Here is a 461373-nt window from a genome sequence, read left to right as displayed (position 1 = left end):
TGCCCCGGGCTCCCGCTTCGGCCCGGCTGCCCCGGGCTCCCGCTTCGGCCCGGTCGCCTCGGGGCTCCCACTCCGGCCCGATCACCCCCGGGCCTCCGCCCCGGGCCTCGACTCCGGCCCGGCCGCCCCGGACCCGTACCCGGCGTCGCAGGCCCGGCGTCGCAGGCCCGGCGTCGCAGCCCCGGCCTCGCCACCCGGGCCCCGCCGTACCCCGCAGCACCCTGCTCCCCCGCTAGTCCCACGACCCCCGCGCCGGCGGCAGTGCCGCGATCTCCGCGAGGTCCCGGCGGTCCAGTGTCAGCCCGGCCGCCGCCGCGTTCTCGGCGGCCCAGCGTTCCTTCTTGGTCCCCGGTACGGGCACGACGTGCGGCCCCTGCGCCAGTACCCATGCCAGCGCCACCTGCCCCGGCGTGGCCCCGTGCCGCGCGCCCACCCGGCGCAGCCCGGCCACCACCGGCTGGTTGGCGGCCATCATCTCGGCCGTGAAGCGCGGGTGCCGGGCCCGTATGTCCTCCGGTTCGAAGCCCTGCCCAGGGGTCAGCGTGCCGGTGAGGAAACCGTTCCCCAGCGGCATGGCCGCGAGGAACCCGACGCCGCGCGTGACGCACCACGGCAGCAGCGTCTCCAGCGCCTCCTTGGACCACACCGACAGCTCGGCCTGCACGCTGCTGACCGGGAACACCTGCTGGATGCGTTCCAGCTGTCGCAGCGTCCCGTCGTACAGCCGCGTGCCCCGGCGGCGCCCGGCGCGCGCGCCCACCGCGCAGAGCCCCAGCGACCGCACCTTCCCGGCGGCCACCAGGCCCGCCATCGCGCCCCAGGTCTCCTCGATCGGTACCTCGGGGTCGGTGCGGTGCAGTTGATACAGGTCGATGCAGTCGGTCTGCAGGCGGCGCAGCGAGGCGTCGCACGCCCGTCTCACGTAGCCGGGCCGGCCGTTGGCGACGATGTGCTGCTCGCCCACCAGCAGCCCGACCTTGGTCGACACGAAGGCATCCGCGCGGCGCTCCTTCAGGGCCCGGCCGACCAGCAGTTCATTGGTGAACGGCCCGTACATGTCAGCGGTGTCGAGGAGGGTGCAGCCCTGGTCGAGCGCGGTGTGCACGGTGCGCAGCGAGCTCTCGCCGTTGCGCTGCGACTCGGTGTACCCCCAGCTCATCGGCATACAGCCGAGTCCGATTGCACCCACTTCGAGCGCTGTGGCCCCGATTGTCCTGCGCTCCACGTGGTCGTGCCTCCATCCCCTCGCCCCCGGTCAAGGGCCTGACCAAACTAACGTCTGACCCCGGAGGGCATCGCATAGCCTCTGGCCATGGCACCAGCAGACCCGCGCACCCCCGCGAACGACGTATGGCTCCCGATCCCCGCCGACGAGATCGGCGGACTCCCGGACGGATTCGACTACGTCCATTGGGACGCCGGGCCGGAGTTCCCCGCCGACCCCGCCCGCTGCGCCTTCTACGTGGTCCCGTACATGAAGGATCCGCAGGTGTGCATACGCCCGCTGACGGAGATGACGGGGCTGCGCGCCGTGCAGTCCCTGACCGCCGGGGTCGAGCACCTGCTGCCCGCCCTGCACCAGCTGCCTCCCGGGGCCCGGCTGTGCAACGCCCGCGGCCTGCACGACGCCAGTACGGCCGAGCTGGCGCTCACCCTGACGCTCGCCTCGCTGCGCGGCATACCGGACTTCGTCCGGGGCCAGGACGAGGGGCGGTGGCTCGCCGGGTTCCGGCCCGCCCTCGCCGACAAGACGGTGGTCATCGTGGGGTACGGATCGATCGGCAGTGCGATCGAGGACCGGCTCACGCCCTTCGAGTGTGCGCGGGTGGCGCGCATTGCGCGCACCGCACGTGAGACCGTGCGCGGGCCCGTGCTTCCGCTCGCCGAACTGCCCGCCGTGCTGCCCGCGGCGGACGTCGTGATCATCACCACGCCGCTCACCGACGCCACCCGCGGCCTGGTCGGGAGCGACTTCCTGGCGCGCATGAAGGACGGCGCGCTGCTGGTGAACGTGGCGCGCGGCGCCGTCGTCAACACGGAGGCGCTTCTCACCGAACTCGAATCGGGGCGATTGCGGGCGGCGCTGGACGTCACCGACCCGGAACCGCTGCCCGCGGGGCACCCGTTGTGGCACGCTCCCGGCGTGCTCGTCACTCCCCATGTCGGAGGCCCCAGCTCTGCCTTCCTGCCCCGCGCCAAGCGCCTCGTCAGGGACCAGCTGACACGTTTCGCCTCCGGTGATCCCCTGAGCAACGTCGTGGCTACGGCCGGGTGAAACCTTCCCGGACCCCTTGCGGGTAGCTCTACGGGGCCGTACGACTGCACTGGGTATCCGCATCCCACTGACAGTCACGCTGCGTAGAGAGGCTATGTCCCTGAGTGACGATCCTGGTGTATCGTCCGAGCGGGGGCCGCGCCGGGCAGTGATGCGGCGCAGCGCGAAAGACCGGAACCGAGGGGGGCGACGGGCGATGTACGGCCGATGGACGACGCACGGGACAGGCACTCCGCAATCCCCCGGGGGGACACCTCCGGGTCCATGGGCGCGCCGGGCGCCGTGCGCGCACCGGTCACGACGATGTCGCGCGGTGGGCGGGAGGAGAGGGCGGTGAGCGCCACGGGCGCGGTCCTCACCCGGCCGCCGGTGCAGGCCGGCGGCGCACCGGGCGTGGTGCCGCAGGTCGTGCTCGCGGTCGTCTGCGGCGGTTACGCGGTGGGCGCCGCCCTGGGCTGGGGATCGCCGGAACTCGCGCTCTTCATGGGCGACTTCGGCCTCAGCGTGGCCGCCTTCGCGGCGGCCGTCTCCTGCTTCCTGTACTCCCGCAGGCACCACGGCCGGTTTCGACCCGCCTGGCTGCTGTTCGCCGCCTCCTCCGCGATGGCGGGGATCGGCAACGGCGTCTGGGGCTGGTACGAGGTCGTGCTGCGTGAGCCGGTGCCGAGCCCGTCGCTCGCCGACTTCTGCTTCCTGCTGTTCGCGCCACCGGCCATCGTCGGCCTGCTCGTGCTCGCCAAGAGGCCCGTGACCAAGGCCGGCTGGGTGTGCCTGGGGCTGGACGCCTGGCTGATCGGCGGCTCGCTGCTGACGCTCTCCTGGAGCCTGGCGCTCGCGCACACCGCGCACTTCCAGGGCCAGAGCGTGCCGCAGGGCGCGCTCGCGCTGGCGTATCCGCTGCTGGACATCGTGCTGGTGAGCATGGTGCTGGCCCTGCACTTCAAGCGCTCCTCGGCGCACCGCTCGGCCATCAACACCGCCATCGCGGCGCTGGCCCTGACGGTGCTGTGCGACGCGCTGTTCAGCTCGCCGCTGCTGCGCGAGCACTACCGCTCCGGGCAGATCCTGGACGCCGGCTGGTTCGCCGGCTCGATGCTGCTCACGTACGCGCCCTGGGTGGCCCGGCGGCTGCCCGGCGGCGACACCGCGGCCGCCGCTCCCGAGCGCGCCGCGCCCCGTACCCCGCCGGCCACCGGCACCTCCGCGGCCACCGCGGCGGCCACCCGGCCCATCGCCGGTTCGCTGGCCGCGCTCACCCCGTACCTGGCCGCCGCCGTCTGCACGCTGGGCATCCTGTACAACGTCCTGGACGGCCGCCGCATCGACCGTGTGGTGCTCTTCACCGGCTGCACGGTCGTCCTCGCCCTGGTCGTCCGCCAGGGCATCATGCTGCTCGACAACATCACCCTCACGCAGGAACTGGCCCAGAAGGAGAACCACTTCCGGTCGCTGGTGCAGGGCTCCAGCGACGTCATCATGATCGCCGCGCCGACCGGGATACTGCGCTACGTCAGCCCCGCCGCCGCGGGGGTCTACGGCCGGGACGCGGAGGAACTGGTCGGCTCCGAGCTGGCCTCCCTGATCCATCCCGAGGATCTGGGGCGGGTGGTGCACGAGGTGCGCAGATTCCTCGCCGCCCGGCCCGAGGACGAGCCGACCACCCGTATCGAGTGCCGCTTCCGCGCGGGCGAACACCGCGCGGGCGGCGAGAAGTGGCTCAACGTCGAGTCCACGGTCAACCGCCACCACGGCGGCCTCATCTTCAACTCCCGCGACGTCACCGAACGCGTCCGCCTCCAGGCCCAGTTGCAGCACAACGCCTCGCACGACGCGCTCACCGACCTGCCCAACCGGGCGCTGTTCACCGAACGGGTCAGCCAGGCACTGACCGGCCGCCGCGCCACCGATCCGGGCACCGCCGTGCTCTACATCGACCTGGACGGCTTCAAGCAGGTGAACGACACCATCGGGCACCAGGCGGGGGACGAGCTGCTGATCCAGGCCGCCCGCAGACTGGCCGAATCCGTGCGGGCCGGGGACACCGCCGCGCGGCTGGGCGGCGACGAGTTCGCCGCGCTGATCATGGGCGACGGCTCCCGCGACCACGCGGCGCGCGAGCACCGCATCCTGGAGGTCGCCGACCGGCTGCGCATCCGGCTCTCCGACCCGTACAAGATCGACGGCCGGGACGTACGGGTCGCCGCCAGCATCGGTGTCGCCTTCGCCGAGCCGGGCATCACCCCCGGCCCCTGATGCGCAACGCCGACCTCGCGATGTACCGCGCCAAACAGGCCGGCAAGGGCTGCGTCAAGCTGTACGCACCCCAGATGCAGGCCGACGTGGTGCGCCGCGCCGAGCTGGCCACCAAGCTGCGCACCGCCCTGCACGACGGCGAGTTCGCGCTGCTGCACCAGCCCGTGGTGGAGCTGGCCGGCGGCCGGATCACGGCGGTCGCCGCCCTGGCCCGCTGGCGCTCCGCCCAGGGCATACTCTTCACCCCCGCCGAGTTCCTGCGGGTCGGCGACCGCGGCCGGCTCAAGGAGGACGGCGACCGCACCGCCGAGCTGGGCCGCTGGCAGCTGGAGGAGGCGGTGCAGCAGGCCGCCGGCCGGCACCGGGCGGGCCATCCGGTCCCGGTGGCCGTCCGGATCTCCGCGCACCGGCTGCTCGACCGGGCCCTGCCACCCAAGAGCATCGAGGCCCTGCTGTCCCGGCACGGCCTGCCGTCCGGCTCGCTGGTACTGGAGCTGGCCGACACCGATCCGCGGATACCGCTGGAGGAGCTGGAGCGCCGCCTGGTCGCCCTGCGCCGCCTGGGGGTGCGCATCGCCCTGGACGGCTTCGGCAGCGGCGCGGCCGCCATCGGAGCACTGCGGCGGCTGCCCGTCGACGTGCTGCGGCTGGACCGCGATCTGGTCGACGGTGTGGTGGACTCCGCCCGGCTGCACAAGATCACCTCGGGGCTGCTGCGGATCGCCTCCGACCTCGGCATGCAGTCCGTCGCCGACGGCGTCGACCTGCCCGAGCAGATCGTCGCGCTGCGCGCCATGGGCTGTACGCACGGCCAGGGCATGGCCTTCTCCGGGCCGCTGGACGAGCACCGGCTGCGCCACGCGCTCACCCAGGGCGGCTACGCGGTACCGGGCCCGGGCAGCGAGGGCCGGGAGGTGGTGCTCAGCGGTACGGGCCTGCCGGTACGCCACGTCAAGAAGGGGCGCGAACCGGTGTCACCCGGACGGGTGCCGGGCGAACTGCCCAGGCGATTCGGGCCGGGTGACGGCCGGGACGGGGCGGAGACGGCGCTGGCCAGCCCGCCGCTGCGCCCAAATAGTGAGACCTCCGTCCCACCCACTTGACACTCCCCTGGCACCAGGGGGAGGGTCAGTTCCATGCGCACCCGAATTCTCGTACTTGGAAAGCGCGTCGGCTGAAGCTGGGTCACTGAGAAAACCCAGCGCTCCGCACCGGCGCGCTCCCCTCGCTTGCCTCCTGGCACGAGGGGTTTTTTGTTGCATAACTACTCCCATACCCCATCAAAACCCTCAGCTTCGAGAAGAGACGCAGATGACCGAGCAGGCCACCGGGGCCCACCATCCGCAGCCGCGGGCCCGTAACTCCGGCGGAGCACCCGCGACCGCCGTGGAGCACGTCACGGGCGCGCAGTCCCTCATTCGTTCGCTCGAAGAGGTCGGGGCCGACACCGTGTTCGGCATCCCGGGGGGCGCCATCCTCCCCGCGTACGACCCGATGATGGACTCCTCGAAGGTCCGCCACGTCCTGGTCCGCCACGAGCAGGGCGCGGGCCACGCCGCCACCGGCTACGCGCAGGTCACCGGCAAGGTCGGCGTCTGCATGGCCACCTCGGGCCCCGGCGCCACCAACCTCGTCACCCCGATCGCCGACGCCCACATGGACTCCGTCCCGATGGTCGCGATCACCGGCCAGGTCGCCTCCAAGGCGATCGGCACCGACGCCTTCCAGGAGGCGGACATCTGCGGCATCACGATGCCGATCACCAAGCACAACTTCCTGGTCACCGACGCGGCCGAGATCCCCCGCACCATCGCCGAGGCGTTCCACATCGCCTCCACCGGCCGTCCCGGCCCGGTCCTGGTGGACATCGCCAAGGACGCCCTCCAGGCACCGACCACCTTCTCCTGGCCGCCGCACACCGACCTGCCCGGCTACCGCCCGGTCACCAAGCCGCACGCCAAGCAGATCCGCGAGGCCGCCAAGCTGATCACCGAGGCCCGCCGGCCGGTCCTGTACGTCGGCGGCGGCGTGATGAAGTCCGGCGCCACCGCCGAACTGAAGGTGCTCGCCGAACTGACCGGCGCGCCCGTCACCACCACCCTGATGGCCCTCGGCTCCTTCCCCGACACCCACCCGCAGCACGTCGGCATGCCCGGGATGCACGGTGCGGTCGCCGCCGTCACCGCCCTGCAGAAGTCCGACCTGATCGTCGCCCTCGGCGCCCGCTTCGACGACCGGGTCACCGGCAAGCTGGACTCCTTCGCCCCGTTCGCCAAGGTCGTGCACGCCGACATCGACCCGGCCGAGATCGGCAAGAACCGCGCGGCCGACGTGCCGATCGTCGGCGACGCCCGCGAGGTCATCGCCGACCTGATCGTGGCCCTCCAGGCCGAGCACGCGGCGGGCCGCACCGGCGACTACACCGCCTGGTGGAAGGACCTCGACCGCTGGCGCGAGACCTACCCGCTGGGCTACGACCACCCGGACAACGGCAGCCTGGCCCCGCAGCAGGTCATACAGCGCCTGGGCGAGCTGGCCCCCGAGGGCACCATCTACGCGGCGGGTGTCGGTCAGCATCAGATGTGGGCCGCCCACTTCATCGACTACGACACGCCGTCCACCTGGCTGAACTCCGGCGGCGCCGGGACGATGGGCTACGCCGTGCCGGCCGCCATGGGCGCCAAGGCCGGGCGGCCGGACCGTACGGTCTGGGCGATCGACGGCGACGGCTGCTTCCAGATGACCAACCAGGAGCTGGTCACCTGCGCGCTGAACAACATCCCGATCAAGGTCGCCATCATCAACAACGGTGCCCTGGGCATGGTCCGCCAGTGGCAGACGCTGTTCTACAACCAGCGCTACTCGAACACCGTCCTGCACAGCGGCCCCGAGGACTGCGCCGCCACGGCGGAGGTGGCCGGCGCCGGCACCCGGGTCCCGGACTTCGTCAAGCTGGCCGAGGCGATGGGCTGCGTCGCGATGCGCTGCGAGGACCCGGCCGAGCTGGACGCGGTGATCGCCAAGGCGAACGCCGTCAACGACCGCCCGGTGGTGGTGGACTTCATCGTCCACGAGGACGCCCAGGTCTGGCCGATGGTCGCGGCCGGCACCTCCAACGACGAGGTCATGGCGGCCCGCGGGGTCCGCCCCGACTTCGGCGACACCGAAGACGACTGAGACGCCGGGACGCGAGACACGCGGATAGAAGAGAGAAGACCGACCATGTCCAAGCACACGCTCTCCGTCCTGGTGGAGAACACCCCCGGCATCCTGGCCCGGATCGCCGCGCTGTTCTCCCGCCGCGGATTCAACATCGACTCGCTCGCCGTGGGCGTCACCGAGCACCCCGACATCTCCCGCATCACCATCGTCGTGAGCGTCGAGTCGCTCCCGCTGGAGCAGGTCACCAAGCAGCTCAACAAGCTCGTCAACGTGCTAAAGATCGTCGAGCTGGAGCCCGGCGCCGCGGTCCAGCGGGAACTGGTGCTGGCCAAGGTGCGCGCCGACAACGAGACCCGCTCGCAGATCGTGGAGATCGTCCAGCTCTTCCGCGCCAAGACCGTCGACGTCTCCCCGGACGCGGTGACCATCGAGGCGACCGGCAGCAGCGACAAGCTCGAAGCGATGCTCAAGATGCTGGAGCCGTTCGGCATCAAGGAATTGGTGCAGTCCGGCACCATCGCCATAGGGCGCGGCGCCCGCTCCATCACGGACCGCTCGCTGCGGGCCCTGGACCGCTCCGCCTGAGGCGGCCGCCCGGTGTCCGCGCCCGCCCGGGCCACGTGTCCGGGCCCGGGCGGACCGTATCGCGAGACCCCCGAACCCTTCCTCATGAGCCCGACGTAATGTGTCGGGCAACCAGCTAGATCCAAGGAGATACCCGAAGTGGCCGAGCTGTTCTACGACGACAACGCCGACCTGTCCATCATCCAGGGCCGCAAGGTCGCGGTTCTCGGCTACGGCAGCCAGGGCCACGCCCACGCCCTCTCCCTGCGGGACTCCGGCGTCGACGTCCGGGTGGGTCTGCACGAGGGCTCGAAGTCGAAGTCCAAGGCCGAGGAGCAGGGGCTGCGCGTGGTCAGCCCGGCCGAGGCGGCGGCGGAGGCCGACGTCATCATGATCCTGGTGCCGGACCCGATCCAGGCGAAGGTCTACGAGGAGTCCGTCAAGGACAACCTCAAGGACGGCGACGCGCTGTTCTTCGGACACGGCCTGAACATCCGCTACGGCTTCATCAAGCCGCCGGAGAACGTCGACGTGTGCATGGTCGCCCCCAAGGGCCCGGGCCACCTGGTGCGCCGCCAGTACGAGGAGGGCCGCGGCGTGCCGTGCATCGCGGCCGTCGAGCAGGACGCCTCCGGCAACGCCTTCGCGCTGGCCCTGTCGTACGCCAAGGGCATCGGCGGCACCCGCGCCGGCGTCATCAAGACCACCTTCACCGAGGAGACCGAGACCGACCTCTTCGGTGAGCAGGCGGTGCTCTGCGGCGGTGCCTCGGCGCTGGTCAAGGCGGGCTTCGAGACCCTGGTCGAGGCCGGCTACCAGCCGGAGATCGCCTACTTCGAGTGCCTGCACGAGCTGAAGCTGATCGTGGACCTCATGTACGAGGGCGGCCTGGAGAAGATGCGCTGGTCGATCTCCGAGACCGCCGAGTGGGGCGACTACGTCACCGGCCCGCGGATCGTCAACGACGCCACCAAGGCCGAGATGAAGAAGGTGCTCGCCGAGATCCAGGACGGCACCTTCGCCAACAACTGGATGGCGGAGTACAACGCCGGCCTGCCCAAGTACAACGAGTACAAGAAGGCCGACGAGGACCACCTGCTGGAGACCACCGGCAAGAAGCTCCGCAAGCTGATGAGCTGGGTCGACGACGAGCAGTAAGCCGTACGGCACGGGGCCGTGGCAGCCGCCGCGGCCCCGTTCGCCATGACCGGCGCCCGGCCCCCGCCACGGTGTTGTCCACCGCGTCGCACCACTACCGGGTGATCCTTCCGAAACGGCGGATGAACGGCCGGGGGCCACCACTACACTGCACACCACAAGCGCGTCAGGCTCACAGCGTCGTGCGTCTTCCACGCGGCTGCCCCCTTCACCGCCTTCGGCCGTCGGGACGGCCGTCCTCCCCGTAGCCATCAGGGGCACGGGTGGGGCCCCCAGGACTAGTGAGGACTGAAGACCACGTGAGCTCGAAACCTGTCGTACTGATCGCCGAGGAACTGTCGCCCGCCACCGTCGACGCCCTCGGTCCGGACTTCGAGATCCGGCACTGCAACGGCGCCGACCGCGCCGAGCTGCTGCCCGCCATCGCCGACGTCGACGCGATCCTCGTGCGCAGCGCGACCAAGGTCGACGCCGAGGCCATCGCCGCCGCCCGCAAGCTCAAGGTCGTCGCCCGGGCCGGTGTCGGCCTGGACAACGTCGACGTCTCCGCCGCCACCAAGGCCGGCGTGATGGTCGTCAACGCGCCGACCTCCAACATCGTCACCGCCGCCGAGCTGGCCTGCGGCCTGCTGGTCGCCACCGCCCGCAACATCCCGCAGGCGAACACCGCACTGAAGAACGGCGAGTGGAAGCGCAGCAAGTACACCGGCGTCGAGCTGTCCGAGAAGGTCCTCGGCGTGGTCGGCCTCGGCCGGATCGGCGTGCTGGTCGCGCAGCGGATGTCGGCGTTCGGCATGAAGATCGTCGCGTACGACCCGTACGTGCAGCCGGCCCGCGCCGCGCAGATGGGCGTCAAGCTGGTCTCGCTGGACGAGCTGCTGGAGGTCGCGGACTTCATCACCGTCCACCTCCCCAAGACCCCCGAGACCCTCGGCCTGATCGGTGACGAGGCGCTGCACAAGGTCAAGCCGACGGTGCGCATCGTCAACGCCGCGCGCGGCGGCATCGTGGACGAGACCGCGCTGGCCAGCGCCCTCAAGGAAGGCCGGGTGGCCGGCGCGGGCCTGGACGTCTACGCCAGCGAGCCCTGCACGGACTCCCCGCTGTTCGAGTTCGACCAGGTCGTCGCCACCCCGCACCTCGGCGCCTCGACGGGCGAGGCGCAGGAGAAGGCGGGCATCGCGGTCGCCAAGTCGGTGCGCCTGGCGCTGGCGGGCGAGCTGGTGCCGGACGCGGTCAACGTCCAGGGCGGCGTGATCGCCGAGGACGTCAAGCCGGGGCTGCCGCTGGCCGAGCGGCTGGGCCGGATCTTCACCGCGCTGGCGGGCGAGGTGGCGGTCCGTCTGGACGTCGAGGTGTACGGCGAGATCACCCAGCACGACGTCAAGGTGCTGGAACTGTCCGCGCTCAAGGGCGTGTTCGAGGACGTGGTGGCCGAGACCGTCTCGTACGTCAACGCCCCGCTGTTCGCGCAGGAGCGCGGTGTCGAGGTGCGCCTGACCACCAGCAGCGAGTCGGCCGAGCACCGCAACGTGGTCACGGTGCGCGGCACCCTGTCCGGCGGCGACGAGATCTCGATCTCCGGCACCCTGGCGGGCAACAAGAACCAGCAGAAGATCGTCGCGGTCGGTGAGCACTCCATCGACCTGGCGCTCGCCGACCACATGGCCTTCCTGCGCTACGGCGACCGCCCCGGCGTCGTCGGCACGCTGGGCCGGATCCTCGGCGAGGCGGGCATCAACATCGCGGGCATGCAGGTCTCGCGGGCCGACGCGGGCGGCGAGGCGCTGGTCGCGCTGACCGTCGACGACACGATCCCGGCGCCGGTGCTCGCCGAGATCGCCGACGAGATCGGCGCCACCTCGGCGCGCGCGGTCAACCTCACGGACTGAGCCACGGCCGCGGACGTCCGACACCGGGCCCGGGCCCCGCTGCGGCGGGGACCCGGGCCCGCTGCCGTGCGGCACTCGCGACGGTGGGGGAGCGGTCGGTCCATCACCCGTTCGGCCTAGTGCGGACCGAAGCCGGGCGCCCCGCAAACTCGCCGTCGAGCCGGTGTCCCGGGGGTTTTCCGACTCGCTGCGCGCTGCGGGGCGGCGCGCAATGGGAACTGCGCGTGCCCCCTGCCGGCGCGTGCGGAAGGAGAGCGACGCCATGAACGCACCCCTGGGTGAGAACCCTCAGGATCTGACCAAGATGAACGTGGTCGACGCGGAGGGCACCAAGGTGGGCTCGGTCCAGCAGATCTACCGGGACGACGCCACCGACGCGCCCGAGTGGATCACCGTGCGCACCGGCCTGTTCGGCATGAAGGAGACCTTCGTACCGCTCGCCGGAGGCCGGCGGGTGGGCGACGAACTGCAGGTTCCGTACACCAAGGACCAGATCAAGGACGCCCCGCGGATCGACGCGGACGGGCACCTGGAACCGGCCGAGGAGGAGCGGCTCTACCGGCATTACGGGATGTCCCGGCCGGGGACCGCACCGACCGGCACGGTCCCCGGGCGGACCACGACCACCGGAGCCGGGATGGGCACCGCCGGTGCCGCCGGGGCGGCCGGCATGCACCGGCCCGAGGAGCGCCGCCGGGAGCGGACCGAGTCCGCGCCGCTGGCGGGCGCGGGGGCCGGGGCCGGTGCGATGGCGATGTCCCGCGGCCGGGACGACGCCGCGCGGTCCAAGGAACAGAACCCGGAGATGCTCATCTCCGAGGAGCACGTCGAGATCGGCACCGAGGCGCACGAGAGCGGCCACGCCCGGCTGCGCAAGCATGTGGAGACCGGCGAGGTGCACCGCTCCGTACCCGTCAGCCACGACGAGGCACGCATCCGGCGCGAGAAGATCACCGAAGAGGACCGCCGCAAGGCGCGGGGCCGGCAGCCGGAGCTGGGCGACGGTGAGCTGGACGTCACGCTCTACGAGGAGCAGGTCGTCGTCCGCAAGGAGAACGTGCCGGTCGAGCGGATCCGGCTGGAGACCGAGCGGGTCACCGAGCAGCAGGAGGTCAACACCGAGGTCCACCGGGAAGAGGTGGAGTTCGACGACGGCAAGGGCACCGGCCGACGTGACCGGCGCGGCCGTGGCCAGGGGCCCGAGCGGGGCCGCGGCGGTCCGGGCACCGAGCGGGGCCGGTAGAGCGCCGGCACCCTGGGCGCCGCCGCTTCCGGCAGTCCGCCGCACCACGGGCCCGGCCCGCCGCACCCTCAGCGCGGCGGGCCGGGCTCCGTACTGCCGTCGGCGGCCGGGCTCGCTCCGTGCTGCCGTCGTCGGTGGCCGGGTTCCGTACGGCCGACGACCGGCCGGGCTTCGCCCGTACGCCTGCCCGGCATACCGCGTCCGGTACCGCTGCCCGCCGGGCATAGGCTGACCGCATGGGACACCGTGAAGACCTGCTGGAAGGGGCCAAGCGCTGCCTCCTGGAAAAGGGGTACGCGCGCACCACCGCCCGCGACATCGTGGCCGCATCCGGCACCAACCTGGCGTCCATCGGCTACCACTACGGCTCCAAGGACGTCCTGATGCGCCAGGCGCTGGTGGAGTCCGTCGAGGAGTGGGGCGCCGGGCTCGCCGGTACGGAGGAGGCGGGCGGCGGGGAAGCGGCCGGTGACCCCGTGGAGCGCTTCGCGGCCGGGTGGGACCGCATCCTGCGGAGCTTCCTGGAGCAGCGCGACTTCGTGGCCTCCCAGGTCGAGGTGCTCGGTCTGCTGCCCCGCGATCCCGAACTGCGCGCGGCGCTGGCCACCGTCCTGCCGGAGGGCGGCGAAGGGCTGGTCGCGGTCTTCGAGAACGTACCGGACACCGAGGTGGACGCGGAGTCGGCGCGCGTCGTCGGCTCCTTCTACCAGGCGCTGCTCACCGGTCTGATGGTGCAGTCCCTGGTCTCCCCGGCGGCGCTGCCCTCGGGCGGCGACCTCGTGGAGGCGATGCGGCGGGTGCTCTCCGGCACGGTGCTTCCCGCGACGGTGCGCGGACCGGGGGAGGAGCGCACGGGCGGCGGAGCGGCCACCTCCTGACGGTACCCGGCCGCCCGCCGGCCTGCTCGCCGCGCCCTGGCCGCCCGCCTCGTGACCGTACCCGGGCCGCCCGCGGGCCCGGCGCCGGTGTCCGCCCGCACCGGTCAACCGGCCGAGAGCGTTCGGTATTTGACCGACCGGCCCTTGTCCGGTCGCGCCGCCGCGCTCTACGCTCGCCGTACGGGACCAGGCAGCAGCTGCCGCCGGGCCCGGATCTCCCAGACCCAGAGGTCGCCGAGCAGTCCGCACCCAAGACCGGCCGGAGATCCGCGCCACGCAGCGAACACGCGCCTCCGGCCCCGCCCTTCCCGGCCATCACCAGCCTGGGGTCCTCCCGCGCGCCCCCGGCCCACCAGGAAGGGCGGATCGTGCCAGGTGAGGGGGAAGAGGAGCCCCGTCGCCCGGCAGTCGGTCGCCGCCGGTTCCGGTTCTTCTCCCGGCGGCGGCCGCATCTTTTGCGGGCGGGCACCCCGTAGCCGCGGTCTCGTGTCCGCTGCACGGGTACCGGCCGCAGAGTCTTATCGTCCGTCCGGACCCGCCGCCTGTCCAGTACTCAACAAAACCCTGTCCGTGGACGCCTCACAGCCGCGCCGTCTTCAGCGCCATGTGGAGCAGCAGGCGGTCGCCGCCCTCGTCCAGGTCGAGTCCGGTCAGCTTCTCGACGCGGCCGAGCCGGTAGTACAGCGTCTGCCGGTGGATGCCGAGCGCCTGGGCCGCGCGGCCCGCCTGGCCCGCGCAGTCGAGGAACACCTCGGCGGTACGGGCGAGTTCAGTGTGCGCGGGCGTCAGCAGTGGTCGTACCGGCGGGTCCGGTTCGACCGACGGCAGACCCGTCAACAGGCGGTACGCGCCGATGGCGTCCCACTCGGCCACCGGGCCCAGCCGGGGTTCGGCGCGCGCGGCCCGCGCCGCGGCCAGCGCCTCGTGCCAGGCGGTGGGCAGACCGGCCAAGTCCCGCACGGGCGTGCCGAGTCCGGCGGCGCCGGGCAGCGTACGGACGTCCGCCCCGGCCGGCGCCAAGCTGCCGCCCGCGCGCGGCGAGCGCAGCAGGTGCTCGGCCACCGTGTGGGCCGCGGCGAGGGCCGACGGCGAACGCAGCCGTACGAGCGCCGCCAGTGAGGGGGCGTCGGCGGCCGCCCGCGACGGCGGAACGGTGGCGGATCGCCGTCCTCCGGGGGTGGACGACGGGGTGCCCGAAGCCGGTGCCGGCACCTCCTCGGCCGCCCCGCTCCCGGCGGGCAGCGCGCAGGCGGCCAGCAGCCCCGGCAGGTTCGGCAGCGGCGCGTGATCGGCCTCCGGCACGTCCCACGGCGTCACCGCGACCACCAGCAGCGGCGCGTCCGCCGCGGACCGCAGCCCGTCGCGCAGCGCGGCCGCCGCGGCGGTGCGCTCCGTGGGACGCGAGACCAGCAGCGCGCGCAGCAGGTCGCCCAGTTCGGCGCCCGCGCGGGCCTCCGCCGCCAGCAGGGCGCCGATGCCGGAGGCCGACTCCATCGCCTGCTCGATCCGGGGGTCCGGCGGCGCGCCGCCACCGCCCAGCTCCAGGTCGGTCAGGTGGCCGTCGTCCAGGAGCCAGACATACCCGTGCACGATGCCGCGATGGCGTACGGGCAGACAGATCCGGCCCTTGAAGACCCCGGCGGCCGGGTCGGGCGGAATGCGCAGCGCCGTCTTCGCGCGGGCGATGCCGAACGCCTCGAACCAGGCCCGTACCGCCGCCGTCGAGCGGCGCTGGAGGATCGAGCGGGTCCGTACGGGGTCCATGACCAGGTCGTCGTCGCCCTCGTGCGCCCCGAAGGCGATCAGGCCGAAGTCGCGGTCCTCCAGGGTCGCCGGGGCGCCGAGGGCGGCCGAGATCTCGTCCACGAGCTGCTGATAGTCGCCCCGCATGTGCCGTATGGCTCCTTTCCGGCTGGCGCTTTCGAGCCGTACGGCCGTCGCTGTCCGTGCGGCCACCGGGGAGGCCGGGCCCTCCGGTGCCGTTGTGGTCCCCCTCCATTGTCATACATCTGTCTGAGATCCCGGCCACGAAGGCCAGACAGCTGTCGATGGCCGCGAACTGGCGAGATCCTTAAGTTTCAGGTGGCTCATCTCGCCGTCGCGCCCGCCTGCCAGGCGCCCGCCCGGCTTGTCATCTTGAATCGTGGAGGTGCCCCGTGCTGGGTCCCGTGCTTCTCGCAGCAGCCCGCAGCGACAGCATCCGCCGAGTCGTCTCGGCGGCCCCGGTCACCCGTCCGGTCGTCGACCGGTTCGTGGCCGGTGAGCGGCTGGACGCGTCGATGGCCGCCGTGCGGTCCCTGGCGGACCGCGGGATGGAGGTCACCCTCGACCACCTCGGTGAGGACATCACCGACCCGGCCGAGGCGCTGCGCAACCGCGACGCCTATCTCCAGCTGACCGCCGCCCTCAAGGACCTGGGCCTCGGCGAGCGCGCCGAGATGTCGGTCAAGCTCTCCGCCTTCGGCCAGGCCCTGCCCGGCGGCCACGAGCTGGCCCTGAAGAACGTCACGCCGGTCGTCGAGGCCGCCGCCGAGGCCGGCACGACGGTCACCCTGGACATGGAGGACCACACCACGGTCGACTCCACCCTGGCGATACTCGGCGAACTGCGCGCCCGCTTCCCGCAGACCGGCGCGGTGCTCCAGTCCTACCTGTTCCGCACCGAGGACGACTGCCACGCGCTCGCCGGGGAAGGCTCCCGCGTGCGCCTGGTCAAGGGCGCCTACAAGGAACCCGCGACGGTCGCGTTCCAGGACAAGCGGGAGGTCGACAAGGCGTACGTACGCTGCCTGAAGATCCTGATGGCCGGCGAGGGCTACCCGATGATCGGGTCGCACGACCCCCGCATGGTGGCGATCGGCCAGGAACTGGGCCGCCGCTTCGGCCGCAAGCCCGCCGAGTACGAGTTCCAGATGCTGTACGGCATCCGCGAGGCCGAGCAGGAGCGCCTGGTCACCGAGGGTCACCGGATGCGTGTCTACATCCCGTACGGCACGGACTGGTACGGCTACTTCATGCGCCGCCTCGCCGAGCGCCCCGCCAACCTCGCGTTCTTCCTGCGCTCGCTCGTCACCAAGAGCTGAGCCGGGTGGCCGGCCCCGCGGCCGGACCGCACGCGCCGGGCCGCCCCCGTGACCCGGCGCCCACAACTTGACGTACCCGCACACCCCCGACCGAAGGAGACGGCCGACATGGACGCCGTGACCCACGTCCCCGCCCCGTACAACGAGCCGGTGCACGGCTACGCCCCCGGCTCCCCGGAGCGCGCCCGCCTGGAGGCCAAGCTCAAGGAGCTGGCCGGCAACCCGATCGACCTGCCGATGACCATCAACGGCGAGAAGCGGATGGGCGGCGGCGAGCGCTTCGACGTCGTGCAGCCGCACAACCACCAGGCCGTCATCGGTACGTACGCCAACGCCACCCGCCAGGACGCCCAGGACGCCATCGACGCCGCCCTGGCCGCCGCCCCGGCCTGGCGCGCGATGTCCTTCGACGACCGTGCCGCGATCCTGCTCAAGGCCGCCGACCTGCTGTCGGGCCCCTGGCGCGAGACCATCGCCGCCTCCACGATGCTCGGCCAGTCCAAGACCGCCCAGCAGGCCGAGATCGACGCGCCCTGCGAGCTGGTGGACTTCTGGCGCTTCAACGTCCACTTCGCGCGCGAGCTGCTCCAGGAGCAGCCCCCCGTCCAGCCGAACGGTGTCTGGAACCGCCTGGACCACCGCCCGCTGGAGGGCTTCGTCTACGCGATCACCCCCTTCAACTTCACCGCCATCGCCGGCAACCTGCCGACCGCGCCCGCCCTGATGGGCAACGTCGTCGTCTGGAAGCCGTCGCCCACGCAGACCCACTCCGCGATCCTGCTCATGCAGCTCCTGGAGGAGGCCGGCCTGCCCAAGGGCGTCATCAACCTCGTCACCGGTGACGGCAAGGAGGTCTCCGAGGTCGCGCTGCCGCACCCGGAGCTGGCCGGCGTGCACTTCACCGGCTCCACCGCCACCTTCCAGTACCTGTGGAAGGCGGTCGGTGAGAACATCACCAACTACCGCTCCTACCCGCGCCTGGTCGGCGAGACCGGCGGCAAGGACTTCATCGTCGCCCACCCGACCGCGGACCCGGCGATCCTGAAGACGGCGATCACCCGCGGCGCGTTCGAGTACCAGGGCCAGAAGTGCTCCGCCGCCTCCCGCGCCTACATCGCCCGCTCCACCTGGGAGAACGGCTTCAGGGACGACCTGGTGGCGGAGGTCGAGGGCCTCACCATGGGTGACGTCAGCGACCTGTCGAACTTCATCGGCGCCGTCATCGACGACCGCTCCTTCGCCAAGAACAAGGCCGCGATCGACCGCGCCAAGGAGGACCCGACCTGCGAGATCGTCGCGGGCGGCAGCTACGACGACTCGGTCGGCTACTTCGTGCGCCCGACCGTGATCGCCTGCTCGGACCCGGAGAACGAGGTCTTCAAGACCGAGTACTTCGGACCGATCATCGCCGTCCACGTCTACGAGGACGCCGACTTCGACGCGATGCTGGAGCAGATGGAGTCCGCCTCGGCGTACGCCCTGACCGGCGCCGTCCTTGCCCAGGACCGCCAGGTCCTCGTCGCGGCGTCGGAGAAGCTCCGCTTCGCGGCCGGCAACTTCTACCTCAACGACCGCCCCACCGGCTCCATCGTCGGCCAGCAGCCCTTCGGCGGCGGCCGCGCCTCGGGCACCAACGACAAGGCGGGCTCGAAGTTCAACCTGCTCCGCTGGATGTCCCCCCGCGCCATCAAGGAGACGATGGTCGCGCCGACGGACTACCGGTACCCGCACATGGGCTGATGCGGTAGCCGCATGACGCCGACGGCCCGGCGCTCCCTTGGTGGGGGTGCCGGGCCGTCGGCGTGGGGTCAGGTGTCGTTGCGTTGGGGGCCGGTGATCGAGGCGTCGATGACGAAGCCCTTGGCGGGGCCTTCGGGGATGGTGATGTCGGTGCCGTAGGGGACACGGTGTCCGGCGGCGTAGTCGGCTTCGCCGGGGCAAGGGGTGGTGAATACGGTGACCGTGCCGCGACGGTCGTAGGTGTCCAGGAGGACGTAAACGGGGATGCCCGCTCGCGCGTAGGCGCGGCGCTTGCGGTCGCGGTCGCGGGTGATGCCGTCCTGGTCGGGGGCGACCACTTCAGCGATCACGGGCACGGCGGACGCACGGATGCCGATGTCGTCCTGGACATCGTCCTCATCGGTGTCCCTGAGCGCGATCAGGACGTCCGGCATCCAGACGTTGCGGCGGTGCACCACGTACATGCACTGGTAGGGCACGTACGGGGTGCCGGTCAGGTGCAGGCTGAGAGCATCGCGGAGCCTGTTGGCTCTCCCGGCCTGCGCGAGGTGCCCGGTCCGCCACACTTCGATGAACCCTTCGACGATCTCCGTGCGGAAGCCTTCGGGGGTCTCCAGAGCTTTCCACGCCTGCCACCTGGCCTCTTCGAGTTCCGAGGGAACGTCGGGGTCGCGCAAGGCCATGGCGTGGCTCCTCCGTGCATCGGGCGTGCCCGGCCCCATGGCACAAGCTACGCCGCCACGCTACGGAGCCGTGTTCGCCCGCCGCTGCCGTTCGTCGGACGATCACTCGAACGAGCAGCTCAGGCCATAGCCCGTCTCAGATAGTAGGAAGCCCAAGTAATTGTGCAGACATCACGGCTCCGCTGGCTTAGCTTTGTAGGAGCCGAACGTTCCGCTCCATCGAGCGGCGGCGGGTGCGGCCCGGTGCGTGTGCGCAGGTGATCCCTGCCGGCGCCGTGGCCCCCGCGTATGTCGGCCGTTTCCGGAAGGACGCTTCCGTTCATCTTCTCGGGGCTTTGGCATTGGAGGCGCATCATGACCAAGACCGCTGTCCGCAGGATCCGTCACTCCGCCCGTGCGACCGGCGAGGCCGACCGCAAGAACGCCGCCGCGGCGCTCCAGCGGGCGCTCGACCGCCGGGACAACGGCGGCTCGACCGGGCACTGAGCCCGGGGCCGCCCGGAGGGCACCGGCGGGCGGGTGTGCGGCGCGCCGAGCGCGCGGGCACGCCCGCCCCTGCCGTGCTCAGAGGCCGTGCTCAGCGGCGCCGGGTGACCTCGAAGCGGTCGATGCTCTCGCCGGACTCGGCGAGGGCCGTCACCTTCATCCGCGGCCGGTGGCCCGGCAGCACCTCGACGGCGATGAAGGAGTAGCCGGTGTAGCGGACCCGCGACCACTGCGCGGCTTCCTTGACCTTCACCTTGCCCTCGGTCCAGTGGTACGTGTCCACGTGGTCGAGGTCCTTGACGTGGCCTTCGTAGCTGTCGGGCACCGGGAAGTCGTAGAGCGACTTGCCCGCGCCGCCCGCGGTGACGTACACGATGCCCTCGCGCGAGGAGTCCACCGTCTCGCCGATGGGCATCTTCTTGGAAACCCGTCCGCCCTTGATGGCGTCGGTCCGCTCGTAGACGTGATTGTGACCGTTGACCACCAGGTCCACCTGGTGCTTCTCGAAGAGCGGCAGCCAGGCGTCGCGCACGCCGCCCTCGGAGGCGTGCGCGTTGGTGGTGGAGAAGGCGCAGTGGTGGAAGAAGACGACGATGAAGTCGATGCCGCGCGCGGCGCGCAGTTCGCCGAGCTTGCGGTCCAGCCACTTGGTCTGCTTGCCGCCGGTGACGCCGAGGTTGGCGGGGATCTCGTACGAGACGTCGTTGGCGTCGAGCGCGACGACGGCGACGTTGCCGTAGGTGAAGGAGTAGACGCCGGGCGCGTTCTCGGCGTCCGGGCCGTTGTCCGGCAGGCTCCAGCGGGCGCGCTGGCCGCCGTACCCGTTGGGGGAGTACCAGGCCTCCATGTCGTGATTGCCGGTCGTCACCATCCACGGCACGGTCTTGGCCACCGACTCGGTCTGCGCGAGGAACTGGTCCCACTGGCGCGCGTCGTAGGTGTCGTGGTCGGTGCCGCTGCCGTCCGGGTCGGCGTAGCAGATGTCGCCGGCGTGCAGGTGGAAGGACGGGTTCTGGCCCAGGATGAGCTGGTCGTTGGCGAGGGCGTGGTAGCTGACGCCCTGGTCGCCGAAGGCGGTGAAGACGAACCGCTCGGCGCGGGCCGGGGCGGTGCGGAAGGTGCCGAGGGTGCCGAAGTGCCGGGAGTCGGCGGGGTCGAAGCCGTCGTGGCCGACTCCGTAGTAGTACGTCGTGCCGGGACGCAGGCCGTCGAGCGCCGCGTGCAGGTAGTACTGGTCCACCGCGGGCAGCTTCTTGCTCAGCGCGGGCGTGTGCAGGTCCCGTACCTCGGCGTGGATCTTGCGGCTCAGGTCCCACGGGCGCAGCCCCACGCGCAGGAACGGGTGCTTGACCGCGAACGGCACCTGCCACGAGACGCGCATCTGGTGCCGGGGGTCGGCGCCGAAGGCCAGGTGCCGGCCGAACGGCGCGACCAGCGAGCCGTGCACGGCACCGGTGGCGGGGGAGGAGAGCAGGGTGGGGGAGGGGGCGGCCGCCTGGGCGGGCCCCGCCAGGAGGCCGCCGCCCGCGACGGCGCCGGCGGTCGCGGCGGAGGTGCGCAGCAGACCGCGGCGGGTCAGCTTCGTGCGGAGGTACTCGTGCTGCTCGGGCATGCTCATCCGGCCGGCGAGCCGTTCGGGGATGCCCACGCGTGGTGTGTCCATGGATCGCAACGTCGCAGCACTGTCCGACCGGTCGGGGCCCGGCGGGTGAACGGCAGGTGTCCGGCTGCCCATGTGTCCGTATGCCGGACGCCACGTGTCAACCACTGGGACGAAGAGTAGGGTCCAGCCATGTCTCGCAGCATTCGCCTCGCAGTGATCCCCGGTGACGGTATCGGCCAGGAGGTCGTGGCCCAAGGGCTGAAGGTCCTCGGCGCGGTCCTCCCGCAGGACGTCAAGCTGGAAACCAAGGAGTACGACCTCGGCGCCCGGCGATGGCACGCCACCGGCGAGACCTTGCCGGACGCGGAGCTGGAGTCGCTCAAGGAGCACGACGCGATCCTGCTCGGCGCGATCGGCGACCCGTCCGTACCGTCCGGAATCCTGGAGCGCGGCCTGCTGCTGAAGCTGCGCTTCGCCTTCGACCACTACGTCAACCTGCGCCCCTCCAAGCTCTTCCCGAACACCGCGACGCCGCTCGCCGGCCGTCCCGAGATCGACTTCGTCGTCGTCCGCGAGGGCACCGAGGGTCCGTACACGGGCAACGGCGGCAGCCTGCGCACCGGCACCCCGCACGAGGTCGCCACCGAGGTCAGCCTGAACACCGCGTACGGCGTGGAGCGGGTGGTCCGGGACGCGTACGAGCGGGCCGACGCGCGGCCGCGCAAGAAGCTGACGCTGGTCCACAAGAACAACGTCCTGGTGCACGCCGGTCACATGTGGAAGAAGATCTTCGACCAGGTGGGCGAGGAGTACCCCGAGGTCACCACCGACTATCTGCACGTCGACGCGGCGACGATCTTCTTCGTCACCCAGCCCGAGCGGTTCGACGTGATCGTCACCGACAACCTCTTCGGCGACATCCTCACCGACCTCGCCGCGGCCGTCACCGGCGGCATCGGCCTGGCCGCCTCCGGGAACATCAACCCCACGGGCGCCTTCCCGTCCATGTTCGAGCCGGTGCACGGCTCGGCGCCGGACATCGCGGGCACCGGCAAGGCCGACCCCACGGCCACCGTCCTGTCCACCGCCCTCCTCCTGCGCCACCTCGGGTACGACGCCGAGGCGGCCCGTATCGAGGAGGCCGTCGCCGCCGACCTCGCGGCGCGCGACCAGACCCCCCGCACCACCGGCGAGATCGGCGACGCGCTCGCCACGCGCGTAGCCGGCTGAGGCCCGCCGCTCGCCGAGCGAACACGCGCTGACCGACAGCGCCGGGCCGCACCTGTGCCCGGCGCTGTCACGCAGGTCCGCGACTGTGCTACCGCCGGGTTGGGTGCGACCATCGACCCCTGGCAGGCGCCCACGGACCCGCCCTCGGAACTCCGGCGTCCCACCCTTCCCGCACCACGGCATTTCCGTCCCCGGCACCTCGGGAGCGATAATCGAACGTGGAGCCGCTGTACGAGGGGAAATACCGGACGTCCTGTACCGACAAGGACTTCGTGAGCGCGGCCCCACAACCTCACCGGTGAAGGACACGCACTCATGACGACGCCCACGATCGAGCTCAAGCCCTCCTCCCACCCGCTCTCCGACGCGGAGCGGGAGCGGGCCCTGGCCAGCCCCGGCTTCGGCCGGTACTTCACCGACCACATGGTGACGATCAAGTGGACCGAAGGCCGCGGCTGGCACGACGCCCAGCTGGTGCCGTACGCCCCGCTGTCCATGGACCCGGCCAACATGACGCTGCACTACGCGCAGACGATCTTCGAGGGCCTGAAGGCGTACCGCCAGCCCGACGGCACCGTCGCCACCTTCCGCCCGGACGCCAACGCCCGGCGCTTCCAGGCGTCCGCCCGCCGCCTCGGCATGCCCGAGCTGCCCGTCGAGACGTTCGTCGCGGCCTGCGACGCCCTGGTCAAGCAGGACAAGAACTGGGTGCCGACCAACGGCGAAGAGTCGCTCTACCTGCGCCCCTTCATGATCGCGAGCGAGGTCGGGCTGGGCGTCCGGCCCGCCAACGAGTACCTGTTCATCGTGATCGCCTCGCCGGCCGGCGCCTACTTCACCGGCGGCGTCAAGCCGGTCTCGGTCTGGCTCTCCCAGGAGTACGTGCGCGCCGTGCGCGGGGGCACCGGCGCCGCCAAGACCGGCGGCAACTACGCGGCGTCCCTCGTCGCCCAGGCGCAGGCCGCCCAGCACGGCTGCGACCAGGTCGTCTGGCTGGACGCCCTGGAGCGCCGCTGGATCGAGGAGATGGGCGGCATGAACCTGTACTTCGTGTACGGGAACAAGATCGTCACCCCGGAGCTGTCCGGCTCCCTCCTCCCCGGCATCACCCGCGACTCCCTCCTGAAGATCGCCACCGACCTGGGCTACGAGGCCGCCGAGGGCCGCATCTCCGTCGACGACTGGAAGGCCGCCACCGAGGACGGCTCCCTGACCGAGGTCTTCGCCTGCGGCACCGCCGCCGTGATCACCCCCGTCGGCTCCGTCAAGTCCGAGGCCGCCTCCTGGACCGTCGGCGACGGCAAGCCCGGCGAGGTCACCATGAAGCTCCGCAAGGCCCTCCTGGACCTCCAGACCGGCGCCACCCCCGACACGCACGGGTGGATGCATCCGCTGGGCTGATCCGTCTCGCACGACAACGAACGGCCGTCCGGTTTTTCGCCGGGCGGCCGTTCGTCATTTCCGGGCGCCTTTCACGGGTGCGTACGCAGATACCGGTGAATAGCCTCGATGTCGGCCCGGTCCTTTTTCCGGGCCAGCTGTGTTTTCCACTCCAGCACCCTTATGAGCGGGGAGAAATTCAGGCCGCAGAATACGTCGGCTTCTTCGATCAGTTCGTCGACGTCGTACTCGAACCAGCCGTTCAGCACCTCGATGTCGCCGGAGAAGAACAGGACGTGATCGACGTATCCCAGCGGTGCCGGGACCGGATCACCCAGACCGGCCGCCCGTTTCCAGGCGGCTCCCCGGGCCACGACATCGAGGTCGCCGATGTCCGGCCTGATGCCGTGCGCCGGCAGGGGCTCGCTGCCCACAGGATCGTAAGCATGCGAACCGGACGTATCCGGCAGGACGAGGGGCGGTGCCCCGGAAGCAACTCGTACGGCCCCCCGCCGAACCGGTGCCGCCCGGCCCCGGGCCATGCCGCGTTTGCCCCGCGGCCCGGCCGGTTGCCCGTCCTCGGTACCTCGATACCGAGCGTCCCGGATGTCATGCGGCTCTCGATGTGGTCGACCTGAGGTTTCACGATCCGGGCGACGGTCCGCTGCGAACCGAATACGGCGGTCAAGCCTCAGGAGAGGACGATCCACACGTGGCCGTTTTACAGAGTCGCTGTGAGCCACCCGGTCGCGACGCCGATATCGGTATAGGCGTAAACCACTGCCGCGATGAGGAGTACCGCGATCCCGGCATAGGTGGAAATGGTGAATGAGGGCAGCGATATCGCGATGCGGTACGAGCCCGGCGGCCATGGCCTGGACAGGAGGGACAGGGCGAAGCTGAGCAATGTCGTCGCGCCCAGCAAGGTCCACACTTCGAGGGAACGGCCGGTCGGCAGGAGCGCCAGCGAGGTGTAGACGAGGGAAAACAGGACGGCATGCCAGGGCAGTTTCCTGTGCCAGTGCAAACCTGCCGGTACGGCCAGTGCGGCGATCACGGAGAAGGCGATGCGCTGTGCTTCCATGCGTTCCTCCACCGCTGGTGCCGAGGCCCGGAAGTTCCCGCTGCGACCCTCGCGACGTACCGCCCGGAGGTCTTACCCATCGCTGCCCAGGTGCCGGTGGGGCCATGCCGGGGCGGGGTGACGCTGTCGAGCGGCGCACGGTGTCGTGCATGTTTGAGTGCCGCTCTATAGGAGTGAAGCCGTAGTTGCCCGAGTGCTTGGCACTCTCCGAGAACAGAGTTAGAGTGCCGCACTAAAGCGGTGATGTACGGCGCCGCATACAGGTCGCGGGGCGGTCCGGACGGGGGCCGCCTCGCCCCACCCCGGGCGCCCGGCCCCGCCCCGCCCGACCGCACCCGGCCCCTCTCCCGTCCCGACTCCGGAGGACCCCGCTCATGACCACCCCCGCCGCCGACGGCTTCCGCATGCCTGCCGAGTGGGCTCCGCACGACCGGACGTGGATGGCCTGGCCCGGGCCCAACGCCACCTTTGGTGAGGTGGGTGGTGAGGGGCTGGAGCAGGCTCGCCGGGTCTGGGCCGGTGTTGCCCGGGCCGTGCGCCGGTTCGAGGCGGTCACGGTTGTGGCGGGTGCCGGGCAGGGGGACGGGGCGCGGCAGCTGCTCGGGCCGGGGATCGAGGTGGTCGAGCGGCCGTTGGACGATGCGTGGATGCGGGACATCGGGCCGACGTTCCTGACGGACGGGGCCGGGCGGCTGGCCGCCACCGACTGGGTGTTCAACGGGTGGGGTGGGCAGGACTGGGCCCGCTGGGAGCGGGACGCCGAGGTCGGTGCGTACGTGGCCGGGCTGGCCGGGGCTCGTACGTACCGGTCGTCGTTGGTGAACGAGGGGGGCGGCCTGCACGTGGACGGCGCGGGAACGGTCCTGCTGACGGAGACCGTGCAGCTCGACCCCGGACGCAACCCGGGGCGGACGAAGGAGGAGGCCGAGGCGGAGGTGCACGCCTGCCTCGGTACGACGAAGGCGATCTGGCTGCCGCGCGGACTGACCGCCGATTACGGGCAGTTCGGCACGCGGGGGCATGTGGACATCGTCGCGGCGTTCGCCCGGCCCGGTGTCGTCGTCGCGCACGTCCAGCCGGATCCGGCCCATCCCGACCACGAGGTGTGCCAGGAGATCGTCGGGCTGCTGCGCGCTTCGACCGACGCGCGCGGGCGACGGCTGGAGGTGGTCGAGGTGCCGGCGCCGACCGTCGTCGAGGTGGAGGGTGAGCTGGTGGACTACTCGTACATCAACCACTACCTGTGCAACGGCGGCGTGGTGCTGTGCGCCTTCGATGACCCGCGCGACGAGGAGGCCGCCGCGATCTTCCGGCGGCTGTTCCCGGAGCGGACGGTGACACCGGTCGACGCCCGTACGATCTTCGCAGCAGGCGGTGGCATCCACTGCATCACCCAGCAGCAGCCCAAGGCGGGCGCAGTGTGACGTTCCCGGAGGTTCCCGTGCCCGGACCGGTCCGACGACCGCGGCGGCGGCTCACCCAGCCGCGCGAGCAGGTCCTCGCCGCGGCCATGACCACCATCGCCGAATCGGGCCTGGACCGGCTGACCATGGCCGGGCTGGGCCGCGAGGTCGGGATGAGCAGCGGGCACATCCTCTACTACTTCGGTACCAAGGACGAGCTGCTGCTCCAGACCCTCCAGTGGAGCGAGGAGCAGCTGGGCGCCCGGCGGCGGGCCGCGCTCGCGCGTCGTGTCCCGGCGCGCGAGCGGCTCGACGCGCTGGTGGAGCTGTACCTGCCCGAAGGGCACCGGGACCCGCGCTGGACCCTGTGGCTGGAGGTGTGGAACCGCTCGCAGAACGCGGACGACGAGGCCCGCGAGCGCCAGCTCGACCTGGAACTGGCCTGGCACCGCGACCTGGTGGCGCTGCTGGTCGAAGGCGCCTCCAAGGGCGAACTGCGGGCCGTGGACGCGGAGCGCTTCGCCACGCGTACGCGCGCGCTGCTGGACGGCTTCTCCACGCACCTCGTCGTCGGCCTGCCGGGCCTGGACCGGCAGCAGGTGTTGGGGCATGTGGGGGAGTTCTTGGACGAGGCGCTGGGGGATGAGGGAGAGGCGTGACCGCGGACGCCTGACACTCGGCCCGGGTTGTACGGAAAAGAGCGCATTGACCCTGCCGCCGCTGGTGCGGTTGGATCCCCTGGCGCTCCGGCGCAGGGCCGGAGGCGGGTGTTTCCGGGGGGAAGCATGGGTGTGGCCAGGGGTACGGACAGCGGCAGACGTGCGTTACCGGGGGCCGTGGCGGCCGCCGTACTCGTCGGGGCGGTGGCGCTGAGCGGCGCCGGTGCCGACGCGCCCGCGGTGGCGGCGGGCGGCCACGGGCCCCGTACCGAACGGGTGAACACGGCGCCCGACGGCTCGGAGGCGGTCGGCGGCGGCTCGTACAACGCCGCGATCAGCCCCGACGGCCGGTACGTCGCCTTCGACTCGGAGGCCGACAACCTCGTGCCGGGCGACGACAACGACGGCACCCTCGTGCACGACGTCTTCCTGCGTGACCGCCGTACCGGCACCCTCCGCCGCCTCAACGCCCCGCTCGGTCCCGGCAACGCCGACTTCGCCACGATCAGCGCGGACAGCCGCTACGTGGCCTTCAACGCCGAGACGGGCGGGATGAACGGGACTTACCACGTCTACGTCTACGAGATTCGTACCGGCCGTCTGGAACGCGTCGACCTGGACATGGACGCGAACTTCACCGGCGGCGAGACGCCCGCGCTCAGCGCCGACGGCCGCTACGTCGCCTTCGTGGGCCTCCAGGCCACCGCCCCGCCGCAGAACGAGGAGTCCGGCCGGATCTACGTACGCGACCGCCGGACCGGGACGACCCGGCGGGCCAGCAGGGTCCCCGCCAAGGAGGGGCGCGGCTACGATTCCCCGCGCATCAGCGCGGACGGCTCCCAGGTGGCCTACCGGGAGCGCAGCCGGCGCGGCGGCGGCCCCGTCGGCGAGCGAGACTGGGCCGACATCTACCTCGCGGACCTGCGTACCGGCGAGCAGCGGCAGATCGACACCACCGCCGACGGCCTGCCCGCCACCTCCGGCTCCACCGACCCGCTGATCAGCGCCGACGGCCGTACCGTCGCCTTCAACTCGTCGGCCAAGAACATCGTGCCGGTGCCCGACGAAGCCCGCTCCTACGTCTTCGTGCGGGACGTCCGCAGCGGTGCGATCCGGCGGGTGGACGGTATCAACGGCAATCAGTACGCCGACGCCGACGCGATCAGCCCGGACGGCCGGCGCCTGCTGCTGCACTCCTACGGCGTCGAGTACGGGCTGTACGTCAAGGACCTGCGGACCGGGAAGGACACTCTGGTCAGCCCCGGCACCGACGGCAAGCCCCGGGCGGCCACCGCCGGGCCCGACGGGATGACACCGGACGGCCGCAAGGCCGTCTTCGAGTCGCACCTCGACGACCTGGTCGACGGCGACACCAACTACGAGACCGACGTGTTCCTGCGCATACTCCGCAGGTAACGAAGCGTGATCGTTGCCCGCCGGGCTCTTGCCGCGGCGGGCGGCGTCGGCGACCGTGATCGGTCATGGGACGAGAGCAGTGGAAGAAGATCTGGGTCGGCTCGGCCGGCAACATGGTCGAGTGGTTCGACTGGTTCGTGTACGCCAGTTTCGCGGTGTACTTCGCCGACTCCTTCTTCCCGAAGGGGAACGACACCGCCAACCTCATGAACACCATGGGGATTTTCGCGGTCGGCTTCTTCATGCGGCCGGTGGGCGGCTGGCTGCTCGGCCGGGTCGGTGACCGCAAGGGCCGCAAGGCCGCGCTGACCCTCACCGTCACGCTGATGTCCGCCTCGGCCGTCCTCATCGCCGTCGCGCCGACCTACGCGGTGGCCGGGTACGGCGGCGTCGCCGTGCTGCTCATCGCCCGCATGCTGCAAGGGCTCTCGGTCGGCGGTGAGTACGCGGCCAGTGCCACCTACCTCACCGAGGCGTCCGCCCCCGGGCGGCGGGGCTTCGCCTCCAGCTTCCAGTACGTGTCCATGACCGCGGGCCAGCTCCTCGGGCTCGGCCTGCAGATCGTCCTCCAGCGCACCATGTCCGAGGACGCGCTGCACAGCTGGGCCTGGCGCATCCCGTTCATCATCGGCGCGCTCGGCGCGGCCGTCGTCTTCTACCTGCGGCGCAACATGCTGGAGACGGAGGTGTACGCGCAGGACGACAGCGCGCAGAACGACCCGGAGCGCGGCACGCTCAAGGCGCTGTGGGCGCACCGGCGAGAGGCGTTCCTCGTCATCGCCCTCACCATGGGCGGCACCGTCGCGTACTACACGTACACGACCTACCTCACCAAGTACCTCTCCGGCAGCGCCGGCCTGGACAAGCCGACGGCCTCGCTGGTCAGCTTCTGCGCCCTGTTCGTCTTCATGTGCATCCAGCCGCTGGCAGGGCGGCTCTCCGACCGCATCGGCCGCCGCCCGCTGCTGATCACCTTCGCGGTCGGCTCGACCTTCCTGACCGTGCCGATCATGACGCTCCTCAAGCACGCCGGCAGCTTCTGGCCCGCCCTCGGCCTCGCCCTGCTCGCCCTGCTCGTCGTCACCGGCTACACCTCGATCAACGCCTGCGTGAAGGCCGAACTCTTCCCCACCGGCATCCGCGCCCTCGGCGTCGCCCTCCCGTACGCCATCGCCAACGCCCTCTTCGGCGGCACGGCGGAGTACGTCGCGCTGTGGTTCAAGAAGGGCGGCATCGAGTCCGGCTACTACTGGTACGTGGCAGGCTGCGCGGCGGTCTCGTTGATCGTCTACATCACCATGCGCGAGACGAAGACGATCGACCTGAACAGGGTGAAGCAGGCGGAACAGACCCCCGTCTCACGTCCGCAGCCGGCGCAGAAATAGCCCGTCCGGCGTTTGAGGACACAGGAACCGTCAATGCTGACGGCCCGCAGCCAGACCCGAGCCCGTCCGGCGCGAGGACACAGGACCGGCCCCCCAGTGGGCCCGCACTGTGAGACACCCGGCCACCCCCCGGGAACATATGGCAGGATGCCCCCATGCTCCCGTTCGCCACGATTATTGGCAGCAGGCGCGCCGGTCCGCAGTGACCGTCCCGTACCCACCCGAGTACGGCGCGGTCACCGTCGCCCCAGACCCGCGCGCAGACCTCTCGCATCCGCGAGGGGTCTTTTCGTTTCCGGCCCACCTTCCGCCGGAGGCGGAGCGCGCGGGACCACGAGGGGGCGGTGGAACCGGTTATTCCGGTAAACCGAGACCCCGACAGGAGCCCGACCAGCCATGACGGACGCACCCGAACCCGAACCCGCGCTGTCCGACGCCTTCCACGTCTTCGACACCACGCTGCGCGACGGAGCCCAGCGCGAGGGCATCAACCTGACCGTCGCGGACAAGCTGACCATCGCCCGGCACCTGGACGACTTCGGCGTGGGCTTCATCGAGGGCGGCTGGCCCGGCGCCAACCCCCGGGACACCGAGTTCTTCGAGCGGGCCCGTACGGAGATCGATCTCCGGCACGCCCAGCTGGTCGCCTTCGGCGCGACCCGTAAGGCGGGCGTACGGGTCGAGGACGACCCGCAGGTGGCGGCGCTGCTGGCGTCGCAGGCGCCGGTCGTCACGCTGGTCGCCAAGTCGCACGTACGGCACGTGGAGCTGGCGCTGCGCACCACGCCGGAGGAGAACCTCACGATGGTGCGGGACACCGTCGCGTACCTGCGCGCACAGGGCCGCCGGGTCTTCCTGGACTGCGAGCACTTCTTCGACGGGTACGCCCTCGACCCGGATTACGCCAAGCAGGTCGTGCGGACCGCGAGCGAGGCCGGCGCCGACGTGGTGGTGCTCTGCGACACCAACGGCGGCATGCTCCCCGCGCAGGTCGGGGCCGTCGTACGGACCGTGCTGGCGGACACCGGGGCGCGCCTGGGCATCCACGCCCAGGACGACACCGGCTGCGCGGTGGCCAACACCCTCGCCGCCGTGGACGCGGGCGCCACCCACGTCCAGTGCACCGCGAACGGCTACGGCGAGCGGGTCGGCAACTCCAACCTCTTCCCGGTCGTGGCGGCCCTGGAGCTGAAATACGGACGCCAGGTGCTGCCCGAGGGCAAGCTGGCCGAGACCACCCGCATCTCGCACGCCATCGCCGAGGTCGTCAACCTCACGCCCTCCACCCACCAGCCGTACGTCGGCGTCTCCGCGTTCGCGCACAAGGCCGGGCTGCACGCCTCCGCCATCAAGGTCGATCCGGACCTGTACCAGCACATCGACCCGGCGCTGGTCGGCAACAGCATGCGGATGCTGGTCTCCGACATGGCGGGGCGCGCCTCCATCGAGCTCAAGGGCAAGGAGCTGGGCTTCGACCTGAGCGGCGACCGAGAGCTGGTCGGCCGGGTCGTGGAGCGGGTCAAGGAGCGTGAGCTGGCGGGGTACACGTACGAGGCCGCCGACGCCTCCTTCGAGCTGCTGCTGCGCGAGGAGGCGGAGGGGCGGCCGCTGCGGTATTTCCGGGTGGAGTCGTGGCGGGCGATCGTCGAGGACCGGCCGGACGGTACGCACGCCAACGAGGCGACGGTGAAGCTGTGGGCCAAGGGCGAGCGGCTGGTGGCCACCGCCGAGGGCAACGGTCCGGTGCACGCGCTGGACCGGGCGCTGCGGGTGGCGCTGGAGCGGATCTATCCGCAGCTGGCCGGGCTGGAGCTGGTGGACTACAAGGTCCGCATCCTGGAGGGCCGGGTGGGCACCGGTTCGATCACCCGGGTGCTGGTGTCGACCAGCGACGGGCAGGGGGAGTGGTCCACGGTCGGCGTCGCCGAGAACGTCATCGCCGCGTCGTGGCAGGCACTGGACGACGCGTACGCGTTCGGGCTGCTGCGGGCCGGGGTCGAGCCGCAGGAGTAGTTCGCGGCGCGCGGGCACGACCGCGGCCCCGTACCGGTCCTTGGGGGAGGGGCCCGGTACGGGGCCGCGGGGTTCTCAGGAGCCTGCGGCTCAGGTGGCGGCCTTCACCGCGGAGATGTCGAAGGTGAGCTTGACCTTGTCGCTGACCATCACGCCGCCGGTCTCCAGCGCCGCGTTCCAGGTCAGGCCCCAGTCGGAGCGCAGGATCTCGGCGCTGCCCTCGAAGCCGACGCGCTCGGCGCCGTACACGTCGGTGGCCGAGCCCTGGAACTCCAGGTCGATGGTGAGCGGCCGGGTGACGTCCTTGATCGTCAGGTCGCCGGTGAGCCGGTAGGTGTCGCCGCCGACGCGCTCGGCCGCGGTGGACCGGAACGTCATCAGGGGGAAGGTGTCGGCGTCGAAGAAGTCGCTGCCGCGCAGGTGGGCGTCGCGGTCGGCGATGCCGGTGTCGACGGAGGCGATCGTGACGTCCACGGCGGCGGTGGAGCGGGCCGGGTCGGCGCCGTCCAGGTGGAGGGTGCCCTCGTGGGTGCCGAAGGCGCCGCGGACGTTGGTGACCATGGCGTGCCGGACGGTGAAGCCGATCCGGCTGTGCGCCGGGTCGATGGTGTAGTCGCCGGTCAGGGCGGCGAGGGCCGGGTCGGCGTCGAGGACGGCGGCGGGCCGCCGGGCGGTGGTGCGGCCGGCGTCCGCGGCCGTGGCCGTGGCGCGCTTGCGGGTGAACAGAGCCATGGCTCCTCCTCGGAAGTGAATTGTTAAACCTTCAACGAGATTGAGCGTAGCGCGATCTAGTTCAAGTTTCAACAGTTCCCTCACGGGGGAGTGATGCGGGTGTTCCGGTGGGCCCGCCCTGGGGTGGCGGACGTGTCATGGGCATTGTCGGAGCGCCGCAGCCCGTGCTAGACCGTCGGACACCGCTCCACCAGACCGTTTTCCGTACGCACCTGACGTTCGTGACGTTCACGGAGAGGACGGACCGTGCCGCCTTCCCCCGTCTGGTCCCGCCGGGGCTTCCTCGGCTTCTCCGGAGCGGGCGCGCTCGGCCTGGCGCTGACGCCCGCGCTCACCGGGCCGGCCGCCGCCGCGCGCACCGCCGACGGCGATCCGTACGAGACCCTGCGCCGCCGCTGGCTCGGCATCCAGCTCGGCACCGGCTTCGACCCCGCCGCCGAACCGTATGCCGCCCGCCTGAAGGAGACCGGCGAACTGGCCCGCGGCTTCCGCGCGGCCATGCGCCCGGCCGCCGGCTCGCTCTGGCCCGACAGCCCCTTCGATCCGCCGGCCGGCATCACCCGCAGCTACAGCCGCCTCGCCACCATGGCCCGCGCTCACGCCCAGCCCGGCACCGGCCTGACCGGGGACGCCGCCCTCGCCGCCGACGTCGTCAAGGGCCTGGACCATGTGCACGACACGGTCTACCACGCGGGTACGGCGCGCTACGGCAACTGGTGGGAGTGGCAGATTGGCAGCCCCCGCCTCCTCCTGGACACCGTCGCGATGCTGTACGAGCAGCTGGGGGCGGACCGGCGGACCCGGTACCTGGCCGCCGTCGACCACTTCGTCCCGGACAGCATGCTCGGCGACTACACCGGCACCAGCACCGGCGCCAACCGTGTCGACCTGTGCCGCGTCGTCGCGCTGCGCGGCATCCTCGGCGGCGCCCCGGCGAAGATCACGCTGGCCCGCGACGCGCTGTCCCCGGTCTTCCCGTACGTCACCAAGGGCGACGGCCTCTACGCCGACGGCTCCTTCGTCCAGCACACCTGGGTCGCCTACTCCGGCACCTACGGCTTCGTCCTGCTCGACGGACTCGGCCGCCTCTTCACCCTGCTCGCCGGGACCGACTGGGCCGTCACCGACCCGAAGCGCCAGATCATCTTCGACAGCGTGGCACACGCCTACGCCCCGCTGCTCTACAACGGCCTGATGATGGACAGCGTCAACGGACGCGCCGTCAGCCGCGGCTACCTGCGCGCCGACGAGCGCCGGGTGATGCGCGGCGACCACTTCCACGGACACGCCCTGGTCGCCGCCGTCGCCCTCCTGGCGGAGGCGGCCGCGCCTCAGGAGCGGGAGCACTGGCAGGCGATGGTCCGGGGCTGGATCCGGCGCGACACCAGCTATCCGGTGCTCGCCGACCGGCAGTACGAGATCGCCGACCTCGCCCGCCTCAAAGGGCTCGCGGACGACGGCGGCCCGGTCGCGCCGGAACCCGTCGCCCACCGGCTCTTCCCGGCCATGGACCGGGCCGTGCACCGCCGCCCCGGCTGGGCCGCCGGCCTGGCCATGGCCTCGGACCGCATCACGTACTACGAGAACGGCAACGGCGAGAACCCGCGCGGCTGGCACACCGGCGCCGGAATGCTCTACTGGTGGGGCCGGGACTTCGCGAACGACCAGTACACGGACGCCTTCTGGCCCACCGTCGACCCGTACCGCCTGCCCGGCACGACCGTCTCCGCCAAGCGGCTGGCCGACAACGAGGGCGGCGGCTGGGGTCTGCCCAAGCCCGCCGCGCGGTGGGTGGGCGGAACCACCGACGGCGAGTTCGCCGCGGTGGGGCAGGACGTGCGCGGCCTGTCCTCCACCCTGCGCGCCAAGAAGTCGTGGTTCTTCGCCGCGGACTGCGTGATCTGCCTGGGCGCGGGCATCACCTCCCGCGACGGCGTGCCCGCCGAGACGGTCGTGGACAACCGCAACCTGGGCGCGTCGGGGACACAGGCGCTGACCGTCGACGGCGTACGGCAGCCCGCGGCGCCCGGCCGTCCGCTGGCCTTCCCGCGCGCCCGCTGGATTCACCTGGCCGGGCACGGCGGGTACGTCTTCCCCCGCGTCCCCGGCGGCGGGGAAACGGTCCCGCACGCGCTGCGCGACACGCGGACGGGCGCGTGGAGCGACATCAACACCGGCGGCTCGCCCGACCCGTACACCCGCCGCTACCTGACCCTGTGGATCGATCACGGCACCGACCCGGCGGACGCCGCGTACGCGTACCTGCTGATGCCCGGGGCGGGCCCGCGCGCCCTCGCCGCCCGGGCCGCCGACCGCCACTGGCTGACCGTCCTCGCCAACACCGGCGAACGGCAGGCGGTCACCGTCCCCTCGCTCGGGCTGACCGCCGCCACCTTCTGGCAGGCCGGGTCGGCGGGCGGACTGACCGTCTCGGCGCCCGCGAGCGTGCTGCTGCGCGAGCGGCCGGCGCGGACCGTCCACGCCGGGCACAACAGCCGGACGGCGTCACTGTGCGTGGCCGAGCCGCCCCGTACCGGGAAGCCGTTCGAGGTGGTCTGGGACCGTCCGGTCCGCGCGGTGCTCGCCGCCGACCCTTCCGTCACGGTCCTGGCGACCGTCCCGGCACTCCGCCTGCGCGTCACCCCAGGCACCGCCTGCACCACCCGCACCTGCACGGTCGTGCCGCGCTGACCGGCCGTTCCCCCTGATCACGGCGGTGCGGACGGGCTGATCAAGGTGACCCGGCGCCCGTCAAGCAGCGGACTGCCACAATGCCGCGCGGTCACGTTTTGTCGGGCCCATACATACCGCTGGAGCCCTCCGGCGTGCGCACGGGGGCGGACGCGGGCCGCGTGCAGGAGGCTTCTGTCCTGCCTGCCCACCAAATCGCTTCCGACGTTGTACGAAACCGACATCGGTTCCGGAGGGTCCGGCCACGTACCGTCGATACATGACCACTGTCGAAGATGTGCCCGCCGAGGCGAACGACGCCCGCGGGCGGGTCGCCGAGCTGCACGCCATCCGCGAGCAGGCCCGGCGCGGCCCCAGCGAGCGGGCGACCGAGGCGCAGCACGCCAAGGGCAAGCTCACCGCGCGTGAGCGGATCGAGCTGCTGCTGGACGAGGGTTCCTTCCGGGAGGTGGAGCCGCTGCGGCGGCACCGGGCCACCGGATTCGGCCTGGAGGCCAAGAAGCCCTACACCGACGGTGTGATCACCGGCTGGGGCACCGTGCACGGCCGGACCGTGTTCGTCTACGCCCACGACTTCCGGATCTTCGGCGGCGCGCTGGGCGAGGCGCACGCCACGAAGATCCACAAGATCATGGACATGGCCATCGCGGCCGGTGCCCCGCTGGTCTCCCTCAACGACGGCGCCGGCGCCCGTATCCAGGAGGGCGTCTCGGCGCTGGCCGGGTACGGCGGCATCTTCCAGCGCAACACCAAGGCGTCCGGCGTCATCCCGCAGATCAGCGTGATGCTCGGCCCTTGCGCGGGCGGCGCGGCCTACAGCCCCGCCCTGACGGACTTCGTGTTCATGGTCCGCGAGACCTCGCAGATGTTCATCACCGGCCCGGACGTGGTGCGCGCGGTCACCGGCGAGGAGATCACCCAGAACGGCCTGGGCGGTGCCGATGTGCACGCCGAGACCTCGGGCGTGTGCCACTTCGCCTACGACGACGAGCAGACCTGCCTCGAAGAGGTCCGCTACCTGCTGTCCCTGCTGCCGTCGAACAACCGGGAGAACCCGCCGTCGGTGGCGTGCGAGGACCCCGCCGACCGCTCCGGCGACGCCCTGCTGGACGTGGTGCCGGCCGACGGCAACCGCCCCTACGACATGCGCACGGTCATCGAGGAGCTGGTCGACGACGGCGAGTTCCTGGAGGTCCACGAGCGCTGGGCCACCAACATCATCGTGGCGCTGGCCCGGATGGACGGCGAGGTCGTCGGCCTGGTCGCCAACCAGCCGCAGTCGCTGGCCGGCGTGCTGGACATCGAGGCGTCCGAGAAGGCCGCCCGCTTCGTGCAGATGTGCGACGCGTTCAACATCCCGATCGTCACGCTGCTGGACGTGCCCGGCTTCCTGCCCGGCGTCGACCAGGAGCACGGCGGCATCATCCGGCACGGCGCCAAGCTGCTGTACGCGTACTGCAACGCCACCGTGCCGCGGATCTCGGTGGTGCTGCGCAAGGCCTACGGCGGCGCCTACATCGTCATGGACTCGCAGTCCATCGGCGCGGACCTGACCTACGCCTGGCCCACCAACGAGATCGCGGTGATGGGCGCCGAGGGCGCCGCCAACGTCATCTTCCGCAAGCAGATCGCGGAGGCGGACGACCCCGAGGCGATGCGGGCGCGGATGGTCAAGGAGTACAAGTCCGAACTGATGCACCCGTACTACGCGGCCGAGCGCGGCCTGGTCGACGACGTGATCGACCCCGCCGAGACCCGCGAGGTGCTCATCCGCTCCCTGGACATGCTCCGCAACAAGCACGCGGACCTGCCCGCCCGCAAGCACGGCAACCCGCCCCAGTAGGGCGCGGCCGTCCGTCCCAGTGCGGCGGCCCCCGACCGACCGGCCCCCGACCGGACCTTTCGCAGACCGGAGAAACGACGTGACCACTCCCGTTCAGACCGGCCCCATCCGCGTGGAGAAGGGTGAGGCCAGCGAGGAGGAGCTGGCGGCGCTGACCGCCGTCCTGCTCGCCCGCGCCGCCCACCGCCCGGAGGCCGCCGTGCCGGGCCGCCGCCGCGCCACCGCCGCGCGCTGGCGCCGGCTGGAGCGCCAGCACGGCTTCCGCGGCGCCGGCAGCTGGCAGCGCTGAGCAGCAGGCCGTCCGGGCCCGGTACTCGCACCGAGTACCGGGCCCGACTGCTTTCTTCGCGGGTCGTACGCCGTTGCTGCGACGGCCGAAAGAAGGCGTAGGTTCACACCGACTCCGGGGCCGGGAGCTGTCCAATCCGTGATCCCCGTGCTGACATGCGCTCGTCATTGCGCTCCCGGCGTCCACCCCCGGGCCCCGGGAGCCGTCCGCAGGACGACCGGAAGGAAAGCCCATGTTCCGCACCCTGGGTGTCGGTGCCGCCGCGGCATCGCTGCTGCTCCTCGCCGGGTCGGCGTCCCCCGCCTCCGCACAGGCCTCGCCCCGGTACGGCGAAGAGGCGCCGCCGACCGGCCAGATCACCATCACGGTCGCCACCGTCAACGGCTCGGGCTGCCGACCAGGCAGCGCCGCGGTGGCCGTCGCGCCCGACAACACCGCGTTCACCGTGACGTACAGCGAATACCTCGCCCAGGCGGGCAAGGACAGCAGACCCACGGACTCCCGGAAGAACTGCCAGATCGCGCTGAACGTCCACGTCCCCCAGGGCTTCACCTACGCGATCGCCAAGGCCGACTACCGCGGCTACGCCCAGCTCGCGCCCGGCGCCGTCGGCCTGGAACAGGCGGGCTACTACTTCCAGGGCAGCTCCGAGACGGCCCGCAAGAGCCACCGCTTCACCGGTCCGTACGACGCCAACTGGCAGTCCTCGGACGAGACCGGGATCGACGCGCTGGTCTACGCCCCCTGCGGCGAGAAGCGTTACTTCAACATCAACACCGAGCTGCGGGTCGATGCCAAGGGCTCCGACCCCAAGCTGACCAGCTACATGGCGATGGACTCCACCGACGGCAGCATCAACACCAAGTACCACTTCGCGTGGAAGCAGTGCCCTAGGTAGCAGCCGCGTCGGCAGCAGTCCGTACGGCCACGGGGTCCGCGTGCACCGGTGTGCGCGGACCCTCCGGCTCCGCCGGGCCCTCCGGCCGCTCCGGCACCTTGAGGTACAGCGTCAGGACGGCGGAGACGACGTACAGCGCCGCGAAGACGAGCACGACCCCGGCCGGGCCGAGCGGGCCGAGGAAGACGCTGACGACGGCCGGCCCGACGAAGGCCGCGCCGCCCGCGCCCAGGTTGAGCAGGGCCATCGCACCGCCCTTGTGCTCCGGGGCGAGGGCCGGGATCAGGGCCGAGATGGGCACGAATCCGGCCAGCGTGATGCCGTACAGCATGCCCATGATGATCGCCACGGGGTAGTTGCCGCCGACGGCCTTCGGTACGAAGTAGAGGGTCAGCGTGGTGACCGCGCAGCCGAGGCCGCCGAACGAGGCGATGGTCCGCCGCCAGCCGATCCGGTCGCCGATCGCGCCGAAGAGCAGGTTGCACAGCACGTTGGTGCCGTAGATGACGGCCAGCAGGGTCAGCCAGCGGCCCTGCCCGAAGCCCAGCTCCGAGCCGAAGAAGGTCGGCAGGAAGACCAGGAAGCCGAACTCCGGCGCGGTGTTGATGACGCGTACGACACAGCCGACGGCGACTTTCGGGTGCGTCCACGCGATGGACAGGCTGGACAGCAGCGACTGCACCGGCCGCACCTCCGGCGGCGCCAGCCGCGCGAATCCGGTGCGCTCCCGGACGCCGAGCAGACAGCAGGCGCCGCCCAGGACGATGATGCCGAGCGCCACCCACAGGGTGCCGAACTGGCCGAACCAGGGGTTGGTGACCCCCGCGACGAGCGAGCCGAGGGTGGGCAGTCCGCCGGTGAAGGCGACGTAGAACCAGCCGACCGCGGTGCCCATCCGGGCCGTCGGCGCGGTCGCGGTGATCCACACGAGGAAGCCGAAGGCGAAGAGCGGGTAGCCGAAGCCGCGCAGACCGTAGAAGACCAGCATCAGCGGGTAGTTCTGCGGGCCCAGGGCGAAGGCCAGGAAGAGCACGTCGAAGACGACCCACACGGCCAGCCCCAGCTGCATCACCCGGCGCGGGCCCCACAGGTCGGACAGGGCGCCGGACAGCCAGGACGCGAGCATCACGGTCACGCCGTACGCGGTGATGACGTACGAGGCGTGCACCTCGGTGCCCGCGCCGTGGCCCGCCATGTACGGAGCGATGAAACCCGACTCGACGCCGTCGCCCACCATGAACAGCAGCACGCCGAGATAGCCGAGGACCAGCGGGCCCGGGATGCCGAGCCGGTCGGGGAGCGGGAGCTTCGGTGGGGCCATGGCCTGCCTCCGTGCGGTGTGGTGCGGTGCGGCGGTACGGGCGGTGGGGTGGGGGATGCGCTCCGGCGGCGCGGGTGTGATGTGAGCAGCATGAAACCTGTGAACTTCACATGCAAGGTGTGATGCAGGCTTTTCTCTGACGTCTTTCGCGCAACTTGAGCCGCCATTTACGCCAGAAGGGGTGACGGATATGTGATCGGGGTGTTAAATCCAACAGGGACGAAACAAAGGAGTGAGCCCGATGACCACCACCCCCGCCGCCGGCCCCGGACACGACCCCGGAACCTTCCGCGAGGACTGGCTGGAGGGCCTGGCCGACGCCTACGCCCGCACGGTGCGCCGGGTCCCGGACACGTTCGGGGTCGTCGGACGGCACGCGCCGCGCCCCGGCAAGGTCGCGGTCGTCATCGGGGGCGGCTCCGGCCACTACCCCGCCTTCGCCGGGCTCGTCGGCCCCGGCCTCGCCGACGCGGCGGCCGTCGGCGACGTCTTCGCCAGCCCCAGCGCCGAACAGGTCTACCGCACCGCGCGCGCGGCGGACGGCGGCGCCGGGGTCCTCTTCAGCTACGGCAACTACGCCGGGGACGTCATGCACTTCGGTCTCGCCGCGCGCCGCCTGGCCGCCGAAGGCACCGACGTCCGTACGGTACTGGTCACCGACGACGTCGCCAGCGGGCCGCCGCCCGTCGCGGGCCAGGAGGCCGACCCGTCCCGCGACCGGCGCGGGGTGGCCGGCGACTTCTTCGTCTTCAAGGTGGCCGGCGCGGCCGCCGAACGCGGCGACGACCTGGCGGGCGTTGCCCGCGCGGCCGAGCACGCCAACGCGATGACCCGCACCTTCGGCGCCGCGTTCGCCGGCTGTACGCTCCCGGGCGCCGGCGAGCCGCTGTTCACCGTCGACGCGGGCACCACCGAACTCGGCATGGGCATCCACGGCGAACCCGGCCTGCGCACCACCCGCCACCTGACCGCCGCCGAACTCGCCGACGAGCTGGTCGACAACCTCCTCCAGGAACTCCCCGAGCCGCCCGCCGGGAACGACGGCCGGGCCGCCGTCCTCCTCAACGGCCTGGGCCGCACCAAGTACGAGGAGATGTTCGTCGTCTATCGGCAGGTCAACCGCCGCCTGCGCGCCGCCGGGCTGCGCCCGCACCGCCCGGAGGTCGGTGAGTTCGTCACGTCCTTCGACATGGCGGGCGTCTCGCTGTCCGTCATGCTCCTCGACGACGAACTCGCCGCGCTCTACGACGCGCCCTGCGACACCCCCGCCTTCCGCAGCCTCCCGGGCGAGCACCCGGAGGCCGCCGACCAGCGCCCGTCCGCCCCCGCGCCGGCCACCACCGCCGCTGCCGCGTCCGCCCCCTCCGCCGCCGATCTCCCCGCCACCGCCGCCCTCCAGGCCGCCCTCGACCTGATCGCCGCCCACGAGGACGAGCTGGGCCGCCTCGACGCGGTGGCCGGGGACGGCGACCACGGCATCGGCATCGTCCGGGGCCTGCGCGCCGCCGTCGGCGCGGCCCGCGCGGCCGAACCGGGGCCGTCCGCCGACCCCCGCTCGGCGGGCGCCGCGCTGCTCGCCGCCGGTCTCGCCCTGGCCGACGCCTCGGGCGGCGCGTCCGGCGCCCTGTACGGCACGCTGCTCGCCGAGACCGGTGCCGTCCTCACCCGCGCCGACGGCTACTCCACCGCCCTGTTCGCGGACGCCGCCGACGCCGCGCAGCGGGCCGTCTCGGAACTGGGCGGCGCCCGGGTCGGTGACAAGACCCTGCTCGACGCGCTGGACCCGTTCCGTGCCGAACTCCACGCCCGCGCCGGCGAACCCCTGCCCGGCGCCTGGAAGGCGGCCGCCCAGTCCGCCACCCGCGCCGCGGCCGCCACCGCGAGCCTCACCCCGTCCCGCGGCCGCGCCGCCCGGATGGGCCCGCTGGGCCACGGCCACCCGGACGCCGGAGCGACGTCGCTGGCGCTGCTGCTCACCGCCACCGCCGACCACCTGAACCGGTAACCCGTCCGCCCCGCAGCGCGAAGCCCCCGCACCGAGAGGTACGGGGGCTTCGCGCGTGGTCGCCGTCGGCCGGGCCGGTCAGCGCAGGCGGGCCATGAGAGCGTGCTCGACCAGGGTGATCAGGGCGCTCTTGGCCTCGCTGCGGTGGCGGGCGTCGGTGGTGATGATCGGTGCGTCGGGTCCGATCTGGAGGGCCTCGCGGACTTCGTCGGGTGTGTACGGCTGGTGTCCGTCGAAGCCGTTGAGGGCGATGACGAAGGGCAGGCCGCTGTTCTCGAAGTAGTCGACCGCCGGGAAGCAGTCGGCGAGGCGGCGGGTGTCGACCAGGACGACGGCGCCGATGGCGCCGCGGACCAGGTCGTCCCACATGAACCAGAAGCGGTCCTGGCCCGGCGTACCGAAGAGGTACAGGATCAGGTCCTGGTCCAGGGTGATCCGGCCGAAGTCCATCGCCACGGTCGTCGTGGTCTTGTCCGGCGCGTGCGTGAGGTCGTCGATGCCGGCCGACGCCGAGGTCATCACGGCTTCGGTGCGCAGCGGGTTGATCTCTGAGACGGCCCCGACGAACGTGGTCTTGCCCACGCCGAAGCCGCCCGCCACCACGATCTTCGCGGAGGTGGTGGAGCGGGCTGCACCGCTAGAGCTTGCGAAGTCCACTGAGCACCCTTTCGAGCAGTGTCACATCTGGCTGTCCGCCGGCGGTCTCGTCCCCGCCGGGCTGATGGATGGCGACGAGTCCGGCCTCGGCCAGGTCGGCGACGAGGATTCGGGCGACGCCGAGGGGGATGGAGAGAAGGGCCGAGATCTCGGCCACTGACTTGATCTCGCGGCAGAGGTGGCAGATGCGCTGGTGCTCCGGCAACTGGCCCTGCAGCCTGGCCGGGTCGGCGGTCGTGCTGACCAGTGCCTCGATGGCGAGCTGGTAGCGCGGCCGGGTCCGGCCTCCGGTCATCGCGTACGGGCGCACGAGCGGGTTGTGCGCGCCCCCGGTGGGAGCCGACGGACCGGGCGCGCGCCGCTGGTGCTGCACCGGCCGGCTGCGGGGCGCCCGCGGCTGGTCGTACGGCGACGGCTCGTACGGCTGCCGGGAGTCGTACGGCTGCTGCTGGTAGGGCTGCCGGGACTGCGGCGGCTGGGGTGGCCGCTGCTGCCGGCGGCTGGGCGCGGAAGGGAAGTTGAAGCGGTTGTGATGGTGCTCGCCCTGGGGCCCGGACTGCTGTCCGGGACCGTACGGGTATCCGCTCGGGGGCGTTGCCACGTTTCCTCCTTCAACTTGCCAATCTGACGCCGGTCGCGCCACCGCACCCTATGGCGCGGTGGCGGGAAACGCACTGCCTGTCTGCTAGTTGAGAAGGCTGCCCTGCAGTTCCGCGCGCAGGTCGGGCGTCAGCACGGTGCCCGCGCGGTCGACCAGCAGGGCCATCTCGTAACCGACGAGGCCGATGTCGCACTCGGGGTGCGCCAGTACGGCCAGCGACGATCCGTCGGAGACGGACATGATGAAGAGGAAGCCGCGCTCCATCTCCACCACGGTCTGATTGACACTCCCGCCTTCGAAGATGCGGGAGGCGCCGGAGGTCAGCGAGGTGAGGCCGGAGGCCACCGCCGCCAACTGATCGGCTCTGTCCCGAGGGAAGCCCTCGGACATGGCGAGGAGGAGACCGTCCGCGGAGACCACGACCGTGTGGGACACACCGGGGGTGTTGTCCACGAAGTTGGTGATCAACCAGTTCAGGTTCTGCGCCGCCTGGCTCATCGGGCTCACACTAACGCTCCTGATCGTAGGTGCTGCCGGGGCCGAAGCCCTGTTGGTCATTCTGGGGGACCTCCGATTGGTCCGTGCCCACGTTGCGTCCCTGCTGGACCCCGCGCCGCAGGTTGCTCAGCCGGCCGCGGACGTCCTCCGGAGCACGGGAGACCTGCGGGCCGCCCTGCGGGCTCTGCTCCGCGGTGCCCTCGACCAGGTTGGCCTTGGGCACCCGCCGGGGCAGACCGGAGGAGGTGACTCCGCCCGCCTTCGGCTCCCGCAGCCGCTCCGCCCGCTGCCAGCGCTCGTCGTTGGCCGAGCGCCACTCGGAGTCGTCCGTACCGGCCTCCGGCGCGTTCCCCTGCGGGGCGGCCGCCGGTTCCTCCTGGGCACGGGGCCTGGAGGACGCCTCCTCGAACGGCTGCCACTGCTGCTGCGGAGCCTGCGGCTTGCCGGCGGCTCCGCGGCGCGGAAGGCCGGCGTCGGTCAGCGGCGGTGTGCCGTTCGGGGTGGGGTCCGGTCGGTCGAATGCTACGCGTTCCGGACCGTCCGCGGGAGCGGGCCGCTGATTCCGGTCGGATTCCGGTTGGCCGCCGAAGTAGCCGGTGTCCGCTCCGTTTTCGGGCCCGCCGTCCTGCTGCCGCGACTCGAACGGGGCGTACGACTGCTGGCCGACGGCCTCGTCGTGACCGACTTCGGCAAGTCCCTGGCCCTGCGGTGACGGGTCGCCGTAGAGGCCCTGCGCCGGTTCCGCATATGCCTGGCCGGGGTGGTTCCCGTAGCCCGCGCCGTGCTGCTGGGCCGGGTCCTGGAACAGCGCCGGGTTCGGGAACTGGCCCGTGTCCTGGAACTGGTCCGGGCCCTGGGCCTGGGACGGGTCCTGGAACTGCGCCTGGTCGCCGAACTGCGCCTGGTCCTGGAACTGCGTCTGGTCCTGGAACGGCGGCGCCGACGGGTCCTGGTACGGGCCCGGCGTCTGCCCGGGGTGGTGCGGCTGGGTGCCCGCGCCGCCGGCCTGCGCCTCCAGCGCCGCCCGGCGCTCCTCGCGCATCAGCGAGCGGTTGACCGGGTCGAGCCGCGCGGCGCCGCCGTGCTGCCCGTGGCTCAGGCCCAGCTCGTCGAAGCCCAGCTCGGCGGCGGAGCGGCCGTCGCTCTGGTACGCGCCCTGCTGGTGCTCGGGCACGATGCGGGAGACGGTGAAGTCGTCGTCGTAGCCGCCCTCCTCCTCGCCGCCACCGCCGTGCGTGATGGGCTCGGGGAGCATGACCAGGGAGGTGGTGCCAGCCTGCTCGCCGGAGGGGCGCAGCTGGACGCGGATGCCGTGCCGGTCGGCGAGCCGGCCGACCACGAACAGGCCCATGCGCTGGGAGACCGAGGCGTCCACGGTCGGCGGGTTGGCCAGCTTGTGGTTGATGTCCGCGAAGTCCTCGGGGGTGAGCCCGATGCCCTTGTCGTGGATCTCGATCATGACGCGGCCGTCCGGCAGCCGGGTGGCGGCGACCCGCACCTTGGTCTGCGGCGAGGAGAACGTGGTGGCGTTCTCCAGCAGCTCGGAGAGCAGGTGCACGAGGTCGGTCACGGCGGTGCCGTGGATGTCGCCGTCCGGCACGCCGGACAGTTCTATTCGCTCGTACGCCTCGACCTCGGACGTCGCCGCGCGCAGCACGTCGATCAGCGGCACCGGCTGGTTCCAGCGGCGGCCCGGCTCCTCGCCCGCGAGGATGAGGAGGTTCTCGCCGTTGCGCCTCATACGGGTGGCCAGGTGGTCCATCCGGAAGAGGCTCTCCAGCTGGTCCGGGTCGGCCTCGTTGTTCTCCAGCTCGGTGATCAGGGTGAGCTGACGTTCGATCAGGCCCTGGTTGCGCTGCGAGAGGTTGGTGAAGATCGCGTTGACGTTGCCGCGCAGCAGCGCCTGTTCGGCGGCGAGCCGGACGGCCTCGCGGTGCACCTGGTCGAAGGCGCGGGCGACCTCGCCGATCTCGTCGGTGGTGTGGATCGGGATGGGCTGCACCCGGGTGTCGACGCGGCCCGGGTCCGTACGGGAGAGCTGGTCGACCAGGGTGGGCAGCCGCTGCTCGGCGATGCCGAAGGCGGCGGTGCGCAGCCGGCGCATGTTGCGGCTCATCCGGCGCGCCATCATGCCGGCCACCAGGAAGGCGACGACCAGCGCGGCGATCACGATCGCGGAGTCGGTGAAGGTGGACTGCCGGGCGTCCGAGGAGATCGCGGCCGCCTCGTCCACCGCCTTGTCGGCGAGGTCCTTCTCGATGGCCCGGTACATGTCGAACGTGCCGGTGGCCGCGGTGAACCAGCTCTCCGGGGTGATGCCCTGCGCGGCGAGCTGCTGCGGCGAGGCGCCGGAGGCGATGGCGGTGGCCATCGCGTCGAAGGACGGCGACGCCTCGCTCCGCTTCTTCAGCTTGGCGGCGTCGTCCTTGAGCCGCTGCACGTCCTCGGGGGTACCGCCGGAGGTGTACTCGCCGATGGCGATGTTCTCCAGGTACTTGTACGAGGCGAACGCGGTCAGCTGCTTCTTGTGCTCCTTGCCGCCCTGCGGGGACGCGGGGTCGACCAGCAGGTGCGTACCGATGGAGCGGTTGAGCGACTCGGCGGCCTTGGCCAGCGAGACGGCGTAGACCGTACGGCCGTAGGAGGTGATGTTGCCGGTGCCCAGGCCCAGCTCGTTGGCGAACTCCATCAGCGGGTGCTGGATGGCGACGTAGCCCTCTTCGGTGCGTACACCGGGCAGCTGCGGCGTGTACGCGGCCTCGCGCAGCTTCGTCAGGCCGGGCTCGGCCTTCTGGAAGGCGGCGAGGCGGCGCTTGAGGCCCTCCTTGGCGGGCATCTCCTTGACCGCGGCGTGGAACGCGCCGGCGGCGGTGTCGGTGGCCCCGCGGGCCTCGCTCACCGCGGGGTCGTCCCGCTTGCCGGCCAGCAGCGGCTCGGCGGTACGGTCGCGCTCGTCGATGAGGGCGTGGCTGTAGGCCGCCGCGGCGCGTACCAGCTTGGCGGTGGCCTCGGCGTCCTGGGCCTCCTGCCAGGTCTCGACGGAGGCGTTGACCCGCAGGCCGCCGAAGACCAGGGCGACGAGTACGGGGATCAGCAGGATCGCGTTGAGGCGGGTGGCCACCCGCCAGTTGCGCGGCGAGAACCGTCCGCCGCTCACGGGGGCGGTGGCGACCGGGCTCTCGGCCGCGCCGGGGGCCGGTGCCGCGCTGTGCGACGGTGGCGTGAAGTTGCCCCGCCGCGGTTCCTGCGGCTCGGGGCCCGACTTGCTTCGCCTCACTCGACCAACAACCTCTCGGCGCCGGCACTGCACCCTTTAGCGCTGTGCCGTTTTCTTCAGGGCGTCACTACTCCGGAGTTCAGCGAATTTCAGCACGTCAGGACCGTGCGTTCCAAACACTGGGCAAAGGGGCGGCGGCGCGCTGAGCACGTCAGATAAAAGGGGCGTTAAGGGCGAGGGGCGGCAAAAGGCGGGAGAAATGTGAGCGCAGCGGAGCCGCGTGTGCGCGCCGGGTGTCGGCGGCGGGTGAATTCTCTGTCGAAACGTTATGAACACGGCTGGCGGCGTGGCCAAGGACACAGATCCATCGGCGCCGTACGGGAACCGCCGCCGACCCGCGCCTTTCCGGCGCCGCGCGGCACCGGAAAGGACTGTCATTGCCCGAGGCAACTTACTTTCGGGCGGGGCGACTTGCCCGCGTCACTTCAGGCGGGCCATGAGAGCGTGCTCGACCAGCGTGATGAGAGCGCTCTTGGCCTCGCTGCGGTGGCGGGCGTCGGTGGTGATGATCGGTGCGTCGGGTCCGATCTGGAGGGCCTCGCGGACTTCGTCGGGTGTGTACGGCTGGTGTCCGTCGAAGCCGTTGAGGGCGATGACGAAGGGCAGGCCGCTGTTCTCGAAGTAGTCGACCGCGGCGAAGCAGTCGGCGAGGCGGCGGGTGTCGACCAGGACGACGGCGCCGATGGCGCCGCGGACCAGGTCGTCCCACATGAACCAGAAGCGGTCCTGGCCCGGCGTACCGAAGAGGTACAGGATCAGGTCCTGGTCCAGGGTGATCCGGCCGAAGTCCATCGCCACCGTGGTGGTGGTCTTGTCCTGGACGTGGCTCAGGTCGTCGATCCCCGCCGAGGCGGAGGTCATCACGGCCTCCGTACGCAGCGGGTTGATCTCCGAGACGGCCCCGACGAACGTGGTCTTGCCCACGCCGAAGCCGCCCGCCACCACGATCTTCGCCGAGGTGGTGGACCTGCCGCCCTGAGCGGCGGCAGCCGCGGTGCCGTCAGAGCTTGCGAAGTCCACTGAGCACCCTTTCCAGCAGCGTCACGTCGGGCGTACCGCCGGCCTCGCCACTGCCGCCCGGCTGGTGGATCGCCACCATGCCGGCCTCCGCCAGGTCCGCGACCAGAATCCGGGCCACCCCCAGCGGAATGTGCAGCAGCGCCGAGATCTCGGCGACCGACTTCACCTCGCGGGTCAGATGGCAGATGCGCTGGTGCTCCGGCAGCAGGCCGGGCAGCTGGGACGGGTCGGCGGTCGTGCTGACCAGCGCCTCGATGGCGAGCTGGTAGCGCGGCCGGGTCCGTCCCCCGGTCATGGCGTACGGGCGGACCAGCGGCTGGTCACCTTCGCCCCCGTACGGCGCTTGGCTGTAGGCGCCGTACGGGCCGGGCGAGGCAGGTGGCGGGGTCATGGGGTCCTCCGGACGGGACAACTGACTGTCGTCGGGTTGGGCCGGTGGGGGGTGCGGCACGGTGGTCGGTGGGTCGGGTCGTGACGTTCGGCGGGACTCAGTGCAGCAGGCTGCCCTGGAGCTCGGCGCGCAGGTCGGGCGTCAGCACGGTGCCCGCGCGGTCGACCAGCAGGGCCATCTCGTAACCGACGAGGCCGATGTCGCACTCGGGGTGCGCCAGTACGGCCAGCGACGATCCGTCGGAGACGGACATGATGAAGAGGAAGCCGCGCTCCATCTCCACCACGGTCTGATTGACCACGCCGCCCTCGAAGATGCGGGACGCACCGGAGGTCAGCGAGGTCAGCCCCGAGGCCACCGCCGCCAACTGGTCGGCGCGGTCGCGGGGGAAACCGTCGGACATGGCGAGGAGCAGTCCGTCCGCGGAGACCACCACCGTGTGGGACACCCCCGGGGTGTTGTCCACGAAGTTGGTGATCAACCAGTTCAGATTCTGCGCCGCCTGGCTCATCGGACTCAACTAACGCTCCTGCTGGTGAGTGGGGTCGACAATGCCGTGGTTGCCGGTGGAGGCGTTCTCCTCGGCCCGGTAACGGCCTTGCTGGATACCCCGACGAAGATTGGTCAGACGGCCGCGCACGTCGTCGGGCGCACGCGAGACCTGCGGACCGGTCTGGTTCGACTGCTGCTGCGCGGTGCCGGCGACCAGGTTGGCGCGCGGCACCCGGCGGGGCAGTCCGGAGGTGGTGACGCCGCCCGCGGCGGGCTGGCGGATCTGCTCCGCCTGCCGCCAGCGCTCGTCGTTGGGCGAGGCACGCCACTGGCTCTGCTCACCCTGGGCACGGCCGTCGGCGGCCGCACCGTCGAAGAGCGAGCCGGACGTACCGGCGGACGCGCCGCCGGCGGCGGCACCGGGCTCGCGGCGCGGCAGCGGCGGCGCCTCGGAGTGCTCCGCCGACGGAGCCGAGGGCTCGTCGGCCGCCTGCTGCGGCACACCGGCCGCACCGGACGCCGGGTGGCTGAACCAGTTCGACTCGATGGTGTCGAAGATCGGCGTACGACCGTCACCGGGACCGGCGGGCGAACCGCCGCCGAGCAGGTCACCGGTGCCGCCGTCCTGGCGCTGCCGCTCCTGCGGCGGCACCGCGAACTCGCCGGTGCCCTGCGGCGACCCGTTCTGCAGGTCGGCGGGGAGGGCGAACTCGCCGGTGGTTCCGGCGTCCTGCTGCTGCGCGCCGCCGCCGAAAGCACTCCCGCCCGCGAAGGCGTTGCCCGCGGCCGCGTCGTAACCGTTGTTCCCGTACGAGGTGTCGCCGTACTCGCCGAAGCCGCGCCCGTCGTCCGGGCGGGTGAACTGCCCGGTGTCGCCGGTGCCCTGCGGCGACTCGCCGCGCAGGTCGGCAGGCAGCTCGTACTGACCGGTCGCCTGGTCGTCGCGCTGCGGCGCGCCGGCACCGAAGGCGTCGGTACGGGCGGGCTCGCCGGTGTCGCCGGCGCCGCGGCCGGCCCGGTCGGCGTCCGCGCCGGGCGGCGGGGCGTCGAAGTCGGGACGGGCGAACTCCGCCGTGTCACCGGGGCCGCCGGCCGCCGGGCGGGCGAAGCCGCCGGTGGTCTCCGGCTCCTCGTGGCCGCGCGGCCGGTCCTGCTCCTGGCGGGGCGTCATCGGCCAGTCGTCCGAGGCGCCGCGCTCACGGCGGGCACCCCAGGTCGTGGTGTTCGGCTGCGACGGACCGGCGGTGGCGTCCGCGCCGCCGGTCAGCTCACCGGCCGCGCCGCGCTGCGGAAGCTCCGGGCGCTCGTCACGGCGGGGCGCGCCCGTCGGGGGAGCGACCGTCGGCATCTGCGAGGTGTCACCGGCACCGGCACCGGCGCCCGTGTTCGCACCGGCCGGCGCGCCACGGGTCGGCAGCGCCGGACGCCCGTCGCTCAGCTGACCGGTGTTCGGGGTGCTCTTGGAGGGTCCGGCGGGCGGGTTGCCCGTACGGCCGGCCGGCGCGCCGAACGCGCCGGCGCCCGGTCCGCCCTGGCCACCCGGACCGCCGCGGCCCGGCAGCGCCGGACGCGCGCCGCCCGCGCCGACCTGGCCGCGCGGCTGGAGACCGGCGAGGCGGTTGGCGGAGGCGTTCGGGGTGTGGGGTGCCGGGGCGCCCTCGACGGAACCGGCACCCGGCCCGCCCTTGCCGCCCGGCTGGGGCTTCTTGCCGCCCTGGGCGACGTCGACCGGCAGCATGACCAGCGCCGTCGTACCGCCCGAGTCGGACGGCCGCAGCTGGATGCGGATGCCGTGCCGCAGCGACAGGCGGCCGACCACGAACAGACCCATGCGGCGGGAGACCGAGACGTCCACCGTCGGCGGGCTGGCCAGTCGCTCGTTGATCGCGGAGAGGTCCTCGGGGGACAGGCCGATACCGGTGTCGTGGATCTCGACCAGCACGCGGCCGTCGGGCAGCGCGTGACCGGTCACCTTGACCTTGGTCTGCGGGGAGGAGAACGAGGTCGCGTTCTCCAGCAGCTCGGCGAGCAGGTGCACGAGGTCGTTGACGACCCGGCCGGCGACCTCGGTCTGCGGTACGGCGCTCAGCTCGATGCGCTCGTACTGCTCCACCTCGGACGCGGCGGCGCGCAGCACGTCGACCAGCGGGACCGGGCGCGTCCAGCGGCGGCCCGGCTCCTCGCCCGCGAGGACGAGGAGGTTCTCACCGTTACGGCGCATACGGGTCGCGAGGTGGTCCAGCTTGAACAGCGAGGAGAGCTGGTCCGGGTCGGCCTCGCGGGACTCCAGTTCGGAGATGAGCGAGAGCTGACGCTGGATGAGGCCCTGGCTGCGGCGCGAGAGGTTGGTGAACATCGCGTTGACGTTGCCCCGCAGCAGCGCCTGCTCGGACGCCAGCCGGACGGCTTCGCGGTGCACGTCGTCGAAGGCCGCGGCCACCTTGCCGATCTCGTCCCGGCTGTGCACGCCGACGGACTCCACGGAGGTGTCCACGTCCTGCGGGTCCGCCTCGGAGAGCTGCTTGACCAGCTCGGGCAGGCGCTCCTGGGAGACCTTCTGCGCGGTGTCCTGGAGCCGGCGCAGCGAGCGCACCATGGACCGGGACACGACGAACGCGCCGACCAGCGAGATGCCGAGGACGAGCAGGATCAGCGCACCGCTGAGGATGGCCTCCTGCGTCGCCTCGTTGCGCAGTTCGCGGGACTTCTGCTCCATCTGCGAGAGCAGCGAGCTCTCGATACGGCCCATCTCGTCGATCTTGACGGTGTCCGTGTCGTACCAGTCGAGGTACTTGTAGTCCTCGCTGTGGATACCGCCGTCGCTGGCGAAGGCGCGGTGCGCGAAGGCGACGGCCGCCTTGATGTCGTCGTTGTTGCCGTCCAGACCCTTGGTGAGGTCGGTGGCGCCGGTGTAGATCTGCGAGAAGCGGTCGCGGGCCGCCTTCTCGTTGTCCTCGGCGGTACGGCCGGCCAGCCGGTCGTTGGAGGACAGCTGCGGGCTGCCCTTGTGCGCGAGGCCGGCACTGACCAGCGCGCGCTGCATCGACGCGTATTCCTTGGCGGAGGAGAACGCCGCGAGCGCACGGGTGCTGCGGATCATCTCCGGGTTGCTGGTCGCCTGCGCCATGTCCTGGGAGAGCGCGAGCAGCGAGGTGATCAGCTGGTTGTAGCTGCTGACCGTACGGGCGGCGTTGTCGCTGTCCTTGTACGCGTTGTTGCGGATCTCGTTGAGGGTGTTGAGCTGGCGCCCGATGTCCAGCAGGGTCGCCTGGACGCCGGCCATCGTCGGGTCGTCGCGCTGGACGTCACCGGTGGCCTTGTTGAACGCCTGCTTGGCCCGGTCGGTCGCCTCACGCGGGGCGACGACACTGGCGTCGTCCTTGACGTTGCCGGTGCCGGCGATCGGGCCCGCCGACTTGTCCCGCTCCGTCTGGAGGGCGTCGGCCAGCTCGGTGGCCTGCCGCGTCATCTCGGTGAGCAGCTGCATCTTGTCGAGCTGGTCGATGTTCTCCAGCGACGTGTTGATGCGCATGCCGCCCAGCGTGGTCGCGGCGATGACGGGGAGCGCGAGCAGGGAGACCAGGCGGGTGCTGATGCGCCAGTTGCGCATGGCTATTCGCGCGCCGGGGCCGCTCGGCTCCTTGGCGCCCTTCGGCGGCTTGGGCGAGGCGCCGTCGGCGGAGTCACCCCCGGCCGCCGGGCCGGGGCCCTGGCCATGCTGGGGCGAGGCGGCGCGGTCGCTTCCGCCGCGCAGCTCCGGGTCCGCCGCAGCTTCCCCTTGGCCCTGGCGGGCCTGGGGAGACCCGTCCCTCTTGAAACGTCCCTGCACTAGCGTCGCAACCTCTGGACCAGGCGTCCCTCCGCGTGAACGGCGGGACGGTTGTCGAGTCGTAGGGGACCGGGGCCCCCGTTTGGCGGTCGTGAGTGACCGGCGAGCTGCCCTCTCTGGCCGAGAGAGCGGCACCACCGCGCGGCGCTTCGCTGCGCCCCCTGCGCGCCGTCCGGCTGAAACCTGCGGCGGTCCGTGGAATTCCAGCACAGTGCCGGATCTCCAACAAGGGCGGTGCCGCCCCCTGTGACATGCGTGACGCAATGTACGGAACACGTCACAACACGTAGAGAGTGGCACTGTCGATAACGGACTAATGCCCGCGAGTCGCTCGCGGGCACCTCCTGTCCCAGGTGCGGTGATCGGGGGCGGAACATGGGCTTCGATCCAGCAATGTCCGTTTCGCCCCTGGATGTTGATCATGGGAATTGCGGCATTTGTCACACACTTCGTGAGCAAACTCACAGGCCGCGTGTCGACTTTCCCGGAGCCGCGCGGGGAATAGCGCGCATAGCCTGACGCTTTACACAGTTGCCCGAAATGACAAGGCCGCAATCCTCCTGACGCGGGGAAACGGCCTTGCTCCCCGACCCCACGCGAGGCATGAAGCAGTGAAGACCACGATGATGTTCCGCAACATAGCCAACCCGCGGCGCACCACCCTCGCCCACCTCAAGGACGCCGACGACCTCCAGAGCGCCGCGCCCGAGGCCCCGGAACACGCCGTGGAGCTGCCCACCCAGACCGCCAACCCCCGCCGCACCGTCCTCATGGACGCCCCCGCGCCGCAGACCGTCCCCGCGCAGGCCGCCGCCGCGCCGGACACGGCCGCCTGACCCCGGGGCAAGCGGGCCCGCCGCGCCCCCCGCGATAGCCTGGAGTGTCAACTCCGGCCAGTGATCTATGAGGGGCAGCGGCAACCCGTGCGCATCGCCAGATTCTCCATCGACGGCAACGTCGGCTTCGGCGTCCTCGACGGCGACGACATCGACGTCATCAAGGGACACCCCTTCGCGGAATTCGAGCGCTCGGGTCACAAGGTCCCCCTCGACAAGGTCCGCCTGCTGCCCCCGGTCCTGCCCAACAAGGTCGTCGCGGTCGGCCGCAACTACGCCGAACACGCGCGCGAGCTGGGCAACGAGGTCCCGGATGTGCCGGTCACCTTCTTCAAGCCCTCCACCTCGGTGGTCGGCCCCGGCGACCCCGTCGTGTATCCCTCCTTCTCCCAGGAGGTCCACCACGAGGCCGAGCTCGCCGTCGTCATCGGCCGCATGTGCCGCGAGGTCCCCCGCGAGCGCGCCAAGGACGTCATCCTCGGCTACACCTGCGCCAACGACATCACCGCGCGCGACGTGCAGAAGCGCGAGGCGCAGTGGGCGCGGGCCAAGGGCTTCGACACCTCCTGCCCGCTCGGCCCCTGGGTCGAGACGGAGCTGGACCCCAGCGACCTGACGATCATGTGCACCGTCAACGGCGAACAGCGCCAGCTCGGCCGCACCAGCGAGATGGTCCGCTCCGTCGAGGACCTGATCGTGCACATCACCGAGGCGATGACGCTGCTCCCCGGCGACGTCGTCCTCACGGGCACCCCGGCCGGGGTCGGCCCCCTCCAGGACGGCGACGAGGTCGCCGTCCACATCGAAGGCATCGGCACTCTCACCAACAAGGTGATCAAGCGTGGCTAACGCGACCCCCGTCCGCGTCCGTTTCTGTCCCTCCCCGACCGGCAACCCCCACGTGGGCCTGGTCCGCACCGCCCTGTTCAACTGGGCCTACGCCCGCCACGAGCAGGGCACCATGGTCTTCCGCATCGAGGACACCGACGCGGCCCGCGACTCCGAGGAGTCCTACAACCAGCTCCTGGACTCGATGCGCTGGCTGGGCCTGGACTGGGACGAGGGCCCCGAGATCGGCGGCCCCCACGCGCCGTACCGGCAGTCGCAGCGCATGGACCTCTACAAGGAGATCGCGCAGAAGCTGCTGGACGCCGGCCACGCGTACAAGTGCTACTGCTCCACCGAGGAGCTGGACGCCCGCCGCGAGGCCGCCCGCGCCGCCGGCAAGCCCTCCGGTTACGACGGCAAGTGCCGCGTCCTGACCGCCGACGAGATCACCGCGTACGAGGCCGAGGGCCGCGAGCCGATCGTCCGCTTCCGGATGCCGGACGAGCCGATCACCTTCACGGACCTGGTCCGCGGCGAACTGACCTTCACCCCGGAGAACGTCCCGGACTACGGCATCCTCCGCGCCAACGGTGCCCCCCTCTACACCCTGGTCAACCCGGTCGACGACGCCCTGATGGAGATCACCCACGTCCTGCGCGGCGAGGACCTGCTCTCCTCCACCCCCCGCCAGGTGGCCCTCTACAAGGCCCTGATCGAGCTGGGCGTCGCCAAGTACGTCCCCCACTTCGGTCACCTCCCCTACGTCATGGGCGAGGGCAACAAAAAACTCTCGAAGCGCGACCCGCAGGCGTCCCTCAACCTCTACCGCGAGCGCGGTTTCCTCCCCGAGGGCCTCCTCAACTACCTCTCCCTCCTCGGCTGGTCCTTCTCCGCCGACCAGGACGTCTTCTCCATCGAGGAGATGGTCGCGGCCTTCGACATCGCCGACGTCAACGCCAACCCGGCCCGCTTCGACCTGAAGAAGGCCGAGGCGATCAACGCCGACCACATCCGCCGCCTGGACGTGAAGGCCTTCGCCGAGGCCTGCCGCCCCTGGCTCCAGGCCCCCCACGCCAACTGGGACCCGGCCGACTTCGACGAGGCGGCCTGGCAGGCCATCGCCCCGCACGCGCAGACCCGCCTCACGGTCCTCTCCGACATCACCGCCAACGTCGACTTCCTGTTCCGCAAGGAGCCGGTCGAGGACGAGGCGTCCTGGACCAAGGCGATGAAGGGCGACCCGGTGGCGCTGCTCACCACGGCTCGCGAGAAGCTGACCGGCGCCGACTGGTCCAGCCCCGACTCCCTCAAGGAGGCCGTCCTGGCCGCCGGCGAGGCCCACGGCCTCAAGCTCGGCAAGGCCCAGGCCCCGGTCCGCGTGGCCGTCACGGGCCGCACGGTCGGCCTCCCCCTCTTCGAGTCCCTGGAAATCCTGGGCAAGGAGCGCACGCTGGCCCGCATCGACGCGGCGCTGGCGAAGCTGGGCGCGTAACGCGGAGGCTTGACGCCGTACGCCGAAAGGGCGGTCACCGGGTGCCGGTGGCCGCCCTTCGTGCGTTTCGGGCCCGGCTCACGCGGCCACGAGATCGATGACGTTGATCACGACGTGCGTGTTGGACACCACGTACTGGATGAAGCCGCCCTCGAAGGTGGCCGACCAGCTGTTGTCCCGATGGCTCTTGGCAGGCGCGCCGAACGGATTCAGGCTGAGCTGTTTCTCCAGCTCCTCCAAGGAGGCCCGTTGCGCGGTGCCCAGGGCCGCCTTGCACCGCGCGGCACGGCCCGCATACCTGATGACGTAAGCGGTCACGGACACCTGCCGACGTCGATCGGATTGTTCTCGGCGTCGTACGCGTTGCCCTCGGCGTCCCGGAAGACCATGCCTTCCGTGTCCCCCTCCGCCAGGCGCTTGGCCATCTGCTCCACCTGGTCCAAGTAGCCGGGCGTCGCGCACGCGCAAGCGAAGGGGAACCACTTGTCGACCACCCGGTCCAGCTCCGCCCGGTCGAACTCCGCCGCCGCGCTGAGCCAGTCCTGCTCGAAGTACTGCAACCACTCCGGTCGCCGCTGCAACGCCGTACGGATGGCGTCCGGGGTCCGCTCGCAGGCGTCCCGATCCACTTCGATCTCGCTGTCCATGGCCGGCGACCTCCGGTGCGTATAGGCAGGGCGGGACTCACGGTAGGCGGCGCCGGGGCGCGCATCCAGGAAATCCGGGCTGCCGCGCCCCGACGGACGCATCATGACCGGCGACGGTCGAACCGGACCGTCCGGCCCGGCCTTCATGCCCCCGGCCAGACGACGCTCCCGAGACTCCCCGGCCGCATCGACACGAACCGTGCCGCCCCCTCCGGCGCCGCCACCGACATCCGGAAGCCGCCGCCCACGGCGGCGACATCCGCCCGCCCGTCCTCGTAGGCGAGCCCCCAGGCGGCGACCCGAGCGTCCCGCAGGCCGCAGATGCCGAACTCCTCGACGACGGCGAAGAGGCGGGGGGCGGTGGCGTCGACCAGGTCCTGGACCTCTTGGCCGAAGCCGTCAGGTGGGTCGGGGAGGGGCGGGGGTGGGGATACGGTGGTCATGTGAAGTCTCCTGCCTATGGGCGAAGTTGCGGAGCTGTTGGTGAGGAGACTAGGGCGGTTGCTGGTATGCAAACCATCGATTGTTTGGATTCTGTACCGGAACCACTCCTGTGAGTGAAAGGCAGAAGGTATTGGTCCGTGCCAAGGTTCCGCCGACGGTCAAACAGCGTCGGCTTGGGGCTGAGCTGCGCCGTCTCCGGGAGCACGCAGACCTGTCCGCAACCCGTGCCGGGGAGCTGTTCGGTGCCCCGCAATCGCGCATCAGCAACATCGAGGCAGGCAGCTACGCGGTCAGCGCGGACCGTGTCAGGGCGTTGGCCCGGCTCTACGAATGCTCGGACGATGCCCTTGTCGAGGCGCTGGCCGCGATGACTGGTGGCCGTACGCGCGGCTGGTGGGATGAATACCGTGAGTTGCTTCCTGCGGCGCTGGTCGAGGTCGCCGAGTTCGAACGCGAGGCCACAGCAGTGCGGGTGGCTGTGCTCGTGGCGATGCCCGGACTCCTGCAGTCCGCCGAACATATCCGTGCCGCGTACAGCCAGAACGTGCCTGCGTTGCGCCCATTCGAGATCGAACACCGCACTGCGTTCCGCATCAGGCGCCAAGGCGTCCTGCACGGAGAACCTCCGTTGCCCTACACCGCGATCATCCACGAAGCTGCCCTGCGGATGGGGATCGGCGGGACGGACGTCGTGCGCGCGCAGCTTCGGCATCTCATGGACATGGGGGAGTACGAGCACATCACGATCCAGGTCATCCCGTTCGGGCGGGCGGATTTTCCCGCAGCGGGCGGCCAGCCGGTCACCTACGTGGGCGGGCCCGTACCTCAACTGGACACCGACCACGGTCTGGAGATTCTTCACGCGGAGGACCAGCTCGCCCGCTACCGGGAAGTGCTGGACCGCATGAGTCGGTGTGCACTCGACTCCGCCGAGAGCCGCAACTTCATCCACAAGATCGCGAAGAGTCTGTGAGGCCCCGAGGATGCACGAATACCAGTGGCAGAAGTCGTCGTACAGCAACGCGGCGGTGAATTGCGTGAACGTCGCCGCTGCGCCCGACGGGACTGTGCACCTCCGGGAGAGCGATGCCCCGCAGGTGATCCTCTCGGCCACCCGCAACGGCCTCGCCGCATTCCTGGCCGCGATCAAAGGCCACGGGGCGCACCCGTCCGTACGTAGCCGCTGAGCACGCGCGGGGGCCCGGCGGGCCGAACCCCGGCCGCCGGGCCCTACGTCACCTTCGGCACCTTCGGCGCGCGAGCGCGCCTCAGCAGACCTCGACGCGCTTGTACTTGCCCCACTCGCTGTGGTGGCGGTAGCTGGCGCCGTTCTGCAAGGTGTGGCAGTCGAAGGGGCCGAACGAGCCGACCACGCGGACGCGCATCGGCTTGCCGCAGGTGTTCTGGACGCTCACCTCCCAGTAGCGGCCCACCACGGTGAAGACGTTGCGCTTCACGCAATCGGGAGCCGTTCCGCCGGCGGATGCCGGTGCGGCGGTCACCAGGCTGCTGAGGCCCAGGCCGGCCACGGCCAGGCCCACCACGGCGGCACGCTTCATGTCGATCATCGTGTCGATCACTCCCCGTTGGATTCCGGCCGGGGCGCGAACGGCGCCCCGGCGGGCGACAGCATGCCATGGCCTTGACGTGCGCAGGGCGAAAACTCGGGCACTCGCGCGGTCGGCCCGGGTACCGTCGGTTCCATGACCATCGAGGCCGTCCTCTGGGACGTGGACGACACCCTCTTCGACTACACCGGCTCCGACCGCACGGGAGCGCTCCGCCACATCGAGGTCGAGGGGCTGCTCGGGCGGTACGCGGACGCCGAGTGTGCGCTCGGGCGGTGGCGGGAGTGCATGGAGGTCGCCTTCGGGCGGTTTCTGGCCGGGGAGGTGGGGTTCATGGAGCACCGCAGGGAGCGGGCGCGGGACTTTCTCGGGGAGACGCTGAGCGATGACGAAGCCGATGCCTGGTTCGGGCGGTATGTCGCGCTGTACGAGGCGGCCTGGACGCTGTTTCCGGATTCCGTGCAGGCACTGACGGACCTGGCGCCGCTGGCCCGGCAGGGCGTGCTGTCGAACTCGTCCGTCCGTAATCAGGAGCGCAAGCTGCGGGCGCTCGGCATACGCGATCACTTCGAGGTGGTGCTGTGCGCCGACGAGGTGGGGCACGCGAAGCCGGCGGCGGGGGCGTTCCTGGCGGCCTGTGATGCGCTGGGGCTGGCGCCGGAGCGGGTTGTCTACGTGGGGGACAAGCTGGACGTGGACGCGATCGGTGCGCGCGATGCCGGGCTGGGCGCGGTGTGGGTGGACCGGACCGGGGAGCGGGGGGACGTGCCGGACGGGGTGACGCGGATCGGCGGGCTGGCCGAGCTGCCCTCCCTGGTGCGCGGCCTTATCGGTTTTGGAGCGTCGTCCACCTTCGGGTAATGTTCTTTCTGCGCCGCCCGGGCGGGCCGGAAAGCCGGACCGGGAAGCGCAAGCCGAACAAGACCCCTGGCGGGGGTTGCGTTCCGGTGGGCTATGGTGTAATTGGCAGCACGACTGATTCTGGTTCAGTTAGTCTAGGTTCGAGTCCTGGTAGCCCAGCAAGAGATCTTCTGAAGCTCTCTTGATCATGCAGTACCAGGCCCCCGTTGTGTAGCGGCCTAGCACGCCGCCCTCTCAAGGCGGTAGCGCCGGTTCGAATCCGGTCGGGGGTACAGATCCTTTCTCACCGTCACCTTCGGGTCGCTCCCGGATGCGACGACGCAAGGATCGCTAGGGCCCCCGTTGTGTAGCGGCCTAGCACGCCGCCCTCTCAAGGCGGTAGCGCCGGTTCGAATCCGGTCGGGGGTACTGGTCTAAACCACCATGGGCTATGGTGTAATTGGCAGCACGAGTGATTCTGGTTCATTTAGTCTAGGTTCGAGTCCTGGTAGCCCAGCGCGAAATCGCAGGTCAGCTGCGGTTCTGCAAGCAAGCCCCCGTTGTGTAGCGGCCTAGCACGCCGCCCTCTCAAGGCGGTAGCGCCGGTTCGAATCCGGTCGGGGGTACGCACAAGGAAAGGCCCTCCCGGCTGGGAGGGCCTTTTCGCATGGGATCCGCAGGAGAGGGCCCCGCTCGCCGCGGGGCCCGGCGTCACGACGAGTCGCCTCTGAAGCGGCGGTGTGATTCCTCCGCCTCCGCCAGCCGCCGCAGGCTCAGCAGGACCGGTTCGAGCAGTACGGTCAGCGCCACCGCGGCCTCCACCTGCTCGGCCGGCGTCTCGTACTCCTCCACCAAATCCAGGTCGGCGACGGCCAGTTCGCCCGCGAGCCGGGCGTACGGCAGCAGGTTCTCGACGGCGTGCGGATAGCCGAGCCGGGCGAGCGCGGCCAGGGCGTTCACCAGCATCCCGTACGTGGGGGAGACCGGGCCGACCTCCAGCCCGTACTGCCAGCCCAGGCGGCGCAGCAGCTCGTCGGCCGTGCGGCGGGCGGCGGTGGTCTCCGGGGCCTCCTTCGCCGGGCCGGGTGGATGGGGGAGGGCCCAGACGGCCGCGCCGAGGCGCATGTGGTGGTCCAGCGACTCGTCCTCGACCGCGGCCAGCACCTCGCGCGCGGTGGCCACCGGCATCTTCCCGACCTGGACCAGCGCCCGCACCAGACGCAGCCGGCGCAGGTGGGCGTCGCCGTACTCGGCGGTGGTGGCGGTGATCCGTTCGCCGGGCGGCAGCAGTCCTTCCCGCAGGTAGTACTTGATCGTGGCGGTGGACAGCCCGCTGCGTTCGCTCAGTTCCGACAGTCGCACCGCTTGCGCCTTTCCTTGGAGAGTGTCACTATCCAAGCATGGATAGTGGTGCTATCCAAAGAGGCGAGAGGCAAGGGGAACGTCATGGGGGACAAGGTCGTGCCGGGGCGCACGGTGGCGGACGCCGACGGGGAGGTGGTCGTCTTCCTGATCGGTATGCGCATCAACAAGTTCCGGGCGGTGGGCAGTTGGCTGCCCGTGCTGCGCGCGATGCCGCGGATGGTCAGGGAGTTGGTGCGCGAGCCGGGCGCCGGGATGCTCGGCTACCGGATGCTGAACGGCGGGCCGCGCGTCTTCACCTTGGTCCAATACTGGGAGTCGCGCGAGAAGTTGTACGCCTACGCCGCCGATCCGGACATGGAGCACCGCCCCGCGTGGGCGGCGTTCAACCGCCGCGCGCGGAGCGGCGAGGGGGCGGTGGGGATCTGGCACGAGACGTATGCCGTGCCGGCGGGTGCGTACAGCACGTTCTACAGTTCGATGCCGCTGAGCGGGCTCGGCGCCGCATACGGTGTCGCCGCGCAGGGTCGGCGCGGGGCGCTGAGCGCGTCCGTGGGCGTGGCGTAGGCGCGCTCTGATACGGCTGACCGGCCGGTGCGGGCGTCGGCGGCCACACCGGCCGGTCGTTCGTTTCAGCAGGTCAGCAGGTCAGCAGGTCAGCCCGTACGGCGCAGTGCCTCGCTGAGCCGGGCCGCCGCGTCGATGACCGCCTGGGCGTGCATCCGGCCCGGGTGGCGGGTCAGCCGCTCGATCGGTCCGGAGACCGAGACGGCGGCGACCACGCGGTTCGACGGGCCGCGTACGGGGGCGGAGACCGAGGCCACGCCGGGCTCCCGCTCGCCGATCGACTGTGCCCAGCCCCGGCGCCGTACGCCGGACAGTGCGGTGGCCGTGAAGCGGGCGCCCTGGAGACCGCGGTGCAGGCGCTCCGGCTCCTCCCAGGCCATCAGGATCTGGGCGGCCGAGCCGGCCTTCATGGGGAGCGTGGAGCCGACCGGGACGGTGTCCCGCAGTCCGGACAGCCGTTCCGCCGCGGCCACGCAGATCCGCATGTCGCCCTGGCGCCGGTAGAGCTGCGCGCTCTCGCCGGTCACGTCGCGCAGATGCGTGAGCACCGGTCCGGCCGTGGCCAGCAGACGGTCCTCGCCGGCCGCGGCGGCCAGTTCCGACAGCCGCGGGCCGAGGATGAACCGGCCCTGCATGTCCCTCGCCACCATCCGGTGGTGTTCCAGTGCCACGGCCAGCCGGTGTGCCGTGGGTCGTGCGAGCCCGGTCGCCGTGACCAGCCCGGCGAGGGTGGCCGGACCGGACTCCAGAGCGCTCAGTACGAGAGCTGCCTTGTCGAGAACGCCGACGCCGCTAGAGTTGTCCATGCAACGATACTCGCGTCTCACACTGTGAAACGCAAGTTCAATTTTCCTGGGAAGCCGCCAATCTGTAGTCGCGGCCCCCGACCAGGGCCCGGCACGGCGTCCGGATCCGGGGGACAGGCGCCGCGTACACAGTCGAGTTGGGCCGGCAATGCGGCCGGCCGGAGGGAAAGCGATGGCACGGACACTCGCGGAGAAGGTCTGGGACGACCACGTCGTCCGGCGCGCCGAAGGCGAGCCCGACCTCCTCTTCATCGACCTGCACCTGCTCCACGAGGTGACCAGCCCGCAGGCGTTCGACGGCCTGCGCAAGGCCGGCCGGCCGGTGCGGCGCACCGACCTCACCATCGCCACCGAGGACCACAACACCCCCACCCTCGACATCGACAAGCCCATCGCCGACCCCGTCTCCCGCACCCAGCTGGAGACGCTGCGCAAGAACTGCGCGGAGTTCGGCGTCCGGCTGCACCCGCTGGGCGACGTCGAGCAGGGAGTCGTCCACGTAGTGGGACCGCAGTTGGGACTGACCCAGCCGGGCACGACCGTGGTGTGCGGCGACAGCCACACCTCCACTCACGGCGCGTTCGGCGCGCTGGCCTTCGGCATCGGCACCAGCCAGGTCGAGCACGTGCTGGCCACCCAGACGCTGCCGATGGCGCCGTTCAAGACCATGGCCGTCACCGTCGAGGGCGAGCTGCCCGACGGCGTCACCGCCAAGGACCTGATCCTCGCCGTCATCGCCCGCATCGGCACCGGCGGCGGCCAGGGCTACGTCATCGAGTACCGCGGCGAGGCCATCGAGAAGCTCTCGATGGAGGCCCGGATGACCATCTGCAACATGTCCATCGAGGCGGGCGCCCGGGCCGGCATGATCGCCCCCGACGAGACCACCTTCGCCTACCTCCAGGGCCGCGACCACGCGCCCCGGGGGGCCGACTGGGACGCCGCCGTGGCGTACTGGAAGACCCTGCGCACCGACGACGACGCGGTCTTCGACCACGAGGTCGTCGTGGACGCCGCCGAGCTGGCCCCGTTCGTCACCTGGGGCACCAACCCGGGCCAGGGCGCACCCCTTTCGGCGCACGTCCCCGACCCCGCTTCGTACGAAGACGCATCGGAGCGCTTCGCCGCCGAAAAGGCCCTGGAATACATGGGGTTGACGGCCGGTCAGCCGCTGCGCGACATCCGTGTCGACACCGTCTTCGTAGGTTCCTGCACCAACGGGCGCATCGAGGATCTGCGCTCCGCCGCCGAGATCGTACGGGGCCGCCGGGTCGCCGACGGCGTACGGATGCTCGTCGTCCCGGGCTCGGTACGGGTCTCCCTCCAGGCGGTCTCGGAGGGCCTCGACAAGGTCTTCACCGAGGCCGGTGCCGAGTGGCGGCACGCCGGCTGCTCGATGTGTCTCGGGATGAACCCGGACCAGCTGGCCCCCGGCGAGCGGTCCGCCTCGACCTCCAACCGCAACTTCGAGGGCCGGCAGGGCAAGGGTGGCCGTACCCACCTGGTCTCGCCCCAGGTCGCCGCCGCGACGGCGGTTCTCGGCCATCTTGCATCGCCGGCCGACCTGTCCGACGCCGACGCCGACGTACGCACGCCCGCGGGAGTCTGAAACCACCATGGAAGCTTTCACCACGCACACCGGCCGGGCCGTCCCGCTGCGCCGCAGCAACGTCGACACCGACCAGATCATCCCGGCCCACTGGCTCAAGAAGGTCACCCGCGACGGCTTCGAGGACGGGCTCTTCGAGGCCTGGCGCAAGGACCCGGGGTTCGTGCTGAACCAGGAGACGTACCGGGGGGCGACCGTCCTGGTGGCCGGACCCGACTTCGGCACCGGCTCCTCGCGTGAGCACGCGGTGTGGGCTCTGCAGAACTACGGCTTCAAAGCCGTCATCTCCTCGCGTTTCGCCGACATCTTCCGGGGCAACTCGCTGAAGAACGGACTGCTGACCGTGGTGCTGCCGCAGGAGACCGTCGAGGCGCTGCAGCAGCTCGCCGAGGCCGACCCCGCGGCCGAGGTCACCGTCGACCTCGTCGGCCGGCAGGTCCGGGCACCGGGCATCACCGCAGGGTTCGAGCTGGACGAGAATGCGCGTTGGCGGCTGCTGGAGGGACTGGACGACATCAGCCTCACCCTTCGGGAGGAGGAGGCCATCGCCGGGTACGAGGCGAACAGGCCGTCGTTCAAGCCGCGTACGGTAGTAGTCTGACCTCGGGTTTTTTGGCTCAAAGCCTTATTGCGTACGATGCGCCCCTTGCTAGTTGGCAGGGGGCGCATCGGCGTGTGGAGGCTGCCGTTGAGGCCCCGTGAAGCGACAACTCGCCGCAGATGGCACAATTAGCGCATGGAACGCGACGACCAACTCAAGCTCTACGGTCTCGTCGCCGACCGACTCAAGGACGCACACACACGAGTGCGGACACTGCAAGTCCCGGAGGGCGTACGCATGGCGCTGACCCGGAAGCTGCTCGTCATCACGGCGGCGGCGAAACACGATCTGGCGGACGCGGCAAGGCGTCTGGAGTGGTTCATGAACGACCTCGACGAGGGTCGCTTTCCCGTAGACGTGCACGCCGACGGAACTCCGTGAAGGTCGAGTTCGTTGCGGCACAAGGGTGATTAGCCCGTTTCGTGTTTGATTTGCGGTATATATCTGCCTAACGTGCGAAAAGGCTTGAACACTTTCGTTCCAGCAATGTCTCCGAAGGGGAAGACGTGAACAAGGCGCAGCTCGTAGAAGCCATTGCCGACAAGCTCGGCGGCCGTCAGAACGCCGCGGACGCGGTGGACGCGGTACTGGACGCAATCGTCCGTGCAGTTGTCTCCGGCGACCGCGTATCGGTCACCGGATTCGGTTCGTTCGAGAAGGTGGACCGTCCGGCCCGCTACGCCCGCAACCCGCAGACGGGTGAGCGGGTCCGGGTCAAGAAGACCTCGGTGCCCCGTTTCCGTGCCGGTCAGGGCTTCAAGGACCTGGTCAGCGGCTCGAAGAAGCTCCCGAAGAACGACGTGGCCGTGAAGAAGGCTCCCAAGGGCAGCCTCTCGGGCGGTTCTTCCACCCGTACGACGGCCAAGGCCGCCACCAAGAAGGCCACCGCCAAGAAGACCACGGCGAAGAAGACCACGGCCACCGCCGCCAAGAAGGCCACGCCGGCGAAGAAGACCACCGCCACGGCGAAGAAGACCACGGCCGCCGCCAAGAAGGCCACCCCGGCGGCGAAGAAGGCCACCGCCACCACGGCGAAGAAGTCGGCGGCCAAGAAGACCACGGCCACCGCCGCCAAGAAGGCCACCCCGGCCAAGAAGGCCACCGCCACCGCCAAGAAGGCGACGGCCAAGAAGACCGCGCCCGCGACCAAGGCGACGGCCAAGAAGGCCCCGGCCAAGAAGGCCACGGCCCGCAAGACCACCGCCAAGAAGACCACCGCCCGCAAGCGGTAATTCAGCAGCGGCGACGCCACGCGTCGGGCCGGACTCCCCTCGGGGAGCCCGGCCCGCGGTGCGTCCCGAAGCGCCCGCCCGGTGTGCGGAGCGGCCCGGACGCGGTGTGCGGCGCGGCCCGGACGCCGTGTGCCGTCTAGGCTGGTCACCATGCAGGCCACCGCGTACACCTACGACGCCCAGACCCGCTCCGGCAGCGTGCTGCTCGACGACGGCACCCCGCTGCCCTTCGACGCCGCGGCCTTCGACGCGGGCGGCCTGCGGCTGCTGCGGCCCGGTCAGCGGGTCCGTATCGATGTCGAGGGTGCGGCCGGCGGCGGCAAGGAGGCGGACGGGCGCCGCATCGTGCTCGTCACGCTTCAGACGTTCTGACGGATTTCCGGCGCTTACCGGGCTCTCAGGGCTTCCGGCATTGCTCGGGCTCGCTGACTTCCGGCACGGCTCGGGCTCGCAGCGCTTCCGGCGGCTTTCCGGCACTGCTCAGGGCGTCCGGCGGCTTTCCGGCGCCCTTCCCCGCGGTGTGACGGCTTTCCGGCGCCCTTCCCGGCAGTCTGACGGCTCTCCGTCGCCCTGCGGACACCCCGCCGCTTTTCGTCATACTCCGGGCGCCCTGGCGCCTTCCGCCGCCGCGTGAGCCCGCATCCGCGGCACACAGCGGGCGGTGTGCCGCCCCACACCCAGTGCCAGCGCGGCCCGCAGATCCTCCCCGGTGTCCACGTCCCGGCGTACGGATTCGGCCCCCGGCAGTACGATCTCGCGCGCTCCCGATTCGCGGTGACGCGCCCGGGACGGCCCCCCGAAAGCGGGTGCCAATTCCACTCCGGGAGCCGCGCACAGCAGCGTCGTCCCGATTTCCGCCGCATCCGCGAGAAATGCCCGGGGAAATGCCGAGGCAGCCGACAGGACCCGCCCCAGTTCCGCCGGGCGCAACGCCGGGAGATCCGCGTTCAGTGCCGCCACGGCCGCGGCGGCGCGCCGCTGCCGCACCTGACCGGCGCCGTACGCCAGCGCCGCGTTCAGGCCGCGGCCCGGCACGTCCGCGACGACCCGCGCGCCGAGGGCCGCCAACCGCTCCCCGGCCACCGGATCGTCCGTGACAACCGCCACATCCAGGACGTCTTCGCAGGCCAGCGCAGCCGTCACGGTGTCCAGCGCGAACGCCAGTGCCAACTGGGGCCGGAGCTCTTCCCCCGCCGCCCGGGACAGCCTGCTCTTCGCCCGTACCAGGGGTTTCAGCGGTACGACCAGGCTCCAGCCCACGTCCGCTCCGTCTCTTCGCATCCCCCTCATTCTCACCCGCCGTCACCGCCTTCCGTGAGCGGCGGGGTTACGGTGTTCTCGACATAGCGGGTACCTGGGGCGACACTTGTGCGGCTGCCGGGTCGCAGCAGCTCAGCAGATCCCACAAGGAGGGTGTCCCAGTGTCCCGCCGCAGAATCGGCTTCTGGTACCGCTTGGCCGCGGTCATCTGCAAACCGCCGCTCCTGGTTCTGTTCAAGCGGGACTGGCAGGGAATGGAGCACGTTCCCGCCGACGGCGGATTCATCACCGCGGTCAACCACAACTCGTATCTGGACCCGCTGTCGTATGCGCACTACCAGTACAACACCGGCCGGGTCCCGCGATTCCTCGCCAAGTCCGGACTCTTCAAGGGCGGCTTCGTCGGCCTGATGATGCGCGGAACCGGCCAGATCCCCGTCTACCGGGAATCCGCCGACGCCGCGGTGGCCTTCCGTGCCGCCGTGGCCGCCATCAACAAGGGCGAATGCGTCGCCTTCTACCCCGAGGGCACCCTCACCCGCGATCCCGACATGTGGCCCATGCAGGGCAAGACCGGGGCCGCCCGGGTGGCGTTGCTCACCAAGGCGCCGGTCATCCCGGTGGCGCAGTGGGGCGCCAACGAGGTCATGCCGCCGTACGCCAAGGAGAAGAAGCTGCGGCTCTTCCCGCGCAAGACCCTGCGGGTCAAGGCGGGCCCGGCGGTCGACCTGAGCGAGTTCTACGGCAAGGAGCCCACCGCCGAGGTGCTGCGCGAGGTGACCGACAAGGTCATGGCCGCCGTCACCGCGATCCTCGCCGAGGTGCGGGACGAACCGGCGCCGGCCGAGCCGTACGACCACCGCAAGGACGCCGTCCGGCGCAGCCGGGCCCGCCGGGAACAGCAGGCCGCCGAGCGGGCGCGGAAACTGGACGAGCAGGGCGTGAAACTGGACGACCAGGCACCGAAGACACAGGAGGATGAAGGCAAGTGACGCGCTGCGCCGTCTACGGCACGGGGTCCTGGGGCACCGCATTCGCGATGGTGCTCGGTGACGCGGGCTGCGAGGTGACGATGTGGGGCCGCAGAGCGGGCCTGGTCGACGCCATCAACACCGGCCGGACCAACCCCGACTACCTGCCGGACGCTCAGCTGCCGGAGACCGTACGGGCCACCACCGACCCCGCGGAGGCCGCGCACGGCGCCGATTTCACCGTCCTGGCCGTCCCCTCGCAGACGCTGCGCGAGAACCTCGCCGCCTGGGCGCCGCTGCTGCCCGCCGACACCGTCCTGGTCTCCCTGATGAAGGGCGTCGAACTGGGCACCGCCAAGCGGATGAGCGAGGTCGTCGAAGAGGTCGCCAAGGCCCCCGCCGAACGGGTCGCGGTGCTGACCGGCCCCAACCTCGCCAAGGAGATCGCCGCCCGGCAGCCCGCCGCCGCGGTCGTCGCCTGTGTGGACGAAGCCGTGGCCCGGCGCCTCCAGGCCGCCTGCCACACCCCGTACTTCCGCCCGTACACCAACACCGACGTGGTCGGCGCCGAGCTGGGCGGCGCGGTCAAGAACGTCATCGCGCTGGCGGTCGGCATGGCCGGCGGCATGGGCCTGGGTGACAACGCCAAGGCGTCCCTGATCACCCGCGGCCTCGCCGAAACCACCCGGCTGGGCCTGGCGATGGGCGCCGACGCGCACACCTTCGCCGGCCTCGCGGGCATGGGCGACCTGGTCGCCACCTGCTCCTCGCCGCTCTCCCGCAACAACACCTTCGGCGCCAACCTCGGCCGCGGCATGTCGCTGGAGGAGACCATCGCGGTCACCAAGCAGACCGCGGAGGGCGTCAAGTCCTGCGAGTCGGTACTGGATCTCGCCCGTCGGCACGGCGTCGACATGCCGATCACCGAGACGGTCGTGGACATCGTCCACGAGGGCAAGCCGCCGCTGGTGGCCCTCAAGGAACTGATGTCGCGCAGCGCCAAGCCCGAGCGGCACTGAGGGCCCGCGGCCGCTCCCGGGGCTGCGCCACCGGCCCTCCTGGGGCAGCAGGTACGCTCAACGCGATATGAGCAGCGAGACCCCTTCCCAGAAGCCCCGCGTCGCCGTCGTGTTCGGCGGGCGCAGCTCCGAGCACGCCATCTCCGTGGTCACCGCGGGCGCCGTGCTGGCCGCCATCGACCGCGAGAAGTACGACGTGCTGCCCATCGGCATCACGACCGACGGACGGTGGGTGCTGACCGCCGACGCCCCGGAGCGGATGGCCATCACGGACCGGAAGCTGCCGGACGTGGCGGAGCTGAGCGAATCCGCCGGGGGCGCCGTCGTCCTGCCGGTGGACCCGACCAGCCGCGAGGTCGTCTACAGCGAGCCGGGCGCGGTGCCCAAGGCGCTCGGCGAGGTCGACGTCGTCTTCCCCGTGCTGCACGGCCCGTACGGTGAGGACGGCACCCTCCAGGGTCTCCTGGAGCTGTCCGGCGTGCCCTACGTGGGCTCCGGGGTGCTCGCCTCGGCCGTCGGCCAGGACAAGGACTACATGAAGCGGGTGTTCACCTCCTTCGGGCTGCCGGTCGGCCCGTACGAGGTCGTCCGCCCCCGCGAGTGGGAGCAGGACCCCGCGGCGGCCCGCAAGAAGATCGTGGACTTCGCCGGGGAACACGGCTGGCCGCTGTTCGTGAAGCCCGCCCGCGCCGGTTCCTCCATGGGCATCACCAAGGTGGACGACGTCAGCGGCCTGGACGCGGCGGTCGCGGAGGCCCGCCGCCACGACCCCAAGATCATCGTGGAGTCGCTGCTGACCGGCCGGGAGATCGAGTGCGGCGTCCTGGAGTTCGAGGACGGCCCGCGCGCCAGCGTCCCGGCCGAGATCCCGCCGGTCTGCGACCACTCCTTCTACGACTTCGAGGCCAAGTACATCGACTCGGCCAGCGGCATCGTGCCCGCGCCGCTCACCGAGGAGCAGACCGCACGCGTCCAGGAACTGGCCGTCGCGGCCTTCGAGGCGGCCTCCTGCGAGGGACTGGTGCGCGCCGACTTCTTCCTCCAGGACAACGGCGAGTTCGTGATCAACGAGATCAACACGCTGCCCGGTTTCACGCCCATCTCGATGTACCCGCGGATGTGGCAGGAGACCGGCGTCAGCTACCCCGAGCTGGTCGACCGGCTGATCCAGGCGGCGCTGCGGCGCTCCACGGGGCTGCGCTGAGGCGGCGGGCCGGCGGTCTCAGACCCCGGCCGGCACCGTCTTGCGTACGGCGTCCGCGAGGTCGGTGAGCACATCGACCTCGGGGGCGTACTTCCCCGGAACGCTCACCTCGACATACGTCTTGCGCAGTACGGTCGTGAAGCGGTACCCGTCGTCCTGCCGCTCGAAGAGCCAGTCGACACCGTCGACTTCCGCCGCGTCCGCACCAGGGTTGTAATGTTCACTCCCAGGCGTCAGGACGGCGGGTTTGCGTACCCCGCAGCGCAGCCGGACGGCGGGGTCGCCCCAGACGGCGGTGAAGTCCGAGACCGGGTCGGCGGTGCCCCGCTCCAGTCCGTCCACGGTCCGCGGCAACTCCTTCTGGAGCGCCCGGCACTGCCGCGCGGAGCCGCCTTCGGGCGCGGGGGCGGCGACGGGGACCGAGGACGAGCAGCCCACCGCGGCGAACGCCACGGTGAGCAGGGCCGGAATCAGCAGCCGGCGCGACGAGGAGATCACCCGGCCGAGCATACGGGGGAGCTAGAGATGGACCACCGGGCAGGTCAGGGTGCGGGTGATGCCGTCCACCTGCTGAACCTTGGCGACCACCATGCGGCCGAGTTCGTCGACCGTGTCGGCCTGGGCCCGCACGATCACGTCGTACGGGCCGGTGACGTCCTCGGCCTGGATCACGCCGGGGATCTTGGCGATCACTTCCGCCACGGCCGACGCCTTGCCCACCTCGGTCTGGATCAGGATGTACGCCTGTACCACGGGACCTCCAGGGCGGCTTCGAGGATCATGTGGGAAGAAGGGACGCCACGGTACCGCGTCGGCGCGCGCGCCGGGGAGACCCGGGCGGGGAACGCGACGCGCGGCGCGGGGGCCGGCCGCCCCGGGGGAGCGGGGGCCGGACCCGCGGTGACGGAGTACGGATCGGCAGCGCAGTACGGATCGTCCGTACGCATCGGAAGGGCAGCAGCATGAAGGGCACCGTGGGCGAGCTGGGAGAGTTCGGGCTGATCAGGGAGCTGACCTCCCGGCTCACCGCCACCCCGGCCGTACGGATCGGTCCGGGCGACGACGCCGCGGTGGTCACCGCGCCCGACCGCAGGGTCGTGGCCAGCACCGACGTCCTCCTCGAAGGGCGGCACTTCCGCCGCGACTGGTCCACCGCCTACGACGTGGGCCGCAAGGCCGCCGCGCAGAACCTGGCCGACATCGCCGCCATGGGAGCGGTGCCCACCGCCATCCTGCTCGGCCTGGTCGTGCCCGCCGAACTGCCGGCGACCTGGGCGACCGAGCTGATGGACGGGCTGCGCGACGAGTGCCAGGTGGCGGGCGCCGCCGTGGTCGGCGGCGACGTCGTACGCGGCGACACCATCACCGTCGCCATCACCGCCCTGGGTGACCTGCGCAACCAGGAACCGGTCACCCGATCCGGTGCCCAGCCGGGCGACGTGGTCGCCGTCACCGGCTGGCTGGGCTGGTCGGCGGCCGGCTACGCGGTCCTCACCCGCGGCTTCCGCTCCCCGCGCGCCTTCGTGGAGGCGCACCGCCGCCCCGAACCCCCGTACCACGCGGGCCCCGCGGCGGCCGGTCTCGGAGCCACCGCCATGACGGACGTCAGCGACGGCCTGGTCGCCGACCTGGGCCACATCGCCGAGGCCAGTAAGGTCCGTATCGACCTGCGCTCGGGCCAGATCGACATCCCCTCGCAGATGTCCGACATCGGCACGGCGGTCGGCGTGGACCCGATGCAGTGGGTGCTCAACGGGGGCGAGGACCACGCCATCGTGGCGACGTTCCCGCCCGACGTGAAGCTGCCCGCCCGCTGGAAGGTGATCGGCGAGGTGCTGCACCCGTCGGCGCTGCCGCAGGTGACGGTGGACGGCGCACCGTGGTCCGGCGCGGGCTGGGACCACTTCGGCGCGGACGAGGACGGCGAGCAGCCGGGCGCCTGAGGGGGCCGGGGGACGGTCCGCTTCCGAGGGACCACGGACGGGGCCCGGAAAGGGCCCCGGTAGATTCGCCGGTATGCGCACACCTCCACGCGTCCTGACCGTCGCCGGGTCCGACTCCGGCGGCGGCGCGGGCATCCAGGCCGACCTGAAGACGATGCTGGCGCTCGGCACGCACGGCATGAGCGTGCTGACCGCCGTCACCGCGCAGAATTCGCTGGGTGTGCAGGGCGCGTGGGAACTGCCCGCCGAAGCCGTACGGGCCCAGTTCCGCAGCGTCGTGGACGACATCGGCGTCCAGGCCGTCAAGACCGGGATGCTCTCCTCACCGGAACTGGTCGAGACGGTCGCGGATCTGCTCGCCGGGGTGTCCGCGCCGGTCGTCGTGGACCCGGTCGGCGTCTCCAAGCACGGCGACGCCTTGCTGGCCGCCTCCGCGCTGGACGCGGTCCGTACGAAGCTGCTGCCCACGGCCACCGTCGCCACCCCCAACCTGGACGAGGTCGCCCAGCTCACGGGCGTACGGGTCCGGGAGGAGACCGACATGCGGCGCGCTGCCGCCGCGGTCCTCGGCTTCGGCCCGCGCTGGGCACTGATCAAGGGCGGCCACCTGGAGGGCGACGCCGTCGACCTGCTCACCGACGGCACCGAGGAACACTGGCTGCGCGCCCCGCGGCACGACAACCGGCACACCCACGGCACCGGCTGCACCCTGGCCAGCGCCGTCGCCGCCCGGCTCGCCCTGGGGGACACGGTCCCGGAGGCCGTGGCGGCGGCCAAGGAGTACGTCACCGGCGCCATCGCGGGCGGCTTCCGCCTGGGCGCGGGGATCGGGCCGGTGGACCACGGGTGGCTGATGCGGGACTGAGGCGGGACGAGGGCGTACCCGGTGCCCGGCTCCCGGAGACACCGGGCTCCGGCCTCCGGGTACGGCAAAAAGCCGGTCCACCGAGGTGGACCGGCTTTCAGGCAACCGGCGGGGCTGCGCTACGACTAGGACGTCAGCGCGAGACCTTGCCGGCCTTGATGCACGAGGTGCAGACGTTGAGCCGCTTCGGCGTGCGCCCGATGACCGCGCGCACCGTCTGGATGTTGGGGTTCCAACGACGGTTGGTACGGCGGTGCGAGTGGGAAACGCTCTTGCCGAAGCCCGGCCCCTTGCCGCAGACGTCGCAGTTGGCAGCCACGGGTCACTCCAAAGACTTCAGATGCACTTACGGTGAATCCCGACGAGCGGAGTGCATTGAACCGACCCGATTCGCCAGGAGAGGAATGGCCCGATTCGCATCGGGCAACCGGAGCAGCATACAACGACCGCTCCCGTAGAACGAAACTACCATGAGCGCCCCGGCCCCCGCCCCGGCCGCCGGGCCCCCGCGCCACTACTGTGCGGTGGATCGCATGACCGAGCCGAGCCCGCCGAGGGCCGCTGGCCGAGGAGGACGAACGGTGCCGCACCCGCTCGACGCCGATGCGGTACGTACCTGGTGCGCCCTCGCGCTCCAGGCCCTGGGCCGCGAGCGCGAGCGGATCGACGCGATCAACGTCTACCCCGTGGCCGACGGCGACACCGGCACCAACCTGTACCTGACCGTCGAGTCCGCGGCCCGCGCGGTCGAGGCCGCCTTCGACGGACACGGCGCCTCGGGCACCGCACCGGACCTGGGCGACGCCGTCGGCGCCATGGCCCACGGGGCCCTGATCGGCGCCCGCGGCAATTCCGGGACGATCCTCGCGCAGCTGCTGCGCGGGATGGCGGAGATCCTGGGGGCCGGGGCCGGGGGCGCGGTCGAAGCCAGGGGTGAAGCCAGGGGCGAGGCCGGGTCCGGCGGTCCGGCGGCGGTGCTGAAGCGGGCCCTGCGCCGGGCGGCCGAGTCGACGTACGAGGCGGTGGCGCACCCCGTCGAAGGCACGGTCCTCACGGTCGCCACCGCGGCCGCGCAGGCGGCCGAGCGGGCCGACGGGACCCCGGCGGCGGTGGCGCGGGCCGCGTACGAGGGAGCACGTACCGCCCTGGACGCGACGCCGGGGCAGCTTGCGGTCCTGGGCCGGGCAGGCGTCGTGGACGCGGGAGGCTGCGGCCTGGTCGCCCTGCTGGGCGCGCTGGCCGGGGCGCTCTCCGGGGAGGTGCCGACAGCGGCGATCACCGTACGGCCGGACGCCCCCGTACGGGTGGCGGGCGGCTGCCCGGCGGCGGAGGGGAACGGGTCCGGCCCCGAGAGGCAGCACGGCGGCGACGCGGCCCCGGACGGCCTCCACGGCGACGACACCGATCCGGACGGCCCGGCCTTCGAAGTGATCTACCTCCTGGAGGCCGACGACGCCGCCGTGTCCCGGCTCCGCACCCGCCTGGACGCCCTCGGCGACTCCCTGGTGGTCGTCGGCGGCGACGGGCTGTGGAACGTGCACGTCCACGTGGACGACGCGGGCGCCGCCGTCGAGGCGGGCATCGAGGCGGGCCGCCCGCACCGCATCCGCATCACCCACTTCGGGACGCCGGACGGCGGCGGCCGGGGCGCCCGCCGCCGCGCGCCCGAGCCGGCGGCGCGCGCCGTGGTGGCCGTGGTGCCGGGCGACGGGCTCGCCGGCCTGTGTGCCGAGGCCGGCGCGACCGCGGTGACCGTACGCCCGGGGGAGCCGCCCGCCAGCGGCGAGCTGGTGCAGGCCATCCGGCAGGCGAACGCGCGCGAGGTGATGCTGCTGCCCAACGACCCCGAGCTGCGGCACACGGCGGCCGCCGCGGCCGAGCAGGCCCGCACCGAAGGTGTACGGGTCGCCCTGATCCCCACCCGCGCCGCCGTCCAGGGCATCGCCGCGCTGGCCGTGCACGAGCCCGCCCGCAGCTTCGACGAGGACATGGTGGCCATGACCTCGGCCGCGGGCGCCACCCGCTACGCGGAGCTGGCCGTCGCCGAACGGCAGTCCTGGACGATGGCCGGCGTCTGCCAGGCCGGCGACGTCCTCGGGCTGATCGACGGGGACGTGGTGGTGATCGGCTCCGACCTGGCCGCGACCGCGGTGACCGTACTGGACCGGATGCTCTCCGCGGGCGGGGAAATGGTCACGCTCGTCCTGGGCGCGGATTTCCCCGGCTCCCTCGCGGACCGCCTGGAAAGGCACGTACGGGAACGCCACCTGGCCGTGGACACCGTCGTCTACGAAGGCGGGCAGCGCGGCGCCCCCCTTCTCATCGGCGTCGAATAGCGCCCTGGAAGGCGGTGCGGAAATGCTCACCACCCCGGCGGAATTCCGGGGCCTGCCGCCGGTTGTCAGTGGCGTGGTGTGCAATGGTCGTCGTGTCCGCGCTCGACGAACCCCTGAAGAAGATTCTCGGTGGCACCACCGCCAAGGTGATGGCCGAGCATCTCGGCCTGCACACGGTCGGCGACCTGCTCCATCACTATCCGCGCAGATACGCGGAGCGCGGTGAGCTGACCCGGCTCTCCGACCTGCCGCTGGACGAACACGTCACGGTCGTCGCGCGGGTCGCGGACGCCCGTGTGCTGAAGTTCAACAACGGCCGCGGCCAGCGCCTGGAGGTGACCCTCACCGACGGCAGCGGCCGCCTCCAGCTCGTCTTCTTCGGCAAGGGCATCCACAAACCGCACAAGGACCTGCTGCCCGGCCGCCGCGCGATGTTCGCGGGCAAGGTCTCGGTCTTCAACCGCAAGCTGCAACTGGCCCACCCCGAGTACGCGCTGCTGGAAGGCGAGGCAAGCGCGACCGGCGAGGAGGCCGTGGACGCGTTCGCGGGCCGCCTCATGCCGATCTACCCGGCCTGCCAGCAGATGGCCTCCTGGAAGATCACCAAGGCCGTCGACGCGGTGCTGCCCAGCGCCCGCGAGGCGCTGGACCCGCTGCCGGAGTCCCTGCGCGCGGGCCGGGCCCTGCTGCCGCTCCCGGACGCCCTGGAGAAGGTCCACCGCCCGCGCACGAAGGCCGACATCGAGGACGCCCGCTCCCGGCTCAAGTGGGACGAGGCGTTCGTCCTCCAGGTGGCCCTCGCCCGCCGCCGCATGGCGGAAACCCAACTCCCCGCCACACCCCGCCCGTTGACCCCCGGCGGCCTGCTCGACGCCTTCGACGCGAAACTCCCCTTCACCCTCACCGAAGGCCAGCAGAAGGTCAGCCGCGAGATCTTCGGGGACCTGGCGACGGACCATCCGATGCACCGGCTTCTTCAAGGGGAAGTGGGTAGCGGGAAAACCATGGTGGCCCTGCGCGCCATGCTCGCCGTCGTGGACACCGGCGGGCAGGCGGCGATGCTCGCGCCCACCGAAGTGCTCGCCCAACAGCACCACCGGTCCATCACGGAGATGATGGGGGAGCTGGCCGAAGGGGGCATGCTCGGCGGGGCCGAGCACGGGACCAAGGTGGTGCTGCTGACGGGCTCGATGGGGGCCGCCGCCCGCCGGCAGGCCCTGCTCGACCTCGTCACGGGCGAGGCCGGCATCGTCATCGGCACCCATGCGCTGATCGAGGACAAGGTGCAGTTCCACGACCTGGGTCTGGTCGTCGTCGACGAGCAGCACCGCTTCGGCGTGGAGCAGCGGGACGCGCTGCGCGGCAAGGGCAAGCAGCCGCCGCACCTCCTCGTCATGACGGCCACCCCCATTCCCCGTACGGTCGCGATGACCGTCTTCGGCGACCTGGAGACCTCCGTACTGGACCAACTCCCCGCCGGGCGCTCGCCGATCGCCAGCCATGTCGTACCCGCCAAGGACAAGCCGCACTTCCTGGCGCGAGCCTGGGAACGGGTGCGCGAGGAGGTCGGGAACGGCCATCAGGCGTACGTGGTGTGCCCCCGCATCGGTGACGAGGAGGAGGCGCCGAAGGGCAAGGGTGCGAAGAAGAAGGACGGGGAGGAGCCGGGGGGCGGCGGGGGCGAGGACAAGCGGCCCCCGCTGGCCGTCCTGGACGTCGCCGAGCAGCTGACGAAGGGGCCGCTCGCCGGACTGCGCGTCGAGGTGCTGCACGGCCGGATGCATCCGGACGACAAGGACGCGGTGATGCGCCGGTTCGCGGCCGGCGAGGTGGACGCGCTGGTGGCCACCACCGTCATCGAGGTCGGGGTGAACGTGCCCAACGCCACCGCCATGGTGATCATGGACGCGGACCGCTTCGGCGTCTCCCAGCTGCACCAGCTGCGCGGCCGGGTGGGCCGCGGCTCGGCGCCCGGCCTGTGCCTGCTGGTCAGCGAGATGCCCGAGGCGAGCCCCGCGCGGGCCCGGCTCGCCGCGGTCGCCGGCACCCTGGACGGTTTCGAGCTGTCCCGTATCGACCTGGAGCAGCGCCGCGAGGGCGACGTCCTCGGCCAGGCCCAGTCGGGCGCCCGTACGTCCCTGCGGATGCTCGCCGTCATCGAGGACGAGCAGGTCATCGAGGCCGCCCGGGAGGAGGCCACCTCGGTGGTCGCCGCCGACCCCGAGCTGACCGGCTATCCGGAGCTGCGGATCGCTCTCCAGGCCTTGCTGGACGCCGAGCGCGAGCAGTACCTCGACAAGGGGTGAACGCGAGGCGGGCCGGGCGGCGCGGCCCCGGCCCGGCCGACGCCATATCGTGGTCAGTGGTCCGCGCAGGCGGGCCGCCCCACCCGCAGCGCGAAGGACCGAGATCCCATGACCCGCGTGATCGCCGGCATCGCCGGCGGCCGGCGCCTGGCCGTGCCCCCCGGCAACGGCACCCGCCCGACCTCCGACCGGGCGCGCGAGGGCCTGTTCTCCACCTGGGAGTCGCTGGACGGCACGCTGTCCGGCGCCCGGGTGCTCGACCTGTACGGCGGCTCCGGCGCCGTGGGCCTGGAGGCGCTGTCCCGCGGCGCCGCGCACGTCCTGCTGGTCGAGGCCGACGCCCGCGCCGTCCGCACCATCAGGGACAACGTCCGCACCGTCGGTCTGCCGGGCGCCGAGGTGCGCGCCGGCAAGGCCGAGCAGGTGGTCGCCGGGCCGGCTCCGGACGAGCCGTACGACGTGCTCTTCCTCGACCCGCCCTACGCCGTCACCGACGGCGATCTTGAGGAGATCCTGCTCACACTCCACCGGCGGGGCTGGTGCGCCGAGGAGGCACTCGTCACCGTGGAGCGGAGCACCAGAGGCGGTCCGTTCCCCTGGCCGGCCGGGTTCGAGGCCATTCGGTCCCGGCGCTACGGCGAGGGGACGCTTTGGTACGGTCGCGCCGCTTCGACGTGCGACAACGCGTCATGACCGGACCGGAGAGCGAGGAACCTCAGTTGCGCCGCGCAGTCTGTCCGGGGTCGTTCGACCCCATCACCAACGGGCATCTGGACATCATTGCCCGGGCCTCCAGGCTCTACGACGTCGTGCACGTCACCGTGATGATCAACCAGGCCAAGAAGGGCCTGTTCTCGGTCGACGAGCGGATCGACCTGATCCGCCGGGCCACCGCCGAGTACGGCAACGTCCAGGTCGAGTCCTTCCACGGCCTGCTCGTCGACTTCTGCAAGCAGCGCGACATCCCCGCCATCGTCAAGGGGCTGCGGGCGGTCAGCGACTTCGACTACGAGCTGCAGATGGCCCAGATGAACAACGGCCTCTCCGGCATCGAGACCCTCTTCATCCCCACCAGCCCCACCTACAGCTTCCTCTCCTCCAGCCTGGTCAAGGAGGTCGCGGCCTGGGGCGGCGACGTCTCCCACCTCGTGCCGCCCTTCGTCCTGGAGGAGCTGACCAAGCGGCTCGGTACCGAGTGACGTCCTGACCTTCCGTCAGCAGGTGTCGGCGCGGGGCGCTGTGGACGTACAGTCGTCCCCGTTCCGTCGTACCGACCCGGAGAGTGGCGAGTCCAAGGTGGACGTGCAGAAAAAGCTCGACGAGATCGTCCGGACCGTCGGCAGCGCCCGGTCCATGCCCATGTCGGCCTCGTGCGTGGTCAACCGCGCCGAGCTGCTCGCCATGCTGGAGGAGGTGCGGGCCGCGCTGCCCGGGTCGCTCGCGCAGGCCCAGGAGGTGCTCGGCGACCGTGCGCAGATGGTCGAGGAGGCCCGTGCCGAGGCGGAGCGGATCATCGAGTCCGCCAACGCCCACCGCGGCTCGCTGATCTCCGACACCGAGGTCGCCCGGCAGTCCCAGGCCGAGGCCGACCGCATCCTGGCCGAGGCCCGCCGCGAGGCCGAGGAGGTCCGCGCCGAGGCGGACGACTACGTGGACAGCAAACTGGCCAACTTCGAGGTCGTCCTCACCAAGACCATCGGCTCGGTCGACCGCGGCCGCGAGAAGCTGCTCGGCCGTGCGCCGGGCGAAGGCGGCCACCAGGACGAGGACGGCGTCCAGGCGCCCGAGCCCAGCGCCGACCCGCAGACGCTCAAGGAGCGGGCCGACCGCTACGTGGACGCCAAGTTCGGCGCCTTCGAAGCCGTCCTGACCAAGACCCTGGAGGCCGTCGGCCGCGGCCGGCTCAAGCTCCAGGGCGCCCGCCCGACGGACGAGCTGGGCAGCCTCGCCGCACAGGCCGACGGGCACCACCCCGGCCACACCGGCGACGCCGAGTACCTGGCCGGGCTCGCGGAGCTGGCCGACCCCGTACCGCAGCAGCCGCAGGCCCCGCCGCAGCCCGCCGTGCCGCCGCAGGGCCACTACGCCGACCACGCCGACCACGCCGACCACGCCGACTATGCTGCCCCGGGCTACCAGCAGCAGGACGTCTACGGCTACCAGCAGGCCCCGTACGCGCAGCAGGACCCGTACGGCTACGGCTGGCAGGACCCGCAGGCGCAGCACCCCCACCAGCAGCCCTACGACCCGAACGCGGTCTACCTCCAGCAGCCCCAGGTGCCGGGGCAGGACCCCGCGGGCCGGGCGGCGCAGCCCGCCGCGCTCGACGAGACCAGTCTCTTCGACACGAGCATGATCGACTTGGACCGGCTGCGGCAGTACGAGGAGGGGCGGCAGTAGCGGATTGGGCCTATCGGGACCGTTCCAGTATCCTGGCTCTTCGGTCGCGTGTACGTCCGCGATCTCTGCTGCCCGGTTGCCTCTCGGTGACGGGGCGGCTCGTACGTCAGCGTAGAAAGCAGGAAGCCATCAACGCCCGCCTCGACCACCGTTCCCCGCTCGTGTTCGACACGCGCGATCTGGGACGCCGTCCCGGCGCGCTGCAGCGGCTCTCCCGCACCGTCGAGGCCCCCCGGGACCTCGGCAACGAGGTCATCGGAGTGCCCGTGGGCGCGCCGGTGGAACTCGACTTCCGCCTGGAGTCCGTCATGGACGGGGTGCTTGTCACAGGTACCGGCCGTGCATCGGTCCAGGGGGAGTGCGTAAGGTGTCTGGAGCCGCTGGAGCGCGAGCTCGTAGCGGACTTCCAGGAGATGTTCTCCTACCCCGACGCCGACGCCAGGACCCGCACCGCGGAGCCCGGCGACGACGCCGAGGAAGAGGAGGACACGCTCTTCCTCGAGGACGACCTGTTCGACCTCGAACCCGTGCTGCGTGATGCGGTGGTGCTCGCACTGCCGATGCAGCCGGTGTGCCAGGACGACTGCCCGGGCCTGTGCTCCCAGTGCGGAGAGCGGCTCGCGGACGACCCGGACCACCACCATGACGCCGTCGACATCCGTTGGGCGGCACTGCAGGGACTCGCCACCGACCCGGCCGGCGAGAAGGACGAGAACATGAGCGGCGACGGGCCTGAGTCAGCGCGCGCCGCCGAGAAGCAGGAGAAGTAGCCGTGGCTGTTCCGAAGCGGAAGATGTCGCGCAGCAACACGCGCCACCGCCGGTCGCAGTGGAAGGCTGCGGTCCCCACCCTGGTGGCGTGCGAGCGCTGCCACGAGCCGAAGCAGCAGCACATCGCGTGCCCGAGCTGCGGCACCTACAACAAGCGACAGGTCCTCGAGGTCTGATCGGCTGGTGACAGGCTCTATGTCAGACGCCCCTACGTCACCCCGCAAGCGCGGGGCCGACACGGCAACGGCGGACACGGCCTCGTCCCACACGCTTCTGGAAGGGCGGCTCGGGTACCACCTCGAGTCCGCCCTTCTGGTGCGTGCGCTGACGCACCGCTCGTACGCGTACGAGAACGGCGGTCTGCCCACCAACGAGCGGCTGGAGTTCCTCGGGGACTCGGTGCTCGGCCTGGTGGTCACCGACACGCTGTACCGCACCCACCCCGACCTGCCCGAAGGCCAGCTGGCCAAGCTGCGGGCCGCGGTGGTCAACTCGCGCGCACTCGCCGAGGTGGGCCGCGGCCTCGACCTCGGCGCCTTCATCCGCCTCGGCCGGGGCGAAGAGGGCACCGGAGGCCGCAACAAGGCCTCCATCCTGGCCGACACCCTGGAAGCGGTGATCGGCGCGGTCTATCTCGACCAGGGCCTCGACGCGGCCGGCGAGCTGGTGCACCGGCTCTTCGACCCGCTCATCGAGAAGTCCGCCGGCCTGGGGGCCGGCCTGGACTGGAAGACCAGCCTCCAGGAACTGACCGCGACCGAAGGTCTCGGTGTCCCGGAGTACCTGGTCAGCGAGACCGGTCCGGACCACGAGAAGACCTTCACTGCTGCTGCCCGCGTCGGTGGTGTCTCGTACGGCACCGGCACCGGCCGCAGCAAGAAGGAAGCCGAGCAGCAGGCGGCCGAGTCCGCCTGGCGGGCGATCCGCGCGGCGGCGGACGAAGCGGCCGAGAAGGCCGCGGACGCGCCGCCGGCCGGGGAGCCCGTGGTTCCCCCGGCGGGGGACACGCCCTAGGCCGCAAAGGCTCCTCACTCCCGGTCGTCCACCCCACCTCGGGGAAGGGCGGCCGGGCAGTGCTTTGCGGGGCCGTACCGTCCGCCCCAGGGGCGGCGCGCACCATCCGTACCGCGTCCCCCGCGCGCTCGCGGCGGACATCGCATGACGAGGAGAGCCGTGCCCGAGCTGCCCGAGGTCGAGGTCGTACGCCGCGGACTGGAGCGGTGGGTACGGGGCCGTACCGTCGCCGCCGTCGAGGTCCTGCACCCGAGGGCCGTCCGGCGGCACACCGCCGGGGCCGTCGACTTCGCGACCCGCCTGCGGGGCCAGCGCATCGGCGAGGCCCGGCGCCGCGGCAAGTACCTCTGGCTGCCGGTCACCGACGGCCTGTCCGTCCTCGCCCACCTGGGCATGAGCGGGCAGCTCCTGGTCCAGCCGCAGGACGCCCCCGACGAGAAGCACCTGCGCGTCCGCTTCACCTTCGACGACGACGCCGGCACCGAACTGCGCTTCGTCGACCAGCGCACCTTCGGCGGGCTGTCGCTGCACGACGCCGTGCCCGGCGACCTCGAAGGGCTCCCCGACGTCATCGCGCACATCGCCCGCGACCCGCTCGACCCGGCCTTCGACGACGCCGCCTTCCACGACGCGCTGCGCCGCCGCCGCACCACCGTCAAGCGCGCGCTGCTGGACCAGTCGCTGATCAGCGGGGTCGGCAACATCTACGCCGACGAAGCCCTGTGGCGCTCCCGGCTGCACTACGACCGTCCGACCGCCACCCTCACCCGCCCCCGTACCACCGAGCTGCTCGGCCACATCCGTGACGTGATGAGCGCCGCGCTCGCCGTCGGCGGCACCAGCTTCGACAGCCTCTACGTCAACGTGAACGGCGAGTCGGGCTACTTCGAACGGTCGCTGGACGCGTACGGGCGCGAGGACGAACCGTGCCGGCGCTGCGGCACGGCCATGCGCCGCCGCCCCTGGATGAACCGCTCCAGCTACTTCTGCCCCCGCTGCCAGCGGCTGCCGCGCCCGTAGCCCCGTACAGCGCGCGCCACGGGTCCGTACCGTGCGCGCCGCAGGCCCGTACAGCGCGCGCCCGGCCCGCGCGCCCACCCCGCGCGCCCGGGCCCCGGGCGTGCCGCCCGTACGCGGGGACCTGTACACGCCGACCCACCCGCATACGCGTGCTTTCGTACGGATGGAGATGCGACCCTGTAGCCAGGGGGCCATACCTTCGGAGGTTGGGATCCGATGGCGACGAGTATGCATCTGGTCTGGAGCTCGGCGGCGCCCGGCAGCGTCGTGTACGAGACACACGCGATCGAGGTGGTCGAAGAAGGCGGCGTACACGGCGAGGTCGTCAGCGAGCGGCACGAGGTCCCGGTGCGCAGCCGCGCCCACGCGGAGGAGATCGCCGCCGAGCACGACTACGAGCTCTACCGCGACGGGGAGGAGTGGGACAGCCTTCCCGAGGAGGCGGAGGGCTGAGCCGACGGCGGCGCCGCCCGGCTCGGAAGCCGAAGTGCCGCCCGCCTCGGGAACCGAAGTGCCGCCCGGCTCAGAAGCCGAAGTCCTGCGTCCACCACGGGCCGCCCCGGCCGAAGTGCGCTCCGACCCCCAAGGTCTTGTACTCGCAGTTCAGTATGTTGGCGCGGTGCCCGGAGCTGTGCATCCAGGTGTTCATCACCGCGCGGGCGTCGGCCTGGCCGCGCGCTATGTTCTCGCCGCCCAGGTTCTCTATGCCCGCCTGCTTGGCCCGGTCCCACGGGCTGCGGCCGTCCGGGTCGGTGTGGTCGAAGAAGCCGCGGCGCGCCATGTCCTCGCTGAACGTCCGGGCCAGGGTGCCCAGTTCGCGGTCGGCGGTCACCGGTGAGCAGCCGGCCTTCGCGCGCTCCTGATTGACCAGGTCCACCACTTGCGACTCGGCGGCGGAGGGCGGGGTGCCCGGTGTGGCGGAGGCGGGCGGGGTGCTCTTCGGGGGTGCGGGGGTGGTCGCCGTACGGTCCGGCCGCTGCGTGCGGTCCCGGTCGGGAGCGGTGTCCGCGGCGGGCGTGGACGGCTGCCGGGGAGCCGGGGTGGCCGACGGGGCGGCGGACGACGTGGGGCGCGCCCGGTCCGGGAGGCCGGGGCGAGCCTCGCCGCGGCTGGCCTGTCCGGCGCCCCGGTCGGTGGGCGACACGGACGCCGCGTCGCGTGGCGTCGTGTGCGGCAGGGCGTCGGCGCGCACCCGCTCGCCGGAGCCGCCGCTGCCGCCCCAGTCGTACTGGCCGCCGCCGGGCAGCAGGCCCGAGGCGACGGCGACCGCGCCCATCGCCACGGCGGCCGAGGCGCCGAGCAGGCCGGTGCGGACCGGGGCGGAGCGGCGGTCGCGCGCGGGGCGGTTGCCGCGGTGGCGGCCGGAGTGCGCGGGGCCCGCGGGTGCGGGAGGTGCGGCGGCCGGGCTTGCGGCCTGGTCCGTGGCTCCGGCGGCTTCGGGTGATGCGGGAGCGGAGCGTCGATGGCGGCCCATCCACTGCCTTCCTTCTGTCCACACGAGCGTCAACGTGCCTCACTCGTAAGGGTGAGTCTCGTTGCCGGGCGACTGTACGCCATGACGTGTGGGGCCGATGTGCCCGCCGAGCAATTGGCCGGTTAACGTGCAGACATGAACGAAGATGTCCGCCTGACCGCCTGGGTGCGCGGCCGGGTCCAAGGAGTCGGCTTCCGGTGGTTCACCCGGGCCAACGCCCTGCGGATCGGCGGCCTCGTGGGCTTCGCCCTCAATCTGGAGGACGGCCGGGTCCAGGTCGTCGCCGAGGGGCCCCGCGAACGGTGCGAGGAGCTTCTGGAGTGGCTGCGCACCGGCGACACGCCCGGACGGGTCGAGGGGGTGGGTGAGATCTGGGACACGCCGCGGGGCGGTTACGACGGATTCGCGATCCGCTGACCCGGTGCGGCGCGCGGTATCCGGGAACCGGACGCGGGGCCGGTTTCACGTGTCCCCGTCAGATGCACACTGCAGTCATGACCTGGTGGTTGCCAACTCGGCCGACCCGTGGAAGGCTGCCGCTGTAAGGATGATCTCCACGCCCCCGAGGCGCTTTTCTGGGGAGCCGGTCCGGCGTTGCCGCGGCCGCGGACTCCCGGGCGCCCAAGGATACGGGGCGTGATCGTGTTGACCCTCAAACCTTTTGGTGAGACTCTGGAAGCCCCGCGCACCTTAGCTGTTTGGCATTGAGTTCGCAGGACAATGGCAAGCACCGCGGGTGCGAATCCCTCACGACCCACACCGCTTCGGTCGGTCACTCAGTGTGGAGGACCATCCATCATGGCAAAGGCGCTTCTCGGTTACGTCGGCGGCTCCGACCCCCGAGTCCTCTCCGAGATGCGACGGCTTCAGCAGCGCGTCCAGGACCTCGAATCCGAACTCATCCGGATGCAGGCCGAAAACGACATGCTGTCCGCTGCCGCACGTCACGACGACTCGATGCTCGACGGCATCGACGTACCCCAGGCGGAGCCCGCGCTCACCTGACCCCATCCCCCGGGGCCGACGGGCTGTTCGCCAGCCGCTTGAGGCACCGCTAGCAAGATCTTCAAGGGACGCTTCGGCGTCCCTTCGTCGTTTTCCGTTGCTTTTCTGTTCGGCTCCCGGTCGACCCTCACCGTCTGATGTGCCCTGCACCTTCAGCAACGAAACCGAAATCACACCGCCGCGAGGAGTGCGGGCGTCCGGGGCGCGGCCAGGACGCCCCGCGTCCCGGCGGCCGCACCGGGCCCTCGTGCCGGGGCGGCTCCCGGCCGGGGGCGGGCGGTAGAGTCCAACGGCGTGCATCTCAAGAGCCTGACACTGCGAGGATTCAAATCCTTCGCCTCCGCCACGACACTGCGTTTTGAACCCGGCATCACCTGTGTCGTGGGCCCCAACGGGTCGGGCAAGTCCAATGTCGTCGACGCCCTGTCCTGGGTCATGGGCGAGCAGGGCGCCAAGTCGCTGCGCGGCGGCAAGATGGAAGACGTGATCTTCGCCGGGACGACCGGCCGGCCGCCGCTGGGCCGCGCCGAGGTCTCGCTGACCATCGACAACTCCGACGGCGCCCTGCCCATCGACTACGCCGAGGTCACCATCACGCGGACGATGTTCCGCAACGGCGGCAGCGAGTACCAGCTCAACGGGGACACCTGCCGCCTCCTGGACATCCAGGAGCTGCTCTCGGACTCCGGCATCGGCCGGGAGATGCACGTCATCGTCGGGCAGGGCCAGCTCGATTCCGTCCTGCACGCCGATCCCATGGGGCGCCGCGCCTTCATCGAGGAGGCGGCCGGCGTCCTCAAGCACCGCAAGCGCAAGGAGAAGGCGCTGCGGAAGCTGGAGGCGATGAAGGCGAACCTGGCGCGCGTCCAGGACCTCGCCGACGAGCTGCGGCGGCAGCTCAAGCCGCTGGGCCGGCAGGCCGCTGTCGCCCGCCGGGCCGCCGTCATCCAGGCCGACCTGCGCGACGCCCGGCTGCGGCTGCTCGCCGACGACCTCGTATCGCTTCGTGAAGCGCTGCGCGCGGAGATCGCTGACGAGGCGGCGCTCAAGCAGCGCAAGGAGACCGCCGAGCAACGGCTCAAGGAGGCGACACGGCGCGAGGCCGCACTGGAGGAGGAGGTACGGACGCTGACGCCACGCCTCCAGCGGGCCCAGCAGACGTTCTACGAGCTGTCGCAGCTCGCCGAGCGGGTGCGCGGCACGGTCTCGCTGGCCGACGCGCGCGTCAAGAGCGCGACGGCCGCCCCGCCGGAGGAACGGCGCGGCCGCGACCCGGAGGACCTGGAACGGGAGGCGGCCCGGGTCCGTGAGCAGGAGGCCGAGCTGGAAGCCGCGCTGGAGGCGGCGAGCCGGGCGCTGGAGGACACCGTCGAGCACCGGGCCGCTCTGGAGCGTCAGTTGGCGGACGAGGAGCGGCGGCTGCGGGACGCCGCGCGCGCCATGGCGGACCGGCGGGAGGGGCTGGCCAGGTTGCACGGGCAGGTCACCGCCGCGCGCGGCCGGGCGGCTTCGGCGCAGGCCGAGATCGGACGGCTGGCCGCGGCCAGGGACGAGGCGCAGCAGCGCGCGGCCCACGCCCAGCAGCAGTACGAGACGCTCAAGGCCGAGGTGGACGGGCTGGACGCGGACGACGCCGACCTGGCACGACAGCACGAGGCCGCCAAACAGGACCTGGCCGACGCCGAGGCCGCGCTGAGTGCCGCGCGCGACGCGCAGACGGCCGCCGAGCGGCAGCGCGCGGCGGTGTCCGCCCGGCACGAGGCACTGGCCCTCGGGCTGCGCCGCAAGGACGGGACCGGCGCGCTGCTCGGTGCGGCCGACCGGCTGACCGGCCTGCTCGGTCCGGCCGCCGAACTGCTGACCGTCGCCCCGGGCCACGAGGTGCCGGTGGCCGCGGCACTCGGCGCGGCGGCGGACGCGGTGGCCGTGGCCGACCCGGCCACCGCTGCCGAAGCGATTCGCCTCCTGCGCAAGGAGGACGCTGGACGTGCCGCGATGGTGCTGGGAGCGGGACCGGAGACGAGCCGGGACGTGGATTCCGGCGGCCTGCCGCTCGCGGCCGAACTGGTCAGCGGTCCGGACGAGTTGCTGCGCTCCGTACGGTGGCTGCTGCGCGGCGTCGTGGTCGTCGGATCGCTGGAGGACGCCGAGGAACTGGTGGCGTCCCGCCCGGAGCTGACCGCGGTGACCGCCGAAGGCGACGTCCTCGGAGCGCACTTCGCGCAGGGCGGGTCGGCCGGCGCGCCGAGCCTGCTGGAAGTGCAGGCGTCCGTCGACGAAGCCGCGGCCGAGGCCGCCGAACTGGGCGAACGCTGTACGGAGCTGACCGCCGCTCACGAGGCGGCACGGCAACAGCGGGACGCGTGCGCGCGGCTGGCCGATGAGGCGGGGGAGCGGCGCAGTGCCGCCGACCGCGAGAAGTCCCGCGTCGCGGGCGACCTGGGCCGCCTCGGTGGCCAGGCACGCGGCGCCGCCGACGAGGCGGAGCGCTCGGCCGCGGCCGCCGCGAAGGCGGAGGAAGCACTCGAACGGGCGACCGAGGAGGCCGAGGAACTGGCCGCCCGGCTGGCGGTGGCCGAGGAGGAGCCCGGCGACGAGGAGCCGGACACCTCCGTACGGGACCGGCTGGCCGCGGACGGCGCCAACGCGCGGCAGACGGAGATGGAGGCGCGCCTCCAGGCCCGCACGCACGAGGAACGGGTCAAGGCCCTCGCGGGCCGGGCCGACGGTCTCGACCGCGCGGCGCGGGCCGAACGCGAGGCGCGGGCCCGTGCCGAGCAGCGGCGCGCCCGGGCCCGCCACGAGGCGGCGGTGGCGTCCGCGGTGGCCTCCGGAGCGCGGCAGCTGCTGGCACACGTCGAGGTCTCGGTCGTCCGGGCCGAGGAGGAGCGGCTGGCGGCGGAGCTGGCCAAGCAGGAGCGCGAGCAGGCGCTGGTGGCCGAGCGCAACGCGAGCCGGGAGCTGAAGGGCGAGCTGGACAAGCTGACGGACTCGGTGCACCGGGGCGAGGTGCTGGGCGCCGAGAAGCGGCTGCGGATCGAGCAGCTGGAGGCCAAGGCGCTGGAGGAGCTGGGCGTCGAGCCCGCCGTGCTGGCGGCCGAGTACGGCCCCGACCAGCCCGTACCGCCGTCCCCGGCCGCGCAGGGCGAGGAGCTTCCGCAGGACCCGGAGCACCCGCGCAACCGGCCGGTGGCCTACGTACGGGCCGAGCAGGAGCAGCGGCTCAAGGCCGCCGAGCGGGCGTATCAGCAGCTCGGGAAGGTGAACCCGCTGGCGCTGGAGGAGTTCGCCGCGCTGGAGGAACGGCACCAGTTCCTCAGCGAGCAGCTTGAAGACTTGAAGAAGACCCGGACCGACCTGCTGCGGGTGGTCAAGGAGGTCGACGAGCGGGTGGAGCAGGTCTTCACCGAGGCCTTCCACGACACCGCCAGGGAGTTCGAGGGCGTCTTCGCGCGGCTCTTCCCGGGCGGCGAGGGGCGGCTGGTGCTGACCGACCCGGACCACATGCTCACCACCGGTCTGGACGTGGAGGCCCGCCCGCCGGGCAAGAAGGTCAAGCGGCTGTCGCTGCTGTCGGGCGGTGAGCGGTCGCTGACCGCGGTGGCGCTGCTGGTCTCGATCTTCAAGGCGCGCCCCAGCCCGTTCTACGTGATGGACGAGGTCGAGGCGGCGCTGGACGACACCAATCTGCAGCGGCTGATCGGGATCATGGAGGAGCTGCAGGAGAGCTCCCAGCTGATCGTGATCACGCACCAGAAGCGGACGATGGAGGTCGCCGACGCGCTGTACGGGGTGTCGATGCAGGGCGACGGCGTCTCGAAGGTCGTCAGCCAGCGGCTGCGCTGAGCGCGGCCCCCGCGTAGTCGGTGCGGCGCCGGGTACTCGATGTGACGTACACGATTACTACGGCCCGCTACGGTTCATAACTTGAACGCATCCCCCTGGAAGTTACGCCGAAACAAAATCATCACGACCTATTGACTTCGAAACTTGAAGGCATAGGGTCTGCAACGTTGCTTTTACCTTCAAGTGGTGGGTACCCCCAACCTATGCGCCACTGGAAGGGCCAGCCCCCTACGCCCGGCAGCGCAGCCGGGCACTGGAGTACACGTTGACCAGCACCGCGCAGCCGACGACTTCGGAAGGCCGCAAGGCCCAGCCGGATCACCTCGGCCATGTCATCTTCATCACCGCGGCTGCCGCGATGGGCGGCTTCCTCTTCGGCTACGACAGTTCCGTGATCAACGGCGCTGTCGAGGCGATCCGCGGCCGCTACGAAGTGGGCTCCGCGGGGCTCGCCCAGGTGATCGCCATCGCGCTGATCGGCTGCGCCATCGGCGCCGCCACGGCCGGCCGGATCGCCGACCGCATCGGCCGCATCCGTGTCATGCAGATCGCCGCGGCGCTCTTCACGGTCAGCGCGGTCGGCTCGGCGCTGCCGTTCGCCCTGTGGGACCTGGCCATGTGGCGCGTCCTGGGCGGCATCGCGATCGGCATGGCGTCGGTCATCGGCCCGGCCTACATCGCCGAGGTCGCGCCGCCCGCGTACCGGGGGCGCCTGGGCTCCTTCCAGCAGGCCGCGATCGTCATCGGCATCGCGATCTCGCAGCTGGTCAACTGGGGCATCCTGAACCTCGCCGGCGGTGACCAGCGCGGCAAGCTGGCGGGCCTGGAAGCCTGGCAGTGGATGCTCGGCGTGATGGTCGTACCGGCCGTGCTCTACGGGCTGCTCTCCTTCGCGATCCCCGAGTCGCCCCGCTTCCTGATCTCCGTCGGCAAGACCGACAAGGCCAAGGAGGTGCTGGCCGAGGTCGAGGGCCAGGGCGTCGACCTGGACACCCGGGTCGCGGAGATCAAGGAGGCGATGCGCCGGGAGCACAAGTCCAGCTTCAAGGACCTGCTGGGCGGCAGGTTCGGCTTCCTGCCGATCGTGTGGATCGGCATCGGCCTGTCGGTCTTCCAGCAGCTCGTCGGCATCAACGTGGCGTTCTACTACTCCTCGACGCTGTGGCAGTCCGTCGGCATCGACCCGAGCAGCTCGTTCTTCTACAGCTTCACCACCTCGATCATCAACATCATCGGCACCGTGATCGCGATGGTCTTCGTGGACCGGATCGGCCGCCGTCCGCTGGCGCTGATCGGTTCCGCCGGTATGGCCGTCGCCCTCGCGCTGGAGGCCTGGGCCTTCGCCTCGAAGACCGCGGACGGCACGCTGCCGACCGCCCAGGGCACGGTTGCCCTGGTCGCCGCCCATGCCTTCGTGCTCTTCTTCGCCCTGTCCTGGGGCGTCGTGGTCTGGGTCTTCCTCGGTGAGATGTTCCCGAACAAGATCCGCGCCGCTGCGCTCGGTGTCGCGGCGTGTGCGCAGTGGATCGCCAACTGGGCCATCACTGCAAGCTTCCCGAGCCTTTCCGACTGGAATCTTTCGGGCACCTACGTGATCTACATGATCTTCGCCCTGCTCTCGATCCCCTTCGTGCTGAAATTCGTGAAGGAGACCAAGGGCAAGGCGTTGGAGGAGATGGGCTAACACCCCCCCGCCAGCCCTTCTCCTCAGTTGTGGGCAGCTGCCCCGGTCCGTCCGTCGGACCGGGGCAGCTCCTTTTTTCGCGCGCAAGGGCTTGCGGTACTTCTTTTCTCCGCGAATGGTTTTCCGTTGAAGCAAGGAAGCGGGCCGGCGCCTCAGCGCTCCTTCAGGTGCGGAACGACCCGCTCCGCGAACAGGTGTACGGAACGCCAGCCTTCGTCCACCGGCATCCCGCCGCACAGCGGATGCAGGATCAGCGACCCCGTCGGCCCCACCTCCCCGGCCAGCCGCACACACTCCTCCGGAGTCACGATGCGGTAGACCCCCTCCCGGCGCAGCGCCTCCACGTCGTCGGCGGCGGACCGCACAGCCGACTCCGCACCGGGGGCCTGCCATGAGGCGTACGTACGCGCCTCGTGCAGCAGGTGCCCGCCGTACTCCGCCCAGGCCCGGTCAGGATCCTCGGACACGTGCAGCAGACTCGTACGGGCAGAGGGTTGCAGCACCCAGCCCTCGGTCCCGTACTCGGCGCGGCGCGCGTGGTAGTACGCCTCCAGCTCGGGCAGATGCGCGCTGGGGAACAGGGGCAGCCCCAGCCGCGCGGCCCGGCGCGCGGCGGCCCGGGAACTGCCGCCGACCAGCAGCAGCGGATGGGGCTGGGTGTACGGGCGCGGGGTGACCCGCACGGTACGGCCCCGATAGCGGAACGGTTCACCCTTCCAGGCGGCGAGCAGCGTCTCCAGCACCTCGTCCTGGAGCTTGCCCCGCCAGTGCCAGTCCCGGCCGTGCGCCGCGTACTCCTCGGGCCGGTAGCCGAGGCCCGCCACGGTGACCAGCCGGCCGCCGCTCAGCAGATCCAGTACGGCGATCTCCTCGGCCAGCCGCAGCGGGTCGTGCAGCGGCGTGATCAGTGCGGAGACGGTGACGGTGATCCGCCGGGTGGCGCCCAGGACGGTGCCGGCGAACGCCAGCGGCGCCGGCATCCAGCCGTTGTCCGTGGCGTGGTGCTCCTCGGTCTGGACCGTGGTCAGGCCCCGGTCGTCGGCGAAGGCGGCCATCTCGACGGCCGCCCGGTAGCGCGCGCCGAGCGAGGCGGGGGTGGGGGAGGGGCCGGCGAGGTTGAAGCGCAGGACCGTTACGGGCATGACGAACGTCCCCTTCACCGAGGCGGTGGGCCCGGTTGGCGAAGGGGACGCTAGCTGACGTCACATCAGGTGAGAAGGGTGCGGGCGCCGAATCAGCCGACCGGCGCCGGCTCCTCGGCCGGGGCGGCGGCACCCGCGGGCACCGTCTCCTTCGGCTTCGGCAGCACCGCGAAGACCACCGCGGCGATCACGATCGTGGCCGCCCAGCCCAGGCCGTGCTTGCCCGGCCAGGTCTCGGCCAGCGGACCGGTGAACCAGGTGACCTTGGTCAGGCACAGGCCCACCACCAGCGCCGCGGCCCAGGCCGTCAGCGCCTGCCAGCAGAAGCCGCCCGCGTACCAGTAGCGGCTGGTGCGGCTGACGTTCATCAGGCTGTCGCCGTCGTAGCGCACGGCCATCTTCCGGCGGCGCGCCATGTCGACGGCGTACACCCCGATCCAGGCGGAGAAGGACACCGCGAGCAGCGTCAGGAAGGTGATGAACTGGCCGATGAAGTCCTTGGCCACCAGCATCATGAACGCGCCGCCGACCAGGCTGATGATCGCGTTGATGCTCACGGCCATGGCGCGGGGCAGCTTGACGCCCATGGTCTGCGCGGTGAAACCGGCCGAGTACATCGACAGGCTGTTGATCAGCAGCATCCCGACCAGCGCGGTGAGCAGGTAGGGCACCGCGAGCCAGGTCGGCAGCACCGAGCCGAGGAACGACATCGGGTCGGTGTTCTGGTTGGCCAGGTCGGGCTTGGAGACGGCCATGATGCCGCCCATCAGGACCATCGGTACGAGCACCAGGGCCGCGCCGGAGATGGTGGTACCGACGATCTTCTTGCCGGAGGCGGAGTGCGGCAGGTAGCGCGCGAAGTCCGGACCGGTGGGCACCCAGCTGATGCCGCCCGCCGCGATGGTGCCGATACCGGCGATCATCAGCGCGGTGCTGCCCGCCGACTGGGAGAAGATCTTCCCCCACGGCATCTCGGCGATCAGGTAGACCAGCACCATGATGCTGAAGACGCTGAACAGGTACGTCGAGTACTTGTTGCAGACGTTGAGCGCCTTCCGGCCCATGCCGCTGACCAGGAACGTCGTCGCGACGAAGAGCAGCAGTGTGATCACGGTGAGGACGTTGTTGGCCTCGATGCCGAACAGCAGCTTCAGGACCGTCAGCACGGCGTACGCGCCGCTGACCGCGTTGATCGTCTCCCAGCCGAAGCGGGCCACCCACAGGATCGCGCCCGGGAAGTAGTTGCCCCGCACGCCGAAGGCGGCACGGGAGAGCATCGCGCCCGGCGCGCCGCCCCACTTGCCGGAGACCGACAGCACGCCGACCATGCCGAAGGAGACGACGGAGGCGATGGCGGCCACGATCAGGACCTGCCAGAAGTTCAGACCGTTGGTGATCACCAGGGAAGCACCCATGGTGAGCAGCAGCACGCTGATGTTGGCGGCGACCCAGGTCGGGAAGAGTTCGCGGACGCGGCCGTGGCGTTCGTGGTCGGGGACGGGCTCGATGCCTCGTTGCTCGACGGCGCCTTCGGTTTCAGGAGCGGACATGGTGTCCGTGGACGTGGTGCCCATGGTGCAGGTGTCTCCGTGCGGGTTCAGGCAGCGGCTGTGATGCCTGGCGAAGGGGAGGGGGGTTGCCAGGACTCTACGCGCGTTGCGCAGCCGAGAGCTATCGTACTTTGATCCAACTTCGGTTCATGGGCCTTGTTGTGTCCAACGACGACCGTATGCAGGCCTCGAACTCGTCCGAGCATCCTGATCGATCGACTGAGGTGCAGGTCAGGTGGGGTGTACGGCAGTGTGGGCGGGCCCCTTCGGTGTCCGGCCGACATGACGGAAACCAGTGGCACGCCCGGCGCGGGGGCGCGTGCTTCGGCGGCCGGGCGGTGTCGGACCGGGTTGCGCGGCCGACCTGCGCCAACGATCCGGGGCGGCGTTCGCATGCCCCGCAGTGTGGTATGCGATGTCCGGACTTTTCCTCCAGGGAGCAGCGAGCGGCCCCGCGGCAGGTGAACCCGGACAAGCGAGGTCCAGGTTCGGCGTGTGCGGTCCCGCACGGCGGGGTGTGACCGATACTGGGTGAGTTATGGACATCGTCACCCTCGCTGTAGTCATCGCTGTCATCGCCGTGGTCGTACTCGGCGCGACCAGCGGGCTCGTCATCAGCAGCCGCAGGAAGAAGCAGCTGCCGCCGGCCCCGCCGACCACTCCGTCCGTCACCGCGCCCCCTGCGGAACCGCAGGTGGGCGAGGACGCCGAGACCCCCCGCGACGAAACCCGTCGCACCATAGAAGAAGTCGTCCTGCCGCCGGCCGAGGCGCCCGTCGAGGCGCCCGCCGAGGAGCCGGTGGCCGAAGCACCGCCCGCCCCCGCCGCCCCCGAGGTCGAGGTCCCCGAGCCGACCGCCGGCCGGCTCGTACGGCTGCGCGCCCGGCTCTCCCGCTCCCAGAACTCGCTGGGCAAGGGCCTGCTCACGCTGCTCTCCCGCGAACACCTCGACGAGGACACCTGGGAGGAGATCGAGGACACGCTGCTCACCGCCGACGTGGGCGTCGCGCCCACGCAGGAACTGGTGGAGCGGCTGCGCGAGCGCGTGAAGGTGCTCGGCACCCGTACCCCCGAGGAACTGCGCGCGCTGCTGCGCGAAGAGCTGCTCAAGCTGATCGGTACGGACCAGGACCGCGCGGTCGCCACCGACGGCGCCCTGGGCAAGGACGGCCAGGAGATCCCCGGCGTCGTCATGGTCGTCGGCGTCAACGGCACCGGCAAGACCACGACCACCGGCAAGCTGGCCCGGGTCCTGGTCGCCGACGGCAAGTCGGTCGTCCTCGGCGCCGCCGACACCTTCCGTGCTGCCGCCGCGGACCAGCTCCAGACCTGGGGTGAGCGGGTCGGCGCCCGTACGGTCCGCGGTCCGGAGGGCGGCGACCCGGCGTCGATCGCCTTCGACGCGGTGAAGGAAGGTATCGCCGAAAGCGCCGACGTGGTCCTCGTCGACACCGCGGGCCGGCTGCACACCAAGACCGGCCTGATGGACGAGCTGGGCAAGGTCAAGCGGGTCGTGGAGAAGCACGGCCCGGTCGGCGAGGTCCTCCTCGTCCTGGACGCCACCACCGGCCAGAACGGCCTGGTGCAGGCCCGCGTGTTCGCGGAGGTCGTGGACATCACCGGTGTCGTGCTGACCAAGCTGGACGGCACGGCCAAGGGCGGCATCATCGTCGCGGTCCAGCGGGAGCTGGGCGTACCGGTCAAGCTCGTCGGCCTCGGCGAGGGCGCGGACGACCTGGCGCCGTTCGAGCCGGAGGCATTCGTGGACGCCCTGATCGGCGACTAGGACGGGCAGATGGCCTTACTGGCGCAGCCGGTTGGAAGAGCCCCGCAGCGGATGATCGCTGCGGGGCTTTTTGGCGGGTGGAGGGGGCCGGTCGGGGTGGAGCGGGGCGTGGGAAGGCGGGCAGGGCGGATGGCGGGTGCGTCGGGGTGCGGGTGCGTCGGTGTGCGGCGCGGTTCCGTCCGCATCTGCGATGCCTGTGGTTACGCGGCCGACCGGTGGCACACGTACGCGAGGGTGCCCAACAGCAGCCGGGCCTGCGGCGGCCGCCCGGCCGTGTCCAGGGTGGGCGGCCGCAGCCACCGCATCGGGCCCAGCCCGCCGAGGTCCGACGGCGGGGCCGTGACATGGTCGCCGGGGCCGCGCGGACACAGGTCGAGGGCGGCGTCGTCCCAGCCCATCCGGTAGAGCAGACCGGGCAGGCCGGCGGCGGCACCGGGGGCCACGAAGAACAGGGCGCGGCCCGTCGGTGTGGCGGCCACCGGGCCGAGCGGCAGGCCCATCCGTTCCAGCCGTACGAGCGCGCTGCGCCCCGCCCCTTCCGGCACTTCGAGGATGTCGAAGGCCCGGCCCACCGGGAGCAGGACGGCCGCGCCGGGCGTCCTCGCCCAGGCGTCGGCGGCCTCCTCCAGGGTCCCGCCGGCCGCCAGTCCGTCCGCGTGGGCCAGCGGGTGCGCGCCGGGGGCGGCGCAGTCGTCCGCACCGCACGAGCAGACCGTACGTCCGTTCCCGCCGCGGGCCGCGCGGGCGCCGGGCACCACGTCCCAGCCCCACAGTCCCGTGTACTCCGCCACCGCCGTGATCTCGGTCGAGCGGGCGCGACGCCGTGAACCGGACCGGATGTCGCGGATGCCGCCGATCGTGAAGCCCATGCCTCCTCCAACGGGTGGTACGTGCCAGTGGTTACGTGTCGGAGCGAAGGTGTGACGCTCCGTCAGGAGAGGTCGGTTTCCGTGGCGCGTTGTGGTGCGGTGGGTGGTGCGGCGCGCGGCGCGCGCCCGTGCGCGCTCCTTTCCGTCCGTCTCCTCTCGACCTGTGTCAAGTCAATCGCGAGGACCGGTCGGGGAGTTCATTCAAAGGGGTGGCGAATGGTGGCGTTTAGCGGATCGGCCTCGCCGCGGGCGTGATCGTAGGATTACTTTCGGTGCACGACCTGGGGCGGGACGCCCCGGGTGTGGGTATGCCGGAGGCAACGCACCGGCGGGTGAACCCTCCCGAATCGGGTTGGCTCAATTCCGTGGTCGGGTAGGTCCACCCCGTACCGGTCGCCGCAACAGACGGCATCCTGTGGGAGGTTCAACGGCAACCTGTGGCAGATTCACGGGACGCGGCCGCGACGCACAGCGGCAGGACGGCCGTGCGGAGCGGCGTGCGAACAGCGCGGTGGCGCGGTACCGAGGCGCGACGGCGACGAAGAGCGACGACGTGGCGGACACGGCAGAGAAGCGGCAGCAGCAGGACGAGCGGTACGGAACACACAGGTGTCACCGGTCGAGCGGGACCGGACACGACGGACAGCACACGCGGGACCGGCGGCAGGACACGCCGGACCGGCAGACGCAGAAAGCAGCAGAACGGGAAGCAACGCGAAGCGACACGGACGCGAAGTGCCGAAACCGGAGCATCGGCGCCAACGGCCGGTCGTACCGGCGCACCCCATAGGGCCGACGGCTCTGCGGGGCGGCCGGTTCTCCGGGACCGGCGGACCACCGTAGGGCGAGCGGAAGTACCGGAGCGACAGCAACACCGGGACGGCAGCAGCACCGGAACATCAGCAGTACGGGAACGACGGCAGTACCGGAACATCGGCTTGAACGACAGCAATCCCACGACGTGGACGCGCCGGCGCGGCAACCGGCCGTAGCGGCCACACGGCGGCCGGGCACCGGCGGGGCGGCACCCTCCACGTACCGCACCGGGCCGGCACGGCGGCCGCGGCAAAGACACCGCGCTGGCGCAATGAGGCACCGGAGCGGTCCGGACCGTATTAGCGGACGTATGGAAAAGAAACTCGGCAGCGGCGAAGAGCGGCGATGCGAAGCGATGACGCGGCGCAGTGAAGCAAGGCAGCAATCGGAATGGGGGCGTTCCAGTGGGCGGCAGTGGCGGCACCGGCGCTGACAAGCGCCCCAACGAACCGTTGGGCTCATGGTTCGTGCGCAGCGGCTGGTCGAAGGGCGAGCTGGCACGGCAGGTCAACCGGCGCGCACGCCAGATGGGCGCGCACCACATCAGCACCGACACCTCGCGGGTACGGCGCTGGCTCGACGGCGAGCAGCCGCGCGAGCCCATCCCGCGCATCCTCTCCGAGCTGTTCTCGGAGCGGTTCGGGTGTGTGGTCGGCATCGAGGACCTCGGCCTGCGTTCCGCGCACCAGTCCCCGTCCGTCTCCGGCGTCGACCTGCCCTGGGCCGGCCCCCAGACCGTTTCGCTGATCAGCGAGTTCTCCCGCAGCGACCTGATGCTGGCGCGCCGCGGCTTCCTGGGCACCTCCCTGGCGCTGGCCGCCGGGCCCGCCCTCATCGAGCCGATGCAGCGCTGGCTGGTGCCGGTCTCGCCGGGCCAGGCGTCCGCCGCCCAGCAGGCGGCCCAGGAGCGTTCCCGGCGTTCCAACCGGCTGTCCGCCCCGGAGCTGGACCTGCTGGAGTCGACGACCGTGATGTTCCGCCAGTGGGACGCCCAGTGCGGCGGCGGACTGCGCCGCAAAGCGGTGGTCGGACAGCTCCACGAGGTCACCGACCTGCTGCAGGAACCGCAGAGCGAAGAGGTCTCCAAGCGACTCTTCAAGGTCGCCGCCGAACTGGCCGAGCTGGCCGGGTGGATGAGCTACGACATCGGACTGCAGCCCACCGCGCAGAAGTACTTCGTGCTCGCCCTGCACGCCTCCAAGGAGGCCGGCGACCGCCCGCTGGGCTCGTACATCCTCTCCAGCATGAGCCGCCAGATGATCCACCTGGACCGCCCGGACGACGCACTGGAGCTCATCCACCTCGCGCAGTACGGCAGCCGCGAATCGGCCACGCCCCGTACGCAGGCGATGCTGTATGCGATGGAGGCGCGGGCGTACGCGAGCATGGGCCAGCCGAGCAAGGTCAAACGCGCCGTACGGATGGCCGAGGACACCTTCGGCGACGCGACGCCCGGCGACCCCGAGCCGGACTGGATCCGCTTCTTCTCGGAGGCCGAGCTGAACGCGGAGAACGCCCATTCCTACCGCGACCTCGCCTACGTGGCCGGGCGCAGCCCGACCTACGCCTCCCTCGCCAACCCCGTGATGCAGCGGGCGGTGGAGCTCTTCTCGCGGGACAAGGAGCACCAGCGTTCGTATGCGCTCAATCTGATCGGGATGGCGACGGTGCACCTGCTCCAGAAGGAGCCGGAGCAGTGCGCCGTCCTGGCGCAGCAGGCCATACCGCTGGCGAAGAAGGTCCGCTCGGAACGGGTCAACACCCGGCTGCGCAAGACCGTGGACACCGCGGCGCGGAACTTCGAGAGCGTGGCCGAAGTGATCCAGCTCAGCGACGAACTGGCCCAGCAACTGCCGGAAACCGGCGTGGAGGCCGTCTGACCGCGCTCCCGGACCGCACCCTTCGCCCGTACTCCCCCCGGCTCTTCGACCGCCCCCTTTCCGCCCCGTTTCCTCGACCGCATCTCCACAGACCCCGGCCGCGGCCCGTCACCCCGTACAGCTCGACTCGGCTCCCCCACGCCAGGTCACAAGGGTGACAGCCGCGGTCGGCTTTGCGGGTGGGGCAGCGGGTGACCGGGAGCGGGGGCGTCCGGTGCGGGCGTGGTCGTTTCGGTGGGTTGCGGGAGGTACCGGGCGTGGCGGGCTGATCTCGGAGTTCATGGGGGCGTAACACTGACGAGGGCTTCGTCACCGTGGGGAAACACCGACGGGTCATGGCCGAAACGGTGCTGCGACAACCTCGTGGCGAAAGTCGGCCCACCCGGAACCACGCCCGCACGGGCCGCATCGACGACAGGAGACGCCGATGCCCCCAGGCATCATGACGCTCGCGGCAGAAGAGGCCACCCTGAGTCCGGCCAACACCGGCTTCATGCTGATCTGCACCGCCCTGGTGATGCTCATGACCCCCGCCCTCGCCTTCTTCTACGGCGGCATGGTCCGGGTCAAGAGCGTGCTGAACATGCTGATGATGAGCTTCATCAGCCTGGGGATCGTCACCGTCCTGTGGGTGCTCTACGGCTTCGGGGTCGCCTTCGGCCAGGACAGCGGCGGCTTCCTCGGCCGGCCCGGCGACTTCGCCGGGCTCAGCGGCATCGGCCTGACCGAGCTGTGGGGCACCACCTCCATCCCGGTCTACGTCTTCGCGGTCTTCCAGCTGATGTTCGCGGTGATCACCCCCGCGCTGATCAGCGGCGCCCTCGCGGACCGGGTGAAGTTCACGGCGTGGGCGCTGTTCATCGCCCTGTGGGCCACCGTCGTCTACTTCCCCGTCGCGCACTGGGTGTGGGCCGAGGGCGGCTGGCTCTTCGACCTGGGAGTCATCGACTTCGCCGGCGGTACGGCCGTCCACATCAACGCGGGCGCCGCGGCCCTCGGCGTGATCTTCGTCGTCGGCCGGCGCATCGGCTTCAAGAAGGACCCGATGCGGCCGCACAGCCTGCCGCTGGTGATGCTCGGCGCCGGGCTGCTGTGGTTCGGCTGGTTCGGTTTCAACGCGGGCTCCTGGCTGAACAACGACGACGGCGTGGGCGCCGTCGCCTTCGTCAACACCCAGGTCGCCACGGCTGCCGCGATGCTCGGCTGGCTCGGGTACGAGAAGATCCGGCACGGCTCCTTCACCACCCTGGGCGCGGCCTCCGGTGCCGTGGCAGGGCTCGTCGCGATCACTCCGGCGTGCGGCGCGGTCAGCCCGCTGGGCGCGATCGGGGTGGGCGTCATCGCCGGAGTGCTGTGCGCGATGGCGGTCGGCCTGAAGTACCGGTTCGGGTACGACGACTCCCTCGACGTGGTCGGCGTCCACCTCGTCGGCGGCGTCGCCGGGTCCCTGCTGGTCGGCCTGTTCGCCACCGGCGGCGTACAGAGCGACGCCAAGGGCCTCTTCTACGGCGGCGGCCTGGACCAACTGGGGAAGCAGGCCGTCGGTGTCGTCTCCGTGCTCCTGTACTCCTTCGTCGTCTCCTTCCTCCTCGCCAAGGTCATCGACGTGCTGATGGGCTTCCGGGTCTCCGAGGACGAGGAGGTCGCGGGCGTCGACCAGGCCGCGCACGCGGAGACGGCGTACGACTTCGGCGGTACGGGCGGTGGCGTGGTGGCGCGCGCGGGCGTGGGTACGGGGGCGGGGGCGGCCTCAGCCGCCGGTCCGGCCCTCGGCGGCGGCTCGTCCTCGTCCTCGTCCCGGGAAAAGGTGCGGGGGAAGGGGCGCGGCAGGGGTCATGGCGAGGGCCGAGGCGCGAGCCGGGGCTCGGACCAGGACACGGACGAGGGCACGAGCAAGGCCAGGAACCAGGGCGAGGACACGAATCAGGGCGAGGACACGAACCAGGGCAAGGGTGCGGGTCAGGGGAAGGGCCAGGGCCCGGCCCCGGCTTCCGGTAGTGAGAAGAGGGTGGACGCGTGAAGCTCATCACGGCAGTGATCAAGCCGTACCGGCTCGACGAGGTGAAGGAGGCCCTGCAGTCGTTCGGCGTACACGGCCTGACCGTCACCGAGGCCAGTGGATACGGCAGGCAGCGCGGACACACGGAGGTGTACCGGGGCGCGGAGTACACCGTCGACCTGGTCCCGAAGGTCCGTATCGAGGTCCTCGTGGACGACGCGGACGCCGACGAACTGATCGACATCGTGGTGAAGGCGGCCCGCACCGGCAAGATCGGCGACGGCAAGGTCTGGAGCCTCCCCGTCGAGGAAGCGGTCCGCGTCCGCACGGGGGAACGGGGACCGGACGCGTTGTAGGTGCGGGTGCGGGTGCGGGTGCGGGTGCGGGTGCGGGGCCGCGGGTGCGGAACGGGTCGGGGCGGGGCGTCCTGGCCGTCGGCTTCGAGTACCGGCTGCGGGCCCCGCCTCCCGCATCCACCGCGGCCGCTGCTCTTGCCCCCGCCCCAGCTCGCGCTCCCGCGCCTGTCCCTGCCCCCGTTCCTGTGGGGCCGTACCCGCCGCAGGTGGAGGAGAGCGAGGGCGGGGCCCTTCAAGATCCGGTACCTGGGGGCCGACATGACCAAGGAGCGCCTGAGTTGACCGAGAGCGTGCGGAAGACGGCGGAGGACGGCGACCAGTGCGACGCCGGTGCCGGGGCGGCCGGGGCGAGCGCCGCCACGAGCCAGGCAGCGGACGCGACCAACGCCTTTACGGAAGCACCGGACAGCCCGCAGGACCCGCACCCGGCCTCCGCTGCCCCAGACAGCAAAGACAGCAAAGACAGCAAAGACAGCAAAGACAGCTACGCCTCGGGCCGGCTGCGGCTTCTGCAGGACACGGGCCAGGAGGGGACTGCGCGCCGGGCCGCCCTCGCCCGGCTCACCGACGACTGGCTGGCCGGGCTGTTCGAGCGCGCGGCCGGCCGCACCGGCTCCGGCATCGCGCTGGTCGCCGTCGGCGGCTACGGCCGCGGCGAACTTTCCCCCCGCAGCGACCTGGACCTGCTCCTGCTCCACGACGGCAAAGCCGGCGCCCGTACGGTGGCCGAGCTCGCCGACCGGCTCTGGTACCCGGTGTGGGACCTGGGCCTCGCCCTGGATCACTCGGTACGGACACCCGCCGAGGCGCGCAAAGCCGCTCGCGACGACCTCAAGGTCCAGCTCGGTCTGCTGGACGCCCGCCACCTGGCCGGCGACCCGGAACTGACCGGCGCCCTGCGCGGCACCGCGCTGGCCGACTGGCGCGAACAGGCCCCCAAGCGCCTGCCGGAGCTGTGCGACATCAGTCGCGAACGCGCTGACCGCCAGGGCGAGTTGCAGTACCTCTTGGAGCCGGACCTGAAGGAGGCCAGGGGCGGGCTGCGGGACGCCACCGCGCTGCGGGCGGTCGCCGCCTCCTGGCTGGCCGACGCACCGCGCGAGGGACTGGAGGCTGCCCGCACCCGCCTGCTGGACGTACGCGACGCACTGCACCTGACGACCGGCCGCACCACCGACCGGCTCTCTCTGCAGGAACAGGACCAGGTGGCCGAAGCGCTCGGTGTACTGGACGCGGACGTACTGCTGCGGCAGGTCTACGAATCCGCGCGCACCATCTCGTACGCGAGCGACGTCACCTGGCGTGAAGTCGGGCGGGTACTGCGGGCCCGGTCCGTACGCCCCGTACTGCGCGGGCTGTTGCGGGGCCGTACGGCCGGAGGAGGGCCGGGGCGGGGAGAGCGGTCTCCGCTTGCGGAGGGCGTGGTGGAACTGGACGGCGAAGCCGTCCTGGCGCGGACGGCGCGGCCGGATCGCGACCCGGTGCTTCCCCTGCGCGCCGCTGCCGCCGCCGCGCAGGCCGGACTGCCCCTGTCCCTGCACGCCGTGCGCCGGCTGCGGACGGGCGCCGCCACCCGGCCCCTGCCCGTGCCGTGGCCGGCCGAGGCACGCGAACAACTGGTCACCCTGCTGGGCGCGGGCGCACAGACCGTACCCGTCTGGGAGGCGCTGGAGGCGGAAGGGATCGTCACCTGGCTGCTGCCCGACTGGGAGCGGGTGCGCTGCCGCCCGCAGCGCAACGCCGTGCACCGCTGGACCGTCGACCGGCACCTGATCGAGACGGCCGTCCGCGCCGCGGCGCTCACCCGCCGTGTGCACCGCCCCGACCTGCTGCTGATCGCGGCTCTGCTGCACGACATCGGCAAGGGCTGGCCCGGCGACCACTCCGTCTCCGGCGAGACCATCGCCCGGGACATGGCGGCCAGGATCGGCTTCGACGCCCGGGACGTGACGGTGATCGCCACGCTCGTACGGCACCATCTGCTGCTCATCGAGACGGCCACCCGCCGCGACCTGTCCGATCCGGCGACGATCGAGGCGGTCGCGGACACGGTGGGCAGTACTGGCACGCTGGAACTGCTGCACGCCCTCACCGAGGCCGACGCACTGGCGACCGGCCCCGCGGCCTGGAGCGCCTGGCGCGGGTCGCTCGTCGCCGATCTGGTGAAACGCGTCACGGCGCGGCTGGCGGGGGAGACCGCACCACAAGGGCGCCCGGCGGACGAGCCGACCGCCGAGCAGGAGCGCCTGGCCGTCGAGGCGTGGCGTACCGGCGGTCCGGTCCTCATCCTGCGCACGCGAGCGGAGGGGCACGGCGAAACGGACCCGCCCAGCGGTCCCGTCGCAGGTCCGGGGGCCGTGGCAGATCCGGAGCCGGAGCCGGAGCCGGTGGGCGTCGAACTGCTGATGGCCGTACCGGACCAGCCCGGCGTGCTGCCCGCCGCAGCGGGCGTCCTCGCCATGCACCGCCTGACCGTCCGAGCCGCGGACCTGCGCAGCGTCGATCCCGTCGGCGAGGGGCCGGTGCTGCTGCTGAGCTGGCGGGTGGCCGCCGAATACGGATCTCTTCCGCAGACCGTCCGGCTGCGGGCGGACCTCGTACGGGCCCTGGACGGTTCGCTGGACGTGTCGGCCCGGCTGGCCGAGCGTGAGCAGGCGTACGCGCGTCGCTCGCGCGGAATGCAGGCCCCGCCGCCCCGGGTGACGGTCGCCTCCGGGACCTCGCAGCTGGCAACTGTGATCGAGGTACGGGCCCAGGACGCCCAGGGACTGCTGCACCGGATCGGCCGCGCACTGGAGTCCGCGCGGGTCACCGTACGCAGCGCCCATGTGAGCACGCTGGGAGCGAACGCGGTGGATGCGTTCTACGTCACGGACGAGAAGGGAGACCTGCTGGCGGACGCGGTGGCCGTCGAGGTGGCACGGACGGTGGAGAACGCCTTGAAGTAGCCCCGCAGGCCGCCGGCCCGGTGCGGGGCGGAGCGCCGATGCCGTGCCCGACGGCGGACCGGGCTCCGGCGCCAGCAAGATCAACAACGCGGAGATCATCGCCACAGACCGGAACACCTCAGCAGACCGCACCGTCTCGGCAGACCGCACCGCCTCCACGGGCCGCACTGCCTCCACAGGCCGGGATCCCTCCGCAGACCGCACGGCGCCCGCAGACCGCACGGCCCCCGCACGTCGCACCGCCTCCGTACGCCGCACCGCTCCCGTCGACGGGACGGGCTCCCCGGACGCCGCGCCTCCGTGAGACGGTGGGTGCGGGATGCGCAAGGGGCGCCCGCGCTGGTTGCGCACCGTGCCCGCGGTCGTACGGGGGCCAGTCCCGGCACCCTTCCCCGGCGGGCAGGGACACGTTGCTTGCCTGTGCGGATACCCTAGAAGCCGACTTGACCCTGCCCCCGACCCCGAGGATCGACGACCGCCGTGTTCGATACGCTTTCCGACCGCTTGGCGAGTACTTTCAAAAACCTCCGGGGCAAAGGCCGCTTGAGCGAGGCGGACATCGACGCCACGGCGCGCGAGATCCGGATCGCCCTGCTGGAGGCCGATGTCGCGCTGCCCGTCGTCCGCGCCTTCATCAAGCAGGTCAAGGAGCGGGCGACCGGCGTCGAGGTCTCCCAGGCGCTGAACCCCGCCCAGCAGGTCATCAAGATCGTCAACGAGGAGCTCGTCGGCATCCTCGGCGGCGAGACCCGTCGGCTGCGGTTCGCCAAGAACCCGCCGACCGTCATCATGCTGGCCGGTCTGCAAGGTGCCGGTAAGACGACCCTCGCCGGAAAGCTCGGCAACTGGCTCAAGCAGCAGGGCCACGCCCCGCTGCTGGTCGCCTGTGACCTGCAGCGCCCGAACGCCGTCAACCAGCTCTCGGTCGTCGCCGAGCGCGCCGACGTCGCCATCTTCGCGCCGGAGCCGGGCAACGGTGTCGGCGACCCGGTCAAGGTCGCTCAGGACTCGATCGAGTTCGCCCGCTCCAAGCAGCACGATGTGGTCATCGTCGACACCGCCGGCCGCCTCGGCATCGACCAGGAACTGATGCAGCAGGCCGCGGACATCCGCGACGCGGTCAAGCCGGACGAGGTCCTCTTCGTCGTCGACGCGATGATCGGCCAGGACGCGGTCAACACCGCCGAGGCGTTCCGCGACGGCGTCGGCTTCGACGGTGTGGTCCTCTCCAAGCTGGACGGCGACGCCCGCGGTGGTGCCGCGCTCTCCATCGCGCATGTCACCGGCAAGCAGATCATGTTCGCCTCCAACGGCGAGAAGCTGGACGACTTCGACGCGTTCCACCCGGACCGCATGGCGTCCCGCATCCTCGGCATGGGCGACATGCTCACGCTGATCGAGAAGGCCGAGCAGACCTTCAGTCAGCAAGAGGCCGAGAAGATGGCTTCGAAGCTGGCGAGCAGCAAGGGCAAGGACTTCACGCTCGACGACTTCCTGGCCCAGATGGAGCAGGTCCGCAAGATGGGCTCCATCTCCAAGCTCCTCGGGATGCTGCCCGGCATGGGGCAGATGAAGGAGCAGATCAACAACCTCGACGAGCGTGAGGTCGACCGTACGGCCGCGATCATCAAGTCGATGACGCCGGCCGAGCGCCAGGAGCCGACGATCATCAACGGCTCGCGCCGCGCCCGTATCGCCAAGGGCTCCGGTGTCGACGTCAGCGCGGTCAAGAACCTGGTCGAGCGGTTCTTCGACGCCCGCAAGATGATGTCGAAGATGGCCCAGGGCGGCGGCATGCCGGGCATGCCTGGCATGCCGGGGATGCCGGGCATGGGTGGCGGCGGCGCCAAGAAGAAGAAGCAGCAGAAGCAGGCCAAGGGCAAGCGCAAGAGCGGCAACCCGATGAAGCGGAAGGCCGAGGAAGAGGCAGCTGCCGCCCGCCGCGAGGCCGCACAGTCCGGCAACCCGCTGGGCCTGCCGCAGGGCGACGACGCGAAGAACTTCGAACTGCCCGACGAGTTCAAGAAGTTCATGGGCTGACGTCTGCTCCGGGCCCCGGGCGGCACCCGCCGTCTCCGGGGCCGTGCACGGCGCGTGGATGTGTGATCGAGCCCCTGGCCGGAGCCCCGGCCGGGGGCTCGTCCGTACGGTCATGTCGGTACCCCCGCCGATCCGGCCGCCGGCCTCAGGAGCGGAGTGCCGCTGCCGAGGGCGGTGGCACCCAGCCCCAGGGCAATCGCCGCCGTGGCCCCCACGTCCGCCAAGGTCCGGGCCGTCGGCAGACGGTCCGGCCGGACGGCCTCAGGGCGGTGGATCAGTACCGGGACGTACTCCCGCGTGTGACAGGCGTGACCGATCACCGGGTCGTTGCCATGATCACCGGTGACGATCAGACGGTCGCCGGGGGAGGAGAGCAGCGGCAGCAGCGTGCTCAGACCCGTATCGGTCCGCCGGAGCACGGCGGCGTACCGAGGGGCGTCCTGCTGGTGCCCCGCCAGGTCGGTCTCCTGGACGTTGCTGACGATCAGTGCGGTGCCCGGGGCCCGGCGGAGGGCGTCGAGGGTGAGCGCGAAGACGTCGGTGGTGTCTACGGCGGGACGGCGCACCGCCGCGTCGCAGGCCAGCACCTCCGCGGCCTTGCCCACCAGCATGACGGGGACCCCCGAGGCCGCCACCAGCTCCGGCAGCCGACGGCCCCGGTCCAACGGTGCGCCGAGGTGCTGCACCGCCAGCCCGCCGTTCCGGTAGAAGCCGCTCGCCGGGGTGTCCAGACCGACCGTGCCGAGGGCGCCCTCCCGTACGAAGGCGGGCAGCGGAGCGTCGGCGTGGCCGCCCACGGCGATCACCCGGGCGACGGGCGCCACCGAGCGCACCACCTGGGCGATGCGGAGAACGTCCGCGAACGAGACGTCTGCCAAGCAGCCGGAGACGTTCCAGTTGACGCCCGGGTCCGCCTCCAGGTTGTCGTGGACGAGAATCCGCCCGTCCACCACCAGCAGGGGACGCCCGTCGAGGCGGTCCGTACCGTGCCCGTTCGCCCGCAGGGCCACGGCGACCGCGTCGAGGTGCTCGGCGAGCCGGGCCACCGTCACCCCGCCGCAGTCGGCCCCCATCATGGTCTGATGCCCGGCGTACGTGTCCGCCCCCGGATAACCGAGAGCCGCGCGGCCCGCGGCCACCGGCAGGGACGGCTCCCGGGGCAGGTCCGGGTGGGGGTGGGCGAGGCCGAGACCGAGAGCTTCCAGCGTGGGCAACGACAGGCGTCGGCCGGTGGTCGCGCGGTGCTGGTCAAGGAGATGTCCGAGCGTGTCGGCGGCTGCGTCGCCGGGGCGCTGAGTGTCCGCGTCGGGCATCGCCCCGATGCCGAAGCCGTCGATCACGACGATGACGACCCTGCTCATGGCCGAACCGCGCCTTTCCCGCCCGCGTTCTCCGGAAGCGGCCGGCCGAGCGCGTCGTGGCAGCCGATCAGCCGCGGGGAGCCGGTGGCGAGGCCGGCGACGACGGCGACCGTACTGCGGGTGACGAAGACCTGGGTACGGAACGCGAGGACGGCGGTGTCGCCGGGCCGGGCGGCACCCGGAGCCAGCAGACGGTAGTAGTCGATGTTCTCCGCCGGGGCCCGCTGGACGGCGAGCCGGGCGCCGGTACGGGGAATCAGCGCCGATTCGACCCCGGACCTGGCGTAGAAGCCGCCACCGTGCAGAGCGGGCCGCCCGTCCGCGAGGACATGTGCGACCTCGGTGACGTAGACGTAGGCGGGCCGTTCCGGCTGGCCCTGATCGACGGCGTGGAGCGGTGTGGTGCCGGTGAGGGCGTGGCCGGGCTCGCCGTGGGTGGCCCCCAGCTCGGCGAGCAGCGGCAGGGTGGCCGCGCAGGTCACGCCCGGAGCACTCAGCTTCAGGTCCGGGTGCCCGCGGGCGGCCAGCACCGCTCGGGCCTCGCGGACGCGCGCGAAGGTGGCGGTGGGGCGTGGCTGCCCGGACCCGGGATCACACTGGACGCAGGGGAACCCGGTGACCCCGGCGACACGGACCCCGGGCAACTCCTCCACCTCGGCCGCGAACTCCGCCAGCCCACCGAGCGGTACACCGCCCTCCTGCCCGGGGTGCACCAGTCCCGGCGCCCCCTCGATCCGTACGAGAATGTCCTGCACCCGGCCCAGCCGGCGGGCGGCCTCCGAGACGGCTCGGGCGTTGGCCACATCGAAGACGGTCACCGTCTCCGGACGCCAGGCGAGGATCTCGGGCAGCGCGCGGTGCGGAATCTGCACCAGATGGCCCACATTCCCGAACCGCGCGCCCGCCGCCTGCAGGGCGCGGGCTTCCGGTGCGTCAATGGCGGCGAAGCGGGGCAGGTGCCGGGCCACAGCCCGGATCAGTTCGGGGTTGCGGCCGACCTGTTTGACCACGGGCCAGAGACCGAGGCCCCACCGCCTCGCCTCTGCCGCCAGCAGCGCGGCATTGGCCTCTAGAGCATCCAGATCGATGACACAGGTGTCCGGCTGGACCCTTCCGGTGCCGTGCAGCTCGACGGCGTGGTCGACCAGCTGCGGGTTACGCGTGAGGACAGCGTCGAGGAACATCGTGGTCAGCCCCCTTCCCCGAGTACGGGAACGCCGGGCACGGCGCCATCGGCATCCAGGTCCCGCAGCGCGCGACGGAGGATGTCGATGACCAGGTCGGCACCTGCCCGCATCGGATTGACCCGTACCGTCCAGTCCGCGAGCTCCGGTGCGTCCTCCAGGGCCGAGCTGGACATCCGGTAGACGAGCGGAGCGATCTCGTACCGGGAGTTGGCACCGACCGGGTACGGCGCGGCCCCGTACCGGGCCGCGACCCCCGGCACCGCCTGGGCCACGGGCCGGTCCAGTCTCAGCAGCACACAACGGTCCTGGACATTGGCGATCCGCACCTCGGCAACGCCGGGCACTTCCCCGGCTGCCAGCCGCTCGGCGACTTCCGTAGCCGTCCTGGACTGCACCGCCCACATCACCGGGACGTGGCTGAGCGCCCGCAGCGCATCGAGCGCCTGATGCCCCTGCACCTGGCCGCCGCCCGAGTAGTTGTCGTCGTGCACCCGCTCCACCACGTCGCGCGCACCGACGACCGCCCCCACCCCTTCCGGGCCGTGCAGCTTGAACAGCGAGAAGCAGGAAGCATCGGCGCCCAGTTCCACGCCGCACGCCGGGACCCGGAAGACCGCGTAGTTGTCGTCCACGATGGTGCGCACACCGGCGGCCCGGCAGGCGGCGAGCACCGCGCCCGGGGCGTGGGAGTCCGCCAGCCGCTGCCGGGTGTGCTGCACGAAGGCCCACCGGAACCGGCCGGAAGACAGGGCCCGGTCGAGCGCGGCACAGTCCTCGAAGTCCACCTCGACGGCCCTCGCCCCCATCCCGCGCAGGGTGACACCGGTGGTGCGGTAGACCGGCGCACGGTGTACGAGCAGCCGATCATCCGCGCCGACCGCAGCGCCGAGCGCGGCCCGGACGGCGCCCGTCCCTGCACCCTGCACGAGTGCCGCTGCGGGAGCCCCGAAGTAGTCCGCGAGGACGGCCTCGACCCGCGCGGTGGTGCGCGGACGGCCCAACCCCGGCAGCACCCCTGCGTCCGCCTCGAAGAGCTGACGGCCCTCGAAATGCCGGGCCACACACTCCACCAGCCGGAACTGGTTCACCACCGCGTCCTCCACCGAGACCGTCGGCAACGGAAACGTCCTGGGCAGCCGCACACTCATGTCACCACCTCCCAACCCGCCCGGCACTACCGGTGCCGGAAGCTGAGCGGGGAGCCGCCCCGGGATCGAAAGCTGCCCCGGAACCAAAGGCTGTTCCGATACCAGGGACCGGCACCGTGACAGGCTGCCCGGCCGGCCGGGCAGCCTGCCGGGGCTCGGCTGCTTCGCCCCCATCTCCGTCTCCGCCTCCGCCGGTCAGGAAACACAGCGGATTGCGACGGGTCAGCAGATCGATCAGCTCCTCGTCGGCCCCGGCGGCCCGCACGCGCGGTAGGAACGACCGGAACAGATGCCCGTACCCCTGGCCGCCCGCACCGGTCAGATAGCTGTGCCGGGAGATGTCACAGCTGAGCAGTACGCGATCGGCGTGTCCGGCCTCCAGCAGCGCGAGCAGTGACCGCAGCCGGGTGGCATCGCTCTGGTAGTGCTCCTTGCCGATGGTGTCGAAGGCCACGTACGCACCCGCCGCCGCCAGCTCCCGATGAGCCACGGGATCGTCGCGCAGATCCTGATGCCCGACGCTGATCCGGTGCGGCGCCAGGCCGGCCGAGGTCAGCAGCTCCAGCTGGGCAGGGCCGCCGAACCCCAGCTGGGCATGGGTCGCCAGCGACAGTCCGGTCGTGACGGCAGCGCGGGCGGCCGCGGTGAGCGTACGGGCCTCCGGCCCGCTCGGCGTACGGCCATGACTGCCGACCTCCCCGATGACGCCAGGGCGGACGCCGTCGCCGCCGGGGCCACCCGTGATCTCTTCGATCAGGATGTCGGCCAGTTCCTCGACGCCCGCGCCTTCCACCTCAGCCGGATGGAATCGCTCGTGGTACCAGCCGGTACCCGCGACAACCGCCACCCCCGACGCCCGGGAGATGCGTGCCAGCGCCGCGAAGTTCCGCCCCATGCCACGGCAGGTCAGCTCGATGACCAGCGCCAGCCCGAACTGCTCCCGTAGACCAGCCAGTTCACCTGCCACCGCTGCGGCGTGCCGGGCTCCGAGGAAAGCCGCGTGGTCGGTGGCCCGGGTGAGGTCCAGGGCCAGATGCTCATGGGCGAGCACGGGGCCCCGCACGGCGCTCACGGGCAGCGGCCCGGTGACGGTCCGCAGAAGAGAATTCATCACGCACTGCCTTCCTGACGTCCCATGCACGCCTGCTCAGCTCTTGACCGGGGTGAAGAGGTGCAGCCAGTGGAGGAGGTTGAGGATGATGCCGGTGACGACGACCGCCGCGGGAGCGGCGGCCATCCGGACCACCACCCGGCCCACCGCCTCGTTCAGCAGATAGAGCCCGCCGGCTATCAGAATCCCCAGCCCGCCGCCCATGGCCTCGGCTGCCAGCAAGGAACCGAAGAGGATGGCCAGTTGCAGGGTGTCACCGATGGCGGCGCGCAGATGCTCCGAGGAGTCGCGCACCGATGGCAGTCCGCCCAGCACCTTCCCGATCCAGCTGAGGGCCAGCACCTCACCGGCGAAGATCAACGCCCCGCAGGCCATCGCCGGCCAGGGACTCGGCAGCAGATATCCGACCGGGTAGACGAGGGTGAAACCGACGATGCCGTACGCCCCCGAGGCCAGCGCGGTGGTGGCGATCAGCGGGATGAACCCCAGCGCCCGGTAGAAGTCGACCTGCGCCGCTTCCGCGTACTGCCCCTTGGCGATCAGGAAACTGGTCGCCTCCCCACCGCCGAACACATGCAGCTGGGCCAGCAGACAGACACCGGCGCCCAGCACCATGAACAACGGCAGGTGACGGCGCAACCGGGCCGCGCTGGAGCCGAACAGCGACACCATCGGATCCACCTCGCCCGGCACCCCACCAGCGCCCGGGCCACCCGAGGCCTGCCCCTTCCCGGCGACTGAACCACCCGGAGCCTGCCCCTTCCCGGCGCCCGGATCAGCCGGAGTCTGCTCCTCCCCAGCGTCCGGATCACTCGGAGCCTGCCCCTTTCCGGCGGAAGGATCAGCTGATGCCTGCCCCTGCGCGGACATCACCGCGCCTGCCGCGACACGCTCCCGCCGACGCTGCCGTACATCCTTCGCCACCGCGAACCCGATGAGGAGAAGCACCCCGACCGCCATGGCCGGCGCCCCCGCGAACACCTCGGGCCACAACTTCATCGTCAGCACCACGAGCGCCAGTTCCACCCCACCCGCCAGGGCCCCGCGCAGCCTCCCGAACTGTCTGGTGATCGCCAGCACCGGGAACAGCGTGAAGAGAAAGAGGATCGGCGTCGCCATCTGCTGCATGGCGGTCAGGAAGTCGACCGGCAGATCGTGCGCGAGATCGTTGGCCCCGTCCAGCCCGAACACGACCACCGCGCCCCACGCGCCGCCGAGCAGCGGCGCGAGCCACTTCTTCGGCGCGAGGATGCCCAGCACGTCGGTGGGCAGGAACAGCAGCCAGGGGTTGAGCACCCCGGAGGAGAGAGCCATCGGCGCCCCCAGCCCGAAGATGAACCCGGCGGAGAGCCCGAAAGACACCGCAGTGGTGGCGCTCCGGGTCGTACGGCCTTGGACGAAGTCGAGCATGAAGGGGCGTACACCGTCGTTGAAGACGGCCAGCGCCAGGTGCGAGAGGAACGCGGTCAGCGCGCACAGGGCCACGACGGTCAGTTGCTGCGCGAGCGGGAAGTCGAGACCGGTGCTCGCGGCGAAGACGGTGCTGCTCACGGGGTCACTCCTTTGTGCCCTGGCAGGTCATCGGGTCGCACGGCCCTCGCAGGCCGGGGGCACCGGGCCGGTGGCCGGCCCGGCACGGTCGGACGCGGTCAGCTGCGGGCGGCGATGGCTCCGGCCAGCGTGGGCGTGATCGCGTCGATCTGGTCAACGGCGAAGCCGAACACCTTCTTGCCCTGGTCCAGCAAGGCATGGATCTCGCCCTCCGAGGGGACCGAGCGGCCGAAGGTGTGGCAGACGGCGGAGCCCATCAGCCCGACCAGCACGCCCAGCGACGCCCCGGCCCCGGTCTGGCAGGTGCCCAGGAAGTAGTCGGCCCGGCCGGCCCGCAGCCGTGTCGCCGCGTCCATGTCGTTGCTGACCACGGCCTCGACGCCGGTCAGCGCCAGCCGCTGCACGGCGTCCGCGACCTCGGCCTTGCCGACTCCGCCGGTGAGGATGGTCGTCATGGTGTGTCCCTTCGCAGGAGGGCGAAATGCATCGCCAGGAAGTTGATCTCGGGTTCGGGGAGCGGAGAACCGAAGGCGCTCTCGGCCCGTACGGAGACGGCGTGGGCCCGCCGGAGGGCCTGGGGGTGGTCGGCCAGTTCCGCCGCCGCTATGTCGTCGGTACGGAACCCCTCCACCGGCTCGCCGTCCCGTAGCCGGGTCAGTGCCATCAGCAGATGGCTGGTGAGCATCCCCGCGGTCTCCTCGGTGACCACGCATTCGTCGGCGGCCAACGCGTCCAGTTCGGTCCGTACGAAATCGGCGACCTCGGACCGCACCTGGCCGCTCTCCACGAAGATCCGGATCCGTTGCGCGAGCAGGGCTTCCATACCCGTCCCCCTGGTGGTCGGTAGAAGAATTCGGCGTCTTGCGCATCGATCTGCAGCTGTGGGGGCGTGCCTGCGGTCAGGCACCCCGGTGACCCGTTCGGGCCGACGGAGACAGCTCGTTCCCCTGATCGCAGCTGCCACGGCCGTCTCAGTAGGAAGGAATGCGCTTCCCCCGCAGCACCTCGTCCTGAAGACCGGTCACAGCTTCCAGATCGAGTGATCCGCTCACAGCTGCCAGCGCCTCGCTGCCCTCGCTGCGGGCTATCAGCGCCGCGCTGGAATTGCGCAGCGACAGATCTCCGGGAATCTCGTCACCGAGCGGCAGCACCTCCACCTCGTCGCCCAGCTGCCCCTGCACCTCGTCGAGACTCCAGACCGTGGCGTCGGCCCGGTCCTGCGCGAACAGGTCATGGATCCGTATGAAGGAGCTCTCCAGCCACGTCACGTCCTCACGGTCTGCGAACGCCCGCTCGGCCAGCGCTCGTTGATCCTCCGACGTGGTGTCCACGGCGACCCGTAGGCCGTCGGTGTCGAGCTGGACGCCGCGCCGCAGCAGCAGCCCGTGCCCCCCGACGTACGTGGCCGGGCCGAGGTCGGCGATCAGGTCGACGGGGTGCTGCTCCATCAACCGGTCGGCGGCGGAGCGGGACAGCACCGCCAGGTCGACCTTGCCGTCCAGCAGGGCGGACACCCGCGAGGCGGCGCCGCGCATGAAGGTGATGGCGAAGGGCGCGCCGGCCTCCTCGAAGGCGGTCCGCAGTCCGGTTGCCAGGCCTTCATGACGGCGCGAGTGGGGGAGCGGCATCGCGGCGAGGACGGTGCCCAGCCCGGCGAGGCGCCACAGTATGCCGCGGTCCGCGCGCACCAGGAAGGTGCCGAGGTGCCCGCGGGCCACGGTCTCTATCGCGCCCGACTCCTCCAGCAGCTGGAGCGCGGCCTGCACCGTACCGTTGCCGACCCCGAGCTCCGTGGCGAGGTCGCGGACCCGGGGGAGTCGCGCGGCGTCGCCCTCGGTGGGCTGGTTGATCAGCAGTGTGGAGAGGCGCCGGGCGGCGTGCCCGTTGCGGGTCAGGAACCGTTCGTCGAGGCTGTTCATGGAAATGACAGTAAACAGAATTCTGGATATTGGGTATACCTCGCACGGGTGAATGCCTGGCGCCTCGGTGTTGACGCGCGTTCTCGGCTCGGGCTGGGAGGGGGCGCCGACGGGCTCGGCCGCGACCGGCCACGGTCACCCCGGTCGCGAGCCAGTGACGGAGTGGCGGAGTGGCGGGGCCCCGGCGGAGAACCGGCCGGCTATGACGGTCAGGCGGTCGGAGGGCGCCCAACAGTTGGAAGGTCCGGACGGGCCGGAAGAGCTGGACGGGCCGGAAGAGCTGGAAGGGCCGATAGAGCTGCAAGAACCCGAGGAACCGAAAGGGCCGGAAGAACAAGGGACCGAAGCAGCGGAAGAGGTACGGACCGAAGCAGCGGAGAGGCGGAGCGCATCGCGGCGGAAGGACTCGCTGCGGAAAGGGTCACGTGCGGGCGATGAGATAGCGGAACACGTTCGCCATCCAGACCGTGCCGTCCGGGCGCTGGTGCGGATGCAGCGCCTCACTCAGTTCCTTCTCCACCTGAGCCTGCTCAGTGACCTCCAGCGCCGCGTCGAACAGCCCCGTGGACAGCAACCCGCGCACCGCGCTCGGCAGGCTCCCGTAACCGAACGGGCAGGCCACACGCCCCGACCCGTCGGGCCGCAGCCCTGTGCGGTCAGCCAAGTCCTCAAGATCGTCCCGGCCGCTGGGCCGCCAGCCGCCCGCCGTGCGCAACGGGTCCGCCAGTCGCTGGGCCACCCGCAGCACACTCGCCGTGGCACACCGCTCCACCGGCCCCCAGCCACCCAGTACCACCGGGCTGCCGCGCTCCGCGAGTCCGGCGGCCGTCGCCAGCGAAGCCGTCAGCCCTTCGACGCTGCTGACGCAGCCCACCGGGTGAAAGGCCGTCACCAGATTGAACGCGGAGCCGTCCGGGGCGGCTGCCCGCTCGGGGCCGCCGCACGCCAGTACCGTGGCGCGCGCCGTGTCGCCAGGGACTTCGCGCGAGGAGTCAGGGGTCAGCCGTTCCCGCGCCAGATCCAGCCGTTCGTGGTCCGCGTCCACGCCGCAGACCTGCGCACCGCGGGCCGCGGCGATCAGCAGCGCGAGCCCGGACCCGCACCCCAGGCCCAGCAGCCTGGTGTGGGGGCCGACGTCCACCCGGTCGTAGACGGCCTCGTACAGCGGCACCAGCATCCGTTCCTGGATCTCGGCCCAGTCGCGGGCGCGCCCGCAGGGGCCGGCCGGTGCGGATGGGTCGTGAGAACCGGGAGAGCCGGACTGCCGGAGGTGATGCCGTACGAGCGTGGGTGTCATCGAAAGCGCCCCAATCCGCCGAGAACCCGAAGCTGTCAGTGGTCGATCTCCCCCGTGTCCCGCCCCTGTGTCCGCGTCGTGCGCCCCCGCATTCCAGACAACTCCCCATCCGGCCCGGAGTCCAGGGTTGCGCCGGGGTTGTCTCCCGCGCGCCCCTCAGTGCGCCGGGGTGCGATTTCGTTTGCCGGTACCAGGTGTCGCGCCCCTACCATGCGCGCCATGGCAAAGGCTCCCGTTCTCACACCCCAGGCGGACGACTTTCCCCGCTGGTACCAGGACCTGATCAGCAAGGCCGAGCTGGCCGACAACGGGCCGGTGCGCGGCACCATGGTCATCCGACCGTACGGGTACGGGCTCTGGGAGCGGATGCAGCGGGAGCTGGACGCGCGCATCAAGGAAGCGGGCGCCCAGAACGCCTACTTCCCGCTCCTGATCCCGCAGTCCTACCTGACCAGGGAGGCCGAGCACGTCGAGGGCTTCGCGCCGGAACTGGCGGTGGTCACCCACGGCGGCGGCAAGGAACTGGAGGAACCGGCCGTCGTCCGGCCCACCTCCGAGACCATCGTCAACGAGTACTTCTCCAAGTGGGTGCAGAGCTACCGCGATCTCCCCCTGCTCGTCAATCAGTGGGCCAACGTCGTCCGTTGGGAGATGCGGCCGCGGGTGTTCCTCCGTACGACGGAATTCCTCTGGCAGGAGGGCCACACCGCGCACGCCACCTATGAGGAGGCCCGCGACTACGCCGCCCGCATCCACCGGGACGTCTACGCCGACTTCATGGTCAACGTGCTCGCCGTCGACGTGACGGCCGGGCGCAAGACCCCGGCGGAACGGTTCGCCGGCGCCATCAACACCCTCACCCTCGAAGCGATGATGGGCGACGGCAAGGCCCTCCAGATGGCCACCAGCCACGAACTGGGCCAGAACTTCGCGCGCGCCTTCCACACGCAGTACCTCTCCAAGGAAGGCACGCAGGAACTCGTCTGGCAGACCTCCTGGGGCAGCACCACCCGCATGATCGGAGCACTGGTCATGTCGCACGGTGACGACCACGGCCTGCGCGTCCCGCCCCGGCTGGCTGCGGTCCAGGCCGTGGTCCTCGCGGTCAAGGGCGACGACGCCGTACTGGCCGAGGTCCGGCGGATCGGCGACACCCTGAGGGCGGCAGGGGTACGCGTCCATGTGGACGACCGTACGGACATCCCCTTCGGGCGCCGCGCGGTGGACTGGGAACTGAAGGGCGTGCCGATCCGGGTCGAGGTCGGCCCGCGCGACCTGGAGAACGGCACCGCAGTGCTCGTCCGCCGTATCCCCGGAGGCAAGGAACCGGTCCGGATCGACGCGCTCGCCTCACTGCTCCCCGCCTCCCTGGAGGAGGATCAGGCGCTCCTCCTGCGGCAGTCCCGGGAGCGCCGGCAGTCGCGCACCTCGGACGTGACAACGGCCGAGGAGGCCGTCGAGGCGGCGGCCTCGGGCGGCTGGGCCCGCATCCCGTGGGCCGCACTCGGCCCGGAGGGAGAGGCCCGGCTCGCCGAGCGGGCGGCGACCGTACGGTGTCTGGTAGCCGAGGACGGGTCGGTGCCCGACACGGACGACGCCCCCGGTACGATCGCGGTCGTCGCGCGCGCCTACTGAGCCCCATCGGGCTCCACCGGTGGCACGTCGCGGCCCTCGGGCAACGGCTGCCCCGGCGCGTACCCATCTTTTACGCGCCGGGGCGTACGCGCGGGTACGCCCCGGCTTGCCACCCCACGCGCGTCTTCTCCGCAGTTCTGCGCACACGCCGTCCTCGAAACCCATGACCAGAAACTGACCGGTACGTGCAAATTATTTGAGATGCCCCGTAATCGGAACACTGGATGGGCTCGGCTCGTTGTCACGACGTGAGCACGACACCGCCTGTTCTCGCCGCCGAACTGGCGCTCGCGTGGGCCGACATTCAACGGCACCACCCCGAGCTGCCGGATCTGGCCGCGCCCGAGTCCTTGATCGGAGAGTCCTCGTCCGCCTGTGGGGCCGAGCTCTCCTTCGAACGGCTGCTGCATGAGGCAGTCCACGGCATCGCCGCCGCCCGCGGCGTCCGCGACACCTCACGCGCCGGCCGCTACCACAACCGCCGATTCCTCGCCATCGCCGAGGAGTTGGGCCTCGACCACGTCGACGAGCCGCACCCGAGCAGCGGCTTCTCGCTGGTCACGCTCAACCCGGAGGCCAGAAGGCGCTACCGCCCCACCATCGAGCGGCTTGCCAGAGCCCTCAAGGCGCACTCCGCCGCGACCACGGCCGACAGTGCCCGCAGTTTCCGGGGCCCGGCCGCACGGCACGGCTCCTCCGGTGGTGGCGTGCGCGTCAAGGCCGTCTGCGATTGCGGGCGAAATGTCCGGGTCGTCCCGTCCGTGCTGGCGCAGGCGCCCATCGTCTGCGGCGGCTGCGGCAAGCCCTTCCGGATTCCCGAGGTGGCTGCGGTCGGCTGACCTGGAGTGGTGTGGCACAATGGTCAGCTGTACTCGACAGTCGCACAGGACCCCTCTCTCCTCCGGCTGGCGCGTCCATCGGGCACCCGAGTACCGCAACCCCACGTGGCATCCCGTTGTGCCCAACCACGTCAAGACCAGGAGACACCACTCCCGTGGCAGTCAAGATCAAGCTGAAGCGTCTGGGCAAGATCCGCGCGCCTCACTACCGCATCATCATCGCCGACTCCCGCACCCGCCGTGACGGCCGGGCGATCGAGGAGATCGGCCTGTACCACCCGGTGCAGAACCCGTCGCGCATCGAGGTCGACTCCGAGCGTGTCCAGTACTGGCTGGGTGTCGGCGCGCAGCCGACCGAGCCCGTCATGGCCATCCTCAAGGTCACCGGCGACTGGCAGAAGTTCAAGGGCCTGCCCGCCCCGGCGCCGATGAAGGTCGCCGAGCCGAAGGCCGACAAGAGCGCCCTGTTCGAGGCTCTGGCCAAGGACGGCGACGAGCCGAAGGGTGAGGCGATCACCCCGAAGGCGAAGAAGGCTGACAAGAAGGCGGACGAGGCCGAGGCCGAGTCCACCTCCGAGTCGACCGAGTCCTGATCATGCTCGAGGAGGCCCTCGAGCACCTCGTAAAGGGCATCGTCGACAACCCCGACGACGTGCAGGTCGCCTCGCGCACCCTGCGCCGCGGGCGCGTTCTGGAGGTCCGGGTCCACCCCGACGACCTCGGGAAGGTGATCGGCCGCAACGGCCGCACCGCGCGTGCCCTGCGGACGGTCGTAGGCGCCATCGGCGGCCGCGGTATCCGGGTCGACCTCGTCGACGTGGACCAGGTCCGCTGAGCAGAACCGGGGTACCGGGCACTCCCCGGACCAGGCAGTACCGGCACGGGCCGGGGAGGGCTACGGCTCGCCCCGGCCCGTCGTCGTAGGCATCTGCGACGATGCACGTATGACCGTTATCACCGATTGACGAATCACGAGGCGAGGACCGCCACCGCGGCGAGCGGCGGGCGGCCGGCCGCGAAGAGGGGCACTGTGCAGCTGGTAGTCGCGCGGATCGGCCGCGCCCACGGCATCAAGGGCGAGGTCACCGTCGAGGTGCGTACCGACGAGCCGGAGCTGCGGCTCGCGCCCGGCGCCGTACTGGCCACGGACCCGCCCGCAACCGGCCCGCTGACCATCGAGACCGGCCGGGTGCACAGCGGACGCCTGCTGCTGCGGTTCGAGGGCGTACGGGACCGCACGGGCGCCGAAGCGCTGCGGAACACGCTGCTGATCGCGGAGGTCGACCCCGAAGAGGTCCCCGAGGACCCCGAGGAGTTCTACGACCACCAGCTCGTCGACCTCGACGTGGTCACCCGCGACGGCACCGAGGTCGGCCGGATCGCCGAGATCTCCCACCTGCCCTATCAGGACCTGCTGATCGTCCGCCGCCCGGACGGCAGCGAGATCATGATCCCGTTCGTCTCCGAGATCGTGCCGGAGATCGACCTGGCGGAGCAGAAGGCTGTCGTCGACCCCCCGCCCGGCCTGCTCGACGACAGCCAGGCCGAGGTGGCCTCGGCCCGCGACGCGTCCGACGCGGCCGTGGCCCCGAAGGCGGAGGGCACCGCCCCGGCCCGTGGCACCGGCGAGGACGTGTAATGCGGCTCGACGTCGTCACGATCTTCCCGGAGTACCTGGAACCGCTGAACGTCTCCCTGGTCGGCAAGGCCCGCGCCCGCGGCCAGCTGGACGTCCGCATCCACGACCTGCGGGAATGGACCCACGACAAGCACAACACCGTGGACGACACGCCGTACGGCGGCGGCCCTGGCATGGTCATGAAGCCCGAGCCGTGGGGCGAGGCGCTGGACGCGGTCATCGACTCCCAGGAGGGCGATCCGGTCATCGTCGTCCCCACGCCGAGCGGCAAGCCCTTCACCCAGCAGCTCGCCGTGGAGCTTTCCGAGAAGCCCTGGCTGGTCTTCACTCCCGCCCGCTACGAGGGCATCGACCGCCGTGTCATCGAGGAGTACGGCGACCGCGTGGACGTCCGCGAGGTCTCCATCGGCGACTACGTCCTGGCCGGCGGTGAGGCGCCCGTCCTGGTGATGGTCGAGGCCATCGCCAGGCTGCTGCCCGGCGTGCTGGGCAACTCGGCGTCCCACCAGGACGACTCCTTCGCCCCCGGCGCGATGGCGGACCTCCTGGAAGGACCCGTCTACACGAAGCCTCCCGAGTGGCGCGGCCGTGGCATCCCGGAGGTGCTGCTCAGCGGCCACCACGGCAAGATCGCCCGCTGGCGCCGGGACGAAGCGTTCCGCCGTACCGACCGCAACCGTCCCGACCTGATCGAGCGCGCCGATCCGGCCGCCTTCGACAAGAAGGACCGCGAGACCCTTTCGATCCTCGGGTGGGCCGAGGGAACGGGCGGTCGATTTGGGCGTACGACCGACGGCGTGGAAGAATAGGCCACTGCTGTGTGCGTCCGGCGCGCGCCCCTGCCACAGGGGGAACGACGCCCGCCCGACGGAACGGCAACCTCAACGCAATTCTCCAGTTCCGTTGATGACCTGTGGCATCAACGAAGAAAGCAGTGGGTCATGAACCTTCTCGACTCCGTCGACTCCGCGTCGCTGCGCAGCGACATCCCGGCCTTCCGCCCGGGTGACACCGTCAACGTCCACGTGCGCGTCATCGAGGGCAACCGCTCCCGTGTGCAGCAGTTCAAGGGCGTCGTCATCCGCCGCCAGGGCGCGGGCGTCCGCGAGACCTTCACGGTCCGCAAGGTCAGCTTCTCCGTCGGCGTCGAGCGCACCTTCCCCGTGCACACCCCGATCGTCGAGAAGATCGAGCTGGTGACCCGCGGTGACGTGCGTCGCGCCAAGCTGTACTACCTCCGTGAGCTGCGCGGCAAGGCCGCGAAGATCAAGGAGAAGCGCGACAACTGAACAGACGTCCGGCGTCCTGGACCGGCCGGATAGGCTCAGGGTCCGATGGACACCGACGCACAGCTTTCGGAGCGCGACCGCTCTCCCGCCCCAGAACCGGGGCCGGAGCAGGGGTCGCGCTCCGCGCGTTTTTCCGCGCACTCTTCATCCGGGGCATCCGGGGCATCCGGGGCCTCTGGGTCGGACGGGACGGCCGAGCCGCTCGGGTCCGAGGAGCGGGCAGAACGGGGTGCAGGGCCCTCGGGGCGTACGCAGGGGACCGCTGGGCCGGACGTTCGGCCGGACGGGTCCAGGAGCGCGCGAGGCCGGTCTGAAGGGGATGCCGACGCGGAGGGGCGGTCGCAGAGGGACACGGACTCGCGGGAGCGGCCGGATCAGGCCACCGGACCGCGTGATCGGAACGCGCCGTCCCAGGAGGCGCTGCCTCAGGACGCGCCGCTCCAGGAGCCCCAGAAAGGGGAACCGCGACGGCGCCGGTCCCGGATCCGGCGGTTCGGGTCCTGGCTGGGAGCAGGTGTGTCCGCCCTGTGGCACCGGCCCGTTCTGCTGCTCGCGGCCTGCGTGGCCTTCGTCCTGCTGCTGAGCGCCTTTGTCGTACAGCCCTTCCTGATCCCCAGCTCCTCCATGGAGAACACCCTGCGGATCGGTGACCGGGTGCTGGTCAACAAGCTGGCGTACCGCTTCGGCGGCGAACCGCGCCGGGGCGACGTGATCGTCTTCGACGGCACCGGTTCGTTTCTGCAGAGCGAACCCGGCGAGAACCCGGTGACCGGACTGATCAGGGGGACGGGCGCGGCGCTGGGGCTGGCCGAGCCCGCGGCCACCGACTACATCAAGCGCGTGATCGGCGTCGGCGGGGACCGGGTGACCTGCTGCGACAAACGGGGGCGGATCAAGGTGAACGGCGAGCCGGTGGACGAGGACTACCTGTTCCCGGGGGACGCACCGTCCTCCGACGCGTTCGACATCGTGGTGCCGGAGGGAAAGCTGTGGGTCATGGGAGACCACCGCGGCAGATCACGTGACTCACGGGACCACCTCGGCGAACCAGGAGGCGGCACCGTTCCGGTCGGCAAGGTGATCGGCCGAGCCGACTGGATCGGCTGGCCGGTGGGCCACTGGACGGCCCTGCACCGCCCGCACGCCTTCGACGGCATACCGGGCGCGGCAGGCAGCCATGGGTAACCGGGGGCGGCCCAGGCACGGGCATCAGGGGGCGGCGAGCGCGGACGAATCGGACGGGGAAGAGGCATACGGGGGCGGCTCGCCCGGGTCCGCTTCGTTCAGGCCCGAGTACGGAACCGACGGAACCGATTACGGAACCGGCCGCAGCTCAGACTTCGAGACCGGCTACAGGGCTGACTCGTACGCGGGGCACGCCGGCAGCCCGTACGAAAGCGCAGGTCACGGGGATGGGTTGTACGGCGAAGGAGCCGGGGCCGGCGGCGGCGCGCGCGTCAGCACACGAACGACCAGACCCGCCACTGGAGGGCGCGCCGCACGACGGCGACAGGCGCGCCGCATCAAACGGCGCAGGCGTCGCTCCTACCTCAAAGAGATACCGATCCTCATCGGGGTGGCCCTGGCCATCGCGCTGGTGCTCAAGACGTTCCTCGTCCAGGCCTTCGTGATCCCCTCCGGCTCCATGGAACAGACCATCCGGATCGGCGACCGGGTCCTGGTCGACAAGCTCACCCCCTGGTTCGGCTCGGAACCCGAGCGCGGTGACGTGGTCGTCTTCAAGGACCCCGGGGGCTGGCTGAAGGATGAGCAGGTCACCTCCGCCGACGATCCGGTCGTGGTCAAGCAGATCAAGGAGTTCATGACCTTCATCGGTCTGCTCCCGTCGGCCGACGAGCAGGATCTGATCAAGCGAGTGGTGGGCGTCGGGGGCGACACCGTCAAGTGCTGCGACAAGCAAGGGCATGTCACGGTCAACGGAACCCCCTTGAATGAGCCGTACATACATCCGGGCGATTCGCCCTCGGAATTCAAATTCGAGGTCAAGGTTCCGGCCGGCCGGATCTTCGTGATGGGCGACCACCGCTCCAATTCGGCGGACTCGCGGTATCACCTGGACGAGCCGTACCGTGGGACGATCTCGGTGGACAACGTGGTCGGCCGGGCCGTGGTCATCGCCTGGCCGGTGGGACACTGGCGCCGCCTGGAGGAGCCCGACACCTATGCGACCGTGCGCGACGCGCCGGGCGCGAGGGCGACGGCAGGGCAGGCTCCGCATAGTCTGTCCTCCGACGGTTTGTCCGAACTCCCGACCCCTGCGGAACTCCCGCTCGTTATGGGAGTGGTGGGCCTGCACCGGCTACGGGGCAGGCAGTGGCGTGGAGTAAGGAGTGGATGTGGGGGACTTGGCGGTCGGCGCGCGGTCCGGAACCGAAGAGCCCGAAGAGCCGGCGGGGAACGGTGAGTCCGTACAGCCCGCCGCGTCCGGAGCGCCGGGAGGACCGGCGGACCCGGCACGGGCGACGGGTCCGGGACAGTCGGCCGGCCCCGGTCGGCCGACGGGCCCGGGAGTGCCGTTGGACAAGGAACAGCCGGTGGACGAGGAGGAGAGCGGCAGCGTGAAGAAGGGCAAGAAGCCGCGTGCCTTCTGGAAAGAGCTGCCGATCCTCATCGGAATCGCGCTGATCCTCGCGCTGATCATCAAGACGTTCCTGGTGCAGGCGTTCTCCATCCCGTCCGACTCGATGCAGGACACCCTGCAGCGCGGCGACCGGGTGCTCGTGGACAAGCTCACCCCCTGGTTCGGCTCCGAACCGGAACGTGGCGAGGTTGTCGTCTTCCACGATCCGGGCGGCTGGCTGAACGAGGTGCCCACCCCCGAGCCCAACGCGATCCAGCAGGTCCTCAGCTTCATCGGCCTGATGCCGTCGGCCGAGGAGAAGGACCTGATCAAGCGGGTCATCGCAGTCGGCGGGGACACCGTGGAGTGCCAGGGCACCGGCCCGGTCAAGGTCAACGGCACGGCCCTGAAGGAGGACTCGTACCTCTACCCGGGCAACACGCCGTGCGGCGACAAGCCGTTCGGGCCGATCAAGGTGCCGAAGGACAGCATCTGGGTCATGGGTGACCATCGCCAGGACTCCCTCGACTCGCGCTACCACACGAACCTCAAGGGCAACGGCACGGTCGAGACCAAGCAGGTCGTGGGGCGCGCCTTCACGATCGCCTGGCCGATCAACCGCTGGTCGTGGCTGTCGGTGCCGGACACCTTCGACCAGCCCGCGCTGAACAAGGCCATGGCGGCGACGCCGGCGGCGCTCGGTCTCGCGGGCGCGGTGCCGATCGTGCTGTGGCGGCGCCGCAGGCGGACCGCACGGGCGGCGCAGCCGGTGGAGCGGGCGTCCGACTGAGCGGGTGACCGCGCCGGGCCGTGCGCGAGGTGTGCGGCCCGACGCCGAATGCTCTCTCGGTGAACGTCGTAGCGTGGCGTGCGTCCACCGTGGGGCTGTCCCGGCTCATGATGCCGACCCTCATGGTGCTGACTGGGGAACGTACCCCCGGGTAGGGTGCCGTCCCAGATCTTCGACGCGGGTCGTTCGCGGGGCGGGAGCGCTGGGATGAGCAGCAGCAAGGCAGGTACGGGCGACGGCCGCGGCCGGACGACGGGCAGTGTGCTGTCCGGTCTGGTCGTGGCCGTCGGCTGTGTGCTGTTCCTGGGCGGCTTCGTATGGGGGGCACTGACCTACCGTCCCTACACGGTGCCGACCGACTCGATGGCTCCGACGATCGGGGTGGGGGACCGGGTGCTGGCCGAGCGGGTGGACGGCTCCGAGGTGCGGCGCGGGGACGTCGTGGTCTTCCGGGACGCGGTGTGGGGCGATGTGCCGATGATCAAGCGGGTCGTCGGAGTGGGCGGCGACACGGTCGCCTGCTGCAGCAAGGACGGCCGGCTGACGATCAACGGCAAGCCCGTCGAAGAACCGTATCTGCACGCCACGGGCCCGGCCTCACCGACCGGCTTCAGCTCGAAGGTGCCGGTGGGCCAGCTTTTCCTCCTGGGAGATCACCGCAACGACTCCCTGGATTCCCGCACACACCTCAAGGACGCCGACCACGGCTCCGTGTCACGCAAGGCCGTGGACGCGCGGGTGGACGCCAGGGCGTGGCCGGTCGGCAGCATGGGCGTGGTGGAACGGCCGGAGAGCTTCGCGGCGATGCCCGGGGGCACCTCGCAGCCCGGGCCGGTACGCGTCATCGTTGTCGCGATAGTCGTCGGAGCGGTGATGATCCTGGGTGGAGCGGCGTACGGGCCGCTGGCGCGATGGGGGAGGCGCAGGAATGGCTGACGTGACGGGCTCTGATGCGATGGGTGATGACATGGCGTATGAGACCCCTGAGGTGTCTGAGACGGTCGGGAAGCTGCCGGTGGAGGTGCGCCAGGTCTCACGGGTGGTGCTGCTCGACGGGGACGACCGGGTCCTGTTGCTGAACGGCTACGAACCCAGCGATCCGGCCCGTACCTGGTTGTTCACGCCGGGCGGCGGTCTGGAGGGCGAGGAGACCCGCGAGGAGGCCGCACGCAGGGAGCTGGCTGAAGAGACGGGCATCACCGACGTACGGCTCGGGCCGCTGCTGTGGAAGCGGCGCTGCGCCTTTCCCTTCGACGGCAGGCGCTGGGAACAGGACGAGTGGTACTACCTGGCTCGTACCGACCGGACTGCAACCGAGATGTCGGGGCAGACAGATCTTGAGCGGCGCAGCGTGTCGGGACTGAGGTGGTGGACTTTGGAAGATCTTTCCGCGTCGCATGAGACGGTGTATCCGACGGGATTCGTCGAGCTGCTGCGCAGGCTGCTCGACGAAGGGCCCCCTGACGCGCCGGTGCTGCTGGCTACCGAGAGCGTCTGACGCACAATAGGGGGACGCACGGCTGAAGGGGATCTGCCATGAGCGCCGAGGACCTCGAAAAGTACGAGACCGAGATGGAGCTGAAGCTCTACCGGGAGTACCGCGATGTCGTCGGGCTGTTCAAGTATGTGATCGAGACCGAGCGTCGCTTCTACCTCACGAACGACTACGAGATGCAGGTGCACTCCGTGCAGGGTGAGGTCTTCTTCGAGGTCTCGATGGCTGATGCGTGGGTCTGGGACATGTACCGGCCGGCTCGTTTCGTGAAGCAGGTACGCGTGTTGACGTTCAAGGACGTGAACATCGAGGAGCTGAACAAGAGCGACCTGGACCTTCCGGGGAGCTGAGACGCCGCCGAGCCGGTCGAGACGGGCGCGCGCCGAGCTCGGCGCGGGTTCTACGGGGCTCGGAGAGGCTGGGGCTTCACCGGGCCGAGTGACGGAGTTGTCCACAACCGCTCGGTAGTCCACCAAGATCCAACAGCTCGTGGCTGAAGCGTCACAGTCGGTGCCGGAGGTGGTGCCGAGTGAACGCCACGAACGAGAAGAATCACCGACCAGACCGGTGTGAGTCGGACCCGCAGGAGCATCCGCGTGGTTCGTCACCCCTGGGGGAGACGCCGCGAGGACTGAGCGGCGCACCGCGGGAGTCATGCGGTGGCGCACCGCGAGTCCGGAGCGGCCGGACGGTGACAAGCTGCGGAGACGGCCCACCCGGTTCCCGTACCGTCGCCCGGGCCGCCTCCCGACGCTCCCGCCCCCGCCGCTTCCGACATCCCGTCGGACCGGCCGCCGCTCCCTACGACCTGCCCGTCACCAGCGCACGCCGAGCGCTCGGACGTTACGGGGAAGACCTGGCCGCACGCCACCTGACCACGGTCGGCATGCGCATCCTGGACCGCAACTGGCGATGCCAGGACGGCGAGGTCGACATCGTGGCAGCCGACGGTGACGCCCTGGTGCTCTGCGAGGTCAAGGCCCGCCGTGCGGGCTCGTACGAACACCCCATGGCAGCCGTACGACCGGAGAAGGCCGCCCGCCTTCTGCGCCTGGCGGAGCGCTGGCTGGAGGAGCATGGCGGCCCGCCGCCCGGCGGAGTGCGCATCGACGTGGTCGGAGTGCTGCTGCCGTCGCGCGGTGCACCGCTTCTGGAGCATGTGCGGGGAGTGACCTGACATGGGATTCGCCCGTACGTGCTCGGTAGCGCTGGTCGGCGTCGAAGGCGTGGTCGTGGAGGTCCAGGCGGACCTGGAGCCGGGGGTGGCGGCCTTCGCGCTCGTCGGACTGCCGGACAAGAGCTTGATCGAATCGCGGGACAGGGTACGGGCCGCCGTCGTGAACTCCGGCGGTGAATGGCCGCAGAAGAAGCTCACCGTCGGCCTCAGCCCGGCTTCCGTGCCCAAGGGCGGCAGCGGATTCGACCTCGCCGTGGCCTGCGCGGTGCTCGGCGCGGCGGAGCGGATCGATCCGCGTGAGCTGTCCGACCTCGTCATGATCGGCGAGCTGGGACTGGACGGCCGTGTCCGACCGGTGCGCGGAGTCCTTCCGGCCGTCCTGGCGGCGGCCGACGCCGGATACCGCCAGGTGGTCGTACCGGAGAAGACCGTGGCCGAGGCATCGCTCGTCCCGGGGGTCTCCGTTCTCGGCGTACGCAGCCTCAGGCAACTGATCGCGGTGCTCACCGACGAGCCGGTGCCGGAAGAGGAGGAAGACAACGCGACCGCCGAAGGGCGCCCGGATTCGCTGCTGGCGGGGCTGACCGTACCCGGTACCGGACTGGGAGCGGAGCGTATGGGCGGCGACCGGCTGCCCGACCTGTCGGATGTCGCCGGACAGTACAGCGCACGAAGAGCCCTGGAGGTGGCGGCAGCCGGACGCCACCACATCTTCTTCCTAGGCCCTCCGGGAGCTGGGAAAACTCTCCTGGCCGAACGCCTGCCCGGGTTGCTTCCCCGCCTTTCGCCCAAGGAGTCCTTGGAGGTGACGGCGGTGCATTCGGTGGCCGGCGCCTTGCCGCCGGGGCAGCCACTGGTGGATCGCCCGCCGTACTGCGCGCCTCACCACAGCGCGACGATGGCCTCGCTGGTGGGTGGCGGCAGTGGCCTTCCGCGTCCGGGAGCCGTGTCGCTGGCACATCACGGTGTTCTTTTCATCGACGAAGCAGCCGAATGCAACGCCCGCGTGCTGGACGCTTTACGACAGCCGCTGGAGTCGGGGTACGTCGTGGTCGCACGGGCCGCCGGAATGATGCGTATGCCGGCGAAGTTCCTGCTGGCCCTGGCCGCCAACCCCTGTCCTTGTGGGCGCCACGGCACACTCGGAGGCGGCTGTGAATGCCGCCCGTCCACCATCCGGCGCTACCGTGCCCGGCTGTCGGGTCCGCTGATGGACCGGGTCGACCTACGGGTGGCGGTGGAGCCCGTCGCACGTTCCGAACTGCTCTCGCTCGCCCAGAGCGCCGAAACCACTGCCGAAGTGGCCGAACGAGTACGAGCCGCCCGCGACCGCGCGGCAGCCCGGCTCGCGGACACGCCATGGAGTACCAACAGCGAGGTCCCGGGCCACGAATTGCGTACCCGCTGGCACGTCGCCCCGGGCGCGATGGCACAGGCAGAACACGACCTCGAAACCGGCCTCCTGACGGCCCGCGGCATGGACCGCGTACTCCGGGTCGCCTGGACCTCAGCCGACCTCGCGGGCCACGACCGCCCGACGGCCGAGGATATCAACTGGGCCTTGGAACTCCGCACGGGCATCAGGCGGGGGGTGCCTTTGGCGGCGGCGGGGGTGAGGTGAGCGAGGGGAGATGGTGGTCCCCCTCGGCCGGGCCGTTGGGCCGGTCGGCTGCCCTGGCGGTAGGCGTCTCATGGCGCTGCCGGTGCGGAGCTGTCGATGTGGCGCTGCCGGTGGCGCTGTCGGTGTGGTGACGCGGGTGCCGCTGCTGCGTTGGGAGCGGCGAGCGATGCGTATGGGAGGCGTTGCGCGGCGGGGTGGTTGTGGTGTTGCGACGACGGGGTGGTTGGTGGTCCGGTGGCTGACGGTCGCCCGATGCCCGATGCCCGATGCCCGACGTCCGTCGTTTGCCGACCGGCGACCGGCGACCGGCGACTGACGGCCGACGACAGTCGAGGGGGAGGAGGGGGCGGGGGCGGGGCGGGGGAAGGCGAGGGGGAGCAAGCCGTATGAGCACAGTTCGGCCCGAAACGAACGGGTTCCGACCAGGCACCTAACCACGTCTCGGGCCCAGCCATACCTCGGGCGGGTGAGAGCCCCGGTGGCCCGAGCTTAGGGCCGAATGGATGAAGGCGGACAGCAGACGGCGAGGCCTGGCCGCGAGCGTCGGCCTGGCAAGGCGACATGTGGCGGATCAGTTACCAGGTACCACTTTCAGCTACACGGCGCTGCTCGGATGACGAGGAAGCGGTAAACGGAAAAGGAGAAGGGGAGAGGGACATGCGGGGGACCGAGGGCTGTTCTACAGCGAACGAGCGTCGGGGAGTCGGCGCATGAGTGAAGTGGGAGAGGAGGAGAGGGCGGCGCGCGCGGCATTGACGCGTATCGCTGAGCCCGGTGATGAAGCGGTGGGCCGGTGGCTGCGGCAGACGACGCCGGTGCACCTCGTACAGTCCCTGCTCGGCGAGCGGGACATGCCGTCAGGAGTGTCGGAAGAAAAGTACAAGGGTATGCGCCTGCGAGCGACACGGGCGGACGCTGACAGAGCTGCTGCAGATCTTGCCGCCGTCGCTGCACTCGGCGGCCGGTTCGTCTGCCCGGGAGACGACGAGTGGCCACAACAGTTGGACGATTTGGGAGATGGCAAACCCATCGGCCTGTGGGTGCGCGGAAGCGCGAACTTGCGCATGTGGGCCTTACGGTCAGTCGCGGTCGTCGGCGCTCGTGCCTGCACGGAGTACGGCGCTCACTTGGCGGCCACCCTCAGTGCCGGCCTGGCCGACCGTGGCTGGACGGTGGTGTCAGGAGCTGCTTACGGAGTGGATGGCGCGGCTCATCGAGGCGCCCTGGCGGCGAAAGGGGCCTCGGTCGCAGTGCTGGCTTCCGGCGTCGACTACGCCTACCCGCGGGGACATACCGAGTTGATCCATCGGCTCGCGGAACAGGGCTTGGTGATCGCGGAGTTGCCACCGGGAGACCACCCGACCCGGAGTCGATTCATCATGCGGAACCGAGTGATCGCGGCCCTCACCCGTGGCACCGTCGTCGTAGAAGCCGAACTGCGCAGCGGATCGCTGGTCACCGCCCGGCGCGCGACGGAGCTGGGCCGGTTCACCATGGGGATGCCGGGGCCGGTCACCAGCGGGCTGTCGGCGGGTGTGCACCAACTGCTGCGTGGCGAGGCCGTAGTGGTGACCGAAGCCGCCGAGGTGATCGAGCTGGTCGGCAGCATCGGTGATCTGGCTCCCGCGCAGCGTGGGCCGACCCTGGCGCGTGATCTCCTTGATCCGGTGGCGTCCCGGGTGCTCGAAGCCGTCCCCGCGCGGGGCGGTGCGGACTCGCGGCGACTGGCGCGGGACTCGGGTACGGCAGAGGAAGTCACGCAGGGCAAGCTCTTCGAGCTGCAGTCGCTGGGATTCGTTCAAAGGTGTGGAGCTGTCTGGGAGTTGGCACGGTGTCCTGCGGGCACCGTAGGGCCCCGGAGGGGCGGTGCTTGACCTGTGGCGAACGGGTGAAAAGGTGGGGGGAATGACAGTAAGGGTCGGGTTTGGTGCGTTTTTGTTTACGGAGTCCTGGCGCCGCTGGACGGCGATGAGGCGCATCGGTCGTCACTGTGGCGATCAGTGGTGAAGCCGCGTGCGGGGAGCGTGCGCCGGGCGCCCGTAACGACGCTTCCATCCCCCTGCGAGTGGAATCGGCGTCGCCTCCTGTAACCCGGGGGTGCGGGCAGCGGAACGTATCTGCGCACTCCCGGTCGACCCTTCATCGCGCATCGCGACACTGCAGTCACGCTACGCTCACGAGTAATTGAACCTCACGCACGTGTTCCCCAGTGTTTCGGCAGAACGGCTCAAGGCAACGAATGCCCCAGCACACCTCCGGGTCCGACCGCGCGGCCGCGCCCCCCGCCGCGCGCGGTAGCGTGCGCCCCGCCGCGCCCACCTCGCTGGAGGAGCTGTGGCGCGCCTACAAGATCTCGGGCGACGGGCGGCTGCGCGAGCAGCTGATCCTGCACTACTCGCCCCTGGTGAAGTACGTCGCCGGCCGCGTCAGTGTCGGCCTGCCGCCCAACGTCGAACAGGCCGACTTCGTCTCCTCCGGAGTCTTCGGGCTCATCGACGCCATCGAGAAGTTCGATCCCGAGCGGTCGATCAAGTTCGAGACGTACGCCATCACCCGCATCCGGGGCGCGATGATCGACGAACTGCGTGCCCTGGACTGGATCCCGCGGTCGGTACGGCAGAAGGCCAGGGCGGTCGAGCGGGCGTACGCCACGCTGGAGGCCCAGCTACGGCGTACCCCGACCGAGGCGGAGGTGGCCTCGGAAATGGGCATCGCCTTGGAGGAACTCCACGGGGTCTTCAGCCAACTGTCCCTGGCCAACGTCGTCGCCCTGGAGGAGCTGCTGCACGTCGGCGGCGAGGGCGGGGACCGGTTGAGCCTGATGGACACCTTGGAGGACACGGCTGCCGACAACCCGGTCGAGGTGGCCGAGGACCGCGAGCTGCGGCGGCTGCTCGCGAGGGCCATCAACACGCTTCCTGAGCGGGAGAAGACCGTCGTGACGCTCTACTACTACGAGGGCCTTACGCTCGCCGAGATCGGCAACGTCCTCGGGGTCACCGAGAGCCGGGTCAGTCAGATCCACACCAAGTCCGTACTCCAGCTCCGCGCCAAACTGGCTGACGTGGGGCGATGAGCCGGGGCTGGGTGTGGGAGCCGGCGGCCCCCATCCAGTGGGGCGTGTCCTGTCGTGTCGTAGCCGGGGCGAAGGGCTCTCTCGTTGGCGGGAGCTGGATAGAAGCTGGTCGGGGCTGGCTGGGAACAACAAACAGCCGAGGCTTGGCCGGAGGCATCGGTTCCTGTGTGTGGACCGAGGTGGCCAAGTCACTGCGTCGATGTCCTCCTTTTGCCTGGCTCTGCGCTTTGGTCTTCGTCTGGCTTTTGGCCTGTGCTTCCTCGGTTCCGAGCCCCGGGCCTTCCAGGCTCGGCGCTCGCCTTTCGCTTTGCCACCCCCGCCCCCGCCCCCGCCCCCCCCCGCCCCTCCCCCCCTCCCCCCCTGCCCACCCCACGTCCGTCTCCCTCCTCTCCGCCCCAGCCGTGCACCTCGGCTGTTCGAGCGCAGCCTGCTCTCCGGCGGCGTTCGCACCTGGAGTGCCGAATCGGAGCTCACTCCTAGGCCGCACTTAGCTCACGCCGTCCCCGGCGGCCGTCTCCTTACGCCCCGCAGCGCCCGCGTCTGACCCGCAGCGCGCGGCGTCCGCGCCTGACCGTGGCGTCCGCGTCCGCCCACCGCCGCCGTGCCTAGCCACCGCACCTGAATCCGGCATCGGCGCCGCGTCCGGCGTCGGCGTCCGCGCCTGGCCGCGCTCCCCGGGCCTAACCGCAGGGCCCATGCTTGGCCACCGCACCCGAACCCGGCTTCGGCGCCCGCCTCAGGCTTCCGCGCCCGCACCTGGCTGCCGCCCCTGGGCCTGACTGCAGGGCTCGCGCTTGACCGCCGCACCCGAACCTGGCTTCGGCGCCCGCCTCCGGCTTCCGCGTCCGCCTTAAGGCTTCTGCGTCCGCACCTGACCGTCGCGTCCGCGTCCGACCGCCGCCACCGCGCCTGGCCGCCGCACCCGAACCTGACTTCGGCGCCGCGTCCGCCTCCGGCTTCCGCGCCTGACCGCCGCACTCGACCGTGACCGACCGGGATTGGCTCGGGATCGATTCGGGAAGCCCGGGGCGCGCGCCGCCCCTGCCCTCGGTCGGCGTTCCCTGCCCGCCGCCGAGAGCCTGCAGGAGACAGCCGGCCCTGGTGAGTGCTTGACCTCTATCGCGCGCACCTGAAGTCGCTCCACGGCCATCGGCGCCAGTGCCCGCCTGCGCACCAGTACCCAGGTCGCGCGCTCGTGTCCCCGTTCCGGACGTCGCGTCGGCCTGCGCTCTCGTGCTTGCTGCCTGCTCGGCCGCGTGCGCGCGCCTTCGCAGTCGCCCTATGGCGGCTGCCCTTGTTTGTCTCCCTCCCTGGCTGAATCACTGTCCTCGGGGTCTACCCCTTCCTGACCTGCCTGCTTCCGGTGCTTCTCCGTGACGCCGGCCCGCCGCGGTCCCTCTCACCGGCCTTGTTCGGTGTCGTTCTCCCGGGTGTCGGCGTGGACACATCGTGATGCGGAGTGCCGTGTCCGGCGTGCCATCCGTAGAGTGGTGACGTGCCCAGGATTCGAGCGGCCTCTGTGGCCGAGCACCGGACGATGCAGCGTGGCGCCCTTCTGGACGCCGCCCGCACCCTGCTGTCCGAAGGCGGGACCGAGGCGTTGACCTTCCCTGCCCTCGCTGAGCGAACGGGTCTCGCGCGCTCCTCCGTCTACGAGTACTTCCGTTCCCGCGCGGCTGTCGTCGAAGAGCTCTGCGCCGTCGACTTCCCCGTATGGGCGGCTGAGGTCGAGGCGGCGATGGAGCGGGTCGAGACACCCGAGGCCAAGATCGAGGCGTATGTGCGGCAACAGCTCGCGTTGGTCGGCGACCGCCGTCACCGGGCCGTCGTCGCGATCTCGGCAGGTGAGCTGGACGCCGGCGCGCGGGAGAAGATCCGTGCCGCGCACGGTGGACTGATCGCGATGATCGTGGAGGCCTTGGCCGGTCTCGGTCACGAGCAGCCGCGTCTCGCCGCCATGCTGCTTCAGGGGGTCGTCGACGCCGCTGTCCGCCGCATCGAGCTCGGGGCCGCGGAAGAGCCGACGCAGATCACGGAGGCTGCGGTCGCCATGGTCCTGGGTGGAGTAAGAGGCTGATCGGTCGACCGGTCCTCCCTTCATGAGGTGGGGTGTGGGGATGGTGGTGTGGGGTGTGGGGACCGGCGCTGTCGCACGGGTGAGCGCGAAGACCGAGTAAGGCTGGTCGGCGGGTTTCGCTTCCGCGTGCGGCCTGTATCGGGGGACCTCGTACGTCGGAGTTGACGCGAGCGTGGGGGATCGCGGCGCCCTGGGGCGCCGCTCGGCTCGGCTCGGGCACGTTGATGACCGGGAGGAGCCGCGAAGGGCCGGGGTTCAGCATTGATGCGGGGAGCAGGGACAGCGGGTCCAGGTAGGTCTTGTCGCGGAGCAGGCCCCAGTGCAGGCATGGGGTGGAGCAGTGGAACGGGCCCGGGCCGAGCTTGGCAACTGTCTGGCCTGCGGTGACGTCGTCACCCTTCCGGACGGTCGGGTGGACCGGTCCGTACGTGGTGCGTAGTGGCGGGCGGCCGGACCCTGAGACTTCGATCGACAGGACACCTCGGCCCGCCACCTTGCCGGCGAAGAGCACGCGTCCAGGGGCGGCGGCCCGTACCGTCGCGTCCTCGGCCGCGAGGAGGTCCACCCCCCGATGGCCGGGCGCCCAGGGGGCGGGTGGGGGCTCCCAGCCGCGCGCGACGGTGGGCCGCGCGCCGGCCGCGCCAGTGACAGGCCAAGCTCGCTCGCCGGCAGTCGGCCGTGCGGGGCGGTTACGGTCAGCGGCGATCGGGTGGGTAGGTGGCGGGCGGTGTTCCGGTAATCCCGCAGGCTCCTTGGGGGCGGGGGGAACGGCATGGGCGAATGCCACTCCAGCTGTGGTGGCCCCAGGCGTGGTGGCCCCAGCTGTGGTGGCCCCAGGCGTGGCGGCTCCGGCCGACAGTACGGCCGATGCGGTGCCCGCTGCGCACAGGGCCAGGAGGCGGGTGGCTGGGGGAGCGGTGCGCCGGGCGTACGCCACCCGTCTGGAGCTGGAGTCGATGGGGGCCGGCGAGTGGCTGGGACCAGGCGGGACCCATGGGGGACGCGTGCCGGTAGTGGGCACGGTGGGTACGGCTTGCGCCGGTTGTCGGGTGACTGCGGCGCGTACGGCCTCGAAAACGGTTCGTTGTCGCATGTCACGACGGTGCCTCGATCGGCCGCAGCTTGGGGATCTTGAGCTGGATCGGTGGACTACCGACGGGTTGTGTGCAACTTCGTCACCCGTGCGATACCTCGGGCCCTGCCCGGAGCGCGCCCCCGTCTCCGGAGCGCGCCCCCCGCCTGAGGACACCCCCCAAGGCGCCAAAGCTCAGCTCTAGGCAGGCATCAGGGGCGCGCCAGGGAGGGGGCGCATCACATCAGGAGTCCGTAAAGCGAAAAGCCGGGGACCGGGGACCGGGAGATCAGGAGACCGGGAGGCCGTAAAGCCGTGAAGCCGTAGCGCCCGAAGAGCCGGGTAGGCCCGTAGCCCGCCCCTCCCACCTCGCCCCCGCCTGCCTCCCCACCCCGCCCCCGACCGCCCCTCCCGCCTCGCTCTCGCCTGCCTCCCCATCCCACCCCCCGACCACATCCCCACCCACCCCCACCCCCTGGCCGAAAGGAGCGTGTCGCCCGTCCCTTCGGCGGTCCCGTACACTTCTTGTGGCGATCCGGGTCACCGGGTCGACTTCGCACGCCCCGCCACCAGCGCAACATTCCCCATTCGGGCAGCACGGTGGACGCGCCCCTCGGTCCTCGGAAGGCCCCGCAAGGTTCCTTCCCCGGCAGAGCGCGCCGGGGCGTCAGGCACCGCGGCCGCCCGGCCGCAGTGGAACCGAGTAACACGAGGAGTACGGCCATGGCCGTCGTCACGATGCGGGAGCTGCTGGAGAGCGGCGTCCACTTCGGGCACCAGACCCGCCGTTGGAACCCGAAGATGAAGCGCTTCATCTTCACGGAGCGCAACGGCATCTACATCATCGACCTGCTCCAGTCGCTGTCGTACATCGACCGCGCCTACGAGTTCGTCAAGGAGACCGTCGCCCACGGCGGCTCGGTGATGTTCGTCGGCACCAAGAAGCAGGCCCAGGAGGCCATTGCCGAGCAGGCGACCCGCGTGGGCATGCCCTACGTGAACCAGCGCTGGCTCGGCGGCATGCTGACCAACTTCTCGACCGTCTACAAGCGCCTGCAGCGCCTGAAGGAGCTCGAGCAGATCGACTTCGAGGATGTGGCCGCCTCCGGCCTCACCAAGAAGGAGCTGCTGGTTCTCTCCCGCGAGAAGGCCAAGCTGGAGAAGACCCTCGGCGGTATCCGCGAGATGCAGAAGGTGCCCAGCGCCGTCTGGATCGTGGACACCAAGAAGGAGCACATCGCCGTCGGCGAGGCGCGCAAGCTCAACATCCCGGTCGTGGCGATCCTCGACACGAACTGCGACCCGGACGAGGTCGACTACAAGATCCCGGGTAACGACGACGCGATCCGCTCCGTCACCCTGCTCACCCGCGTGATCGCCGACGCCGTCGCCGAGGGCCTCATCGCCCGCTCCGGCGTCGCCACCGGCGACCAGAAGCCGGGCGAGAAGGCCGGCGAGCCGCTCGCCGAGTGGGAGCGCGACCTGCTCGAGGGCGAGAAGAAGGCCGACGACGCCAAGGCCGACGAGGCCAAGGCCGAGGACAAGCCCGCCGAGGCCCCGGCCGCCGAGGCCCCCGCCGCCGAGGCCGAGAAGCCGGCCGCGGACGCCGAGCAGGCCTGACGCCGCACCATCGGTTGACGACGGCGGGGGAGGGCGCCACGAGCGCCGCCCCCGCCGTCCACCCGTAGATCTTTCGACTGTCGAGATTTCGAGAAGAGATTCACAGACCATGGCGAACTACACCGCCGCGGACGTCAAGAAGCTCCGTGAGCTGACCGGCGCCGGCATGATGGACTGCAAGAAGGCCCTGGACGAGGCCGAGGGCAGCGTCGACAAGGCCGTGGAGATCCTCCGCGTCAAGGGCCAGAAGGGCGTCGCCAAGCGCGAGAGCCGTTCGGCCGAGAACGGCGCCGTCGTCTCCCTCATCTCCGAGGACAAGACCTCCGGTGTCCTGCTCGAGCTGAAGTGCGAGACGGACTTCGTCGCCAAGGGCGAGAAGTTCCTGGCCGTCGCCAACGCGCTCGCCGCGCACGTCGCCGCCACCTCCCCGGCCGACCTGGAGACGCTGCTCGCCTCCGAGATCGAGGCCGGCAAGACCGTCCAGGCGTACGTCGACGAGGCCAACGCCACGCTCGGCGAGAAGATCGTCCTGGACCGCTTCGCGCAGTTCTCCGGCGGCTACGTGGCCGCTTACATGCACCGCACCATGCCCGACCTCCCGCCGCAGGTCGGCGTCCTGGTCGAGCTGGACAAGGAGAACGCCGAGACCGCCAAGGACGTCGCGCAGCACATCGCCGCGTTCGCGCCGAAGTACCTCACCCGTGAGGACGTTCCGGCCGACGTCGTCGAGAACGAGCGTCGCGTCGCCGAGGCCACCTCTCGTGAGGAGGGCAAGCCCGAGGCCGCCCTCCCGAAGATCGTCGAGGGTCGCGTCAACGGCTTCTTCAAGGAGAACACGCTGCTCGCGCAGCCCTTCGCGAAGGACAACAAGAAGTCCGTCGAGAAGGTCCTGAACGAGGCCGGTGTCTCGCTGAAGCGCTTCGCGCGCATCCGCGTCGGCGCCTGAGCCAAGCCGTGGGCCTTGTCGCCAAGGCCAGCGAATGACCTGCGGCCCCGCTAGGGTCGTACGCAGTCGGCCGCATACCGGCCGGCCGCAGATGTGACGAGGAGGCCATTGCCGTACAGGGATCTGCACCAGACCCCCGGCAATGGCCTTCTTCGTATGTGCACGAGGAGAGCGTGATGAATCAGGGTGCCGACGGCGCGGACACAGCCCACAAAGCCGACAGTGACGGGAAGGGACGCTTCCTGCTGAAGCTGTCGGGCGAAGCGTTCGCCGGCGGCGGCGGACTGGGTGTCGACCCCGATGTCGTGCACGCCATCGCCCGCGAGATCGCAGCCGTGGTCCGCGACGGTTACGAGATCGCCATCGTGATCGGCGGCGGCAACTTCTTCCGCGGCGCCGAACTGCAGCAGCGCGGCATGGACCGCGCCCGCTCGGACTACATGGGCATGCTCGGTACGGTCATGAACTGCCTGGCCCTCCAGGACTTCCTGGAGAAGGAGGGCATCGACTGCCGCGTGCAGACCGCCATCACCATGGGGCAGGTCGCGGAGCCGTACATTCCGCTGCGCGCCGTCCGCCACATGGAGAAGGGCCGCGTGGTCATCTTCGGGGCGGGCATGGGCATGCCGTACTTCTCCACCGACACCACCGCGGCGCAGCGCGCCCTGGAGGTCGGCGCCGAGGCCATGCTGATGGGCAAGAACGGGGTGGACGGGGTCTACGACGCCGACCCCAAGAAGTTCCCGGACGCGGTGAAGTTCGACGCTCTGGAGTACGGCGAGGTCATCACCCGCGACCTCAAGGTCGCCGACGCCACCGCCATCACGCTCTGCCGTGACAACAAGCTTCCGATCCTCGTCTTCGAGCTGCTCGCCGAGGGCAACATCGCGCGTGCGGTGAAGGGTGAGAAGATCGGCACGCTCGTCAGCGATCAGGGCACCCGGGCCTGACGGCCCCAACTGCCGTAGTGCCGTACGGGCAGGGCTCCGTACGGGCGGCAACCCCGGACCGTGGATGACCTCGGCACGGGGATGGACAATGGCCTGCCGGTCGGACACCGTGCAGGAGAAGACGCGCGGCAGGGGCGAGGCTCTGCTTCTTACCGAAAAGACCAGGAGCAAGTGGTGATCGAAGAGATCCTCCTCGAGGCCGAGGAGAAGATGGAGAAGGCCGTCGTGGTCGCCAAGGAGGACTTCGCCGCGATTCGCACCGGGCGTGCGCACCCGGCGATGTTCAACAAGATCGTGGCGGACTACTACGGTGCCATGACGCCGATCAACCAGCTGGCGTCGTTCTCGGTTCCCGAACCGCGGATGGCCGTGGTGACCCCGTTCGACAAGAGCGCGCTGCGCAACATCGAGCAGGCCATCCGGGACTCCGACCTGGGCGTCAACCCGAGCAACGACGGCAACATCATTCGTGTGAACTTCCCGGAGCTCACCGAGGAGCGCCGCCGGGAGTTCATCAAGGTCGCCAAGAACAAGGCCGAGGACTCAAAGATCTCGATCCGCAGCATCCGGCGCAAGGCCAAGGAAAACCTCGACAAGCTCGTCAAGGACAAGGAGTCCGGCGAGGACGAGGTGCGCCGGGCGGAGAAGGAGCTCGACGACACCACCGCGAAGTACGTCGCGCAGGTGGACGAGCTCCTCAAGCACAAGGAATCCGAGCTCCTCGAGGTCTGATGAACGAGTCATCCTGGGGGGCCCCGCCTGGCGTCGGCCGAGCCGGTCAATGGGGACCACCCGACCAGGGACCCGTCGGTACGGCGGGTCCCGCGCACGACTGGGGCGCGGCGGCGCAGACTCGCCCCATGCCCATCGTGCCCGACACAGGCGGACACCAGGACGACGACCGGAATCCTCTGGACGACGACCGGGACCACCGGGACGACCTGGGGGCCGCTCGGCCGAGCGGCCCCCTGTTCCGCGACGAACAGCCGCAGGAGCCCATGCCCACCTCCATGCCGGGGCCCGACAGCTCACCGCAACCCCCCAAGCCGCAGAAGAAGAGCGCGGGACGCAACCTCCGGGCCGCCATAGGGGTCGGCGTCGGCCTCGGCGCGGTCATCCTCTTCTCGCTCTTCGTCTACAAGCCGCTGTTCGTGGGCGTGATAGTCATCGCGGTGGTCGTGGGCCTGTGGGAACTGACCTCACGGCTGGCGGAGCGCAAGGACATCAAGGTGCCCCTGGTGCCGCTCGCGCTCGGCGGTACGGCGATGGTGGTCGCCGGCTACGTACGCGGCGCCGAGGGCGCGTGGGTGGCGATGGCGCTCACCGCGCTCGCCGCCCTCGTGTGGCGCATGACGGAGGCCCCCGAGAACTACCTCAGGGACGTCACGGCAGGCGTCTTCGCGGCGTTCTACGTGCCGTTCCTGGCGACGTTCGTGGCGATGATGCTGGCCGCCGACGACGGACCGCAGCGCGTCCTGACGTTCCTGCTGCTGACCGTCGTCAGCGACACGGGCGCGTACGCGGTCGGCTGGCGCTTCGGCAAGAACAAGCTCGCCCCGCGCATCAGCCCCGGCAAGACCCGCGAGGGCCTGTTCGGCGCGGTGCTGTTCGCCATGGTCGCGGGCGCGCTGTGCATGGAGCTGATCATCACCGACGGCGCCTGGTGGCAGGGCCTGCTCCTGGGCATCGCCGTCGCGGCCAGCGCGACCCTCGGCGACCTCGGCGAGTCCATGATCAAGCGGGACCTCGGCATCAAGGACATGGGCACCCTGCTGCCCGGCCACGGCGGCATCATGGACCGTCTGGACTCCCTCCTGCCGACCGCCCCGATCGTCTGGCTGCTGTACGTGGTCTTCGTCGGCTCGGGCTGACCTGCGGGTTTCCGTACGTGGTCGTAGGGCCCGCCACTCCGTGTGGCGGGCCCTACGCACATCGAGAACGCCCTCGGACCGCGTCGGCGATCGTCACTTCGTACGTCTGCGACACTGGAAGAACCATGCCTAAGCCCGGAGAACTCACTTTCGTCGCGCCGCGTGGGGCCAAGAAGCCCCCGCGGCACCTTGCCGATCTCACCCCCGCCGAGCGGCGCGAAGCCGTGGCCGCGGCCGGTGAGAAGCCGTTCCGTGCCAAGCAGCTGTCGCAGCACTACTTCGCGCGGTACGCGCACGACCCGGCGGAGTGGACGGACATCCCGGCCGCGGCGCGGGAGAAGCTGGCGTCGGAGCTGCTGCCCGAGCTGATGAGTGTGGTGCGGCACATCTCGTGCGACGACGACACCACCCGCAAGACGCTGTGGAAGCTGCACGACGGGACGCTCGTGGAGTCCGTCCTGATGCGCTACCCGGACCGGGTGACGATGTGCATCTCGTCGCAGGCCGGGTGCGGCATGAACTGTCCGTTCTGCGCGACGGGGCAGGCCGGGCTGGACCGGAACCTCTCCACCGCCGAGATCGTTCATCAGATCGTCGACGGTATGCGTGCGCTGCGTGACGGTGAGGTGCCGGGCGGGCCGGCCCGGCTGTCCAACATCGTCTTCATGGGGATGGGCGAGCCGCTGGCGAACTACAAGCGGGTCGTGGGCGCGATCCGGCGGCTGACCGACCCCGAGCCCGACGGGGTGGGCCTGTCCCAGCGGGGCATCACGGTGTCCACGGTCGGTCTGGTCCCGGCGATGCTGCGGTTCGCGGACGAGGGCCTGAAGTGCCGGCTCGCGGTGTCGTTGCACGCGCCGGACGACGAGCTGCGCGACACGCTCGTACCGGTCAACACGCGCTGGAAGGTGCGTGAGGTGCTGGACGCCGCCTGGGAGTACGCGGAGAAGTCCGGGCGGCGGATCTCGATCGAGTACGCGCTGATCCGGGACATCAACGACCAGGCCTGGCGGGGTGACCTGCTGGGGCGGCTGCTCAAGGGTAAGCGCGTCCATGTCAACCTCATTCCGCTGAACCCGACGCCCGGCTCGAAGTGGACCGCGTCCCGTCCCGAGGACGAGAAGGCGTTCGTCGAGGCCATCGCAGCGCACGGCGTGCCGGTGACCGTCCGCGACACGCGCGGGCAGGAGATCGACGGCGCCTGCGGGCAGCTCGCCGCCTCGGAGCGCTGACCGCCCGCTGGTACCGTGTGATCGAACAAATGCACATTCCGACAGGGGAGCGCCACAGCGCTGAGAGTGCGGCAGTGTCACGGATCCAGGCCGGAAGGACCTGGCGTCACGGACACCGAGGTGCCGCAGACCCTTGAACCTCGCCCGGGTCATTCCGGGTAGGAAGTTCGGTCGTCACTCATGCTGTTGCGCCCCGTCCGGCCTTCTTCGCGAAGCGCCGGGCGGGGCCGCGTCTCTTCCTGGCCAGCCAGGAGGAATTCAGTGAGCACCACCAGAAGGATCACCGTCACGGCGCTGGCCGTCGCGGCCGGCATGACGGCGCTCGCCGCGTGCGGCTCGGGCGGCAGCGGCAGCGGCGGCAAGGATCCGAAGACCGTCACGCTGGTCAGTCATGACTCCTTCAACGTCTCGAAGTCCGTACTGGCGGAGTTCACCGAGCAGACCGGCTACAAGGTCGACGTGCTCAAGGGCGGGGACGCGGGCAAGGCCGTCAACCAGGCGATCCTGTCCAAGGGCAACCCGCAGGGTGATGTCTTCTTCGGTATCGACAACACCCTGCTGTCGCGCGGGCTGAAGGAAGGGATCTTCAGCCCGTACCAGGCCAAGGGGCTGGCGAGCGTGCCCGAGGAGCTTCAGCTCGACAAGGCGGAGCACCGGGTGACGCCCGTCGACTACGGCGACACCTGCGTCAACTACGACCGGGCGTACTTCGCCGAGCACAAGATCGCGCCGCCGAAGACCTTCGACGACCTGCTCAAGCCCGAGTACAAGGGGCTGCTGGTCACCGAGAACTCCGCCACGTCGTCGCCGGGGCTCGCCTTCCAGCTCGGCACCATCGCCAAATACGGCGAATCCGGCTGGCAGGACTACTGGAAGCAGCTCAAGGCCAACGGCGTCGAGGTCGTGGACGGCTGGGAGCAGGCGTACAACGAGCGCTTCTCGGGCTCGGCGGCCGGTAAGGGCAAGGGCGACAAGCCCCTGGTGGTCTCGTACGCGTCGAGCCCGCCGGTGGAGGTGCTGGGCAAGAAGCCGGAGCCGAAGGAGGCGCCCACCGGCGTCGCGGCCGGCACCTGCTTCCGGCAGGTCGAGTTCGCGGGCCTGCTCAAGGGCGCCAAGAACGACAAGGGCGGCAAGGCGCTGCTGGACTTCCTGCTGAGCAAGAAGTTCCAGGAGGACGTGCCGCTCCAGATGTTCGTCAACCCGGCGCGTCAGGACGCGAAGGTGCCGGAGCTGTTCACCAAGTACGGCCAGAAGATCGACAAGCCGGAGACGGTGGCTCCGGAGGCGATCACCAAGAACCGCGAACAGTGGATCAAGCAGTGGTCCTCGCTCGTTCTGAAGTAACCGGCAAGGAGGGGCGGGCGCGCCGCTCACGGGAAACGGCCACCCGGCTGGCCCTGATGGCGCTGCCGCTCGCCTTCTTCGCGCTGTTCTTCGCCTACCCGGTCGCCGCGATCGTCGGGCGCGGGCTGAAGGACGGCGGACAGTGGCAGCTGAGCCGGGCCGTGGACGTGCTCTGCGACCCGGACGTCCTGCACGTCCTGTGGTTCACCGTCTGGCAGGCGGCGGCCTCGACCGGGCTCACGCTGCTGATCGCGCTCCCCGGCGCGTATGTCTTCGCGCGCTTCGAATTCCCCGGGAAGAAGCTGCTGCGGTCCGTGGTCGCGGTGCCGTTCGTCCTGCCCACGGTGGTGGTGGGGTCGGCGTTCCTGGCGCTGGTCGGGCGCGGCGGGGTGCTGGACGACCTGTGGGGCGTACGGCTGGACACGTCGGTGTGGGCGATCCTGCTGGCGCACGTCTTCTTCAACTACGCCGTGGTCGTACGGACCGTGTCCGGCCTCTGGGGGCAGCTCGACCCGCGGCAGGAGGAAGCGGCCCGGGTGCTCGGGGCGTCCCGTTGGGGCGCCTGGCGGCGGGTGACGCTGCCCGCACTGGGCCCGGCCGTCGCGGCCGCCGCACTGATGGTCTTCCTCTTCACCTTCACCTCCTTCGGTGTGGTGCAGATCCTGGGAGGACCGACGTTCTCCACCCTGGAGGTGGAGATCTACCGGCAGACCGCCGACTTCCTGGACCTGCCGACCGCTGCCGTCCTCACCTTGCTCCAGTTCGCCGCCGTACTGGCACTGCTGGGCCTGCACGCCTGGACCGTACGGCGGCGGGAGGCCACCCTCACGCTCGTCGACCCGGCGCAGACGGTACGGCGGCCGCGCGGCGCCGGCCAGTGGGCGCTGCTGTGGGGGACGTTCGTCGTGATCGTGCTGCTGCTGGTGGTGCCGCTGGCGGTGCTGATCGAGCGGTCCTTCGCCGGGCCGGACGGCTACGGGTTCGCGTTCTACCGGGCGTTGCAGTCCGCTGCCTCCATGGACAGCACTTTCGCCGTCGCCCCCTTGAACGCCTTGTGGAACTCGCTCGCGTACGGGGCTGCCGCCACACTGATCGCCCTGGTGGTGGGCGGGCTGGCCGCGGCCGCGCTGACGAAGCGGGGCGGCAGGCTGGTGCGCGGGTTCGACGCGTTGCTGATGCTGCCGCTCGGGGTTTCGGCCGTGACCGTCGGGTTTGGCTTTCTGATCACTCTTGATGAGCCGCCGCTCGATCTGCGGTCGTCGTGGTGGCTGGTGCCGCTGGCCCAGGCCCTGGTCGGCGTGCCGTTCGTCGTACGGACCATGCTGCCCGTGCTGCGCGCGGTGGACGAGCGGCTGCGGGAGGCCGCGGCGGTGCTGGGAGCCTCGCCGTGGCGGGTGTGGCGCGAGGTCGACCTGCCGCTGGTGCGGCGGGCCCTGCTGGTCGCCGCGGGTTTCGCCTTCGCCGTGTCGCTGGGCGAGTTCGGCGCGACGGTCTTCATCGCGCGGCCGGACAACCCGACGCTGCCGGTGGCCGTCGCACGGCTGCTGGGACGCGCCGGAGAACTCAACTACGGACAGGCCATGGCACTGTCCACGATCTTGATGGTGGTGTGCGCGGGCGCGCTGCTGGCGCTGGAGCGCATCCGTACCGACCAGGCCGGAGAATTCTAGATGGCGGAACACGCCGATACGCCGGACCAGGCGCTGCTGCGGCTGGACGACGTCACCGTCCGCTTCCGTCCCGGGCAGCCGCCGGCGCTGGACGCGGTCGGCCTGAGCGTCGCCGCGCGGGAGATCGTCTGCGTACTGGGGCCCAGCGGGAGCGGTAAATCCACGCTCCTGCGGGTCGTGGCGGGACTGCAGGCCGCCGACGCCGGGCGTGTCTTCCTGGAAGGACGGGACCAGTCGGGCGTGCCCACACACCGCCGCGGCGTCGGGCTGATGTTCCAGGACCACCAGCTCTTCCCGCAGCGCGACGTCGGCGGGAACGTGGCCTTCGGCCTGCGCATGCGCGGCGCGTCACGTGCCGAACAGGAGCGTACGGTTGCCGGGCTCCTGGACCTGGTCGGCCTGCCGGGCGCCCAGCGGCGCGCCGTGGCGGCGCTGTCCGGCGGCGAACAACAGCGGGTCGCGCTGGCCCGCGCCCTCGCACCGAGGCCACGGCTGCTGATGCTGGACGAGCCGCTCGGCCAGCTCGACCGCGGCCTGCGGGAGCGGCTGGTCGTCGAACTGCGGAGGGTCTTCGGCGAGCTGGGTACGACCGTGCTGGCCGTGACGCACGACCAGGGGGAAGCCTTCGCGCTGGCCGACCGCGTGGTGGTCATGCAGGACGGACGGATCGCGCAGAGCGGCACCCCCCTGGAGGTCTGGCAGCGTCCCGCCACCGAGTTCGTCGCCCGCTTCCTGGGCTTCGACAACGTGGTGGAGGCGACCGTACGGGGCGGATCCGCCGGCACCCCGTGGGGCAAGGTCCCGGTACCGGACGGCACATTGGACGGTCCGTGCCGCCTGCTGGTGCGCCCGGCCGGGGTGAGGATCACGGCTGCCGCGGACGGATTGCCGTGCAGGGTAGCGGCCCGCACCTTCCGCGGTACCCATGTCGCCCTGCTTCTTCAGCCGGACACCGGGCCGCAGATGGAGGCCGCTTGCGCGCTGCGGGACGCTCCGCAGGACGGCGAGTCGGTGGGCGTCACCTTCGCGGCCGAGGATGTCGTGGTCCTCGACCGCTGAGGGACGCCCACCTCAGGGACGCACGCCCGTGTCACGGGGAACTGGTGCGGCTGCCGGCCGTGGTCCGGGCGTCGCTCTCGGCCGGCGGCCCGTCCGGCGTCTTCGCCTCCGCCGCGGGAGCCGGTACGGATGCCGATCCGGCCGTCGGTCCGGCTGCCGGCCCGGTCGCGTCGCCGCCCTCCGGCTCCCCGAACCAGGCGACCGCGACGGCGCCGGCCACCGCCACGAGGAAGCCGAGCACCGCCATCCAGGCGAAGCCCGGCCGGGAGGAGTCACCGAGCCACAGCACCCCGAGGATGCCCGGCACCACCGTCTCGCCCACCACCAGCGCCGCCGTGGCGCCGTTGACCGAACCGATCTGGAGGGCCACCGTGTGCAGGTACATGCCGCCGATACCGGCGACCAGAATCGCGTAGAGCGCCGGGTCGGCCAGGAGCGTGGGCAGGTTGAACGGGTCGACGCCGTTCAGTACCCGTACGCCGACACCGAGCGCGCCGAAGCCCAGACCGGACAGCAGACCGGCGAGGATCGCGGCGCGGCTGCCGAGCAGCCGGACGGCCAGCGTGCCGCCGCCCATCAGCGCCACCGAGGCGATCAGCAGCCACCAGTGGGTGGTCGTCGAGGCGTCCCCGCCGCCCTCCGGCCCGGCCGCGGTGGCGAGCAGGACCAGCGCCGAGCAGACCACGCCGATGGAGACCCACTCGCGCGGGTTCAGCCGGATGCCGAGCAGCTTGATGCTGAGTACGGCGGTGATCACGAGGTTGGCGCTGATGACGGTCTGCGAGAGGAACAGCGGCAGCATCCGGGCGGCCAGCGCGCCGAGCCCGAACCCCACGAAGTCCAGCACCGTGCCGACCATGAACTCCCACGTCACGGCGGCCTTGGCGGTGGAGGAGAGGCTGGGACCGCCGTGTGCGGTGACGCCGGTGGTGGACGCGGCGGCCGCCTCCCGGCGCGCGGACTTGCGCGATCCCACCGCTTGCAGGACCGACCCCGTGCCGTAGCAGGCCGAGGCCGCCACCGCCGTCAGAAGACCGATGAGCACCAAGAACTCCGTTTCGCGCACTGCCTGGTTTTACCTGTGCATTACCTGACTAGCGAGACGTGGTTTCGGGGGCGTGAGTTGCCTCGGACGGTCAAGCAGATGCCCTGGAACCGGAATCCGAGGCTCCGCCGAGGCGGGCCAGCGCTTCCGGAGCCTCTTCCACCGAGTCGACCAGAGCGATCTTGTCGGACATGGCACGCTCCGCGGCGAGCGCCCGCAGCAGCGGCCAGGCGGGCAGCTTCTCGGTCCAGTGGGCGCGGTCGACGAGCACCATCGGGGTCGGCTCACCCCGCGAGCCGTAGTAGTTCGGGGTCGCGTTGTCGAAGATCTCCTGCACGGTGCCCGCCGCGCCGGGCAGGAAGACCACCCCGGCGTTGGAACGGGCCAGCAGGCCGTCCTCACGGACCGCGTTGACGAAGTACTTGGCGACGCGGGACGCGAACGCGTTCGGCGGTTCGTGCCCGTAGAACCAGGTCGGGATGCCGACCGAGTCGCCGCCGCCCGGCCAGCGGCCGCGCACCTCGAAGGCGGCCCGCGCCCAGTCCGTCACCGAGGGGCCGAACTGCGGCACCTTGGCGAGCAGCGCGAGGCTCTCGTCCAGCATGGTGTCGTCGAAGGGCGCCGCGTAGGCGCCGAGGTTCGCGGCCTCCATCGCGCCCGGACCGCCGCCCGTGGCGACCGTCAGGCCGGACCGGGCCAGCCGGCGCCCCAGCCGGGCCGCGCCTTCGTACGCGTCGGAACCGCGCTCCAGCGCGTGCCCGCCCATGATGCCGACGACACGGGCGCCGGAGAGGTGCTCGTCCAGTGCGTCCGAGACGGCGTCGTCGTGGATGCTGCGCAGCATCGAGGCGAAGATGTCGCCGTCCGACATGGTGCGCTGGTACCAGGCGTAGGCCCGCGCGTCCGGGGTCGCCGGGTAGCCGGCGTCCGTGGCGAGGTCTTCGAAGAGTTCGCCGGGCGAGTAGAGGCTGCCGCGGTACGGGTCGAACGGCAGGCCCGGTATCGGCGGGAAGACCAGGGCGCCGGCCGCCCGTACGCCGACGGCGGCCTCCGGTTCCATCCGGCAGCCGAGGAAGACGGTGTCGGAGACCGGCGTGCCGAGCAGGGCGGAGGTGCGGCCGGTCAGGTCGACGGACTGGACCCGGTAACCGCGCAGGCTGCCCGAGGCCAGCACCCGGTCGAACGCGGCGAGCGTCTCGATCTCGCGGTCGCTGCCGGGGTGTTGCGGCCGCTCGACGGGGCGATGGGGGGCGGGGGACGCGGGGGGATCGGAGTTCGGCTGCACGCCCGTCATCGTAGGCGGGAGGCACCGGGGCCCGGCGGCGAGGGCGGCCACGGCGGGGGCGGGCCGCGTGGTGCGTGGGCGGCGCCGACGGGGCGGGCCGCGTGGTGCGGGGGCAGGGGAGGGGCGGGGTCAGGGGAGGAGCGGAAGAGCGGCGAGTTCGGCGATGACCCAGGTCAAGGGGGTCAGGACGACAAGGAGGGCCAGGACGCGGAGGGCGGCGGCGCGGTGGAGGAGCGAGCGGGGCGTACCGAGACGGCGGAGGGCGGCGGTGGTGTGCGTACGGGCCCAGCGGGCCTCCAGGGCCGCGGTGAGGGCGCTCGCGGTGACGCAGGCCAGGACGAGGGCCGCGCCCAGCCCGGTGAGGGGCCCGAGCGGCCGGGCGGGGGCGGCTTCGTACACCTTCGCCGCCGCATACGTACCGGAGGCGACCGCGCAGAGCACGCCGAGCGGACGGCCGATGCGCCGGGCCTCCTCCTGGAGGACGCGGCCCGCGAGGAGGCGCACGGCACCCGGACGGCCGGCCGCCAGCAGCCGGCCGGACAACTGCGTGAGGCCGGGACCTGCCAGGACCAGGCCGAGGGTGGACAGTGCCCAGCCCGCCAGCACCCCCGGCGGGCTGCCGACGAGGCGCTCGGGCAACGGGAGGAGCGCGCCGGCGTCCTCGGAGCCCCGGCTGACGTAGGTCTCCAGGGCGAGGCCGGCCGCCGTCAGCGTGATCCCCCACGGGAGCGCGGCGGGTACGGCGGAACGCGAGCTGTTGGTGTCCATGGCCGTCAGCGGCTCGCCGGTTCCGGTGGCCACCCGGGGGCCGCGCCGGCCACCGCGAGTGTCCTTGCGGGGGCGCAGACGGGGGCGCAGGGCGACGGCGGTCGCGCCCGACGCCGTCACGGGGACGACGGCGAGCAGCAACAGCGCACCGGCCGGCGGGAGGGCGTGACCCGCGCCGAGGAGCTGGGTGGCGGAATCGGCGGCGGCCGCGCCGACCAGGTCGCCGCGCAGCGCCAGGAAGACGAGCAGCGCGAGGAGACTGCCCAGGACGCAGGAGACGGCGGTGGAGGCGGCGGCGATCAGGGTCAGCCGGGCAGGGCCCAGCCCGGCGGCCGACATGCCCCGTTGCGGGCGGGACGCGGGGTCGGTACGGGCCGCGGACACGGCGAGCTGGGTGGTGGCCGCGACCGGCACGGCGCACCAGAGGAGACGTACGAAGGCGTCCGTGGCCGACGCCGGGTGGGCGGCGGCGTGGCCGAGGACGGCCAGGAGGAGGAAGCCGGTGCCCGCGGCGGCGGCCACGAGCAGACGGCGGAACAGGACGAGGGGATGGGCCCCACGGGTCAGACGGAGAGCGAGCACTCTGCCCTGCTTTCCTTCTCGGGGGCGGGGGCCTTGGGGCCGACGCGGCGGCCGTCGAGGAGTGCCACGCTGCGGTCCGCGAGGGTGTCGGCCTCGGGCTCGTGGGTGGCGAGGACGACCGTGATGTCGTGGGAGCGGGCGGCCGTGGTGATGGCGCGCAGTACCTGGGCGGCGTCGGAGCGGTGCAGCGGCGCGGTGGGCTCGTCGGCGAACAGGACGCGCGGCGCGCAGGCCAGGGCGCGGGCGACGGCGACGCGCTGGCGCTGCGACTGGTCGAGGCGGCCGGGGCGTCGGCGGGCGCACAGGCCCACGTCCAGCCGGTCCAGCCACTCGCCGGCGGTCTGTTTGGCGGCGCGGTGACCGACGCCGCGCAGCAGCAGGGGGAGCGCGGCGTTCTCCCAGGCGGTCAGCTCGGGGACGAGGTGCGGTTCGGTGTCCACCCAGCTGAACCGGTCCAGGCGCAGCCGTTCACGGCTGAGCGGGGAGAGCGTGTGCACAGGTGAACTGTTGAACCAGATCTCACCGCTGTCCGGGACAAGTTGGCCGGAAAGGCACCGCAGGAGCGTCGTCTTGCCGCAGCCGCGCGGCCCGGTGACGGCGAGGATCTCGCCCTCGCGGACACCGACGGAAACCCCGGCCAGCGCGGGGGAGCCGGCGTATGTGTGGTGCAGGCCGCGCGCCCAGAGAACGTCGTTGTCAGGTGGGGCCACCATCTGCGCACCTCATGCTCGTCGCGTCCGATCGTTCCCCCAACCGGGTGAACGACCATGGAGAGTATCGGTCACTGGCACGGTAAGGAGTGGCGACCCTCGGTATTCGGCGCTCGCCGCGCACCACGGCTCAGGTTCACTCAAATGGCGGCTTATATGAAGAACCTGGGCGAAGGGGGAGCGGCAGGGGCACGCGGGAGGTGCGGGGCGGGCAGGGGAGGGCGGGGGCCGGCGCCCGGAACCCGCGCCCGTCCGGGTGCCGCGCCTGCCCGGAGGGCGTGCGGGGCCGTGAGTTCCTGGTCGTACGCGCATCACGGGCGGGCGCGCGAGCCTGCTGAGCGGGCCTGTACGTACGTACCCCGGAAGGTGACCGGGTGGCCAGGTGACAAGACGGGGCGGCGGGCCTGGAGGGCCGAGATCCAGGCCACGGGCCCGGGGCGAGGCAGCGGCCCACTGCCGCCCGATCCCCGGCCCCGCGCCCGCAGTTCCGTACCTCTCCTTACCGCCCGCTCACTTCCCCGTACGTCTCAGAGCTTCGCCCAGGCCTCCGTCAGCGTGCCGCGCAGAATCTGCTCGATCTCGTCGAAGACCGGCTGGTCGGCGATGAGCGGCGGGGCGAGCTGGATCACCGGGTCGCCGCGGTCGTCGGCACGGCAGTACAGGCCGTTGTCGAACAGGGCCTTGGAGAGGAAGCCGTACAGGACCCGCTCGGTCTCCTCGTCGTTGAACGATTCCTTCGTGGTCTTGTCCTTGACGAGTTCGATGCCGTAGAAGAAGCCGTTGCCGCGGACGTCGCCGACGATCGGCAGGTCGTGCAGCTTCTTCAGGGTCGAGAAGAAGGCGTCCTCCTTGTCCAGCACGTGCTGGTTGAGGCCCTCGCGCTCGAAGATGTCGAGGTTGGCGCAGGCGACGGCGGCGGAGACCGGGTGGCCGCCGAAGGTGTAGCCGTGCAGGAAGGTGTTGTCACCCTTGTAGAACGGCTCGGCCAGCCGGTCGGAGATGACGCAGGCACCGATCGGGGAGTAGCCCGAGGTCATGCCCTTGGCGCAGGTGATCATGTCGGGCACGTAGTCGAACTTGTCGCAGGCGAACATCGTGCCGAGGCGGCCGAAGGCGCAGATGACCTCGTCGGAGACGAGCAGCACGTCGTGCCGGTCGCAGATCTCGCGGACGCGCTGGAAGTAGCCGGGCGGGGGCGGGAAGCAGCCGCCCGCGTTCTGCACCGGCTCCAGGAAGACGGCGGCGACGGTGTCCGGGCCCTCGAAGAGGATCTGCTGCTCGATCTGGTCGGCGGCCCAGCGGCCGAACGCCTCCGGGTCGTCACCGAAGAGCGGCGCGCGGTAGATGTTGGTGTTCGGGACCTTGTGGGCGCCGGGGACCAGCGGCTCGAACGGGGCCTTGAGGCCCGGCAGGCCGGTGATGGACAGGGCGCCCTGCGGCGTGCCGTGGTAGGCCACGGCACGCGATATGACCTTGTGCTTGGTGGGCTTGCCGGTGAGCTTGAAGTACTGCTTGGCCAGCTTCCACGCGGTCTCGACGGCCTCACCGCCGCCGGTGGTGAAGAAGACCTTGTTCAGGTCGCCCGGCGCGTGGTGCGCCAGCCGCTCGGCGAGTTCGACGGCCTTGGGGTGCGCGTACGACCAGATGGGGAAGAAGGCGAGTTCCTGGGCCTGCTTGAGCGCGGTCTCGGCGAGTTCGGCGCGGCCGTGCCCGGCCTGGACGACGAACAGGCCGGCCAGCCCGTCGATGTAGCGCTTGCCCTGGTCGTCGTAGATGTTCGTGCCCTCGCCGCGCACGATCGTCGGCACGGGGGCGTTCTCGTACGACGACATGCGGGTGAAGTGCATCCACAGGTGGTCGTAGGCCGTCTTCGAGAGGTCAGCGGTCATGGCTATCTGGTTCCCCAGGTGTAGGTCTGCTTACGGAGCTTGAGGTAGACGAAGCTCTCGGTCGTCCGGACGCCGGGCAGCGTGCGGATCCGCTTGTTGATCATTTCCAGGAGATGGTCGTCGTCCTCGCAGACGATCTCGATGAGGAGATCGAAGGAGCCCGCGGTCATGACGACGTACTCGACCTCTTCCATGGCCGTCAGGGCGTCGGCCACCGGGTCGAGGTCACCTTCGACGTTGATCCCGACCATCGCCTGCCGCCGGAAGCCGACCGTGAGGGGGTCGGTGACGGCGACGATCTGCATCACGCCTTGGTCGAGCAGTTTCTGTACGCGTTGCCGCACCGCCGCCTCGGACAGGCCGACGGCCTTGCCGATCGCGGCGTACGGACGGCGGCCGTCCTCCTGGAGCTGCTCGATGATCGCCAGGGAGACGGAGTCGATCGACTGGGTGCCGTTTCTGTCACGAGTGGCCACATCCCTCACTGTGCACGAGCCTCGTCAGTCCCGCAACCCCGATTCGATGAAATCAGTTGTATGCAGATCTCGACGCCACTGATTTCGTCGTTCATCCATTACGGGTATGTCGAAAACGTTGACTTCCTGGCTAGGGTGGGCATCTCAAGCACTGGACACCTGACTAGGAGGGGTCGCTCGTGACCACCGAACTGCGTCGGCTGCGCAACTACATCGACGGGGAGTTCCGGGACGCCGCCGACGGGCGGACCACGGAGGTGGTCGACCCGTCCACGGGCGAGGCGTACGCCACCGCTCCGCTGTCCGCGGCCGCGGACGTCGACGCCGCGATGGCCGCCGCCGAGGCCGCGTTCCCCGCCTGGCGCGACCTGGTGCCGGCCGAGCGCCAGAAGGTCCTGCTCAAGATCGCCGACCGCTTCGAGGAGCGGGCCGAGGAACTGATCGCCGCCGAGTCGGAGAACTGCGGCAAGCCGATCGCGCTCGTCCGCTCCGAGGAGATCCCGCCGATGGTGGACCAGATCCGCTTCTTCGCGGGTGCCGCCCGGATGCTGGAGGGCCGCGCGGCGGGCGAGTACATGGACGGTCTGACGTCCATCGTCCGCCGCGAGCCGGTCGGCGTCTGCGCGCAGGTCGCGCCGTGGAACTACCCCATGATGATGGCGGTGTGGAAGTTCGCCCCGGCGCTGGCCGCGGGCAACACCGTCGTCCTCAAGCCCTCCGACACCACGCCCGCCTCGACCGTGCTGATCGCCGAGATCATCGGCGGTGTGCTCGACGAGCTGGGGCACTCCCGCGGCGTCTTCAACGTCATCTGCGGCGACCGTGACACCGGCCGTCTGATGGTCGAGCACAAGACCCCGGCGATGGCCTCGATCACCGGTTCCGTACGGGCCGGCATGCAGGTCGCCGAGTCCGCGTCCAAGGACCTCAAGCGGGTACACCTGGAGCTGGGCGGCAAGGCCCCGGTCGTCGTCTTCGAGGACACCGACATCGCCAAGGCGGTCGAGGGCATCGCGGAGGCGGGTTACTTCAACGCGGGCCAGGACTGTACGGCCGCGACCCGGGTGCTCGTCCACGAGTCCATCCACGACGAGTTCGTGACCGCGCTCGCCAAGGCCGCCGCCGACACCAAGACCGGCGCGGTGGACGACGAGGACGTCTTCTACGGGCCGCTGAACAACGCCAACCAGCTGGCGCAGGTCAAGCGCTTCATCGACGGCCTGCCCGCGCACGCCAAGATCGAGGCGGGCGGCCACCAGGTCGGCGAGAAGGGCTACTTCTACGCGCCCACCGTCGTCTCCGGCCTCCAGCAGGACGACGAGATCGTCCAGCAGGAGGTCTTCGGCCCGGTCATCACCGTCCAGTCCTTCCGGGACGAGGACCAGGCCGTCGAGTGGTCGAACGGGGTGGAGTACGCGCTGGCGTCCTCGGTGTGGACCAAGGACCACGCCCGGGCCATGCGGATGTCGAAGAAGCTGGACTTCGGCTGCGTGTGGATCAACACCCACATTCCGCTGGTCGCCGAGATGCCGCACGGCGGGTTCAAGAAGTCCGGTTACGGCAAGGACCTCTCGGGCTACGGCTTCGAGGACTACACGCGCATCAAGCACGTGATGACGTCGCTGGACGGCTGAACCGGCACGGCCGCCGGGCGGCGGGGCCCGCGCACAGCGCTCCACCGCCCGGCACACCGTCGTGGGCGGCGCCCCGGCAGGCGACGTTCTGTCGCTTGCCGCCGCTGCCCACGGCACGTGAGAGTGCTCGCCATGGCTGAACTTTCGCGGCGCTCGCTGCTCCGGGGCACGGTCGGCACGGGAGCGGCCGGGGCGCTGGCCGCGCTGGCGGCCGGATGCGGAGTCCCCGCCGCGTACGTGGCCCCCGCCGACCGCGCGGTCCCCGACCGCTCGGCAAGCGACCGGCGCCTGACCTTCGCCAACTGGCCGCTCTACATCGACGTGGACGAGCGCGACAAGCAGCGGCGGCCGACGCTGGAGGCGTTCGAGCGGCACACCGGCATCTCGGTGACGTACACCGAAGAGATCAACGACAACGACGAGTTCTTCGGGAAGATCAGCCCCGCCCTGATGAACCGCCGGCCGACCGGCCGCGACCTGATCGTCGTCAGCGACTGGATGTGCGGCCGCTTCGTACGCCTCGGCTGGGTGCAGGAGATGGACCGGGCCCGGCAGCCCCACGTCGCACGCCACCTCGACCCGCTGCTGCGCACCCCGCACTTCGACCCCGGTCGCAAGCACAGCGTCCCCTGGCAGTCGGGCATCACCGGCATCGCGTACAACCGCAGGAAGCTCGGCCGGGAGATCCAGCACACCGCCGACCTGTGGAAGGACGACCTGCGCGGCCGGGTGACACTGCTGGCCGGGCTGGACGAGTCCTTCGCGATGCTCATGCAGGGCGACGGCGTCGACATCACGCGCTGGACGGAGACCGACTTCCACCGGATGACGGAACGCATCCGCCGCCTCGTCGACAGGAAACACATCCGGCGCTTCACCGGCAACGACTACATCAAGGACCTGGCCTCCGGGGACGTGCTCGCGGCGCAGGCGTACTCGGGTGACGTCATCCAGCTCAAGGCGGACAACCCGGACATCGAGTTCGTGGTGCCGCAGGAGGGCGCCGAACTGTGGGCGGAGAGCCTGATGATCCCCGGCCGCGCGGAGCACAAACACAACGCGGAACAGCTGATCGACTTCTACTACCGCCCGGAGATCGCCGCCGAACTGGCCCTCTGGGTCAACTACGTCTGCCCGGTCCCGGCCGCCCGCGACATCCTCGCCTCCGCCAAGGACGAAGAACGCGCCGCGCTGGCCGAGGACCCACTGGTCTTCCCGGACGGCGCGCTGCGCAAGCGCCTGGCCATCGCCCGCGACATCACGTCCAAGGAACGTCCGGCGTTCGCCAAGGAGTGGAACGGGATTGTGGGGTTGTGAGCGGGCCGGGGCGTCGCTCTGTTCAGCGGGGTGAGCCTTGGGCGGCGGCTTCAGCCAGAGCCGTACGGAGTCGCTCGTACATCGGGGCGAGGCGCCGCAAGCCCGCTGCCAGCGCTTGGTCGTCGCCGGAGACGACCGGGTACTGCAGACTGCCGAGGATGCGGGACTGTTCGGCCAGTAGCGCGGCTGGGGCGGTCAGGCCCAGGGGGGCCAGGCACTCCGCTGCGTCGTGGAGGCGCCTGACACCGACCTGGACGGCGAATTCAGCGAGCAGTTCGCGGGTGTCGGGGGGCAGGTTGCCGTTGGCGACCTGGTCGGCGAGTGTTTCGACTGCGGCGGCTCCGCCCAGGGTTCCCGGCGGGACCGGCAGGTCGTCGCGGCCGGTCAGCCACTGTACGGCGCCGGGCAGGGACTGGCGCAGGGCGTCCGTCGGGGCGACGGTCCGCTGTTGGGTGAAGGCGGAGCGCATCACGTAGGTGTCTTCGGTGTACGGCACCGTCTCCGCGCGCCAGGCGGCGGCGAATGCGGGGGCGGGGAGGGTGGCGTACGGGTGGCCGTGCGGGTCGTGGAGGAGGACGGTGTCGTTCTCGACGGCGAGGACGACCACGTAGTGGTCGGCGCCGTTCGCGGTGCCGGAGCCGTGCTGGTACAGGAGCAGGCCCATCTCCAGCGGGCCGGCCAGGACGGGGCCTTCCGCGCAGGCGGCGCGGAGGCGGTCCAGTGCCTCGTCCTGGGTGCCGCCCGCATCGCGTGTGCAGTGCAGGCCGAGCGCCGGCACGGCAGCGTCCAGGCCGCGTTCCGGGTCCCAGCCGTACGGGTCGAACAGGGGCATGGTGCCGCCGATGAGCTGGACGCCGAACGGGGAGCCGGTGAGGGTTTCGATGACGGCGGTCGGCGGGGCGGCGGGGCCGAGCATCATCGCGAGGGAGTTGCTGTAGCAGTACGGGCCGGAGCCGGTGTAGGTGAGCATGGGGGCCTCGGTGAGGGAGCGGGGGCGGGTGGGCGTGTCCCTCAGTGGAGTGCTTGACACCGTGACAAGGTCAAGGGTGCCGGGTCACGGGTGTTCGTAAGTGGCGGGGAAGCAGGCGGGTTTGGGGCGTGGCAGACTCGGTGGTCATGTCGGAGATCACGCAGGGCATGAGTCCCGCTGTCACGTTCGGACTGCTCGCCGCCTGGGCGTTGCATGATGCGGAAGAGGTGGTCTTCGGGCCGCGGTGGATCCGTAGCAGCCTGCCGGAGCTGCGGAAACGGTTTCCCGGGGTGCCGGAACGGCTCTGGAAGGCACTGGAAGGTGTCGATCAGCGGGAGTTCACGGTCGCGGTGGGTGCCATGGCGGTCGTCGTGGCCGCTGCCTCGGTGCGGGGGCACCGCGCCGGTGGCCGGTCGGCCTTCTTCCAGGGGGCGGTGGACGGGTTCGGGCTGCACGGCCTGATGCACCTCGCGCAGGCCGCGGCCGTACGTGGTTACACCCCCGGCTCGGTCACCTCACCGCTGATCGTCATCCCGTATGCGGTGTGGGCGCGCGGCAGGCTGCGGCGTGTGGGGCGCCTCAGGCCCATGGACGCGCGCGGGGCGGTGAGCGGGCTGGCCGTGGCCGGGGCGGCCACGGCCCTGTCCCACTGCGTGGCGCGGCGGTTGGTGAGGCGGTGAGCCGGGGGACGGGTAAGCGCGTCAGAGGGCGGCGCGTACGGCGGACACCCGGTTGGTCGTGACGGCGTCGACGCCCGCGCGCTTGAGGCGGCGCGCGGCGCGGGGCGTGTCGGTGGTCCAGGCGGCGAACAGGTAGCCGTCGCCGTGCGCCCGTTCGACCAGGTTCTCGGTGACCAGGCCGAAGTGGTAGTTGAGCCAGCGGGGGCGGACGCGGGCCAGCAGCTCGGGGCGGGGCGGGGCCGTGCGGCACCAGGACAGGGCGAGTTCGGCGGCCGGGTCGGCGGCGCGGACGGCCAGCATGGACAGGCCGCCGCCGCAGTAGTACGCGCGGTCGGTGGCGCCGGCCCCGTGGACTTCGGAGACAGCGGCCTGCGCGGCCGCAGGGTCGGGGAGGTCGATCAGGGCGCGGGCGGACGGGTACGAGGAGGTGAGGGCGAGGGCGTGGCGCAGCTTGGGCACACCGCCTGCCGTGGCCTCTTCCACCTGGGCGTACGTCAGCGAGGAGAGCCTGCGGTCGAGGCCCCACAGGCGTTCCAGCGTCGGGTCGTGCAGGAGGACCGGTACCCGGTCGGCGGTCAGCCGTACGTCGATCTCGACCGCGTCGGCGCCCGCTTCGAGCGCGGCGCGGAGCGAGGCCAGGGTGTTCTCGCGGTGGTCGTACGGGGCACCGCGGTGACCGATGACCGCGATGCGGCCGGTGGCGGGCGCCGGTGCGGCCGGACGGGCCGACGGCGCCCGCGGCGGAGCCGGGGCCGGGCCGGGGGCGTGGCGCGTGGCCCTCACCGCAGCCAGGCCGCGGTGTAGCCGTCGATCTCCGCAGCCAGTGCCGTCTTGGCGGAGACGTCCATGAACGACGCCTCGACGGCGTTCTTGGCCAGGGCGGCGACCCCGGCGGCGTCGAGGTCCAGCAGGCGCGCGGCGACCCCGTACTCCAGGCACAGGTCCGTGCCGAACATCGGCGGGTCGTCACTGTTGATCGTCACCAGCACTCCCGCGTCGGCCATCTCCTTCAGCGGGTGCTCGTCGAGGGTGCGCACGGCGCGGGTGGCGATGTTCGAGGTCGGGCAGACCTCCAGCGGGACGCGGTGCTCGGCGAGGTGGGCCAGCAGCTTCGGGTCCTGGACGGAACTGGTGCCGTGACCGATCCGCTCGGCGCGCAGGTCGGTGAGCGCGTCCCAGACGGTCTGCGGGCCGGTGGTCTCGCCGGCGTGCGGCACCGAGTGCAGGCCCGCGGCGATGGCGCGGTCGAAGTACGGCTTGAACTGCGGGCGCGGCACACCGATCTCCGGGCCGCCGAGCCCGAACGAGACCAGGCCCTCCGGCCGCAGGTCACAGGCGATCCGCGTGGTCTCCTCGGCTGCGTCCAGCCCGGCCTCGCCGGGGATGTCGAAGCACCAGCGCAGCACCACGCCCAGCTCGGTCTCCGCCGCCCGGCGCGCGTCCTCGATGGCCTCGACGAACGCCTCGTCGGGGATGCCGCGGCGGGTGGAGCTGTACGGGGTGACGGTCAGCTCGGCGTAGCGGATGTTCTGCCGCGCCATGTCGCGGGCGACCTCGTACGTCAGCAGCCGGACGTCGGTGGCGTCGCGGATGAGGTCCACGACGGAGAGGTAGACCTGGATGAAGTGGGCGAAGTCGCGGAAGGTGAAGTAGTCGGTGAGGGCCTCGGGGTCGGTGGGGACCGCGGAGTCCGGGTGGCGGGCGGCCAGCTCGGCGACGATGCGGGGGGACGCCGATCCGACGTGGTGGACGTGCAGCTCCGCCTTGGGCAGTCCGGCGATGAAGGCGTCGAGATCGGACAACGGGTCCTCCTGGTCGAGGGGCGAGCTGGGCGTGCTGCGGACGGTGGCCATCGTATGCGGGCCACCGGCGGCCCGAACGGTGCAGGTCTTGGCGGAACGGTGCAGGTCTTAGCATGGGCGGATCGTGAACGTGGGGGGAATGTGGGGATGTCGATGTCCGACAGTCAGCAGCCCGAGCCGCGCGACCCGTGGGCGCCGCCGGAGGACCGGAGGCCGCTGCCCGCGCCGTCGGCGGGCGCGCCTACGGCAGGTGCCTCGGTAGGCGTGGAGGCCGGCGCGGCGGCAGGTGCGATGACTGGTGCGGCGGCAGACGTGGCGGCCGGTGCGGCGGTCGGCGCGACAACTGGTGCGGCGGTCGGCGCGACGGTGCCGTCCGGGGCGCAGCCGACCGGGCCGGTGAAGGCCGCGTCCGCGGAGGGCGAGCTTGCGGAGGGTGGTGCCGTGGAGGGCGGTGCCGCGGAGGGTGGTGTTGCGGTGGCTGCGGCTGCGACGGACGTGGTGAGCGCTTCGGGAGATACGGATAGGGCGGGCGCTCAGGGAGGTGTGGACGGGCCCGGCGGAACTAGTGCTTCGGGTGTTGCGGAGGGGTCCGGCCGTGCGAGCGGTTCGGACGCTGCGAGCGAGCCCGTCACCCCCGGCGGCCCGAACGGCCCCGGCCTGCTGAGCAAGCCGGCGGCTCCGGGCGGCCGGTACGACGTTCCGCCGCCGCCACCCGCGCCGGGTACGGCCGGGGCGGCGTACGCACCTCTTGGTGCCCCTGGTGCCCCTGGTGCCCCTGGTGCCCCTGGTGCTCCTGATGCCCCCGACCCCGCCGGTTCCGGAGTGCCGCCCATACCCGGCGCCGGGGCGGACGGGCAGCGGCCCGGTGCTCCGTACGGAGCGGCCCGGCCTCCCTACGGCTCCCCTCAGCCCCCGTACGGCCCCGCCGGCGCGCCGTACCCCGGTGGCCACCCGGGGCAGCAGCTGCCGCCCGGCTACCAGCCCTACTGGGCGCCTGCCGGGCCGAGCAACGGATACGGCACGGCGGCTCTCGTCCTCGGGATCGTCGGTGCCACCCTCTGCTTCACGATGGTGATCGGCTTCCTCCTCGGTGTCCTCGCGATCGTCTTCGGCATTCTCGGGCGCGCGAAGGTGGCCAGGGGCGAGGCGGACAACGGCGGGAGCGCGCTGGCCGGGGTGGTCCTGGGCGGTGTGGCGCTGCTGCTGAGCGGGTTCATGGTCTGCTGGGTCGTGCTGGCGTCCGCCGCCGACGAGGGCGGCGACGACCCGTGGTACCCCGGTTACTACGACGGCGGTGACTCCGGCGGCTCGTCCTCCGGCGGTTCCTCCTCCGGCGGTTCCGGTTCCGAGGACGACGGTCCGGACACGTACCAGGCCGCGCCCGCCCCCGGCCCGCGCACGTACGCGGCCGTGTCCGCCGACCCGGCCGCGGTTCCCGGCCTGTCGGCGCCTTCCCGGGGCCGGCTCGTCGTCTCTGCCTAGCCGTCTCCGCCTAGCCGTCTCCGCCCGTCCTGCCCTCTCCGCCTAGTCCTCCGCGGACCCCGCACCCGCCTCCGTATCCGCTCCGGAGGCCAGCCGCTGTCGCGCCTCCATCAAGGCGAAGCCGAGCAGGTTGAGGCCGCGCCAGCGTGCCGGGTCCGCTGCGCGCGCGTCGTCGGCGGCCAGGCCGATGCCCCATATCCGGTCCGTCGGGCTGGCCTCGACGAGTACGCGGGAGCCGGTGCCGAGCAGGTAGTCGCGCAGAGCGGGGTCCTGGCCGAACTTGTGGACGTTGCCCTCGACGACGTACGCGAAGCGGTGCCGCTCCCACTGCGCGCTGTCGAAGCCGCGCACGGAGCGGCCGGCGTCCTTCGCCTGCTTCGGGTGGGTGGCGGTGACGGCCCGCCGCTCCGCCTCCGCGTCGCCGAACAGCCGGGCCTTGCAGGCCATCATCCAGTGCTCCGCGGTGGCGTACCGCACGCCGTCGACCGTGAACGGAGCGGGCCACCACTGGCTGAGGCAGCTCGCGCCGAGCTGTCCGTCGCGGCGTGGCGCATGGCCCCAGAAGCAGAGGTACTCGAAGCGCTTGCCGTGCGCCGCCGCGGTCAGCTCCGCCACCGACCGCGGCTCGCTCCCTGGCTCGTTCATCCCCGCACCCCCGTGCTGTCGTGCACCATGCCGGGATTCTGTCAGCGGGCACTGACAACGTGTCGGGGTGCCCCACGACGGAAATCGCAGAATCCGTCGCGTAACCAAAAGGCAACAACGGAATCACTTGTTGAGGCACTGTCCCTCTGTCAAGATCAGCCATCGATTCCGGAAAGAGCTACGCCTGGGTGTGCCGCCGAGCGGCCCCGGCGCCCGGCGGAGGAGAGCACCATGGTTCAGCGGTTCGACGTGTACGAACGTTTCGCCGAGGGCGCGCAGTTCCTCGCCGGCGAGCTGCGGGACGGCAGTTCCGGCCGTACCCAGCAGGTGGTCGATCCGGCCACCGGCGAGCAGGTGTACAGCTACCGGCCGGCCTCGACGGCGGACGTGGACACGGCCGTACGGGCCGCCGCGGACGCCTTCCCCGGGTGGGCGGGCGCGACCCCGGGCGAGCGCTCGGAGGCCCTGCACCGCTTCGCCGCCGTCCTCGGCGAGCGGGCCGGCGAACTGGCGTACGCCGAGTCATTGCAGTGCGGCAAGCCGGTCAAGCTCAGCGCGGAGTTCGACGTACCGGGGTCGGTCGACAACGCGGCCTTCTTCGCGGGTGCCGCGCGGCACCTGGAGGGCAGGTCGGCGGGGGAGTACAGCCCCGACCACACCTCCGTGGTCCGCCGCGAGCCGATCGGCGTCGTCGGCTCGATCGCGCCGTGGAACTACCCCCTCCAGATGGCGGCCTGGAAGGTGCTGCCCGCCATCGCCGCGGGCAACACGATCGTCTTGAAGCCCGCCGAGATCACGCCGCTGACCTCGGTGATGTTCGCGCAGGCGGCCACCGAGGCGGGTATCCCGGACGGCGTGCTCAACATCGTCTCCGGCACGGGCCGGGAGGCCGGCGAGCACCTGGTCGCCCACCCCGGCGTCGCCATGACCTCCTTCACCGGCTCGACGGCGGTCGGCAAGCGGGTCGCCGAGATCGCCACCGGCACCGTCAAACGGCTGCACCTCGAACTCGGCGGCAAAGCGCCCTTCGTGGTCTTCGACGACGCCGACCTGGAGGCGGCGGTGCACGGCGCGGTGGCCGGCGCCCTGATCAACTCCGGACAGGACTGCACCGCCGCCACCCGCGCCTACGTGCAGCGCCCGCTGTACGACGCGTTCGTCGGCGGCGTGGCCGACCTGATGGCGACCGTACGGCTCGGCGACCCGTTCGACCCCGCCACCGATCTCGGCCCGCTCGTCTCGCACACCCACCGCGACCGGGTCGCCGGTTTCGTCGAGCGCGCCCGGTCGTACGCCACCGTCGTCACCGGCGGCGAGGCCCCCCAGGGCGACCTGGCGAAGGGCGCGTACTACCGGCCCACGCTCATCACGGGCGCCGCGCAGGACAGCGAGGCCGTACAGAGCGAGATCTTCGGGCCGGTGCTGGTCGTGCTGCCCTTCGACAGTGACGACGAGGGCATCGCGCTGGCCAACGACACCCCGTACGGCCTGGCGGCCTCCGCCTGGAGCCGGGACGTCTACCGGACCGGCCGCGCCACCCGCGAGATCAAGGCGGGGTGCGTCTGGGTCAACGACCACATCCCGATCCTGAGCGAGATGCCGCACGGGGGCTACCGGGCCAGTGGCTTCGGCAAGGACATGTCCGCCTACTCCTTCGAGGAGTACACGCAGGTCAAGCACGTCATGTACGACAACACCGGGGTCGCCAGGAAGGACTGGCACCGGACCGTCTTCGGGGACCGCGCCTGACGCGGAACGGCCGTCGTCGCCCGCTGACCACCGGGCTCATCAGGAAAGGGCACCGCGTATGGAGGACAGTCAGCAGCCCGGGGAGAGTCTGTCGCCGCCCGAACTGGCCGCCGTACGGCGCAGCCTCACCGACGGCCGGATGGCCATGACCCGGCGGTCGCTGCTGCGCGCGTCCGGGGCGGGGGTGCTGGCTCTCGGGGGCCTCGGCGCGCTGTCGGCCTGCGGCATCCCGCCCGCGGGCCGTACGGACGCCGCTCGGTCCGTGGACCACTCCGGGCAGGAGAAACGTGTCGTCTTCTCCAACTGGACGGAGTACCTGGACGTCAGCGACGACGGCAAGCGCCGGCCGACCCTGGACGCCTTCACCCGCCGTACCGGGATCACGGTGCGGTACACCGAGGACATCAACGACAACGACGAGTTCTTCGGCAAGATCCAGGCGCAGCTCGCCGCCGGCCAGGACACCGGCCGGGACCTGATCGTGCTGACGGACTGGATGTGCGCGCGGATGATTTCGCTGGGCTGGGTCCAGCGACTGGACGCGGGAAATCTTCCGCATGCGTCCGGTGGTGTCGCGCGGCAGTTCCGAGATCCGGACTGGGACCCCGGGCGTGCGTATTCGTATCCGTGGACGGGCATTCCGGCGGTCATCGCGTACAACGCGAAGGCCACCGAGGGGCGCACCGTCGATTCCGTCAGCCAATTGCTCGACGATCCGCGGCTGAAGGGACGGGTCGGATTCCTGTCGGAGATGCGGGACACGGTCGGGCTGACGCTCCTGGACATGGGAAAGCGTCCCGAGGACTGCACGGCCGACGATTTCGACGCGGCCGTCGCCCGGCTGCAGCAGGGCGTGGACGACCAGCAGATCCGCCGGTTCACCGGCAACGACTACATCAACGACCTCAGCAAGGGCGATCTCGCCGCGTGCGTGGCCTGGGCCGGGGACGTCGTCCAGCTGCAGCAGGACAACCCGGACATCGAGTACGCCGTGCCGAAGGCCGGGTACATGACGTCGACGGACAATGTGCTGGTGCCGAACCGGGCCCGGCACAAGAAGAACGCCGAGCGCCTCATCGACTACTGCTACGAGCCGAAGGTGGCGGCGCGGATCGCGGCGTACATCAATTACGTGTGCCCGGTCGACGGGGTACGCGAGGAACTGGCGAAGATCGACCGTGCGCTGGCGGACAATCCGCTGATTCTCCCGGACCGGGAGACGGCCGCCAGGTCGCATTCCTTCCGGGCCCTGGACGCCGGGGAGAGCAAGGAATTCGCCCAGAAATTCGCCGATCTGACGGGCGCCTGAGCAGGCCCCGGACCGGCCCGCCCGGGGCCGCCCCCGGACCGTGCCCGCCCCGCCCTACCGACCCACGGGACCACCCATGACACAGCCCTCCGGCGGCGACGTCCGCCTCTCCGGGATCAGCAAGACCTACGGCTCCTTCACCGCCGTCCACCCGCTCGACCTGACGGTCCCGGCGGGCTCCTTCTTCGCGCTGCTGGGCGCCTCCGGCTGCGGCAAGACCACCACCCTGCGCATGATCGCGGGCCTGGAGGACCCGTCCACCGGCACCGTCGCGCTGGACGGCCGGGACGTCACCGCGCTGCCCCCGTACAAGCGCCCGGTCAACACCGTCTTCCAGAACTACGCGCTCTTCCCGCACCTGGACATCTTCGAGAACGTCGCGTTCGGTCTGCGCCGCCGTGGCATCAAATCCGTGAAGAAGCAGGTCGAGGAGATGCTCGACCTGGTCGAACTCGGTCCGATGGCGCGCCGTAAACCCCAGCAGCTCTCCGGCGGCCAGCAGCAGCGCGTCGCGGTGGCCCGCGCCCTGATCAACCATCCGCGGGTGCTCCTCCTGGACGAGCCGCTCGGCGCCCTCGACCTCAAGCTGCGCCGCCAGATGCAGCTCGAACTCAAGCGCATCCAGACCGAGGTCGGCATCACCTTCGTGCACGTCACCCACGACCAGGAGGAGGCCATGACCATGGCCGACACGGTCGCGGTGATGAACGGCGGCCGCGTCGAGCAGCTCGGCGCCCCCGCCGACCTCTACGAGAACCCCGGCACCACCTTCGTCGCCAACTTCCTGGGCACCTCCAACCTCATCGAGGCCGAGGTGGTGACGGCCGGCGGCAACGATCTGCTGCTCACCGCGGGCGGCAGCAAACTGCGGCTGCCCGCCGGGCGATGTCGCACCACGGCCCGTACGGGCGGCACGGTCCTGGCGGGCGTACGGCCGGAGAAGATCAGCCTGGCGCACGCCGGCGAAGCGGGTGCGATCGCCGACGGCCGCAACCGGCTGACCGGCCGCATCGCCCACGCCGGGTTCCTCGGCGTCAGCACGCAGTACGTCGTCGAGACCCCCGGCGCCGGACGCCTCGCCGTCTACGAGCAGAACGTCGAACGCGACGCGCGCCTGGTGCCCGGCGCCGAGGTCGTCCTGCACTGGAACCCCGCGCACACCTTCGGCCTGGACGCCTCCCAGGACATCGGGGCCGGCGCGGACACCGCCGAGGAGACGGCATGACGACGACCACCGAGGCGCCACCACCCGCCGCCGAGGACGCGCCGCAGGTCCGGGCAAGCGGCTCGCGCAAGCGGCTCGTCCCGTACTGGCTGCTGCTGCCCGGCATCCTGTGGCTGGTCGTGTTCTTCGCCGCCCCGCTCGTCTACCAGGCGTCCACGTCGGTGCAGACCGGCTCCCTCGAAGAGGGCTTCAAGGTCACCTGGCACTTCGCCACCTACTGGGACGCGCTCGGCGAGTACTGGCCGCAGTTCCTGCGGTCCGTCGGCTACGCGGCCACCGCGACCGTGCTCTGCCTGGTCCTGGGCTACCCGCTCGCGTACCTCATCGCCTTCAAGGCGGGCCGCTGGCGCAACGTCGTGATGGTCCTGGTCGTCGCCCCGTTCTTCACCAGCTTCCTGATCCGCACGCTGGCCTGGAAGACGATCCTCGCGGACGGCGGCCCGGTGGTCGGCGTCCTGAACTCGCTGCACGTCCTGGACGTGACCAGCTGGCTCGGGCTGACCGAGGGGCAGCGGGTGCTGGCCACGCCGCTGGCGGTGGTCTGCGGCCTGACGTACAACTTCCTGCCGTTCATGGTGCTGCCGCTGTACACCTCGCTGGAGCGCATCGACCCCCGGCTGCACGAGGCCGCCGGCGACCTGTACGCGCGTCCGGCCACCACCTTCCGCCGGGTGACGTTCCCGCTGTCCATGCCGGGTGTGGTGGCAGGCACCCTGCTGACCTTCATCCCCGCGGCAGGCGACTACATCAACGCCGAACTGCTCGGCTCCACCGACCAGAAGATGATCGGTAACGTCATCCAGTCGCAGTTCCTGCGCGTCCTGGACTACCCGACCGCCGCCGCGCTCTCCTTCCTCCTCATGGCGGCCATCCTCGCCATGGTCACGCTCTACATCCGCAAATCCGGGACGGAGGACCTGGTCTGATGGCCGTGTTCCGGTGGCTGCGCCGCCACCTCGTCGTGCTCGCGGGCCTCGGCACGCTCGGATACCTGCTCCTGCCCAACCTCGTCGTCCTGGTCTTCTCGTTCAACAAGCCCAACGGCCGCTTCAACTACGAGTGGCAGCGCTTCTCGGCGGACGCCTGGACCGACCCGTGCGGCGTCGCCGACCTGTGCGGGTCACTGGGCCTGAGCCTGCGGATCGCGCTCTGGGCGACGGTCGGCGCGACCGTACTGGGCACCATGGCCGCCTTCGCGCTGGCCCGCTACCGCTTCCGCGCCCGGCCCGCCGTCAACACCCTGATCTTCCTGCCGATGGCGATGCCCGAGGTGGTGATGGCCGCCTCGCTGGCCACCCTCTTCCTCAACATGGGCATCCGCTTCGGGTTCTGGACGATCCTGATCGCGCACATCATGTTCTGCCTGAGCTTCGTCGTCACGGCGGTCAAGGCCCGTGTGATGAGCATGGACCCGCGCCTGGAGCAGGCGGCCCAGGACCTCTACGCGTCCCCCGCACAGACGTTCCTGCGGGTGACACTGCCGATCGCCGCCCCCGGCATCGCGGCGGGCGCGCTGCTCTCCTTCGCGCTGTCCTTCGACGACTTCATCATCACGAACTTCAACGCCGGCTCCGCTGTGACGTTCCCCATGTTCGTCTGGGGATCGGCGCAGCGTGGCACACCCGTTCAGATCAATGTCATCGGAACGGCGATGTTCCTCATCGCCGTGCTCTGCGTCCTGGGAGGGCAGCTGCTCTCCGGACGCCGGAAGAGGAGCTGAGAACCATGGCACGAGCTGCCATGAGCACCCCCGCCCACGCCCTCGCGGACGCCGCACCGGTCTCCTTCTGGCTGGACGACGAGGACCGTCCCGCCGCTCTGCCCGCCCTCGTCGGCGACGAACGCACCGACCTGCTCGTCGTCGGCGGCGGCTACTCCGGACTGTGGACCGCCCTGATCGCCAAGGAACGCGACCCGGGACGCGACGTCGTCCTCGTGGAGGGCCAGGAGGTCGGCTGGGCCGCCTCCGGCCGCAACGGCGGGTTCTGCGCCGCCTCCCTCACCCACGGTCTCGGCAACGGTCTGGACCGCTGGCCGGACGAGCTGACGAAGCTGGCGGAACTCGGCGCCCGCAACCTCGACGCCATCGAGGACACCGTCGCCCGCCACGGCATCGACTGCGCCTTCGAACGCACCGGCGAGATCAACGTCGCCACCGAACCCCACCAGGTCGCCGAGCTGCGGGAAGGCGCCGAACAGGCCGCCCGGCTCGGCCTGGACGGCGTGCAGTTCCTCGACCGCGAGGCGCTGCGCGAGCACGTCGTCTCGCCGACCTTCCTGGCCGGCCTCTGGGACCGTACGGGCGTCGCCATGCTCAACCCGGCCCGCCTCGCCTGGGGGCTGAAGAAGGCCTGCCTGGACCTCGGCGTACGGATCTACGAGCACACGCCCGCCACCGCGCTCGCCGCCGACGGCGTGGGCATGGCCGCCCGCACCCCGTACGGCCGGGTCTTCGCCCGCCGGATCGCCCTCGGCACCAACGTCTTCCCGTCCCTGGTGCGCCGCGTCCGCCCGTACGTCGTGCCCGTCTACGACCACGCGCTGATGACCGAGCCGCTCTCCGCCGAACAGCAGGCAGCCGTCGGCTGGCAGGGCCGTCAGGGCCTGTCCGACAGCAACCACCACTTCCACTACTTCCGCCGTACCGCCGACCACCGCATCCTGTGGGGCGGCTACGACGCCGTCTACCGCTTCAACGCGGCGGTCCGGGCCGAGTACGACCACCGTCCGGCCACGTACGAGAAGCTGGCCCGGCACTTCTTCCAGTGCTTCCCCCAGCTGGAGGGCCTGCGCTTCACACACACCTGGGGCGGCGCCATCGACACCTGCTCGCGCTTCTCCGCCTTCTTCGGCACCGCGCACGCCGGGCGGGTCGCCTACGCCGCCGGGTACACCGGCCTGGGTGTGGGCGCCACCCGCTTCGGGGCCGAGGTGATGCTCGATCTCCTGGCGGGGGAGCGGACCGAACGCACCGAGCTGGAGATGGTCCGCAAGAAGCCGCTGCCGTTCCCGCCGGAGCCGCTGCGCTGGGCCGGGATCGGCCTGACGCAGTGGTCGATGACGCGGGCCGACACCCACGGCGGGCGGCGCAATCTGTGGCTGCGCGCGATGGACAAGGCGGGGCTCGGCTTCGACAGCTGAGGGCCGGCGGGCCCCGGGGCCCGCCGGGTTCCCCGTGGTTTCCCGGCGGGCGCGTTCCGTACCCGGCCGGTGCCCGGGGCCTGCCGTCCGCCCCTCCCGCGCGCCGGTACACCACTCCGCGCCCCCGCCGGCTCCTGTCTTACGCGAAAAACCCCGGCAAACCCGTGTAAGGATGCCGCCTCCGTCGCCTCTCACCGGGCGGACAGCGGTCCGAGGGGACCGCGGAAGCGAGGAGACATGGACACCGCGGGGGCGAAGAACGCAGTGGAGTGGCTGGTGACGGCGGCAGCGGACCCGGACGCGTGCCGGTGGGAATGGGAGCGCAACCCCCTCGGGGTCGCCCTGCTCCCGGCCGGCCGGCTCTGGGACGTGCTGATCGTGCCCGGCGCCCTGGGACGCCCGACCCTGGACGTCCTGACCCGGGTACTGGACCTGCCGGGTCCGGTCCTCGCCGACTTCGGGGACACCCGTACGGGCTTCTTCGTGCCGCCGGGCACCGCGGCACGCTGGCTCGGCACGGGCGTGCGCGGCGCGGGTGACGGCAGCTGGATCGTGGTGCCGTACCCGGGGCGGGCGACGGGCGGGGTGCGCTGGCTGGTCGTCCCGGACGGCACCGGGCGGCTCACCGAACCGGCCGTGCTCGAACTGGCGATGCACGAGGCGGCCGCACGGCTCGCCGGGGACCGGTGAGGAGACCGGCGCGGCGGCGCCGTGAGACAGGACACAGCCGCGCTTTCCCCGGCGTGGCGTTGAGTCCTGCGGCCCCCGGATCCGTGGTCCCGGATGGGACGCCCGGCAGGGCTCCCCGGCGGGCCGGGCGTGTGGGGCGTCCGCCGTCGTAGTCAGGTGCCGCATCTCAGGGGGGAATCATGCGCACGTCGGAGTACGTTCTCGGACGGCTGGGCGTCGAACCGGCGACGGAATCGGTCTACCGCGCCCTGCTGGCGCAACCGCACGCCACCGCGGCGGAATTGGCGGCCCGTACGGAAATGACCGAGCAGGAGGCCGAGCGGGCCCTCGGCCGGCTGACCGGCCTCGCCCTGGCACACCCTTCCACGGAACGCCCCGGTCGGCTTTACGCGGTGAGCCCGCGCCTGGGCATGGACATTCTGCTCGCCCGGCAGCAGGCCGAACTCGCCGCGCAGCAACAGCGCGTGGAGGAAAGCCGGGCGGCCGCCGCCCGGCTCGTCTCAGAATTCGCCACGCACCAGCAATCCGCCGCCGACCAAGGAGTGTTCCGGATGGCGGGAGCCGACCGGATCAGCGACCACGTACGGGAAATCGGCGCCCTCGCCGAGGAGGAATTGCAGGTGTTCGCCGCCGGGCAGCCGTTCCCGTCGTCCGCCGCGTCCGCGTCCCGGCGCCTGTACGAGGACCTGCTCGCCCGCGGAATCCGGATACGCGCCGTCTGCCTCGACAGCGCCCGCAACGATCCGGACGCCGTGGAGCACGCCGAACGGCTGGCGGCGGCCGGCGCGGAGGTCCGTACCGCCGCCGTGCTCCCCACCCGTATGGTCGTCGTCGACCGCCGCTCCGCGCTCGTCTTCACGGCCGGCGAGGGCGCCACGGAGGCCGCCGTCTCCGTACGGGTGCCCGGTGTCGTCACCGCGCTGAGCACGCTGTTCGACGCCGTGTGGGCAGCGGCGGAACGGCTGGGCCCGCCGCCGTCCCGGCGCGCGGCGGACGGCTTCACCCGGCAGCACCTGGCCGCGCTGCAACTGCTCGCGGAGGGCCACACGGACGCCACGGTCGCCCGGCGGCTGGGCGTCTCGGCCCGGACGGCGCGCCGGATCGCCACCGACGCGATGGCGGGGATGAAGGCGCGCAGCCGGTTCCAGGCCGGGGTGCTCGCCGCCCAGCTGGGCTATCTGCCGGCGTCGTCGCCCGAGGTGCAGCGCACCGCGTGAAGCGGAAAGGGCGGCCGGTGGCAGCGCACCGGCCGCATTTCCCGTCCGCCGTTCCGGGGGCCGGCCGTGGACCGAAAGGGACACGGCCGGTTCGGTCCACCGGCCCCCTCCTTTCCCGTACGGCGGGCCGGTCCGACACTCCCTTCCATGAAGGCTCTGGTGTTGTCCGGCGGGACGGGAACCCGTCTTCGCCCCTTCACGTACTCAATGCCCGAGCAATTGAACCCGATTGCGGGCAAGCCGGTTCTGCGGCACGTCCTGGAGAACATCCGGCAATGCGGTGTCACCGGCATCGGCATCGTCGTCGACGCCCGGGACCGGCACATCGCGACGGCTTTCCGTGACGGTACGGGCCTCGGCGTACGGCTCACCTATCTGCGCCAGGAACAGCCTTCGGGGCCGGCGCACGGCGTGGCCCTCGCCCGGTAATTCCCCGGCGCGAAGGATCTCGTGCTGTACCTCGGCGACACCGTGCTGCCCGAGGGGATCGGCGCCCGCCGCGGTGGTGCGGCTGACGGAGAAGCCGGACCGGCCGTGCAGCGACCTCGCGCCGGACGGCGTCTACTTCTTCACCGACGAGGTGTACGGCTCCATCGAGGAATGGCTGCACGTCGACCTCCTCGTCTTGGGCGGCGTTTTCGTCTTCGCGGACCCGTACTTCGGCGAGATCGCCGGGCGCACCGCCTTCGACCAGTTCTACGACGAGCACCGGTACCAGTACGGAAAGACCTGGTGGCCCTCCTCGAAGAGCTGCGTGCCGCGGGCCGCACCGGCGCCGGGTAAGTGGTCACGGCCAAGAGCTGCACGGTGACCGCCTACTGCGTCCTCGGCCCGCGCCTGGTCCCGTACGTCTGCGACTCCACCCCGCCCAACAGGGCAGGCTGACCCCGGCACCCGCATCCCGGTCCGCCCGCCCGGCGCTGGATCCTGTACGTCCCCGGCGTGCACGTGGTGTGAGACCGGGTGCCGGTGGTGGCTGCCGCCGGCACCCGGCTGTCACGCGGTCAGTCCTGCGCCGGGTGGATCTTCCAGTCGGCCACGTCGGAGCTGCGGTTGAAGTACGCGTTGGTGCACAGGTCGTACTTGCCGCCGGTGGCGGTGCTGTGGCCGTTGGTCTCCAGGAAGCCGCCGTTGTCGCCGTAGGTGTTCCACAGGTGGACCACGTCGCCCGTCCGGACGTTCCGGTCGCCCGGCGAGGAGCTGCGGGCGAAGATCCGCCAGCGGCCGGTGCCGGGGGCGCGGTCCCGGGACTGGGAGGTGGACACGTCGTACAGGGCGCCCGCGTCCTTCTGGGCGTCGGAGGCGTGGCCGTTGCTGTCGAGGTAGCCGCCGTCGCCGCCGTACAGGTTGCGCAGATACACCAGGTCGCCGCTGACGACGGGCTGGCCGGACGCCTTGCCGGTGGCCGAGTGGATCTCCCAGGTGCCGGTGCCCTTGCCGCGGGCGGGGGTGTCGGCGGTCGAGACGCTGTACTTGCCGCCCGCGGCGCCGCTGTGCCCGTTGGTGTCGAGGTAGCCGCCCTGCCAGCCGTTGTACCCGTTCTGCAGGTGGATGTGGTCGCCGTACTTGAGCTCGTTCGCCATGGAGTTCCCCTCGGTGGACGATGCCGTGTGCGCAACCTCGCCGGGCGTGCCGCCGGTGCCCGGCGCGTACGGCCATCCTGTCGGCTGCGCGCCCGTCCCTCCGGGCGATACGCGGACTTGTCCGGAACCCGCCCGCCGCGCGCCCCTGATCCGCCGGCTTCTCCAGCCGCGGCACGATGGCGGCGGGAGAGGGCAGAGCCGCCGTCTCGGCGCGGGTCCCGGCCGCCGCGGCCGGCATCTTCTCGGCCGTGAGCAGGCGGCGCGGCAGCGCGGTGTCCACCGCGTCCGGGGTGCTGACCAGGGCGGCACCTCGCGCGCGGAATCCGCGCCACCTCGAAGTCGCCGGCGCCGCGCGGCAGCACCGGATGGCGGACGCCCGCACCGAGTCCGGCCAGGTGCCGTGCTGCGCGGTCCGTGGCCGAGCCGGTGGTCGGCGAACGCAGCGGCGACGGCGGCCAGTTCGTCGTCGCCGGCCGGTGGCTGGAGGAGGTCGGTCATGCCGGTCCTCGCATCCTCGAAGGGGCGCGCTCCGACGGTGAGTCTCGTGCGGGCCGCGGGGGCGCAGAAGCGGGGGACGCGGGCCCGAACGGGCCACGGCCGGTTCGGGCCACGGGAAGTGTCTTTCGCGCGCGGTGGGGTGGCGGAAAAGTTGTGGGTGTCAGCGAGAAGTCGTCCACGACGTAGAAAGTTCTTGAACTCTCAAGTACTGTCGCTGTCACCGCGTCCGGGCCGACCGGTCCGGCGCGCCGCCATCCGGAGAGGAACCATGACGTCCCAAGCCGTCCACGCGTCCGGCCCGACCGCCGACGACGCCCCTGACGACACCCGGCCCTGGACGACGGCCGCACCCGGCCCCTTCGGCGTGCTGATCACCGCGACCGGGCCCGGTTTACCGGTCACCGCCGTCCCCGTACCGTGGCTCCGCGACCTGACCCGCCGCCACCACCTCGTCGCTCTGCGCGGCTTCACCGCCCCGGCCGACGCCGCGGAACTCGACGCCTACGCGCGCACCTGGGGCGAGGTGATGGAGTGGCCGTTCGGCACGGTCTTCGACGTACGCGCCCACCAGGACCCCGAGGACCACGTCTTCGACACCGGCTTCATGCCGCTGCACTGGGACGGGATGTACGTCGACTTCGTGCCCGAGTTCCAGGTCTTCCACTGCGTCGCGGCGCCCGGCGCGGCCGAAGGCGGCGGCACGCTCTTCTGCGACACCACCCGCGTCCTCGCCGACGCGGACGAGGAGACCCTGGAGCGCTGGCGCGGCCTGACCCTGCGCTACCGCAACGCCAAGGTCTCCCACTACGGCGGCCTCGTCGTCTCGCCCCTGATCGAACCGCACCCCGACGCCGGCTTCCCGGTCATGCGGTTCCTCGAACCGGTGCCGGACGGCGAGCACATCGTCAACCAGCCCGACGTGAGTGTCGACGGGCTGGAGGGCGAGGCGGCCGCCGCCGAACTGGCCGCCGTCCGCGACGCCGCGTACGACCCCCGGCACGTGTACGTGCACGCCTGGCAGCAGGACGACATCGTCATCGCCGACAACTACACCCTGCTGCACACCCGCGTGCCCTACCGCCGCGGACTGCCGCGCCACCTGCGCCGCGTCCACGTCCTGGGCGAACCCCCGCTGCCCAGCCACATCCACGACCACCGGGACGCCACCGGGGCCGACACCCAGCGAGGGACCGCATGACCGTGACGTACGAGCAGCACGCCGAGCGCGGGGAGCAGGGGGAGGACGAGGGCGAAGCCGCGTTCGCGGCCCGCACGGAGCGGTACACCGCCCGCATTCTGGAACTGCTGCTGCCGCACCGCAGGCCCGCCGGCGCACCGGCGGACACCCGGGACGACGGGGGAGACGGCGCCGACAGCGCCGACGGGGCCGAGGGACGCGGCCACGACAGCCACCGGCCCGGACAGTGCTTCGCCGAACAGCTCACCCAGATCCGCGGCTTCGTCGCCCGCCGCGAGCCGGTGCTGCTGACCCTGCCGGCGTTCCCCTGCAAGTCGCCCAACCCCGCCAAGGTCGTCGGCCACCTCCCCGACCTCGGCGAACTGCTCTCGCTGCGCTTCCTGGACGACCTGTGCGCCGCGATCGACGCGGTCTACCCGCCCGGCGCCCGGCTGCTGATCTGTTCCGACGGCCATGTCTTCGGCGACCTGATACGGGTGCCGGACGCGCACATCGACGCGTACGGCAAGGCACTGCGCGACATGATCGACGCCAACGGCCTGCGGCACATCGAGACCTTCGGCCTCGACCACGTCTACGACGGCCGCGGCTACGACGAGAAGCGCGCGCTGCTGGAGCAGGACTACGCGCAGAGCGTGGAGGAACTCCGGGCCGAGGTACGGGCCGGCGGACCGGCGCTCAGCCACTACCGCGGCACCATCCGGTTCCTGGTCGAGGACACCGCGGACTGGACCGGCTCCAAGGCCCAGTTGCAGCGCGAGTGCCGCAGCCGCGCGTACGGTGTGCTGCGGCGCAGCCGGGCGTGGGGCGAGCTGATAGCCCACCACTACCGGCAGACCGTACGGCTCTCCATCCACCCGCAGGCCTGCGGCTCGGCGAAGTTCGGGATCGCGCTGCTGGAGGCGGCGGACAACTGGCTCACGCCCTGGCACGCCGTCGTCGTGCAGACCGGCACCGACCGCTTCCGGCTGATGAAGCGGCACGAGGCGGAGCGGGTGGCCATTCCGGCGGGCCCGAGCTGGCGCCCGAGCCACTACATCGCGTCGGAGCTGGTCGGCGCGGCGGGCTGACCGTCGTCCGCCGTGTGCGGGCGGTCCGCCCTCCGCCCGCACACCGCCGCGCAGGCCGCGAGCAGCACCCCGGCCAGGCACCAACTGGCCAGCACGTCCAGCGGCCAGTGATAGGCGCGGCGCACCAGGCCGATGCCGACCGCGAGGTCGAGCAGCCCCACGGCGGCCGCCAGTGCCGGTCCGTACGACCGTCCCGGGCGTGCGGTCCACGGCGCGGCGAGCAGCAGGGCCACCGCTCCGTACGCGACGGCCGCCGTCGCCCCGTGCCCGGACGGGAAGAAACCGGCGTGCGCGCCGCCCGCCATTTCCGGGGGCCCCGGCCGGGCCAGCCACGTCTTCACCGGGACGACCAGCGCGGGCACCACGGCCATCGTGACCAGGGCGGCCAGTGGCGGCAGCCACCAGCGCGGGGCCGCCGCCCGCCGTCCGCGCCAGGCCGCGTACAGCGCGGCGAGGGCCAGCACCGGCAGCGCTACGACCGTGTTGCCGAGGTCGGCGAAGAACTCCGCCAGGGCGGTGGGCACCGGGCTGTGCACGACGGCGCGGCCGAAGCGCTCGTCCAGCGCGCGCAGCGGGCCGTCGGAAGCCACCTGCCAGGTGAGGACCGCGAAGAGTGCGGCGCACAGCACGCCCGCCCACACGAGGGGGCGAAGGAAGAAGGCCGGCCGCCTCGGAACAGGGGGGGTGGTTCCGAGGCGGCCGCGCTGACCGGAGGTCCGCGCGCCCCGGGGGGTCTGGGGCGGGCGGCCGTCCGATCGGTGAGGATTTCCGGGGCGCGCGGCCCCGGAGTCGTGCGCGAAGGCACGGCTCGGCCGCAGCTGGGGAAGCGTCGGCCGGGCGTCGCCCGCAGGTTCCTGCGGGCGGGGTGTTTCGCTCATCTGCAGAAACCGTACGGCAGGGAGCCGGGCCCGGACAGCCGGATCACCCGCCCGCCATCGGCCCCGCACACATTCTTCACGACCTGCCGCCGGTTCCTTCGGGTCACACCGTCGCGAGCGCGCTCTCGATGATGTCCAGGCCCTCGTTCAGCAGGTCCTCGCCGATGACCAGCGGCGGCAGGAAGCGCAGCACGTTGCCGTACGTGCCGGTGGTCAGCACCAGCAGGCCCTCCTGGTGGCAGGCGGCCGCCAGCGCCGCGGTCGCCTTCGGGTTCGGCTCCTTGGAACCGGACTCCACCAGCTCGATGGCGATCATCGCGCCCCGGCCGCGGACCTCGCCGATGATGTCGTACTTCTCCGCCATCGCCGCCAGGCGCGGCTTCATGATCTCGCCGATCCGCCGGGCCTTGGCGTTCAGGTCCAGCTCGCGCATCGTCTCGATGGAGCCGAGCGCCGCCGCGCAGGCGACCGGGTTGCCGCCGTAGGTGCCGCCCAGACCGCCCGCGTGCGCCGCGTCCATCATCTCGGCGCGGCCGGTGACGGCGGCCAGCGGCAGGCCGCCCGCGATGCCCTTGGCGGTCGTGATCAGGTCCGGGACGATGTTCTCGTCCTCGCACGCGAACCACTGGCCGGTACGGCAGAAGCCGGACTGGATCTCGTCCGCGACGAAGACGATGCCGTTCTCCTTCGCGAACTCCGCGACGGCGGGCAGGAAGCCCTTGGCCGGCTCGATGAAGCCGCCCTCACCGAGCACCGGCTCGATGATGATCGCGGCCACGTTCTCCGCGCCGATCTGCTTGCTGATCTGCGAGATGGCCTGGTCCGCGGCCTCCTGGGCGCAGTTCTCCGGGCCGGTCAGCCAGCGGTAGGGGTAGGCCAGCGGCACCCGGTAGACCTCGGGCGCGAACGGGCCGAAGCCGTGCTTGTACGGCATGTTCTTCGCGGTCAGCGCCATCGTCAGGTTCGTCCGGCCGTGGTAGCCGTGGTCGAAGACGACGACCGCCTGGCGCTTGGTGTACGCGCGGGCGATCTTGACCGCGTTCTCCACGGCCTCCGCGCCGGAGTTGAACAGCGCCGACTTCTTCGCGTGGTCGCCCGGCGTCAGCTCGGCGAGCTGCTCGCAGACCTCCACGTACGGCTCGTACGGCGTGACCATCACACAGGTGTGGGTGAAGTCGGCGAGCTGCGCGGTGGCGCGGCGCACCACGGCCTCCGCGCTGTTGCCGACCGAGGTCACGGCGATGCCGGAGCCGAAGTCGATGAAGGAGTTGCCGTCGACGTCCTCCAGGATGCCGCCGCCCGCGCGCTTGGCGAAGACGGGCAGCACCGCCCCGACACCGCCGGCCACGGTGGCCTGCTTGCGGGCCCACAGCTCCTGGGACTTCGGGCCGGGGATCGCGGTGACGACGCGACGCTCCTGGGGGAGGGCGGGGCCTCCGGACAGTTCGGTCATGGCAGTCTCCTGGGGGTGGAACGGGACGTACTGAAAGACGTACGGAAGGGGTTGTGCTCGCAGGCTAGGGGGAGGAACGGGACGTCGGCATGTTCCGTTCGGGAGAAGTGCGCGTGTTGCGTTGTCCGCACCGGACATAGCGGCGCTCCGCGGCCAGTAGATTGAACGGCGGCAATGCGCGGGAACAGCAGGGCGCACGGACGGAACCGAGTCCGTCCGGCGTCCGGACGTCTCAAGGGGGACGAGGGGCACCGGATGGACACCGAGGGCACGCAGCACGACGCACCGCACACCCGCACCGACCACCCCGTACCCCGCCCCACGGCACCACCGGTCCCGTCCGTACCGCCGGCCCCGAGAGTCCCGCCGGTGCCGCCGACGCCGCCCGCGGCCCCCGGGGACGGCACGTTCCTGCGCTGGCTGCGCACCCCCCGCCGGGCCGCCGCGCCCGGCATCTGGACGTACGGGCACGTGCCCCGGCCCGAGGAGAGCCCCGACCGGGTGCCCACCCGGCAGCTCGTCACCGGCGCGCTGATCTCGTTCCTGTGCGGCTGGCTGCTCTGGTCGCTGCTCTGGAACGGCTACCTCGGCCCGTACTGGCTCTACCCGCTGCTGCTCCTGACGCCCGACTCCTGGCGCGCGGCCGGCGGCGACAAGATGATCTTCGTCTGGGTCACCTACCTCTACTACGCGCTCTTCCTCGCCCTCCTCGTCCTCGTCTTCGGACGCCTCGGCCGCTGGGCCGAACTGGGGCGGCGCTGCCTCGGGCCCGTACTGCGCCGCGCCAGGGCGCACCGCCCCGACGCCGTACCGGAGCCGCAGGAGGACCGCGCCCAGTGGCCCGCACTGCGCGCGGGCGGCGCGCCCGACGCCGCCGACAAGCTCACCGCCGAGAGCCTCGCCGGACGCATGAACGACGTGGACGTGGCACGCATCGAACGCGCCTGGCACTCGGTGTGCTCCGGCAACAACTCCCTCGCCTCCTTCACCGACACCGTCCTGCGCCACGGCGCCGCCGCCTGCGCCCACCCCTCCGGGCGGCGCGACCTGCCCGCCCGTACGGCCCACCACGACCTGCTCGCCCACCAGGTGCGCATCGGCACCGCCACCGACCACCCGCGCAACCCCCACCAGCACCGCGGTACGGGCTTCGCCCTCGACCCGGCGCTGCTGGGCACCTCGTTGCTGGCCGTCGGCCCGCCCGGCTGCGGCAAGACCACCCGGGTGGTGCGGCCGGTCGTGGAGTCCCTGTGCCTCCAGGCGCTGGCCGGGCGGAGCGCCGTGGTCGCCGTCGGCGCGGCCGGCTCCGCCCTCGGCCCGGACGACGCGTTCGACGTGATCGTCCGGATCGGCGCCCCCGAACCGGACTGCGACCTCGATCTGTACGGCGGCACCACCGACCCCGACGAAGCGGCCGGCATCCTCGCCGAAGCGCTCGTCGGCGACCTCGCCGCCACCCAGTCCGGCGGCGACAGCCGGCGCGCCGCGACCGCGCTCGGCCAGCTGCTCGGCCCGTTCCGTGCCGCGCACGGCCGCTTCCCGTCCGTCCCCGAACTCCGCGAACTCCTCGACGGCTCGGACACGGCGCTCGCCGCGCTGCGGACCGCGCTGAAGACCACCGAGTCGCACGCCCAGCTGCGCGAACTGGACGCCCGCGCACGGCAGTCCGGACGCCCCGGCGACATCGGCGACCTCCTGGCCGACCGCGTCGCCCTCCTCGACCGCCCCGCCTTCGCGCCGTACTTCCGCCCCGAGGGCGGCGTCCGCCAGCTCTCCCTGCGCGCCCTCGACCGCCCGCTGCGCGTCCGCATCGACCTGCCCGAACGCGGCCACGCCGAGGCGTCGCGCATCCTGGCCCGGTTGGTGCTCGCCCAGTTCACCGAGTGCGCGGCCGCCCGCGGCGACCGCTCGCTCTTCGCCTGCCTGGTCCTGGACGACGCGGCGCACACCGTCACCGCGGAATCCCTGCGTGGCCTGCAACGGCTGCGCGCCGCCAACGCGGGCGTCCTGATGACCCTGCGCTCCCTCGACGACATCCCCGAGACGCTGCGCAGCGCGCTGCTGGGCGCGGTGGGCTGCCGGATGGCGTTCGCGGGCGTGACGACCTGGGACGGGGCGCGGTTCGCCGAGGTCTGGGGCAAGGAGTGGGTCGAGACCCGGGACGTGACCGACCGTCAGATCATCGCCGAGGGCGCCGCGATGAAGGCGTTCCATCTCTTCCGCCACCTGGTCACCGGCAAGGCCGTCACCGCCAAGGCCGTCACCGTCCGCACCGTCGAACGCGAACGCTGGTCCGCCTCCGACCTGGCGAACTCCGTCCCTCCGGGGCACGGGGTGGTGTCGGTGACGTCGGTGCGGGGGGAGCACGCGCCGCCGGTATTGGTGGATCTTCGGGGGTGAGACGGGCCGGGGCGGGCCGGGTCATCGCTCCCGCACCACCCCCGTCGCCGTGATCTCCACCAGCTGCCCCGGGTAGCCGAGGACCGTGACGCCTACGAGCGTGGACGTGTGCGGGCCCGTGGAGAGGGCCGAGGAGCGGACCTCCTCCCAGGCGGTGGTGAGGTCGCCGGAGGCGGTGGCGACCACGTAGACCGTGCTGGCGATCACCTGGTCCAGGCCGCTGCCCGCCGCCTCCAGCTGGGCGGCGAGGTTGGCGAGGACCTGACGGGTCTGGGCGGCGCGGTCGCCCGGGCCCACGAGGCTGCCGTCCGCGTCCAGCGGGACGGCGCCCGCGCTGAAGACCAGGCGCTCACCCGCCTCGACGACGGCGGCGTGCGAGTAGCGCGGGGGCGGGAAAAGTGCGGGCACGGTCGTGAAGCGGGTCATCGGTGCTCCTTCGAGGCGGTGACTGCGGTGGTCCGTACCGGTCGGTGCCGATCAGTTCACGGTGAGGCCGTGCGCGTCCACCGGATATCGCCGGCCGCCACGGGGCCCGCGCCCCGTACGGGCGTATCCCCGGACGATCTCACCCCCGCACCCCTCCACTGAGGCAGAATCGGCAACGACCGTTCATACGGGACGGCGCAGCGCCGGCCCGCCGACAGCACACCCGCCCGCCGACGCCCCCGAAGGTCCCATGCCGCACACGCTCGCCACCCTGGCCCACCACTCCGCGCTCAAGCTGACGGTGCTCGCGGGCGGGGACCGGCTGGACACCCCGGTGCGCTGGGCGCACGCCAGTGAGCTGATCGACCCGGTGCCGTACATGGAGGGCGGCGAGCTGCTGCTCATCACCGCCCTCAAGCTGGACGCCGAGGACCCGGCGACGGCCCGCCGGTACGTGCGGCGGGTCGCGGGCGCCGGTGTCGTCGGGCTCGGCTTCGCGGTCGGCGTCAACTACGAGGATGTGCCCGCGGCGCTGGTCAGCGCCGCCGCCGAGGAGGGGCTGCCGCTGCTGGGCGTGCCCCGCAGCACCCCGTTCATCGCCATCAGCAAGGCCGTCTCCGCCGCGGTCGCCGCCGACCAGTACCGCGCCGTGACCGAGGGCTTCGAGGCGCAGCGCGAACTGACCCGGGCCGCCCTCGGCGCCGAAGGCCCGGCCGAGCTGCTGGCCCGGCTCGCCGCGCACCTCAAGGGCTGGGCCGCGCTGTACGACGCGTCCGGCACGGTGGTCGCCGCGGCCCCCGACTGGGCGGCCCGCCGTGCCGCCCGGCTCAGCGGCGACGTGGGGCGGCTGCGCGAGCGCCCGGCCCCCGCCAGCTCGGTGGTCAGCGAGGCCGAGGGCGACGACCGGGTCGAGTTGCAGTCCCTGGGCACCGGCCGCCGTGCCCGCGGCGTCCTCGCGGTCGGTACGGGCGCGCCGCTGGGCACCGCCGAGCGCTTCGCCGTGCACTCCGCCGTCGCCCTCCTGACGCTGACCACCGAGCGCTCCCGCGCCCTCCAGGAGGCCGAGCAGCGGCTCGGCGCCGCGGTGCTGCGGATGCTGCTGGCCGGTGAGCCGGACCACGCGCGGGCGGTCGCGGGCCGGCTGTACGGCGGTCTCCTGGACGCGCCCTTCCGGGTCGTGGTCGCCGAGCCGGTCGATGCCGACGGCGCGGAGCCCGGCGACGCGCCGCCCGCCCTGGACGCGCTCGCCGACGCCATGGAGGCGGCGGCGGCCCGTACCGGAGAAGCCGTGCTGGCCGTACCGGAGGGCGCCCGGCTGGTCGTGCTGGCCGCCGACGGCGGGGCCGCCGTCGAGGCGTGCGCCGAGCACGCCGCCGCGGCCGAGGCCCGGTACGGCGGGCAGCCGCTGCCGCGCGGGCGCGCGGCGCGGGCCGAGGCGGGGCGGTCCGGCGCGCAGCTGGCCGTCGGCCTGTCCGCGCCGTCCGGGCCGCGGGACGCCGCGCACGCCCACCGCCAGGCCGAACAGGCCCTCTCGGTCGCCCGCCGCCGCGGCCGGGTGCTCGTCGAACATGAGGACGTGGCGTCCGGTTCGGTGCTGCCGCTGCTGGCCGACGACGCCGTACGGGCCTTCGCCGACGGCCTGTTGCGCGCCCTGCGCGAGCACGACGCCACCGGCCGCGGGGACCTCGTCGCCTCGCTGCGCGCCTGGCTGTCCCGGCACGGCCAGTGGGACGCGGCCGCCGCCGACCTGGGCGTGCACCGGCACACCCTGCGCTACCGGATGCGGCGGGTGGAGGAGATCCTCGGCCGCTCGCTGGACGACCCGGACGTACGGATGGAGCTGTGGCTGGCGCTCAAGGCGACGGCGGCGGTCGCGGACCCGTACGGGGGCGGGTCCGGAGAGCCGCAGGCGTAGCGGTCCGGCCGGCCGTGGCGGCCCGTGCCCCGCCCGCCTACGCCAATGCGGCGGACCGGTCGCGGTGGCCTGCGTCCCGCCCGCGTACGCCAATGCGGCGGGCGGCGCCGTACGACTACTCCGCGCCGGACAAACGCCGTGGACGCACCCCGCCCCTACGGTGGACCCAGGCCCGCGAGGGCCGTCCGTACCACCCCCACTTCGGAAGGGCCGGGACCCCTGTGACTTCTCCCACCGCCTTTTGGCTCGCCGGTCGCCAGGCCACCGGCGAGGACACCTTCGACGTCACCTCCCCCTGGGACGGCCGTCTCGTCGGCACGGTGAGCGTTCCCACCGAGGCCCAGACCGAGGAGGCCGTCGCGGCCTCCGTCGCCGTGCAGGAAGCGTTCGCCGCCACCCCCGCCCATGTGCGGGCCGCGGCGCTGGACCACGTGCAGCGGCGTCTGGTGGAGCGCACCGAGGAGATCGCCCGGCTCATCTCCGCCGAGAACGGCAAGCCCATGAAGTGGGCCCGCGGCGAACTGGGCCGGGCCGTGTCCGTCTTCCGGTTCGCCGCCGAGGAGGCCCGCCGCTTCAACGGCGGCGAGGCGCAGCGCCTGGACACCGACGCGGGCGGCGCCGGCCGGCTCGCCCTGACCCGCCGCTTCCCGCGCGGCACGGTGCTGGGCATCGCGCCCTTCAACTTCCCGCTCAACCTCTGCGCCCACAAGATCGCCCCGGCGATCGCGGCGGGCGTGCCGATCATCCTCAAGCCCGCCCCGGCCACCCCGCTGTCCGGCCTGGTCCTCGGCGAGCTGCTGGCCGAGACCGACCTGCCGGCCGGCTCCTGGTCGATCCTGCCGGTCACCAACGACCGGATGCCGGCGCTGGTGCAGGACGAGCGGCTGCCGGTGATCTCCTTCACCGGTTCCGAGCAGGTCGGCTACGCGATCATGGACTCGGTGCCGCGCAAGCACTGCACCCTCGAACTGGGCGGCAACGGCGCGGCCGTCGTGCTGGCCGACTACGCCTCCGAGGCCGACCTGGACTGGGCGGCGCAGCGCATCGCCACCTTCTCCAACTACCAGGGCGGCCAGTCCTGCATCTCCGTGCAGCGGGTGATCGCCGACGCGTCGGTCTACGACCGGCTGGTCCCGAAGATCGTCGCCGCCGTCAACGCGCAGGTCACCGGCGACCCGTCGGACGACGCCACCGAGGTCGGCCCGCTGGTCAGCGAGGCCGCCGCCCAGCGCGTCGAGGCGTGGGTGGACGAGGCCGTCGGCGCGGGCGCGAAGCTGCTCGCGGGCGGCAAGCGGGACGGCGCCTCGTACGCGCCGACCGTGCTGGAGGACGTGCCCGCCGGCGCGACCCTCGCCTGCGAGGAGGTCTTCGGCCCGGTCCTGAGCCTGACGAAGGTGGACGGCGAGGAGGCGGCGTTTGCCGCCGTCAACAACTCCAAGTACGGCCTCCAGGCGGGCGTGTTCACGCACGACGTGCAGACCGCGTTCCGGGCGCACCGGGCGCTGGAGGTCGGCGGCGTGATCGTCGGCGACGTGCCGTCCTACCGCGCGGACCAGATGCCGTACGGCGGCGCCAAGCAGTCCGGCGTGGGCCGTGAGGGTGTGCGCTTCGCGATGGAGGACTACACCTACGAGCGGGTGCTCGTGCTGACCGGTCTGGACCTGTAGGACCCGGACGGCCGCCGGTACGGACGTACCGGCCGGACCGACGAGCAACGCGCTCCGGCACCCTGTCCCGGAGCGCGTTGCCTCCCCCGTTCCCCCGTGCGGCGGTGCCGTCCTTCCCCCGTGCCCCCGCACTCTTGTGGCGGTACGGCGACCGTACGCGCCCGCCGCCCGCCGGGGCGTCCCGTCACAGGTGGAAAACCGGGTGTGACTTCCGCGGTACGGGCCGCCCGGACGTACGACTTCCGCGGTATCCGTACGGCCTCCACCGGGCCGACGACCCGCCGTGCGCGCCGGGTTACGCTGCGGGCGTGCGCATGGGCGGGGTGGCCGGGGAGGTGCGACGGCGGGTACGGAGAGTGCCGCCGCTGACCCTCGACGCGGGCATCGCGGCCGGCTTCGCCACCGTCTCGCTGCTGCTCGGCCACGACAGCGTACCGGCCGGCTGGGAGCGCCTGGACGGTCTCGGCTCCGCGCTGACGTGCCTGATCAACCTGCTGGTCGTGGCCCGCAGGCAGGCCCCCGTCACCGTGTGCCTGACCGTCTTCCTGCTGTGGGGCGGCTACATCGCGCTGGACTACTGGCCCGTCGTCAACAGCCTCGCCGGCCTGATGGCCCTCTACACCGTCGCCGCCCACCGCCCGCCACGCGTCGCCGCCGGCTGCTCGGTCCTGCTGGCCGTGCTCTGGAACTTCGCCGGTCTGACGGGCGAGGAGAGCTCGTGGGCCACCACACTCGGCCAGAGCGTGCTGTACCCGGTGATCCTGTGCTGGTTCGGCAACGTCGCCCGGACCTCCGCCGAACGCAACGTCCGGCTCGCCGAGATGGCCGGACAGCTCCGCCGCGAGCAGGAGGAGAACGCCCGGCGCGCGGTCGCCGAGGAACGGGTGCGCATCGCCCGGGAGCTGCACGACGTGGTCGCCCACCACATGTCCGTGATCTCCGTGCAGGCCGGACTGGCCGGATATGTCTTCACCTCCGACCCGGACACCGCCCGCCGCGCCCTGGGCACCATCGCCGGGACGAGCGGCGAGGCCCTGGAGGAGATGCGGCGGCTGCTCGCCGTACTCCGGGTGGACCCGCGGGAGATGGCGGGCGGACCGGCCGCCGTGGACCGCCGGGAGACGGGCGAGGGCGAGACGGCCGACGCCTACGAACCGGCGCCCGGCCTCGACCGGATCGGTACGGTCGTCGCCCGGGTACGGGCCGCCGGGCTGCCGGTCGCCCTGCGGACGACGGGGACGCGGCGGCCGTACCCGCCGGGACTGGAACAGTGCGCCTACCGCGTCGTCCAGGAGGCCCTGACCAACGCCCTCAAGCACGCCGGGGCCGCCCGCGTCGACGTGCGGATCGACCACGGCGCCGACCGTCTCACGGTCGAGGTGCGCGACGACGGCGGCGCCTCCGGCCCGCCCGGCGCGCCCGGCCCGCACGTCCCGCCCCGCGGAGCCGCGGCCCCACCGCCGGCCCCGCCGACCCCCTACGCACCGCCGGCATCCGGCCAACTCTCCACCGGACACGGGTTGATAGGGATGCGTGAGCGGGCCAGGATTTACGGCGGCAGTCTGCGCGCCGGTCCTGTTCCGGGCGGCGGCTTCCAGGTGCTGCTCACCCTGCCCGTCCATCCAGCGGCGGGCCCGGCACCGCCGCGGAAAGGGACGACAGAGCATGATCAGGGTGCTGGTGGCCGATGACCAGGTCCTCATCCGGGCCGGCGTGGCCGCCCTGCTGCGGGCCGCGCCCGACATCGAGGTGGTCGGCGAGGCGTCGGACGGCGAGGAAGCGGTCCGGCTGGCCGCCGAACACCGCCCCGACGTGATCCTCATGGACATCCGGATGCCCGGGGTCAGCGGCATCGCGGCCACCGAACGCATCCTGCGGGCCGCCGCCGAGTCCGGCGGGCAGGCCCCGCACGTCGTGGTGCTCACCACCTTCGACCTGGACGAGTACGTCTACGCCGCGCTGCGCGCCGGAGCCAGCGGCTTCCTCCTCAAGGACACTCCGCCGCAGCGGCTGCTCTCGGCCATCGCCACCGTCGCGGGCGGCGACATGCTCTTCGCGCCGAGCGTGACCCGCCGGCTGGTGGAGGCGTACGCCCAGCGGCTGGACGAGCCCGCCCCGGAGGCCGCCGACGGGCCGGAGTCCCTCCAGGCGCTCACCGCCCGCGAACGGGAGGTGCTGCGGCACACCGCCAAGGGCCTGTCCAACCCGGAGATCGCGGCCCGGCTGGTCATCAGCGAGGCCACCGTCAAGACCCATCTGAACCGCACGATGGCCAAGCTGGGGCTGTGCAGCCGGGCCCAGGCGGTGGTGCTGGCGTACGAGACGGGGCTGGTCACGCCGGGCGCCCGCTGACGGCCGGGACACCGCGGGCGCCGCCGCCCACCCGTCTCCCGCCTGCCTGCGGACGGGCTCGATCCGGACGGCGGCGCTCACCCGTCCGCCCCCGCCGGTGCCGCGAAGTCTGGTGCAAGTCGAACGGAACGGGTAGAGACTCACAAGTAGCACTGACCGGTAGCCGGACGGCCGCGGGACACCGTACGCCTGCCCGCTCGGCGCGGCACCGCACGGAACGCCGGATTCCGTGCCTGCCGACCGCACGGTCCCCGGTGGACCGCCGACCCACTCCGAGACCCGACTCCGCGGCGAGGTGAGCCCCTCATGACCGCTCCATCCACCCGCAATGTGTCCGAGCGCGAGGCCCGGCAGGTCGCCGAGGCCGCCCGGGAGCAGGACTGGCGCAAGCCCAGCTTCGCCAAGGAACTGTTCCTGGGCCGCTTCCGGCTCGACCTCATCCATCCGCACCCCACCCCCGCCGACGAGGACGCCCAGCGCGGTGAGGAGTTCCTCGCCAAGCTCCGCGACTTCTGCGAGACGAAGATCGACGGCGCCCGGATCGAACGTGAGGCGCAGATCCCGGACGAGACCATCGACGGTCTCAAGGAGATCGGCGCCCTCGGCATGAAGATCGACACGAAGTACGGCGGCCTGGGCCTCACCCAGGTCTACTACAACAAGGCGCTCGCCCTCGTCGGCTCCGCCAACCCGGCCATCGGCGCGCTGCTCTCCGCGCATCAGTCGATCGGCGTACCGCAGCCGCTGAAACAGTTCGGCACCCAGGAGCAGAAGGACGTCTTCCTGCCGCGCTGCGCCCGTACGGACATCACCGCGTTCCTGCTCACCGAGCCCGACGTCGGATCCGACCCGGCCCGGCTGGCGACCACCGCGGTTCCCGACGGCGAGGACTACGTACTCGACGGTGTGAAGCTGTGGACCACCAACGGCGTCGTCGCCGACCTCCTGGTCGTCATGGCGCGCGTACCGAAGAGCGAGGGCCACAAGGGCGGCATCACCGCCTTCGTCGTCGAGGCCGCCGCCGAGGGCGTCACCGTCGAGAACCGCAACGCCTTCATGGGCCTGCGCGGCATCGAGAACGGCGTCACCCGCTTCCACCGCGTACGGGTGCCCGCCGCCAACCGCATCGGGCCCGAGGGCGCCGGCCTGAAGATCGCGCTGACCACGCTCAACACCGGCCGCCTCTCGCTGCCCGCCATGTGCGTCGGCGCCGGCAAGTGGTGTCTGAAGATCGCCCGCGAGTGGTCGGCCGCCCGCGAGCAGTGGGGCAAGCCGATCGCGAAGCACGAGGCGGTCGGCGCCAAGATCTCCTTCATCGCGGCCACCACCTTCGCCCTGGAGGCCGTCGTCGACCTCGCCTCCCAGATGGCCGACGAGGACCGCAACGACATCCGCATCGAGGCCGCGCTGGCCAAGCTGTACGGCTCCGAGATGGGCTGTCTGATGGCCGACGAACTCGTCCAGATCCGCGGCGGCCGCGGCTTCGAGACCGCCGCCTCGCTCGCCGCCCGCGGGGAGCGCGCCGTGCCCGCCGAGCAGATCCTGCGCGACCTGCGCATCAACCGGATCTTCGAGGGCTCCACCGAGATCATGCACCTGCTCATCGCCCGCGAGGCGGTGGACGCCCACCTGTCCGTGGCCGGTGACCTCATCGACCCCGAGAAGTCCCTGTCCGACAAGGGCAAGGCCGCCGCCAAGGCCGGCACGTTCTACGCCCGCTGGCTGCCCAAGCTGGTCGCGGGCCCCGGCCAGCTGCCCCGGACGTACGCGGAGTTCGGCGACCTGGCCGGGCACCTGCGGTACGTGGAGCGCGCCGCCCGCAAGCTGGCCAGGTCCACCTTCTACGCCATGTCCCGCTGGCAGGGCCGGATGGAGACCAAGCAGGGCTTCCTCGGGCGGATCGTGGACATCGGCGCCGAACTGTTCGCCATGAGCGCGGCCGTCGTACGCGCCGAGCACCTGCGCGCCACCGACGACCACGGCCGCGAGGCGCACCAGCTCGCCGACGCGTTCTGCCGGCAGGCCCGCATCCGCGTCGACGAACTCTTCGGCCGGCTGTGGACCAACACCGACGACCTGGACCGCAAGGTCGTCTCCGGCGTGCTGACCGGCACCTACACCTGGCTGGAGGAAGGCGTCGTGGACCCGAGCGGCGACGGCCCCTGGATCGCCGACGCGACTCCCGGACCGACGGCGAAGGAGAACGTCCACCGGCCGATCCGCTGACCCGGGCGGGGCGCGCTTCCCCCGGGCTCCTTGAGGAACTGCCAGGTGAAGCGCGCCGCCGCGAAGTTCCGCGCGGTCGGCACCGGGGGGGCGGGACCGGGCCCGGTCAGCCGTTGCGGCTCATCGCCTTGCGGATCCAGCCCGCGTAGGCGGGCGCGCTGGTGTAGAGCCCCGGGCCCTCGCTGCACCGTACGCCCGGGGCGCCCGGCCCCGAGGTGACGCCGATGAGCTCCCAGCGTCCCTTCCGGTCCCGCCGGATCTGGGGGCCGCCCGAGTCGCCGTGGCACGCCATGGCCTTCGGCACCCGGCTGATCGTGCACAGACGGGTGCTGTTCGCATAGCCCGGCGCGCACTCGGAGACCGCTCCCCGGCGTGTTTCGAGCTCCTGGAGCCGGTCGGGGAAGACCGCCTCGGCGGGGTCGGAGGCGGTGTCTTCGATCCTGCCGAAGCCCAGGATCCGGGTCGGAGTGCCGGGCCGCCCCGGCTTGTCGGCGATGCGGACGGGCTTTTCCGAGACCGGGCGGTTCAGGCGGATCAGCGCGATGTCGTCGCGGTTGGCGACGACGTTCTCGCCGTTCTTGTAGCCCGGGTGGGACACCGTCTTCGCGATGGACCGGACCGTGCCCCCGGACTTCTTCCAGCCACTGCCGATCCGGACGGTGCCGTCCAGGGTGACGAGCGTCGGGTCCACGCAGTGCGCCGCGGTGAGCACCCACTTCGAGCCGATCAGAGATCCGCCGCAGACCCCCTTGAACGTGGGGTCGTCCACACCCGTCACCGGGATCGACACCATGAACGGGTAGCGCTGCGTCGCGTCCTTGCCGTTGACGACGGCTTCGGCGCTGCCGGACATCATGGCGGCGCAGGCCGCGCCCGCCAGGGCCACCGCGGTGGTGCGCGCCACGGTGCGGCGCGAGGGCTTCAGACTGAACACTGGGTCTCCGATCGGACGAACGTCTGCGACCTGTTCAGCCTCCGCGGTGAAGCGGAGCCGATCCATCCGGTCAGCCGGTCTGTCCGGGGTTCGCCCAGGTGGCCCGCCCAGGGTGGGGAAAACCCCAGGCCGACACGGACCGCGTCCGGACGCGCGACGACCGTCCGCGGCCACCGGCGATCCCCTGCGGCTCACCGCACCGCCCGGACCGGCGACAATGGTCCCCATGACGGACACCCTCGCTGACCCGCATCTGCGCTTCACCCCCGCCCCGCTCACCGGCGGCGGCGACGGGCCGCGCGACATCGTGATCCTCGGCTCGACCGGTTCGATCGGCACCCAGGCCGTCGACCTGGTGCTGCGCAACCCCGACCGGTTCCGGGTCACCGCGCTGTCCGCGGCCGGCGGCCGGGTGGCGCTGCTGGCCGAGCAGGCGCACCTGCTGCGGGTCCGTACGGTGGCGGTGTCCCGCGAGGACGTGGTGCCGGAGCTGCGCGAGGCGCTGTCCGCCCGGTACGGGGCGGGGGAGCCGCTGCCGGAGATCGTCGCCGGGCCCGGCGCGGCCGCCGAGCTGGCCGCGTCCCCCTGCCACACCGTGCTCAACGGCATCACCGGTTCCATCGGCCTCGCGCCCACCCTCGCCGCCCTGGAGGCGGGCCGCGCGCTGGCGCTCGCCAACAAGGAGTCGCTGATCGTCGGCGGCCCGCTGGTGAAGGCCGCGGCCCGCCCCGGCCAGATCGTGCCCGTCGACTCCGAGCACTCCGCCCTCTTCCAGGGCCTGCTGGGCGGCCCCCGCAAGGAGGTGCGCAAGCTGGTCGTCACCGCCTCCGGGGGGCCGTTCCGGGGCCGTACGAAGCAGGAGCTGGCGTCCGTCACGCCGGAGCAGGCGCTCGCCCACCCCACCTGGGCGATGGGCCCGGTCATCACGGTCAACTCCGCCACCCTCGTCAACAAGGGGCTGGAGGTCATCGAGGCGCATCTGCTGTACGACGTGCCGTTCGACCGGATCGAGGTCGTCGTCCATCCGCAGTCCTACATCCACTCGATGGTGGAGTTCACCGACGGCTCCACCCTGGCCCAGGCCAGTCCGCCGGACATGCGGATGCCGATCGCCCTGGGCATCGGCTGGCCGGACCGGGTGCCGGACGCCGCCCCCGGCGTCGACTGGACCGAGGCGCACCGGTGGGACTTCCTGCCGCTGGACACCGAGGCGTTCCCGTCCGTGCCGCTGGCCTGCCACGTCGGCGATCTGGGCGGCACCGCGCCGGCCGTCTTCAACGCCGCCAACGAGGAATGCGTCGACGCGTTCTTGCAGGGCGGGCTGCCGTTCACAGGAATTGTCGATACGGTCGCCGAGGTGGTCGCGGAGCACGGTACGCCGGCCAGGGGAACCTCCCTGTCGGTCGCGGACGTCTTGCAGGCGGAAACCTGGGCGCGCGCCCGCGCCCGTGAGCTGGCCGCCCGAGCGGCCCGTACGACATCGGAGGCTCGCGCATGACGACATGGATGACCGTTCTGGGCATAGTCGTCTTCGTCGTCGGCCTGCTCTTCTCCATTGCCTGGCACGAGCTGGGACACCTGTCCACGGCCAAGATGTTCGGCATCCGGGTGCCGCAGTACATGGTGGGCTTCGGGCCGACGCTCTTCTCGCGCCGCAAGGGCGACACCGAGTACGGCATCAAGGCCATACCGCTCGGCGGCTACATCCGCATGATCGGGATGTTCCCGCCGGGGGAGGACGGCGCCATAAGCGCCCGGTCCACCTCCCCCTGGCGCGGCATGATCGAGGACGCCCGTTCGGCCGCCTTCGAGGAGCTGCAGCCGGGCGACGACAAGCGGCTGTTCTACACGCGCAAGCCCTGGAAGCGCGTCATCGTGATGTTCGCCGGGCCGTTCATGAACCTGATCCTCGCGGTCGTGATCTTCATGAGCGTGCTGATGGGCTTCGGCATCAACACCCAGACCACCCAGGTCGGCTCGGTCTCGGACTGCGTGATAGCGGCCTCCGCCAAGACCGACAAGTGCACGGCCGGCGCCAAGGACTCCCCGGCCAAGGCCGCGGGCCTGCGGGCCGGCGACAAGATCGTGGACTTCGACGGCAAGCCCGTCCCGGACTGGGCCACCCTCCAGCAGCGCATCCGGGACACCACGGGCCCGGCGACGATCACCGTCGAGCGGGACGGCGAGCGGCAGCAGCTGCACGCGAACCTGATCGAGAACAAGGTCGCCAAGACCGACGGCAACGGCGCGTACGTGCCGGGCGAGTACGTCACCGCGGGCTTCCTCGGCTTCACCCCGGCCACCGGCATCGTCCCGCAGACCTTCGGCCAGTCCGTGGACCGCATGGGCAGCATGGTCGAGCAGGGAGTCCAGTCGCTGGTCCACCTGCCCGCCAAGGTCCCCGACCTGTGGGACGCCGCCTTCAACGGCGGGGAGCGCAAGCAGGACTCCCCGATGGGCGTGGTCGGCGCGGCCCGGGTCGGCGGCGAGGTCTTCTCGCTGGACATCCCGCCGGAGCAGCGGGTGGCGACCATGCTCTTCCTGGTCGCCGGGTTCAACCTGTCGCTGTTCCTGTTCAACATGCTGCCGCTGCTGCCGCTGGACGGCGGGCACATCGCGGGTGCGCTGTGGGAGTCGGTCCGCCGGGCCTTCGCCCGCGTCTTCCGCCGCCCCGACCCCGGCCCCTTCGACGTGGCCAAGCTCATGCCGGTCGCCTACGTGGTCGCCGGGATCTTCATCTGCTTCACGCTGCTGGTGCTGGTGGCGGACGTGGTGAATCCGGTGAAGCTGACCTAGGTACCGGGGCGCTGCCCGGTCCGGTAAGCGCCCAAACCGCGCACATGGGTGCTCCTGTGCCCCCCAACGGGGGGCAGGAGGGGATCGATGTGCCCACGGCAACCCTCGTGCCGTAATCTCGAAGGCCGGAGCCCGCCGATCTCGGGATCCGATCTCGGGACCTAGATCCACACCTTGGGGTTGCTCGCCAGATGACTGCCATTTCACTGGGAATGCCGGACGTACCGACCAAGCTGGCCGACCGCCGGGTCAGCCGCAAGATCCAGGTCGGACCGGTCGCCGTGGGCGGGGACGCACCGGTCTCGGTGCAGTCGATGACGACCACGCGGACGTCCGACATCGGCGCCACGCTCCAGCAGATCGCCGAGCTGACCGCGTCCGGCTGCCAGATCGTCCGGGTCGCCTGCCCGACCCAGGACGACGCCGACGCGCTGCCGGTCATCGCCCGCAAGTCGCAGATCCCGGTCATCGCGGACATCCACTTCCAGCCGAAGTACGTGTTCGCCGCGATCGACGCCGGCTGCGCCGCGGTCCGGGTCAACCCGGGCAACATCAAGCAGTTCGACGACAAGGTCAAGGAGATCGCCAAGGCGGCCTCCGACGCGGGAACCCCGATCCGGATCGGGGTGAACGCGGGCTCGCTCGACCGCCGCCTGCTCCAGAAGTACGGCAAGGCGACGCCCGAGGCGCTGGTGGAGTCGGCGCTGTGGGAGTGCTCGCTGTTCGAGGAGCACGGTTTCCGGGACATCAAGATCTCGGTGAAGCACAACGACCCGGTCGTGATGGTCAACGCGTACCGGCAGCTGGCCGCGCAGTGCGACTACCCGCTGCACCTGGGGGTGACCGAGGCCGGCCCGGCGTTCCAGGGCACCATCAAGTCCGCCGTCGCCTTCGGCGCGCTGCTGTCCGAGGGCATCGGCGACACGATCCGGGTCTCGCTGTCGGCGCCGCCGGCCGAGGAGGTCAAGGTCGGGCTGCAGATCCTGGAGTCGCTGAACCTGCGTCCGCGCCGTCTGGAGATCGTCTCCTGCCCGTCGTGCGGCCGGGCCCAGGTGGACGTCTACAAGCTGGCCGACGAGGTGACCGCGGGCCTGGAGGGCATGGAGGTGCCGCTGCGCGTCGCGGTCATGGGCTGCGTCGTCAACGGCCCCGGCGAGGCCCGTGAGGCCGACCTGGGAGTGGCCTCCGGCAACGGCAAGGGCCAGATCTTCGTCAAGGGCGAGGTCATCAAGACGGTGCCCGAGTCGAAGATCGTCGAGACCCTCATCGAAGAGGCCATGAAGATCGCCGAGCAGATGGAGAAGGACGGCGTGGCCTCCGGCGAGCCCACCATCGCCGTCGCCGGCTGACCGCCCCGGCCCTCCCGTACGGCCCCCGGCGCCCAGCGCGCCCCACGAGCCCCGCCACCGGGCCACACCGGTGGCGGGGCTCGTGCGTGAACCGCGCCAGGTGCGGTACCCGCAGCAGATCCGCTGCCCGGCCGCCGGGGAGGTAAAGTTCCAGGACCTGCAGTTGCCTGGCCTCCCAGGCCCGTAAAGGTGAGGCTTTCCGACACGTGCTGACGACCACGACCACCAAGGTTCTGGAGCCCGGGGAGCTCGACGCCGCACTGGCGGTACTGGACCGCGACCCCGTCGCCAACGCCTTCGTCGCCGCCCGCGTCCAGGTCGCCGGGCTGGATCCCTGGCGGCTCGGCGGCGAGATGTGGGGCTGGTACGCGGACGGCCGCCTGGAGTCGCTGTGCTACGCGGGCGCCAACCTCGTCCCCGTCTGCGCCACCCCCGAAGCGGTACGCGGCTTCGCCGAGCGGGCCCGCCGCCAGGGCCGGCGCTGCTCCTCGATCGTCGGCCCGGCCGGGCCCACCGCCGAGCTGTGGTCCCTGCTGGAGCCCGCCTGGGGCCCGGCCCGCGAGGTGCGTGCGAACCAGCCGCTGATGGTCACGTCGGCCTTCGCCACCGAGGTCGAGCCCGACCCGTACGTACGGCGCATCGGCAAGCACGAGATGGACGTGATCATGCCCGCGTGCGTGGCGATGTTCACCGAGGAGGTCGGCATCTCGCCGCTGGCCGGCGACGGCGGGCTGCTCTACCAGGCGCGCGTCGCCGAGCTGGTCGGCGCCGGGCGGTCCTTCGCCCGCATCGACGACGGCAAGGTGGTCTTCAAGGCCGAGATCGGCGCCGCCACCCAGCGGGCCTGCCAGATCCAGGGCGTCTGGGTCGCCCCCGAGTTCCGCGGCAAGGGCCTCTCGGAGACCGGCATGGCGGCCGTGCTGCGCTATGCGCTCACCGAGGTCGCCCCCGTCGCCTCGCTCTACGTGAACGACTTCAACACGGCGGCGCGGGCCGCGTACCGGCGGGTGGGCTTCGAGGAGACCGGGGCCTTCATGAGCGTGCTGTTCTAGCCACCGGCGTCCCACCGCCCGCACAGGGCCCGCCGGCCGATCGTCTTACGGCCCGGTGCCTTGTACGCTCCCGACCATGGATGACGTCGCGGTCGGCCCCCTGGATCTCGCCGTCCGTGTGGACGACGCGCTCGCCGTGCAGGCACTGGCGTTCGGACTGACCGACGACGAGATCGGCGTCCGCCGCCACATCGTCCTGCGGCACCTGACCAGCCCCGGGGCCCGTGCCCTCGGGGCCACCACGCCCGGCGGGCGGCTGGTCGGCTTCGTCTACGGGATGCCCAACAGCCGGACGCACTGGTGGTCCACGGTCGTCGAGCCGTACCTGCGCCACCAGGACCGGGACCACTGGCTCGACGACTCCTTCGTGATCACCGAGCTGCATGTGCTGCCCGCCTTCCAGAACCGGCGCATCGGCCGCGAACTGATCACCCGCATCACCGACGAGGCGGCCGAACCCCGCAGCATCCTGTCCGCCATCGACACCGACAGCCCCGCCCGCGGCCTGTACCGCTCCCTGGGCTACCAGGATTTGGCCCGCCGCGTGCTGTTCCCGAGCGCCCCGCTGCCGTACGCGGTGATGGGCGCGCCCCTGCCGCTCAAACGCTGACCGGACGGGACCGGGCGCGAGGCGGATACGGGGCGCACGCGGGACGAATGCGGGCCCGATGCGGGGCGGATCCCATTTCCGTGGGGCGCGTCCCTCCGGATAACCTCGCGGAAGTCACCTTTCTTACGCAGGAGAATCACCATGGCCCAGGTCCAGCGCATGTCCCGGTTGATGATCAAGACGCTGCGCGACGACCCGGCCGACGCCGAGACCGCCAGCCACAAGCTGCTCGTGCGCGCCGGCTACGTCCGCCGCACCGCCGCCGGCATCTGGACCTGGCTGCCGCTGGGCAAGAAGGTGCTGGAGAACGTGTCGCGCGTCATCCGCGAGGAGATGGACGCGATCGGCGCGCAGGAGGTGCTGCTGCCGGCCCTGCTGCCCAAGGAGCCGTACGAGGCCACCGGCCGCTGGGAGGAGTACGGCGACCAGCTGTTCCGGCTCCAGGACAGGAAGGGCGCCGACTACCTCCTCGGGCCGACCCATGAGGAGATCTTCACCCTCATGGTCAAGGACCAGTGCACGTCCTACAAGGACCTGCCGGTGATGCTCTACCAGATCCAGACCAAGTACCGCGACGAGGCCCGCCCGCGCTCCGGTGTGCTGCGTGGCCGCGAGTTCCAGATGAAGGACTCGTACAGCTTCGACACCACCGACGAGGGCCTGGAGGAGTCGTACCGCCTGCACCGCGAGGCGTACCAGAAGATCTTCCAGCGGCTGGGCCTGGACTACCGCATCGTCTCCGCCGTCTCCGGCGCGATGGGCGGCTCCGCCTCCGAGGAGTTCCTGGCCCCCGCCGCGGCCGGCGAGGACACCTTCGTGGACTGCCCGGCCTGCGATTACGCGGCCAACACCGAGGCTGTCACGGTCAAGGTCGAGCCCTCGGACGCCTCCGGCGTCGGTGCGCTGGAGGAGCTGGACACCCCCGATACCCCGACCATCGAGACGCTGGCCGAGCACCTGGGCGTACCGGCCTCCGCCACGCTGAAGAACCTGCTGGTCAAGGTCGACGGCGAGATCGTCGCGGTGGGCGTGCCCGGCGACCGCGAGGTGGACCTCGGCAAGCTCGGCGAGCACCTGGCCCCGGCCACGGTCGAGCTGGTCACCGCCGAGGACTTCACCGGCCGCGACGACCTGGTCCGCGGCTACGTCGGCCCGCAGGGCCTGGCCGGCAAGTCCTTCAAGTACCTCGCGGACCCGCGGGTCGCCCCCGGCACCGCCTGGATCACCGGCGCCAACAAGGACGGCAAGCACGCGCGCAACGTCGTCGCGGGCCGTGACTTCGAGGTCGACCAGTACCTGGACGTCGTCGTGGTCGAGCCGGGCGACCCCTGCCCCAGCTGCGGCGCGGGCCTGCGCATCGACCGCGCGATCGAGATCGGCCACATCTTCCAGCTCGGCCGCAAGTACGCGGACGCCTTCCAGCTGGACGTGCTCGGCCAGAACGGCAAGCCCGCGCGCGTCACGATGGGCTCGTACGGCATCGGCGTCTCGCGCGCCGTCGCGGCCCTCGCCGAGCAGACCTTCGACGAGTCCGGCCTGTGCTGGCCGCGTGAGATCGCCCCGGCCGACGTGCACGTGGTCGCCGCGGGCAAGGCCAAGCAGACCGAGCTGGCCCTGGAGGTCGGCGACAAGCTGGGCGCCGCGGGCCTGCGCGTCCTGGTGGACGACCGGGCGGGCGTCTCGCCGGGTGTGAAGTTCACCGACGCCGAGCTGCTGGGCATTCCGAAGATCCTGGTCGCGGGCCGCCGCGCGGCCGAGGGCGTGGTCGAGCTGAAGGACCGCCGTACGGGCGAGCGCGAGGAGCTGACGGTCGAGGAGGCCGTGGCCCGGCTGAGCGCCTGACACCGTCTGCCAGGGGCTGGGCGGGACCGGAGAACCGGTTCCGCCCAGCCCCTGTCCGTCTCTACGGCAGGGGCGCCTCTACAACCACGTGGCGAACTCCAGCAACAGCTCACCGCGCTGCACATCGCCGCCCGTCGTCGTCATCTCGCGCACGCCCGAGTCCACCGCCCGGTACAGCGTCCAACTGCGCAGCCGGTCGCGGTCCACGTCCAGGGAGTCCGCCAGCTTGGCCACCCGGCGCCGGGCCGCCGAGGCCGCTCCGGAGCCGGCCGCCAGGTCCTCGAAGCGGTCCAGCACCAGCCAGGCCAGGTCGTACGCCCGCTCGCCGACCACCGGCGACGGGCCGACCGCCAGCCACGGCGTCCGTTCCCCGGCCAGCACCTTGCCCTGCCGGAAAGCGCCGTGCAGCAGGACGTCCTCGGGGGCGTCGGCCGGCAGCGCGCGGCGCAGCTCCAGACTCTCGTCCAGCAGCGGCCCCACGGCCGGGGTCGCTGCCCCGAGGGCGCGCAGCTCGTCGACGGCCTCTTCCGCACGGCCCGCCAGGGACGCGAACGGGTGGCCGTCGGCCGGGGACACCCACAGCCGCCGTACCGTGCCGGCCGCCTCCAGCAGCGCCTTCGCCTCCGGCAGCGAGCGCAGGGACACCGCGCCCTGCAAACGCTCCAGGAGCAGCGCACCGCTGTCCGCGTCGGCGCGCAGCAGCCGTGCCGCGCCCCAGCCGTCCCATTGCGCCAGCGCCGCGCCCTCGTGCGCCGGCGCACGGCCGGGGGCCGGGAACTTCAACGCGGCCGGTGTGCCGTCGGCCTGCCGCACGTACACGAGCAGGCTGCTGCGGCCACCCGGCTCGTGCACCCGCTCCGGCGTCAACTCCCAGGCTTCGAGGCGCTGTCGCACCATGGCGGGCAGCGCTTCCAGCCAGGCACCGGCCGGGCCGTCCGGATCGCCGCCGAGCGCGCTCACCAGCCGTCGCGGCGGTTCGATGGGTGCCGTAGCCATGCCTGTGCTGTCCCTTTCGGTGGACGTTCGGTGACCTCCCGGTGCGGGCGGCCGTCAGTGCCGGTCCGCGGCGGCGCCGGGCGCCGGGCCGGACGGGGTGCCGGCGCCGCCGGCCCGTTCCGCGAGCCCAGGGAAGGCTACGCCGCTGCCGCGCCAGCGCACCGCACGCACCGCCGCCTCCCGCAGCGCCCCGGCCGCGTCCCGGCGCCGCGCCCCGGCACCGTCCCGTACGAGATCCGCGTACACGGCCGCCACCCGGTCCTCCAGCTCCGCGGCCAGCCGGACGGCGGCCGCCGCGTCCGGCACCGGGAACGGCAGCTCGTAGGCGGCCGCGGCGGCCCGCGGGGTGCCGCCCAGGTCCCGTACGCCGCGCCGCAGCTCGTCCCGGCGCGCGCGGTGCGCGTCGTAGCCCTCGCGCGCCTCCTTGCGCCGGTTGTCGCCGATCCGGCCGCCGACCACGCCGTAGCCGTAGACGGCCGCGTGCTCGGCCGCCAGCGCGGCCTGGAGCGCCCGCAGCTCGACGCCGCGCGCGTCGCCCTCCGCCGCGTCCGTACGCGCCATCCTGGATGTCAGCATCGTGCCCCTTCCGTGACCGGGCCCCGGCCCGGCCGCTGTCCCGTCGCGCGTGCGGCCGCCGCTGCGGCGTTCCTCACGCGCCGTCCTCCGTGAGCGTGAGCACATACGCGTGCGCCGCGCCCGCCGCCGCGACCGACGCCAGCAGCCTGGCCAGCTCCGGGGACGCGTTCACCAGGGCCGTGGCGCGGGCGTCCGCGGCACGGCGCTCCGCCGCCGCGAGGTCCGTACGCGCCTGCTTCTCGTCGGGCGGGACGGCGGGGGCGGACGGCGCGGGGGAGGCGGTGGAGGGGGACGCGGCGGCCGAGGCGTCCGTACCGGGCCGGGCGGACGGGCCGCCGGACGCGCCGGGCGCGGGGGAAGCACCGAACGCCGCCGCGTGCCGCGCCACTTCGGCCCGCAGCGGCCGCAGCCGCTCGCCGAGCCCGGGATGGGCGGCGAGCGTCGCGTCGTACCGGGCGAGCAGCGCGGAGCTGTCGTGCGCGGCCTGCGCGCGCAGCCGCGCGTCCGCCGCCGCGTCCGCGTCCTTGCGGCCGTCACCCGGCCCGGAACCGTCCGAGCAGCCGGTGAGCAGCAGGGCCGTCCCGCCGAGCACGGAACCGGCCAGCAAGGTCCTCCTGCGCGTGAGCGCGACGTTGTGCACGTGTGACTTCCCGGGGTCTTCAGAGGGGGCGGCCGTAGTGATCACCGCAGGCGAGCGTATCCGTGACCGGCCACCGAATCGTCAGTACCCCGCCGGAACAGCTAGGCTTTGACCCGACACGCGACCTTCCCACAACAGCACACGCGGCCGAGGAGTCACCCGGATGAGCACCACCCAGAGCGAGAGGCTGCGCGGACTGCTTGAACCGCTCGTCGCCGCGCGAGACCTGGATCTGGAAGAGATCGAGGTGACACCGGCCGGAAAGCGGCGTGTGCTGAGGATCGTGGTCGACTCCGACGACGGCGTACAGCTCGACGAGTGTGCCGAGCTGAGCCGCGAGGCGTCACAGGCGCTCGACGACTCCGACGTGATGGGCGGCGCCCCGTACACGCTGGAGGTCACCTCTCCCGGAGCCGACCGCCCGCTGACCGAGCCGCGGCACTACCGCCGCGCCGTCGGCCGCCTCGTCAAGGCCCAACTCCACGAGGGCGGCGAACTGGTGGCACGCATCACCGCCATGGACGACGAGGGTCTGGACCTTGAGGTGCCGGGCGTGAAGGGGCGCAAGCCCACCGCCCGCCGGGTCGCCTTCGCCGAGATCGCCAAGGCGCGCGTGGAGATCGAGTTCAACCGCAAGCAGGACCAGGGGCGCGACGACCGCGCCGAGCAGAACGACGAGAGCCAGGAGGAGGCGTAGCCGTGGACATCGACATGAGTGCCCTGCGGGGTTTGGTACGGGAGAAGGAGATCTCGTTCGACCTGCTGGTCGCGGCCATCGAGTCGGCCCTCCTCATCGCGTACCACCGCACCGAGGGAAGCCGCCGCCACGCGCGGGTGGAGCTGGACCGCAACACCGGACATGTGACGGTGTGGGCCAAGGAGGACCCGGCCGACCTCGAAGAGGGCGCCGAGCCGCGTGAGTTCGACGACACCCCGTCCGGCTTCGGCCGGATCGCGGCGACCACCGCCAAGCAGGTCATCCTCCAGCGGCTGCGGGACGCCGAGGAGGAGATCACCTTCGGCGAGTACGCCGGACGGGAGGGCGACGTCGTGATGGGCGTCGTCCAGCAGGGCCGGGACCCGAAGAACGTCCTGGTCGACATCGGCAAGCTGGAGGCCATCCTGCCGGCGCAGGAGCAGGTCCCCGGCGAGGAGTACGCGCACGGCACCCGGCTGCGTTCGTACGTCGTCCGGGTGGTCAAGGGCGTGCGCGGCCCGTCCGTGACGCTCTCGCGCACCCACCCCAATCTGGTGAAGAAGCTCTTCGCCATGGAAGTGCCGGAGATCGCCGACGGTTCGGTGGAGATCTCCGCCATCGCCCGTGAGGCGGGCCACCGCACCAAGATCGCCGTACGGTCCACCCGCTCCGGGCTGAACGCCAAGGGCGCCTGCATCGGCCCGATGGGCGGCCGGGTGCGCGCGGTCATGGCCGAGCTGCACGGCGAGAAGATCGACATCGTCGACTGGTCGGACGACCCGGCCGAGCTGGTGGCGCACGCCCTGTCGCCCGCCCGGGTCAGCAAGGTCGAGGTCGTCGACCTCGCGGCCCGCTCCGCCCGGGTGACCGTGCCGGACTACCAGCTGTCGCTGGCCATCGGCAAGGAAGGGCAGAACGCCCGGCTCGCCGCCCGCCTCACCGGCTGGCGCATCGACATCCGCCCGGACACCGAGCAGGGCGCGGGCCAGGAGTGATCCCGCACCGCTGACGGACGCGGGCCCCAGGGCCCGCGCCGGGAGGCGGTCGGGGGACGCAGGGGTGCGGCCGCAGCCGGAAAATCGGTGGCGGCCCACCGGAATTTTGAGCGACCGTTCGGGCATTACCCCGTAGGGGTGAGGTCGGCGCGGGGAGGTAGACTTAAGCAGTGTCTGGCCGGACGCATGCCCGCGTATGCCCTGAGCGCACCTGTGTGGGGTGCCGGGAGCGAGCGGCCAAGGACGATCTGTTGCGGATCGTGGCGATCGAGGGTGAGTGTGTCCCCGATCCTCGCGGTACGCTGCCCGGCCGGGGTGCTTATGTGCACCCGACACGGGTCTGTCTCGACCTGGCGGTCCGCCGCCGGGCCTTCCCCCGGGCCTTCCGGGGCCGGGGACCGTTCGACGTCACGGCCTTGCGCCGGTCCGTCGAAGGGGCGCATGTTGATCAAGCTACACCGGTTGATCAGGCAACACCGTAAGAAAGCACAGCGCACGGAAAACCGTGCGGTCAGGTACCTCGCGAGTCGGAAGTAGGTCGAGATTGCGATGAGCACTCGATGAGTACGCGATGAGTACGCCCATGAAGTAGCGACGGTCCGGTGGACACCCGGACCTAGAAGGAGCGAAGTGGCTAAGGTCCGGGTATACGAACTCGCCAAGGAGTTCGGAGTGGAGAGCAAGGTCGTCATGGCCAAGCTCCAAGAACTTGGTGAATTCGTCCGTTCGGCGTCCTCGACGATCGAGGCGCCGGTTGTTCGAAAGCTGACCGACGCTTTCCAGGCAGGCAACGGCAACGGCCGTGCCGCCGGCAAGCCCGCGGCGCCGCGCAAGAGCGCGCCCGCGAAGCCGTCCGCGCCGTCCCCGGCGCGTCCCGCCGCCCCGAAGCCGGGCGCCCCCAAGCCGGGCCCCGCGGCTCCGGCGCCGGCCGCCCCCGAGGCGCCCCAGTCCCAGGCCCCGGCGGCTCCCGCCGAGGCCCCGAAGTCGGCCCCGGCCCCGGGTCCGCGTCCCACGCCGGGCCCCAAGGCCCCGGCGCCCAAGCCCGCTCCGGCCGCCCCCGCGCAGCCCGAGTTCCAGGCCCCGCCGTCGGCCCCGGCGCCCAAGCCGGGCGCCACCCCCGGCCCGCGTCCGGCCCGCCCGCAGCAGGGCGGCCAGGGCGGCGGCCAGGGTGGCCAGGGCCGCGGCAACGCTCCCCGTCCCGGCGGCGACCGCCAGGGCGGCGCCCCGCGTCCCGGCGGCAACCGTCCGTCCGGCCCGCGTCCGGGCAACAACCCCTTCACGTCCGGTGGCTCCACCGGCATGGCCCGCCCGCAGGCCCCCCGTCCCGGTGGCGCGCCGCGCCCCGGCGGCCAGGGTGCCCCCGGCGGCCCGCGTCCGCAGGGCGGCGGCCAGGGTGGCCAGGGCGGTCCCCGTCCGCAGGCTCCCGGCGGCAACCGTCCGTCCCCGGGCGGCATGCCCCGTCCGCAGGGTGCCGGCCAGGGTGGCCCGCGTCCCGGCGGGGGTAACCGTCCCAACCCCGGCATGATGCCGAAGAGCCCGGCCGCCGGCCCGCGTCCGGGTCCCGGCGGCGGCGGTCGCGGTCCCGGTGGCGCCGGTCGCCCCGGTGGCGGCGGTCGTCCCGGTGGCGGCGGCTTCGCCGGCCGTCCCGGTGGTGGCGGTGGCGGTCGTCCGGGTGGCGGCGGCGGTTTCGCCGGCCGTCCCGGTGGCGGCGGCCCCGGTGGTGGCGGCGGCTTCGGCGGCCGTCCCGGCTTCGGCGGACGTCCGGGTGGTCCCGGTGGCCGCGGTGGCACGCAGGGTGCCTTCGGCCGTCCCGGCGGGCCCGCCCGTCGTGGCCGCAAGTCGAAGCGCCAGAGGCGCCAGGAGTACGAGGCCATGCAGGCCCCGTCGGTGGGCGGCGTCATGCTGCCCCGTGGCAACGGTGCGACGGTCCGCCTGTCGCGCGGTGCCTCGCTGACCGACTTCGCCGAGAAGATCAACGCCAACCCGGCGTCGCTCGTCCAGGTCATGCTGAACCTGGGTGAGATGGTCACCGCGACGCAGTCCGTCTCCGACGAGACGCTGCACCTCCTCGGCGAGGAGATGAACTACGTCGTGGAGATCGTCTCCCCGGAGGAGGAGGACCGCGAGCTCCTGGAGTCGTTCGACATCGACTTCGGCGAGAACGAGGGCGGCGAGGAGATGCTCGTCGCGCGTCCGCCGGTGGTGACCGTCATGGGTCACGTCGACCACGGTAAGACCCGACTGCTGGACGCGATCCGCAAGACGAACGTCATCGCGGGCGAGGCCGGCGGCATCACCCAGCACATCGGTGCCTACCAGGTCGCGACCGAGGTCAACGACGAAGAGCGCCGCATCACCTTCATCGACACCCCGGGTCACGAGGCGTTCACCGCCATGCGTGCCCGTGGTGCCAAGTCGACCGACATCGCGATCCTCGTGGTGGCGGCCAACGACGGTGTGATGCCGCAGACGATCGAGGCGCTGAACCACGCCAAGGCGGCCGACGTGCCGATCGTGGTCGCGGTCAACAAGATCGACGTCGAGGGCGCGGACCCGACCAAGGTGCGCGGTCAGCTCACCGAGTACGGCCTGGTGGCCGAGGAGTACGGCGGCGACACGATGTTCGTCGACATCTCCGCCCGCCAGGGCCAGAACATCGAGGAGCTGCTGGAGGCCGTGGTCCTGACCGCGGACGCCTCGCTCGACCTGCGGGCCAACCCCGAGCAGGACGCGCAGGGCATCGCGATCGAGGCCCACCTCGACCGCGGCCGCGGCGCCGTGGCGACCGTCCTGGTCCAGCGCGGCACGCTGCGCGTCGGTGACACGATGGTGGCCGGTGACGCGTACGGCCGCGTCCGGGCGATGCTCGACGACAAGGGCAACAACGTCGAGGAAGCGGGTCCGTCGACCCCCGTCCTGGTCCTGGGTCTGACCAACGTCCCGGGTGCCGGCGACAACTTCCTGGTCGTCGACGAGGACCGCACGGCCCGCCAGATCGCCGAGAAGCGCGCCGCCCGTGAGCGCAACGCCGCGTTCGCCAAGCGCACCCGCCGGGTGTCGCTGGAGGACCTGGACAAGGTGCTCAAGGCCGGCGAGGTCCAGCAGCTCAACCTCATCATCAAGGGCGACGCGTCCGGTTCGGTCGAGGCCCTGGAGTCCTCGCTGCTCCAGCTCGACGTCGGCGAAGAGGTCGACATCCGGGTCCTGCACCGCGGCGTCGGTGCGGTCACGGAGTCCGACATCAACCTGGCGTCCGGCTCCGACGCGATCGTGATCGGCTTCAACGTCCGCGCCGAAGGCCGCGCGACGCAGATGGCCGAGCGCGAGGGCGTCGACGTCCGCTACTACTCGGTCATCTACCAGGCGATCGAGGAGATCGAGGCGGCCCTCAAGGGCATGCTCAAGCCGGAGTACGAAGAGGTCGAGCTCGGTACGGCGGAGATCCGCGAGGTCTTCAAGTCGTCCAAGCTGGGCAACATCGCGGGTGTTCTCATCCGCTCCGGCGAGGTCAAGCGCAACACCAAGGCACGCCTGGTGCGCGACGGCAAGGTCGTCGCGGAGAACCTCAACATCGAGGGTCTGCGCCGCTTCAAGGACGACGTCACCGAGATCCGCGAAGGCTTCGAGGGCGGTATCAACCTCGGCAACTTCAACGACATCAAGGTCGACGACGTCATCGCGACGTACGAGATGCGGGAGAAGCCGCGCGGCTGATCACGCAGTGACCGACTGGGGCCGGTCGGCGGAAGAAAATTCCGTCGATCGGCCCCGGCCGTTGCCTGTACGGTTCAAACAGTTCGTACATCTGGCATCTAGTGCCCCACGGGTGGCCTTACCCGCACCGCATGTACGTAGGGACGCTGTCCTTCGACCTCCTCCTCGGCGACGTACGGTCGCTGAAGGAGAAGCGCTCCGTCGTCCGCCCGATCGTCGCCGAACTGCACCGCAAGTACGCGGTCAGCGTGGCGGAGGTCGGCGAGCAGGATCTCCACCGCAGAGCCACCATCGGACTCGCGGTGGTGTCCGGGGACACGGGGCACCTCACAGACGTACTGGACCGCTGCGAGCGCCTGGTCGCCGCACGGCCCGAAGTGGAGCTGCTGTCGGTACGGCGGCGCATCCACGGCGACCATGACGACTGAGCGGGTCGTCGGCGCCACACGCACCATGGTGAAAGACACAGAAGGAGACGGACCAGTGGCCGACAATGCGCGGGCGAAGAAGCTGGCGGACCTCATCCGGGAGGTGGTCGCCCAGAAGCTGCAGCGCGGCATCAAGGACCCGCGGCTCGGCAGCCACGTGACCATCACGGACACCCGGGTCACCGGTGACCTGCGGGAGGCGACGGTCTTCTACACGGTCTACGGCGACGACGAGGAGCGGGCCGGCGCGGCCGCCGGGCTGGAGAGCGCCAAGGGCATCCTGCGCTCCGAGGTCGGCAAGGCGGCGGGCGTGAAGTTCACGCCGACCCTGACCTTCGTCGCGGACGCGCTGCCGGAGAACGCCAAGACGATCGAGGACCTGCTCGACAAGGCACGGGCCTCGGACGCCAAGGTGCGCGAGGCGTCCTCGGGCGCCACGTACGCGGGCGAGGCCGACCCGTACCGTAAGCCGGGCGACGAGGACGAGGACACCCCGCAGTAATGAAGCGCGAGAACACCGGCGCGAAGCGTGTCGAGCGCACCCGCGCCAAGCAGGGGGCGCCGGACGGCCTGGTCATCGTCGACAAGCCGGCCGGCTTCACCTCGCACGACGTGGTGGCCAAGATGCGCGGCATGGCCCGTACCCGCCGCGTCGGGCACGCCGGCACGCTCGACCCGATGGCGACGGGCGTGCTCGTGCTGGGCATCGAGCGCGCCACGAAGCTGCTCGGTCACCTCGCGCTGACCGAGAAGGAGTACGTCGGCACGATCCGGCTGGGCCAGACGTCGGTCACCGACGACGCGGAGGGCGAGATCACCGCGTCCACGGCGGCGCACGGCCTGGACCGGGCGGCGATCGACGCGGGCGTGGCGGAGCTGACCGGCGCGATCATGCAGGTGCCGTCGAAGGTCAGCGCCATCAAGATCGACGGCAAGCGGTCCTACGCACGGGTGCGCAAGGGCGAGGACGTGGAGATACCGGCCCGCCCGGTGACCGTCTCCTCGTTCGTCGTCTATTCCGTCGAGGAGGCCGAGGCGGCGGACGGCACGCCCGTCACCGACCTGCTGGTCTCGGTGGAGTGCTCCTCCGGTACGTACATCCGGGCGCTCGCCCGCGACCTGGGGGAAGCCCTCGGCGTCGGCGGCCACCTGACCGCGCTGCGGCGTACCCGGGTGGGCCCGTACAAGCTCGACCGGGCCCGCACGCTGGAGCAGCTCCAGACGGCCGTGGACGACGAGGCGGGCGGCGGCCTGCCGGTCATGCCGATCGGCGAGGCGGCGGCCGCGGCCTTCCCGCGCTGGGACGTCACCCTCGACCAGGCGCGGCTGCTCACCAACGGGGTGCGCATCCCGATGCCGCGCTTCGACGAGGACGGCGACGGGCCGGCACGGCCCGCGGCGGCGTTCGCGCCGGACGGGACGTTCCTGGCGCTGCTGGAGAACCAGGGCGGACGGGCGAAGAGCCTGGCGGTCTTCGCGGAGTGACCGGGTGCCCCTCCCGGGGCGGGCCGGAGCAGTACGACGGGCGGTGCCGTACCCACGGCACCGCCCGTCGCCGTACCCGTCGCACCCGGTGGCCCGGTGCCCCGATGACCCGGTGCCCCGGTGGCTCCGGCGACTGTCGGGGCGTGGACGGCGGCGGCGTGCTCCGGCGTACGGGGGACACGCGCGGGCCGGGGCGGCGGAACACGCGCCCGGGGGTGCCGCACTCCACAGAAGCGAGGTGACCCTTCCCGCGAAGCGATGCGCGAGGCATGGCAGTCTTAGACCTGCGTAAGGCCGAGGGTGCCCGGATCCGACCGGGTTCTTCCCGGCGCAGTGACGGACGAGAGTTCTGGCGAGGAGCGGGCACAGTGCAGCGCTGGCGTGGCTTGGAGGACATCCCCGAGGGCTGGGGACGCAGCGTCGTCACCATCGGCTCCTACGACGGCGTGCACCGCGGGCACCAGCTGATCATCGGGAAGACGGTGGCGCGCGCCCGGGAGCTGGGCGTACCGGCCGTGGTGGTCACCTTCGACCCGCACCCCAGCGAGGTCGTACGGCCCGGCACCCACCCGCCGCTGCTGGCGCCGCACGAGCGGCGCGCGGAGCTGATGGCGGGCCTCGGCGTGGACGCCGTGCTGATCCTGCCGTTCACCACGGACTTCTCGAAGCTGGCCCCGGCCGACTTCGTGGTCAAGGTCCTGGTCGACAAGCTGCACGCGCGGCTGGTCGTCGAGGGGCCGAACTTCCGCTTCGGGCACAAGGCGGCCGGCACCGTCGAGACGCTCACCGAGCTGGGCGGCACCTACGACTACGCGGTCGAGGTGGTGGACCTGTTCGAGCGGGGTACGGCGGGCGGCGGCGAGCCGTTCTCCTCCACGCTGACCCGGCGGCTGGTCGCCGAGGGCGACGTCGCGGGCGCGCGGGAGGTACTGGGACGGCCGCACCGGGTCGAGGGCGAGGTGGTGCGCGGCGCCCAGCGCGGCCGGGAGCTGGGCTTCCCGACGGCGAACGTGGAGACGCTGCCGCACACCGCCATCCCGGCGGACGGGGTGTACGCGGGCTGGCTGCACGCGGACGGCGAGAAGATGCCGGCGGCGATCTCGGTCGGCACCAACCCGCAGTTCGACGGGACAGCCCGGACCGTCGAGGCACACGCCATCGACCGCGTCGGCCTGGAACTGTACGGCCTGCACGTCGCGGTGGACTTCTACGCGTACCTGCGCGGCATGGAGAAGTTCGAGACGCTCGACGGGCTGCTGGAGCGGATGGCGGTCGACGTGAAGGAGACGCGCGAGCTGATCGGGGCGGCCGAGGCCGAGGCCGAAGCCGGGAGCTGACGGCGGTTCACTCCGGGCCCGCGAGGGTCCGGTCAGAACGGGACAGGGCCCGGCACTCCTCCGAGTGCCGGGCCCTGTCCTGTGCCCTGATGCTGCTGCGCGGGCCGTGGTGCTACTGCGGCGGGGGCTGCTGCGTCCACCCCGGCTGGAGGCCGGGCTGTCCGGGCGCCTGCGGCGCGTCCGGGGGCTGCTGCCAGCCCTGGGGCGGCTGCGCCTGCTGCTGGGGCTGCTGCGTCCAGCCGCCCTGCTGCGGCGGGTACCCGGCGGGCTGCTGACCCGGTGCCTCCTGGCCCGGCTGCTGCGGGTACGCCTGCTGGCCGTACTGATGCTGCCCGTACTGCTGCTGGGCGTTCGGGTCGCCCGGCTGCATCTGCTGCTGGGCAGGGTCCGGCCAGGCGCCCTGCGCCTGCTGGGTCCGGGAGAAGTCCTCGGCCACCAGCGCGGACAGGTTGAAGTACGCCTCGCGGGTCTTGGGCCGCATCATGTCCAGGTCGACCTCGGCGCCGGCGGCCAGATGCTCGTCGAACGGGACCACGACCACACCGCGGCACCGCGTCTCGAAGTGCGACACGATGTCGTCGATCTTGATCATCTTGCCGGTCTCGCGGACCCCGGAGATCACCGTGATACCGCGCTGTACGAGGTCGGCGTAGCCGTGCGCGGACAGCCAGTCCAGCGTGGTGCTGGCGCTGGACGCACCGTCCACCGACGGCGTGGAGATGATGATCAGCTGGTCGGCGAGGTCCAGCACCCCGCGCATCGCGCTGTAGAGCAGGCCGGTGCCCGAGTCGGTGAGGATGATCGGGTACTGCTTGCCGAGCACGTCGATCGCGCGCCGGTAGTCGTCGTCGTTGAACGTCGTCGAGACGGCCGGGTCCACGTCGTTGGCGAGGATCTCCAGACCGGACGGCGCCTGCGAGGTGAACCGGCGGATGTCCATGTAGCTGTGCAGCTGCGGAATCGCCTGCACCAGGTCACGGATGGTCGCGCCGGTCTCGCGGCGGACCCGGCGGCCGAGCGTGCCGGCGTCCGGGTTCGCGTCGATCGCCAGGATCTTGTCCTGCCGCTCGGAGGCGAGCGTGGCGCCCAGCGCGGTCGTCGTCGTGGTCTTGCCGACGCCGCCCTTGAGGCTGATGACCGCGATCCGGTAGCAGGACATCACCGGCGTACGGATCAGCTCCAGCTTGCGCTGACGCTCCTGCTCCTCCTTCTTCGCACCCAGCTTGAAGCGCGAGGGCTGCGCGTTGGCGCCCGGCTTCTTCTTCTTGGGCTGGTTGCGGAGCAGGCGGTCGGAGGTCAGCTCGACGGCGGCGCTGTAGCCCAGGGGCGCGCCGGGAGCGGCCCGCTGCTGTTGCTGCTGCTGACCTGGCTGCGAGTACTGCGCGTAGTTGGCGGCGGCGTTCGGGTCGGCGCCCTGGACGGGGGTGGGGGCCTGCGGCTGCTGCGGGGCCTGCGGCTGCGGGTGCGGGGGCTGTTGAGCCTGCGGCTGCTGGGCCTGGGCTTGGGGCTGCTGGGCCTGCGGCGGGACCTGCTGCTGGCCGTACGCGGGGTACTGCTGCTGTTGCTGCTGCGCGGGGGCGGCCTGCTGCGGGTAGCCCTGGGCGGCCTGCGGGTAGCCGTAGCCACCTTGCTGCTGCGGGTAGCCGTAAGCGGCCTGCTGCTGTGCTTGCTGCTGCGCCTGCTGGGGGTACTGCTGTTGAGGCTGGGCCTGCTGCGGGTAGCCGTAACCGCCCTGTGCCGCAGCGGTGTTGGGGTCGGCCGGTGCCTGCTGCGGCGTCGGGGCGCCCTGCTGGGGGTGCTGGTGCGGGTACCCGTAGGCGGGCTGCGGATACCCGTAAGCGGCCTGCGGCTGGGCCTGCTGAGGCGTCGGCTGCTGGGGGTGGGTCTGCTGCGCCTGCTGGGGATACTGCTGCGGGTAGCCGGACTGCTGGTGGTACGGCTGCTGCTGCGGCTGCTGTGCGTACGGCTGCTGCTCGGGCTGGGCCTGGGGCTGCGCCTGCTGCTGGTACGGCTGTTGGGCCTGAGCCTGCGCCTGGGCCGTGCGCGGGTCCGCGGGCTGGTACTCAGGAGGCAGCGGCGGGAGGTGCGCAGGCGCACCTGCCTGCTGCCCGGCGGCGGCGCCCCAGGGCGCGCCTTGCGGGGGAGTGCCCTGCTGCTGCGGCACCTGCTGTGCCTGCTGCTGCAACTGCTGCGGTGCTGCCTGCTGCTGAGGCGGCATCTCCTGCGGGGCCTGCTGCTGGAGCGGCAACTCCTGAGGAGCGTCCTGCTGTGGTGCTTCCTGCGGCACGTCCTGCTGCGGAGCTTCCTGCCGGCCGGCCTCCGGCTGCTGCACCTCCGGAGCGGGCTGCTGCTGCACAGGCGGTTGCGGCGCGGCGACGGCCGCTTCGGCCTCCGGCGCGGGCGGCGCCAGGGGAGCGGGGGCGGGGGCCGGCGCCTCGGCCGCTGCGGGAGCCCCGGACCCGTCCGTCTCGTCGGTCCGCTGCTCGTCGGCGGCTGGTGCGACCTCCACCGGGGCGGGCGCGGGGGCCGGTTCGGGTGCCGGGTCGTCGGCCCACAGGGAGGCCGACGGGTCGACACCGCTGCCGGCGCGTACGGTCCCGGACGCGGACGCCGCCGCGTCGGACTCCGCGGCCTCGGCGGGCGGTTCCGGCGCGGCCTCGGCAACGGGCGCGGGAGGCGCCACGGGAGCCGGTGCGACGGGAGCCGGTGCGACCGGTGGCGCGGTGGGCGCGGGTGCCGGAGCGGCGTCGGGAGCGCCCGCGTCGGGAGCGCCCGCGTCGGGCACGCCCGCGTCAGGACGGAGCGTCGGGAACCCGGGAGGGGCGGCGGGCGGCATCGCATCGCCCTGCGGAGCACCCTGGGCCGGGGCGGCCTGCGGACCGGCCTGGCCGGGGCCCGGCTGCGCGGGCCCGCTCAGCGGCGCGCCGGTGGGCGGCGTGGAGGGCGTGGCGGCGGGAGGTGTGGCCGGTGCGGCCGCGGCCGTACCGCCGCCGCTGGTGTCGTTGCTGGCGTACCAGGCCGGAGCCGCGAAATCGATCTTGAATTCACCCGTCAGATCGAACTCGGACTGGTCGTCGTCAGGATCGTTCCCGTCCGGACGGAAAGCCTCCTGCTCCCTCACTGTGCCTCCTGGTGTACTGCAACGCACCTGAACGGCAGGACCGGATACAGGCGGATCGATCGGATGTAGCGGACGTCGGACCACACCACCCCGGGTAGCGCCAACACTAACTGTCTCCATCCCCGTATCGGCAGCCGTCGGTGTGCTCCTGCGGCTCTCCAATACAGCCTAATCAACAGTCGGCCACGAACGGCAGTCGGCGGCGTCTCGTCTTGGCAACCCGGCGGCGCACCCGCACACGGGCCCATGACCGCACGCGCGCGGGCCCGCGGACACCCCGCACGAGGTACCCGCGAAGGCCCGCGCATACGTGACGCGCGGTACGTACCGCTCCGTCAGTCCATGCGCCGCGCGCCGCCGAGCAGATTGGTCTCCGCGTCGGTCGGCTGCGTCATCACGAACTGGTGGCTGTCGCGCGTGCACCAGAGCATCGCGTTGTCGCTGAGCGTCGGCAGCACACCGCCGATCTGCGCCGGGAGCCGCGTGATGCGCGTCACGACCTCGGCCTCCTCCGGCGACAGCCGCTGCAGGCAGACCAGGTCGGCGCGGGCCAGCAGCTGCGGCGACCGCGGGCCCAGGAAGGGCAGCACGGTCAGTACGGACTGCCAGGGCCCGGGCGCCAGCTGGTTGCGCGGCGGCCGCGCGCCCATGTCCCGTACGACCAGGACCGGGCTGGAGACCGACGCGCCCTGCGGGGCGATCTGCCGTACGTCGTGGACCGAGACGCACTGCTGCCCGCCGCCCGCGGCCTGCGCCATCTGCGCCCAGGCCGGCGGCCGGGCGGTCTCGACCGCGACCCGCGCGCCGGTGGCGACCGTACGCAGCGACAGCACCTGCGCCAGCCACATGCTGCCCACCAGCACCACTTCGAGCGGGCTGGGCCGCAGCAGGCTCACCACGGCGGGCTGGTTCTGCGGGTCGATGCCGATGACGACACCATCCTCGGCGACCGGCAGGGTCAGCGCGCCGAGCGACTCCGGCGTCAGGACGTGCGGGCTGCGCCGCGGACCCTTCAGGCCGAAGCCCGGCTGCGGGCGCGGCCCGGCGGCCGCCGACTGCCGTTCGTCGGGCCGGGGCTCGTGCGAGAGCCGCCGCCCGCCGCCCGAGGGCGCGCCGCCGATGGGGGGATTGCGCCAGCCGTCGCTGCTCGGGGTGGCGCGGGGCTGGTAGGTGGGCGTCGCCATCAGCGGGTACCTCCGAGGGGGAGCGTGGCCAGGAGACCGGGCAGCTGCTCCCGGTCCAGCCGTACGAGTCCGACCTTCACGGAGCCGGAGCGGCGCTCCAACTCGCCCTGTGCGGCGGTCAGTTCGTTCTCGCTGCGGGTCGAGAGGCGGACGTAGCCGGAGATGGCGGGCGCCCGGCCGCTGCCGTGCGAGGCGGTCAGGGAGAAGGTGCTGGCCATGGCCGGGGTGCTGCTCAGCAGCTGGACGACGCCCGCGAGCGGGGTGCCGCCCTGGCCCAGCTGGGGCCAGCGGCCGATCCAGTACGTGGTGTGCCAGCGGTCGTCGCAGCGCATCGCGCGGACCGTCTCCTGGGTACGGCGCGCGGCGCGGCCGTCCCGGCCCATCGCGCCGTTCGCGGCCCGCGGGCTGACGCACACCGCGGTGCCCACCGCGGCCACCACCTCGCGTTCGGCGAGCACCTTGGCCCGTACGCCGTGCGCGGAGAGGCGGCTGACGAGCTGGTCGGCGGCGCGCAGCAGCGAGCGCTTCGCGCCGTCGAGGCCGCCGCCGCGTGCTTCGATGGCCTCCGCGCACAGCTCCGGGTCCAGCTTCAGCGCGATCCAGGTGAGCTGCAGGGCGGGGGTCTTCGTCTGCGCCTGGAGCGGCGCGTAGGAGCGGGCGGCGACGGCCTGCTCGGGCAGGTGCGGGGCCGGGGCCGGCTGGGTGTACTGCACGAACTGCACCGATTCGAGGTGGATGTCCTCCACGTCCAGCGCGGTGTGCAGGACGTCCATCGGCAGCGACCGGCCGCCGCTCGCCGGGCGCAGCGGCTCGTCGCGGCCCTCCAGCTGGACGACGGCGGTCAGGAACGTGCCGTCCCCGACAAAGCCGATCGCCCGCTGGTCGGAGTCGGTGTACTCGTACGTCCGCAGCGCCGGGTCGCACTCCACCAGCGGCGCGAAGGCCGGGTCGACGCCGCCGGAGCCCGCGGCCGAACCGCTCCGCTTGGCCCGGCGCTTCATCGCGCGCACCGTCGTGATCCACTCCGGCAGCGGAATGCGTCGGCGCCGGCCGAGGGCGAAGACGACGAGTACGGCCGCCAGTACCGCCGCGACGGTCAGGGCCACGGGGTGGATCGCCCATCCCACCAGCACCAGCGCCGCGGCGATTTCGATGATCGCGAGCTGTTGGACACGGACGCCGCCGATGCTTCCCGCCTGCGCGCGCAGCCGGGGTGCCACCGGTCCGGCCGGCCGGTCCGCGGTTCCGCGGTCTTGATTTCCTCCATTGCCCGGAGCTATACCGTTTTGGCCCGCATTTCCCGCGTAATGCGGCGCAACGGAAGGCTGTTGCTGTTGCTGCCGCCCATTGCGGCGTCGAGCCCTGGTGGCGCTGGACATCCCCCGGCCTGCTCCTCTACTGGTGGTGTGGCTCCGAGCATTGTGCCTCTGAGCGGTATGTCTTCCCGGCCTCAGTACCGTCGTCGAGACTGGTGCGCCGGAAGGTGGCACCCGTACCGTACGGGTCGATCGACACACGGCATAGTAGAGGGCGCTGCGGCCCGAGTGCCGGGGGCGGTCCACGGTGGATCCGACAGGCGGGGAGAGAAAGCAACAATGGCATCACGTCGGGACGAGCTGAATGCGTATTCGTTCGCTCGAAAGCGGACGACTGCGGCATTTCTGAAGCCGCTGCCGAACGGCTCGATCGAGAGCGCGCCGCGGCCGCTCAAGGCGGTGCTCCCGAGCATCCTGCTCGGCCTGGTGGTGACCGTGGGCTTCGGCGCCTGCGGCATCCTCAAGCCGGTCGCCCCGAAGGGCTGGGACACGCCGGCGCAAAACGTCATCGTCGGCGACAAGTCCACCACCCGCTATGTCGTGCTGAACAGCAAGGGCGAAAACGGCAGCAATCAGAAACTTCTCCACCCGATCCTCAACCTGGCCTCCGCCAAACTCCTTCTCGACCCGAAGAAGTTTCAGGTCGTAAAGGTGAAGGAAGAGGAACTCGACGGAAAGATTCCGCACGGCCCGGCCATAGGAATCCCGTACGCCCCCGACCGGCTGCCCACCGAGAAGGAGGCCGGCACCCCCAAGGTCTGGGCCGTCTGCGACCGTCCCGGCAGCGGCGAGAACAGCAAGTCCCAGCAGGCCGTGTTCGTCCTCGGCGGCAAGGACAAGGCCAAGGTGCTCGACCACGGCAAGCTGGACCTGCACCAGGCGCTGTACGTCCAGGACCCGGACGGCCAGAAGTACCTGGTCGACGAGAACGGCGTGGCCTTCCCGTTCGACGCCCTCGCCGGCAAGGCGCCCTCGCCGGCCGTCAAGGAGCAGCAGGACGACAAGCTGCGCCAGGTCATTTTCGGTGACGCGCAGCCGCAGCAGGTGACCTCCGAATGGATGAACACCCTCATCAAGAGCCAGATGCCGCTCACCATGCCCCGGGTGGAGAAGGCGGGCACCCGGGCCGCCGTCGAGGGCGTACCGAGCAACTACAGCGTCATCGGCAACGTCCTGCAGGCCGGTGACAGCCAGAAGTACGTGGTGACCGCCGACGGCCTGGAGAAGGTGACGAACTTCCAGGCCAAGCTGCTGCTGGAGGGGCCGAACGCGACCGCCGTCAAGAAGGGCGGCGAGAAGATGGACGTCATCAAGGTGTCCACCGACAGCATCACCCCCAAGCGTGACGACAAGGACCAGGTCGTCCAGTTCATGGGCAACTTCCCCGGCACGGCCCTGTGGCCCTCCGAGGCCGTCACCATGGCGAACGCCGCCGCGACGCGCCGCAGCTCCGGCATCGGCGACTCGGGCAAGGGCGCCGACGTGGCCTGCAGCGTCTACCACGGCACCAGCACGGAGTACGCGAACGGCGCGGGCAAGGCACTCGGCTTCAACGGCGCCGTGCCAAAAATGACCACCTGGGTCGGCAAGGACTACCCGGCCGCCATCGCCTCCGGCTCGGCTTCGTACGTGACGCCCGGCAGCGGTTTGCTGTACCAGCAGGTGACGGCGAATGCCAAGGAGGGCACGCTCTTCCTGGTGACCGACACCGGTCTGCGTTATTCGGTGCCGCGCAGCAACGACAGCGCCACCAAGGCGGGCAATGCGGAGAAGGCGCGCGATCAGGCGCAGATCCACCTCGGATACGAGAGCGTGCGCCCGCCGACGGTCGACAAGGCGTGGTCGCAGCTGCTGTCGGAAGGGCCGCAGCTGGATGTCGACAGCGCCAAGAAGCCGCAGAGTTCCTGACCGCCGCACCCGCACGGTTCCTTCACAACCGAAGGGGCCGCTTCACCTGCCCGCTTGACCGAAACAAAGGCATCTGTCCGTTTCCATCGAATTGGCATTCGCGATCGGCCAGTTGCCTTTGTTGTGATCCCGTCACAACCGCCCACCCGCTGTTGGGGGCGGGGGTATGGAGTGGTTAAAGTGGCGGAAGGCGTCAACAGAAGATGCCGACCGGGGGCTCACTTCACGTCAGTCCCCCGGCACGACGTACGAGTCTCATGGGGGACGTTGACTTATGGCTGGTCAGCAGTTCACAACCACTGAGGAGGAGATGGTCGCATTCAGCGGCCGTATCTCCTCCGTCAACCAGTCGATCCAGGGTGAGATCACTCGCCTGAACGGGGTCGTCGAGGGCATCACGTCCGGGTGGAAGGGCGCTGCCGCCACCTCGTACCACCAGCTGCAGACCCAGGTGAACGATGACGCCAAGCGTCTGAACCAGCTGCTGAACGAGATCAAGGAAGCGATCGACTCGACCACGAAGAACTACGTGGCCTCGGAAGAGGAGCAGGCTCAGACGATGTCCCACGTCTCCGCGCAGGCTTCGCCCTTCGGATGACGGGACCGCGCCGCCCACCGCGGCGCGCCCACTTCGCCGCAGCACGCACCGGCCCACCGCCCCGGCGGACCGTGGGCCGGCCGTCCTGCTGCGGCATGTGAATCGATCTCAGCTCAACTCCCCGAGGAGACTTCATGTCCGGCCAGATCCTCGTCAATTTCGCGACGATCTCCCAGGCCGCCTCCGACGTGCGCGGAACGGCCAACAACATCCGTACCCAGCTCGACGACCTTGAGTCGGGTGTCAAGAAGATCGCCGCCAGCTGGGAAGGTGCCGCGCAGGAGGGCTACCAGGCCCGCCAGCGCGAGTGGGACCAGCGCGCCGCTTCCCTGCACTCGACCCTGGAAGCCATCGCCAAGGCCCTGGACCAGGCCGCTCAGAACTACCAGAGCACCGAGTCCAAGAACGCCAGCATCTGGGGCGGCTGATCCGTCACCGTCCACCGACGGAACGGACACGGCACAACGGCTGAGCAGCCACGAAGGCTCGCACAGTGGTGAATGAGGGCGGGCGCGCTGCACCAGTGCGCCCGCCCTCACGCAGTCCACACACTCCCCCCACCGGCTCCTCGGTTCCTCCCCCTCACCTCCACCTTCCCGAATCCGCCACACACGGAGAGCAGACACCTCGTGGGATCTCGCGCCAATGGTCACCGAGCCGGCCACCGCCGACGCGCGGCGGTAGCACTGGCCGGTGCGGCTTCGGCCGTCGCCCTGTCCTGCGCGACGGCAGCCCCGGCGAACGCGGACCCGAACGTGCCCCTGAACAGTGGCCAGTGCACGTTCGGCACCGACGACATCAAAGAGACCCCGTGGTCGCTGCAGCGGCTGCTCACCCGGCAGATGTGGGCCTACGGAGAAGGCGAGGGCGTCAAGGTCGCCGTCATCGACACCGGCGTCGACTCGGGCAACGAACAGCTGCGCGGCGCGATCACCGGCGGCAAGAGCTACGTCGAGAAGGGCAAGCCCACCGAGGACCAGGTCGGCCACGGCACCAAGGTCGCGGGCATCATCGCGGCCCGCACGAAGGCCGGCTCCGGCTTCTACGGCCTCGCCCCCAAGGCGACCATCATTCCTTTCCAGCAGACGGACAAGGAAAAGGGCGGTACGGCCGCCAGTCTCGCCAAGGCGATAGACGACGCGGTCGCCGCGGGCGCCGACATCATCAACATCTCCCAGGGCACCAACGCGGACCGCGCCCTCCTCAGCGGTCTGCAGGCCGCGGTCACCCGGGCCGAGGCCAAGGACGTCCTGATCGTCGCCTCGGCGGGCAACGGCGGTGCGAGCGGCGCCGAGCAGAGCATGTACCCGGCCGCCTTCGAGAACTCCAACGTACTGGCCGTCGCCGCCTCCGACCGCAACAACGAGCGCGCCCCCTTCTCCCAGGCCGGCGCCTTCGTCGACGTCGCCGCCCCCGGCGTGGACATGGTCTCCACCGTCCCCAACGGCGGCAACTGCGTCGACCAGGGCACCAGCTTCGCCGCCCCCTACGCCGCCGGCGCCGCGGCCCTCCTGATCGGCCGCAACAAGGCCGAGCACCAGCAGTGGAAGCCGCGCGAGGTCATCTGGCACCTGGAGAAGACCGCCGAGCGCGTCCGCAAGGACCGGGACCACAACATCGGCTGGGGCGTCGTCGACCCCGTAGCGGCTCTCAACGACAAGACCAAGCCGACCGGCGAACCCAAGCCGGACACGGACTCCGGCCGCGCCGACAACGGCGCCGACATCCAGGCGGCCGCCCTGACCATCGGCGAATCCACCGAGGAACGCCAGGCCCGCATCGCCATCTACATCATCGGCGGCGGCGCACTGGCCGTCGCCACGGTCGTCGGCACCTCGATCGCCCTGCGCGACTGGCGCCGCAAGAACACCTTGAACACACGGGGAGGACATTAATGGGCAGCAGCGACGAGTACTACGTCGATCTCGAAGCGCTGGACACCGTCGGGCGCAAGCTCAACGGAGTGCTCAGGAGCATGACGGAGGCCAAGAGCAAGGCCGGGCACAGCACTTTTCTGCCGGCCGGGACACTGGGCACCGGTTTCCGGGAGGAGGAGGAACTCCGGCGGGCGCACGACGAAATGAAGGCGTTCATGGATGATCAGATCCTCAAAAAGCTCGCCGATCTTGTCGATGACCTGAGCCAGAAGACGGCAAAGACCAAGGACGCCTACCACGACCGTGAGTACGACGTTCACAACGCGCTGAATGCCGGGGGTAAGTGACCATGTCGGCGAGCAATGGCGGAGTCACCACCGACAAGGGGTGCTTCTACGCGAAGCATGAGACCAAGTTCTACGAGCGCGACATGGACGAACTCAAGGCCATGGTGGCGCACGCCAATCCCGGCAAGGTCAAAGAGATCGCAGTCAACTGGAAGTGGATCCACGACACTCTCGTGGGCGAAGACGGGCGGGGCGGCCTCCGGAAGGAGTTCGACGACGCCGTCAAGGAAGTTCTCGAACACTGGGGCGGCAAGGCTGCCGAGGGATTCCGGCAGCGCGCGAACACGATCAGCCAGAACATCGGCAACTCGGCCCCGTACGCGTCCAACATGCACCACGTCATGGATGGCGTCGGTCACACGCTGGACGAGTACAAGAAGAAGATCGACGCGATGGAGAAGCCCTCCGGTACGGAGAGCAACCTCGACGCCGCGGGTAACTACGCACTCAAAGTGGTGACCTTCGGTTCGAAGGGTGGACGCGACGACTCGAAGGCGATCCACGAACTCCAGCAGGGCAAGGACACCACGGACGTCCTCAACGGCAACTCGGGAGAGCTGTCGGAAGGCAAGGAGCGCCAGCTCCAGACGGCCGTCATGATGGAGTACCTGGGGTCGGCGTACCGGTCCAACGTTGCGGCGATGGGGAAGCCGCCGTCGGGCTCCGGGATCGACAGGCCCGAGATCGACGGTCCTGGGCAGACGCCTCCGCCGCCGCCGTTCGTCCCCCTTCCGGACGGTGTCGTCAACCGCCCCAAGCCGTCCGCCCCGAAGGGCTCCGTTCCCTCCCCGAAGGGGCCGGGATATACCTCACCCGGTGATCTGGAAGCTCCGCGTCAGCGAGGTATCTCCGGTGGTGTCGGCGCCACGACTCCGCCCAAGACGTCGACTCTTCCGCACGTGGGGACCGGCCTCAACAGCCTCCCCGGCGGAGGCTCCGGCGGTGGAGGACTCACCGGCGGGGGTGGCGGCGGCCTCACCGGCGGTGGGGGCCTGAGCGGCGTCGGCGGAGGCGGCGGTCATGTGAGCGGCGGTGGCTCCGGAGCGACGGGCATCCCGGGCGGGGGCATGCCCGGTGGCACGATGGCCGGCCGGTCGGGTACGGGCGGCGGTGGTGCCGCCGGTGCCGGATCCCGCAGCGGACGTGCCGGTGCACCCGGCATGGGAGGCGCGGCCGGCGCGGGTGGCGGTGCCAAGGGTGCCGCAGCCGGACGCGGAGGAGCGCTGGCCCGGCAGAAGGGCGGCGTCGTCGGCGGTACCGGTGGCAAGACCGGCACCGGCGGACAGGGCGGCTCGGGTCTGCACCGTAGCCGTGGTGGTACGCAGTCCGGCACCGGCGGAGGCCGTCGTCCGATGGGCATGGCTGGAATGCCTGGCGCACACGGCGGCAAGGGCAAGGAGAACGGCCCGAACGGCGAGCGTCCCGACTACCTCGTGGAAGACGAGGAGACCTGGACGCCGGAGCGTAATGTGGCGCCCAAGGTTATCGAGTAGGACCTAGCTGGCTGAAGTATTCCCGGCGAAGAGACGAGATGGGCCCCGCAGTCCCCTGACTGCGGGTCCCGTCCTGTTCAGGAGAGGTGTTTGGCATGAGCCTCACGCGGACGCTGCGTGCAGTGGGCGGTGTGGCAGTGGCAGGAGCGTTGCTCTTCGGCACCGCTCCGGCCGCTTCGGCGGACCAGGTCAGGAACGACCAATGGCCCTTGAGTTTCCTTGGTATTCACAATGCTTGGAAGGAGACCAAGGGCCAAGGTGTCACTGTGGCCGTCATCGACAGTGGCGTCGATGGCAACCATCCTGACTTGAAGGGAAACGTCCTTCCCGGGAAGAACTTCTCCGCAGGTGACCCGGCGGATGCCGAAACCCGGAACGGCCACGGCACGGGGATGGCTTCCCTGATTGCCGGACATGGTCATGGACCGGGTAATGCGCAGGGTGTCATGGGAGTCGCGCCCGAGGCGAAGATCCTTCCCATCAAGCACTCGGATTCCGAGGGAGACACCTACGGCGTGAGCATCGCCGGTCCGCTGCGCTACGCGGTCGACCATGGCGCCAAGGTCATCAACCTCTCGATCGGCGGCGTTTCCAGCCCCACCGAAGAAGAGAAGAGCGCCATCGCCTATGCGGCGGCTCACGATGTTCTGATGGTGGCCGGTTCGGGCAACGCGGGTTCTGGAAACCCCAACTACCCTGCTGCCGAGCCGGGCGTACTCGCTGTCGGTGCCGTCGGATCCAACGGCAAGATCTGGAAAGATTCCAACTACGGGCCGCACCTTCTCCTCGCCGCTCCCGGCGAAAAGATCCGTTCCGCCGGTGCGGGGCAGTCCTACCGCTACACCAGTGGAACCTCCGACGCCACGGCTTACGTTTCGGGCGTAGCGGCTCTGCTGCGAGCCAAGTATCCGAACCTCACGGCCGGACAGATCGCGAACCGGCTCACCAAGACGGCTCAGTCGCCGCCCGGAAGTTCGGGCAACGCTCCGGACGCGTACTACGGTTTCGGTGTCATCCGTCCGTACGACGCTCTCACCAAGGACATCCCCGCCGGACCGAAGAACGGTCCGCTCAAGGTTCCCACAGCCCAGGGCCAGGAGCAGCCTTCCAACGGCGGTGCGAACCAGGACCGCTGGCAGGAAGAGGAAGACAACAGCAACACCAAGGCGGCCATCGGTATTGCGGCCTTCTCGCTCATTGTCCTGGCGGTCATCACCACGATCGTCGTCGTGGTGAAGAAGCGGAAGAATAAGCGTAACGGCCCGCCTCCCGGTGGCGGTTACGGCGGCGCCGGCGGGCCGGGCTATTACCCGCCGCAGCAGCCCGGCCCCTACCAGCAGCCGGGTCCTTACCAGCAGCCCGGCCCCTATCAGCAGTCCGGCGCTCCTGGCGGCTATCCGCCGCCGGCGCCGCCCAACCAGCCTCCGGGCCAGTAGTCGGCGTGTGAGCTTGGGAAGGCTCCATCGCCGAATCTTTCTTCGCGGGAGACTTTCCCTATGGGTCCCACAGTCCTCGGGCTGTGGGGCCCGTCTTGTTTCGCTCGGTGCGTTCGGCGCGGATGATGTTCGCCAGCATTCCACGGGCAAAGTTGTGTTCGTGGCGGTCACAGATGGTGGAGTCGATGTAGCCCATCCCGATCTGTAGGGAATGCCCTCCCAGGGAAGGGCATCGCGCGTGCGGGCGGGAGAGGAGATCATCCGACAGAGGGTGCCCACGGCACCGCGATGGCGGCGATGATTGCCGGCCACGGGTACGGTGCCCATGGCTCTGCCGGAATCACGGGTCTGGCGCCGGACGCGAAGATACTTCCGGTCATGACGGACAGTACGGAGACTGCCGTGACGTCCCCGGGCTTCGCGGAATTGCTCCGGTATGCGGGCCAAGGTCGTCTACATGTCCTTCGGTTCGGACGCCATCGACCTAGACGAGAAGAAGGCCAACAGCTACGCCCTGGCAAAGGACGTACAGCTCAAGAAGAACGATGGTGCTCGCTGCCCGGTGGTTTCGGCGGGCCGGATGGTTTGGGAGAGCCCGGTGGTCTCGGTGGGCCCGGTGGGCGCGTCGGGTTTCCGCCGCAGCGGGTCGGGCCGTACCAGCAGCAGCCGAACTCGTATGGGCAGCAGCCCAACCCCCCTTTACGGGTCCTACGGGTCCCATACGTCGCTTCCGCCTGCCCAGCAACCGAGGGCAGTAGCCGCTTCGCGTACGAGGGAGAGGGGAGGAGCAGGGGCGTCAGCGGCGTGTGCGTTGTTCGCCCGGATGAGTGGTGATTGATGTTGGTGTGGGTGTGCGTTGTTTGGTTCGGTTGTTGGTCTGGGGGCGACTGATTCGTGTGGGCGGGTGTGCGGGGATGACTGGGTGGTGTTGCGGGGATGGGTGGGTGGTGTCGTGCGGGAAGGACTTGGGTGTGGTTCGGTAAAGGTTTCTTCGGATTGTCTGAGCGGTGGGCTGTGGGTGGTGGGGGGCCGGGGGTGTGGCTGGGGTGGGGCAGCGGCGCGCGGCGGGTGGCTGTTTGCCGGTCTTGCGGTGGAGTGGAAGGCTCGCGGCACTTCATCAGGGGGCGGTGATTTCGTCGCCTCTTTCGCCGATTGATTGTTCGAGGGGCGGGCTGGGTCATGGTCAGGGAATTCGATGTCGATGCGGACGGAATCAGGCGTCAGGGCAGGGAGTTCGTGCACATCGGGGCGGAGTTCGGGAGCGCTTCGAAGCGGTTGCGGGACACGTTGCAGGGTTTGGGGTCACCGTGGCGGGGCGCTGAATTCGCGGAGGCTTTCGCCATGGTGTACGAGCCGGTCCGGGACGGCATGTTCGCGTCCATGGATTCGCTCGGGAAGCGGATGGAGGGAATGGGGGAGAACCTTCAGGAAATGGCGCGGAGGTATGAGGCGGCAGAGGCGGAGGGCGTGCGGCTCGTCGGACAGGTGCCGTGCTCGTCCCCGATGTCGCGGGGGCTGTGACGGTGGTGAGCGTCCGGGGAGGAGGCAGCCGTGGCGCTGACGCTGCCCGGTGAGGTCGTATGGGTGCTCGATCTGCTCGGGTACCGGTGGCCCGAGGCCGACGAGGACAAGCTCATGGAGTGCGGGCGGGCCTGGCTGGACTTCGCCGCCCAGGTCGGGCGGACCGACGGGCGGGGCGAATGCGCCGTACGGGAGGTCACCGGCGGCAGTTCGGGCGAGGCGGTGCGCCGCTTCACGGATGAGTGGGAGAACTTCTCGGGCGGACCGGGCTCCTATCTGACCGACGCGCGGATCGCGGCGCAGGTGATCGGTGTCGCGTTCGAGGTGGCGGCGGCCGCGGTGTTCGCCGCGAAGGCCGAAGTCGTCGCGCAGCTCGTCGTGCTGGCCGTCGAACTCATCGCGGCGCAGGCCGCGGCGCCCTTCACCTTCGGGCTTTCGGAGATCGGGGCGCTGGGGGTGACGCAGGCCACCCGCCTCGTGGTGCGACGGCTCTTGGACACGCTGAAGCGGGAGGTCGTCGAAGCGGTCACCGAGGCGATGGCGGACGCCGCGAAGAAGGGCGTCCGGGAGGTCGCTTCCGAGTTCGTGAAGCACCAGGTCAAAAACTTCGCGACGGACTACGCGAGGAAGGCCGTCCAGGACATCGTGGTCGATCCCGCGAAGGAGAAGGCCATCGGCATCGTGACCGGGGCAGGGCAGAACATCGCCCAGCAGGGGATCGAGAGCCATTTCGGCGCCCGCGCCGGCGTCGATCTGGGCGACACCGTGGACGGTGCCCAGGAGGAATGCGCGAAGCAGTTCGGCACGGTGCGGGGAGGCGAGTTCACAGCCGGTGAGTACGTCGTCGGCGCACCGAGTGGCCCGGGGGAGAGGGCGGGGGGCTTGGCCGGTCTCCTGGACCCTGCGACTCATCGTGACCGGCTGATCGACGGTGCTACGGAGGCGGGGACGAATGCCGCGGCGGTGAGGGCAAGGGAGGCCGTTCAGCGGGGGAGGGGAGGCGAGGGAGGTAGCGGTGGTGATGGGGACGGAGGTCGAGGTGGAGGTGGAGGTGGAGAAGGTGGTGGGGGCGAGAGGAGGCTTGGTGTCGCGGAGGACATTCGTGCTGTTTTCGGGTGAGGTCCGCTGAAGACCGAAGACCGAAGGCTGAAGGCCGAAGACTGAGGGCTCAGCGAGGAGGGGGTGTGGTGCCCGCCCCTCGCAACCTCTCTCCTGCTGCGCACCCGAGCCCGCACTCCGCGCCCCCAGGCGCCTTCACCCGAACACAGCCTGTACCGAATCCCTCGCGCCGTCGGTGACGCCCTGGTGGCGGGTCGCGGCGCCGCCCGTACGGTTGTCCATGTGTTTCTGGGCCGCGTCCAGGCCGCGGTTGGTGAGGTCTTCCCGAGCGTGGTCGAGGTAGGTCTGGGGGTCGGCCAGGCTCTGGGCGCCTTCCTTGAGCCCGTCGACGTATTCGCCGGCCTTTTCCTTGCCGATGTCGGCGGTCTCGCCCCAGTTCATGCCGTCGCGGGCGCCGAAATGATTCTCGATGCCCTGCTGGGCGACGTTCTGCCCCATTTCCGTGGCGGCTTCGGTGGCCTTCGCCTTGCCTTCTTCGACGACCTTGTCCTGGACGGTCTCCTTGACCGTGTCCTTGACCGTCTTCTTGGCGTAGTCCATGGCCAGTTGCCGGGCTTCCTTGGACACCGCCTTCTTGGCCAGCTTCTTGATGGCGTCCATCGTCGCGTGTTCCATGGCCTTGGTGACGGCCTGGACGACCTCTTGCTTGATCTTGTTGAGAATTTCGCGTACGGCGACGCGGGTGATTTGCGTGGCGCCTGCCGCACCCGCTTCGGACAGCCCGAACGTGAAGGGGGCGGCCGCCTGCGCTGCGATGAGTTCCACCGCGAGGACGACGAGTTGCGTGATGATGGCGATCTTGCCGGTGAGTACGGCGATGGCGGCCGCGTCGAAAGCCAGGGCGATGGTCTCCGCGGCGATCTGGGCGTCCCGCAGATAGTGGTCGGAACCGGAGCCACCGGAGAAGTCGCCCCATTCCTTGGTGAATCCGTCGACGGCTTCGCCGGTGTTCGCCCCGAATACCTCGTTCGCCGCCGACGAGCCCTGGGAGGCGGCCTGTTCGACCTGGGCGGCGAAGGTGCGCCAGGTCTCGGCGCACTTGAAGAGTGCGTCCTCGTCGGCCTGCGGCCAGTCGTACCCGAGGAGCCCGAGGACCCAGGCGACCTCGCTCGGCAGTGTCAGTGACACAGTGTTCGTCCCCCGTGCGGTTGCAGCCGTGTGCGTGCGGCTGGAGCGATCGTGTTCACGGCCTTACGTGGCCGAGCGCATGGCCCTGCGTACGGCCGCGTGAGGCTGCACGGACCGGTGGTGTTCCTCAGACGGCGGGCCGGGGAACCGAGCTGACGACGTGGACGCCCTGTTCGTCGGAGGTCGTGTAGGTACGGGCCATGCCCTGGAGTTTGTCGCCGATGTCCTCGATGCGTTCGCCCAGCGAATTCATGGAGGTGAACATGCCGTCGCGGATCGGGGTGTAGATGACGTCGAAGGCCGCGCCGAAGTCGGCGTCCTCCCAGGGCTTTCCCAGGCCCTCCAGGTCGTCCTTGAGTTTCTTGGCGGCCTTGCCGAACTCCGTGCCGATGTTCACGAACGCATGACCCTGGGTGCGCAGCACCTCGGGATCCACGTCGAATGCCTTGTCCGCCACCACGACCCCCGTCATTGCCCTGTCCTTCGCACCTGGCGCGTTTGTCTCCCGACAGGCCCGGCGTGACCACTTTATGCGTTCTTAACGCAGGCATGTCAAGGCGGTCCCGCGCGGGCGGGCGATGGGCCGGCGGCTTGCACTCCGCAGGGTGCAGGGACTGTGAAAAAAGGTTCCAACGGGGCGTTGTCAGCGGCCCGTTGAGGCATATGGGGGAGTGGAATCCACTCGAATGCGGATCGAATTCGGGGGGATTGACCGTGCTGGGGTGTCAGTGACGGCCGGAATGCGCGACGGGAGGGGAGTGGTGCGGACAGGGAAAGAGGTGGTTAAGTTTTGGTGCCTGCCCGGTCAAGAGGCCGCGCCCCGGGTGACGTGCGTGCGCGTGCCGTACGGCTGCGGCCGAGCAGGTCGGCACTGTCCCCACCTCAACGCGCTCCTGTCCTCCACCTCAACGTGGTCCTCGTCCTCCACAGCAACGCGGTCTCTTCATGCCAACGCCCCCCTTCCTCCGTACGCGCCCGTCACCCCTACGCAGACGCCGGCCGGCCCGGCTGTCGTCCTCGGCGGGCAGGGGCGTAGGTGCCGGTCTGGTCCTCGCCGGGCTCTTCTTCGGCGGGATGACCGCCAAGGACATGGGTTGTCCGAACGGCCACAAGGGTGACGCGGGCACGCTCACCGTTCAGGAATGCCGTACGCAGTTCGACCGCGTCGGCTCGTCCCGCCACCGGCACGCGCGGCCCGTCGTCTCCTGTACCGGCACGTTCCGGGGGGGATCGGAGCGGCACCACGGCCGAGGACGCGACGGTGGAGACCGATGCCAAGTTCGAGCCGGGCAAGCAGCTGGCGGTCCAGAAGACGGACCACAAGTTCGTCCTGATCGACGAGCAGTGGATCTGGCGGAGCCTGGCCATCGTCTGCGTCTCCGTGTGCGCGCTGGTGGCCGGAGTGTTCTGCCTGCTCACCGGCTTCGGCGCACGTGGTGGCCCGGGGATCCGGGATGCCTGGCGCCGGGTTCCCGGCGGCACGGCGGTCCGTGCCGTACTGGCCGGGACCTGCGGCCTGGCCGCCCTCGGTGCCGGTGCGGCGCTGCTCGTCGACGGGATCGTCTGATGCCGCTGCCGAGCGTGGCCGGACGGGCCGTCGGCCTCGTCTTGGTGGTCCTGGGGACGACGGTCTGCGTGCTGTCGGCGCGGGGAGTCGCCCTCGCCGCCGGATATACCGGCGGCCCCGGGGCATACACCGTCGAGGAATGCCGGGAGCGTTACGCGGCCGGCGGCAGCGGCCGTCACGGCAGCCGGACGATCAGCTGTACGGGCACGTTCCGGGCCGAACGGGATGTCGACGGTGCCCGCACGGTCAATCCCTTCGGGGCGTTCCACCCCGACACCGTGCGTCCGCCGGGCACCCGGGTCCCCGTACAGAGCGGTGACGACGGGAACGTACGTGGCCGCCGGCCGGGAGCAGGTGTGGGGCCGGGCCGCCGGGGTGTCCGGGTCCCTGCCGATGCTCGCTGCGGGCGCTTTCTGCCTGCTCACCGGCTTCGGTGCCCGCCGGGGACGGCCGTTCGGCGACAGCTGGGGCGGGCTGCCCGGCGGGACGGTGCTGCGCCCGCTGCTGCTCTCCGTCACCGGGGTGGGCATCCTAGGTGCAGCCCTCTTTCTCTTTTTGCAGCATTACGGGTGACGCTGTGCACCGCCTGGCCGGCCGGGCGGGTGCGTGCGGGCCGTAGGCTCGGCACATCGCGGAAGCACGTCCACCCCGTACGCGCGGTATGACCGGCATGCCGACGCGCGCATCGTTCGCCCTGCACCTTCGCACGCCCCTGGAAAGGATCGCTGACCATGGCAGCACAGTCGGAACACACCAGGTCAGGCGCGTCCCATGCCTCCAGCGCGGGCGCTGCGCCGGGTGTGGGGGACGGGGTGAAGCGCGGCCTGGGGCGGCTGATCGGGGTGGGTGTCCTGCTGGCCGCGCTGCTGCTGATCGCGATCGGCGTCTACGTGGGCCCGTACTCGGTGTGGGTGGACGGCAGCCCCGGCAAGATCACCGTGGAGGCGTGCGCCACGGACTACCACTACGCGAACAAGCAGCACTCGGGGAACCGTACGCGGGACATCCAGTGCTACGGCACGTTCCGGTCGGACGACGGCCGGACCAAGGACCTGAACGCCAGCGTCGACTCCTGGCACCGGTTCAAGGAGGGCGACCTGATCGAGGTACGGCAGGTCGGCCGCTCCAGCTACGTACAGCACAGCTGGAACCGGCTGGCCAACGGCGTGCTGTGCCTCTGCGGCGGACTGGTCGTCCTCGTCCTGGGCGTGCTCTGCACGGTGACCGGCTACCGCTTCCGGAGTGCCCCGACCTTCGACGACGCATGGCGGTCGGTCGGCCCCGGTGTGCTGCGGACGCTGATGGTCGGGCTGATGGCCGCGGGGCTGATCGGCGCGGTGCTGTCCGGGGCGGTGCTCTTCTTCACTTAGCCGGCAGCTGGCGGCCGGTAGCCAGTAGGCAAGGGGAGAGGGCGGGCTGCGGCCGAAGGCCGGAGCCCGAGCAGGCGAGTGGGCGAGTGGGCGAGTGGGCGAGTGGGCGAGATGCGAACGCAGCCGTACGGGGCCGAACAGCCGTCCCGTACCATTCCCGCTCATGGACGCACCCGCCGATGCCGCCGACGCCGACGAACAGCCCCCGCCCGCGCGCCGCGTGAACCTGACCCCCCGTCAGGCCCGGCAGGTGCGGATCGTGCTGGCCTCCGTGCTGATGGCCGCGATGGCGGCCGTGCTCGTGATCCGTCTCGCGAGCCGTACGTCCGTCCTGGTCGTGGGGGTGTACGGGGCCGCGCTGATCCTGTGCGGGGTCGTGATCGAGCTGAGCCGCAACGGACGTACCCGGCTGGGCACCTGGCTGCTCGGCCTGGGCCTGGCGGCCGCCCTCGCTGCCGACTGGTTGCTGCTGCCCTGAGCCGACTGACTGCTGCTGCCCTGAGGGGCCTGCCGCGCCTCGCACCTTCACGTCCCCTGCGGGCTCGTGCGCCCAGCGCCCGGCGGGACTCGGACCGTCTGACGAACCGGCCGTCGCCCGAGGACGGCTGGACCGCCCACACCGCGCCGATCAGCGCTCGGTTCTCCTCCGGTGCCGTGCGCCGGTGGCCTGGGCCTGCGCCTGGGTGATCACGTGCCGCCTCCTGTGCGGCCATGCGGACCGGCGGGTATGCCGGCAGGGGGAGCAGGCGAGGGTACGGGGGCGGAGCGGGGCGCGGAGACGGGTGCCGGGGCGGGCAGGGGCGCGGGCAGCGGAATCTGCAACGCCTTGACGCCGCGCTCCGTGGCGACGACCAGGACGCCCTCGGGCGAGAGGTCGGCGCCCGTGAGGGGGACGTCGCCGACGAGGGCGGCCACCACCTCCGTACGCTGCCGGTCCCACACCCGTACGCAGTCCGCGTCCTGGTTGAGCGCAAGCGGCGCCGCTGCTCGTATGCCCTCCGAGGGGTGCAAAACCTGTGCCGGATCGGCGTTCACGAGTCCCGGGCCCAGCAGCTGGTGGACGAGCACGGCGGAACCGCCCGCCTCCTCGGCCCCGGCGCCAGTCTTGGCGCGGACCGTACGGGAGCCCGGGGTGCCTTCGGGAACGACGAAGGCAACGACCGGCAGCGCGGCGACGGCCGGGTCCGTACCGGCCAGGTCCGTACCGGCCAGGTCCGTACCGGCCAGGTCCGTACCCACCGGGTCCGTACCCACCGGGTCCGTACCGCCCACGCCCCCGGCGGCGGGAGTCCGGGGCAGGCTGCCGACCGTCACGCCGGTGACCCCGGGCAGCGGCACGCTCCACAGCGTGCGCCACGGCAGGCGGAGGCCGAGCGCGTGCACCGCGTCCGCGTACGGGCCGAGGCCGTCCTCGACGAAGGCTGTCTCCAGGAGCGCCGCACGCATGACGACGGACGTCCGGGGCCGGGTGAGCAGCGGCGCCGTCCGCAGATACGTACGGGCGGGAGCGCCCAGCGTCTCGTACGGCACGGCCTCGACCGCCGTACGCAGCGAAACCGGATCGGCGTGTGCGAACAGGCCCGGGTCGGTGAGCAGTTGCGGCAGCAGACCGGCGGCCAGCGTGTGCGCGGCGAGGTGGTCGCGGACGTACGGATCGGCGCGGGACCAGTCCTGCTCCGGCACCGCCTCCAGGAGCGCCATGGCGATACGTGTCTGCGCGTCCCGCGCGTCGGCCAGCCCGGCGCGCACCGCGTCCGCGACGCCGGGATGCACGAGGCGCAGCAGTTCACGGCCGGCACCGTCAGCATCCCCGGCATCCCCGGCATCCTGGGCACCCTTGGCCGCTTCGACGAACGGTCCCGCCAGCAGCATCCCGTCCGCGATCTCCCGGGTCAGGTCACGCCCGGCGACGGCGGACGCCAGCGGTCCCCACAGCCCGAGCGGCAGCCCGGCCCCTTCGGCGAGCGCCAGCGGCGCCAGTATCAGCCGCAGTGTCTGCGGGTCGGCGCCCATGCGCCGTGCGTGCAGGTCGAGGGCTTCGTCCACACTGCCCGGCAGTTGTGACCCGGCGGCCGGGTCGAAGCCTTCCGGCCGCATCAGGACGCACCGTACGGCGAGCTGCGCGGTCAGCCGGTTGCCGTCGGCGCGCTCCGCGACGGCTTCGGCCAGCGCCCGGCGCGCCCCGGGGTCCTCGGTGTACGGCAGGGGCGGGGCGCCGGCCGCCGGGGCGAGCGACGTCTCCACCTGGTGGACCAGCCCTTCGGGATCGGCCCAGCGCGGTTCGTCGAGGTCGATGATCTGGCCCTGGCCGGACGGCAGTGCCGCGATCACCTCGGCGGCCAGCGCCCGCGGCACGTCGGCGAGCAGCTGGACCGTGCCGGTCTCCGCGAGCGGCTTCAGTACGTCCCGTACGAGGCGCGCCGGCTCGTCGGCGGCCCGCACCGGGCCCGCCCGGTCGACGTCCGGCACGACGACCGTCACCGGTTCGGCGGCAGCGGCGAGTCCGGAGACGATGTCCGCGCCGCAGGTGGCGTCCAGGCCGAAGTGGCCGGCGAGGGCCCACAGGACCTGTCCGGCGGTGCGGCCCTCGGGAGTGGGTACGGCGGGGGCGGGCAGGTCGGGCGGTACGGTCGTCGGGTCCAGGTCGTCCAGCGGCAGGCGCTTGCGGTGCTCCGGGTCGCACAGCATGAGGAATCCGGCCACCAGGTGTGAACGCCCGCTGCCCGGGCTGCCGGTGAGCACGACGACCCGCGGGGCGCCGGGCCACTGCATCCGCCATGCGGCGAGCGCGCGCAGGACGGCGGTGCGGCCGCCGATGTACGGATGCGGCGCATAACCGCCCGTACCGCTGTGCTCCTCGCCCGAGGCGCGCACGAATTCCTCGTCCCCCATGGGTCCTTCGCCCTCCGCTTTCCGCTTCCCGCTCTCCGCCTTCTGACGTCCGCTCTCCGGCTTCCGCTCTCCTCGACTTCCGGCTGATCCTACGATCCGGCACTGACACCGGTACCGCTGCCCGCCGAAGCCCAGGTCAGCGAGGTCAGCCCGCGGGCGGCGGGCCGAAGCCGCCCTGCGGCGGCGGGTATCCGCCGGGCGTCTGGAACCCGCCCGGCGCCTGGTACTCAGGAGGCGCCTGGTACTCAGGAGGCGCCTGGTACCCAGGAGGACCCTGGTACCCCGGAGCGCCCGGCATCGGCCCACCGACCGGCCCGTACGCGGGTGCGGCCGTGGGCCCCGGCGCGTACGGCCCTGGCGCGTACGGCCCCGGCGCGTACGGCCCCGGCACACCCGGACCAGGACCAGGACCGGGACCGGGACCGGGACCGGGGCCAGGAACCGCGAACCCGGGAACCCCCGGACCCGGGGCCCCCGGCATCCCCGGCGCCCCCAGCTGAACCGGCACCCCGGGCCGCCCCATCAGCACCAGCACCACCACCGAACCGACCAGCTCCACCAGCATCTGCACCCGGCCCAGCAGCGCGCCGCCCGGTGCGACGTCCCCCAGCTCGAAGAGCGTGCCGGTACGGAGCGAGCCGATCAGGGCCAGGAACGCGACCGGGAGGAGGACCAGCGCCGTCCCCAGGGCGAAGCCGCGGGCGGAGACCCGGCGGGTGGCGGCCAGGATCGCGCCGATCGCGCACAGCGGCAGGAAGGTGAGCCAGGCCCAGCCGGGCGCCATGCCGAGCATGGCCCGCAGCACGCCGTGGCCGGTGAACAGAATCTCCAGTGACGCTCCGGGCCCGCTGCCGAGGGACTCGGCCAGTGCGTAGCAGATCCAGATGGCCCACAGGAGTGTGAGCGCGCCCAGCGCGATCGCGGACACGGGGCCCGCGGGGCCGCCGGGGCGTACCGGAGGCAGGCCGGGCGCCCGGCCGGGGCGCGGCCAGGCCCGGATGCCGGCCGGCAGGACGACGGCGGCGACGAGTGCCAGCGGCACCAGCGCGCCCGCGGAGAGGAAGACCGCCGTGAGGGTGGAGTCGTCGATGCCGCCCCCGCCGACGAACCAGAGGTTGGTCGAGGTGTGGCTGCCGGTACTGACGATGGCCTGCACCCGCAGGGAGAGCGTCAGCGCCGTCGCCACCGCGAGCAGGCCGCCGGCCGGCCGCCGCCCGGCGAACGCGGTTCCCACGGCGGCGCCTTGCAGCAGGGCCAGGCCCAGCTCGTACGGAGTCGTGACCGGATAAGCGGCCACCGGGGCACCGCCGAATCCGGCGGACGCGCCTCCCGTCCACAAGTCCCACATCGTGCCGGGCCCGAGCGTCGCAAGATCATGGCCGAGCCAGTACAGGGTGTGCAGGAGGAAAAGCAGGCACAAGGCGCCTGCCGTGATCCGCGCGCCCTTACTGAGCACCCGAATATGTGGCATTTTGCTCCGCTCTCTCCCGCGTGCACTTCTCCGGCACGCGATCGCGCACGATAGTAATGCCGGTCAAGTTCCCATCGAGCGCAGGCAAGAGCAGGCAAGAGCAGGCAAGAGCGAGCGGGGAAACGCAGAAGACACAGAAGACACAGAAGACTCCCAAGACTCCCCAGATGCCCAAGACGCTGAAGGTGACAAAGGCGGCATAGGGTCGACCGGTCCCGTACGGCGGACAATGTCCGGGACCCGACCGCCGGCGGCCGGGCCCGCCGGGTCAGCCCTGCCCGGTCAGCCCCGCCGGCTCAGTCCCGGTGCCCCGCCCCGCCCCGGCCGCCCCGCCGCGGCCCTGTCACGATGGCACCCGAAGGCCCGTCGCGCTCGGCGCGCTCCTGGTCCTCCTTGGCTTCCTGCTCCTTCTGCCACTTCGCGAACTGCTCGCGGGAAGCCTCCCGCTCGGCCTGCGTCTGGTTCTCCGCCGCCCGTCGCATCTCGTGCATACGGTCGCCGATGGCGCCCATGTACTCCTCGGACTGGATGGCGTCCTTCATGCCGATCCGCCCGGAAAGCACCTCCTGGGCCATCTCCTGGAGCTTTCCGCCGACCTTGGGGTTGGTGGCCAGTGTCTGCAGTGCCTTGCGCAGCCGGTGCGCCTGTTCGGGATCCTGGGCGACGTCCATCAGATCCGCGTCCTGGATCTGCCGCTCATTGCCCGCGCCGTTCGTGCCGTTCATGTCTTCTGCCCCCGGTGAACTCGGTGGTGCGGCAACCGCGTGTGCCGCACCGGCGTCATGAGTCTAATGACGGACCGGAACCACGCGTCAAGGAGGCTTGTTGGCATTGCGGGATATTGGTCCCTTTTCCTGCCCCGTACTGCCGTCCCGCTGCTCCGGCCGCGCCGGTCGGCCGCTATCCGGGTGTGCTAGACCTGAGGACTTGTCCGGCAGGCCGTCGCCGCTTTCGAGTCGCGTCATTCGTGCTGCGCCAATCAATTCGGGGAGAAAAGATGTCAGACGAGGTCCGGATCAGTACCGGGGAGCTGCACAAGCTCGGTACCAAGTTCGAGATATCCGCGGACGACCTGGGCCGGCAGCTGACCGCTTTCAGACGGCGCAGTGACGCCGCGGCGCTGTGCGAAGGGTTCGGCTCACGCGAGGCGGCCGGACCGTACCTGGAGCTGTACGAGCAGGCCGAGCGCGCCCTGGAACAACTCCAGGAGCGGCTGACGGAGGTCGCCGGCGGCCTCAGGGAGACCGCCGTGTCGACGGACACGGCCGAGGAAGAACTCGTCAAGACGATCCGGGGTGTCCAGTGACCGAGCAGCGCAACCCCCACGCCCTGCACGAGGCGGCGGCCGGCTGGCGGGACATGGGAAAGCATCTGGACGGCCTGGTGCGGGACCTGGACCGGGAGGTGGGAAAGGCCGCGGCCGCCAACTGGCACGGCCCCGCGGGTGAGGCGTTCGCGGCGGAGTGGCACCAGCTCAAGCGGTCCGTCGACGAGACCCTGCCGGCCTTCGAACTCGCCGCCGCCGACCTGGAGAACGCTGCCTCCCAGGACAAGGGGGCGCACGCGGGCGCGGGCTCCGGCGTGCACGACGACGCACCGGACGCCTCCCAGCACGACGGCTCCCAGCCGTCCGGCTCCCAGTCGTCCGGTACGCAGACCGCGTACGGCTTCATGGCCCTGGGCCAGCTCGCCACGTCGCTGGGCGGCGCCTTCCGCGGGAAGGGCGGCAAGGGCGGCGGCCGGGGGCAGCGGCCTCCGCTGACCGCACAGTGGGAGACCTCCGGCGCGCCTCAGGGGCCCGACCCCTTCGGGCCGCCGCGGACCGGGCCGGAGAAGGCACGGGGTGGCGCGGGCGTGGCCAAGGGCGTACGTACGGGGGAGGCCGCGGCCGCCGGAGACGCGCCCGAGGCACCGGCCGCCGAGAAGCCTGAGAGCGGCAAGCCCGAAAAGGGCCAGGACGCCAAGGACGTCAGAAACGCCAAGGGCCAGGACGCCAAGGACAAGGACACCAACCCCCCGCCCCCCGACGTCCGCCGCCACGGCGCCTTCGGCTGAGTCCGAGCCCAACCGCCAGCCCCAGCCCCCACTTCAAACCCACCCCACCCCAAACCCACCCCACCCCCTCACACCCCACCCCACCCCAAACCCACCCCACCCCCTCACACCCCCGAAAAGCGCCAGGGCGCCCCTCCCGAAGGAGGGGCGCCCCACCGCTCTCGTCCGGCCCGTCCGGCGCCGCGGCGCCGGACCGCCCGTCAGCCGCTGTGCGCCGGCAGCCACCCGGTCTGCACCAGCTGCGCACCGCGCTTGCGCGTGATGAACTGCGCGCGGCCCGGCGTCAGGCTGGTCGCCTTGAGGTTGCCCATCAGCGGCCCCTCACCCGGGTCGCCCGACAGGATCAGGCCCTGGGCGCCGAGTTCCTTCGTCCGCTGCATCACGGGCTCGAAGGAGGACCGTCCGGCCCCCGAGGAGCTGCGCGCCAGGATCAGGCGCAGGCCCAGGTCGCGGGCGAACGGCAGGTACTCCAGCAGCGGCTGCAGCGGGTTGCCGCTGCTGGTCGCCACCAGGTCGTAGTCGTCCACGATCACGAACGCGTCCGGCAGGTCGTACCAGCTGCGGTTGCGCAGCTGCTCCGGCGTGACGTCCGGGCCGGGCATCCGGCGGCCCAGCGAACCGGCCAGTCCGGTGATGACCTCCTGCAACTGCGGCCCCGCGGCACAGTACTTGTACATGTGGCTCTCGGGGATCTCGCCGAGCAGCGCGCGCCGGTAGTCGGAGACGACCATGAGGGCCTTGTCCGACGGGTAGCGCTCCGAGATCTGCTTGGCGATCAGACGCAGCAGCGAGGACTTGCCGGACTCGCTCTCGCCGTAGATCACCAGCAGCGGGTCGGTCTCGAAGTCGATGAACGCCGGCGACAGCGTGGTCTCGTCGACACCGATCGCGATGCCGTGCTCCGGGTAGTCGCCGCCCTTGGGCAGGTCGCTCGCCGGGAGCAGCGTCGGCAGCATCCGCACCTTGGGGGCGGGCTCGCCCTGCCAGTGCTCCTTGACGGTGGCCACCAGGTGCGCCATGCCGTCGCTGAGGCTCTCCGCTTCCTGGACACCGTCGATCCGGGGCAGCGCCGCCAGGTAGTCCAGCTTCTCGGGGGAGAGGCCGCGGCCCGGGCGGCCCATCGGCACGTTCTCCGCGCGCTTGCGGTCGAACTCCGACTCCATCGGGTCGCCGAGCCGCAGCTCGACGCGGTTCAGGAGCTGGTCGCGCAGGGCGGGGCGTACCTCGGTGTAGCGGGAGGCGCCGAGGATCAGGTGGATGCCGAAGCCGAGACCGCGGCTGGCGATGTCCAGTATGACCGGGTCGAGCTGCTCGTAGTCGGTCTTGAAGGTGCCCCAGCCGTCGATGACGAGGAAGACATCGCCCCACTTCTGGTCCGGGAACGCGCCGGCGGCACGCCGCTGGCGGTAGGTCCCCATGGAGTCGATGGAGTTCGCGCGGAAGAACTCCTCGCGCTCGTTGAGGATGCCGACGACCTCGGCGACCGTACGGCGGACCTTCTCCGCGTCCAGCCGGGAGGCGACGCCGCCGACGTGCGGCAGCTGCTCCAGGGCCAGCATGCCGCCGCCACCGAAGTCGAGGCAGTAGAACTGCACCTCGGCCGGGGTGTGGGTGAGCGCGAAGCCCGCCATGGCGGAACGGATCAGCGTCGACTTGCCGGACTGCGGACCACCGACGACCAGGCCGTGACCGGCGCCCGCGGAGAAGTCCAGGTACATCACGTCGCGCCGCTGCTCGAACGGCTTGTCCACGAGCGCGACCGGCACGACCAGCTTGCCGAGCGCCGTGTACTCCGGGGCGTGCACGCCCCGCTCGGGCGTGACGGCGAGCGCCGGGAGCAGCTGGTTGACGGTGGGCGACTCGTCCAGCGGCGGCAGCCACACCTGGTGCGCCGGCGGGCCCTGGCCCTGCATCCGCTGGACGATCACGTCCAGGACGGTGTCGGCCAGCGCGTCGTCCTGCTGCTGGGTGAGCGACGGCTCCTCGGCGATGATCTCCTCGACGATCGGCGCCAGCACCGGCGACGCCGTGAACGGCACCGGCATCCGGTTCGTACGGCTGCCACCGCCGCCACCGCCGGCGCCCGGACCGCGGTACGGGCCCGACACGTACGCGGCCTTGAACTGCACCATCGTCTCGGTGTCGTACTTCAGGATGCCGGAGCCCGGCACGTTGGGCAGGTGGTACGCGTCCGGCACACCGATCGCCGTACGGGACTCGGCGGCGGAGAACGTCCGCAGACCCAGCCGGTAGGACAGGAAGGTGTCCAGACCGCGCAGCTTGCCCTCTTCGAGGCGCTGCGAGGCGAGCAGCATGTGCACACCCATCGACCGGCCGATCCGGCCGATCTGGATGAACATGTCGATGAAGTCAGGCTTGGCGGTCAGCAGCTCGGAGAACTCGTCGAGCACCATCACCAGCGAGGGCAGCGGGTCCAGCGGGGCGCCGGCGGCACGCGCCTTCTCGTAGTCGGTGATGTTGGCGTAGTTGCCCGCGGACCGCAGCAGCTCCTGACGGCGCTGCAGCTCACCGGTGATCGAGTCGCGCATGCGGTCGATCAGGCTGACGTCGTCGGCCAGGTTGGTGATGACCGCGGCGACGTGCGGCATCTCGGACATGCCGGTGAAGGTGGCGCCGCCCTTGAAGTCCGCGAGGATGAAGTTGAGCGTCTCCGAGGAGTGGGTGACCGCGAGGGCGAGCACCAGGGTGCGCAGCACCTCGGACTTGCCGGAACCGGTCGCGCCGACGCACAGGCCGTGCGGGCCCATGCCCTCCTGGGAGGCCTCCTTGATGTCGAGCATGACGGGCTGGCCGTCCTTGTCGACACCGATCGGCACGCGCAGCCGCTCGTGCAGCGTGCGCGGGCGCCAGGTGCGCGAGACGTCCACCGAACCGGCGTCGCCGATGTTCATCAGGTCCGTGAAGTCCAGGTTGGACAGCAGCGGCTCCTCGCCGTCGGCGCCCGAACCGGCCCGCAGCGGCGCCAGCAGGCGGGCCAGCGACTCCGCCTCGGAGACCGACAGGGTGTCCACGGTGCCGTTGTAGACCGCGCCGCCCGCCGACTCCAGCACCAGCTTGCCCGGCCACACCTGTACGGCCAGGCCGCCCCGGATCTCGTCCAGCTCGCCCGGCACGATCTCCAGGATCGTCACGCCCTGCAGGCCCTCGGAGCCGGCGATCACCGAGTCCATCGGCACCTCGCCGGCGTCCAGCACGACCACCACGTGCGGGGTGTCGGTGACCGGCGTGCCCTGCGGGTTGAAGCGGCCGCGGCCCTCCAGTTCCTCCGCGAGCAGCTCCTCGATCTCCCCGAGGTCACCGACGACCAGCCGGCGGGTGCCGGCGCCGTCGGTGGTCTTGTCCTGCACGTGCGGCAGCCACTTGGTCCACTCCCACTCGGCCTGCGCGCCCGGCGCCGCCACCACGGCGACGACCAGGTCCTCCGGCGAGTGCAGGGTGCACAGCTGCGCGAGGATGGCGCGCGCCGACCCGTACACGGTGTCCGGGTCGCCGGAGACCGTCAGGTGGTAGAAGGCGCGCAGCGAGACCGCGAGCGGCAGCTGGTCCAGGTGCCCGTGCTTGTCGAGGAACTCCTTCATCGCGTGCGCGGTGAGCGGTTCCAGTTCGTCGACCGGCGCGGTCTCCGGCGCCTTCAGGGGAGTGGCCAGCTGCTGCGGGCCCAGGCCCATCCGTACTTGTGCGAAGTCGGCGTCGGACGCCCGGCGTTCCCACACCCGTTTGCCTTCGGCGACGACCGCCCACAATTGCCCCGGATCGGGGTGGAGGAAAAGCTGCGCGTCACGCTGTTTGCGTGCGGTGCGCCGCACTTCCTTTCGCTTCTGCGCCAAGTATTTGAGGTAATCCTGGCGCTCCTGGAGCATTTGCCCGGAAGGCCCTTGGCGGGCCTTGACGATCTGGACAATAGCCATCGCGAGGGTGGAAACCACCATCACGCCGCCCATGATCTTCATGAACGGCTGGGTGCCCATGAACAGGAAACCCGCCGAACCCGCCATGCCCATCATCGGCATGAGGTTCATCAGCATGTTGTCCTCGCCTTCGCGAGGCAGCTCCGGCGGAGCTTCGAGCGTCAACTCCTCACCGGGGATATCAGGTGGAAGCGCGCGGGGCGGGCGCTTGACGATGACAACGCTCACCGAGGCATCAGTCCTTCATGCATCTCGCAGTCTCGGACCGCCCCCGTTGGTTCGACGGTCCCCCGGACCAAGTCCATGGCCCGACGCAGGCGTTGATCCTACTGTTAACAGTCAAGTGCCGGGGCGGGTGGGGCGGCGGCCTAATTGGGGGGTACGCTGACGCCTCGCGAGCGCGCCCAAGGCCCCGTAACGACGTCCCTTATATAAGGCACGGTGGCGGCGCCCCTATATATAAGGCGCGCACGCGACAAACTGCCCAACGGATAGGGGGAACCGCCAGGTGAGCACGACTACAGGCACCGGCTTCTGCCGGGTCACAGTCGCCGCGCCGGACGCACGGATCGACGTGGCACTGCCGGAGGATGTCGCACTCGTCGATATTTATCCGGAGATCCTGCGACTCTCCGGCCAGTCCCAGGCGGAGGGCGCCCCCACCGGATACCACCTGGTGCGCCGGGACGGCACCGTCCTGGACGCCGGCCAGTCCCTCGCCCAGCAGCGCATCCTCGACGGTGACCTGCTCCTGCTGCGGCCGTTCGCCGAGTCGCTGCCGCTGCCCGTTTTCGACGACGTCTCGGACGCCGTCGCCTCCGCGGTCAAGCGCAACCGCAACCGGTGGAGCGACGACCTGATGAACATCGTCGGCCTCACCGCCGGCGTGCTCCTGCTCGTCATGATGGCGTTCGCCCTGTGGTTCTCGAACCCCGCCGACCGCGACATGCACCGCCTGCCCGGCATCATCGCCGGCGTCACCGGCATCGTCCTGGTCGCCCTGTCCGGCGTACGGGCCCGGATCTACGACGACCACGCCTCGTCCATCGCCCTGGGCCTGGCGTCGCTGCCGCACCTGCTGATCGCCGGCTCCGGGATCATGCCGGTGGCCGACGGCGAGGGCCCCGGCCGGCTGCAGTTCCTGGTCGGCTGCGTGACCGTACTGATCGCGTCCGTCCTCCTGGTGGTCCTGCTGCCGCGCGGCGACGCGCCCTTCGTGGCCGCCGCCTTCCTGGCCACCATCGGCACCCTCGCGGTCTTCGCCGCCATCCTCACCGAGGCCGAGCCGCGCGAGGTCGCCGCGGTCACCGCCGTCGTCGCCGTCGCGGTGGTCGCCTGGCTGCCCGGTCTGTCCTCGCGCTTCGCCCGGCTGCCCATCGGCTACAAGTCGCCCGACCAGATCGCCGCCGGCCCGCACAACGACGGCGAGCAGGGCGCGGCGACCGAGTCCGTCGACTTCGTCAAGATCGGCAACCAGGCCAAGCGCGGCCACGAGCTGCTGCTCGGCCTGGTCGCCGGCTGCTCCGCGCTGGTCGTCGGCGCGGCCGGCGTCGTCCTCGGATTCTCCGACAACAGCTGGGCGCAGCTGCTGGCGCTGGCCGCCGGTATCACGATCATGCTGCGGGCCCGGCTCTTCGACTACACCGCACAGGTCGCCTGCCTGACCATCGCCGGCATCCTGACGGTCGTGCTGCTCATCCTGGGCATCGCGCTGCACCCGCCGGTCGACGTCATCGCCGACCTCGTGCGCTTCGGCGACTCCGGCCCGCTCAACATCCGTACGGTCTGGTTCTCCGGCAGCATCGCGGCCGGCGCCGCCATCCTGGTCGGGGTGGGTCTGATCGTTCCGCGCAAGGGCGTCACCCCCTTCTGGGGCCGCGTCTTCGACATCTTCGACGGCGTCGTCCTGCTGTCGCTGGTGCCGCTGTGCCTGGCGGTACTGGACGTGTACGGCACCGTCCGCGGTCTGACCGGCTCCTCGTAGGGGCCGCGAAAAGCTCCTCGTACGGATGACCCGCCCACCACAGGGGGTCACCCGTAGGCACGGCCCCCTGACCGACCGGTCGGGGGGCCGTTCTCAGCTGGTACTCTGGGTGACGGTCTTTGCCGAGTCATCGAAGAATCCCTGTGAAGACGATCCAGGGACGCTCGCAGGCCCAGAACACCCAGAGGAGTACGCGTGTCGCTCGACGCCGCCACGAAGAAGCAGATCATGGCCGAGTTCGCCACCAAGGAGGGCGACACCGGCTCCCCCGAGGTCCAGGTCGCGCTGCTCTCCCGCCGCATCTCGGACCTGACCGAGCACCTGAAGACCCACAAGCACGACCACCACTCCCGCCGTGGTCTGCTGCTGCTCGTCGGCCAGCGCCGCCGCCTGCTGCAGTACCTGGCGAAGAAGGACATCACGCGCTTCCGTGCGCTGGTCGAGCGCCTGGGCATCCGCCGCGGCGCGGCGGGCGCCAAGTAAGACGACGTGAAGGGAGCGGTTCCCACACCCGGGGGCCGCTCCCTTTGCCGTACGTACCGGACGTCCGGTCCCCTGCCCGGTGGACCGGAGCTTTGTAGTCTGGTCCCATAACGCCATAGCGAAGAGGTGGAGCGCCTTTCAGCCGCCGGTCCTCGGTAGTGGCCCCCGGACGGCGCGCGGACGACCGCGCGGACCCGTATCCGGGTGCTTCGATCGAAGACCGGCCCGCAATCCCGGCGCTCCACCGACGAAGGTCCACCGCCACACGGGCGGTGGACGCAGACGAGGAGATATCCCTGGTGGAGAACGAGACCCACTACGCCGAGGCCGTCATCGACAACGGCTCCTTCGGCACCCGCACCATCCGCTTCGAGACGGGCCGCCTGGCCAAGCAGGCCGCCGGCTCCGCCGTCGCGTACCTGGACGACGACACCATGGTGCTGTCGGCCACCAGCGCGTCCAAGACGCCCAAGGACCAGCTCGACTTCTTCCCCCTGACGGTGGACGTCGAAGAGCGCATGTACGCGGCCGGCAAGATCCCCGGCTCCTTCTTCCGCCGTGAGGGCCGGCCCTCCGAGGACGCGATCCTCACCTGCCGCCTGATCGACCGGCCGCTGCGCCCCTCCTTCAAGAAGGGCCTGCGCAACGAGATCCAGATCGTCGAGACGATCATGGCGCTCAACCCCGACCACCTCTACGACGTGGTCGCGATCAACGCCGCCTCCTGCTCCACGCAGCTGGCCGGCCTGCCCTTCTCCGGCCCGATCGGCGGCACCCGCGTCGCACTGATCAACGGCCAGTGGGTCGCCTTCCCGACCCACACCGAGCTGGAGAACGCGGTCTTCGACATGGTCGTCGCCGGCCGTGTCCTCCCGGACGGCGACGTCGCGATCATGATGGTCGAGGCCGAGGCCACCGAGAAGACCATCCAGCTGGTCAAGGACGGCGCCGAGGCCCCCACCGAGGAGGTCGTCGCCGCCGGTCTGGAGGCCGCCAAGCCCTTCATCAAGGTGCTGTGCAAGGCCCAGTCGGACCTGGCCGCCAAGGCCGCGAAGCCGGTCGGCGACTTCCCGGTCTTCCTCGACTTCCAGGACGACGTCCTGGAGGCGCTGACCGCCGCCGTCAAGGGCGAGCTGTCCCAGGCGCTGACCATCGCGGGCAAGCAGGACCGCGAGGCCGAGCTGGACCGCGTCAAGGCCGTGGCCGCCGAGAAGCTGCTGCCGCAGTTCGAGGGCCGCGAGAAGGAGATCTCCGCCGCCTACCGCGCGCTGACCAAGTCCCTCGTGCGCGAGCGCGTGATCAAGGACAAGGTCCGCATCGACGGCCGCGGCGTGACGGACATCCGTACGCTCGCCGCCGAGGTCGAGGCGATCCCGCGGGTGCACGGCTCGGCGCTGTTCGAGCGTGGCGAGACCCAGATCCTGGGCGTCACCACCCTGAACATGCTCCGCATGGAGCAGCAGCTGGACACCCTCTCCCCGGTGACCCGCAAGCGCTACATGCACAACTACAACTTCCCGCCGTACTCCGTCGGTGAGACCGGCCGCGTGGGCTCGCCCAAGCGCCGCGAGATCGGCCACGGCGCCCTCGCCGAGCGCGCCATCGTGCCGGTGCTGCCGACGCGCGAGGAGTTCCCGTACGCCATCCGCCAGGTCTCCGAGGCGCTGGGCTCCAACGGCTCCACCTCGATGGGCTCGGTCTGCGCCTCGACGATGTCGCTGCTGAACGCCGGTGTGCCGCTGAAGGCCCCGGTCGCCGGTATCGCCATGGGCCTGATCTCCCAGGAGATCGACGGCAAGACGCACTACGTCGCCCTCACCGACATCCTCGGTGCGGAGGACGCGTTCGGCGACATGGACTTCAAGGTCGCCGGTACGAAGCAGTTCGTCACCGCCCTGCAGCTGGACACCAAGCTGGACGGCATCCCGGCGTCCGTGCTGGCCGCGGCCCTCAAGCAGGCCCGCGACGCCCGCCTGCACATCCTCGACGTGATGAACGAGGCGATCGACGTTCCGGACGAGATGTCCCCGAACGCGCCGCGCATCATCACCGTCAAGATCCCGGTGGACAAGATCGGTGAGGTCATCGGCCCCAAGGGCAAGATGATCAACCAGATCCAGGAGGACACCGGCGCCGACATCACGATCGAGGACGACGGCACCATCTACATCGGTGCCGCCGACGGCCCGGCCGCCGAGGCCGCCCGCGCCACGATCAACGGCATCGCCAACCCGACCATGCCGGAGGTCGGCGAGCGCTACCTGGGCACGGTCGTCAAGACCACCACCTTCGGTGCGTTCGTCTCGCTGCTCCCGGGCAAGGACGGTCTGCTGCACATCTCGCAGATCCGCAAGCTGGCCGGCGGCAAGCGCGTCGAGAACGTCGAGGACGTGCTCGCCGTGGGCGCCAAGGTCCAGGTGGAGATCGCCGAGATCGACCAGCGCGGCAAGCTGTCGCTGGCTCCGGTCATCGAGGGTGAGGACGAGGCGAAGGACGACGCCGCCAAGTGACGTCCCGTAGCTCACGGACGACGGCCCGCACCTCTTCGGAGGGGCGGGCCGTCGCCCGTACCCAAACGCTTCTCAAGGGCACCAACGGCGCCGGCACGGTCCGCAAGACGGTCCTGCCCGGCGGCCTGCGCGTGGTCACCGAGACCCTGCCCTCCGTCCGGTCCGTCACCTTCGGCATCTGGGCCAACGTCGGCTCCCGTGACGAGACCCCGTCGCTGAACGGCGCCACCCACTACCTGGAGCACCTGCTCTTCAAGGGCACCAGGAAGCGCAGCGCGCTCGACATCTCCGCCGCGATCGACGAGGTCGGCGGCGAGATGAACGCCTTCACGGCGAAGGAGTACACCTGCTACTACGCGCGGGTGCTGGACACCGACCTGCCGCTCGCCATCGACGTGGTCTGCGACATGCTGACCGGCTCGCTCATCGAGCCCGCCGACGTCGACGCCGAGCGCGGCGTGATCCTCGAAGAGATCGCGATGACCGAGGACGACCCGGGCGACTGTGTGCACGACCTGTTCGCGCACACCATGCTCGGTGACACCCCCCTCGGCCGCCCGGTCCTGGGCTCCGTCGACACGGTCAACGCCCTCACCCCCGAGCGCATCCGCCGCTTCTACAAGAAGCACTACGACCCGACCCGCCTGGTCGTCGCCGCCGCCGGCAACGTCGACCACGCCAAGGTCGTCCGGATGGTCCGCGCCGCCTTCGAGAAGGCCGGTGCCCTCGACCGTACGGACGCGGTGCCGGTGGCCCCGCGCGACGGCTCCCGCGCCATCCGTACGGCGGGCCGGGTGGAACTGCTCAACCGCAGGTCGGAGCAGGCCCACGTGATCCTCGGCGTCCCGGGCCTGGCCCGGACCGACGACCGCCGCTGGGCCATGGGCGTCCTGAACACCGCCCTCGGCGGCGGCATGAGCTCCCGCCTCTTCCAGGAGGTACGGGAGAAGCGCGGCCTGGCCTACAGCGTGTACTCGTACACCTCCGGCTACGCCGACTGCGGTCTGTTCGGCGTGTACGCGGGCTGCCGCCCGAACCAGGTCGACGACGTCCTGAAGATCTGCCGCGACCAGCTCGACCAGGTCGCCGAAGAGGGCCTGACGGACGACGAGATCCGCCGCGCGATCGGGCAGCTGCGCGGTTCCACCGTGCTCGGCCTGGAGGACACCGGCGCGCTGATGAACCGCATCGGCAAGAGCGAGCTGTGCTGGGGCGCCCAGATGTCGGTCGACGACATGCTGGCCCGGATAGCGGCGGTCACCCCGGACGAGGTACGGGAACTGGCCCGCGATGTACTGGGACAGCGCCCGTCGCTGTCCGTCATCGGCCCGCTGAAGGACCGGCAGGCGGACCGGCTGCACGACGCGGTCGCCTGACCTTCCGTAGCAGGCGTACCAGAGGTACCAGGGGTACTGGAAAGAGAGAGCGGGAAACGATGAGCAAGCTGCGCGTGGCGGTCATCGGCGCCAAGGGCCGCATCGGCTCCGAGGCCGTACGGGCCGTCGAGGCCGCCGAGGACATGGAACTGGTCGCGGCCCTGGGCCGGGGCGACGAGCTGGAGACGCTGACCGGGGCCGGCGCCCAGGTCGCGGTCGAGCTGACGCACCCCGACGCCGTCATGGCGAACCTGGAGTTCTGCGTCCGCAACGGCATCCACGGCGTCGTCGGCACCACCGGCTGGACCGACGACCGCCTCGCCCAGCTGCGCACCTGGCTGGACGCGTCGCCCCGCACGGGCGTGCTCATCGCCCCGAACTTCTCCATCGGCGCGGTGCTGACCATGCGGTTCGCGCAGCAGGCGGCCCGGTTCTTCGAATCGGCCGAGGTCATCGAGCTGCACCACCCGAACAAGGCCGACGCGCCCTCGGGCACCGCGGCCCGCACGGCCAAGCTGATCGCCGAGGCCCGCGCCGCCGCGGACTGCCCGCCGCAGCCGGACGCCACCAGCAGCGCGCTGGACGGCGCCCGCGGTGCGGACGTGGACGGCATCCCCGTCCACTCCGTACGGCTGCGCGGCCTCCTGGCCCACCAGGAGGTGCTGCTCGGCGGGGTGGGGGAGACCCTCACCGTCCGCCACGACTCGCTCCACCACAGCAGCTTCATGCCGGGCATCCTGCTCGGCGCGCGCCGCGTGGTGGCCACTCCCGGCCTGACCATGGGCCTGGAGAACTTCCTCGACCTGGACTGACGGGGTTCGCGCGTGCGTGCAAAGATCACCTACTGCGTTCTCGCGGCGGTCCTGGTCGTCTACTTCGTCCTCGTCGGCAGCCGCGGCGTCCTGCTCATCAAGCAGGGCACCGTACTGACCGTCGCGTTCGGCGTCGCCGTCCTGATCCTGCCGTTCATCGGACTGTGGTTCCTCTGGCACACCACCCAGTTCGCCCGTAAGGCAGGCCGCCTGGCGCGCGAGCTGGAGGCCGAGGGAGGGCTGCCGGTCGACGAGCTGAAGCGCACCCCGGGCGGCCGGATCGACCGGGACTCCGCCGACGAGGTCTTCGACCGGCGGCGGGCCGAGACCGAGCGGGCGCCGGAGGACTGGCGGGCCTGGTTCCGGCTGGCGGTCGCCTACCACGACGCCCGGGACACCCCGCGGGCCCGTAAGGCGATGCAGCGGGCCATCGCCCTGCACGAGGGCAAGTCCGTACGGGTCTGAACGGTTCGGTACGCATCTGAACGACGCGGTGCCCGTACGGTCTGAACCGTACGGGCACCGTTGTTCACCGGGGACGGTTCCGACCGGGAGCCGGCCCCCGTCCGCGGCTGTTGCCGGCCTGTCCCGGCCTGCGGCTACCGGCAGTACTCCGCCGCCCACGCCTCCAGGACGTCAGCGGCCAGCTCGAACGCCTCGGGACGCGCCAGGAAGTCCGCGTTGTGATCCGTGATGAGCGTCCGCAGCGGGTTGCCGCCCCGCCGCTCGACGACCAGCGCCTGGCCCTGGACCGTCCGCGGCACACCCAGCCAGCGCACCGGCCGCTGAGCCGTACGGACGGCGGCGACCTCGCTCCAGCGCAGCGTCGTGGTCCGCAGCAGCTCGACCTGACGCAGGCCGTGGCCGCTCACCCACATGCCCACCCGCAGGAAGCGCACCGCGAGCGCGATGATCAGCACCGCGACACCGGCGCAGACAGCGGCGGCGGGCAGCGCCCCAGCGGCCATGATGATCACCGCGGACAGCAGGACGAACGAGGCCAGCAGCAGAAGCACGGCCGCCGCCCCCACACGTCCGGGACCCGGACGGTAGGGGCGGCGCCAGCGGTCCGGCCCCGCGTGGGGCAACGGCGCTTCGACTGCCTGATCGGCCTGGTCGTCGAGGTCGCGGTCGGCCGTCAGGAAGGTCAGGGGCACGGCGGATCCTCACTCCAGGCACGCAGATGAAGGCTGTGACCGGTGAGGTTATCGAGACTTACGTGCCGGAACCACTCCGTGCCGGGCGGCACGCGCGACGACAGCGCGCGGACCGCCCGGCCGGATCAGCGGCCGTGGGCCGCCTCGGACTGGTGCGTGCCGACGCCGCCGGTCTCCTGCTGGAGCGCCGGGACGCCGAGCAGCAGGGCGCCGGCGAGACCGCCGACGACCGTCAGGCCGATCAGGGACCGGCCCGCGAGCTGGGCACGACTGACGCGTTCTCGGGGCGGGGGCGCGACATTGCTGCGGAACCGGTCGGCCTCGGCGACGAAGGCGAACGGCACTGGCTCTCGCCGGCGGAACATGAGCGGGCTCTCCTTGGAACCTCGAAGTGGGCACTGTCACAGGGTTAGACGTCTGTCGCGTCCGTTTGGTGCCCGTTTTCTGCAAGTTCTGTGAAAAATATCAACCGCAGGACGGGCCGGGCGCAACAGCGTCCGATTTTGTACGGTACGCGGTATCCCGCCGCATTTCCGGGACTGTCGGTGGCGGGCCGTAGGCTGGGGCGCGCCACGTGGAATGAACGGAAGGAACCGTCGGTGTCACCTACCCCCGCCGAGAGTGTCGAAGCATCCGAAGGCACGGCCCCCAGCTTCCGGAGCGAGGTGACGGTCGAGCTGGTCAAGCACAGCGCCGCGGACAGTGACGTGCTGTGGGCGGCCCGTGTCTCCACCGCCGGCGAGCAGTCGCTGGAGGAGCTCCAGAAGGACCCGGAGCGCTCCAAGGGCCTGATCAACTACCTGATGCGGGACCGGCACGGCAGCCCCTTCGAGCACAACTCGATGACCTTCTTCATCAGCGCGCCGATCTTCGTCTTCCGTGAGTTCATGCGGCACCGCGTCGGCTGGTCCTACAACGAGGAGTCCGGCCGCTACCGTCAGCTCGAACCGGTCTTCTACGTGCCCGGCGCGTCCCGCAAGCTCGTCCAGCAGGGCCGCCCCGGCAAGTACGAGTTCGTCGAGGGCACCCCCGAGCAGCACGCGCTGGCCGGCAAGGTCATGGAGGACTCCTACCGGCAGGCGTACGAGGCGTACCAGGAGATGCTGGCCGCCGGCGTCGCCCGCGAGGTGGCCCGCTCGGTCCTGCCGGTCGGTCTGTTCTCCTCGATGTACGCGACCTGCAACGCCCGTTCGCTGATGCACTTCCTCGGCCTGCGGACGCAGCACGAGCTCGCGGCCGTACCGTCCTTCCCGCAGCGCGAGATCGAGATGGTCGGCGAGCAGATGGAGGCCCACTGGGTCCGCCTGATGCCGCTCACCCACGCCTCCTTCAACGCCAACGGCCGTATCGCCCCGTAAGGCCCCGGTCCCGCGGGCGAGCCGCCGGACCGGTGCGCGGACCGGTCACCGCCGTCCGGAGCCCTGGCGGACCGCACAGACGTGCCAGGTGTCCGTATTGCGGCATTTTGAGAAGTTCATCTACGCTGAAGAAACGGACCCGGCACTGCTTGAACCCCCGAGCAAGCAGTGCCGGAGTCCACATCCCGGCTCCCCAGGGGCGCGACCCGAGGTGAGCTACGAGTAGCGTGGTGCCCATGGCTCCGACTTCCACACCGCAGACCCCCTTCGGGCGGGTGCTGACCGCCATGGTCACGCCGTTCACGGCGGATGGCGCTCTCGACCTCGACGGTGCGCAGCAGCTCGCCGCGCACCTGGTGGACTCCGGCAACGACGGTCTCGTCGTCAACGGCACCACCGGTGAGTCACCGACCACCAGCGATGCGGAGAAAGCCCAGCTGGTCCGGGCCGTGGTGGATGCGGTCGGAGACCGGGCCTTCGTCGTCGCCGGAGCCGGCACCAACGACACCGACCACAGCCTGCAGCTGGCCCGCGCCGCGCGCGACGCCGGGGCCCACGGCCTGCTCGCTGTCACGCCGTACTACAGCAAGCCCCCGCAGGAAGGTCTCTTCCGGCATTTCACCGCCATTGCGGACGCCACCGACCTGCCGGTCATGCTCTACGACATCCCCGGCCGCAGCGGTGTGCCGATCAACACCGAGACCATGGTGCGGCTCGCCGAGCACCCGCGCATCGTCGCCAACAAGGACGCCAAGGGCGACCTCGGCCGCGCCAGCTGGGCCATCGCCCGCTCGAACCTCGCGTGGTACAGCGGCGACGACATGCTCAACCTCCCGCTGCTGTCCGTCGGCGCCGTCGGCTTCGTCTCGGTCGTCGGCCATGTCGTCACGCCCGAGCTGCGCGCCCTGCTCGACGCCCACCTGCACGGTGACGTCACCAAGGCCACCGAGATCCACCAGAAGCTGCTGCCCGTCTTCACCGGCATGTTCCGCACCCAGGGCGTCATCACGACCAAGGCCGCGCTCGGGCTCCAGAGCCTGCCCGCCGGGCCGCTGCGCCTGCCGCTGGTGGAACTGTCCGCGGACGAGACCGAGCAGCTCAAGCGCGATCTCGCCGCCGGCGGGGTACAGCTGTAACCACAGACTTCACAACTGAACACGGAAAACAACCGCCAAACCGCAAGTGCACGAATGTCATGCGCGCCACGTGTGCCTCACGGCGACGTGGCGTGTGTGGTGAGGAGAGTCTTTTGAGTCATCCGCATCCCGAGCTCGGCGCGCCGCCGAAGCTCCCCAAGGGCGGCCTGCGCGTCACCCCCCTCGGCGGCCTGGGTGAGATCGGCCGCAACATGACGGTCTTCGAATACGGCGGCCGGCTGCTGATCGTCGACTGCGGAGTGCTTTTCCCGGAGGAGGAGCAGCCCGGAATCGACCTGATCCTGCCGGACTTCTCGTCCATCAGGGACCGCCTCGACGACATCGACGGCATCGTGCTCACGCACGGCCACGAGGACCACATCGGCGGTGTCCCCTACCTCCTGCGCGAGAAGCCGGACATCCCGCTGATCGGCTCCAAGCTGACCCTCGCCCTCATCGAGGCGAAGCTCCAGGAGCACCGCATCCGGCCCTACACGCTGGAGGTCGCGGAGGGCGACACGGAGGCCATCGGCCCCTTCGACTGCGAGTTCGTCGCGGTCAACCACTCCATCCCGGACGCCCTCGCGGTCGCCATCCGCACCCCCGCGGGCATGGTCGTGCACACCGGCGACTTCAAGATGGACCAGCTCCCGCTGGACCGCCGCCTGACCGACCTCCCGAAGTTCGCCAAGCTGGGCGAGGAGGGCATCGATCTCCTGCTGTCCGACTCCACGAACGCCGAGGTCCCGGGCTTCGTCCCGCCCGAGCGCGACATCTCCAACGTGCTGCGCCAGGTCTTCGCGAGCGCCCAGAAGCGCATCATCGTGGCCAGCTTCGCCAGCCATGTGCACCGCATCCAGCAGATCCTGGACGCGGCACACGAGTACGGCCGCCGGGTCGCCTTCGTGGGCCGCTCGATGGTCCGCAACATGGGCATCGCCCGCGAGCTGGGCTACCTGAAGGTCCCGGCCGGGCTGGTCGTCGACGTCAAGACCCTCGACGACCTGCCGGACGACGAGGTCGTGCTGGTCTGCACGGGTTCCCAGGGCGAGCCGATGGCGGCCCTGTCCCGGATGGCCAACCGCGATCACCAGATCCGCATCGTCCCCGGCGACACGGTGATCCTCGCGTCGTCGCTGATCCCGGGCAACGAGAACGCGGTCTACCGCGTCATCAACGGCCTGACCCGCTGGGGCGCCAACGTCGTCCACAAGGGCAACGCCAAGGTGCACGTCTCGGGCCACGCCTCGGCCGGCGAGCTGCTGTACTTCTACAACATCTGCAAGCCGAAGAACCTGATGCCGGTGCACGGCGAATGGCGCCATCTGCGCGCCAACGCCGAACTGGGCGCGCTGACCGGCGTCCCCAAGGACCGGATCGTCATCGCCGAGGACGGCGTGGTCGTCGACCTGGTCAAGGGCGTCGCCAAGATCGTCGGCAAGGTCCAGGCGGGCTACGTGTACGTCGACGGGCTGTCGGTCGGCGACGTCACCGAGTCCTCCCTCAAGGACCGCCGCATCCTCGGCGACGAGGGCATCATCTCGGTGTTCCTGGTCGTGGACTCCAGCACCGGCAAGATCGTCGGCGGACCGCACATCCAGGCCCGCGGCTCGGGCATCGACGACGCGGACTTCGCCGCGGTGATGCCGAAGATCGACGAGATCCTCGCCAAGGCCGCCCAGGACGGCGTCGCGGAGCCGCACCAGCTCCAGCAGCTGGTCCGCCGGGCCATCGGCAAGTGGGTCTCCGACAACTTCCGCCGGCGCCCGATGATCCTCCCGGTGGTCGTCGAGGTCTGACCCCCAGGGGCCGCCTGCACAGGTACGAGGAGCGGGGCAACCGGATTTGCATCCGGGCGCCCCGCTCCAGTACGTTTACGGCTCCGCCTGAAGGGGAACCCGGTACGCCTGCGCGTCCGGTGCACCTCCCTGACGGGGCGGAATTCCGGCCCAGAGAAATCTGGTAGCGTCGGAACAGCCGAAAGGCAAAACCCTCCGACAATCATCGGAAACGAATTCGGACCGGAAACGGACCGAAAGTCGGATCTGATAGAGTCGGAAAGGCCGAAAAGCGAGAGCCGGACGGCCGCCCCGCTCCAGCAGGGAGCCGGAAACGGAAAGCGGAAACGCCGAACGGATCTGGTAAGGTTGGAACCGCGAAGAAGCCGAAAGGTCGAAACGCACCGGCGGAAATCAGGACCGCGAGGATCTGATAGAGTCGGAAACGCAAGACCGAAGGGAAGCGCCCGGAGAGCCTGGTGAAACAGGCACAAAGGAAGCGTCCGTTCCTTGAGAACTCAACAGCGTGCCAAAAGTCAACGCCAGATATGTTGATACCCCGTCCACCGGCACACGCCGGAGGATGAGGTTCCTTTGAAAAGCCCACCAGCACCCGAGCGGTGCGGGTGGCACACACAGCGAGGACGCTGTGAACGGGAAGCCTATTCCGCTTCCTGTTCCGCTCTCGTGTGTGTTGACCCGATTACGGGTAAACATTCACGGAGAGTTTGATCCTGGCTCAGGACGAACGCTGGCGGCGTGCTTAACACATGCAAGTCGAACGATGAACCTCCTTCGGGAGGGGATTAGTGGCGAACGGGTGAGTAACACGTGGGCAATCTGCCCTGCACTCTGGGACAAGCCCTGGAAACGGGGTCTAATACCGGATACGACACGGGATCGCATGATCTCCGTGTGGAAAGCTCCGGCGGTGCAGGATGAGCCCGCGGCCTATCAGCTTGTTGGTGGGGTAATGGCCTACCAAGGCGACGACGGGTAGCCGGCCTGAGAGGGCGACCGGCCACACTGGGACTGAGACACGGCCCAGACTCCTACGGGAGGCAGCAGTGGGGAATATTGCACAATGGGCGAAAGCCTGATGCAGCGACGCCGCGTGAGGGATGACGGCCTTCGGGTTGTAAACCTCTTTCAGCAGGGAAGAAGCGCAAGTGACGGTACCTGCAGAAGAAGCGCCGGCTAACTACGTGCCAGCAGCCGCGGTAATACGTAGGGCGCAAGCGTTGTCCGGAATTATTGGGCGTAAAGAGCTCGTAGGCGGCTTGTCACGTCGGATGTGAAAGCCCGGGGCTTAACCCCGGGTCTGCATTCGATACGGGCAGGCTAGAGTTCGGTAGGGGAGATCGGAATTCCTGGTGTAGCGGTGAAATGCGCAGATATCAGGAGGAACACCGGTGGCGAAGGCGGATCTCTGGGCCGATACTGACGCTGAGGAGCGAAAGCGTGGGGAGCGAACAGGATTAGATACCCTGGTAGTCCACGCCGTAAACGTTGGGAACTAGGTGTGGGCGACATTCCACGTCGTCCGTGCCGCAGCTAACGCATTAAGTTCCCCGCCTGGGGAGTACGGCCGCAAGGCTAAAACTCAAAGGAATTGACGGGGGCCCGCACAAGCGGCGGAGCATGTGGCTTAATTCGACGCAACGCGAAGAACCTTACCAAGGCTTGACATACACCGGAAAACCCTGGAGACAGGGTCCCCCTTGTGGTCGGTGTACAGGTGGTGCATGGCTGTCGTCAGCTCGTGTCGTGAGATGTTGGGTTAAGTCCCGCAACGAGCGCAACCCTTGTTCTGTGTTGCCAGCATGCCCTTCGGGGTGATGGGGACTCACAGGAGACTGCCGGGGTCAACTCGGAGGAAGGTGGGGACGACGTCAAGTCATCATGCCCCTTATGTCTTGGGCTGCACACGTGCTACAATGGCCGGTACAATGAGCTGCGATACCGCGAGGTGGAGCGAATCTCAAAAAGCCGGTCTCAGTTCGGATTGGGGTCTGCAACTCGACCCCATGAAGTCGGAGTCGCTAGTAATCGCAGATCAGCATTGCTGCGGTGAATACGTTCCCGGGCCTTGTACACACCGCCCGTCACGTCACGAAAGTCGGTAACACCCGAAGCCGGTGGCCCAACCCCTTGTGGGAGGGAATCGTCGAAGGTGGGACTGGCGATTGGGACGAAGTCGTAACAAGGTAGCCGTACCGGAAGGTGCGGCTGGATCACCTCCTTTCTAAGGAGCACTTCTTACCAACTTCGGTTGGTCAGAGGCCAGAACATCGGCGAATGTCCGGTGCTGGTTGCTCATGGGTGGAACGTTGACTACTCGGCACACTCGGTTGATGGATCGTTAGTACTGCTTCGGCGTGGAACGTGATCGGTCGGCTGGTTGTGTCGGGCACGCTGTTGGGTGTCTGAGGGTGCGAGCGTTGCTCGCCCTTCAAACGCTGGCCCCAGTGCACCAGGCTGTAACGGTCTGGGTGATGGGTGGCTGGTCGTTGCTTGAGAACTGCACAGTGGACGCGAGCATCTGTGGCCAAGTTTTTAAGGGCGCACGGTGGATGCCTTGGCACCAGGAACCGATGAAGGACGTGGGAGGCCACGATAGGCCCCGGGGAGCTGTCAACCGAGCTTTGATCCGGGGGTGTCCGAATGGGGAAACCCGGCAGTCGTCATGGGCTGTCACCCATACCTGAACACATAGGGTATGTGGAGGGAACGCGGGGAAGTGAAACATCTCAGTACCCGCAGGAAGAGAAAACAACCGTGATTCCGGGAGTAGTGGCGAGCGAAACTGGATGAGGCCAAACCGTATTGGTGTGATACCCGGCAGGGGTTGCCAGTGCGGGGTTGTGGGATCTCTTTTCTGCAGTCTGCCGGCTGTGGGACGAGTCAGAAACCGTTGATGTAGGCGAAGGACATGCGAAAGGTCCGGCGTAGAGGGTAAGACCCCCGTAGCTGAAACGTCAGCGGCTCGTTTAAGAGACACCCAAGTAGCACGGGGCCCGTGAAATCCCGTGTGAATCTGGCGGGACCACCCGCTAAGCCTAAATATTCCCTGGTGACCGATAGCGGATAGTACCGTGAGGGAATGGTGAAAAGTACCGCGGGAGCGGAGTGAAATAGTACCTGAAACCGTGTGCCTACAAGCCGTGGGAGCGTCGCGCAAGAACTTGTTCTTGTGTCGTGACTGCGTGCCTTTTGAAGAATGAGCCTGCGAGTTTGCGGTATGTTGCGAGGTTAACCCGTGTGGGGAAGCCGTAGCGAAAGCGAGTCCGAAGAGGGCGCCCAAGTAGCGTGCCCAAGACCCGAAGCGGAGTGATCTAGCCATGGGCAGGTTGAAGCGGAGGTAAGACTTCGTGGAGGACCGAACCCACCAGGGTTGAAAACCTGGGGGATGACCTGTGGTTAGGGGTGAAAGGCCAATCAAACTCCGTGATAGCTGGTTCTCCCCGAAATGCATTTAGGTGCAGCGTCGTGTGTTTCTTGCCGGAGGTAGAGCACTGGATAGGCGATGGGCCCTACCGGGTTACTGACCTTAGCCAAACTCCGAATGCCGGTAAGTGAGAGCGCGGCAGTGAGACTGTGGGGGATAAGCTCCATGGTCGAGAGGGAAACAGCCCAGAGCATCGACTAAGGCCCCTAAGCGTGTGCTAAGTGGGAAAGGATGTGGAGTCGCAGAGACAACCAGGAGGTTGGCTTAGAAGCAGCCATCCTTGAAAGAGTGCGTAATAGCTCACTGGTCAAGTGATTCCGCGCCGACAATGTAGCGGGGCTCAAGCACACCGCCGAAGTCGTGTCATTGCAGTATGTACTCCTAACGGGGACTGTGATGGGTAGGGGAGCGTCGTGTGCCGGGTGAAGCAGCACCGGAAGGTAGTTGTGGACGGTTCACGAGTGAGAATGCAGGCATGAGTAGCGATACACACGTGGGAAACGTGTGCGCCGATTGACTAAGGGTTCCTGGGTCAAGCTGATCTGCCCAGGGTAAGTCGGGACCTAAGGCGAGGCCGACAGGCGTAGTCGATGGACAACCGGTTGATATTCCGGTACCCGCTTTGAAGCGCCAAACATCGAATCCATTAATGCTAAGGCCGTGAAGCCGCCCTGGAGTCTTCGGACAAAGGGGAGTGGTGGAGCCGCTGACCCAAGGTGGTAGTAGGTGAGTGATGGGGTGACGCAGGAAGGTAGTCCAGCCCGGGCGGTGGTTGTCCCGGGGTAAGGGTGTAGGACGCACGGTAGGCAAATCCGTCGTGCATGAAGTCTGAGACCTGATGCCGAGCCGATTGTGGTGAAGTGGATGATCCTATGCTGTCGAGAAAAGCCTCTAGCGAGTTTCATGGCGGCCCGTACCCTAAACCGACTCAGGTGGTCAGGTAGAGAATACCGAGGCGTTCGGGTGAACTATGGTTAAGGAACTCGGCAAAATGCCCCCGTAACTTCGGGAGAAGGGGGGCCATTGCTGGTGATGAGTCTTGCACTCTGAGCTGGTGGTGGCCGCAGAGACCAGCGAGAAGCGACTGTTTACTAAAAACACAGGTCCGTGCGAAGCCGTAAGGCGATGTATACGGACTGACGCCTGCCCGGTGCTGGAACGTTAAGGGGACCGGTTAGCTCTGTTTCGACAGGGCGAAGCTGAGAACTTAAGCGCCAGTAAACGGCGGTGGTAACTATAACCATCCTAAGGTAGCGAAATTCCTTGTCGGGTAAGTTCCGACCTGCACGAATGGCGTAACGACTTCTCGACTGTCTCAACCATAGGCCCGGTGAAATTGCACTACGAGTAAAGATGCTCGTTTCGCGCAGCAGGACGGAAAGACCCCGGGACCTTTACTATAGCTTGATATTGGTGTTCGGTTCGGCTTGTGTAGGATAGGTGGGAGACTGTGAACTCGTCACGCCAGTGGCGGGGGAGTCGTTGTTGAAATACCACTCTGGTCGTGCTGGATGTCTAACCTGGGTCCGTGATCCGGATCAGGGACAGTGTCTGGTGGGTAGTTTAACTGGGGCGGTTGCCTCCTAAAGAGTAACGGAGGCGCCCAAAGGTTCCCTCAGCCTGGTTGGCAATCAGGTGTTGAGTGTAAGTGCACAAGGGAGCTTGACTGTGAGACTGACGGGTCGAGCAGGTACGAAAGTAGGGACTAGTGATCCGGCGGTGGCTTGTGGAAGCGCCGTCGCTCAACGGATAAAAGGTACCCCGGGGATAACAGGCTGATCTTCCCCAAGAGTCCATATCGACGGGATGGTTTGGCACCTCGATGTCGGCTCGTCGCATCCTGGGGCTGGAGTCGGTCCCAAGGGTTGGGCTGTTCGCCCATTAAAGCGGTACGCGAGCTGGGTTTAGAACGTCGTGAGACAGTTCGGTCCCTATCCGCTGTGCGCGTAGGAGTCTTGAGAAGGGCTGTCCCTAGTACGAGAGGACCGGGACGGACGAACCTCTGGTGTGCCAGTTGTCCTGCCAAGGGCATGGCTGGTTGGCTACGTTCGGAAAGGATAACCGCTGAAAGCATCTAAGCGGGAAGCCTGCTTCGAGATGAGGGCTCCCTCCTCCTTGAGAGGGTAAGGCTCCCAGTAGACGACTGGGTTGATAGGCCAGATATGGAAGCCCGGTAACGGGTGGAGTTGACTGGTACTAATAGGCCGAGGGCTTGTCCTCAGTTGCTCGCGTCCACTGTGTGGTTCCCGGGTTGCGAACAGTCGCAGCGTCGGTTGAACCAAGTTCCACTGTTTCATTCTTTAATTGAAGAGTGTGCTTGTTCGCTTGAACCCGATAGGGTTTCGGTGGTCATAGCGTTAGGGAAACGCCCGGTTACATTCCGAACCCGGAAGCTAAGCCTTTCCGCGCCGATGGTACTGCAGGGGGGACCCTGTGGGAGAGTAGGACGCCGCCGAACAATTTTTCAGCTCCGGTTCCTGAACCTCTGGTTCAGGGACCGGAGTTTTTTTGTTTTCGTGGTGCAATGCTGCGCGTTACTTCATGTTCACTTCAAGTGGTCAGGCTCCATGGCATGGGGACAGTGGAAACGCTCAGGTCGGCCGGTGTCCGCGAAGGCGATGAGGTGGTGGTGCCGGCGTTCGGCAGCCGCGAGACCGCCGAGGCGGTCGTCGAACTGGGCGCGCTGCCGGTCTTCGCCGACGTGGACGCCGACAGTCTCTGTCTCGACCCGGCCGCGGTGGCCGACGCGGTCACGCCGCGCACGGCGGCCGTCGTCGCCGTACACCGCTTCGGGCGGCCCGCGGACATGGGCTGGATACGCGAGACCGGGCAGCGCTACGGCCTGCTGGTCGTCGCCGCCGACGAGCCCGGTGCCGGGCGGCCGGACCAGGACGACGTACGGCGCAGGCGGGACCGCGCCGCCTACCTGGACGAACGGCTCACCGGCGTGCTGACGCCGTCCGCCGTCGCGGGCCACACCTACGAGCAGTACGTCGTGCGGGTGCCGGGCAACGGGCGGCCGGACCGCGACGCCTTCGCGCGAGCCCTGCGCTCCCGTGGCGTCGCCTGCCGCGTGCCCGTACAGGCGCCCGTGTACCGCTTGCCGGGGCTGCGGCGGGACGTGTTCCTGCCGCAGACCGAGCGGGCCGTGGACGAGACGCTCGCGCTCCCGGTACGCCCCGAGCTGTCGCGACGCGAACTGCAGAAGATGGCCGGTGCCTGCAACGCACTCGGCGGACTGCTGCGTCCGGCGCCGCAGCCGGCGTTCTGAAAGTCCCTTTTGCGGGAGAGTGGCGTGCGCTGGGTGGCCACTCTTCCGGGTGGGCGCTTCTTGATTCGGTTTATCGGACGAGTTCGGGTAGAGTTTTCCTCGTTGCCGGCCCCAATAGCTCAGTCGGCAGAGCGTCTCCATGGTAAGGAGAAGGTCTACGGTTCGATTCCGTATTGGGGCTCCAGAGGGAAAGGCCCCCGCCGTACGGCGGGGGCCTTTTTCGTATGCGCCGAATGAGGAAAGGGAGGGCCCGGCGGCCCCGCCCGGCGGGCCCCCGGGTCACGCGTCGAGCGGGACCTCGGGGACACGCATGGCGAGGATGGCCATGTCGTCGGACGCCGGTTCGGCGGCGAAGCGCTCCACCGCCCGCAGGATGCGCGCGGCCACGGCGCCGGCGGTCAGACCTGTACAGGTCGTCAGCACGTCCGTGAGACCGTCGTCACCCAGCATCCGGGTGCCTTCGCGGCGCTCGGTGACGCCGTCGGTGACACACAGCAGGACATCACCCGGGTCGAGCGTGACGGTCTGCTCGTACAGCTCCAGGTCGTCCATGACGCCGAGCAGGGGCTGTGGCTCGGCGGCCGGCTCGACCGTGCCGTCCTGGCGCAGGCGCAGCGGCAGCGGATGGCCCGCGCAGACGACCTTCAGGACGGCGCTGCCGTCGCGCTGCGGCCACAGCTCCCCGTAGAGGAGCGTCAGGAAGCGGCTGCGGGCGCCTTCGTCGAGGATCGCGGCGTTCAGCCGCTCCAGGACGGCGGGGCCGCCGAAGCCCTCGCGGGCGAGCAGGCGCAGCGCGTGCCGGGCCAGGCCGGTGACGGCGGCGGCCTCCGGGCCCGTACCGCAGACGTCGCCGATGGCGAAGCCGTACGCGCCGTCCCGGATGGGGAAGAGGTCGTAGAAGTCGCCGCCGACCTCGTTGCCCTCGCCGGCCGCGCGGTAGATGACCTCGACCTCGACGCCCGGGACCTCGGGCAGCTCCGGGGGCAGCAGGCTGCGCTGGAGGGACTGGCTGATGGCTGTGCGTTCCGAGTACAGGCGCGCGTTGTCCAGGGCGAGCGCGGCCCGCCGGGAGAGGTCCTCGGCGAGTTCCAGGATCTCCTGGCGGAAGTGTTCCTCGCTGGGCTTGCCGAGGGTGAGCATGCCGATGACGCGGTTGCGGGCGACCAGCGGCAGGACGACGGTCTCGCCGCCCACCGCCGAGGCGGTGGCGAGGGTGGCGCCGGGGCCCTTGGAGGGGCGGGCCGAGTTGCCGAGGCCCAGGCTGCGCAGGGACGTGCGCAGGGCCGCGTCGTGGGCGGCGTCGGTCGGCGCGTTCCACAGGCGGGCGCCGGGCGTGGGGACCGGCTCGGGCGGGTCGACCTTCATCAGGAGCGACTTGAGGCCGTCGATGCGGTCCTCGTCCTCGTGCAGGACGTAGGACAGCTCCGGTTCGGACGCCTGGTCGGCGACGGTGTAGACGGCGCACCAGGTGGCGAGGGTGGGGACGGTCATCTGGGCCATCAGGGCCAGCGTCTGGTCCCGGTCGAGGGTGCCGGCCAGCAGGTCGGACGCTTCGACGAGGAAGGAGAGGGAGCCGCGGCGCAGCCGTTCCAGCTCGGTCAGGCGGGCCCGTTCGACGGCCAGCGCGATGCGGTCGGCGGCGAACTGGAGGCGCAGCGCCTCTTCGTTCGTGTAGCGGCCGGGGGCTTCGGCGGCGACGCCCAGGGAGCCGGTCAGGCGGCCCTCGACCTTCAGGGGGACCGTGACGACCGAGCGCATGCCCGTACCGGAGAGCAGCGGTACGGCGCCCGGTACGGCGGTCAGGTCCTCGTGGACGGCCGGCATCCGGGCGGAGCCGTACCGTCCGGAGCCCGCCTCGACGGGGACCCGGGCGAAGCGCTGGCGGGCGGAGGGCAGGCCGGTGGAGGCCCGTACCTCCAGCTCGGTCTCGTCGTCGGTGGCCAGGAGGAGGTACGCGGCGTCGCCGTCGAGCATGTCACGGGCGCGCTCGACCGTGCGCTGGAGCAGGCCGTCCAGGTCGTCGGGGGCCGGCGAGCCGATGAAGACCTCGAACGGGTCGGCGGGGCCGCGGCCCTCGGGCGGCTGGGCGGCCTGGTCGGGGGCGGGCGTGCGCAGCGGGCTCTGCAGGACGGCGCGCTCGTGGTCGCGCACCAGGAGGCAGACCGTGTACGGCTCGCCGTCGGCGTCGCGGACGCGCAGGTGGGAGGCGTACACCGGGACGACCCGGCCGTCGGCGCCCCGTATGCCGTACGAGCCCTCCCAGCGGGAGAGCTGGAGGGCCTCGGCGATGCCGGTGCCCGTGCCGGGGGTGTGCGGCCAGGCCGCGAAGTCGGTGAGGGGCTTGCCGGCGACCTGCTCGGGGTCGTACGCGAAGAGGTCCCGGGCGTCCTCGTTCCAGAAGCTGATGCAGCCGCCGCGGTCGACCTGGACGACGGCGACGCGGACCCGGCTGTCGGCGACCGGCAGGGCGTCCACGGGCAGGGCGGGGCCCGCCGAGCGGGTGCCGGCCGGGCGCTCGGGCAGGTCGAGCTGGAACCACACGTGCTTCTGGGAGGCGGTGTACTCCACGCCCCAGCGGCTGGCCAGCGCGCCGCACAGCAGCAGTCCGCGGCCGCCCTCGCGGTCCGGATGGGCGAACGCGCGCCCGGCATTCTGCAGCGGGATCTCGCGCTCCGGATAGCGGTCCGCGACCTCGATGCGTACGCCGGTGTCCGTGCGCAGGCACAGTACGTCGGCGGCGGTGCCCGCGTGGACGACGGCGTTGGTGACCAGTTCGCTGGTCAGGACGACGGCGTCGTCGACGATGTCGCCGTAGCCCCAGCCCTGGAGGGTGTCGCGCACGAAGGCGCGGGCGGTGGCGACCGAGCGGCCGACCGGCTCGAACGTGGCAGCGGCCCGCGCGGTGATCACTGGTCTCCTCATGCGTGTGTCGGTGATCTGCTCTCCCACCATGGCGGCGCCCCTCCGAAAGCCTGGTGTGCTCGCCCACTGCCCGTGCTGGACGGCCAGGGCGGGTGGACAGCCGGATGCCAGGTTACTTACCTTCGCCGCGCGTGCGGATGCCGGTCACGTCTGTTTGCGCCCCGATCGTGCTTCGGGACGGTATGCGATGCTGCCGAACTGTTATGGCCTGGTTGGGCCATGGTGAAACACTGGGCAAGCTCAAAGAGAAGGCCCGGGTAGAACGGTCGACCCTGCGGGAGGGACACGGTGGAGTCTGGCGCAGCGGCGCGGGGCACGAGCACGCGCGCGAAAGGCGGACGTTCCCGGAGCAACGGGACGACTGAGGTGGATACGGCTGCGCTGAACCGGCTGCTGGCTGCTCTGGTCTCGATGCGGGACGGGAATTTCCGTAAGCGGCTGACGGTCTCCGGCGACGGGGCGATGTCGGAGATCGCCGCTGTCTACAACGAGGTGGCGGACCGCAATCTGCACCTGACGGGAGAGCTGGCGCGGGTGCGCCGGGTCGTCGGCCGTGAGGGAAAACTCACGGAACGGCTGGAGGCCGGGGCCTGTGAGGGGTCCTGGGCCGCGGCCATCGACGCCTCGAACGCCCTGGTCGACGATCTCGTACGGCCGGTGTCCGAGGTGGGCCGGGTGCTCTCCGCGGTGTCCGAGGGCGACCTGGAACAGCGGATGGACTTGCGCTCGCGCGGTACGGACGGGACCTCGGCGCACCCGCTGCGCGGCGAGTTCCTGAAGGTGGGCCGCACGGTCAACGGCCTGGTGGACCAGTTGTCGGCCTTCACCGACGAGGTGACGCGGGTCGCCAGCGAGGTCGGTACGGAGGGCAAGCTCGGCGGGCAGGCGCGGGTGCGCGGCATGTCCGGGTCCTGGAAGGACCTGACCGAGTCCGTCAACACGATGGCGTCCCGGCTGACGGCGCAGGTGCGGGACATCGCGCTGGTCACCACCGCGGTCGCCAAGGGCGATCTGTCACGCAAGGTGACCGTGCATGTCGCCGGCGAGATGCTGGAGCTGAAGAACACCGTCAACACGATGGTGGACCAGCTCTCCTCGTTCGCCTCCGAGGTCACCCGGGTGGCGCGCGAGGTCGGTACGGAGGGTGAGCTGGGCGGCCAGGCGCAGGTCCCGGGCGTCGCGGGGGTCTGGAAGGACCTCACGGACTCCGTCAACCTGATGGCCGGCAATCTCACCGCCCAGGTGCGCGGGATCGCCCAGGTGACCACGGCGGTCGCCAACGGCGACCTGTCGCAGAAGGTCACGGTCAGTGCGCGCGGCGAGGTCGCGCAGCTGGCCGACACGATCAACACGATGACCGAGACGCTGCGTACCTTCGCGGACGAGGTCACGCGGGTCGCCAACGAGGTCGGTGCCGAGGGCCAGCTCGGCGGTCAGGCGCAGGTGCCGGGCGCCGCGGGGACGTGGAAGGACCTCACCGACTCGGTGAACAACGCCTTCCGCAACCTGACGGGGCAGGTCCGGGACATCGCGCAGGTGACGACGGCGGTCGCGAACGGTGATCTGTCGCAGAAGGTCACGGTCGACGTCGCGGGCGAGATGCTCGAACTGAAGAACACCGTGAACACCATGGTGGACCAGCTGTCCTCGTTCGGTGCCGAGGTGACGCGCGTCGCGCGGGAGATCGGTGTCGAGGGCGAGCTGGGCGGCCAGGCCGCCGTGCCGGGCGCCGCGGGGACGTGGAAGGACCTCACGGACTCCGTCAACACCGCGTTCCGCAACCTCACCGGCCAGGTGCGCAACATCGCGCAGGTGACGACGGCGGTCGCGAACGGCGACCTGTCGCAGAAGGTCACCGTCGACGTGTCCGGCGAGATGCTCCAGCTGAAGAACACCGTGAACACCATGGTGGACCAGCTGTCCTCGTTCGCCGACCAGGTCACCCGGATGGCCCGGGACGTGGGCACCGAGGGCCGGCTGGGCGGTCAGGCCCGGGTCGACGGCGTCAGCGGTACGTGGAAGGAACTGACCGACTCCGTCAACTTCATGGCGGGCAACCTGACGTCCCAGGTGCGGCAGATCGCCCAGGTGACGACGGCGGTCGCGAGCGGCGACCTGTCGCAGAAGATCGACGTCGACGCGCGCGGCGAGATCCTGGAGCTGAAGAACACCATCAACACGATGGTCGACCAGCTCTCCGCCTTCGCGGAGCAGGTCACCAGAGTGGCCCGTGAGGTGGGGACGGACGGCAGGCTCGGCGGCCAGGCGCAGGTGCCGGGCGTGGCGGGTGTCTGGCGTGACCTGACCGACTCGGTGAACGGCATGGCGGGCAACCTGACCGCCCAGGTCCGCAACATCGCGCAGGTCGCGACGGCGGTGGCCCGCGGCGACCTGTCGCAGAAGATCGACGTGGACGCCCGGGGCGAGATCCTGGAGCTGAAGAACACCCTGAACACGATGGTCGACCAGCTGTCGTCGTTCGCCGACCAGGTGACGCGCGTCGCCCGCGAGGTGGGCACCGAGGGCATCCTCGGCGGTCAGGCCGAGGTGCAGGGCGTCAGCGGTACGTGGAAGGACCTCACCCAGTCCGTCAACTTCATGGCGAACAACCTGACGTCCCAGGTACGCAGCATCGGCGAGGTGACCACCGCGGTCGCGCGCGGCGACCTGTCGAAGAAGATCACCGTCGACGCCAAGGGCGAGATCCTCGAACTGGTCACGACCGTGAACACGATGGTCGACCAGCTGTCGCTCTTCGCCGAGCAGGTGACGCGCGTCGCCCGTGAGGTGGGTACGGAGGGCCAGCTGGGCGGCCAGGCCCGCGTCCCGGGTGTCACCGGCATCTGGAAGGACCTGAGCGACAACGTCAACCTGATGGCCAACAACCTGACCATCCAGGTGCGCAACATCTCCCAGGTCTCGGCGGCGGTCGCCAACGGCGACCTGACCAAGAAGGTCACGGTCGAGGCGCGCGGCGAGGTCGCGCAGCTCGCCGACACGGTCAACACGATGGTCACCACGCTGTCGTCGTTCGCCGACGAGGTCACCAGGGTGGCCCGTGAGGTGGGCACCGACGGCATCCTGGGCGGCCAGGCCCGCGTACCCGGCGTCGCCGGTACGTGGAAGGACCTGACCGAGTCGGTGAACTCGATGGCCAACAACCTGACCGGCCAGGTGCGCAACATCGCGATGGTCACCACGGCCATCGCCAAGGGCGACCTGACCAAGAAGATCGACATCGACGCGCGGGGCGAGATCCTGGCCCTGAAGACGACCATCAACACGATGGTCGACCAGCTCTCCTCCTTCGCCGAGCAGGTCACCCGGGTGGCCCGCGAGGTGGGGACGGACGGCCAGCTGGGCGGCCAGGCCCAGGTGCGCGGCGTGGCCGGCACCTGGAAGGACCTGACGGAGTCGGTGAACGAGATGGCGGGCAACCTGACCCGCCAGGTGCGGGCGATCGCCGCCGTCGCCGCGGCGGTGACCCTGGGCGACCACAACGTCCGGATCGACGTGGACGCGGCGGGCGAGATCCTGGAGCTCCAGGACAACGTCAACACGATGATCGCCACACTCCGCGAGACCACCCTGGCCAACGAGGAGCAGGACTGGCTCAAGGGCAACCTGGCCCGGATCTCCGGCCTGATGCAGGGCCGCCGCGACCTCAAGGACGTGGCGACGCTGATCATGAGCGAGCTGTCCCCGGCGGTCTCGGCGCAGCACGGCGCGTTCTTCCTCGCCGCGCAGCCCGGTGACAGCAACGAGATCGGCGCGGACGGCGGCGAGCCGGGCGCCTACGAGCTGCGGCTGATGGGCTCGTACGGCTACTCGATGGGCAGCATGCCGACGACGTTCCGGCCGGGGGAGACCCTGATCGGCACGGCGGCGGAGGAGAAGCGCACCATCCTGGTGGAGAACGTGCCCTCCGGCTATCTGAAGATCGCCTCCGGGCTCGGCGAGGCGCCGCCGGCCAATGTGATCGTGCTGCCGGTGCTCTTCGAGGACAAGGTGCTCGGCGTTATCGAGCTGGCCTCCTTCCAGCCGTTCACCCAGATCCAGAAGGACTTCCTCAGCCAGATCGCGGAGATGATCGCGACCAGCGTCAACACCATCTCCGTCAACACCAAGACCGAGGTGCTGCTCAAGCAGTCGCAGGAGCTGACCGAACAACTCAAGGAGCGTTCGGGCGAGTTGGAGAGCCGGCAGAAGGCGCTGGAGCTGTCCAACTCCGAACTGGAGGAGAAGGCCGAGCAACTGCGCGCGCAGAACCGCGACATCGAGGTGAAGAACACCGAGATCGAGGAGGCGCGGCAGGTTCTGGAGGAGCGCGCCGAGCAGCTCGCCGTCTCGATGCGCTACAAGTCGGAATTCCTGGCGAACATGTCGCACGAGCTGCGGACGCCGCTGAACTCGCTGCTGATTCTCGCCAAACTGCTCGCCGACAACGCGGAGGGGAATCTCTCCCCGAAGCAGGTCGAATTCTCCGAGACCATCCACGGCGCCGGTTCCGACCTGCTCCAGCTCATCAACGACATCCTGGACCTGTCGAAGGTCGAGGCGGGCAAGATGGACGTCAGCCCGACCCGTATCGCGCTGGTCCAGCTCGTCGACTACGTCGAGGCCACGTTCCGGCCGCTGACCGCGGAGAAGGGGCTCGACTTCTCCGTACGGGTCTCCCCGGAGCTGTCGGCCACGCTGCACACCGACGAGCAGCGGCTGCTCCAGGTGCTGCGCAACCTGCTGGCCAACGCGGTGAAGTTCACCGACAGCGGCGCCGTCGAGCTGGTCATCCGGCCGGCCGGCGACGACGTGCCGACGGACATCCGCGAGCACCTGCTGGAGCACGGCGCGCTGCGCGAGCCGGACGCCGACATGATCGCGTTCTCGGTGACGGACACCGGCATCGGCATCGCGTCCAGCAAGATGCGGGTGATCTTCGAGGCGTTCAAGCAGGCGGACGGCACCACGAGCCGCAAGTACGGCGGTACGGGCCTGGGCCTGTCCATCAGCCGGGAGATCGCGCGGCTGCTGGGCGGCGAGATCCACGCCGCCAGTGAGCCGGGCCGCGGCTCGACGTTCACGCTCTACCTGCCGTACAACCCGGGCGGGCTGCCGCCGCAGGGCTACCCGCAGCTGGTCGCGGGCGGGCTGGCGATGGACGCCGAGGCGCGCGACGCGGAGCTCGGGCGGCAGGCCGCGGAGGACGCCGTACAGGCCGGCGTCGCGCCCTCCTCGGGCACCGGTCCGGGGATCGCCCGGCGGCGGCGCCGCCCGGCCGCCGTCGAGGCGCCGCGGCCGGAGCTGCCGGCCGCGCCCGCGCCGTCGGCGCCGCAGCCCGCGGAGGAGCCCGCGCGGCCGCCCGTCGAGGAGCCCTGGATCGGCAACGGCCAGGACCTGGTGTCGGCCGGGTTCGACGGCGGCTTCCACGGCGAGAAGGTGCTGATCGTCGACGACGACATCCGCAACGTGTTCGCGCTCACCAGCGTGCTGGAGCAGAACGGGCTGTCGGTGCTGTACGCGGAGAACGGCCGGGAGGGCATCGAGGTCCTGGAGCAGCACGACGACGTGGTGCTGGTCCTGATGGACATCATGATGCCGGAGATGGACGGCTACGCGACCACGGCCGCGATCCGCCGGATGCCGCAGTTCGCCGGGCTGCCGATCATCGCGCTGACCGCGAAGGCGATGAAGGGCGACCGGGAGAAGAGCATCGAGTCCGGGGCGTCCGACTACGTGACCAAGCCGGTGGACACCGACCACCTGCTGACGGTGATGGAGCAATGGATGCGCACGCGGTGACACGTTCGTCAAATGAGGCTCGTAAGGTTCCCCGCATGTTGACTCAGTGTGGCCGGCCACGTGTGGGAGAGCGGTATTCGGGGAACCTTCTGGTCTCTCGCTGCGTTTGTGCTACGTGCACAGTGACATCGCGGTGACAGGGTGTGGCGACAGGCGGGGTGCGGCTACGATGACCGGCACAAGGACGGGCGGCATGACAGAGCCGTCCCCTGGGGCGGCGTCCGGTTCATTGCCGGGGCGAGGAGGACGGGCCATGGTGCAGAAGGCCAAGATCCTCCTGGTCGATGACCGGCCGGAGAATCTGCTGGCGCTGGAGGCGATCCTCTCCGCGCTCGATCAGACACTGGTGCGGGCATCGTCCGGGGAGGAAGCGCTCAAGGCACTGCTCACCGACGATTTCGCGGTGATCCTGCTCGATGTGCAGATGCCGGGGATGGACGGGTTCGAGACGGCCGCGCACATCAAGCGGCGCGAACGCACCCGCGACATCCCGATCATCTTCCTGACCGCCATCAACCACGGCCCGCACCACACCTTCCGTGGTTACGCGGCGGGAGCGGTCGACTACATCTCCAAGCCGTTCGACCCGTGGGTGCTGCGCGCGAAGGTCTCGGTCTTCGTCGAGCTGTACATGAAGAACTGTCAACTGCGGGAGCAGGCGACGCTGCTGCGGCTGCAGCTGGAGAGCGGCCGTGCCGCGGCGGACGAGGCCAGGGAGCCCGCGGGGCTGCTCGCGGAGCTGTCCGCCCGGCTCGCGGCCGTGGAGGAGCAGGCCGAGGCGCTGTCCAAGCAGCTCGACGAGTCGGCGGACGCGGCGGCCATCGCGACGGCGGCCCATCTGGAGCGCAAGCTCACCGGACTGCGGCGGGCGCTGGACGCCCTGGAGCCCGGTACGGGCAACGCCGCTTCCTGACGCGCGCCTTGCCGAGGCGCCGTCAGGCGCTCCAGCGGCCCGCTGGACGGCCTGCGGGCCGCGGTGGCGGGTTCCCGGCCCCGCGCGGCCCTGACGGGCCATCACCAGCCGTGTGCGGTGCCGGTGTCGTGCGCCGTCGGCGTGAAGTGTCCGGCGCGGGGCGCGACACGAATGGGTGAAGGGCCGAGCGCTCGTGTCACTGTGGCCCTCGCCTGTAATCTCGTCACCATGGCCTCACGTACGTCCGGCAAGGGTTCCCAGAGCACGGCGGGCCCCTCGAAGCAGCGCGCCGGACAGCCCGGGGGCGCCGCCAAGAAGGCCGCCGCGAAGAAAGCACCGGCGAAGAAGGCGCCGGCTCCGGCCAGGAGGGCGCCCGCCAAGAAGACCGCACCGGCCAAGCGCGCGCCGGCGAAGAAGGCGGCCGCCAAGAAGGCGCCGCCGAGACCCGCGCCGTCGCCCACCGGCGGCGTCTACCGCCTGGTGCGGGCCTGCTGGCTCGGGCTGGCGCACGCCGTCGGCGCGATGTTCCGCGGCTTCGGGCGCGGCGCGAAGAACCTGGACCCGGCGCACCGCAAGGACGGGCTGTCGCTGCTGCTCCTCGGCCTCGCCCTGGTCGTCGCGGCCGGCACCTGGTCCAACCTCAGCGGCCCGGTCGGCGACCTCGTCCAGCTGCTGGTCACCGGCGCTTTCGGCCGCCTGGACCTGGTCGTACCGATACTGCTGGGCGGCATCGCGCTGCGGCTGATCCGGCACCCGGAGCAGCCGGAGGCCAACGGACGGATCGTCATCGGCCTGTCCGCCCTGGTCATCGGCATCCTGGGGCAGGTCGCGATCGCCTGCGGGTCGCCCGGCCGGAACGACGGCATAGCGGCCGTGCAGGACGCCGGGGGCTATGTCGGCTGGGCGGCGTCCAAGCCGCTGATCTTCACCGTCGGCCAGACCCTGGCGGTGGTGCTGCTGGTGCTGCTCACCGTCTTCGGCCTGCTCGTCGTCACCGCCACACCCGTCAACGCCATCCCGCAGCGGCTGCGGCTGCTCGGCGCCCGGCTGGGCCTGGTCGAGGTGTACGAGCCCGAGCCGGTGGCCGTCGAGCCCGAGGAGTACGACGACCGGCGCGACCGGTCCGGGCGGGGCGCGCGGCGCGCCGCCGGGACGGCTCCCGCGGACGACCCGGACGCCATAGAGGAGGCGGCGCTGGCCAAGCGCCGCCGCGGGCGCCGCACGCCCCTGCAGCCCGCCGACCGCCCCATGGACGCCGTCGACGTGGCCGCCGCGGCCGCCGCCTCGCTGGACGGGGCCGTCCTGCACGGCGTCCAGCCCTCGCCCCTGGTCGCCGACCTCAGCAGCAGCATCTCCGGCGAGCGCCGCGACGGTGACCACTACGACGGTGAGCACCGCGACGACGAGCGGCCCACGCCCGGGAAGAAGCAGGACAGCGGCGCGGTGCCGCCCGCCCGCGCCCCGGGCCAGGGCGACACGGACAAGCCCTCGGGCCCGGTGCCGGACTTCACGAAGTCCGCGCCGGAACCGTCCGGCGAGCTGCCCTCGCGGGCCGAGCAACTGCTGCTGTCCAACGACATCACCTACGCGCTGCCGTCGCTGGACCTGCTCACCCGGGGCGGCCCCGGCAAGACCCGCAGCGCGGCCAACGACGCCGTCGTGGAGTCGCTGACCACCGTCTTCCAGGAGTTCAAGGTCGACGCGGCGGTCACCGGCTTCACCCGCGGCCCGACGGTCACCCGGTACGAGGTCGAGCTGGGCCCCGCGGTGAAGGTCGAGAAGATCACCGCGCTGGCCAAGAACATCGCGTACGCCGTCGCCAGCCCGGACGTACGGATCATCAGCCCGATCCCCGGCAAGTCCGCGGTCGGCATCGAGATCCCCAACAGCGACCGGGAGATGGTCAACCTCGGCGACGTGCTGCGCTCGGCGGAGTCGGTGGGCGAGGACCACCCGCTGCTGGTCGGCCTCGGCAAGGACGTCGAGGGCGGGTACGTCTCGGCCAACCTGGCGCGGATGCCGCACATCCTGGTGGCCGGCGCGACCGGCTCCGGCAAGTCGTCCTGCATCAACTGCCTGATCACCTCGGTGATGGCGCGCGCCACCCCCGACGAGGTGCGGATGGTGCTGGTCGACCCCAAGCGCGTCGAGCTGACCGCGTACGAGGGCATCCCGCACCTGATCACTCCGATCATCACCAACCCCAAGAAGGCCGCCGAGGCCCTGCAGTGGGTCGTGCGCGAGATGGACCTGCGCTACGACGACCTGGCGGCCTACGGCTACCGGCACATCGACGACTTCAACGCGGCCGTGCGCAGCGGCAAGGCGAAGCCGCCGGAGGGCAGTGAGCGCGACCTGTCGCCGTACCCGTACCTGCTGGTGATCGTGGACGAGCTGGCCGACCTGATGATGGTCGCGCCGCGCGACGTGGAGGACTCCATCGTCCGCATCACCCAGCTCGCGCGCGCCGCCGGCATCCACCTGGTGCTGGCCACCCAGCGTCCTTCGGTGGACGTGGTGACCGGTCTGATCAAGGCGAACGTGCCGTCCCGGCTGGCGTTCGCGACCTCCTCGCTCGCCGACAGCCGGGTCATCCTCGACCAGCCGGGCGCGGAGAAGCTGATCGGCAAGGGCGACAGCCTGTTCCTGCCGATGGGCGCGAACAAACCCGTGCGGATGCAGGGCGCCTTCGTCCAGGAGGACGAGGTCCAGCAGGTCGTCCAGCACTGCAAGGACCAGATGGCGCCGGTCTTCCGGGACGACGTCACCGTCGGCACGGCCAAGAAGAAGGAGATCGACGAGGACATCGGCGACGACCTGGACCTGCTGTGCCAGGCCGCTGAGCTGGTGGTCTCCACCCAGTTCGGGTCCACGTCCATGCTCCAGCGGAAGCTGCGGGTGGGCTTCGCCAAGGCCGGGCGGCTGATGGACCTGATGGAGTCGCGCAACATCGTCGGGCCGAGCGAGGGGTCCAAGGCGCGCGACGTGATGGTCAAGCCGGACGAGTTGGAAGGCGTACTGGCGGTCATCCGGGGGGAGACGCCCTCATAGCGGCTGCCGTTCTCCGGAGCCGTCGTCCGGGTCCGTCCACCGGACGCGCGGCGACGGCGGCGGAAGTCCGGGAAGCATGCTCCAAGTTCACCCGTACGGGCGGTCCGAAGCGGCTGTCGGAGATCGAAAGCAACCGTTTCCTCCGTCGCTACGTCAAGTTGAGGGAGGTGGTGGAAGGATGGTGCACCATCGGCAACCGGACCGGGCGTCCGGCGGCCTCACCCGGCCTTCTGATGGCGTACAAAGTCCGCTCTTCCGCTTGCCCGACCCTTTCGGTACACCCCTAGACTGAACCTCCAGCAGGTGGCTCACGCTCGAAAGGCGCCCACGTGTCCATCGGCAACTCCTCCGAAGACGACCGGCCCTCCATCGGCCACGCCATCCAGCAGGCCCGTATCGCGGCGGGACTGACCGTCGACGAGGTCAGTACCACCACCCGGGTGCGCGTGCCCATCGTGCAGGGCATCGAGCAGGACGACTTCTCACGGTGCGGCGGCGACGTCTACGCGCGGGGGCATCTGCGCACCCTCGCGCGCGCCGTCGGACTCGATCCGGAACCGCTGGTCGCGCAGTTCGACGGGGACCGCGGCGGCCGCCCCGAGCCGACCCCCGCGGCGCCGCTCTTCGAGGCCGAGCGCATCCGGCCCGAGCGGGGCCGCCCGAACTGGACGGCGGCGATGGTCGCGGCCATCGTCGTGGTCGTCGGCTTCGTGGGCTTCACCCTCTTCAGCGGCGGCGACAAGGGGAGCGCGGTCGCCGAGGGGGAGAACACCGTGGCGCCGGTGCAGCCGACCAAGCCCGCCGCCGGCAAGTCCGGCAAGACCGCCAGGCCCAGCACCGTCCCCGGCCCCGGGCCCTCGGAGAGCGCCATCGCGGGCGTCCCGAAGGACAAGGTCACCATCAAGATCACCGCGAAGGACGGGCAGAGCTGGATCTCCGCCAAGGACGCCAACGGCCGGCTGCTGGAGGACGGCCTGCTCAAGAAGGGCGAGTCCAAGACCTTCACGGACAAGAAGCGGATCGACCTGGTCGTCGGCAACGCCGGGGTCGTGCAGCTGTTCGTCAACGGCAAGGAGGTCGAGAAGGTCGGCGACAAGGGAGCGGTCGAGCGGCTGAGCTACTCGGCGGGCCCGCAGGCGGGCTGACCAGGCCAGGACCGGGGCGGGGCAAGGGCCGGACCGGGGCGCCGGCCGGCCGGGGCAACCCTGGCAGCGATGGAGGTTGCGGGGACAAAGTACGCTGACTCCATGCCCGAACGCCGTACCGTCGCCCTTGTCACTCTTGGCTGCGCCCGTAACGAGGTGGACTCGGAGGAGCTCGCAGGCCGCCTGGCAGCGGACGGCTGGGACCTCGTCGAGGACGCCGCCGATGCCGATGTCGCCGTCGTCAACACCTGCGGTTTCGTCGAGGCCGCCAAGAAGGACTCCGTCGATGCCCTGCTGGAGGCCAACGACCTGAAGGACCACGGCCGCACCCAGGCCGTGGTGGCCGTCGGCTGCATGGCCGAGCGGTACGGCAAGGAGCTGGCCGACGCCCTCCCGGAGGCCGACGGCGTCCTCGGCTTCGACGACTACAGCGACATCTCCGGCCGGCTGCAGACGATCCTGAGCGGCGGCAACGTCGAGGCCCACGCCCCGCGCGACCGCCGCAAGCTGCTGCCGATCAGCCCGGCCGAGCGCCAGGACGCCGCAGGCGTCGCGCTGCCCGGCCACGGCGCGGCGGAGCCCGCTCCGGCCCCCGCGGACCTGCCGGAGGGCGTGGCGCCCGCCTCAGGGCCCCGCGCGCCGCTCCGGCGCCGCCTGGGCACCAGCCCGGTCGCGTCCGTGAAGCTGGCCTCCGGCTGCGACCGCCGCTGCTCCTTCTGCGCCATCCCGTCCTTCCGCGGCTCCTTCATCTCCCGCCGCCCCTCCGACGTGCTCGGCGAGACGCGCTGGCTGGCGGAGCAGGGCGTGAAGGAGATCATGCTGGTCTCCGAGAACAACACCTCGTACGGCAAGGACCTGGGCGACATCCGCCTGCTGGAGACGCTGCTGCCGGAGCTGGCCGCCGTCGAGGGCCTGGAGCGCGTCCGGGTCAGCTACCTGCAGCCCGCCGAGATGCGCCCCGGCCTGATCGACGTGCTGACGGAGACCGACAAGGTCGCGCCGTACTTCGACCTGTCCTTCCAGCACTCGGCGCCGGGCGTGCTGCGCGCCATGCGGCGCTTCGGCGACACCGACCGCTTCCTGGGCCTGCTGGAGCAGATCCGCGGGAAGGCGCCGCAGGCCGGCGCCCGCTCGAACTTCATCGTCGGCTTCCCCGGCGAGACCGAGGACGACGTCGCCGAGCTGGAGCGCTTCCTGACCGGCGCCCGGCTGGACGCGATCGGCGTGTTCGGCTACTCCGACGAGGACGGCACCGAGGCCGCCACGTACGACAAGAAGGTCGACCCGGACGAGGTCGCCGAGCGCCTCGCGCACATCTCCCGGCTGGCCGAGGAGCTGACCGCGCAGCGCGCCGAGGAGCGGCTGGGGGAGACCGTCACGGTCCTGGTGGACAGCGTCGACGAGGAGGACGGGGTCGTGGGGCGCGCCGCGCACCAGGCCCCCGAGACCGACGGCGTCACCTTGCTGCGCACCTCACTCGACCTTGCGCCGGGTCGTATGGTCGAAGCAAAGGTCGTGGCCAGTGAGGGCGTCGACCTGGTGGCCGAGGTGCTGTCGGTGGACGGCGCGCCGTGTACTGAGGAGGCGGGCAGATGACCGGAGTCCCGGCTTCCGCGGCCGGTGGGCACCACCGCCCGGCGCCGGCCGTCCGGACGGCCGGGCTGTGGAACATCGCCAACGTCCTGACGATGGTGCGGCTGCTGCTCGTACCGGCCTTCGTGATGCTGCTGATGCACGGCGACGGCTACGACCCGGCCTGGCGCTCGTTCGCCTGGGCGGCGTTCGCCATCGCCATGATCACCGACCTGTTCGACGGCCACCTGGCGCGCCAGTACAACCTGGTCACCGACTTCGGGAAGATCGCCGACCCGATCGCGGACAAAGCGATCATGGGCGCGGCGCTGATCTGCCTGTCCGTGCTGGACGATCTCTCGTGGTGGGTGACGGGCGTCATCCTCTTCCGTGAGCTGGGCATCACCCTGATGCGGTTCTGGGTGATCAAGCACGGGGTGATCCCGGCCAGCCGCGGCGGGAAGCTGAAGACCCTCGCGCAGGGCACCGCGGTCGGTATGTACGTGCTCGCGCTGACCGGGCCGCTGGCGTCGTTCCGGTGGTGGGTGATGGCGGTGGCCGTGGCGCTGACCGTCGTGACCGGCCTGGACTACGTACGGCAGGCGGTCGTCCTGCGACGGGCCGGGCTGGCCGAGGCGCGGGCCGTACAGGCCGAGCAGCGGGCCAGGACGGCCGCCGAGGCGCACGGCGACGCCCCCGCCGGGAGCGCGGGAGCTGCGGGCCGCTCCGGGACCGTGGCGGACGACGGGAACTCCGTACGGTGAATCCGGAGCCGGCCGCCCTGGCGACCTTCCGAAGTGGCTGCGGAAATGCGCGCTGACACGGACGGGGAAGCGCGCGGAGACACGGGCGGAGAGGCCGGCCTGGAGCCGGCCGACGAGACGTCGTCCGTGGCGGCGCGGGCGCTCGACATGCTCGCGGCGCGCGGACAGAGCCTGGCCGTGGCCGAATCGCTCACGGGCGGGCTGGTGGCCGGAGCGCTGACCGGGGTACCCGGAGCCTCCCGGGTCTTCCGGGGCTCGGTGACGGCCTACGCGACCGGGCTCAAACGGGACATTCTCGGGGTCGACGGGCCGCTGCTCGACGCGCGCGGAGCCGTGGACGCGGAGGTTGCCCGCCAGATGGCCCGTGGTGTAAGGCGTGTGCTGAGCGCGCACTGGGGTATCGCCACTACAGGGGTTGCCGGCCCTGACCCCCAGGACGGACAGCCCGTGGGCACCGTATTCGTCGCGGCCGACGGCCCCGGCGGAGCGGGCGGTGTACTGCGCCTCACGCTGGACGGCGACCGCCGGCGGATCCGCCGGGACACGGTGGCGGCGGTGCTCCGGCTGCTGGTGAGCCAACTGACCGAGAACGCGGCGGCACAGGATACGGAACAACGGGGGGAAATTTGATGTTTGCAGCCCTGAGTGAACACGAACTCGCGCCCCGCACGGCCGAGGCCCGAGGCGGTACGGTGGGGCGAGAAGGATCCGGATCCGAGGTCCGAGGAGGGAGCCAGCGATGATTCTGCTTCGTCGCCTGCTGGGTGACGTGCTGCGCCGACAGCGTCAGCGCCAGGGCCGCACCCTGCGCGAGGTCTCCTCCTCCGCCCGGGTGTCGCTCGGCTACTTGTCCGAGGTCGAACGGGGACAGAAGGAAGCCTCTTCCGAACTGCTCTCGGCGATCTGCGACGCGCTGGACGTGCGCATGTCCGAACTCATGCGGGAGGTCAGCGACGAGCTGGCACTCGCGGAACTGGCGCGGTCCGCCGCCGCGAGCGACCCGGTGCCCGCACCGGTCCGCCCCAAGCTGAACTCGGTGTCCGTGACCTCGCTGGCCGGGGTGCCGGAGGACCGCGTGACGATCAAGGCCCCCGCAGAGGCCGTGGACGTCGTGGCGGCCTGAGGCCGCCGGGCCGTACCGGCCTGAGACCATCGGGTCCCCCCGCGTGTCTCCCTGAGAGCTCTCTCGACTTTCCTGAACCCCGTCCGGCGCCGCCGGGCGGGGTTCGAGGCGTTTCGCGCCCGCGCGGCCGGGCACTTTCCGGCAGGCCGTACGGCCGTTCCGCAGGGGAGGGGGCCCGAGTGCCCGGGGCGAAAGCCGGGGAGGTGAGGACCTTCGTCCCCAAGGTGAGGCACCCGCGCATTACCGCAGCGCATCTGGGTACCCGATCCGTACAGACAGGACCAATCGTTTGTACGGTGGGCGAAGCGGAGTCATTCGCCCTGAAAAGGAGTAAATGGATGTCTGTCGTCAAGAGCACGCTGTCCGACGACGCGCGCAAGGTGGTCGGGGAAGCACTGCAGGGAGCCCTCGTCGACCTGGTGGATCTCTCGCTCGTGGCGAAGCAGGTCCACTGGAACATCATCGGCCCGCGTTTCCGGTCCGTACATCTCCAGCTCGACGATGTCGTGGACACGGCCCGCGCCTACGCCGACACGGTGGCCGAGCGTGCCTCGGCGATCGGTGTCTCGCCGGACGGCCGGGCCGAGACGGTCGCGAAGACCAGCGGCATCGACACGGTGCAGGACAACTGGATCAAGGACGCCGAGGTCGTCCGCGTGGTGACCGACGCGCTCGGCGCCGTCATCGCCCGGATGCGTGAGCGCATCCGCGTCACGGACGAGCCCGACCCGGTCTCCCAGGACATCCTCATCGGCCTCACCGCCGACCTCGAAAAGCACCACTGGATGTTCCAGGCCGAGTCGGCCTGACTTCCAGCGTCATGACCCGCCTTTTCAGCGCCCCTCCGGCATGGCCGGAGGGGCGCTCGGCCGTTGCGGGCGGAGCCTGACGCGCTGACCTTCGGGGCGGACGGTGAGGCCGTGGCAGGCGATCTCCGGTTCGCCGGCCCGCACCCACCGCTGGTGGGCCGCCTCGATCTCGTCCCAGAGCCGGCGCGGCCCGTGCTGCCGCACGAGGTAGGCGGCGGTCTGCCGGCCGTCGTAGTCCACCGACGCCCATGACGTCGCGGCGTCGTCGGCCAGCCACAGGCGGGTGTGCGCCTCGTCGGTGCCGGAGTCCCAGGAGTGCCACACTCGGGCGCGCGCAGACCGATCGCGAACTGCGCGTCGAGGCTGTCGCCGGCCACCGCCCAGGGGGACAGGGCTGTGTCGCGACGACTGGGACGCTGCCCCGCGCGCAGCAGGTCGCGGTCGAGGTCGGCGGACGCGCGCTGGCCGCGCATCACCTTGTAGGAGCCGTAACCGGCGAACTGCCCGTCGGCCGTACCGTCCGGCCGACGGGTGAGGACGAGCGTGCCGTACGTGATCCAGCTGGTGCTCCACGGTACGACGAGGCGGGCACCGGGCAGCGTCTGCGCGAGCCAGGCGGCGGGGACGGACCGTACGGAGCAGGTGCAGATGATCCGGTCGTACGGAGCGTCGGCGGCGTGCCCGTGAGCCCCGTCACCGGTGATCACCGCAGGGGCGTGCCCGACGGCTTTGAGGCCGGCGCGGGCCGTCTCGGCGAGCAGCGGGTCGACCTCGACGCTCACCACACGGTCGGCTCCGAGCCGGTGGGACAGGAGGGCCGCGTGAAAGCCGGTACCGGTACCGATCTCCAGGACACGGTGTCCGTCGGCGAGCGCGGCGTCCGCGAGCATGCGCAACACCGTGCTGGGCGCGGAAGCGGACGAGGTGGGCTCCTGGAACCCGTCGTCGTCCTCGGTGATCTGCGTGACGATCGGCACGTCACGGTACGCGGCCTCGGCCCAGCGGGCCGGATCCGTGGCGCGGTCGCAGGGTACGTAACCGCCGGCCCCGTCGCGGAGCCAGATGCGCCCCGGCAGAAACCGGTCCCGCGGCACGGCCCGCACGGCCTCGGCCCAGACGGCAGGAACGGGGTGACCGAGCGTGGTGGTGAGTTGGGTCAGGAGGGTGGTTGTGGGGGGGACGGGGCTGGAAGAGGCGGGGGTGGGGGTCACTGGCGCTCCGGCCCCTGGTGGTCGTGGTGCGGGTTGCCGAAGGTAGCGGACGGTGACGCGGTCGTGCGACCCGCGTGACGGTCGCGCCGCAGTGGCGTGTCTGTGAATCGGGAAGGCGTGGGCGGACGATCATATTGGGGAGACGAACGCCGGATCAGCAACCTATGGAGGAGTGTCCGCTATGTCGAAACCCCCGCTGCCGCAAGAGGCGGTTGCCGTGCTGGAGAAGGCCAACCCGGCCGTCATCACGACCTTGCGGTCGGACGGGCAGCCGGTCTCCACGGCGACCTGGTACCTCTGGGACGACGGCCGGGTGCTCGTCAACATGGACGAGGGCCGCAGGCGCCTGGAGCACCTGCGGAACGACCCCCGGGTGACGATCACCGTCCTCGACGAGTCGAGCTGGTACACCCACATCAGCATCATCGGCCGCGTCACCGAATTCCGTGAGGACAAGGACCTGACCGACATCGACCGGCTGGCCCACCACTACCTCGGCGACGCCTATCCGCAGCGCGACCGCGCCCGGGTCAGCGCGTGGATCGAGATCGACCGCTGGCACGGCTGGGGCACGCTCAAGGACAGCAGCCAGGCGGGCTGACGTACCACGGGACGGGCCTCCCCCGGAATGCGGGGGAGGTCTTGCCGATGTCCGTTCCTGCGGCCTGGTTCACGGTCAGGCGGCGAGTTCGTACGCTTCCAGACATTTGATCATTCGGCGGACCACCAGCAGGGGAATCACGCCGAAGACGCCGAACGACATGTCGAGCAGCTGCCAGTAGAACGGAATTCCGCGGATCGGGCCGCGGATGAGGGCCAGGGGAATGATTCCCGCGCAGGCGATGATGCGATGCTTCGCGTCGGTTCGGGCCGGGGTCGGTGTGCGAAATGCGAGAAGTGCGGAAAAGCGGTTCGGCGCGAAGGTTCAGAGTGGAATTCCGGTGTCGATCAGGGAGCGGGCACCCTGGCTGAGGAGTTCGGTGGCGGCGTGCGCGCCGAGTGCCGCCGGATCGTGCGGGGCGTCGCTGCACAGATGGACCTGCGCGAAGGCGGCGCCGTCCGGGGAGAAGACCCTCCCGCGCAGGGAGAGCCGGCCGCCCGGGCCGGTGACGCAGTAGCCCGCGATGGGGCTGTTGCAGTGCCCGCGCAGGCCCTGGAGCATGACGCGTTCGGCGGTCGCCTCGGTCAGCGTGGGCTCGTGGTTGAGCTGCTCCAGCAGGGCGGCGACGGCGCTGTCGTCGCGGCGGCACTCCAGGGACAGGACGCCGGCACCGACGGCCGGCAACACTTCCTCGATCTCGAAGATCTGCCGCGCCCGGTGGCTCAGGCCGAGCCGGGCCAGTCCGGCGCTCGCCAGGACCAGGGCGTCGAGGTGGGCGGGGCTGGAGGGCTCGGTGGAGGCGGCCGGGTCGGCGAAGTCGGTGGTGTCGGTGGTGTCGGTGGTGTTCGTGTGGGTGGTGGGGGCGGTTGGCCGGCCGTCCAGGAGGTCGAGGCGGGTGCCCACCGCGCCGCGTACGGGAACGATCCGCAGATCGGGGCGGATGCGCAGGAGCTGGGCCCGGCGGCGTACGGAGGCGGTGCCGACCCGGGCGCCGGGCGGGAGGTCGTCGAGGCGGCGCACCGCCGAGTGTTCCGGGACGACCAGGACGTCCCGGACGTCGGCGCGCTCCAGGTGGGCGGCGACGACCAGGCCCGCGCGGAACGGCACGTCGCCGGGCACGTCCTTGAGGCAGTGCAGCGCGAGATCGATGTCGCCGCTCTGCAACCGTACGTCGAGAGCCTTGACGAACAGGCCCTTCCCGCCGATGCCGGACAGCTCGCCGTGCCAGAGATCGGCCTCGGTCCGGACCGGGACGGCCACGGTCCGCAGCCGCGGGTCGAGCTGGTGCAGCAGCTGGGTGACGCGGGCGGTCTGGGCGAGGGCCATGGGGCTCGTACGGGTTCCGATGCGCAGCTCGCGGGCAGGAAAAGCGGTGCTCACGGGCGGCCTCCGTTCGGTGGATCTCGGGCGGTGCCCGCCGTCGGCGCTGATCATTCAGTGCAGCGTAAGAGACACCGGGCGACGGGCCGGGGAGGTACGGGTTCGGGCTGGTGTACGGGGCGCAGGGGCCCGGCCGCGCCGGTGCGCGCGTCCTTCACGCGGGCGCCGGGCGCGGGGCGTCTGGATGCGGGCCGGGTGGCGGCGGGCGAAAATACCGGGAAGACAGAGATCCGTGAGAACGGGGCATGGACGAGCGGGCCCCGTCGAAACGTTCGCGCCGGTTGTGCCCCGGTGCGCCCTCCCGCTGGGCGGCTGCGTCCGTCTAGCGTCGGCCGGAGGAGGCAGCCATGGCTAGGCACGACTTCTTCGCCCGGTTCGGTATATCCCCGGCCCGGCTGGCGGCCAGGGTTGCCGCCGCGGGCCTGTGGTGGTGGGCCGTACTCCGGCTGACGCTGTGGCCGGGCACACAAGGAATCGTCGAGGGAGCGGTGGCGGCCGGCGGGTGGGGGCTGAGCCTGTTGCCGGTGCACTGCGTGCCGTGGGCGGAGCGGATGCGGGGCAGGGGCGGGGGCGGGAGTGGGAGCGGGGGCGGTCACAGGGACAGGAGGCGGAGCGGCCGGGGCCGGGGAGGGGACTGGAAGCGGGGTGGAGGTGCCGGCGGCCGGTGGTAGGGGGCGCCGGGGTGGCGGGGTGCTGGAAGGGAGGCGAGGTCACCCGATCGGGCGAAGGGGGCGGAAGGGCGCAGCGGGTGGGGCGGGTGGGGCGGTGGCCCTGGGGGCGACCGTTTCGGTGACGGAGTGGGGCGTGGGTGGGGTGACGGAGTGGGGCGTGGGTGGGGTGGAGGCGGGTGGGGAAGACGGGGAGGCCGGGCGGGGGAGGGCGCGGCCATGAAGTGACGTGAGGTCAGACACCGTGCTGTGGCGCGGCTTTGTGGCCCTCCGGTGCTGTCCCGTCCTCCTCCGGCTGGCAGGTGGGGCACCAGTAGGTGACGCGTTCCTGGGTGGGCGGTCCCTGCTCTCCCGTACGGATCGGTGTGCCGCAGCGGAAGCAGGGCCGGCCGGCGCGGCCGTAGACCCATTGGCGGCGGTCCGGGCGGGCGCTCGGTGTCGTGACGCGGGCGAGACGGTCCTTGTTGGCTTCCAGGAGCTTCTTGGCGAGGGTGGTGGCGCGTTCGGGTGTCGGCAGGCGGCCGATCGGGAGCCAGGGGGAGGCACGCAGCAGGAAGCACAGTTCGCACTTGAAGACGTTGCCGATGCCGGCCAGATTGCGCTGGTCGAGCAGCGCCTCGCCGAGGGGTCGGTCCGAGTCGGCGAGCAGGCGGCGCAGAGCCTCGGCCGGGTCCCAGTCGGGGCCGAGCAGGTCGGGGCCCAGGTGGCCCACGGCGTCGCCCTCGTCGGCGGTGTGCAGGAGTTCGAGGACGGGGAGGCGGTAGCCGACGGCAGTGCGGTCGGCGGTGGCGAGGACCGCGCGGATCTGGTGGGCGGGGCCGCCCCGCCAGCGCTCGGCGGGTGCGTAGATCTTCCAGGCGCCGTCCATGCGCAGATGGGAGTGGAGGGTCAGGCCGCCTTCGACGCGCGTGAGGAGGTGCTTGCCGCGCGGGACCACCTCCAGGACCGTGCGGCCGGACAGGTCGGTGGTGGCGAGCTTCGGCACGCGCAGGTCGGATCGGGTCAGCGGCTTGCCGGCCAGCGCTTCGTGCAGACGGCGGGCGGTGCGCCAAACGGTGTCGCCTTCGGGCATGGGGACATTGTGCCGGGTGGGGCCGGGTGAGGGGCCGGGTGAGGGGCCGTGGAGCCCGGTTCGGTTGGTTCGGGGCTGGGCAGGGCCGGGCGGGGGCGGGCATGGATCGCGTACGGATGGGGATTGCGGTCAGCGGTCTGGGGGCTGCTGTCTGGGTTCTGCGGTCTGGGCTCTGCTGTCCGGGGAGTGGGTCTGCGGCCGGGATTCTGCGGTCTGGGGTCTGCGGTCTGCGGTCTGCTGTCTGCGGTCCGCTGTCCGGGAATGCGGCCTGCGGGCGGTCGCGTCGTGGTGGTCAGGGGCGGAGGCGGAAGCCGCGTGGGGTGGGGTGGAAACCGGCGGCCTCCAGGGCTGGGGCGAGCGGGGCGGTGAGGGCGGCGGTGCCGTTGACGCGCTCCACGGTGATCGTGCCGAGGGCGCCCGCGCGGGCCGCGTCGGTGAGCGCTTCGAGGGCGAGCCGCTGTCGGGTGGCGGCGGGGGAGCCGCTGCCGGGTGCGGTGCCGTCGGCGGCGTGCGTCCAGGCCAGCAGTGTCTTGCCGCCGCGTTCCATGTAGAGCGTCAGTTCGCCGTCGACGAGGACGACCAGGGAGCCCGCCTTGCGGCCCGGTTTGTGCGTCGAGCCGTCGGGCGGCTCGGGCCAGGACAGGGCGGCTCCGTACGCGTTGGCCGGGTCGGCGGCGGCCAGCACCAGAGCCCGTTGCGGTCCGGCGGAGCGGCGGTCCCCCGGGCCGTCCTGGGCGTACTCGTCGGCGACCCGCTCGCGGCCGGTGTTGACGGCGCGGAGCCGGTCGACCGCGCCGTCCATCGCGAACTGCGCCGCTCCCAGCCCTTCGACCACATAGCCGCGCCGGGCCTGCCCGGTCTCCTCGAAGGCGGCCAGGACGCGGTACGCGGCGGAGAAGCCGCCCTCGACGCCTTCGGCGGCCACGGCGCCGCGGGTGACGACGCCGTGGCGGTCCAGGAGCGCGCGCGCCAAGGCGTGGGCGCGGTGGGTGGGTTCCGGTTCGGGGGCGGGGAGCAGCGACCAGCGGCCGGCGACGGTGGGCGGGCCGGAGCGAGAGGCGGTGGGGCGGCCCGTACGGCCGGTGGCGGCGGTCAGTGAGCCGTACCGGCCGCGGGGGACCGCGCGCTTGGCGCGGTGGGCGGTGGAACCGGACGTGCGGCCCGAGCCGAGGAGGGACCGGAGCGGGGCGAGGGTGTCGTTGGTGAGACGGCCGGACCAGGCCAGGTCCCACAGGGCGTCGGCGAGTTGGGGGTCCGTAGCTTCGGGGTGGGTGGTGGCGCGGACCTGGTCGGCGAGCTGACGGAAGAAGAGGCCGTAGCCGGGGGCGAGGGCCTGGAGGACGGACTCGTGGAGGGGGGACAGCTCCAGGGGGTGCGGTGGCGGCAGGAGCAGCGGGGCGGTGTCGGCGAGGTAGAGGGACACCCAGCCGTCCTTGCCGGGCAGTGCTCCCGCGCCGGCCCACAGGACTTCGCCGGTGGAGGTCAGTTCGTCCAGCAGCGCCGGGGCGTAGTCGCCGACCCGGGACGGCAGGACCAGTTTCTCCAGGGCGGAGGCGGGCACGGACGCCCCTTGCAGCTGCTCGACGGCGCGGACCAGGCCGTCGATGCCGCGCAGGCCGTACGAGCCGCCGCGCCGTGCCCCGGCGCCGTGTTGTGCCGGCGGCCGTAGGGGCCCCACCTGCTGCCACTGCGGGAGGAAGGAGGCGAGGGCGGCGGGCGGTACGGGTTCCAGTTCGTGCCGCAGGGCGGCCAGGGACCGGCGGCGCAGGCGGCGCAGCACCTGGGCGTCGCACCATTCCTGGCCGATGCCGGAGGGGTGGAACTCGCCCTGGACCACGCGGCCGGCCGCGGCCAGGCGTTGCAGGGCGCCGTCCGTGACGGCTGTGCCGAGGCCGAAGCGGGTGGCGGCCTGCTCGGAGGTGAACGGGCCGTGCGTACGGGCGTAGCGGGACAGGAGGTCGCCGAGCGGATCCTTGACGGGCTCGGTGAACGACTCCGGGACGCCCACGGGCAGGGCCGTGCCCAGGGCGTCGCGCAGCCGGCCCGCGTCCTCGATCGCGGCCCAGTGGTCCCGGCCGGCGATACGGACCGTGATGGCCCGGCGGGCCGACGCCAGCTCCCGGACCCACCCGGACTCGGCGCCGCGCTCGCCCAGCTCGTCGTCGGTGAGCGGGCCGAGCATCCGCAGCAGGTCGGCGACGCCTTCCGCGTCCTTGACCCGGCGGTCCTCGGTGCGCCACTGCAGTTCGCTCTCCAGCTCGGCCAGGACGTCGGCGTCGAGCAGTTCGCGCAATTCGGCCTGGCCGAGCAGCTCGGCCAGCAGCCGGGAGTCCAGGGAGAGGGCGGCGGCCCGGCGCTCGGCGAGGGGGGAGTCACCCTCGTACAGGAACTGGGCCACGTACCCGAACAGCAGGGAGCGGGCGAAGGGGGAGGGCTCGGGGGTGGTGACCTCGACGAGGCGGACCCGGCGGGCCTCGATGTCGCCCATCAGCTCGGTCAGGCCGGGTACGTCGAAGACGTCCTGGAGGCACTCGCGGACGGCTTCCAGCACGATCGGGAACGACCCGAACTCGCCCGCCACCTGGAGGAGCTGGGAAGCGCGCTGCCGCTGCTGCCACAGGGGGGTGCGCTTGCCGGGGGTGCGGCGGGGCAGCAGCAGGGCGCGGGCCGCGCACTCGCGGAACCGGGAGGCGAACAGGGCCGAGCCGCCCACCTGGTCCGTGACCACCTGGTCGACCTCGCCCTGGTCGAAGACGACGTCGGCGGCGCCCACGGGGGACTGCTCGGGGTCGTACTCCATGCCGCGGGCCGCCGGGTCGAAGTCGCCGGTGTCGCTGTCGAGCAGGTCCAGGCCCATCAGGTCGGCGTCCGGCAGGCGCAGCACGATGCCGTCGTCGGCATGCATGACCTGGGCGTCCATGCCGTAGCGCTCGGCGAGGCGGGCACCGAGGGCGAGCGCCCAGGGGGCATGCACCTGCGCGCCGAACGGGGAGTGCACCACCACCCGCCAGTCGCCCAGCTCGTCGCGGAAGCGCTCGACGACGATCGTGCGGTCGTCCGGCACATGGCCGCAGGCCTGCTTCTGCTCCGTGAGGTACGTGAGGACGTTGCCCGTCGCCCAGTCGTCCAGGCCGGCGGCGGCCAGCCGCTCGCGGGCGGCCTCCGGGGCGAGGGAGCCGATCTCGCGGAGGAACGCGCCCAGCGCACGGCCCAGTTCGAGGGGGCGGCCGAGCTGGTCGCCCTTCCAGAAAGGCAGTCGGCCGGGCACTCCGGGGGCCGGGGAGACCAGCACTCGGTCCCGGGTGATGTCCTCGATGCGCCAGGACGTCGTACCGAGGGTGAAGACATCGCCGACGCGGGACTCGTAGACCATCTCCTCGTCCAGTTCCCCGACGCGCCCACCGCCCTTCTTGGGATCGGCACCGGCCAGGAAGACGCCGAAGAGGCCCCGGTCGGGAATCGTGCCGCCGGACGTGACGGCCAGCCGCTGCGCCCCCGGGCGGCCGGTGACCGTCTGCGCCACCCGGTCCCAGACGACGCGCGGACGCAGCTCGGCGAAGGCGTCGGAGGGATAGCGGCCCGCGAGCATGTCCAGCACGCCGTTGAACGCCGACTCGGGCAGGGCCGCGAAGGAGGCGGACCGGCGGACCAGGGCCAGCAGCTCGGTCACGTCCCAGGTGTCCATCGACGCCATCGCGACCAGCTGCTGGGCCAGCACGTCGAGCGGGTTGGCGGGGACGCGCAGCGACTCGATGGATCCCGCGCGCATCCGCTCCGTGACCACCGCGGCCTGCACGAGGTCGCCGCGGTACTTGGGGAAGACCACGCCCCGGGACACCGCGCCGACCTGATGGCCGGCCCGGCCGACCCGCTGGAGGCCGGAGGCGACCGACGGCGGGGACTCGACCTGCACCACCAGGTCGACCGCGCCCATGTCGATGCCCAGCTCCAGGCTGGACGTGGCGACCACGGCCGGCAGCCGGCCCGCCTTCAGGTCCTCCTCCACCTGGGCCCGCTGCTCCTTGGACACCGAGCCGTGATGGGCGCGGGCCAGCAGCGCGGGCGCCCCCTTGGCGGCGCCGGCCTCCGCCATCAGCTCGGCGGGGGAGTGGTCCTCGGGCAGCGCCTCGCCGGTGGCGCGCTCGTACGCGATCTCGTTGAGCCGGTTGCACAGGCGCTCGGCGAGGCGCCGCGAGTTGGCGAAGACGATCGTCGAGCGGTGCGCCTGGACCAGATCGGCGATCTTCTCCTCGACATGCGGCCAGATGGAGGGCTTCTCACCGGTGTCGCCCTCCTGGACGGGCGAGCCGCCCAGCTCGCCCAGGTCCTCGACGGGAACGACCACCGAAAGGTCGAACTCCTTGCCGGACGGCGGCTGGACGATCTCCACCCGGCGCTGCGGCGACAGATAGCGGGCCACCTCCTCCACCGGGCGCACGGTCGCCGACAGGCCGATGCGCCGGGCCGGACGCTCCAGCAGATGGTCGAGCCGCTCCAGGGAGAGCGCGAGATGGGCGCCGCGCTTGGTGCCCGCGACGGCGTGCACCTCGTCCACGATCACCGTCTCGACGCCTTCCAGGGCCTCCCGGGCCGAGGAGGTCAGCATCAGGAAGAGCGACTCGGGGGTGGTGATGAGGATGTCCGGCGGACGGTTGGCGATCGCCCGGCGCTCGGCGGCCGGGGTGTCACCGGAGCGGATGCCCACCCGGATGTCGGGCTCGGGCAGCCCGAGCCGCACGGACTCCTGGCGGATGCCGGTCAGCGGGCTGCGCAGGTTGCGCTCGACGTCGACCGCCAGGGCCTTCAGCGGGGAGACGTACAGCACGCGGCAGCGCTTCTTCGGCTCGGCGGGCGCCGGGACGCTCGCGAGCCGGTCGAGCGAGGCGAGGAAGGCGGCCAGGGTCTTGCCGGAGCCGGTCGGCGCGACCACCAGCACGTCCGAGCCCTCACCGATGGCCCGCCAGGCACCCTCCTGCGCGGCGGTGGGCGCGCGGAACGCCCCCGTGAACCAGTCGCGGGTCGCGGGGGAGAACGAGTCGAGCGCTGCCTTGGCCATGTCCCCCATCGTGCAACGGACCACTGACAATCGCCGGTGACTCGCCGTTCACCTGCGGTGATGCGGACGAGCGGCGACAGTCGGCGCCGTCCGCGTGCCGGACGGACCGGCCACGGCGGGCCGGGCGGCAGCACAATTGAGCCATGACGGGGTACGGGGCCAAGGACGCGCGGGGCGCGGAAGGCGGGCCGGGGCTGACGGGCTCGGTGGCGACGGGCGCGGGAGCCTGTACGGGCGGGTGCCGGGCCGCGGCGCCCGCCGGCCGCGAAGGCGGCGAGTGGGCCCGGCACTGGCAGTACGCCGAACTCCCCGGCCTGGACCTGCTGCGCGCCCGCTACGTACGGCACTCCTTCCCCCGCCACTCCCACGACGGTTACGTCCTGGGCGCCGTCACCGGCGGCGTCGAGCGGGTCGGACTGCCGGACGGCGTCACGGACGCCGGGCACGGCGGCATCATCATGATCAACCCCGAGGTGCCGCACACCGCGCAGGCCGGTGTGCCGGAGGGCTGGTCGTACTCGACGCTCTACCCCTGCGAACAGCTCGTCGCCGGTATCGCGGCCGAGACGACCGGCCTGACCGGCACCGCCGCGTTCACCGAGACCCTCGTGGACGACACCCTCGCCGTCCACCTCGTCAACGGTGTGCACCGCGCGGCCGAGGAAGGCAACGCGCTGGCCGCCGACAGCCTGCTGCGCATCGTGGTGGCCCGGCTGCTGCGGCGCCACGGCGGCCCGCTGCCGGCCCGTACGCCCGGCACGGCGGGAGCCCGTACCGCCGAACGCGCCAGAGCACTCCTGGAGGCACGGCTGACCGCGCCACCGACCCTGGAGCAGCTGGCCCGGGAACTGGGCACCGGCCCGTTCGCCCTGCTGCGCGCCTTCAAGAACGCGTACGGGATGCCGCCGCACGCCTGGCTCACGAACGCCCGCGTACGCCGGGCGCGCCGGCTCCTGGAGGCCGGTTCGGCACCGGCGGACGCCGCCGTCGCCGTCGGGTTCACCGACCAGCCCCACCTGAACCGGCACTTCACCCGGATCGTGGGTGTGCCGCCGGGTGCTTACCGGCGGGAGCGGGCGGGCGGCGCAAGAACGTACAAGACCGCGGGGAAGGGCGCTTCCTAGGGTCCGGAGCGTGGCACAGGAAACACAGCGAGAACGAGATCAGAAGTCCCAACTGTCCCAAGAACTAGGTGCGTCCGAAGAGGCCCGGGGGAACCAGGAGAGTCGGCGGACTCATGAGGCCCGGGGGACCCGAGAGATCCGGGGAGCCCGGGGGGCCCAAGAGGCCCGGGGGACCCGACAGATTCAAGAAACTCAAGAGCTGCACAACCCTCAGCAGACACCACAGTCCCGACAGACCCGACAGACCAAGCCCTCCTCCGCCATCGTCAGGGACGCGCTCGGTGTCGGCGTCGCCGTCGGGCTGTCCGGCTTCGCCTTCGGGGTGACCGCGGTGGGCTCGGGCCTGTCGGTGCTGCAGGCCTGTGCGCTGAGCCTGCTGGTCTTCACCGGCGCCTCGCAGTTCGCGCTGGTCGGCGCGCTGGCCGCGGGCGGCAATCCGTTCACCGCCGCGGCCGGGGCGTTCTTCCTGGGGACCCGTAACGCGTTCTACGGGCTACGGCTGTCCGGCCTCCTCGGGCTGCGGGCCGCGGCCAAGCCGTTCGCCGCCCACTGGGTCATCGACGAGACCTCGGCCGTCGCCCTGACCCAGCCCGACCGGCGCGGCGCGCGCCTCGGGTTCGCGGTCACCGGGGTGACCCTGTACCTCCTGTGGAACCTCACCACGTTCGCCGGTGCCAGGGGTGCCGGGGCTCTGGGGGACCAGGCGGCCTGGGGCCTGGACGCGGCCGGCCCCGCGGTCTTCGTGGCGCTGCTGGCTCCCCTGCTGACCTCGACGGTGGAACGTTCCGCCGCGGGGCTCGCGGTCGTGCTGCTCCTGGTGACGCTGCCGCTGCTGCCGGCGGGTGTGCCGGTCCTGGTCGCGGCGCTCGCCGCACCGGCCGTCCTGTACGTGGAGGGGCGCCGGGCCCGTACGCGTACCTCTGACGAGCCGGAAACCGGCATGGATACACACGTACGAGGGAACAGCGCGGGAGAGGTGGACGCACGATGAGTGTCTGGATCGCGATCGGCGTCACCGCCGTGGGCTGCTACCTGGTGAAGTACCTCGGGCTCCTGGTACCGGCGGGTGCGTTGGAGAAGCCGCTCGTCAAGCGCCTCGCCGCCCTGCTGCCGGTGGCGCTGCTGGCCGCGCTCACCGCCCAGGAGACCTTCAGCGACGGGCACCAGCTGCTGTTCGACGCCAAGGTGGCGGGCGTCGGTGCCGCGGTGGTCGCGCTGCTGCTCCGCGCGCCGTTTCTGCTGGTCGTGGCGGTCGCGGTGGCGGTGACGGCGGGGGTGCGGGCGCTGGGTGGGTGAGGGCAGGGGGGGCACGGGTGGCGCGGGGCGCGGGACGCGAGGTGGGGGGTGCGAGGCGGGGCGCGGGGCGCGAGGTGCTCAGCCCCGCACGACCGTCGCTTCCGCCACCCCCAGCCGCCGCGCGTCCCGTTCGGGGCGCAGGAAGAGCGTCACGGCCACTCCGGCCAGCATCGTCAGGCCCGCCATCGTCCCGTACGCGCCGAGGTACCCGTCCGCGACGGTCTCCCCGGCGTCCACCAGCCGGCCCGTCACCGCGGGGGCCAGGATGCCCGCCAGGGCGAAGACGCAGGTCAGCGCGCCGAGCGTGACGCCGCGCCGGTCCGCGGGGGAGATCCGGGAGACCGAGGTCTGCGCCACCGTCATGATGATGTCCGAGACGGCCATCGGGCCGAGCAGCAGGACGGCCTTCAGCCACAGTGCGTCCGTCGCGGCGAAGGCCAGGGTCGCCGCGCCGGAGAGGAGCAGCACCAGCCCGCTCTTCACACCGGCGGGGAGGGGAACGCGGGGGCGCAGGCCGACTGCCGCGCGCCTGCCCGCGCGCTGTACGAGCAGGCCGTGGACGAGCATCGCGGTGCCCTTGGCCAGCGCGGCCAGCATGATCAACAGGCTCGCCCGGCGCAGCCCCAGCCCGCTCACCTCCTGGAAGTAGTCCGCGGCCCAGGTGAGCGTGGCCGACACCGTCCAGAAGGCGGCGAACGCGCCGAAGGCCGCGGACAGCCAGGTCCTGGAGAGCAGCACCTTGCGGTACGGGACGGAACCGCCGCCCACGGAGGCGCCGCCGGTGGGCCGCCGTCCCGCCGGAACGCTGCCGGCGGGCCGCTGACCTACCGGGACGCTACCGGCGGACCGCTGCTCCACCGGGGCGTCACCGGCGGGCCGCCGTCCCACCGGGGGCGCCAGCGGTCCTTCCTCGCCGTACCGGAGCCACACCGCCGCCCACACCAGGCCGGCGAGCCCCACCACGCCGAACGCCCAGCGCCAGCCCCACGCGGCGGTGACCGCGCCGAGCACCGGCGCCGCGACGGCGACCCCCACCGCCGCGCTGGCCAGGAAGAGCGCGGTCGGCAGCGTACGGTCGCGCTCCTCGAACCAGCCGTGCAGGTGGTGCACCGCAACCGGAGTCGCCGGGCCCTCCGCCGCGCCCAGCAGCACCCGGGTGGCGACCAGGACGCCGAAACCGGCCACACCGAGCAGCATCGGCAACTGGGCGGCTGACCAGAGCAGCGCCATGCCGAGCAACAGGACCGGGGTGCGTACCGTACGGGTGAGGAAGGAGCCGCCGAGCGCCGCCAGGCTGAAGAGCGCGAAGAACGCGGCGGACGCGGTGCCGAACTGTGCGCGGGTCAGGTGAAGGTCGGCCATCACCGGGGCGGCGACCAGGCCCAGCACCGTCTTGTCGGCGAAGTTGACGAGCATGAAGGCGACCAGCAGCCAGGTGGTGCGCCAGGCCCGCCGCCGCTCGGAAGCGGTCATTCCGGGGAGCTCGCCCGAGTGCGCCCCGGGCCCGGCCGCACGGGTCACCGAACGGTCCCCTCGCCGCCCTCGGGCCCGGGCACCGCGACGGCTGACACGGCCGCGTACGCAAGGTATCCGGGGGCTCCAGCGCTTTCCGTGTGCGGACTGTGCCGCGTCCTGCAATCCGTCATGCCGGGCGGCTCCTCGTGTACGCCGGGCACCTGTGCTGGACAGGCGCCCGCTGCCGGTCCTCCGGCCGGTCCTCCGGTCTGGTCCCGCCGGCCCGAGTCTGGTGTTCCCCATGGCCCGGCGGCACCCGCCGGTGTCACACCCGTACCCGCTGCGTACTGGGACGCGTCACAGTGCCTGCCGCGCAGCGAAGGAGCTGCCGTGCCCCGGCCCGCCGCCGCCCGCTACCGGGCGGTGAGGCGTCCGTACGCGCGCAACGTCAGCAGCGCCTTGACCGTCACCATCGGACGGCCCTCCAGAGCCGTTCCGGGGGCCCACACGCGCCGGTTCACGGGCCAGCCGCCGTCCTCCCGCTGGAGGGCGGCGAGGTGGTCCAGCGCCCGGTCCGTCTCCGTGTCCGTGAACCAGCGGCGGGCGAGCGAGCCCGGTGTCGCCGCGTAGTCGTACGCGAAATGGTGCTCACCGGGCGCGTAGCCGTCGGGTACCGGGGTGTCCGCCGCCCGGCCCGGGTCCAGGAGGACCAGCCGCTGCTCGCGCACCACGGTGCCCAGGCGCCGCGCGGCCGCCTCGGCGCGCGGCCGGTCGGGTGCGCCCTCCAGGAAGGCGAGCGCCGCCTGCGCCTCGTACGGATGGGTCCGCTCCAGGGACTCCACCGCCTGCCAGCAGAAGTCCGTGGCCCGGAAGAGCCAGGCGTGCCACACCTCGTTGCGGTGCAGCAGGCCCACGACGGGCCCGGTGGTCAGGAGGGCGCTCGGCGGGTCGGCGGCCACCGGAAGCCACGGCGCGGCCGGATAGCCGCGCGACTCGGGACGCACGGCGGGCAGGGCGCCCTCCGGGGTGGACACCCCGGTCAGATAGCGGCAGATCCGCTCGGCCCGCTGCCCGCCGCAGCGCCCGATCAGGTCGAGGACGTACAGGGCGTACGCGGTGTGCAGCGGCTGGCTGACCGGGCCGCGCAGATCGGGCTCCAGGGCATGACCGTATCCGCCGTCCGGATTCGCGTACGCGGTGAGCGCGGCGTCGACACCGTCCGCGCTCCCTTCCAGGAAGTGGTACGCGAAACGACGCTGTTCGAGCACCCGGGCAGTGAGCCAGATGAAACGCTCGGCACGTGCCAGTGAGGTCGGCTGTGGTGCTCCGTTTTCCGCCATGGACCGACGGTAGGGCCGTGCGCTCCGCCCGGCACCGGCGTGGACGTGGCTGCACTCTCAGGGGCGGGATACCGGTCGTGCGCGGTTGACGGCCGGCCGGCGGCGGTCGGCCGCTCGGTGGTGTCCGACCCGGGCTCTACGCTGCGTACATGAACGTCCTTCGCGTCGGCGCGGGTGTGCGAGGGACGCGATACGTGCTGGTCGAAGCGATTGTGGAGTGGGTTTCATGCGGTTGACGGTCTTCTGGGAGCGGATGGCGGAGCACTTCGGTGAGGCGTACGCCGACTCGTTCGCACGCGATCATGTGATGTCCGGGCTCGGCGGACGGACCGTGCACCAGGCGCTGGCGGACGGGTGGGAGGCCAAGGACGTGTGGCGGGTGGTCTGCGCGGCGGTGGACGTGCCGTACGACAAGCGCTGAGGGGAACCACGGCTACTGGGGCGGTGGGTCCGGGGGCGACGGTCCGGGGGGACAGGACGGCCCGGGGTGACGGTCCGGGACGGCAGGAGCCGCACGGAGGTATCGGGCGGCGGCGGGCGGCCGTGCCGAGTGGGGCAGGGCGGGAGTTGTCAGACGGGTGAGCGACACTGGGCCCGTGCCAGCGACCGAGAATCCCACCACCCACGACGACCCGCGCCCCGGGGACAGCGCCCGGCGGATGCCGCGGTGGCTGCCCCGCGCCATGGTGCTGGCGCTCGCCCTCGTGGCCTGCTTCCAGCTCGCCAGCTGGGCGTTCCACCAGCTCATCTCGCTGCTGCTGAACGTGCTGATCGCCTTCTTCCTCGCCCTGGCCGTCGAGCCGGCCGTGGACTGGATGGCGGCCCGCGGGATGCGCCGAGGGGGCGCCACCGGGCTGGTCTTCCTCGGCATACTCGTCGGGACCGCGGGCTTCTTCGCGCTGCTCGGCTCGATGCTGGCGGGCCAGATCGCGACCATGGTCCAGGAGTTCCCGCAGTACCTGGACTCGGTGATCAGCTGGATCAACACCACCTTCCACACCCACCTCTCGCGGGTCGAGGTGCAGAACAATCTGCTGAAGTCCGACTGGCTGCAGAAGTACGTCCAGGACAGCGCCAACAACGTGCTCGCCGTCTCCGCGACCGTCCTGGGCAGCCTGTTCAACCTCCTGACCGTGGCGCTGTTCTCCTTCTACTTCGCCGCCGACGGCCCCCGGCTGCGCCGTGCCCTGTGCTCGGTCCTGCCGCCGTCCCGGCAGGCCGAGGTGCTGCGCGCCTGGGAGATCGCGGTCGCCAAGACCGGCGGGTATCTCTACTCCCGCGGTCTGATGGCACTGATCTCCGGCATCGCGCACTACGTCCTGCTGGAGATCCTGGGCGTCCCGTACGCACCGGCGCTCGGCATGTGGGTCGGGCTCGTCTCCCAGTTCATCCCGACCATCGGCACGTACCTCGCCGGCGCGCTGCCGATCCTGATCGCCTTCACCGTCAATCCCTGGTACGCGCTGTGGGTCTTCGGGTTCGTCGTGGTCTACCAGCAGTTCGAGAACTATCTGCTCCAGCCGCGCATCACGGCCAAGACCGTGGACATCCACCCGGCCGTCGCCTTCGGATCGGTGATCGCCGGTACGGCGCTGATGGGCGCGGTCGGTGCGCTGATCGCCATCCCGGCGACCGCCACGCTGCAGGCGTTCCTGGGGGCGTACGTGAAGCGGTACGAGGTCACGGACGACGTCCGGGTACGGGGCGGCGGCCGGCGCCGGCGCGCGACCTCGGCCCTGCGGCGGCTGCGCCGGTCCCTGCACGACGAGCCGCCGGCCGCGCCGCTGGAGGGCCGCGAAACCGGTGGAGACGGGGACGGTGACGGGAACGGGGACGAGGGCGGTCGGGGCGGGCCCGGCGGGAGCGGGCCCGGCACGGGGGGCAAGGAGGGCTGAGAGGCCGGGTGACCGGTCCGGGGCGACCGGACCGGGCCCGGCGTGCTGCGCTTGACACTGAAATCGAACATCTATTCTTATGAGACGTCCGACCCGTGTTTCCGCCCGGAGTTCCCGGGAGTTATCCACAGGCCGGAGCCGGGTCCGGGCGCGTTGTCAGTGGCAGGCGTTAGCGTCATGGACGTGAAGCGATCGACTCAAGCAAACCGGGTGGAAGCCATGGCAGGCACTGACCGCGAGAAGGCGCTGGACGCCGCGCTCGCACAGATTGAACGGCAATTCGGCAAGGGCGCCGTGATGCGGATGGGCGAACGCCCGAACGAGCCCATCGAGGTCATCCCCACCGGGTCGACCGCACTCGATGTCGCGCTCGGCGTCGGCGGCATCCCGCGCGGCCGTGTGGTGGAGGTCTACGGCCCGGAGTCCTCCGGCAAGACGACCCTGACCCTGCACGCGGTGGCGAACGCGCAGAAGGCCGGCGGCTCCGTCGCCTTCATCGACGCCGAGCACGCGCTCGACCCCGAGTACGCCAAGAAGCTGGGCGTGGACACGGACGCGCTGATCCTGTCCCAGCCGGACAACGGCGAGCAGGCCCTGGAGATCACGGACATGCTGGTCCGCTCCGGCGCGCTCGACCTCATCGTGATCGACTCGGTCGCCGCGCTGGTGCCCCGGGCCGAGATCGAGGGTGAGATGGGCGACTCCCACGTGGGTCTCCAGGCCCGGCTGATGAGCCAGGCGCTGCGGAAGATCACCAGCGCGCTCAACCAGTCCAAGACCACCGCGATCTTCATCAACCAGCTCCGCGAGAAGATCGGCGTGATGTTCGGCTCGCCGGAGACCACGACCGGTGGCCGCGCCCTGAAGTTCTACGCCTCGGTGCGGATCGACATCCGCCGTATCGAGACCCTCAAGGACGGCACCGAAGCGGTCGGCAACCGCACCCGCTGCAAGGTCGTCAAGAACAAGGTCGCCCCGCCCTTCAAGCAGGCCGAGTTCGACATCCTGTACGGCCAGGGCATCAGCCGCGAGGGCGGCCTGATCGACATGGGCGTGGAGCACGGCTTCATCCGCAAGTCCGGCGCCTGGTACACCTACGAGGGCGACCAGCTCGGCCAGGGCAAGGAGAACGCCCGCAACTTCCTCAAGGACAACCCCGACCTCGCCAACGAGGTGGAGAAGAAGATCAAGGAGAAGCTGGGCATCGGCGTCAAGCCGGCGGACCTGGCGGAGCCCGGCGCGGACGCGGCGGGTGCGGCGGCCGACGCGGAGGCCCCGGCCAAGTCCGTACCGGCACCGGCCGCCAAGGGCGCCAAGGGCACCAAGGCCGCCGCGGCCAAGAGCTAGTCCGTCGTGACGCGGCGAACGGAATGGCCCGACGACCACGGCTACGGCCCCGGCGCGGAAGCCGGTCACGACGGGGGACGTGACGGCGACGGCCGGGGCGGGAGCGGCAGCGCCGCGGGCGGCGCCGAGAACCGTAGGAAACGCAAGGACGGCGGTGGTCCCTCCTCGTCGAGGGCCGAGGCGGGACCGCCGCGTACGCCCGAGGAGCAGGCGCGGGCCATCTGTCTGCGCCTGCTCACCGGGTCGGCGCGGACGCGCAAGCAGCTCGGGGACGCCCTGCGCGAGCGGGGCATCCCCGAGGACGCCGCACAGGAGGTGCTGTCCCGCTTCGAGGAGGTGGGGCTGATCGACGACGCGAAGTTCGCCGACGCCTGGGTGGAGTCCCGGCACCACGGCCGGGGGCTGGCCCGCCGGGCGCTCGCCCGCGAGCTGCGCACCAAGGGCGTCGACCCCTCGACGGTCGACGAGGCCCTCGGACAGCTGGACTCCGAGCAGGAGGAACGCACGGCCCGCGAACTGGTCGACCGCAAGCTGCGGACGACCCGGGGCCTGGACCGGGAGAAGCGGATACGGCGTCTCGCGGGAATGCTGGCCCGCAAGGGCTACCCGGAGGGCCTGGCCCTACGGGTGGTCCGGCGGGCGCTGGAGGAGGAGGGGGAAGATCCGGAGCTGATGGAGTACCACTTGCCGGAGGCGTGATCCGGTGGGGACGTGAGCCGATGGGGGCGTGGCCTGGTGGTGATGTGATCCGGCGGGGTGCGGCTCGGCGGAGGTGTGATCCGGTGGGGCGGCGCGTGCAGGTGGGGGCGTGGTCTGGCGGAGGTGCGGCTTGGCGGGGTGACGGCCCGGTGGGGCCTGAGGGCGAGGAGGCGTGGCTCGGTGCAGGTGTGACTTCGTGGAGCGGTGGTCGCGGCGGGGGTGAGGCCGTAGGTGTGCGGCAGGGGGAGTGGGACAGCAGGCGTGGTGGGGTGAGGTGGCCCTCGGCTGCTGCCGGTCGGCCGTCGGTCGGGGGGACGGACGCCCGCAGGCCGGGCGGTCATGCCACGGGTGCGCGTCGCTACGCGCTGTGGACCCGTGACCGTGCAGTTGGTTCGTTCGGCTCGTCTGTCTCGTCCTCGTCTGTCTCGTTCTCGGCAGGCTCGGTGCAGCGCCTCAGGGTGGGCTTCCGCCTGGTCCCGGGCACCCGGTCCCCGGTCCCCGGCTCCCGGTCCCCGGCCAGCGTCGGTCGGTACGGCCTGTGACGTACGGCGCCCGGCCGCGCGACGTTCCGCCCGGCCCGTTACGGGCAGTCCGGCTTCCGGGGGGGAAACCCCCCTCCGACGAGGAGGCTGGCCGCAATGTGCTGTGCAGGCCGTAGGCGGCAGAGTGCGGCGCATGATCTTCACTCGAACACGCCGTGGATGGTCCGCCGCTCCCGGTGTCCTCGTCCTGGGCTGCGCCGCGGCCTTACTGGCCACGGGGACGGTGGCGACGACCACGGCGTCAGCTATGTCCAAGGGCCCGGGCCCAGGCAAGGGCACGGGCATGACGGCTGCGACCTCTGGCAGAACCGCGCCCATGGCCGGGCGCGACGTCGCCGGGCAGCGTCCGGTGCCCGGTTCGGTTGTTTCCGTCACTCTCGTTGCCGACCTGGACGCCAAGGGGGTCGCGGACCGACTGGGGAAGACCAGTATCGACGCGGCCCAAGTGCGCTACGGCGTACGTGCCCACCGCGTCGTCTACCGCACCCGTGGCCTCCGGGGCGAGTCCACCACGGCCAGTCAGCTGGTCGCCGTACCCAAGAACGGCAAGCGGGCCCTCCAGACCGTGTCCTGGCTGCACGGAACGACCGTGTACCGAGGCGACGTGGCCTCGGTGAACGAGCAGTCCACCGACCGGGCGGCGGCCCTGCTCTTCGCCTCGACCGGCCGGGCCGTCTCCGCGCCGGACTACCTGGGGCTGGGTGAGGGCCCCGGCATCCACCCGTACGGCCATCCGCGGGCGACCGTCACCGCCTCGGTCGACGCGCTGCGCGCGGCCCGGGCGTATGTCCGGCGGGAGCAGCGCGTGCTCGACAGGAACGTGCTGGTCAGCGGCTTCTCCCAGGGCGGGCCCGCCACCATGATGGTCGGCCGGGCCCTCCATCGGGGCGCCGACCCGTACTTCCGGCTGGGGGCGCTCGCCCCGATCGCCGGGCCCTTCGACCTGAGCGGGTTCGAGGCCGCCGCGGCCGACGACGAGGTCGTCCGTTCGTCGCTCTACCTGGCCTACTTCGCGACCGCGTGGGACCGGATGTACGGCTTGTACGACACGCCGGGGCAGGCGTTCCGTGCGCCGTACGACGAGACGGTGGAGTCCCTGTTCGACGGCGACCACCAGGCGTCGGAGATTGCGGCGGCGCTGCCGGCGACCTCGAAGGAGCTGTTCACGCCGGAGTTCCTCGACACGGTCCGCAGCCCGCGGGGGGAGCTGCGGCGACAGCTGGAGGCGCTGGACACCACCTGTGACTGGCGCCCGGAGGTGCCGGTGCACCTCTACCACGCCAAGGGCGACAAGGACGTGGCGTTCGAGAACGCGCGCCACTGCGAGCGGCAGCTGACCGCCAACGGGGCCGCCCACCGGCTCACGGACATCGGGGACGTGGACCACAACGGGACGGTGCGCAAGGCGCTGCCCCTCGTGGTCCGGCAGTTCGACGCCGCACCCCGAGACACTGCACCCCGAGACGCCGCACCCCGAGACACCGCACCCCGAGACACCGCAGCACTCCGAGACGCAGCGCACTGAGCCGACGGCGGGTCCGCTCCGGGCGGACCCGCCGCCACCTCAACCGTGGACGTGGACGTGGACGTGGGCGCGGACCGGCAGTCCCGCCGCCCGCCACGCCTGGAAGCCGCCCACCAGGTCGGTCGCCCGGTACAGGCCCAGCTGCCGCAGGGAGACGGCCGCGAGGCTCGACGCGTAACCTTCGTTGCAGACGACGATCACCGCCAGGTCGTGACCGGTGGCTTCCGGAGCGCGGTGGGCGCCGGTGGGATCCAGGCGCCACTCCAGTTCGTTGCGTTCGACGATCAGCGCACCCGGGATGGTGCCGTCACGTTCGCGCAGCGCCGCGTAACGGATGTCGACCAGCAGCCCGCCGTCCCGCTGGACCGCCGCGGCCTGCTCGGGGGACACCCGGTCCAGTCCGGCGCGCGCCGCCTCCAGGAGCGCGTCGACGGCGCTCATCGCCAGTCCTCGGGCAACTCGACCTCTTCGAGGCGCAGGACGGGACCGGTGCGGCTGTAGCGGCGCATCAGCGGCAGCGGCGGGTAGTAGGCGTGCACCGAGACGGCGTGCGTGTCCTCGGAGAGGTTGAGCACCTGGTGGACGTGGTGCGGGCCGAAGGCGCGGCCGCGGCCGCCGGCCAGCTTCCGCTGCCGGTCCACGCCGTCCGCCAGTTCCAGCGTCTTCCAGCCCTCGGTGGGCAGTTGGGCGGCGAGCGACTGCTCGGTCAGCTCGCCCGCGGCGGCGGCGAACGCGCCGTGCGAGCCGCCGTGATCGTGCCAGCCGGTGCCCGTACCGGGCGGCCAGCCGATCAGCCACGCCTCACTGCCGCCGGGCCCGTCCAGCCGGATCCAGGTCCGGCCTTCGGGGTCGAGGGGCAGCGAGGCGACGAGCGGGGCGTCGGCGGCGGTACGGCGGGCGAAGTCGAGGAGTTCGGCGGCGGTGGGGCCGCCGGTGGCGTCCGCACGCGGGCGCGCGGGGGTACGTACGTCGGGCACAGGAACCGTCCTGAGTGATCGCGAAGAGGCGCGCGACCAGCGGCGAACGCGGCGGCGCGCGGGGAAAGGGCGCGGATCAGCAGGACGGACGACACACGCAGCCCGCGTAGCGGACCAGGTCCAGATGGACCCTCCGCCAGAAGCGCGAACCGTTCTCCGTCACGTTCCGGAGTCAAGCACGGGGCTTCCCGCAGGGTCAACCGCCGACCGGCGCCCCGGGGTGTGCCAGGGGCGCACGCCGACCGGCGCGTCGAGGCTCGCGGGAGCGCTCACCGCCCGGCCCCGCCCCCCGACCGGACCTCCGCCTCCGGCACGTCCCGGCCCGCGTCCCGAGCCACCTCCCGATCCGCGCCATGATCCGCGCCCCGGTCCGCGCCACGAACCACGTCCCGGTCCGCGCCACGAGCCATGTCCCGGCCCGCGTCCCTGTCGGCCTGCGGGGACGCCGCCCCCTCAGCAGGCTCCGGCCCACCGTCCGGCCGCGCCGGATGCGCGAACGGCCCCTCCGGCCCCGCGCCGGTCCCGGCCCCGTTCCCAGCCCTGGCCCGCGCTTCTCCCTCGACCCCTGCAGCGCCCTCCGCGCGTCTCGCAGCGCCGTCCGCGCGCCCCGCGGCCCCTGCCGGTCCCGCGCCTCCCGGGCCACCCCCTGCCCCGTCCCTCGGCCCACTCCCCGGGCCCCCGCCCCGCACCGCCTCCGCACACGCATACAGCTCCGCCGGCCGGACGCCTCCCATGGCCGCGACCAGGTGCCCGTCCGGTCGTACGACCAGGACGGTGTGGGCGACCGCGCCCGGGTACGACTCGGCGACCAGTACCTCGGCGGGCATCGGCAGGGCGTCCACCGTCTTCGAGAGGCGCGGCATCAGACCGGCCGACTTCCAGTGCCGCCGGTCCCACACGCCCGTACCGGGCGCCACCAGCACCACCAGCAGCCCCCGGCCCAGCCGGGTCCGCAGCGGTACCCGGGCGCCGTCCGAGGCCGTCACGGGGACGTCCGCGACCGGAGCGCCGACCTGCGTGTCCACCGTCATTGCGCACGACGGGTCGGTGGCCGGGGCGAGCGGGGAACGGGCGTACGCGGGGGGCGCGCCGAGCGGCCCGCGCCCCAGGTGCCCGTCGGTGAGCATCGCCGTGTGCCCGCGGGCGGCCCCCGGCAGCACGGCCCGCCACCGGCCGCCCCGCTCGCCGTCGCGCAGCAGCGGCAGGGCGCGGTCGGCGGCGCGCAGCCGGGCCGTGACGGCGTCCCTGCGCTCGGCCTGATAGCTGTCCAGCAGGGCCTCCGAAGCGCCTTGGTGCCAGGCCAGGGCCAGCTTCCAGGCGAGGTTCTCGGCGTCCCGCAGGCCCTCGTCCAAGCCCTGGGTGCCGAGCGCGCCGAGCAGGTGGGCGGCGTCACCGGCGAGGAAGGCGCGGCCGCGCCGCCAGCGCCGGGCCAGCCGGTGGTGCACCGTGTGCACACCGGTGTCGAGGAGTTCGTACGGCGGTACGGCGGGGACGTGCGGGCCGCCCCGGCCCCCGCCCTTCCTGCCGGAACCACGCACCGGCCCGGCGGCCGCCCCCGGCCCGGCCCAGTTCCCGGCGCCCGCCCCCGGCCCGGCTCCGGCGTCGGCCCCCGTTCCGATCCCGGCCCCCGTTCCGATCCCGGTGCCCGCCCCCGCCTCCGCGGTCCACAGCGCCAGCGAGTCGCGGATCCGGGCCACCAGCGCATCCGGCGTCACCAGGTCGCGGCCGGGCGGCAGCAGCCAGTCCAGCCGCCACACCCCGCCGGGCAGCGGCCGGGCGGTCACCTCACCGCCGGACCCGCCGCCGCCCTGCCGCGCGGGCGAGCGGTGCAGCAACGCCTCGCCCGGCCAGGGAAGTTCCGTCCGCAGCGCCGCCACCGCGTGCCGCTCGACCGCCGTACGCCCCGGGAAGCGGATCTCCAGCAGTTTGCGGACCGTCGAGCGCGGGCCGTCGCAGCCGACCAGGTAACTGGCACGCCACCACGCGCCGTTGGCGCCGCGGGTGTGGGCGCTGACCCCGTACTCGTCCTGCCGCAGCTCGTCGAGCCGGCTGCCGGCGACGATCCGGACGCCGGGCTGCGCCGCGAGCGCGGTGCGCAGTGCCCGGGTCAGCGCGTGCTGCGGCACGTGTACGGGAGAAGCGGGACAAAACGGAGAAGCCGGAGAAGCAGGAGGAACGAAGGAAACGGAAGGAACGGAGGAAGCAGGAGGAACGGAGGAACCGGAGGATGCGGAGGATGCGGAGGATGCGGAGGAAACAGGAGAAGCCCCCCCCGACCCGAACTCCACCCGTTCCAGCAGCCGCCTCCGGCGCACCGACCGCCAGGCCGTCCAGCGGGTGCCCGCCGAGGCCAGGGCCGGGCCGCAGCCCAGCCGCTCCAGGAACGCGGTGGTGTCCGGCCGCAGGACGACGGTGCGGGCGGGCCGCGGATCGATCGCGCCGGGGGCTTCGTCCAGCACCACGCACGGGACGTCGAGGCGGGCGAGGGCGAGGGCGAGGGCGAGGCCGACGGGGCCGGCCCCGACGACGATCACCGGGTCCACGGCGTGGCTCCCCCGGTCCGCGGGTTCTTACGGGACGTACAGGAACTGGCAGTTGGAGCCCGGTGCGCGATCACACAGCGTATGCAACCCATTGCGGGCGCCCGCGTCAAGTGACGGGGGCAGCGGCGCACGCGGCACTGCCCCCGTTCACGGTGTCACACCGTCAGGGCGTGTAGCCGCCCCCGCCGCCCAAGTCCGGCGGCCGCCGGGTGTCGACCGGGCCGCCGGGTGTGCCGTCGGCTCCTTCCAGCGCGTCCGACGCGGTGACCGGCTCGCCCGCCCCGGCCATCGCGATGCCGGTCTTGGCCCGCCGGCCGCGCCGCTCGATCCAGTTGGCCAGCCCGGACAGCGCCAGACACATCGCCACGTAGATCGCGCCGGCCACGATGATCATCGGCACGTACGGGTTCTCGTCGTTGACGACGATGGTGCTGGCCATCTGCTGGATCGTGTACAGCAGCTCCTCGAAGGTGATCACGTAACCGAGCGAGGTGTCCTTGAGGGTCACCACCAGCTGGCTGATGATCGTCGGCAGCATCGCCCGGACGGCCTGCGGCATCAGCACCGTCGTCATGACCTGCGTCTTGCTCATGCCGAGCGCGTAGGCCGCCTCGCGCTGCCCCCGGGGCACCGCGTTGATGCCGGCCCGCAGCACCTCCGCCTGCACCGAGCCGTTGTAGACGGTCAGGCCCACGACCAGGGCCCAGAACTGCGGGGAGTCGCCGGTCAGGCCCAGCTCCTCCTTGTAGGAGAGCAGGATCACCCACAGGGCGTAGATCGTGATCAGCAGCGGGACGGCGCGGAACAGCTCGATGAACCCGGTCGCCAGCCAGAGCACCGGCTTGTGGTCGGAGAGCCGGGCGACGGCGAGCAGCACGCCGAGCGCGAGGGAGAGCACCGCGGCGACCGCGAAGACCTGGAGGGTCGTCAGGACGCCGTTGCGGATGTTGGTCCGCACGCCGGCGTTGTTGAAGATGTTCCACATCTCCGGCTCGAACTGACCCTTGGCGGCCAGCCGCAGCACGGCGAAGAGGAGCAGGCCGAGGACGGCGAGCGCGCCGACGACGGTGTAGACGCGGTTGCGGACCTTGGCCTTGGGCCCCGGGGCGTCGTAGAGGACGCTGGTCATCGGGCCACCTCCAGGCGGCGTTCGAGCAGCCGGAAGATGCCGCTGATGGCGAACGTGATGATCAAGTAGGCGAGGGCGATCCAGAGGAAGATCCAGCCGATCGGCCGGCCCTGGTCGTTCAGGAGCTTGGAGACGTTGAACAGCTCCGTGTTGCTGAAGGCACCCGCGATGGCCGAGTTCTTGGTGAGCGCGATCAGGATGCTGCTCAGCGGCGGGAGCACGGTGCGGGTGGCCTGCGGCAGGACGATGATCCGCAGCGTCTGGACGAAGGTCATCCCGATGCTGCGGGCGGCCTCCGCCTGGCCCAGCGGCACGGTGTTGATGCCCGAGCGGACGGCCTCGCAGATGAACGAGGACGTGTAGAAGCCCAGGGCCAGCGTCGCGAGCACGAACGGGCTGATGCCCGGGAAGAAGATCTGCGGGACGACGAAGAAGGCGACCAGGAACAGCAGGGTGAGCGGGGTGTTGCGCAGCAGCGTCACCCAGGCCGTCCCGAAGGCGCGCAGCGGGGGCACCGGCGAGACCCGGAAACCGGCGATGAGGAGGCCCAGCAGGATGGCGAGCGCCCCGCTGGCCGCGGTGAGCGACACGGTTCCGAGGAACCCGGTGCGGAACTCGGGAAGATAGTCGAGGAGTACGTTCATGGGTTCTCCGCGGTAGCGGTCAGGTCAGCGGCGGACGGGTGGACGGCCCGGTGCGGGGCGTGCGCGGCGCGCGGGGTACGGGAGCACGGCCCGGCGTGCGGGCGCTTGCGTGCGCGGCGTACCGGTTGTACGGGCGGCGTACCGGTGTACGGCCGGGAGCGCGGGCGCGGCCCGCGACGGCGTGCGCACGGGCGTCCCGGCGCGTGGATCCTCAGGCACCCACGCCCCGCACGCCCGCCGAAGCGGCGTACGGGGCGTGCGGCGGCGGACGGCGGGTGCGCGACCCGGGTCAGTCGCGCGGCAGCGGCGTCTCCGGCGCGACGAAGCTGGTCCCGGACTTGCCGAGGGTGCCTTCGTAGGCCTTCTTGTAGTCGCCGTTCTTGATGTGCTTCTCCAGCGCGTCGGTGATCGCGTCACGCAGCGCCTTGTCGCCCTTCATCAGGCCGACGCCGTACGGCTCCTTGGTGAACGGCTTGCCGACGACCCGCAGCTTCTTGGGCCGCTCGGCCGCGTACCCCTTGAGGATCGCGTCGTCCGTGGTGACCGCGTCCACCTGGCCGTCGAGCAGCTGCTTGACGCACAGCGAGTACTTGGCCAGCTCGGTGGTCTGCGCGCCGTACTTCGGCTTCTTGATCTCCTGCAGCGGGGTGGACCCGACGATCGAGCAGACCTTCTTGCCCTTGACGGTTTCCGGGCCGGTGATGGACTTGTCGTCCCGGCGCACCAGGAGATCCGCGCCCGCGGTGTAGTACGGGCCCGCGAAGTCGATCTGCTTCTTGCGCTCCTCGTTGATCGTGTACGTGCCGACGTAGTAGTCGACCTGGCCCTTGGAGATCGCGGTCTCGCGGACGTTGGAGTCGACCGTCTTGAACTCGATCTGCTTCTCGGAGAAGCCCAGGTCGGCGGCGATCATCTTGGCGATCTCGATGTCGAAGCCGGTCCGCTTGCCGGTGGTGTCCTGGAAGCCGAGGTAGGGCTGGTCGGCCTTGGCGCCGATGGTGATCTTCCCGGCCTGCTTGGCCTTCTTCCAGGCCGGCGAGTTCACGTTCGCCTTGTCGTTGACCGGGTACGTCCCGCTGTAGACCTCCCCGCCGGACGCCTTGTCGCCGGCCGTGCCCGACTCGCCGCCACATGCGGTCGCCGTCGCCGTCAGCGCGAGCACCACCGCACCCGCCGCGGCCGTCTTACGAATCCTCATGGTGAACATCCTTCGGTTCAGCGGAAGTTGGCAATCATGATGACCGGCCGCACGGTCAGTGGTGGAGGATCTTCGAAAGGAAGTCCTTGGCCCGGTCGCTGCGCGGGTTGTTGAAGAACTGGTTCGGCTCGGCCTCTTCGACGATCCGGCCGTCCGCCATGAAGACCACGCGGTTGGCCGCCGAGCGGGCGAAGCCCATCTCGTGCGTGACCACGACCATCGTCATGCCGTCCCGGGCGAGCTGCTGCATGACCTCCAGCACCTCGTTGATCATCTCCGGGTCGAGTGCGGAGGTCGGCTCGTCGAAAAGCATGACCTTGGGGTCCATCGCCAGGGCCCGGGCGATGGCCACCCGCTGCTGCTGCCCGCCGGACAGCTGGGCGGGGTACTTGTCCGCTTGAGTGCCGACTCCCACCCGGTCCAGCAGGGTCCGGGCCTTCTCCTCGGCCGCCTTCTTGTCCGTCCGGCGGACCTTGGTCTGGCCCAGCATCACGTTCTCCAGCACCGTCTTGTGCGCGAAGAGGTTGAAGGACTGGAAGACCATGCCCACGTCGGCACGGAGCCGGGCCAGCTCGCGCCCCTCCTGGGGCAGCGGCTTGCCGTCGATCGTGATGGCGCCGGAGTCCACGGTCTCCAGCCGGTTGATCGTGCGGCACAACGTCGATTTGCCGGACCCGGAGGGCCCGATCACCACGACCACCTCACCGCGCCGGATGGTCAGGTCGATGTCCTGGAGTACGTGCAGCGCGCCGAAGTGCTTGTTCACGTTGTCCAGCACGACCAGCGGGTCGCCCGCCGGCGCGGGCCCCTTGTCGCTCTTGGTCACCGATACTTCGCTCATCGGCGTACAGCTCCGTCCTCCTCGGTTGGGGAGGACCCTAGTAACGCCCTGCGACCAGCGTCATTACATCTGAGCGGGATTTGAGCATAACGATACGGCCGCGAAGGGACACGCGGCGTGCACGGGGCGCGCGGACCGGCGCCCCGGTGTACCGGCTGCATAACGGAACCGGCCCTCCGGGAATACCCCCTTGACGTGCGTGCCGTCCATCGCCGTAGATGCCTTTTGGCCGCTTCGTGGACGGCCCGCGATCCGTACGCGCCCGCGTACGGGTGTACACCTATGCACCCGCGCGTCCAGGTATGCGCGGCCGGGCACACAACGTGAGGAGGGGGCCGGTGCGGCTGCTGCTCGTGGAGGACGACGACCATGTCGCGGCCGCCCTGTCCGCCGTGCTGTCCCGGCACGGCTTCGACGTCACCCACGCCCGCAACGGCGAGGAGGCGCTGCAGGCCCTGCTGCCCGGCGACCGGGAGCCCTTCGGCGTGGTCCTGCTCGACCTCGGCCTGCCCGACCAGGACGGCTTCGAGGTCTGTGGCCGGATCCGGCGGCTGTGCGGCAGCCCGGTGATCATGGTGACCGCGCGGGCGGACGTCCGCTCCCGTATCCACGGCCTGAACCTCGGCGCCGACGACTACGTGGTCAAGCCCTACGACACCGGCGAACTGCTCGCCCGTATCCATGCCGTCAGCCGCCGCCGCGCCGCCACACCCGCCGCCTCCGGGGAGCCGCCCGCCCAGGAGGGCGCCCCGCCCGGCGACCTGCGGCTCGGCGCCGTCACCATCGAACTGTCCACCCGGCAGGTGTCCGTGGGCGGCACCGCCGTACCCCTGACCCGCAAGGAGTTCGACCTGCTCGCCCTGCTCGCGCAGCGGCCGGGCGTCGTCTTCCGCCGCGAACAGATCATCAGCGAGGTGTGGCGCACCAGCTGGGAGGGGACCGGCCGGACCCTGGAAGTGCACATCGCGTCGCTGCGCGCCAAGCTGCGGATGCCCGCGCTGATCGAGACCGTGCGCGGGGTCGGCTACCGGCTCGTGGCGCCGCCCGCCGCCGTGTCACCGGCCGGCCCGGCCTCCTGACGGCCGGCGGCCCGCACCGTGCGCACCCGACTCCTCCCGCTCCTGATCGTCCTGCTGGCCGGGGTGCTGCTCGCGCTCGGCTTCCCGCTCGCCGGCATCACCGCGGGCGTCGAACAGCAGCGGGTGGTCGTCGACCGGATCGACGACGCGGCGCGCTTCGCCTCCCTCGCCCAGTACGTCACCGCCCGCCCGGGCGCCGGCAAGACCCCCGACGAGGACGAGCGGCAGACCACGCTGAGCGCCGAACTCAGGCGCTACCACGAGCTGTACGGCATCCGCGCCGGCGTGTTCTTCCGCGACGGTACGCCCATGGCGGCGGCCCCCGCCGACTGGCGCGTACCGGAGAAAGGGGAAGGCGCGCGGGCCTTCAGCGAGGCCCTGGCGGGCCGCCGCAGCCACGACCCCCACCAGATCTGGCCCTGGGACGACGACGGCCGGATCCCCGTCGCCTCGCCCGTCGTCCGGGACGGCGACGTGGTCGCCGTCGTCGTCACCGACTCGCCCACCGGGCGGATGCGCTCCCGCGTCCTGCACGGGTGGCTGCTGATCGGAGCGGGGGAGTGCGCGGCCATGCTCGTCGCGGTGGGCGCCGCCTTCCGGCTCACCGGCTGGGTGCTGCGCCCGGTGCGCGTCCTGGACGCCGCGAGCCACGACATCGCCACCGGCCGGATGAAGTCCCGGGTCGCGGCCGCTTCCGGGCCGCCGGAACTCCGCCGCCTGGCCCGTTCGTTCAACGAGATGGCCGACAACGTCGAGGAGGTGCTGGAACAGCAGCGAGCCTTTGTCGCCGACGCCTCGCACCAACTGCGCAACCCGCTCTCCGCACTGCTGCTGCGCATCGAACTGCTCGCCCTGGAACTTCCCGACGGCAACGAGGAGATCGCCTCCGTCCGGACGGAGGGCAAGCGCCTGGCCCGGGTCCTGGACGACCTCCTGGGCCTGGCGCTGGCCGAGCACGCCGCCGCCGACCTCCAGCTCACCGACATCGCCGCGCTCGCCGCCGAGCGGGTCGGCTCCTGGCGCCCGCTGGCCGACGACGAAGGGGTGCTGCTGTCCTACGAGGGCCAGCGGGCCGTGACGGGCTGGGCGGACCCGGTCGCCCTGTCCAGCGCCCTGGACGCCCTGATCGACAACGCCCTGAAGTTCACCCCCGCCGGGGAACGGGTCACCGTCGGGGTGGCGCCGGACGGCGAGACCGTACGGATCACCGTCTGCGATCACGGCCCCGGCCTCACCGAGGACGAACTGGCCCGGATCGGCGACCGCTTCTGGCGCAGCGGCCGCCACCAGAACGTCTCCGGCTCCGGGCTGGGCCTGTCGATCACCCGTGCGCTGCTCGCCGGCGGCGGCGCCACGCTCTCCTTCGCGCCGCACCGGCCGCACGGGCTGCGGGTGACCGTGGTGGTGCCGCGCAACGCACCGTGACCGTCCGTGACCGCGTGGGCCCGGCCCGGTCCCGGACGGCCCTGCCAGGACCGTGAAGGTGTGTTACCGTTGACGGTGTTGCAGTTGTGGTACCCATGAACTTTGTGCGCGCCCGGAGGCTGGAAGCCCCGGGCGTTCCTTGTTTTCCGGACCTTTCTCCGGTGTGGGGCGATCATCTCGGCGACAGGGAGGCCGTGCAGTGCGGTCTCCGGTTTGCCCCTAGAAGGAGAAAAACATGGCCACCGGCACCGTGAAGTGGTTCAACGCGGAAAAGGGCTTCGGCTTCATCGAGCAGGACGGCGGCGGCCCCGACGTCTTCGCCCACTACTCGAACATCCAGGCGCAGGGCTTCCGTGAGCTCCTGGAGGGCCAGAAGGTCAGCTTCGACGTGACCCAGGGCCCGAAGGGCCCGCAGGCGGAGAACATCATCCCCGCCTGACGCACCGCACGTCAGCGGACGGGGCCCGCACCGGCCGGTGCGGGCCCCGTCCGTATCCGTACGGCCCACCGCCGTACGCCCCCCGCACGGCTCGCCGTCCGCACCGAACGTCGTCGCGCGAGCGCACCGCAGCCGCACGACCCGTATGCGTACGTCCCGTACCCATGCGGCCCGAGACCGCACGGCACCGTGCCGTACGCGCTCGGCCTCCCCGCCACAGAAGGGCTTTCAGTGACCCGAGCGACCGCACCGCGACAGAGCGCCGCATCCCAGCCGTCCCCGCGGACGGCCCCCCAGCCGCCCGCCGTCTCCTTCGACGAGCTGCCGCTGGCACCGGCCCTTCTCACCGCGCTGCGCGCGCAGGGCGTCACCGAGCCGTTCCCCATCCAGGCCGCGACGCTGCCCGCCACCCTCGCGGGCCGGGACGTCCTCGGCCGCGGCCGGACCGGCTCCGGCAAGACCCTGGCCTTCGGGCTGGCGATGCTCAGCCGTACGGCGGGACGCCGTGCCGAGAGCAAGAGCCCCCTCGCGATGGTGCTCGTGCCCACCCGTGAGCTGGCCACCCAGGTCACTCAGGCGCTCGCCCCGTACGCCACCGCGGTCGGCCTGCGCACGACCACGGTCGTCGGCGGCACCTCGATCAACCGCCAGGTCGACGCGCTGCGCAAGGGCGCCGAGATCCTGGTCGCCACCCCGGGCCGGCTCGCCGACCTGCTGGACCGCCGCGCCTGCAAGCTCGACCAGGTCGCCATCACCGTCCTCGACGAGGCCGACCAGATGACCGACATGGGCTTCCTGCCGCAGGTCACCCGCCTGATGGAGAAGGTGGACCCGGACGGCCAGCGGATGCTGTTCTCCGCGACGCTGGACCGCAACGTCGACAAGCTCGTGCGCCGCTTCCTGACCGACCCGGTCACCCACTCCGTGGACCCGTCGGCCGCGACGGTCACCACCATGGAGCACCACGTCCTGTACGTGGACGACACCGACAAGCGGGCCACCACGACCGAGATCGCCGCCCGCGACGGCCGCGTGATCATGTTCGTGGACACCAAGCGCGGCGCCGACCGGCTCACCAAGCACCTGCTGTCGCAGGGCGTACGGGCCGCGGCGCTGCACGGCGGCAAGTCCCAGCCGCAGCGCACCCGCACTCTGGAGCAGTTCCGCACCGGCCAGGCCACCGCGCTGATCGCGACCAACGTCGCCGCCCGCGGCATCCACATCGACGGCCTCGACCTCGTGGTCAACGTCGACCCGCCGACCGAGGCCAAGGACTACCTGCACCGCGGCGGCCGTACCGCGCGGGCCGGCGAGTCGGGCACCGTCGTCACCCTGGTCACGCCCGGCCAGCGCCGGGACATGACCCGGCTGATGTCCCGGGCGAAGATCACCCCCGGTACGGCCCGGGTCCGGCCCGGCGACAGCGAACTCATACGGATCACGGGTGCGCAGGCGCCGTCCGGCCAGCCGGTCGTGATCGCCGTCCCCGTGCAGCAGGAGCGGCCGAAGTCCACGGGCGGCGGCGGGCGGCGGCGTCCGCGCCGCGGCGGTTCCGGCGGCGGCTCGGCGGGCGGCGGCACCGGAGCGGCGGGCGGCGGCCGTCCGTCCCGGCGTCCCTCCCGCGCCCCCAAGGCACCGCGCACCCCGCGGGCGCCCAAGGCGTGACGCGCGCCGGGGCGTGCACGGAAGCCCGCGCACGCCCCGGCCCTTTCGGGCACCCTGGGGCCGCCCGCTACGGCTTCTCCGACACGTAATAACGCCGCGCGCCCTCGTGCAGCGGCAGCGGATCGGTGAACACCGCGGTCCGCAGATCCACCTTCTGCGCGGCGTGCACCTCGGTACCGATCCGGTCCCGGCTGCGTATGACGGTCCGGGTGATCGCCTCCGTCCGTACCGGGTCCTGCCGGTCGGTGGTCACCAGGAGATTCGCGACCGCGATCGTCCTGACCGCCTGCCCCTTCTGGACCAGCGGATAGGCGTCGGCCGGCATCACGGCCGCCCGGTAGTGCCGGCTCCGCCCGCCCTGCCGGTGCAGCGCCGGAATCAGGTCCCCGAGCTGGACGAGCCGTATCGGCATCCGCCGGGCCACCTGCTGCACGGCCGAGGTCGGCAGCCCGCCCGACCAGAAGAAGGCGTCCAGCTTCCCCTCCTCCAGCAGCTTCGGCATCCGGTCGATGCCGACCCGCACCGCCTCGATGTCGCGGTCGAAGTCCAGCCCGGCCGCCGCGACCAGCCGCCGGGTGGTCAGCTGGACGCCGGAGCCGTCCGCCCCCACCCCGACGCGCAGCTTCCCGAGGTCCTTGGCCGAGCCGACCGGCGAGTCCGCGGGGACGATCAGTTGCAGGTAGTCGTCGTACAGCCGCGCGCAGGCCCGCAGTCCGGCCGCCTGCCGCGGATGGAGACGCTGCTGCTCGGCCACCGCGTCCGCGGTAGCGATCGCGAACTGTGCCTTGCCGGTCGCCAGGTGCTCCAGATTGTCCAGCGACCCCGCGCTGTTCATCAGCCGTACGTCCACCCTCGGCAGGTCCCGGCGCAGATCCTGCTTCAGGAGCTCCCCGTAGCGCGCGTACACCCCGGAGCGCACGCCGGTGGACAGCGTGAACCGCCCGCCGGGCTCGGGCGGCCCGGAGGGCAGCAGCCACCACAGCAGCAGGCCGAGTACGGCCAGCACCGCGGCAACCGCGAGGAGCGCCCGGCGGCGGCCGGAACGGGGGAGTACGGAGACCATGGGCGGGATCCTGCCAGCCCGGTACCGGGAAAGGGAGGGGCGGGTGAGGGTCAGGCCGCCGGATCTGTCCACGACGGTGCCGGGACGGCCCGCAGGGCCGGTCCGAAACCACAAGTTCTCCCCAGCGAGAGGTTTGTCCCGGACGGCGATGGCAGCTGATCATGTGCTGATGAGAGCCGAAGTACGGGTGTTTGTCGCCGATGGCCCGCTGCCTGACTGGGACGCGAGCGAGGAAGAGATCGACAGGCGGGTCAGGCAACTCAAGGCCATTCCCGAGCCCGTCACGGGCGAAGAGGCGCGGGCCCTCGTCGCCTGCTTCGGCCCGGACGACTGCTACGGCGCTGCCTGGACGCTGCTGCACCGCATCGAGACCGGCCCGAACCCTGTCCTGACCGACGATCCCGGTCCCGGTGCCAACGAGTGGGCCCGGCGGCTCTACGATCGCGCCGTGTGCGGCGGTCTCATTCCGGGCGCTTGACCAGGTGCAAACTGACCGGACTCGACGACCCGCACACCCGGCACCCTCCGCACGCGGGCGAGGCAGCGCGCTGGTGTCGGAAACGACGTTTCCGCATCCCACCGGATGCATGCGGAACCAACGGCATCGGCTGCTCAGGCCGCCGATTCGCACCCGCAGGCCGCCGGGCCGGGCCCGGCTAGGACTCAGGGGGCGTGAGGGTGTCGATACGGGCGGCGAGGTCGGGGTGAGCGGCGGCCAGGTGGGGGCGGGCAGCGGCCAGGGGGGCGATGAGGCAGCGGGGGTCGTCCTGGGCGAGGGCCGCGTGGAGCTCGCCGAGCGGGTGGCGGGCGGCCGGGGGGAGGTCGGTGAGGGCGGTGATCTGGCCGGCGAGGCGGCGCAGGTCGGCGGCGTTGGCGCGGGCCCGGGCGGCGGTTGTGCGTTCGGCGGCCCGGGCCTGGCGGGTGGCTGACACGCGTTGCTCGCCGGTGGTCCCGGCCGGGCCGGGACGGCCGCGCAGATAGCGGCGCTCGGCCGCCTGGCGGCTGGCGACACCGAGGGGATGGGCGAGGTCCGCCCAGCTGGCTCCCGCGTCTCGGGCTGTTTCGATCAGGCCGGTCTCCCATCCGGCCAGCTGCTCGCGCACCTGCCGCAGCAACATCAGGGAGGCCAGTGCCTGCTCCGGTTCCGGACCGGGGGCTTCGGGAGTGTCCGGGGACTCTTGCTGGGCGTCGCGCAGGGCGTCGTCTATGGCGCTGAGGGCCGCCGCGGCGGCGAGGAACGACGCCGGGCTGTGGGCGTTCGTGCTGGTGGCGGACGGCTGGTCGGCTGCGGTCACGGGCACCTCCCTCGGGCTGTCATCGTGAAGACGACATCATGTTTGTCATCCATTGGACGACATGTTACAACGGTGTGCGTGAGGCGCATTGGCAGTAACGGCCTGAATCCGCTGGAGGTGTTTCACGATGTTGATGCGCACTGCTTCCTTCCGTGAGCTGGACCGGCTGGCACAGCAGCTGACAGGCCCGGGCACCTGGACCCGGCCGTCGGCGATACCGATGGACGCCTACCGTCAGGACGACCAGTTCGTGATGGCCTTCGACCTTCCGGGCGTCACCGCGGACGCGATCGACATCGACATCGAGCGCAACACGCTGACCGTCAAGGCTGAGCGGCGGCCGACGGCGCAGGCCGACGACGTACGGACGGAGCTGTCCGAACGGCCGCTGGGCGTCTTCTCCCGCCAGATCGTGCTCGCCGACACCCTCGACACCGAGCACATCCAGGCCGACTACGACGCGGGCGTGCTCACCCTGCGCATTCCGATCGCCGAGCGCGCCAAGGCCCGCAAGATCTCCATCGGCACCGGATCCGGCCGCAAGGAGGTCTCCGGCTGACACCGGCCGGACGGGTGCGGAGGGCGGGCGCCTGATCTCCCCCTCACCCCGCTCTCCGCACCCCCCGTCAGCAGTCCGAAGAAACTGGGGTGAGGGCTGAGATGACTCTGCGATGCGAAGCGTTCCTCGGCCAGGTCGAGGAACGCGGCGAGTACGGCACTCCGGAGGAAGCCGAGCGCGCGGCCCGTGTAGTGCTCGCCCTCCTCGGCGCACACCTGGTCGGCGATGTCCGCGCCCAGCTGGCGGCGCGCCTGCCTGAGACGTTCGCCCTGATCCTGCTCAACCCGCTGCAGAGCGCCGAACCGCTGTCTCCGGAGCGGTTCGTCCGCGCGACCGCCGCGTGGATCGACGGCGCCACCGAGCAGACCGCGGCCTGGGACGTCAGCGCCGTGCTGTCCACCGTCGCCGACGCCGTCGGCGAGAACCTGCTGGGCCAGATCCTGCTCCAGCTCCCGGCCGGCTTCGACCTGCTCTTCGGCCGTCCCCAGCTCACCTGACCAACCCGCACGCCGGTGCCCGAACACCGGCCACAGCGAGAAAGGCGATCACCCCAGTGCTCTCCGACCGGCACGCACCGCCCCAGCAGCTGCACGGAACGGCATACGAGCAGATGCTGGACAAGGTCCGCTACCAGGGCGCCTACCCCACCCGTGAAAGAGCCGACGAAGCCGTCCGTCTGGTTCTTGCCGGACTGGGGCGTCAGCTCACCGGCGACGAACGCGTCGACCTGGCAGGCTGCCTGCCCCTGGAAGCCGCACGCGTGCTGACCGTGCAGATCCCCGACCGTCAGCCGCTGACCGGCTGGGCCTTCGTCAAAGACCTGGCCACCCGCACCGGCGCCTCCCTGGCCACCACCCGCTGGGACACCGGCTCCGTCTTCTCCGCCGTCGCCGCCTACGCCGGCCCCGACCTGACCACCCGCATCCTCCACCAGCTCCCCACCGGTTACGCCCTGCTCTTCGGCCGCGCCGAACTCACCCCGGCCGCGTAGACGGCGATGTGCGTGTCGGGGTGGGGCCGACGCCTGCCCCTGCCGAAGGCCCGGTGCACGGCGGCGTGTGTCACGGACGCCTTGGCCGCCGCGCACCGGGCGGACCTGACCCATCGGGACATCGAACCGTCCAGCACCATGGTGCGCTCCGGCGGCGCCGAGATCCCGACGGCCAGGGGCAGTCCGTTCGAGTCCGGCAGGAGATGCACCACCGAAGAGGCGCCGGGGAAGATCATCACAGGGTGCCTTGCTGCTCACCCCGAGTTCCACGGAAAAGGCGGTTCGCTTCCATACGGGGACCCGGTGCGCGGTGACGCTGCTCTGGTTGACGCTGCTCTGCGCGACTTCTCGGTAGTTCGAGACGGCCCACCCCGACGCGTCGTACGAACCGTGGCGGGACCTGGTCATCGACATCCACGCGCTGCGTCTGGCGGTGTACGACATCGCCGACTGACTGCGGTCGCTGCGCCCATGACGTACGCGGGTTCGCGCGCCGGGAGCCGTAAACGTCGGGCGGAGGGCGTGGCCGCGGGGGCGGTAGGCGGCCGGCCGCCACACCGGGCGGGTGCGGCGGCCGTAGGTGGGATCAGCTCGTCGTTCGAGTCGGTCGGCAGAACGGCGGGTCAGCCCGGCGTCACCGCCGCACCCGCCGGCACTCCGAACCACTCCTCCAGCGCTTCCGTCAGCCCGGCCGTCGATGCCGGCGCCCCCACGTCGGCCGCCCAAGCCGTGAAGCCGTCCGGACGGACGAGGACCGCCGCCAGGTCCGGGCGGGACGGGCAGCCGGCCGTCAGGATGTCGACGCGGTCGGCATACCCCGCGGCGAGGGCCCGGAGCTCCGGGTCGTCGGTGAGGTCGAGCAGGAGCGCCCGGCCGCTGTGGAGGTGGTCCGCGAGGCGGCCTCCGCCGGTGAGTTCGAGGTCCGGGGTGCTGCGGCCGGTCAGCGGGTGCTCGCCCCGCAGCGCGTACCGCACCCCGCCGCCGTTGAGCCGCGCGGTGAGGTACGTGGTGCCCGCCACCGTCCCCGCCAGGTCGCTGACGATCTCGCGCAGGGCCCGGGACTGCGGGTCCGGGCGCATGGCCGCGACCTGGGACCGGGTCCAGTCCAGGACCCACGCACCGACCGGGTGCCGCTCGGCGGTGTACGTGTCCAGCAGCCCTTCCGGCGCCCGCCCGCCGATCACCGCGGCGAGCTTCCAGCCGAGGTTCATCGCGTCCCCGATGCCCAGGCTCAGCCCCTGGCTGCCGAACGCGGAGTGCACGTGCGCCGCGTCGCCCGCCAGCAGCACCCGGCCCTTGCGGTACTCGGTGACCTGGCGGGCGTGGTCGGTGAAGCGGGTCGCGGTCCGCACCCCGGTGATCGTGACGTCCACGCCGGATACGCGGCGCAGCCGCGCCTGGAGGTCCTCGGCGGTGACCGGCGCGTCCCGGTCGGCCGGCGGGCCGTCGAACTCCACGGTGACGACGCGGCCCGGCATCGGCCCGTAGGCGTACACCCCGGTGTCCGTGGCGGTCCAGCCGACCTTCAGGTCCTCGGTGCCGGTCATCTCCACGACCGCCTGGTGGCAGGTGATCTCCGGGTCCGTACCGGGAAAGGCGAACCCCGCGAGCTTGCGGACCGTGCTGCGGCCGCCGTCGCAGCCCACGAGCCAGCCGGCGCGTATGGCCCCGTGGCTGGTCCGCACGGTGACAGCCTCGTCGTCCGCGTCGAAACCGGTCAGCTCCACTCCCCGGCGCACGTCGACGCCGAGTTCGTCCGCCCGCCCGCCGAGCAGCCGTTCGATGTCCTGCTGCGCGACGAAAGCGATCTCGGCGGCGGGTCCGGCGTCGCCGAGGCCCGGCTCCGTACGGTCGACCAGGTCGGCACGGAGCATGATGCCGGCGAAGTGCCCGACGATTCCCATCCCCTGGCCCGCGGCAACGCCTCCGTCCCCGCCGTTCCGTTCGCGCATGAATGTCTGGAAGCGGTCCATCGCCTGCTGCTGCACCTCGGCCAGCGCGGGCAGCATGCCCCGGCGGTAGAGCGCCTCGGCACTGGGCGTGGTGATCGCCCCGCCCTTGATCGTCGGGTTCACTTCGGTAAGGCGCTCCAGGACGGCCACCCGCGCGCCGCCGAGCCGGAGCTCGCAGGCCAGCATCAGTCCGACCGGGCCGCCTCCGGCCACCACTACGTCATAGTCCATGGCGCCGACTATGACCGAGGGTCGAAAAAGCCAAAAAGGCGGCGCGGTGTCAAGGGGCAGGTGCTGCGAGGAGGATGAGGTCGGCGCAGTCAACGCTGAGAACTGTCAAGGAACGAGGCTCATCGGCTGCTGTCGCCGGGAGCGAGCAGGCTCGTGAGCTCGGCGATCGCCCGTGAGCCCGGCGATCGCCTCTGGGACGGCTTGAAGCAGCGGCGGGCGTGCTCCGGTTTCTTGTGCCGGGACTTCGCCGTGAGCATCAGGAGCGACGAGCCCTGCTCGCCGAAAGTGGGTCAGAGGAAGTGGTGGTATTCGTAGGTCCCAGTCCGTACCGGGACCGCGGAAGGCAGTGTGCTTCCACGCCACTGGTGAGGCGTTCAGTCGTCTCGCTCACCACAAAGTCGGCACGAGCCACGTCGAATTGCTCAGGAATTCCGCCGGCCGCCCAGCACTGCCCGGGCGACCTCCACCGCATAAGGACTGGTCTTGGACTGGTCACTTCCTGATCGTCCCCAGCCGCCGCGTCCTCCGCGAGTACGCCTTCGCCACTCCCCAAGACCTTGGCAGCAGTGCTGCCTACGGGCGCAGGCCGGACGACGAGGCAGACCACCGAGGCTGCCCGGTTCCGCGCCCAGGTCCTGCATCTGCCCGTGACCGGTGACCGCGATGTCGCCGCTGCGGCCGGGACAGCGGCCGCAGCGGCGGATGTGCCCTCGTCCTCCGAGGCCGCGAGGCGGTCCGCCGGAAGGACGACACGGCGAGGGCGGGGAAGCAGCGGGAGGAGGGGCAGGACGTCGGACCGTCCGGCTGACCTGCTGCGCCGCCGCCGCGCCGCGCGGGTCCGGTGCTACTTGAGCATGCGGGCCGCCGCCACCCGGTGGAGGTGGATCAGGACGTCGTGCGAGTCCGCGAGCCGGATCTGCGGGGCGTCCGCGATCCCGGGGTAGGTGGCGCCGATGTTCTTGAGGGTGTGCGGCGCGCCGAGCCAGGCGCGGGCTGCCGCCGGGGTGTTGCGCAGGTCCACCATGAAGTCGCGGTGCCGTACCCGGTCGAGGGTGTGCTCGGCGGTGCCGGCCGCGGCCGGGCCGACGGTGAAGCGGCGGGCGCCGCCGTCGTGGCCGAGGGCGTTGAAAGAGCCCCGGTCGAAGGTGAGGCCGACACTCAGGTAGCCGCTGCCCAACCGCTGGCGGAGGAACTCGCCCTGAACCTTCGGGTAGTGGCCGGGGTCGTAGGTCTTGAGGGCGAGGTGGCTGTTGTGGGCGGCGACCACGATCTTGTTGCCGGTCCGCTGCTGCCACCAGGCGACGTTCTCCGCCATGATGCGGTCGCGGTGGAGCATGGCGTCGGGGATGTCCTTCGGGTCGTCCCAGTCGAAGGCGTACAGCGTGGTCATCTGGTGGATCGCGGTGGCGTGCTGGACGGCCCAGGCGTGCGCGTCGGCGTCGGCGCCCGTGCCGGGCCGCTGCTTGAGCAGGTCCACCGCCCGGCCGGTCCGCTCGGCGAGCTCCTTGCGTTCGGCCATCGGCTTCGACAGGTAGTCGTTGACGTACGTCCCGGCGTCGGTGGCGGGCCGCAGGCCCCGGTACAGCTCGGTGAGGCGCGCGGCGAGTTCGGGGCGGGCCGCGGCCGCGTAGGCGCTCACCTTGTCGTACAGCTCGGCGCCGGCGAACCCGCCGTCGTCGCCGACGAAGCGGACCGGGTCCTTCGGGTGCTTGACGTTGTACGCGCGTATCCACTGGAGCAGATCGCGGTACTCGGCGTTGTTCCACCACCGGTAGTCGCCCCGGAACTCCTCGTCCATGATCTGCTTCAGGTCGCCCTCGCCGCGCGTGAGGTAGGCGTCGAGCCGCAGTCCGGTGCTCCACGGGGCTTCGAGGGCGAGGGCCCGGAAGCCCTTCTCCTCGACCAGGTACCGCAAGATCCGGTGCTTGACGGTGAAGAACTCGTGCGAGCTGTGGGTGGCCTCGCCCAGGCCCACCACCCTGGCGCCGCCGACCATCCGGCCGAACGGGCGGAGATCGGCCAGGCCGCCGCGGGGCTCGGTGGTGCGCAGCGGGTGGGCCACCCGGCCGAGGGCCGCCTCGGGGGAGCGGAACGCGGCGGCCGCGGCTACCTCCGGGCCGGCGGGCGCGGCGGCACCGGCAGAGGCCGATGCGGCGGGCGGGGCGGGCGGGGTGGCGGCGGAGGCGGCCGGGGCGACGGCCAGGGTGACGCCGAGCGGGACGAGCAGGGCCGCGAGCAGGACCTTGTGCGTGTTCATGGGCTCAACTCTCGCCGCGCGGTGGCGCCCCGGACCAGCCACTTCGCCCCCCTATCGGGCGGGGGGACAGCTACACCCGTCGATGGTGGGCGGGGGACTGGGACCCGGGCCCGGACCCGGACCCGGCTTTACGGACGGTCGGCCCGGACGGGGGCCGGTGCCCCGGTGCCCTGGTGCCCCGGCGCCAGCGAGGCTGCTCCGGCTCGTACCGGTGCGGAACTCGCCCGGCCGACGGTGCGGTCCGGCCTACAGCACCCCGGCCGGCGGCCGGACGCGTTCGGCGAGCCGTCCGCGCAGGCAGCCCGCGCAGGCCGGAGCCGAGGCGCGGAGGGCGTACGAGACCGGGCAGGGGCGTCGTCGGTACCGGCACAACCCGAACGGCACGGACGCTGTCGCCACAGTGAAGAAGGCGGCCGACGCGGCCCGGGAGCGCCGGGGTTGTCGGCGTCGTTGGCGAACAGTGCGTAGTCCCAGCTGGACCACACCTCGAAGGTGACTCCGCGGGTGGGCTCATTTGCCATGACCAGGTTTCCCGCTGGGGCCGACAGTGATCGTCGTATCGGCCGTGGTGACTGCTCCCTGGAGCGTGCGCCCGCAGTGGTGCGGGGTGGGCACGGGTGGGGCGGTGTCTGGCTGTGACCTGTCCCTCGCCCGCTTCGCTGCGGCTCGTCAACCCCGGGCTGCGGAGGCGACGTTCCGCGGTACCGGCCGGCAGGGCCGCGAAATGTCCCTCATCGTGGGACGGTGCTGCCCACCCCGGACCGTCCCGGCCGCCTCCCCGCCCCATGCTCGCCGACTTCTTCGCCGATTTCGATGACCTTGCGTGGCAGGCAGCCTCCCTCTGCCCCGGTTGGACCGTGCGCGACGTGACCGAACTCATGACCGAACTCATGACGCTGTCCTCACGCACCACACTCCTCGGCACGAACAAAGCGCGATCCGGGCGTGCGACCAACGGGACCGGATGGAAGCCGACCTGGCACGGGAACGGGCCGCAAGATTCCGGCCGGCCAAGTTCATCGCCCAGTGCGCGAGACGGCAGGCTCGGCCCACCGCGCGCCTTCGTCCAGCCCGTAGGACGCCCAGCGACCACCTGCCGATCGCGGCACGGCTCGGTCTCGGAGGCCTGTCGAGAAGGTAGTCGCGCGTCTCCCGAAGCGGACGGGAACTCGGCAGGTAGCGCCGGGGGTTGCGCCGTCGGGAGCAGGCGATACAGGGCCGTTGGTGTCCCGCCCGTTGGAAGGCCGGTTCCAGCTCTACGTCCGCCTCATGCCCGTCACCTTCAGACCGATCAAGCCGCCGGGCTCTTCGGGAGGCTCTGAGCAGCGGTGATTCGGGTTGACGCCACGATTTCGGTAGAGGCCCCCTCCACCGTCTCGGCGACACGGCTGGCCAGGTCCTCCCACGGACGCGGAGCGACGACCGGGATGTCGGCCGCCCGCGCCTGTGCGGCGAGCCACCGGCCGTACAGCACGCTGACGCGTGCGCGATGGCGCTGTGGTCCGGCCTCCGGCTCCCGGCGCAGGTAGTTGGCCGTCACCTGCCCCTCGTCGTCCTCGTGGAGGAAGACGGACCGGACCGGACCTTTGGGCGTCGCCGGTCTGGGCAGGACGTAGTCCCCTTCCAGGATCACCGGGGTGTCGGTGCCCACATGGTTGGCCACCACCGCCTCGATCGCCGGCGCCAGCGCCTCGGCGATCGCGATCTGCCGCTCGACCACCGACTCGGGCGCCTGGCGGGTGGCCTGCGGGTGAGTGCGCCAGAAGTGGACCTCCGGCAGATGCTCGGGCAGTGTCACCGCAAGGAGGGCCTCCACGATGTCGTCGACCTCCACGACGGGGACGTCGTACCGTCGTGCCAATGCCCGTCCGACACCGGTCTTCCCCATCCCCGACGCGCCCCCGACGACGAGCACCCGCCAGTCGGGAAGACTCCTCAACTCACCCGTGCATTCATCCGTACCGTCCACGCGGGCAGAGTACGGTAGCCGCGCGCGCTGCCCGGAAGGAGCAGAGCGCGGACGGCGTGATCGGCAGGGCGGCGGGCGTCACAGCTGGGGCGTACGGGGTGCCCGAGGCGTCGGGCGTCACGATGTCGTCCTTACGCGGCAAGCGAGCCCCCCATTCGGTGCGGTAGCCGGATGACTGCACTGTGTAGTCCGGCTCGATGGCAGGTGTCGGTATGGCGGCTTCCTGAACTTGGCTGGATGCAACCGGGCGCGGCGCGCCGGCACGGGTGAGCGCTCAGCCTGGCGCGAGCCTTGGGCTCCCAGATGACCGGCTCCGGGGCCCAGGCCCTCTTGCCGGGGCCGGGCAGGGCTCTCACACTGCGGATCACGGGCGTGGTGAGTGGGGGAGCGATGGCGGCACGACGACGGCGCCGGCGAATGAGGAAGCGCACGCGCAGGCAGTTGCAGGGCGCAGGGACTGCGGTGGCGGTCGTCGCCGCGGCGTGGACGGCCGGGAACTGGGCGGCAGTGTGGCCCGTCCTGGTGACGGTGCTCGCTGTCTCCGTTGTGGGCGGGGCCAGCTGGTTTCTCCTGCGCGCGCACCGGCGCGCGGTCGGCGAGGACCGGCAGTGGCGGGAGCAGGAGGAAGCCAAGGCGCGGGAGTTGTCGATGGCGGAGGTCGACGCGCTCTCCTGGCAGGACTTCGAGAGGTACATCGCCGGTCTGTGCCGACGGGACGGCTGCACGAAGGTCGTTGTCAGCGGCAAGAGCGGCGACCTGGGCGCCGATGTCATCGGCTGTCTCCCCGACGGCCGCAAACTCGTGGTCCAGTGCAAGAAGTACGCGCCGCACCGCAGCGTGTCCTCGCAGGACATGCAGAAGTTCGTCGGCACCGCCCGCCTTGAGCACGGCGCGGACGTCGCCCTGTTCGTCACCACCTGCCGCACCTTCACCAAGGACGCCCTCGGCCTGGCGGTGCGCCAGGACATCGTGGCCCTGCACCGCGACCTGTTGGGCTCCTGGGTCAAGGGCGCCCACCTGGAGACGCTGATCCCGCTGAACGGCAGCGGCGGCGGCACCAGGCGTCCGCCCGCACCGTGAGAGGCGGCAACCGTCAGCCGGGGCCGGTGGAAAGGTCCTGCTGGTCGGCGTGACGTACGCGCCGCCGCGGTTGGCTTCTTGGGCACCTGCCTTGACCTTGGAGGCTAAGTGACGCAGGTGAGTTGAGTTGATGCTGGTCCTGAATTCCTCCTGGTCCTTGGGGTCGGCGAACTGGGAGTAGGCGAGCGCGCTGCCGTCGGCCAGGCCGTAGAGAGTGTGACTGTAGGCGCGCTCGACGCCGGCCATCGCCTCGCGCTCGGTCCACGTGGCCATCAGAGGCAGGCCGATCGCGTCCTCGTAGAAGCGGCGGTTGGCTTCCTGGTCGTCGGTGATCCAAGCGTGGTGGTGGAGACGGAGGGGCAGGGGCCGGGCTGGCGCATGAGGTCTGGGCGGCGTCTGTGTCTGCGGTGCGTCGGGACATCTCCTGTGGGTGGGTGAGGTGTCAGCGCCAGCAACTGCCTGGCTGGCCGGACAGGTCCTAGACCCTGTTGTAGGGCTGGATGAGGACGCGCGTACGCTCCTGAGCGGTGGGCGGTGAGGCCTCCTCGGGTTTGACGTCGGCGTCGCCCGCCCCTCCCGTTCGTTCGCCCGTTGCTCACGCGTGACGCGCACCGGACTGCTGGATCCGTCCTCCCGGCGGCTGATCCCGGAAGCTCGATCGTGACTCGGTCCGGCTCCGGCTCCGGCTCAGGTTCCGGCTCCGGGTTCGGATCCGGCTCCGGGTCCGAACCCGAACCCGGACCCGGAGCCGGAACCTGAGCCGGTCAGCGAGGGCGCTGCTCCAGGTCGGCCGACGTGGCCCACCCATTTCGGGAAGTGGCCCACCCATTTCGGGAAGTGGCCCACCCCATTTGGGGAAGTGCGACAGGCCCGACCGGGTGCGTGCCCGTAACGGTGTGTCCACGCCCGATGCCGCATCCCCCGTATGCGGCATCTGGTTTTCACCTGTCGCAGCACCGCCGTGCGACGGCCAGTCCGCCGCCTCGCCGCCCCGCCTTGGCGGTAGTGACAAGGCGCTCTCGGCCTCAGGAGCCGGGCCGAACCCGGCTCCGCACGCCCTCGGGGGCCTTCTCCGCCCCGCCCCGCACTGCCGAAGTCGCGGCGGCCACCGCCCGTGATGCGGGCCTGGCGCTCCAGTGGGCGGCAGCCCCGGCGTCGACCGCATTTGTAAGCTTGCTTTCACGGGGCGCCTGAGATCCGGCTTCGCCGTGAGCGGGCCGGCGGTGACCTTCTCCACGGGGCCGTCCCGCAGGCCCGGGAGACGGATCGGTCGCAGGTGACTCCGGGACGTAGACTGACGTACCAGCCGTTCACCGAGCGTGGCGGTAGCGAACGCGCCGACCGACCGACCAGGATTGATCTTCTCCATGACGGAACGCCCACGCGACTACAAAGTAGTTACCTACGGTTGCCAGATGAACGTCCACGACTCCGAGCGGCTGTCGGGCCTGCTGGAGGACGCCGGATACGTTCCCGCGCCGCAGGGCGCCGACGGGGCCGACGTCGTCGTCTTCAACACCTGTGCGGTGCGGGAGAACGCCGACAACCGGCTCTACGGCAACCTCGGCCAGCTCGCGCCCAAGAAGGCCGCGCGGCCCGGGATGCAGATCGCCGTCGGCGGCTGCCTGGCCCAGAAGGACCGTGACACCATCGTCAAGAAGGCCCCCTGGGTCGACGTGGTCTTCGGGACGCACAACATCGGCAAGCTGCCGGTGCTCCTGGAGCGGGCCCGCGTCCAGGAGGAGGCCCAGGTCGAGATCGCCGAGTCGCTGGAGGCGTTCCCCTCCACGCTGCCCACCCGCCGCGAGAGCGCGTACGCGGCCTGGGTCTCGATCTCCGTGGGCTGCAACAACACCTGCACCTTCTGCATCGTCCCGGCCCTGCGCGGCAAGGAGAAGGACCGCCGCCCCGGCGACATCCTCGCCGAGATCGAGGCCCTGGTCGGCGAGGGGGTCTCCGAGATCACCCTGCTCGGCCAGAACGTCAACGCGTACGGCTCCGACATCGGCGACCGCGAGGCGTTCAGCAAGCTGCTGCGTGCCTGCGGGAAGATCGAGGGCCTGGAGCGGGTCCGGTTCACCTCGCCGCACCCCCGCGACTTCACCGATGACGTCATCGCCGCCATGGCCGAGACCCCGAACGTGATGCCGCAGCTGCACATGCCGCTGCAGTCCGGCTCGGACACGGTCCTCAAGGCGATGCGCCGCTCGTACCGCCAGGAGCGCTTCCTCGGCATCATCGAGAAGGTGCGCGCCGCGATGCCGGACGCCGCCATCTCCACGGACATCATCGTCGGCTTCCCGGGCGAGACCGAGGAGGACTTCGAGCAGACCCTGCACACGGTCCGCGAGTCCCGCTTCGCGCAGGCCTTCACCTTCCAGTACTCCAAGCGCCCGGGCACCCCGGCCGCCGAGATGGAGGGACAGATCCCCAAGGAGGTCGTGCAGGCGCGCTACGAGCGGCTGGTGGCCCTCCAGGAGGAGATCTCCTGGGAGGAGAACAAGAAGCAGGTCGGCCGCGTCCTGGAGGTCATGGTCGCCGAGGGCGAGGGGCGCAAGGACGACGCCACGCGCCGCCTGTCCGGCCGCGCGCCCGACAACCGCCTGGTGCACTTCACCCGCCCCGAGGAGCCGGTCCGCCCCGGCGACATGGTGACCGTCGAGATCACCTACGCCGCGCCGCACCACCTGCTCGCCGAGGGCCCGGCCCAGGCCGTCCGCCGTACGCGCGCGGGCGACGCCTGGGAGAAGCGCAACGCCGCTCCCGCCGCCCCGGCCGGTGTCATGCTCGGCCTGCCGACGATCGGCGCGCCGGCGCCCACCCCGGCCCCGGCCGCGGGCTGCGGGTGCGACTGACGGCCTGAGGGGGCATCGCCCTGTACGACCGGCGCCGGAAGCGCCGCGGACCCGCGCCCGGGACCGCGGGCCCGGCGCCGCGGCCTTGCTAGGGTTCCAGCCATGCTTGTCGCCGCCGCCGTCTGCCCGTGTCCGCCGGTGCTCGTCCCGGAGGTCGCCTCCGGAGCCGCACCCGAGCTGGACGGCCTGCGGGCCGCCGCCCTCGACGCGATCGGACTGCTCGCGGCGGCCCGGCCGGACCGGCTGGTCGTCGTCGGCCCCGCCGAGGAGGCCGGCCACGGGGCGTACGAGCAGGGCGCGGTGGGCTCGTTCCGCGGCTTCGGCGTGGACCTCGAAGTGCGCCTGGGCGCCGCCGTGACCGCCCCGGAACGACCGCTTCCGCCGTCGCTGTCGGTGGGCGCCTGGCTGCTGGCCCGTACGGACTGGGCCGACGCGCCGGTGGAAGGGCTGGGCGTCGGCGAACCGCTGGCCACCGACCGCTGCGTGCAGGCCGGGCGGGACATCGCGGCATCGGCCGAGCGGGTCGCCCTGCTGGTCATGGGTGACGGCAGCGCGTGCCGCACGGTGAAGGCGCCGGGCTACTACGACGAGCGCGCCGAGGACTTCGACGCCGCCGTGGGACGCGCTCTGGGGGCCGCCGACACCGAGGCGCTGGCCGGGCTGGACGCGGAGCTGGCGGAGGAGCTGAAGGCCTCGGGCCGGTCCTCCTGGCAGGTCCTGGCCGGCGCCGCACAGGACGCCGGCCTGCACGGTGAGCTGCTGTGCGAGGAGGCGCCGTACGGGGTGGGGTACTTCGTGGCGGCGTGGTCCTGAGGCGCAGCGAGCGGTCTGAGGCGGATGGGGGCGATGGGGGCGTCCTGAGGCGCGTAGGAGCGTCCTGAGGTGTACGGGAGCGGCGGGCGCCGGGTTCCGAGTCGTACACGGAAGCAGCGTCCGCCACAGTCCCCCCGGAACCTCGCGCGTGGTCCCTCCGGAACCTCGCGCGTGGTCCCTCCGGAACCTCGCGCGTGGTCCCTCCGGAACCTCGCGCGTGGTCCCTCCGGAACCTCGCGCGTGGTCCCTCCGGAACCACGCGCACGGCCCCTCCAAAACCACGCGCGACGGCCGCGGAGCGGGTCGCTCCGCGGCCGTGGTGCCGTCGTCCGGGCCGTCCGCCGCCGGCCCGGCGGGAAGGATCAGGAAGCCGGTCCCTGCGGGCCGGAGCCGCCGGCGCCCTGGTCCCCGGAGCGGCGGGACTCCTCGGACAGCCGGCCGAGGGCTTCCTTCGCCTTGCCCGCACCGGTCCCGATCTGGCTGCTGTACTTGCCCTGGGTCCTCTCGTCGACCGCCCGCGCGGCCTTGTCGAGCCCCTGCTCGATCTTGTCCCCGTGCTGTTGCGCGAGGTCACCGGCCTTGCTCTTCAGAGGACCGAGCTTGGCCTTGAGGTTGTCCAGCAGACCCATGGCACCTTCCTTCGTGCTGCTTCGTGCGGCGTGCGTCCTACTTGCGGGCGCCTTCCCCGGCTTCGCTGTCCGCGGCCTCCCCGGCCGACTGCTGCTTGGGGATCTCGACCCCCTCGGCGGCGGCCGCCTCGCCGGGCTCCTCGGCGGACGGCTGCCCGTCCGCCGCTGCCGCCTCGCCCCGCTCCGCCGCCGGAGCGGCCTCCGCGGACTGCCCCGCGGCGGTCTCCCCGCCCTCCGCGTCCGCCGACTCCGCCGTCAGCGTGGCGGCGGCGGCTTCCTCCGTCGATGCCTCTGCTGCCTTGCGACGAAACCGTGAAAACACGCCCATAACTACTCCATACCTTACTCGTGTGGGCGAAATCCCGGGGCGCCCGGAGCGTCCCATTGCGCCGCCCGCGGGCCCCGGTCCGTAAACCGGCGGCCGGAACCTCGCAACAGGCAACGAACACGGAGACGAGTCGTCACGTCGCTCGTTCGAGATGCGGCCCGCGGGTTTGCGAGACTGGGCCGGTGAACACCGCAGTTCCCGTACCCCGGGTCATCGCCGTCGTCGGTCCCACCGCGGCCGGAAAGTCCGATCTGGGCGTCGCGCTCGCCCGCCATCTCGGTGGCGAAGTCGTCAACGCCGACTCCATGCAGCTCTACCGGGGAATGGACATCGGCACCGCCAAGCTGACGGTGCCCGAGCGCCACGGCGTCCCGCACCACCTCCTGGACATCTGGGACGTGACCCGGGCCGCGAACGTCGCCGAGTACCAGCGGCTGGCCCGCGCCGAGATCGACCGCCTGCTCGCCGAGGGCCGCACCCCCGTCCTCGTCGGCGGCTCCGGACTGTACGTACGCGGCGCCATCGACGCCCTGGACTTCCCCGGCACGGACCCGGAGGTGCGGGCCCGGCTGGAGGCCGAGCTCGCCGAGCAGGGCAGCGGCGCCCTGCACACCCGGCTCGCCGCCGCCGACCCGGAGGCCGCCCGCGCCATCCTGGCGAGCAACGGGCGCCGCATCGTGCGCGCCCTGGAGGTCATCGAGATCACCGGCCGCCCCTTCACCGCGAACCTCCCCGGGCACGAGGCGGTCTACGACACCGTGCAGATCGGCGTCGACGTGGCCCGCCCCGAACTCGACGACCGCATCGCCCGCAGGGTGGACCGGATGTGGGAGGAAGGGCTGGTCGACGAGGTGCGACGGCTGGCGGACGAAGGGCTGCGCGAGGGCCGTACCGCCTCCCGCGCCCTCGGCTACCAGCAGGTCCTCGCCCAGCTCGCGGGGGAGTGCACGGAGGAGCAGGCGCGGGCCGAGACGGTCCGTGCCACCAAGCGCTTCGCGCGCCGCCAGGACTCCTGGTTCCGCCGGGACCCCCGGGTCCACTGGCTCAGCGGCGCCGCCGCGGACCGCGCGGAACTCCCGGGGCGGGCGCTGGCGTTGGTCGAACGACCGGTCACAGCCTGATCACGTCATGGCATCGGGACGCTCCGCCCGTCATCCGGGCCCCCGGGAGCGTGTCATCATCGACCTTCGATCGAGGCGTGCAGTCGGAGTGGGGAGGGCGCGTGGCGATGGAGGCCGGCCCTCGCAACAGACCGCAGCAACCGGACGGGCCGAGAGACGGACAGCGGGACGCGACCGAGTCGCTGACCCAGGACGGACCCGGGGCCGCCGGCCCGGACGGGCCTGCCCTGGACCATGCCGCCGCGGTCGGTCCCGACGGTCCGGACGCCCTGGGAGAACCGGTTCGCCCGGCGCCCCTGGACACCGGGGACGGCCCCGGGGAGGCGGCCGGGGGCGGTGAGTCCTTCCGGGAGCTGCGCCCGCCGCGCCGGCTGCGCATCTGGCAGCTCGCGCCGATCGTGGGCCTGGCCATCCTCGGCTCGCTGATGTTCGCCTTCCCGCTGGCCTTCGAGTTCGGCGGCGACGGCGGCGCGGTGATCTCCATGCTCGGTCTGCTGCTCTTCGGCTGCGCCGCGGGCTGGGGCATGATGGCCGCCCGCCGGGTCGGCCACACCTGGCCCGGCCTGCCCGCCCGCGGCTCCGGCCGCCGCCCGGACTGGCGCGTCGTCCTGGCGTACGCCGCGGTCGTGGCCGTCCTGGCCCTGCTCGCCGTGTGGCGCGTCGCCCGGCTGCACTGACCGCTGGACACGCCCGGGGCGGCCACTGCCCGGGCCGGGACGTGCGCCGGCCGGGGCGGAACCCGGTCTGTCACTGCCGCGCCGTACGATGCAGGCATGACCAACGCACAGGGGACCGCAGAGGCCACGGAGGCCGCAGTGAGCGCCGCCACGACCGCCGCGGGCGGCACCGGCCGGGGCATCGCCTTCCTCAAGGGGCACGGCACGGAGAACGACTTCGTGATCGTCCCCGACCCGGACGGCGTCCTGGAGCTGTCCGCCGACGCCGTCGCCCGGATCTGCGACCGCCGGGCCGGCATCGGCGGCGACGGCCTGCTGCGCGTGGTGCGCTCCGCCGCCGACCCCGCGGCCCGCGCCATGGCCGGCGAGGCCGAGTGGTTCATGGACTACCGCAACGGCGACGGCTCCGTCGCCGAGATGTGCGGCAACGGCGTCCGCGTCTTCGTCCGCTACCTCCAGCACGCCGGCCTGGCCGGCGAGGGCGAGCTGGCCATCGCCACCCGCGCCGGGGTCCGTACGGCCCGCCTGACCGCGACCGGCGAGGTCACGGTCTCCATGGGCCGCGCCGAGCTGCTCCCGGACGGCGTGACGGTCACCGTGGGCGACCGCAGCTGGCCCGCCCGCAACGTGAACATGGGCAACCCGCACGCCGTCGCCTTCGTCGAGGACCTCGACCACGCCGGTGACCTGCGCGAGGTCCCGCCGTTCAGCCCAGCCGCCGTCTACCCGGACGGCGTGAACATCGAGTTCGTCGCCGACCGCGGCCCGCGCCACGTGGCGATGCGGGTCCACGAGCGCGGCGCCAGCGAGACCCGCTCCTGCGGCACGGGCGCCTGTGCCGTCGCCGTCGCCACCGCCCGCCGGGACGGCACCGACCCCGCGGCCACCGGCAGCCCCGTCACGTACACGGTCGACGTACTGGGCGGCAGCCTGACGATCACCGAGCTGCCGGACGGCACGGTCGAGATGACCGGCCCCGCGGTCATCGTCGGCCAGGGCACGCTGGACCCCGCCTGGCTGGTCACGGCCCTGGGCTGAGACATGGCGCCCGGGTCGTCACCCCGTCCGGGGGCGCGGTCCGGGCGCATACCTCGAATGGGTGATCCGGTTCACGCTGGGCGAGAGCGGGACAGCGCTGCGTGATGGGCTCGGTAGCATCAAGCACCGGCCCGGGCGACTGACTGCGGGCGCCCAACCGCCGGTCGACGCCGCCGGAGGTGCCCATGAGCGCAGAGGCCACGAACCCTGGTAACCCCGTCGCGCCTGCCCAGGCCGGTCCGGCCGCCGCCCAGGCGGGCCCGTCCGACCTGGGGGAAGCCGCCCACCGCAGACGTGGCCGACCCCGTCTGGAACTGCGCGGGCTGCGGCGCATCGGCCGCGCCGCGCTGCTCGGGCCGGCCCCCCGTGACGGTCTGCCGGACGCCCTGGAACACGTCGCGAAGGTGCACCGGGCCCACCACCCGGACGCCGACCTGGACACCCTGAGCCGGGCCTACGCGCTCGCGGAGTCCTCGCACCGCGGGCAGATGCGCAAGAGCGGCGAGCCGTACATCACCCACCCGCTCGCGGTGACCCTGATCCTGGCCGAACTGGGCGCCGAGACCACGACCTTGACCGCCTCCCTCCTCCACGACACCGTCGAGGACACGGAAGTGACGCTCGATCAGGTCAGCCGGGAGTTCGGCAAGGAGGTCTGTTACCTGGTCGACGGCGTGACCAAGCTGGAGAAGGTCGACTACGGCGCCGCCGCCGAACCCGAGACCTTCCGCAAGATGCTGGTCGCCACCGGCAACGACGTCCGCGTGATGTCCATCAAGCTGGCCGACCGGCTGCACAACATGCGCACCCTCGGGGTGATGCGCCCCGAGAAGCAGGCCAGGATCGCCAAGGTGACGCGGGACGTGCTGATCCCGCTCGCCGAACGGCTGGGCGTGCAGGCGCTCAAGAGCGAGCTGGAGGACCTGGTCTTCGCGATCCTCCACCCGGAGGAGTACGCCACCACCCGGGCGCTCGTCCTCGGCCACGCCGGCCGCCCGGGGCCGCTCGACGCCATCGCGGAGCGGGTGCGCACCGTACTGGACGAGGCCGACATCGGCGCCGAAGTCCTCATCCGGCCGCGGCACTTCGTCTCCGTGCACCGGGTGCGCCTGGCGCGCGGCACGGTCACCGGCGCCGACCTCGGCCGGCTGCTGGTGCTCGTCGCCGAGGACGCCGACTGCTACGCGGTCCTCGGCGAGCTGCACACCTGCTTCACCCCGGTGGTCTCGGAGTTCAAGGACTTCATCGCCGCGCCGAAGTTCAACCTCTACCAGTCGCTGCACACCGCCGTCTCGGACGAGGACGGCGCCATTGCCGAAACGCTCATCCGGACCCACCGGATGCACCGGGTGGCGGAAGCCGGGGTGATCGCGCTGGGCAACCCGTACGCCCCCGCGGACGGCGCCGACCCGTCCGAGGCGGTGGCGGGCGGCGCGGCGGGGGGACCGGCGGCCGAGGACGGCGAGCGCGTCGACCCCACCCAGCCCGGATGGCTGTGCCGCCTCCTGGAGTGGCAGCGCGCCACCCCCGACCCGGACACGTTCTGGACCTCGCTGCGTGACGACCTCGCGCAGGACCGGGAGATCACGGTCTTCTGCGCGGAGGGCGGCTTCGACGACGGGAGCGGCACGGTCGCGACGGACCGCACGGGTACGGGCGCGCCGGGCAGCGGTACCGTCGGCCTGCCCGCAGGGGCGAGCTGCGTGGACGCCGCGTACGCGCTGTACGGCGAGGGGGCGCACCACTGCATCGGCGCGCGCGTCAACGGCCGCCTGGCGACGCTCTCCACGGTCCTGTGCGACGGCGACAGCCTGCACCTGCTCATGGCCCCCGACTCCGCCGCCGGGCCCTCGCCGGACTGGCTCGACCACACCCGTACCCCGGCGGCCCGGCTCGCCATCTCTCGCTGGCTGGACGCTCATCCCGGCGCGGAGGCGGGGGCTGGGGAGGGACCGGTGGGGGCGGGCGCACCGAGCGGAACCGGGGAGACGCGGGGCGCCGGAGCCGCCGCCGCGTCCGGGCGCCACGGCGGTGAGACCGCCGGCTTGTCCACCGACCTGCCCGGCGCGACCGTACGGCTCGCGGGCTGCTGCACCCCCGTACCGCCGGACCACGTCACCGGCTTCGCCGTCCGGGGCGGCATCGTCACCGTGCACCGGGCGCTGTGTCCCGTGGTGGCCCGGATGGCCGCGTCCGGCCGGCAGCCGGTCGGCGCACGCTGGCGCGGCGCGGGCAACCGCGTACAGGGCTGCCGGGTCACCCTCCTCGCGGAGGCGTTCACCAGGCCGCATCTGCTCGCCGACCTCACGGAGGCCATCGCGTCCGAAGGCGCCGCCGTGGTCGCCGCCGCCGTCGAACCGCCCCGTGAGCAGCGCGTACGGCACACCTACACGCTCCACCTCCCGGACGCGGCCAAACTGCCGTCCCTGATGCGGGCGATGCGGCAGGTGCCGGGCGTCTTCGACGTGCTGCGGGCGGGGCGGGCGCAGTCGACGGTGGCGGCGCGTTCTTGAGGGGTGTCCCGGGGCAGGGTTTCCGGGGGCAGGTTTTCGGTGTCGGGGCACGGGGTGTCGGGGCGCGCGGTGTGAGGGTGCGCGCGGGAGCGTGGTGGCGCCGGAGCGGAGATCGGGCCGGTGCTCCACGTGACGCGGTCCCGGTGCGGTTCTCGTACGGCCCGGCACCCACACGCGTCCCTCCTGCCTCGACGGACGCACGGAACCCCCCCCGTTCGGGTGCCGTACTGTCGCGTCGGCCACGGGCGGGCGCACCGCGCTGATAGCGGTTTGTCATGCCGCTTTCCTCGCCCCACCCCGCCACCGGCCCCGGCCCCGGCTCCGTCCCCGGCTCCGTCCCCGGCCGGGGCCCCGAAGGCGCCACGCCCGGCCCGCGCCGCCGCTCCGGAGCCGCCGCCCGCCGCCGGAGCGCCCTCGGGCTGCTCGCCGCCGCCGCACTGGTTGCCGCCGGTCTGCCGGACGCCACGCCGCTCGGCGTCGGCGACCGGCTCTATCCGCACCTCGGCAACCCGGGGTACGACGTCCGCGCGTACGACATCGCCCTGACGTACTCCGGCCGCAACGACCGGCCGCTGGACGCCGTCACGAAGATCACCGCGCGGGCCACCGCCCGCCTGAAGCGCATCAACCTCGACTTCGCCCACGGCACCGTCCGGTCCGTCGAGGTCGACGGCCGGCCCGCGGCCCACGTCAGCCGCGGTGAGGACCTGATCGTCACGCCGCACCGCACCGTGCGCGCCGGCACCCCGGTGCGGATCGTCGTCCGGCACACCAGCGACCCGCGTCCCCCCAAGGGCGGCAAGGACAAGGAGGCCGGCTGGCTGCGCACGAAGGACGGGCTGGTGATGGCCAACCAGGTCGACGCCGCGCACCGCGTCTTCCCGGGCAACGACCATCCCTCGGACAAGGCCCTCTACACCTTCCGCGTCACCGCGCCCCAGGGACTGACGGTCGTCGCCAACGGAACGCGCGTGGCACGCCACCCGGGCGCCCCGCCGAGGCCGGGGAAGAGCGTGGTCCGTACGGGACCGGACGTGCGGCAGGAGCGGGCGGCCCCCGCCATGACCACCTGGGTCTACCGCACCGCCCACCCCATGGCCACCGAAGTGGCGCAGGTGTCCATCGGGCGCTCCGCCGTCGTCCGGCGCACCGGACCACGCGGCCTGCCGCTCCGCGACGTCGTACCGGCCGCCGACCGCAAGCGTCTGGAACCGTGGCTGGCCAAGACACCCGGCCAGCTCGCCTGGATGGAGGGCAAGGTCGGCCACTACCCCTTCGAGACCTACGGCATGCTCCTAGCCCAGGCCGAGACCGGCTTCGAGCTGGAGACCCAGACGCTGTCCCTCTTCGAGGAGCGGCTGTTCACCGGACAGCAGTACCCCCGCTGGTACATCGAAGCGATCATGGTCCACGAGCTGGCGCACCAGTGGTTCGGCGACAGCGTCACCCCGCGCACCTGGTCGGACGCCTGGCTCAACGAGTCGCACGCCACCTGGTACGAGGAGCTGTACGCGCACGAGCACTCCAAGATGTCCATGGACGAGCGGACCCGGCGCGCCTACAGCGTCTCGGACCGGATGCGTGCCGAAGGCGGCCCGCCCGGGGCACCGAAGGCCCCCACGCCCGGCAACAAGACCGGGATCTTCCGCCCGGTCATGTACGACGGCAGCGCCCTCGTGCTGTACGCGCTGCGCGCCAAGATCGGACATGCCGCCTTCGACCGGCTGGAGCGCGCCTGGGTGACCCGGCACCGCGACGGCGTCGCGGGCACCGCCGACTTCGTCGCGCTGGCCTCCCGCATCTCGGGCCAGGACCTCGGCGGCTTCTTCCGCAGCTGGCTGTACGACGCGAAGACGCCGCCGATGCCGGGCCACCCGGACTGGAAGAGCCACCACCGGACCCCGCAGCCACCGGCACGGAAGCCGGGGGCGAAGCCTGCGGGGCAGGGGGCCGGGAAGCCCGCGGGGAAGCCGGTGAACGGGCAGGGCGCGAAGCCTGCCGGGCAAGCGGCCGGGAAGCCCGCAGGAAAGCCGGCCGGTAAGCCTGCGGGCAGGCAGGGCAGCGCGAAGCCGCGTGGGTGAACCCGCCGCCCGGCCCGGGAAGGCCCGGCCCGCCCCCTCGCCCCCTCGAACCCCTCGCCCCTCCCGCATCCCGCACCCGGAAAACCCGTGTGACGGCGACCGGCGGCCGTGCGACCATCGTCTGGCCGATGACGGGGCCGGCACCGGGAATCTCCCGGGCGGGCCGGACGTTGTCACGATCGAGAGTCCCGGGGCCGCAGGGCCCCGTACGGGACGTCCCAACGACGCAAAGGATCAAATGACCTCCTCTTCTTCCCTTCCACAGGACCGACAGCGCCTCCCCGAGAGCCGCCGGGCCGACGCCCTGATGGAAGAGGACGTCGCCTGGAGTTACGAGATCGACGGGGAGCGTGACGGCGCACAGTACGACCGCACCGAGCGGGCCGCCCTGCGCCGCGTGGCCGGGCTGTCCACCGAGCTCGAAGACGTCACCGAGGTCGAGTACCGCCAGCTCCGCCTGGAGCGCGTGGTGCTGGTCGGTGTCTGGACCACGGGCACGGTGCAGGACGCGGAGAACTCCCTCGCCGAGCTGGCCGCACTGGCGGAGACCGCCGGCGCGCTGGTGCTCGACGGTGTGGTCCAGCGCCGCGACAAGCCCGACCCGGCCACCTACATCGGCTCCGGCAAGGCCCTGGAGCTGCGCGACATCGTCCTGGAGTCCGGCGCCGACACGGTGGTCTGCGACGGTGAGCTGAGCCCCGGCCAGCTGATCCACCTGGAGGACGTCGTCAAGGTCAAGGTCGTCGACCGTACGGCCCTGATCCTCGACATCTTCGCCCAGCACGCCAAGTCCCGCGAGGGCAAGGCGCAGGTCTCACTGGCGCAGATGCAGTACATGCTGCCCAGGCTGCGCGGCTGGGGCCAGTCGCTGTCCCGGCAGATGGGTGGCGGTGGCTCCGGCTCCGCGGGCGGCGGTATGGCCACGCGTGGTCCCGGTGAGACCAAGATCGAGACGGACCGCCGGCGGATCCGCGAGAAGATGGCGAAGATGCGCCGGGAGATCGCGGAGATGAAGACCGGCCGCGACATCAAGCGGCAGGAACGCCGTCGCCACAAGGTCCCCTCGGTGGCCATCGCCGGCTACACCAACGCGGGCAAGTCCTCCCTGCTCAACCGCCTGACCGGGGCCGGCGTCCTGGTGGAGAACGCGCTGTTCGCCACCCTGGACCCGACCGTGCGCCGGGCCGAGACGCCCAGCGGGCGGCTCTACACCCTCGCCGACACCGTCGGTTTCGTGCGCCACCTGCCGCACCACCTCGTCGAGGCGTTCCGTTCCACGATGGAGGAGGTCGGCGACTCCGACCTCATCCTGCACGTGGTCGACGGTTCGCACCCGGTGCCGGAGGAGCAGCTGGCCGCCGTGCGCGAGGTGATCCGTGACGTGGGCGCCACCCACGTACCGGAGATCGTCGTCGTCAACAAGGCGGACGCCGCCGACCCGCTGGTCCTCCAGCGGCTGCTGCGCAACGAGAAGCACGCGCTGCTCGTCTCGGCCCGCACGGGCCAGGGCATCGACGAACTGCTCGCGCTGATCGACGAGGAGCTGCCGCGCCCGCAGGTCGAGATCGAGGCGCTGGTGCCCTACACCCAGGGCGCGCTGGTCTCGCGGGCACACGCCGAGGGCGAGGTGATCTCCGAGGAGCACGTCGCGGAGGGCACCGTCCTCAAGGCGCGGGTGCACGAGGAGCTGGCCGCCGAGCTCCGGCCGTACGTACCGGCCGCGTGACGCGGCAGACGTAACAGGACGTCGTGAGCGCGACGCCGTAGGCAGTGCGAAGGCCCGCCCCTGGGAACGGGGGCGGGCCTTCGTGCTACCTGCTGGACCGGCCGCGCGTACGGCCGCAGGACGAGGGCCCGCCCCCGGAAACCGGGAGCGGGCCCTCGTGCGCCGCGACTACTTCGACGCGAACTTCTTGCTCATCGCGTTGTACAGGCTCTTGGCCTCCGGGCCGAGGTGCGGGCCCGCCAGCCAGCCGGCCGGACGGGGGCCGATCGAGGTGTTGGACACCAGCGTCGGCTTGCCGTCCGAGCCCTTCGCGAACCAGGGGCCACCGGAGGAACCGGCGGTCATCAGGCATCCGATGCGGTACATGGTCGGCTTCTTGGCGTCCAGCGAGAGCCGACCCGGCTTGTCGGTGCACTGCTGCAGCGTCGCGCCGTCGAACGGCGCCTCGGCCGGGTAACCCTGGGCGGTGATGCTCTTGATGTCCGGGATCGCCGAAGCGTTGAAGTCGACCGAGTAGGCGCCGCCGGCGACCTCTTCGAGGGACTTGCTGCCCGCGCCCTTCTCCGGCGTCACGTGCATGATCGCGAAGTCGTACGGCGCCATCGGCACGCTGTTGCCCTGCGGGCCGCCCTGGCCGATCCACTGGCTGGAGGTCGACGCGCCGTCGGCCCACCACACGCCCTTGGGGAACATCTGCTCACGCGAGGCGTTCTCCAGCTGGGCCGCGCTCTTGCCGGTGTCGTTGAACGACGGGGCGAAGATCATGTTGCGGTACCAGCCACCGGTCTTGCCGGCGTGCACGCAGTGACCCGCGGTCCACACCAAATTCGACTTGCCCGGGTGCGCCGGGTCCTTGACCACCGCGCCGGAGCAGACCGCGTGGCCCTCGGGCGTGTCGAAGAAGATCTTGCCGAGACCGGGCGCGTTCTGGCCGAACGGCGGCTTGACGGCCTTGGCCTGTACCGGCCGCGGGTCCGGGTCGGTCCGCCCCTGGTCACCCGAGATGTCCTTGGGGGTGGGCTCCTTCGGCGGCTTGGCCTTGCTCGCCCGGTCCGGATCCCACAGCCCCTTGATGATCGGGTTGATGAACTCACTGGCCTCGCGGAGCCACTTGTCCTTGTCCCAGTTCTTCCACTCGCCGTTCTTCCACTTGTCCAGGTCGACGCCGTGTTCCTTGAGCTTGTCCTGGATGTCCTCGGGGATCGTGAAGCCACCCCCGCCCGCACTGCCCTGTTCCGCGGACTGGCTGGGCTTGCCGTCCGCCTGGTTGCCCTCGGGCCCGCAGCCGGTGGCGGTCAGCGCCACCACGGCGGTGAGGGCGGCCGCGGCCAGGACCGGCCGACGTATGGATCGCATGGGTGAACTCCCCCTGGTCTGTTCAGGCTTGCCGCAGGTGTCCGTCCGGCCCCGGACGGCCGTGCCGCGCCGTGGGTGATCGTGCCGGTCTTGCCCCGGACGTGCCCGCATCTGCTGTTTTGTCATGCACCGGAAAGCTGGGCGCAGGTCCCCACTATGCCGGTGCCGTTGGGGACGGCGGTGGGCGGGTCCCCGGTTCCGGTCGGGTGCGGATCTTTCCTTGGGGGTGTTGCGGGGCGTCGTGCAGGGGGGAAGCGAGGTGCCGTGCCGGGGTGGTGCGAGACGTTGCGCCCGGGTGGTGCGAGACGTTGCGCCGGGGTGGTGCGAGACGTTGCGCCGGGGTGGTGCGAGACGTTGCGCCGGGGTGGTGCGAGACGTCGCGCCGGGGTGGTGTGGGAGTGCGTGCGGGGGGCCGGACGGGGCGCGGCGCATGGGCGCGCGCCGGTGGGTGCCCGTCGTCGTGTCGTCCCGTCGTCGTGGCGCGGCGCCCGGATGCGGCAAGGATCTTGTGACAGGCCGTGTTCTCCCGCGTACGCCGTCGTTGATACGTACGGGGGACGGCTGAGCCGTGTCCGGCGGCAGGCAAAGCGGTCCGTCCACCGACCAGCCAGGTCCGACCAGACCCGTCCATGCCCGGCGACCTGCCGACAGCGGATCAGGCCCGGTGCGCGACGGAAGCGGCCCGACGGGGCGCGGCCGGTGCGCGGCGGGCCCGCCCGCAGTGCACCGTAAGCGTCCCCGCACCGCGTCCGCCGGTGCATCCGCAGTTCAACAGAAGAGTCCAGCAGCAGGAGGACCGAACCGCCGTGGCCTTGACCCAGCCTCTGCCGATGGCACCCCCTCCCGCCCACGAGGGCATCCTGCGGCGGCAGTCGCTCCGCGAGTCCGCCGCCCGTACCTACGCGCGCTCGCTGCCCATCGTCCCGGTGCGCGCCCGCGGGCTGACCATCGAGGGCGCCGACGGCCGCCGCTACCTGGACTGCCTCTCCGGGGCGGGCACCCTGGCGCTCGGCCACAACCACCCCGTCGTCCTGGAGGCCATCCGTTCCGTCCTGGACTCCGGCGCCCCGCTGCACGTCCTCGATCTGGCCACCCCGGTCAAGGACGCCTTCGTCACCGAACTCTTCGCCACCCTGCCGCCCGAACTGGCCGACCACGGCCGCATCCAGTTCTGCGGGCCGGCCGGCACGGACGCCGTCGAGGCCGCCTTCAAACTGGTGCGGACCGCGACCGGCCGGGACGGACTCGCGGCCTTCACCGGCGCGTACCACGGCATGACGGCGGGGGCGCTCGCGGCGTCCGGGGGCGCGCAGGACACCTCCGTGACCCGCCTCCCGTATCCGTACGCCTACCGCTGCCCCTTCGGCACCGGCGGCGAACAGGGCGCGGAACTGGCGGCGCGCTGGACGGCGAACGTGCTCGACGACGACAAGAGCGGCGTCGCCAGGCCGGCCGGAATGATCCTCGAACCGGTCCAGGGCGAGGGCGGCGTGATTCCCGCGCCCGACAGCTGGCTGCGCCGGATGCGCGAGATCACGGCCGCGCGCGGCATCCCCCTCATCGTGGACGAGGTGCAGACCGGCGTCGGCCGCACCGGTGCGTTCTGGGCCGTCGGCCACAGTGGCATGGTGCCCGACGTCCTCGTCCTCTCCAAGGCGATCGGCGGCAGCCTGCCGCTCGCGGTCATCGTCTATCGCGAGGAACTGGACGCCTGGCGCCCCGGCGCGCACGCGGGCACCTTCCGGGGCAATCAGCTCGCGATGGCGGCCGGCGCGGCCACCCTCGCGTACGTCAGGGAGAACGACCTGGCGCGGCGCGCGGGCGAACTGGGCGCCCGTATGACGTCCCGGCTGGACGCACTGGCCGCCGAACACGGCTGCATCGGTGACGTACGGGGCCGGGGCTTGATGCTCGGCCTGGAACTGGTCGACCCGGACACCGCCCCGGACCCGTCCGGAGCCCGCCCGGCCGCCCCCGCGCTGGCCGCGGCCGTCCAGCGGGAGTGCCTCGACCGGGGCCTGATCGTCGAACTGGGCGGCCGCCACGGTTCGGTGGTCCGGCTGCTGCCCCCGCTCACCATCACCGACGAACAGGCGGACGCGGTCCTCGACCGCCTCGCCGACGCACTGGCGGCCGGGGCGCGGTCGGGGGCGGGTGGGGTGGCTGCGGGGGCGTGTGTGGTGGCTGGGGTTGGTGGGGTGAGTGGGATGAGTGGGGTGGGGGTGTCTGGTAGTGCCGGGGCGTCTTCGAGTGCCGGGGGAGCCGGCGCGTCCGGGAGTGCCGGGGGAGTCGGGGCGTCTGGGAGTGCCGGGGGAGTCGGGGCGTCTGGGAGTGCCGGGGGAGCCGGGGTGCCTGGGAGTGCCGGGGGAGCCGGGGTGCCTGGGACTGTCAAGGCGCCCGGGGATGCCCGAATCGGCCGAAACTGTCGGGGATGCAGGGGCCAACGGGGTCGCCGGGGCCGCCGGGGTGGGGGTGGCAGGCCCCAGGCAGGAGAGGAGCGCGGAGTCCGCACCGGACGGGAAGGGCCGTGCGGTACCGCTGCAGGGGGCGTCCTCCGAGGTGACCCCGTGAGCGGGCGCCCGCACCGTTCCGGGCGCACGAGAGCCCGGCGCTCGGCGCACCACCGTGCACCCGAGCTCCGTCCCGTACGCCGCCATCGTGCCCCGCCACTGCGTGACGGCCCTTACGGGCACACCGTTCCTCAACGGCGCCCGGCCGCTCCCAGGCGCACGCTCGCCACCTGCCCACCGCCCTCCCACCGCCCCCTCACCGTCCAGACCGCGTCGACCGCGCCGACCCTGCGAGGCACACCCCGATGAACGAACGCCCCGGCCCCGACGGGACTCCGGCCGACGAGCGACGTCTGCCCCGTGAACCGCTGGCCCGGCTGCGGGAACCCGCCGTGCCGCGGCAGAACCGGCGCGCCGGCGCCCACGACAGCGGTGAGAACGGCGAACACGGCGGCCACACCGGCTGTGCCGTACGGCTCGGACACCACGAGCGGCACGGCGTTGAGGACTGCCACGGCCTCGGAGCCACCCGGGTCGTCACGGTGTACGAGGACGACGAGACCGACGAGACCGACGCCGAACCCCCGGCCGAGGGCGCTCTGCAGAACCCCGACCATCGGGACCCCGAACGCCAGGACCCCGACCATCAGGGCAGCGCGCGGGCTCCGGTGCCGGACCCGCCCGAGGACATCGATGACGTCGAGCATGATGAGCACGACGAGCACGACGAGCACGACGAGCACGACGAGCACGACGAGCACGTCGAGGCCGCCGAGGCCGTCGAGGCCGTCGAAAACCCGGTCTCGGTGCGGGGCCCCGAGCAGGCCCGGCCGGCGCATCAGGACCGGCTGGAGCACCCTGACCCGGCCGTCGCCGCCGACGCCGCCGGGGCCGAGAGCCTGCTCCGCTGCTGGATCCGCGAGAGCGGTACGCCCCGCCCGCCCGGCGACCGGCTGCGCGTTCCTCTCGACGCCAGCGCGGCGGCCCTGCACGTACCCGTCCTGTACTGGTCGGAGACCGGCTGGCACCGGCTCGGCGCACCCGTACTGGAAGGCGCTCCCGCCGACGCCGTGCCGCTGGACGCCGTGACCCTCGCCGCCCTGCTGCGCCGCGAGGCCGTACGTGTCGGCAACGCGGTCGGCAGCACCGGCAGCGCTCTCGGCCGTACCGACGACGTCAACAGCGCCCCGAGCAGTACGGGTACGTGCAGGACCGCCCCCGCTCACCCCTCCGGCGCCCCGGACAGCGAGAGCGCCGACCTCGTCGGTCGCGTCGCCGACTCGGTGCGGCACACCGCGGTGTTCCTCGCCGACCGGCGCGCCGCCCCGGCCGACGACCTCGGCACCTCCCGCTTTCTCGCCGCCGAACAGGCGCTGCTCTTCGGCCACCCCATGCACCCGACCCCCAAGAGCCGGGAGGGCCTGACCGACGCCGAGACACACGTCTACTCCCCGGAACTGCGCGGCGCGTTCCGCCTCCACTGGACGGCCGTCCACCAGGATGTGTTCGCCGCCGCCTCGGCCTGGACCGAGCGCGGCCGGACCGTCCCCGCCGAGCAGCTGGCCGCCCGCCTCGCCGAAGGAGCACCCCCGGCGCCCGCCGGCACCCTGCCGCTGCCGATGCACCCGTGGCAGGCCCACCAGCTGGGCCACCGCCCGGACATCGCCGGACTGTACGAGACGGGCCACCTCCACGACCTGGGCCCCGGCGGCCCGGACTGGCACCCCACCTCCTCCGTACGCACCGTCTTCCGGCCCGGTTGCGACGCCATGCTCAAGCTCTCCCTGGGCGTACGCATCACCAACTCCCGCCGCGACAACCTCCGCAAGGAACTGGAACGTGGCGTCGAGGTGCACCGGCTGCTCCGCACCGGCCTGGCCGCACAGTGGCGGGCGGCCTTCCCGGGCTCCCCAGGCTCCCCGGGCTCCCCGGGCTTCGACATCGTCCGCGACCCGGCCTGGTTCGGCGTCACCGGAGCCGACGGCGAGCCGGTGCACGGCCTGGACGTGGTCGTCCGGCACAACCCCTTCGGCGCCACCGACGACGCCGTCTGCATCGCCGCCCTCACCTCGCCCCGCCCCTGGCCCGGCCACACCGGCCTGCGGTCCCGCCTGGCCGACGTCATCGGCAGGCTCACCGCCCGCACCGGGCGGCCCGCGGGCGCCGTCGCCACCGAGTGGTTCCTGCGCTACCTCGAAGCGGTGGTACGGCCCGTCCTCTGGCTCGACGGCACCGCGGGCGTCGCACTCGAAGCGCACCAGCAGAACACCCTGGTCCTGCTGGACCGGGACGGCTGGCCCGCCGGCGGCCGCTACCGGGACAACCAGGGCTACTACTTCCGCGAGTCGCGCCGTACGGAGCTGGCACGGCGGTTGCCCGGCATCGGCTCCACCAGCGACACCTTCGTCACCGACGAGGTCACCGACGAACGCTTCGCCTACTACCTCGGCATCAACAACGTCCTCGGCCTCATCGGCGCCTTCGGCTCCCAGCGCCTGGCCGCCGAGAAGGTGCTCCTCGCGGCCTTCCGGCGATTCCTCACCGACGCCGCGACCGGGCCGGCGGAACACCGTTCGCCGCTGCCCGGCCGGCTCCTGGAAGCCCGCACCCTGCGCTGCAAGGCCAACCTGCTGACCCGGCTGCGCGGCCTCGACGAACTCGTCGGCCCCGTCGACACCCAGTCCGTCTACGTCACCATCCCCAACCCCCTGCACCCCTGACTCCCGTCCCAGCCCTGCCCCGGCGCCTGCCTCAGCCCCGGCTCCACCTCGTCCCCGCCCGGCGCCCGAGCGCGTCGGGCCCTCATCCCCTCCACCCCCTCCGTCCCTCGTCCCGCCGGTTCCCCGACTCCCTGCCCGCCCACCCCGTGACCTCGTGAGGAGGCCCGGAAAGGAGAGAGCGCCATCGTGCCCCCCACCGAATCCGGCATCGATCCAGGATCCGAAGAAGCCTTCGACCACCCCCGCGAAGCCTCTCCGGACGACGCGCTCGACGACACCCTCGACCTGCACCTGCCGCCCGACATCACGGCGCTGTTCACCGAGGCGCCCTTCGCCGTCTCCACCGACCCGGCCGACAGCCCGGGTGGCGGGGTCCTGCTCGACCACATCGCGGACTGGGGGCCCGCGGCCACCGCCGCCGGGCCGTTCCAACTCGTACCGGTACGCCTCGAACGCGACCTGCCGCTGATCACTGCCTGGATGAACGACCCGGCCGTCGCGGCGTTCTGGGAACTGGCCGGGCCCCAGGCGATCACCGCCGCCCACCTGCGCGCCCAACTCGACGGTGACGGACGCAGCGTGCCCTGCCTCGGCGTACTGAGCGGTGTCCCCATGAGCTACTGGGAGGTCTACCGCGCCGACCTGGACCCGATCGCCCGTCACTACCCGGCCCGTCCGCACGACACCGGGCTGCACCTGCTGATCGGGGGCGTAGCCGACCGGGGCCGCGGTATCGGGACCACACTGCTGCGGGCCGCCGCCGACCTCGTACTCGACCACCGTCCGCAGTGCGGCCGGGTCATCGCCGAGCCAGATCTGCGCAACGTCCCCTCCGTCGCCGCGTTCCTCGGCGCCGGCTTCCGCTACGGCGACGAGATCGACCTGCCCGCCAAACGCGCGGCCCTCATGGTCCGCGACCGCGCCCACCGCCACCTCCTGTGACTGCCCCCGTTCCTCGCACCCACCGCCGACGCTCCCTCGTCGGCGGCCCCCACTCGCCCTCGAACGGTCCCTCGGCCCCCGTCCGCCCACCCATTCCGTACGGCCCGCCCACCCCGTACGGCTTGCCGGCCCCGTATGGCCTGCCGACCTCATGCCGCCCACCCGCCCCGTACGGCCCACCCGCCCCGTACGGCCCGCCCACTCCGTATGGCCCACCCACCCCGTACGGCCTGCCCACTCCGTACAGCCCACCCACCCCGTACGGCCTGCTCAACTCATGCTGTCCTCCGGCCTCCGGTCACCTGCTGTCCCGGTACGGCCCGCCGACCTCGTGCCGTCCTCCGACCCCCGGCCACCTGTTGATCCCGTACGGCCGACCGACCCCACGCCGCCGCCCGGCCACCATCACCGGCGGCAGCCTCCTCGGACACCTCACCCCCACACCCGCCCACAGCCCGCACGACCACTCACCCTTCTCCAACCCGTCCGGCCCCTCCAACCCCTCGTCCCCCTCCACCCGCCCCCTTCGCACTGCCCGCGTCTCCACACCTGACCCCTTCTCTCCGCGCACCGTCCGTGTCGCTCAGGTCTCGTCCCCAGGAGTCCCGCCTTGCGTCCTTCTTCCGAACCCCTCCATAGCCCCGCTTCCGGCGCCGGCGACCCCGGTAGCGACAGCACGGGCCCTCGCAACCGCGGCGCCGACAGCCCCGAGGTCACCGCTCCCGGCGGCAGCCACCTCAGCCGCCCCGGCGTAGGCGATCCCGACCCTGCCTCCGGGCCCGTCCCCGCCTCCGCCTCCGGCCCCGTCCCCGCCTTCGGCAGTCCGGACGCCACCGACCCCGCGGCCGTCGCCCCCACCGCCACCGGCCACACCTTCCCCGCCCCCGGAGCTTCCGGAACGTCCGAAGTCCCCGGAGACGAGCCGCCCGGCGGCGGGACGGACAGCCACCGTGCATGGCAGAGAGCCGCTCGCCGGCTGCTGGCCAAGACCCTGGCGGAGTTCGCGTACGAGGAGGTCGTCACCCCGGAACCCGACCTGAGCGCCGCCTCCGTCCCCGGACCGCGCGACGGACACGACGACCCCGGCCACACCCCTGGCAACACCCCCGGCAGTGCCCCTGACGGCGCTGCCGACGACTCCCGCCCCTACCGGCTACGGCTGAGTGACGACGTCACCTACCGCTTCCGGGCCCGCCGTGGCGCATACGGGCACTGGCGTGTCGACCCCGACTCCATCACCCCCACAGGCGACCCCCTTCACTTCCTCTTCCACGCCCACGACACCGTCCTGGGCCTGTCCGGTGACACGACCGGCCACCTCATCCGCGAGCTGACCGCCACGCTCGCCGCCGACACCCGCCTGGACGCCACGGCCCTCAGCGCGGCGGAGCTCGCCGACCTCGACTACGCCGCACTGGAAGGCCACCAGACCGGCCACCCCTGGCTCGTCGCCAACAAGGGACGGCTGGGCTTCTCGGCGGCCGACGCTGCTGTCTGGTCACCCGAGGCCCGCACCCCGCAGCGGCTGCCCTGGATCGCCGCGCACCGCCGGCTGGCCGTCTACCGGGGCATCCCGGCCCTGGCCACCCCTGATCGTCTCTACGCCGATGAACTCACCCCCGCGATCCGTGCCGCCTTCACCCGCACCCTCTCCACGCAGGGCCTCGACCCCGCCGACTACCTCTACCTCCCCGTCCACCCCTGGCAGTGGGACGAGACCGTCGCGCCCCTCTTCGCCCCCCAACTCGCCGACAAATCCATCGTCCCACTCACCACTGACAACGACCTGCGACTGCCCCAGCAGTCCATCCGCACCTTCCTCAACCTCAGCCGCCCCGGGGCCCGTACGGTCAAGCTCCCGCTCTCCGTCCTCAACACCCTGGTCTGGCGCGGCCTGCCGACCGAACGCACCATCGCCGCCCCGGCCGTCACCGCCTGGGTCCACGGCCTGCGCGACGCCGACCCGTACCTGCGCGACGAGACCCGGGTGATCCTGCTCGGCGAGACCGCGTCCGTCACCGTCGAGCACCCCCTGTACGACCGGCTGCCCGGCGTCCCGTACCAGTACAAGGAACTGCTGGGCTGTATCTGGCGGGAGCCGATCAGCCGCTGTCTGGACCCGGGAGAGCGGGCGCGCACCCTGGCCGCGCTCCTGCAGACCGACCCGCACGGGCGGGCTTTAACAGCCGAGCTGGTGCACCGTTCCGGCCTGGCACCCCGCCTCTGGCTGCGCCGCCTCTTCGCCGCCCTGCTGCCGCCCCTGCTGCACTTCCTCTATCAGTACGGCACGGTCTTCTCCCCGCACGGCGAGAACGCCATCGTCGTCTTCGACCAGCAGGACGTCCCCACCCGCCTCGCGGTCAAGGACTTCGTCGACGACGTCAACACCAGCGCCGAGCCGCTGCCGGAGCACGCCGCCATGCCCGCCGACGTCCGCGCGGTGCTGCTCACCGAACCGCCGGACTTCCTCACCCAGTTCATCCATTCCGGTCTCTTCGTCGGGGTCTTCCGCTACCTCGCCCCGCTGTGCGAGCAGCAACTCGCGGTCCCGGAAGTCGAGTTCTGGTCGCTCGTACGGGCGGAGATCCTGCGCCACCAGGGACGCTTCCCGCACCTGAAGAAACGCCACGAGACCTTCGACCTGCTCACCCCCCGCATCGCCCGGCTCTGCCTGAACCGCAACCGGCTCCACCTCGACGGATACCGCGACCGTGCCCAGCGCCCGCACGCCGCCGTCCACGGCACCGTGCCGAACCCCCTCCACCACCCGTGACCGAGCAGATTGTCAGTGGGCCCGCGTAGGGTGGCAACGCTATGACGAAGCCCTCCCTCCCCGACCTGCTGCACGCCGCCGTCACCGCTGTCGGCGGCACCGAGCGCCCCGGCCAGGTCGCCATGGCCGAAGCTGTCGCCGAAGCGGTCGAAGACAGCTCCCACCTGCTCGTACAGGCCGGCACCGGCACCGGGAAGTCGCTCGGCTACCTGGTGCCGGCGCTGGCCCACGGCGACCGTGTGGTGGTGGCCACAGCCACCCTCGCGCTCCAGCGCCAGCTGGTCGAGCGCGACCTGCCGCGCACGGTCGAGGCCCTGCATCCGCAGCTGCGCCGCCGTCCGCAGTTCGCCATGCTCAAGGGCCGCTCCAACTATGTCTGCCTGCACCGGCTGCACGAGGGCGTCCCGCAGGAGGAGGAAGAGGGCCTTTTCGACCCCTTCGAGCACGCGACGCCCACCAGCAAGCTGGGCAAGGACCTCCTGCGGCTGCGCGACTGGGCGGACGAGACCGAGACCGGGGACCGCGACGACCTCACCCCCGGTGTCTCCGACCGCGCCTGGGGGCAGGTCTCGGTCTCCTCGCGCGAGTGCCTGGGCGCCTCGAAGTGCGCGTACGGCGCGGAGTGCTTCGCCGAGGCCGCCCGTGAGCGCGCCAAGCTCGCCGACGTGATCGTCACCAACCATGCCCTGCTGGCCATCGACGCCATCGAGGGCGCCCCGGTACTGCCCCAGCACGACGTACTGATCGTCGACGAGGCCCACGAGCTGGTCTCCCGGGTCACCGGCGTGGCCACCGGGGAGCTCACCCCCGGCCAGGTCAACCGGGCCGTCAAGCGGGCCGCGAAGCTGGTCAACGAGAAGGCCGCCGACCAGCTCCAGACCGCCTCGGAGACCTTCGAGCGCCTGATGGAGCTGGCCCTGCCCGGCCGCCTGGAGGAGATCCCCGAAGATCTCGGGTACTGCCTGATGGCGCTGCGGGACGCGGCCCGTACGGTGATCTCGGCCCTCGGCTCGACCCGCGACAAGTCCGTCCAGGACGAGGACGCCGTGCGCAAGCAGGCCCTCGCCTCCGTCGAGAACGTCCACGCGGTCGCCGAGCGCATCGCCAACGGCTCCGAGTACGACGTCGTCTGGTACGAGCGCCACGACCGCTTCGGCGCCTCGCTGCGCGTCGCGCCGCTGTCCGTCTCCGGCCTGCTGCGGGAGAAGCTCTTCGCCGACCGTTCCGTCGTGCTCACGTCAGCCACCCTCAAGCTGGGCGGGGACTTCAACGGCGTCGGTGCCTCCCTGGGGCTGGCCCCGGAGGGCACGGAGGGCGAGGACGTCCCGCAGTGGAAGGGCCTGGACGTCGGCTCCCCGTTCGACTACGGCAAGCAGGGCATCCTCTACGTCGCCAAGCACCTCGCCCAGCCGGGCCGCGAGGGCAGCCGTACGGACATGCTCGACGAGCTGGCCGAACTGATCGAGGCCGCCGGCGGCCGCACGCTCGGCCTGTTCTCCTCCATGCGCGCTGCCCAGGCAGCCGCCGAGAACCTCCGCGGGCGGCTGGACATACCGATCCTCCTCCAGGGCGAGGAGACCCTCGGCGAGCTGATCCGTACCTTCGCCGCGGACGCCCGTACGTGCTTGTTCGGCACCCTCTCGCTGTGGCAGGGCGTCGACGTGCCGGGCCCGAACTGCCAGCTCGTGGTCATGGACCGGGTGCCGTTCCCGCGCCCCGACGATCCCCTGATGAGCGCCCGGCAGAAGGCCGTGGAGGAGGCCGGCGGCAACGGCTTCATGGCGGTCGCGGCGACCCACGCCGCCCTGCTCATGGCTCAGGGAGCAGGCCGCCTCGTCCGCGCCACGGGCGACCGCGGCGTCGTCGCCGTACTGGACCCGCGCGTCGAGCGCGCCCGCTACGGCTCGTTCCTGCGCCGGTCCATGCCCGAGTTCTGGTACACCACCGACCGCAACCAGGTCCGCCGCTCCCTGGCCGCCATCGACGCGGCCGCCAAGGCCACGGAAGAGGCGTGAACGGCCCTGGGGCCGCCTAACGGAACCGCACCCTCCACCCGGCTCTTCCGGGGGTGTAGCGGCATCACAGGCGCCTCCAGCGGCCGCCCTCGCCCCCCGGCGCCGCTCCTCACCGGACCTGTGCCGGGGACGCGTCGGCCACCCCTCGTTCGGCCGGCCACCGCGCCAGCTCGGACGGACGGAGCAGGGGGCGTTCGCCGCCCCAGCGGTGCCATTCCACCCCTCCGCCAAGGTGGTGGGTCAGCTCGCCGAGGATCTTGCCCCGCTCCCCGCGGACGGTGAAGCGCACGTCGCCGGCGCACATGCACACGAAGGCGGAGGACGTCGGGACGACTTCCAGCAGACCGGCCAGCTCGGCGATCTCCGCCGCATCGCCCACCAGCACATTTCGCTGCCCGGAATCCGGTCGCACCGAGCCCACCTCGACGGAACGGGCACCCGCCCACACCCCGTCGATCTCCCGCAGCCGCTCCCACCCCACCCGGCTCCCCCTCCGCCCATACGGCCCCATTGAACCCGAGCCCCCACGCCTGAACGGTCAGCCAACGCGCCAACAGCAGCTCTATCGAACTCCCGGCCCCCACCCCACCCCGCAGCGACCCCCACCATCAATTGAGCAACCCCCACCAAGCCCAGCCCCCTCCGCGAAAGCGGCGCCGGTTTAGGCGCAGAGGCAAGCCCCGGGACCGGCGCCTTGGGTTCTAGTGGTCGTTGCAACACCCCAGTTCAAGGGGTGCGATGGACTTCGAGGTCCGTAAGGTCCGCTCGGCTCAGGGGCGCAGGAAGCTCACCGCTGAGCGGGCGGAATACTTCCGGCTCGTGAATGCGGGATACACCAGCAAGGAAGCGTCCGCGGCGGTCGGTGTGAACGAGCGCACCGGACGTGAATGGCGCAATGGCCGGTGGGATCCTCAGCGGCTCAGACCGCCGGCGGCCCAGGCGACGCGCCGCCCCGACCAGGAGCGCGTCCACACCAGGCGGGCACCCGTTCTCCAGGACCGGGTGCCCGCAGCCGCAGCCGCAGCCGTGGAAGTGCGCTCGCGCTTTCTGTCAGAGCGTGAGCGCATCCACATCGCTGACCGGCTCCGGGAGAAGGCGTCCATCCGGTCGATAGCCGCCGAACTGGGCCGCAGCCCTTCCACCGTCAGCCGGGAGATCCGGCGCAACCGCACCGACGGCACCCGCAAGCAGTGGCACTACCGGCCGTTCGCCGCCCAGGCCCGCGCCGATGGCCGCAGGCCACGGCCGAAACCGCGGAAGATCAGCCAGAATCCCGAACTGCGGGACGCCGTCCAGGCGGGCCTGGACCAGCGGTGGAGCCCGGAACAGATCTGTCACGCTCTGCGCAGACAGTTCCCCCACCGGCCGGAGATGCACGTGGTCCACGAAACGGTCTACCAGGCGCTCTACGTGCAAGGACGCGGCCACCTCCGACGGGAGGTGGCGGGCGCGCTGCGCAGCGGACGTGCCCGCCGCAGGCCGCACCGCCAGGCCAACTGCCGCCAGCCCCGCTTCACCGATCCCATGGTCATGATCAGTGAGCGGCCCGCCGAAGCGGACGACCGGGCCGTGCCCGGCCACTGGGAAGGCGACCTGATCATCGGCAAGGACAGCGGCTCGGCGATCGGCACCCTCGTCGAACGCAGCACCCGCTACGTGATGCTCCTGCACCTGCCCGCCGACCACACCGCAGCCAGCGTCCGCGCTGCCCTGACGGAGACCGCGCAAAGGCTCCCCCAGCACCTGAAGCGGTCCCTGACCTGGGACCAGGGCGCAGAGATGGCCGCCCATCGCAGCTTCACCCTCGCCACGAACGTCCCCGTCTATTTCTGCGACCCGGCCAGCCCCTGGCAGCGCGGCTCGAACGAAAACACCAACGGCCTGCTCCGCCAGTACTTCCCTAAAGGAACCGACCTGTCCGTCCACACCCGCGAGCACCTCGACGCCGTCGCCGCCCAGCTCAACGGCCGCCCACGCAAAACGCTCGACTGGGAAACCCCAGCCGAGCGCCTGCATAAACTACTCGCGGCCTGAACAACACGACTACGTGTTGCGACGATCCCTAGAATCCGCCCGCAGTGGTCCCGGGGCTCGGTCGAGGGGGGTCAGACCCGCCGCAGCACCGCCACCACCTTGCCGAGGATGGTGGCCTCGTCACCGGGAATGGGCTGGTAGGCGGCATTGTGCGGGAGCAGCCAGACATGGCCGTCCTCGCGCTTGAAGCGTTTGACCGTGGCCTCGCCGTCCAGCATGGCGGCGACGATGTCGCCGTTCTCCGCCACGGGCTGGCGGCGCACCGTGACCCAGTCGCCGTCGCAGATCGCGGCCTCGATCATCGAGTCACCGACGACCTTCAGGACGAACAGTTCGCCGTCGCCGACCAGCTGCCGGGGCAGCGGGAAGACGTCCTCGACCGACTCCTCGGCGAGAATGGGACCGCCTGCGGCGATCCGTCCGACGAGCGGGACGTAGGACGCGGCGGGCTTGCCGGCCGTGTCGGTGGGCGCGCTGCTCGGCTGGTCGGAGCCGCGCACCTCGTACGCCCGGGGGCGGTGCGGGTCGCGGCGCAGGAAACCCTTGCGCTCCAGAGCCATGAGCTGGTGGGCGACGGACGAGGTGCTGGACAGCCCGACCGCCTGGCCGATCTCGCGCATGGACGGCGGATAGCCGCGGCGCTGGACGGAGTCCCGGATGACCTCGATGACCCTGCGCTGTCGGTCGGTGAGTCCCGAACTGTCGGCGCGGATGCCTGGAGGACGGCCGGGCAGTGAGCGGGCTGGCTTCTGCCCCTCGGGGTTCATGGCGTCGTCCATCGGCGGTTTCCGGGTCGGATCGAATCGGCTCTGGGAGTGGCTCTGGGCGGTGATGGTGGCACTGTCTGCGGTGGTGGTCACGTCGGCCCCTCTCGGAATGTGCTCCCTAGTTAGCCAACGGTAGTTGCTTTCGAAAGGTTGCGCCAAACACACGTTCGAGTGAAAATTTCCGGATTAGCTGACCTGATCACGGGCTTAGGTGTATAGCCGAAAGGCAATTCGGGTCATTGCAGTACTCTTCGCCCCGAGCTGATGGCCGGGAGTGCGAGCCGTCCCGCCGGGCCCGGTGCGGGCGCCGCGACGTGCCGATTCTGTCATCCCCGCCCCGCCGGAGCCGCCCCCGGGTCCTGTCCCGTACCCTCGTCGGCGGCCCTCCGAGTGGCCCCCGACGGCCCGCCCTGCCGCGACACGCAGGGGGCGCGGATGACCCCCCGACACCACATGTAGTGCTTTGATGACTACAGCTGCCCAGAAGTTGTGGTGCTGGTGTCTTTCGGGGCTCCAGGGATCGCCTATGCTTGGGGTCGCTCCGAGGGGCCCGTGAGGGCGGCCCGGAGGTCATCAGCCGTACGCCGGGACCATGGGCGTACGACCGTAATTTTCGAGGGTGAGGAGGGTGAATTCATGCATTGCCCCTTCTGCAGGCACCCCGACAGCCGGGTGGTCGACAGCCGCACCACCGATGACGGCACTTCGATCCGCCGGCGCCGTCAGTGCCCGGACTGCTCCCGCCGTTTCACCACCATCGAGACGGCGTCGCTGATGGTGATCAAGCGGAGCGGGGTCACCGAACCCTTCAGCCGCAACAAGGTCATCGCCGGCGTGCGCAAGGCGTGCCAGGGCCGGCCGGTCACCGAGGACGCCCTCGCCAAGCTGGGGCAGCGGGTCGAGGAGGCCGTGCGCGCCACCGGCAGCGCCGAGCTGTCCACCCACGACGTCGGGCTGGCCATACTGGGCCCGCTGCAGGAACTCGACCTCGTCGCGTACCTGCGCTTCGCGAGCGTGTACCGCGCCTTCGACTCGCTGGAAGACTTCGAGGCGGCCATCGCCGAGCTGCGGGAGCAGAGCGAGCGGGCAGCGCCCGCGCGGGAGTGCGGGTGCGAAGGGGGCGCCGGACAGCCGGCGGTCCCGGTGCCTGCCACCGCCGCCGACTGAGATCGGCACACCATAGACCTGACCAGGGCAAATGCAGGCGCCCTGGTGCCAGACAGACACACACCGTGCCACGGGAAGAAGTGCGCACATATGGGCGTTTGCCCGTACAGGGAGGCGGAATGACAGAGACGACGAGCGGCCCGGCACGAGGCTCCCGCGCCAAGGGCAGCAAGGCGAGCAAGGGTCTGCGTATCGAGCGCATCCACACCACTCCCGGCGTGCATCCGTACGACGAGGTGGCGTGGGAGCGCCGTGACGTCGTCATGACCAACTGGCGCGACGGCTCGATCAACTTCGAGCAGCGTGGCGTCGAGTTCCCCGAGTTCTGGTCGGTGAACGCGGTCAACATCGTCACGAGCAAGTACTTCCGCGGCGCGGTGGGCTCCGACACCCGGGAATCGAGCCTCAAGCAGCTCATCGACCGGGTCGTCAAGACGTACACGAAGGCCGGCGAGGAGAACGGCTACTTCGCCTCCCCGGCGGACGCCGAGATCTTCGAGCACGAGCTGGCGTACGCCCTGCTCCACCAGGTCTTCAGCTTCAACTCCCCGGTGTGGTTCAACGTCGGCACGAAGCAGCCGCAGCAGGTCAGCGCGTGCTTCATCCTCTCCGTGGACGACTCCATGGACTCGATCCTGGACTGGTACAAGGAAGAGGGGATGATCTTCAAGGGCGGCTCCGGCGCCGGCCTGAACCTCTCCCGCATCCGCTCCTCCAAGGAGCTCCTGTCCTCCGGCGGCAACGCCTCCGGCCCGGTCTCCTTCATGCGCGGCGCCGACGCGTCCGCCGGAACGATCAAGTCGGGCGGCGCCACCCGCCGTGCCGCCAAGATGGTCGTCCTGGACGTGGACCACCCGGACGTCGAGGCCTTCATCGACACCAAGGTGAAGGAGGAGGAGAAGGTCCGCGCCCTGCGGGACGCGGGCTTCGACATGGACCTGGGCGGCGACGACATCACGTCCGTCCAGTACCAGAACGCCAACAACTCCGTCCGCGTGAACGACGAGTTCATGAAGGCCGTCGAGACCGGTTCGAAGTTCGGCCTGCGCGGCCGGATGAACGGCGAGGTCATCGAGGAGATCGACGCCAAGGGCCTGTTCCGCAAGATGGCGGAGGCCGCCTGGGCGTGCGCCGACCCCGGCATCCAGTACGACGACACGATCAACCACTGGCACACCTCGCCGGAGTCGGGCCGGATCACCGCCTCGAACCCGTGCAGCGAGTACATGCACCTGGACAACTCCTCGTGCAACCTGGCCTCGCTGAACCTGATGAAGTTCCTGCGCGACGACGACAAGGGCAACCAGTCGTTCGACGCCGAGCGCTTCGCCAAGGTCGTCGAGCTGGTCATCACCGCGATGGACATCTCCATCTGCTTCGCGGACTTCCCCACCGAGAAGATCGGTGAGACCACCCGTGCCTTCCGCCAGCTGGGCATCGGCTACGCCAACCTGGGCGCCCTGCTGATGGCCACCGGCCACGCGTACGACTCGGACGGCGGCCGCGCCCTGGCCGGTGCCATCACCTCCCTGATGACCGGCACCTCCTACAAGCGCTCCGCCGAGCTGGCCGCGGTCGTCGGCCCGTACGACGGTTACGCCCGCAACGCCGACGCACACAAGCGCGTCATGAAGCAGCACTCGGACGCCAACGGCGCCGCCAAGCGCATGGACGACCTGGACACCCCGGTCTGGGCCGCGGCCACCGAGGCGTGGCAGGACGTCATCCGCCTCGGCGAGAAGAACGGCTTCCGCAACGCGCAGGCGTCGGTGCTCGCGCCGACCGGCACCATCGGCCTGATGATGGACTGCGACACCACGGGCGTCGAGCCGGACCTGGCCCTGGTCAAGTTCAAGAAGCTGGTCGGCGGCGGCTCCATGCAGATCGTGAACAACACGGTCCCCAAGGCGCTCAAGCGGCTCGGTTACCAGCCGGAGCAGGTCGAGGCGATCGTCGCCCACATCGCCGACAACGGCAATGTGATCGACGCCCCCGGCCTGGACCCCGCCCACTACGAGGTCTTCGACTGCGCCATGGGCGAGCGCTCCATCTCGGCCATGGGCCACGTACGGATGATGGCGGCGGCCCAGCCGTTCCTGTCCGGCGCGATCTCCAAGACCGTCAACCTCCCCGAGTCGGCCACCGTCGAAGAGGTCGAGGAGGTCTACTTCGAGGGCTGGAAGCTCGGCCTGAAGGCCCTGGCGATCTACCGCGACAACTGCAAGGTCGGCCAGCCGCTCTCCGCCAAGAAGAAGGAGGAGGAGAAGAAGGCCGAGGAGAAGCCGGCCGAGAAGGTCGTCGAGTACCGTCCGGTCCGCAAGCGTCTGCCCAAGGGCCGTCCCGGCATCACCACCTCCTTCACGGTCGGCGGCGCCGAGGGCTACATGACCGCCAATTCCTACCCGGACGACGGTCTGGGCGAGGTCTTCCTGAAGATGTCCAAGCAGGGTTCGACCCTCGCGGGCATGATGGACGCCTTCTCCATCGCCGTCTCGGTGGGCCTCCAGTACGGCGTGCCGCTGGAGACGTACGTCTCGAAGTTCACCAACATGCGCTTCGAGCCGGCCGGTATGACGGACGACCCGGACGTGCGGATGGCGCAGTCGATCGTCGACTACATCTTCCGCCGCCTGGCGCTGGACTTCCTGCCCTTCGAGACCCGCTCCGCGCTCGGCATCCACTCCGTCGAGGAGCGTCAGCGCCACCTGGAGACCGGTTCGTACGAGCCGGTCGACGAGGAGGAGCTCGACGTCGAGAGCCTGGCCCAGTCCGCGCCGCGCCGCCTGGAGCCGGCCACGGAGCCCTCGACGACTGAGATCGTCGAGGAGACCGCGGCCCCGGCCCCCAAGCAGGCGCACACCAACGCGGAACTGGTGGAGATGCAGCTCGGCATCAACGCCGACGCGCCGCTGTGCTTCTCCTGCGGTACGAAGATGCAGCGCGCGGGCAGCTGCTACCTGTGCGAGGGCTGCGGCTCGACCAGCGGGTGCAGCTGACACCGGCACCTTCGGGTGACTGATTGACCAGGGTGGGGAACCGGAATTCCGGTTCCCCACCCTGCGTTTCACCCCGGTCCTGCGTCTTCCGGACCGCGCGGGTCCGCCCGCGGGATGCAGAGAAATGACGGAGCCTTATCCACGCCCGAGGGCGTTTTCACCGAAGTCTCGGCGTATGCCGTCCGTCAGCCGCCCATGACCGTGACGAACGTTTCCGGGTCGGTGTCGAAGCCCCGTACGGACGAAAGGAACCGCCACTCGTCCGACTCGTCCCGCTCGAATTCCGCTATCACCGCCGCGGTGGCTCCGGCGGTCTCCGAGAAGTCGCCCGCCGCCAGTTCGTCGTATCCCTCGTTGACGCGGAAGGCGGTGTTGTCTATTTCTCCGAATGTCTTGCGTCCGCCGCGCTGCTGGATGGCCACGCCGACGACCACGCGTGCGTAGGTGTCCGCCAGCCGGTTCAGTTCCAGCACCATGGCCTCGTCGGTGCCGAAACCCAGGCCGGTGCGGCTGTCCCGGCTGAGGATGATGGTGCCGTCGGGCGAGCGGCTGTCGAAGTGCACGAGGTAGTCGGGTGCCCCGCGCGGGTCGTCCTTGGTGTAGGTAGCGGCGATGAGGTCCAGGTCGTGGGCCGGAGTGCCTGCGGGGCTGGGGTCCCACTTGAGGGTCACTTCGACTTTGTCGATCCCTTTGTTGAGGCTGCTCACAGAGATCCCTTCCGTGTTGCAACTCCCGGGCTGTGCAAGGCGTTCCATCCATGGTGTCACGCTCCGCAAGCCCTGCCCCGGCGGTCGGGGCGACGCCGTCCGGTCGGCAGGACTGGTACGCGTACTGCTACTCCGACGTATTGGGTAGGACTGAAGTTCCATCAGTGACCCGTACGAGGTACGCGCGTTGGGTGGTGCGAAGGCTGGAGCCCTGGTCAGGGGCGTTGAGCGGTCGCGCCGCGATGTTGGCGCCGTGGGCGGCAAGTTGACGCCAGGCCGGAGGGCGGAGGCGGTGGGGCGGCGGAGCGCGCGTCGCGGACTGTGTGCGCGGAGGGCCGGTCAGGCGGTCGTGTCTCCCCAGAGGCGCGTCAAGTGACTGTCCAGTGCGTCGAGCGCCGCCTCCGGCGCGAGGTGGCCGATCAGGACGTGGGTGGTCAGGCCGTCGGTCAGGGCGAGCAAAGTGCGCGCCTCGCGCTCCGCATCGGGCGACCCGGTGGCTTCGGTGATGAGGCGCGTGAACAAGCTGTGCAGGCCGGTGTAGTTGCCGCGCAGGATCTCGGCGAGCGCGGGGCTGACCGCGGCTTGGGCGACGAAGGCGAGCCAGACGCGCGCCTCGGCCCGGTGCTCGGCGCGCAGCAGGGAGATCTCGGTGGTCGCGTGCCCGAGTGCCGTACGGGCCGACTGCGCCGGGGACTCGGCGAGCCGCGCCGCCACCCGGGCGGAGATCCGCGCCCCGATGTGGCCGAGCGCGAAGACCAGCATCTCCTCCTTGGTGCGGAAACAGCGCTGGACCGCGCCCATGGACACGTCGGCGCATGCCGCCACGTCTCTGAGGGTGACGCCCTCCAGACCGTGCTCGTCGGCGAGGCGGCAGACGGCCTCGGCGATCTGCCGGCGGCGGCTCTCGTGGTCCACCTGTTTGGGCATGGGGCGCTCCCGTATTGCGATGCGTGTGTATCGATGACCAGGGTACGATGTGATGCACTTGCATCGGAACGTGTGTGCGGCGGCCTGCCCGTCGCGGACACCCAAGGACGAGGGAGTGCGAAGTGGGAGCGCAGCAGGCTCTGTGGGAGCTGCCGGCCCAGGCCCAGGCGGCCGCCGTACGGAGCGGCGAGGTCACCGCCGTCGAGCTGGTCGAGCGCCATCTGGAGCGGATCGCCGAGGTCAACCCGGCCGTCAACGCTGTCACGCAGCTCCTCGCCGACCGGGCGCGCGCGTCCGCGGCCGCGGTGGACCGGCGGCGCGCTGCGGGGGAGGACCCGGGGCCGCTCGCCGGGGTGCCCTTCACGGTCAAGGAGACCACTGCCGTCGAAGGGGTACCGACCACGTACGGCGCGGAACGCTTCCGCCACCATGTCGCGCGCTCCGACGCGCCCCCGGTGGCGCGGCTGCGCGCCGCGGGCGCGGTGCCGATCGGGCACAGCAACATGCCGACGCTCATCCTCGCGGGCGTCCACACGCGCAGCGAGCTGTACGGGGACACCGTCAACCCCTGGGCGTCCGGTGTAACGCCGGGCGGGACCAGCGGAGGCGACGCCGCCGCCGTGGCCAGCGGCATGGCCGCGATCGGGCTGGGCAACGATTCCGGCGGCTCGGTGCGGCTGCCGGCGTCCTTCTGCGGTGTGGCGGGCCTCAAACCCACGTACGGGCGCTTTCCCGCCGATCACCGCATCGGCGCGGAGGACCCCGCGCTCGCCACACAGGTGCTGGTGGTCGACGGCCCGCTGGCCCGTACGGTCGGCGATCTGCGCCTGGCCTACGAAGTGCTCGCGGGTACCGACCCGCGGGACCCGAGGGCCGTGCCCGTGCCCCTGTACGGTGCCCAGCTGCCGCGCCCGATGAAGGTCGCGATGGTCACCGACCCGGGCGGCGCGGGTGTCCATCCTTCGGTGCGCAAGGCGGTCGAGGACGCGGCGGACGCGCTGCGTGACGCCGGGTACGAGGTGTGCGAGGTCCCGGACGTACCGCGTCTGGATGAAGCGCTTGAGGTGTACGGCCGTATGACGTTGGCCGAATTCGCCCCCACTTGGCCCGTGGTGCGGAACCTCCTGGGCGAGGAAGGGCATCGATACATCGAGATGTCGATGGAAGCAGCGGGGGACGCCCTCCCGAAGGACGTGCCGGAATACCTCCGCCTGACCGGTGCGCGGCTCGGCATCCAGAGGGCGTGGGCGGAGTTCCTCGACACCTACCCCCTGTTGCTGGCGCCCGTCTTCACCGAGCCGCCCTTCGAGCCGGGGCTGGAGGTGCGCGACCAGGAGGGGCACGCGCGCGTCCAGCGGGCGATGTGCCTGTGCACGGCCACGAGCTTCGTGGGCGTACCGGCGGTGGCCGTGCCGACCGGAGTGGTGGCGGGGCTCCCGTACGGCGTGCAGCTCGTCGGCCGCGCCTACCGGGAGGACCTGTGTCTGGAGGCCGCCGAGGCCGTGGAGCGGAGGCTCGGAGTGATCACTCCCATCGACCCGCGTCCGTAGGGGAGTTCGGTGTGGTGGGGGCGTGACGCGCGGTGATGCCGGGCCCCGCTGGGCCGTACGATGGCGCAGTGCTGGTCAAGTGGATTAGATGCACGGTCGTGGACCGCCGGGGGTTCGAGAGAGGGCAGCGGAAGTGGGCGGGGCTGCTCGGCGAGCCGGGCTTCCGTGGGCAGGGCGGCGGCTGGAGCCGGGCACGGCCGTCGGTCGCGCATCTGGTCGCCTTCTGGGAGAGCAGGGCGTTCTACGACTCGTTCATGGCGCGCTCGCACGACCGGCTGGCGGCGGCCCAGGTGGGCACGTTCAAGGACTCCCGGGTGCGCCTGTTCGAGTACGAACTCGACGTGAAGGTGGGCTTCCGGCCGGTGTTCGCCGACGCCGACGTGTTGCGGATGGCGCACTGCCAGGTGCGCGCCGACCGGGTCGACCACTTCATGCTGATGCAGGAGAAGGTGTGGAATCCGGCCATGGCCGGCTCCCCGGGAATGCTGCGCGGGTTGATGGGGCGCGCGCCCGGGGAGGAGTTCTTGATCTTGTCCATGTGGGAGTCGGCGGCCGAGCGGGGGAAGTACCGGCCGGAACGGGTGGAACGGCTCGGCCTCCGTGCGCAGACGGAGGCCGACGTGCGGGCTGTGACGGGCGACGTGGCCGACCTCGAACCGTCGTGGACGGTGTGAGGGGTGCTGCTTGCGGTGGTGTGCCGGGTGTTGCTTCCGGTCGTGCGTGCATCCCTGCTCGCGGTGAGACCGATGCCTTCGCCCAGGGCGGCGTGAGCACGTTCGATCGGGTGGGTGCGGGCAGTCGGTTCACGGTTGGGCGGACGCTCGGCTCGTGCTCACGGCTCCGTGGTCGTGCCGGCCTCCTTCGCTGCGCTGTCTGACGCGGCGTGTGCCGCACCCCTCGACGGGGAGAAAACTCCGGCGTGGGCGGCTGCCACCGCCGCCGCGGCAGCCTGGTCGGCAGTGCGCTCGTCGACCGGTTCGCGGGTGATGAAGAGGCGGAAGAAGAGCGGTGCGCACGCGGCCCGCGAAAGCGCTCCGGCGTCGATGCCTTCCTCCCGGGCGGCCGCAAGCTCGCCGCGTGCGACCGCGCGCTGCACCAGGGGCTCGCAGCGCTTGAAGCGCTCCCCGTAGTAAGCGCTCAACGCGTCGGCGGCCCGCCGCGACTGGAAAGCGGCCGCGATGATCGCGGAGCCGGAGACCGACGTGGCGGGATCGGTGAACGACTCCACCACCTCGCGGGCGAGCGCCCGCAGATCGCCTTCCAGTGACCCGGTGTCGGGCGGCGTCCAGCTGTCTTCGCCGGCCAGGTCGAGAGCGTCGGCCAGCAGCCCTTCGAGGCTGCCCCAGCGGCGGTAGAGCGTCGTCTTGTGCACGCCCGAGTGCTCCGCGACGTACTCGACGGTCAGGCCGGGGTAGCCGTGTTCGACCAGGCCGGCCAGCACGGCGTCGCGGACGGCGGCGCGGGTGCGGGCGGTGCGCCCGCCCGGGCGGCGGGTGCCGGGGTCGGGGGCGGGGGACTCCGGGGTTCGGGACAAGTGCAACTCCTGTTGCGTTAGTGCGGCGGCTGTGTCATCATCGACGTAATGCTACAAGCGTAGCGTTTGGGTTCGTGGTGCGGTGTCGCACCGACGAGTCAGGGGGCCCGCATGACCACACAGATCTCGCTGCACGAGGTGGCCAAGTCCTACGGCGACCGGCTTCTGCTGGACGGCGTCTCCCTCTCGGTGCGCCCCGGCGACCGGGTCGGCATCGTGGGGGAGAACGGTGCGGGCAAGTCGACCTTGCTGCGGATCATGGCCGGCCTGGAGCGGCCGGACGAAGGCCGGGCCGTGCTGACCGCCGACGGCGGTACGGGCTATCTCGGCCAGGTCCCCGACCTGCCGGCGCACTGCACGGTCGGCCAGGCGGTGGACGCGGCCCTGGCGGAGTTCCGCGACATGGAAAGCCGGCTGCGAACACTGGAGGCGCGTCTGGGTGCCGGGAGACCGGAAGACATGGAGGCATACGGCCGACTGCTGGGCATCTTCGAACTGCGCGGTGGTTACGAGGCCGACGCGCGGGTCGACAAGGCGCTCCACGGCCTCGGGGTGGGGCACGTGGAGCGGGACCGGCCGTTCGGCAGCCTCTCCGGCGGCGAGCAGGCCAGGCTGGGCATCGCCTGCCTGATCGCCGCGTCACCCGAGGTGATGCTGCTCGACGAGCCGACCAACCACCTCGACGCGGAGGCGCTGGACTGGCTGGAGGGCGCGCTCACGGCCCACCGCGGCACGGTCCTCGCGGTGTCCCACGACCGTCTCTTTCTGCAGCGCGTGGCGGACACGATCGTCGAGGTCGACGCCGACCGCCGGACCGTCGTCCGGTACGGCGGCGGATACGGCACCTTCATCGCCGCCAAGGCCGCGGCCCGTCGCCGCTGGGAGCAGGAGTACGAGCAGTGGTGCGCCGAGGCCGCGCGGCTGGCGGAGTTCGCTGCGGGCGCCGCGCACGATGTCGCCCAGGGGCGGGCGATCAGGGACAACAACAAAATGGCGTACGACCGGGCCGGCGGACGGGTCCAGGCGTCGGTGGCCGGCCGGGTGCGCAACGCTCAGGAACGGCTCCGTCGGCTGCATGCGGCTCCGGTCCCCAAGCCGCCCGAGCCCCTGTGTTTCCGTGCGGGACCGGCGACCGGAGACGCCGAGGGCGCGCTGGTCGAGCTGGAGGACGTACGGGTGGGGGACAGGCTGACGGTGGACGCGCTGACCGTCGCCGCTGGGGAGCGGCTGCTGGTCCATGGGGCCAACGGGGCGGGGAAGAGCACGCTGCTGCGGGTGCTGGCGGGGGTGCAGCAGCCCGATGCGGGCACCGTCGCGCGGCGGGGACGCATCGGCTACCTGGCACAGGAGATAGCGGTGTCCCGGCCGCGGGAGCGGCTGCTGTCGGCCTTCGCCCAAGGCCTTTCCGGTGACCCGGAGGAGCTTGCCGAACTTCTGCTGTCGTTCGGCCTGTTCCGGCAGGACGATCTGCAGGTACCGGTAGGGGCTCTCTCGGCGGGGCAGCGGCGCCGGCTGGCCCTGGCGCGTCTGCTGGCCCGCCCCGCCGATCTCCTGCTGCTGGACGAGCCGACCAACCATCTGGCGCTCGGCCTGGTGGAGGAGCTGGACGCGGCGCTCACCGCCTGGCCCGGTGCCCTGGTCGTCGTCTCGCACGACCGGCTGCTCGGCCGCCGGTTCGGCGGCCGCCGGTGCGAGATACGGGCCGGGCGGGCGGTGTGCACCGGCCGGTGACCGACGGGGAGAGCAGGTGAACGGACGGTGACGGCGCGGCTGGTCCGGCGGCAGCGGGGTACCGGGGCATGAGGCATGTACAGAGCAACCGTTTTAGGGTGGCGGCATGGCACGGCCCCGACGCATCGTCCTCATCCGCCACGGAGAATCGGAGGGGAACACCGACGACACGGTCTACGAACGGGAGCCGGATCACGCGCTGAGCCTGACGAAGGACGGGCTGCGGCAGGCCGAGGAAGCCGGTGGCCCGCTGCGTGCGATGTTCGGTGACGAGGGAATCTCCGCGTACGTGTCGCCGTACCGCCGCACGCACCAGACCTTCCAGGCGCTCGGCCTCGACATGGACCGGGTCCGGGTCCGCGAGGAGCCGCGGCTGCGCGAGCAGGACTGGGGAAACTGGCAGGACCGCGAGGACGTCCGCCTGCAGAAGGTCTACCGCGACGCCTACGGCCACTTCTTCTACCGCTTCGCGCAGGGGGAGTCCGGCGCCGATGTGTACGACCGGGTGGGCGCGTTCCTGGAGAGCCTGTGGCGCAGCTTCGAGCAACCGGACCACCCGCCCAACGTCCTGATCGTCACCCACGGGCTGACCATGCGGCTCTTCTGCATGCGGTGGTTCCACTGGACCGTGGCGGAGTTCGAATCCCTGTCCAACCCGGGGAACGCGGAATGGCGCTCACTGCTCCTGGGCCCGGACGGCCGGTACACGCTGGACCGGCCGTTCGAGCGCTGGTGTGAACCGGAGTCGTACGGCATCACCGGTTAGAGTGCACACCGATGAGCGCCGACCACCGTGACGCAGACCGCTTCGAGCGGGCCCTCAGCAGCCTGCGCGGACTTTCCCTGGGTGATGCCCTCGGCTCCCAGTTCTTCGTTCCCGCCAACTACCCCGACCTCAAGCGCCGTGAGCTGCCGCCGTCCCCGTGGCAGTGGACCGACGACACGGAGATGGCCTGTTCGGTCGTCGCCGTGCTCGCGGACCACGGCCGTATCGACCAGGACGCCCTCGCCCGGTCCTTCGCCGACCACCACGACTTCGACCGCGGCTACGGCCCGGCCGTGAACCGCATGCTCCGCCTGGTCCGGGAGGGCGGCGACTGGCGCGAGCTGGCCTCGGCGCTCTTCAACGGCCAGGGCTCCTGGGGCAACGGCGCGGCCATGCGCATCGCCCCGCTCGGCGCCTGGTACGCGGACGACCCCGAGCAGGCGACGCACCAGGCCGAGATCTCCGCCTACACCACCCACCAGCACCGGGAAGCGGTGGTCGGCGCGATGGCGGTGGCCGCCGCGGCCGCGCTGGCCGCCGCCCCCGGCCGTACGCCCGCCCCCGAGGCACTGCTGGACGGCGTGCTGGCGCTGATCCCGCGCAGCGCCGTACAGGCCGGTCTGCGGCGGGCCCGGGACATGCTCGACTACGGCAACGCCGGCACGGTCGCCGCGGTGCTGGGCTGTGGGCGGCGGACCAGCGCCCACGACACCGTCCCGTTCACGCTGTGGGCCGCCGCGCGCCACCTCGGCGACTTCGAGCAGGCGCTGTGGGCCACCGCACAGGCGGGCGGGGACGTGGACACGACCTGCGCCATCGTGGGCGGGATCGTCGCGGCGGGTGGCGCCGCACCGCCCCAGGACTGGACGGACCGAACGGAACCGCTCCCGAGCTGGCTGCCGAAGCTCTCCGGGTGAGCTGTGGCTCTCCGGCTGGGCTGTGGCTCTCCGGCGGCGCCGCAACGGGGGAGGCCGGGACGTCGCCGGGTCGTGGCCATCCGGCTGAGCCCGTGGCGCGGGAGACCGGGGCGGATCGGCCGCCGGGATCAAGAATGCCCGCAGAGCGCGTAGTTGATCTTTCCCCTGGCCGGGGAGGCGCCTACGCGCCCGCCAGGCCGCCCTCCCGGTCGCCCGTGACCGCAAAGCCGCTGATCAGGCCCCGTGCCACTGTCTCCCGGGGCTGTCATTGACGATCGGCGACGGGAGCGGTGCGGCCAGGCGGTACCCGGTGCGCACGGCCGCCGGGATTAGGCGTACGCTTGCTGGCGCCATGCCGTACGAGCCCCCAACCCACACCGTCGAGCGATCGCTTCGCGCCACCACGGGCGCCAAGATCATCGCTGGGGTGGACGAAGTCGGGCGCGGCGCCTGGGCCGGCCCGGTCAGCGTCTGCGCAGCCATCACCGGACTGCGCCGCCCGCCGGACGGACTCACCGATTCCAAGCTGCTGACACCCAAGCGACGCAACGAACTCGCGGAAGTGCTCGACGGCTGGGTCACGGCGCACGCCCTGGGGCACGCCTCCCCGGAGGAGATCGACGACCTGGGTATGACCGCGGCACTGCGGCTCGCGGCCGTACGCGCCCTGGAGGCGCTGCCGGTCCGTCCGGACGCGGTCATCCTCGACGGCAAGCACGACTACCTCGGCGGCCCCTGGAAGGTCCGGACGGTCGTCAAGGGTGACCAGTCCTGCATCGCGGTGGCCGCGGCCTCCGTGCTCGCCAAGGTCCGGCGCGACACGATGATGGGTGAACTGGTGGGCGTGCACGCCGACTTCGCCTTCGCGGACAATGCTGGCTACCCGTCGCCGGCGCACCGTACGGCGCTGGAGGAGTACGGTCCCACGGCCTACCACCGGGTGTCGTGGTCCTACATGGACGCCCTGCCCCGCTGGCGCCACCTGAAGAAGGTGCGCAGCACCCCCGAAGCAGCCGCTCTGGAGGCCGGTGGCCAACTCGGCTTCGACTTCTGAGCGGTGCGGGCATGAATTCGGTACCCGATGACGTGTTCCGCACCTACGTTTGATAGACATCCTTTTATGCCTCTCATCCCCGAGGAGCCTCAGATTCACGAGAGTGTCCCGGGTCCCCGCGCAACTCCGGCCGCCGGCCGCACCGCGTCGACCCCTCGTCCCGTTCCTGGTCCCGGTCCCCGCCCCGCGCCTCCGCGCGGTGCCCCCGCGGCCAGTGCCCGCCCCGGCAAGCCCGGACCCGCCACGCCGTCCCGCGGGCCGGCCGGCGCTCCTCCGGCGCAGCGCCCGGGCCCCAAGCAGCCCACTGCGACCGCCGGTGCCGCCGGCGCCGCTTCCGGAGCGCAGATCCAGCTGATCCCGGCCCCGCAGAACGGCGCGCTCGACGCCGCCGAAGAGGCCGTCGACCTGCTGCTGGACTCCGGACGCGCGCCGAGCGACATCCTGGTGCTCACCACCGGTGAGCTGCACCCGTGGGCCGCCCACGAACTGTCCTTCGGCGAAGCGGCCTACTGGGCGCAGCAGGATGCCGCGGACGACGTGTTCTACGCGGACGCCACCGCCGAGCGTGCGACCGGACGGCCCGTCGTGGTCGTCGCGGTCAACGGTGGTGCCGAGCAGACCGTCGCCCGGGCGCTGCCCGCCGCGATGACCCGGGCCGGTGCGCTCCTGGTCGTCTGCGGCGACCCGGAGCGGATCAACGCCCTCCTGGGCGTGCACGCCTGACCGGAGCTGTCAGGGGGCAGCCCGGCGGCCACGGGCCGTCCGGGCGTCTCGTGCCGGGTGCCCGCGGGCCGTCAGCGGGCCGCGGCGCGCCGTCGTGCCTCCAGCGCGCCGGCCGTGCCGCGTCGTGGCGTGCGCCGTCCGTCGCTGTGCGGCGGTTCCGCAGGGGGCCGCGGTTCTCCGGCGTACGGCTGCGGGCCTGGCGTGCGCGTCCGTTCCGCGGAACGGGTCCGCTCCACCGGAGCGTTTCGTTCCGGTGAACCGGGCGGCGACGGTGGCGGACCGGACCGTCGCGTTCCGTCGATGCGCCCGGACGCTTCCGGCGGCACGGCGTCTTCGGCCTGCTCCGAATCTTTCGGCGGGCCCTGTTCCGATGCCGTGCGCCGCTGGGCCGGACCGTGCGATTCCGGTACGTACGGGTGCTGCGGTTGCCCCGTACCGCGAAGGTGGGCGGGACGTGTGACGGATCGCGGTCGCCGGCCGCCGCGCCCTTCGCCCAGCACTTGCCAGCCGCCGCGGGTCAGCGTGATGTACGCGCCGCAGCGGAGGCCGTGCAACGTACAGGCATCGCGCAGTCCCCACATCCAGGCACCGTCTGCCTCCGTCCAACGCGGGTCGCCCTCCCGGCAGTAGAGCAGGACGGCCGTACGGACCGGTGCCCGTAACCGCAGATCGTGCGGGACGACCTGGCGCAACTGAGTCAGCAGCGCGTTACGGAACTCCCAGCCGTCCGGAGCCGTGGCGTGCTGAACGAACGAGGCGCTGGCGACGACACGTTCCTCGGGCCCGAGCACCGCCACGACGGCCGTCCAAAGGCCCGGCAGATGCCGGTCGTGCAGGCCGGTGACGACCTCACGCGGGTTGCGCAGCAGGGGAATTCCGGCCGACGCCCACTCGGACGGCTCCAGCATGCGGCTCAGCCGGGCGGCGGAATCGGCGGACGTGGGCAGGGAAACATCCGGGGGCCGGTCGAAGCCGAAGGTCACGGTCCTCCCTTCGTCTACACGTCCGCACACCGGGCGGCGGCGAGCCGTGCGGACACGGCTCCGGACCGCCGTACCGGGCCGCGAACGGCGGGTACGGGGAAGCGGGTCCAATTCTTACGTTCGTACAGACATGCGGCAATGAACTCGTCGCACGCAGGGCCGGAATCGAGCGCCGCGGCTGCTTCATTCATGCCCGCCGCACGGGTCTCTGACGCCCGACCACCCCCTTCACCTCACCCTTGTACGGCAAGGACCAGCGGAAACACTCCGGCGGCTCCCGCCTGGCGCAGCAGGCGAGCGGCCACGGCCACGGTCCAGCCGGTGTCGGCGTAGTCGTCCACCAACAGCACCGGGCCGCCCGCCGACGCCAGGGCCTGCGCCAACTCGGGCGGGACACTCAACGACCCGTGCAGCGCCCGCAGTCGCTGCGCGCTGTTGCTGCGCGGAATCCGGGTGTCCGGTCCGTGCTCCCCGTACACCACCGTCCCCAGGAACGGCATCCGCCCGACAGCGGCGATGCGCTCCCCCAGGGAACGGACCAGCTGCGGTCTGGTACGGGAGTCGAGCGTCACGACGCCCACCGGACGCGCCGGGGCGTCCGGGGCCCCCGAGGCCCAGCCTCCGGGGCCCTTCGCCCAGTCGGCGAGCACTGTCACCACAGCGGACGCGATGTCGTCCGGAATCGGCCCGTCGGGGGCCTGCGCCGTGAGCATCGGACGCAACCGGTTGCCCCACCCGATGTCGGAGAGCCGGCCCAGCGCACGTCCGGCGGCACTCTGCTCACCTGCCGGAATGCGCCCCTTGAGATCGACACCGACGGCAGGCAGCCCGGTCGGCCACATCCGCCGCGGCTCGACCTCCACCCCTGGCCGCCCCAGCTCGCCGCGTGCCGCGTCCAGCGAGGCGGCGGACACCTCCGCGGTGAAGCGTGCTCCCGCGCAGTTGTCGCAGCGGCCGCACGGCACCGCGGCCTCGTCGTCCAGCTGCCGCCGCAGGAACTCCATCCGGCAGCCCGTGGTCGTGGCGTAGTCCCGCATGGCCTGCTGCTCGGCTGCACGCTGCCGTGCCACCCAGGCGTACCGCTCGGCGTCGTACGTCCACGGGCGGCCGGTCGCGGTCCAGCCGCCCTTGACCCGGTGGACCGCGCCGTCCACGTCGAGCACCTTCAGCATGGTCTCCAGACGCGAGCGGCGCAGTTCCACCAGCGGTTCCAGGGCCGGCAGCGACAGGGGGCGGTCCGCCCCCGCCAGGACGTCCAGCGTCCGGCGCACCTGCTCCTCGGGAGGGAACGCCAGCGAGGCGAAGTACTTCCAGATCGCCTCGTCCTCGCGGCCGGGCAGCAGCAGCACCTCGGCGTGCTCGACACCGCGCCCGGCACGTCCGACCTGCTGGTAGTAGGCGATGGGGGAGGACGGCGAACCGAGGTGCACCACGAACCCGAGGTCGGGCTTGTCGAAGCCCATGCCCAGCGCCGAGGTGGCGACCAGTGCCTTGACGCGGTTGCCGAGCAGGTCGTCCTCGGCCTGCTGGCGGTCCGCGTTCTCGGTCTTGCCCGTGTACGGGGCGACCGTGTGCCCGCGCTGCCGCAGGAAGGCGGTGACCTCCTCGGCCGCGGCTACCGTGAGCGTGTAGATGATCCCCGAGCCCGGCAGCTCGTGCAGATGATCGGCGAGCCAGGCCAGCCGGTGCGCGGCGTCAGGCAGCGGGAGCACGCCCAGGCTCAGGCTCTCCCGGTCCAGCGGACCCCGCAGGACGAGCGCCTCGGCCGCCCCCTCGCCCGTGCCCAGCTGCTCGGCCACGTCGGCGGTGACCCGTGCGTTGGCCGTCGCCGTGGTGGCGAGCACGGGCACACCGGGCGGGAGGTCGGCGAGCATCGTGCGCAGCCGCCGGTAGTCGGGCCGGAAATCATGGCCCCAGTCGGAGATGCAGTGCGCCTCGTCGACCACCAGCAGGCCGGTGGCGGCGGACAGCTTGGGGAGCACCTGGTCACGGAAGTCGGGGTTGTTGAGCCGCTCCGGCGACACGAGCAGAACGTCGACCTCGCCCGCCGCCACCTCGGCCTGGACCGTGTCCCAGTCCTCGGTGTTGGACGAGTTGATCGTGCGCGCGCGGATCCCGGCCCGGGCCGCCGCCTCGACCTGGTTGCGCATCAGCGCGAGCAGCGGCGAGACGATCACCGTCGGGCCGCTGCCGCGCTCGCGCAGCAGCGCGGTCGCGACGAAGTAGACCGCCGACTTGCCCCAGCCCGTCCGCTGCACCACGAGCGCGCGGCGGTGCTCGGCGACCAGCGCCTCGATCGCCCGCCACTGGTCCTCGCGCAGCCGGGCCGTCCCGCCCGGGTCCCCGACGAGGCGGGAGAGGACGGCATCGGCCGAGGCGCGCAGGTCTTCGTTGCTCATGGCTCCATGCAACCCGATGCCACTGACAACGCGCGAACCGCCGCCCGATCCTGTGGACAACTTCCGTCACCCGCGAGTTATCCACAGGGGTCGCGGTGGCGTGGCGGATCGCGGGATCTTCGAGCCATGAACCAGCACAGCGAATCATCCAGCCAGTCCGGGCAGCCCGAGCAGTACAAGCGGTCCGGCGAGTCCAAGCGTCCCGGTCAGCCCGGTCAGCCCGGTCAGCCCGAGCGTCCAGGTCGGCCCGAGGAGCCCGGTCAGCCCGCGAAGTCCGGTCGACTCGGCCGCTCCGGCCAATCCCGCCCGTCCGTACCGACACGCCCGCCCGCCCCGTCCCGGCCGGCCTCGGCCTCCCACCCGGCCGTGACCGCTGCCACTGCCGCGGCCGCCGACGCGGCCGAGGCCACCGAGGACGGCGACACGACCGAAGAGGCCAGGGTCGTCCTGCGCGGCCCGGCCGAGCTGGCCGACGCGCTGCCGTACCTCCTCGGCTTCTTCCCGGACGACAGCGTCGTCCTCGTCGGCCTGCACGGTGAGCGGGGGCGGTTCGGCAGCCGGGCCCGCCTCGGCATCCCGACCGACCGGAGCCAGTGGGGATACGCGTCCGAGCAGCTCGCGGGCTCGCTCGTGTCGCTCGGCGAGGAGCGCCGCTCCCGCCCCGAGGGGATCATCGTCTACCTCTGCCAGGAACCGGCGCGGGGAGAGAGCGGCTGGGACGTGAAGGAGCGCCTCCGCCCGCTCGCGCAGATGCTGCGCGTCGCCTGCGGGGCGCTGGACGTCCCGGTGCTCGACGCGCTGTGCATCTCCGACGGCCGCTTCTGGTCCTACTGCTGTCCCGACTTCCGCTGCTGTCCCGCCGCAGGCACGCCGCTGACCCCGCCGGGTACGTCGGTGATGGCCGCCGCCGCTGCCTACGCGGGCATCCAAGTGCGCGGGTCACTGCGCGAGTTGGAATCCCGGCTGGCCGCCTGGACCGGGCCGCGCGCGGCGGGGCAGACCAGCGCGTTGGACGCCGAGGCCCACGCGCTCGTCCCACGCATGATCCACGAGGACGCGGCGGCACCCGTACGGGCGGAGACCCTGGCACGGGCGAGCGACCTGCTCCGCCGGTTCCGCGAGGACCCGCCCACGGGCAGCCGCCGGGCCAGGGACGCCTGCGACGACGCGCTCCTGACGGACGCCGAGGCCGCCCGCCTCATCCTCGGGCTCCAGGATCGTGTCGCCCGGGACCGCGCGGCCGAGTGGATGGAGGGGCCCGACGCCGAACCCTCGCTGCGCCTGTGGCAGGCGCTCTCCCGCCGCTGCGTCGGCGGCTACGCCGAGTACGCCGTGGCACCGCTCTCCCTGGCGGGCTGGGTCGCCTGGGCGACGGGTGACCAGCCGTCCGCCCGCGTCGCGCTCGGCCGCGCGCTGGCCCTGGACCCCGAGTATCTCTTCGCCCAGCTGCTGCACCGCGGCATCAACCAAGGGCTGGACCCGGAAACACTGCGCCGCTGCCTGCGGGAGGAGCGGGAAGAGCGGGACGAACGAGCCGATGGCGCGCCGGTGAACGGTGTCGTACTGGCGTCCAAGCCTGACTCCGTACCGGTGCTCGTGGACGGCCCTGCGGCTGTGCCCGGCGCCTCTCCTGGGATGACCCGGCCGGGTGGGACCGGCCGCGGTCGCGGAGCGGAGCGGCCCGCCGCGTCGGGCGGCCCCGGCAGGGCGGGGCGCCCCGGTGACAGCGGACGTTGCGGTGGCTCCGACCGCCCTGGCGGTCCGCGCGGCAGCACCCGCCCCGCCACGCGCACGGGCACCGGACGGGGCGGGCGGCGTTCCGCCCGCCCCGGTGACCGGAGCCGGCCGTGAGCCCACCGGTGCGGGAGCGCCGGCGTGACCTGGGCGCCGGCCCTGGCGTTCACCTCTGTGGCGCAGTCCGTTTGGAGCCCAGACCCCAGCAGGGAGCGCAGAGAGTGTCAGGCATGGTCCCCACCACTCAGCCGGCCCGCCGGGCACCCGGAGATCACCGTTCCGGGATGCCCCGGCCACCGGAACCGCAGCCGGTCCACCGGACCTTGATCTGCGTGGCGCTGCCGGCGCTCGCCATCTCCTCCGACCAGGGCCAGCTCACCGGCCGGGGGACGGACGGCTTCTACCGTGCCGGGCGGCGCGTCCTGTCCCGGTGCCAGCTGAGCGCGGGCGGCGCCGAGCCCGTGATCGTGCAGGGCCGGCTGATCGCGTCCGACCGCGCACGGTTCGTCGGGACGGTCCGTACGGCCGTCGACCGCGGCCCGGACCCCGAGATGCGCGTGGAACGGCTGCGCTCCGCCGACGGGGTCGAACGGATCACGTTCCACAGCAGCGCACCACGCCGGGTGCGGCTGCCGGTGGAACTGCGGCTGGGCACGGACCTCGCCGATCTCGGCGCGATCGCCGTCGGTGTCGCCGGACCCGAACTGCCCGCCAGCGTGCACGGGTCCGGGCTGCGCTGGTCCGCCGCGGGGACCCACGCCGTGATCGCCGCGACCCCGGCCCCCACCGACGTCATGGCCTCGGCCGGACTGCTGTGCTGGGAGCTGGACCTGCCGCCCGGTGGCCAGCACACCATCGAGGTGCGGGTCCGGCTGGAGCATGCGACGTCGGGAGCCTTCGCCGGCCGGCCGGGTCCGCCGCTCCCGGCCACACGCGGCAGCGAGCAGCCGCCCCGCCCGTGGTCGGCGGCGCGGCTCCAGTGCGACGACCCCCGGGCCGACGCGCTGCTGGCGGCCGGGCTCGACGATCTCCACGGTCTGCTGATGCGTGGCCCGGGTGCCCCCACGGACACGTACATCGCGGGTGGGGTCCCCTGGCGCTGCGGCCTCTCGCCGGCCGAGGCCCTCTGGGCGGCGCGCATGCTGCTCCCCCTGGGCACCCGCCTCGCGGCCAACACGCTGCGCACCCTCGCACATGTCCAACTGACCGGAGCGGGGACGGATTCCGGCCGAATTCCGGGCGCGCTGCGGGACGCGGGCCCGTACGCCCCACCCAGCTGTACGGGCGTCGAGGCGACGCTGCTGTTCCCCGCGGTTCTCGCCGAAGCCCGTCGCTGGGGCCTGCCCGACCGCGACACGGAACAACTGCTCCCGGCAGCGGAGGCCTGCCTGAAGTGGCTGCGTACGACGGTGGGCGAAGACGGGAGCGTGCCCGGTGACGGAGCCCTGAGCGGAGGCAGCGGCTACGTCCCTGATCCGGCCCCCGGAGGGCCGTACCGCTGTGCGACCCAGGCACACGCGCACCGTGCCGCGCTGCTCGGCGCCGACCTCCTCGACGCCTGCGGCAGACCGGGAGCGCCCGCGTTGCGGGAGTGGGCGGCGGGACTGCGGACCCGGTTCCGTGAGGAGTTCTGGGTGGAGAGCCGCAGCGGCGGCAGCCCGGCCGTACTGCGCACGCCGGGCGGCCGACTGCTGCCACACTTCGGTTCCGCGGCCGTCCACCTCCTGGACACCGGACTGGTCGGCGGCGGGCGCACCGCCGTCGGCCTGCTCGACGCGGTACGCACGGAGCGCCTCGCCCGTCTCCTGGGCAGCCCGGCCATGGACTCGGGCTGGGGCCTGCGGGGGCTCGGAGCCAAGGAGAGCGGCTACAACCCCTTCGGCCACCGCAGCGGCGCCGTACGCGTCCACGAGACGGCGGTGGCCGTCGCCGGCCTGGCCGCCGCGGGCCATGAGAAGGAGGCCGCCTCTCTGGTCCGCGGGCTCCTCGACGCGGCACAGAGCTTCGCCTACCGGCTGCCGGAGATGTACGCGGGCGAGCAGCGCACCCGTGACGGCGCCCCCGTACCGCACCCCGCGGCCTGCCGGCCGGCCGCCGTGGCCGCCGCGGGCGCGGTGCACGCCCTGACCGCGCTGGCCGGGGTGCGTCCCGACGTCCCGGCGGGGACCGTGGCGGTCCGTCCGGTCGGCAGCGCGCCGCTCGGCGCCATGCAGTTCACCGGGCTCAGCATCGCCGGGCAGCCGTTCGCCGTACGGATCAGCAGACTCGGCCTCGGTCTGGTCGAGGAGGCCGCGAATGGCTTGCAACTGGGGGCGTGAGATGCGTCAGGGCCTGATTATCGTCAGGCGGACGACTATGATCGCGCCATGCCTCCCTACGACCCGTCGGCCTTCCCCCCGTTCGCCGTTACCGTCGACCTGGTCGTGCTCACCGTGCGCAGGCACGCGCTGTGCGCGCTGGCCGTGCGGCGCGGTGAGCCGCCGTTCCAAGGGCGCTGGGCCCTGCCGGGCGGGTTCGTGCGGAGCGACGAGGACCTGGAGGCCGCCGCAGCCCGGGAGCTGGCCGAGGAGACCGGGCTGCACGCCCACTGCCCGGCGGGCCCGCCACCGCCCTACGGGGCGCACCTGGAACAGCTCGCCACGTACGGCGATCCCAAGCGCGACCCCCGTATGCGGGTGGTCAGCGTCGCCCACCTGGTGCTCGCACCGGACCTGCCCGCCCCGACGGCGGGGGGCGACGCCCACAGTGCGCGTTGGGCCCCGGTCGACACGCTCCTCGACCAGGACGGCGGGCTGGGGCGCGAGGGCGAGCAGCCCGCGCCGCTTGCTTTCGATCATGCCCGGATCCTCGCGGACGGGGTGGAGCGGGCCCGCTCGAAGATCGAGTACTCCTCGCTCGCCACCGCCTTCTGTCCGCAGGAGTTCACCGTCGGGGAACTGCGCAGGGTGTACGAGGCGGTGTGGGGCGTGGCCCTGGACCCCCGCAACTTCCACCGCAAGGTCACCGGCACACCAGGCTTCCTGGTGCCCACCGGCGGGACGACGACCCGTCAGGGAGGCCGCCCGGCGCAGCTGTTCAGAGCCGGTGGCGCGACCCTGCTCAACCCGCCGATGCTGCGTCCGGAGGTCTGAGCGGCGGTGCGGATGACGGCCGTTCGGCGGCGTGCAGGCCGGGTGGCCCTGCCGTGCGGCGCCGTTGTCGGCGGACCGTGACACGCGTGAGCGTCAACTGGCGGGCATTACCGACAAAACGGACATGCGGGGTTACCGTGGCCGGGTGAGTCCCCACCTCCTCCTCCCCACCGCTTCCGTGAGGTCCCGCACCCCGTGGGGGGCGCGATGATCCAGGCCATCGGGCTGACCGGCGGCTCCCGCGAGGGGCGGCGCCCCGCCGTCGACGACCTCAGCTTCGAGGCCCCGGCCGGCCGGATCACCGTCCTGCTCGGCGACGAGGGGGCCGGCAAGACCACCGCGCTGCGCCTCATGCTCCAGCTGGAGAGCGGCCGCGGTGTCGCGCTCTTCCGCGGTCGTCCGCTGCACCGGGTGCCGAACCCGGCCCGCGAGATCGGCGTGGTCCTCGGGGACGTACCCGGCCATCCCGGCCGTACGGCGCGAGGGCACCTGCGGATGCTCAGCGCCGCCGCGGGAGTTCCGGCGTCCCGGGCCGACGATGTCCTGGACGTCGTCGGCCTCAGTGGCCTGGCCGACGAAAAACTCGGTGCCTTCTCGCGGGGCATGGACCGCAGGCTCGGCCTGGCCGCCGCTCTCCTCGGCGACCCGCACACCCTCCTCCTCGACGAGCCCTCCCGGGACGTGTCCCCGCGTGAGGCGGCGTGGCTGCACGGCCTGCTGCAGGGCTACGCGGCGCAGGGCGGTGCCGTACTGGTCACCTCCAGCGACGCACGGGCGGCCGCCCGGCTCGGCCACCGGGTGGTCACCGTCGAGGACGGCCGCCTGGTCGCGGACCAGACGGCCACCGACTTCGCCCGGACCCGGCTGCGCCCGCGCGTCGTCGTCCGCTCTCCGCACGCCGACCGGCTCGCGTCGCTGCTCGTCGACGAGGCGCAGCGTGCGCGCCCGGGGGCGGGCCCGCAGGGGGGCTGCGCGGTCGAAGTCGTACGGGAGAGCGGGAGCCGTATCGCCGTCTACGGCAGCAGCTGCGCCGCGGTGGGCGACACGGCCTTCCGGCACGGCATCCTCGTGCACCGGCTCGCCGACGAGGTGGGGGACACCGGGCCCGTCACCCCGCTCGACCGCGCCGACGGCCGCGCCCGGAATCGCGCCGTACCGGCGGCCGCAGATCCCGCCGCAGAGGGTGCGATCGCGCAGAGCCCGGCCGTGCAAAGCCCAGTTCCGCAGGACTCGGCCGCGCATGACTCGGCCGCGCAGCATCCTGCCGTGCAGTCTCCGGCTACGTCTGCCGCTGCTGCGGCCTCAGGTGACACAGCCCTCGACGTCGTCGAGACGTGTGATGCCGCTGGGGCTGCGGAGGCTACCGCGGCTTCCAGGGCTCCCGCTGACCCCACAGCCCCCGGGCGCCCCGAGATGCACGCGTCGTCGGCCGCATCAACCGCTGCGGCCGCTGCCCCTGCCTCCACTCCTGCCGCCGTCTCGGCCGCCCCTGCCACCGTCTCGGCTGCCTCGGCCGTCGCCCCCACCGCGCCGCCCGGCCCGGACGGCGCGACGCCCTCCGCGTACGTACTCCCTTCACCCGCCTCCACCCCGGCCGACCTGCGATCCGCCCCCTCCGGCCCTGCCTCCACCCCGGCCGACCTGCGATCCGCCCCCACCGGCCCCGCCCCCACCCCGGCCGACCCGCGCTCTGCCCTCGCTGTGTCCACTCAGGCGGGCCCAGACCCGGCATCCGCTCCGCCCGCCCTGCCCCACTCGAATTCCTCACCCCTTCCTGCCTCACCACCACACGGCTCCTCCTTCGATCCCACTTCCACCTCCTCCACCTTCAAACCCCTCAAGCCCCTCCGCACCTCCCTCTCCCCGGGCTCTCCCGGCCCCGCCCCCGCTTCGCCGGAAGACGCCGCCCGCAAGCTCGTCAGCCTGCGTCTGTCGGGTCGTGGCCCGGAATGGCCGCTGCGGTACGAATTCCGCCGCGCCACGACCGACCCCGCCGGTCCGCTCGTGATCGTGCTCGCGCTGGCGGTGGCTTTGGTCTTCGCGCTGGTGCTGGCCCGTGCCGGGGACACGTCCCGGGTGCATGTGCTCACCGGTTGGCCGCGTCAACTTCCGTTCCCTCCGGTGGCGCTCGCGGCCGGTTTGATCGGGGCGCTCTCCTTCGGCCAGGAGTTCCGCTACCCGGCGCTCGCTCCCGAACAGGGCACCGTTCCCCGCCGCCTCGGCCTGCTCGCGGCCAAGCTGCTGGTCAGCGGTGGCGCGGCGGTGCTGCTCGCGGTCGGTACGCTGCTGCTCGACGGCGTGGCGGTGCACGGCCTGTTCGGTTCCGCCGGCCTGCCGCCCGGGGGCGATGTGAAGGTGCTGGCCGTCAGTTGGGCGGCCCTCCTGACCGGTTGCGCGTGGGCGGGTGTGCTGGCGGCCGGCGTCTTCCGGTCCACCGCGACGGGAATGGCCGTGGTCCTGGCCGTACCGGTACTCGTGCTGCCGCTCGTGCAGCATGCGTTGGCCGCTCCGGCGGCCCGGTCCTTGGCGGGAGTTCCCGCGCGGCTGCGCTCGGCGGCGCTGGTGCAGTGGCCGTCCGGGTTCGACCAGGCCGTCGAAGTGGTGCTGCGGCTGGCGGCCCAACCGGTGGGCGGCGCACTGTCGTTGTCGATCACGGCGCTGGTCCTCGCCTATGCCCTGACCGCCCTGCGGAGGAGGGCCCGCTGACCCTCAGGGGGCGCATGCGTACGCAGTTGGCGCGGCCGTGGCCGAGCCCTCCCGTGGGGAGCACCTTTCTTTCCGATAAAGCGTCAATTGGGGAACGATGGGCGATCACCCTTTCGTGTGCTTTTCACCAAAGACCTCAAGGGGTCCCGGGGGGTCGCCGACAAATGATGCGTGAGTACCCTTGCGCACACCATGATGACCGCGGCTCGCCCCGCCGACGCCGGCCTCACCGGCCCGGGCGAGCTTGACCGCTACTCCTACGCCGCCGCGGGCGCACCCGGCCCCGGCGGTGTCGCCCACGCTCCGGGCGCCGAGCGGGCCGACCGCGTGCCGCCCGTCTGGGACGGGCCCGAGGCGGACATGGCCCGGGCCGGCCGCCGTGCGGCGGGCAACCGAGGGCGCGGGCTGCACGGCCAACTCGTCCAGCAGCTCGGCCAGATGATCGTCTCCGGCGATCTCGGGGCGGACCGCCCGCTCGTCCCCGAGGAGATCGGCCAGCGCTTCGAGGTCTCCCGCACCGTGGTCCGTGAGTCGCTGCGCGTCCTGGAGGCGAAGGGCCTGGTCAGCGCCCGCCCGAACGTGGGCACCCGGGTGCGTCCGGTCAGCGACTGGAACCTGCTCGACCCGGACATCATCGAGTGGCGGGCGTACGGCCCGCAGCGCGACGACCAGCGTCGTGAACTGTCCGAGCTGCGCTGGACCATCGAACCCCTCGCCGCCCGGCTCGCCGCCGGCCACGGCCGCGACGACATCCAGCAGCGCCTCGCCGACATGGTCGAGATCATGGGCCATGCCGCTGCCCAGGGTGACGCGCTGACCTTCGGCCGCGCCGACGCCGAGTTCCACACCCTGCTGCTCCAGCTCGCCGGCAACCGGATGCTGGAGCACCTCTCCGGCATCGTCTCCTCCGCCCTGCACGTCTCGGGCGGCCCGTCCGGCGGCTGTGAGCGACCCGCGGAGAAGACCGTGGGCCAGCACATGCGGATCGTCGACGCGATCGGCGCCGGCGACGCGGCGGGCGCCGAGTCCGCGATGCGCGCCCTGCTGACCGCCCACGGGGAGGCCGGCGGCCAGGGCGCCGGCGGTGCCGGGGATCACACCGTCCCACCGCCCCGCGAGCACTGAAGGACCGGCGCCGCCGAAGGTCCCCGCCCGCCCGGGGAGGCCCGTACCGCCCGCCGGGAAGGCCCGGCCGAGAGCCGCGTACCCGTACGGGACGGGAGGCGCGTCCGCGCGGGACGGACCGCCGGAGAGCGTGCGGCCACCCCGGGGCGCGAGGAGCAGACGCCAGGCGCACGGAGTGCATGGGGGCGCACAGGGCGTGCGGAGGCCGGCGGAGCGCGCGGACGTGGGCGTGGGGATCCGCGGCAAGTGCGCCACCGCGAGCGAGCGGCGTGCGCGGGCCGCAGTACGTCAGGCCGCCGGGCCCGGGAGCATGATCCGGGCCCGGCGTTTGCTTGGGAGGATTGCGCACCGTAGAGGGGGGAATGTCTCGTTATGCGGTGTGACTCGGGCCACGCAGATTGGGCGTAACGCTCGCCGGGGAGGCGCGATGACTTAAGAGGTGATAGCCGAGGAGGGAATGCGAGCGGCGTTTTCGGCGCTGTTCAACTCCCCGGCTTCCCCTGCGCCGTCGGTCCATCCCCACCGACGGTCGTCGGCTCCGATCCGCCGTGGACGGGGTCGGAAGCCGTTTCCATCGTTCCGAGAGGTTGTTCGTGTCGGCCAGCACATCCCGTACGCTCCCGCCGGAGATCGCCGAGTCCGAGTCAGTGATGGCGCTCATCGAGCGGGGAAAGGCTGATGGGCAGATCGCCGGCGATGACGTGCGTCGGGCCTTCGAGGCTGACCAGATTCCGCCAACCCAGTGGAAGAACGTTCTGCGCAGCCTCAACCAGATCCTCGACGAGGAGGGTGTGACGCTGATGGTCAGTGCCGCAGAGGCGCCCAAGCGCACCCGCAAGAGCGTCGCAGCGAAGAGTCCGGCGAAGCGCACCGCCACCAAGACCGTCGCGGCCAAGACGGCCACGGCGAAGAAGGCCACCACCGCGGCCGCCCCGATGGGTGACGTGTCGTACGGCGAGGCCGAGGGCGGGCCCGAGAAGAAGGCGGTGGCCAAGAAGGCCGCCGCGAAGAAGACGGTCGCGAAGAAGACCGCCGCCAAGAAGACCGTGGCGAAGAAGACCGCCGCCAAGAAGGACGTCGACGAGCTCCTCGACGACGAGCCGATCGAGGAGGCGGCGCCCGCCGGCAAGGGCGGCGAGGCCGCGGCCGAGGTGCCCGAGGGTGCCGAGAACGCCGGGTTCGTGCTGTCCGACGACGACGAGGACGACGCCCCCGCGCAGCAGGTCGCCGCGGCCGGCGCCACTGCCGACCCGGTCAAGGACTACCTCAAGCAGATCGGCAAGGTCCCGCTGCTCAACGCTGAGCAGGAGGTCGAACTCGCCAAGCGCATCGAGGCGGGCCTGTTCGCCGAGGACAAGCTGGCCAACTCCGACAAGCTGGCGCCGAAGCTCAAGCGCGAGCTGGAGATCATCGCCGAGGACGGCCGCCGCGCCAAGAACCACCTGCTGGAGGCCAACCTCCGTCTGGTGGTCTCGCTGGCCAAGCGCTACACCGGCCGCGGCATGCTCTTCCTGGACCTGATCCAGGAGGGCAACCTCGGTCTGATCCGTGCGGTCGAGAAGTTCGACTACACGAAGGGTTACAAGTTCTCCACGTACGCGACGTGGTGGATCCGCCAGGCGATCACCCGCGCCATGGCCGACCAGGCCCGGACGATCCGCATCCCCGTCCACATGGTCGAGGTCATCAACAAGCTGGCCCGTGTGCAGCGCCAGATGCTCCAGGACCTGGGCCGTGAGCCCACCCCGGAGGAGCTGGCCAAGGAACTGGACATGACCCCCGAGAAGGTCATCGAGGTCCAGAAGTACGGCCGTGAGCCGATCTCGCTGCACACCCCGCTGGGCGAGGACGGCGACAGCGAGTTCGGTGACCTGATCGAGGACTCCGAGGCGGTCGTGCCGGCCGACGCGGTCAGCTTCACGCTGCTGCAGGAGCAGCTGCACTCGGTCCTGGACACGCTCAGCGAGCGTGAGGCGGGCGTGGTCTCCATGCGCTTCGGTCTCACCGACGGCCAGCCCAAGACGCTGGACGAGATCGGCAAGGTCTACGGCGTCACGCGGGAGCGGATCCGTCAGATCGAGTCCAAGACGATGTCGAAGCTGCGTCACCCGTCGCGCTCGCAGGTTCTCCGCGACTACCTGGACTGATCCGGAAGCGGCTGTTCCGGACGGCCGTACGAGTGCATTGCGGGCCCGGTCCCCCTCGGTGGGGGCCGGGCCCGCGGTGTGTCCGGGTGCGTGATGCGCTCAACTGTCTCACCCTGGGTGTGCGAACACTTCCGCACAGTCAGGAGCGTGTATGCGTGCCTACGTCCGGGCCGCCATCGGGGCCCTCGTCCTGCTTCTCGCCGTACCGGTCACCGCGCAGGCGGACGCGGCGGTCGTGGGAGGCCGGCAGGTGAAGGTCTCCGACAACCCGTGGATGGTCGCCATCGCTTCCCGTTCGCGGTTCGGTGCCGACCGCTCGGGGCAGTTCTGCGGCGGTGTACTGGTCGGCCGCGCGACGGTGGTCACGGCGGCGCACTGCCTGAGCCGCGCGGTGCTGGGCGTGGAGTGGCAGCAGGTCAAGGACCTGCGGATCATCGTGGGGCGCGAGGACATGCGGGGCAGGGGCGGGCAGGAGCTGGTGCCGCGGCGGGTCTGGGTGAACCCGACGTACGACAGCTACAGCAACGCCGGTGACATCGCCGTCCTCACGCTCGCCAAGCAGATGCCGAAGGGCCGGGCGCTCTCGATGGCGAAGGCCGGTGACCCCGCGTACAAGGCAGGTACCAAGGCGAACGTGTACGGCTGGGGCGACACCACGGGTAACGGCTCGTACGCGTCCACGCTCCGCTCGGCGCAGGTGCAGATGTTCTCGAACGCGGCCTGTAGCAGGGCATATCCGGGCAATGCGGACGGTCGGTATCTGTCCGGTTCCATGCTGTGCGCAGGGGTGCCGAACGGTGGCCGGGACGCCTGTCAGGGCGACAGCGGAGGTCCCCTGGTGGCGCGGGGGCGGCTGGTGGGGCTGGTGTCCTGGGGGACGGGCTGCGGGAAGGTGGGAAAGCCGGGTGTCTACACGCGCATCTCGGCGATGATCAAGCACGTGACCGCCCACGGGGCCGGCTGAAGGCCGCGGAGCGGACGTCCTGGTCGATGGTGCGGAGTGTGTGGCGGCAGCGCCTCAGGGCGCCGTGAGGGGCGCTTGAAGGCGCAACCGTCGTGGTCGCGTCGGCGGTGTGGGCCGACGGTGGCCGCGGTGCGGACGCTGACGAGTGCGGGCGGCCCCCCGGTGGTGCCGGGGGACCGCCCGCCGCACGGCCCTAGGCCGCTGCTCGCTCGTCGTCGGATGCGATGTGTCAGCGTTCCTCATCGGAAGCAGACGCGGGAGAGGCGGTCAGCCGCTCCGTCTCGTCCTGTATTTCCGCGGCGATCTTCTTGAGTTCTGGCTCGAACTTGCGGCCGTGGTGGGCGCAGAAGAGCAGTTCGCCGCCGGACATCAGAACGACGCGCAGGTATGCCTGGGCGCCGCAGCGGTCGCAGCGGTCAGCGGCCGTCAGCGGGCTCGCGGGGGTCAGAACAGTAGTCACGTCGCCTCTTCTCTAGCTCGACGAGCTGTCGTACCAGGGTCAACATCCAACCAGGCCGAAAACGTTCCCGCTCGTGCCTGTTCCCTGAAAATTTTTTTCCAAGGGGGCCGGGTGTTGCCGGGTGGCGGCGAATGAGCCGTATTGCGTGGTGGTCTGATTCACGTTGGTTGCTGGGCTTTTGTCCTCCCGGCTGGCTTGCCGGTTGTTCAAGAGGACGTGCCCGGAGCCTAAATGGTTCATGCCTCGAAGGGAACGTGATGTGCGTGGCATCGCGCTCTCACTCCAACGAGGTATCGAACACTTGAACGAAAGTCTACTACCATGGACACCGTCACGGGTGGCGTCACATCGGCTCTACCGGGCCTCGGTACGCTCTCACCGGCGACACCGCCACGACCGGGTCCGCGGAATGCGGGCCACCAGTAATTCAGCGAGGAGCGAACCGCGTGACCGCCGAGATGTCCGTGCCGTCCACCGCCGTGCTGACCGGGGCTGACCGGGACGGGTCCAACTACACCGCGCGGCATCTGCTCGTCCTGGAGGGACTGGAGGCCGTCCGCAAGCGTCCGGGCATGTACATCGGCTCGACGGACAGCCGCGGCCTGATGCACTGCCTCTGGGAGATCATCGACAACTCCGTCGACGAGGCGCTGGGCGGCTACTGCGATCGTATCGACGTCGTCCTCCACGGCGACGGCTCGGTGGAGGTCCGGGACAACGGCCGCGGCATCCCGGTCGACGTGGAGCCCAAGACCGGCCTGAGCGGCGTCGAGGTCGTGATGACCAAGCTGCACGCCGGCGGCAAGTTCGGCGGCGGCTCGTACGCGGCTTCCGGCGGCCTGCACGGCGTCGGCGCCTCGGTCGTCAACGCGCTCTCCGCCCGGCTGGACGTCGAGGTGGACCGCAACAGCAAGACCCACTCGATCAGCTTCCGCCGCGGCGTGCCCGGCATCTTCACCGAATCCGGCCCCGACGCCCCCTTCGATCCGGCCAACGGCCTGCTCAAGGGCAAGCGCATCCCCAAGACCCGGACCGGCACGCGGGTACGCTACTGGGCCGACCGGCAGATCTTCCTCAAGGACGCCAAGCTGTCCTTGGAGACGCTGCACGCGCGGGCGCGCCAGACGGCCTTCCTGGTGCCCGGCCTGACCCTCGTCGTACGGGACGAGCGCGGCGTCGAGAGCGAGGGCCCGACGGAGGAAACCTTCCGGTACGACGGCGGTATCAGCGAGTTCTGCGAGTACCTGGCGCAGGACAAGGCCGTCTGTGACGTGTTGCGGCTGTCCGGGCAGGGCACGTTCAAGGAGACCGTGCCGGTCCTGGACGACCGTGGTCACATGACCCCCACCGAGGTGACCCGGGAGCTGGGCGTCGATGTCGCGCTGCGCTGGGGCACCGGCTACGACTCCACCGTCAAGTCCTTCGTCAACATCATCGCCACCCCCAAGGGCGGCACGCACGTGTCCGGATTCGAGCGGTCCGTGGCCAAGACCGTCAACGAGGTGCTGCGGTCGGCCAAGCTGCTGCGCGTCGCCGAGGACGACGTCGTCAAGGACGACGCCATGGAGGGGCTCACCGCGGTCGTCACCGTACGGCTCGCGGAGCCCCAGTTCGAGGGGCAGACCAAGGAGGTGCTGGGCACCTCGGCCGCCTCCCGGATCGTCGCGCAGGTCGTCGCCAAGGAGCTCAAGGCGTTCCTGACCTCCACGAAGCGGGACGCCAAGCAGCAGGCCCGCGCCGTCCTCGACAAGATCGTCGCGGCGGCCCGTACCCGCATCGCGGCCCGTCAGCACAAGGAGGCCCAGCGCCGTAAGACGGCTCTGGAGTCCTCCTCGCTGCCCGCCAAGCTGGCCGACTGCCGCAGCGACGACGTCGAGCGCAGCGAGCTGTTCATCGTCGAGGGCGACTCGGCGCTGGGCACCGCCAAGCTGGCGCGCAACTCCGAGTTCCAGGCGCTGCTGCCGATCCGCGGCAAGATCCTCAATGTCCAGAAGTCGTCGGTCTCGGACATGCTCAAGAACGCCGAGTGCGGCGCGATCATTCAGGTCATAGGAGCGGGTTCCGGCCGTACCTTCGACATCGACGCGGCCCGTTACGGCAAGGTCATCTTCCTCGCGGACGCCGATGTCGACGGCGCGCACATCCGGTGCCTGCTGCTGACCCTCTTCCAGCGCTACATGCGTCCGATGGTCGAGCAGGGGCGGGTCTTCTCGGCCGTGCCGCCGCTGCACCGGGTCGAGCTGACCCAGCCCAAGAAGGGCCAGGACAAGTACATCTACACGTACTCGGACAACGAGCTGCGCCAGACCCTGCTGGAACTGCAGCGCAAGAACATCCGTTACAAGGACAGCATTCAGCGCTACAAGGGTCTGGGCGAGATGGACGCCGACCAGCTCGCGGAGACCACCATGGACCCCCGCCATCGCACCCTGCGCCGGATCAACATCAGCGACCTGGAGGCCGCCGAGAAGGCATTCGACCTGCTCATGGGCAACGAGGTCGCCCCGCGCCGGGAGTTCATCACCAGCTCCGCCGCCACGCTGGACCTCTCGCGCATCGACACGTGACGGGCCGCCGCGGGGGCGCGTGAAGCGCCCGCCCGCGCCGGTACGGGCGTCTGTCCACCCACGGGTGGAGAGGCGCCCGCCGCGTTTTCCACCCGGAGCCCACCCGCACGCCGATCCGGCCGGCGGTGCCCGCTCCGTAGCGTCGGAACAGTTGTTGTTCCCGTGCTTCGGAGGCCCAGGTCATGAGCGGCTTGCTCAACGTTCTCGTCATCGTCGCGATCATCGCGCTGGTGGTTGTTCGGCAGGTCAAGCCGCAGCGGCTGGCGTCGGAGGGCAAGCGCTGGTGGCTGCTGCCCGCCGTCCTGGGCTTCATGGCGGTCCGCGAACCGGGCCTGATCGACAACGCGCACCCCACCGGGTCGGCCGCCCTGCTGGCCGTCGGTGTCGTCCTCGGCCTGCTCACCGGCGCCGGCTGGGCCTGGACCATGCGGATCTGGACGGACGAGGACGGGCAGGTGTGGTCCGCCGGCCGCTGGGTCACCGCCGTGGCCTGGGTCCTCGGAGCGGGGCTGCGGTTCGGCCTGTACGGGATCGCGGTGCTGGTGGGGGTCCACCTGGGCACCCAGGCCACGATGCTGACCGTGGCCGCCACGCTGCTCGCCCGTACGGGCACCCTGATGTGGCGCGCCCAGCAGCTCCGGCCGACGTACCGTGTTGCTGCCGGTGGCTGAGACCGCGGTCCCGCGTCCCGGCCGTACGTGCCGGCGGCCCAGCCCCGGGAGCACCGTGCCGGAAGGATCGTTTGTGCCGCTGAGTTTCTGGACGAGCTGGCCCTCGCGGGAAGCGCTGTCCCGCGAGGTTTCGAGCCGGACACGGGTGTGGATCGGCAGGGCCATCCGCACCGTGATCATGGCCGGTCTGCTGTGGAGCGCGCTGGCGGACGAGGCGTTCCGGGACGCCGGAGCGGTGCTGGGGCTGGCCGCGGTCGCGCTCTGCGGCCTGCTCCTGTGGGGGTTCTTCCGTACGACGCTGGAGCACCGGCTGTGGCCGGCCCTCGGCCTGCTGGCGCTACTGGAGGCCGGCGCGTTCTGGTTCCACACGGAAGGCGCCGGAGTGCCCGCCGCCGTGGTGTGGGGCGCGTGCGCCGTCCTCTCGATGGCACGGCTTCCGCTGGCGGCGGCCGTGCCGTGCATGGTGGTGTCCCTGGGGGCGTACGCCACGCGCAGCTCGGACGGCTGGCTGTCGATCACTGCGACCGTCACCGGGCTCGGACTGGCCGGGTACGTCGTACGGCTGGACTCCGAGGCACAGGGCAACGCGCGGCGGCTCCTGACTCAGGAGCGAGCCGCCCGTAAGGCCGAGGCCGAGACCGCCGCGCTGGCCGAGCGCGGACGCATCGCCCGTGAAGTGCACGACGTACTCGCGCACAGTCTGAGCGCGCAACTTGTGCACTTGGAGGCGGCGCGGCTGCTGATCCAGCGCAGTGGTGACCTGGAGGCGGACCGGCAGCAGATCCTGGAGCGGGTCGTGGCGGCGCGCGGCATGGCCAGGGAGGGCCTGGACGGCACACGTCAGGCCCTGTCGGCGCTGCGCGGCGAGATGGCGCCGGTGGAGGACTTCCTGCGTCATCTGACCGCCGCTGAGAACGCCCGCCTGGAGGTGACGGGGGAGCGGTGCGAGCTGTCGCCCGAAGCCGGCCTCGCGCTGCGCAGGGTGGCCCAGGAGGCGCTCACGAACGTACGGAAGCACGCGCCGGGCGCGCGGGTGACCGTACGGCTCGCCTATACGGAGACCGAGGTGGAGCTGGAGGTACGGAATTCCGCCGCGCGCGGGAAACTCCGCGGTGGCGGGCCGGGGACCCTCGACGACCTCGGCTCGTCCGGTTCCGGGTACGGTCTGCTGGGGATGCGGGAGCGCGCCGAACTCCTCGGTGGAACGCTGGACTCCGGTCCCGCCGAGGAGGGTTTCGTGGTCCGGTTGAGGGTGCCGGTATGACGGCGCGGGTCGTGGTCGCGGACGACCAGACGGTGGTGCGTGAGGGCATCGTGATGCTGCTGGGACTGCTGCCGGGCATCGAGGTCGTGGGCTCCGCCGGGGACGGTGAGGAGGCGGTACGGCTCACCGCCGAACTGGCCCCGGACGTCGTCCTGATGGACCTCCGGATGCCCCGCTGCGACGGCGTCGAGGCCACCCGGAGGATCCGGACGGAGCACCCGGGCACCGAAGTCGTCGTCCTGACGACCTACGCGGACGACGACCACCTCTTCCCCGCGCTGGAGGCCGGCGCCCGGGGCTACCTGACGAAGGACGCGGACGGCGACGAGATCGTCCGGGCCGTCGAGGACGTGCTGTCGGGCGCGGCCGGGCTGTCGCCGAAGGTGCAGCGGCGGCTGCTGGAGCGGTTCGCGGAGCCCGTACGGACAGCCGCCCCGGCAGCGCCGGCCGAGCCCCCGGACGGACTGACCGCGCGTGAGACGGAGGTGCTGAGGCTGGTCGCCGAGGGACTGTCCAACCCGGAGATCGCCCGGTCGCTGCATGTCTCCAACGCGACCGTGAAGACCCACATCAACAACCTCTTCGCCAAGGCCGGGCTGCGGGACCGGGCCCAGGCGATCCACTACGCCTACCGGCACGGTCTCGCACAACCGCCCGGCTCGTCCATCACCTGATGGGGTGAAGAGCCCAGGAGAACGGCGCCTGGCGGTCAGACCCAGACGTAACGGTGTTCGGGACGGCCGGTCTCCCCGTACCGGAGACTGAGGCGGACCCGTCCGGCCCGTTCGAGGAGCTTGAGGTACCGCTGCGCGGTCTGCCGGCTCAGGCCCGCCTGCCGGGCCACCTCCTGGGCGGACAGCGGCGCGTCCGCCGTGCGCAGGACGGACCGGACCCGGTCGGCGGTGGCCGTCGAATGCCCCTTGGGCAGCTCCGCGGGGCCGGCGTTGACGGACCCCAGCGCCCCGAAGAGCCGGTCGACTTCGGACTGTTCGGCCTGGCCGCCGCCTTCGAAGGTGCGGTGCAGAGCCGCGTAACCCTCCAGCTTGGACCGGAGCCCGGCGAACGTGAACGGTTTGACCAGGTACTGCAGCGCCCCGTGCCGCATGGCCGCCTGGACGGTCGCGATGTCACGCGCCGCCGTCACCATGATCACGTCGGTCTGCAGGCCGCGCTGCCGCAGCCGTGAGACGAGCTGGAGGCCGGTCTCGTCGGGCAGGTAGTGGTCCAGCAGGACGAGGTCGACGGAGGCGGTCTCCAGGGTGTCCAGGGCCTCGGCGGCACAGTGGGCGAGGCGGCTGACGCGGAAACCCGGGATCTTCGCGACATACGCGGCGTTGATCTCGGCGACCCGTATGTCGTCGTCCACGACCAGTACGTCGATCATCGCGCGCCTCCTGAGCCGTCATCGGCGCCACGGCCGTCGGGCCCGCGCTCCTCCGGGGCGCGTGCGCCCCTGCCTCGGCCGTTCGCTCCAGCTTCCACAGCGGCGCCACCGTCCGGCGCCTGCTCCGAGAGCGCGTCGGACAGCGCATCAGGGAGCGTGACGGTGAACTCCGCGCCCCCACCGGGGCTCTCGGCCACCGCGGCGGTGCCCCCGTACCGTTCGGCCAGGCGGCGCACGAGCGCGAGGCCGATGCCGCGCTGTCCGTGCGCAGGGGGCTCCTTGGTCGTCCAGCCCTCGGTGAAGATCTCCGCGCGCCGGGCCTCCGGCACTCCGGGACCGTTGTCACGGACCCGGACGACCGCGGTACGGTCCTCGGCGCGCACCTCGACCTCGACGCGCGCCCCGGGAGTGCCGGCCGTGGCGTCCAGGGCGTTGTCGACCAGGTTGCCCAGGACGGTGACCAGGCTGTGCGGGTCCACCACCCGGTCCGGGAGGTGGCTGCCGGGCGCGATGCTCAACGAGACGCCGCGCTCGGTGGCGACCGTCGCCTTGCCGACCAGCAGGGACGCCAGCAGCGGGTCGTGCACCCGCTCGGTGACCTGCTCGGCCGTCGCCCGGTGCACGCCCACCGCCTGGGTCACGAACTCCACGGCCTCCTCGTGCAGCCCCAGTTCGAGGAGACCCAGCAGGGTGTGGAGGCGGTTGGCGTGCTCGTGGTCCTGGGCGCGCAGCGCGTCGATCAGCCCACGGGTGCCGTCCAGCTCGCGGCCCAGCCGCTCCAGCTCCGTACGGTCGCGCAACGTCACCACGGCCCCTCCGTCGTCGGTCGGCATCCGGTTGGCCACCAGGACGCGCTGCCCGCTCACGGTGAGCAGATCGGCACCGCGCACCCGGCCGGACAGCACCTCCGCGGTACGGCCGGGCGGCAGCGCCTCCGCCAAGGGCCGGCCGGTGTCCTCGGAACGCAGGTCCAGCAGGCGCTGCGCCTCGTCGTTCAGCAGACGGATACGGCCGTGCGCGTCCAGCGCGACGAAGCCCTCCCGGATGCCGTGCAGCATCGCCTCGCGTTCCGTGAGCAGGGCGGAGATGTCGGAGAAGGCCAGGTCATGGGTACGGCGCTGGAGGCGACGGGCGACCAGGTAGGCGGCCAGCGCGCCGACGGCGAGCGCCCCGCCCGCGTAGGCGAGCAGTTGCGGCACGGTGCTCAGCAGCCGCTGCTGCACGCTCTCGTACGCGATACCGACCGAGACGGCGCCGACGATCTTTCCCTCCTCGTCCCGCAGCGGCACCTTCCCGCGTGCGGAACGCCCCAGGGTGCCCTCGTCGATCTGCATGACCTCGCGGCCCGCCAGCACGCCGCTGGGGTCGGTGGAGACACGCCGCCCGATCTCGGCGGGATCGGTGTGCGACCAGCGCACTCCACGCGTATCCATGATCACGACGTACTCCGCCCCGGTGGCACGGCGAATGCGTTCGGCCTCGTGCTGCACGGGTCCGCCGCGGCCGGGGCGGGAGCTTTCCAGCGCGTCGTCGAGACGTGATTCGGCGGCGGTGGTCTGGGCGATGGCCAAGGCCCGGCGCATCGCCTGGTCGTCGAGCTGTGCGCTGAGCGGCGCGAGGAAGAGGCCGGTGGCGAGCGCGGTGACACCGGCGGCGATGGCCAGCTGCATCAGCAGCACCTGCGCGAAGACGCGGCGCGGCCAGCCCACGCGGAGACGCAGGCCCGACAGCGCGGAACGCAGCGACGACGGCACGGCACGCAGTCCGCTGCCGGCGGGCCGGTCCGTACGCGACGGCGCGCTGCTCTCGACCTGTTCGCTCATATGAACGAACAGTAGGCGGGGCGGGGTGTGGCTCGGTAGTCAGGTCGTGGCTGCGGCTGAGGCGGATGAGGCGCCTGTGGGCAAGTGGCGAGAGGTTATCCACAGGGCTTTCGCGAGCTTCTCGGTCGTGGTTTTCTCGAAGAGTCACAGAGAGTGACCGTCTGCTGGTGGCGAAAGCGGCCGGGCGGTCAGGAGAGGTGCAAGGGATTCAAGGGCTTCGAGCGATCCAAGGGGGCATCATGGGGGCGAAGACGGTGGGTGCTGTTGGCGGGAGCCGCGGAAAGCGCGGCAGGGGCGGAAGAAGTGAGGGATGCGGAGGGCACGTGCGGTGCGGGGGGCGCGGGGGAAGCGGTCAAGCGGTTGCTTCAGCCGAGAGGGCGTACGGAGAGTACGGCCATGCGGGCAGGCCTGCCGAGCGGAGAACCGCAGCTGACCGGCGCGGGGGTGCCGTCGGCGCGCTGCTGGACGGTGACCAACCAGGATCGGCCGTCGCGGTGCGCGACGGTGACGGCCCAGGTGAGGGCGGGGGCCTCGTGGCGGGCGGCCGTCGGAGGTGTCGGGGCCGCCGCGGTGGTGTCCTTGTGGCGAGAGCCTTCCACTGCCTCGTTCGCGCCTTCCTCGCCGTCTGCGGGAGACGGCACGGACTCGCTGTGCACGATGTCGATCGCATCCGCCCGGTCCTCGTGTATCAGCTCGCGAACGGCGAGGTCGGCGGCCTGCGCCGGGCGCTCCCAGGTCGAGCGGCCACGGCAGTGGTCCAGCAGGATCCGGCCGTCCCGGGCCGACGCCACGGCCTCCTTGACCAGCGGAGCGGTAGCCCGCCCGTAGGCGTAGCCGTACGGGAGGACGAAGAGGGTGGGGGAGAAGCGGTGACCGCCGATGTGGGTGACTTCCCACGCCTCGGCGCCGCTGTCGGCGAGCTCGGAGGCCAGCGGGCGCCCGAGGACGGCACAACAGCGGTCACGCTTGCCGTTGGTGCAGACGAAGACCAGCGGTTCACCGTCATACGGATGCCAGAGCCCGCCGTGCTCACCCGCTCCCAACCGGGCGAAGTCGAGGTGCAGCAGGGTCGCCGGGTCGGTGACGGAGGTGGTCCGAATCCAGGAGCGGCTGGGTGCGGTGTGGGCGAGGAAAGCTCTGCGGGCAGAGGTGCCGTGGCAGTCCGCGTGCCGGCCCGGTCGGCGGACGAGCGCCACCCGGACGCCCGTGTTGCCCGCCGCCGCTTCCAAGGCCCGGCCGATGCGGGGATCGAGGTGGCTCTCGGCCAGCGCCTCGGTGCCCCAGGGCCCGGTCTGCTCGACGAGCAGCCAGGTCCGGGCGGTGGCCGAAGTGCCCGCGACAGGCTCGGCGGCATCGCGGGAAGCGGTTGCGCACGTGCTCACATAGGTAACCCTAACCTGCTGCGGAGCGGTGGGAATCCCGAACCGATACCGCGGGTACCAGGAAGCGGGAACGCATGGGCTCGGAGGTGAACGGGGGAGGTGCCGGGACGTGTTGAGGGTGGATGTGTTCATTGTTGGACCGTGAGCGGGACCACCGTGGGGTTGCCCGCGGTGCTCGACCGGGAGGGAGTGAGCGGCGTGATCTGAGCGGGGTGACGTGAGCGACTCGGTGTGAACGGTGTGACTCGGTTCGAACGGTGTGGCTCGGTGCGAACGGCGCGGCTCGGTTCGAACGGCGCGGCTCGGTGTGAGCAGTGTGTGAGGTGAGTGGCGTGACGCGTGGTGCGGTCAGGTGTTGGGGGCGGTGAGGTCGAGGCCGCAGGCGCAGTCGAGGGCGGCTTCGGGGGTGGGTGCTGGCGAAACTGCTGGTGAGCGGGATGGCGTCTTGGCGCTCATCGGTGCTCGCGAGTAGTGGGCGAAGCCCCAGGGGCTGGCGGATCTGTCGTAGTGCAGGCCCATCTGTTCGCCGTCGTTCGATCGAGGCGGTCGACAGTGAACTCAGTCGTTCAGGCTTCCTTGGCAGCGAGTCCGGTTGCTCTTCGGCGCGATGCCTTTGGTCCTGGTCGGAGTTCCGTCCGGGGTGAACGAGTGATGGGAGGTGAAGGCGTGTGGCGCGGGGCCGTGGTCGTGGAAGTGCTCCAGTCTGGAGGCCCCGTTCTGCCAGGTGGGTATCACGCCGTCGGAGACTCACCAGAACACGTAAGCCGGGTGTCCTGTCCTCTCGGACCAGTCGTAACGCCTGTTCAGCGCCTCACGGTGCAGACCGGTGTAGGTGGCGCCGAAGGCGGGGCGCAGGTCGGTCCAGAGCGAGAGAGGCACGGCCAGGGTGGTGGTTTCCGTCGTACGGCCCTTGCCGTACCAGGTCGGTACGACGAACTCTCCCCAGTCGCCCCGGTCGAGGTCGAAGGGGGTGCCCCGGGCGCCGTCTGTCGCTTCAGCCCGAGCGAGATAGCCGGGGTGCTGGCTGATCTTCTGGTAGATGACCTCGTCGCTGTCGTGGAGTTCGTGCGTGAGGGGGGATCGGCTCGTCCCGTCGCGGGTGGCTCGGCCGGAAGGAACTCCTGTGCGTCCGCGGGTGATCGCCGAAGACCAGGTGAAGGTAGCTGCCTTCGCGGGCCCTGTCGAAGTTGCGTTTTCCCTGCCCAAGTGGCCTTCTGAACCGGCCATTGCGGGGGCTGGGGCAGTGACTGGCGGGGCGGGCTGCGGGTGGGGGCCAATGATGCACTTCGGTCCATCGGTTCGCCCGCCGTGCTCGTGCGCACCCTCTGTCCGACAGCCTTGAGTGCCTGCGAACGTGTGTGGTGGAAGAAGCTGGCCCACGGCCACAAGATTGAGCACTGGCTGCGGGTGTGCACAGGTGGTGCTGCACGCCGCGCGTGGACGCTTCAACGCATGCATCGCCCGGAGACGGGGCTGCACGTGGACGCTGTGCGCCGGTGAGGGGCGGGCCTGCTGCCTGGGCTCAAAGCCGTCAATGCTGCGGCTGTCCCGCTGCATTCACGCTGCTGCAAGGAGTCGAGGCCAAGGAGTCGAGGCCAAGATGCCGAGGCCAAGATGCCGAGGCCAAGGCGTCGGCCTGCTGATTGCCTGCCGAGAGTGAAGTGCCTCTTCTGCGCTGGTCGTCGCGCCGGGAACCGGCCCGCGTGGCTGCCCGGCGGGGCATCGTCCGTTCATGTCGGCGTCGACCGTGCATGGCCGGTCGGCCCAGGACGCGCTCAAGCCCTGGCAGTACCGCTCCTGGACTTCGTCACCAGCCCTGGTGCCGCTGCCATCCCATCCTCACCCTTCCGGCAGGACAGGGCGAGGGCGCTGGGGCAGCCTCGGGTTGGGTCAGGGTAGGGGCTGGGGTGGGTTTGGGCCCGTGTAGTGGCCGTTGGGGCGCAGGCGCATGGGGCGTTCCCCGTACTCCTCCAGCGCGTGGGCGATCCAGCCTGCGGTCCGGGCCACCGCGAAGACGGTTTCGCCGGCCTCCGGGGTCATGTCGGCCGTGACGGACAGTACGCCCAGGGCGAGGTCGACGTTGGCGTGCAGTGCGGTGTGGCGGGTGGTCGTGGCAGCCACCTCGCGTGCGGCCCGCAGTGCCGGGGCGGCCTGCGGTACGTCCTCCAGGAGGCGGAACAGGGTACGTGCGCGCGGGTCTTCGCCCCGGTAGATGCGGTGGCCGAGGCCAGGTACCCGGCGTCCGGCGCGCAGGTGGTCCGCCACCACGGCCGCCGCGCTGCCCCGTTCCAGCACCTCTTGCAGCATGCGGTGGGTGAGGCTGCTCGCGGCGCCGTGCAGCGGGCCGTCCAAGGCGCCGAAACCGGCCGACACGACGGTGTACGGGTGGGCCCGCGCGGAGGCGGCCACCCGGGCGGCCAACGTGGAGGCGGCGAGGTCGTGGTCGATGAGGAGAACGAGCGCCGCGGCCAGGACGCGCAGTGACGCCTCGTCAGGCCGCTGTTCGGTGAGGCGGGACCACAGGCGGCGGGCGATCGGGGAGGCGGCGCGGTCCATTCCGTCTTCCAGACGGGGCAGGGCATCGACGAGTACGGGGATGAGGGAGCGCGCCGTACCCAGGACGGCGTCCTCGGTCAGGTCGAAACGCAGCGGGTCGGCGGAGGCCGCCGCCACCACCGCGACGCGCAGCCGGTCCATCGGGCTGCTGTGTGCGGGCAGTGCGTCGACGGCCCGTCGGGCGGCCGCGAGGGCTTCCTCCGGGGCGGTGAAGTGGACGCCGGGGCGCAGTACGCCGGTCCAGAGCCACTCGGCGACCTCTTCGTAGCCGTAGTGGTCGGCCAGCTCGGTCGTGTCCACGCCGCGGAAGTAGCAGCGGTCCGCGTCGATGAGGGTGATGCCGGTACGGAGCGCCAGGTCGCCGCTGCCGGCGGACGGCTCGCGGCGGGCGCCGCGGCGGGCGAGGGCGTCCACTTCCCCGGCGTCGAAGGTGCTGCCCCGGCCGCCGGGCGCTCGGCGGCTGGTCAGTTGGCCGCGGCTGACGTAGGCGTAGATCGTCTCCGGCTTCACGCCGAGCCGGTCGGCTGCTTCCCTGGTGGTCAGCCGCCGCTCGCCGCCGATGTCGCCGGTGCTGCCGCCGCTGCCGCCGACGTCGCCGGTGCTGCCGACGCCGCCGCCGACGTCGCCGGTGCCGCCGCTGGCGATATCCCCGGTGCTGTCGGCACCGTCGGCACCGTCACCGAGGCCTCCGGACCGGCCGACACCTCCACCGCCAGTGGTCCCGCCGTCGGCATCGCCGAGACCTCCGTCCGGGCTATCCGGACGGTTAACCGGACGGCGGCTATCCGGGCTGCCGGAGTCGTCGGGGCTGCCGAAGTCGCTGTTGGCGCCCTGGAGGCCGTTGTCGATGCCACCGCCGACACCGGCGCTTCCGCCCAAGCCTCCGCCGGCACCACCGCTCCCGGCACCACCGCTCCCGGCACCACCGCTCCCGGCACCACCGCTCCCGGCACCGCCTCTCCCGGTATCGCCGACACTGCCGAGATCACCTCCGCCGGTCTCGCCCCCGCCCCCGCCGACGCCTCCGAGATCGCCTCCGCCGCTCCCGGCGCCGCCGGTACCGCCGAGATCACCTCCGCCGGTCCCGCTCCCGGCACCGCCTACCCCGCCGAGATCACTTCCGCCGGTCCCGCCCCCGCCCCCGCCGACGCCTCCAAGGCCGCTACCGCCGCCCCCACCGCCATCGATGCCGCCGATCTGCTCCCCGCCTCCCTCGCGGCCCACCGCGCCCCACCCCTCGTCCGCTCCCCGGCCCGTTCCCTGATCCGCCATGCCCTCCACCCTATCGATTGATCCTGCACATGTATTGATGCAATCAACATTGACACTTGTCCAGTCCAGAATAGACAGTCGGGTCAATGGGGAACGCCCAGGAGATACAGGGAGGACTGTCATGTCGATTGCCGAGGCCGGCGCGATGTTCGACGTGCCCCGCGGGCTTGCGGGAGTGATCGTCACCGAGACCGAGCTGGGGGACGTACGGGGCGGGGAGGGCTTCTACCACTACCGGCAGTACTCCGCCGTGGAGCTCGCGCAGAGCCGTACCTTCGAGGACGTCTGGCACCTGATGCTCCGCGGGTACCTGCCGGACGCGGAGCAGCGCGCGGCCTTCGAGGCGGAGACCGTGGCGCTGCGCCGCCTGCCCGACGCCGTACGGGACGCACTGCCCGGTATCGCCCGTGCGAGCGCCCGCAGCGGCCCGCTCGCCGGGCTGCGTACCGCGCTCTCCCTGCTCGGCGCGGCAGCGGACTTCCAGCCTCTCTACGACATCGACGCCCGGCAGCGTGGCACTGACGCGCTCGCCGCATGCGCCGCGGTGCCCACCGTGCTCACCGCGCTGCACCGCATCGGCCGCGGCCTGGAACCGGTCGAGCCGCGGGACGACCTGCCGTACGCCGCCAACTACCTGTACATGCTCACCGGTGAGGAGCCGGACCCCGCGCGCACCAGTGCCATCGAGCGGTATTTGATCTCCACCGTCGACCACGGCTTCAACGCGTCGACGTTCACCGCCCGCGTCATCGCCTCCACGGGCGCCGACCTCGCGGCCTGCCTGGCGGGCGCGGTCGGCGCGCTCTCCGGGCCGCTGCACGGCGGCGCGCCCAGCCGGGCGCTGGACTCCCTCGACGCCATCGGCAGCCCGGACCGTATCGACGCCTGGATCCGCGAACGGGTCGGCTCGGGGGAGCGGATCATGGGGTTCGGGCACCCCGTCTACCGCACCGAGGACCCGCGTTCGCGCATGCTGCGCGACATCGCCCGGGGGTTCGGCGGGCCGCTCGTGGACTTCGCGGTGCAGGTGGAGGAGCGGGTCGAGGCGCTGCTCGCCGAGCTCAAGCCCGGCCGGGAACTGCACACCAACGTCGAGTTCTACGCGGGTGTGGTGATGGAGCTGTGCGGTCTGCCGCGTGCGATGTTCACCCCCACCTTCTGCGCGGCCCGGGTGGTCGGGTGGAGCGCCAATATCCTGGAGCAGGCGGACGACTCGAAGATCATCCGCCCGGCGGCCCGTTATGTCGGTCCGCCCCCGCCGCAGCCGGTGCCCGCCGCGCTGAACTGACGGCGTGCCGGACCGACGGCGCGCCGCCGCACCGACGTACGACGATGGAGGCGCCCCCTTGGCCCCGCAGGCTCCGCGACAGATTCCGGTCATCGTGCTCGCCGGATTCCTCGGTTCCGGCAAGACGACCCTGCTCAACCATCTGCTGGGCCGCAGCGGCGGCAGCCGCGTCGGAGCGGTCGTCAACGACTTCGGCAGCATCGAGATCGACGCCATGACGGTGGCCGGGCAGGTCGACTCGATGGTCTCGCTGGGCAACGGCTGTCTGTGCTGCGCCGTCGACACCAGCGAGCTGGACGAGTACCTGGAACGGTTGGCCCGGCCGTCGGCCCGTATCGACGTCATCGTCATCGAGGCGAGCGGCCTGGCCGAGCCGCAGGAACTCATCCGCATGATCCTGGCCAGCGAGAACGACCGGATCGTCTACGGCGGGCTGGCCGAGGTCGTCGACGCGGCGGAGTTCGGGGCCACCCGGGCCCGGCACCCGGAGATCGACCGGCATGTGGCCATCGCCGATCTGGTGGTCCTGAACAAGGCCGACCGGATCGGGGAGGCGGAGCAGCGCTCGCTGCTGGAGACCCTCGCCGAGCTGAGCCCGGGGACGCCGGTCGTGCCCGCCGCGTACGGACGGATCGACCCGGAGCTGTTCTTCGACCGCAAGCCGCGCGACGCGGACGACGAGGCGGTCCGTCAGCTGTCCTTCGAGGACCTGTTCCGTGAGGAAGCGGAGGCCGAGGAGGAGGACGCGTGCAGCGAGCACGGGCCGGGGTGCGGTGGCCACGGCCACGGTCACCGGCAGCACCTCCACGCCGCGTACGAGAGTGTCGCGTTCGAGTCGGACGAGCCGATGAACCCGCGCCGGCTCATGGCCTTCCTGGACAGCAGGCCCGCCGGTCTCTACCGGATCAAAGGGTTCGTCCACTTCGACGTACCGGAGAACCGCCAGAAGTTCGCCGTGCACGCGGTCGGGGACTTCCTGCGCTTCTACCCGTCGCCGTGGCAGCCGGACGAGGAGCGCCGCACCCAGCTCGTCCTGATCGGCAGCGGGGTCGACACGGCGGCGGTACGCAAGGAGCTGACCGACTGCCGGGAGACGGGCCCGGAGCGCGCCGACGTGAACAGCATGTGGGGCGTACTCCGGTACGTACCGTCCACGGGTGACCCTGATGAGACCGCTGACTTCGCCGGTTCGGAGGAGCCGGACCAGTCGGAGGAGCTGGACCAGTCGGAGGAGCCGGGGGAGCCGGAGGAGCCGGGGAAGGCCGGAGCGGCCTGAGGAGCCAGAACGGCCGGGGAAGGCCGGAGCGGCCTGAGGAGTCGGGACGGCCGGGGAAGCCCGACGACCGGTAGCCACCGGCAGCCTGCCTCCCAGGGCACCGAGCCCCGTAGACGCTGCGACGGGCAAGGCAGCGCCCCCGGCACGGCCGTAGCCGTCCCGGGGGCGCCGTCACCGTTCCCGGCGCGGAACCGTGTTCGCTACACCGGCCCGGCCAGCGCGGCGACCGGCTTCGTCAGCGGTACGCCCGAGCCGTCCCGGCGCGGGTCCGGCTCCGGCAGGTCGACCGGGACACCCTTGGCGTTCGCCGCCCGCACCGGCGCGGCGCCCGCCCAGGCCAGGGAGAGACAGTCCTCGCCCTTCAGGAACCGCTGGCAGCGCACGCCGCCGGTCGCCCGGCCCTTGCGCGGGTACTGATCGAAGGGGGTGAGCTTGGCCGTGGAGACCGAGTCGTCGAGGGTGCCGTGCGAGCCGGAGACCGTGAAGACCATGGCGTCGGCACCGGGGTCGACGGCCGAGAAGAAGATGACCTTCGCGTCCGGGCCCAGCTTGACGCCCGCCATGCCGCCCGCGGGCCGCCCCTGCGGCCGTACCTGCCCCGCCGGATAGCGCAGCAGCTGCGCCTCGTCGGTGATGAAGACCAGGTCCTCCTCGCCCGTGCGCAGCTCGGCGGCGCCCACGATGCGATCGCCCTCCTTGAGGGTGATGACCTCCAACTCCTCCTTGTGCGACGGATAGTCCGGCACCACGCGCTTGACGATGCCCTGCTGGGTGCCGAGGGCCAGGCCCGGCGAGGACTCGTCCAGCGTCATCAGGCAGATCAGTTCCTCGCCGTCCTGGAGGCTGAGGAACTCGGAGACCGGCGCGCCGCCCGACAGGGTCGGCGCCGCGATGGTGTCGGGGAGCTGCGGCAGGTCGACGACCTGGAGCCGCAGCAGCCGGCCGGTGGACGTCACCGCGCCCACCTCGCCGCGCGTGGTGGCCGGCACCGCCGAGACGATCACGTCGTGCTTGACGCGCTTGGCCTCCGCGTCGAAATTGACCTCGCCGTTGGCCGTACGGGCCAGCAGGCCCGTGGAGGACAGCAGCACCCGGCACGGGTCGTCGGCGACCTCCAGCGGCATCGCGGCCACCGGGGCGCCCGCCGACTCCAGCAGGACGGTGCGCCGGTCCGTGCCGTACTTCTTGGCCACCGCGGCCAGCTCGCCGGAGACCAGCTTGCGCAGCTCGGCGTCCGATTCGAGGATCTTGGTCAGCTCCTCGATCTCCGCCTTGAGCTTGTCGCGCTCCGACTCCAGCTCGATCCGGTCGAACTTGGTCAGGCGGCGCAGCGGGGTGTCGAGGATGTACTGCGTCTGGATGTCGCTCAGCGAGAAGCGGTCCATCAGCCGTTCCTTGGCCTGGGCGCTGTTCTCGCTGGAGCGGATGAGACGGATCACCTCGTCGATGTCGACCAGGGCCGTGAGCAGGCCCTCGACCAGGTGGAGGCGGTCGCGCTTCTTGGTGCGGCGGAATTCGCTGCGCCGGCGCACCACGTCGAAGCGGTGGTCGACGTAGACCTCCAGCAGCTCCTTGAGGCCCAGCGTCAGCGGCTGGCCGTCCACCAGCGCGACGTTGTTGATGCCGAAGGACTCCTCCATGGCCGTGAGCTTGTAGAGCTGCTCCAGGACGGCCTCCGGGTTGAAGCCGTTCTTGATCTCGATGACCAGGCGCAGGCCGTGCTCGCGGTCGGTGAGGTCCTTGACGTCCGCGATGCCCTGGAGCTTCTTCGCGCCCACCAGGTCCTTGATCTTGGAGATGACCTTCTCGGGGCCGACCGCGAACGGCAGTTCGGTGACGACCAGGCCCTTGCGGCGGGCGGTGACGTTCTCCACCGAGACGGTGGCGCGGATCTTGAAGGTGCCGCGGCCGGACTCGTACGCGTCGCGGATGCCGCCCAGGCCGACGATCCGGCCGCCGGTCGGCAGGTCGGGGCCCGGCACGTACTTCATCAGCGTGTCGAGGTCGGCGTTCGGGTGCTTGATGAGGTGGCGGGCGGCGGCGATGACCTCGCCGAGGTTGTGCGGCGGCATGTTCGTCGCCATGCCGACCGCGATGCCGGACGCGCCGTTGACGAGGAGGTTCGGGTAGGCGGCCGGCAGGGCGACCGGCTCCTGCTCCTGGCCGTCGTAGTTCGGTGCGAAGTCGACCGTGTCCTCGTCGATGGACTCCGTCATCAGGGAGGTCGCCGAGGCCATCTTGCACTCGGTGTACCGCATCGCGGCGGGCGGGTCGTCGTTGCCGAGCGAGCCGAAGTTGCCGTGGCCGTCCACCAGGGGCAGCCGCATGGAGAAGGACTGCGCCATCCGCACCAGGGCGTCGTAGATGGAGGCGTCGCCGTGCGGGTGGAGCTTACCCATCACCTCGCCGACGACACGGGCGCACTTGACGTAACTGCGCTCGGGACGCAGCCCCATCTCGTTCATCTGATAGAGGATGCGGCGGTGTACGGGCTTGAGGCCGTCGCGGGCGTCCGGGAGGGCGCGGGAGTAGATGACCGAGTACGCGTACTCAAGGAAGGAGCCCTGCATCTCGTCGACGACGTCGATGTCGAGGATCCTCTCCTCGAAGTCGTCCGGCGGCGGGGTCTTCGTGCTACGGCGGGCCATCGCGGCTGCGGCTCCTTCGCTTGCGTCCTGCTGCTTGCCGATGCGAGATCAACGTTCGGGTCTTTCGCGGACCATTGTGGCCCGCCCCACTGACAACGCCGACCGCGACCCTCCCCAGGCCCCCGGACGAGGTCACCGCGAAGTCCGCTCGTACGAGGCAGCCCGGCCGGGAACTTCGCCATAGCTCGGCACGCTTGCATACAGTGACAGAACTTTCTCGCAAGCGGATCGAAGGGACGTACATGCCCATGGGTCACACGGCCACAGAACAAGCCGGCTCCGGCGGCCTGACAGCGACCGAGCACCGGCTGGCCAACGGCCTGCGTGTGGTGCTCTCCGAAGATCACCTGACCCCGGTCGCCGCGGTCTGCCTCTGGTATGACGTCGGCTCGCGTCACGAGGTCAAGGGCCGTACGGGCCTGGCCCACCTCTTCGAGCACCTCATGTTCCAGGGCTCCGCCCAGGTCTCGGGCAACGGTCACTTCGAACTGGTCCAAGGCGCCGGCGGCTCCCTGAACGGCACCACCAGCTTCGAGCGCACCAACTACTTCGAGACCATGCCCGCCCACCAGCTGGAGCTCGCGCTGTGGCTGGAGGCCGACCGCATGGGCTCCCTGCTGACGGCGCTCGACGAGGAGTCCCTGGAGAACCAGCGCGACGTCGTCAAGAACGAGCGCCGGCAGCGCTACGACAACGTCCCCTACGGCACGGCCTTCGAGAAGCTGACGGCCATGGCCTATCCGGAGGGACACCCGTACCACCACACGCCCATCGGCTCGATGGCCGACCTGGACGCCGCCTCCCTGGAGGACGCGCGGGCCTTCTTCCGTACGTACTACGCGCCCAACAACGCGGTGCTGTCGATCGTCGGCGACATCGACCCGGAGCAGACTCTCGCCTGGGTGGAGAAGTACTTCGGCTCCATCCCGGGCCACGAGGGCAAGCAGCCGCCGCGTGACGGCTCCCTCCCGGACGTCATCGGCAAGGAGCTGCGCGAGGTCGTCGAGGAGGACGTCCCCTCCCGCGCCCTGATGGCCGCCTACCGCCTCCCGCACGACGGCACCCGTGAGGCCGACGCCGCCGATCTGGCCCTGACGGTGCTCGGCGGCGGCGAGTCCTCGCGGCTGTACAACCGCCTGGTGCGCCGTGACCGTACGGCCGTCGCGGCGGGCTTCGGCCTGCTCCGGCTGGCCGGCGCCCCCTCGCTGGGCTGGCTGGACGTGAAGACCTCCGGCGGCGTCGAGGTCTCCGGCATCGAGAGTGCCGTGGACGAGGAACTGGCCCGCTTCGCCGAGGAGGGCCCCACCCCCGAGGAGATGGAGCGCGCGCAGGCCCAGCTGGAGCGCGAGTGGCTGGACCGGCTCGCCACGGCCGCCGGGCGCGCCGACGAACTGTGCCGGTTCGCCGTCCTGTTCGGCGACCCGCAGCTCGCCCTGACCGCCGTGCAGCGCGTTCTGGAGATCACCCCGCAGGAGGTGCAGGAGGTCGCCAAGGCCCGGCTGCGCCCCGACAACCGCGCGGTCCTCGTGTACGAGCCGACCGAGCCGACCGCCGCCGAGGACAACGACGAGGAGGCGGCCCAGTGAGCGACGCCGTCAGCAGCACGATGACCTTCCACCCGCAGCCGGCCGGCGGCGACCCCAAGCCGTGGGCCTTCCCGGCCCCCGAGCGCGGCCGGCTCCCCAACGGGCTCACGGTCCTGCGCAGCCACCGTCCCGGCCAGCAGGTCGTCGCCGTCGAGATCGACATCGTCGCGCCCCTGGAGGCCGAGCCGGCGGGCCTGGACGGCGTCGCCACCATCATGGCGCGCGCCCTGTCCGAGGGCACCGACAAGCACGACGCCGAGGAGTTCGCCGCCGAGCTGGAGCGCTGCGGCGCCACTCTGGACGCGCACGCCGACCACCCCGGCGTCCGGGTGTCCCTGGAGGTCCCGGCCTCCCGGCTGGACAAGGCGCTCGGCCTGCTCGCCGACGCCCTGCGCGCCCCCGCCTTCCCGGACGGCGAGGTCGAGCGCCTGGTGGCCAACCGCCTCGACGAGATCCCGCACGAGCTCGCCAACCCGGCCCGGCGCGCCGCGATGGCCCTGTCCAAGGAGCTGTTCCCGGCCGACTCGCGGATGTCGCGGCCGCGCCAGGGCACCGAGGAGACCGTCACCCGTATCGACGCGGCGGCCGTGCGGGCGTTCTACGAGGCCCATGTACGCCCCGCCACGGCCACCGCCGTCGTCGTCGGCGACTTCACCGGCGTCGACCTCGACGCGGCCCTCACGGAGACTCTCGGCGCCTGGACGGGGTCGCCCGCCGAACCGGTGAAGGCCAGCCCGATCACCGCCGACGACACCGGCCGGGTCGTGATCGTCGACCGCCCCGGCGCCGTCCAGACCCAGCTGCTGATCGGCCGGATCGGCGCCGACCGGCACGACCGCGTCTGGCCCGCGCAGGTGCTCGGCACGTACTGCCTCGGCGGCACCCTCACCTCCCGCCTGGACCGGGTGCTGCGCGAGGAGAAGGGCTACACCTACGGCGTGCGCTCCTTCGGGCAGGTGCTGCGCTCCTCGGCCGACGGCGACGGTGCCGCGATGCTCGCCATCAGCGGCTCGGTGGACACCGCCTCCACCGGCCCGGCGCTGGAGGACCTCTGGAAGGTGCTGCGCACCCTCGCGGCGGAGGGCCTGACGGACGCCGAGCGCGACGTCGCCGTACAGAACCTCGTCGGGGTCGCGCCGCTGAAGTACGAGACCGCCGCGGCGGTCGCCGGCACCCTCGCCGACCAGGTCGAGCAGCAGCTCCCGGACGACTACCAGGCCCGGCTGTACGAGCGGCTGGCGGCCACCGGCACGGTCGAGGCGACCGCCGCGGCCGTCAACGCCTTCCCGGTCGACCGGCTGGTGACCGTCCTGGTGGGCGACGCCGCCGAGATCGAGGAGCCGGTCAAGGCGCTCGGCATCGGAGAGGTGACGGTCGTCAAGGGCTGAGGAGCGTCACCGGCACGTCGCGCCGGCACGCCATCCCGGTACGTCACGGCGGCACGCCACCCCGGCACGCCGCGTCGGCTCGTCTCCGGCGCGGGGCGGCCGGCCGGCGGCCCGAGGGGCCCGTGGGGCCGACGGCGGCCGGTGATGGCTGACGGCCCGTGACCCGGGCGTGTGACGAACGGTCACATAAGGGATCCAGTGGTGCGCAGGCGCCACTGGATCTTCTATATGTCCCAATTGTTGGGGGTGGTTGCACGGTGCCCGTGTGGCGTACGGCACAAATTCGGAGTTCTGTTTGCCGATTGAAAGTGGCCCCGTTTAGCGTCGATCCGGCTGTCCGCAGGATCACCGCCGCAACCGCGGCACGGACAGGCATCGCCGAGTCCCCGTACGGCGCGAGCCAGGGGAGCCGGGGACCCATGTCCCTTGGGGTGAATCGGACGCCTTCCCGGAGGCGCCCGTAGGAGACCTTCCTGCTCCGAACCCGTCAGCTAACCCGGTAGGCGAGAGGGAAGGAAAGGACACAGTCAGCCCATGGCGTTCACCCGTGCCACCGGGAAGCACCGTGGTCCGAGCCGCAGCGCGCGGACGACCCGTAACCTCGCCGGCATAGCCACGCTCGCCGCGTCCGGCGTCATCGCCTCCGTCGCCTCCCCGGCCCTGGCGGCCGGCAACCCGGACGACGCGGGCAGCCACGACACCGGCCTGCACCACGCCGTCGTCCTCGGCGACGAGCTCGCCGAGCAGATCGAGGCGCAGGCCGACGCGCAGCAGGAGGCCGCCGAGGCCGCCGCCGCGCAGGCCAAGGCCGAGGCCGAGGCGCGCAAGCAGGCCGAGGAGGCCAAGCGCCAGGCCGAGGCCGAGGCCAAGAAGGAGCGCGAGGCCAAGGAGCGCGCCGCCCGCGAGGCCGAGCGCAAGCGCCTGCTCATGTACGTCGCGCCGATCGACGGCTCCTACGTCTCCACCAGCTACAAGGCGTCCAGCGGCCTGTGGTCCTCCGGCAGCCACACCGGCATCGACTTCCACGCCTCCTCCGGCACCACCGTCCACGCCGTCGGCTCGGGCACCGTGGTCGAGGCCGGCTGGGGCGGCGCGTACGGGAACAACGTCGTCATCAAGATGAACGACGGCACCTACACCCAGTACGGCCACCTGTCGTCGATCAACGTCTCGGTCGGCCAGACCGTGACCCCGGGCCAGCAGATCGCCCTGTCGGGCGACACCGGCAACGTCACCGGGCCGCACCTGCACTTCGAGGCCCGCACCTCGGCGGAGTACGGCTCGGACATGGACCCGGTCGCCTACCTGCGCTCGCACGGCGTGAACGTCTGACGGACATCCGTCCCGCTCGTCACTCCCGTCGCACCCGTCCCCCGTACGGTGCCCCGGCCCCCGCGGCCGGGGCATCCGCGTTTCCGCCCGTGCGATACCTGGCCAAAAAATATCCATGAATGCGCCACGGCCGTCGGATATCCGGTTCCTGTCGCATAGAGTCACGTCGAAAGTCGCCGTCCGGCGGCATTTCCGGAAGTTCCCAGCGGATTACGGCGGAGGCACAGGCGATGCGAGGTCCCCTTTCCGCGCATGTGGTGTGCACGGCGATCCGCGACGACATCGTATCCGGCGTCCTCGCGCCGGGCAGTCGCCTCATCGAGGAAATGCTGGCAGGCCGTTACGGGGTCTCCCGTGTTCCCGTACGCGAGGCGCTGCGCACGCTGCAGTCGGAGGGCTTCGTCGTCATCCGGCACCACGCGGGTGCCTGCGTGGCCGAGCCGACCGAGCGGGAGGCGGCCGACGCCCTGGACATCCGGGCGCTGCTGGAGCCGCTCGGCGCCGCGCGCGCCGCGGCCCGCCGCACCGCGGCGCACATCAAGGTGCTGCGCGGCGTCGTACGGCTGGGCCGCGAGCGCGCCCGGCACGGTCACCGCGCCGAGCTGCGCCAACTCGACGGCTGGTTCCACGAGACGCTCGCCCAGGCGTCCGGCAGTACGGGCCTGGCGGCGCTGCTCACCCAGGTACGGCGCAAGATCGACTGGATGTACGTGGTCGAACTCCCGGCCCGCGACGAGCGCTCCTGGGAGGAGCACGGGGCGGTGCTGGACGCGGTGAGCCGCGGGGACGCCGAGCGGGCCCGCGCCCTGATGGCGGCGCACATCGAGCGCTCGCGCCCGGCGTACCGGCTGCGTCCGGTGGTCCCGGGGCCGGCGGTGAGGGGTTCGAAACAGACCGTAAACACGACGCGCGAACGGAATTAACAGGCGGGCCGTATACAAGCGGTAGGCGATTTCGCCGGGGCACCGGCAAGAGTTCCGGTGCGGCGTTGCAGGCTGCGGGAAAGCGCGGATGAATTGCCGCGTGAATTTGCCGGGGTGCAGTGGAATGGTGGGGGAGGCGCGGCGGGAATTCCTCGGCGTGCCCGTAATGATGGCGCGCGGATTTCCGGGCCGCAGGGCGCCGCCCATCGGCCGTGACATACGGCAGCGTACGAAAAACGGCCCCGCCTCGGCGCCGGTGAAGGCTACCGCGGCGGAGCCGCGAACACAGTGACCCGCGAAGCGGTTCAGACGGTCTCCGGGAGCTCCTCAAGGCCCTCGGCGACCAGCTTCGCGAGGCGGTCGAGCGCGGCGTCGGCGCCCTCGGCGTCGGAGGCCAGCACGATCTCCTCGCCGCCCTGGGCGCCCAGGCCCAGCACGGCCAGCATGGAGGCCGCGTTGACCGGGTTGCCGTCGGCCTTCGCGATCGTCACGGGAACCCCGGCGGCGGTGGCCGCACGGACGAAGATCGAGGCGGGGCGGGCGTGCAGACCCTCGGCCCAACCGACATTGACGCGGCGCTCAGCCATGGTGTTGCCCTTCAAGTCGTAACGGTTGTCTAGACCAGTGTCTCATGGCGCCGGGAGTGCTCCGGCAGCCCGAGGCGGCGCCGTGGACGGCGCTTTCCGCAGGCCGGAGGCACGCTACCGGCGGATCTCCGGCGTACGCCCGCACCGTCCGCCATCCGGGACCACGTCGTCCAGGCCCCACCCGGCCCCTCCTCCCGAGCCCTTCCGCCGCCGCTCCCGCCGCCCGGCCCCGCCGCCCGGCCCCGCCGTCCGGGGCCGGCCGTCCCGGCCCAGCCTGCCCCGGCCCGCACGGGCCCGCACACCGAGCCGGTTGTCAGTGGCGGGCCGTACGCTGTCCCCCATGCAGAGCCCGTCGGACAGCGTCTACCCGGCCCACTGGGAAGCCGATGTCGTGCTGCGCGACGGCGGCACCGCGCGCATCCGTCCCATCGCCCCCGACGACGCGCAGCGCCTGGTCTCGTTCTACGAACAGGTCTCGGACGAGTCGAAGTACTACCGCTTCTTCGCGCCCTACCCCCGCCTGTCCGACCGCGACGTGCACCGCTTCACCCACCACGACTACGTCGACCGGGTGGGCCTGGCCGCCACCGTGGGCGGCGAGTTCATCGCCACGGTCCGCTACGACCGCATCGACGACCGCGGCCGCCCCGCCAAGGAACCGGGCGCCGACCAGGCCGAGGTCGCCTTCCTCGTGCAGGACGCCCACCAGGGCCGCGGGGTGGCCTCCGCCCTCCTGGAGCACATCGCCGCCGTCGCCCGGGAGCGCGGCATCCGCCGGTTCGCGGCCGAGGTGCTGCCCGCCAACACCAAAATGATCAAGGTTTTCACGGACGCCGGGTACACCCAGCAGCGCACCTTCGAAGACGGCGTGGTGCGCCTGGAGTTCGACCTGGAGCCCACCGAGCAGTCCATGGCCGTCATGCGCGGCCGCGAGCAGCGCGCCGAGGCCCGTTCCGTGCAGCGCCTGCTGGCGCCCGGCTCGGTCGCCGTCATCGGCACCGGCCGCGCCCCCGGCGGCGTCGGCCGCTCCGTCCTGCGCAACCTCCTCGACTCCGGTTACCCGGGCCGGGTGTACGCGGTCAACAACGCCTTCCCCGAGGGCGGCGCCCGCCTCGACCCCGAAGGGGTGCCCGGCCACCGCTCGGTGCCCGAGATCCCCGAGCCCGTGGACCTCGCGGTGCTCGCCGTCCCCGCCGCCCAGGTCCCCGACGTGGTCCGTGACTGCGGCGAGCACGGCGTTCGCGGCCTGGTGATCCTCTCCTCCGGGTACGCCGAGTCCGGCCCCGAGGGACGCGAGCGACAGCGCGCCCTGCTGCGCCAGGCCCGCTCGTACGGCATGCGGCTCATCGGGCCGAACGCCTTCGGCCTGCTCAACACCGCGCCGGACGTCCGGCTGAACGCCTCCCTCGCCCCCCAGATGCCCGGCGCCGGGCGCATCGGCCTGTTCACGCAGTCCGGTGCGATCGGCATCGCCCTGCTCAGCGGACTGCACCGGCGCGGCCCCGGCGACGGCTCGATCGCCGGCATCTCCACCTTCCTGTCGGCCGGCAACCGCGCCGACCTCTCCGGCAACGACCTGCTCCAGTACTGGTACGACGACCCCGCCACCGACGTCGCGATCCTCTACCTGGAGTCCATCGGCGACCCGCGCAAGTTCATGCGGCTCGCCCGCCGTACGGCCGCCGTCAAGCCCGTCGTCGTCGCCAAGGGCGCCCGCCACACCGGCACCGCGCCGCTCGGCCACACCGTCCCCACGGTCCGCATCCCCGACAGCACGGTCTCCGCCCTGATGCGGCAGGCCGGCGTGATCCGCGTCGACACGGTCACCGAGCTGATCGACGCCGGGCTGCTGCTCGCCTCCCAGCCGCTGCCCGCCGGCCCGCGCGTCGCCATCCTGGGCAACAGCGAGTCCCTCGCCCTGCTGACGTACGACGCCTGCCTCACCGAAGGGCTGCGTCCGCTGCGCCCGCACGTCCTCGCCGCCGCTGCCACCCCCGAGGACTTCCGTACGGCGCTGTCCGCGGCCCTGGCCAACGGGCTCTGCGACGCCGTCGTCGTCACGGCCATCCCCTGGGTGGGGGAGGAGGGCGTGGCCTCCCCGGGCGAGGGCGCCGATCTCGCCGCGGCGCTGCGCGAAGCGGCCTCGTCCGCCGTGCCCGCCAAGCCGGTCACCGTCGTACATCTGGCCATGGACGCCCTCGCCGACGCACTGGCGGCCCCGCCGCCGTCCGAGGCCACCGTCCCACAGCCCAGCGCCCCGCCGCCGTCCGAGACCGCCCCTCCGCGGTCCGCCGGTGCCCCGCCGCCGCCCGACCCCACCCCGTCGCCGTCCGCCGCCCCCGAGCCCCCGCAGAACCCCGCCACGGCCACCTCCGGCCTCCCTACCGCCCCCCTCGTGCCCGCCTTCCCCGCTGCCGAGCGCGCCGTCCGGTCGCTCGCCCAGGCGGTGCGGTACGCGAAATGGCGCCGGGGCGCCGCCGACCCGGGCCGGGTGCCCGAGTTCGAGGACATCGAGGAGGCCGCCGCCGGCGCCGACATCGACCGGCTGCTCGACGAGCTGGCGCGGCACGCCGACATCACCCGCTCCGTCCCGCTGGCGGCCGAGGACGCCCACGCCCTGCTGGCCCGGTACGGCATCCCCGTGCGCCCCGCTCACCCGGCCCCCGACCCGGACTCCGCCGTACGGGCCGCCGCCCGCCTGGGCTACCCGGTCGCCTTGAAGACCACCGCACCGCACCTGCGGCACCGCCCCGACCTCGGCGGCGTCCGCCTCGACCTGACCGGCGAGGCGGAGCTGCGCCGCGCCTACGCCGAGCTGACCGACTTCCTCGGCAAGCCCGAGGAGCTGCGCCCGGTCGTCCAGCCGATGGTGCCGCGCGGCGTCGACACGGTCGTCCGCGCCGCCATCGACCCGGCCGCCGGCGCCGTCCTGTCCTTCGGCCTGGCCGGCGCCCCCTCGCAGCTGCTCGGCGACACGGCACACCGCCTCATCCCGGCGACCGACCGCGACGTCGCCGAACAGATACGGTCCATCCGCACGGCTCCGCTGCTGTTCGGCTGGCGCGGCAGCCAGCCGGTGGACACCGCCGCCCTGGAGGACCTGCTGCTGCGCGTCTCCCGGCTGGTCGACGACCACCCCGAGGTCGTCGGTGTCGACCTGGAGCCGGTCGTCGTCGCGGCGCACGGCCTGGCCGTACTGGACGCCACGGTCCGCCTGGCCCGTCCCCCGGCCACCACCGACCTGGGCCCGCGCCGGATGCCCGCCTACTGAGCGCCGGGCCCGGGACCTCTGCCGGGGCCCCGGTACCGGACGCGGCCTCTCGGACCCGCCCCGGCCGGTACGCCCCGTAAGATGGCCGCATGGCTAAGACCGGTACGACGACCCAAGGGCTGCGCGCGGCGATCGAGCGCAGCGGCTATTACCCGGCCCTGGTGGCCGAGGCGGTGCAGGCCGCGGTCGGCGGCGAGCCGGTGGTGTCGTACTTGGTCCACCAGGAGACGACCTTCGACGCCAACGAGGTCCGCCGCCATGTCACGGTCCTGGTCCTGACCGGCACCCGCTTCATCGTCAGCCACACCGACGAGCAGTCCGCCGACGACACCTCCCCGTCGCCGTACGCGACGACCTCCACCGAGTCCGTGAAGCTGGGCCGGATCTCCTCCGTCGTCCTCAGCCGGGTGGTGGCCAACCCCGAGTCGTACACCCCGGGCCGGCTGCCCCGTGAGGTCGTCCTGACCATCGGCTGGGGCGCCGTCGCCCGTCTGGACCTGGAGCCCGCCACCTGCGGCGACCCCAACTGCGAGGCCGATCACGGCTACACCGGCTCCTCGACGGCCGACGACCTGTCGCTGCGGGTCAGCGAGGCCGGCGACGGCCCGGACACCGTGCGGCAGACCCTCGCGTTCGCCCAGGCCCTGTCCGAAGCCACCGCGGCCACCACCCGCTGATGGCGTACGCCGCCCCCGCCTGGCCGGAACCGGAACCCCTCGACCTGGCCGGCGCGCCGGTGCCCGCGTACGGCACCGGCTCGCTCGCCGACCTGCTGCCCACCGTCACCGCGGGCCAGGGCCTGACCCTGCCCGGCGCCGGGGGGCCCGGCATGGACCTGGACCCCGCCGACCGGGTCTGCGTCTTCCTCGTCGACGGTCTCGGCTGGGAGCTGCTGCGCGCCCACCCGGACGAGGCGCCGTTCCTGACGTCCCTGCTGGACAGCTCGTTCAACCGCACCGGCCGCCCGATCACCGCCGGCTTCCCGGCCACCACCGCCGCCTCGCTGGCCTCCGTCGGCACCGGGCTGCCGCCGGGCGAGCACGGCCTGGCCGGCTACACCTGCCTGAACCCCGACACCGGCGAGCTGATGAACCAGCTGCGCTGGTACCCGTGGACCGACCCGTACGCCTGGCAGCCGTACCCGACCGTCTTCCGGCAGGCGCACGCCGCCGGCATCCACACCTGCCAGGTCTCCGCGCCGAACTTCGAACGCACCCCGCTCACCGAGATCGCGCTCAGCGGCGGCACGTTCCACGGCCGGCTCGCCGGTGAGGAGCGGATGGACCTGGCGGCCGAGCAGCTCGCCGCCGGCGACCGCTCGCTGGTCTACACGTACTACGCCGAGGTGGACGGCGCCGGGCACCGCTACGGCGTCGACTCCGACGCCTGGCGCGGCCAGCTGATGTACGTCGACCGCCTCGCCCAGCGCCTCGCCGAGCAACTGCCGCCGCGCAGCGCCCTGTACGTCACCGCCGACCACGGCATGGTCGACATCCCGTTCGGCCCGGACCACCGCATCGACTTCGACGAGGACTGGGAACTGCGCGCCGGCGTGCGGCTGCTGGGCGGCGAGGGGCGCGCGCGGCATCTGTACGCGCACCCCGGCGCCGCCGGTGACGTGCTCGCGGTATGGCGCGAGGTGGTCGGGGAACATATGTGGGTGGCGGGCCGGGACGAGGCCGTCGCCGCCGGGTGGTTCGGCCCCCGGGTCGACGACCGGGTCCGGGCCCGCATCGGTGACGTCGTCGTCGCCGCGCACGCCGACATGGTGATCGTGGCGAGCGAGACGGAGCCGCGCGAGTCCGCGATGGTCGGGATGCACGGCTCGATGACGCCGGCCGAACAGCTCGTACCGCTCCTCGAAGTCCGCACCTGAGCCCCGTACCGGTCCCCGTACCCGGGCCGCGCGCCCCGTCCTGCAACTCGCACGCCCGTCCCGCCCCCGGCGAGCCCGCACCCACGTGTGCTCCCGACCGCCCCCACTCGCCACGAGCCCGAAAGGCCCGCGTTCTCCCATGCCCGAGCTGGTGTTCTTCTCCGGAACGATGGACTGCGGAAAGAGCACCCTCGCTCTGCAGATCGAGCACAACCGCTCGGCCCGCGGCCTGCAAGGAATGATCTACACGCGCGACGACCGGGCGGGCCGCGGCAAGCTCTCCTCCCGCCTCGGGCTGGTCACCGAGGCCGTCGAGGCGACGGACGAGATGGACTTCTACGCCCACATCGTCGCGGCCCTGAGCTCCGGCGGCCGGGTGGACTACGTCATCGCCGACGAGGCGCAGTTCCTCGCCCCGGACCAGATCGACCAGCTCGCGCGCGTCGTCGACGACCTGGAGCTGGACGTCTTCGCCTTCGGCATCAGCACCGACTTCCGCAGCAAGCTCTTCCCCGGCTCGCAGCGTCTGGTCGAACTGGCCGACCGCATAGAGGTCCTCCAGGTCGAGGCGCTGTGCTGGTGCGGCGCCCGCGCCACGCACAACGCCCGCACGCTCGACGGCCAGATGGTCGTCGAGGGCGCGCAGGTCGTCATCGGCGACGTCCACAGCGCTCCCGCCGAGGTGGGCTACGAGGTGCTCTGCCGCCGCCATCACCGGCGCCGCCAGACCTCGGCCTCCGCCCACGCGGCGGCGCTGTCCCCGGACGTCCTGCCGGTCTACAGCGTCGAGTAGCCCCCGGCCCTCGGGAACGGAGGGCGCGCGGCGCCGGTACAGCGCCGTGCTCGGCACCGCGCGCCCCGACCGCGCCCTTCCGGCCGCCCGCTCAGCCCGGCTGCTGGAGCACCGCGAACACGGCCCCCTCGGGGTCGGCCACCGTCGCCACGCGCCCGTACGCGGTGTCCTGGGCCGCCCGTACCTCCTGGCCGCCCAGCTCCGTCACCCGCCGCACCGCTGCATCGGTGTCCGAGACGGCGAAGTACGTCACCCAGTGCGGCCCCGACTCCCTCGGCAGCGCGTCACCGACGCCGTGGACGCCCGCCACCGGCCGCCCCTTCAGATGCAGCGTCAGGTAGTCCGGGACCGAGCCCTCCGGCCGGGTCTCGTAGCCGAACACCGCTTCGTAGAAGGCGGTCACCCCCGTCTCCCGGGTCACCAGCTCGTTCCACACCGGCGCCCCGGGCACGCCGACCAGCGCCGCGCCCACCATCTCCTTGCCCTGCCACAGCCCGAAGACCGAACCCTGCGGGTCCGAGGCGATCGCCATCCGCCCCGCCTCGTCGTCCGCGTCCAGCGGCCCGACGGCGACCGTGCCGCCGCAGCCGCGGATCTGCTCGGCCGCCGCGTCCGCGTCGTCACTCGCCAGATAGGTCGTCCAGGCGACCCGCAGTTGGCGGTCGGGCGCCAGTTCCCCGATACCGGCCACCTCCCGCCCGTGGAGATACGCCCGGACGTACGGACCGAAGTGCTGCGGTCCCGGTTTGAACTCCCAGCCGAACAGCGCGCTGTAGAACTGCTCCGTCGTGGCCAGGTCGTGCACCATGAGACTCACCCAGCAAGGCGCGCCGGGCGTCCGCCGAGTCGTTGCCTCGGTCGTCATCGTCACTCTCTCCTCGGACCATCGGGGTGGTGGCCGTGCGGGGACCGGGCGCGAGTGCGCCGTCCCGTGCAGATGCTCGCACCCCTCATCCGCTGTGCGCCCCGGCCGCGCCGTCTTCGGCGCGTTCCCATGGGAGAATGCCCGATTTGATGTTTCGCACCCGTTTCGGCGACGTTGCCGTTCGGGGACGTGCGACGTGAGCCGCGGGAGAAGCCCCGTAGGACCCGGAGAAGCCCCGTAAACCCTGGAGAAGCCCCGTAAACCCTGGAGAAAGATCCGCAGGAGCACGGGCGCCTTCAGTACCATGCCCTCCCTGCGCGAGGATGAGCCCCATGAATCCCCTCATCACCGCCGCCGGCCTGGCGGACGAACTGGCCTCCGGGACCCCGCCGGCCCTCCTCGACGTCCGCTACCGGCTCGGCGGCCCGCCCGGCCGCCCCGAGTACGAGGCGGGACACCTGCCCGGCGCCGTCTACGTGGACATGGACGCCGAACTCGCCGGCCCCGCGGGACCGGCCGGCCGCCACCCCCTCCCGGACCTCGACGCCTTCACCGGGACGATGCGCCGGGCCGGGGTCTCGGCGGACCGCCCGGTCGTGGTGTACGACGGCGCGCAGGGCTGGTCGGCGGCCCGTACGTGGTGGCTGCTGCGCTACACCGGTCATCCCTCGGTGCGGGTCCTGGACGGCGGCCTGGCCGCCTGGACCGCGGCCGGGGGCGCCCTGAGCACCGAGGACCCGTCTCCGGCGGCCGGCGATTTCACCGCGGCGCCCGGCGCGCTGCCCTTGCTGACGGCGGACGAGGCGGCGGCCCTGGCCCGGCGGGGCGTCCTGCTGGACGCGCGGGCCGGGGAGCGCTACCGCGGCGAGGTGGAGCCCATCGACCGCGTTGCCGGGCACATCCCGGGCGCGCTGTCCGCGCCGACGACGGAGAACCTTGCCGCCGACGGGACGTTCCTGCCGCCCGCCGAGCTGGCCGCGCGCTTCACGGCCCTCGGGGCCACCGCGGACGCCGAGGTCGGCGTGTACTGCGGTTCGGGCGTCTCCGCCGCTCAGGAGGTGCTGGCCCTCGCGGTCGCGGGGGTGCTGGCGGCGCTGTACGTGGGCTCCTGGAGCGAATGGTCGGGCGACCCGGCGCGGCCGGTGGCCACCGGAGCGGAGGCGGGCTGACACCTGGCCGGAAACGGTCCGTACGCCCGCTCACGACGGCGGGCGGGTGTACGGGGCGGCGGACGACGGCGTCCCGGCCGGCAGGCCGCCGTGTCTTCCCCGCTACTCCGGTTTCTTGCGCCGCGTCCCGAAGACGATCTCGTCCCAGCTCGGTACGGCGGCGCGCCGCCCGGGCCGTACGCCGTCCGCCTCGGCCTGGCGGTCGGTGGTCCCCGTGAGGCGGTCCCGGTGACCGGCCACCGCCCGTGGCATGAGCACGTCGGCGTAGGCCGAGCCCGCGCCCGCGCTCGCCGCCGGAGCGGCCGGCTCCTCCAGCTCCTCGTCCTCGACGGACTCCTCCTGCGCCGGTGCCTTCACCGGCTCGGGGACGACCATGTCGCCACGGAAGCTCGGCACCGCCTCCAGCAGGCTGGTCAGGGAGTCGCGCTCCCGCTCGCCGGAACCGTCCTCGGCCCGCGCCGGCTCGTCGTCCTCGGCGCCCGCACGGTCCCGGTCGCGGTCCTGGGACGTCTGGCGGTCCAGGGCACGGTCCAGCGGCCGGTCGCGCGGCAGCCGCGCGATCCGCGGCACGAACGGGAAGCTGGGCTCCGGGGTGTCGTCGGTCTCGCCGATCAGCGCCCGCGCCTCGTCGTCGACGGCCTGGACCAGCCGCCGCGGCGGGTCGTAGGTCCAGCTCGCCGAGTGCGGCTCGGCCGCGACGCGGTAGACCAGCAGGACTTCCCAGGTGCCGTCGTCGCGCCGCCAGGAGTCCCACTGCACGGAGTCCTTGTCGGCGCCGCGCAGCAGCAGCCGCTCCGCGACGGCCTCGCCGAGCTGCGGGCCGGTGTTCTCCCCGGGGCGGCGTACGGGCGTCTTGCGGGCCCGCTCGGCCATGAAGGCGCGCTCGGCGAGCACCGGGCCCTCGAAGCGGCGCACCCGGTCGACCGGGATGCCGGCGAGCTGGGCGACCTCTTCGGCGGAGGCACCTGCTCTTATACGCGCCTGGATGTCCCGCGGGCGCAGGTGGCTCTCGACCTCGATCTCGATCTGGCCGAGCCGCGCGCGGTCGTTGCGGACGGCGGCGCGCAGCCGCTCGTCGATCGGAAGCGTGTACTCGGTGCTGTCCGCAGCTTTGAGCACCAGCCGTGTGCCGTCGTTGGAGACGGCCACGACACGCAGTTCGGGCATGGGGACCTCCCGGGTGGTGCCTGCCGACGTCACGTGCGTCGCTGCTTCCGCTAGTCGAGTGTGGCCTGCCCGGGTGCAGCCTGCCACAACATTGCCGAGTTACCCGGCGTGTCGAGGCTTGGCCCAGAAACGCCGTTATGACACGGTTACCTGTTCGCAACGCTCAGTGACCATGTCCTGTTCCTGCTCCCAGTCACCCGTGCCCGGTGGCGGCACCCGGGGGTGAGTGCCACCTTCCGGCCCCCTCCCGTGTATCCGGGCAGCCAGACGGGATTCCGGGGCCAGGGCTCGCCACAGTACTCCATTCGGGCCACGGAGGTGGACCGCCGCGCCGCCCAAGTTCTCCTGCGCCAAGGGAGTTGGTCGCCTTGTCGATCTCTCTACACGGTGTGACGGGTGGCGAGGTTCACAGAATCCGCAGAATCGGAACTACCGGCTTCGCCCATAGGTCACTTGTCCGTGCAAGATGGATCGAAGGGGCGATCAAAGGCTGGAGATGGACAACAAAAGCGATACCGACACGAAAAACAAGGAGAAACGGCTCGACCTGAGCGTTCCTCAGGTCGCGGGCAGTGCCCTGGCGGCTGCCGTCGCCGCCTTTCTCGCCGGGCAGCTCGGCGTGTACGGGACCATCATCGGCGCGGGTGTGGTGAGTGTCGTGGCCACGACCGGTGGCTCGGTCTTCCAGCACCTCTTCCGGCGGACCGGCGAGCAGCTCAAGGAGGCCGCCACCGTCGGCACCCGGCCGAAGCCGCGCCGGTCCTCGGTCTCCCGCAGAACGCCGGGTGCCGGGTCCGGCACCGGCATGGTGCTGCCCACCTTCGACCGGCAGGGCGCGGAGGACGAGATCACGTCCGTCGCGGCCAAGGACGCGGGCCGGGCCGGCGACACCGACCGTACGCAGCTGCTGCCGCAGGCCGGGGACCCGGACGGCGACCGGACGCGGCTGCTCCCGCAGGCCGGCCCGGAGCGGGCCTCCGGGGCGGACGCCGGAGCCACCGACAAGACGCAGCTGGTGCCGCGTCTCGACGACCGGACCATGGCGCTGGGGCAGGCCCGGCCCGGTCACCCGCCGGCCGGTGCCACCGCGGTGCCGCGGCGGGCCGAGGAGGTCAGCACCGCCACGTACGGCACCCGGCTGCGCGGCTGGAAGCGGCCGGCGCTGGCCGCGCTGGCGATCTTCGTGCTGTCGATGGGGGCCGTCACCTGCGTCGAGCTGGTCACCGGGCAGGACGCGTCGGGCGGCAAGGGCACCTCGGTGGGCAACGTCTTCGGGGGCAACGGGCACAAGTCCGAGCCGAAGGCCCCGCCCGCCACGGACCAGCCGTCACCCGGCAGCTCCCACGGCGACGGCTCGACGGGCAGCACGCCGTCGCCCGGTGCCGGCAGCTCCACGGGCTCCGGCTCCGGCGACACCGGCAGTACGGGCAAGCCGTCCACGCCGACGCCGAGCCCGGACGCGAGCCGGAGCGGCAAGCCGACGCCGCCGCCGAGCCCGCAGCCGTCCAAGTCCGGCGGCAGCACCGGGGGCGACACCGGCAAGGGCGGTGACGACTCCCAGGGTGATTCCGGCGACCGGAACAAGCAGGAGCCCGGCGGACAGCAGGCTCCCGACCCGAAATCCTCGTGAACGCGGGACGGAAATCCGTGGCCGGGCGGGACGTAATGCCGTCCCGCCCGGGGGCCGAATCCCCTTAACCGGAGCGGAATTTCCGTCCTCTGCGCGTACCGAATGCCTTTCGGCGGGAGAACGGGCGGGGCCGCCCCCGCGCGGTCGGTGACCGAACCGGCCCGGACCCGGCACTGTGCCGGGTCCGGGCCGTTCCGCTGCCGGGCCCGCGGGCCCTCCGGGCCGTTCATCCCTGCGGGACGTTGGGCCGAATGAGCGTTTCAGCCGTCCGGGCGGTCCGGCCGGCCCCGGTCCCGTCTCACTCGCCCAGCACGCGCCGCAGGTAGGCGTTGGTGAACAGGCGCCGCGGGTCCAGCCGGTCGCGCAGCGCGGTGAACTCGCCGAATTGCGGGTAGACGCCGGAGAGGTACGCGGCGTCGCGGCTGTGCAGCTTCCCCCAGTGCGGCCGGCCGCCGTGCGCAGTCATGATCCGTTCGGCCGCGGTGAAGTACGTCCGGTACGGCGTCCCCCGGTACATGTGTACGGCCAGGTAGGCGGTGTCCCGCCCGGAGGCGGTGGACAGCGGGATGTCGTCGGCGGGCGCGGTCCGCACCTCGACCGGGAAGCTCACCCGGAAGTCCGAGCGTTCCACCAGCGCCCGCAGCTCGCGCAGCGCCTCGACGGCGGCCGCCCGCGGCAGCGCGTACTCCATCTCCACGAAGCGCACCCGGCGCGGGCTGGTGAAGACCTTGTACGGGATGTCGGTGTACGTACGGGCCGACAGCGCGCGGCTGGAGAGCCGGGCTATCCCCGGAACGGTGGCGGGCACCGCCCGGCCGACGGCGCACGCGGCGCGGAAGACGCCGTTGGAGAGCAGCTCGTCGTCGATCCAGCCGCTGACCCGGCCGAGCGGGGCGGCGGGGCCCTGGCTGCGGTTGTTGCGCTTGGTGCTGCAGTTGCCGGTGTGCGGGAACCAGTAGAACTCGAAGTGCTCGTTCTCCGCCACGAGCTGGTCGAACTCGGCCGTCACCCGGTCGAACGCCATGGGCTCCTCGCGGGCCGACAGCCAGAACTGCGGCTCCACGGCGAAGGTGACAGAGCTGATCACGCCCAGCGCGCCCAGGCCCACCCGGGCCGCCGCGAAGACCTCCGGATTCTCGGTGGCGGAGCAGGTGAGCACCGAGCCGTCGGCGGTGACCAGTTCGAGCGCGGTGATCTGGGCGGCGACGGACGCCGAGTCGCGGCCGGTGCCGTGGGTGCCGGTGCTCGCCGCGCCGGAGACCGTCTGCTCCATGATGTCGCCCATGTTGGCCAGCGACAGGCCGTGCGCGGCGAGGGCGCGGTTGAGCTGCTGGAGCGTGGTGCCGGCCGCCACGGTCACGGTGCCTGCGGCGCGGTCCACCTCCCGTATGCCGGTCAGCCGCTCGGGACGGATGAGCAGCCCGTCGGTGGCGGCGACCGCGGTGAAGGAGTGGCCGGTGCCGGCCGCCTTGACCGTGAGCCCGTCGGCGGCCGCCGCGCGGACCGCCGCGGCCAGTTCGCCGGTGGAGGCGGGCGAGACGCTGCGGGCCGGCTCCACGGCGACGGTGCCCGCCCAGTTACGCCAGGCGGGCCGGGGCCTGGTCCCCCGTATCGCCCGGACCGTGCGGGCCGCTCCCGCCCGTACCGCTGTCCTGTTCCTGCCGGTCGTCCGCTGTGCCTCGGCCATCTGCGCCCGTCCCCTCCCGCTGCGGCGCCGGCCGCAGCCGGCGGTATCCGAGGAACGCCACCGCCGCCGCGAGCGCCCCTGCCACGGCCGGCACCAGGTAGCCGCGCCCGGCTCCGGCCGCGTCCACCACCCATCCGGCGGCGGACGAGCCGAACGCCACTCCGACCGCGAGCCCGGTGCTGGTCCAGGTCATGCCCTCGGTCAGGTTCGCGCGCGGTACGTGCTGCTCGACGAGGGCCATGGTGGTCACCATCGTCGGCGCGATGGACAGGCCCGCGAAGAAGAGCGCCACGGCCAGCAACGGCAGGTTCCCGACCAGTTGGAGCGGGATCATACTCACGGCCATCGCACAGACACCCACCAGCCACCGGCGGGCGGCCGGGCCCTTGAAATGGATCATCCCGAAGACCACGCCGGCGGCGCACGACCCGAGCGCGTAGGACGCCAGCACCAGGCTGGCGGCGCCCTGGTGGCCCTGCTCCTCGGCGAACGCCAGCGTCACCACGTCGGTCGCACCGAAGATCGCGCCGGTCGCCACGAACGTCACCACCAGCACCTGCAGGCCGCGCGAGCGCAACGCCGAGCCCTTGGCGAGGTGTTCACGAGGATGCGGCGGCGGCTCGGTCGCCCGCTGCGCCGTCAGCCAGAAGACCCCCGCCACCAGGAAGACCGTGGCCAGCAGCGGGCCCGCCTCGGGGAACCAGGAGGTGCACAGGCCGATGGAGAGGATCGGCCCCACGATGAAGCACGCCTCGTCGACGATCGACTCCCAGGAGTAGGCGGCGTGCAGCAGGCGCGGCGAGCTGTGGTGGACGGCCGCCCAGCGGGCCCGGACCATCGAGCCGACGCTCGGCACACAGCCCGCGCAGGCCGTGAAGACGAACAGCGTCCAGTCCGGCCAGCGCTGCTGCGCGCTCACCAGCAGGCCCGCGATCGCCGCCGCGGATATCAGGGTCACCGGGCGCAGCACCCGGCGCTGGCCGTGCCGGTCCACCAGCCGGGACACCTGCGGGCTGAGCACCGCCGAGGCCAGCGCGACGGTCGCCGCCAGGGCGCCCGCGAGGCCGTACCTGCCGGTCAGCAGGGAGACCATGGTGACGATGCCGATGCTGGTCATCGACAGCGTCATCCGGCCCAGGAAACCGGCGGCCGTGAACGACTTGGTGCCGGGCGTGTCGAAGAGCGCGCGGTACGGGCTAGGCATGGGGAGCTCCGCCGGTGAAGAGCCGATGCCCGGGGGGCCGGGAGTCGGTAAGGCATGTCTGAGGCCGACACAGCTTACGCGCGCTGCCCTGGTGGTCGCCTCCGGTTTTCCGCCTGTCAGTGGCTGGTGGCAGGATCGAAGACATGCCCGAACAGTGCGATCCGCCCCTTCCGACCGCCGGGGGGACCCCCGGTCCCTACGACGCCCTGCTGCTGCTGTCCTTCGGCGGCCCCGAAGGCCCGGACGACGTCGTCCCCTTCCTGGAGAACGTCACCCGTGGCCGCGGCATCCCCCGCGAGCGGCTGAAGGAGGTCGGGCAGCACTACTTCCTGTTCGGCGGCGTCAGCCCGATCAACGCGCAGAACCGTGAGCTGCTGGACGCACTGCGCAAGGACTTCGCCGGACACGGCCTGGACCTGCCGGTCTACTGGGGCAACCGCAACTGGGCCCCCTACCTGACCGACACCCTGCGCGAGATGGTCCGCGACGGCCACCGCCGGATCGCCGTCCTGGCCACGAGCGCCTACGCCTCGTACTCCGGCTGCCGCCAGTACCGCGAGAATCTGGCCGACGCGCTGGCCACCCTCCAGGCCGACGGCCTGCCCGTGCCCCAGGTCGACAAGCTCCGGCACTACTTCAACCACCCCGGCTTCGTCCGCCCGATGGTCGACGGCGTGCTCGCCTCCCTCGCCGAGCTGCCCGCCGACGTCCGCGACGGCGCCCACATCGCGTTCACCACCCACTCCATCCCGACCGCCGCGGCCGACACCTCCGGCCGCCCGGAGGACCACACCGGCAACGGCGAGGGCGGCGCGTACGTCGCCCAGCACCTCGACGTGGCCCGGGTGATCGCCGACGCGGTCCGCGAGGAGACCGGCGTCGACCACCCGTGGCGGCTGGTCTACCAGTCCCGCAGCGGCGCCCCGCACATCCCCTGGCTGGAGCCGGACATCTGCGACCACCTCGAAGAGGTGCACGGCGCGGGTGTCCCCGCGGTCGTCATGGCGCCCATCGGCTTCGTCTCGGACCACATGGAGGTCAAGTACGACCTCGACACCGAAGCCACCGCCAAGGCCGCCGAACTGGGCCTGCCGGTCGCCCGCTCCGCCACCGTCGGCGCCGATCCGCGCTTCGCCGCGGCCGTCCGCGACCTGGTCCTGGAGCGCGCCGCCGCCGAGCAGGGCCGCGCGCCGGCCCGCTGCGCCCTCGGCGCGCTGGGGCCGAGCCACGACCTGTGCCCGGTCGGCTGCTGCCCGGCCCGTGCCCCGCGCCCGGCCGCCGCGGGCGCGGACTGGACGGGGCCGGTGGCGGAGGTCCAGGGGTAGCCCCGCATCCCCGGACTCCCGGAGCCTGGGGGCCCGGCGGCAGACCCGGAAGCCGTACCGGGACGACAGACGGCGGCGCCGCGCCGCCCCGCAGGACGGCCCCGAGCGGCCGCCCGTACGAACGAGGAGCACCGTGTCCGATCCGCTGCAGGACGAACTTCTCGGCCTCGCCCTGGAGGCCGCCCGCCGCGCCGGTGAGCTGCTGCGCGACGGCCGCCCCGCCGACCTCGGCGTGGCCGCCACGAAGAGCAGCCCCATCGACGTCGTCACCGAGATGGACATCGCCAGCGAGAAGCTGATCACCGGCTTCCTCGCCGAGCACCGTCCCGATGACGGCTTCCTGGGCGAGGAGGGCGCCAGCGTCGCCGGGAGCAGCGGGGTGCGCTGGGTCATCGACCCGGTCGACGGCACGGTCAACTACCTGTACGGGCTGCCTTCCTGGGCCGTGTCCATCGCCGCGGAGAAGGACGGCGAGGCCGTCGTCGGCGTCGTCGCGGCGCCGATGCGCGGCGAGACGTACCACGCCGTCCTGGGCGGCGGCGCGTTCCGCAACGGGGAGCCGGTGCGCTGCCGTCCCGCGCCGCCGCTGTCCCAGGCCCTGATCGGTACGGGCTTCGCCTACCTGAGCGAGCGCCGGGCCGCCCAGGCCGAGGTGCTGCGCACCCTGCTGCCGCAGGTCCGCGACATCCGGCGCGGCGGCTCGGCCGCGATCGACCTGTGCGACGTGGCCTGCGGCCGGCTCGACGGTTACTACGAGCGCGGGCTGAACCCCTGGGACATGGCGGCCGGCGCCCTGATCGCCCGCGAAGCCGGCGCGCCCACCGGCGGCCGCCCCGGCGAGCCCGCCTCGAACGACCTGGTCGTGGCCGCCTCGCCGGACGTGTTCGCGACCCTCCAGCCCCTGCTGGAGGAGCTGGGCGCCTGGCACGACTGAGCGCCGGTGCCGGGGCACCCGGCCTGACGGGAACGCGACAGCGCCCCGGACCCTTCGCGGGTCCGGGGCGCTGCCGTCATGTGCGGCCGGGAGGCGGTCAGGCGCTGGCTGCGGTGACCTGCACGCCGTGCTCGGAAGCAAGGCGCTGCAGATCCTCCAGCTCGGCCTGTTCCACCTCGACGAGGAAGTCGTCGCCCGACTCGCGGGCCCGGTCGAGGTCGGCTTCGGTGTTCCGTATGCGCTGCAGAATTCCTGCGGTGAACGCGTCCATGGTGCGCCCCCTCGTCGTGGGTCGGTGGCACGGGGGTGTGCCGACGGGCGGGGCGATCACGGCGTGGTCCCTGCGAATGGAGCAGAGCGCGGCATGGCGCCGTACAGGGCGTGATCGCGGGTGTGCAGACGTCCTCCCCATGGGCAACCTCACGGAAACCTCAAGCGGCACGGGAATTCGAAAACGGCCCGGAAGGCGCCGTTCCGGGCCTGGTGCGGCCTCGGCCGGCCCGTCCGGCCCATCCGGCCCGGCCCGTCCGGCCCATTCGACCGGGCCCGGCGACCCGCCTGCCCGGCCCTTGCGGCCCGCCCGGTCGAGGGCCGCTGCCCGCCGCCCGGCGCCGAGCGGAACGGGGCCGTAGGCCGTGCGGAACGGGACCGTAGGCCGTCACCCACCCCTCTTACTGCCGGTTTACAGCTGTTCGGGGCAGGATGGAGGGGCTCCGAGTTTGCCGTGCCCCGGAACTTCCAGGGCCGTGAGGAAGGATTTGCGACGTGCGTGTTCTCGTCGTCGAGGACGAGCAGCTGCTCGCCGATGCGGTGGCCACCGGGCTGCGCCGGGAGGCCATGGCCGTCGACGTGGTGTACGACGGCGCGGCCGCCCTGGAACGCATCGAGATCAACGACTACGACGTGGTGGTGCTGGACCGGGACCTCCCGCTGGTGCACGGCGACGACGTCTGCCGCAAGATCGTCGAGCTGGGGATGCCCACCCGGGTCCTGATGCTGACCGCCTCCGGCGACGTCAGCGACCGCGTCGAGGGCCTGGAGATCGGCGCCGACGACTACCTGCCCAAGCCCTTCGCCTTCACCGAGCTGACCGCCCGGGTGCGGGCCCTGGGACGCCGTACGACGGTCGCCCTGCCGCCCGTGCTGGAGCGGGCCGGCATCAAGCTGGACCCGAACCGCCGCGAGGTCTTCCGCGACGGCAAGGAGGTCCAGCTCGCGCCGAAGGAGTTCGCGGTGCTGGAGGTGCTGATGCGCAGCGAGGGCACGGTCGTCTCGGCCGAGCAGCTGCTGGAGAAGGCGTGGGACGAGAACACCGACCCCTTCACCAACGTCGTGCGGGTCACGGTCATGACCCTGCGCCGCAAGCTGGGCGAGCCCGCGGTGATCGTCACGGTGCCGGGTTCCGGCTACCGGATCTGACGCCGATGCCCGCTTCGTCCAAGGCGCCCACCCCGCCGCCCGTCACCCCGCCCATGCCCACCTGGGATCCGAAGCCGGTCAACGTCCGGCCCTTCCCCTGGCTGCGCCCCACCATCCGGATACGGCTCACGCTGCTGTACGGCGGCATGTTCCTGATGGCCGGCATCGTGCTGCTCACGATCATCTACATGCTGGCCGCCAACGCGCTCCAGGAAGGCAGCGAGCTGCCCGTCAAGATCCTCCGGGGCAACTTCGCCGCCACCAGCAACGTCTGCGACCTGCCCAGCCAGTCCTCCGGGGAGATCTTCACCCAGGCGATCCAGAGCTGCCTCCAGCACCAGCGGGCGCAGGCACTGAACACCCTGCTCAACCGGTCGCTGCTGGCGCTGCTGGGCCTGACCGTCGTCGCGTTCGCCTTCGGGTACGCGATGGCGGGGCGGGTGCTGTCGCCGCTGGGGCGGATCACCCGTACCGCGCAGCGGGTGGCCGGTTCGGACCTGCACCGCCGGATCGAGCTGGGCGGTCCGGACGACGAGCTCAAGGAGCTGGCCGACACCTTCGACGAGATGCTGGACCGGCTGGACCGGGCCTTCGAGTCGCAGCGCCGGTTCGTCGCCAACGCCTCGCACGAGCTGCGCACGCCGCTGGCGATCAACCGGACGCTGCTGGAGGTGCAGCTCGCCGATCCGCAGGCCTCGCCGGAGCTGGCGCAGCTGGGCAAGACGCTGCTGGCCACCAATGAGCGCAGTGAGCAGCTGGTCGAGGGTCTGCTGCTGCTGGCGCGCAGCGAGAACAAGATCGTGGACAAGAAGCCGGTCGATCTGGCCGAGGTGGCCTCGCAGGCCGTCGACCAGGCCCGCGCCGAGGCGCAGGCCAAGGGCGTGGAGATGCGCGGCGTGCGCCAGCAGGCGTTCGTCCAGGGCAACGGCGTCCTGCTGGAGCGCATCGCGCTCAACCTCGTACAGAACGCCGTGCGCTACAACGTCCCCCAGGACGGATGGGTCGAGGTCAGCACCGAGCCGCAGCAGGGCTGCGCGGTGCTGGTCGTCTCCAACACCGGCCCGGCCGTCCCGGCCTACGAGGTGGAGAACCTCTTCGAGCCGTTCCGGCGCCTGCGCACGGAACGCACCGGCAGCGACAAGGGCGTCGGCCTCGGCCTGTCCATCGTGCGGTCCGTGGTGCGCGCGCACGACGGCACCATCACGGCGACACCCCGCGAGGGCGGCGGGCTGGAGATGCGGGTCGTCCTGCCGCTGTGAGGGCCGCAGACGGGCGGGGAGCCGTGGGTGAGGGATGTGCCCCGTCCGTGGCTCCCGGCTCGTCCTGCTGTCCTTTTTGACCTGAGACCCCACCTCTTGGCACTCTTGGTCGCCCTCCGCACGCCGGCCACCCCGGCTTGACGTGACGGCGGGCGGCCATGGATCCTTCGCCGAGTTCGCTTTGCGCTGAATTCCTCCGGTCCGCCCGACGGTCCGTCCGTGTGTGATCCCTCACAGGCGCGAGATTCGAGCCACCCACTCTCCGTGATCGGAACGGTCGGTGGAAGGCCGGGAAAATCCGGGTTTCCAGGGGCCTTGATCACGGGAAGTACACGTGATGGCGTGCGCGAGGTGCGACATTCGGACCGTGTACGGTCCTGATCGCCATCCAAACCGATCACCTCTTCAGGGGTGCGGTTGGGTGTCGATTGAGTAACAGACCTTGATGTGAGGCAAAATCTCCGCCTCAGGTCGGGCACAAGTCCGGCCTCTCACGCGTTACGTGCGCTGGAGACACCGCAGACACCCAGAGGGGGAGAGCGACATGGCTACGGATTACGACACCCCACGCAAGACAGATGACGACCTCAACGAGGACAGCATCGAAGAACTGAAGTCGCGGCGGAACGACAAGTCCGCCTCGGCCGTCGACGTCGACGAGTTCGAGCAGGCCGAGGGCCTGGAACTGCCCGGCGCCGACCTTTCCAACGAAGAGCTCGCCGTCCGGGTGCTGCCCAAGCAGCAGGACGAGTTCACGTGCATGAGCTGCTTCCTGGTCCACCACCGCAGCCAGCTGGCCGCCGAGGACAAGAACGGCCAGCCGATCTGCCGCGACTGCGCGGCCTGAGGACCGGTCGACGCCGTGGCAGGCGTGAACCCGTTCCGTAAGGGACGCAAGGGCGAGGAAGGCCCGGCGGCCGGCGCACGATCACGCGACGAAAACGCGCCCGTGCCCGCCGACCCGACCGCCCTGCCCGCGGAGCGGACGACCGGTGCACTGGAGGAGCGAGGCCGTGCGGCCTCGCTCGCGGCGGCCGTGGGCCGCGGCACCAGGAAGGGCCGTGACGGTGCCCGCAAGGGCCTGACCACGGTCGCCGAGCGCATCATCGACAACGCCCCGCGGATCCCGGTCCGCGACCTGGCGACGCTGCGCCGGCAGTTCCCCGGCCTGACCCCCGAGGAACTGGCCGACAAGCTGGTCTCCGGTGCCACCCGGGGCACCGCCACCGTCGGTGCGGGGGTGGGCGCGGCGGCGATGCTGCCGGTACCGCCCGCCATGCCGGCCGAGCTGGCCGCCGAGATCGTCGGGGTGGCCTCCGTGGAGATCAAACTCATCGCCGAGCTCCACGAGGTCTACGGCCTGCGCCCGCCGGGCACCTTCAGGCAGCGCTCCACCGCCTATCTGACGTCCTGGACCGAGGAACGCGGCATCGACGTCACCAAGCCCACCACGGTCAACGCGGCGCTGGGCGGCCAGATGAAGCGCGAACTGCGCCAGCAGATCATGAAGCGCACGCTGCGCAACCTGCCGAACCTGACCCCGTTCATGGTCGGCGCCGCGGTCGGCGCGGTGATGAACCGGCGGGACACCAAGAAGCTCGCGGAAAAGATCCGCAAGGACCTGCGCGCCAGACAGGTGCCGTGGGACGCCCTGCCGCACGCCGAGGCGATGCCGGACAGCGCGACGCCGGCCCTGCCGCCGGAGGACGGCCGCTGAGGCCCGCCGGAGCCGTCGTGCGGCCATCGGCCGTGCCGCCGTCGCCGGCCGTACGGACCGTGCGGAGAGCCGCGGGAACCGGCTGAGAACCCGCCGAAGCCCCGCCGAGGCGCCCGGCTGTCACCGGAACGCCGCCCCGCACCCCCGGAAAGGCCCCTGTGGCGCCCGACGGCGCCCTGCCCGCCCCCGCGCGGCCCCTCCGGGTCGGTTCAGGCTCGTACGGCCGCCAGCGCGGCCACCAGGCGCTCCGGCTCACGGGTCGAGAGGTACGCGTACGGAGTCGGGTCCGCCGGGTCGGTGATCTCGACCCGCACCGCGGTCGGCACGTAGCTGCGCAGCAGCATGAAGGCGCGGGTGTCGGCCTTGTGCGTACGCCAGGCCACCGCCTCCTCCGCGTCCAGCGCCCGCGCCTCACCCAGCGCCGAGACCGGGATCCGGGCGTCGCCCGCGATCAGCGAGTCGCCCACCACACGGATCCGTACCGAGCCGTACGAGCTGACCGCCACCGCGGACAGCGCCGCGCCGCCGATCAGCCCGCCGAGCATCGGCAGCGTGCCCAGCGGGAGCAGCATCAGGGCGCAGGCCACGCCGATCAGGCCGGCGATCACCCACCAGGAGCGGGGCGCGGTGAGGCGTTCTTCGTACGACTGCATGGCTCCAGCTTGGCACGGCGGCGCGGGCGGGTTACGCGCGCGGGTAGGGTCTGCACTCGTGAGTGGAACCGACAAGGCCCCGACGCGGCTGACGCCACCGGCCGACGCCGTCGCCCCGGTGCGGCACCCCGACGCCCCCGCGCCCGGAGAACTCCTCGGCGCGCACTACGGCCACTGCTTCGGCTGCGGCCCGGCGCAGGCCCACGGCCTGCAGTTGCGGGCCCGCGCCGAGGACGGCGTACGGGTGACCGCCGAGTTCACGGTCAAGGAGGCCCACCAGGGCGCCCCCGGCCTCGCGCACGGCGGGGTGCTGGCCACCGCCCTGGACGAGACGCTGGGCTCGCTGAACTGGCTGCTGCGGGTGATCGCGGTGACCGGCCGGCTGGAGACCGACTTCCTGCGGCCCGTACCGGTCGGCACGGTGCTGCACCTGGACGCGGAGATAACCGCCGTCCACGGCCGGAAGATCTACTCGACGGCGGTGGGCCGCATCGGCGGCCCGGGGGGCCCGGTCGCGGTGCGCGCCGACGCCGTCTTCGTCGAGGTCAAGGTCGACCACTTCATCGACAACGGAAGGCCGGCCGAGATCCAGGCCGCGATGGCCGATCCGGACCAGGTCAGACGAGCTCGTGCTTTTGAGGTGAACCCGTGAGTCAGGTACGCAATCCGGTGGATGTGCTGATCCGGCGTCTGGACCCGGAGGTGCCGATTCCCGCCTACGGTCATCCCGGTGACGCGGGCGCGGACCTGGTGACCACCGAGGCGGCGGAACTCGCGCCGGGGGAGCGGACGGTGCTTCCCACCGGAGTGTCCGTCGCCCTGCCCGACGGGTACGCGGCGTTCGTGCACCCCCGCTCGGGCCTGGCGGCCCGGTGCGGAGTGGCGCTGGTGAATGCCCCCGGGACGGTGGATGCCGGGTACCGTGGGGAAATCAAGGTGATCGTGGTCAATCTGGACCCGCGCGAGAGTGTGCGGTTCGAGAGGTTCGACCGGATCGCCCAACTGGTCGTCCAGCAGGTCGAGAAGGTGCGCTTCCACGAGGTGGCGGAACTTCCCGGCTCGGCGCGGGCCGAGGGGGGATTCGGTTCCACCGGCGGTCATGCGGCGGTGGACGGCTCCACGGGTGGGAATGGATACGCATCGGTCGGTGCCGACCGGGAAGGACAGTGACGTGTTCGGTCGTCGCAAGAAGAACGAGGCTCCCGCAGAGTCGGTCCCCGCAGCGGAAGCCGCCGACGAGACGGCCTCGGACGAGACCTTTGCGGACGAGGGTGCCGGGTCCGGCGAGGAGGAGCGCCGGGTGAACCTGCCCCCGGCCCCCCGTCCCGACGGCCCCTGGGACCTCTCCGAGGTCACGGACGCCGCCGAGGGCCGGGTGGACCTGGGCGGCCTGTTCGTGCCCGGTGTCGAGGGCATGGAGCTGCGGGTGGAGGTCGCGGGCGACGCGATCGTCGCCGCGACCGTGGTCCTCCAGGACAGCGCCGTACAGCTCCAGGCGTTCGCCGCGCCCAAGAAGGAGGGCATCTGGGGCGAGGTCCGCGAGGAGATCGGCGTCGGGATCACCCAGCAGGGCGGCGTCATCGACGAGGTCGAGGGCCCGCTGGGCTGGGAACTGCGCGCGCAGGTCCCCGTACAGCTCCCGGACGGCACCAACGGCGTCCAGGTCGTGCGCTTCGTCGGCGTCGACGGCCCGCGCTGGTTCCTGCGCGGCGTCATCTCCGGCCAGGGCGCGGTCCAGCCCGAGGCGGCCGGCATCCTGGAGCACATCTTCCAGGACACCGTGGTCGTCCGCGGCGAGGCCCCCATGGCCCCCCGCGACCCGATCGTCCTCAAGCTCCCCGACGACGCCCAGATGGTCCCCGACGGCGTCCAGCAGGAGCCCGCGGAAACCTCGCGCTTCGGCGGCGGCGTCGAACGCCTGGAGCGCGGCCCGGAGATCACCGAGATCCGCTGAGGCGCGGCGCCTTCCGACGCACCCTCACGTCGCTCCCGTACCCTTCGCGGCTGCGGGAGCGACGTGCGTGACGGGCGGCCGGAGCACTCCGCTACGTGGCGCACGGCCCCGGTGTGCCACGCTTCCTCCAATTCGAGGGCGGTTCCCGCCCGCCCTCCGGAATTTGAAACGGAGGAAGCGCTTCCGTGCGCGTTCTTATATCGCCTTCCTACGGGAGTTCAGCGACACGCCGCCACTGGACCGACACCGTCGACCATCCCGTGGCCTTCGCCGATGACAGGTACGCCCATGCGCTGACCGCCGATCAGCGCGCCCGGCTGCAGGCTGTCCACCCGGACGGCACCGCATGTTTCTGGGGCGCGGTGCCCAAGCACGACACGAAGCTGCGCGATGTCGTGCCCGGTGACGTCGTGTTGTTCACCGGGCAGAACAAGGTGCGGGCGGTGGGGGAGATCGGTGCGATCTTCCGCAACGCTGAACTGGCCGATCTCTTATGGCCCCCGAAACAGGGCGACCCCAGCTGGCACACCATCTACACCGTGCTGGACCTGGCCGAGGTGGACATCCCGTACACCGAACTGAACGCCGTGCTCGGTTACCGGCCGCAGCATACCCACCCGGGACTGAAGGTCCTGCGCGATGACAAGGCACAGTCCGTCCTGGACGCCTTCATGATCACTTCTGGGCTGTTCTTCAGCCGGGCTTGCGAGGAGCCGATCTCCGAGCCGACCGCGGTCGATGCCCGTGAGGCCGTCCGCCGGGCTGCGGCGGAGGAGATGCGCACCTCCTCGACCTCGTACCGGAGGGCCGAGCGGCTCGTCATCGTCGACCGCCGGGAAGCCCGGTTGGTGGCTGCCTACAGAGAGCACCTGGCGTCCTGCGGGCGCGGGCCAGCCGACCGCTTCTACTGCAGGTCGGGCATCAGCGACCTCTACGTCGATGATGCCGAAGGCAGCGAGCTCATAGAGGCCAAGAGTGACGTTTCGCACCAGAGCGTCCGTCAGGCGCTCGGTCAACTGCTGGACTACGCGCCGTACTGCCCGGCCCCGCCGGATCGCCTGAGCGCGCTGCTTCCGTCCCTGCCGGCGCGCGCAGACCTCGCTCTTCTGCATCGCTACGGCATCGACTGCATCCACCGCGACACCGCGGGAGTATTTGTACGGGCCGAGGCTCCGGCGGAGCGCCGCGAGCTGATGCGGTCGCTCTGGTCCTCCTGACCGGGTGTCGCCTCCGGCGCTCCCCGAGGGCGCCGTAGCGGCCGGATCACCGCGTCCGATGGGCCGCATCCCCGTGCGAGGGGATGCGGCCCATCGGCGTTTCCGCAGGTCAGGTCGGTAAGCGTATGAGAATCGTCAACGGGGCGCTAATGGCCGTAAGGGAGGCGTCAACGGCGGTCGGAAACGGTCATGTTGGCGGTTTGCTCTAGGTGTCCGTTCAACCGAACCCACTAGGAGCACCCGATGGCCGACGTGGCCTTCGTCGTCACCATGGTCGCGGTCTTCGCGCTGGTGGCCCTCGTCGCCAAGGGGGTGACGAGGCTGTGACCGTCGAGAACGTCGTCGGGCTGGTCGTCGCGATCGCCCTGCTCGGCTACCTGGTCCTCGCCCTCGTCTTCCCGGAGAGGTTCTGAGCGTCCCGATGAGCCCCATCCTGGCCGGCGTGCTCCAGCTCACCGCGCTCGTCGCGGCGCTCGCCCTGGCGTACCGTCCCCTCGGCGACCACATGGCCGCCATGTACAGCTCGCGCAAGCCCCTGCGCGTCGAAAAGGTGATCTACCGCTGCATCGGTGCCGACCCGGACGCGCAGATGCGCTGGCCCGCGTACCTGCGCGGAGTCCTGGCCTTCTCGCTCGCCGGTGTGCTCTTCCTCTATCTGCTGCAGCGCCTCCAGGGCGGTCTGCCGCTGTCGCTCGGCTTCGCGTCGATCAGCCCGGACCAGGCGTTCAACACGGCGGCGTCGTTCGTCGCGAACACCAACTGGCAGTCGTACAGCGGTGAACAGGCCATGGGCCACGTCGTGCAGACGGCGGGTCTGGCGGTGCAGAACTTCGTGTCGGCCGCGACGGGCATGGCGGTGGCGATCGCCCTCGTACGCGGCTTCGCCCGGACCCGTACCGGCGACCTGGGCAACTTCTGGGCCGACCTGGTACGCGGCACCGTGCGCATCCTGATACCGATCGCCGTCGTCGGCGCGCTCGTCCTCGTCGCGTGCGGTGCGATCCAGAACTTCTCCGGCATCCACGGGGTCGGACAGTTCCTGGGCGGCTCCCAGCAGACCAACGGCGGCGCGGTCGCCTCCCAGGAGGTCATCAAGGAGCTGGGCACCAACGGCGGCGGCTACTTCAACGCCAACTCGGCCCACCCCTTCGAGAACCCGAACGGCTTCACCAACCTCTTCGAGGTCTTCCTCATCCTGGTGATCCCGTTCGCGCTGACCCGTACCTTCGGCCGGCTCGTCGGCAACGTACGGCAGGGCTACGCGATCCTGGCCACGATGGGCGTCATCTGGCTCGGCTTCACCGCTCTGATGATGTGGACCGAGTTCGCGCACGGCGGCCCGGCGCTCCAGGCGGCCGGCGCGGCGATGGAGGGCAAGGAGAACCGCTTCGGCATCGGCGGCTCGTCGATCTTCTCGGTCGCCACCACCCTCACCTCGACCGGCGCCGTGGACAGCTTCCACGACTCCTTCACGGCCTTCGGCGGCGGCATCCAGCTGCTGGGCATGATGCTCGGCGAGATCGCGCCCGGCGGCGTCGGCTCCGGCCTGTACGGCATGCTCGTGATGGCCGTGATCGCGGTGTTCCTCGCGGGCCTGATGGTGGGCCGTACCCCCGAGTATCTCGGCAAGAAGCTCGGCACCCGCGAGATCAAGCTCGCGGCCTGCTACATCCTCGTCACCCCGACCCTGGTGCTCGGCTTCACCGCCGTCTCGATGGTGCTGCCGGACGCGCTGGGCTCGATGCTCAACACCAAGGCGCTGGGCGCCGGGTCGCACGGCTTCTCCGAGGTGCTGTACGCCTTCACCTCCGGTGCCAACAACAACGGCTCGGCCTTCGGCGGCCTGAACGCGAACACCCCCTGGTACAACACCACGATCGGACTGGCGATGCTGCTGGGCCGCTTCCTGCCGATGGTGTTCGTCCTCGCCCTGGCCGGCTCGCTCGCCGAGCAGCAGCCGGTCCCGGAGACGGCCGGCACGCTCCGTACCGAGAAGCCGCTCTTCGCGGGGCTGCTGGTCGGCACGATTGTGATCATCACCGGCCTGACGTACTTCCCGGCGCTGGCCCTCGGCCCGATCGCGGAGGGGTTGTCATGACCACCGACGTAAATGACGTGAACGACGTACAGCAAGAGGAGCACCGCTCCGTGTCCACCACGACCCCGACCCGCGCGCCCCACCAGGACGTACCCGGCGGGCACCCGCCGGACGGCGGCCGTGTCGGCGGCGGCCTCTTCGACCCGAAGCAGCTGGTCAAGTCGCTGCCGGACGCGCTGCGCAAGCTCGACCCCCGGGTGATGATCAAGTCCCCGGTGATGTTCGTGGTCGAGGTCGGATCGGTCCTGACCACCTGCTTCGCCGTGGCGTCCCCTTCGGACTGGTTCGGCTGGGCCATCGCCGTCTGGCTCTGGCTCACCGTGCTCTTCGCCAATCTGGCGGAGGCGGTCGCCGAGGGCCGCGGCAAGGCCCAGGCGGACACGCTGCGCAAGGCCAAGACGGACACCGTGGCCCGACGGCTGAACGGCTCGGCCGAGGAGCGGGTGCCCGGCACGGAGCTGCGCATCGGCGACCTCGTCGTCTGCGAGGCCGGCGACATCATCCCGGGCGACGGTGACGTCGTCGAAGGCGTCGCCTCGGTCGACGAGTCCGCCATCACGGGCGAGTCGGCCCCGGTGATCCGCGAGTCCGGCGGTGACCGGTCCGCGGTGACCGGCGGTACGAAGGTGCTCTCCGACCGCATCGTCATCAAGATCACGACGAAGCCCGGCGAGACCTTCATCGACCGGATGATCAACCTGGTCGAGGGCGCCGCCCGGCAGAAGACGCCGAACGAGATCGCGCTGAACATCCTGCTCGCCTCGCTGACCATCGTCTTCCTGCTGGCCGTGGTGACCCTCCAGCCGTTCGCGATCTACGCGGGCGCCGAGCAGCCCATGATCGTCCTGCTGGCGCTGCTGGTCTGCCTGATCCCGACGACGATCGGCGCGCTGCTGTCGGCCATCGGCATCGCGGGCATGGACCGCCTGGTCCAGCGCAACGTGCTGGCGATGTCCGGGCGCGCCGTCGAGGCCGCCGGCGACGTCTCCACGCTGCTGCTCGACAAGACCGGCACCATCACCCTCGGCAATCGCCAGGCCGCCGAGTTCGTCCCCGTCAAGGGCGTGACCGAGGCCGAGGTGGCGGACGCCGCCCAGCTGTCCTCGCTCGCCGACGAGACCCCCGAAGGCCGCTCCATCGTCGTCCTGGCCAAGCAGGGGTACGGTCTGCGCGAACGCCACCAGGGCGAACTGACCGACGCCGAGTGGGTGCCCTTCACCGCCCAGACCCGCATGTCGGGCGTGGACGTGACCGAGCACGGCACCGTACGCAAGGTCCGCAAGGGCGCGACCGGTTCGGTCATCGCCTGGGTGCGGGAGCAGGGCGGCACCGTCCCCGACGACGCCGACCGGCTGGCCAACGGCATCTCCGAGGCCGGCGGCACGCCGCTGCTGGTCGCCCTGGAGGACGAGCGGGGCGCCCGCGTGCTCGGCGTCATCCACCTCAAGGACGTCGTCAAGGACGGCATGCGCGAACGCTTCGTCGAACTGCGCAAGATGGGCATCAAGACCGTCATGATCACGGGCGACAACCCGCTGACGGCCAAGGCCATCGCCGACGAGGCGGGCGTGGACGACTTCCTCGCGGAAGCCACCCCCGAGGACAAGATGGCGCTGATCAAGCGCGAGCAGGCGGGCGGCAAGCTGGTCGCCATGACCGGCGACGGCACCAACGACGCACCGGCCCTCGCCCAGGCGGACGTCGGTGTCGCCATGAACACCGGCACCTCCGCCGCCAAGGAGGCCGGGAACATGGTGGACCTGGACTCCAACCCGACCAAGCTCATCGAGATCGTCGAGATCGGCAAGCAGCTCCTGATCACCCGGGGGGCGCTGACCACCTTCTCGATCGCCAACGACGTCGCGAAGTACTTCGCGATCATCCCGGCGATGTTCGCGGTGGCCTACCCGGGCCTGGACACCCTCAACATCATGCGGCTGCACAGCTCGCAGACCGCGATCCTGTCCGCGATCATCTTCAACGCGCTGATCATCGTCGCGCTCGTACCGCTGGCCCTCAAGGGCGTGCGCTACCGCCCGGTGAGCGCCGACCGGATGCTCCGCCGCAACCTCGGCATCTACGGACTCGGCGGCCTGATCGCCCCCTTCATCGGCATCAAACTCATCGACCTGCTCATCTCTGCGATCCCCGGGATCGGGTGACTTCCTCATGAACAACTCGGTACGCAACACGGCCCGCCTCCTCGGCGCCGGCCTGCGCGCCCTGCTCGTCCTGACCGTGGTCTGCGGCGTGCTCTACCCCCTGGTGGTCACCGGCGTCGCCCAAGCCGCCTTCCACGACCAGGCCAACGGCTCCGAGGTACGCCAGAACGGCAAGGTCGTCGGCTCCGAACTCCTCGGCCAGCGTTACGACAAGGGCACCGACGCCAAGGGCGACCCGGTCCCCGACCTGCGGTACTTCCAGCCGCGCCCGTCCGCGGGCCTGGGCAGCAACAAGACCAACGGCGTCAACCCCCAGTACGACCTCCAGGTCTCCGGCGCCACCAACCAGGGCGCCACCAACACCGACCTGATCGCCGCCGTCAAGGAACGCAAGAAGTGGGTCGCCGAGACGTACGGCGTCCCCGAGTCGAAGGTCCCGGCCGACGCCGTCACCTCCTCCGGCTCCGGCCTCGACCCGGACATCTCCCCGGCCTACGCGGAACTCCAGGTCACCCGGGTGGCGAAGGAGAACCACCTGGACCGCGCCAAGGTCGAACGCCTGGTGCAGGACACCGTGGAGGGGCGGGTGCTGGGGTTCATGGGGGAGCCTCGGGTGAATGTGCTGAGGTTGAACATGGGGTTGAGGGACCTCACCGAGTAGTCACCGAGTAGCCACCGAGTAGTCACCGAGTAGCCACCGAGTAGTCAGGGACCCGGGGCCCGGCCTGCGCTATCGCCGGCCGGGCCCCGGGCCGTGTCAGGCTCCGTCCTGCTCCCCCCCCCGCCGAGAACCGCCTACCAGACATCCCCGCTCCGCCAGTCACAAACCAACTGCCCCGCGAGATCCAGCGGGACATCGGCCCGCAGGACGTAGATGGCGCCGTCCTCCTCCTTGGTGGGGCGCAGGCCGGTAGGGGAGAGGACGGCGGACGGGCCCTGCCAGAGGTGCCAGCCGCGGGCCGCGTAGAAGGCGGCGGCGTCCTCGGAGGCGCTGAGGGCGCCCAGGTCGTAGGCGGAGCGTACGACCCGTTCCAGGGCCGTCATCATGGCGGCGCCGTGGCCACGGCCGCGCCGGTCCGCGCGGACGCCGACGCCCTCCACGTAGCCGCAGCGCAGGGGGCGGCCGGCGTGCAGCAGCTGGCGCTGTACGACCGAGGCGTGGCCGATCAGCTCGTCGCCCTCCCACACCAGGGCGTGTACGCCGCCCAGTGCGTGGTCCCAGTCCTCCTCGGTCAGGTCGCCCTCGAAGACGTCGTGGAGGAGTGCCTTGGCCGCGGCGCGGGTACGGGCGTCGAGTTCCGCGGTGTGGGCGAGGTGGGTGCGGGTATCGGTCATGCCGCCATGATCGCGGATTGGGCGGGGGCGGGGGGCGCGCTGTCGGTCGGCGTGCCGACGGGGCCGTACCTGCCTCTGTCCAGGGCTCCTTTGTCATGTACTGCGCGGCTGTGGTGGGATGGCTCCGTGAGCATGCCCGCAGCCCCGTCCCATCACCGTACCGGTCGACCGGACGTCCAGCCCGGCGGACCGCAGCCGCACTTCGGTGCGGGCTGGGAGCCGAAGAGCGTCCGTCCGCGGCCGGTGCTGATCGCTTGTCACATAGGGATGCTGATCCATTTTCCGTTCCACGTGGTGATGTGGATCGCCTTGTTCGCCGTGGTGGTCGCGCTCGGGCTGGTGGGGGAGATCGTCCTCACGGTGCTGTTCTTCCTGGAGAGGCCGGCGCTCAGCCTGATGGAGCGCGCCTTGGCCTACATTCCCGTCCGGCCCCAGTGGTGGGCGACATGGCGGGAGATCCGCCATGAGGGAGAGCCCGGTTTCGCCCGCACGCGCATCGTGGAAGAGCTCAACAGCCGGAAGCCCAAGACCACTTCCGGCCCCCTCCGGGGACACCTCTATCGCGGCATCGGCCCGCGCGCCGCGCTGGAGATCGCCGCGTCGTCGGGATGGCAGCTGTCCGACAAGGCTCCGCTCCACCCCAGGATCGAACTGAACCTGTGTCGGGTGCCGTCACCGGGTGCCCCGTCGGGAGCCGAACGGGGAGCCTGAAGGCGCGCGGTGCGCAGGGATGCCGAGGGTGCGGAGCCCTGGACGTCCTCCCACCGCCGTACGCCGTGACGCTCCGACGAACTGCTGCAACGTCGCCGCATGCGCCTCCAGCGCGGCCCGCCCGCCGAGGGCCGACCGTTCGCTGCCTCGCCGGAGTAGTCGGGTGCCGCGAAGAGCGCGGCGGCGAAGACGACGTCGAACAGTACGTACACCCAGCGGGCATGGTCGGACGAGCTGCGGACCTGGTCCCGGCGTCGGCCGATGTCGTGCAGTGCGCGGGCTGCTTCGTCCGCCGAGCCGGGGGCTCGCGTGCGATGGCGTGAACGCGTGGGTCGGCCGCCCGCCGGGCCGGCTCGATATGGCCCGGTGTGAACCGTCGTGTTATGACGGCCGGGTTTGCACGAGGCGGACTTCGGCGCCGCCGTGCGCCGGACGGAGAGAGAAGGCACGTGGACGAGCACGCAGGCGTGGGGATCCGCCGATACGAAGAGGACGGAGCGGCCCGCAGCGGGGCGCGGGGGCGTGCCGGGGCGGGGCGGGCGCGGCGTTCGCCCTGGGCGGTGCGCCTCGGCGGGGTCACCAAGTCGCACGGCAGTGGGAGGGCGGCTGTCACGGCGCTCGACGACGTCACGGCGGAGTTACCCTACGGAACGTTCACCGCCGTCATGGGCCCGTCCGGATCGGGCAAAAGTACGCTCCTGCACTGTGCCTCCGGCCTGGAGCGCCCGGACCGGGGCACGGTGGAGATCGCGGGCCGCGACCTGGGCCCGCTGAACGAACGGCAGCGGACCGAACTGCGCCGGGAACGCGTCGGTTTCGTCTTCCAAGGTTTGAACCTCCTCCCGGCGCTGACAGTGGAGCAGAACATCACCCTGCCGGTGCGGCTGGCCGGCCGCCGCCTGCGCTTGGACTCCGGCTGGCTGGACGAGTTGCTCACCCGCACCGGCCTCGCCGATCGCCGTAAGCACCGGCCGGGGGAGCTGTCCGGCGGCCAGCAGCAGCGTGTGGCGATCGCCCGCGCCCTGATCGCCCGCCCCGAGGTGGTCTTCGCGGACGAACCCACCGGCGCCCTGGACACGGCGTCGGCCCGCAACGTATTGGAACTTCTGCGCCAACTCGTGGACGACGTCGGGCAGACGGTCCTGATGGTGACCCACGATCCGGTGGCCGCCTCGTACGCGGACGCCGTACTGCTGCTGGCGGACGGACGCGTCACCGACGTACTGCACCGGGCGCCGGCGGTGGCCATCGCCGAGCGCATGACCCGCCTGGGAGCGTGAGACCGTGCTCCTCCCACTGGCGTGGTGGACCGTCCGGTCCCGTAAGGCGTCCTTCGCCGGTTCGTTCGTCGCCATGCTCTGCGCGCTGGCCCTGACCACCTGCTGCGCTGTGCTGCTCGACGCCGGTGCCGGGGCGTCGCCGGCGCAGGGCGGCGCGGACGTGGTGTCCTTCGCCGTACCTTTCGGGTTCGTCTGCCTGTGCGTCATGGCGTTCGCGGTGGCGGGCACCTTCTCCCTGTCGGTCCAGCAGCGGACCCGGGAGATCGCCCTGCTCCGCGCCGTCGCCGCGACCCCCGGCCAGGTCCGCCGGCTGATCGCCCACGAAGTGCTCGTCGTCACCGCGGTCGCCGCAGTCCCGGGCTGCGCCCTCGGGGTGCTGCTGGCCGACGGGCTGCGGGCCTGGCTGGCCGCCCGGGGCATGATTCCGGCTGCTTTCCCCTTCGCCTTCGGGCCGATCAGCGTGGTGTCCGCCGTGCTGATCTGCTGGGTGACCGCCGAAGCGGCCGTGTGGAGCAGCGGGTGGCGGGCGTCCCGGGTGCGCGCGGTGCAGGCGCTCGGCGAGGCCGCGGTGCCCCGCCGGCGGGTGGGCGCGGTCCGTACCTGTCTCGGTCTCGTGGTCCTGGCCTCCGGAGCCTGGGGGCTGGCCGCGATCGGGAGTTCGGGCGGTCCGGACGCCGCGAACACGGCCGTGAGCATGGTCATGGTCCTGATGGTCGCCGTCGGGCTGCTCAGCCCGTGGGTGGGCAAGCTGGCGGGAGGCGTCTTCGGGGCGCTGTGCCGGGCCCTCTTCCCCGCCGTCGGGCTGCTGGTGAAGGCCAACCTCGGCGCGGGCTACCGACGGTTGGGCGCCGCCGCCGGGCCGCTGTCCCTCACCGTGGCCTTCACGGCCGTTGCCCTGCTCGTCCCGCAGCTGAAGTGGGACGAACAGTGGCACCAGGAGCGTCAGCGGCTGGTCGCCGATGAAGTGGTACGCGGCGGTGGGGCGGGTCTGCCGGTCGCCGCCGCGCGTACGGTCGGGGCCTTGTCGGGGGCCGGGGTGGCTGTGGGCGCCACGGGGACGTTCGTCAACGTGCTCCCTGGCGGACACGGTCAGGGAGACGACGCCGCTCCAGGCCCCGGCGGTATGGCGCAAGCCGTCACGGACGGGCCGCTCGACGCGGTCGTCGACCTGGGCGTCATGCACGGAAGCATGCGGCATCCGGGCCCGCGGGACATTGCGTTGAGTACGGGCCTCGCGCGGCGTGCGCACGTGGGCGTGGGTGACACGGTGACGCTGTCCATGGAGGACGACCGCCCGGAGAAGGCGCGTGTCACGGCCGTCTACACCCGCTCCCGGGGCTTCGGTGAAGCCGTCCTTCCGCTACCGCTGGCCGCCCGGCACCTGGACGGCGAGCAGCCGCTCCTGGACGAGGTGTACGTACGGGCCGCCCCCGGCGCCCAGCGGCAACTGGCCGACGGCCTGCGGGCCCTGCACCGGGCCGAGCCGTCCTGGCGGATGCTCGACCACGCCGGCTACCGTGCCGAGGCGCTGCGCACCAGGGACTCCGCCATGACCGCCACGTATCTGCTCCTGCTGGTGGTGACGGCCTTCACGTCGATCTCGGTCGTGAACACCCTGGTGATGACGACGATGGAACGGTCCGGCGAGTTCGCGCTCCTGCGCCTGGTGGGCGCCACCCCCCGACAGGTCGCCCGCATGATGCGCCTGGAGAACGCGGTGGTCGTTGTCGCCGCGCTGGGGGTCGGAGCGGCAGTGGCGGGAGCGGTGCTCGCGGTGTTCAGCCGGGCTCTGACCGGCTCGGCGGTCCCGCACCTGCCGGCCGGCACCGTTGCCCTCGTCCTGGGCGGCGCGGGCCTCCTCGCCCTGGGCACGGGAATCGTGACCACGCGCATCGCTCTGCGGCAGCCCCCTACGGCGGCCCTGCGGGGAGCCGGGTAGGCGCCGGTACGGCACGGGCCGGGCGGCGGTACGGCCCCGGCCCGTGGGCCGGCTCCCGGCGACCGGCCGCCCCTGCCCCCGTATCAGAGTCGCGTCAAGACCTGCCCCCCACCCGTCACCTGCGGCTTTTGTGCGGGTGTGGGGTCGGTAGGGTCGCCTCAGGTTCAGCCCGGTGGGGGCGGCCTTCACGTAAGACAATGGGGCCATGGCACGCGGCAAGCTACGGATCTATCTCGGCGCTGCACCGGGCGTCGGCAAGACGTACTCGATGCTGTCCGAGGCACACCGGCGGGTGGAGCGCGGTACGGACGCCGTGGTGGCGTTCGTCGAGCACCACGGCCGGCCCCGCACGGAGGTCATGCTGCACGGTCTGGAGCAGACCCGGCGCGTGGAGCTGGAGTACCGGGGCTCGGTCTTCACCGAGATGGACGTGGACGCGGTGCTGCGCCGCGCGCCGGCGGTGGCCCTCGTCGACGAGCTGGCGCACACCAACGTGCCGGGCTCCCGCAACACCAAGCGCTGGCAGGACGTCGAGGAGCTGCTGGAGGCCGGGATCGATGTGATCTCGACGGTCAACATCCAGCACCTCGAATCGCTCGGCGACGTCGTCGAGTCGATAACGGGGGTGCGGCAGCGCGAGACCGTGCCGGACGAGATCGTCCGCCGCGCCGACCAGATCGAGCTGGTCGACATGTCGCCCGAGGCGATCCGGCGCCGGATGGCGCACGGCAACATCTACAAGCCGGACAAGGTGGACGCCGCCCTCTCGAACTACTTCCGGCCGGGCAATCTGACCGCTCTCCGGGAGCTCGCGTTGTTGTGGGTCGCCGACCGGGTGGACGAATATCTGCAGCAGTACCGTTCCGAGCACAGTGTCTCCAAGATCTGGGCGGGGCGCGAACGCATCGTCGTCGGCCTCACCGGCGGCCCCGAGGGGCGTACGCTCATCCGCCGCGCCTCCCGGATGGCGGCCAAGGGCTCGGGCAGCGAGGTGCTCGCCGTCTACATCGCGCGCAGCGACGGGCTGACCTCCGCCTCGCCCAAGGAACTCGCCGTGCAGCGGACCCTCGTCGAGGATCTCGGCGGCACGTTCCACCACGTCATCGGCGACGACATACCGAACGCGCTGCTGGAGTTCGCGCGCGGCGTCAACGCCACCCAGATCGTGCTGGGCTCCAGCCGCCGCAAGACCTGGCAGTACGTCTTCGGGCCCGGCGTCGGCGTCACCGTCGCCCGGGACTCGGGGCCCGACCTCGACGTCCACATCGTCACGCACGACGAGGTCGCCAAGGGACGCGGCCTGCCGGTGGCGCGCGGCGCCCGGCTCGGGCGGACCCGGATCATCGGCGGCTGGCTGGTCGGTGTCGTCGCGCCGGTCCTGCTGTCGCTGCTGCTCACCGCCATCGACAACGGTCCGGGCCTGGCCAACGACGTCCTGCTCTTCCTCTTCCTGACCGTGGCCGCCGCGCTGCTCGGCGGGCTGATGCCGGCGCTCGCCGCGGCCGCGGTCGGGTCCGTACTGCTGAACTTCTACTTCACCCCGCCCACCCACTCGATCACCATCGCCGACCCCAAGAACATCGTCGCCATCCTGATCTTCTTCGCGGTCGGCGTCTCGGTGGCCTCCGTCGTCGACCTGGCCGCCCGCCGCACCCACCAGGCCGCGCGGCTGCGCGCCGAGTCGGAGATCCTCTCCTTCCTGGCGGGCAGCGTGCTGCGCGGCGAGACCACGCTGGACGCGCTGCTGGAACGGGTACGGGAGACCTTCGGCATGGAATCCGTCGCGCTGCTGGAGCGGGCCGGCGACGTCGAGCCGTGGACCTGCGCGGGCCGCGTCGGCGGCGCCGCGGAGGGCGACCCGCAGGCCAGGCCGCTGATGCGGCCCGAGGACGCGGACGTGGACATGCCGGTCGGGGACCACATGGCGCTGGCCCTGACCGGTCGGGTGCTGCCCGCCGAGGACCGCCGGGTGCTCGCCGCCTTCGCCGCGCAGGCCGCCGTCGTACTGGACCGCCAGCGGCTGGTCGGCGAGGCGGAGCGGGCTCGCGAGCTGGCCGAGGGCAACCGCATCCGTACGGCGCTGCTGGCCGCCGTCAGCCACGACCTGCGGACGCCGCTGGCGAGCATCAAGGCGTCGGTGACCTCGCTGCGCTCCGACGACGTCGCCTGGTCCGAGGAGGACGAGGCGGAGCTGCTGGAGGGCATCGAGGCGGGCGCCGACCGGCTGGACCACCTGGTCGGCAACCTGCTGGACATGTCCCGCCTGCAGACCGGCACGGTCACCCCGCTGATCCGCGAGATCGATCTGGACGAGGTGGTGCCGATGGCGCTGGGCGGCGTCCCCGAGGGCAGCGTCACCCTGGACATCCCCGAGGAACTGCCGATCGTCGCCGTCGACCCGGGACTGCTGGAGCGCTCCGTGGCCAACCTGGTCGAGAACGGCGTCAAGTACAGCCCGGAGGGCGAACGGGTGCTGGTCTCCGCTAGCGCCCTCGGCGACCGCGTCGAGCTGCGCATCGCCGACCGCGGCCCGGGCGTGCCGGACAGCGCCAAGAACCGCATCTTCGAACCCTTCCAGCGCTACGGTGACGCCCCGCGCGGCGCGGGCGTGGGCCTGGGCCTCGCCGTCGCCCGCGGCTTCGCCGAGGCGATGGGCGGCACCCTCGCCGCCGAGGACACCCCCGGCGGCGGCATGACCATGGTCCTCACGCTGCGGGCCGCCCCCGGCGGACCGCCGGTGCAGCCCGACCTCCCGGCCCAGGCGACGACGTGAACGGGCGTCCCGCCGCCACCGGGACGGCACCGCGCGTGCCGCCCCCCGGCCCACTGGAGCCGCCATCCAGCCGACACCCCGCGGGCGTGGCCCGGCGGGTTTCCCCACCACGAGGAGAACGACAGTGAACCGGGTGCTTGTGGTCGATGACGAGCCGCAGATCGTACGGGCCCTCGTGATCAACCTGAAGGCGCGCAAGTACGAGGTCGACGCCGCCCCCGACGGGGCCACCGCCCTCAAGCTGGCCGCCGCCCGCCACCCCGACGTGATCGTCCTGGACCTCGGGCTGCCCGACATGGACGGCGTGGAGGTGATCAAGGGGCTGCGGGGCTGGACCCGGGTGCCGATCCTGGTGCTCTCCGCCCGGCAGACCTCCGACGAGAAGGTCGAGGCGCTGGACGCCGGGGCGGACGACTACGTCACCAAGCCGTTCGGGATGGACGAGCTGCTGGCCAGACTGCGGGCCGCGGTGCGCCGGGCGGAGCCGACCGGGCCCGCCGAGGACGAGGTGGTCGTGGAGACCGAGGGCTTCACGGTCGACCTGGCCGCGAAGAAGGTCAACCGGGACGGCCGGGACGTGCGCCTTACGCCGACCGAGTGGCATCTGCTGGAAGTCCTGGTCCGCAATACGGGCCGTCTCGTCAGCCAGAAGCAGCTGCTCCAGGAGGTCTGGGGGCCCTCGTACGGCACCGAGACCAACTACCTGCGGGTCTACATGGCACAGCTGCGCCGGAAACTGGAGAGCGACCCCTCGCACCCCCGGCACTTCGTCACCGAGCCCGGCATGGGCTACCGCTTCGAGCAGTGACCGCGGCCCCCGGAGACCGGCCGGTGCGGCGTCGTCCGCGGCCGTGATCCAGGGCCCCGCGCACCGGTACGCTGGCCTCATGAGCGCTGGGACCCGATCCGAGAAGCCGGCAGGCCGTTTCCGCCGGATGCTCGACAGGCTGTCCTCCTCCGAGGAGGAGCTGGAGTCCGCCGAGCTGCAGCAGGACGCGCAGAACACCGGCTGTACCCGTATCTGCGACTGCGACGACCGGCAGATAGTCAAGGTCACCGGCACCCTGCGGCATGTGACGCTGCGGCCGCGCGCCGGTGTGCCCGCCCTGGAGGCGGAGCTGTTCGACGGCTCCGCCGCACTGGACGTGGTGTGGCTCGGCCGGCGTGCCATCACCGGCATAGAGCCGGGCCGCAAGCTCATCGCCTCCGGCCGGATCTCCATGAGCCACGGCCGCCGGGTGCTGTTCAATCCGAAATACGAACTCCGACCACTCGGACAGGAGTAGCCGGTGACGTCTGACGACCGACCGAACCGAACCACCGGACCGGCCGGCGGGCCGGCCCAGGAGCAGGACGCCGCCCCGGACGGGAGAGCCGTCACCGAGGCCGCCCTGTTCGAGGCGTTCGGCGGCGTGCGCGGCATGGTCGAGACCGTGCTGCCCGGCCTGCTGTTCGTCACGATCTACACGGTCAACAAGGACCTGCACGTCTCGGCGATCGCCGCGCTGGCGGTCTCGCTGGTGCTGGCCGTCGCCCGCCTGGTGCGCAAGGACACCGTCAAGCACGCCTTCAGCGGCGTCTTCGGGGTGGCCTTCGGCGTGGTCTTCGCGATGATGACCGGCAACGCCAAGGACTTCTACCTGCCCGGCATGCTCTACACGCTGGGCCTGGGCGTCGCCTACATCGTCACCACGCTGGCCGGCGCGCCGCTGATCGGCCTGATCCTGGGCCCGGTGTTCAAGGAGAACCTCTCCTGGCGCACCCGCAACCCGGGCCGCAAGAAGGCGTACGCCAAGGCCAGCTACGCCTGGGGCGCGATCCTGCTCGCCAAGTGCGCGATCCTCTTCCCGCTGTACTGGTGGGCGGACACCACGCACCTGGGCTGGGTGCTGATCGCGCTGAAGATCCCGCCGTTCCTGCTGGCGGTCTGGCTGACCTGGCTGTTCCTGGCCAAGGCTCCGGCGCCCATCGACGTCTTCGCGGAGATGGAGGCCAAGGAGAAGGCCGAGGAGGAGGCGAAGGCGCGGCGCGAGCGCGAGGCGCGGGAGAACGGCATCCTGGACGGGGTGGCCACGGATCTCGCCGCGGACGTCGCACCGCAGGCGCTGGCCGCCGAGCAGCAGGGCCGGGCGCCGCAGCACCGCGGCTGACGCCCGCAGCACCGACTGCCGCCGACGCAAGGCCGTACGACGGCGAAGGGCCGGGAACCCCAGGGGTTCCCGGCCCTTCGCCGTGCCGTCCCGCGGACCGCCCGCCGTCACGCCTCGCGGCGTACCGACAGCAGGTCCTCCAGCTGCTCCTCGCGCGACTGGGCCGCGACGAACAGCAGCTCGTCCCCGGCCTCCAGCGCGTCCTCCTTGTTCGGGGTGAGCACCCGGGTGCCGCGGATGATCGTGACCAGGGAGGTGTCCTCCGGCCAGTCGACGTCCCCGACGCGGGTGCCGGCCAGCGCCGCCTCCGGGGGCAGCGTCAGCTCGACGAGGTTGGCGTCGCCGTGGCTGAAGCGCAGCAGCCGTACGAGGTCGCCGACGCTCACCGCCTCCTCGACCAGCGCCGACATCAGACGCGGGGTGGAGACGGCGACGTCCACGCCCCACGCCTCGTTGAACAGCCACTCGTTCTTGGGGTTGTTGACGCGGGCCACCACCCGCGGCACGCCGTACTCGGTCTTGGCGAGCAGCGAGACGACGAGGTTGACCTTGTCGTCGCCGGTCGCCGCGATGACGACGTTGCAGCGCTGCAGCGCTGCCTCGTCCAGCGAGGTGATCTCGCAGGCGTCGGCCAGCAGCCACTCCGCCAGCGGCACCCGCTCGACCGAGATCGCCGTCGGCGCCTTGTCGATGAGCAGGATCTCGTGCCCGTTCTCCAGCAGCTCGCCCGCGATGGAACGGCCCACCGCGCCCGCGCCCGCGATAGCGACCCTCATGCGTGCGCCTCCTCGGGCCCTTCGGCGAACACCGCTTCCACCTTCTCGACCTCGTCGGTGCGCATCATCACGTGCACCAGGTCGCCTTCCTGCAGCACGGTCTGCGACGTCGGCAGCATGGCCTCACCCAGCCGGGTGAGGAAGGCGACCCGGACACCGGTCTCCTCCTGGAGCTGACTGATCTTGCGGCCCACCCAGGCCGGCGAGGTGTGCACCTCGGCGAGCTGGACACCGCCGCTCGGGTCGCGCCACAGCGGCTCGGCCCCGGAGGGCAGCAGCCGGCGCAGCATCTGGTCGGCGGTCCAGCGCACGGTGGCGACCGTCGGGATGCCCAGCCGCTGGTAGACCTCGGCGCGGCGCGGGTCGTAGATCCGGGCCGCGACGTTCTCCACGCCGAACATCTCGCGGGCCACCCGGGCCGCGATGATGTTGGAGTTGTCGCCGCTGCTGACGGCGGCGAAGGCGCCCGCCTCCTCGATCCCGGCCTCGCGCAGGGTGTCCTGGTCGAAACCGACCCCGGTGACCCGGCGGCCGCCGAAGCCGGAGCCCAGACGGCGGAAGGCGGTCGGGTCCTGGTCGACCACCGCGATCGTATGACCCTGGCTCTCCAGGGTCTGTGCGAGCGCGGAACCCACCCGCCCGCACCCCATGATGACGATGTGCATCGGCCCCTACCTCGCACCTTTCCCTGTGCTGTGACGCCGGCTGCTTCGACCTGGCGTGTTCGGCGACCACGCTACCTGGCGTGGGGACCGCTGCATCCACGCAGTTCGCCCGCACGGCCCTCCTGGGCGTTAAGAACGCGACAAGAGAACATAAGGGGAGGGTAAGTTTCCTTGCGGTACGGCCGGGAATCTGGTCGGCGATCATGAGTGGGGGCGCGGGGCGGGCGCGACCGGCCGGCCCGGACGTCTCACCCGGGGCCGGAGCCCGCGGCCGGCCGCGATCACGTGCGCCGGGACCGCTCCGTGCGGCACGCTGAGCGGCGTGTCCACCGTGCCTCAGCAGCCCCAACAGGGCGCACTCGCCCCGCATATGGTCGTCTGCGGCGACGACGCCCTCGCGCGCCGCCTCGCCGCCGAACTCAAGGACGTCTACCGGGAGCGGGTGACGCTCGTCGTCCCCTCCGCCAGAGAACCGCACCGGCCCCGCATTCCGCCGCCGGCCGGAGCCCTGGGACGGGCCCAGGCCCTGCTGGGGCGGGTCTCGGCCGCCATGGTGCGTACCCAGACCGGCGCGCCCGGCGAGGCCGGGAGCACCGGGGGTGCCGGGAGCGCCGAGGAACCGCCCGACGAGCCCATACGGGTCCTGGAAGCGGCGGAGGCCGACGACGACACGCTGGCCGAGGCCGGCATCGGCGCGGCCGAAGCGCTCGCGCTGGTGTACGACGATGACGAGACCAACATCCACGCCGCGCTGCGGGCCCGGCGGCTCAACCCCCGGCTGCGGCTGGTGATCCGCCTCTACAACCGCAAGCTCGGCCAGTACCTGGAACAGCTGCTGGACCAGGCCGCGGCCGTCGGCGCCCTGGACGCCGAGGGGGCCGACGTGTCCACCACGGTCCTGTCCGACGCCGACACCGTGGCCCCCGCGCTGGCGGCCACCGCCGTCGCGGGCACCAGCAAGGTCATCGAGGCCGACGGCCTGCTGCTGCGCGCCGTGGAACGCGGCCCCGCCGCCCGGCAGGGCCCGGCCGCGGCCTCCGGACTGTGCCCGCTGGCCGTTCTGACGGCGACGGCGGACGTGGCCGCCGACCCGTCGGACGCTTCCGCCCCTCCGGGCGGGAACGACCTGTCCGCCGACGACGGCCCCGAGCTGCTGCCCGACGAGGTCACCGCGGCGGCCGCCGCCGGGCGCGGCACCCTCGTCCTGGAAACCGTCACCTACCAGGGCCGCCAGCCGCGCCCCGGCAGCCGGAACGGCCGGGGACGCACGCGGCGACGGGACGGCGCGGGCGCCCGGTGGGGACCGGGCAGCCTGCGCGGCCGCGGCGTACCGCTGGGCTCCTTCTTCTCCCGCAGGCTGCGCTGGTCGCTGGCCGGCGTCGTCGGCGCCGTCCTCGCGCTGGCCGTCGCCTCCTCCTTGACCACAGGCGACTCCCCGGTGCATGCCACCTACCTCTCGCTCCTCGACCTCTTCGCCATCAACGAACCGGCCATCGGCGAGCCGGTCTCCCGCAAGGTGCTGCAACTCCTGTCCGGGCTCACCGGGTTGCTGCTGCTGCCCGTCCTGGTGGCTGCCGCGCTGGAAGGGCTCGGCACTTTCCGCAACGCCACCGCGCTGCGCCGCCCGCCGCGCGGACTGTCCGGGCACGTGGTGCTGCTGGGCCTCGGAAAGGTCGGTACGCGGGTGCTGGCCCAACTGCATGAGCTGGGTACCCCCGTGGTGTGTGTGGAGGCCGACCCTGAAGCGCGCGGCATCGCGCTGGCGCGCCGGCTGCGGGTGCCGACGGTGGTGGGAGATGTGACGCACGAAGGCGTACTAGAAGCTGCGAAGATCCAGCGGGCGCATGCCCTGCTCGCTCTGACCAGCGACGACACCACCAATCTGGAGGCGGCTCTCTATGCCCGTTCCGTCAAGCCGCAACTGCGCGTGACGCTGCGCCTGTTCGACGACCGCTTCGCCACCGCCGTGTACCGCACGCTGCGCGCCGCCCATCCCCGCGCGCGCACCCGCAGCCGCAGCGTCAGCTTCCTGGCCGCGCCCGCCTTCGCCGGCGCGATGATGGGCCGCCAGATCATCGGTGCCATTCCTGTCGAGCGGCGGGTGCTGCTCGTAGCCAGGGTCGAGGTGCGCGGCCATGCCGCCCTGGAGGGCCGTACGGTCGCCGACGTGTTCCGTCCCGGCCTGTTGCGCGTCCTGGCCGTGGACACCTCCGCGCCGGACGATCCGGCGGACCCGGTGTCCGGTGCTGCCCAGGAGACGCCGGAGCGCGGCCGGGCCCGGCTCGTACCGGAGCTGGGGGACGGCTACACGCTGCGGCCGCAGGACCGCGTCCTGCTCGTGGCCACCCGCCAGGGGCTGGGCGAGCTGATCTCCCGGCGTCCGCGCGCGGCGGAGGCGGTACGGCAGGAGGCGTGACGGGCCTGCCCCGAAGGCACTGGGGCCCGCAAGGCCGGACGCCTCCGCTCCGTCCGGCAGGATGGAGGGTGCTCCGAAGGGCGGGGCGGTGCACGGCGCGGCGGCAGGGAGTACGGACGGTGAAGGACGGCGGGATGTCCCCGGAGTACCTGGAGGGCTACACCACCCTCCTCGCCGAGGTGTCCGACACCGGACGGCTGCCCCGGCGCGCGGAGCTGGACGCGCTGCGGGAGCTGGGGGAGCAGGCCGCCGAATCGGGCCACGGGCTGCGCGAACTGGTCGGGCTCTTCCTGGGGGAGACCCGGCGGGTCTGGGGCACGCTGCCCGGGGTGGCGCGGGCGGCCGGCGCGGCGGAGCGGGCCCGTACCGGCGATGCCGTGCTGGGCGCGGTGGACGCCGCCATCGCCGCGTTCGGCGAAGGCCATGAGCGCGCGCAGCGGCTCGCCGTACGTCAGGAGGAGGCCGCGCGGCGCGAGTTCGTCGACGACCTGCTGTACGGGCGCAGCGACCTGGGGCGGCTGGCCGAGCGCGCCGAACGGTTCGGACTGCGGCTCGCCCACGAGCACGCCGTCGCCGTGGCCGAGGGCGACGAGCCCTTCGACGACATCCACCCGGTCGCCCGCCGGGTCGAACGCGAACTGCTCGGCCGGTTCGGTGACCGGGACGTGCTGATCACCACCAAGGAGGGGCGGCTGGTCTGCGTCGGCGCGAGCCGCGAGCGTACGGTGCTGGACGCCTTCGCCACCTACGCGCGCTGGCCCGACGTGGGGCGCCCCGGCGCGCGGCGGGTCGCCATCGGCCGGGTGCACTCCGGCGCGGGCGGGGTGGTGCACTCGTACGAGGAGGCGCTGGGCGCGCTGGAGCTGGCCGAGCAGCTGGAGCTGGACGAACCGGTGCTGCGCGCCGCCGACCTGCTGGTCTTCCCCGTCCTGCTGCGCGACCGCGCCGCCATGGCCGACCTCGTGCGCACGGTCCTCGGGCCGCTGACGCAGTCGCGCGGCGGCGCCGGGCCCCTGCTGGAGACGATCGGGGCGCTCGCGGCGTCCGGGTACGTCAACGCCGAGGCCGCCCGTCGGCTGAAGGTGAGCGTGCGCACCCTGTCGTACCGCTTGGAGCGCATCAAGTTCCTGACCGGCTACGACCCGGCGGACGGCCTCCAGCGCTTCACCCTGGAGACGGCGGCGATGGGCGCGCGGCTGCTGGGCTGGCCGGACAAGCCGCTGTAGGGCGGTCCCGGACAAGCCGCTGCCGGGCGGCCGGCGAGCGTTCGGAGGGCATTCCGCGGGCGTCCGGAGGGCGGGTTTCGGCCGGTATGCCTACCACCCGGCCACCCCCGACGGCAAGACCGTGCCCCGTTAACAGGTCATCAGGAACACATAAAGATTGCCGGGATCCGGCAATGTGCGGGCCCCTGGTGGCCTGCCACGATCTAGGAACTGGCAGGAACAGACGCGAACGGGGGACGGACACCCATGGGGGACTTTGCAGCGTTCACACGAGCCGCGCTCGCCTTCCCGGCCGTGTTCTTCACCTTCGCGCTGCTGGTGGTGGCCGCCTACTGGCTGCTGGTGCTGATCGGCGGGGCAGGCGTCGACATCCTCGACGGGGGTGAGGGTGTCGACGGCTCCGCCGGCACCGCCGGACTGCCCGTGACGGTCACCCTCTCGCTCGGTGTGCTGATCGCCTGGGCCGTGTCCCTGGCCGGTGCCGCGCTGACCGAGAGCCTGCCGCTGCGCGCCGCCGCGCTGGCGCTCGCGCTGTTCGCGGCCTGGGCCGGCACCCGCGTCGCGGTGCGCCTGGCCCGCCGCCTGCTGCCTCCTGAACGGGTCGCCTCGCGCGACGACTTCGTCGGCCGGGTGTGCGTCGTCCGCACCGGCCGGGTCTCGTCCGACTTCGGGCAGGCCGAGGTACGCGCCGACGACGGTTCGACGGCCGTCGTCCAGGTCCGTACGGAGGAGAGCGGCCTCACCGCCGGCAGCAGCGCGCTGATCTTCGATTACGACGCCGACGGCGAGTTCTTCCGGGTCGCGCCCTTCGACGCCGCCCTGGACCCGTACGGCCCGGCGGTCTGAGCGCCGACCGGCCTGACCGACACCGAACGGCCCGACCGATCACCGACCGGGCCTGACCGGCCACCGACTGGTCCTGACGGACCACCGACCGGGCCCGACCGACCACCGACCGGAGCGCACCGCGGCCCCGAAGCCGCCCTCCGCGCCCGTCGACTGCCCGACACCTCGCAGGGACTGATGTACCGATGGATGCCATCACCGTAGGAATCGGCGTGACCGTCGCCGTGGCCGTACTGATCGTGCTCGTCACGGTCCTCGCCCTCACCCGCCTCTACCGCAAGGTCCACCAGGGCCAGGCCCTGATCGTCTCCAAGTACCGCAAGGTCGATGTGACCTTCACCGGCTCGGTGGTGCTGCCGGTGCTGCACAAGGCCGAGACGATGGACATCTCGGTGAAGACCATCGAGATCGGCCGCACCGGCCACGAGGGCCTGATCTGCCAGGACAACATCCGCGCCGACATCCGCATCGCGTTCTTCGTCCGGGTCAACAAGACCCGGGAGGACGTGGTCAAGGTCGCTCAGGCCATCGGCACCGAGCGCGCCAGCGACGTCGGCACGCTGCAGGAACTGTTCAACGCCAAGTTCTCCGAGGCCCTCAAGACCGTCGGCAAGCAGCTCGACTTCCAGGACCTCTACACCAAGCGCGACGAGTTCCGGGACCGGATCATCGCCGTCATCGGCACCGACCTCAACGGCTACAGCCTGGAGGACGCGGCGATCGACTACCTGGAGCAGACCCCGCTGGAGCAGCTCGACTCCGCCAACATCCTCGACGCCCAGGGCATCCGCAAGATCACCGAGCTGACCGCGATCGAGCACGTCCGCACCAACGAGTACCGGCGCAACGAGGAGAAGGAGATCACCCGGCAGAACGTCGACGCCCGGGAGGCCGTCCTGGAGCTGGAGCGCCGGCAGGCGGACGCGGAGATCCGCCAGCAGCGCGAGATCGCGACCGTACGCGCCAAGGAAGAGGCCGAGACGGCCCGCGTCCAGGCCGAGGAGCGGCTGCGCTCGCACTCCGCGCACCTGAAGACCGAGGAGGCGCTCGGCATCCAGAACGAGAACCGCGAACGCGAGATCGCGGTGGCCCAGAAGAACCGCGAACGCGTCATCGCCATCGAGAACGAGCGCATCGAGAAGGACCGCCTCCTGGAGGTCATCGCCCGCGAGCGGGAGACCCAGCTGACCCGGATCGCCGCCGACAAGGAGGTCGAGGCCGAGAAGCGGGAGATCGCGGACGTCGTACGGGAGCGGATCGCGGTCGAGAAGACCGTCGCCGCCCAGGAGGAGGAGATCAAGAAGCTCCGTACGGTCGAGGAGGCCGAGCGCGAGCGCCAGGCGATGATCATCCGGGCCGAGGCCGAGGCCCAGCAGCGGCTGGTCAAGGACATCAAGGCGGCCGAGGCCGCCGAGCAGTCCGCCGCCCACCGCGCGGCCGAGGAGCTGACCCTGGCCGAGGGCCGGCGCAAGGCCGCCGACCTGGACGCGCAGGCCAAGATCCGGCTCGCCGAGGGCACCCAGGCCGAGGCCGCCGCGGCCGGGCTGGCCGAGGTGAAGGTACGGGAGATGAACGCGGCCGCCGTCGAGAAGGCCGGCCGGGCCGAGGCGGAGGCGGCCGAGGCGCTGCTCAAGGCCGAGGCGGCCGGGCTCACCGAGAAGGCCGCGGCGATGGCGGCGCTGGACGCGGCGAGCCGGGAGCACGAGGAGTACCGGCTGCGCGTGGCGGCCGACAAGGAGGTCCGCCTCGCGGGCCTGGACGCCCAGCGGCAGATCGCCGAGGTGCAGGCGAAGGTGCTGGCCGCCGGCCTGGAGAACGCGAAGATCGACATCGTCGGCGGGGAGAGCGTCTTCTTCGACCGGCTGGCCGGCTCGATCGGCGCCGCCAAGGGCCTGGACGCGCTGGTCGAGCGCTCCGAGACGGTCCGTACGGCCGCCGGGCCCTGGCTGGACAAGAACGGGTCCAGCTTCACCAAGGACCTGACCACGATGCTCGGCGGACTCGGCGCGGCCGGGCTGCGCGACCTGACCCTGGCGGGAGCCCTGACCAAGCTCATCGACCGGGGCGGGCCGCAGTCCGGGCAGCTCCAGAGCCTGCTGGACGCCGCACACGCCAACGGCCTGGCGGACACCCGGATCGCCGAGGCGGTCGCGGCTCCGGCGCCGGCCAACGGCGCGGCGGTGGCGGCGAAGTAGCCGCCGCCCGGGCGGGACGGGCCGTGGGGGAGTGCTTCCGGGGGGATGCACTGCCTCGCGGCCCGGCCGCCACGGGCATTCGGCTGCGTACGGGGCGGTTGGGCCCCGTACGCAGCCACGACGGACACGTAAGAGCTGGTGGGCGGCGAGCGCGCGCAGGCGGGCGCGGGGCCGTGCGGGCCGGGAGACGGCCCGCGTGCAGGGACAGGAGACGCATCTCGTGCAGGACGACTTCGTGACGGAGACAGGCGCCCGCGACGGACTGGACGGACCGGGGCGCGGCCCTGAGGACGCGTCGTCCCAGGCCACCGTGCCCGGCACCGGCCCCGCCTTCGCCGACGGCACGGACTCCGCCGACGGCACCGGCCCCGCCCCCAGTACGGACCCCGCCTCCGGCCCCGACCTCGCCGACGGCACGTACGAGCTGCTGCGCGACCGCCTCGCGGGCGCCGCCGCCGACCTCGCCGACCGGGCCCGAACCCTCAACGCCCGCCGCGTCGAGGCCTTCGGCGGCACCGAACTCGCCCTGCTCGGCACCGACGGCCTGCGCACCGCCGACGCCTGCGTCATCCGGGACGTCGCGCAGGTCGGCGGCCTGCTGCTGACCGGCCGCAACGGCCGTCCCGAGCCCGGCGCGCCCGCGACCACCGTCCCGGACGTCTTCGCCCTGCACCGCCTGCACACCACCGGCGACGCCGTACGCCTCGAACCGGCGGAGCCCGGCGCCGTGCCCGGCCTCCTCGACGACCCCCGATTCCAGCGGGACTTCGAGGAGCTGTACCGCTACTACCGCCAGGCCCGGCTGCTGCGGCTCCACCGCACCGGCGCCCTGCTGCTCGCCGTCTTCCGTACCGGCGAACGGCTCGACGACATCCGCGTACTGCGCTGGAAGATCACCGCGTCCGGGGACGCGGCGGAGCCCGGCACGCCCGTCTACCTGGACGCCAAAGGCGAACGCGACCACACCGCCCCGCCCTCCCACGACTTCACATGGACCCCCGCCACCCGCGAGGACCACGTGACCGGCCGCTACCCGCAACTGTCCGTCCAGGGCGAGGTCTTCCTCTCGACCGCCGGCGGCTCGCTCACCCTGAAGACCGAGCCGGACACGGAGACGGACGACGGCCTCTACTCCGAGCCGGTGGACGAGCCCCTGCAGTCCCTCGCCGACGCCGAGGTCGCGCACGCCCGGGTCGGTCCGCTGGTCCTGCTGCGCGTCCGCCCGTACAAGGAGACCGCCGACCGGTACCTGGTCTTCAACACCCGCACCCACGACGTGCGCCGGATCGACGCGATCGGACAGGCCTGCCGCGCGCTGCCCGAGGACCAGGGAATCGTCTTCCCCGGTGGCCACTACCTCACCACCGGCACCGCCAAAACCTTCGACACCGACACCACCGGCCTCGCCTTCGACCGCGAACACCGCTCCCCGAACGGCGAGGACGTCCTCTACGCGTTCCACGACCGCGCCGCAGGCCGCACCCTGCTCCTCCCGTACAACATCGTCCGCGAGGAGGCCGCCACCCCGCTGACCGCGTACGGCCACGCGCTCCTCGGCGACGGCACCCTGGCCGTCCTGCGCGGCTCCCGCGAGCCCGGCCGCGTCCACCCCGTCCAGATCTGGCGCACCCCCTTCACCTCCGACGCGCACGCCGCGGCCCGGCCGGCCGGTGACGGCGGACCGCTGGCCCGGATCGGCAACGCCGAGCTGGTACGCGGCGTGTCCGACGCGCTCTCGGTCGCCCGGATGGCCACCGACATGGCCCCGGCGGGCCCGGTGTTCGAGGCCATCGCCGCCGCGGCAGCTCGCGTCGCGGACCGCCACCACTGGCTGGACGAGGCCGGGCTCGGCGCGCTCGGTGAGCCCCTGGAAGCCGTACGGGCCGCCGCCCTCCAGGTCGTCGAGGAGTTCGCGCGCGTCACCGAACTGCGCCGCCAGGCCGCCGCCGCACTGGAGGAGGCCGCGGACCGCACCACCGCACTGGTCCGGCGCGTCCGCGGCGAGCAGCCCACGACCGCCGAGGCCTGGGTCCGCAACCTCACCGCGCTCCGCCACGCCCAGGGCCGCCTGGAGACCCTGCGGGAGACCCGCCACATCGACCTGGACCGCCTCGCGGAACTCTCCGCGAGTGTCACCGGCGGCCTGGCCGCCGCCGGACGCCGGGCCGTCGCCTTCCTCAGCGGCGCGGACGCCTTCACCGCCACCCACCGCGCCGTCGAGGTCCTGACCGGGGAAGCCGCGGCGGTGGCCACCGCCGCCGACGCCGAACCGCTCGCCGCGCGCATCGACGAACAGGCCGAAGGGCTGCGCGTCGTGACCGAGGTCGTCGGGACCCTCGACGTCGCGGACACGACTGTACGGACCGCCGTCCTGACCCGCGCGGGCGAGGTGCTCGGTGCCGTCAACCGCGCCCGCGCCACTCTGGACGCCCGGCGCCGCGACCTGCTCGAAGCCGAAGGGCGCGAGGAGTTCGCGGCCCGGTTCGCGCTGCTCGGGCAGGCCGTCTCGGGCGCCTTGGCCGCGGCCGGCACCCCCGAGGAGTGCGACGACGAACTCGGCCGCCTCCTCCTGCAACTGGAGAACCTCGAAGCGCGTTTCGGCACGTCCGACACCCACCTGGAGCGGATCGCCGCCCAGCGCGAGGAGATCCACGAGGCGTTCTCGGCACGCAAGCAGTCCCAGCTCGACGCCCGCGCCCGGCACACCGACCGGCTCGCCGGGTCCGCCGGACGCGTCCTCGCCACCGTCGTCCGCCGGGCCGCCGCCCTCACCACCCCCGACGAGATCAACGCCTTCTTCGCCGCCGACCCGCTCGTCACGAAGATCCACGCCACCACCGGCGAACTGCGCGGCCTCGGCGACGGCGTCCGCGCCGACGAACTCGACGGCCGCCTGCGCGCCGCCCGCCAGGAGGCGGCCCGCGCCCTGCGCGACCGCACCGACCTGTACGACGCCACCGGCACCATCCGGCTCGGCCGCCACCGCTTCGCCGTCAACACCCAGCCCGTCGACCTCACCCTGGTCCCGCACGGCGACCACCTCGCGTACGCCGTCACCGGCACCGACTACCGCGCGCCCGTCCACGACGCACGGCTGCTGGCCCACCGCGCCTTCTGGGACCAGCCGCTGGTCTCCGAATCACCGGAGGTCTACCGGGCGGAGCACCTGGCCGCACTGATCCTCGCGCAGGCCGAGGAAGGCGCGGGTACACGCGATGCCGACGCGCCGATTCCGGATCTCGCCGTGCTCCAGGAGGCGGCCGCCGCCGACACGCTCCTCCCGCTCGTCCGCCGGATGGCCGAGACCCGCTACGACGAGGGGTACGACCGGGGCGTCCACGACCACGACGCCGCCGCGATCCTCGCCGTACTCCTGCGCCTGCACACCGCCGCCGGCCCGCTCCGCTACCCGCCGCACCTGCGCGCGGCCGCCCAGCTCTTCTGGGCTTACGGCACCGACGACCGCGCCCGCGCGCTGTGGACCACCCGCGCCTCCTCCCTCGCGCGCGCCCGGTCGGTGTTCGGGACACCGACGGGGTGGCGCGAGCTCTCCGCCGAGCTGGGAGGGGCTGCGTACAGGTTCCTGCGGGAGGCGGGTGTGGGGCTCGCCGGGGAGGCGGCCGACCTGTCGTCGCCCCTCGGTGACTACCTGATGGCCGAGCTGTCCGCGCTGGCCGAACCGACGGCGCTGGGCGGACCAGCCGCCGCCGGACGCCCCCGCTTCGCCACCAGCGCCGCCGCACGCGACCTGCTGGCCGGATTCCAGGACGCCCTGGGCGGCCCGGACGCGCCCGCCGTCAAGGAACTCGCCGAGGACCTGCGCGCCCTCGACGGCGACCTGGCCGCCCGCCACCAGCTCGTCACCGGCTGGCTGGGCGCGTACGCCCAAGCGCGCGGCACCGCCTCGGGCGCGCTGCCCGAAGACCACGCGACCGCCGTGGACGCGACCGCCGCCGACGCGACCGCCGTGGACGCGCTGCCCGAAGCCGTCGCGATCGAGGTCTGCGGCCCGGCCCTGGACCGCCGGGAGCTGACCGCGCCCACCGGCGACGCCGTGCGCGGCCTGCTCGGCAGCCACCCGAGGATCGCCGCCGGCGGCTCCCTCCCCGTACGGCTGGACGAGCTGCTCGCCCGGACCGAAACGTTCCGCCGCACCCGCGTACCGGCGCACCGCGCCTACACCCGGCGCCGCACCGAACTCCTCACCGCCGAACGCGACCGGCTGCGCCTGGACGCGTACCGCCCCCAGGTCATGTCCGGCTTCGTCCGCAACCGCCTCATCGACGAGGTCTACCTGCCATTGATCGGCGACAACTTCGCCAAGCAGCTGGGCGCCGCGGGGGAGCGGCGCCGCACCGACAGCCAGGGCCTGCTCCTGCTGCTGTCGCCGCCGGGGTACGGCAAGACGACGCTCATGGAGTACGTGGCGGCCCGCCTCGGCCTCCTCCTGGTGAAGGTGGACGGCCCGGCCCTCGGCCACCGCACCACCTCCCTCGACCCCGCCGCGGCCCCCGACGCCGCCGCCCGCCGCGAGGTCGAGAAGATCTCCTTCGCGCTGGAGGCGGGCAGCAACGTCCTCCTCTACCTCGACGACATCCAGCACACCTCGCCGGAACTGCTCCAGAAGTTCATCCCGCTGTGCGACGCCCAGCGGCGGATGGACGGGGTGCGGGACGGCGAGGCCCGTACGTACGACCTGCGCGGCAAGCGCTTCGCGGTGTGCATGGCGGGCAACCCGTACACCGAGTCGGGACAGCGCTTCCGGCTTCCGGACATGCTCGCCAACCGCGCCGACGTCTGGAACCTCGGCGACGTCCTGAGCGGCAAGGAGGCGCTCTTCGCCCACTCCCACATCGAGAACGCGCTGCCGGCCAACCCGGTCCTCGCCCCGCTCGCCGCCCGCGACCGCGCCGACCTCGGGCTGCTGGTCCGGATGGCCGAGGGCGACGACTCCGTACGCGCCGACCGGCTCGCCCACCCCTACGGCACGGCCGAACTGCGGGAGATCGTCTCCGTACTGCGCGGCCTGCTCCAGGTCCGCGAGGCGGCGCTGACCGTCAACCGTGCCTACATCGCCTCCGCCGCGCAGGCGGACGCCACCCGCACCGAGCCGCCGTTCCTCCTCCAGGGGTCGTACCGCAACACCGGCAAGATGGCGGCGCGCATCGTCCCCGTGATGAACGACACGGAGCTGGCGTCGCTCATCGACGACCACTACCGGGGCGAGGCACAGACCCTCACCACCGGTGCGGAGGCCAATCTCCTGAAGCTGGCCGAGCTGCGCGGCCGCCTCTCCCCCGAGCAGGCGCGGCGCTGGGCCGAAGTGAAAGAGATGTGGAGATCCCGGGCGGACCGAGAAGGCGCGGGAGCCGTGGCATAGGCCCGGCCGTTAAGAAAGCGTAGAAATCCCGAGGCGCCGGACGGCGGCCTTTACCAAGTCATGGAAAAGCGGTGGCGTTAAGAAGTCGTAGAGAAGAAGAAGGCGTCGGGGAGTGCCGGTCCGCGTTGTGCAGGGACGATGAATGCGCTGGTGGCCGCCGTGGCCGCGAAACACCCTCGCGGCATACGGGCCCATCGCCGCCACACGCACGGGTGGCGGGTGGGCGACCACCTTGACGAAGGCTTAGCATCCTCTGCGTGTCCAAACTGACCGACGTGCCCAAACGGATCCTTATCGGGCGCGCACTGCGCAGCGACAAGCTCGGCGAGACCCTGCTCCCCAAGCGCATCGCGCTCCCCGTGTTCGCCTCCGACCCGCTCTCCTCCGTGGCCTATGCCCCGGGCGAGGTACTGCTCGTCCTGTCCGTCGCGGGTGTGTCGGCGTACCACTTCAGCCCCTGGATCGCGGTCGCGGTCGTGGTGCTGATGTTCACGGTCGTGGCGTCCTACCGGCAGAATGTGCACGCCTATCCGAGCGGCGGCGGTGACTACGAGGTCGCCAACACCAACCTCGGGCCCAAGGCCGGGCTCACCGTCGCCAGCGCCCTGCTGGTCGACTACGTCCTGACCGTCGCCGTGTCCATCTCCTCCGGAGTGGAGAACCTCGGCTCGGCGATCCCCTTCGTCACCGAACACAAAACGCTCTGCGCCATCGTCATGATCGCGCTGCTGACGGTGATGAACCTGCGCGGCGTCAAGGAATCCGGCAAACTCTTCGCGATTCCGACGTACATCTTCGTCGCCGGCGTCTTCATCATGATCATTTGGGGCGTGGTGCGCGGCGCGATCATGGGCGACACCATGAAGGCGCCCACCGCCGACTTCACCATCCACGCCGAACAGGGCGGCCTGGCCGGCTTCGCCCTGGTCTTCCTCCTGCTGCGCGCCTTCTCCTCCGGCTGCGCCGCGCTCACCGGCGTCGAGGCGATCTCCAACGGCGTCCCCGCCTTCCGCAAGCCCAAGTCGAAGAACGCCGCCACCACCCTGGCCCTCATGGGCGGCCTGGCCGTCACCATGTTCTGCGGCATCATCGGCCTGGCCATGGCCACCGACGTGAAGATGGCGGAGACCCCGGCCAAGGACCTGCTGCACAACGGCGTCCCGGTCGGCCCCGGCTACACCCAGAACCCGGTCATCTCGCAGGTCGCCGCCGCGGTCTTCGGCGACGGCACGTTCTTCTTCGTCGTGCTCGCCGCCGCCACCGCCCTGGTCCTCTTCCTCGCCGCCAACACCGCGTACAACGGCTTCCCGCTGCTCGGCTCGATCCTCGCCCAGGACCGCTACCTGCCGCGCCAGCTGCACACCCGAGGCGACCGGCTGGCCTTCTCCAACGGCATCGTGCTGCTCGCCGGCGCGGCCATCGTCCTCGTCTACATCTACGGCGCGGACTCCACCCGCCTGATCCAGCTCTACATCGTCGGCGTCTTCGTCTCCTTCACGCTCAGCCAGGTCGGCATGGTCCGCCACTGGAACCGCCACCTGCGGACCGAGAAGGACCCGGCCAAGCGCCGCCGGATGCACCGCTCCCGGGCGATCAACGCCTTCGGCGCCACCCTCACCGGCCTGGTGCTCGTCGTCGTCCTGCTGACGAAGTTCAGCCACGGCGCCTGGGTGGCCGTCCTCGGCATGGTCATCTTCTACGTCACCATGACCGCCATCCGCCGCCACTACGACCGGGTCGCCGAGGAGATCGCCGCCGAGGACGCCCCCGGCGACGAGGCGGTACGGCCCTCTCGCGTGCACTCCGTCGTCCTCGTCTCCAAGGTCCACAAGCCCACCCTGCGCGCCCTGAGCTACGCCAAGCTGATGCGCTCCGGCACCCTGGAGGCGGTCAGCGTCGACGTCGACCCCGCCGAGACCAAGGCCCTCAAGACCGAGTGGGAACGCCGCAACATCGACGTCCCCCTGAAGGTCCTCGCCTCCCCCTACCGCGAGATCACCCGCCCGATCATCGACTACGTCAAGTCCCTGCGGCGGGAGAGCCCGCGCGACGCCGTCTCCGTCTACATCCCGGAGTACGTCGTCGGCCACTGGTACGAACACCTCCTCCACAACCAGAGCGCCCTGCGCCTCAAGGGCCGCCTGCTCTTCACGCCCGGCGTCATGGTCACCTCCGTCCCCTGGCAGCTCGACTCCTCCGAAGCCGCCAAGCGCCGCGCCCGCAAGCGCGCGGAGTGGAACGCGCCGGGGGCGGTACGGCGGGGCCCGGTGGCCCAGCCGAAGAAGGAGAAGGCGGCCACGCGCAAGTAGGGCGTGTGTTTGCTGCCTGCTTCCCGGGCCCGGACCTGCCACGTCGCAGGTCCGGGCCCGCGCCGTCCGGCGGGTTCGGGCCCCGGCACCTCGCCCCGTAGACTTGACGGTCGGCGTCCGGCCCACCGCACCGCGGCGAGCGGCGCCCCTCACTCCCGCCCCACCTCTCCAGGAGCTCCCCCACCATGCAGACCGAACCCAAGAAGTCGCTGGTAGGCGAGGAGTACGAGGTCGAGGTCGGCCCCGTGGCGCACGGCGGCCACTGCATCGCCCGTACGGACGAAGGCCAGGTCCTCTTCGTACGGCACGCCCTCCCCGGCGAACGCGTCATCGCCCGCGTCACCGACGGCGAGGAAGGCGCCCGCTTCCTCCGCACCGACGCCGTCGAAATCCTGACCCCCTCCAAGGACCGCGTCGAGGCCCCCTGCCCCTTCTCCGGCCCCGGCAAGTGCGGCGGCTGCGACTGGCAGCACGCCGCCCCCGGCGCCCAGCGCCGCCTGAAGGCCGAGGTCATCACCGAGCAGCTGTCCCGCCTGGCCGGCCTCACCCCCGAGGAGGCCCGCTGGGACGGCACCGTCGAACCGGCCCCCGGCGACAAGGTCCCCAAGGGCGAGGTCCCGGCCTGGCGCACCCGCGTCCAGTACGCCATCGACGCCGAAGGCCACGTGGGCCTCCGCAAGCACCGCTCCCACGATGTCCAGCCCGTCGACCACTGCCTCATCGCCGCCCCCGGCGTCTCGGAACTCGGCATCGAAAAGCGCGACTGGCCCCAGATCGCCACCGTCGAGGCCATCGCCGCCACCGGCTCCCACGACCGCCAGGTCGTCCTGACCCCCCGCCCCGGCGGCCGCCTGCCCATCGTCGAACTCGACAAGCCCGTCTCGGTCCTCCGCGTCCACGAGAAGGACGGCGGCATCCACCGCGTCCACGGCCGCCCCTTCGTCCGCGAACGCGCCGCCGACCGCACCTGGCGCGTCGGCAACAGCGGCTTCTGGCAGGTCCACCCCAAGGCCGCCGACCTCCTGGTCGAAGCCGTCATGCAGGGCCTGATGCCGAAGAAGGGCGACATGGCCCTCGACCTCTACTGCGGCGTCGGCCTCTTCGCCGGCGCCCTCGCCGACCGCGTAGGCGAAAAGGGCGCCGTCCTCGGCATCGAATCCAGCAAGCGCGCGGTGGAAGACGCCCGCCACAACCTGCAGGACCTCGACCGCGTCCGCATCGAACACGGCAAGGTCGAACAGATCCTCCCGCGCACCGGAATCTCGGACGTGGACCTGATCGTCCTGGACCCGCCGCGCGCGGGCGCGGGACGGGAGACGGTCGCCCATCTCGCTTCGCTGGGGGCACGACGCATCGCGTACGTGGCGTGCGACCCGGCGGCGCTGGCGCGCGATGTGAAGTACTTCGCGGGGGAGGGGTATGTGGCGCGGAGGATGCGGGCGTTTGATTTGTTTCCGGTTACGCATCATGTGGAGTGTGTGATGATTTTGGAGAAGGCCGCGAAGGGATCCTGAACTGCGGTTTCGGGTGTGCGGATGAGGCGCGGTGTGGGCGTTACGGGCGGACTCCCGACGCTGGAATGACGCTCGTGGGTGCGCCTTCTGGCTCGGTCACCGGAAGCGCGCGAGGGGTGGGCGGGCCTTTCCACGGGGGCAGGGCCCACCCGGCGTGCGTCCGTATGCGGCTGTCGGCGGGTCGGGGGGCAGCCGCGCGGGGTGGGGCAGCGCAGCGCGGTGATCATGTCTTCGGCCAGACGGGTGCTGGAGGCGGATTCTGGCCGTTGAAGAGGTTGCCGTCGGTGATGTTGTGCTGCTGGTATACGGCCCTTGCGACGTGGTGCTGCCCGCAGCCGGCCGCGCCCGCGGCAGGGCCGGCTGCGCATCGGCTGGAGCGCCGCGGCGTTCGGCGCGGTCGGTCCACAGGTCGCCGCGACGGTCGCCGCGGCGGCCACGGCGCTGGCCGAGTTGGGGCACGAAGTCCGGGAGAGCGAGCTGGCCTGGCTCGCCGAGCGGGACTGCACCCTGCTGTCGGTGACGCTACTGCCCCCCGGGATAAGGCCCGCCCTGCGCGCCGTCACCTGCGGCCGCGAAGCGGAGGTGCACCCGGTCATCGCGGCTACGCTGGAGTCCGCCGAGGTCTCGCTGGCCGACTACATTGCCGCCGAACACGAGGTCGAGCACCTGCGCACACAATGCGCCGCATGGTTCGCCGACCACGATGTTGTCCTGCTATGCCCGGTAACGCCTGTGCCGGCGCCGCCTCATGGCCGCAGCCGTCTCGACGTGGACGGTGTCCGCCTGCCGGCCCGCGCGGTGATGCGCGCGACCGTACCGTTCAACCTGACGGGCCTGCCCGCCGTCGCGCTCCCCTTCGGCGCCACCCACGACGGCCTGCCTCTCGGCGTCCAGCCCGTCAGCCGCTGGTGGGCCGAGGACCTCCTCATCGACCCGGCGGAGCGCCTGGAGGAGGCCAGTCCCGTCCGCGGCCGCCGACCCGCCTTCTGAGAAGTGGTACGGGGTTCCGCGCGTGGACAATGGCAGCGAACAGCTCACTTGGGGCGGTGACCCGCACACCCCGGGCGATCGCTGCCGTTTTCCTGCGCTGAGCGAACCGCTCGGCCGCCTCCGTGCGTGGCAACGACCGTCAGCCCTCCCGGCACTACGCCACGACGGTCAGTAGTTGGGCCCCCGCCGCCGAGCAACCCGCCTTGTGGCGAGCGCCATCGGCCCTGCGTTGTAGCGTGGCGCGTGGTAGGAATCTGATGCTGTTCCTACGCTCTGACCGCTTCCGCCGACCAGTTGCCCTCGAAGGACAGGAGCCCTCGACTGTGTTACCCACTTTATACAGAGACACTGGTTACACGCTCCGGCACCTGATCGAGAATATCGAAGGCGGCCGTATCGGACTCCCCGACATCCAGCGTCCGTTCGTCTGGTCCGCGACGAAAACCCGCGATCTCTTCGACTCGATGTATCGAGGGTACCCAATCGGCACCCTGATGTTCTGGGAGACCGGCGCCGAGGTGGGGACGCGGCAGATCGGAACGGAAGCCGGCGGCCGAACGCCCCAGCTGTTGGTCGTTGACGGGCAGCAGCGGCTCACCGCCCTGTTCGCTGTCCTCACCGGGCGCAAGATTGTCACCAAGTCTTTCGACGAGATCAACGTGCGCCTCGCGTTCCACCCGGAGGACCAGACGTTCGAGGTCACGGACGCGGCGATCGAGCGTGACGCTCACTTCATTCCGGACATCACCGCGCTGTGGGCCCGGGGCGGTTACAAGTCCACCGTCCGGCAGTTCTTCCAACGGCTCGAACAGGCCGGCGGACAGCCTTTGTCGGACGCTGCCAAGGACGAGCTCGAAGAACGCATAGACAGAGTCCGGGACCTGCACGAGTTCCGATTTCAGGTTGTGGAGCTGGGTGCGTCGGCCGACGAGGAGCAGGTAGCCGACATCTTCGTGCGTATCAACTCCGAAGGCGTAAAGCTCAACCAGTCCGACTTCATCCTCACCCTGATGTCGGTGCATTGGGAGAAGGGTCGCCGCCAGCTCGAAGACTTCAGCCGCGGCGCGGTGGTCGCAGGACTCCCCGGGCCGAGTCCTCGGAACGCCTTTCTGGATCCCAGCCCGGATCAACTGCTGCGCGTATCCGTCGCTGTGGCCTTCCGGCGCGCCCGGCTGCAGCACGTCTACAGCGTCCTGCGAGGGAAGGACCTCGAAACCGGCAAGGTCACCGCCGCTCGACGGCAGGAGCAGTTCGACCGGCTCGCCCAAGCGCACTCGAAGGTCCTGGACCTGACCAGCTGGCACGAGTTCTTCCAGTGCGTCACAGCGGCTGGTTTCCGCAGCCGCAAGATGATCACCTCCGACAACGCCCTGCTGTACAGCTACACGATCTGGCTGATCGGACACCACGACTTCGGGCTGACGGCCGATGAACTCCGGCCTGTGATCGGCCGGTGGTTCTTCATGGCGCACACCACCGGCCGGTATTCCAACTCGCCGGAGTCACAGATGGAGTTCGATCTGGGACGTATCGGCAGTCTGCCGCCAGGTGACGGCCGAGCCTTCACCGCGGAACTTGACCGGATCATCGCAGCGAACTTCACCGGCGACTATTGGGACATCTCCCTGCCGAACCGGTTGGACACCTCCTCGTCGCGTTCACCGGTGCTGTTCGCCTACCAGGCGGCGCTCAACATCCTCGACGCCGAGGTGCTCCTCGGCGACCAACGAATCCGCGATCTGCTGGACCCCTCGGTCAAACCCGCCAAGGCTGTCGACCGGGACAACCTCTTCCACCGCAAGACACTCGCCGGACTGGGTATCACCGACCGGCGTCAAGTCAATGCCATCGCCAACATGGCCTATGTGACGTGGCCGGCAGACGAGCGGTCCAACACCGATGCACCACATGACTACTGGCCGAGAATCACGGACACGATGGACCCGAAGGTCCTCGAACGGCAGGTACGGTGGCACGCGCTCCCGGTCGGCTGGGAGCAGCTCGACTATTTCACCTTCCTTGAACGCCGTCGCCAGCTGATCGCCAAGGTCGTGCGGGAAGCGTTCGAAACCCTCACGGGAGAACGCCCGGCGTACGTCCCGACCACCCCGGCCGACATGATCGCCGCCGGCGAGTCCCAGGGAACCGAGTTCAAGGCAAGCGCCCGCTGGAACGTGCACACCCGGGAGGCCGACAAGTCCCTGCGGCACAACATCGTCAAGGCCGTCTGCGGCTTCCTGAACGGTGAGGGCGGAAACCTGTACATCGGCGTCGCCGACGACGGGACCGTCCTCGGCATCGACAACGACCTTGCCACTCTGGAGTCGCAGGCCAGCGTCGACGGGTACGAGCTCTTCGTACGCCAACTCCTCGACAGCAGCCTGTCGGCACCGACAGCGACCACCGTCCGCGTACGCTTCCCCGAGATCTCCGGCAACGTCGTCTGTCAGATCAGCGTTGCCGCGGCAGGCAGGCCGGTGTTCGCCAAGCCCGCCAAGGGTGGCCATGGCGCCACCGACTTCTGGGTCCGGGTCGGCAACGCGACCAAGCAACTCCACGGCGATGACCTCCTGCGCTACCAGGAGGAACACTGGGGATGAGCGCCCTTGTGGCCAGTCTGGTCCGCCTTCCTGGCCTTTTCGTCGACCAGCTTGCACACACGATCTCCTGCGCCTTGCGGGAGTGGATCCCCAGCAGCAGACGCAGGCTGTCGGCCGTTTCACTCGTTTGACGCTCCGGATGCCGGCGCGCCGGGGCGAGAATCGATGAGACTGCCGTGACCTGCGCTTTCCGTAACCGGCTTGGACCGATGTCATACCGAAACCCCATCATGTGAAGGGGGCAATGGGCGG

At 71.6% G+C, this 461373-nt stretch carries 367 protein-coding genes, 6 tRNA genes, 3 rRNA genes, 6 pseudogenes and 1 riboswitch; of the genes and pseudogenes, 264 read left to right on the top strand and 118 right to left on the bottom strand.

Annotation, left to right across the window (positions count from 1 at the left end):
• Nucleotides 1-232: 232 nt before the first annotated feature.
• Complete coding sequence (locus OEIGOIKO_RS12440; protein ID WP_125054089.1) at nt 233-1225, bottom strand: aldo/keto reductase; 993 nt, start codon at nt 1223-1225, stop codon at nt 233-235.
• An 87-nt stretch (nt 1226-1312) separates the two neighbouring features.
• On the opposite strand from OEIGOIKO_RS12440, the gene OEIGOIKO_RS12435 reads away from it, so the two are divergent.
• The 8 genes and pseudogenes from OEIGOIKO_RS12435 to OEIGOIKO_RS12400 all read left to right on the top strand — a co-directional run bounded on the left by OEIGOIKO_RS12435 (nt 1313) and on the right by OEIGOIKO_RS12400 (nt 13425).
• Nucleotides 1313-2275 carry a 2-hydroxyacid dehydrogenase gene (locus tag OEIGOIKO_RS12435; protein WP_125054088.1) on the top strand — a complete coding sequence of 321 codons (963 nt, stop codon included), beginning with the start codon at nt 1313-1315 and terminating at the stop codon, nt 2273-2275.
• Nucleotides 2276-2608: 333 nt separating this feature from the next.
• Nucleotides 2609-5631: pseudogene (locus OEIGOIKO_RS12430) on the top strand (putative bifunctional diguanylate cyclase/phosphodiesterase).
• Between the two features lie 208 nt (nt 5632-5839).
• Nucleotides 5840-7705 (top strand): acetolactate synthase large subunit, encoded by a 1866-nt coding sequence (locus OEIGOIKO_RS12425; RefSeq protein ID WP_125054087.1) that lies wholly within the window; start codon nt 5840-5842, stop codon nt 7703-7705.
• Between the two features lie 45 nt (nt 7706-7750).
• Nucleotides 7751-8275, top strand: a complete 525-nt coding sequence (gene ilvN / locus OEIGOIKO_RS12420; RefSeq protein ID WP_030018315.1) for an acetolactate synthase small subunit — start codon at nt 7751-7753, stop codon at nt 8273-8275.
• A gap of 138 nt (nt 8276-8413) precedes the next feature.
• Nucleotides 8414-9412: a ketol-acid reductoisomerase gene (gene ilvC, locus OEIGOIKO_RS12415; protein ID WP_030018316.1), complete on the top strand. Its 999-nt coding sequence runs from the start codon at nt 8414-8416 to the stop codon at nt 9410-9412.
• A gap of 299 nt (nt 9413-9711) precedes the next feature.
• Nucleotides 9712-11304, top strand: a complete 1593-nt coding sequence (serA, locus tag OEIGOIKO_RS12410; RefSeq protein ID WP_125054086.1) for a phosphoglycerate dehydrogenase — start codon at nt 9712-9714, stop codon at nt 11302-11304.
• A gap of 262 nt (nt 11305-11566) precedes the next feature.
• Complete coding sequence (locus OEIGOIKO_RS12405) at nt 11567-12547, top strand: PRC and DUF2382 domain-containing protein (RefSeq protein ID WP_125054085.1); 981 nt, start codon at nt 11567-11569, stop codon at nt 12545-12547.
• Between the two features lie 236 nt (nt 12548-12783).
• A complete protein-coding gene (locus OEIGOIKO_RS12400) occupies nt 12784-13425 on the top strand; it encodes a TetR/AcrR family transcriptional regulator (RefSeq protein WP_125054084.1) in 642 nt (213 codons plus the stop codon).
• A 579-nt stretch (nt 13426-14004) separates the two neighbouring features.
• On the opposite strand, the gene OEIGOIKO_RS12395 is transcribed toward OEIGOIKO_RS12400, so the two are convergent.
• Nucleotides 14005-15315, bottom strand: coding sequence for a helix-turn-helix domain-containing protein (locus OEIGOIKO_RS12395; RefSeq protein ID WP_125054083.1), 1311 nt, complete (start codon nt 15313-15315; stop codon nt 14005-14007).
• A gap of 266 nt (nt 15316-15581) precedes the next feature.
• On the opposite strand from OEIGOIKO_RS12395, the gene OEIGOIKO_RS12390 reads away from it, so the two are divergent.
• Nucleotides 15582-16508 (top strand): proline dehydrogenase family protein, encoded by a 927-nt coding sequence (locus OEIGOIKO_RS12390; protein WP_125054082.1) that lies wholly within the window; start codon nt 15582-15584, stop codon nt 16506-16508.
• Nucleotides 16509-16616: 108 nt separating this feature from the next.
• Nucleotides 16617-18248 carry an L-glutamate gamma-semialdehyde dehydrogenase gene (pruA, locus tag OEIGOIKO_RS12385; protein ID WP_125054081.1) on the top strand — a complete coding sequence of 544 codons (1632 nt, stop codon included), beginning with the start codon at nt 16617-16619 and terminating at the stop codon, nt 18246-18248.
• Nucleotides 18249-18316: 68 nt separating this feature from the next.
• Here pruA and OEIGOIKO_RS12380 read toward each other — a convergent pair whose 3' ends face one another.
• A complete protein-coding gene (locus OEIGOIKO_RS12380; RefSeq protein WP_125054080.1) occupies nt 18317-18931 on the bottom strand; it encodes a Uma2 family endonuclease in 615 nt (204 codons plus the stop codon).
• Between the two features lie 354 nt (nt 18932-19285).
• On the opposite strand from OEIGOIKO_RS12380, the gene OEIGOIKO_RS43505 reads away from it, so the two are divergent.
• Complete coding sequence (locus OEIGOIKO_RS43505) at nt 19286-19417, top strand: hypothetical protein (protein WP_274535863.1); 132 nt, start codon at nt 19286-19288, stop codon at nt 19415-19417.
• Nucleotides 19418-19508: 91 nt separating this feature from the next.
• On the opposite strand, the gene OEIGOIKO_RS12375 is transcribed toward OEIGOIKO_RS43505, so the two are convergent.
• Entirely contained in the window at nt 19509-21080 is a 1572-nt protein-coding gene (locus tag OEIGOIKO_RS12375) for a purple acid phosphatase family protein (protein WP_125054079.1), read from the bottom strand.
• Between the two features lie 129 nt (nt 21081-21209).
• On the opposite strand from OEIGOIKO_RS12375, the gene OEIGOIKO_RS12370 reads away from it, so the two are divergent.
• The gene (locus tag OEIGOIKO_RS12370) at nt 21210-22250 is read left to right on the top strand and encodes a 3-isopropylmalate dehydrogenase (protein WP_125054078.1); all 1041 of its coding nucleotides are present in this window, start codon (nt 21210-21212) and stop codon (nt 22248-22250) included.
• 315 nt (nt 22251-22565) lie between these two features.
• Nucleotides 22566-23651 carry a branched-chain amino acid aminotransferase gene (locus OEIGOIKO_RS12365; RefSeq protein ID WP_125054077.1) on the top strand — a complete coding sequence of 362 codons (1086 nt, stop codon included), beginning with the start codon at nt 22566-22568 and terminating at the stop codon, nt 23649-23651.
• Nucleotides 23652-23722: 71 nt separating this feature from the next.
• Here OEIGOIKO_RS12365 and OEIGOIKO_RS12360 read toward each other — a convergent pair whose 3' ends face one another.
• Nucleotides 23723-24064, bottom strand: a complete 342-nt coding sequence (locus OEIGOIKO_RS12360) for a hypothetical protein (protein ID WP_218039990.1) — start codon at nt 24062-24064, stop codon at nt 23723-23725.
• A 287-nt stretch (nt 24065-24351) separates the two neighbouring features.
• Nucleotides 24352-24714, bottom strand: a complete 363-nt coding sequence (locus OEIGOIKO_RS12355) for a hypothetical protein (protein WP_125054076.1) — start codon at nt 24712-24714, stop codon at nt 24352-24354.
• Nucleotides 24715-25088: 374 nt separating this feature from the next.
• On the opposite strand from OEIGOIKO_RS12355, the gene OEIGOIKO_RS12350 reads away from it, so the two are divergent.
• The 5 genes from OEIGOIKO_RS12350 to cimA all read left to right on the top strand — a co-directional run bounded on the left by OEIGOIKO_RS12350 (nt 25089) and on the right by cimA (nt 31590).
• A complete protein-coding gene (locus tag OEIGOIKO_RS12350; RefSeq protein WP_125054075.1) occupies nt 25089-26138 on the top strand; it encodes an agmatine deiminase family protein in 1050 nt (349 codons plus the stop codon).
• 17 nt (nt 26139-26155) lie between these two features.
• Nucleotides 26156-26776, top strand: coding sequence for a TetR/AcrR family transcriptional regulator (locus OEIGOIKO_RS12345; RefSeq protein ID WP_125054074.1), 621 nt, complete (start codon nt 26156-26158; stop codon nt 26774-26776).
• A 177-nt stretch (nt 26777-26953) separates the two neighbouring features.
• Nucleotides 26954-28192 carry a TolB family protein gene (locus OEIGOIKO_RS12340; protein WP_125054073.1) on the top strand — a complete coding sequence of 413 codons (1239 nt, stop codon included), beginning with the start codon at nt 26954-26956 and terminating at the stop codon, nt 28190-28192.
• Between the two features lie 65 nt (nt 28193-28257).
• Entirely contained in the window at nt 28258-29577 is a 1320-nt protein-coding gene (locus OEIGOIKO_RS12335; RefSeq protein ID WP_125054072.1) for an MFS transporter, read from the top strand.
• Nucleotides 29578-29973: 396 nt separating this feature from the next.
• Nucleotides 29974-31590: a citramalate synthase gene (gene cimA / locus OEIGOIKO_RS12330; RefSeq protein WP_125054071.1), complete on the top strand. Its 1617-nt coding sequence runs from the start codon at nt 29974-29976 to the stop codon at nt 31588-31590.
• 90 nt (nt 31591-31680) lie between these two features.
• On the opposite strand, the gene OEIGOIKO_RS12325 is transcribed toward cimA, so the two are convergent.
• On the bottom strand, nt 31681-32322 hold the full coding sequence (locus OEIGOIKO_RS12325; RefSeq protein ID WP_125054070.1) for a YceI family protein: 642 nt from the start codon (nt 32320-32322) through the stop codon (nt 31681-31683).
• 246 nt (nt 32323-32568) lie between these two features.
• On the opposite strand from OEIGOIKO_RS12325, the gene OEIGOIKO_RS12320 reads away from it, so the two are divergent.
• The 4 genes from OEIGOIKO_RS12320 (at nt 32569) to OEIGOIKO_RS12305 (ending at nt 38043) form a co-directional block, all read left to right on the top strand.
• On the top strand, nt 32569-35013 hold the full coding sequence (locus tag OEIGOIKO_RS12320; RefSeq protein WP_125054069.1) for a polysaccharide lyase 8 family protein: 2445 nt from the start codon (nt 32569-32571) through the stop codon (nt 35011-35013).
• A gap of 259 nt (nt 35014-35272) precedes the next feature.
• Entirely contained in the window at nt 35273-36856 is a 1584-nt protein-coding gene (locus OEIGOIKO_RS12315) for an acyl-CoA carboxylase subunit beta (RefSeq protein WP_031004483.1), read from the top strand.
• A 79-nt stretch (nt 36857-36935) separates the two neighbouring features.
• Complete coding sequence (locus tag OEIGOIKO_RS12310) at nt 36936-37145, top strand: acyl-CoA carboxylase epsilon subunit (protein ID WP_125054068.1); 210 nt, start codon at nt 36936-36938, stop codon at nt 37143-37145.
• Nucleotides 37146-37377: 232 nt separating this feature from the next.
• Nucleotides 37378-38043 (top strand): DUF4360 domain-containing protein, encoded by a 666-nt coding sequence (locus OEIGOIKO_RS12305; protein ID WP_125054067.1) that lies wholly within the window; start codon nt 37378-37380, stop codon nt 38041-38043.
• Here OEIGOIKO_RS12305 and OEIGOIKO_RS12300 read toward each other — a convergent pair.
• Nucleotides 38036-39364, bottom strand: coding sequence for an MFS transporter (locus OEIGOIKO_RS12300; protein ID WP_246177319.1), 1329 nt, complete (start codon nt 39362-39364; stop codon nt 38036-38038). The two genes, OEIGOIKO_RS12305 and OEIGOIKO_RS12300, sit on opposite strands and share 8 nt — an antisense overlap.
• A gap of 241 nt (nt 39365-39605) precedes the next feature.
• On the opposite strand from OEIGOIKO_RS12300, the gene OEIGOIKO_RS12295 reads away from it, so the two are divergent.
• Nucleotides 39606-41369, top strand: a complete 1764-nt coding sequence (locus OEIGOIKO_RS12295) for a dihydroxyacetone kinase family protein (RefSeq protein WP_125054066.1) — start codon at nt 39606-39608, stop codon at nt 41367-41369.
• A 78-nt stretch (nt 41370-41447) separates the two neighbouring features.
• Here the strand turns inward: OEIGOIKO_RS12295 and OEIGOIKO_RS12290 are convergent, their stop codons facing one another.
• The 8 genes from OEIGOIKO_RS12290 to OEIGOIKO_RS12255 all read right to left on the bottom strand — a co-directional run bounded on the left by OEIGOIKO_RS12290 (nt 41448) and on the right by OEIGOIKO_RS12255 (nt 52134).
• On the bottom strand, nt 41448-42026 hold the full coding sequence (locus tag OEIGOIKO_RS12290; protein ID WP_073447656.1) for a GTP-binding protein: 579 nt from the start codon (nt 42024-42026) through the stop codon (nt 41448-41450).
• Complete coding sequence (locus OEIGOIKO_RS12285; RefSeq protein WP_125054065.1) at nt 42007-42627, bottom strand: DUF742 domain-containing protein; 621 nt, start codon at nt 42625-42627, stop codon at nt 42007-42009. Before OEIGOIKO_RS12285 ends, OEIGOIKO_RS12290 begins: the two co-directional genes overlap by 20 nt.
• Nucleotides 42628-42711: 84 nt before the next feature.
• Entirely contained in the window at nt 42712-43125 is a 414-nt protein-coding gene (locus tag OEIGOIKO_RS12280; protein ID WP_018087204.1) for a roadblock/LC7 domain-containing protein, read from the bottom strand.
• Nucleotides 43126-43135: 10 nt separating this feature from the next.
• Nucleotides 43136-46402, bottom strand: a complete 3267-nt coding sequence (locus tag OEIGOIKO_RS12275) for a sensor histidine kinase (protein ID WP_125054064.1) — start codon at nt 46400-46402, stop codon at nt 43136-43138.
• Nucleotides 46403-46822: 420 nt separating this feature from the next.
• Nucleotides 46823-47422, bottom strand: a complete 600-nt coding sequence (locus OEIGOIKO_RS12270; protein WP_125054063.1) for a GTP-binding protein — start codon at nt 47420-47422, stop codon at nt 46823-46825.
• Nucleotides 47403-47813 (bottom strand): DUF742 domain-containing protein, encoded by a 411-nt coding sequence (locus tag OEIGOIKO_RS12265; protein WP_030018343.1) that lies wholly within the window; start codon nt 47811-47813, stop codon nt 47403-47405. The genes OEIGOIKO_RS12270 and OEIGOIKO_RS12265 overlap by 20 nt, the downstream gene beginning before the upstream one ends.
• A 97-nt stretch (nt 47814-47910) precedes the next feature.
• Nucleotides 47911-48324 (bottom strand): roadblock/LC7 domain-containing protein, encoded by a 414-nt coding sequence (locus tag OEIGOIKO_RS12260; protein WP_030018344.1) that lies wholly within the window; start codon nt 48322-48324, stop codon nt 47911-47913.
• A gap of 9 nt (nt 48325-48333) precedes the next feature.
• A complete protein-coding gene (locus tag OEIGOIKO_RS12255; RefSeq protein WP_125054062.1) occupies nt 48334-52134 on the bottom strand; it encodes a sensor histidine kinase in 3801 nt (1266 codons plus the stop codon).
• A gap of 611 nt (nt 52135-52745) precedes the next feature.
• Between OEIGOIKO_RS12255 and OEIGOIKO_RS12250 the strand changes: the two genes are divergently transcribed.
• The 3 genes from OEIGOIKO_RS12250 to gltX all read left to right on the top strand — a co-directional run bounded on the left by OEIGOIKO_RS12250 (nt 52746) and on the right by gltX (nt 55290).
• The gene (locus OEIGOIKO_RS12250) at nt 52746-52970 is read left to right on the top strand and encodes a hypothetical protein (protein WP_125054061.1); all 225 of its coding nucleotides are present in this window, start codon (nt 52746-52748) and stop codon (nt 52968-52970) included.
• 87 nt (nt 52971-53057) lie between these two features.
• Nucleotides 53058-53819: a fumarylacetoacetate hydrolase family protein gene (locus OEIGOIKO_RS12245; RefSeq protein ID WP_030018347.1), complete on the top strand. Its 762-nt coding sequence runs from the start codon at nt 53058-53060 to the stop codon at nt 53817-53819.
• Nucleotides 53812-55290, top strand: coding sequence for a glutamate--tRNA ligase (gene gltX, locus OEIGOIKO_RS12240; RefSeq protein WP_125054060.1), 1479 nt, complete (start codon nt 53812-53814; stop codon nt 55288-55290). The genes OEIGOIKO_RS12245 and gltX overlap by 8 nt, the downstream gene beginning before the upstream one ends.
• A 78-nt stretch (nt 55291-55368) precedes the next feature.
• Here gltX and OEIGOIKO_RS12235 read toward each other — a convergent pair whose 3' ends face one another.
• The 3 genes from OEIGOIKO_RS12235 to OEIGOIKO_RS12225 form a co-directional block, all read right to left on the bottom strand.
• Complete coding sequence (locus tag OEIGOIKO_RS12235) at nt 55369-55608, bottom strand: hypothetical protein (RefSeq protein WP_125054059.1); 240 nt, start codon at nt 55606-55608, stop codon at nt 55369-55371.
• A complete protein-coding gene (locus OEIGOIKO_RS12230) occupies nt 55605-55937 on the bottom strand; it encodes a DUF6247 family protein (protein ID WP_125054058.1) in 333 nt (110 codons plus the stop codon). Before OEIGOIKO_RS12230 ends, OEIGOIKO_RS12235 begins: the two co-directional genes overlap by 4 nt.
• A gap of 143 nt (nt 55938-56080) precedes the next feature.
• Nucleotides 56081-56380 (bottom strand): hypothetical protein, encoded by a 300-nt coding sequence (locus OEIGOIKO_RS12225; protein ID WP_125054057.1) that lies wholly within the window; start codon nt 56378-56380, stop codon nt 56081-56083.
• A gap of 110 nt (nt 56381-56490) precedes the next feature.
• On the opposite strand from OEIGOIKO_RS12225, the gene OEIGOIKO_RS12220 reads away from it, so the two are divergent.
• Together OEIGOIKO_RS12220 and OEIGOIKO_RS12215 are read left to right on the top strand one after the other, a co-directional pair.
• Nucleotides 56491-57354, top strand: a complete 864-nt coding sequence (locus OEIGOIKO_RS12220; protein WP_246177318.1) for a helix-turn-helix domain-containing protein — start codon at nt 56491-56493, stop codon at nt 57352-57354.
• A gap of 10 nt (nt 57355-57364) precedes the next feature.
• Nucleotides 57365-57568, top strand: coding sequence for a DUF397 domain-containing protein (locus OEIGOIKO_RS12215; protein WP_125054056.1), 204 nt, complete (start codon nt 57365-57367; stop codon nt 57566-57568).
• 81 nt (nt 57569-57649) lie between these two features.
• Here the strand turns inward: OEIGOIKO_RS12215 and OEIGOIKO_RS12210 are convergent, their stop codons facing one another.
• On the bottom strand, nt 57650-57940 hold the full coding sequence (locus tag OEIGOIKO_RS12210; protein ID WP_125054055.1) for a hypothetical protein: 291 nt from the start codon (nt 57938-57940) through the stop codon (nt 57650-57652).
• A 144-nt stretch (nt 57941-58084) separates the two neighbouring features.
• Between OEIGOIKO_RS12210 and OEIGOIKO_RS12205 the strand changes: the two genes are divergently transcribed.
• The 6 genes from OEIGOIKO_RS12205 (at nt 58085) to OEIGOIKO_RS12180 (ending at nt 59415) form a co-directional block, all read left to right on the top strand.
• Nucleotides 58085-58810, top strand: coding sequence for an HAD family hydrolase (locus OEIGOIKO_RS12205; protein WP_125054054.1), 726 nt, complete (start codon nt 58085-58087; stop codon nt 58808-58810).
• 87 nt (nt 58811-58897) lie between these two features.
• A tRNA-Gln gene (locus OEIGOIKO_RS12200) sits at nt 58898-58969 on the top strand.
• 40 nt (nt 58970-59009) lie between these two features.
• Nucleotides 59010-59082: transfer RNA gene (locus OEIGOIKO_RS12195), tRNA-Glu, on the top strand.
• 63 nt (nt 59083-59145) lie between these two features.
• Nucleotides 59146-59218: transfer RNA gene (locus tag OEIGOIKO_RS12190), tRNA-Glu, on the top strand.
• A 16-nt stretch (nt 59219-59234) separates the two neighbouring features.
• Nucleotides 59235-59306, top strand: a tRNA-Gln gene (locus tag OEIGOIKO_RS12185).
• 36 nt (nt 59307-59342) lie between these two features.
• Nucleotides 59343-59415, top strand: a tRNA-Glu gene (locus tag OEIGOIKO_RS12180).
• 85 nt (nt 59416-59500) lie between these two features.
• On the opposite strand, the gene OEIGOIKO_RS12175 is transcribed toward OEIGOIKO_RS12180, so the two are convergent.
• Nucleotides 59501-60151: a MerR family transcriptional regulator gene (locus tag OEIGOIKO_RS12175; RefSeq protein ID WP_125054053.1), complete on the bottom strand. Its 651-nt coding sequence runs from the start codon at nt 60149-60151 to the stop codon at nt 59501-59503.
• Nucleotides 60152-60235: 84 nt separating this feature from the next.
• Here OEIGOIKO_RS12175 and OEIGOIKO_RS12170 point away from each other — a divergent pair, with 84 nt between their 5' ends.
• Nucleotides 60236-60718: a DUF4188 domain-containing protein gene (locus tag OEIGOIKO_RS12170; protein ID WP_125054052.1), complete on the top strand. Its 483-nt coding sequence runs from the start codon at nt 60236-60238 to the stop codon at nt 60716-60718.
• An 89-nt stretch (nt 60719-60807) separates the two neighbouring features.
• Here the strand turns inward: OEIGOIKO_RS12170 and ndgR are convergent, their stop codons facing one another.
• A complete protein-coding gene (gene ndgR / locus OEIGOIKO_RS12165) occupies nt 60808-61524 on the bottom strand; it encodes an IclR family transcriptional regulator NdgR (RefSeq protein WP_003984709.1) in 717 nt (238 codons plus the stop codon).
• A gap of 172 nt (nt 61525-61696) precedes the next feature.
• Between ndgR and leuC the strand changes: the two genes are divergently transcribed.
• The 5 genes from leuC (at nt 61697) to OEIGOIKO_RS12140 (ending at nt 65338) form a co-directional block, all read left to right on the top strand.
• Nucleotides 61697-63133: a 3-isopropylmalate dehydratase large subunit gene (gene leuC, locus OEIGOIKO_RS12160; protein WP_125054051.1), complete on the top strand. Its 1437-nt coding sequence runs from the start codon at nt 61697-61699 to the stop codon at nt 63131-63133.
• Between the two features lie 7 nt (nt 63134-63140).
• Nucleotides 63141-63734, top strand: coding sequence for a 3-isopropylmalate dehydratase small subunit (gene leuD / locus OEIGOIKO_RS12155; RefSeq protein WP_125054050.1), 594 nt, complete (start codon nt 63141-63143; stop codon nt 63732-63734).
• A gap of 135 nt (nt 63735-63869) precedes the next feature.
• A complete protein-coding gene (locus OEIGOIKO_RS12150; protein WP_125054049.1) occupies nt 63870-64115 on the top strand; it encodes an SCO5555 family protein in 246 nt (81 codons plus the stop codon).
• A 125-nt stretch (nt 64116-64240) separates the two neighbouring features.
• Nucleotides 64241-64966, top strand: coding sequence for an HU family DNA-binding protein (locus OEIGOIKO_RS12145; protein ID WP_125054048.1), 726 nt, complete (start codon nt 64241-64243; stop codon nt 64964-64966).
• A gap of 150 nt (nt 64967-65116) precedes the next feature.
• Entirely contained in the window at nt 65117-65338 is a 222-nt protein-coding gene (locus OEIGOIKO_RS12140) for a hypothetical protein (RefSeq protein ID WP_125054047.1), read from the top strand.
• Between the two features lie 222 nt (nt 65339-65560).
• On the opposite strand, the gene cofC is transcribed toward OEIGOIKO_RS12140, so the two are convergent.
• A complete protein-coding gene (gene cofC / locus OEIGOIKO_RS12135) occupies nt 65561-66247 on the bottom strand; it encodes a 2-phospho-L-lactate guanylyltransferase (RefSeq protein WP_246177317.1) in 687 nt (228 codons plus the stop codon).
• Between the two features lie 140 nt (nt 66248-66387).
• On the opposite strand from cofC, the gene OEIGOIKO_RS12130 reads away from it, so the two are divergent.
• The 3 genes from OEIGOIKO_RS12130 (at nt 66388) to OEIGOIKO_RS12120 (ending at nt 69420) form a co-directional block, all read left to right on the top strand.
• Nucleotides 66388-67218 (top strand): lysophospholipid acyltransferase family protein, encoded by an 831-nt coding sequence (locus OEIGOIKO_RS12130; RefSeq protein WP_125054045.1) that lies wholly within the window; start codon nt 66388-66390, stop codon nt 67216-67218.
• Complete coding sequence (locus OEIGOIKO_RS12125; RefSeq protein ID WP_125054044.1) at nt 67215-68216, top strand: NAD(P)H-dependent glycerol-3-phosphate dehydrogenase; 1002 nt, start codon at nt 67215-67217, stop codon at nt 68214-68216. Before OEIGOIKO_RS12130 ends, OEIGOIKO_RS12125 begins: the two co-directional genes overlap by 4 nt.
• 67 nt (nt 68217-68283) lie before the next feature.
• Nucleotides 68284-69420, top strand: a complete 1137-nt coding sequence (locus tag OEIGOIKO_RS12120) for a D-alanine--D-alanine ligase family protein (protein ID WP_125054043.1) — start codon at nt 68284-68286, stop codon at nt 69418-69420.
• An 18-nt stretch (nt 69421-69438) separates the two neighbouring features.
• Here the strand turns inward: OEIGOIKO_RS12120 and OEIGOIKO_RS12115 are convergent, their stop codons facing one another.
• Nucleotides 69439-69930, bottom strand: a complete 492-nt coding sequence (locus OEIGOIKO_RS12115) for a DUF3515 domain-containing protein (protein ID WP_125054042.1) — start codon at nt 69928-69930, stop codon at nt 69439-69441.
• Nucleotides 69931-69939: 9 nt separating this feature from the next.
• The gene (locus OEIGOIKO_RS12110) at nt 69940-70173 is read right to left on the bottom strand and encodes an Lrp/AsnC family transcriptional regulator (protein ID WP_030018372.1); all 234 of its coding nucleotides are present in this window, start codon (nt 70171-70173) and stop codon (nt 69940-69942) included.
• A 209-nt stretch (nt 70174-70382) separates the two neighbouring features.
• Between OEIGOIKO_RS12110 and OEIGOIKO_RS12105 the strand changes: the two genes are divergently transcribed.
• The gene (locus OEIGOIKO_RS12105) at nt 70383-71363 is read left to right on the top strand and encodes a thiamine-phosphate kinase (RefSeq protein WP_125054041.1); all 981 of its coding nucleotides are present in this window, start codon (nt 70383-70385) and stop codon (nt 71361-71363) included.
• Between the two features lie 73 nt (nt 71364-71436).
• Nucleotides 71437-72228 carry a bifunctional hydroxymethylpyrimidine kinase/phosphomethylpyrimidine kinase gene (thiD, locus tag OEIGOIKO_RS12100; RefSeq protein ID WP_125054040.1) on the top strand — a complete coding sequence of 264 codons (792 nt, stop codon included), beginning with the start codon at nt 71437-71439 and terminating at the stop codon, nt 72226-72228.
• 133 nt (nt 72229-72361) lie between these two features.
• Here thiD and rpmB read toward each other — a convergent pair whose 3' ends face one another.
• Complete coding sequence (gene rpmB, locus OEIGOIKO_RS12095) at nt 72362-72547, bottom strand: 50S ribosomal protein L28 (RefSeq protein ID WP_003984695.1); 186 nt, start codon at nt 72545-72547, stop codon at nt 72362-72364.
• A 214-nt stretch (nt 72548-72761) separates the two neighbouring features.
• On the opposite strand from rpmB, the gene OEIGOIKO_RS12090 reads away from it, so the two are divergent.
• From OEIGOIKO_RS12090 to OEIGOIKO_RS12045, 10 genes are all read left to right on the top strand, one after another.
• Complete coding sequence (locus tag OEIGOIKO_RS12090; RefSeq protein WP_170251694.1) at nt 72762-74564, top strand: DAK2 domain-containing protein; 1803 nt, start codon at nt 72762-72764, stop codon at nt 74562-74564.
• An 83-nt stretch (nt 74565-74647) separates the two neighbouring features.
• On the top strand, nt 74648-76870 hold the full coding sequence (recG, locus tag OEIGOIKO_RS12085; protein WP_174857154.1) for an ATP-dependent DNA helicase RecG: 2223 nt from the start codon (nt 74648-74650) through the stop codon (nt 76868-76870).
• Between the two features lie 108 nt (nt 76871-76978).
• A complete protein-coding gene (gene rsmD / locus OEIGOIKO_RS12080) occupies nt 76979-77563 on the top strand; it encodes a 16S rRNA (guanine(966)-N(2))-methyltransferase RsmD (RefSeq protein WP_125054037.1) in 585 nt (194 codons plus the stop codon).
• A gap of 26 nt (nt 77564-77589) precedes the next feature.
• Entirely contained in the window at nt 77590-78069 is a 480-nt protein-coding gene (gene coaD / locus OEIGOIKO_RS12075) for a pantetheine-phosphate adenylyltransferase (RefSeq protein WP_033037174.1), read from the top strand.
• A 97-nt stretch (nt 78070-78166) separates the two neighbouring features.
• Nucleotides 78167-79270 carry a cell division initiation protein gene (locus OEIGOIKO_RS12070; protein ID WP_176602594.1) on the top strand — a complete coding sequence of 368 codons (1104 nt, stop codon included), beginning with the start codon at nt 78167-78169 and terminating at the stop codon, nt 79268-79270.
• Nucleotides 79271-79356: 86 nt separating this feature from the next.
• Nucleotides 79357-80040: a YceD family protein gene (locus tag OEIGOIKO_RS12065; protein ID WP_125054035.1), complete on the top strand. Its 684-nt coding sequence runs from the start codon at nt 79357-79359 to the stop codon at nt 80038-80040.
• Nucleotides 80041-80042: 2 nt separating this feature from the next.
• A complete protein-coding gene (gene rpmF / locus OEIGOIKO_RS12060; RefSeq protein WP_003951102.1) occupies nt 80043-80216 on the top strand; it encodes a 50S ribosomal protein L32 in 174 nt (57 codons plus the stop codon).
• Between the two features lie 19 nt (nt 80217-80235).
• On the top strand, nt 80236-81054 hold the full coding sequence (gene rnc, locus OEIGOIKO_RS12055; RefSeq protein WP_125054034.1) for a ribonuclease III: 819 nt from the start codon (nt 80236-80238) through the stop codon (nt 81052-81054).
• Nucleotides 81055-81213: 159 nt separating this feature from the next.
• Nucleotides 81214-82074: a bifunctional DNA-formamidopyrimidine glycosylase/DNA-(apurinic or apyrimidinic site) lyase gene (gene mutM / locus OEIGOIKO_RS12050; RefSeq protein ID WP_125054033.1), complete on the top strand. Its 861-nt coding sequence runs from the start codon at nt 81214-81216 to the stop codon at nt 82072-82074.
• 216 nt (nt 82075-82290) lie between these two features.
• Nucleotides 82291-82527: a hypothetical protein gene (locus OEIGOIKO_RS12045; protein ID WP_125054032.1), complete on the top strand. Its 237-nt coding sequence runs from the start codon at nt 82291-82293 to the stop codon at nt 82525-82527.
• Nucleotides 82528-82597: 70 nt separating this feature from the next.
• Here OEIGOIKO_RS12045 and OEIGOIKO_RS12040 read toward each other — a convergent pair whose 3' ends face one another.
• Nucleotides 82598-83548, bottom strand: a complete 951-nt coding sequence (locus OEIGOIKO_RS12040; protein ID WP_125054031.1) for a CAP domain-containing protein — start codon at nt 83546-83548, stop codon at nt 82598-82600.
• Nucleotides 83549-83683: 135 nt separating this feature from the next.
• Here OEIGOIKO_RS12040 and OEIGOIKO_RS12035 point away from each other — a divergent pair, with 135 nt between their 5' ends.
• The 4 genes from OEIGOIKO_RS12035 (at nt 83684) to OEIGOIKO_RS12015 (ending at nt 90083) form a co-directional block, all read left to right on the top strand.
• Nucleotides 83684-83965: an acylphosphatase gene (locus tag OEIGOIKO_RS12035; RefSeq protein WP_031007255.1), complete on the top strand. Its 282-nt coding sequence runs from the start codon at nt 83684-83686 to the stop codon at nt 83963-83965.
• A 381-nt stretch (nt 83966-84346) separates the two neighbouring features.
• The gene (locus OEIGOIKO_RS12025; RefSeq protein WP_030018387.1) at nt 84347-84553 is read left to right on the top strand and encodes a hypothetical protein; all 207 of its coding nucleotides are present in this window, start codon (nt 84347-84349) and stop codon (nt 84551-84553) included.
• 294 nt (nt 84554-84847) lie between these two features.
• Entirely contained in the window at nt 84848-88399 is a 3552-nt protein-coding gene (gene smc / locus OEIGOIKO_RS12020) for a chromosome segregation protein SMC (RefSeq protein WP_125054030.1), read from the top strand.
• A gap of 265 nt (nt 88400-88664) precedes the next feature.
• Nucleotides 88665-90083, top strand: a complete 1419-nt coding sequence (locus tag OEIGOIKO_RS12015) for a sugar porter family MFS transporter (protein WP_125054029.1) — start codon at nt 88665-88667, stop codon at nt 90081-90083.
• A gap of 152 nt (nt 90084-90235) precedes the next feature.
• On the opposite strand, the gene OEIGOIKO_RS12010 is transcribed toward OEIGOIKO_RS12015, so the two are convergent.
• Together OEIGOIKO_RS12010 and OEIGOIKO_RS12005 are read right to left on the bottom strand one after the other, a co-directional pair.
• Complete coding sequence (locus OEIGOIKO_RS12010) at nt 90236-91225, bottom strand: LLM class flavin-dependent oxidoreductase (RefSeq protein WP_125054028.1); 990 nt, start codon at nt 91223-91225, stop codon at nt 90236-90238.
• Between the two features lie 92 nt (nt 91226-91317).
• Nucleotides 91318-92799 (bottom strand): purine-cytosine permease family protein, encoded by a 1482-nt coding sequence (locus OEIGOIKO_RS12005; RefSeq protein WP_125054027.1) that lies wholly within the window; start codon nt 92797-92799, stop codon nt 91318-91320.
• A 514-nt stretch (nt 92800-93313) separates the two neighbouring features.
• On the opposite strand from OEIGOIKO_RS12005, the gene ftsY reads away from it, so the two are divergent.
• Nucleotides 93314-94561: a signal recognition particle-docking protein FtsY gene (gene ftsY, locus OEIGOIKO_RS12000; RefSeq protein ID WP_125054026.1), complete on the top strand. Its 1248-nt coding sequence runs from the start codon at nt 93314-93316 to the stop codon at nt 94559-94561.
• Between the two features lie 200 nt (nt 94562-94761).
• Here the strand turns inward: ftsY and OEIGOIKO_RS11995 are convergent, their stop codons facing one another.
• On the bottom strand, nt 94762-95430 hold the full coding sequence (locus tag OEIGOIKO_RS11995) for a bifunctional DNA primase/polymerase (RefSeq protein WP_125054025.1): 669 nt from the start codon (nt 95428-95430) through the stop codon (nt 94762-94764).
• A 1220-nt stretch (nt 95431-96650) separates the two neighbouring features.
• On the opposite strand from OEIGOIKO_RS11995, the gene nsdA reads away from it, so the two are divergent.
• The 5 genes from nsdA to ffh all read left to right on the top strand — a co-directional run bounded on the left by nsdA (nt 96651) and on the right by ffh (nt 105469).
• A complete protein-coding gene (nsdA, locus tag OEIGOIKO_RS11990; protein ID WP_125054024.1) occupies nt 96651-98126 on the top strand; it encodes a transcriptional repressor NsdA in 1476 nt (491 codons plus the stop codon).
• Between the two features lie 427 nt (nt 98127-98553).
• A complete protein-coding gene (locus OEIGOIKO_RS11985; protein WP_371858912.1) occupies nt 98554-100146 on the top strand; it encodes an ammonium transporter in 1593 nt (530 codons plus the stop codon).
• Nucleotides 100143-100481 (top strand): P-II family nitrogen regulator, encoded by a 339-nt coding sequence (locus tag OEIGOIKO_RS11980; RefSeq protein ID WP_030018395.1) that lies wholly within the window; start codon nt 100143-100145, stop codon nt 100479-100481. The genes OEIGOIKO_RS11985 and OEIGOIKO_RS11980 overlap by 4 nt, the downstream gene beginning before the upstream one ends.
• A 500-nt stretch (nt 100482-100981) precedes the next feature.
• Nucleotides 100982-103429 (top strand): [protein-PII] uridylyltransferase, encoded by a 2448-nt coding sequence (locus tag OEIGOIKO_RS11975; protein ID WP_246177989.1) that lies wholly within the window; start codon nt 100982-100984, stop codon nt 103427-103429.
• A gap of 480 nt (nt 103430-103909) precedes the next feature.
• Nucleotides 103910-105469, top strand: a complete 1560-nt coding sequence (gene ffh, locus OEIGOIKO_RS11970; RefSeq protein WP_125054023.1) for a signal recognition particle protein — start codon at nt 103910-103912, stop codon at nt 105467-105469.
• Nucleotides 105470-105579: 110 nt separating this feature from the next.
• Here the strand turns inward: ffh and OEIGOIKO_RS11965 are convergent, their stop codons facing one another.
• The 9 genes and pseudogenes from OEIGOIKO_RS11965 to OEIGOIKO_RS11920 all read right to left on the bottom strand — a co-directional run bounded on the left by OEIGOIKO_RS11965 (nt 105580) and on the right by OEIGOIKO_RS11920 (nt 115043).
• The gene (locus OEIGOIKO_RS11965; protein ID WP_125054022.1) at nt 105580-106830 is read right to left on the bottom strand and encodes a phosphopentomutase; all 1251 of its coding nucleotides are present in this window, start codon (nt 106828-106830) and stop codon (nt 105580-105582) included.
• On the bottom strand, nt 106827-108014 hold the full coding sequence (locus OEIGOIKO_RS11960; RefSeq protein ID WP_125054021.1) for an alanine racemase: 1188 nt from the start codon (nt 108012-108014) through the stop codon (nt 106827-106829). Before OEIGOIKO_RS11960 ends, OEIGOIKO_RS11965 begins: the two co-directional genes overlap by 4 nt.
• Nucleotides 108015-108019: 5 nt before the next feature.
• On the bottom strand, nt 108020-109165 hold the full coding sequence (locus OEIGOIKO_RS11955) for an aminotransferase class V-fold PLP-dependent enzyme (RefSeq protein ID WP_125054020.1): 1146 nt from the start codon (nt 109163-109165) through the stop codon (nt 108020-108022).
• A gap of 190 nt (nt 109166-109355) precedes the next feature.
• A pseudogene (locus tag OEIGOIKO_RS11950) lies at nt 109356-110276 on the bottom strand (phosphotriesterase family protein); the annotation flags it as partial.
• Between the two features lie 36 nt (nt 110277-110312).
• Nucleotides 110313-111827: a YhfT family protein gene (locus tag OEIGOIKO_RS42715; RefSeq protein ID WP_246177316.1), complete on the bottom strand. Its 1515-nt coding sequence runs from the start codon at nt 111825-111827 to the stop codon at nt 110313-110315.
• A gap of 98 nt (nt 111828-111925) precedes the next feature.
• Entirely contained in the window at nt 111926-112282 is a 357-nt protein-coding gene (locus tag OEIGOIKO_RS11935; RefSeq protein ID WP_125054018.1) for a DUF2620 family protein, read from the bottom strand.
• A complete protein-coding gene (locus OEIGOIKO_RS11930; protein ID WP_125054017.1) occupies nt 112279-112650 on the bottom strand; it encodes a PRD domain-containing protein in 372 nt (123 codons plus the stop codon). The genes OEIGOIKO_RS11935 and OEIGOIKO_RS11930 overlap by 4 nt, the downstream gene beginning before the upstream one ends.
• Nucleotides 112651-112798: 148 nt before the next feature.
• A complete protein-coding gene (gene yhfZ / locus OEIGOIKO_RS11925; RefSeq protein WP_125054016.1) occupies nt 112799-113746 on the bottom strand; it encodes a GntR family transcriptional regulator YhfZ in 948 nt (315 codons plus the stop codon).
• Nucleotides 113747-114167: 421 nt separating this feature from the next.
• Complete coding sequence (locus OEIGOIKO_RS11920; protein WP_125054015.1) at nt 114168-115043, bottom strand: methyltransferase domain-containing protein; 876 nt, start codon at nt 115041-115043, stop codon at nt 114168-114170.
• Nucleotides 115044-115262: 219 nt separating this feature from the next.
• Between OEIGOIKO_RS11920 and proS the strand changes: the two genes are divergently transcribed.
• From proS to OEIGOIKO_RS11820, 18 genes are all read left to right on the top strand, one after another.
• Nucleotides 115263-116678 carry a proline--tRNA ligase gene (proS, locus tag OEIGOIKO_RS11915; protein ID WP_125054014.1) on the top strand — a complete coding sequence of 472 codons (1416 nt, stop codon included), beginning with the start codon at nt 115263-115265 and terminating at the stop codon, nt 116676-116678.
• Between the two features lie 248 nt (nt 116679-116926).
• Nucleotides 116927-117517, top strand: a complete 591-nt coding sequence (locus tag OEIGOIKO_RS11910) for a hypothetical protein (RefSeq protein ID WP_003980231.1) — start codon at nt 116927-116929, stop codon at nt 117515-117517.
• Nucleotides 117518-117672: 155 nt separating this feature from the next.
• Nucleotides 117673-118110: a 30S ribosomal protein S16 gene (gene rpsP / locus OEIGOIKO_RS11905; RefSeq protein ID WP_030018410.1), complete on the top strand. Its 438-nt coding sequence runs from the start codon at nt 117673-117675 to the stop codon at nt 118108-118110.
• Nucleotides 118111-118112: 2 nt separating this feature from the next.
• Nucleotides 118113-118352, top strand: coding sequence for an RNA-binding protein (locus tag OEIGOIKO_RS11900; protein ID WP_003980229.1), 240 nt, complete (start codon nt 118113-118115; stop codon nt 118350-118352).
• Nucleotides 118353-118547: 195 nt separating this feature from the next.
• Nucleotides 118548-119156: a ribosome maturation factor RimM gene (rimM, locus tag OEIGOIKO_RS11895; protein WP_125054013.1), complete on the top strand. Its 609-nt coding sequence runs from the start codon at nt 118548-118550 to the stop codon at nt 119154-119156.
• Nucleotides 119156-119965 carry a tRNA (guanosine(37)-N1)-methyltransferase TrmD gene (gene trmD / locus OEIGOIKO_RS11890; RefSeq protein ID WP_125054012.1) on the top strand — a complete coding sequence of 270 codons (810 nt, stop codon included), beginning with the start codon at nt 119156-119158 and terminating at the stop codon, nt 119963-119965. The genes rimM and trmD overlap by 1 nt, the downstream gene beginning before the upstream one ends.
• Nucleotides 119966-120097: 132 nt before the next feature.
• Nucleotides 120098-120445 carry a 50S ribosomal protein L19 gene (gene rplS / locus OEIGOIKO_RS11885; RefSeq protein WP_031007308.1) on the top strand — a complete coding sequence of 116 codons (348 nt, stop codon included), beginning with the start codon at nt 120098-120100 and terminating at the stop codon, nt 120443-120445.
• Between the two features lie 420 nt (nt 120446-120865).
• Entirely contained in the window at nt 120866-121630 is a 765-nt protein-coding gene (gene lepB / locus OEIGOIKO_RS11875; protein ID WP_125058651.1) for a signal peptidase I, read from the top strand.
• Nucleotides 121623-122870: a signal peptidase I gene (lepB, locus tag OEIGOIKO_RS11870; RefSeq protein WP_371858911.1), complete on the top strand. Its 1248-nt coding sequence runs from the start codon at nt 121623-121625 to the stop codon at nt 122868-122870. Before lepB (OEIGOIKO_RS11875) ends, lepB (OEIGOIKO_RS11870) begins: the two co-directional genes overlap by 8 nt.
• Nucleotides 122812-123816, top strand: a complete 1005-nt coding sequence (gene lepB, locus OEIGOIKO_RS11865; RefSeq protein WP_125058650.1) for a signal peptidase I — start codon at nt 122812-122814, stop codon at nt 123814-123816. Before lepB (OEIGOIKO_RS11870) ends, lepB (OEIGOIKO_RS11865) begins: the two co-directional genes overlap by 59 nt.
• A 207-nt stretch (nt 123817-124023) precedes the next feature.
• Nucleotides 124024-124752 (top strand): signal peptidase I, encoded by a 729-nt coding sequence (gene lepB, locus OEIGOIKO_RS11860; RefSeq protein WP_125054010.1) that lies wholly within the window; start codon nt 124024-124026, stop codon nt 124750-124752.
• 31 nt (nt 124753-124783) lie between these two features.
• Nucleotides 124784-125314, top strand: a complete 531-nt coding sequence (locus tag OEIGOIKO_RS11855) for an NUDIX hydrolase (protein ID WP_174857296.1) — start codon at nt 124784-124786, stop codon at nt 125312-125314.
• 38 nt (nt 125315-125352) lie between these two features.
• Nucleotides 125353-125661: a DUF2469 domain-containing protein gene (locus tag OEIGOIKO_RS11850; protein ID WP_003980220.1), complete on the top strand. Its 309-nt coding sequence runs from the start codon at nt 125353-125355 to the stop codon at nt 125659-125661.
• Between the two features lie 458 nt (nt 125662-126119).
• Nucleotides 126120-126488: a YraN family protein gene (locus OEIGOIKO_RS11845; protein WP_125058648.1), complete on the top strand. Its 369-nt coding sequence runs from the start codon at nt 126120-126122 to the stop codon at nt 126486-126488.
• Between the two features lies 1 nt (nt 126489).
• Nucleotides 126490-128109, top strand: coding sequence for a YifB family Mg chelatase-like AAA ATPase (locus tag OEIGOIKO_RS11840; protein ID WP_125054009.1), 1620 nt, complete (start codon nt 126490-126492; stop codon nt 128107-128109).
• A 710-nt stretch (nt 128110-128819) separates the two neighbouring features.
• Nucleotides 128820-129983: a DNA-processing protein DprA gene (gene dprA / locus OEIGOIKO_RS11835; protein ID WP_125054008.1), complete on the top strand. Its 1164-nt coding sequence runs from the start codon at nt 128820-128822 to the stop codon at nt 129981-129983.
• A gap of 365 nt (nt 129984-130348) precedes the next feature.
• Complete coding sequence (gene whiG / locus OEIGOIKO_RS11830; protein ID WP_125054007.1) at nt 130349-131185, top strand: RNA polymerase sigma factor WhiG; 837 nt, start codon at nt 130349-130351, stop codon at nt 131183-131185.
• Between the two features lie 1537 nt (nt 131186-132722).
• Nucleotides 132723-133262: a TetR/AcrR family transcriptional regulator gene (locus tag OEIGOIKO_RS11820; protein WP_125058647.1), complete on the top strand. Its 540-nt coding sequence runs from the start codon at nt 132723-132725 to the stop codon at nt 133260-133262.
• On the opposite strand, the gene OEIGOIKO_RS11815 is transcribed toward OEIGOIKO_RS11820, so the two are convergent.
• Nucleotides 133216-134355 carry a M23 family metallopeptidase gene (locus OEIGOIKO_RS11815; protein WP_125054005.1) on the bottom strand — a complete coding sequence of 380 codons (1140 nt, stop codon included), beginning with the start codon at nt 134353-134355 and terminating at the stop codon, nt 133216-133218. The genes OEIGOIKO_RS11820 and OEIGOIKO_RS11815 overlap by 47 nt on opposite strands.
• A 702-nt stretch (nt 134356-135057) precedes the next feature.
• Here OEIGOIKO_RS11815 and rpsB point away from each other — a divergent pair.
• From rpsB to OEIGOIKO_RS11770, 9 genes are all read left to right on the top strand, one after another.
• Nucleotides 135058-135954: a 30S ribosomal protein S2 gene (rpsB, locus tag OEIGOIKO_RS11810; RefSeq protein WP_031008901.1), complete on the top strand. Its 897-nt coding sequence runs from the start codon at nt 135058-135060 to the stop codon at nt 135952-135954.
• A gap of 109 nt (nt 135955-136063) precedes the next feature.
• A complete protein-coding gene (tsf, locus tag OEIGOIKO_RS11805; RefSeq protein ID WP_031008899.1) occupies nt 136064-136900 on the top strand; it encodes a translation elongation factor Ts in 837 nt (278 codons plus the stop codon).
• Nucleotides 136901-137076: 176 nt separating this feature from the next.
• Nucleotides 137077-137850, top strand: coding sequence for a UMP kinase (gene pyrH, locus OEIGOIKO_RS11800; protein WP_030017377.1), 774 nt, complete (start codon nt 137077-137079; stop codon nt 137848-137850).
• Nucleotides 137851-138024: 174 nt separating this feature from the next.
• Nucleotides 138025-138582 (top strand): ribosome recycling factor, encoded by a 558-nt coding sequence (gene frr / locus OEIGOIKO_RS11795; protein WP_030674083.1) that lies wholly within the window; start codon nt 138025-138027, stop codon nt 138580-138582.
• Nucleotides 138582-139721: a phosphatidate cytidylyltransferase gene (locus tag OEIGOIKO_RS11790; protein WP_125054004.1), complete on the top strand. Its 1140-nt coding sequence runs from the start codon at nt 138582-138584 to the stop codon at nt 139719-139721. The genes frr and OEIGOIKO_RS11790 overlap by 1 nt, the downstream gene beginning before the upstream one ends.
• 125 nt (nt 139722-139846) lie before the next feature.
• A complete protein-coding gene (rlmN, locus tag OEIGOIKO_RS11785; protein ID WP_125054003.1) occupies nt 139847-140953 on the top strand; it encodes a dual-specificity RNA methyltransferase RlmN in 1107 nt (368 codons plus the stop codon).
• A 261-nt stretch (nt 140954-141214) separates the two neighbouring features.
• Nucleotides 141215-142297 (top strand): thiamine ABC transporter substrate-binding protein, encoded by a 1083-nt coding sequence (locus OEIGOIKO_RS11780; RefSeq protein WP_125054002.1) that lies wholly within the window; start codon nt 141215-141217, stop codon nt 142295-142297.
• Between the two features lie 56 nt (nt 142298-142353).
• Complete coding sequence (locus tag OEIGOIKO_RS11775) at nt 142354-143967, top strand: ABC transporter permease (protein WP_125058646.1); 1614 nt, start codon at nt 142354-142356, stop codon at nt 143965-143967.
• A complete protein-coding gene (locus tag OEIGOIKO_RS11770) occupies nt 143968-145026 on the top strand; it encodes an ABC transporter ATP-binding protein (protein WP_125054001.1) in 1059 nt (352 codons plus the stop codon). It abuts the gene before it with no gap.
• Nucleotides 145027-145057: 31 nt separating this feature from the next.
• On the opposite strand, the gene OEIGOIKO_RS11765 is transcribed toward OEIGOIKO_RS11770, so the two are convergent.
• The 6 genes from OEIGOIKO_RS11765 to OEIGOIKO_RS11740 all read right to left on the bottom strand — a co-directional run bounded on the left by OEIGOIKO_RS11765 (nt 145058) and on the right by OEIGOIKO_RS11740 (nt 151781).
• Nucleotides 145058-146071, bottom strand: a complete 1014-nt coding sequence (locus OEIGOIKO_RS11765) for a DMT family protein (protein WP_125058645.1) — start codon at nt 146069-146071, stop codon at nt 145058-145060.
• A gap of 91 nt (nt 146072-146162) precedes the next feature.
• Nucleotides 146163-147272: an LOG family protein gene (locus OEIGOIKO_RS11760; protein ID WP_246177986.1), complete on the bottom strand. Its 1110-nt coding sequence runs from the start codon at nt 147270-147272 to the stop codon at nt 146163-146165.
• Nucleotides 147273-147485: 213 nt separating this feature from the next.
• Nucleotides 147486-148706: a hypothetical protein gene (locus OEIGOIKO_RS11755; protein ID WP_125053999.1), complete on the bottom strand. Its 1221-nt coding sequence runs from the start codon at nt 148704-148706 to the stop codon at nt 147486-147488.
• Nucleotides 148688-149419, bottom strand: coding sequence for an ABC transporter ATP-binding protein (locus OEIGOIKO_RS11750; protein ID WP_125053998.1), 732 nt, complete (start codon nt 149417-149419; stop codon nt 148688-148690). The genes OEIGOIKO_RS11755 and OEIGOIKO_RS11750 overlap by 19 nt, the downstream gene beginning before the upstream one ends.
• Before the next feature lie 524 nt (nt 149420-149943).
• The gene (locus tag OEIGOIKO_RS11745) at nt 149944-151305 is read right to left on the bottom strand and encodes an aspartate aminotransferase family protein (RefSeq protein ID WP_218039989.1); all 1362 of its coding nucleotides are present in this window, start codon (nt 151303-151305) and stop codon (nt 149944-149946) included.
• A gap of 2 nt (nt 151306-151307) precedes the next feature.
• Nucleotides 151308-151781, bottom strand: a complete 474-nt coding sequence (locus tag OEIGOIKO_RS11740; RefSeq protein ID WP_003980199.1) for an Lrp/AsnC family transcriptional regulator — start codon at nt 151779-151781, stop codon at nt 151308-151310.
• Nucleotides 151782-151960: 179 nt separating this feature from the next.
• Here OEIGOIKO_RS11740 and OEIGOIKO_RS11735 point away from each other — a divergent pair, with 179 nt between their 5' ends.
• Nucleotides 151961-153415, top strand: a complete 1455-nt coding sequence (locus OEIGOIKO_RS11735) for a gamma-aminobutyraldehyde dehydrogenase (RefSeq protein WP_125053996.1) — start codon at nt 151961-151963, stop codon at nt 153413-153415.
• Nucleotides 153416-153547: 132 nt separating this feature from the next.
• Nucleotides 153548-154732 carry a polyamine ABC transporter substrate-binding protein gene (locus tag OEIGOIKO_RS11730; protein WP_125053995.1) on the top strand — a complete coding sequence of 395 codons (1185 nt, stop codon included), beginning with the start codon at nt 153548-153550 and terminating at the stop codon, nt 154730-154732.
• Between the two features lie 22 nt (nt 154733-154754).
• Here OEIGOIKO_RS11730 and OEIGOIKO_RS11725 read toward each other — a convergent pair whose 3' ends face one another.
• The gene (locus OEIGOIKO_RS11725) at nt 154755-155702 is read right to left on the bottom strand and encodes a hypothetical protein (RefSeq protein ID WP_125058644.1); all 948 of its coding nucleotides are present in this window, start codon (nt 155700-155702) and stop codon (nt 154755-154757) included.
• A gap of 146 nt (nt 155703-155848) precedes the next feature.
• On the opposite strand from OEIGOIKO_RS11725, the gene OEIGOIKO_RS11720 reads away from it, so the two are divergent.
• Nucleotides 155849-156382 carry an HXXEE domain-containing protein gene (locus OEIGOIKO_RS11720; protein ID WP_125053994.1) on the top strand — a complete coding sequence of 178 codons (534 nt, stop codon included), beginning with the start codon at nt 155849-155851 and terminating at the stop codon, nt 156380-156382.
• A 21-nt stretch (nt 156383-156403) separates the two neighbouring features.
• Here the strand turns inward: OEIGOIKO_RS11720 and OEIGOIKO_RS11715 are convergent, their stop codons facing one another.
• Both OEIGOIKO_RS11715 and OEIGOIKO_RS11710 read right to left on the bottom strand, forming a co-directional pair.
• A complete protein-coding gene (locus OEIGOIKO_RS11715; protein ID WP_371858910.1) occupies nt 156404-157165 on the bottom strand; it encodes a glycerophosphodiester phosphodiesterase in 762 nt (253 codons plus the stop codon).
• Entirely contained in the window at nt 157162-158184 is a 1023-nt protein-coding gene (locus OEIGOIKO_RS11710) for an adenosine deaminase (protein WP_125058642.1), read from the bottom strand. Before OEIGOIKO_RS11710 ends, OEIGOIKO_RS11715 begins: the two co-directional genes overlap by 4 nt.
• 822 nt (nt 158185-159006) lie before the next feature.
• On the opposite strand from OEIGOIKO_RS11710, the gene OEIGOIKO_RS11700 reads away from it, so the two are divergent.
• Nucleotides 159007-159666 carry a DUF4190 domain-containing protein gene (locus tag OEIGOIKO_RS11700; protein WP_125053992.1) on the top strand — a complete coding sequence of 220 codons (660 nt, stop codon included), beginning with the start codon at nt 159007-159009 and terminating at the stop codon, nt 159664-159666.
• 42 nt (nt 159667-159708) lie between these two features.
• Here OEIGOIKO_RS11700 and OEIGOIKO_RS11695 read toward each other — a convergent pair whose 3' ends face one another.
• The gene (locus tag OEIGOIKO_RS11695) at nt 159709-160311 is read right to left on the bottom strand and encodes an NADAR family protein (protein ID WP_125053991.1); all 603 of its coding nucleotides are present in this window, start codon (nt 160309-160311) and stop codon (nt 159709-159711) included.
• A 231-nt stretch (nt 160312-160542) separates the two neighbouring features.
• On the opposite strand from OEIGOIKO_RS11695, the gene OEIGOIKO_RS11690 reads away from it, so the two are divergent.
• The 10 genes from OEIGOIKO_RS11690 (at nt 160543) to OEIGOIKO_RS43750 (ending at nt 170453) form a co-directional block, all read left to right on the top strand.
• The gene (locus OEIGOIKO_RS11690; protein ID WP_125053990.1) at nt 160543-162060 is read left to right on the top strand and encodes a gamma-aminobutyraldehyde dehydrogenase; all 1518 of its coding nucleotides are present in this window, start codon (nt 160543-160545) and stop codon (nt 162058-162060) included.
• A gap of 58 nt (nt 162061-162118) precedes the next feature.
• Nucleotides 162119-163369, top strand: a complete 1251-nt coding sequence (locus OEIGOIKO_RS11685) for an ABC transporter substrate-binding protein (RefSeq protein WP_125053989.1) — start codon at nt 162119-162121, stop codon at nt 163367-163369.
• A gap of 76 nt (nt 163370-163445) precedes the next feature.
• Entirely contained in the window at nt 163446-164594 is a 1149-nt protein-coding gene (locus tag OEIGOIKO_RS11680) for an ABC transporter ATP-binding protein (RefSeq protein ID WP_125053988.1), read from the top strand.
• Nucleotides 164591-165520, top strand: a complete 930-nt coding sequence (locus OEIGOIKO_RS11675) for an ABC transporter permease (RefSeq protein ID WP_125053987.1) — start codon at nt 164591-164593, stop codon at nt 165518-165520. The genes OEIGOIKO_RS11680 and OEIGOIKO_RS11675 overlap by 4 nt, the downstream gene beginning before the upstream one ends.
• A complete protein-coding gene (locus OEIGOIKO_RS11670) occupies nt 165520-166314 on the top strand; it encodes an ABC transporter permease (protein WP_125053986.1) in 795 nt (264 codons plus the stop codon). Before OEIGOIKO_RS11675 ends, OEIGOIKO_RS11670 begins: the two co-directional genes overlap by 1 nt.
• 5 nt (nt 166315-166319) lie before the next feature.
• Entirely contained in the window at nt 166320-167735 is a 1416-nt protein-coding gene (locus OEIGOIKO_RS11665) for an NAD(P)/FAD-dependent oxidoreductase (RefSeq protein WP_125053985.1), read from the top strand.
• Nucleotides 167736-167972: 237 nt separating this feature from the next.
• Complete coding sequence (locus tag OEIGOIKO_RS11660; protein ID WP_125053984.1) at nt 167973-168425, top strand: bifunctional DNA primase/polymerase; 453 nt, start codon at nt 167973-167975, stop codon at nt 168423-168425.
• 179 nt (nt 168426-168604) lie between these two features.
• Nucleotides 168605-169642 carry a helix-turn-helix domain-containing protein gene (locus OEIGOIKO_RS11655; RefSeq protein ID WP_125053983.1) on the top strand — a complete coding sequence of 346 codons (1038 nt, stop codon included), beginning with the start codon at nt 168605-168607 and terminating at the stop codon, nt 169640-169642.
• A gap of 207 nt (nt 169643-169849) precedes the next feature.
• Nucleotides 169850-170071: a sugar phosphate nucleotidyltransferase gene (locus tag OEIGOIKO_RS43755; RefSeq protein ID WP_307721228.1), complete on the top strand. Its 222-nt coding sequence runs from the start codon at nt 169850-169852 to the stop codon at nt 170069-170071.
• A 73-nt stretch (nt 170072-170144) separates the two neighbouring features.
• Nucleotides 170145-170453 carry a hypothetical protein gene (locus tag OEIGOIKO_RS43750; RefSeq protein ID WP_307721227.1) on the top strand — a complete coding sequence of 103 codons (309 nt, stop codon included), beginning with the start codon at nt 170145-170147 and terminating at the stop codon, nt 170451-170453.
• Nucleotides 170454-170646: 193 nt separating this feature from the next.
• Here OEIGOIKO_RS43750 and OEIGOIKO_RS11640 read toward each other — a convergent pair whose 3' ends face one another.
• Nucleotides 170647-171225, bottom strand: a complete 579-nt coding sequence (locus tag OEIGOIKO_RS11640) for a hypothetical protein (protein ID WP_125058641.1) — start codon at nt 171223-171225, stop codon at nt 170647-170649.
• Nucleotides 171226-171991: 766 nt separating this feature from the next.
• Here OEIGOIKO_RS11640 and OEIGOIKO_RS11635 point away from each other — a divergent pair.
• Entirely contained in the window at nt 171992-172921 is a 930-nt protein-coding gene (locus OEIGOIKO_RS11635) for a TauD/TfdA dioxygenase family protein (RefSeq protein WP_170251693.1), read from the top strand.
• Nucleotides 172918-173991: an L-tyrosine/L-tryptophan isonitrile synthase family protein gene (locus OEIGOIKO_RS11630; protein WP_125053981.1), complete on the top strand. Its 1074-nt coding sequence runs from the start codon at nt 172918-172920 to the stop codon at nt 173989-173991. The genes OEIGOIKO_RS11635 and OEIGOIKO_RS11630 overlap by 4 nt, the downstream gene beginning before the upstream one ends.
• Here the strand turns inward: OEIGOIKO_RS11630 and OEIGOIKO_RS11625 are convergent.
• Together OEIGOIKO_RS11625 and gabT are read right to left on the bottom strand one after the other, a co-directional pair.
• A complete protein-coding gene (locus OEIGOIKO_RS11625) occupies nt 173955-174620 on the bottom strand; it encodes a phosphatase PAP2 family protein (protein WP_246177314.1) in 666 nt (221 codons plus the stop codon). The two genes, OEIGOIKO_RS11630 and OEIGOIKO_RS11625, sit on opposite strands and share 37 nt — an antisense overlap.
• 352 nt (nt 174621-174972) lie before the next feature.
• On the bottom strand, nt 174973-176322 hold the full coding sequence (gene gabT / locus OEIGOIKO_RS11620) for a 4-aminobutyrate--2-oxoglutarate transaminase (RefSeq protein WP_125053979.1): 1350 nt from the start codon (nt 176320-176322) through the stop codon (nt 174973-174975).
• A 255-nt stretch (nt 176323-176577) separates the two neighbouring features.
• Between gabT and OEIGOIKO_RS11615 the strand changes: the two genes are divergently transcribed.
• On the top strand, nt 176578-178722 hold the full coding sequence (locus OEIGOIKO_RS11615; protein ID WP_125053978.1) for an ATP-binding protein: 2145 nt from the start codon (nt 176578-176580) through the stop codon (nt 178720-178722).
• Between the two features lie 21 nt (nt 178723-178743).
• On the opposite strand, the gene OEIGOIKO_RS11610 is transcribed toward OEIGOIKO_RS11615, so the two are convergent.
• Entirely contained in the window at nt 178744-179148 is a 405-nt protein-coding gene (locus OEIGOIKO_RS11610) for a RidA family protein (RefSeq protein WP_125053977.1), read from the bottom strand.
• Between the two features lie 250 nt (nt 179149-179398).
• Here OEIGOIKO_RS11610 and OEIGOIKO_RS11605 point away from each other — a divergent pair, with 250 nt between their 5' ends.
• The 5 genes from OEIGOIKO_RS11605 (at nt 179399) to OEIGOIKO_RS11585 (ending at nt 187308) form a co-directional block, all read left to right on the top strand.
• Nucleotides 179399-181063: a PucR family transcriptional regulator gene (locus tag OEIGOIKO_RS11605; protein ID WP_125053976.1), complete on the top strand. Its 1665-nt coding sequence runs from the start codon at nt 179399-179401 to the stop codon at nt 181061-181063.
• Nucleotides 181064-181284: 221 nt separating this feature from the next.
• Nucleotides 181285-182730, top strand: coding sequence for an aldehyde dehydrogenase family protein (locus tag OEIGOIKO_RS11600; protein WP_125053975.1), 1446 nt, complete (start codon nt 181285-181287; stop codon nt 182728-182730).
• Between the two features lie 314 nt (nt 182731-183044).
• Nucleotides 183045-184421, top strand: coding sequence for a sensor histidine kinase (locus OEIGOIKO_RS11595; protein WP_125058640.1), 1377 nt, complete (start codon nt 183045-183047; stop codon nt 184419-184421).
• Entirely contained in the window at nt 184396-185082 is a 687-nt protein-coding gene (locus OEIGOIKO_RS11590) for a response regulator (protein ID WP_174857153.1), read from the top strand. The genes OEIGOIKO_RS11595 and OEIGOIKO_RS11590 overlap by 26 nt, the downstream gene beginning before the upstream one ends.
• Before the next feature lie 306 nt (nt 185083-185388).
• A complete protein-coding gene (locus tag OEIGOIKO_RS11585) occupies nt 185389-187308 on the top strand; it encodes an acyl-CoA dehydrogenase family protein (RefSeq protein ID WP_125053974.1) in 1920 nt (639 codons plus the stop codon).
• Between the two features lie 106 nt (nt 187309-187414).
• On the opposite strand, the gene OEIGOIKO_RS11580 is transcribed toward OEIGOIKO_RS11585, so the two are convergent.
• Nucleotides 187415-188242: a S1 family peptidase gene (locus OEIGOIKO_RS11580; protein WP_125053973.1), complete on the bottom strand. Its 828-nt coding sequence runs from the start codon at nt 188240-188242 to the stop codon at nt 187415-187417.
• Between the two features lie 226 nt (nt 188243-188468).
• Between OEIGOIKO_RS11580 and dxr the strand changes: the two genes are divergently transcribed.
• From dxr to OEIGOIKO_RS11550, 6 genes are all read left to right on the top strand, one after another.
• Complete coding sequence (dxr, locus tag OEIGOIKO_RS11575) at nt 188469-189740, top strand: 1-deoxy-D-xylulose-5-phosphate reductoisomerase (RefSeq protein ID WP_125053972.1); 1272 nt, start codon at nt 188469-188471, stop codon at nt 189738-189740.
• Nucleotides 189737-191038, top strand: coding sequence for a M50 family metallopeptidase (locus OEIGOIKO_RS11570; RefSeq protein ID WP_125053971.1), 1302 nt, complete (start codon nt 189737-189739; stop codon nt 191036-191038). Before dxr ends, OEIGOIKO_RS11570 begins: the two co-directional genes overlap by 4 nt.
• Nucleotides 191039-191229: 191 nt before the next feature.
• Nucleotides 191230-192387: a flavodoxin-dependent (E)-4-hydroxy-3-methylbut-2-enyl-diphosphate synthase gene (gene ispG / locus OEIGOIKO_RS11565; RefSeq protein WP_125053970.1), complete on the top strand. Its 1158-nt coding sequence runs from the start codon at nt 191230-191232 to the stop codon at nt 192385-192387.
• Between the two features lie 206 nt (nt 192388-192593).
• Nucleotides 192594-193439, top strand: a complete 846-nt coding sequence (locus OEIGOIKO_RS11560; protein WP_125053969.1) for a GNAT family N-acetyltransferase — start codon at nt 192594-192596, stop codon at nt 193437-193439.
• Nucleotides 193440-193515: 76 nt separating this feature from the next.
• Nucleotides 193516-194049, top strand: coding sequence for a GNAT family N-acetyltransferase (locus OEIGOIKO_RS11555; protein WP_125044695.1), 534 nt, complete (start codon nt 193516-193518; stop codon nt 194047-194049).
• A gap of 141 nt (nt 194050-194190) precedes the next feature.
• Complete coding sequence (locus OEIGOIKO_RS11550; protein WP_125053968.1) at nt 194191-195891, top strand: proline--tRNA ligase; 1701 nt, start codon at nt 194191-194193, stop codon at nt 195889-195891.
• A gap of 78 nt (nt 195892-195969) precedes the next feature.
• Here the strand turns inward: OEIGOIKO_RS11550 and OEIGOIKO_RS11545 are convergent, their stop codons facing one another.
• From OEIGOIKO_RS11545 to OEIGOIKO_RS41575, 3 genes are all read right to left on the bottom strand, one after another.
• A complete protein-coding gene (locus OEIGOIKO_RS11545) occupies nt 195970-196887 on the bottom strand; it encodes an aminoglycoside phosphotransferase family protein (RefSeq protein ID WP_125053967.1) in 918 nt (305 codons plus the stop codon).
• A gap of 54 nt (nt 196888-196941) precedes the next feature.
• Nucleotides 196942-197463 carry a ferritin-like domain-containing protein gene (locus tag OEIGOIKO_RS11540; protein WP_246177313.1) on the bottom strand — a complete coding sequence of 174 codons (522 nt, stop codon included), beginning with the start codon at nt 197461-197463 and terminating at the stop codon, nt 196942-196944.
• A gap of 73 nt (nt 197464-197536) precedes the next feature.
• On the bottom strand, nt 197537-198070 hold the full coding sequence (locus tag OEIGOIKO_RS41575) for a hypothetical protein (protein ID WP_170251692.1): 534 nt from the start codon (nt 198068-198070) through the stop codon (nt 197537-197539).
• Nucleotides 198071-198266: 196 nt separating this feature from the next.
• Between OEIGOIKO_RS41575 and rimP the strand changes: the two genes are divergently transcribed.
• From rimP to OEIGOIKO_RS11490, 8 genes are all read left to right on the top strand, one after another.
• The gene (gene rimP, locus OEIGOIKO_RS11525) at nt 198267-198800 is read left to right on the top strand and encodes a ribosome maturation factor RimP (protein WP_031009509.1); all 534 of its coding nucleotides are present in this window, start codon (nt 198267-198269) and stop codon (nt 198798-198800) included.
• 2 nt (nt 198801-198802) lie between these two features.
• Nucleotides 198803-199795, top strand: a complete 993-nt coding sequence (nusA, locus tag OEIGOIKO_RS11520; RefSeq protein WP_125053964.1) for a transcription termination factor NusA — start codon at nt 198803-198805, stop codon at nt 199793-199795.
• A gap of 170 nt (nt 199796-199965) precedes the next feature.
• Entirely contained in the window at nt 199966-200277 is a 312-nt protein-coding gene (locus tag OEIGOIKO_RS11515; RefSeq protein WP_125053963.1) for a YlxR family protein, read from the top strand.
• A 148-nt stretch (nt 200278-200425) separates the two neighbouring features.
• A complete protein-coding gene (gene infB, locus OEIGOIKO_RS11510) occupies nt 200426-203509 on the top strand; it encodes a translation initiation factor IF-2 (RefSeq protein WP_125053962.1) in 3084 nt (1027 codons plus the stop codon).
• 131 nt (nt 203510-203640) lie between these two features.
• Nucleotides 203641-203937 carry a DUF503 domain-containing protein gene (locus OEIGOIKO_RS11505; RefSeq protein ID WP_030024331.1) on the top strand — a complete coding sequence of 99 codons (297 nt, stop codon included), beginning with the start codon at nt 203641-203643 and terminating at the stop codon, nt 203935-203937.
• A 55-nt stretch (nt 203938-203992) separates the two neighbouring features.
• Nucleotides 203993-204439, top strand: a complete 447-nt coding sequence (rbfA, locus tag OEIGOIKO_RS11500; protein WP_031009518.1) for a 30S ribosome-binding factor RbfA — start codon at nt 203993-203995, stop codon at nt 204437-204439.
• On the top strand, nt 204439-205422 hold the full coding sequence (gene truB, locus OEIGOIKO_RS11495; RefSeq protein WP_125053961.1) for a tRNA pseudouridine(55) synthase TruB: 984 nt from the start codon (nt 204439-204441) through the stop codon (nt 205420-205422). The genes rbfA and truB overlap by 1 nt, the downstream gene beginning before the upstream one ends.
• A gap of 368 nt (nt 205423-205790) precedes the next feature.
• Complete coding sequence (locus OEIGOIKO_RS11490; protein ID WP_125053960.1) at nt 205791-206759, top strand: bifunctional riboflavin kinase/FAD synthetase; 969 nt, start codon at nt 205791-205793, stop codon at nt 206757-206759.
• Between the two features lie 112 nt (nt 206760-206871).
• Here the strand turns inward: OEIGOIKO_RS11490 and OEIGOIKO_RS11485 are convergent, their stop codons facing one another.
• The 3 genes from OEIGOIKO_RS11485 to eccE form a co-directional block, all read right to left on the bottom strand.
• Nucleotides 206872-209880: an SCO5717 family growth-regulating ATPase gene (locus OEIGOIKO_RS11485; RefSeq protein ID WP_125053959.1), complete on the bottom strand. Its 3009-nt coding sequence runs from the start codon at nt 209878-209880 to the stop codon at nt 206872-206874.
• Nucleotides 209881-210215: 335 nt separating this feature from the next.
• Entirely contained in the window at nt 210216-211064 is an 849-nt protein-coding gene (locus tag OEIGOIKO_RS11480; protein ID WP_125053958.1) for a hypothetical protein, read from the bottom strand.
• Complete coding sequence (gene eccE / locus OEIGOIKO_RS11475) at nt 211064-212284, bottom strand: type VII secretion protein EccE (RefSeq protein ID WP_125053957.1); 1221 nt, start codon at nt 212282-212284, stop codon at nt 211064-211066. Before eccE ends, OEIGOIKO_RS11480 begins: the two co-directional genes overlap by 1 nt.
• 375 nt (nt 212285-212659) lie before the next feature.
• Here eccE and OEIGOIKO_RS11470 point away from each other — a divergent pair, with 375 nt between their 5' ends.
• The 10 genes from OEIGOIKO_RS11470 (at nt 212660) to OEIGOIKO_RS42235 (ending at nt 222679) form a co-directional block, all read left to right on the top strand.
• A complete protein-coding gene (locus OEIGOIKO_RS11470; protein ID WP_125053956.1) occupies nt 212660-214288 on the top strand; it encodes a type VII secretion protein EccB in 1629 nt (542 codons plus the stop codon).
• A gap of 274 nt (nt 214289-214562) precedes the next feature.
• Nucleotides 214563-214886: a WXG100 family type VII secretion target gene (locus tag OEIGOIKO_RS11465; RefSeq protein WP_125053955.1), complete on the top strand. Its 324-nt coding sequence runs from the start codon at nt 214563-214565 to the stop codon at nt 214884-214886.
• 134 nt (nt 214887-215020) lie between these two features.
• A complete protein-coding gene (locus OEIGOIKO_RS11460; protein WP_030024340.1) occupies nt 215021-215314 on the top strand; it encodes a WXG100 family type VII secretion target in 294 nt (97 codons plus the stop codon).
• Nucleotides 215315-215641: 327 nt separating this feature from the next.
• Entirely contained in the window at nt 215642-216781 is a 1140-nt protein-coding gene (gene mycP, locus OEIGOIKO_RS11455) for a type VII secretion-associated serine protease mycosin (protein ID WP_246177311.1), read from the top strand.
• Nucleotides 216781-217110, top strand: a complete 330-nt coding sequence (locus OEIGOIKO_RS11450) for a hypothetical protein (protein ID WP_125053953.1) — start codon at nt 216781-216783, stop codon at nt 217108-217110. The genes mycP (OEIGOIKO_RS11455) and OEIGOIKO_RS11450 overlap by 1 nt, the downstream gene beginning before the upstream one ends.
• 2 nt (nt 217111-217112) lie before the next feature.
• Nucleotides 217113-218603 (top strand): hypothetical protein, encoded by a 1491-nt coding sequence (locus OEIGOIKO_RS43500; RefSeq protein ID WP_170251691.1) that lies wholly within the window; start codon nt 217113-217115, stop codon nt 218601-218603.
• Nucleotides 218604-218698: 95 nt separating this feature from the next.
• Nucleotides 218699-220039, top strand: a complete 1341-nt coding sequence (gene mycP, locus OEIGOIKO_RS11440; protein WP_125053952.1) for a type VII secretion-associated serine protease mycosin — start codon at nt 218699-218701, stop codon at nt 220037-220039.
• Nucleotides 220040-220270: 231 nt separating this feature from the next.
• Entirely contained in the window at nt 220271-220873 is a 603-nt protein-coding gene (locus tag OEIGOIKO_RS42705; protein WP_371859017.1) for a S8 family serine peptidase, read from the top strand.
• Between the two features lie 345 nt (nt 220874-221218).
• A complete protein-coding gene (locus OEIGOIKO_RS11435) occupies nt 221219-221560 on the top strand; it encodes a WXG100 family type VII secretion target (protein WP_125053951.1) in 342 nt (113 codons plus the stop codon).
• Nucleotides 221561-221590: 30 nt separating this feature from the next.
• Nucleotides 221591-222679, top strand: coding sequence for a WXG100-like domain-containing protein (locus tag OEIGOIKO_RS42235; protein ID WP_125053950.1), 1089 nt, complete (start codon nt 221591-221593; stop codon nt 222677-222679).
• 135 nt (nt 222680-222814) lie between these two features.
• Here OEIGOIKO_RS42235 and OEIGOIKO_RS11425 read toward each other — a convergent pair whose 3' ends face one another.
• Together OEIGOIKO_RS11425 and OEIGOIKO_RS11420 are read right to left on the bottom strand one after the other, a co-directional pair.
• Entirely contained in the window at nt 222815-223807 is a 993-nt protein-coding gene (locus OEIGOIKO_RS11425; RefSeq protein WP_125053949.1) for a WXG100-like domain-containing protein, read from the bottom strand.
• A 127-nt stretch (nt 223808-223934) separates the two neighbouring features.
• Complete coding sequence (locus OEIGOIKO_RS11420) at nt 223935-224279, bottom strand: WXG100 family type VII secretion target (RefSeq protein ID WP_170251690.1); 345 nt, start codon at nt 224277-224279, stop codon at nt 223935-223937.
• A 789-nt stretch (nt 224280-225068) separates the two neighbouring features.
• Between OEIGOIKO_RS11420 and OEIGOIKO_RS11415 the strand changes: the two genes are divergently transcribed.
• The 4 genes from OEIGOIKO_RS11415 to OEIGOIKO_RS11400 all read left to right on the top strand — a co-directional run bounded on the left by OEIGOIKO_RS11415 (nt 225069) and on the right by OEIGOIKO_RS11400 (nt 227222).
• On the top strand, nt 225069-225374 hold the full coding sequence (locus OEIGOIKO_RS11415) for a hypothetical protein (RefSeq protein WP_125053948.1): 306 nt from the start codon (nt 225069-225071) through the stop codon (nt 225372-225374).
• A 315-nt stretch (nt 225375-225689) separates the two neighbouring features.
• Entirely contained in the window at nt 225690-225947 is a 258-nt protein-coding gene (locus tag OEIGOIKO_RS11410) for a hypothetical protein (RefSeq protein ID WP_125053947.1), read from the top strand.
• Nucleotides 225948-226105: 158 nt separating this feature from the next.
• Entirely contained in the window at nt 226106-226744 is a 639-nt protein-coding gene (locus OEIGOIKO_RS11405) for a hypothetical protein (RefSeq protein WP_125053946.1), read from the top strand.
• A gap of 163 nt (nt 226745-226907) precedes the next feature.
• On the top strand, nt 226908-227222 hold the full coding sequence (locus tag OEIGOIKO_RS11400; RefSeq protein WP_031009559.1) for a hypothetical protein: 315 nt from the start codon (nt 226908-226910) through the stop codon (nt 227220-227222).
• A gap of 209 nt (nt 227223-227431) precedes the next feature.
• Here the strand turns inward: OEIGOIKO_RS11400 and OEIGOIKO_RS11395 are convergent, their stop codons facing one another.
• The 3 genes from OEIGOIKO_RS11395 to OEIGOIKO_RS11385 all read right to left on the bottom strand — a co-directional run bounded on the left by OEIGOIKO_RS11395 (nt 227432) and on the right by OEIGOIKO_RS11385 (nt 231832).
• Complete coding sequence (locus OEIGOIKO_RS11395) at nt 227432-229636, bottom strand: ATP-binding protein (RefSeq protein WP_125053945.1); 2205 nt, start codon at nt 229634-229636, stop codon at nt 227432-227434.
• 145 nt (nt 229637-229781) lie between these two features.
• Nucleotides 229782-231107 carry a hypothetical protein gene (locus OEIGOIKO_RS43495; RefSeq protein WP_218039988.1) on the bottom strand — a complete coding sequence of 442 codons (1326 nt, stop codon included), beginning with the start codon at nt 231105-231107 and terminating at the stop codon, nt 229782-229784.
• 296 nt (nt 231108-231403) lie between these two features.
• On the bottom strand, nt 231404-231832 hold the full coding sequence (locus OEIGOIKO_RS11385; protein WP_125053943.1) for a hypothetical protein: 429 nt from the start codon (nt 231830-231832) through the stop codon (nt 231404-231406).
• Between the two features lie 272 nt (nt 231833-232104).
• On the opposite strand from OEIGOIKO_RS11385, the gene OEIGOIKO_RS11380 reads away from it, so the two are divergent.
• Nucleotides 232105-232413: a hypothetical protein gene (locus OEIGOIKO_RS11380; RefSeq protein ID WP_125053942.1), complete on the top strand. Its 309-nt coding sequence runs from the start codon at nt 232105-232107 to the stop codon at nt 232411-232413.
• Nucleotides 232410-233162, top strand: a complete 753-nt coding sequence (locus tag OEIGOIKO_RS11375; protein WP_125053941.1) for a WXG100 family type VII secretion target — start codon at nt 232410-232412, stop codon at nt 233160-233162. The genes OEIGOIKO_RS11380 and OEIGOIKO_RS11375 overlap by 4 nt, the downstream gene beginning before the upstream one ends.
• A gap of 200 nt (nt 233163-233362) precedes the next feature.
• Here the strand turns inward: OEIGOIKO_RS11375 and eccCa are convergent, their stop codons facing one another.
• Nucleotides 233363-237319 carry a type VII secretion protein EccCa gene (gene eccCa / locus OEIGOIKO_RS11370; protein ID WP_125053940.1) on the bottom strand — a complete coding sequence of 1319 codons (3957 nt, stop codon included), beginning with the start codon at nt 237317-237319 and terminating at the stop codon, nt 233363-233365.
• A 280-nt stretch (nt 237320-237599) separates the two neighbouring features.
• On the opposite strand from eccCa, the gene eccD reads away from it, so the two are divergent.
• The 6 genes from eccD (at nt 237600) to OEIGOIKO_RS11340 (ending at nt 244721) form a co-directional block, all read left to right on the top strand.
• Nucleotides 237600-239075 (top strand): type VII secretion integral membrane protein EccD, encoded by a 1476-nt coding sequence (eccD, locus tag OEIGOIKO_RS11365; protein WP_125053939.1) that lies wholly within the window; start codon nt 237600-237602, stop codon nt 239073-239075.
• A gap of 195 nt (nt 239076-239270) precedes the next feature.
• Nucleotides 239271-239558 (top strand): 30S ribosomal protein S15, encoded by a 288-nt coding sequence (gene rpsO, locus OEIGOIKO_RS11360; protein ID WP_030414166.1) that lies wholly within the window; start codon nt 239271-239273, stop codon nt 239556-239558.
• 299 nt (nt 239559-239857) lie between these two features.
• Nucleotides 239858-242068: a polyribonucleotide nucleotidyltransferase gene (locus OEIGOIKO_RS11355; RefSeq protein WP_125058636.1), complete on the top strand. Its 2211-nt coding sequence runs from the start codon at nt 239858-239860 to the stop codon at nt 242066-242068.
• Entirely contained in the window at nt 242065-243444 is a 1380-nt protein-coding gene (locus OEIGOIKO_RS11350) for a M16 family metallopeptidase (protein WP_125053938.1), read from the top strand. The genes OEIGOIKO_RS11355 and OEIGOIKO_RS11350 overlap by 4 nt, the downstream gene beginning before the upstream one ends.
• Before the next feature lie 59 nt (nt 243445-243503).
• Nucleotides 243504-244256: a 4-hydroxy-tetrahydrodipicolinate reductase gene (gene dapB / locus OEIGOIKO_RS11345; protein WP_125053937.1), complete on the top strand. Its 753-nt coding sequence runs from the start codon at nt 243504-243506 to the stop codon at nt 244254-244256.
• A 12-nt stretch (nt 244257-244268) separates the two neighbouring features.
• The gene (locus OEIGOIKO_RS11340) at nt 244269-244721 is read left to right on the top strand and encodes a tetratricopeptide repeat protein (RefSeq protein WP_125053936.1); all 453 of its coding nucleotides are present in this window, start codon (nt 244269-244271) and stop codon (nt 244719-244721) included.
• 134 nt (nt 244722-244855) lie between these two features.
• Here OEIGOIKO_RS11340 and OEIGOIKO_RS11335 read toward each other — a convergent pair whose 3' ends face one another.
• Both OEIGOIKO_RS11335 and OEIGOIKO_RS11330 read right to left on the bottom strand, forming a co-directional pair.
• Nucleotides 244856-245413 (bottom strand): PH domain-containing protein, encoded by a 558-nt coding sequence (locus OEIGOIKO_RS11335; RefSeq protein WP_125053935.1) that lies wholly within the window; start codon nt 245411-245413, stop codon nt 244856-244858.
• Nucleotides 245414-245538: 125 nt separating this feature from the next.
• Nucleotides 245539-245778 (bottom strand): hypothetical protein, encoded by a 240-nt coding sequence (locus tag OEIGOIKO_RS11330; RefSeq protein ID WP_030023054.1) that lies wholly within the window; start codon nt 245776-245778, stop codon nt 245539-245541.
• A gap of 234 nt (nt 245779-246012) precedes the next feature.
• On the opposite strand from OEIGOIKO_RS11330, the gene thyX reads away from it, so the two are divergent.
• From thyX to OEIGOIKO_RS11285, 8 genes are all read left to right on the top strand, one after another.
• Complete coding sequence (thyX, locus tag OEIGOIKO_RS11325) at nt 246013-246771, top strand: FAD-dependent thymidylate synthase (protein WP_125053934.1); 759 nt, start codon at nt 246013-246015, stop codon at nt 246769-246771.
• A 236-nt stretch (nt 246772-247007) separates the two neighbouring features.
• Nucleotides 247008-247907, top strand: a complete 900-nt coding sequence (gene dapA, locus OEIGOIKO_RS11320) for a 4-hydroxy-tetrahydrodipicolinate synthase (protein WP_125053933.1) — start codon at nt 247008-247010, stop codon at nt 247905-247907.
• Between the two features lie 113 nt (nt 247908-248020).
• The gene (locus OEIGOIKO_RS11315) at nt 248021-249706 is read left to right on the top strand and encodes a ribonuclease J (RefSeq protein ID WP_125053932.1); all 1686 of its coding nucleotides are present in this window, start codon (nt 248021-248023) and stop codon (nt 249704-249706) included.
• Nucleotides 249707-250401: 695 nt separating this feature from the next.
• Nucleotides 250402-251930 (top strand): 16S ribosomal RNA (locus tag OEIGOIKO_RS11305).
• Nucleotides 251931-252231: 301 nt separating this feature from the next.
• Nucleotides 252232-255353, top strand: a 23S ribosomal RNA gene (locus OEIGOIKO_RS11300).
• 121 nt (nt 255354-255474) lie between these two features.
• Nucleotides 255475-255591, top strand: a 5S ribosomal RNA gene (rrf, locus tag OEIGOIKO_RS11295).
• The 16S, 23S and 5S rRNA genes sit together here, the layout of an rRNA operon.
• Before the next feature lie 114 nt (nt 255592-255705).
• Nucleotides 255706-256404 (top strand): DegT/DnrJ/EryC1/StrS family aminotransferase, encoded by a 699-nt coding sequence (locus OEIGOIKO_RS11290; protein WP_125053930.1) that lies wholly within the window; start codon nt 255706-255708, stop codon nt 256402-256404.
• Between the two features lie 108 nt (nt 256405-256512).
• Nucleotides 256513-256588: transfer RNA gene (locus tag OEIGOIKO_RS11285), tRNA-Thr, on the top strand.
• A 95-nt stretch (nt 256589-256683) separates the two neighbouring features.
• Here the strand turns inward: OEIGOIKO_RS11285 and OEIGOIKO_RS11280 are convergent.
• On the bottom strand, nt 256684-259326 hold the full coding sequence (locus OEIGOIKO_RS11280; RefSeq protein ID WP_246177310.1) for a SpoIIE family protein phosphatase: 2643 nt from the start codon (nt 259324-259326) through the stop codon (nt 256684-256686).
• A gap of 288 nt (nt 259327-259614) precedes the next feature.
• Between OEIGOIKO_RS11280 and OEIGOIKO_RS11275 the strand changes: the two genes are divergently transcribed.
• From OEIGOIKO_RS11275 to OEIGOIKO_RS11235, 9 genes are all read left to right on the top strand, one after another.
• On the top strand, nt 259615-265125 hold the full coding sequence (locus OEIGOIKO_RS11275; RefSeq protein ID WP_125053929.1) for a HAMP domain-containing protein: 5511 nt from the start codon (nt 259615-259617) through the stop codon (nt 265123-265125).
• Between the two features lie 253 nt (nt 265126-265378).
• The gene (locus OEIGOIKO_RS11270) at nt 265379-266038 is read left to right on the top strand and encodes a response regulator (RefSeq protein WP_031008240.1); all 660 of its coding nucleotides are present in this window, start codon (nt 265379-265381) and stop codon (nt 266036-266038) included.
• A 228-nt stretch (nt 266039-266266) separates the two neighbouring features.
• On the top strand, nt 266267-269089 hold the full coding sequence (locus OEIGOIKO_RS11265; RefSeq protein ID WP_174857151.1) for a DNA translocase FtsK: 2823 nt from the start codon (nt 266267-266269) through the stop codon (nt 269087-269089).
• A gap of 329 nt (nt 269090-269418) precedes the next feature.
• On the top strand, nt 269419-270234 hold the full coding sequence (locus OEIGOIKO_RS11260) for a helix-turn-helix domain-containing protein (protein ID WP_125053927.1): 816 nt from the start codon (nt 269419-269421) through the stop codon (nt 270232-270234).
• 102 nt (nt 270235-270336) lie between these two features.
• Nucleotides 270337-271830: a 30S ribosomal protein S12 methylthiotransferase RimO gene (gene rimO / locus OEIGOIKO_RS11255; RefSeq protein WP_125053926.1), complete on the top strand. Its 1494-nt coding sequence runs from the start codon at nt 270337-270339 to the stop codon at nt 271828-271830.
• On the top strand, nt 271827-272570 hold the full coding sequence (gene pgsA / locus OEIGOIKO_RS11250) for a CDP-diacylglycerol--glycerol-3-phosphate 3-phosphatidyltransferase (RefSeq protein WP_125053925.1): 744 nt from the start codon (nt 271827-271829) through the stop codon (nt 272568-272570). Before rimO ends, pgsA begins: the two co-directional genes overlap by 4 nt.
• 147 nt (nt 272571-272717) lie before the next feature.
• A complete protein-coding gene (locus tag OEIGOIKO_RS11245) occupies nt 272718-273200 on the top strand; it encodes a CinA family protein (protein WP_246177982.1) in 483 nt (160 codons plus the stop codon).
• A 109-nt stretch (nt 273201-273309) separates the two neighbouring features.
• Nucleotides 273310-273693: a helix-turn-helix domain-containing protein gene (locus tag OEIGOIKO_RS11240; protein ID WP_030024638.1), complete on the top strand. Its 384-nt coding sequence runs from the start codon at nt 273310-273312 to the stop codon at nt 273691-273693.
• 338 nt (nt 273694-274031) lie between these two features.
• Nucleotides 274032-274502, top strand: a complete 471-nt coding sequence (locus OEIGOIKO_RS11235) for a Dps family protein (protein WP_031008226.1) — start codon at nt 274032-274034, stop codon at nt 274500-274502.
• A 24-nt stretch (nt 274503-274526) separates the two neighbouring features.
• On the opposite strand, the gene OEIGOIKO_RS42695 is transcribed toward OEIGOIKO_RS11235, so the two are convergent.
• Both OEIGOIKO_RS42695 and OEIGOIKO_RS42690 read right to left on the bottom strand, forming a co-directional pair.
• A complete protein-coding gene (locus OEIGOIKO_RS42695; RefSeq protein ID WP_246178281.1) occupies nt 274527-274826 on the bottom strand; it encodes a hypothetical protein in 300 nt (99 codons plus the stop codon).
• A 302-nt stretch (nt 274827-275128) separates the two neighbouring features.
• A pseudogene (locus OEIGOIKO_RS42690) lies at nt 275129-275461 on the bottom strand (methyltransferase domain-containing protein); the annotation flags it as partial.
• On the opposite strand from OEIGOIKO_RS42690, the gene OEIGOIKO_RS42685 reads away from it, so the two are divergent.
• The gene (locus tag OEIGOIKO_RS42685) at nt 275391-275540 is read left to right on the top strand and encodes a hypothetical protein (RefSeq protein ID WP_246178279.1); all 150 of its coding nucleotides are present in this window, start codon (nt 275391-275393) and stop codon (nt 275538-275540) included. The pseudogene OEIGOIKO_RS42690 and the gene OEIGOIKO_RS42685 sit on opposite strands and share 71 nt — an antisense overlap.
• A 354-nt stretch (nt 275541-275894) precedes the next feature.
• Complete coding sequence (locus tag OEIGOIKO_RS11225; protein WP_125053924.1) at nt 275895-276314, top strand: PPOX class F420-dependent oxidoreductase; 420 nt, start codon at nt 275895-275897, stop codon at nt 276312-276314.
• A 324-nt stretch (nt 276315-276638) separates the two neighbouring features.
• Here OEIGOIKO_RS11225 and hemC read toward each other — a convergent pair whose 3' ends face one another.
• From hemC to OEIGOIKO_RS11195, 3 genes are all read right to left on the bottom strand, one after another.
• Nucleotides 276639-277694 (bottom strand): hydroxymethylbilane synthase, encoded by a 1056-nt coding sequence (hemC, locus tag OEIGOIKO_RS11220; RefSeq protein ID WP_125053923.1) that lies wholly within the window; start codon nt 277692-277694, stop codon nt 276639-276641.
• Nucleotides 277695-278597: 903 nt separating this feature from the next.
• Nucleotides 278598-279434: an Fpg/Nei family DNA glycosylase gene (locus tag OEIGOIKO_RS11205; RefSeq protein WP_125053921.1), complete on the bottom strand. Its 837-nt coding sequence runs from the start codon at nt 279432-279434 to the stop codon at nt 278598-278600.
• Nucleotides 279435-279726: 292 nt separating this feature from the next.
• Nucleotides 279727-284490: an ATP-dependent helicase gene (locus OEIGOIKO_RS11195; RefSeq protein WP_125053919.1), complete on the bottom strand. Its 4764-nt coding sequence runs from the start codon at nt 284488-284490 to the stop codon at nt 279727-279729.
• A 143-nt stretch (nt 284491-284633) separates the two neighbouring features.
• Here OEIGOIKO_RS11195 and OEIGOIKO_RS11190 point away from each other — a divergent pair, with 143 nt between their 5' ends.
• The 3 genes from OEIGOIKO_RS11190 (at nt 284634) to OEIGOIKO_RS11180 (ending at nt 286910) form a co-directional block, all read left to right on the top strand.
• Nucleotides 284634-285614 (top strand): AraC family transcriptional regulator, encoded by a 981-nt coding sequence (locus tag OEIGOIKO_RS11190; protein WP_125053918.1) that lies wholly within the window; start codon nt 284634-284636, stop codon nt 285612-285614.
• A gap of 199 nt (nt 285615-285813) precedes the next feature.
• Nucleotides 285814-286605: an AzlC family ABC transporter permease gene (locus tag OEIGOIKO_RS11185; RefSeq protein ID WP_170252029.1), complete on the top strand. Its 792-nt coding sequence runs from the start codon at nt 285814-285816 to the stop codon at nt 286603-286605.
• Nucleotides 286602-286910, top strand: a complete 309-nt coding sequence (locus OEIGOIKO_RS11180; RefSeq protein WP_125053917.1) for an AzlD domain-containing protein — start codon at nt 286602-286604, stop codon at nt 286908-286910. Before OEIGOIKO_RS11185 ends, OEIGOIKO_RS11180 begins: the two co-directional genes overlap by 4 nt.
• Before the next feature lie 78 nt (nt 286911-286988).
• Here OEIGOIKO_RS11180 and OEIGOIKO_RS11175 read toward each other — a convergent pair whose 3' ends face one another.
• Both OEIGOIKO_RS11175 and OEIGOIKO_RS11170 read right to left on the bottom strand, forming a co-directional pair.
• Nucleotides 286989-288383 (bottom strand): MFS transporter, encoded by a 1395-nt coding sequence (locus OEIGOIKO_RS11175; protein WP_170251688.1) that lies wholly within the window; start codon nt 288381-288383, stop codon nt 286989-286991.
• A 395-nt stretch (nt 288384-288778) separates the two neighbouring features.
• Complete coding sequence (locus OEIGOIKO_RS11170; protein WP_125053915.1) at nt 288779-289705, bottom strand: hypothetical protein; 927 nt, start codon at nt 289703-289705, stop codon at nt 288779-288781.
• Nucleotides 289706-289931: 226 nt separating this feature from the next.
• Between OEIGOIKO_RS11170 and OEIGOIKO_RS11165 the strand changes: the two genes are divergently transcribed.
• The 5 genes from OEIGOIKO_RS11165 (at nt 289932) to OEIGOIKO_RS11145 (ending at nt 295713) form a co-directional block, all read left to right on the top strand.
• A complete protein-coding gene (locus tag OEIGOIKO_RS11165) occupies nt 289932-290126 on the top strand; it encodes a DUF3046 domain-containing protein (RefSeq protein WP_125053914.1) in 195 nt (64 codons plus the stop codon).
• Nucleotides 290127-290301: 175 nt separating this feature from the next.
• On the top strand, nt 290302-291600 hold the full coding sequence (locus OEIGOIKO_RS11160) for an AI-2E family transporter (RefSeq protein WP_246177309.1): 1299 nt from the start codon (nt 290302-290304) through the stop codon (nt 291598-291600).
• A gap of 219 nt (nt 291601-291819) precedes the next feature.
• Nucleotides 291820-292947, top strand: a complete 1128-nt coding sequence (gene recA, locus OEIGOIKO_RS11155) for a recombinase RecA (RefSeq protein WP_125053912.1) — start codon at nt 291820-291822, stop codon at nt 292945-292947.
• Nucleotides 292948-292953: 6 nt separating this feature from the next.
• Nucleotides 292954-293646 carry a recombination regulator RecX gene (gene recX / locus OEIGOIKO_RS11150; protein WP_125053911.1) on the top strand — a complete coding sequence of 231 codons (693 nt, stop codon included), beginning with the start codon at nt 292954-292956 and terminating at the stop codon, nt 293644-293646.
• 858 nt (nt 293647-294504) lie between these two features.
• On the top strand, nt 294505-295713 hold the full coding sequence (locus OEIGOIKO_RS11145) for an alpha/beta hydrolase (RefSeq protein ID WP_246177308.1): 1209 nt from the start codon (nt 294505-294507) through the stop codon (nt 295711-295713).
• A 39-nt stretch (nt 295714-295752) separates the two neighbouring features.
• Here OEIGOIKO_RS11145 and OEIGOIKO_RS11140 read toward each other — a convergent pair whose 3' ends face one another.
• The 8 genes from OEIGOIKO_RS11140 to OEIGOIKO_RS11110 form a co-directional block, all read right to left on the bottom strand.
• Nucleotides 295753-296154, bottom strand: coding sequence for a rhodanese-like domain-containing protein (locus OEIGOIKO_RS11140; protein ID WP_125053910.1), 402 nt, complete (start codon nt 296152-296154; stop codon nt 295753-295755).
• Nucleotides 296151-296690 carry a cupin domain-containing protein gene (locus OEIGOIKO_RS11135; protein ID WP_125053909.1) on the bottom strand — a complete coding sequence of 180 codons (540 nt, stop codon included), beginning with the start codon at nt 296688-296690 and terminating at the stop codon, nt 296151-296153. Before OEIGOIKO_RS11135 ends, OEIGOIKO_RS11140 begins: the two co-directional genes overlap by 4 nt.
• 76 nt (nt 296691-296766) lie before the next feature.
• Complete coding sequence (locus OEIGOIKO_RS43920; RefSeq protein ID WP_324607239.1) at nt 296767-296853, bottom strand: putative leader peptide; 87 nt, start codon at nt 296851-296853, stop codon at nt 296767-296769.
• A gap of 106 nt (nt 296854-296959) precedes the next feature.
• Nucleotides 296960-299233, bottom strand: coding sequence for an FAD-dependent monooxygenase (locus OEIGOIKO_RS11130; protein WP_176602585.1), 2274 nt, complete (start codon nt 299231-299233; stop codon nt 296960-296962).
• 163 nt (nt 299234-299396) lie between these two features.
• Nucleotides 299397-300362, bottom strand: a complete 966-nt coding sequence (locus tag OEIGOIKO_RS11125) for an amino acid ABC transporter permease (protein ID WP_125053908.1) — start codon at nt 300360-300362, stop codon at nt 299397-299399.
• Nucleotides 300359-301006: an amino acid ABC transporter permease gene (locus tag OEIGOIKO_RS11120; RefSeq protein WP_125053907.1), complete on the bottom strand. Its 648-nt coding sequence runs from the start codon at nt 301004-301006 to the stop codon at nt 300359-300361. Before OEIGOIKO_RS11120 ends, OEIGOIKO_RS11125 begins: the two co-directional genes overlap by 4 nt.
• Before the next feature lie 289 nt (nt 301007-301295).
• Nucleotides 301296-302204: a glutamate ABC transporter substrate-binding protein gene (locus tag OEIGOIKO_RS11115; RefSeq protein ID WP_125053906.1), complete on the bottom strand. Its 909-nt coding sequence runs from the start codon at nt 302202-302204 to the stop codon at nt 301296-301298.
• Between the two features lie 55 nt (nt 302205-302259).
• Nucleotides 302260-303045 (bottom strand): amino acid ABC transporter ATP-binding protein, encoded by a 786-nt coding sequence (locus tag OEIGOIKO_RS11110; protein ID WP_125053905.1) that lies wholly within the window; start codon nt 303043-303045, stop codon nt 302260-302262.
• Nucleotides 303046-303383: 338 nt separating this feature from the next.
• On the opposite strand from OEIGOIKO_RS11110, the gene OEIGOIKO_RS11105 reads away from it, so the two are divergent.
• The 4 genes from OEIGOIKO_RS11105 (at nt 303384) to OEIGOIKO_RS11090 (ending at nt 307653) form a co-directional block, all read left to right on the top strand.
• On the top strand, nt 303384-304124 hold the full coding sequence (locus tag OEIGOIKO_RS11105) for a response regulator transcription factor (protein WP_125053904.1): 741 nt from the start codon (nt 303384-303386) through the stop codon (nt 304122-304124).
• Nucleotides 304125-304142: 18 nt separating this feature from the next.
• Nucleotides 304143-305549: a sensor histidine kinase gene (locus OEIGOIKO_RS11100; RefSeq protein WP_125053903.1), complete on the top strand. Its 1407-nt coding sequence runs from the start codon at nt 304143-304145 to the stop codon at nt 305547-305549.
• Nucleotides 305550-305784: 235 nt separating this feature from the next.
• Nucleotides 305785-305988: a cold-shock protein gene (locus OEIGOIKO_RS11095; protein WP_031008163.1), complete on the top strand. Its 204-nt coding sequence runs from the start codon at nt 305785-305787 to the stop codon at nt 305986-305988.
• Between the two features lie 189 nt (nt 305989-306177).
• Entirely contained in the window at nt 306178-307653 is a 1476-nt protein-coding gene (locus OEIGOIKO_RS11090) for a DEAD/DEAH box helicase (RefSeq protein ID WP_125053902.1), read from the top strand.
• A gap of 67 nt (nt 307654-307720) precedes the next feature.
• Here OEIGOIKO_RS11090 and OEIGOIKO_RS11085 read toward each other — a convergent pair whose 3' ends face one another.
• Nucleotides 307721-308716 (bottom strand): TAXI family TRAP transporter solute-binding subunit, encoded by a 996-nt coding sequence (locus OEIGOIKO_RS11085; protein ID WP_125053901.1) that lies wholly within the window; start codon nt 308714-308716, stop codon nt 307721-307723.
• 169 nt (nt 308717-308885) lie between these two features.
• On the opposite strand from OEIGOIKO_RS11085, the gene OEIGOIKO_RS11080 reads away from it, so the two are divergent.
• Nucleotides 308886-309194, top strand: a complete 309-nt coding sequence (locus OEIGOIKO_RS11080) for a hypothetical protein (RefSeq protein WP_125053900.1) — start codon at nt 308886-308888, stop codon at nt 309192-309194.
• A gap of 178 nt (nt 309195-309372) precedes the next feature.
• Here the strand turns inward: OEIGOIKO_RS11080 and OEIGOIKO_RS11075 are convergent, their stop codons facing one another.
• Nucleotides 309373-310011: a type III effector protein gene (locus tag OEIGOIKO_RS11075; RefSeq protein ID WP_125053899.1), complete on the bottom strand. Its 639-nt coding sequence runs from the start codon at nt 310009-310011 to the stop codon at nt 309373-309375.
• Nucleotides 310012-310138: 127 nt separating this feature from the next.
• Between OEIGOIKO_RS11075 and OEIGOIKO_RS11070 the strand changes: the two genes are divergently transcribed.
• The 3 genes from OEIGOIKO_RS11070 (at nt 310139) to OEIGOIKO_RS11060 (ending at nt 311561) form a co-directional block, all read left to right on the top strand.
• Nucleotides 310139-310570, top strand: a complete 432-nt coding sequence (locus tag OEIGOIKO_RS11070) for an Hsp20/alpha crystallin family protein (RefSeq protein ID WP_125053898.1) — start codon at nt 310139-310141, stop codon at nt 310568-310570.
• Nucleotides 310571-310671: 101 nt separating this feature from the next.
• Nucleotides 310672-311067: a DUF2267 domain-containing protein gene (locus tag OEIGOIKO_RS11065; protein WP_125053897.1), complete on the top strand. Its 396-nt coding sequence runs from the start codon at nt 310672-310674 to the stop codon at nt 311065-311067.
• Nucleotides 311068-311123: 56 nt separating this feature from the next.
• Entirely contained in the window at nt 311124-311561 is a 438-nt protein-coding gene (locus OEIGOIKO_RS11060) for a DUF2267 domain-containing protein (protein WP_125053896.1), read from the top strand.
• 623 nt (nt 311562-312184) lie between these two features.
• Here the strand turns inward: OEIGOIKO_RS11060 and OEIGOIKO_RS11045 are convergent.
• Nucleotides 312185-313744, bottom strand: a complete 1560-nt coding sequence (locus OEIGOIKO_RS11045) for an FAD-dependent monooxygenase (protein ID WP_246177306.1) — start codon at nt 313742-313744, stop codon at nt 312185-312187.
• 844 nt (nt 313745-314588) lie between these two features.
• Nucleotides 314589-316001, bottom strand: coding sequence for an erythromycin esterase family protein (locus OEIGOIKO_RS11035; protein WP_125053895.1), 1413 nt, complete (start codon nt 315999-316001; stop codon nt 314589-314591).
• A gap of 785 nt (nt 316002-316786) precedes the next feature.
• On the opposite strand from OEIGOIKO_RS11035, the gene OEIGOIKO_RS43915 reads away from it, so the two are divergent.
• Nucleotides 316787-317323, top strand: coding sequence for a maleylpyruvate isomerase N-terminal domain-containing protein (locus OEIGOIKO_RS43915; RefSeq protein WP_125053894.1), 537 nt, complete (start codon nt 316787-316789; stop codon nt 317321-317323).
• On the opposite strand, the gene OEIGOIKO_RS11025 is transcribed toward OEIGOIKO_RS43915, so the two are convergent.
• Nucleotides 317293-317970, bottom strand: coding sequence for a hypothetical protein (locus OEIGOIKO_RS11025; protein ID WP_246177305.1), 678 nt, complete (start codon nt 317968-317970; stop codon nt 317293-317295). The two genes, OEIGOIKO_RS43915 and OEIGOIKO_RS11025, sit on opposite strands and share 31 nt — an antisense overlap.
• Nucleotides 317971-318387: 417 nt before the next feature.
• On the opposite strand from OEIGOIKO_RS11025, the gene OEIGOIKO_RS11020 reads away from it, so the two are divergent.
• The 3 genes from OEIGOIKO_RS11020 (at nt 318388) to OEIGOIKO_RS11000 (ending at nt 322718) form a co-directional block, all read left to right on the top strand.
• Nucleotides 318388-319050, top strand: a complete 663-nt coding sequence (locus OEIGOIKO_RS11020) for a restriction endonuclease (protein ID WP_246177304.1) — start codon at nt 318388-318390, stop codon at nt 319048-319050.
• 1367 nt (nt 319051-320417) lie between these two features.
• Nucleotides 320418-321905, top strand: a complete 1488-nt coding sequence (gene miaB / locus OEIGOIKO_RS11005) for a tRNA (N6-isopentenyl adenosine(37)-C2)-methylthiotransferase MiaB (protein ID WP_125058630.1) — start codon at nt 320418-320420, stop codon at nt 321903-321905.
• Between the two features lie 102 nt (nt 321906-322007).
• A complete protein-coding gene (locus OEIGOIKO_RS11000; RefSeq protein WP_125053892.1) occupies nt 322008-322718 on the top strand; it encodes a class III extradiol dioxygenase subunit B-like domain-containing protein in 711 nt (236 codons plus the stop codon).
• Nucleotides 322719-323080: 362 nt separating this feature from the next.
• On the opposite strand, the gene OEIGOIKO_RS10995 is transcribed toward OEIGOIKO_RS11000, so the two are convergent.
• Both OEIGOIKO_RS10995 and OEIGOIKO_RS10990 read right to left on the bottom strand, forming a co-directional pair.
• Nucleotides 323081-323347 carry an antitoxin gene (locus OEIGOIKO_RS10995; protein ID WP_125044631.1) on the bottom strand — a complete coding sequence of 89 codons (267 nt, stop codon included), beginning with the start codon at nt 323345-323347 and terminating at the stop codon, nt 323081-323083.
• Nucleotides 323348-323384: 37 nt separating this feature from the next.
• Nucleotides 323385-323675 (bottom strand): gliding motility protein, encoded by a 291-nt coding sequence (locus tag OEIGOIKO_RS10990; protein WP_125053891.1) that lies wholly within the window; start codon nt 323673-323675, stop codon nt 323385-323387.
• A 182-nt stretch (nt 323676-323857) separates the two neighbouring features.
• Between OEIGOIKO_RS10990 and miaA the strand changes: the two genes are divergently transcribed.
• From miaA to hflX, 6 genes are all read left to right on the top strand, one after another.
• Nucleotides 323858-324796, top strand: a complete 939-nt coding sequence (gene miaA / locus OEIGOIKO_RS10985) for a tRNA (adenosine(37)-N6)-dimethylallyltransferase MiaA (RefSeq protein WP_125053890.1) — start codon at nt 323858-323860, stop codon at nt 324794-324796.
• A 107-nt stretch (nt 324797-324903) separates the two neighbouring features.
• Nucleotides 324904-325473 (top strand): hypothetical protein, encoded by a 570-nt coding sequence (locus tag OEIGOIKO_RS10980; RefSeq protein WP_031008147.1) that lies wholly within the window; start codon nt 324904-324906, stop codon nt 325471-325473.
• Between the two features lie 96 nt (nt 325474-325569).
• Entirely contained in the window at nt 325570-326511 is a 942-nt protein-coding gene (gene dapF, locus OEIGOIKO_RS10975) for a diaminopimelate epimerase (protein WP_125053889.1), read from the top strand.
• Nucleotides 326512-326696: 185 nt separating this feature from the next.
• Nucleotides 326697-329024: a RelA/SpoT family protein gene (locus OEIGOIKO_RS10970; protein ID WP_125053888.1), complete on the top strand. Its 2328-nt coding sequence runs from the start codon at nt 326697-326699 to the stop codon at nt 329022-329024.
• Nucleotides 329025-329299: 275 nt separating this feature from the next.
• Entirely contained in the window at nt 329300-331105 is a 1806-nt protein-coding gene (locus tag OEIGOIKO_RS10960) for a M1 family metallopeptidase (protein WP_174857150.1), read from the top strand.
• 238 nt (nt 331106-331343) lie between these two features.
• The gene (gene hflX, locus OEIGOIKO_RS10955) at nt 331344-332831 is read left to right on the top strand and encodes a GTPase HflX (RefSeq protein ID WP_125053887.1); all 1488 of its coding nucleotides are present in this window, start codon (nt 331344-331346) and stop codon (nt 332829-332831) included.
• 168 nt (nt 332832-332999) lie between these two features.
• Here hflX and OEIGOIKO_RS10950 read toward each other — a convergent pair whose 3' ends face one another.
• On the bottom strand, nt 333000-334187 hold the full coding sequence (locus OEIGOIKO_RS10950; protein WP_125053886.1) for a trypsin-like serine peptidase: 1188 nt from the start codon (nt 334185-334187) through the stop codon (nt 333000-333002).
• An 806-nt stretch (nt 334188-334993) separates the two neighbouring features.
• On the opposite strand from OEIGOIKO_RS10950, the pseudogene OEIGOIKO_RS10945 reads away from it, so the two are divergent.
• The 5 genes and pseudogenes from OEIGOIKO_RS10945 to OEIGOIKO_RS10920 all read left to right on the top strand — a co-directional run.
• A pseudogene (locus tag OEIGOIKO_RS10945) lies at nt 334994-336358 on the top strand (diaminobutyrate--2-oxoglutarate transaminase family protein); the annotation flags it as partial.
• A gap of 644 nt (nt 336359-337002) precedes the next feature.
• Nucleotides 337003-339417 carry an IucA/IucC family protein gene (locus OEIGOIKO_RS10940; protein WP_125053885.1) on the top strand — a complete coding sequence of 805 codons (2415 nt, stop codon included), beginning with the start codon at nt 337003-337005 and terminating at the stop codon, nt 339415-339417.
• Between the two features lie 186 nt (nt 339418-339603).
• On the top strand, nt 339604-340359 hold the full coding sequence (locus OEIGOIKO_RS10935; protein ID WP_125053884.1) for a GNAT family N-acetyltransferase: 756 nt from the start codon (nt 339604-339606) through the stop codon (nt 340357-340359).
• A gap of 976 nt (nt 340360-341335) precedes the next feature.
• The gene (locus OEIGOIKO_RS10925) at nt 341336-343132 is read left to right on the top strand and encodes an IucA/IucC family protein (protein WP_125058628.1); all 1797 of its coding nucleotides are present in this window, start codon (nt 341336-341338) and stop codon (nt 343130-343132) included.
• A gap of 41 nt (nt 343133-343173) precedes the next feature.
• On the top strand, nt 343174-345147 hold the full coding sequence (locus OEIGOIKO_RS10920; protein ID WP_125053883.1) for an ATP-dependent DNA helicase: 1974 nt from the start codon (nt 343174-343176) through the stop codon (nt 345145-345147).
• A gap of 109 nt (nt 345148-345256) precedes the next feature.
• Here OEIGOIKO_RS10920 and OEIGOIKO_RS10915 read toward each other — a convergent pair whose 3' ends face one another.
• Nucleotides 345257-345628 (bottom strand): hypothetical protein, encoded by a 372-nt coding sequence (locus OEIGOIKO_RS10915; protein WP_125053882.1) that lies wholly within the window; start codon nt 345626-345628, stop codon nt 345257-345259.
• A gap of 257 nt (nt 345629-345885) precedes the next feature.
• On the opposite strand from OEIGOIKO_RS10915, the gene OEIGOIKO_RS10910 reads away from it, so the two are divergent.
• Nucleotides 345886-347181, top strand: coding sequence for an IS30 family transposase (locus tag OEIGOIKO_RS10910; protein WP_125053881.1), 1296 nt, complete (start codon nt 345886-345888; stop codon nt 347179-347181).
• A 71-nt stretch (nt 347182-347252) separates the two neighbouring features.
• On the opposite strand, the gene lexA is transcribed toward OEIGOIKO_RS10910, so the two are convergent.
• Nucleotides 347253-348041, bottom strand: a complete 789-nt coding sequence (gene lexA / locus OEIGOIKO_RS10905; RefSeq protein ID WP_030020363.1) for a transcriptional repressor LexA — start codon at nt 348039-348041, stop codon at nt 347253-347255.
• A 543-nt stretch (nt 348042-348584) separates the two neighbouring features.
• Between lexA and nrdR the strand changes: the two genes are divergently transcribed.
• Both nrdR and OEIGOIKO_RS10895 read left to right on the top strand, forming a co-directional pair.
• Nucleotides 348585-349115 (top strand): transcriptional regulator NrdR, encoded by a 531-nt coding sequence (nrdR, locus tag OEIGOIKO_RS10900; RefSeq protein ID WP_125053880.1) that lies wholly within the window; start codon nt 348585-348587, stop codon nt 349113-349115.
• 119 nt (nt 349116-349234) lie between these two features.
• Nucleotides 349235-352111 carry a vitamin B12-dependent ribonucleotide reductase gene (locus OEIGOIKO_RS10895; protein WP_125053879.1) on the top strand — a complete coding sequence of 959 codons (2877 nt, stop codon included), beginning with the start codon at nt 349235-349237 and terminating at the stop codon, nt 352109-352111.
• Between the two features lie 185 nt (nt 352112-352296).
• On the opposite strand, the gene OEIGOIKO_RS10890 is transcribed toward OEIGOIKO_RS10895, so the two are convergent.
• Both OEIGOIKO_RS10890 and OEIGOIKO_RS10885 read right to left on the bottom strand, forming a co-directional pair.
• Complete coding sequence (locus OEIGOIKO_RS10890) at nt 352297-352818, bottom strand: TerD family protein (protein ID WP_125053878.1); 522 nt, start codon at nt 352816-352818, stop codon at nt 352297-352299.
• A gap of 339 nt (nt 352819-353157) precedes the next feature.
• Nucleotides 353158-353745: a TetR/AcrR family transcriptional regulator gene (locus OEIGOIKO_RS10885; protein WP_125053877.1), complete on the bottom strand. Its 588-nt coding sequence runs from the start codon at nt 353743-353745 to the stop codon at nt 353158-353160.
• 122 nt (nt 353746-353867) lie between these two features.
• Here OEIGOIKO_RS10885 and OEIGOIKO_RS10880 point away from each other — a divergent pair, with 122 nt between their 5' ends.
• Complete coding sequence (locus tag OEIGOIKO_RS10880; protein ID WP_125053876.1) at nt 353868-355295, top strand: amidase; 1428 nt, start codon at nt 353868-353870, stop codon at nt 355293-355295.
• 68 nt (nt 355296-355363) lie between these two features.
• The gene (locus OEIGOIKO_RS10875; protein WP_125053875.1) at nt 355364-355969 is read left to right on the top strand and encodes a YdbC family protein; all 606 of its coding nucleotides are present in this window, start codon (nt 355364-355366) and stop codon (nt 355967-355969) included.
• Between the two features lie 158 nt (nt 355970-356127).
• On the opposite strand, the gene OEIGOIKO_RS10870 is transcribed toward OEIGOIKO_RS10875, so the two are convergent.
• Entirely contained in the window at nt 356128-356829 is a 702-nt protein-coding gene (locus OEIGOIKO_RS10870) for a TetR/AcrR family transcriptional regulator (RefSeq protein WP_170251687.1), read from the bottom strand.
• Nucleotides 356830-356940: 111 nt separating this feature from the next.
• Here OEIGOIKO_RS10870 and abc-f point away from each other — a divergent pair, with 111 nt between their 5' ends.
• The 5 genes from abc-f to OEIGOIKO_RS10845 all read left to right on the top strand — a co-directional run bounded on the left by abc-f (nt 356941) and on the right by OEIGOIKO_RS10845 (nt 362020).
• Nucleotides 356941-358560, top strand: a complete 1620-nt coding sequence (gene abc-f, locus OEIGOIKO_RS10865; RefSeq protein ID WP_125053873.1) for a ribosomal protection-like ABC-F family protein — start codon at nt 356941-356943, stop codon at nt 358558-358560.
• A gap of 106 nt (nt 358561-358666) precedes the next feature.
• Nucleotides 358667-359326, top strand: a complete 660-nt coding sequence (locus tag OEIGOIKO_RS10860) for a histidine phosphatase family protein (protein WP_031009169.1) — start codon at nt 358667-358669, stop codon at nt 359324-359326.
• Between the two features lie 11 nt (nt 359327-359337).
• Nucleotides 359338-360243 (top strand): ADP-ribosylglycohydrolase family protein, encoded by a 906-nt coding sequence (locus OEIGOIKO_RS10855; protein ID WP_125053872.1) that lies wholly within the window; start codon nt 359338-359340, stop codon nt 360241-360243.
• 352 nt (nt 360244-360595) lie between these two features.
• Complete coding sequence (locus tag OEIGOIKO_RS10850) at nt 360596-361297, top strand: ribonuclease HII (RefSeq protein ID WP_125053871.1); 702 nt, start codon at nt 360596-360598, stop codon at nt 361295-361297.
• A 66-nt stretch (nt 361298-361363) separates the two neighbouring features.
• On the top strand, nt 361364-362020 hold the full coding sequence (locus OEIGOIKO_RS10845) for a hypothetical protein (RefSeq protein ID WP_125053870.1): 657 nt from the start codon (nt 361364-361366) through the stop codon (nt 362018-362020).
• Nucleotides 362021-362480: 460 nt separating this feature from the next.
• On the opposite strand, the pseudogene OEIGOIKO_RS10840 reads toward OEIGOIKO_RS10845, so the two are convergent.
• Nucleotides 362481-363003 (bottom strand): annotated as a pseudogene (locus OEIGOIKO_RS10840) (hypothetical protein); the annotation flags it as partial.
• 233 nt (nt 363004-363236) lie between these two features.
• Nucleotides 363237-365402: a RecQ family ATP-dependent DNA helicase gene (locus OEIGOIKO_RS10835; protein ID WP_125053869.1), complete on the bottom strand. Its 2166-nt coding sequence runs from the start codon at nt 365400-365402 to the stop codon at nt 363237-363239.
• Between the two features lie 126 nt (nt 365403-365528).
• On the opposite strand from OEIGOIKO_RS10835, the gene OEIGOIKO_RS10830 reads away from it, so the two are divergent.
• The 7 genes from OEIGOIKO_RS10830 to OEIGOIKO_RS10800 all read left to right on the top strand — a co-directional run bounded on the left by OEIGOIKO_RS10830 (nt 365529) and on the right by OEIGOIKO_RS10800 (nt 377209).
• Nucleotides 365529-367253: a DUF4192 domain-containing protein gene (locus tag OEIGOIKO_RS10830; RefSeq protein WP_246177303.1), complete on the top strand. Its 1725-nt coding sequence runs from the start codon at nt 365529-365531 to the stop codon at nt 367251-367253.
• A 167-nt stretch (nt 367254-367420) separates the two neighbouring features.
• Nucleotides 367421-369454 carry a glycogen debranching N-terminal domain-containing protein gene (locus tag OEIGOIKO_RS10825; RefSeq protein WP_125053867.1) on the top strand — a complete coding sequence of 678 codons (2034 nt, stop codon included), beginning with the start codon at nt 367421-367423 and terminating at the stop codon, nt 369452-369454.
• A 48-nt stretch (nt 369455-369502) separates the two neighbouring features.
• Nucleotides 369503-370267, top strand: a complete 765-nt coding sequence (locus tag OEIGOIKO_RS10820) for an NUDIX hydrolase (RefSeq protein ID WP_031009153.1) — start codon at nt 369503-369505, stop codon at nt 370265-370267.
• Between the two features lie 207 nt (nt 370268-370474).
• The gene (locus OEIGOIKO_RS10815; protein ID WP_125053866.1) at nt 370475-372973 is read left to right on the top strand and encodes an ATP-binding cassette domain-containing protein; all 2499 of its coding nucleotides are present in this window, start codon (nt 370475-370477) and stop codon (nt 372971-372973) included.
• A gap of 192 nt (nt 372974-373165) precedes the next feature.
• A complete protein-coding gene (locus tag OEIGOIKO_RS10810; RefSeq protein WP_125058627.1) occupies nt 373166-374098 on the top strand; it encodes a FadR/GntR family transcriptional regulator in 933 nt (310 codons plus the stop codon).
• 587 nt (nt 374099-374685) lie between these two features.
• Nucleotides 374686-376245 carry an RNA polymerase sigma factor gene (locus tag OEIGOIKO_RS10805; RefSeq protein WP_031009147.1) on the top strand — a complete coding sequence of 520 codons (1560 nt, stop codon included), beginning with the start codon at nt 374686-374688 and terminating at the stop codon, nt 376243-376245.
• Between the two features lie 151 nt (nt 376246-376396).
• Entirely contained in the window at nt 376397-377209 is an 813-nt protein-coding gene (locus tag OEIGOIKO_RS10800) for a S1 family peptidase (protein ID WP_125053865.1), read from the top strand.
• 229 nt (nt 377210-377438) lie between these two features.
• Here OEIGOIKO_RS10800 and OEIGOIKO_RS10795 read toward each other — a convergent pair whose 3' ends face one another.
• Nucleotides 377439-377669 carry a DUF7455 domain-containing protein gene (locus OEIGOIKO_RS10795; RefSeq protein ID WP_003981845.1) on the bottom strand — a complete coding sequence of 77 codons (231 nt, stop codon included), beginning with the start codon at nt 377667-377669 and terminating at the stop codon, nt 377439-377441.
• 446 nt (nt 377670-378115) lie between these two features.
• On the opposite strand from OEIGOIKO_RS10795, the gene OEIGOIKO_RS10790 reads away from it, so the two are divergent.
• The 4 genes from OEIGOIKO_RS10790 to OEIGOIKO_RS10775 all read left to right on the top strand — a co-directional run bounded on the left by OEIGOIKO_RS10790 (nt 378116) and on the right by OEIGOIKO_RS10775 (nt 382845).
• Nucleotides 378116-380236, top strand: coding sequence for a DNA gyrase/topoisomerase IV subunit B (locus OEIGOIKO_RS10790; RefSeq protein ID WP_125053864.1), 2121 nt, complete (start codon nt 378116-378118; stop codon nt 380234-380236).
• Between the two features lie 182 nt (nt 380237-380418).
• A complete protein-coding gene (locus OEIGOIKO_RS10785) occupies nt 380419-380907 on the top strand; it encodes a DUF1453 domain-containing protein (protein ID WP_125053863.1) in 489 nt (162 codons plus the stop codon).
• 73 nt (nt 380908-380980) lie between these two features.
• Nucleotides 380981-382171 carry a sensor histidine kinase gene (locus OEIGOIKO_RS10780; RefSeq protein ID WP_125053862.1) on the top strand — a complete coding sequence of 397 codons (1191 nt, stop codon included), beginning with the start codon at nt 380981-380983 and terminating at the stop codon, nt 382169-382171.
• Entirely contained in the window at nt 382168-382845 is a 678-nt protein-coding gene (locus OEIGOIKO_RS10775) for a response regulator transcription factor (RefSeq protein ID WP_125053861.1), read from the top strand. The genes OEIGOIKO_RS10780 and OEIGOIKO_RS10775 overlap by 4 nt, the downstream gene beginning before the upstream one ends.
• 35 nt (nt 382846-382880) lie before the next feature.
• On the opposite strand, the gene OEIGOIKO_RS10770 is transcribed toward OEIGOIKO_RS10775, so the two are convergent.
• The 6 genes and pseudogenes from OEIGOIKO_RS10770 to OEIGOIKO_RS10750 form a co-directional block, all read right to left on the bottom strand.
• Entirely contained in the window at nt 382881-383555 is a 675-nt protein-coding gene (locus OEIGOIKO_RS10770; RefSeq protein ID WP_125053860.1) for a DUF7342 family protein, read from the bottom strand.
• On the bottom strand, nt 383552-385225 hold the full coding sequence (locus tag OEIGOIKO_RS10765) for an ATP-binding protein (protein WP_125058626.1): 1674 nt from the start codon (nt 385223-385225) through the stop codon (nt 383552-383554). The genes OEIGOIKO_RS10770 and OEIGOIKO_RS10765 overlap by 4 nt, the downstream gene beginning before the upstream one ends.
• A gap of 518 nt (nt 385226-385743) precedes the next feature.
• Nucleotides 385744-386760, bottom strand: a complete 1017-nt coding sequence (locus tag OEIGOIKO_RS10760; RefSeq protein WP_125053859.1) for a sucrase ferredoxin — start codon at nt 386758-386760, stop codon at nt 385744-385746.
• Nucleotides 386761-387108: 348 nt separating this feature from the next.
• Nucleotides 387109-387279 (bottom strand): hypothetical protein, encoded by a 171-nt coding sequence (locus tag OEIGOIKO_RS41560; protein WP_170251686.1) that lies wholly within the window; start codon nt 387277-387279, stop codon nt 387109-387111.
• Between the two features lie 39 nt (nt 387280-387318).
• Nucleotides 387319-387900, bottom strand: a pseudogene (locus OEIGOIKO_RS10755) (DUF3291 domain-containing protein).
• A 750-nt stretch (nt 387901-388650) separates the two neighbouring features.
• The gene (locus tag OEIGOIKO_RS10750) at nt 388651-389826 is read right to left on the bottom strand and encodes a citrate/2-methylcitrate synthase (protein ID WP_307721225.1); all 1176 of its coding nucleotides are present in this window, start codon (nt 389824-389826) and stop codon (nt 388651-388653) included.
• On the opposite strand from OEIGOIKO_RS10750, the gene OEIGOIKO_RS41555 reads away from it, so the two are divergent.
• The 3 genes from OEIGOIKO_RS41555 to OEIGOIKO_RS10740 all read left to right on the top strand — a co-directional run bounded on the left by OEIGOIKO_RS41555 (nt 389785) and on the right by OEIGOIKO_RS10740 (nt 393152).
• Nucleotides 389785-390609 carry a hypothetical protein gene (locus OEIGOIKO_RS41555; protein ID WP_170251423.1) on the top strand — a complete coding sequence of 275 codons (825 nt, stop codon included), beginning with the start codon at nt 389785-389787 and terminating at the stop codon, nt 390607-390609. The two genes, OEIGOIKO_RS10750 and OEIGOIKO_RS41555, sit on opposite strands and share 42 nt — an antisense overlap.
• A 100-nt stretch (nt 390610-390709) precedes the next feature.
• Entirely contained in the window at nt 390710-391876 is a 1167-nt protein-coding gene (locus tag OEIGOIKO_RS10745; RefSeq protein ID WP_125053858.1) for a citrate synthase/methylcitrate synthase, read from the top strand.
• Between the two features lie 58 nt (nt 391877-391934).
• Entirely contained in the window at nt 391935-393152 is a 1218-nt protein-coding gene (locus tag OEIGOIKO_RS10740) for a CobW family GTP-binding protein (RefSeq protein WP_125053857.1), read from the top strand.
• A 200-nt stretch (nt 393153-393352) separates the two neighbouring features.
• Here the strand turns inward: OEIGOIKO_RS10740 and OEIGOIKO_RS10735 are convergent, their stop codons facing one another.
• Complete coding sequence (locus tag OEIGOIKO_RS10735) at nt 393353-395800, bottom strand: DNA gyrase/topoisomerase IV subunit A (RefSeq protein WP_125053856.1); 2448 nt, start codon at nt 395798-395800, stop codon at nt 393353-393355.
• Nucleotides 395801-396048: 248 nt separating this feature from the next.
• Here OEIGOIKO_RS10735 and OEIGOIKO_RS10730 point away from each other — a divergent pair, with 248 nt between their 5' ends.
• The 4 genes from OEIGOIKO_RS10730 to OEIGOIKO_RS10710 all read left to right on the top strand — a co-directional run bounded on the left by OEIGOIKO_RS10730 (nt 396049) and on the right by OEIGOIKO_RS10710 (nt 401029).
• Entirely contained in the window at nt 396049-397386 is a 1338-nt protein-coding gene (locus tag OEIGOIKO_RS10730; protein WP_125058624.1) for a M16 family metallopeptidase, read from the top strand.
• A 20-nt stretch (nt 397387-397406) separates the two neighbouring features.
• Nucleotides 397407-398774, top strand: coding sequence for a M16 family metallopeptidase (locus OEIGOIKO_RS10725; protein WP_125058623.1), 1368 nt, complete (start codon nt 397407-397409; stop codon nt 398772-398774).
• Nucleotides 398775-399140: 366 nt separating this feature from the next.
• Nucleotides 399141-399295: riboswitch (cyclic di-AMP (ydaO/yuaA leader) on the top strand.
• Between the two features lie 13 nt (nt 399296-399308).
• Complete coding sequence (locus OEIGOIKO_RS10715) at nt 399309-400106, top strand: M23 family metallopeptidase (RefSeq protein ID WP_125053854.1); 798 nt, start codon at nt 399309-399311, stop codon at nt 400104-400106.
• 230 nt (nt 400107-400336) lie between these two features.
• Nucleotides 400337-401029 carry a GntR family transcriptional regulator gene (locus OEIGOIKO_RS10710; protein ID WP_125053853.1) on the top strand — a complete coding sequence of 231 codons (693 nt, stop codon included), beginning with the start codon at nt 400337-400339 and terminating at the stop codon, nt 401027-401029.
• Between the two features lie 305 nt (nt 401030-401334).
• On the opposite strand, the gene OEIGOIKO_RS10705 is transcribed toward OEIGOIKO_RS10710, so the two are convergent.
• Nucleotides 401335-401616: an HPr family phosphocarrier protein gene (locus OEIGOIKO_RS10705; protein WP_030021209.1), complete on the bottom strand. Its 282-nt coding sequence runs from the start codon at nt 401614-401616 to the stop codon at nt 401335-401337.
• Nucleotides 401617-401956: 340 nt separating this feature from the next.
• Here OEIGOIKO_RS10705 and OEIGOIKO_RS10700 point away from each other — a divergent pair, with 340 nt between their 5' ends.
• From OEIGOIKO_RS10700 to OEIGOIKO_RS10685, 4 genes are all read left to right on the top strand, one after another.
• Nucleotides 401957-404887, top strand: coding sequence for a bifunctional acetate--CoA ligase family protein/GNAT family N-acetyltransferase (locus tag OEIGOIKO_RS10700; protein ID WP_125053852.1), 2931 nt, complete (start codon nt 401957-401959; stop codon nt 404885-404887).
• Between the two features lie 89 nt (nt 404888-404976).
• The gene (locus OEIGOIKO_RS10695; RefSeq protein ID WP_003981824.1) at nt 404977-405564 is read left to right on the top strand and encodes a DUF5998 family protein; all 588 of its coding nucleotides are present in this window, start codon (nt 404977-404979) and stop codon (nt 405562-405564) included.
• The gene (locus OEIGOIKO_RS10690) at nt 405564-406763 is read left to right on the top strand and encodes an alkaline phosphatase family protein (RefSeq protein WP_125053851.1); all 1200 of its coding nucleotides are present in this window, start codon (nt 405564-405566) and stop codon (nt 406761-406763) included. The genes OEIGOIKO_RS10695 and OEIGOIKO_RS10690 overlap by 1 nt, the downstream gene beginning before the upstream one ends.
• A 139-nt stretch (nt 406764-406902) precedes the next feature.
• Nucleotides 406903-407556, top strand: a complete 654-nt coding sequence (locus OEIGOIKO_RS10685) for a thymidine kinase (protein WP_125053850.1) — start codon at nt 406903-406905, stop codon at nt 407554-407556.
• Nucleotides 407557-407647: 91 nt separating this feature from the next.
• Here OEIGOIKO_RS10685 and OEIGOIKO_RS10680 read toward each other — a convergent pair whose 3' ends face one another.
• A complete protein-coding gene (locus tag OEIGOIKO_RS10680) occupies nt 407648-408421 on the bottom strand; it encodes a VOC family protein (RefSeq protein WP_125053849.1) in 774 nt (257 codons plus the stop codon).
• 332 nt (nt 408422-408753) lie between these two features.
• Between OEIGOIKO_RS10680 and OEIGOIKO_RS10675 the strand changes: the two genes are divergently transcribed.
• On the top strand, nt 408754-409590 hold the full coding sequence (locus OEIGOIKO_RS10675; protein WP_174857148.1) for a sulfurtransferase: 837 nt from the start codon (nt 408754-408756) through the stop codon (nt 409588-409590).
• Nucleotides 409591-409692: 102 nt separating this feature from the next.
• On the opposite strand, the gene sepH is transcribed toward OEIGOIKO_RS10675, so the two are convergent.
• Nucleotides 409693-410757 carry a septation protein SepH gene (sepH, locus tag OEIGOIKO_RS10670; protein WP_125053847.1) on the bottom strand — a complete coding sequence of 355 codons (1065 nt, stop codon included), beginning with the start codon at nt 410755-410757 and terminating at the stop codon, nt 409693-409695.
• A gap of 496 nt (nt 410758-411253) precedes the next feature.
• On the opposite strand from sepH, the gene OEIGOIKO_RS10665 reads away from it, so the two are divergent.
• A complete protein-coding gene (locus tag OEIGOIKO_RS10665; RefSeq protein ID WP_125053846.1) occupies nt 411254-412387 on the top strand; it encodes a hypothetical protein in 1134 nt (377 codons plus the stop codon).
• A 298-nt stretch (nt 412388-412685) separates the two neighbouring features.
• On the opposite strand, the gene OEIGOIKO_RS10660 is transcribed toward OEIGOIKO_RS10665, so the two are convergent.
• Both OEIGOIKO_RS10660 and OEIGOIKO_RS10655 read right to left on the bottom strand, forming a co-directional pair.
• Nucleotides 412686-414074, bottom strand: a complete 1389-nt coding sequence (locus OEIGOIKO_RS10660; protein WP_125053845.1) for a D-arabinono-1,4-lactone oxidase — start codon at nt 414072-414074, stop codon at nt 412686-412688.
• Nucleotides 413965-415278, bottom strand: a complete 1314-nt coding sequence (locus OEIGOIKO_RS10655) for an MFS transporter (RefSeq protein ID WP_125053844.1) — start codon at nt 415276-415278, stop codon at nt 413965-413967. The genes OEIGOIKO_RS10660 and OEIGOIKO_RS10655 overlap by 110 nt, the downstream gene beginning before the upstream one ends.
• Nucleotides 415279-415421: 143 nt before the next feature.
• On the opposite strand from OEIGOIKO_RS10655, the gene OEIGOIKO_RS10650 reads away from it, so the two are divergent.
• Together OEIGOIKO_RS10650 and OEIGOIKO_RS10645 are read left to right on the top strand one after the other, a co-directional pair.
• A complete protein-coding gene (locus OEIGOIKO_RS10650; protein ID WP_125053843.1) occupies nt 415422-416603 on the top strand; it encodes a ferrochelatase in 1182 nt (393 codons plus the stop codon).
• A 133-nt stretch (nt 416604-416736) separates the two neighbouring features.
• Nucleotides 416737-417537, top strand: coding sequence for an inositol monophosphatase family protein (locus OEIGOIKO_RS10645; RefSeq protein ID WP_125053842.1), 801 nt, complete (start codon nt 416737-416739; stop codon nt 417535-417537).
• A 97-nt stretch (nt 417538-417634) separates the two neighbouring features.
• On the opposite strand, the gene OEIGOIKO_RS41550 is transcribed toward OEIGOIKO_RS10645, so the two are convergent.
• Nucleotides 417635-417808 carry a hypothetical protein gene (locus tag OEIGOIKO_RS41550; RefSeq protein ID WP_167515092.1) on the bottom strand — a complete coding sequence of 58 codons (174 nt, stop codon included), beginning with the start codon at nt 417806-417808 and terminating at the stop codon, nt 417635-417637.
• Between the two features lie 494 nt (nt 417809-418302).
• Here OEIGOIKO_RS41550 and OEIGOIKO_RS10640 point away from each other — a divergent pair, with 494 nt between their 5' ends.
• The 4 genes from OEIGOIKO_RS10640 to OEIGOIKO_RS10625 all read left to right on the top strand — a co-directional run bounded on the left by OEIGOIKO_RS10640 (nt 418303) and on the right by OEIGOIKO_RS10625 (nt 421932).
• The gene (locus OEIGOIKO_RS10640; protein ID WP_030021221.1) at nt 418303-418956 is read left to right on the top strand and encodes a response regulator transcription factor; all 654 of its coding nucleotides are present in this window, start codon (nt 418303-418305) and stop codon (nt 418954-418956) included.
• 5 nt (nt 418957-418961) lie between these two features.
• Nucleotides 418962-420215, top strand: coding sequence for a sensor histidine kinase (locus OEIGOIKO_RS10635; protein WP_125053841.1), 1254 nt, complete (start codon nt 418962-418964; stop codon nt 420213-420215).
• A gap of 544 nt (nt 420216-420759) precedes the next feature.
• Nucleotides 420760-421062 carry a DUF4193 domain-containing protein gene (locus OEIGOIKO_RS10630; RefSeq protein WP_003982531.1) on the top strand — a complete coding sequence of 101 codons (303 nt, stop codon included), beginning with the start codon at nt 420760-420762 and terminating at the stop codon, nt 421060-421062.
• A gap of 15 nt (nt 421063-421077) precedes the next feature.
• The gene (locus tag OEIGOIKO_RS10625; protein ID WP_371858908.1) at nt 421078-421932 is read left to right on the top strand and encodes a hypothetical protein; all 855 of its coding nucleotides are present in this window, start codon (nt 421078-421080) and stop codon (nt 421930-421932) included.
• 209 nt (nt 421933-422141) lie between these two features.
• Here OEIGOIKO_RS10625 and OEIGOIKO_RS10620 read toward each other — a convergent pair whose 3' ends face one another.
• On the bottom strand, nt 422142-422585 hold the full coding sequence (locus OEIGOIKO_RS10620) for a DUF3093 domain-containing protein (RefSeq protein ID WP_125044587.1): 444 nt from the start codon (nt 422583-422585) through the stop codon (nt 422142-422144).
• A 58-nt stretch (nt 422586-422643) separates the two neighbouring features.
• Between OEIGOIKO_RS10620 and OEIGOIKO_RS10615 the strand changes: the two genes are divergently transcribed.
• The 8 genes from OEIGOIKO_RS10615 (at nt 422644) to kdpC (ending at nt 430677) form a co-directional block, all read left to right on the top strand.
• Nucleotides 422644-423237 carry a PaaI family thioesterase gene (locus tag OEIGOIKO_RS10615; RefSeq protein WP_125053840.1) on the top strand — a complete coding sequence of 198 codons (594 nt, stop codon included), beginning with the start codon at nt 422644-422646 and terminating at the stop codon, nt 423235-423237.
• Nucleotides 423234-423755: a dUTP diphosphatase gene (dut, locus tag OEIGOIKO_RS10610; protein WP_031012935.1), complete on the top strand. Its 522-nt coding sequence runs from the start codon at nt 423234-423236 to the stop codon at nt 423753-423755. Before OEIGOIKO_RS10615 ends, dut begins: the two co-directional genes overlap by 4 nt.
• Nucleotide 423756: 1 nt before the next feature.
• On the top strand, nt 423757-424539 hold the full coding sequence (locus tag OEIGOIKO_RS10605) for a DUF3710 domain-containing protein (RefSeq protein WP_174857147.1): 783 nt from the start codon (nt 423757-423759) through the stop codon (nt 424537-424539).
• 260 nt (nt 424540-424799) lie between these two features.
• A complete protein-coding gene (locus OEIGOIKO_RS10600) occupies nt 424800-425756 on the top strand; it encodes a hypothetical protein (RefSeq protein WP_125053838.1) in 957 nt (318 codons plus the stop codon).
• A gap of 323 nt (nt 425757-426079) precedes the next feature.
• Nucleotides 426080-426169, top strand: a complete 90-nt coding sequence (gene kdpF / locus OEIGOIKO_RS10595) for a K(+)-transporting ATPase subunit F (protein ID WP_032928585.1) — start codon at nt 426080-426082, stop codon at nt 426167-426169.
• A gap of 8 nt (nt 426170-426177) precedes the next feature.
• Complete coding sequence (gene kdpA, locus OEIGOIKO_RS10590) at nt 426178-427854, top strand: potassium-transporting ATPase subunit KdpA (RefSeq protein ID WP_125053837.1); 1677 nt, start codon at nt 426178-426180, stop codon at nt 427852-427854.
• A complete protein-coding gene (gene kdpB, locus OEIGOIKO_RS10585) occupies nt 427851-430016 on the top strand; it encodes a potassium-transporting ATPase subunit KdpB (protein WP_125053836.1) in 2166 nt (721 codons plus the stop codon). Before kdpA ends, kdpB begins: the two co-directional genes overlap by 4 nt.
• A 7-nt stretch (nt 430017-430023) precedes the next feature.
• Nucleotides 430024-430677: a potassium-transporting ATPase subunit KdpC gene (gene kdpC, locus OEIGOIKO_RS10580; protein WP_125053835.1), complete on the top strand. Its 654-nt coding sequence runs from the start codon at nt 430024-430026 to the stop codon at nt 430675-430677.
• Nucleotides 430678-430811: 134 nt separating this feature from the next.
• On the opposite strand, the gene OEIGOIKO_RS10575 is transcribed toward kdpC, so the two are convergent.
• A complete protein-coding gene (locus tag OEIGOIKO_RS10575) occupies nt 430812-431351 on the bottom strand; it encodes a GNAT family N-acetyltransferase (protein WP_125053834.1) in 540 nt (179 codons plus the stop codon).
• Between the two features lie 267 nt (nt 431352-431618).
• Here OEIGOIKO_RS10575 and OEIGOIKO_RS10570 point away from each other — a divergent pair, with 267 nt between their 5' ends.
• From OEIGOIKO_RS10570 to OEIGOIKO_RS10540, 7 genes are all read left to right on the top strand, one after another.
• Nucleotides 431619-432062, top strand: a complete 444-nt coding sequence (locus OEIGOIKO_RS10570; protein WP_125053833.1) for a hypothetical protein — start codon at nt 431619-431621, stop codon at nt 432060-432062.
• A 449-nt stretch (nt 432063-432511) separates the two neighbouring features.
• On the top strand, nt 432512-433342 hold the full coding sequence (locus OEIGOIKO_RS10565; protein WP_371858907.1) for an ABC transporter ATP-binding protein: 831 nt from the start codon (nt 432512-432514) through the stop codon (nt 433340-433342).
• A 4-nt stretch (nt 433343-433346) separates the two neighbouring features.
• A complete protein-coding gene (locus OEIGOIKO_RS10560) occupies nt 433347-435281 on the top strand; it encodes an FtsX-like permease family protein (protein ID WP_125053831.1) in 1935 nt (644 codons plus the stop codon).
• A 205-nt stretch (nt 435282-435486) separates the two neighbouring features.
• The gene (locus OEIGOIKO_RS10555; RefSeq protein WP_125053830.1) at nt 435487-438054 is read left to right on the top strand and encodes a sensor histidine kinase; all 2568 of its coding nucleotides are present in this window, start codon (nt 435487-435489) and stop codon (nt 438052-438054) included.
• Between the two features lie 124 nt (nt 438055-438178).
• Complete coding sequence (locus OEIGOIKO_RS10550; RefSeq protein WP_030021237.1) at nt 438179-438862, top strand: response regulator; 684 nt, start codon at nt 438179-438181, stop codon at nt 438860-438862.
• A 79-nt stretch (nt 438863-438941) separates the two neighbouring features.
• Nucleotides 438942-439340, top strand: coding sequence for an OB-fold nucleic acid binding domain-containing protein (locus OEIGOIKO_RS10545; protein WP_073760467.1), 399 nt, complete (start codon nt 438942-438944; stop codon nt 439338-439340).
• 3 nt (nt 439341-439343) lie between these two features.
• Nucleotides 439344-440204, top strand: a complete 861-nt coding sequence (locus tag OEIGOIKO_RS10540) for a DUF3159 domain-containing protein (protein WP_125053829.1) — start codon at nt 439344-439346, stop codon at nt 440202-440204.
• A gap of 107 nt (nt 440205-440311) precedes the next feature.
• On the opposite strand, the gene OEIGOIKO_RS10535 is transcribed toward OEIGOIKO_RS10540, so the two are convergent.
• On the bottom strand, nt 440312-440980 hold the full coding sequence (locus OEIGOIKO_RS10535; RefSeq protein WP_031011504.1) for a potassium channel family protein: 669 nt from the start codon (nt 440978-440980) through the stop codon (nt 440312-440314).
• Complete coding sequence (locus OEIGOIKO_RS10530) at nt 440977-441645, bottom strand: potassium channel family protein (RefSeq protein WP_031011502.1); 669 nt, start codon at nt 441643-441645, stop codon at nt 440977-440979. Before OEIGOIKO_RS10530 ends, OEIGOIKO_RS10535 begins: the two co-directional genes overlap by 4 nt.
• Before the next feature lie 370 nt (nt 441646-442015).
• Here OEIGOIKO_RS10530 and OEIGOIKO_RS10525 point away from each other — a divergent pair, with 370 nt between their 5' ends.
• The 9 genes from OEIGOIKO_RS10525 to OEIGOIKO_RS10480 all read left to right on the top strand — a co-directional run bounded on the left by OEIGOIKO_RS10525 (nt 442016) and on the right by OEIGOIKO_RS10480 (nt 461121).
• Nucleotides 442016-444061: an NAD(P)-binding protein gene (locus OEIGOIKO_RS10525; RefSeq protein ID WP_125058621.1), complete on the top strand. Its 2046-nt coding sequence runs from the start codon at nt 442016-442018 to the stop codon at nt 444059-444061.
• A gap of 134 nt (nt 444062-444195) precedes the next feature.
• The gene (locus OEIGOIKO_RS10520; RefSeq protein ID WP_174857146.1) at nt 444196-445287 is read left to right on the top strand and encodes a PucR family transcriptional regulator; all 1092 of its coding nucleotides are present in this window, start codon (nt 444196-444198) and stop codon (nt 445285-445287) included.
• A 246-nt stretch (nt 445288-445533) separates the two neighbouring features.
• Nucleotides 445534-446133: a hypothetical protein gene (locus tag OEIGOIKO_RS10515; RefSeq protein ID WP_125053827.1), complete on the top strand. Its 600-nt coding sequence runs from the start codon at nt 445534-445536 to the stop codon at nt 446131-446133.
• Between the two features lie 185 nt (nt 446134-446318).
• Entirely contained in the window at nt 446319-448328 is a 2010-nt protein-coding gene (locus tag OEIGOIKO_RS10510; protein WP_125053826.1) for an SPFH domain-containing protein, read from the top strand.
• A 424-nt stretch (nt 448329-448752) separates the two neighbouring features.
• Complete coding sequence (locus tag OEIGOIKO_RS10505) at nt 448753-453708, top strand: DNA repair ATPase (RefSeq protein ID WP_246177978.1); 4956 nt, start codon at nt 448753-448755, stop codon at nt 453706-453708.
• Nucleotides 453709-453965: 257 nt separating this feature from the next.
• Complete coding sequence (locus tag OEIGOIKO_RS10500; RefSeq protein ID WP_125053825.1) at nt 453966-456017, top strand: APC family permease; 2052 nt, start codon at nt 453966-453968, stop codon at nt 456015-456017.
• Between the two features lie 185 nt (nt 456018-456202).
• Complete coding sequence (locus tag OEIGOIKO_RS10495) at nt 456203-457531, top strand: class I SAM-dependent RNA methyltransferase (RefSeq protein WP_125053824.1); 1329 nt, start codon at nt 456203-456205, stop codon at nt 457529-457531.
• A gap of 312 nt (nt 457532-457843) precedes the next feature.
• On the top strand, nt 457844-458521 hold the full coding sequence (locus OEIGOIKO_RS10485; protein WP_246177301.1) for an amidase family protein: 678 nt from the start codon (nt 457844-457846) through the stop codon (nt 458519-458521).
• A gap of 323 nt (nt 458522-458844) precedes the next feature.
• Nucleotides 458845-461121: a GmrSD restriction endonuclease domain-containing protein gene (locus OEIGOIKO_RS10480; RefSeq protein ID WP_125053822.1), complete on the top strand. Its 2277-nt coding sequence runs from the start codon at nt 458845-458847 to the stop codon at nt 461119-461121.
• The last annotated feature ends 252 nt before the right edge of the window (nt 461122-461373 follow it).

This window comes from Streptomyces paromomycinus, from assembly GCF_003865155.1.
Lineage (GTDB): Bacteria > Actinomycetota > Actinomycetes > Streptomycetales > Streptomycetaceae > Streptomyces > Streptomyces chrestomyceticus.
This window is presented reverse-complemented; position numbering and strand designations above follow the sequence as displayed.

Excerpts from the sequence above, each read along its gene's own strand:
- OEIGOIKO_RS12435 (WP_125054088.1), top strand. The coding sequence starts at position 1,313 with ATGGCACCAGCAGACCCGCGCACCCCCGCGAACGACGTATGGCTCCCG.
- OEIGOIKO_RS12425 (WP_125054087.1), top strand. The coding sequence starts at position 5,840 with ATGACCGAGCAGGCCACCGGGGCCCACCATCCGCAGCCGCGGGCCCGT.
- ilvN (WP_030018315.1), top strand. The coding sequence starts at position 7,751 with ATGTCCAAGCACACGCTCTCCGTCCTGGTGGAGAACACCCCCGGCATC.
- OEIGOIKO_RS12405 (WP_125054085.1), top strand. The coding sequence starts at position 11,567 with ATGAACGCACCCCTGGGTGAGAACCCTCAGGATCTGACCAAGATGAAC.
- OEIGOIKO_RS12400 (WP_125054084.1), top strand. The coding sequence starts at position 12,784 with ATGGGACACCGTGAAGACCTGCTGGAAGGGGCCAAGCGCTGCCTCCTG.
- OEIGOIKO_RS12395 (WP_125054083.1), bottom strand. The coding sequence starts at position 15,315 with ATGCGGGGCGACTATCAGCAGCTCGTGGACGAGATCTCGGCCGCCCTC.
- pruA (WP_125054081.1), top strand. The coding sequence starts at position 16,617 with ATGGACGCCGTGACCCACGTCCCCGCCCCGTACAACGAGCCGGTGCAC.
- OEIGOIKO_RS12380 (WP_125054080.1), bottom strand. The coding sequence starts at position 18,931 with ATGGCCTTGCGCGACCCCGACGTTCCCTCGGAACTCGAAGAGGCCAGG.
- OEIGOIKO_RS43505 (WP_274535863.1), top strand. The coding sequence starts at position 19,286 with ATGACCAAGACCGCTGTCCGCAGGATCCGTCACTCCGCCCGTGCGACC.
- OEIGOIKO_RS12375 (WP_125054079.1), bottom strand. The coding sequence starts at position 21,080 with ATGGACACACCACGCGTGGGCATCCCCGAACGGCTCGCCGGCCGGATG.
- OEIGOIKO_RS12370 (WP_125054078.1), top strand. The coding sequence starts at position 21,210 with ATGTCTCGCAGCATTCGCCTCGCAGTGATCCCCGGTGACGGTATCGGC.
- OEIGOIKO_RS12365 (WP_125054077.1), top strand. The coding sequence starts at position 22,566 with ATGACGACGCCCACGATCGAGCTCAAGCCCTCCTCCCACCCGCTCTCC.
- OEIGOIKO_RS12355 (WP_125054076.1), bottom strand. The coding sequence starts at position 24,714 with ATGGAAGCACAGCGCATCGCCTTCTCCGTGATCGCCGCACTGGCCGTA.
- OEIGOIKO_RS12350 (WP_125054075.1), top strand. The coding sequence starts at position 25,089 with ATGACCACCCCCGCCGCCGACGGCTTCCGCATGCCTGCCGAGTGGGCT.
- OEIGOIKO_RS12335 (WP_125054072.1), top strand. The coding sequence starts at position 28,258 with ATGGGACGAGAGCAGTGGAAGAAGATCTGGGTCGGCTCGGCCGGCAAC.
- cimA (WP_125054071.1), top strand. The coding sequence starts at position 29,974 with ATGACGGACGCACCCGAACCCGAACCCGCGCTGTCCGACGCCTTCCAC.
- OEIGOIKO_RS12325 (WP_125054070.1), bottom strand. The coding sequence starts at position 32,322 with ATGGCTCTGTTCACCCGCAAGCGCGCCACGGCCACGGCCGCGGACGCC.
- OEIGOIKO_RS12315 (WP_031004483.1), top strand. The coding sequence starts at position 35,273 with ATGACCACTGTCGAAGATGTGCCCGCCGAGGCGAACGACGCCCGCGGG.
- OEIGOIKO_RS12305 (WP_125054067.1), top strand. The coding sequence starts at position 37,378 with ATGTTCCGCACCCTGGGTGTCGGTGCCGCCGCGGCATCGCTGCTGCTC.
- OEIGOIKO_RS12300 (WP_246177319.1), bottom strand. The coding sequence starts at position 39,364 with ATGGCCCCACCGAAGCTCCCGCTCCCCGACCGGCTCGGCATCCCGGGC.
- OEIGOIKO_RS12295 (WP_125054066.1), top strand. The coding sequence starts at position 39,606 with ATGACCACCACCCCCGCCGCCGGCCCCGGACACGACCCCGGAACCTTC.
- OEIGOIKO_RS12280 (WP_018087204.1), bottom strand. The coding sequence starts at position 43,125 with ATGAGCCAGGCGGCGCAGAACCTGAACTGGTTGATCACCAACTTCGTG.
- OEIGOIKO_RS12265 (WP_030018343.1), bottom strand. The coding sequence starts at position 47,813 with ATGACCCCGCCACCTGCCTCGCCCGGCCCGTACGGCGCCTACAGCCAA.
- OEIGOIKO_RS12260 (WP_030018344.1), bottom strand. The coding sequence starts at position 48,324 with ATGAGCCAGGCGGCGCAGAATCTGAACTGGTTGATCACCAACTTCGTG.
- OEIGOIKO_RS12230 (WP_125054058.1), bottom strand. The coding sequence starts at position 55,937 with ATGGACAGCGAGATCGAAGTGGATCGGGACGCCTGCGAGCGGACCCCG.
- OEIGOIKO_RS12225 (WP_125054057.1), bottom strand. The coding sequence starts at position 56,380 with ATGACCACCGTATCCCCACCCCCGCCCCTCCCCGACCCACCTGACGGC.
- OEIGOIKO_RS12215 (WP_125054056.1), top strand. The coding sequence starts at position 57,365 with ATGCACGAATACCAGTGGCAGAAGTCGTCGTACAGCAACGCGGCGGTG.
- OEIGOIKO_RS12210 (WP_125054055.1), bottom strand. The coding sequence starts at position 57,940 with ATGAAGCGTGCCGCCGTGGTGGGCCTGGCCGTGGCCGGCCTGGGCCTC.
- OEIGOIKO_RS12205 (WP_125054054.1), top strand. The coding sequence starts at position 58,085 with ATGACCATCGAGGCCGTCCTCTGGGACGTGGACGACACCCTCTTCGAC.
- OEIGOIKO_RS12170 (WP_125054052.1), top strand. The coding sequence starts at position 60,236 with ATGGGGGACAAGGTCGTGCCGGGGCGCACGGTGGCGGACGCCGACGGG.
- ndgR (WP_003984709.1), bottom strand. The coding sequence starts at position 61,524 with ATGGACAACTCTAGCGGCGTCGGCGTTCTCGACAAGGCAGCTCTCGTA.
- leuC (WP_125054051.1), top strand. The coding sequence starts at position 61,697 with ATGGCACGGACACTCGCGGAGAAGGTCTGGGACGACCACGTCGTCCGG.
- leuD (WP_125054050.1), top strand. The coding sequence starts at position 63,141 with ATGGAAGCTTTCACCACGCACACCGGCCGGGCCGTCCCGCTGCGCCGC.
- OEIGOIKO_RS12150 (WP_125054049.1), top strand. The coding sequence starts at position 63,870 with ATGGAACGCGACGACCAACTCAAGCTCTACGGTCTCGTCGCCGACCGA.
- OEIGOIKO_RS12140 (WP_125054047.1), top strand. The coding sequence starts at position 65,117 with ATGCAGGCCACCGCGTACACCTACGACGCCCAGACCCGCTCCGGCAGC.
- cofC (WP_246177317.1), bottom strand. The coding sequence starts at position 66,247 with ATGCGAAGAGACGGAGCGGACGTGGGCTGGAGCCTGGTCGTACCGCTG.
- OEIGOIKO_RS12120 (WP_125054043.1), top strand. The coding sequence starts at position 68,284 with ATGAGCAGCGAGACCCCTTCCCAGAAGCCCCGCGTCGCCGTCGTGTTC.
- OEIGOIKO_RS12115 (WP_125054042.1), bottom strand. The coding sequence starts at position 69,930 with ATGCTCGGCCGGGTGATCTCCTCGTCGCGCCGGCTGCTGATTCCGGCC.
- OEIGOIKO_RS12105 (WP_125054041.1), top strand. The coding sequence starts at position 70,383 with ATGAAGGGCACCGTGGGCGAGCTGGGAGAGTTCGGGCTGATCAGGGAG.
- thiD (WP_125054040.1), top strand. The coding sequence starts at position 71,437 with ATGCGCACACCTCCACGCGTCCTGACCGTCGCCGGGTCCGACTCCGGC.
- OEIGOIKO_RS12090 (WP_170251694.1), top strand. The coding sequence starts at position 72,762 with ATGACCGAGCCGAGCCCGCCGAGGGCCGCTGGCCGAGGAGGACGAACG.
- recG (WP_174857154.1), top strand. The coding sequence starts at position 74,648 with ATGGTCGTCGTGTCCGCGCTCGACGAACCCCTGAAGAAGATTCTCGGT.
- rsmD (WP_125054037.1), top strand. The coding sequence starts at position 76,979 with ATGACCCGCGTGATCGCCGGCATCGCCGGCGGCCGGCGCCTGGCCGTG.
- rnc (WP_125054034.1), top strand. The coding sequence starts at position 80,236 with ATGTCAGACGCCCCTACGTCACCCCGCAAGCGCGGGGCCGACACGGCA.
- OEIGOIKO_RS12045 (WP_125054032.1), top strand. The coding sequence starts at position 82,291 with ATGGCGACGAGTATGCATCTGGTCTGGAGCTCGGCGGCGCCCGGCAGC.
- OEIGOIKO_RS12040 (WP_125054031.1), bottom strand. The coding sequence starts at position 83,548 with ATGGGCCGCCATCGACGCTCCGCTCCCGCATCACCCGAAGCCGCCGGA.
- OEIGOIKO_RS12035 (WP_031007255.1), top strand. The coding sequence starts at position 83,684 with ATGAACGAAGATGTCCGCCTGACCGCCTGGGTGCGCGGCCGGGTCCAA.
- OEIGOIKO_RS12025 (WP_030018387.1), top strand. The coding sequence starts at position 84,347 with ATGGCAAAGGCGCTTCTCGGTTACGTCGGCGGCTCCGACCCCCGAGTC.
- OEIGOIKO_RS12010 (WP_125054028.1), bottom strand. The coding sequence starts at position 91,225 with ATGCCCGTAACGGTCCTGCGCTTCAACCTCGCCGGCCCCTCCCCCACC.
- OEIGOIKO_RS12005 (WP_125054027.1), bottom strand. The coding sequence starts at position 92,799 with ATGGGCACCACGTCCACGGACACCATGTCCGCTCCTGAAACCGAAGGC.
- ftsY (WP_125054026.1), top strand. The coding sequence starts at position 93,314 with ATGGACATCGTCACCCTCGCTGTAGTCATCGCTGTCATCGCCGTGGTC.
- OEIGOIKO_RS11995 (WP_125054025.1), bottom strand. The coding sequence starts at position 95,430 with ATGGGCTTCACGATCGGCGGCATCCGCGACATCCGGTCCGGTTCACGG.
- OEIGOIKO_RS11985 (WP_371858912.1), top strand. The coding sequence starts at position 98,554 with ATGCCCCCAGGCATCATGACGCTCGCGGCAGAAGAGGCCACCCTGAGT.
- OEIGOIKO_RS11965 (WP_125054022.1), bottom strand. The coding sequence starts at position 106,830 with ATGAGCAGGGTCGTCATCGTCGTGATCGACGGCTTCGGCATCGGGGCG.
- OEIGOIKO_RS11960 (WP_125054021.1), bottom strand. The coding sequence starts at position 108,014 with ATGTTCCTCGACGCTGTCCTCACGCGTAACCCGCAGCTGGTCGACCAC.
- OEIGOIKO_RS11955 (WP_125054020.1), bottom strand. The coding sequence starts at position 109,165 with ATGAGTGTGCGGCTGCCCAGGACGTTTCCGTTGCCGACGGTCTCGGTG.
- OEIGOIKO_RS11935 (WP_125054018.1), bottom strand. The coding sequence starts at position 112,282 with ATGACGACCATCCTCACCGGCGGAGTCGGCAAGGCCGAGGTCGCGGAC.
- OEIGOIKO_RS11930 (WP_125054017.1), bottom strand. The coding sequence starts at position 112,650 with ATGGAAGCCCTGCTCGCGCAACGGATCCGGATCTTCGTGGAGAGCGGC.
- yhfZ (WP_125054016.1), bottom strand. The coding sequence starts at position 113,746 with ATGAACAGCCTCGACGAACGGTTCCTGACCCGCAACGGGCACGCCGCC.
- OEIGOIKO_RS11920 (WP_125054015.1), bottom strand. The coding sequence starts at position 115,043 with ATGACACCCACGCTCGTACGGCATCACCTCCGGCAGTCCGGCTCTCCC.
- proS (WP_125054014.1), top strand. The coding sequence starts at position 115,263 with ATGGCAAAGGCTCCCGTTCTCACACCCCAGGCGGACGACTTTCCCCGC.
- OEIGOIKO_RS11900 (WP_003980229.1), top strand. The coding sequence starts at position 118,113 with ATGCTCGAGGAGGCCCTCGAGCACCTCGTAAAGGGCATCGTCGACAAC.
- trmD (WP_125054012.1), top strand. The coding sequence starts at position 119,156 with ATGCGGCTCGACGTCGTCACGATCTTCCCGGAGTACCTGGAACCGCTG.
- rplS (WP_031007308.1), top strand. The coding sequence starts at position 120,098 with ATGAACCTTCTCGACTCCGTCGACTCCGCGTCGCTGCGCAGCGACATC.
- lepB (WP_371858911.1), top strand. The coding sequence starts at position 121,623 with ATGGGTAACCGGGGGCGGCCCAGGCACGGGCATCAGGGGGCGGCGAGC.
- lepB (WP_125054010.1), top strand. The coding sequence starts at position 124,024 with ATGAGCAGCAGCAAGGCAGGTACGGGCGACGGCCGCGGCCGGACGACG.
- OEIGOIKO_RS11855 (WP_174857296.1), top strand. The coding sequence starts at position 124,784 with ATGGCGTATGAGACCCCTGAGGTGTCTGAGACGGTCGGGAAGCTGCCG.
- OEIGOIKO_RS11850 (WP_003980220.1), top strand. The coding sequence starts at position 125,353 with ATGAGCGCCGAGGACCTCGAAAAGTACGAGACCGAGATGGAGCTGAAG.
- OEIGOIKO_RS11840 (WP_125054009.1), top strand. The coding sequence starts at position 126,490 with ATGGGATTCGCCCGTACGTGCTCGGTAGCGCTGGTCGGCGTCGAAGGC.
- dprA (WP_125054008.1), top strand. The coding sequence starts at position 128,820 with ATGAGTGAAGTGGGAGAGGAGGAGAGGGCGGCGCGCGCGGCATTGACG.
- whiG (WP_125054007.1), top strand. The coding sequence starts at position 130,349 with ATGCCCCAGCACACCTCCGGGTCCGACCGCGCGGCCGCGCCCCCCGCC.
- OEIGOIKO_RS11820 (WP_125058647.1), top strand. The coding sequence starts at position 132,723 with ATGCAGCGTGGCGCCCTTCTGGACGCCGCCCGCACCCTGCTGTCCGAA.
- OEIGOIKO_RS11815 (WP_125054005.1), bottom strand. The coding sequence starts at position 134,355 with ATGCGACAACGAACCGTTTTCGAGGCCGTACGCGCCGCAGTCACCCGA.
- rpsB (WP_031008901.1), top strand. The coding sequence starts at position 135,058 with ATGGCCGTCGTCACGATGCGGGAGCTGCTGGAGAGCGGCGTCCACTTC.
- tsf (WP_031008899.1), top strand. The coding sequence starts at position 136,064 with ATGGCGAACTACACCGCCGCGGACGTCAAGAAGCTCCGTGAGCTGACC.
- pyrH (WP_030017377.1), top strand. The coding sequence starts at position 137,077 with ATGAATCAGGGTGCCGACGGCGCGGACACAGCCCACAAAGCCGACAGT.
- OEIGOIKO_RS11790 (WP_125054004.1), top strand. The coding sequence starts at position 138,582 with ATGAACGAGTCATCCTGGGGGGCCCCGCCTGGCGTCGGCCGAGCCGGT.
- rlmN (WP_125054003.1), top strand. The coding sequence starts at position 139,847 with ATGCCTAAGCCCGGAGAACTCACTTTCGTCGCGCCGCGTGGGGCCAAG.
- OEIGOIKO_RS11775 (WP_125058646.1), top strand. The coding sequence starts at position 142,354 with ATGGCGCTGCCGCTCGCCTTCTTCGCGCTGTTCTTCGCCTACCCGGTC.
- OEIGOIKO_RS11770 (WP_125054001.1), top strand. The coding sequence starts at position 143,968 with ATGGCGGAACACGCCGATACGCCGGACCAGGCGCTGCTGCGGCTGGAC.
- OEIGOIKO_RS11750 (WP_125053998.1), bottom strand. The coding sequence starts at position 149,419 with ATGGTGGCCCCACCTGACAACGACGTTCTCTGGGCGCGCGGCCTGCAC.
- OEIGOIKO_RS11745 (WP_218039989.1), bottom strand. The coding sequence starts at position 151,305 with ATGACCGCTGACCTCTCGAAGACGGCCTACGACCACCTGTGGATGCAC.
- OEIGOIKO_RS11730 (WP_125053995.1), top strand. The coding sequence starts at position 153,548 with ATGGCTGAACTTTCGCGGCGCTCGCTGCTCCGGGGCACGGTCGGCACG.
- OEIGOIKO_RS11725 (WP_125058644.1), bottom strand. The coding sequence starts at position 155,702 with ATGCTCACCTACACCGGCTCCGGCCCGTACTGCTACAGCAACTCCCTC.
- OEIGOIKO_RS11720 (WP_125053994.1), top strand. The coding sequence starts at position 155,849 with ATGTCGGAGATCACGCAGGGCATGAGTCCCGCTGTCACGTTCGGACTG.
- OEIGOIKO_RS11695 (WP_125053991.1), bottom strand. The coding sequence starts at position 160,311 with ATGAACGAGCCAGGGAGCGAGCCGCGGTCGGTGGCGGAGCTGACCGCG.
- OEIGOIKO_RS11690 (WP_125053990.1), top strand. The coding sequence starts at position 160,543 with ATGGTTCAGCGGTTCGACGTGTACGAACGTTTCGCCGAGGGCGCGCAG.
- OEIGOIKO_RS11685 (WP_125053989.1), top strand. The coding sequence starts at position 162,119 with ATGGAGGACAGTCAGCAGCCCGGGGAGAGTCTGTCGCCGCCCGAACTG.
- OEIGOIKO_RS11680 (WP_125053988.1), top strand. The coding sequence starts at position 163,446 with ATGACACAGCCCTCCGGCGGCGACGTCCGCCTCTCCGGGATCAGCAAG.
- OEIGOIKO_RS11675 (WP_125053987.1), top strand. The coding sequence starts at position 164,591 with ATGACGACGACCACCGAGGCGCCACCACCCGCCGCCGAGGACGCGCCG.
- OEIGOIKO_RS11670 (WP_125053986.1), top strand. The coding sequence starts at position 165,520 with ATGGCCGTGTTCCGGTGGCTGCGCCGCCACCTCGTCGTGCTCGCGGGC.
- OEIGOIKO_RS11665 (WP_125053985.1), top strand. The coding sequence starts at position 166,320 with ATGGCACGAGCTGCCATGAGCACCCCCGCCCACGCCCTCGCGGACGCC.
- OEIGOIKO_RS11660 (WP_125053984.1), top strand. The coding sequence starts at position 167,973 with ATGGACACCGCGGGGGCGAAGAACGCAGTGGAGTGGCTGGTGACGGCG.
- OEIGOIKO_RS11655 (WP_125053983.1), top strand. The coding sequence starts at position 168,605 with ATGCGCACGTCGGAGTACGTTCTCGGACGGCTGGGCGTCGAACCGGCG.
- OEIGOIKO_RS43755 (WP_307721228.1), top strand. The coding sequence starts at position 169,850 with ATGCCCGAGCAATTGAACCCGATTGCGGGCAAGCCGGTTCTGCGGCAC.
- OEIGOIKO_RS11640 (WP_125058641.1), bottom strand. The coding sequence starts at position 171,225 with ATGGCGAACGAGCTCAAGTACGGCGACCACATCCACCTGCAGAACGGG.
- OEIGOIKO_RS11635 (WP_170251693.1), top strand. The coding sequence starts at position 171,992 with ATGACGTCCCAAGCCGTCCACGCGTCCGGCCCGACCGCCGACGACGCC.
- OEIGOIKO_RS11630 (WP_125053981.1), top strand. The coding sequence starts at position 172,918 with ATGACCGTGACGTACGAGCAGCACGCCGAGCGCGGGGAGCAGGGGGAG.
- gabT (WP_125053979.1), bottom strand. The coding sequence starts at position 176,322 with ATGACCGAACTGTCCGGAGGCCCCGCCCTCCCCCAGGAGCGTCGCGTC.
- OEIGOIKO_RS11615 (WP_125053978.1), top strand. The coding sequence starts at position 176,578 with ATGGACACCGAGGGCACGCAGCACGACGCACCGCACACCCGCACCGAC.
- OEIGOIKO_RS11610 (WP_125053977.1), bottom strand. The coding sequence starts at position 179,148 with ATGACCCGCTTCACGACCGTGCCCGCACTTTTCCCGCCCCCGCGCTAC.
- OEIGOIKO_RS11605 (WP_125053976.1), top strand. The coding sequence starts at position 179,399 with ATGCCGCACACGCTCGCCACCCTGGCCCACCACTCCGCGCTCAAGCTG.
- OEIGOIKO_RS11595 (WP_125058640.1), top strand. The coding sequence starts at position 183,045 with ATGGGCGGGGTGGCCGGGGAGGTGCGACGGCGGGTACGGAGAGTGCCG.
- OEIGOIKO_RS11590 (WP_174857153.1), top strand. The coding sequence starts at position 184,396 with ATGATCAGGGTGCTGGTGGCCGATGACCAGGTCCTCATCCGGGCCGGC.
- OEIGOIKO_RS11585 (WP_125053974.1), top strand. The coding sequence starts at position 185,389 with ATGACCGCTCCATCCACCCGCAATGTGTCCGAGCGCGAGGCCCGGCAG.
- dxr (WP_125053972.1), top strand. The coding sequence starts at position 188,469 with ATGACGGACACCCTCGCTGACCCGCATCTGCGCTTCACCCCCGCCCCG.
- OEIGOIKO_RS11570 (WP_125053971.1), top strand. The coding sequence starts at position 189,737 with ATGACGACATGGATGACCGTTCTGGGCATAGTCGTCTTCGTCGTCGGC.
- ispG (WP_125053970.1), top strand. The coding sequence starts at position 191,230 with ATGACTGCCATTTCACTGGGAATGCCGGACGTACCGACCAAGCTGGCC.
- OEIGOIKO_RS11555 (WP_125044695.1), top strand. The coding sequence starts at position 193,516 with ATGGATGACGTCGCGGTCGGCCCCCTGGATCTCGCCGTCCGTGTGGAC.
- OEIGOIKO_RS11550 (WP_125053968.1), top strand. The coding sequence starts at position 194,191 with ATGGCCCAGGTCCAGCGCATGTCCCGGTTGATGATCAAGACGCTGCGC.
- OEIGOIKO_RS11545 (WP_125053967.1), bottom strand. The coding sequence starts at position 196,887 with ATGGCTACGGCACCCATCGAACCGCCGCGACGGCTGGTGAGCGCGCTC.
- OEIGOIKO_RS11540 (WP_246177313.1), bottom strand. The coding sequence starts at position 197,463 with ATGCTGACATCCAGGATGGCGCGTACGGACGCGGCGGAGGGCGACGCG.
- rimP (WP_031009509.1), top strand. The coding sequence starts at position 198,267 with ATGAGCACCACCCAGAGCGAGAGGCTGCGCGGACTGCTTGAACCGCTC.
- OEIGOIKO_RS11505 (WP_030024331.1), top strand. The coding sequence starts at position 203,641 with ATGTACGTAGGGACGCTGTCCTTCGACCTCCTCCTCGGCGACGTACGG.
- truB (WP_125053961.1), top strand. The coding sequence starts at position 204,439 with ATGAAGCGCGAGAACACCGGCGCGAAGCGTGTCGAGCGCACCCGCGCC.
- OEIGOIKO_RS11480 (WP_125053958.1), bottom strand. The coding sequence starts at position 211,064 with ATGGCGACGCCCACCTACCAGCCCCGCGCCACCCCGAGCAGCGACGGC.
- OEIGOIKO_RS11470 (WP_125053956.1), top strand. The coding sequence starts at position 212,660 with ATGGCATCACGTCGGGACGAGCTGAATGCGTATTCGTTCGCTCGAAAG.
- OEIGOIKO_RS11465 (WP_125053955.1), top strand. The coding sequence starts at position 214,563 with ATGGCTGGTCAGCAGTTCACAACCACTGAGGAGGAGATGGTCGCATTC.
- OEIGOIKO_RS11460 (WP_030024340.1), top strand. The coding sequence starts at position 215,021 with ATGTCCGGCCAGATCCTCGTCAATTTCGCGACGATCTCCCAGGCCGCC.
- OEIGOIKO_RS11450 (WP_125053953.1), top strand. The coding sequence starts at position 216,781 with ATGGGCAGCAGCGACGAGTACTACGTCGATCTCGAAGCGCTGGACACC.
- OEIGOIKO_RS43500 (WP_170251691.1), top strand. The coding sequence starts at position 217,113 with ATGTCGGCGAGCAATGGCGGAGTCACCACCGACAAGGGGTGCTTCTAC.
- mycP (WP_125053952.1), top strand. The coding sequence starts at position 218,699 with ATGAGCCTCACGCGGACGCTGCGTGCAGTGGGCGGTGTGGCAGTGGCA.
- OEIGOIKO_RS11435 (WP_125053951.1), top strand. The coding sequence starts at position 221,219 with ATGGTCAGGGAATTCGATGTCGATGCGGACGGAATCAGGCGTCAGGGC.
- OEIGOIKO_RS11420 (WP_170251690.1), bottom strand. The coding sequence starts at position 224,279 with ATGACGGGGGTCGTGGTGGCGGACAAGGCATTCGACGTGGATCCCGAG.
- OEIGOIKO_RS11405 (WP_125053946.1), top strand. The coding sequence starts at position 226,106 with ATGGCAGCACAGTCGGAACACACCAGGTCAGGCGCGTCCCATGCCTCC.
- OEIGOIKO_RS11400 (WP_031009559.1), top strand. The coding sequence starts at position 226,908 with ATGGACGCACCCGCCGATGCCGCCGACGCCGACGAACAGCCCCCGCCC.
- OEIGOIKO_RS11395 (WP_125053945.1), bottom strand. The coding sequence starts at position 229,636 with ATGGGGGACGAGGAATTCGTGCGCGCCTCGGGCGAGGAGCACAGCGGT.
- OEIGOIKO_RS43495 (WP_218039988.1), bottom strand. The coding sequence starts at position 231,107 with ATGCCACATATTCGGGTGCTCAGTAAGGGCGCGCGGATCACGGCAGGC.
- OEIGOIKO_RS11385 (WP_125053943.1), bottom strand. The coding sequence starts at position 231,832 with ATGAACGGCACGAACGGCGCGGGCAATGAGCGGCAGATCCAGGACGCG.
- OEIGOIKO_RS11380 (WP_125053942.1), top strand. The coding sequence starts at position 232,105 with ATGTCAGACGAGGTCCGGATCAGTACCGGGGAGCTGCACAAGCTCGGT.
- dapB (WP_125053937.1), top strand. The coding sequence starts at position 243,504 with ATGAGCAAGCTGCGCGTGGCGGTCATCGGCGCCAAGGGCCGCATCGGC.
- OEIGOIKO_RS11330 (WP_030023054.1), bottom strand. The coding sequence starts at position 245,778 with ATGTTCCGCCGGCGAGAGCCAGTGCCGTTCGCCTTCGTCGCCGAGGCC.
- dapA (WP_125053933.1), top strand. The coding sequence starts at position 247,008 with ATGGCTCCGACTTCCACACCGCAGACCCCCTTCGGGCGGGTGCTGACC.
- OEIGOIKO_RS11290 (WP_125053930.1), top strand. The coding sequence starts at position 255,706 with ATGGGGACAGTGGAAACGCTCAGGTCGGCCGGTGTCCGCGAAGGCGAT.
- OEIGOIKO_RS11280 (WP_246177310.1), bottom strand. The coding sequence starts at position 259,326 with ATGAGGAGACCAGTGATCACCGCGCGGGCCGCTGCCACGTTCGAGCCG.
- OEIGOIKO_RS11270 (WP_031008240.1), top strand. The coding sequence starts at position 265,379 with ATGGTGCAGAAGGCCAAGATCCTCCTGGTCGATGACCGGCCGGAGAAT.
- OEIGOIKO_RS11265 (WP_174857151.1), top strand. The coding sequence starts at position 266,267 with ATGGCCTCACGTACGTCCGGCAAGGGTTCCCAGAGCACGGCGGGCCCC.
- rimO (WP_125053926.1), top strand. The coding sequence starts at position 270,337 with ATGCCCGAACGCCGTACCGTCGCCCTTGTCACTCTTGGCTGCGCCCGT.
- pgsA (WP_125053925.1), top strand. The coding sequence starts at position 271,827 with ATGACCGGAGTCCCGGCTTCCGCGGCCGGTGGGCACCACCGCCCGGCG.
- OEIGOIKO_RS11245 (WP_246177982.1), top strand. The coding sequence starts at position 272,718 with ATGCTCGCGGCGCGCGGACAGAGCCTGGCCGTGGCCGAATCGCTCACG.
- OEIGOIKO_RS11240 (WP_030024638.1), top strand. The coding sequence starts at position 273,310 with ATGATTCTGCTTCGTCGCCTGCTGGGTGACGTGCTGCGCCGACAGCGT.
- OEIGOIKO_RS11235 (WP_031008226.1), top strand. The coding sequence starts at position 274,032 with ATGTCTGTCGTCAAGAGCACGCTGTCCGACGACGCGCGCAAGGTGGTC.
- OEIGOIKO_RS42685 (WP_246178279.1), top strand. The coding sequence starts at position 275,391 with ATGCGCAACACCGTGCTGGGCGCGGAAGCGGACGAGGTGGGCTCCTGG.
- OEIGOIKO_RS11225 (WP_125053924.1), top strand. The coding sequence starts at position 275,895 with ATGTCGAAACCCCCGCTGCCGCAAGAGGCGGTTGCCGTGCTGGAGAAG.
- OEIGOIKO_RS11205 (WP_125053921.1), bottom strand. The coding sequence starts at position 279,434 with ATGCCCGAAGGCGACACCGTTTGGCGCACCGCCCGCCGTCTGCACGAA.
- OEIGOIKO_RS11195 (WP_125053919.1), bottom strand. The coding sequence starts at position 284,490 with ATGGCCAAGGCAGCGCTCGACTCGTTCTCCCCCGCGACCCGCGACTGG.
- OEIGOIKO_RS11190 (WP_125053918.1), top strand. The coding sequence starts at position 284,634 with ATGACGGGGTACGGGGCCAAGGACGCGCGGGGCGCGGAAGGCGGGCCG.
- OEIGOIKO_RS11180 (WP_125053917.1), top strand. The coding sequence starts at position 286,602 with ATGAGTGTCTGGATCGCGATCGGCGTCACCGCCGTGGGCTGCTACCTG.
- OEIGOIKO_RS11175 (WP_170251688.1), bottom strand. The coding sequence starts at position 288,383 with ATGACCGCTTCCGAGCGGCGGCGGGCCTGGCGCACCACCTGGCTGCTG.
- OEIGOIKO_RS11170 (WP_125053915.1), bottom strand. The coding sequence starts at position 289,705 with ATGGCGGAAAACGGAGCACCACAGCCGACCTCACTGGCACGTGCCGAG.
- OEIGOIKO_RS11165 (WP_125053914.1), top strand. The coding sequence starts at position 289,932 with ATGCGGTTGACGGTCTTCTGGGAGCGGATGGCGGAGCACTTCGGTGAG.
- recA (WP_125053912.1), top strand. The coding sequence starts at position 291,820 with ATGGCAGGCACTGACCGCGAGAAGGCGCTGGACGCCGCGCTCGCACAG.
- OEIGOIKO_RS11145 (WP_246177308.1), top strand. The coding sequence starts at position 294,505 with ATGGCCGGGCGCGACGTCGCCGGGCAGCGTCCGGTGCCCGGTTCGGTT.
- OEIGOIKO_RS11140 (WP_125053910.1), bottom strand. The coding sequence starts at position 296,154 with ATGAGCGCCGTCGACGCGCTCCTGGAGGCGGCGCGCGCCGGACTGGAC.
- OEIGOIKO_RS11125 (WP_125053908.1), bottom strand. The coding sequence starts at position 300,362 with ATGACCAGCGTCCTCTACGACGCCCCGGGGCCCAAGGCCAAGGTCCGC.
- OEIGOIKO_RS11120 (WP_125053907.1), bottom strand. The coding sequence starts at position 301,006 with ATGAACGTACTCCTCGACTATCTTCCCGAGTTCCGCACCGGGTTCCTC.
- OEIGOIKO_RS11115 (WP_125053906.1), bottom strand. The coding sequence starts at position 302,204 with ATGAGGATTCGTAAGACGGCCGCGGCGGGTGCGGTGGTGCTCGCGCTG.
- OEIGOIKO_RS11110 (WP_125053905.1), bottom strand. The coding sequence starts at position 303,045 with ATGAGCGAAGTATCGGTGACCAAGAGCGACAAGGGGCCCGCGCCGGCG.
- OEIGOIKO_RS11095 (WP_031008163.1), top strand. The coding sequence starts at position 305,785 with ATGGCCACCGGCACCGTGAAGTGGTTCAACGCGGAAAAGGGCTTCGGC.
- OEIGOIKO_RS11085 (WP_125053901.1), bottom strand. The coding sequence starts at position 308,716 with ATGGTCTCCGTACTCCCCCGTTCCGGCCGCCGCCGGGCGCTCCTCGCG.
- OEIGOIKO_RS11080 (WP_125053900.1), top strand. The coding sequence starts at position 308,886 with ATGAGAGCCGAAGTACGGGTGTTTGTCGCCGATGGCCCGCTGCCTGAC.
- OEIGOIKO_RS11070 (WP_125053898.1), top strand. The coding sequence starts at position 310,139 with ATGTTGATGCGCACTGCTTCCTTCCGTGAGCTGGACCGGCTGGCACAG.
- OEIGOIKO_RS11065 (WP_125053897.1), top strand. The coding sequence starts at position 310,672 with ATGACTCTGCGATGCGAAGCGTTCCTCGGCCAGGTCGAGGAACGCGGC.
- OEIGOIKO_RS11045 (WP_246177306.1), bottom strand. The coding sequence starts at position 313,744 with ATGGACTATGACGTAGTGGTGGCCGGAGGCGGCCCGGTCGGACTGATG.
- OEIGOIKO_RS11035 (WP_125053895.1), bottom strand. The coding sequence starts at position 316,001 with ATGAACACGCACAAGGTCCTGCTCGCGGCCCTGCTCGTCCCGCTCGGC.
- OEIGOIKO_RS43915 (WP_125053894.1), top strand. The coding sequence starts at position 316,787 with ATGCTCGCCGACTTCTTCGCCGATTTCGATGACCTTGCGTGGCAGGCA.
- OEIGOIKO_RS11020 (WP_246177304.1), top strand. The coding sequence starts at position 318,388 with ATGAGGAAGCGCACGCGCAGGCAGTTGCAGGGCGCAGGGACTGCGGTG.
- miaB (WP_125058630.1), top strand. The coding sequence starts at position 320,418 with ATGACGGAACGCCCACGCGACTACAAAGTAGTTACCTACGGTTGCCAG.
- OEIGOIKO_RS11000 (WP_125053892.1), top strand. The coding sequence starts at position 322,008 with ATGCTTGTCGCCGCCGCCGTCTGCCCGTGTCCGCCGGTGCTCGTCCCG.
- OEIGOIKO_RS10995 (WP_125044631.1), bottom strand. The coding sequence starts at position 323,347 with ATGGGTCTGCTGGACAACCTCAAGGCCAAGCTCGGTCCTCTGAAGAGC.
- OEIGOIKO_RS10990 (WP_125053891.1), bottom strand. The coding sequence starts at position 323,675 with ATGGGCGTGTTTTCACGGTTTCGTCGCAAGGCAGCAGAGGCATCGACG.
- OEIGOIKO_RS10980 (WP_031008147.1), top strand. The coding sequence starts at position 324,904 with ATGGAGGCCGGCCCTCGCAACAGACCGCAGCAACCGGACGGGCCGAGA.
- dapF (WP_125053889.1), top strand. The coding sequence starts at position 325,570 with ATGACCAACGCACAGGGGACCGCAGAGGCCACGGAGGCCGCAGTGAGC.
- OEIGOIKO_RS10970 (WP_125053888.1), top strand. The coding sequence starts at position 326,697 with ATGAGCGCAGAGGCCACGAACCCTGGTAACCCCGTCGCGCCTGCCCAG.
- OEIGOIKO_RS10960 (WP_174857150.1), top strand. The coding sequence starts at position 329,300 with ATGCCGCTTTCCTCGCCCCACCCCGCCACCGGCCCCGGCCCCGGCTCC.
- hflX (WP_125053887.1), top strand. The coding sequence starts at position 331,344 with ATGACCTCCTCTTCTTCCCTTCCACAGGACCGACAGCGCCTCCCCGAG.
- OEIGOIKO_RS10950 (WP_125053886.1), bottom strand. The coding sequence starts at position 334,187 with ATGCGATCCATACGTCGGCCGGTCCTGGCCGCGGCCGCCCTCACCGCC.
- OEIGOIKO_RS10940 (WP_125053885.1), top strand. The coding sequence starts at position 337,003 with ATGAACGAACGCCCCGGCCCCGACGGGACTCCGGCCGACGAGCGACGT.
- OEIGOIKO_RS10920 (WP_125053883.1), top strand. The coding sequence starts at position 343,174 with ATGACGAAGCCCTCCCTCCCCGACCTGCTGCACGCCGCCGTCACCGCT.
- OEIGOIKO_RS10910 (WP_125053881.1), top strand. The coding sequence starts at position 345,886 with ATGGACTTCGAGGTCCGTAAGGTCCGCTCGGCTCAGGGGCGCAGGAAG.
- nrdR (WP_125053880.1), top strand. The coding sequence starts at position 348,585 with ATGCATTGCCCCTTCTGCAGGCACCCCGACAGCCGGGTGGTCGACAGC.
- OEIGOIKO_RS10895 (WP_125053879.1), top strand. The coding sequence starts at position 349,235 with ATGACAGAGACGACGAGCGGCCCGGCACGAGGCTCCCGCGCCAAGGGC.
- OEIGOIKO_RS10885 (WP_125053877.1), bottom strand. The coding sequence starts at position 353,745 with ATGCCCAAACAGGTGGACCACGAGAGCCGCCGCCGGCAGATCGCCGAG.
- abc-f (WP_125053873.1), top strand. The coding sequence starts at position 356,941 with ATGACCACACAGATCTCGCTGCACGAGGTGGCCAAGTCCTACGGCGAC.
- OEIGOIKO_RS10860 (WP_031009169.1), top strand. The coding sequence starts at position 358,667 with ATGGCACGGCCCCGACGCATCGTCCTCATCCGCCACGGAGAATCGGAG.
- OEIGOIKO_RS10855 (WP_125053872.1), top strand. The coding sequence starts at position 359,338 with ATGAGCGCCGACCACCGTGACGCAGACCGCTTCGAGCGGGCCCTCAGC.
- OEIGOIKO_RS10850 (WP_125053871.1), top strand. The coding sequence starts at position 360,596 with ATGCCGTACGAGCCCCCAACCCACACCGTCGAGCGATCGCTTCGCGCC.
- OEIGOIKO_RS10845 (WP_125053870.1), top strand. The coding sequence starts at position 361,364 with ATGCCTCTCATCCCCGAGGAGCCTCAGATTCACGAGAGTGTCCCGGGT.
- OEIGOIKO_RS10835 (WP_125053869.1), bottom strand. The coding sequence starts at position 365,402 with ATGAGCAACGAAGACCTGCGCGCCTCGGCCGATGCCGTCCTCTCCCGC.
- OEIGOIKO_RS10830 (WP_246177303.1), top strand. The coding sequence starts at position 365,529 with ATGAACCAGCACAGCGAATCATCCAGCCAGTCCGGGCAGCCCGAGCAG.
- OEIGOIKO_RS10825 (WP_125053867.1), top strand. The coding sequence starts at position 367,421 with ATGCCCCGGCCACCGGAACCGCAGCCGGTCCACCGGACCTTGATCTGC.
- OEIGOIKO_RS10820 (WP_031009153.1), top strand. The coding sequence starts at position 369,503 with ATGCCTCCCTACGACCCGTCGGCCTTCCCCCCGTTCGCCGTTACCGTC.
- OEIGOIKO_RS10815 (WP_125053866.1), top strand. The coding sequence starts at position 370,475 with ATGATCCAGGCCATCGGGCTGACCGGCGGCTCCCGCGAGGGGCGGCGC.
- OEIGOIKO_RS10810 (WP_125058627.1), top strand. The coding sequence starts at position 373,166 with ATGATGACCGCGGCTCGCCCCGCCGACGCCGGCCTCACCGGCCCGGGC.
- OEIGOIKO_RS10800 (WP_125053865.1), top strand. The coding sequence starts at position 376,397 with ATGCGTGCCTACGTCCGGGCCGCCATCGGGGCCCTCGTCCTGCTTCTC.
- OEIGOIKO_RS10785 (WP_125053863.1), top strand. The coding sequence starts at position 380,419 with ATGAGCGGCTTGCTCAACGTTCTCGTCATCGTCGCGATCATCGCGCTG.
- OEIGOIKO_RS10775 (WP_125053861.1), top strand. The coding sequence starts at position 382,168 with ATGACGGCGCGGGTCGTGGTCGCGGACGACCAGACGGTGGTGCGTGAG.
- OEIGOIKO_RS10770 (WP_125053860.1), bottom strand. The coding sequence starts at position 383,555 with ATGATCGACGTACTGGTCGTGGACGACGACATACGGGTCGCCGAGATC.
- OEIGOIKO_RS10765 (WP_125058626.1), bottom strand. The coding sequence starts at position 385,225 with ATGCAGCTGGCCATCGCCGCCGGTGTCACCGCGCTCGCCACCGGCCTC.
- OEIGOIKO_RS41560 (WP_170251686.1), bottom strand. The coding sequence starts at position 387,279 with ATGGGCCTGCACTACGACAGATCCGCCAGCCCCTGGGGCTTCGCCCAC.
- OEIGOIKO_RS10745 (WP_125053858.1), top strand. The coding sequence starts at position 390,710 with ATGTCGATTGCCGAGGCCGGCGCGATGTTCGACGTGCCCCGCGGGCTT.
- OEIGOIKO_RS10735 (WP_125053856.1), bottom strand. The coding sequence starts at position 395,800 with ATGGCCCGCCGTAGCACGAAGACCCCGCCGCCGGACGACTTCGAGGAG.
- OEIGOIKO_RS10730 (WP_125058624.1), top strand. The coding sequence starts at position 396,049 with ATGGGTCACACGGCCACAGAACAAGCCGGCTCCGGCGGCCTGACAGCG.
- OEIGOIKO_RS10725 (WP_125058623.1), top strand. The coding sequence starts at position 397,407 with ATGACCTTCCACCCGCAGCCGGCCGGCGGCGACCCCAAGCCGTGGGCC.
- OEIGOIKO_RS10715 (WP_125053854.1), top strand. The coding sequence starts at position 399,309 with ATGGCGTTCACCCGTGCCACCGGGAAGCACCGTGGTCCGAGCCGCAGC.
- OEIGOIKO_RS10710 (WP_125053853.1), top strand. The coding sequence starts at position 400,337 with ATGCGAGGTCCCCTTTCCGCGCATGTGGTGTGCACGGCGATCCGCGAC.
- OEIGOIKO_RS10705 (WP_030021209.1), bottom strand. The coding sequence starts at position 401,616 with ATGGCTGAGCGCCGCGTCAATGTCGGTTGGGCCGAGGGTCTGCACGCC.
- OEIGOIKO_RS10700 (WP_125053852.1), top strand. The coding sequence starts at position 401,957 with ATGCAGAGCCCGTCGGACAGCGTCTACCCGGCCCACTGGGAAGCCGAT.
- OEIGOIKO_RS10695 (WP_003981824.1), top strand. The coding sequence starts at position 404,977 with ATGGCTAAGACCGGTACGACGACCCAAGGGCTGCGCGCGGCGATCGAG.
- OEIGOIKO_RS10690 (WP_125053851.1), top strand. The coding sequence starts at position 405,564 with ATGGCGTACGCCGCCCCCGCCTGGCCGGAACCGGAACCCCTCGACCTG.
- OEIGOIKO_RS10685 (WP_125053850.1), top strand. The coding sequence starts at position 406,903 with ATGCCCGAGCTGGTGTTCTTCTCCGGAACGATGGACTGCGGAAAGAGC.
- OEIGOIKO_RS10680 (WP_125053849.1), bottom strand. The coding sequence starts at position 408,421 with ATGACGACCGAGGCAACGACTCGGCGGACGCCCGGCGCGCCTTGCTGG.
- OEIGOIKO_RS10675 (WP_174857148.1), top strand. The coding sequence starts at position 408,754 with ATGAATCCCCTCATCACCGCCGCCGGCCTGGCGGACGAACTGGCCTCC.
- sepH (WP_125053847.1), bottom strand. The coding sequence starts at position 410,757 with ATGCCCGAACTGCGTGTCGTGGCCGTCTCCAACGACGGCACACGGCTG.
- OEIGOIKO_RS10665 (WP_125053846.1), top strand. The coding sequence starts at position 411,254 with ATGGACAACAAAAGCGATACCGACACGAAAAACAAGGAGAAACGGCTC.
- OEIGOIKO_RS10660 (WP_125053845.1), bottom strand. The coding sequence starts at position 414,074 with ATGGCCGAGGCACAGCGGACGACCGGCAGGAACAGGACAGCGGTACGG.
- OEIGOIKO_RS10655 (WP_125053844.1), bottom strand. The coding sequence starts at position 415,278 with ATGCCTAGCCCGTACCGCGCGCTCTTCGACACGCCCGGCACCAAGTCG.
- OEIGOIKO_RS10650 (WP_125053843.1), top strand. The coding sequence starts at position 415,422 with ATGCCCGAACAGTGCGATCCGCCCCTTCCGACCGCCGGGGGGACCCCC.
- OEIGOIKO_RS41550 (WP_167515092.1), bottom strand. The coding sequence starts at position 417,808 with ATGGACGCGTTCACCGCAGGAATTCTGCAGCGCATACGGAACACCGAA.
- OEIGOIKO_RS10635 (WP_125053841.1), top strand. The coding sequence starts at position 418,962 with ATGCCCGCTTCGTCCAAGGCGCCCACCCCGCCGCCCGTCACCCCGCCC.
- OEIGOIKO_RS10630 (WP_003982531.1), top strand. The coding sequence starts at position 420,760 with ATGGCTACGGATTACGACACCCCACGCAAGACAGATGACGACCTCAAC.
- OEIGOIKO_RS10620 (WP_125044587.1), bottom strand. The coding sequence starts at position 422,585 with ATGCAGTCGTACGAAGAACGCCTCACCGCGCCCCGCTCCTGGTGGGTG.
- kdpA (WP_125053837.1), top strand. The coding sequence starts at position 426,178 with ATGAGCCCCATCCTGGCCGGCGTGCTCCAGCTCACCGCGCTCGTCGCG.
- kdpB (WP_125053836.1), top strand. The coding sequence starts at position 427,851 with ATGACCACCGACGTAAATGACGTGAACGACGTACAGCAAGAGGAGCAC.
- kdpC (WP_125053835.1), top strand. The coding sequence starts at position 430,024 with ATGAACAACTCGGTACGCAACACGGCCCGCCTCCTCGGCGCCGGCCTG.
- OEIGOIKO_RS10575 (WP_125053834.1), bottom strand. The coding sequence starts at position 431,351 with ATGACCGATACCCGCACCCACCTCGCCCACACCGCGGAACTCGACGCC.
- OEIGOIKO_RS10570 (WP_125053833.1), top strand. The coding sequence starts at position 431,619 with ATGCTGATCCATTTTCCGTTCCACGTGGTGATGTGGATCGCCTTGTTC.
- OEIGOIKO_RS10555 (WP_125053830.1), top strand. The coding sequence starts at position 435,487 with ATGGCACGCGGCAAGCTACGGATCTATCTCGGCGCTGCACCGGGCGTC.
- OEIGOIKO_RS10545 (WP_073760467.1), top strand. The coding sequence starts at position 438,942 with ATGAGCGCTGGGACCCGATCCGAGAAGCCGGCAGGCCGTTTCCGCCGG.
- OEIGOIKO_RS10535 (WP_031011504.1), bottom strand. The coding sequence starts at position 440,980 with ATGAGGGTCGCTATCGCGGGCGCGGGCGCGGTGGGCCGTTCCATCGCG.
- OEIGOIKO_RS10530 (WP_031011502.1), bottom strand. The coding sequence starts at position 441,645 with ATGCACATCGTCATCATGGGGTGCGGGCGGGTGGGTTCCGCGCTCGCA.
- OEIGOIKO_RS10525 (WP_125058621.1), top strand. The coding sequence starts at position 442,016 with ATGGTCGTCTGCGGCGACGACGCCCTCGCGCGCCGCCTCGCCGCCGAA.
- OEIGOIKO_RS10520 (WP_174857146.1), top strand. The coding sequence starts at position 444,196 with ATGTCCCCGGAGTACCTGGAGGGCTACACCACCCTCCTCGCCGAGGTG.
- OEIGOIKO_RS10515 (WP_125053827.1), top strand. The coding sequence starts at position 445,534 with ATGGGGGACTTTGCAGCGTTCACACGAGCCGCGCTCGCCTTCCCGGCC.
- OEIGOIKO_RS10510 (WP_125053826.1), top strand. The coding sequence starts at position 446,319 with ATGGATGCCATCACCGTAGGAATCGGCGTGACCGTCGCCGTGGCCGTA.
- OEIGOIKO_RS10495 (WP_125053824.1), top strand. The coding sequence starts at position 456,203 with ATGCAGACCGAACCCAAGAAGTCGCTGGTAGGCGAGGAGTACGAGGTC.